Origin of the sequence: Lutimonas halocynthiae, assembly GCF_030409835.1 — a bacterium.
GTDB classification, from domain to species: domain Bacteria; phylum Bacteroidota; class Bacteroidia; order Flavobacteriales; family Flavobacteriaceae; genus Lutimonas; species Lutimonas halocynthiae.
The window spans coordinates 692,059-1,116,545 of sequence record NZ_JAUFQO010000004.1 but is presented as its reverse complement, the minus strand read 5'-3'; the positions used below and the strand labels follow the sequence as shown (position 1 = coordinate 1,116,545).

Here is a 424,487-nt window from a genome sequence, read left to right as displayed (position 1 = left end):
GTAGTAACAGTTACAAATGATGCAACACTTCCAATTATAGCTCAAGGAACAACAACAGTAACTTGGACTTATACAGATGTAAATGGAAATAGTTCAACACAGACACAGGATGTAGTGATTACAGATGTAACTGCACCAGTTGCAGATACGGCTACATTAACAGATGTAACAGCAGAATGTAGTATAGCTACATTAACTGCCCCAACAGCAACAGATGCTTGTGGTGGAGTAGTAACAGTTACTAATGATGCAACACTTCCAATTATAGCTCAAGGAACAACAGTAGTTACTTGGACTTATACAGATGTAAGTGGAAACAGTTCAACACAGACTCAGGATGTAGTTCTAACAGATGTAACAGCGCCAGTTGCTGATACAGCTACTCTAGCAGATGTGATAGCAGAATGTGAGTTGACTAGTTTAACTGCGCCAACAGCTACAGACGCTTGTGGTGGAATAGTAACAGTTACTAATGATGCTACTTTACCTATCAACACTTTAGGAGATACAGTAGTAACCTGGACTTATACAGATGTAAATGGAAACTCATCTACACAAGTACAGACGGTAACGATCCAAGATACAGGAGTTCCTGCACCAGTGGTTACGAACTTACCTGACTTAACAGCAGAATGTAGTGTTACAGCAGTAGCGCCAACAGCTACAGATGGTTGTGCCGGACTTGTTATTAACGGAACAACAAGTGATCCAACGACTTATAGTGTAGTAGGAACTTATGTGATTACCTGGACTTATACAGGAGGTAATGGAAATACTAGCACACAGACTCAGACAGTAATCGTAACAGATGTAACAGCGCCAGTGGCAGATGCAGCTAATTTAGCTGATATAACAGCACAGTGTGAGGTAACAACATTAACTGCCCCAACGGCTACAGATAACTGTGGTGGATTGGTAACAGTTACTAATGATGCTACTTTGCCAATTACAGCGAGTGTACTAGTTACCTGGACTTATACAGATGTTAATGGAAACAGTTCAACACAGACGCAAGATGTTGCGATAAATGACACAACGGCGCCAGTTGCAGATGTAGCTACATTGGCTGATGTAACAGCAGAATGTGAGGTAACAACATTAACTGGCCCTACAGCTACAGATAACTGTGGTGGATTGGTAACAGTTACTAATGATGTAACACTGCCTATTTCAGCTCAAGGAACAACAGTAGTTACTTGGACTTATACAGATGTTAATGGTAACAGTTCAACACAGACTCAGGATGTAGTGATTACAGACACAACAGCACCAGTTGCAGATACAGCTACTTTGGCTGATGTAATAGCACAGTGTGATGTAATAACATTAACTGATCCAACAGCTACAGATAACTGTGGTGGCTTGGTAACAGTTAGTAATGATGCAACATTGCCAATTACAGCTCAGGGAACAACAGTAGTTACTTGGACTTATACAGATGTAAATGGAAACAGTTCAACACAGACACAGAATGTAGTAATTGATAATATTGACGAGCCAATCAGCTCTGGTGATGAAGAAATCTGTCAGGGAGATGTTATTCCAGCGCTAAGCGTAACTGTAAATGCTGGAGAAACAGTAGACTGGTACGACGCAGCGATAGGAGGAAATCTATTACTTGCTGACAATTCAGTATTCACTCCTGTCTCTGCCGGTATATACTATGCAGAAGCAAGAAGTATTTCAGATGCATGTGTCAGCCCATCGAGAACTGCAGTGGAACTTACTGAAAATCCAATAGTGACTATCGATAGCGTTATAGCTAACGATCCAACACTAATCGCTTGTCCTTTACTAGATAATGGTAGTATCGTAATCACAGCGACAGGATCTAACTTAGAATATAGTATTGATAATGGATTAAATTTCCAAGTATCAAATACTTTCTCTGACTTGAATGCAGGAACGTACAATGTAGTTGTAAGAGATAATGTAACCGGTTGTTCAAATGTTTATGCAACACCTGTTGAATTGACTGCACCAAATTGTGTAGCTGAACTTGTAGTGAGTATTACACAAGACAGTGGACCAACTTCTGTAAACGATATAGGTCAGACTTTAGGATATACAATTGTATTAGAAAACTCAGGAACACTTGATGTAACTGGTGTAAATATTGTTAATACGCAACCTGACGGGACTTTCGGAACATTAGTTGGACCGGTTGGTGATTTAGGAACTCCTGGAGTAATTGATATAGGAGAGACTTGGACATATACCGTAACGTATACAACAAGTTTGGTTGACTTCCAGAACGGTGTAGATTTAGTTAATTCAATTTCAGTAGCGTCAACGGAGATATTGACTCCAGAAGTTGATACAGCCATTACAACATTGATCGTGTCTGACTTAAGTTTGACTAAAACGATTGATAATGCTACTCCGGTAGTAGGAACTGATGTTGTATTCACCATCACAGTTACTAATGATGGGAAAAGTGATGCTGCAGGAATTCAGGTAACAGATATTTTACCAAATGGTTATACATATGTAAGTGATAATGCAGGAGCTAATTATGACGCCGTTTCAGGAATATGGAATGCAGGAACAATTGTTAACGGAGCAAGTGCGAGCTTAACGATCACAGCAAGTGTTAACGCTACTGGTGATTATGATAATATAGCAGAGATTACGGCTTCTGATAATTTGGATTCAGATTCTACAGTTAATAATGGGGATATCAATGAGGATGATCAAGATAATGCAACAACTACACCGCAAGCTGCATCAGATTTAAGCTTGACAAAAGTTGTTGACAATGCGTCACCTAATGTTGGAGGAAATGTAGTCTTTACGATAACAGTTTCTAATGACGGGCCAAGTGATGCAACAGGAATTCAAGTGGTAGATCAGTTACCAAACGGTTATACTTATGTAAGTGATGATGCAGGAGCTGATTATGACGCCGTTTCTGGAATATGGAATGTAGGTTCTGTAGCAAATGGAAACAATGCAGTATTAAATATTACAGCACTTGTTAATGTGAGTGGTGATTATACCAATATTGCTGAAATCACAGCTGCTGATAATATTGATAATGATTCTACGCCAGGAAATGGAGATCTTTCAGAAGATGATATGGATGATAGTGGTGTAGTTCCTAACCCGGTTTCAGATATTGAATTAGCACTAGTAGTTGATAATTCAAGTCCATTGGTAGGAGATAATGTAGTATTTACTATTACAGTTTCTAATAACGGACCAAGTATCGCTACAGGAATTGAAATAAGTGATGCTTTGCCAAGTGGCTATACATTTGTTAGTGATAATGGTTCTGGAACTTATGTTCCTGGAACAGGCTTATGGACAATTGCTTCTATTGGAGCATCTGCAAATGCAGTTTTAAATATTACAGCATCAGTAAACGCTACAGGTGACTATAATAATATAGCTGAAGTAATGGCTTCAGATAACCTTGATCCAGATTCTACTCCTGCAAATGGAGATCTTTCAGAAGATGATATGGATGAAGTGAATACCACGCCGATTGCGGTTTCAGATATTGCCCTCGTGAAAACGGTTGATAATGATACGCCATGGGTAGCAAGTAATGTAGTCTTTACCATCGTTGTTTCAAACCAAGGGCCAAGTGAAGCTACTGGAATTGTGGTTACAGATTTACTTACAGATGGTTATACCTATGTGAGTGACGACAGCTCAAGCTCTTATGACGCCTTAACAGGGCAGTGGAATGTTGGAAGTATTGCAGCAGGCAGCTCAAGTACAATCAATATTACAGCAACAGTTAATGTATCAGGAGATTATAGCAATACTGCTGAAGTGACTAATTCTGACAATGTTGACCCAGATTCAACTCCAAACAATGGAATTGCTTCTGAAGATGATATGGATAGTGTTATTACTACTCCGATTCCGGTTTCAGATATGGATATGAACATGACGGTTGATAATATGACACCATATGTTGGAGGAGAAGTAGTCTTTACGATTGAAGTATCGAATGCAGGTCCTAGCCCGGCAACTGGTATTGAAGTTATTGATCTTTTACCTAGTGGTTATTCATATGTAAGTGATGATTCAGGAGTTTATGACGCCGTAACAGGTATTTGGATTGCTGGAGATATTGCAGCAGGCGATACAAGCGTGATTAACATAACAGCCTTGGTGAATCCAGTTGGAGATTACACAAATATTGCTGAAGTATTTGCTGCAGACAATGTAGATCCGGATTCAACACCTAATAATGGTGTGAGTGGAGAAGATGATCAATTTGAAATCACAATTACGCCAATCCCTGTAGCTGACATTAGCTTGGTGAAAACGGTAAATGACATGAACCCAACAACAGGAGATATTGTAACATTTACACTTACCATAGCAAATGACGGACCAAGCACTGCAACTGGTGTTGCTGTTGAAGAAATTGTGCCTGATGGATTTGGAAACATAAGTCCAATTACTGCGGGGTCATCGCTTAGTGGTTCAACTATAGGATGGAATGGATTAACAATCACAAGTGGTTCAACAGTTGTACTTGAATTTACTGCTGAAGTTCTAACAACTGGAACTTATATAAATCAAGCAGAAATAACAGCATCTGATGTAATCGATTTTGATAGTGAACCAAGCGTGAGTTTTGATGTAGATGATTATAGTGATGGAATTGCAGATGATGATGAGAGCATCATAGATAATATGGTGATTAATTTCTTGCCTACAGCAATTGATGATGACGTTATTGTAGTAGAGAATACAATTGATAATGGAATTATGATCCTAGTGGATAACGGAAACGGAGCAGATGACTTTGGTGGAGACGGACCAGGAACGGTACCAGTTGTTCTAGCAACTCAGCCTTCTAATGGCGTGGCAAGTGTTAATGACAATGGTAGCCCTGATAATCCAACTGATGATTTTATCATGTACACACCAAATACTGATTTTGTAGGATTTGATTCGTTCACTTACACTATCGAGGATGGTCAAGGATTGATTGGAACTGCAAATGGTGACAGATCAACTGCAACCGTAACGATTGAAGTTCTTGTTGATACAGATGGCGATATGGTTGGTGATATTTATGACATCGATGATGATAATGATGGTATGCTTGATACGGCTGAAGGAAATAATGATTCAGACGGAGATAGTTTTGTTGATAGTCTTGATCTTGATTCAGATAATGACGGTTTACCTGATAATATTGAGGCTCAAGAGACAAGTTCTTATATCGCTCCATCAGGAATAGATAGTGATAAAAACGGATTGGATGATGCATATGAAAGCGCTGCTGGTTCTGGAGAAGGATTGACCGCATTTGATAATGATGAAGATGCAACAGCTGATTATCTAGATTCAGATTCGGATAATGACAATGTACCAGATAGTTTAGAAGGGCATGATGGAGATCATGACAGTCTGCCGGATGCATATCCTTTAGGTAGTGATGCCGATGAAGATGGATTAGACGATGGTTATGAAGGAAGTGATATCAATGATGGTTTTGATGCCAATGATGAAATAGATAATCCATTAACATTGCCGAACGCTGATAATGATGCTGAATTGGATTACAGAGATACTGATGATGATAATGATACAATTCTGACGATCGATGAAGATCTTGACGGAGATAATGATCCTACAAATGATGATACTGATGGTGATATCGTAAGAAACTACCTGGATGTTGACGATGATAATGATGGAATTCTAACAAGAATAGAAGGAAGTGGTGACGAAGACAGAGATGGTTTTGCTGATTATCTTGATCTTGATTCAGATGCGGATGGTATTCCTGACAATATTGAAGGACAACCTACAGACGCTTATGTCTTACCAAGTTTCACTGATGCTGACGGAAACGGATTGGATGATGCATATGAAAGCGCGCCAGGAAATGCAAATGGTATTTCAATTGTAGATACTGATAACGATGGTGATGCTGATTATGTAGACCTGGATTCTGATAATGACAACGTTTCTGATGAGATTGAAGGACATGATTTCAACCATGACGGAGTTGCTGATATTGAGGCTTCAAGCAGTGATCAAGACGCCGACGGACTCGATGATGCATTTGAAGGATCAGATTTAAATGATGGATTTATTCCTAACGATGAAATAATTGACCCTCTTTTGGAGTTACCTAATACAGATAGTGAAGATGATGTCGATTTTAGAGACGCGGATGATGATAATGATGGTATTGATACCATTGACGAAGATGATAATGAAGATGGTGATCCAACGAATGATGATTGTGATGAAGATCTGACGCCAAATTATCTGGATGGTACACCATGTAATATTGTACCGAACGGTTTCTCACCAAATGGTGATGGTAAGAATGATACGCTGGTAATCCCTGCACTATCAACTTACATGGACTTTGAAATGCAAGTGTTCAACCGCCAAGGAAACTTGGTTTACGAATACAAACGTGGAGGCGCATTAAGCCCAGAATGGTGGGATGGAAGATCATCCGGTCAGTTAAATCTAGGTGACGACGTGTTACCAGCTGGAACATATTTCTATCTGATTAAGTTTAACAGAGATGAAAGAAAACCTGAAACAGGATGGGTTTACTTAAATAAATAATAGAAGATACAAACAAGACAGGCAGTGAATTTGCTGCCTGTCAAAAAAAATAGCATTCCCCAATGAAGAATTTAAAAATATATATCGTACTCGCTCTTATGCTTTGTTTGAGTGACTTGTATAGTCAGCAAGATCCTCAGTACACACAGTATATGTATAATATGAATGTGTTGAATCCAGCTTATGCAGGATCTAGAGGGACCCTTAGTATAGGGCTTTTGGGTCGTAGCCAATGGGTTAATGTAAATGGAGCGCCTCAAACCATGACTTTTGATGCACATGCTCCGGTTGGGAAAAAGGTTGGTATGGGTCTGTCTGTAATTTCAGATGAAATAGGGCCTGCCAAGGAACAAAATATTTACGCTGATTTTTCATATACAATTATGACTTCAAGTGAAGGGAAACTTGCCTTTGGACTAAAAGGGGGTGTTACTTTGTTGGATGTGAATCTTTTAGATATTACTTTGCCACAAACAGCAACAGGAGATGATCCATTATTTGATGAAAATATAAACGATGCCTTTCCTAATTTTGGAGCAGGTGTATATTATTATACCGGAAAGTTTTATGCTGGTTTCTCGGTGCCAAATATTCTAAAATCTGAACACCTTGATAAAGACAATATTAATACAAAAGCATCTGAAGAAGTGCATTACTTTTTGACTTCTGGTTATGTGTTTGATTTGTCGAGTACGTTGAAATTTAAGCCTTCTTTTATGGTAAAAGGCGTAACAGGAGCACCAATTTCCTTTGATGTTAATGCTAATTTCCTGATGTATGACAGGTTTGAAATAGGTGCGAGTTATAGATGGCAGGATGCGGTGAGTATATTGTTTAATTTTGGTGTGACACGCTCCTTTAGAGTTGGTTATGCATATGATTACACTATTTCTGAATTTTCAAATTCTAATACTGGTGGATCGCATGAAATCATCCTTTTATATGACATAGATTTCACTAAAAAGAACTTAAAATCGCCTAGATTTTTCTAGATGTTAAATATTTAATTAAATTTACCCAAAATTCCCCGATATGATTAAAAAAATTACGATGCTATGTTTAATGTTCAGTATGCTATATGTTACTGGGCAAACAACGCCTGGTCTTTATACTATAAAGAACCTTGACATCAACACCAAGGAGTCTGATTTCGGAACTGCTTTTTTAGGAAAGGACAGAGTTATATTCGCTGCACCTACTACTAACACCATGATTGTAAAAAAGACATGGAAAGAGAATGGGCAGCAATTTTTAGATCTTTATACTGGCCTGATCACAGATGATAGACAGTTGATACAAAAAAAGAGAATGCCTGGAGATGTTAATACCAAGTACCATGAGGCTGGTGTTGCGGTTTCAAAAGATCTCAAGACCATTTATTATACAGCCAACAATTTTTACGAGAAGCAGTACCTTACTGATTCAACGGGTGTGAATAATCTCCAAATGTTTAGAGCTTCTCTGGATTTAGAAGGTAAATGGACAGAAAAAGAAAAATTACCATTTAATCATGTTGAATATTCAATTGGGCATCCAGCCTTGAATCATGATGACACAAAATTATATTTTGTATCTGATATGCCAGGTGGATTTGGACAGGCCGATATTTATGTTGTAGACATTAATGAAGATGGTTCTTTTGGTGCACCTAGAAACCTGGGGCCAAAAATTAATACTGAAGGTAGAGAGATGTTTCCATACATTGGGAAAGATAATATCCTTTATTTTTCATCTGATGGACATTCTGGTTATGGTAAATTAGACATTTTTGCAACGAAGATATTTGATACAACCGTATCGGTTCCATTGAGTTTAGAGGAGCCTGTTAACAGTATAGAAGATGACTTTGCATTTATAATTGACGACGAAAAAGACAGAGGTTTCTTTTCATCTAACAGAGATGAGGGAAAAGGAGATGATGATATTTACTCTTTTTTAGCCAGTCCAGGACTACATATTCATTGTGGTCAAGCGATCACTGTAAATGTCAAATCAGAAGATTCTGGTGAGCCTGTTGCCGGAGCAACAATTGAGTTGAGAAATGAAAGTGGAGAGGTGATGGAAACGGTTACAGCCGACGCAGATGGGTCTTATACTTTTGCATCAACATTATGTGATATGCCTTATGTGGTTTTCGCAACAAACAAAGGTTTTTTAAATGCTGAAAAAGCAGTTAGAACCGCGAATGATATTGATCAATCAGCTCTTGTGGTGAATATGAATTTGCCAGCACAATTTGTTTCTAATAAAGTCAATATCAATACGATATACTTTGATTTCAATAAATTCAACATCCGTGAGGATGCAGCGAAAGAGCTAGATAAAGTAGTTCAGGTGATGAATGAATACCCTGAGTTATTGATAGAAGCTGGGTCGCATACTGACTCACGTGGTAAAGATAAATACAACATGAAACTATCAGAAAAACGTGCAAAAGCTACGGTTGATTATATAGTTTCTAAAGGAATTGACGCCTCAAGAATAACGTACCAAGGATACGGAGAGACTCAGTTGGTAAACGATTGTTCAAACGGTAAAAAATGCTCTGAAGATGAGCACCAACTTAACCGTAGAACAGAGTTTAATATCAACAATGAGAGTGGTTTCGAATTGGTGCCTACTCCCCAGGAATAATGTTTAAAACCTTGTTAACATTTGCTTAAGAAAAAAGAATGTGCTAAAAGTGATATGTAACAAATTTTTATATATTTGCTTATACGGTTTAGAATGTGGGAAAACTATTCAAAAATAAAAACGAATCTTATAAAATTAAAAGCTTGATTTTATACTAATATTGAACTCACTTTGTTTTTTAACAAAGTGAGTTTTTATCGTATAAATGGCTCAATAAAAAATAATGAAACATTTATTTTAATGTTTTGTGTTTAAAATCTAATCATATGAAAATAGATTACTTTACTTTTAATAGCGGTATTTCGAAAAGTAAATCATTAAAAAGGCAATTTTTAGCTTTGTTAATGTTTTTTTCTTTGGCATTTGCTTATGCCCAAGAAGACATTACAATTATAACAACTTCAGATGATGTAAATTGGTCTATCAATTTCACTAATTCTGGTGGAGCCGCCTTGACATGGATTGCCACAGGTCCCGGTTTGCCGGCTGATATTCCAGGAACAGGAAATAATCCAAATTTTGATTTTAGTGATAATGTGTTAAATCAGGATATTACAATCACGATAACAAGTACCGATAATTTTGACTTTGTTACCGTACTCCTTGCACCGGGTAGAGAAATAATTTCTGCGGATGTTGCGAATATGGAAAATGTTCAGATACTTGAAATGCCAAGTAACGATCTAACAGCTTTTGATGTAAGCACAAATATAGCATTAACAAGATTGAATCTTAATAATAATGCATTGACATCCATAGATCTCTCAACAAATGTGAATCTGGAAGAGTTTGATGCGAGTTTTAATGATTTGACTACAGCCGATGTCGCAGGGATACCTAATTTAGAATTTATTGACATTTCAAGTAATCAATTGACTTCAATAGATTTAAGTGGAAATAATCTATTAGCATTGATTAATTTGGAATTTAACCTATTGACAACTAATGCGATAGGTCAAGTTATAACTGATGTAGAGGCTTATGGAACTGGAGGGTTTGGACATATTTTAAACCTTACAGGAAACCCTGGGGATATCCCATCTTCATCAATTAGTGCCTTGGATGCATTGATAGCTAGAGCCTGGATCGTTAGGCCTCCGGTAATATATGACTTTGGTGATGCACCAGATTCTTATGGTACTTTGAATGCGAATGCTGGAGCTCAGCATATCATTGGAGATGGTGATTTGAATTTGGGGACTGTATACGACGATGAAATGGATGGATTTCCAGGCGTCGATGCTGATGGTGATGATACAGATAAGGTTGCAGATGAGGACGGTGTAGATCCAATCGATTTATTAGGAATTTCAACTTCTACTGATAGTTTTTCAGTTGATGTAGATTATACGAACAATACAGGTTCTGCTGCGAATGTTTATGCATGGATTGATTTTGACAGATCCGGTTCATTTGATTTAGATGAATTTGCTACAGCCCCTATTGGAAACGGTGGATCTGGAACTGTAACCTTAACTTGGTCGAACTTGATTGCCAATGGTGTTGATATTGTAGAAGGTGATAGTTATGCCAGATTTAGAACTACTTCAGACGTGTTAACGTCAAGTGATTTTGGTGGTATTGTAAATAATGGAGAAGTTGAAGATTACTTTTTAGTGATTCAATTAGATACTGACAAAGATGGTGTGCCAGACGTAAGTGACCTTGATGCTGATAATGATGGTATTTTAAATACTGATGAACCCGGTGACTCGAATACTAACGGTGTTGATGACATGTTAGAGTTGGATTCTGACGGGGATGGTTGTTTTGATTCTGTTGAAGCTGGCGTAAGAGATGAAGATGTTGATGGTTATGTAGGAACTGGTATTTTAACATCTGCTAATGTAGATGCTGACGGTTTGGTCATAAGCGATGTTAACGGTGCGATTAATGCACCTGTAGATGCTTATGGGCCGCTAAATGACTTGAATGGCAACGGAGTTCTTGATTCTCAAGAAGCTGGAGCTGCTGCAAATATTACAACACAACCTACAGATCAAGACTTGATCATAGGAGATGTTACTTTTACAGTAGTTACTGATTTAGCAGTTGGAGATGAGTTTTATCAATGGCAAGAAAATATAGGTGGAATTGGTACATGGACAGATATACCTGAAACAGCTGGTGTTTATACAGGTGTGAATACTGCAAGCTTGGTAGTAACCAATACGGATGTTAACAGGTTGACCGACAGATATAGAGTTCGAGTTAGTAATGTAGCATATGCCTGTGATCCAGAAACAATTTCAGATGAAGTAACTTATATAACTCCTGAAGATTTTGATCTTGATACGATATTTGATATAGTTGATGTTGATGATGACAATGATGGTATATTGGATGTTGATGAGGCAGGGAATACCGATCCAGGAACAAACGAAGACAGAATTAATTTAGATGCAGATAGTGACGGATGTTTTGATGTTACAGAAGCTGGGTTTACAGATGTTAACGGAGATGGGATGTTAGGAGATGCTCCTATCGCCATTAATCCTGACGGATCTGTATCAAGTGGAACAGATGGTTATACACCACCAAATGATTTGAATGCATCAGGAACTCCTGATTTTCAGGAAGTTGGAGCTGCTGCTAATATCACTACACAACCAACAGATCAAGACTTGATCATAGGAGATGTTACTTTTACAGTAGTTACTGATTTAGCAGCTGGAGATGAGTTTTATCAATGGCAAGAAAATATAGGTGGAATTGGTACATGGACAGATATACCTGAAACAGCTGGTGTTTATACAGGTGTGAATACTGCAAGCTTGGTAGTAACCAATACGGATGTTAACAGGTTGACCGACAGATATAGAGTTCGAGTTAGTAATGTAGCATATGCCTGTGATCCAGAAACAATTTCAGATGAAGTAACTTATATCACTCCTGAAGATTTTGACCTTGATACGATATTTGATATCGTTGATGTTGATGATGATAATGATGGGATATTGGATGTTGATGAGGCAGGGAATACCGACCCAGGAACAAACGAAGACAGGATTAATTTAGATGCAGATAGTGACGGATGTTTTGATGTTACAGAAGCTGGGTTTACAGATGTTAATGGAGATGGGATGTTAGGAGATGCTCCTATCGCCATTAATCCTGACGGATCTGTATCAAGTGGAACAGATGGTTATACACCACCAAATGACTTGAATGCATCAGGAACTCCTGATTTCCAAGAAGCTGGAGCTGCTGCAAATATTACAACACAACCTACAGATCAAATATATGTATTGGCAGGATCTTCAACTTTTACAGTTGTTACTGATTTAGCTGCTGGTGATGAGTTATACAAGTGGGAAGAAAGTATTGACAACGGATCAACATGGACTTTATTAACTGATACTGGTGATTACACTGGAACAACTACAGCGAATCTTGTAGTGTCAACTCCTAATTTCGATAAGGTGAATTATAGATATAGAGCATTAGTAGAAAATATTGCCTATGCCTGTGACCCAGTTACTACTTCAACAGATGCTACCTTCATTACACCTGGTGATTTTGACAAGGATTTGATTTTCGATGTAGTTGACGTTGACGATGATAATGATGGTATTTTAGATGTGGATGAGGCAGGAAACACAGATCCAGCAACAAATCCTGATGCTACGAACCTAGATTCAGACAGTGACGGATGTTTTGATGTTACGGAAGCTGGTTTTACAGATGTTAATGGCGACGGTCAATTAGGAAATTTCCCTATAACAGTTGATGCTAATGGTCAGGTAACTAGTGGCACCGATGGCTATACACCACCAAATGATTTAAACCTTTCAGGAACTCCTGATTTCCAGGAAGCTGGAGCAGCAGCTACGATTACTACTCAGCCAACAGATCAGGCACTTATTATTGGAGTTACTACTTTTAGCGTTGTAGCTACAGCTGATACCTACCAATGGGAAGAAAGTATTGATGGTGGCGCAAATTGGACTGCAATTGTTGATGGAGGAGATTATGTAGGTGCTACTACAACAGCTTTACAAATAACAAATACAGATGTCAATAAGCTGACTTTTAGATATAGAGTATTGGTCCAGAATATTGGCTATGCTTGCGATGCTACGACACTTTCTACAGAAGCAAGATATATTTTACCTAGTGATTTTGACAATGATGGAATTTTTGATATCGTTGATGTTGATGATGACAATGATGGTATTCTTGACACTACTGAAGCTGGTAATACAGACCCTGGAACAAATCCAGATGCAACAAATCTCGATTCAGATGGTGATGGTTGTTTTGATGTTACCGAAGCTGGATTTACTGATAATGGAGCAGGAATGCTAGGAACTGCGAATCCACCAGTTGTTGATGCAACTGGATTGGTTACAAGTACTACTAATGGTTATACCACTCCTAATGATTTAGATAACAATGGTACGCCAGATTTCCAAGAAGCTGGAGCGGCCGCTGCAATAACTACACAACCTGTTGATCAGAACTTTATACCAGGAGGAACAGTGACTTTTGATGTTGTAGCTTCTGCCGACACTTATGAATGGCAAGAAGATAGCGGATCTGGATTTACTGAAATTATGGACGGTGGTGATTATTCAGGTGCTAAAACAGCAAGTTTAACGCTTTCTAATGTTGGCATTGGAATGTTAGGGTATTCGTATCAAGTGGTTGTAAATAACATTGCCTATGCCTGTGATCCAGAGACGACATCTGATGTTGCTACCTTAGTAAGTTTGCCTGACAATGACAATGATGGTGTTCCAGATATTGTAGACGTTGATGATGATAATGATGGGATATTTGATACAGTTGAGGATGCAGGTCCTAACGGAGGAGATTCTAATAATAACACAATTCCTGATAGATTTGAATTAGATGCTGATTCTGATGGTTGTGATGATGTTGTAGAAGCTGGATTTACTGATGGAGACAATGATGGTTTATTGGGTAATTCACCTGTAACTGTTGATCCTTTAACTGGTCAAGTTACAAGTGGAACAGATGGTTATACAACTCCGAATGATTTAGATAATAATGGTACACCAGATTTCCAGGAAGCTGGAGATGTTGCGAATATAACCGGAGATCCTGTTGATCAAGACTTTATATTAGGAGGATCTGCTACTTTCACCGCCGCTTCAGATGGAGATACTTTCCAGTGGGAGCAGAGTGTTGATGGTGTTAATTGGACTGTTTTAACTGATGATGGGAAATTCAGTGGTACTGAAACCTTAAGCTTGACTGTTTCAAGTCTTGTGATTGCAGATTACTTCTATGAATATAGAGTTAATACTAATAATATAGCATTTGCCTGTGACCCAGGAGACACTTCTGATTCAGCATCGTATAATATCTTAATTGATACTGATATGGATGGTGTATTTGATATTGTTGATGTTGATGATGACAATGATGGTATTTTTGATACGGTTGAAGGTTTAGTAACCGATACAAATCTTGATGGTCGCCCGGATAGAATAAGTTTGGATGCTGATGGTGATAATTGTGCGGATGCGATTGAAGCTGGGTTTACTGATCCAGATGGTGACGGAATCTTAGGAACTTCTCCAGTGACAGTTGATGCCAATGGTCAAGTTACTGGACAAGGTGGTTATACTACACCTAATGATTTAGATAACAATGGTGTATTTGACTTCCAGGAAGCAGGAGGTCCTTCAATGATAGAGAACCAACCTGAAGAAGTTGAGATAGCCTTAGGTGATGACGCTGAATTTGAAGTGTCTGCCACGGCAACATTCTATCAATGGCAACAAAGTATGGATGGTGGAAGTACTTGGGTAGATCTTGTTAATGATAGTAAGTTTAGTGGTGTAACTACTGATCGCATGAGAATAACAGATGCCAGAGGACGATTGGAAGGAAGCTGGTATAGAGTAGTACTTACTTCTCCTGATTATGCCTGTGACCCTGTTTCAGAATTGATATCTGAAGATGTAAGACTTGTATTCAATACTGAGTTAATACCTAGCGGATTCTCTCCAAATGGTGATGGTGAAAATGACCTCTTCAGTGTACCAGGACTTATCGAAACTCCTGATTTCACTATGGAAGTATTTGACAGATGGGGTAACAGTGTTTATAAGTATTTAAACAATGGAAGCCTTAACCCTGACTGGTGGGATGGAAGATCTACCGGAAATATGACTTTGAGCAAAGGTCAATTGGTTCCTGCAGGAACATACTTTTACCTGATCCAATACAATGACGGAAACAAGTCTCCGGATAAAGGTTGGGTTTATGTAAATTATTAATGAAAGTAAATGTGCAGAGCGCTTTTAAAGGCGCTCTGTTATCATATAAATTAAAAAGGGAGTAGTGAGTTGTAGATATTATGCTTGAAATGACTCAGTACTATTAAATGACAATTCAATTGTCAAATGAGTAAAATTTAACAAATGAAAAAAATAACAATTTTCTTAGCTTTTGGTTTTTTATTATTCTTTAACGAGACCAAAGCGCAACAAGATCCTCAGTATACACAATATATGTATAACATGAACGTTGTAAATCCAGCGTATGCTGGTTCTAGAGGAACCTTAAGTTTAGGTTTATTGGGGCGTAGCCAGTGGACAAGTGTGGATGGAGCACCAAAGTCATTTACTTTTAATGCTCATGCACCATTAGGAAAAAAAGTAGGAGTAGGTATTTCGGTCGTTTCCGATGAAATTGGTCCTGCTAAAGAGCAGAATATTTATGCAGATTTTTCCTATACGCTATCCACATCAGATGTGGGAAGATTGGCCTTTGGATTAAAAGGAGGTATGACATTGTTAGATGTGAATCTGTTGGATGTAGTATTGCCACAGACGGGAAGTGCAGGTGATCCTGTTTTCGATGAAAATATCAATGATGCATTTCCGAATTTTGGAGCAGGTGTTTACTATTATACCGATAAGTGGTATGCAAGTTTCTCGGTTCCGAATATTTTAAAATCCGAACATTTAGATAAGGATAATATAAATACCAAGGCCTCTGAAGAAGTTCATTATTTTTTAACAGGTGGATATGTTTTCGATCTATCAAGTACTTTGAAATTCAAACCATCTTTGATGTTCAAAGGAGTTGCTGGAGCGCCGGTATCAGTTGATATCAATGCAAACTTCCTGTTATATGATAGATTTGAAATGGGAGCTAGTTACAGAGTAGACGATGCTGTTAGTTTGTTGTTTAATTTTGGAGTTACCCCTGACTTTAGAATTGGATATGCTTACGACTATACAATATCTGAGTTCTCAAATTCGAATACTGGAGGTTCACATGAAATAATTTTATTATATGATGTTGACTTATCAAAGAAGAATTTGAAGTCTCCTAGATTTTTCTAGGACATAATAAAAACATAAAAAAGGGGAATTTATGAAAAAATACATATTGGCATTGCTCTTATGTTCAATAGGAGTAACCTATGCCCAAACTGAAGGCGCAGGAAAGTATGCAATTAATGAACTTACCGTAAACACTAAAAATTCAGATTTTGGAACAGCCTTTTATGGCGAAGACAAATTAGTTTTTGCTTCACCGAAAAAAGGTATTTCTTTGGTTAATGACGTTTGGGTTGACAACAACCAACGTTATTTGGAATTATACATTGGTGATATACTGCCAAATGGAGATCTTGACAATGTGTCTTTGATGAAGGGAGAAGTTAACACGCGCTATCACGAGGCTGATGTTGTATTCACAAGAGATTTAAAAACTGTCTATTTTACAAGAAATAATTTTTACAATAAGAAACTTGCCAGAAGCGAAAAAGAAATGACCAATTTGGCCATGTTTAAAGCTTCCATAAATGAGAACGGTGAATGGGTGAATATTATTCCTATGCCATTTAACAATGTTGAATATTCTGTGGGTCATCCGGCTTTAAGCCCAGATGAAAAAACTTTGTATTTTATTTCTGACATGCCAGGAGGTTATGGTCAAACGGATATTTTCAAGGTGGCAATAAACCAAAGTGGTTTTGGAAATCCTGAAAACTTAGGCTGGAAAATCAATTCTTCTGCCAAAGAATTTTCACCTTTTGTAGATGGTGAAGTTTTGTATTTTTCATCTGATAAGGATGGTGGTATGGGAGGTTTTGATGTATATGCAACACGTTTGGTTGATTATACTCCTGAACCTATTTTATTAAATGCACCTATTAATTCTAAGTCTGATGATTTTACTTTTATCATCAATTCAAAAACGAGGAAAGGATATGTTTCTTCTAACAGAAGCGGTGGTACAGGAGATGATGATATTTATTCTTTTATAGAAGAAGAACCAGTTGTCTTTAAATGCAGCCAATTGATTACAGGAGAAGTTAGAGATCAAAACACAACTGAGATTATTAGAGGAGCAGTTGTTGCCATAAAAGATTTAGATGGCAATGTGGTTGAGGAAGTAGTTGTGGACGAAGAAGGGGTTTTCGAACTACCTGTTTATTGTGATACGAGTTATAAGCTAGAAGGAAGCAAAGAAGGGTATACGACCCAAAGCAAATCGCTGACCACATCGATGGAGGCTGACAAAAAATTAAAACTTTTAATCTTACTAGGAACAGGAGAAATTCTGGAACAAGCGGCCCCTGTTGCCATAGTGGAAGATAAGCCGGAAGGACTTCCTGAGGTATTACCGGAAGAGATTGTTAAGGTTAGACCAAGTACTTATGTTGTAAATATTGAACCTATATACTTTGAACTGAATTCTTCATATTTAAACAAAGATGCAAAGGTAGAATTGGATAAGGTGATCGATTTGATGCATAAGTATCCAGATATGATCATTGAATCAGGATCTCATACAGATGCACGTGGAATTGTAGGTTACAATACCTGGTTATCAACTAGAAGGGCATCTTCAACAGTTAATTATATCATAGATAGTGGTATAGATCCTAGTAGAATTACAGGTAAAGGATATGGTGAAACACAACTCATCAATGGATGCGCGGATGGCGTAGAGTGTACAGAAGCTCAACATGCCATGAATAGGCGTACCGAATTTGTGATCATAAAAATGTAGACTATTTAAATACTAAAAGCCAACGAATTTCGTTGGCTTTTTAATAAAGTATTATTTATATATGAAAAGTTTATTTTCAATTTTCTTTCTGTTATACTCTATTGTTTCGTTTTCTCAGTTGACAGCTGCTCAATACCAGGTAAAAAGCCTGGAGGCGAATTCTGAGAATGGAGATTTTGGAACAACTTTTTACGGGAAAGACAGAATCGTTTTTTCTTCTTCAAGAAAGAATGGAATATCGAACAAAACATGGGAAGGAAATGACCAGCCTTTTCTAGACCTCTACATTGGAAACGTAGAAGCGGATGGAGAAATAACCAGAGTCAGGCCTTTTTCAAATGCAGTGAATTCAAAGTACCACGATGCCATGGTAGCGTTTTCACCTGATCTTTCTCAAATATATTTTACTTCGAATAATTACATGGATGGTAAGGTAAGGTCAAGTAATCTGAAAATCTTCAGAGCGAATGTTGGTACTTCAGGAAGCAGGACGAATGTGCAGACTTTAACCATAAATAACGATAAATTTAGTACCGGACATCCATTTGTATCCAAAGATGGTAAGAAACTTTATTATATATCTGATATGCCTGGAGGAAAAGGAGGGACAGATATTTATGTGGTAGCGATCAATAATGGTCACTATGGTGCCCCAAAGAATCTTGGCCCAACTGTAAATTCTAAGTATAAAGAATATTCACCTTATGTTGATGGAGACATTTTATATTTCTCTTCTAATAAACCGGGTGGACAAGGAGGTTTTGATATTTATATGACAAAATTAGATGGTTCAATTGAAGAGCCGATTAATCTAGGAAAACCGATGAATAGTAAGGGGGATGATATTTCTTTTATTATTAACAAACAAACACAAAGAGGTTATTTTTCTTCTAACAGAAGAGGCGGAAAAGGCGATGATGATATTTATTCATTTAAGCAATTGACGGTGAACCCGATTTGTGATCAAGTGATACAAGGAGTAATCGTTGATGCCAAGACTGATCAACCATTGCCTTTGGGCTTTGCTGCCATTTACAATAGTAAAGGCGAAAAGGTCAGAAGGATAGAAACATTGAAAGATGGCGAATTCTTTTTTAAAGTAAAATGTGGAGAGCAATATAAAATAGGTGGAGATAAATATGGTTATTTTGAAAATGACACCACTTTTGTAACTTCTAAAGAGAATGCTTACCAGAATATTATAAGATTAAGGTTAAAGGAAAAAGAATTTATTGAAGTAAATAACAAGGAAATTCTTAATGTGAAGTCTATTGAATTTGAGTTGAACAAGGCAGATATTGCCAAGAGCTCTTATGAAAACCTGGCTAAGGTGGTAAGACTAATGGAGAAATTTCCAGAAATGATCATTCAATTTGGAGCCCACACCGATGCAAGAGGAGGAGATGGTTACAATATGTGGCTTTCTCAAAAAAGAGCTTCGGAAACAGTGCGTTATTTGATTGGATTAGGTGCAGACCCAAGAAGAATTACCGGCAAAGGTTATGGAGAAACAAAATTAGTGAACGAATGTTCTAATGGAGTGAAATGTTCTGAAATTGAACACCAGCAGAACAGAAGAACAGAATTTGTAGTGATAAAAAAATAGCATACTGAAAATCAGTAAGAATAAAGTTAAGCATCCGTCATTTGGCGGATGCTTTTTTGTTGGTTATGAGCGAAAATTTTGAGAAAATATGTACTTTTGCGGCTTCAATAGAATTTGCAAGAAAACATGGGTCAGACTTTTAAAGAATATAAGGGATTGAATCTTCCGAACATTGCCGATAAAACTCTCGAATTTTGGGAGGAGAACGACATATTCGAAAAAAGTATTAGCTCAAGAGAAGGACAGGAACCTTTTGTGTTTTTTGAAGGTCCACCATCTGCAAACGGACTTCCAGGTATACATCATGTAATGGGAAGAGCCATCAAGGATCTTTTTTGCCGATACAAAACCCTTAAGGGTTTTCAGGTTGAACGAAAGGCAGGCTGGGACACGCATGGATTACCAATAGAATTGGGAGTTGAAAAAGAGCTTGGCATAACAAAAGAAGATATAGGAAAAAAAGTCAGTGTTGAGGAATATAATCAGGCTTGTAAAAAAGCGGTTTTACGATATACTGATATCTGGGAAGAGCTGACCAAAAAAATGGGACACTGGGTTGATATGAACGATCCTTATGTGACCTATAAGCCTAAATATATGGAGACCCTCTGGTGGTTGCTTAAGGAGCTATACCAGAAAGATTTACTTTATAAAGGATATACGATCCAACCTTACTCTCCAAAGGCGGGTACAGGCCTAAGTTCACATGAATTAAACCAACCTGGAACCTATCAGGATGTTACAGACACCACTGTTGTAGCTCAGTTTAAATCTATTAAAAGCACACTGCCAAAGCAATTTCAGTCTGTTGAAGGAGATGTGTTTATTCTTGCATGGACTACAACTCCATGGACGCTTCCATCAAATACAGCATTGACAGTTGGAAAGAAAATAGACTATGTGGTTGTAAGTACTTTTAACCAATATACCTTTGAGCCTATTAATGTGGTATTGGCAAAAAAATTGCTTGCCTATCAGATGGGGAAAAAGTTTAAAGAGGTTGAAGACAACGAAGCTTTAAAAGCATACAAAGAAGGAGACAAAACAATTCCATATAGGGTCATAGGCGAATGTAAAGGAGCCGATCTTGTTGAATCGAGGTACGAGCAATTATTACAATATGCACTACCTTATCAAAATGCAGATGATGCATTCAGAATAATTGCAGGAGATTTTGTTACAACTGAGGATGGGACTGGAATCGTACATACGGCACCAACTTTTGGAGCAGACGATGCCATGGTTGCCAAACAGGCCAAGCCTGAAGTACCACCTATGTTGGTTATGGATGCCCAAAACAACCCAGTACCCCTGGTTGATTTACAGGGGAAGTTCATTTCTAATATGGGAGAACATGCCGGGAAGTATGTTAAGAACGAATATTATGACGATGATAAACAACCAGACAGGTCTGTAGATGTTGAATTAGCGATTAAGCTAAAAGAAGACAATAGGGCATTTAAGGTTGAAAAATATAAACACAGTTATCCAAATTGCTGGAGAACTGATAAGCCAATTCTTTATTACCCATTGGATTCCTGGTTCATTAAAGTGACAGAGAAGCGAGACAGAATGTACGAGCTGAATCAGTCAATCAACTGGAAACCTAAATCAACAGGAGAAGGAAGGTTTGGAAACTGGTTGCAGAATGCCAATGATTGGAATTTATCGAGATCCAGATTTTGGGGAACTCCTTTGCCTATTTGGAGATCGAAGGATGGGGCTGAAGAGATAATAATTGGTTCAGTTGAAGAACTCAAAACAGAAATGAAAAAATCTGTTGAGAAAGGCTTCATGGAAAAGGATATTTTTGATGATTTCGTCATTGGAGATATGAGCGAAGAGAATTATGATAAAGTTGATCTTCACAAGAATATCGTTGATCAGATTGTATTGGTTTCTGAATCGGGGCAGGCGATGAAAAGAGAATCTGATTTGATCGATGTTTGGTTTGATTCAGGAGCGATGCCTTATGCGCAGTGGCACTATCCATTTGAAAATAAAGAAAAAATTGATCAAAACGGATTTTATCCGGCTGATTTCATCGCCGAAGGTGTTGACCAGACAAGAGGATGGTTTTATACCTTACACGCAATCGCCACTATGAATTTTGATAGTGTGGCTTACAAAAATGTGGTATCCAACGGGCTTGTTCTTGACAAGAATGGTAAGAAAATGTCGAAGAGGTTGGGTAATGCAGTGGATCCATTTGAAACGATGAAAAAGTATGGACCTGATGCTACACGATGGTATATGATTGCAAATGCCAATCCATGGGACAACCTTAAATTTGACATAGATGGCATTGAGGAGGTAAGGAGAAAATTTTTCGGAACACTTTATAACACCTATTCCTTTTTCTCATTATATGCAAATATTGATAATTTCTCTTATGCAGAAGAAGAGATTGACATTAACGAAAGACCTGAAATTGATCGTTGGGTATTATCAGAATTAAATACGTTGATTGCAAAAGTGGACGGTTACTATGAAGATTATGAACCTACCAAGGCTGCAAGAGCTATTCAGGATTTTGTTGGAGAAAACCTTAGTAATTGGTATGTCCGATTATGCAGAAGGAGGTTTTGGAAGGGTGAGTATCAGAAAGATAAGATTTCAGCCTATCAAACTTTGTATACATGCTTAATCACTATTAGTAAAATAGCTTCTCCTATTGCGCCATTTTTTATGGATAATTTGTACAGAGATTTAACAAAAAACGTTTCTAAAAATAGATTAAGTTCTGTACATTTGGGTGAATTTCCAAAATCTGACAGTGCATTGATTGACCCATCTCTGGAAAGAAAGATGCATAAAGCACAGTCAATTTCATCGATGGTACTGTCACTAAGGAAGAAGGAAATGATAAAAGTTCGCCAGCCTTTGCAAAAAATAATGATTCCTGTTGTTGATGAACAGGACAAATTAGATATTGAGGCCGTTTCGAGTTTGATCATCTCAGAAGTGAATGTTAAGGAAATAGAATTACTGCATGATGCTTCTGGAATTTTGATAAAAACGATCAAACCTAATTTTAAAGTGCTGGGACCAAAATATGGCAAAGACATGAGATTTGTTGCCCAGGCAGTTAGCAGCTTGACTAATGAAGAAATTGGAGCTATTGATAGTGAGGGTGAGATTTTAATTGAAGTAAATGGGAAAGAAGAGAAACTCCTATTGGAAGAAGTTGACATTACGACTCAGGATATTGAAGGATGGTTAGTTGCAAATCAAGGCAATTTAACAGTAGCTTTAGACGTTTCTATTACAGAAGTACTAAAGAATGAAGGAATCGCGAGAGAATTGGTTAACAGAATTCAAAATTTAAGAAAGGAAAGCGGTTTAGAGGTTACAGATAAGATTAGGCTTTACCTTAAAAGGGATGGAGTGATAGATAAGGCAGTCGAATTGAATGCCGAGTATATTAAGAATGAAACATTAACAAAAGAATTAATATTAAAGCAAGAAGTTGAAAATGGGAATGAAATCGTATTTGATGAAGTAAATACGGTATTATTTTTAGAAAAAGTTTAGAGATGAGCGAGAATAAAGTGAGATACTCAGATCAGGATTTAGCGGAGTTTAAATCGATCATAGAAGAAAAAATCAAACATGCACAACATGACTTAAGTTTGATTGAAAGTACATTTAAAAATGACAGTAATAACGGGACAGATGATACTTCACCCACATTCAAGGCGTTTGAAGAAGGATCTGAGACCATGTCAAAAGAGGCAAATGTGCAATTGGCAATTCGTCAGGAAAAATTCATAAGAGATTTAAAAAATGCTCTTTTAAGAATTGAAAACAAATCGTACGGAATTTGTCGCGTTACAGGTAACTTAATTCAAAAAGAACGTTTGAAATTGGTTCCACATGCAACGCTAAGTATAGAAGCGAAAAACCAACAGTATTAGTAAAAACATAAGATATAGCAGGTTAAAAGGATCATGCTCATTGGTCCTTTTACTGCTTACTTCCTATGTCTATAGTCAGGAGATCGTCGAAAAAAGGATAGATTCAAAACTTGGCGAAGTCGTCATAGAATTTGACCTGATAGACAACATACAGTTATTTAATAACTACGATGGTTCTGATATCATTGTGCGCGCAGAAGGCACGGTTCAAACACCAATTTATCAGTTAAAAGAATATAATGGACATGTCTTGATAAAAGGCTATGAATCATTTGATGCAAATGACGAATCTAATCCAGATAAGGTTTGCAGCATTGAACCTAATTATACTTCATATCAGATTTATATTCCTAAAAATAGAATTTTGTATGTTTCTTTTATAGAAGGAAATTTTTACTCAGAAAACTATCAGGGAGACTTAAACCTTAAAGTTGAAGATGGGATTTTAAAATTGAACCAAATTGTCGGTGACACCAACATTCAATTGAATTCAGGAAGTGTAATTATTCATGAAATAAAAAGCACAAAAATTGACGCTGAAACAAATTTAGGAACCTTGTTGACTGATTTGGCTGATGAAACTCAAATTAAGGACAGTCGCAAGCTTTTGAAACCTCACGCTAACCCTAGTAATTCTCTCATAATTAGGACAATTTTGGCTAATATTTATTTGTATGGATCAAAAGGTTAAATTTTTAGTATTATTGTATCGCTTAAAAAAGGGTACAACTAGTTAGACCAAAGAAAAGAAATTCGTGAAAAGAGCAATTATAATTATCATCATAATACTTCTGATAGATCAGGTTTCAAAGATCTATATCAAGACGAATTTTGTCTTAAGTGAAGAGATCAAGGTTTTTGGCCTCGATTGGTTTAGAATTCATTTTTTAGAGAATAATGGAATGGCCTGGGGAAAAGAGTTTGGCGGAAAGTCAGGAAAATTATTCTTGACCTTGTTCAGATTGGTTGCGATAGCAGGAATAGGTTATTGGCTATATGATGCGGTTAAAAATAATGCGCATAAAATTTTAATTACTGCCATTGCCTTTATTTTTGCAGGTGCCTTGGGTAACATCATTGATTCTGTTTTCTACGGAATTTTCTTTAGCGACAGTTATAGACAGGTAGCCACTTTTCTGCCTGCTGAGGGAGGTTACAATTCATTGTTTTATGGAAAAGTGGTAGATATGTTATACTTTCCTATTGTAGATACAATTCTTCCTGACTGGGTGCCGAGTATTAGTTTTGATTTTCCTGAGTGGTTACCCGTTATTGGTGGAGATCATTTTTCTCTTTTTGAAAATCGAAATTTGACGTTTTTTGATCCTGTGTTCAATGTGGCTGATACAGCCATAAGTTCAGGTGTAGGACTATTGATTGTTTTTAATAAAACGATATTCCCTAAAACTAAACCAGACGCATCAGAAGCAATGGCTGAAAAATACGATTTGAATTAACCCAATTTCAAACGCTCTTTTAGTGCATCAATAAGTTCAAGCAAGCTGTCTATTTCAACATGGTCCATAATCACCACCTTATACCATTTGTTATTATCGTTATGCTGTTCAGGCACTAAATCAAACTTTTCAGCAATATCCTTAGGAATGTGAGATGAATAGATTGTTACAATATTCATATGCTCATTTCTGAAATAAGGAATACTCATTTGGTCAAGTTGTTTGCAAAACCAATTGGTTCTCATTAACAAAACGCTGATTTTCTCATACCATCCATAAGGTCCGTAAGTAAACAAAATCATGTATACCGCAATGGCATTGGCCCCAGATCGACTGCCACATAAAGTAAGATCCATGCCTTCTACATATTCGGCTTCTTTGGTAAGTACATTTTCAATGAGTCCCTTTCTACTTAGATAAACACCAGTTCCGTAAGGGGCCTGTAACATTTTATGAGCATCAATTGTTATGGATGAAACCTTAGGATTAGAAAAATTTATTTTTGATTGTAAGTTGCTAAAAGGATACACAAAACCACCATAAGCTCCATCAATATGCAGCTTATAATCAAGATTCATTGTTTCAAGAAGGTCAGTATAAACATCCGGATCATCAACTGAACCAAACATTGTAGTACCCATATTGGCGATAACGATAAAATACTTTTTACCATTTGCTACCGCTTCTTTTATGATTCTTTCAAGGGCAATTGGATCAATGGTTCTGTCTTTGTATTTTACGGGAATACCCAGTAGATCCAAGCTTAAAATATTAGAAGCCTTTGGGATTGAATAGTGAGTGTCATCCGAAGCAAGGATGGCAATTTCTGAATTTTTTGCGTCGAATTTATGGTGGTAGAAGTTTCTGAAAACCCAAATAGCCTGGATATTTGCTTCAGTTCCGCCCGGAGCGATATATCCGTCAAACTGCTCATCTTCCATTTTAAAGAAATCAACCGCCAGTACTTGTAGTACTTCGCGTTCAATTTCTTGGGTTCCTTTAAAAGCACTTTCAGAAGATCCAAAAGTATGACATCCAATATGGTTCGGATTTGCCACATATGTTTTTAAGGTTGGTGCATCTTTTAAAAAAGGGGCATCGCTGTAAAACACCTTGTCATCTAGTTTCGAAGCCGGGTAACCCAGTGAAGTATCATTTTCAAAATCAACATTTTCTTTAAGGGCTTCCTCAATTCTAGATTGAAGTTTGTTGTGGCCAATTTTTTTCCAATATTTCATATCCTTGAATATTAAAAACGTATTTTTATGCTTTTAAACGTTGGTGTAAAAGTACAAATTACCTAGGGATAAAGCCATGATAAACAAGGCTTATGGAGAGTTATTTGTTTTTTTATTAAATTGACAAGGTTTTATTTTTTTTTTACTCAATCATGGTTTTATTCAGGATGAGAAATGTGATAAACAGAAGATTTTTATATAAAAAATATTGATTTCAGAATGCCTATTCTGTGGAACTTACAGAAATTATTCCTGAAGCCGTTTCAATAGTTCATTTTGGAGCGCAAATTCAGAAGACGAAAAGCGTAAAATTGTTAAGCAAAGAAATATAATTGGAATTAGAAGTTCAAATAAAGTCGTTACCAAATTCTCCTGGTGTATATCAATATTTTGATCGCACGGATAAGCTATTGTATATTGGAAAGGCAAAAAATCTTAAAAAAAGGGTGGCCTCTTACTTCACGAAAACCCATGAGAATGGAAAGACACGCGTTTTAGTGAAAAAAATTGCCAGCATAAAGCATATCGTAGTTGAAACTGAGACTGACGCCTTACTTCTAGAGAATAATCTAATCAAAAAATACCAGCCCAGATATAACGTACTGCTCAAGGATGATAAGACCTATCCATGGATTTGCATTAAAAATGAAGCATTCCCAAGGGTTTTCCTTACCAGAAATGTATGGAAGGATGGATCAGAATATTATGGCCCTTATACATCGGTCAAAACGGTCAGGGCTATTCTTTCATTGATAAAAGAGTTGTATCCTCTGCGGAGTTGTGCCTACAATTTATCAGCTGAAAACATAGAGAACGAGAAATATAAGGTTTGCCTCGAGTATCATATTAAGAATTGTAAAGGAGCCTGTGAAGGTTTGCAGACGGCAGGATCGTATGACCAGGACATTAAAGAAATTAGAAACATTATTAAAGGGCATTTTAAATCATCCTTAAAGCAATTTGAAAAACTCATGTTTGACTTTGCGGATAAAGCCGAATATGAAGAGGCGCATAAGATTAAGGAAAAAATAGAATTGTTGTCTAATTATCAGTCGCGATCTACCGTAGTAAATCCTTCTATTACAAATGTTGATGTTTTCAGTATTGTCTCGGATGAACTATTTGCTTATGTCAATTTTCTTAAGATTACCAATGGGGCGATTATTCAATCTCATACCGTTGAAATCAAAAAGAAACTCGATGAGGATGATAAAAGCTTACTTGAGTTAGCTATTGTAGAGATCAGAGACAGGTTTAAGTCTACTTCCGCTGAATTGTATACACCAATTGCTTTAGATATTGGTGAGCTCGTAAAAGTGACTGTTCCTAAACAAGGAGATAAAAAAAGGATCGTAGACCTATCGCTTCGGAATGCAAAATATTTTAGGCAAGAGCGGTTTAAACAGATTCAGATTGTAGATCCAGACAGGCATACCAATCGTATCATGGCGCAAATGCAAAAGGACCTCCGACTCAATGAAGAACCAAGACACATAGAATGTTTTGATAACTCAAATATACAAGGTACTCACCCAGTGGCAGCCTGTGTAGTTTTTAAAAATGGAAAGCCTGACAAAAAGGAATACAGACATTTCAATATAAAAACGGTTGACGGACCTGATGATTATGCATCCATGGAAGAAGTAGTTCACAGGAGGTATAAAAGACTGGTTGAAGAAGGTAGAGATCTTCCACAGTTAGTGGTTATTGATGGCGGAAAAGGGCAATTGTCTTCCGGACTTAAAAGTCTCGATATACTTGGACTCAGAGGGAAAATCGCTATGATAGGCATAGCAAAGCGACTTGAAGAAATTTACTATCCGGGAGATCCAATTCCAATGTATCTTGATAAAAAATCCGAATCCTTAAAGATTATTCAGCAATTGAGAAATGAGGCGCATCGATTTAGCATTACGCATCATAGAAATAAACGAAGTAAAAGCGCTATCAATAGTGATCTTTCAAGTATTAACGGTATCGGAGAAAAAACGGTTTTAACTTTGCTGAAAAAATTTAAGTCAATAAAAAGGCTAAAATCTGCAACGTTTGAAGATATTGAGCAACTAATAGGTAAGGATAAGGCCACAAAAGTGAGTCAACATTTTAAAATCGAATCGCCCCCAAAATCGACTTTATGAAATACTTCCTTTTCGTAATTTTATTTATAAGCATGCAATTGTTGTATGCTCAAGACCCTCCTGAACCTCAAAAAGAGATTAAGGTTGGCTTGGTATTAAGTGGAGGTGGAGCAAAAGGGTTTGCGCATGTGGCCGTATTAAAAAAATTAGAAGAGGCCGGCGTAAGAGTCGATTATATCGCTGGAACAAGTATGGGCGCCATCATAGGTGGTTTATATGCTTCAGGATACAATGCGACTGAATTGGACTCCGTATTACGGGTATATGATTTGAATGGTTTGGTTAGTGATGATTTACCTAGAGAGGTTTCATCATTTTACCAGAAAGAGCACGATGGAAAGTATGCTATTTCCTTACCCCTGGTAAAAAGAAAAATAGAATTGCCCTCAGCAGTTTCTACAGGACAAAATGCCTTTAATATTTTTTCGCAACTCACTGAACATGTTCATGAAGTAGATGATTTTAGCAAACTAAGTATCCCATTTTTCTGTATTGCTACGAATTTAGAAACCGGAGAAGAGGTTGTTATGGACAAAGGATTTCTTCCTGAAGCAATTCGGGCCAGTGGTTCGTTTCCAGGACTACTGACGCCAGTAACGGTTAATGGAGAAGTATTAGTTGATGGTGGGATTGTCGATAATTTCCCGGTAGAGAAGATGAAAGAAAAGGGCGTTGATTATATTATCGGGGTTAACGTATCGGGAGGATTAAAGGATATAGAAAACCTCAACAGTTTGCCAGAGATTTTAATGCAGATCGCAGGATTTCAAATGTATAGTAAATGGGATCAAAAAATTGAATTGTCTGATTTGTATATCAGGCCTGAGCTAGATGATTTCACAACTTTTTCTTTTGATCAGAGTGAAGAGATTATAAAGAGAGGAGAGCTAGCCATGTTGAAGGTGATGGATACACTTGAGGCATTGGCAGCAAGACAAAAAGGAGGACTGAAGCACAGAACTATTAAATCATATCCGGGAACTGATGAATTCATGATCAAGGAGATCGTGATCAAAGGAAATAGAAATTATACAGATAAGTATTGTATTAAGAAATTAGGCTTAGTAAAAAACGAGATCATTGGTCGCAAAGATTTTATTAGAGGGATTGACGTCTTAACCGCGACGGGTAATTTCGAAAGTATCTTTTATAAGTTCTCATCAGTTGAAGGAGGTCTCAAGGTTGAATTCGAGATTATTGAGAATAAGGAAGAAACGCTGATACAATTTGGTGCTCACTATGATGAACTGTATAAAACAGGAATACTGGTAAATTTCACCAACAAGCATTTATTCTTTAAGAATGATTTCATATCGGCTGATTTTGTTGTTGGAGATAATTTAAGATACAATATTGACTATTTTTATGACAATGGCTTTAGCTGGAGTTTCGGTTTAAACACCAGATATAACACTTTTAAATCGGACGTTGTAACCGGTACGCTTCCTATAACTAAAAGTTCCGGTCAGTTAGATTCTGGCCTGATGATTCCTATAAGGTATATTGATTTCACAACGAGGCTGTTCCTGCAGTCTACAATTAAAGACAGGTGGGCATTTAGAGTTGGAATTGAGCATAAATTTCTGAACACCTTTACGGATGAAATAATTGATGATGATCTCAACAGAATTTATTTTGAAAAAAGTCATTTTTTCAATGCCTTTGGTAAGATTATGCTCGACACATATGATTCGAAATATTTTCCTAAAAAAGGGGTTTATTTAAATTCTGAGTACCTCCTTTATCTTGTGTCGAGTGATTACAATGACAATTTCATTCCTTTTTCACAATTATCGGGTGAGGTAGGGTTTGCCTATTCTTTTTTCGATAAATTGACATTCCATGTATTATCTCAAGCCGGAGTTACTATTGGTAATAATGAGAATGAGATCCTTGATTATCACCTTGGTGGATATAATGAAAACTATATCAATACCTTTATGCCTTTTTACGGCTATGGTTTTGCAGAATTAAATGAATCAGCATTTCTAAGAACGGCACTCACAGTGCGTTATGAATTATTCAAAAAGAATTTCCTGTCCTTTACCGGAAATTTTGGCAGGCTTAATGACGATATATGGAATGATGGTAGAATTTTTGAGGATACCAGAACTGGTTATGCTGCGGGTTATGGAATAAATACCATCATAGGCCCAATTGAGTTGCTCTATTCCTGGACCCCGGATACTAACCAGGATTATTGGTATATCAATGTTGGATTCTGGTTCTAAGAATAAAAAAAACCGAGCTGAGCCCGGTTTTCTTTTTTAAGCAGTCACCTCATCACTTTGAAGTTTTTCCTTTAACCACATTTTAAATCTGGTGATCAGATAGAAAAGAATGGGTACTACCACCAATGTTAAGAAAGTAGCTACGAATAGTCCATAAATCACAGTCCATGCTAAAGGCCCCCAAAACACGACATTGTCACCCCCAAAATAGATTTGTGGGTCAAACTCTGTAAACAGGGTGTAAAAGTTTATATTGAATCCTATTGCTAAGGGAATCAATCCTAAAATAGTAGTAATTGCTGTTAATAATACCGGGCGTAATCTCGCTTTACCTGCCCTTACAATACTCTCGAGTAAATCATCGTTGTCTAAATAATCATCTTCTTCTACTTCTAATTCTGCCTTTTTTCTATCGATCAGGAGTTGCGTATAATCAAGTAAAACAACACCATTGTTCACCACAATACCTGCCAGTGAAATAATACCCATCATCGTCATCATGATTACAAATGAATTTCCAGTGATGATCAGTCCACCAAAAACACCAATCAAACTGAGAAAAATAGCCAACATGATGATACCAGGTTTTGAAACCGAATTGAATTGGAAGATCAATATTAAAAAGATAAGACCAAGACCTGAGAAAAAGGCACCAACCAAGAAGTTCATCTGTTTGTTCTGTTCTTCTATTTGACCCGTGAAGTCAATTTTGACTCCTTCGGGAAGATTAGAAAAGCCTTCCATCTCTGATTGAATTCTGTTCACAATGGCTCCGGCATCAGTAAATCCTGGCGAAAGGGCAGAATATAAGGTTACCACTCTTTTTGCATCTTTATGTTTGATCGCACTAAATCCAGAATTGTTCTTTTGCCTGGTCACAGCTGATACGGGTATTTCTTTTATTTTACCGGTAGCAGGATCTCTAAAAGTAATTTTCTGATTGAAAATGGCACTTTTATTATATTTATCCCTTTCATTGAATCGTACATAAATATCATAATCCTCACCATCTTCCTTATAGACACCAGCCTTTGCTCCAAATATAGAATTTCGCAGCTGCTGACCTACCTGGCCTGCACTAACACCCAATTCTCCGGCTTTTCTTCGATCTATAGTAACATACATAGAAGGCTTAGAGCGATTGACATCAATTTTTAATTCATCGATCCCTTCAATACTTTGCATATTGATAAAATCTTTCATTTTTTCAGCTGTATGGATCAATTCAGCATAGTCATCCCCTTCAATTTCTATATTGATAGGATAACCGGCCGGTGGTCCGTTGGCTTCTTTTTCAACACTAATCGCAACACCTGGATAAATACCTACAAGTGCCTCCTGAATTTGTTGTCTGAGTCGCTCACTGTCCATGCCTTTACGGTATTTGAATTCGCGCATAGAAGCGGTAATTTTTGACTTATGAGGCATCTCTGCGGCTGAACCTGCATCAGTTTGAGGATTACCAGCACCTTCACCAACTTGCGCCACGGCGCTTTCTACCATAAAATTATATCCTTTTTCAAGGTATTCGTCAGCATTCAAAAATGAATAGACCCTTTCTTCTATTTCTTTAGTGATCAGATTTGTTTTCTCAATATCCGTTCCTTGGGGATATTCTATATAAACGATGATCTGATTTGGTGTGTTATCCGGAAAGAATTCAACCTTGGTTCTTTGATTTGCCACGGAAGCTCCAAAACCTCCAAAGGCCAGAAAAAGAAGGAGTACAGTACCAACCGTAATCGCATAAGGTCTCCATCCGTTAAGAGCAGATTTTAAGGTCAATTCATAAATTTTCTCCCATTTTGTCAGAATATTATTCTGGAAATAATTGGCCATTTTTCTAAGAAACAATCTATAGATCCATAATAATATGGCAGTTGTTAACAGAATTGAACCAAAAATTTTATACGCACCACCAATAATCATGATAAGCCCTCCGAAGAGAACTAAAACTCCAGTAATAGTAAAAATGTTTTTACGAGACATATCCTTGTCTTCAATGCTCATAAACTGGGAGACCAAAACTGAATTGAAAAAGATAGCTACAAATAATGAAGAGCCTAACACCACCGAAAGTGTAATCGGAAGGTAGATCATGAACTCACCCATAACTCCTGGCCATAAACCAAGGGGTATAAAGGCAGCAATTGTAGTTGCTGTTGATATGATGATAGGAAAGGCGATTTCACTGATTCCTTTCTTGGCAGCATCTTTTTTGCTCATTCCTTCCTCATCCATAAGTCGGTAAACATTCTCTACAACAACAATACCGTTGTCTACAAGCATACCAAGCCCCATAATCAAACCAAAGAGAATCATGGTATTCATCGTATAGCCCAATGCATCGAGAATCATCAGAGACAATAACATAGACATAGGAATAGCAAACCCAACAAAGAGGGCATTTCTAAACCCTAAAAAGAACATCAATACAGTGACGACCAGAATTATTCCAAAAACAATATTATTCACCAAATCATCAACCTGTCCAATCGTTTTAGAAGATTGGTCATTGGTAATACTGATTTTAAGATCACTTGGAAATTCATTGATTCTCGCATCATTGACAATGTCTTGTACTTTTTCAGCGGCAGCCACCATGTTCTTACCCGCCCTTTTCTTCACATCTAACATTACAACCACGTCTCCAAACGCTCTGGCATAGGTTGTTTTTTCTTTTTCTTTAAACGCTACTTTTGCAATATCTTTTAAATAGATAGGGCTGCTGTTTTCAGATTTTACAACAAAATTATCCAGATCAGAAGGATCTTCAATCTCTCCAATAATTCTAATAGTCCTTCTCTGGCCACTGGAAACAAGATTTCCTGCAGACATAGTTATATTACCATTATTGATAGCACCTAAGACATCATCAAAACTAACTTTAGCAGCCATCATTTTATAAATGTCAACAGCTATTTCAACCTCTTTTTCTTGAGCGCCTCTAATATCAACTTGTTTAATTTCTTGTAAACCTTCAATTTCATCTTCTAAATATTCAGCATACTTTTTCAATTTCTCTACTGGATAATCACCGGAGATATTGATGTTCAGAATCGGCATTTCTTCCGATAAGTTCAATTCGAAAACATTTGGTTCAACCTTGGCACCATTGAAGGTAGGCCAATCTTCTCCTGCAGTTTCAGAATCGATTTCGTCTTTCACTTTTTGCTTGGCATCATCTACATTTATATTTTCATCAAATTCGACGATAACCATAGAATAATCTTCTTGAGATGTAGAAGTAATTTCAACAACATTACTTACTGTTTTAAGTTTCTCCTCAAGCGGATCGGTGATCAGTTTTTCAACATCTTCCGCCGTATTTCCAGGATAGACTGAACTCACATAGATTTTTGTTTCCTTTATTTCAGGAAAACTTTCTCTAGGCATGCTGTTATATGCTGATAGACCGGAAAATAAAATGATCAAAATAACAACGTAAATGGTTGTTTTATTATTGATGGCCCAAGATGATAAACCGAACTCTTTATCGAGTACTTTTTTCTGTTTGACCATAATTATGAGTCTTGATTGATTACTTTAACTGTTTGCCCGTCATTAACACTTCTAGCCCCTTCTTGAATGATTTCATTGCCTACTTCCAAGCCATCGATCACCTCAATATAATCTCCTTGTGTCAGACCCGTTGTAATAATCTTTTTTTCAGCAACCGCTTCGTCATTACCTGTCTTATCAGTCACGATATAAATATATTGTTCTCCATCAGCATTTTCAGAGATGATTCCCTGGGGTATCAACAATGCATTTGTATTAGAATAATCGTTAATTCTTAATTTGGCTGTTAGGTTGGGTTTTATTGACTTGTCTTTGTTTGGCACAGAAACTTCCACTTTGAAGGTTCTATTTGCAGGATTGATAAAATTACCAACTTGTCTGACCTTAGAATCAATTTTTTTACCTAAAACCGGGAATTCAACCTCTACCTTTTTGTTTCTTGTAATGTTTGCAATGTATTTCTCAGGAACATCAGTTACAATGTACATATTGTCTAAGTTTATAATTCTCAACAACTCTGTTTGCCCAGGCATTACAACACTTCCTTGTTCAGTTAATACATCATCTATAGTTCCTGAAAAAGGAGCCCTTACAACAGTTTTAGCTACTTGCTGTTCCAGTTGTGCAATGGCCTGGTCTTGTGCTTCATAATTTGATTTGGCCTGTAGATATTGCATTTCACTTCCAATTTTCTGGTCCCACAATCTTTGCTGTCTCTCAAATGTTGTTTTGGCCAATTCAGCCTGAATCTTTAACTGAGCCAATTGTTGGCTTAACCCGCCATCATCGATTTTAGCAAGAACTTCTCCTTTTCGGACTTTTTGTCCTTCAACAACATAAACATTTGTGAGAACCCCTGAATATTCAGGATAGATCATCAAAAGATTCTTTGTGGTTACATTTCCTTGTAGTTCAAGAAAATGTTTGAAATCAGTTTCCTCAAGATTAAAAGTAGTGATCAAAGGGATTTTTTTACCCTCGTCGAGTTCGGCAATTACGATATCGAGTTTTTTAATTTCTTGTTTAATTAAATTTTGCTCGCTTACCAATTCACTTTTTTTGGCCCGAATTGATTTCAGATTTTGCGATTCTATCACGTCATCTACACTTTGTTTGTCTCCGCTTCCACAGGAAAATAAGAGGAATGTCAGTATTAAAAGGGGTAATATATTTTTCATATTAAAATAAGTTAAGTGCATTTTCTAATTCTACTTTTGATTGTATAATTATGAGGATTGATTGAATATAATCTTGTTGGGATCCGAACAATTGATTTTGCGTATTGGTTAAGTCAATACTGGTACTTAGACCTTCAAAAAATTTTATTTGTTCCTTTTCAGCAATGCTTTCTGCCAGTGCTAGGTTCTCTTTGGAAGTTTGAAATTGATCAAGTGAAAATTGGTATTTGTTTTTTGCAGTATTGACTTGAAGTTTCAGGCTTTGAGAAATTTCAGTTTTTTGAATCTCAGATTGCTTTAAGTTAATTTTAGCTTGCTGCGTCCTGGAGCTTCGTTGTAAACTACTAAAAACTGGTATTTTCATACTAAGTCCAAATAAGGAAGAATTAAACCAATTATCATCGTAATTTTCAAAGAATATCAAGTTATCTCCATATTGAAAAGTACTGTAATTCACAAATGCATTGATAGAAGGAATACTTTTACTTTTTTCATATTTAACCAGCAACTCATCTGATAATACCTGATTGTCTGCTATCCTGAAGTCAACGTGATTTTCAAGCTCAAAGTCAGTATAAAGTATTTGTAGATCAGCACTTTTCATCGCTAGGTTTTCCAGATTTTCAGTAAGTTCCACATCGGTTTCAATTGGTATTCCTAAAGTCAGATTTAACGCCTGCTTAGAAATGGTTTCAAGTCTGGATGATCGGTTTATTTCATTATCTATACTTGACAAGGTAATTTGTTGCTGTTGAAAATCTTGTTCTTCAGCAAACCCGTTCTGAAGCAGAACCCTGGTTTCGTTTAGATTTTTTTCCAATACTTCTTTATTGCTGTAAAGTATCTTTAGGGTTTCTTGAGCAACCACAACATTTCCATAGGCATTTATAACAGCTTCTCTAATAGTTTGGTCTGTTTTCTCTTTCGCCAAGTTTGAAATCATCAGAAATGTCTTGGCTGATTGCAATCCAACTAAATAGGAACCATCAAAAATCAATTGATTCATTGTTACGGTGGCATTCATGTTCTGTTTTGTCCCAAATACAACAGGAGTGAATTCGCCTGGATTACCACCAATTATTTCCGATGGAATAAAAGATACCTGCTGTTTAAGCCAGTTTTGATAATCAATACCGGCATCTATTTGAGGTAAACCATAAGAAGTTGCTTCCCATTTTTGTTTTTCTGCTGCTTCAATATCCAAAGCTGCATTTCTAACAGTATAATTGTTTTCTAAAGCGTATTGAACAGCTTCATCAAGTGTAAATGAATAAGTATCCTGTGCTTGAAGGCTACCCATGCTAAAGAGGAAAACCAAAAAAGTAATTATTTTGTTCATTTCTTGAGTATTTTTATTAAAGTTTGTAGTCCTTTTTCAGTGGCAATTGCTCTAATATGATATTCCAGATAAGCATCCTTAAGCTCAGACATTCCATAGGTGTTTAACGGAAATATATCATTATTTGTAAGGCTCATATTTCCACTAAAGTAGAATCTAGTAATGAGGTCTATGTTTATTTCTTCGCGATAGTAACCTTGATCGATACCCCTTTTTAAATTGTTTATGACACATTCGTTTACAGATTCAAACTGTTTATCTTTAAGTTGTTTGAAAATTTTAGGGTAGTATTTCTGCAATTGATAATGTGGTGATGATTTTTCGTTTTTTAATTGATTATTTACAATAGATTTAATCGTAAACACTTCTTTTATAGGGTTTAGATCAGCAGACAAAATGCTACAAATTGCTTCGTTTACATTATCAAGCACAAAAAAAGTTGTGGACTGTACTAATTTTAGTTTTGTAGGGAAGTGACTATAGATCGTCTTCTTAGACATGCCGAGCTCTGAGGCAATGTCATCCATTGTTACACTTTTAAATCCTAGATTTAAAAACATTTCAGATGCTTTATGGAGTATTTTTTCTTTCATGAGCTTGCAAATATAAACAAGGAAACTGTAAACACAAAAAAAGTTTCCAAAGTTTACAGTAACGTAACACTACTATTTAGTCGTCAAACAGGCTCTATTGTTACTATTGGGGAATGAGATTAAAACATTTGGGCAATTTAAGAGTGACTTAGGGTCTTGATTCTTAAAGAATAATTATTTTTACAAAAACTATACTGCTTACTATGGAGATGTATCGCAATGCTTTTTTAACGTATTTGAACGAGCAAAAAAACAATAAAGAGCCTGAAAATCTTTACACGCCTATTGATTATATAATGGGGCTTGGCGGGAAAAGAATAAGACCCGTATTGGTTTTGATGAGCAGCGATTTATTTGGAGGTGACTATAATGAAGCCATGGAGGCGGCCTTATCTGTTGAGATGTTTCATAATTTTACTTTGATTCACGATGATGTTATGGACAAAGCCGACCTCAGGAGAGGAAATCAAACTGTGCATAAAAAATGGGATCTCAATACGGCTATTTTATCAGGGGACGCTTTGATGATCATGTCAAATCAGCGCCTGGAGCACTATTCGGGAGAGACTTTTAAATTGCTTATTTCTTTGTATAATAAAACCGCGCTTGAGGTTTGTGAAGGGCAACAACTTGATGTAGATTTTGAAGATTTGGTTGATGTACCTTTAGCTACTTACATAAAAATGATCAGTTATAAGACAGCTGTTCTGGTTGGTGCCTCTTTAAAAATGGGAGCTATCATTGCAGATGCATCGCTTGATGACCAACAAAAAATATATGATTTTGGGTTGAATTTAGGAATAGCCTTTCAGCTGCAGGACGATTATCTTGACACCTTTGGAACCGAAGATTTTGGAAAAAGAATAGGAGGAGACATATTGGAGGGCAAAAAGACTTTTTTGTATATCATGGCGCTTGAACTGGCCAATGATGAGGATAGAGCAAAACTCTTAGAACTTTACAGTACTGACTTAGATGAAGATTACAAAATTGCTGAAGTGAAGAAACTTTTGATTAAATATGGATTAGAGGCTTTGTTAACTGAGCATATTGAGCAATATACCATGAAAGCTTTTCAAGATATTGAAGGATTATCTATTGAAAGTTCAAAAAAGCAAGTTTTGAAGAATTTTGGTTTGGGTTTAATGAACCGCAAAACTTAATAGGCATGGGAGATAGGGAGGTAATTCAACTAATTAACGAAATTAAATCTCAGCAATTACTTCAAGAGTTAGTTGTGCAATTAAATAAAGATGCAGACCTCTCAGGCTTAGAAGTTAATTTTGCTGATTCAGTTACCGCAGATAAATTAGTAAAACAACTTTATAATGTACTTGTCTATTTAATGACTAATGATTTCCGTGCTTATCTGAATTTCCTTTACAGAATTGACCTGCCTGAGCAGAAACTAAAGTCAATTCCTGAAACTGAACCCAAACAAATAGCCGAAATAGTTACTTTTCTGGTACTGAAAAGAGAGTGGCAAAAAGTAGCGTTTAGAAATAAAAGCCAATAACCGGAGACCAGGCCGAGCTATAGACACTTCTGTTCGCATCATATAAGACGTCATATCTAATCCCGAAAGAAACATTTCTAGAGACAAATGACGCGCCTAAATAAATAGCATTATTCCAATAGGAGTAATCACTTTCGACGTTGTTAGCACCTAGTACATAGAATGTACCATTTCCATTAGTTTGTAAACCTTCATATTCAGCTGAGAGTTGAAAATAAGGAATTGGCCTGAAAGCTCCCATAACACTACCTCCGAATGAATTCTGATTATACTTGCCAAAACTGTCTTTGTAGCTGGAATAGATATAGGTCAATCCAAAGCCGGTTAGGAACTTAGGGGATACATTATAATACGCTTTAGGAGCTAATAAAATATCTGTTCCTCCATTCCAGAATGAAAGCCCTATATTACCTCCAAAGCTCCATGATGGCTTATAAGTATATACTTGTTTTTGTGGTGAACTTGTAGTTTGCTGCTGTTTATCTGATTGAAACTGATAATCAGGATTGTTTTCAATGACCTCTTTTTCTTGAGAAAAAGCAGAAATAGATATGAACAATATAATGAGAGTGAAACAATAGACTCGACACATTCTGAAGTATTTAAATGAATTAGTTTTTCAAATATAATTATTCAAAGATAATTATTGTACATAACGTAAAAAAATAGTAATATTGCACTCCAATTTTGGACCCATAGCTCAGTTGGTTAGAGCACCTGACTCATAATCAGGTGGTCCTAGGTTCGAGCCCTAGTGGGTCCACTTAAAAAGTCTAGAATTTTTTTTAGACTTTTTTTTTTGAATTTTGTTGAAAATGATTAAGATGAGAATGAATTAAATTTTTTCAATTATTTCTTTTTTATCACTTGCAAAAATGTTAATTTTATATTTAGTTTGTAAATTTGTTGTTGACATTTCATTGAAAAAATAAATAAATGTTAAATTAATGATTAGTTGTTGATATATTTTTTAATCGTTTTCCTATATTTGCAACAAATTAGGTTTAGTTACGTTATTAAATTCTAAAAAGAGTTTTTTTTATATGGCAAATAAATACTTTAAAGCGATACTCCTGTTAGCTTTTATATTGGTTTCAGACATAGCGTTGGCTCAGGGCCCACCGCCACCCCCACCTCCAGTGGTGCCTATTGATGGCGGGATAATCGGCATGGTTGTTCTTGGATTAGGGTATGCGGTAAAGAAAATTTACGACAAGTCCAAAGGCTAGCTATTTAACCATTAATCGAGCTACATACTTCCCAATTACATCAAATTCTAAATTCACTGTATCATTTATTTTGATCTGGTGGAAATTTGTATTTTCATACGTATAAGGTATTATTGCTACACTAAAAGAACCTTCCTTAGAATTAACAACGGTAAGACTTACTCCGTTTACGGTGATGGAACCTTTTTCAATCGTTAGATTGTTATAAGTGTTATCATAGCTAAAACTAAAGACCCAACTACCTTCTAGTGCCTCCACTTCTGTGCAAACCGCAACTTGATCCACATGGCCCTGTACAATGTGACCATCAAGCCTCGCACCGAGCTGCATGGCTCTTTCAAGATTAACTTTATCACCAACATTCAAGTCTCCGATAGATGATTTGTCAATGGTTTCTTTGATCGCTGTAATGGTATGCGTGTTTTCACCCAGTCCTACAACCGTAAGACAAACTCCATTGTGTGCCAAACTTTGATCAATTTTGAGTTCTTTTGAAACCTTACTTTTAACAGTTATATGTAAATTGTCTTGTTCGTGATTTAATTCAACAATCTCTCCTAATTCTTCTATTATTCCTGTAAACATGTTCTAAAATTAATGATTAAATTTGTGCATCGGTAAAATTGAATTACCTTTCAAAATTAAGAATTATTAGATACTTGGATGAAAAAAAAGGATAAAATAAAAGTAGGAATTTCTGTAGGTGATTTGAATGGGATTGGCATTGAGGTTGTATTAAAATCATTTGAAGACAGTAGGATGTTAGACTTTTGTACTCCTGTAATTTTTGCTTCCTCAAAAGTGATAAGTCATCATAAAAAAGTACTGAATTTAAATACAAGTATCCATGGCATTGATAATCTTAAAAAAATAGTTCCACAAAAATTAAATTTATTAAATGTTTGGAAGGAATTGATAGAGGTTGATTTGGGTAAGCCAAGCGAAACTTCTGGCAAGTATGCCTTACAGTCATTGAATAGTGCAACTGAAGCCTTGAAAAATGGCGATGTAGACATATTGGTAACGGCACCGATAGATAAAAACAATATTCAATCAGAAGAATTTGATTTCCAGGGCCATACCGAGTTTTTAGAACATAATTTGGATGGAGAAGCATTGATGATACTGTGTTCTGGAGACTTGAGGGTTGGATTGATCACAGGGCATATTCCTATCGATAAGGTGGCAGAAAATATTAGCGCAGATTTGATCAGGAAAAAGGTTTCGATTATGTATAAATCACTAGTTGAAGACTTTAATATATCCAAACCTAAAATTGCGGTATTAGGTTTGAATCCTCATTGTGGAGATCAAGGTGTTATTGGTACGGAAGATGATGAGATTGTTAGACCAACTTTGGAAGAAATACAAAAAAAGGGAAAGCTGGTTTATGGACCTTATGCTGCCGACAGTTTTTTTGGAAATGGAAATTATAAAAGTTTTGATGGCATTTTAGCCATGTATCACGACCAAGGACTTACTCCTTTTAAAACTTTATCGTTTGGGAAAGGAGTGAACTTTACTGCAGGACTGGATAAAATTCGAACTTCACCCGACCATGGTACGGCTTTCGAAATAGCAGGTAAAGGTAAGGCTGAGTTCAGTTCCTTCAAGGAAGCTATCTTTTTGGGAATCAATTTGTTTAAGGCAAGAGAAGAGTATATGAGCCTTATCGAGAATAAACTTGAAATCCAGAAAGAGAAGAAAAAGCAATATTCTAAATAAATTGTTTTTAAATACTTAATTTTTTTCTATCTTTGCGCGCTCAAATTTATGTTCAGATGAAATTATCAAATGATTTTGTGTTGTCGTTTTTTGGATTAAAAGAAGGAAGCCACAAGTTTGAATATAAAATTGATAAACAGTTCTTTGAGTCATATTCATTCGATGAATTTTTAAATGCAGATTTTACTGTTACTCTTGATTTTGTAAAAAAGAGTACGTTGTTGGAATTGCATTTTGAAAACAAAGGAATGGCGACGGTTGCCTGTGATGTTACAAATGAACCATTTGAACTCCCCTTAGAAGGAAGTCTTGATTTGGTTGTAAAATTTGGTGAGGAATTCAATGATGAGAATGAGGAGGTATTAATTTTGCCTCATGGAGAACATCAATTAGATGTTTCTCAATACATTTATGAAATGATCGTTCTTGAAGTACCATTAAAAAAAATACATCCAGGAATAGAAGATGGCTCGTTGAAATCGGATATTTTGAATAAACTCGAAGAGTTAAGTCCGGAAAAAAATAAGGAAACAGATAAAATTGACCCGAGATGGGAAGATTTGAAAAAATTACTAATAGATAAAAATAAGTAGAGATGGCACATCCTAAAAGAAAAGTATCAAAGTCGAGAAGAGATAAAAGAAGAACGCACTATAAAGCTGCAACTCCTCAAATTGCAAAAGACCCTACTACTGGCGAAGCTCATTTATACCACCGTGCTCACTGGCATGAAGGAAAACTTTATTATAGAGGTCAGATTTTAATCGACGCACAAGAAAATAAAGCATAGTCAAATATTTGACGATTATGCAAAAAACCCTCATTTTTGAGGGTTTTTTTGTTGATTTTAATTGAAATTAGGCAAAAAATGTCTTTTTTTGATGAAGTTCCAAACTTAATTTTATTACTTTTGACCTCTGTTTTTTATAAAACAGTAAATAAATAGACATGGATAAAGTGACTGCTGCGATTACCGCTGTTGGGAAATATGTTCCTGATTATATACTTACCAACAAGGAGTTGGAGACAATGGTTGAGACCAATGATGATTGGATCACTTCAAGAACCGGGATTAAAGAAAGGCGAATTTTAAAAGAAGAAGAAGGTAAAGGCACTTCTTATCTTGCTATAAAATCAGCTGAAGATCTTATTGCGAAGAGCAATTTGGATCCCAGTGAAATTGAAATGGTTATATTATGTACAGCCACTCCTGATATGCAAGCGGCATCGACTGGAGCCTTTGTTGCAAATAAGATAGGAGCTGTAAATGCATTTGCTTTTGATCTAGAAGCGGCTTGTTCCAGTTTTCTTTATGGCTTATCAGTAGCTGCCGGGTATATTGAATCGGGCAGGTATAAGAAAATACTTCTTATCGGAGCCGATATGAACTCATCTATGATCGATTATACAGACAGAACAACCTGCATAATTTTTGGCGATGGGGCAGGAGCAGTTTTGGTTGAACCTACTACAGATGGAAACGGACTACAGGATGAGATTATGAGATCTGATGGTTCGGGTAGAGAGTTTTTAAATGTTGCGGCTGGAGGTTCTATGATGCCTGCAACCGAAGAAACTGTAAAAGAAAGACTTCATTTTGCCAGACAAGACGGTCAGACAGTATTTAAAAATGCGGTGTTTAATATGGCTGATGTCTGTGAGAAAATTTTAGAAAAAAACAATATCAGCAATGACGACGTTGATTGGTTGGCTGCACATCAGGCAAATAAAAGAATCGTTGAAGCAACAGCTCGCAGGATGAAACTGGATTCATCTAAAGTGATGTTGAATATTGCGAAATACGGAAATACTACTTCGGCTACCTTACCTTTACTCTTAGCTGATTATGAGAAGCAACTTAAGAAAGGAGACACTGTGATTCTCGCTGCATTTGGTGGTGGATTTTCATGGGGGTCTATTTACTTTAAGTGGTGTTATAATTCATAAAATCATTATAAACATATCATTATGGACTTAAAAGAAATTCAAAACCTAATAAAATTTGTAGCCAAATCTGGAGCAAATGAAGTTAAGTTGGAAATGGGTGATGTCAAGATTACGATCAAGACAGGAGCTGAAAGACATGAAACAAATTATTTTCAGCAAGCTGCACCAGTATCCATGCCGGTTCAGGCTCAGCCAGAAGTACAAGGAGGAACCCCTGTAGCAGCTGATTCAGCACCAGTTGAAGCTAATGAAGCTGATGATACTTCAAAATATATTGAAATTAAATCACCGATCATTGGTACACTTTATAGAAAACCATCACCTGATAAACCAGTTTTTGTCAAAGTAGGAGATACTATTGAGGCTGGTGATACTGTATGTATCATAGAGGCGATGAAATTGTTTAATGAGGTGGAATCAGAAGTTTCAGGAAAAATCGTAAAGGTTTTAATTGAAGACTCGTCACCTGTTGAATTTGATCAGCCATTATTCTTGATTGATCCTTCCTAGAAACAAGCTATCACTACGAAGATAAAGCAATACTTTATCTGTGATTCAGTATTAATGTAATTTGATTAAATTATGTTTAAAAAAATATTAATAGCCAACCGAGGAGAAATTGCTCTTCGTATCATACGAACCTGTCGTGAGATGGGAATCAGTTCAGTTGCGGTGTATTCTACAGCTGATGCGGAAAGTTTACACGTTCGTTTTGCAGATGAAGCCGTGTGTATAGGCCCTCCAGCAAGTGCAGAATCTTATTTAAAGATTCCAAACATTATCGCTGCTGCAGAAATCACTAATGCTGATGCGATTCATCCTGGATATGGGTTTTTATCTGAAAATGCACGTTTTTCAAAAATTTGTGAAGAACATGGAATTAAATTCATTGGTGCTTCCGAAGAAATGATTAATCTCATGGGAGACAAGGCTTCCGCCAGGGAAACCATGAAGAAAGCAGGTGTTCCGACAATACCAGGATCTGAAGGAATTTTGTCATCTTTTACAGTGGCAAAAAAAACAGCAGAGGAAATAGGATATCCAGTCATGCTAAAAGCGACTGCCGGTGGTGGTGGAAAAGGTATGAGAGCTTGTTGGAAACCAGAAGAATTGCAAGATGCCTGGGATTCTGCAAGACAAGAAGCCAAAGCTTCATTTGGAAATGACGCCATGTATATGGAAAAACTAATTGAAGAACCGAGACATATTGAGATTCAAATTATCGGTGATTCAAAAGGTAAAGCCTGTCATTTGTCTGAAAGAGATTGCTCTGTGCAAAGAAGACATCAAAAACTTACTGAAGAAACACCTTCTCCGTTTATGACAGATGAGCTAAGAGAGAAGATGGGAGCATCTGCAGTACTTGCTTCAGAATATATTAAGTATGAAGGAGCCGGGACCGTTGAATTCTTAGTTGATAAACACAGGAATTTCTATTTTATGGAGATGAATACCAGAATACAGGTAGAGCATCCTATCACTGAGCAGGTCATATCAAATTTTGACCTAATTCGTGAGCAAATCAAGGTGGCAGCAGGTGTGCCGATATTAGGGATAAATTACTTCCCAACTCAGCATGCAATTGAATGTAGAATCAATGCTGAAGATCCACATCATAATTTTAGGCCTTCACCAGGAACAATAACTATTTTTCATGCTCCAGGAGGTCACGGGGTAAGGTTAGATACGCATGTTTATGCAGGTTATACGATTCCGCCAAATTATGATTCTATGATCGCGAAGTTGATTGTTACAGCTCAATCCAGAGAAGAGGCTATTGCAAAAATGAAAAGAGCGTTGGACGAGTTTGTGATTGAAGGAGTTAAAACAACAATTCCTTTTCATAGACAATTAATGGACGATCCAGATTATATTGCTGGAAATTATACTACTGCCTTTATGGATGATTTTGTGATCCAGGAAGATTAATATAACAAATAAATAGAGTTTGTAAAAAAGATATGATGATTTCATATCTTTTTTTTTATATTTATTTCTAATCATAACTTAGGGCTAATTTTTGGTTATAAATTGTAAGGAATATTATGAAAGAACAAACAGTTAAAATTGATGGTATTGATAAATTGATATTAAATCAACTTATGCAAGATGCCCGAACACCAATTCTCAGCATTGCAAGAGAGGTTGGTATATCCGGAGCAGCCATTCATCAACGTCTGAGAAAACTTGAAGCATCCGGGCTTATTTCTGGCTCTAAATTCATGATTAATCCCAAAGTACTCGGGTTTAAGACGCTGGCATTTGTAGGGATTTTTCTTGATAGTTCAAGTAAATATAAAGAAGCGACTAAAAGGCTAAAAGAGATAGATGAAGTAATTGAGAGTCATTATACAACAGGTAATTACGCCATATTTGTTAAAATTCTTTGTCGTGATAACGAACATTTAATGCAGGTTCTAAATCATGAGATACAGAACATAAAAGGTGTAGCCCGCACCGAAACTTTTATTTCATTGGATCAGCAAATTGACAGGCAAATGAAAATTTAAATACCGAGGTGATCGGAGGTGAGGGTGTCACTTCCGATCACCTCACCTCCGATCACCTCACTTCCGATCACCTCAGCGTATCGTATCCTAACTCCTACTGCTGTATATATTGACATAGTATAGCAATGTAGCAATAGAGCTTAGAGCGGCAACGACATAAGTCCTGGCAGCCCATTTCAGCGCATCTTTTGCAGCATCGTGCTCAGTAGCTGTGACCATGTTTTTTTCGTCTAACCAGGCAAGCGCTCTGTTGCTGGCGTCATATTCAACTGGGAGGGTAACAATTGTAAAGACTACTGTAGCAGCAAACAATACTATTCCTAAAAGCAATAATTGAGGGAAGGCTTCTACTGTAAAAATACCGACGATGAGCAATATTGAAGCAAATTTAGAAGAAATACCTACTGCAGGAACGAGCCTTGATCTCAATTGAAGCCAAGCGTAACTTTGGGCGTGTTGAACTGCATGTCCGCACTCATGAGACGCCACCGCAGCCGCAGCTGCATTCCTCTCAGAATAGACGGGTTCACTTAGGTTAACAGTCTTGTTTTGAGGATTGTAGTGGTCAGTTAGGCTGCCAGGAGTAGAAATGACTTTTACATCATAAATGTTATTATCTGCAAGCATTTTTTCAGCAATTTCTTTACCACTCAAACCATTTTGTAAATGTAATTTGGAGTATTTTTTGAACTTACTTTTTAAACGGCTTTGAACAAACATTCCGAATAAACCAATGACAATAATCAATAAAAAAGAACCACTCATATTAATTTTTTATAAAGTTTTAATTGATACTTTTATATCAAAAAGCATGCTAAATATTTTTTATGGAAAATAAAGTGCCAGATATTTTATTGATCTACACCGGTGGAACGATTGGAATGGTCAAGGATTATAAGTCAAATGCCCTCAAGCCTTTTGATTTTGAGAATATCAAAGTTAAGATTCCGGAGTTGAAATTGCTAGACTGTAAGATAGAAACCACAGCTTTCCCGAATCCTATTGACTCCTCGGATATGTCTCCAGAGTACTGGATGAAAATTGCAGAAATCATTGAAAGCCGCTATGAAGATATTGATGGTTTCGTTGTTTTAACAGGCACTGACACCATGTCATACACTTCTTCAGCCTTGAGCTTTATCCTTGAAAACTTGAGTAAACCAGTTATATTTACAGGTTCTCAATTACCAATAGGAGATTTAAGAACGGATGCTAAAGAAAATTTGATCACTGCTATTCAAGTAGCTTCCGCACAGCAAAACGGGCAGGCCATAGTTCAGGAAGTAGGCTTGTATTTTGAATACAAATTATATCGTGCTAACCGAACTACAAAGGTAAGTTCTGAACAGTTTGAGGCCTTTGAATCAGCTAATTACCCAAACTTAGGAGAGAGCGGTGTTCATTTAAATTTTAACGAACCCTGGTTGATTCGCGCGGATAAATCAAAGCCATTGATGCTCAACAAAAATTTTGATGCAAAAGTGCTCATATTGAAATTATTTCCCGGGATAAGCGAAAGTATAGTCAGGCATATATTGAACTGCCCGGATCTTGAAGGCGTCATATTGGAGACTTATGGTGCCGGTAATGCGCTCACAGCTGAATGGTTTACTGAAATACTTTCAACTACCATAGATAAAGGGATTCCTGTCATCAATGTTACGCAATGTGTTAGTGGCGGTGTCATGATGGGGCATTACGAATCAAGTGTTCATTTGAAAAAGACAGGAGTGATAAGTGGAAAGGATATTACAACAGAATCTGCGGTAGCTAAATTAAAATTACTTCTCGGAAAGAAGACCCCGTCTAAAAAGTTTAAAATTTTATTTGAGACGCCTCTGCGTGGAGAAATGAACTAGTTTTGAACTAAAAGTTTTTACAAGTAAATAATTTTTTGTTACTTGCCGTTCATATAAAATTTTTTGACATTTTGGAGAGGTGGCCGAGTGGCTTAAGGCGCACGCTTGGAAAGCGTGTTTATGAGAAATTGTAACAAGGGTTCGAATCCCTTTCTCTCCGCGCAAGATGTTCTTATGTTCTAAAATTTTTATATCTTTAAACCCGTTAACTAAATTTAAATAACAAACATTTACACAAATGAAAAAAGTATTTACTATCCTTGCGATGACAGGATTGATGTTATTGAGCTCAGTTCAAAACATTTATGCACAAACAGAACCAGTGGCTGAAAAAACTTTTCATCAAGTTTTGAAACAGCGATTTATTGAAGGTGGTCCTTTCTTTATGGGGATTGTATTGGTAACTTTGATTTTAGGTCTGGCTATAGCCATTGAAAGAATCATTTATCTAAACATGGCTACAACTAACACTGAAAAGCTGGTTAATGATGTAGAAGAAGCTATCGGAACTGGTGGTGTTGAAGCTGCAAAAGAACTTTGTAGAAACACAAAAGGACCTGTTGCGTCAATCTTTTATCAAGGTTTAGATAGAATGGATGAAGGAGTTGATGCTGCTGAAAAAGCCGTTGTGGCTTATGGTGGTGTTCAAATGGGACTATTAGAGAAAAATGTTTCTTGGTTGTCTTTATTTATTGCTCTTGCTCCAATGCTTGGGTTCATGGGAACAGTAATTGGTATGATTTCTGCATTTGACTCTATTGAAGCGGCAGGTGATATTTCTCCAGCGGTTGTAGCAGGTGGTATTAAAGTAGCACTTTTGACAACTGTATTTGGTTTAGTAGTTGCGATTATTCTTCAAATTTTTTATAATTACATCATTTCTAAAATTGATAGTATTGTAAATAACATGGAAGACGCATCTATTAAATTGGTCGATCTTTTGATCAGAAATAAATAAAAGAATTATGAATAGTAAAGTATCAAAGATATTATCACTTGTATCAGGTTTGATCGGTTTGATTGCGATCTATTTCCTAGCGAGGATAATTATGGAAGGCGATGATTCTGTAAAAGAGAGCCTAGACTTGCAAAATAGTCTTGTTTCTCCTTTTGTATCATTTGCGAAGGTCATTTTGTACATCACGACAATTATAGCTGTTGTGTTCTCATTGTGGAACCTGGTAAGACAGCCTAAATTACTTAAGAAAACATTGATCTCTTTAGCAGCCTTAGGGTTTTTGTTATTGGTTTCATATATGATGGCTACAGACGAAGCAACATTGAATATGTCTGGAAACATTATTAAAGACGGAGAAGCAGGAAGTACTTCTAAGTGGGTTAGTACCGGAATATGGTACTCAATGATACTAGGAGCAATAGGACTTGGATTCTTCTTATTCGATTTTGTAAAATCATTATTTTCAACAAAATAAAAAATTATGGCATTAAGAGAATCACCGGAAATTAATGCAGGGTCAATGGCCGATATTGCTTTCTTGTTGCTCATATTCTTTCTAGTAACAACTACGATGGATGTGGACACTGGGATTAGCAGGAAATTACCTGAAAAGCAGCCGGAAGACATGCCTGATCCACCAAAATTGAAAGAAAAAAACGTGTTTGTTGTTACAGTAAACCGTAATAATGATATTTTGGTAGAAGGTGAGACATTTATGACGATCGATAAGATTCGTGAAGAAGCGGTTAAGTTCATAGACAATGGTGGAGGAATGGGTAACCCTATAGACGGAGCCGAGCCAGCTGAATGTGATTGGTGTGAAGGAGCGAAAGATCCGGCATCATCTGATCATCCGAACAAAGCTATTATTTCATTAGAGAGTGATAGAGGAACTTCTTATGGTACCTATATTGCGGTTCAGAATGAATTAGTTGGAGCCTACACTGAATTAAGAAACAGATTATCTGAAAAAATGTATGGGATTTCATATACCCAGATGTTGAAAGATCAGAAGAATAGTCAGAAAAACGAAACGCTGAACGAAAGAATTAAATTAATTAAGGGGAAGTATCCTCAAATTATTTCTGAAGCAGAACCTACAAAGTAATTTCTTATGTCGAAGTTTAAAAAGAAGAAAAAAGGAATGCCAGGTATATCAACAGCATCTTTACCTGACATTGTATTCATGCTATTATTCTTTTTCATGGTTACAACTGTAATGCGTGAGACAGAACTGAAGATCAAAAAACCTCAATTACCGAAAGCTACAGAGATTAAGAAACTGGAGCGTAAAAGTTTGGTAAGCTATATTTATGTAGGAAAGGTTAAAGATCAGAATGGAGATAAAATTCAATTGAATGATCGAATTGCAGATGTAAAAGACGTTAAGTATTTTATATTTGCTGAAAGAGAAACACATCCTGAAGATGAGATTCCTCTTTTGACAACCTCCATTAAAGCAGATATTGAATCAAATGTAGGTACCATTACGGATATCAAAGAAGAATTGAGAAACATCAATGCTCTTAAGATTAATTACTCGACGTTGAAGGGTGATGTAATGGACAACGTAAAATAATTTAGTTATAATTTAAGTTAGAAAAAACTCTCAAGAAATTGAGAGTTTTTTTTTGGTTTAATAATTCGCGAAGGGTTCGCAGGTGAAGGGTTCACTTCCGAGGGGTTCGCAGGTGAGGTGCTCACCTCCGAGGGGTTCGGTTTTGTACCCTTCAGAAATATTGGAGTGTTATTTATTTGTAAAAGAAATTAAAATAAACCGTGAATCTGGGCGTCAATACGGTCAATGATTGATCCTAGATCTTCAGGGTTATCGACTATGTTCAAATTGTCAATGTCAATAATAAGAAGTTTCCCTTTCTTATAAGTAGTGATCCAGGCTTCATAGCGTTCATTTAAACGACTTAGATAGTCTATGCTAATGGTATTCTCAAAATCTCTTCCTCTCTTGTGTATTTGTCCAACAAGCGTCGGAATGCTCGCTCTTAAATAGATCATCAGATCAGGAGGAGAAACAAGTCTTTCCATTAAATCAAAAAGGGTTTCGTAATTGCTAAAATCACGATTGGTCATCAGGCCCATAGCATGTAAATTAGGCGCAAAAATATGTGCGTCTTCATAAATGGTTCTGTCTTGAATGATGTTTTTACCGCTTTCACGGATTTCAAGAATTTGACGAAACCTACTATTCAAGAAATAGATCTGTAAATTAAATGACCATCTTTCCATTGATCCATAAAAATCGTCCAGGTAAGGATTTTCTGCAACCGATTCAAAATGAGGTTCCCATTTATAATGTTTAGCCAATAAACTTGTCAAAGTTGTTTTTCCTGCTCCAATATTTCCGGCTATAGCGATATGCATGGGTTTCTTAGTTTGATTTTAGTAATTAGCAATGGAAAGCGAAATTAAAAAAAATCTAGCTTATATCGACCATTTAAAGCAACTTTCACCGTATTATTTGGTATTGATAAACGGTTTTGCCATCAAATATGAAAATGTAAGCGCTGTTTATGTAAATGGATTCAATAGTATCCTCATAATCTAAGCGAATAGGAATGATGCTGAATGTCTCCTGATAGAAAAAGTTTCGCTTCTTAAAAAAGACAAAACCTTTTTGAAAGGAAAAAATCTGTTCAACATCCTTCAGATCAAATGACTGTGTATAGATGCCATATTCGTTAAATTCAAGAACAGAATTTAAAGAAAGTATCCATATCTTTTTATAAGTGCTAACGATATTTTTAGGTAGAAAATCCGGATCATAAAATGTTGTCGGCTGCGTTTGAAGTACCTCAGTGTAATTTCGGTAATCGTATAGGTGAAGCTTGTTGTCATCTGCATACAACCATATGTTGTTTTGAGAAGCTCCTGTAACAAAAGCCACATTATTGAATAGTGTTTCTTTTGTGAAATCTATTTTTTGCGTTAATTCATTTAAATTATTGTCAAGAATTATAGCGGCATTAAATTCGGCATAGAACAAGATAACTTTAAATGGGTTCTGAATGTTGACGCTGCTAAGCTTTCCTAAGCCAACATTGCTGTAAGAAAATAATTGTTTTGAAGTCTTTTTATAAAGGATATTATCTTTTATAAAGTACATACTTTGAAACTCATCAACCCCAATAAATGAATCAGCTTCAAGTGCTTTTTTAGCATGTAATTTTGTGGTTAATTCTTGAGACTGAATAGCTAAACTAAAGAAGCAAAAAGTAATAAATAGAATGCTTTTCATGGCCTTGTTCTATGGGTTGACGTTAAACTAGCCTCTTATTGACTTGCTTTGTGAAATGTAAGACGATTGTATGAGAATTACAAACTTCAATATGTTGAAAGCAAGATCTTCTGTAAAAAGAAAGAGATGGACTATGATCATAGTCCATCTCTTTAATTAAATATTGTAATAAAGCCTTTGTTTAAAGATCAAAGGCCTCTTTAATTTTGTCTACATAATCAAGTTTTTCCCAGGTGAACAACTCTACTTCAATTGATTTTTCACCAGAATATGGTGAAGAAAAATGTTTGGTTACTACTTCTGGAGTTCTTCCCATATGACCATATGCAGCAGTTTCGCTGTAAATAGGATTTCTGAGTTTAAGCCTTTTTTCAATTGCTGCTGGTCTCATGTCAAACATGCCTTCGATAATTCTAGAAATCTCTCCGTCAGATTTGTTTGATTTAGAAGTATTATATGTTTCTACATTAATTGAGGTTGGTTCTGCAACCCCAATTGCATATGAAACCTGAACCAATACCTGATCACATAAACCGGCGGCCACCATATTTTTTGCGATGTGTCTTGAGGCATATGCCGCAGACCTATCTACTTTGCTAGGATCTTTACCACTAAAAGCGCCACCACCATGAGCTCCTTTACCACCATAGGTATCAACAATAATTTTTCTTCCGGTCAAACCCGTATCTCCATGAGGCCCACCAATAACAAATTTTCCTGTTGGGTTAATATGATACCTGATTTGATCGTTAAATAATAATTGAATATTCTCAGGTAAGTCAGCAACAACTCTAGGGATAAGGATTGATACAATATCTTCCTTAATCTTAGCTAGCATTTGTTCATCTTCATCAAAATCATCATGCTGTGTTGATAGCACTATAGTATCAATTCGTTGAGGAACTCCTTCATCAGAATATTCTATTGTAACCTGACTTTTAGCATCAGGGCGTAAATAGTTGATCGCATCATTTTCACGCCTAAGCTCAGCAAGAACCTTTAATAATCTATGGCTTAGATCTAAGGCAAGAGGCATGTAATTAGAGGTTTCGTTTGTTGCGTATCCAAACATCATCCCTTGATCACCGGCACCTTGTTCTTCTTCCGCTCCTCTGTCAACACCTTGGTTGATATCCTGTGATTGTTCATGAATCAATGAGATAACGCCGCAGCTTTCGCCTTCAAATTTATATTCACCCTTAGTATAACCAATTCTTTTAATGGTTTCTCTGGCGATTATTGGTGCGTCGATATATGTTTTTGTTTTAACCTCCCCTGCCAATACTACTTGACCAGTGGTTACCATGGTCTCACAAGCCACTTTGGCATCCGGATCAAAGGCTAAGAAATTGTCTAGAAGACTATCAGAAATTTGATCTGCTACTTTATCAGGATGCCCTTCAGACACAGATTCAGACGTAAATAAATAAGACATAATTGTCAATTTTTAAAAAGGAAGTTGAAATGTTGACCTATAGAGCTAAAGTAGTATTACTGCTTTAGCATTTTTTAAGGAGGTTGCAATCAGTTCAAATTTTTCCTCTGGATTATAAGTTGCAAATTTAAACAAATTTAAAAACATAGAATGAAGATTTTGATAAATAAATTTTTTTGTAAGGATTACACCTTTCATCGTCTATAGGTTTTAAAATCTAAATTGATGAAAAGAATATTTTATGTTTTATTGTTGCTTACTGTGATGGTAGCTTGCGATTCAGATGATAACGACATGGGGGACTTAATAAATTCTGGAGGTAATACCATGGAAGCGCCCAAAGGAGTTTTTGTGAGCGATGCCCATCCCACGAGCGGAACGGCCACGGTGAATGAGGCCATAACAAACCTTGCCTTAAAAGATTTTAAAACGGATGATGGGCCTCTATTACTGTTGTATTTGTCTACTGAAGTTGATTCGCAAGAATATGTTGATCTGGGAGAATTAAAGGGTTTGGATGGCGATTATAATTATGCGATTCCTGCCGGAACTGATATTGAAAAATACAAATATGTTGTCGTTTGGTGTGTTGACTTTTCGGTTAGTTTTGGACATGCTGAATTAAAGTAAGTATAGAAATTTAAAATTAATTTATATATTTGCTGTCGAAATAAATGAAGAACATTAAATTAAATATGGTAAAAATGATGATGCGTAATATTACGCAGAGGATTTGTATGCTATAATTTAATTGATCATATATATAAAAACCTCTGATGAAAATCAGAGGTTTTTTTTTGACTTAAACTGAAAATGAAACGTTGAACAAGAAAAAAAATATAAAATGGAAAAATTTAACAAAATGATAAGGTATTGCCAATTACGTTGATAAAAAATAACTTATTTTTGTGTCCCTTTGGCAATACCTGATTAAAATGGACAATTTTTTAAACATAAGACACTAAACAATCAAAAATTTATATTATGAGCGAGCAACATATTTCTACCAAAGCATTACATGCAGGGCATGATACAACACAGACTTTAGGAACAAGAGCGGTACCCATTTATCAATCTACATCCTATGTTTTTAACGACACTGATCATGCAGCCAATTTGTTTTCTTTGGCAGAACTCGGGTTTATTTACACCCGATTGAATAATCCAACAAATGACATTTTACAAAATAGATTAGCGGCAATAGAGGGTGGTATCGGAGCAGTTGTTTTTGCATCCGGAACATCGGCCATTTCAACAGGACTATTAACTTTATTAAAAGCAGGAGACCATATCGTGGCCTCGAGCAGCTTGTACGGAGGTACCTACAACTTGTTAAACGTGACTTTGCCAAGACTAGGCATCACAACAACATTTGTTGATGCTTCAGACGCCTCGAATTTTGAAACTGCTGTTCAAGACAACACAAGGGCCTTTTTTGTTGAGTCTTTGGGTAACCCTAAATTAGATGTACTTGATTTGGAGGCGATTTCAAAACAGGCCAAGGCAGCAAAAGTTCCTTTTATAGTTGACAATACTGTAGCCACTCCGGCTTTATTGAATCCGATTAAACATGGAGCCGATATTGTAATTCACTCGCTTACAAAGTATATAGGCGGTCAAGGAAATTCTTTAGGGGGCGTTATTGTTGATGCGGGTAATTTTGACTGGGCTAACGGTAATTTTCCAGAATTTACTGAACCTTCAGCTGGATACCACGGCTTAGTTTATCACGAAGCTTTAGGAAATGCTTCTTATACTTTCAAATTGATTCTGGAAGGATTGAGAGATTTTGGCGGAGCGTTGAGCCCGTTTAATGCATTTCAGATTATTCAAGGTTTGGAAACCTTAACCGTAAGGATTAAGAAGCATAGTGAGAATGCATTGGAATTAGCACAATGGTTAGAAGGAAGAGAAGAAGTGGCATGGGTAAATTATCCAGGTTTAGAAAGCAGTCCGTATAAGGCATTAGCAGATAAGTATCTGCCAAAAGGGCAAAGTGGGATTGTCACTTTTGGAATCAAAGGAGGTTTTGAAGCAGCTAAGAAATTTACAGACGCAACAGAAGTATTTTCTCTTTTAGCGAATATCGGAGATACAAAATCTCTGATTATCCACCCTGCCAGTACTACACATCAACAATTGACTGCAGAACAGCAGGCTGATGCTGGTGTAGGACAAGATTTGATAAGACTATCAGTAGGAATAGAAGATATCAATGATTTGAAGTCAGATTTAGAGAACGCTTTCAAAAGTCTATAGATAAAAAAGTTACCGATCTGGGGTTTGGATCGGTAACTTTTATAAACGTTTTATTGTATTGCATTGAATAATTATGTTTCTTTGCAAAAAGTTCATTAAAATAAGATATTGTTATAAAGAAAGGCGGAGGGATAGACCCTGCGAAGCCTTAGCAACCCTTTTAAATTGAGAAGTCAATTAAAAGAAGGTGCTAAATTCTACCTATTAGGAAAGATAACTCATAAGCATTTGAACAGCTACTTTTTCCTTTTTTTATCACAATTTCTTACAAAACTTTATTAATCTGATGCCAATATTTTTGGTGTCAAAACATAAACTTAAATAGTGAAGAAGTTGAAGCATTTACATTATATAAACCTTGATAATTTTACCACAGAATCAGGATATTTCTATCTTGAGTTTGCCCTGTCGTACCAATTATTTGGTCAGGAACTCGGAAAAGCACCTGTTGTATTAGTGAATCATGCACTTACTGGAAATTCAAATGTGGCTGGAGATGAAGGCTGGTGGAATTCACTAATTGGTCTGGGAAAATTAATCGATACCAGTAAATATACCATCATCGCTTTTAATATTCCAGGAAATGGATTTGATGAAGTTGAGGCAAACAGAATCGATAATTATGAAGATTTTAATGCAAGAGATATTGCAAGGTTATTTGGGTTTGGGCTTGAAAAAATCGGAATTGACAGACTATATGCGGCTATAGGAGGTTCGTTAGGAGGAAGTGTTGCCTGGGAAATGGCAGTTTTGTTTCCTGATTTAATTGAAAATTTAATACCCGTTGCTTCAGATTGGAAGGCTTCGGATTGGATTTTAGCCCATAATAAAACACAACAACAAATCTTGTCAAATTCTAGTAAGCCTGTTCACGATGCGAGAATGATGGCCATGTTGTTTTACAGAACAGCAGATTCTTTTAAAGAAAAATTTAATAGAACCAGAAATGAAGAGCACGGTAATTTTAACACTGAGAGCTGGTTATTGCATCACGGTGAAAAGCTAGAAAACCGATTCTCATTGCCAACTTATAAGATGATGAATCACCTTTTAAGTTCTGTGGATATTACCAGAAACAGAGGTACATTCAATGAAGTAGCAAGCCAGATTAAATCTAAGGTTTTTCAGGTAGGCGTAGATTCTGATTTTTTCTTTGTACCCAAAGAGAATAAAGAAACTCAAAAATTGCTCAATGAAGCTGGGGTAGAGAACAATTATGAAGAAATCAAATCGATTCATGGTCATGATGCCTTTTTAATTGAATTTGAGCAGCTTGAAAAAATATTGAGCCCCATTTTTACCCAACCCAAAACGAGAAGTTTAAAAAAGAAGGGAATCAAAGTATTAAAGTTTGGTGGCCGTTCTTTGGCAAATGGAGAGGGACTTGAGAGAGTAATAGACATCATTTCTGAAAAAGCCAATGACAATGATAATTTTGTGGTTGTCCTTTCAGCCAGAGGAGGATCTACTGATCTTCTAGAAGGTATCTTAGAAAAAGCCAAAGCAGGCATACCGTATAAAGAGGATTTTAAAACCTTTAAGGAATACCAGAAAGTTCCAGCTCCAGAATTGGATTTTGAGCATGAGTATAATTTATTAGATCAAATTTTTGAAGGTGTTGCCTTACTTGGAGATTGTAGTGAAAAAATAAAGGATAGGGTACTGGCTCAAGGAGAGGTATTATCCGTTAAATTACTGAGTTCCTTATTGAATAACAAAGGGATTCCATCCAAGGCTGTGGATTCAAGAAAGTTGATTAAAACAGATAGTAATTTTGGCGAGGCCTTAGTTCTAGAAGACGTTTCTAAGGAAAATGTAAAAAAACATTTTGCCGATAATGGCCATGCTTTACAACTTGTAACTGGTTTTATCGCTTCTAACAGCAAAGGCGAAACAACCACTTTAGGACGTAACGGCAGTAATTATTCTGCATCATTATTTGCTAATTATTTAGACGCAGCTGAACTAGAAAGCTATACCCATGTTAACGGGATCTACACAGCCAATCCAGACTTAGTAGCGAATGCACAAATGATTGAAGAGCTTACCTATCAGGAAGCAAATGAATTAGCGAGTTTTGGAGCTAATATTCTTCATGCAAAAACTATTATTCCTTTAGTAGAGAAAAATATTCCACTACGTCTGTTAAACACTTTTGACAAAGAGAATAGAGGAACATTGATCAAGTCACATGCTACCAAAAAAGGGATACGTTCAGTGACCGTTCAAAACAATGTGTCGCTGATTAATTTAGAAGGCCGCGGATTGCTTGGTAAGATAGGGGTGGATGCCAGAATTTTTACGGCACTTAGTAAAGGAGGTATCAATGTGAATATCATCTCACAAGGGTCATCTGAAAGAGGAATTGGTTTTGTAGTGGCTTCAAATGATGCCCAAATAGCAAAAGAAATCCTTGAACAGGAATTTGCGCTTGATATAAAAATGAAGGATGTTAACAGGATCTATGTAAAAGATGAGCTTTCGATTGTTTCGATTATTGGTCAGAACTTGTCAAATTTCCATAGGTCTTATAACGCTTTATCGATCAATAAGATTAAACCTATTTTAATCAATAATACCATAAGCGGAGACAATATCTGTCTGGTTTTGGAAGAGAAAGACCTCAATAAGGCTGTAAACGTAATTCACGGTCAGATTTTTGGCGTTTCAGCAAATATCAACGTTGCCATATTTGGTGTTGGCTTGGTAGGAGGTACCTTGATAGAACAAATCTTGCATAGTAAGGCAGATATTCTAAAAAGGAGAAATATCAATATCAACATTTTTGCCTTGAGTAATTCTAAACAATTATTGCTCGATAAGGATGGAATCAATAATGATTGGCAGGCGGCTTTGGCAAGTCAGGATAAAGATGGATTTACCATTAATGACGTGGTTGGATTTGCAAAAAACAATCATTTGGAAAACCTTATTGCTGTGGATAATACGGCCAGTGTTGACTTTATTAAAAACTATATTCCTTTGGTTGAAAACGGGTTTGATTTGGTTTCTTCAAATAAGATTGGTAATACAGTAGACTTTTCTTTCTATAAGGAGTTGCGTGCATCCTTAAAGAGAAATGAAAAGAATTACCTCTATGAGACCAATGTAGGAGCAGGTTTGCCTTTGGTGGATACCATTAAATTGATGCATCATTCAGGAGAAAATATTACAAGAATCAACGGTGTGTTTTCAGGTTCATTAAGCTATTTATTCAATAATTTTTCTGAACAGGATAAAGATTTTAGCGTGATTCTTCAAGAGGCGGTAGACAAAGGCTTTACCGAACCTGATCCCAGAGAAGATTTAAGCGGCAATGATGTAGCCAGAAAATTATTGATTTTAGCAAGAGAGCTTGACCTTGAAAATGAGTTTGATGATGTTCAAATTCAAAATTTAATACCTGAAAACCTAAGAGAAGGCAGTGCAAAGGATTTCTTAGGCAGACTTTCAGAATTGAATGATGAATATCAAAAAAAGAAAGATGAGCAGGAAGCAGACCATGTATTGAGATATGTTGGGGTGCTGGCCGGTGATCTAAGTAAAAGCAAAGGAGAATTGGAAGTAAAGCTTGTTTCTGTATCAAAGAATAGTTCTTTAGGTCAGGTACAGGGTTCTGATTCAATATTTGAAATATATACAGAATCATATGGTGAACGACCATTGGTAATTCAAGGTGCCGGTGCGGGAGCAAAAGTAACGGCAAGAGGTGTATTTGGGGATATATTAAGATTAACAGAAAAAGCAGTTTAAAAATTTGATTGAATCAAACGATTAAATGCTGAAATAATAATTATGACAAAGAAAAGACAATTTGAAACGGAGGCGATCAGGAATCAGATTCCACGATCAGGTTTTAGCGAGCATACCAGTGCGATGTATGTGACTTCAAGTTTTGTGTTTGATGATGCGGAAGATATGAGGGCATCATTCGCTGAAGAGAAAGAAAAAAATATTTACAGTAGGTATTCGAATCCGAATAATACTGAATTTATTGATAAGGTTGTGGCAATGGAAGGCGCTGAAAGTGGTTATGCCTTTGCGTCAGGAATGGCGGCTATTTTTTCCACATTTGGAGCATTGTTAAGCAGTGGAGATCACATTTTATCGGCACGTTCGGTTTTTGGGTCAACACATGCTTTGTTTACCAAGTTTTTGCCTAGATGGGGTATTGAAACAACTTATTTTAACATCAATGAGGCTGAAAATCTTGAATCATTAATTCAACCAAATACCAAAATACTTTATGCAGAGACGCCCACCAACCCAGGGCTTGAGGTAATTGACCTTGAGTTTTTAGGTGCTATTTGTAAGAAACATAAGATATTGTTAGTGATTGACAACTGTTTTGCAACGCCTTATTTACAACAGCCCATTAAGTATGGTGCTGATTTGGTGGTTCATTCTGCGACAAAATTGATGGATGGTCAAGGCAGGGTTTTAGGAGGTATTACCGTTGGTAAGGCCGAGTTGATTAGAGAGATTTACCTATTTGCGAGAAATACAGGCCCGTCCTTATCACCTTTTAATTCATGGATTTTATCAAAGAGTCTTGAAACTTTAAGTGTAAGAGTTGACAGGCACTGTGAAAATGCTTTGGAAGTTGCAGAATATCTTGAAAAACACAAGCAAGTGAATGGGGTAAGGTATCCATTTTTAAAGTCTCATCCGCAGTATGACATTGCCGTAAAACAGATGAAAAAGGGAGGAAATATAGTTGCTTTTGAGGTCAAGGGAGGTATAGAAGGAGGTCGAAAGTTTTTAGATAAATTACAAATGTGTTCTTTGTCTGCTAACCTGGGAGACACCAGAACTATCGTGACGCACCCTGCATCATCAACGCATAGTAAACTATCAGTAGAAGAAAGGAATATCGTTGGAATTACAGATGGATTAATAAGAGTATCAGTAGGATTGGAAAATATTTCAGATATTGTAGAAGACTTGTCACAAGCCTTAAACAATTAGAACTATGGTATTATTTAATTCTAAGAACGATCAATATTATAAAAGAGGAGAAACAAAAAGAAGGAGTATTGTTAAGGCATTCACCTGGAGAACTTTAGGCACTATAGATACCATTGTTATTTCATATTTCCTTACAGGGGAGATTAAAACGGCGATATCTATTGGAGGCATAGAGATCTTTACCAAAATGTTTTTGTACTTCTTTCATGAAAGAACATGGAACATGATAAAATGGGGTAAAAGAGGCATATGAGAGAAACATTAGAGAAAATTTTGGAGCAGCGCATCATGATATTAGATGGCGCTATGGGTACGATGATTCAGGCCTATAAGTTTGAAGAGGAGGATTATCGCGGAGAGCGATTTAAAGATTATGAAATTCTTTTAAAAGGGAATAATGATCTTTTAACCTTGACGCAACCAGAGGCTATTAAGGAAATTCACAGAAAGTATTTGGCAGCAGGAGCAGATATTCTTGAAACCAATACCTTTTCAGGAACCACTATTGCGATGGCTGATTATGCCATGGAAGACCTGGTATACGAACTGAACTATGAATCAGCCAGACTTGCAAAAGAAGTGGCTATAGAGTTTACAGAAAAAGAACCGCACAAACCAAGATTTGTTGCTGGATCTATGGGGCCAACGAACAAGACAGCAAGTATGTCACCAGATGTTAATGATCCTGGATTCAGGGCCATTACTTTTGACGAGTTGAGAATAGCCTATAAACAACAGGCAGAGGCTTTGCTCGATGGAGGAGCAGATATATTACTGGTTGAAACCGTTTTTGATACGCTCAATGCCAAAGCAGCTTTATTCGCTATTGAAGAGATAAAAGAAGAAAGAGGTTTAGATGTGCCAATCATGTTGAGTGGAACGATAACTGATGCCAGTGGAAGAACCTTATCCGGCCAAACGGCAGAGGCCTTTTTAATATCTGTAGCCCATATTCCTTTATTTACGATTGGTTTTAATTGTGCCTTGGGCGCTAATTTATTACAGCCACATTTGGAAGCGATTTCACCAAAAACAGATTTTGCAATCTCTGCACATCCTAATGCAGGATTGCCAAATGCCTTTGGAGAATATGATGAAACACCAGATCAAATGGCTGAGCAAATCGAGGAGTATATGAAAAGGAATCTGATCAATATTGTGGGAGGTTGTTGTGGTACAACACCGGCACATATAAAGGCGATTGCAGATTTAGCCGACAAGTATGAACCAAGAAAGAAGGCCTTAGTTTCTTAAAGATGGTACTTGAAGTAGCAATTTTAGAGATTAAAAAAGGACAATCCAAAGATTTCGAGGAAAGTTTTTCTTTGGCTGAGCGTTTGATTTCTTCACAAAAGGGGTACCTCTCTCATGAGTTAAAAAAATGCCTCGAACAAGATGATAATTACCTGCTTTTAGTACAATGGGAAACCGTTGAGGATCATGAAATTGGATTTAGAGGCTCAGAAGCCTATCAAGAATGGAAAAAAATATTGCATCATTATTACGACCCTTTTCCGGTTGTAATGCATTATCAATAGAAAATGAAAACAGAGAATAAAAGATATTTACACTTATCGGGTTTAGAGCCCTTAGTGCTTAACGAGAACAGTAATTTTATCAATGTTGGTGAACGGACTAATGTTGCTGGATCAAAAAAATTCTTACGCCTGATTAAGGAAGAGCAATTTGATGAAGCATTAGACATAGCCAGACATCAGGTAGACGGAGGCGCACAGATCATAGACATCAACATGGACGATGGTCTTATTGATGGTAAAGAAGCCATGGTAAGGTTTATGAATCTTATCGCCGCAGAGCCTGATATTTGCAGGGTTCCTATTATGATCGACAGTTCTAAATGGGAAATCATTGAGGCAGGCCTTCAAGTGGCGCAAGGTAAATGTGTAGTGAATTCCATTTCACTTAAAGAAGGGGAAGAAAAATTTATCTGGGAGGCGACTCGCGTGAAAAGATACGGAGCTGCCGTGATTGTGATGGCGTTTGACGAGGTAGGTCAAGCCGATAACTACGACCGACGTATTGAGATAGCCAAACGATCATATGATATTCTGGTGAACAAAGTAGGACTGCCAAGTGAGGATATCATCTTTGACCTCAATATATTTCCTGTAGCAACAGGGATGGATGAACACAAATTAAATGCTATTGATTTTATTGAAGCGACCAGATGGGTAAGGGAAAACCTTCCTAATGCGAATGTTAGTGGAGGTGTTAGTAATGTTTCTTTTTCGTTCAGAGGAAATAATGGCGTCAGGGAAGCGATGCATTCCGTTTTCTTGTATCATGCAATTAAGGCGGGGATGAATATTGGTATCGTAAACCCAACGATGTTGGAAGTATATGATGAAATTCCAAAAGACTTACTGGAGCATGTTGAAGATGTGATTTTAAACAGAAGAGAGGATGCTACTGAAAGGCTGCTTGATTTTGCTCAATCGGTAAAGGGAAGTAAAAAAGTAGAAGTTGCTGACCAGGAGTGGAGAAGTGCCCCTGTACAAGATAAAATTACCCACGCCTTGGTCAAAGGAATAGATGCTTTTATCATTCAAGATGTTGAAGAAGCCAGGTTACAGGTCGATAAACCCATTGAAGTTATAGAAGGGCATTTGATGACTGGTATGAATGTGGTTGGAGATCTTTTTGGTTCAGGAAAAATGTTTTTGCCTCAGGTGGTTAAATCGGCCAGGGTGATGAAGAAGGCAGTAGCCTATCTCAATCCTTTTATAGAAGAAGAAAAAGGAGAGACCCAAAGATCATTAGGGAAGATTTTAATGGCTACTGTAAAAGGTGATGTTCATGATATAGGAAAAAATATTGTGAGTGTAGTTTTGGGTTGTAATAATTACGAGATCGTTGATCTTGGGGTTATGGTTCCGCCTGAAAAAATAATTGATACGGCTATAAAAGAAAATGTGGATGCTATTGGGCTTTCGGGTTTGATCACCCCATCTTTAGATGAAATGGTGTACCTAGCCAAAGAAATGGAAAGGAGAGACCTAAACATCCCTCTTTTAATTGGAGGAGCAACTACTTCAAAAGCGCATACAGTTGTTAAAATTGATACAGAATATAAAAATGCTGTTGTTCATGTTAATGATGCTTCTAGAGCTGTTACCGTGGTTTCTAACTTACTTAATAAGAAGAGTGCCAATGAATATGTAGTGAACCTTAAAAAGGATTATGAATCCTTTAGAGAGAAATTTCTAAAAAGAGGTAAAACAAAGCGTTATGTATCGATTGCAGAGGCGAGAAGAAATAAATTTAAAATCGATTGGAAACAAACTGAGATTAAGAAACCGATTGAAATTGGGGTTCAGGCGCTTAAGCAGATTAGCTTAAAGGAATTACTTCCATTTGTTGATTGGCAGCCCTTCTTTTTGTCTTGGGATCTTCATGGAAAATTTCCTGGCATTTTAACAGATGAGGTGGTTGGTGAACAAGCAACTCATGTCTATGAAGATGCTCAAAAAATGATAGAGATGATCATTGCGAAACAGCTATTCAAGGCAAAGGGAATTTTTGGATTGTATGAAGCCAATACCATTGATGAAGATGATATCGTAATCACTAAGAATAAGAAAGAAGTCACAAGGTTTAGAACCCTAAGACAGCAATTGCACAAAAAAGAAGGCATACCGAGTTATGCTTTGGCTGATTTTATTGCACCCGTTGAAGAAAAACAAGATTATATGGGCGCTTTTTGCGTTGCTATTTTTGGTGTTGACGAGCTGGCAAACAAATACAAAGAAGACCATGATGATTATAATGCCATTATGGCTCAGGCTATAGCCGATAGATTTGCCGAAGCTTTTGCAGAATATTTGCACCAGCAGGTCAGAATGAAACATTGGGGATATGCCAAAAATGAAAACCTTGATAATAAAGAACTCATCAAAGAAGCCTATAAAGGAATAAGGCCAGCTCCTGGTTATCCAGCCTGCCCTGATCATTTAGAAAAAGATACCATTTGGGAACTTCTGGATGTTGAAAAAATCATCGGCGTGAAATTAACTGAAAGCAAGGCTATGTGGCCTGCAGCAGCAGTATCTGGTTATTATTTTGCCAATCCTGAATCGAAATATTTTGGATTAGGAAAAGTGACCGTAGAGCAGGTAGAAGACTATGCCAATAGAAAAGGGATATCTAAAGAAATGGCAATGAAATGGCTACAACCAAATCTGTCAGTTTAGATCAATTAATAAAAGAAAAAGATAATAAGTCTGAAGTGATTCACAAAGACTATAAAAAGAGCAAATGAAAGTTACCGAACACATTAAGAACGCCAAGGATAAAACCTTGTTTTCATTCGAGATTATACCTCCCCAAAAGGGTCAGAATATTCAGAAACTTTATGATAATATCAATCCATTAATGGAGTTTAAGCCTCCGTTTATTGATGTTACGACCTCAAGAGAGGAACATGTCTATATTAAAAAAGCGGGAGGGCTTTTAGAAAAAAAAGTAACACGAATGAGACCTGGTACAGTTGGTATATGTGCTTCACTAATGAATAAATATCAGGTTGATACGGTACCACATGTATTATGTGGTGGGTTTACCAAAGAAGAGACAGAATACGTTTTGGTAGATTGTCATTATTTAGGAATTGACAATGTGATGGCCCTTAGAGGGGATGCCATGAAAGATGAGGCTTATTTTATCCCAAAGAATGAAGGAAACAACTATGCCTCAGACCTGGTAAGACAGATCAGTGACCTCAATAAAGGATGTTATTTACATGAAATCATTGAAAGCACCTATAAGGCTGATTTCTGCATTGGCGTAGCGGGATATCCGGAAAAGCACATGGAGTCTCCAAGTATGCAGGCTGATTTAAGAAGACTTAAAGAAAAAGTAGACGCGGGTGCAGAGTACGTCGTAACACAAATGTTTTTTGACAATAGCAAATACTTTGCATTTATTGAGGCAGCTAAAGCGATGGGAATTAATGTGCCAATCATTCCGGGAATTAAACCCGTAGCTGTAAAACGCCATTTAAACGTGTTACCTCAGGTTTTTAGCCTTGACCTTCCGGATGCTTTAGTGAAAGACATAGAGAAGTGCACAGACAATGCTGGTGTAAGACAAGTTGGTATTGATTGGGCTATTCAACAATCTAAAGAACTTATCGCTGCAGGAGTACCTGTATTGCATTATTATTCTATGGGTAAGTCGGATAATATTAAGGCGATAGCGAGTCAGGTTTTTTAGTATTAATGCTGCAATCATTAAGCAAAGTTTTGATTGGATTAAACTCCCCTCTTGAGAGGGGAGGGCCGATAGGCCAGGGGTGTGTTTTTCTAGGAAAAAAAGGGGTCTTTAAAGCTTCGATCCAAAGAATAATTGTGGTTGTACAAGCCACTTCGTAATTCAGCCCGCCTGCCGGCGAGGCAGGAGTTCCTTGTTCGAATACCTGCCTGGCGGCAAGCAGGTTCGCAATTCAAAAATCTCAAACCAAACGCCACGAACTCAATAAATCATTGCATTATAACATCACCGCATCATTATTTTTAATACAGCTATAAGAAAAATAGATTTCCAAATGATTCATGGAGGGAAATAATTTCTTATTTTTGCATCTTAGTAAAAGATTTAAAACAAATAAATAATATAATTATGGCAGTAGAAGTAACAGATGCTAATTTTGAGGAACTTGTATTAAATTCGGATAAGCCAGTTTTGGTTGATTTTTGGGCTGCTTGGTGTGGACCATGTAGAATGTTAGCTCCAATCGTTGAGGAATTAGATAAAGATTTTGATGGAAAAGCGAATATTGTAAAAGTTGATGTTGATGCACATCAAGAGTTTGCTGCAAAATATGGGGTTAGAAATATCCCAACTGTGTTGATCTTTAAAGGTGGAGAAGTAGCTGATAAACAAGTTGGCGTAGCACCAAAGAATGTATATACTGAAAAATTGAATGCGCTTATTTAAGCAAAGCATTTTATAATAAATAAAAGGTTTGATCTTTCATAGGTCAAACCTTTTTTTGGTTTGGAACTATTTATTCTATCTATCCAAGCCAATCACTAATTGAACATTTCTGCTTACTTTTGAATTATGAAGAAAGCTGATTTGAACTTAGTGGATGGAGTCCCTAACATTGAGCTACTTGCCAAACAGGTTGTAGAAGGGTTTATCACGGGGATGCACAAAAGCCCCTTCCACGGATTTTCAGTTGAATTTGCCGAACATCGCTTATACAACAAAGGAGAAAGCACCAGGCATATTGACTGGAAGCTTTTTGCCAAAACAGAAAAGTTATTTGTAAAGCGTTACGAAGAAGAAACCAATTTAAGGAGTCATATCATTATTGATAATTCTGCTTCCATGCATTTTCCTGAAATGGATAGCATCAATGCCGACTCTTATAATAAAATAGGATTCTCAGTTTTGGCCACAGCCGCTCTGATGGAAATTCTAAAAAGACAGCGTGATGCTTTTGGATTGAGTTTATATGCCAAGGAAAGTGAATATTTTGCTCCGGCAAAGGGTAATGAGAAGCATAGAAGGATGCTGCTCAACCAGCTTGAACAAGCCCTGCAAAAGGGATCTAACAGCACTACTGATACCTACAAAGTACTTCATGAGGTAGCTGAAAAGATTCACAGACGCTCATTGATCTTTTTATTCACAGATATGTTTCAGGCTGATAAGAATGAAGAAGATCTTTTTGCTGCGCTCCGTCATTTAAAGTACAACAAACACGAGGTAGTATTGTTCCATACTTATGATGGAAAGTTAGAATTGGGTTTCGATTTTGATGATTTACCCAGAAAATACGTAGATGTTGAAACTGGAGAGCAAATTAATCTTTTTGCCGGAAATGTTAAAGAGGCCTATCGTTCAAAGGTGGAGGAGTATTTTAAAAGCCTCAAATACAAGTGTATGCAATACAATATTGACTATGTACCTGTTGATATACATGATGGCTTTAACCAGATTTTAACGACTTATATGGTGAGAAGAAGTAAATTTCTCTAAAAAAAAACGATTTCCTTTTGACAAATCAAAAAACAGATTTATATTTGCACCTGCTTAGCAATAAGCGACGCTAATTTAGCAACGGTTTGGTAGTTCAGTTGGTTAGAATACCTGCCTGTCACGCAGGGGGTCGCGGGTTCGAGTCCCGTCCAGACCGCAACAAAAATAGTTGTGTTGTTAACATTAAGAGTTCGCTCTTAGATAGTTAGCTAATGAAAAACTTCAGTAAACACTGAGGTTTTTTTGTTTTACAAGGGTTTCGTTTAAATCATACTTCCAAATTCGAAAATCTTCAATCTTCAATCTTCAATCTCCAATCAATTATCACTAAAGGTGTGGTTAAAGGGATGGTAGTAGGAGTATTAGGGGTTAGGTGTCTGATAATAGGATACTTACATCTAATTATTGTGATCTAGCAAAGACCTACCTTTAACTATTTCTAAAAATCTTATATTTGTTTTGATATCTAGTTGTAAAAAATTAAAAAAAAGAATTATGAGAGTTAAAAAGTTAATTTTATTCTGCATGTTAATACCTATTTTAGTTTCATGTTCCGGATCAAAAAAAGTCCTTTCTTCTACAAAAAACACAGCTGTATTTCTTCCTCCTAAAATTGAGGCATATGTGGATATGTTTATCGATGAAGTCGATGGTAAAAAAACAAAGTTTAATCTTGCAGATAGTGCGGAAGTTGACGAAGGAAATCATAGTTTATTAGTCCGTCTTGAATATCAGCCAGCAGTTGGAAGTGGTTTAGTTGTTGGAGGATTAGGAAGCCTATTATTAAAATCAACAACGAACAAAACATTTTCTACTAGGATGGATATAGTCGTAGAAAAAAGCATGGAGTATAGATTTGTTGTGAAAGATTTTGATAATGGTTTTGAGATAATTCTTTTTAATGAAACAACGTTAAAGGAAGAATTAAACCATAGATTTAAATTGAGTGAGGGTAAATTTGAAAGAGTATTCTAATATTATTTTTCAAACCTCAAAAGAACGATTTGCACTAAACCTTATACTGCATTAAAACCCAGTGTAGCCAGAAGGTTGTCTTCCATAATAAAATGAAAAAGCAATAAATATTACCTGAAATAATGAAAACTAAATTTCTATTTGCCATTATTATGCTCTTCTGTTTTTCAGGATGCCGTTATAATAACAAAAACAAGTCAACAGAACTAGAATCAAAGTCAAGTTCTCATGAAAAATGGAGTTATGCTGGAGAAAGCGGTCCAGAATATTGGGCCGAGTTAGAAGATCAATCTGTTTGCGATGGCAAACATCAATCCCCAGTTAATATTAGCGATATAGATGTAAAGCCAGGGAATCTTGTCCAAGATTCATTAGACTTATCATATCAAGACATAACAACTATAAAATCGATTACAAACAACGGGCACACTATCCAATATAACTTTGATAGCAATAGCGATTTTGTATCACTTCATGACAATCAATACAAATTGAAACAATTTCACTTTCACTCTCCATCTGAACATACAATAAATGGAGTGCGCTATCCGCTAGAAGTACACATGGTTCATCATTCGGAAGAGTCCAATTCTTATATAGTAATTGCTATGCTTGTAGAACAGGGAGAACCTGATCCCGCATTTGATTTTTTGGAAAAATATCTACCAATAAATATTGGTGAAACCAAAGAAATAAACGGTAAATATTATTTCGGAAGCACATTTCAGGAAATGTATGGTAAAGACACATTGAACTTATACACCTACGAAGGGTCTCTCACCACTCCTCCATGCACGGAAAGTGTTCTTTGGTTAGTTATTAAAGATCGAACCTATGCATCTTCATCACAAATAGAAATATTGCAAAAGTTAATGCCAAAGGATAATTACCGAGAAGTTCAACCTTTAAATGGAAGACTCATCTACAATGAAATTGTTGAAGATGATATTTCAGTATTAAATCATTAAATAATTTCAAACCTCAAAAGAACAGTATAACAAATCATAAACTGAATTAAAACCCAGTTAATCAGAAGGCTTTATGCCAAAATAAAAAACGAATAAATAATACCTGAAATAATGAAAAAATATTTCCTCCTTTGTTTATTAACTCTCATCTTTTATTCGACACCTTGTTTTGCACAAGACAGTACTTCAGTTTTATCAATAAACCCTAGTGAAGGTCTTAACAAGGGTAATTATGCCTTTACCGTTGGGATGAATTTCGGTCAGTATACATCCAAAAATGAAGACGCCTTTATTTATTATATTCTGGATGAAGAAAATGTAAAATATAATATTAAACTTGGTTTTGCTTATAATGTCAAAGATGGAAGGCAAATAGGTGCCGGTTTTAGATATATTAATGATGATACAAGTATCGAATACGAAAATGCAGTTGGAGATACTATAAATACGACTAGTTTTGAAAGAAGATATGTTACTAGTATTTTCTATGGCATCAGTAAATCATTATTTGGTTCTAAAAGAGTATTTTTGATAAGTGATCCCAGTCTGTTCTTTACAGCTGGAAATACAGATTCGAGCAGAACCATCGACGAAATTTCTGAACTGTCTGAGTCAACTGTAAGATCCATATCTATAGGTCTTCATGTAGGCCTTCAATTATTTCTGGCACCTAAATTATCCACTCAAATTTTAGTAGGACCGGTTGGTTTTGGTTATCAATGGGAAGATTTCGAAATGAATGGTGAACCTAATGGAAATACTGATAGTTTCTTTGTGAGAATGTCTCCCGATATTTTAAGCTTTGAATTTAGCATATCCCGATATTTTTAGGCAAGGCATTTCGATTATTAGCCATAGAAGAATAATAGTCAAGATAAATGCAGCCTGAAATAAAAGCATAGCGCATTAACATTTTATTCAGTTCGGGTATTTTAACAGACCGTAAAAGACGCACATATATAAGAACTTGAGACCTGACAGGTCGATGATTCCTATGCATCATGATAGATTTTTTTTTATATTTACACAAACTTACCGAACTTAATTATGAAAAATAAATTAACGTTATTCTTACTTGCACTCACACTTGTGCATGCCTGTACAAAAGCACCTAAAGAAACCGCAGATACCATTTATACAAACGGCAAAATTTACACCGTTAATGAAGCCCAACCATGGGCAGAAGCTATTGCTATAAAAGATGGAAAGATTATATCTGTAGGTACTGATGATGAGATTGATGGTAATATTGGAAAAAACACTAAAGTCATTGATCTAGGGGGCAAATTTGTTATGCCTGGCTTGCACGACCCTCATGTTCATATCGAACAGGCCTATAAAGGAGAAATACTTGGAGGCCAGTTGCTCACATTCTCGGCAAATGCATCGTCAATAAAGGAACTTCAGCAACTTTTAAAAGAATACGCTGATAAGAATCCTAATCTAAAAGTGTTGTTCGCTCAAGGTCTGCCTCAGGATATGTTTCCCAATTCTTCTCCAACTAAAGCCTTCATTGATGAAGTTATACCCAACCGCCCTGTAGTCATTCTTTCTGACACGGAGCATGAAGGATTATTAAATTCCAAAGCCCTTGAAATGGAAGGAATTGATGCCAATACTCCAACACCAGAGGGTGGCACAATCGACAAGGACTCAAATGGTGAGCCAACAGGGTATTTTAGAGAAATGGCAGCCGGTATTTGGGCTTGGAAGCATTATCCTCAACTATCACCCGAAAAGCACAAGCAGGGCCTACAAGCCACCATTGCATTCCTTAATTCAATTGGAGTTACTTCAGTAAAACAACAGCATGCAAAAAATCCGATTGCAATAGCAGCGCAAGATCTTGAAAAAGAAGGTAATCTTAATGCGAGAATTGCTTTATCCTGGACTTGGAAAGGCCCACTTGAACCTATGCCTATTGAAGAACAGGAGAAAATGATAAACGAGCGAGGCCGCTTTTCATCTGATATGATCAAGACTGAGTTTGTGAAGTTATCTCTTGATGGAAATGTGGGAACAACGGGATATGTGCTTGAGCCCTATTTGGGAACAGACAGCCGGGGACTACCTGTATTTCCAAATGATGATGACCTTTTTACAGAAGTTGAAAAGTTCGATTTGATGGGGCTCGGGATTTCTGCCCATGCTACCGGAGATGCTGCTAACAGGCAGCTTATTGATGCCATTGATCGTGTGAAGATGAAACACGGTAAAGTCAATGCACGTCATCAATTAGCACATGCATCTCTGATTGACCCAGATGACTATAAAAGATTAAAAGACTTAGATATTACAGCCGAATTTTCTCCTGTAGTCTGGTTTCAAACCGCCTATACCAAGGCAGTAACACCACTTCTCGGGCCGGAAAGGATGAGCCGGTGGTATCCTATGAAATCTGTTATAGATAATGGAGGACGGATTACAATGGGCTCTGATGGGCCGCTTATGTGGCAAGATACTTTTACAAGACTACAAGGTGCAGTTACAAGAAAAGATCCAAGTAAAGATGAAGAAGCCCTTGCCTTAAATGAAGCAATTGATCTGCCTTCAGCAATAAAAGCAATGACTTTAAATTCTGCCTATATTATGAATATGGAAGATATGGTGGGTTCTTTAGAGATAGGGAAATATGCTGATATAATCATTCTTGATCAGAACCTGTTTGAAATACCGGTGGAGGAAATTAGCGCAACAAAAGTCCTAAAAACGATCCTTGCTGGGAAAGAGGTTTTTGATAGTTCCCATGATCCGAATGAAGAGGATGGCATAGAAGAAAAGTATGGATTAGAGCTTGATTTTTCTGGTGAACAGGGGCATCCAGGGTGCGACTAACACTTTGTCAAATATTTATAACTATTACATGAATATAAAATACATGAGATTTAATGATTTTTTAATCAACTATCTTTTTATTATATGTAATAAGACGGGTTAGTTACGTTCCAGATTCTACTCAATATTACAAACCTCGAGTCCCGTCCAGACCGCAACAATAAGGACTAAGTCTTAAGTTCTAAGGATTAAGTAATTCCGTTTGATGAAGAAAGAATTATTTTTCACTTAACACTTAACACTTAACACTTAACACTTAACACTTCGAAGAGAAAAACTTCAGTACACACTGAGGTTTTTTTGTTTTATAGACTTTCCTAATCTTATTCCACTTTTTCAATTCAATCTTCTTGTATATCCTTTGTACTATAAGGATCATATTCAATTAACTTCTTACAGAAGGGATTCCACTATATAACTTATTTACCCCTTGAAAGGGTCGTTCCAGGGGTCTATTTTTTCCCAGGGGTCGGCATTTACATTAATAACCTAAAACAAATAATCATGACTTTACATAAACTATATTACAGGTTCAGTATAAAACCTGGAGCTACCAATAACTATGGTCTTGCACCAATTAGATGCAGACTAACCTATAACAAGAACAGAAAGGATTTCTCCACTGGCATAACAGTCAATCCAGATCACTGGGATCCAAAGAAACAACGACTCCTTGATCAGTCAGATCAGGAAGAAACCACCAACATGCAACTAAGCCTTATTGAAAACAAAATCAGTAGGGCTTTTTTAATGCTCCAAGTTAAAGACGAGGCATTTTCAGTGCAGGATATTTATGATGCTTACAAGGGCAAAACCCTGGAAAAGGATATGGGTATTTTGGAGATATGGGACCTGCATAATGAGCGTATGGAAAGGCTTATTGGCAAGGAAATAGTCTATGTCACCTACCAGAAATACCTGGAGTCTCAGCGGCATTTAAAAGACTTCATCAGGCATCAATACAAGGTGTCGGATAAGCCTCTAAGAGGGCTTAAAATGGCCTTTCTAAGCGATTATATCTACTACCTTAGAACAGTCAAAAACTTCCAGCAAAGCACCTTAAATAAGGCCATTCAGAGGATGCGTAAGGTGGTTAAATTTGCTATTGGACATAATTACCTTGACAAAGATCCTTTCCTCTTATATAGGACTGCATAGTAGGTTCAAATCCTTGTAGGTCAACAAAAAGCTCTCTAATTTTAGAGGTTTATTTTGATTTAGGAGGGTGTTGGAATTGAATTATGTTTGTTTTTCTTTAATATTGAGCAATTCGTTATTTATCAATACTAATAAATCAATAATTTTCTGTTTAGTTCTAGTTGCTCGGGTTAGCAATGTCTCATTCTCCCAAATATTAGCATTTATCAATTTTCGCAAGGACCCATCATTTTTAATTTTTTTGTAATCCTTATCTGATATATATAATCCATATACACCTTCATCTTTTTCGTCCAATAACCAATCAAAGTTATTCAGCAAAAATGAATTAGTTTGATGAACCTTAAATTGACTTCGTTCATTTTCATACTTATTGTAGTAGGGGTAGTTTAATTCATAGTGGTTAGAAATTGAAGTTCGTAAAGTATCATTGCGAATTAGTTCTACCCCATTGGACTCCAAAAGAACATAGCCACTTCTATTTGGGTCAAAATGAGGTACAATTTGCATCCAAATACCATAATAAAAAAAATCTTCAGAAGGGGCCGAATGTCCGTTTAAATGAATTATCATCTTGCTAAGTAATTGATTAGCTTCTTCCATTGTATTTATGTCGTCCTTTATTTCTTCTAAATCATTTTCTAGATTGGATTGAATTTCCTCTAATATTTTTACTTCCAACAATCTATTCTCCAGTTCATTATTCCAAGTATTTATTTGTAACGCTATCAATATCCCAACCACTACCAATACTACCTCTCCAATGGCATATTTCATATACTTAAGAGGTCTGTTATCATCTGCCATTTTTTTACGGATACGTCTAAAAAAATTTACCATAGTTGTTAATATCAATGCCCCCGCGCCATCTGGCCCAAGCGCTAAAAATGTCTACTAGACATTTTCTAAACGCTCTGTCCTCTGAAGAAAGGGATCATGTGTTTGGTTGTTGAAGTCTAAATATAGGAAAATTGACGATATGAAATGGTTTGTCAAGGAAAATAGGAGTCTCTCTGTTTATATATTATGCAGGAATACAGTGTTTTAAGTAGCGGTTCGAGTCCCGTCCAGACCGCAATAATAAGTATTAAGGACTAAGGACTAAGTTCTAAGGAAAAAGTAATTTCACTTAACACTTAACACTTAACACTTAACACTTAACACTTAACACTTAAAAAGTAAACACTGAGGTTTTTTTGTTTTATAGACTTTCCTAGCCTTGTTCCTTCTATTCATTTCAATCTTCTTGTGAATCCTTTATACTAAAAGGATTACATCCAATAATCTTCTTTCAGAAGGTGTTCATTCTAGGTCATATTTATCTCTTGCAGGTGCACAATAAGGTTTACACTTATTATCAGGTACACATATTTTAACTAACTAAATTATACAACGAAGAATCATCAAACTTAATCTTCGAAAAGCAAATCTATTTCTTTATAGGGAAATGTTTTTCAAATATTAATTAGGGTTTTATAATCAACTTCTCCCTGTTATAGATGAAACGAATTATATAAACATAAAATAGAATATTATGAAAAGTTTAAAAAGTAAATTAGTGATCGCCTTTATGCTATTAGGAATAAGTGTATCTGGAATAGCTCAAAATGAAACATTAGATCATATTGAAATCCCTGAAGTAGAAGTTAGAGGAGGTGTTTTCTATCTGGAACTTAATGCTGAAACGCCTTATGCAAGAGGATATCAACATGGTGCGGCCTTGCAAGATGTTATTAAGAGAACCATCGTTCAATTTGAAGATTGGTTGGCTGAGAATGCAAATGAAAACAAACCGGAACAGTTAATACAAGATTTTGCTGAAAACACTGGGCATATAACCTCAGTAAAAGAACAATTACCAGAGCTTTATGCAGAAATGCAAGGAATAGCTGATGGTGCCGATGTAGATTTTAATAAATTATTTGTGTACCAAAGTTTTGATGAATTATTTCTTTATTTAATGAGTTCAGGAAAGATTGAAATTGCTGATGGTCATTGCACAACAACTGGAGTTTATGGTAGGTTTGGATTACCAAACTATGTTACTCACAATAATGACATTCCAACGTACCACGAAGGAGCCGTAACGGTCTTAAAAATTAAATATCCGGATTCGGACTTGGAAATCTTACAGCAAACATTTGCAGGCCAGATTGGGCAAAATGGTGTGAATAATCGAGGAGTGAGTGTTGGAGTGAATACGGTAGCAGATTTACCAACGACCGACTTCGGAGTTCCAGTATCATTTCATGTAAGAAAAATTTTAGAAAGTGACTCGGCCATGGAAGGCTTTGACTATCTCGAAACCATAACTTCAGGAACGGCTATGAACTATATGATAGGTGACCGAGACATTGTGATTTCAGTAGAAGCATGGAAAAATGAAGCTGAAATAGTGACGGGTTATGGAAATAACTATGCAGTTCATACTAATCATACGCTAATTACAGATGCTCCAGTTACCATGGTAATGGATTCAGATACAGGTGGTGGTAGCTATGGTTATACACATCAAAGATTGGAATTAGCTACAAAAATACTTGAGGAACAAGCGGATAACATTGAATTCGAAGGTGTGCGTGATCTTAAAATGGAAAAGCCCATATTGGTATATCCAGGTAGTCCAACGGGAAGAACAATTATGTGTATGATTGTTGAAATTCCGGAAGAAGGCTCTCCAATACTTTATACAACTCCTGATTCTCCAAATTTGAATGAACATGTGAAATTTGAATTTTAACAATCAGTTTCAAATATTTCAATAGAAATCGCCGAAGGAGAATTCCTTAGGTGATTTTTACATTGTTAACCGATGTTAAAAAAGAGTACAGATTCATATTCATTAAGAAATATAAAATTGAAATTAGATTCCGAGTTCCGTCCACTACGCAATAATAAGTATTAAGGACTAAGTTCTAAGGAAAAAGTGATTTCACTTAACACTTAACACTTAACACTTAATGCTGAGGTTTTTTTGTTTTTAGGAGCTTCCTAAGCTTTTTCCACCTTTTCATATCAATCTTCCTGTGAATCCTTTGTGCTATAAGGATCATATTCAATTCACTTCTTTCAGAAGGATTCCGCTATATAACAATTCTATACCTTGAATGGGTGCATCCAGGGGTGCATATATTTCAACGGGTGCATATATTTTTAATTCCAAAACTTTTAACATGACAACATTTAAATTACATATAAGATTCAATCTGGTAATGGCCAGAACCAACAAGAAAGGTTTCTCTTCAGTAAAGTGTAGACTAACCTATAACAAGAACAGAAAGGATTTCTCCACTGGTATAACAGTCAATCCAGATCACTGGGACCCCAAGAAACAAAGACTCCTTGATCAGTCAGATCAGGAAGAGACCATTGAGCATCCTGATGGAAGAACATATATAGGATATCGAACTGGAAATTTTTTAGCCAGACAAGCAATGAAAAAATCAGGAAAAAGTATTTTAGAGTTAAGCAACTTAATGCCGAAGGAAATAATAAAACTAGCTGGCTACTAATATTATAAAAAACTACACACAACATTGTATAAACGCAATAGCGGTTTAAGTCATTACTTATGCCGCTATTTTTTTATAAAAAAAACGTATCTTGACAACTGAAAATTTGGTCATTGTAATCCGCTACTGCTTTTATACAAACCGCTGGCCATAATTAACATATATCTGCGCTTGATTCATAATTGGTGTATATTTACACCAGAAAACTAAAAATTATGTCACGTCAAAGTATATCATTCTCTAAACCTAACGATGATTGGTTAAAGAACCAAGTTGAAAACAATGAATACTCAAGTAAAAGTGAGCTTGTAAATGACTTGATTAGGCAAGCTAGAAAACAACAAGTTCAGATTGACTGGAATGGCAAACCGGCTACTCTGGCGTTAATCACCGACATCACCCAATTAAAAAAAGTAGAATCAGATTTAAGAATGAGCGAGCAACGTTACGAACTGGCCTGTAGCGGCTCAGATGTTGGAATCTGGGATTATAATATTTCTACGGGGGAGATCTATTATTCTGATCGATTCAAGGAACTATTGGGCTATGAACCCCATGAGATGAACGATCAAACGCTTGAGCAAACCTGGAATCGTTTGCATCCGGATTTTCGTGAAATTGCCCCACGTATGCTAAGCGAGCATCTTGAAAAACAAACTCCATTTTATCGAATTGATTATCTCATGCAAACAAAGTCTGGGGAATACCGGTGGTTTCAGTCTCGTGGGCAGGCTATTTGGGATGAAAATGGTATTCCAATTCGTGCCTCAGGGTCTTTATTAGATATTCACGATCGTAAACTGGCTGAAAAAGAACTTAGAACAAGTGAAGAGCGTTACCAATTGGCTGTATCGGGCTCTGATGCCGGCTTTTGGGATTACGACTTCATTGCTGATAAATCTTACTACTCTGATCGTTTTAAAGAACTTATAGGCTATGATCCCCAAGAGTTGGAAAATTTGACATTAGAAGAGGCGTTGAACCAAATACATCCTGATTTTCGCGAAAAAGTGCCTATTGCCCTGAAAGATCATCTTGAAGGTAAAAAACCATATTACTCCATCAACTACAAAGTTCGAATGAAATCAGGTGAGTATCGGTGGTTTCAGGCACATGGAAAAGCAAGCTGGGATGATCAGGGCCAACCTATCCGGGTTGCAGGTTCTTTTGTTGATATCCATGAACAGAAATTAGAACATGAGAAGCTAAAAAAAAGCGAAAGACATTTCCGGCATCTAATGGAGGCCTCACCCTTAGCCATAGCGATTTTTATGCTTGATGGAAAAATTAGCCAGGTAAATGCTGCCTGGAAAAAGCTTTGGGGATTTAATGAAGAAGAGACCGCCCAGGTGATGTCGAATTACAATTTACTTACCGACAAGCAGCTTGCAAATTTTGGATTTAAACCACTTGTGGAAAGAGCTTTCAAAGGAGAATCCATAATCTTACCACCAATAGAATACGTAGGAAATACAACGACGATTAATATTGGATTGCAAGATTTAGAAGCGCAAACAACCACGATTCAAATTCACATATATCCTGTTAAAGATATCAAGGAGAAAGTAGAATATATAGTCTGCATAAACATGGATTTAACTGAACTCAGGAAGGCTGAGCGAACGGTAGACATTCAAAGAGAATCATTAGCCCGTATAGATCGTACATCGATAATGGGGCAGCTGACCGGCTCAATTGCGCACGAACTCAATCAACCTTTAACCGGTATTTTGGCCAATACCCAGGCGGCAGAAATAATGCTGCGAAGTGAGACGTTCGAATCTAAAGAGCTCTCTGAGATCTTGAGAGACATTGTCGCAGACACAAAGCGAGCGGGAGCTGTCATGCGCAATCTGCGGAATTTATATAAAGACCAGAAGGCTGTGTTTAATGACATCAATATCAATAGCATTATTGAAGAAACATTGATCCTGCTTCGCAGTGAACTTTTAAAACAAAATGTGAAGTTGAAAAAGACACTTGGAGTAGATATACCACTAATTCGAGGTAATAAAATTCAGATTCAACAGGTCTTTGTCAATCTGATGATGAACGCGATCGAGGCGATGAGTAACATGAACATAAAACAGTCTGAAATAACAATTACAACCGGCTATAAAGAAGGGGAAGTCAATCTGCACATTGACGACATAGGACCCGGAATTGATGAGGACAAGATTGATAGTATTTTTCTGCCACTGGCTACATGGAAGTCAGGAGGTATGGGAATGGGATTGGCAATCAGTAATTCTATCATTGAATCACATGGGGGAATGATGTACGTAGAAAATTTATCTGGTGGTGGAGCAAGGGTAGGTTTTACTATTCCAATAATCGACAAAAATTAATTCATATGAGTGAGCCTACTGTTTTTATTGTTGATGATGATCTCTCGGTAAGGAGGGGGATTACACGCCTGGTTAAGGCTGCCGGTTTCAAAACAGAACCATTTACCTCTGCTGTAGACTTTTTAGAATCAGGCAAGTACGTAGACCCTGGATGCATAATTCTTGATGTTCGCATGCCAGAAATGACAGGCCCTGAGCTTCAGGAAAAACTTTATTCCGAAGATTTTGAGTTTCATTTACCCATCATATTTTTATCGGCCCATGGCGATGTGCCTACTACTGTGAAGGCCATGAAGATGGGAGCTGTAGATTTTTTGACAAAGCCTGTTGATGTTGATGAATTGAAAAAGGCCATTAAATTATCCCTGAAAAAAGATGCAGTAAACCGAATATCCCACGCAGAATTAGCAACTGTTCAAGAACACCTCGCTAATCTTACTAATAGGGAAATGGAAGTAATGAAATATGTCATTACTGGTATATTGAACAAGCAGATAGCAGCAGAATTAAAAATTTCTGAAGAAACGGTAAAAATCCATCGTGGACGTGTGATGCGGAAATTAGGTATAGTTTCTGTTGTAGAATTAGTTCACATATGTGAGTTAGCTGGTATTGCACCAGCAGAATTACCAGAAGATAAAAAGTATTTGGGCAGCATTTAGTTTAAAAGATTGTAAATTAAATGTACTATTCTTCCTGGATCATCTGCTAATCCGGGACATTTTCAACTTGATGTAATCCTTAGCCTTCATTCAAATATTCACGTCCAAACCGAAAGAAATACAAAGATCGAGAGCCCTGCTATCAACATTTTCCTACTATTCGAGCAGATTGGGGATGAGCTTGATGGGATAAATGAAAATCAGACACATATTGGTCTATGTGATTCTACCCTAAAGTAAAGGGCTTTTTACACTCTAGTTAGAAGATTAGGGCGATTGAAATACCGTACATAAAGAATCATTTGAGTTATTTATCAACAAGTACTAACTCATTTCAATCTAATAGTTAAGGATAAATCAATGTTATAATTCTTAACAAGAAGCTGGTCATTTTTTCGCCTATTTACCACTAAGGTGTTATTGTATTGTTTAATCACTATTTATATTTTTATTCTATGTTGATATGGAGTGGTTATGCAAAGCCAATTTCAATTAACCGGGCAATACAAATGAATATCTACCATTCCAAACTGACAATGTACCGGTTTTGTGTTGTTCAATCTCATTAATTGCCTGTCAATTTTATTTAAATGAAAATTGGGCAACAAGTGTTTGTGGTTGATGATGATCTCTCAGCTAGAATTGGCCTAACCCGGTTACTAAACGCTGCAGGTTTTAATGTACGCTTTTTCGCAGGTTTTAATGAATTCCTGAAGTTGATAAAGACAGAAAAATATGGTTGCATTTTACTGGATCCGCTTATATCTGGTTTTGAGACTACCGAGCTAAAAGAGAAACTTTCAAAGTCTGATCAAAATCTCGTAGTCATTTTCATCACTTCTGATTATAATGAAGAAACAAGAATGAAAGCCAGGGAGCTAAATGCTGTCGGGTTTTTTAATAAACCGGTTGATGGCCTGGCACTAATCGATGCTATTAAATGGGCCATGGTCAGAAAAGGAAACATCTAAAAAAGAAGTAAAATGTTTATAAATAAAGTTTCATGGCCACGGGTCAATAAATTACTCATTGGAATACTAATGGTCTTGATTGCCTCAAATGCTTTTACTCAAAATGTTGTTCCGGAAAATAAGTGGGGATTCCTAATTGAACCCTACCTTTTATTTCCAAATATGGCTGGGGATATTGGTATAAGAAACCTTCCAGAGGTAGAAGTAGATGCCAATCCCGGTGATATTTTTAGTAAACTCCGTATTGGAGGCATGCTCTATCTGGAGGCCCATAATGATGATTGGGCGATTACGTCAGATTTACTCTATATGAATCTGGAACAGGATGTTACACCGGGTATTCTCATCGGTTCGGGAGATCTTAATGCTCAGCAGTGGGCCTGGGAATTTGCGGGTCTTTACCGCGTTTTACCATTTTTAGAGGCAGGAATTGGCGGAAGACTGAATAATATTCAAGCCGACCTGGATATTAATCGCAATGAGATTGGTGGGGGAACAACACCCCTAAGTGCCGAAATATCCGAAACATGGATTGACCCTATCGTATTGGTTAGAGTGACCGGAGACATAAACAATAAGTGGATGTTTCAATTTCGGGGAGATGTTGGTGGATTTGGTATAGGCTCAGACATTTCATACCAACTCCAGGGCTTGGTCGGTTACAGGTTCACTCAAGTGTTTCAACTTACAACAGGCTACAGGATTCTTTCAATGGACTACGACGAGGGAACAGGTGCAAATCGTTTCAGGTATAATATGAAAATATTCGGGCCCATGATAAAATTAGGATTCAATATTTAAGCCAAATATTAATAATTAAATATATGAAAGTGATCACAATTGGCGGAGCAGCTGGCGGCCTTTCCTGAGCATCCATTATCACCAACTGGATGTAAAATTTCAAATTATTATGCAGAGCGCGAACCCTGCGTTTCCAAGGTTCCCTGCGGGTTGCAATATCCTCTATAACAACCATACATACCACTATTGTGTTATTGTTTTGTAAGCTTTTTTCTCATTACTTTATAAGATAACACATATATAAGATGGCACATACATACAATAGTACTTCTGCAAAACTGATCCTTTCTCTCGTTTTAATAACGAGTCTTACCCCTGCCAATTCCGGATATGGCCAGGAGGCGAAACACGAAATTCCCAAGGGTAAACAAACCGTTGTGGGACTTTATTTAACAGCGAAGGAAGCCTATGAAAAATGGCAGGCCGATCCCGAAAAGGTGAAAGTTCTCGATGTCCGGACACCCGAGGAATATATTTTTATTGGTCATGCTGAAATGGCCTGGAATATTCCTCTGGCATTTCAGACCTACGAATGGGATGAATCAAAGGAACATTATTCTATAGAACCCAATGCAGAATTCGTTGACCTGGTGAAAGATCAGTTCGGACCAGAAGATACCATAATGGTTACATGCCGTTCCGGGGGCCGCAGTGCCATGGCCATAAATATACTTGCCAAGAATGGGTTTAAAAACCTCTACAATATTATTGATGGCATGGAAGGCGATACGGTTAAAGATCCGGAAAGTCTTTATAAGGGAAAGAGAATGAAAAATGGCTGGAAAAATTCCGGGTTGCCCTGGACCTATGAAATTAATCCGAATAAAATGAAACTTCCCGAAGAATGAGAAAGTATAAAAAGATCATTATCCGCATAACATAAACCAATTTAAAGAATCTATTATATGAAAGTAATTATTGTTGGTGGAGTAGCAGGAGGGGCATCCTGTGCGGCACGCTTGCGCAGGTTAGATGAAAAAGCAGAAATTATCATGGTAGAGCGTGGACCCTATGTTTCATATGCAAACTGCGGTTTACCTTACCATGTCGGAGGTGTGATAGAAGAAGAATCGAGCCTCCTTGTTGCAAATGAGGAGCTCTTCCGTACAGTATTTGGTATTAAGGTCCGGACAAACTGCGAGGCCGTGGGTATCTCCCCAAAGGAAAAGACAATTACATTGCGTGATTTAGAAAGCGGGAAGGAAAGCACCGAATCCTATGACAAACTGGTGCTGTCTCCCGGGGCAGCCTCTGTTCGCCCGCCCCTTCCGGGAATAGATCTCCCGGGCATATTTCATGTGAGGACCGTGCCAGACGCCCGGCAAATCCGGGAGTGGCTCGAACGTGGCACCGCATTTCTGGCTGGAATGCATCTGTATTCCGGATTCCAGACTGTGAGGCCTAAAACCCGTGCAGTGGTTGTTGGTGGCGGTTTTATTGGTCTGGAAACAGCAGAAAACCTGATTCATCGTGGATTCGAAGTAACCATTATCCAAAGGGGTGACCAGATTCTGTCCCATATTGATCGGGAACATGCCCGTGTGGTCGAGTCTTATATGAAGGAGCATGGTATCCGCCTAGTGCTTGATGATGGCGTAACCGGATTCAAGAAGGCTGCCAACGGCGGTATTGAGGTGGAAACTCAATCCGGTAAATCCTATCCAGGGGATATTGTAATCCTCGCAATTGGTGTACGGCCAGATACCACGCTGGCAAAAACGGCCGGTCTGGAAATTGGCGAACGCGGTGGGATTCGGGTAGACGATCAAATGCACACCAGCGATCCGGATATCTTTGCCGTTGGCGATGTTATTGAAGTCAAGGATTTTGTTACAGGTGAGTGGAGCCATATTGCGCTCGCTGGTCCGGCTAACCGCCAGGGAAGAATCGCCGCTGATGTAATTGCAGGGTGCGATTCCTACTTCCGCGGCACCCAGGGCACTGCGATTATAGGGCTTTTTGGAGCTGCGATTGCCTGGACGGGTACCAGTGAAAAGACTCTAAAGCGCCTGGGAGATACAGATTACGAAAAGTACTATCTCTATCCTAATTCAAACGCCGGTTATTATCCGGGCGCCACGCCTATCGCCATAAAAGTCCTCTTCCGGAAATCGGACGGGCTGCTACTGGGAGCACAGGCACTTGGCAAGAATGGTGTGGATAAGCGGATAAGTACAATAGCTGCCCTGATCCAGATGGGAGCCACAGTGTACGATCTTGAAGAAACTGAGCTTTGTTATGCACCTCAATTTGGTAGCGCAAAAGACCCGGTGAATTTTGCCGGAATGATAGCTGCAGATATTTTACGGGGCGATATGCCAATCAGCCATTGGAGTACCGCCAAAGATGGTTTCCTGCTCGATGTGCGTCACCCAGTTGAACTAACTGTTGAGAACGTACCCGGAGCCTTCAACATTCCAATAGCAGAGCTGAGAAGTCGTTTGGATGAACTGCCAAAAGACAAAGAGATCAATGTCTTTTGCCGCTCCGGACAGCGTTCATACTACGCAACACGTATCCTTTTGCAAAATGGTTTCAAGGTCAGGAATATATCCGGAGGAATGCTCTCACGTGCACATAATTATTTGCTTGATGTTGAAAAGTATGAATAGTTGCCATGGCCGAAAACTTGTTATGAGTACCAAAGTTTTACATGGATTAAATAATCTGAATATGCCCAATTGGCCAGTAATATTGAATCTAATAGAAAGAAGAAAGATATGAACCAGATATTGCAATTTCTTGAAAACACATTTGAGCCATTGGTGTTTATTTTTACCGTGTCGAACCTCGCAATCATGGGACTCCAGGCAAAAATGCCAGAGCTTATCGTGGGATTAAAGAATAAGAAAGCCCTGGTGCTGATCTTTGTGTGGGGCTGGGTGCTGGGGCCCGCAATAGGCCTCCTGACTGCCTGGATTCTTCCTCTTTCAGAACCATTTGTAATTGGTTTGCTCCTTTGCAGTCTGGCGCCATGTGCACCGTTTCTCCCGCTGATGGTGACAAAAGCTGATGGAGACATGAACTTTGCAAGCGCACTGTTTCCACTGGTAGCCATTGGCACAATAATTTTTATGCCACTGTTAGCTCCTTTCCTTATCAAAGGGGTAACGCTCAGCCTCGGAGCTCTTGTAAAATTATTTCTCTTAAGTATGCTAATCCCATTGATGATCGGACTAGCACTCAAACACTATATGGAGACGGTATCCAATAAAATCTTTCCGTTAGTTAACTTGATCGCCAAGCTCAGTGCGTTGGCTACAATAATCTGGTCGTTCGCACTCTATTCCCCTGAAATGCTGGCTACGGTAGGAAGTTTTGGCCTTCTTTCAATGACAATTTTTATGGTTATCATAGGATGGATAACGTATCGTATTGGTTTTGGTATGAAACAAAATCAGCGCAGCGTTATGTCCCTGGGCATGCTCACACGTAATGGCGCTGTGGTCTTACTTGCTGCAATGACTGTTCCAGACCTTGACCCGCTCGTCATCACATATATCATCATGTTTATTTTATGGTCGTTTGTAATCGCAGCTATTGCAGCCCGAATTTTTGGTAAGCAGGCTTTTAAAAGCGTTGCGCAAAATTCAACATAAAAAAAAGAAGTACTATGGATTATTTACGGAAATATTTTCCTATCCTCGAATGGGGAACCCAATACTCAGGTAAGACGTTTATCAACGACCTGATTACCGGTGTGATCGTGACAATGATGCTGATTCCGCAGTCTCTGGCCTATGCACAGCTAGCTGGATTACCAGCGGAAGTGGGGCTGTATGCCTCAATAGCACCACTTATTCTGTATACAATTTTTGGAACTTCCCGTACACTTGCAGTTGGTCCTGTAGCAGTGGGCAGTCTTATGACCGCAGCGGCTGTGGCTCCATTGGCAGCACAGGGAACCCCCGAATATTTAGGAGCAGCCATTGCCCTGGCACTGATCTCCGGATTGATGCTGATTATTATGGGCCTGTTGCGACTCGGGTTTTTCGCAAACTTTCTCAGTCATCCCGTTATTGCCGGTTTCATAACTGCTTCAGGTGTACATATTGCAGCAAGCCAGCTAGGCCCATTACTGGGCATTCAAATTCATGGAGAGGCGCTGTTTGACCTTGTTGGTTCGATCATTGGCAGTATCGGGGATATCCATCTTTATACTGCACTCATTGGTGTGATCTCACTGATCTTTCTCTTCTGGGTGCGAAGTAAACTTAAGCCGCTCCTGATAAAATTAGGACTAGGGGAAAGAGCTGCAAGTATGCTTGCTAAAGCAGGTCCCGTTGCTTCTTTAGTAGCAGCAATTCTAGTGGTTGGGATCTTCAGGCTGGACGATAACGGCGTTACTGTTGTTGGCTTCGTACCCGAAGGTCTGCCCGAAATTGCTATGCCTCCAATTGATTTGGGACTCTGGTCAGGACTCGCTGTTCCGGCTCTGCTGATAGCCATAGTAGGATATGTGGAATCCATTTCCGTAGCGATGACACTAGCTGCAAAACGCCGCCAACGGGTTGATCCCGATCAGGAATTGATCGCACTTGGAGCTTCAAACGTTGGTTCAGCACTCTCGGGAGGATTTCCCGTGACCGGGGGATTATCTCGTTCGGTTGTCAATTTTGATGCTGGAGCAGAAACGCCTGCTGCCGGAGGATATACAGCCATCGGCATCGCTATTGCTACCTTGTTTCTCACACCGTTATTGTTCTTCCTGCCAAAAGCAGTACTTGGTGCAATTATTATTGCAGCGGTTTTATCACTTGTGGATGTGGGCGCACTTAAACGCACCTATGTTTATTCCAAAACAGATTTTGCAGCAATGGTAGCCACGATCCTGGTTACCTGGATAGAAGGAATCGAGGCGGGTCTTATTGTTGGTGTAGCACTCTCTATCTGTCTGCACCTCTATAAAACATCACGGCCGCATGTAGCTGTGGTTGGTCAGATCCCGGGAACAGATCATTTCCGTAATGTGAAACGTCATGCTGTAGTAACCGATCCCTCAATACTTTCACTGCGCGTAGATGAGAGCCTCTATTTTCCGAATGCCAGATTTATTGAAGATCAGATCAATGGAGGTGTTGCTGCCAATCCTGAAATCCGTGATGTTATCCTGGAATGTGCTGCGATAAATGATATTGACAGTTCTGCATTGGAAAGTCTTGAGACAATTAATCAGCGATTGAAGGATGGCGGGATCACTTTTCACCTGTCAGAAGTAAAAGGTCCTGTGATGGATCGCCTGAAACGCTCTCATTTCCTGAAAGAGCTGACCGGTGAGGTCCACCTGACCCAGTTCGATGCCGTGTTCAGTATCAATCCAGATCTGGCACACCAAACACGAAATTCTGAAAGAAAAGAAGAATGATTACTAAAAACGAGGTATTCAATAAAGAAGATATGAATTATATGAGATACAAACCACCTTGACCATTGTTTGCCATAGGGCCATATTGTAGTTAAATGTTTAAACCAAAAACTTAATAAAATGGAACAAATAGTAGAAAAAAAGAAAACATTAAATGGCGTCAGAACCGCCCGTGTCAATACCGACACCAAGCGGATCGACGACCTGAAGGAGCTCTACAGGAGCGTCCCCATGCAGCTCGATTTCCAGCGCGTGAGGATCATGAAGGAAGTGTACGAGGAAAACGTCGGCTATCAGCAGATCATCAAGCGATCCAAGTTCCTTGCAGCAGTGCTGGATCGCAAGGATATCTACATCGACGACAACCTCTTCGTAGGCTCCATGGCCGGTAGCCTGAATGCCATCTACACCCATCCGGAATGGAACGTAGTATGGATGCATCTAGAGAATACCGTGGAAAACTCACCGACCGAGGAAGACCGCGTGGCCAACGAATGGGCGCTCAATTACTGGGACACACGTTCGCGGAAGACCCGTTCGGAGGAGATCTTCCAAAAGAGGTACGGATACAGTCCACTCCCCGCTGTCGAGTCGATGCTTATTTGCTCGTTCCATGAGTGGCCGGGCGGTGGTGGCAACCTCAACTACCCTCTGGTATACGAGGAAGGTCTGGCCAGCGTAATCAAGGACTGCAAAGAGCGGATGAACGCCCTGGACATGCGTCTGGAGAATGCTACCAAGTTCTACTTCTATGAGGCCAGTATCATCGTGATGGAGGCGATGATTCGCTTCTCGCACCGTTACGCCAAACTGGCTCGTGAGATGGCAGCAGAGGAAAAGGACGAAACCCGCAAAGGGGAGCTGATTTCCCTGGCAGAAACCTGCGAACATATTCCCGAACATCCCGCACGCAATATGCGGGAAGCCATGCAGGCCCACTGGTTCGCTCACCTCGCCGCAGAGCTCGAGCAGGTCGGCTGCGGCTACTCGGAGGCCTACCTGGGCCAGAAACTGGATCCGTACTTTCAGGCCGACAAAGCAGCTGGACTGCTTGACTACGACGACGCGGTCTTCATGTTCCAGAACCTCACCATCAAGCTGAACGAGCTCAACTACTACTATGGCGCGAAGGTATCACTTCAGAATTCTGCCGACACGGGACAGACCATCACCCTTGCGGGCTATACCGAGAATGGTGAGGACGCCACTGCGGAGATGGACTATGTGATCGTCGATGCATGTACCTATCTGGGTCTGCCCCAGCCTCCGATGTCTTGTGCGCTGACCCCAAAGACGCCGGGCAAATTCATCGAAAAAGTCCTCGACTGCATCGCGACTGGTGTGGGCATGCCCCAGTTCGTCAACGCCGACGTGATGGTAGAACGGGCCCTGCATCTTTGGGGTCCCGACGGCTTGTCTCTAGAAAAATCCAGACGCACCGCTATTGGGGCCTGTGTGGGAAGCTACCCGCAATACGAAACCGGTCACCCGGTAGAAGGACAGCCCAACCTCGGCAAGATTCTCGAGCTGACCATGAACAACGGCTGGGATCCGGGCACAAAACAGCAGGTCGGGCCCAAGACGGGAGATCCGGAGGACTTCAAAGTCTTCGAGGAATTGTACACCGCCTTTGAGGGACAGCTTCAATACTGTGAAGATGTTCTCCGCCGGTTCGCCTGGATTTCGAGCATGCTGGACGCCGAAATGCTCCCGTGCACCTGGCGTTCCCTCATGACGAAGGGATGCCGCGAGCGCGGTATCGAGACGTGGAATGGCGGGGCCAACTACTACACTGTCTCCCAGATCTCTGTTGGGCAGGTGGATGCCGGCAACGGGCTGATGGCGGTCAAGGACCTGGTCTTCGACAAGAAGAAGCTGACCATGAAGAAACTCAAGGAGGCCATGGCGGCCAGCTGGGAAGGTTACGAAGATGTCAGGAAGATGTGTTACGAAGAGGCGCCGAAGTACGGCAACGACATCGACGAAGTGGACTTCATGGTTAGAAGGGTCAACGACAGTATTCTGAAGGCCTTCAACAGTGTGGATGGCGGCGGTTTCTACCTGGACCGTAACTGGAAGGGGGGACTGGACCAGTACACCAAGAGTATCCACAACCTAATGGGTAAGTTCACCGGTGCAATACCAACGGGCAAGTACCCCGGGGTGGCACTCACCGATGGCAGTCTGTCGGCCATGCCGGGTACCGACACCAAGGGCGCGACCGCGCTGGTGTTGTCTGCAGCCAAAGGCAACGATCCCGTCCTGTGGACCGCGACGCACATGAACTGCAAGCTTCCGCCGGATCAGCTCGACACCCGTAAGGGAAGGGAAGGCATGATGTCCCTGGTCAGGACTTTGTTCGCCAATAAGGGCTTCCACATCCAGTTCAATGTGCTGGATACTGAGAAGCTGAGAGATGCACAGAAACACCCGGAAAATTACCGCGATTTAGTGGTTCGTGTAGCCGGATTTAGTGCTTTCTTCTGTCAGCTCGACAAAGGAGTACAGGATGAGATCATCGAGCGTACGCTCCAGCATACCTAATAGTGATGAGCTAAATTGGATTCAGGTAAGGCATAACGCTTAGTTATGCCTTACCATCCTTAGTATAAAATGGTAAAATAACAAGATAGAAAATCATGAAAGAAAATAAAAAACGTATAGCCATTGTTGTGGGAGCTGGTTTTGTGCCGGCAATCAATGCGGTGGTTAAGGGTGCAGGGCTAGCTGCCAATCAATTAGGCTGGGAGCTTATTGGCATCCGTGATGGCTTTGCAGGATTGCTGTATCCTGATCGCTACCCTGATGGCGGACTGGTAGATCTTAGCTCAAAGCTGATTGATAACCTTGATCCGATTTCAAGGAGTGTTCTCGGTCAGTCTGCACGCGAAGATCCATTTAACGTGCGCACCATAAATGAATACGGGATGGTTGAAGAGGTGGACATGTCTGATGAACTTCTGAATAAGTTAAAAGCAGAAAATATTGATGCAGTCATTTCAGTAATTAGTGGAGAGGGATTAAGTATTTTTTATAAGCTCTCTAAAAAAGGCCTTAAAACAGTTTGTGTTCCGCTGTCGGTAGAGAATGACATTTCTTCTACTGCTGTATCTTTTGGATTTAACAGCACACTCTCTCACAATATTGAAATGTTGGACAGGGCCATTGAAGCCGCCAGGGCGGCCAGGAAGATTGCAATAGTTGAGGTATTGGGTGAACAAGCCGGTTGGTTGGCGCTACAATCAGGAAATGCCGTAGGTGCAGATGCCATACTCATTCCTGAAATTCCGATGGATCTGAAAAAATTAGCAGAAAGGTTGAAAGAAAAAATAACTCTCTCAAGACCTTACGGTCTGGTTGTGGTTGCACAAGGAGCAAAAATTATTAATAAAACTAAAAAGAAGGAACCTAAATCTTCCCTAAAAGCGACGCTTTCACCACTGGCTTCAGAAGAGACCAGCAGTGAATACGTGATCCAAACTTCAGGAAAAGTCGCCGATATGGTAGCAACAGAGTTACAGCTTTTAATGGCAGAAGAAACCTATCCGCTGGTGGTGGGCCTTTGGGCCAGAGGAGGACGCCCTACTGCTGTGGATAGACAATTAGGTATAGCCTACGGTGCTGAGGCAGTTGAGGCATTAAAAGAAGATAAGCATGGCGTAATGGTTTCTTTTATCCCTCCTGAAATCAAATTCATTCCTCTCGCAGAATCGATCAACAAAGTAAGAACCGTACCGGCTGAAAGTGTCTTCTTAAAGACCGCAAAATCAATCGGTATCTACGTCGGAAAGGAGGGTAGCACAGATGAATAACGAATCAAAAAAAAACAAAGATATAATGGGTACAGTACTAAACATTCAACGATACTGCAGTCATGATGGTCCGGGTATCCGAACAACGGTTTTCTTTAAGGGCTGTTCATTGCGCTGCAAATGGTGTTCAAACCCTGAAAGCATACACCTAAAACCGGAACTTTCCTATGAATCCGAAAAGTGTAAAGGCAAAGCATGTAGTATTTGTCTTAAAGCTCCGTTTCCTGAAGGCGCTTTCTATTTTGTTGAGGGCGGTGATGATAAAGTAAAAGTAAACTGGCATCTGGCCAGGGATTGTAATGAAGAGATGGCTTCACTCTGTCCGGAAGATGCACTGGGAATGTTTGGAAAAAAAATGACCGTAAATGAGGTTCTTGATGAAGTAGAAAGAGACGCTTCATTCTATCGGGATACGGGTGGCGGTATGACCATCAGTGGTGGAGAATTAATGCTGCAACCTGATTTCGCAGCTGCCTGTTTGCAGGAAGCACACGATCGGGGTATCCATACAGCAATAGAAACTGCATCCAATGCACCCTGGTCTTTCCTTGAGAAAGTATTACCACACGTTGACACCATGCTTCATGATTATAAACTTATGAATTCGGAGCGTCATAAAAAATGGACTGGGGTGGGCAACGAACGGATCCTGGAGAACTTCAAAAAAGCCTATGAAACTTTTCCTGACATCGATTTTATTGCACGTACACCACTGATACCAGGGGTTAATGCGAATGAGGAATTTGTTCGGGCTGTTCTGGATTTTATAAAACCTTACAAAAACGTAATCGAATATGAACTATTACCCTATCATCGATTTGGTCTTGCCAAGTATGGACTGCTTGGAGAGATATATGAACTTGCTGATTACAAAACACCTTCGGATGAGTTGGTTAAGTCCTTAGAGGCCATCATTGATGAAGCTTTTGGAAGAAATAAGGAAGAGCAAATTAAGGAATAATTAGAAATCATGATGGTCACTCGTATTAGATCTACAACGAGAATAATGTCGGATCGATTGGTGACACAAGGCTTTTGCCGAAGGCGAAAAGTAATAATATCATTGATGCTTTTGTTGTTTTTTGCATGTGATGTGGATATTTATGGTCAATCACAAGAAAATGCCACGAATCAACAGCTTTGGATCGATTTTTATCTTCATTATTCAATAAACGAAAAACTTGAGTATTATGGCGATACCGGCTATCGCACCATTGCGAAGGAGAGCTGGAACAGAATCTATGTACGCCCTTCTGCACGCTATAGTTTTTCAAGAAACTGGGAAATTCATGGGGGATTAGGTTTTTTTTACACTTTCGGCAATAGTAGCGACTCCAATCAGTTTGAATTTAGACCCTGGCAAGGCATACAACTTAACTGGCCAAATTCAACCTACATAAGTTTCAAGAACCTGGTCAGAATTGAAGAACGCCTATCTTATGACACCAGTAACTGGGAATCAAGTTTTGACATTCGTTTTCGATATAAGCTTTCAACGAAAGTTGTATTCTCCGAAAGCAGCAGTCTAAAAAATGCTTATGCAACCTTCTATGGAGAAATCTTTGTACCAGTAAACGATAATATTGATGAAGTTTACCGCAATCAAGGCAGGGCCGGAATTGGATTGGGATATAAGGTTTTAAAAGACTGGCGATTCTCTTTCGTGTGGAACTGGCAAAAATCAAGATCTGGACCCAATGACGAATTCCATGTTTCTGAATATATATATCAATTGAAAATCATTAAACATTTTAAATCAAAGAAAATCAACTAAAATCAAAACAATGAAAATGAGAAAGAAAGAACGCCTTTTGCATACATTAGATCTATAGCTTACTTCTAATGCTTGCAACTGAACATTCTTTGAAGACTTACAGTGATGAACCTGATACCGGAGATTCAGGATTCTATGCCGGTCTTGGTGCAGGTTTCACTATAAATATTAGCGAACTTGTATTTATCAATATGGAATATGAGTAGGCTTACTTATCCAATAGCTGGTACCGGGATGGTTTTATGCACGCAGTTATGCTCGGATTAGGCTTTAAGTATTAATCCCTATTAAATAAAAATTTTACAATTACGCTAAAATCAATAATAACCTTAAAATAAATTGAATTATGACTAATCATTCCAAACTAAAAAGTCTTTTAAATTATCTTGTAACAGTATCATTTTTGATATTGGCAAGCAATCAATTATTGGCTCAGAACATACCGGGAGATCATTCGCGCTGGATAGGCGATATCGAAGGGCCGGTAGTAGATGAGCGAGGAAGTGCGAATGTCTATGAATTCCATTTCGAGGAGAGTGGAAAAGTTAAAGTTTTCAGGCACATGCCTGTAGAGAAACGAGAACAGACCTTTGATTTTGAAATGGCTGGTCTTGATATAAAGCTTACCGGAGACAGCAATGGGCCTATCGGAGAATTGGCTGGTCAAACCCTCAGACATGATGGTGACACTAAGTATGTCTTCAAGTTTATTGACGGGGAAACCGACATTGTAATGAAGAAAAGCATCAGGTGGCTTAGCTGGTTAAATATTGCGTTCATCTTTGTTATGTTATTTGTGGGTGCTGAAATAACAAGTCGCTTCAAGTGGGCTCCATACGTCTTTTTTCTTGTATTACCCCTCTGCCTTATTCCTTTATGGATGACTTCAGACATGGGCTGGTTTCGTTACGCCAAGCTTATCGCTATCATAGTTGGTGCGATGTTCATAACGATAACAAGGTTTAATCTTAAACCTAAGCATATCAAATATGGAGTTTTTCTCGTTGTGTTTGGTCTGGCGTTCAACATCTTGGAGGCAGTAACACAGGACTTTAGCCAGCCTTTTCTACCCAATAAGTTAAATGCGCTTGCGGGCTTCATGAATATCCTCACCATCTACCTTTGGACGACGATACGGATTAATAACAAAAAACCTCACAACTTCCAATGGCCGGGAATGGTTATATTTTGGATTATTGCATATGACTTGTGGAACATCTGCTTTGTCTACTTGAATTTCCCCAACACAGTTCATTACACAGCGCTTGCGGTTATTCCTGTACCTACCATTATTGCAATCTTTTTAGCGAGCGGAAAATTTGCCTGGATACAGGCGAGAGCCTATAGCTTGGTATTTTATATGATATACGTAGTTACAATTTCAACTTTTGATATGCCTGTATCGTTGATTGAGCCTCTGCCTCGCGGCGATGGGTGGATCTGGGCATTGGTGATATTAAGTCTTGGGTCGAATGTTGTTTTACTTGTCCTTCAATGGAGATACAGATTGACCAAAAAAGCGCCTAAAAATATTGACGTTGGGCAAAATGCTGTCGAAGGCACTCCACCAATGTTTGGATAGATGCGAAGCTCGATGCAGACCAAATTATATTTTTTCGAAATCTAATTAGTGCTTCCTTTTCTACCCCTTTTTCCAAACCAATAAATTTGGAAAAAGGGGTAGAGAAAGGAAGAAATCCATCCAGATGGGGCACAAAAAAATAGACCTGAATCTACATAAAACCAAAACGTTACCATTTAAAATAAAAGATATGAACAATAAACTTCTAGTCCTGATCGCGGTACTGTTTTTACTACTACCAGCCATAGGTATGTGCAGCGAATCAGTTAGCGATGTAAATACACAGGAATTCCCAAGAAGCTTGGCAAGTTACAACGATTCCCATATGGAGAGCATTCCACAGATCCTGCTGCACAGAATCCGGACGGAGCCCCTCAATTTGGTTGTCACCATAATCTTCTTCTTGGCCATCATTCACACTTTCCTGGCGGGCAAGATATCGAATATCAGCCGCAGGCTAAAGCGTCGTCACGTTGAAAGAATAATCAAGGGGGAAGCAAATGAGGGTTCCGTAGATATGACAGCTGAATTGTTACACTTTCTGGGTGAAGTCGAGGTCGTATTTGCTATCTGGCTCTTACCGCTGGCGATAACAATCGTATCGTTCCTTGGCTGGTCCTCTAATGTTCATTATATTCATGAAGGTGTCAACCTTACCGAGGCAGCATTCATAGTTGTAATCATGGTACTTGCTTCAACACGCCCGATACTGAAACTGTCAGAGAAGATGATGTCGGGAGTAGCGAAGCTATTCGGCGGTTCACTGTCAGCGCTTTGGTTTACCATATTAACCTTGGGTCCTTTAATCGGATCTTTCATAACTGAGCCTGCTGCGATTACCATCTGTGCCATGCTGCTGTCACAAAAGTTCTATGATCTCGGACCAAGTACCAGGTTCAGGTACGCTACGCTCGCTCTTCTTTTCGTCAATATTTCGGTGGGAGGCGTGTTGACCAATTTTGCGTCACCACCGGTTCTGATGGTTGCGGGGCCCTGGAACTGGGGCAACGGTTTCATGTTAGTCAATTTTGGATGGAAAGTGATTATTGGGATACTGATTAGCAACGGTCTATACTTCTGGCTGTTTCGCAAAGAACTGGCCAACATGGAGCATACTTTTGAAGTCCAGGAAATAAAGGACATGATTGAACTGAATTATATTACGCAACAGGCAACAGAAACGGCTTGGACTGAAGCTGTGCAACAGGGTGAGGAAAAGGATAAACTAATCGATACAATGCGCAATACTGCAGAAAAATTTGGCATGGCCATTCGCCAGAAAATGAAAAACACCGATCTATCAGAGCTCGAAAAGATGGGCTTTGACAGGGAATTAATCAATGAAGCAACAGATAGACGATTCGAGGAAGCCAAACTGTACCGTAAACGTCGTTTCCTTCCCCTCTTGCTGCCAAGAGAGGATCGTGCGGAGTTTAAAGATCCAGATTGGGACAAGCGTGATGATGCCGTTCCCGCCTGGATTACCATAGTTCATATCCTTTTCATGGTGTGGACCATTTTTAACTCTCATTACCCGGAATTGTTTATTCTCGGTTTTCTGTTCTTTCTCGGATTTGCAAAGATCAGCTCCCAATATCAGAATAGAATCCAATTGAGTCCGCCCATGCTTGTAGGGCTTTTTCTTGCTGGTCTGGTTATTCACGGAGGCCTTCAGGCGTGGTGGATTGAACCGGTACTCGGGAATTTATCAGAAGAAATGCTTATGATCAGTTCAACAGTGCTGTCTTCATTTAACGACAACTCCTCTATCACCTTCCTGAGTACCCTGATTCCTGGATTCACAGATAATCTAAAATACGCAGTTGTGGCAGGAGCAATAGCAGGTGGAGGTTTGACTATCGTTGCCAATGCAGCAAATCCCGCTGGAATGTCCTTACTGAAGAAGCATTTTAATGATGATGTGGCACCACTACAGTTGTTGAAGGCAGCACTTGTACCAACAGTGATCCTGTGGTTGTGCCTGGCTATATTGTAACGGGTGTAATGGTACTTGCGGATTTATATCTGTGAAAGGGGTCTCCCGCCCCTCACACAGCTATCTCGCTAAAACAAGACAATAACCTTGAAGACTATGCCTTGATCAATCACTATTGCCAACAACGCTATAAGCAATAGCTTCAATTCGTAACACAAGAAAAATATAAATCTCACTGTTAGGGTTGATTACCTTCAATAAAACACATTAAATAGCTGTAATTCAATAGTTTAAAATGCGGGTTCGAGTCCCGTCCAGACCGCAATAATAAGTATTAAGGACTAAGGACTAAGTTCTAAGGAAAAAGTAATTTCACTTAACACTTAACACTTAACACTTAACACTTAACACTTAACACTTAACACTTAACACTTAACACCTGCCTGCGGCAGGCAGGCTTAACACTTAAAAAGTAAACACTGAGGTTTTTTTGTTTTATAGACTTTCCTAACCTTATTTCACCTTTTCAATTCAATCTTCTTGTGAATCCTTTGTGCTATAAGGATCGTATTCAATTAACTTCTTTCAGAAGGTTTTCCTTCATATTTAACTCGTTTTTTTCTGAGGTCAAACAGGGGTTATTTGAGAATTATGATTTTTAATAATAAATGATTATCTTTTTCACAATTAATTTATGTTCAATTATTGAGTATAATTTTTTCGAAGCTAGGACCTTTAAAAACCCATATGAAGCTTAAACTAACAAGCATGAAATATTTTAAATTAATCACATTATTTCTTTTGTGTGCATTTGCTTCGATCCCGGTATTTTCGCAAGAAAAGGAACAAGAAGAAACAGATGTAATAGAAGATTTCGAAGGTGAAGAAGCGCTTGCACAAGCCGCACAGAATCCTGTTGGAGATTTGATAAGCGTGCCTTTACAAAATAACACAAATTTTGGATTTGGGCCTTATGATCGTACTCAAAATGTATTGAACATTCAACCTGTCATACCCATAAGTCTGGGTTCAGATTGGAACTTAATAACCCGTACCATTTTCCCTGTCATAACACAACCCGATTTCTTTTCTGAAAATGGATCTACAACAGGATTAGGCGATGTAAATTTCACTGCCTTTGTATCACCTGCAAAACCAGGTAAATTTATTTGGGGTGCTGGTCCGGCTATAATACTCCCAACTGCTACAGATGAAACTCTTGGTAGTGGCAAATGGAGTGCAGGTCCATCAGTAGTCGGTCTTACAATACAGGGGCCTTGGGTCGCCGGATTGTTAGTTAGCCAGGTTTGGTCGTTCGCAGGACAGAGCGATCGTGGTGATGTTAGCTTTTTTCTTGCTCAATATTTTGTAAATTATAATATGGATCATGGATGGTATTTAGTTTCCGCTCCAATAATAACATCTAACTGGGAAGCTTCTTCAGGCAATCAATGGATCGTGCCATTTGGTGCCGGGGCCGGAAAAATCTTTCGTATTGGCAAACAGCCTATAAATTTTAATACCCAGGCTTTCTATAATGCTGTAAAACCAGATTTCGGACCAGACTGGCAATGGCGGGTTCAATTACAATTTATGTTTCCTAAATAATTTTGATCTACTTAACTTAAAACCTGTAAAATGGAACAATTTATCTTTAAAATGAATAAATTAAATCAAAGAGGACTATGGCTCATTGTAGTATTGCTTGTTACTTGCTTTTCAACGAAAAGTGTAAACGCACAAAACAAAAAACCCAATATTCTTGTAATATGGGGAGATGATGTGGGTTATGATAACCTAAGTGCATATAACAATGGTATGATGGGGTATCATACACCCAATATAGACCGTATAGCTGAAGAAGGGGCATTATTTACCGATGCCTATGGCGAACAATCATGTACAGCTGGAAGATCTGCTTTTATACTTGGTCAACACCCTTTTCGTACGGGACTTATGACGATAGGAATGCCAGGATCAGATCATGGCATACCTGATTTTGCACCGACCTTGGGCGATATATTAAAAACGAAGGGTTATAAAACCGGTCAATTTGGAAAGAACCACCTAGGTGATCAGGACAAGCATTTACCTACCGCTCATGGATTTGATGAATTTTTTGGAAACTTGTATCACCTCAACGCTGAGGATGAACCCGAAACATATCACTACCCCAAAGATCCCGAATTCAGAAAGAAATTTGGACCAAGAGGGGTGATAAGATCCAGTGCAGACGGACCTATTACCGATACAGGGCCTTTAACTATGAAAAGAATGGAAACTGTTGATGAAGAATTTCTTAAAGGAGCTTTGGAATTCATGGAAGGATCAGCAGATGCTGGTGAGCCTTTTTTCCTTTGGTTCAATACTTCCAGGATGCATAATTGGACACGCCTAAAAGAATCCTCTAAAGGAACAACTGACATAGGCTTGTATGCAGATGGTTTGGTAGAACATGATGGTCATGTGGGGCAATTGCTCGATAAGCTAGAAGAACTGGGTCTGATGGAAAACACCATTATCATGTACACTTCAGATAATGGAGCTCAAAAATTTTCATGGCCTGATGGCGGAGCATCCAGATTTCGCGGAGCTAAGGGAAGTAGCTGGGAAGGTGGACATCGTGTACCATTGATGGTACGCTGGCCAGGTGTTATCAAACCAGGAACTGTATACAATGATATGATTTCGCACTTGGATTGGATGCCAACATTTTCCGAAGCTGCAGGCATAAAGGATTTACCTGAAAAACTTAGAAATGGTTTTGAAGCCAACGGAAAAACTTGGAAGGTTCACCTGGATGGAGAAAGCTTCTTGCCGTATTTCAAAAATGAAGTAAAGAGCAGCCCACGAGAGTCTTATTTTTATTTTGGTAATGATGGAACCATGAATGCTGTGCGGTACAAAGACTTTAAAGTTCATTTTAACGTCTGGGAAGGTGCTACACACGCCATGGGTGGTGCACGTATGGTTACACCTGTGTTACCGCTTATTGTAAATCTACGTTCTGATCCATTTGAAAGTGCTATGGATGAATCTGGAGCTTGGGAGAATTGGGCATTTGAGAATTTGTGGCTATTTGTGCCCATTCAGGTTGAAGTTAAAAATTTCTTATATACTATCCCTGGTTATCCTTTTCAAGCCGGAAGTTCCTTGTCTGCTGGAGGCGTTAACTACAGCTTGATAGAAAAAGCCAGAGCGATGAAAAACCTTGAAGATTTGATTAAGCAGATGGATAAACTTGGGCCTGGAAATCATTAGAGATTTTGATCGATAATTCACGTTTTTGACTTAAAGTATTGAAAATAACGGCAAACAAATTGCTTGAATTTTTCAGTATTTTAAGGAAAATACGTCTTCCTAAGGGGTGTAACTACCTTAAAAAAAGCACTATAAATAATTGATTAGAGTCCCGTCTAGACCGCAACAATAAGTGTTAAGTTTTAAGGACTAAGTACTAAGGAAAGGCTAATTTCACTTAACACTTAACACTTAACACTTAACACTTAACACTTAACACTTAACACTTAATGCTGAGGTTTTTTTGTTTTTAGGAGCTTCCTAAGCTTTTTCCACCTTTTCAATTCAATCTTATTGTGAATCCTTTGCGCCATGGGGCTTACCCATCAGTTAGCTAGAAGGACATTTGCCACTGCGGTGCTGCTGTTTTATAATGTGCCAATGGAGGTGGTTTCAGAGCCACTAGGACACTCTAAAATGGCTACTACTCAGCAAAGTTATGGGAAGATAGTACAAAGGAAGGTTGGGGAGGAGATGACAAGGATAAGGGAGGACCGAGAGGTTCTCCTTTGTCCCCTGATGGTGATGTTTTTTTTTAAATTTGATCATCGTAATCACAAGATGTTTATAATTATTTGCTACTTTCAAGCCTGAAATGTTAAACGTCAAACCTTGGAGTTTTAATTTAATAAAAAGTCATTCTCTTGCAAAAACAATTAGTTTATTTGATGTGTAAATTGAATCTAAAATCAATAACGACAAGGGATAACAGAGAGTGATGATAATTGCAGATAAACATTATATAGTGTATATTAACTAGTTGTGCTTCATTAGAAGCAACCAATAACCAATGATAAAATTCTTTAGAAATATTCGACAAAAAATGGTGACTGAAAATAAGTTCAGCAAATATCTACTTTATGCTATTGGAGAAATAATTTTAGTAATTATCGGTATATTATTGGCACTACAGATTAATAATAGAAATTCCGATAGGATTGAAAAGAAAATTTTCGAAAGTAACCTTCAATTTGTTATTGAGGATTTGGAACAAGATAAAACTGATTTATTAAAGCTGAAGGAGGAAAGGCAACGGGTCATTAACAAAACTGATTTTATTCTGCAAGCAGTAAAAAAACAAAATGTTTTGTCTGCAACTGAGGTTTTTAATAATTCTGAAATTATGCTCTGGAAATCGTTTGATATAAATAACAATGGTCATGAAAGAATATTGTCATCCAACTTATATGAAGCTATTGATTTCCAACCGATAAGGAAAAAAATAAGAAAATATAAACTTGTTTACCAGCGAATTAAGGACCTTGAAAAGAAGCTTAATGAATCTGTCGAGGAAATGGAAATTGAAATGTCTAAAGATGGTTCTATATTGCAATTATACGAATATGGCAATTTGATGAACAACGTCGGTGAATTTGATAATACAACAAAAAAGGAACTTGAAAACTACATTATAGATTTTAATAAATTATACACTGATAACCCACCTATGTTATCCTTGTTTCAACGTGGTAAATTAATAACCAATGGTATCATTCAAACCTATGATTATTTTATTGAATTAGGAGAAGAATTACAACTGGAAATCGAGAGCTATTTGAACAAAAACTAACGAAAGCACAACAATACCTAAACTGCATTGAAACGTAGTTTAGCCCTATCGTTATTAAAGCAAACACATGAAACAGATCTCTTTTTGGCAAACATGGATAGTGGCAGGCTTACTGATGGCGATGCCCGCAACAGTCACAGCACAGGACGGTGAGCTCACTCTTGATGACCTGTTCGCAACGCCAAAACTGACGGGAACAACCCCGTCCCGGCCAGTGTGGGCACCGGACAGCGAGCACTTCGCCTTTTCCTGGAGTGAACCAGGAAATCCTGGGCGTGGCCTCTGGGTATCCACAAGCGATGGGAAGGAAGTGCGCCTCAGTTCCAATACAGAATCCGCGTCAGTACGCGATATTGTCTGGACTGACGCGAACACGATCGTCAGCCTGCGAGGTAACAACCTATGGCAGACATCGCTGAGCCAAGGAGTCGACCTCCAGTTTATGCCCGTCGAGGCAGGTGCACGTAACCTGTTGATATCGCCAAGCGGCAACCAAGCGGCGTATATACGGAACGGTGACCTGTGGCTTGCTGACTTCCCTTCCAAACAGAATCGCCAGCTCACCGAGATCGGCATCGCCAGTCTCTCGAGCTTACGGAAGGGGCGCTACAGCCGACCGGAACGTGAAATCGGTCCAGGCATCTGGAGTGGGCCAACGTACAAGTGGTCCCCGGATGGCAAGACAATCGCGTTTCACGTTGTTGACCGACGCGAGATGCGAAAGGTGCCGTTCCCGGATTACCTCGCTGCCGAAACCAATCCCAACGAGGTACGCCGAAGTTACCCGGGCGATCCAAACGAGATTCGCAGAGTTGGCCTGCTCGATGTAGAAAGCGGTAACATTATGTACCTCGATTTGCCAGACCCGAGCGCCAACCAGGTCATCGACTTCAACTGGTCACCGGGCGGTGATCTGCTGATTGATACCGCATCCGACACGGCGGTTGAACGTGAGTTGTTCGTCGTTGCACCCGGAGAAAGCCAACTGCGCGAGATTTGGCGAGGTGTTCGAGAGAGCCGCATGTACACATCGTTTGGATCTACCTGGCATCCGGATGGAAAGAAGGTCGTTTTCTTAAGCGATATGGGTGATCGCTACGGACTTTATACGATCGATTCCTCACCGTCCAGAGATCGTCCGCAGCTCCTGACAGACCCGTCCTACGATGTACTGTCCGCCCCAAGTATTGCTGGTGATGCACTGTTTTATGCAGGCAACGGCGTTAATCCTTACGAACAACATGTGTATCGCGTGAATATGTCCGGTGGCGATCCCGAGCAGGTGACGCGTCTTTCTGGTAAGAACGTTGGCTACCCCTCGCCGGATGGCCGGTACTTGGTGTTCATGCATAGCAACGACACATCACCGCCCGAGCTTTACGTGGTAAGCAGCGAGGGTGGTGACGCTACGCGAGTAACCCAATCGCCGTTGCCCGGCTTCACAGAGCGAACCTGGGCGGCTGCGGAATACGTTAGTTTCCCCAGTCTTGTAGATGACTACACGCTGCATGCCCGGATTCTAAAACCTACCAACATGCAGCCCGGTACGAAGTATCCAGTTCTGTTCGGGCCCGTGTATTCGAATACCGCAAGGAACCGCTGGGCCGGTAACTACAGCCTCGTACAGCAGCTGTTGGCCAAGAAGGGATATATTATCGTGCAGGTGGATTCACGTGGTAGCAACGGTTATGGCCGGGCATTCCGTGAAGAGTTCCTGCTGGGCTTTGCCGACCAGGACATTGAGGATTATGCGAGTGCCGTTGCCTACATGGAGTCACTGGTTTATGTCGATCCCGATCGCATTGGCATCTGGGGCAGCAGTTACGGTGGCACACTCTCCGTTTATTCGCTGTTGATGAAGCCAGGCTTATTCCAGGTGGGTGTTGCTGCAGCGGCGGCTGTTGACCCGATGTTCTTTGGCACGGACGATGTTGCAATTGTTCGTAGCCCACAGACACACCCGGAGGTCTTCGAAAGAAAAGCGCTCAACTATGCAGCGAATCTGGAGGATAAACTCCTGTTCATCCACGGCATCCAGGACCATGTGGTACCATTCAAGACGACGGCCGTGTTAGCTGAAGAACTGATTAAACAGGGCAAGGACTTCGACTTTGCGTTTGCACCGGGTGCGACGCATGGATGGAGCCGTGAGCGGAATTACAATCGCTACCTGTTTGGCAAGATAATCGAATACTTTGACCGACACCTAGCCGTGCCGTCTGAGTAGATGCCTGCCAGCCGGCAGGCTGGTTTGCAGGTGTCTTGTTGCAAGGCGTTGAGGAACGCCGGGCAGATTTACTTTTCTATATGTAACCAAAGATTTTGTCGAAGGAGGGGCGAAAGAAGTTGCTAAGAGAGATCATCTTGTTTATAAAGATACAATCGGAAATGGAACATATTTTTTTGGAGCTTCCTTTAATGAAAAGGGTGAACATATAATGTCACTTGCCATCGAAGATAATTTAATTTTAGAAACCAAGGTAGATTCTATGGCAATGAACCATGCCGTCACGGAATTATCAATTTGGCACAGAGTTTTTGTGAGATAATTTTTTCTTGCTCTAGGGTTGAACACCTTCAATAAAATACATTAAATAACTGTGATTCAATAATTTAAAATGCGGGTTCGAGTCCCGTCCAGACCGGAACAAGAAGGACTAAGGGCTAAGGATTAAGTACTAAGGACTAGGGACTAAGTACTAGAGAAAAATTATTTTTACTTAACACTTAACACTTAACACTTAACACTTAACACTTAACACTTAACACTTAACACTTAACACTTAACACTTAACACTTAACACTTAACACTTAACACTTAACACATGCCCGCGGCATGCAGGCTTAACACTTAAAAAGTAACACGGAGGTTTTTTTGTTTTTAGGGCTTTCATATGAACTCCACTTCAATATTCATCGTTCCCAATTCGATAATTAAATTCAAGTAATTTCAACTCCACGCCAGAATGCAACATGGCCTTTAATTTGATGAGCTGCTTCAGAAGGTTGTTTGTAAAACCACCCAGCGTCAGAATTGATTTCCCCATTAACTTCAATATTATAATAACTGGCCAATCCTTTCCATGGACAAGTAGACATATGGCTTGATTCTTTCAAATATTGACGTTGCAATGACTCTGGGGGGAAGTAATGATTTCCTTCAATTTCAATGGTTTTGTCACTTTGTGCCAAAATAGCACCATTCCATTTTGCTGTTTTCATATTTAGTGGATTGAGATGACCTACAAGGTATTGATTAGATTTCACTTTAGTCTTGCCTGGCAATAAACAATTACAAAACCTGTCAGCCGGCAGGCAGGTTCGAATTCACGAATACAGGAAAACAATAAAAAAGGGATGAGTAAATGAGAAGGATAAGGGAGGTGGCTCAGGCTCTCCCACTTCTTTAAGAAATCTAAAGTGAATTTTACTATCTTGGTTGACAAGAACGGACCTATGATAAAATTCTTTAGAAAAATTAGACAAAAACGACTTCAATAACAAATTATGCAAGGCTTATAGTTTGATTTAAAAATAAATCTAAGTAAAAATAAACGACAGACGCTCTATTACTCGAGTTAGGTTGTAGATCGAATAATAATTAATTAATTTTTTAACTTACCAAAACTAAATACAAGCATCATGACCCTACGATTTTATAATTTATATCTAATAATAGCCTGCCTTATTTTAAGTTCATGTTCTAATTTTGAAAAAGAATTTGGTACCATGATTATTCATGGAGGAACCATTTATACAGTTGACTCTATACAGACAACGGTAGAGGCAGTTGTAACAAAAAACGATATAATTCTATTTGCTGGAAGTTTTGAGGAAGCCATGAGCTATCAAAATGAGCAAACTGAGCTCATAGATTTAAAAGGTAAGACGATGACTCCTGGCTTAATTGAAGGTCATGGTCATTTTATGGGTTTAGGCTATAATGAATTAGAGCTTGACCTTATGAATACAAATAGCTATCAGGATATTGTTGACGCTGTTGCTGCGAAAGTTAAAACGTCTAAACCAGGAGAATGGATTATTGGTAGAGGTTGGCACCAAAGCAAATGGGATAGTATGCCTGCAATCCAAGTTAAAGGATTTCAGACGCATCATTTACTCAGCGAAATATCGCCAGATAACCCCGTTTATTTAAGTCATGCGAGTGGTCATGCTGGTTTCGCTAATGCTAAGGCTATGGAAATTGCTGGTTTTAATGGTTCTAACAAAGAAGGAATTCAGACTTTTGATATAGAAGGGGGAGAAGTTATTGTGGATCAATTTGGAAATCCAACAGGTATTTTCAATGAACGCGCTCAATCTATAATTTATAAACATATTCCAGAAAGAACAGCAGAAACAGATGTTCAAGCTTTTAGCCTCGCTGTTGAAGCCTGTTATAAAAATGGAATAACAAGTTTTCATGACGCGGGTATTTCAAAAGAAACCATCGCCTTATATGATGAGATGCAATTGGCCGGAAAAATGAATATTAGAATTTATGGCATGCTTACCGGCTGGGATGAAGAATTATTAACTGAATGGTATGAGAAAGGTCCTAGGATAGATCCAGATCATCGCTTTACAATACGTTCTGTAAAATTAAATTGCGATGGTGCTTTAGGATCAAGAGGTGCCTGGCTTTTAGAGCCTTACGCAGATCGACCAGGTCACTTTGGCCATGAAACACTTCCCATGGATTTTGTAAAAAAAACAGCTTTAAAAGGACTTGAATACAATTTTCAAGTATGTTCACATGCCATTGGCGATCGTGCTAATAGAGAAATTCTTGATCGCTATGAATCTGCCTTAAATGAAAAGGCTATGGTGGGCTCCGATCACAGATTTAGGATTGAACACGCACAGCATTTACATCCAGATGATATTCCTCGTTTTGCAGCATTAAATGTAATTCCTGCAATGCAGGCAGTACACTTGTCTTCAGATAGACCTTGGGCCATTGATCGTTTAGGTGAAAAACGTATCAAAGAAGGAGCCTACATGTGGCAAGATTTATTACAAAGTGGTGTTCCTATTGTTAATGGTACTGATGTACCGGTTGAACCCATTGACCCAATAGCTAGTTTTTATGCTAGTGTCAGCCGAAAGACCCTTAAAGGAATTCCCGAAGGTGGTTTTGAGCCAGAACAAAAAATGACACGTGAGCAAGCATTAAAATCATATACCTTGGATGCGGCTTATGGCGCTTTTGAAGAAAATATTAAAGGCTCTATTAGTAGTGGTAAGCTTGCTGATTTTACAATTTACAATCAAGATTTGATGACAGTTGAAGAAAATCAGATTTTAAATACTGAAATCGTTATGACTATTTTTAATGGTGAAGTAGTTTACAAATAAATAAAAACACCCAACATGGGTGAACTACTGCTCTTACCCATCACCTTATGCATCATAATTAAGTTTCAAAAACCAAACTTTTAAGCGCAGTTTGTTCAAAAGCGATATATTTACCTCTTTGACTCTTAATATTTAATAAATGAAAACTATTCCCCAATTCTCCATACTGTTTATAGCATTACTTCTTAATATTAGTTTATCCAAAGCACAGGATAAATCAATTTCTAAAGAATATAAGGAAAATGTGATTCAAAAACTCTCGCAATTAATGAATGACTATTATGTATTTCCTGAAGTTGCTAAGTTAACTGATGAGCATCTAAAGGCTCAAATGTTAGACGGCTATTATGATCAGTTTGAAAATGATGAAACTCTTGCAGCAGCCTTGACTAAATCAGTACAAGCTATTAATAAGGATAAGCATATGCGTATTAGGGCCAGTCAACCATATATGGCTCCAAAAAAATCTCGGGAAAAAATAATTGAAGAAAAAATTGCTCGAATCGACAATTCCAGAAAATCAAATGCAGGATTCAAAACTGTTGAAACTCTGGAAGGAAATGTAGGTTATTTGGATTTAAGAGGGTTTGCTGGATTAGAGACTGGGAAGGAAGTCACTGATGCTTATATGAAATTAATGTCAAGAACTGATGCGATAATCATCGACATAAGCAAAAATGGTGGAGGTAGTCCGCGTATGGTTCAATATTTATGTAGTTATTTCTTTGATCAGAAATTGCATTTGAATAGCCTTTATTGGAGGGAAGGAAATAGAACAGAAGAATTTTGGACATTAGATGAAGTTGGGGGTCTTAGAATGCCCGATACTCCGTTATTTATAATAACAAGTGAAAGAACTTTCTCAGCAGCAGAAGAATTCTCATATAATATGCAAACTCAAAAAAGAGCAATTTTAGTAGGGCAGACCACTGGAGGAGGTGCCAATCCAGGAGGTACTCAGAGAATCAATGATAATTTGAGTGTTTTTATTCCGACCGGAAAAGCAATTAACCCAATTACTAAAACTAATTGGGAAGGTGTTGGCGTAATTCCAGAAGAAGAAACAAGCATTGAAGATGCTTATGATAAAGCACTTGACTTAGCGCAAGAAGCTGCAGAAGCTTACCGAGTCAAAAGAAATGAAAAATATAACCAGTTGTTTATGGATTTAAACAGCAAGCTCGATAGTTATACTGTTGGAAAATCAGATGAAGCAATTCTTGAAAGTTTGAGAGCATGTCAAGAGGCTAATTTGTTTGATGAAGGAGACATCAATAACTTAGGTTATGAATATTTAATGACGTACGAAAAACCAAAAAGAGCTGAATCTATTTTTAGAGCAAATACTATTCTCTACCAGAACTCTGCAAATGCCTACGATAGTTATGGTGAATCATTAATGATAAATGGTGATTTAGAAGCTTCCCATAAAAACTATCAACGAGCAGTTAATATTGCTGTTGAAAATAAGGATGACAATCTTGAATTATTTCAGAAAAATTTAGAAGCAATAAAACAGAAGTTAAAAAATGACTAATTATTATTGAATTAGTATGAGTCTAAAACGAATGCTTAACGATACCTCCAAGCCCAAAAAAGCATAATTGTTGAAAATGAACAAAATAACCACTCAAAAAATAATTCAAGTTTGTGATGAGAAAATTAAAAAGAAAGGAGCGCATGTAGGACTCTCATTTTATGCTTTTTTCGCTAATAAAAATGATAATCCAAAATTACTAATGGAGGTTGCTCAATGGTGGATAATGAAGTATAAACTTGACCATTTTGAGAAAGCTGTGAAAATAAGAAAAATGATAGCCGAAGGAAAATGATATTTTACTCAATTAATCTATATCAATTCTAGCTTCTTATCGCTTCTTTTATTAGTAATGTAACTGTGGAAATTCTTTTAGAGCTTCTGGGTCATTCTAAGTTGACAACTATGTAACAAAGCTATCGGAAGACAACACAGCGGAAAGTATTTTGGTGCTAATTGTTATAAGAATGAATTAGACAAGAGTGACAAGATAATAAATACCCTGTGTAAAAATATGACTGGGCCTATTCTGCTAAAGTATTATATTTACAAATTAACCTGCTAACTTGTTTGTTATTAGAGATATATGGAAAAACATAAAATTCATTTAAGGTATTTAAAGTACCTCTTTTTGATATCAATTATTATGTCGTTTTCTTGTAAAAGAAATTTCGATCGATTATCAAAGGAAGAAAATAAGTATAACCTTACGACAGCGAGTGATTTGAAAGAGGATACTTACAGTCAGCAAATTGAAGATTTTTATGATAGCGGAAAAAAGGGGTTTTTTAATGGCAAAGCTGATGTTCAAATATATTATCGAATATTTGAGCAGAAGAATTCCGACAAAGCAATCTTAATTTCATCAGGCAGAACTGAAGCTGCTATAAAATATAAAGAACTCATTTTTGACCTTTTTAAGAATGGGTATTCAATTTATATACATGACCATCGAGGACAGGGGTTATCGGGTAGAATGACAGAAAACCCTGAGATGGGCTATATTGATAGTTTTCAGTTTTATATTGATGATATGAAACATTTCTACGATCATTATGTAATACCCAAAAGCTATAAAAAAACCTATTTATTAGCTCATTCAATGGGAGGTGCAATAGGAATGACATATTTAGAACAATATCCTAATGATTTTAGTGCTGCGGCATTCTCCTCACCTATGTTAGGGTTAAATCCACCAATTTGTAGTGTTGTCAAAGTAATGGACGGCGATGAACCTAAATATGCAATAGGCGAATCGGAATATAAAGATGATAAAACTACTTTTAAGGGGAATACATTAACAGGCTCTGAATTGAGGTATGATAGAATGATTGATGCTTATGCAAAAGTTCCTAAAGCTAGACTCGGTGGTGCAACTTACCGGTGGCTTCATAAATCTTGTTTGCAATTTGACTATATATTTAGCAATATTGATAGAATAAATACGCCTTTTATCCTTTTTTCGGCAGAAAATGAGAAAATTGTATATCCATTTGCCCACCAGAAATTTATAGACGCTTCTAAAGCTTTAGGAAAAATTTGTATGGCTTATGAGGTTGAAAATGCACAACATGAGCTTCTAATTGAAAAAGACGATGAACGAATAGAAACCATCAATGAAGCCTTAAATTTTTATTCTAAATACTAATACCACATTATCAATATTATAAAACGCTAGGGATAACGCCACTATGTAAAGTAGCTTCTCCGAGTCTAGTCCAGACCGAAACAATAAGTATTAAGCCTGCCTGCCGCAGGCAGGTTTTAAGGACTAAGGACTAAGGATTAAGTGCTAAGGACTAGGGACTAAGTACTAGAAAAAATTATTTTTACTTAACACTTAACACTTAACACTTAACACTTAACACTTAACACTTAACACTTAACACTTAACACTTAACACTTAACACTTAACACTTAACACTTAACACTTCATTAAATATATTCATTGCATTTTGCCAGAACCGATCTTCAATCTTTCTAGCTCTTTATTTTCTTTGCGTTTTTTTGCTTTTTAATTGGAGGATGGTCTTTGTCAACGGCATTGATTGATGCTTTGGGATTCATTAAAATGATACGCCCATCTTCACTGACATCACTATAAGAAATGATATAATTCTTCACGTCTTCAACACTTAAATCAGGGTTTATGGCCCATATTTTTCCAGCTAAATTTGCCACATTGGGCGATGACATTGATGTGCCCGACATTTTTAATCTTTCACCTCCCGGTACATAGCTCTCTACGTCAAAACCATTTGCATGGACATCTACATTTTCTCCAAAACTAGAAAAACTTGTTTCTTCACCGGTTTGATCTACAGCTCCAACAGTAAGGATATTAGGCAGGTCAAAGGAAGAGGGAATCGCCTCATAAAACTCACTATCTTCATCAGAATTTCCCGAAGAAGTAATAAATAAAATAGCATCAGCATCCGCAATAGCATCATAAAATGCTACTTTCCCAATATCAAAAATTTCGCGGGCCATTTCTTTTCGTTCCTCACTATCTTTTCCGACACCATTTTTCTCTAATGCCGTTTCAATTCCTTGTGGAGAACCACCAAAACTCATATTGACTACACGTACTCCTGTAGATTTAAAATAATTGACTGTTTCAATGACTTCCTTAGCGTTTTTTTTAGCTTTTTCTATTGTGGGTAATTCAGGCATTAATTTATATCCAAAAGTGATTCTGGCTACTTGTAAAACTGCTGCGGGATTATCATGAACGGCAATTCCGGCAACGTGGGTTCCGTGTGCATAGTTTCCAAAGAAATTGAGATTTTCAATAAAAGGTTTGACTTCATCAGGCTTTAATTCTGACATTACTTTTTTAAAACGATCAGCCTCTTCACTATCAATATTCGTTTGTAAATCTTTTAACCCTTTGTACAGTTGCAAAGTTTGTGGCACGTCAACTTTTTGCTCGTCAGACAGATCTATCAAATTACCAGCTATTTTATTTGAATGCAAATCATAGGCAATCCCATTAATATCATCAATAAACCCATTGCCATCATTATCCACATTGTCAACTTTTTCCTGACTATTTACATACATGTTATCAGGGTATAAAGCATTGTCAACCCCACTGTCCCATATTGCAATTGTTACCGGACTCAAATTGGAACGATTTGATAAATCTACATTTCGCTCTTTCCAAATATCCTTTTTCTCAACATGATTGGCATCTAAATATGCTTTGTACACATGAACGACATTGTTTTTATAAGGCAAAATATATCTCGTGAGAAACTTGTAATTGATCAGGGCATTAGCAAAATCACCACTCAATTCGCCGCCTTTCGAAGCGGGGTCAATATTTTCTACAATTAACCCTTCGATTAGATTTTCAGAAAAGATCTCCATTGATGTTTTGCTGGATTTTATGTTATCTCCTACTACCGCATAGTCAAGTGGATCAACTAACTTCTGTAATTCAACCTGATAGGCAGTACTAAACTCGTCAGTCGCTGTCGCCTTATTGTTGGCAAGCGTATTTAAATAGGTGAAGGAGAGTAAGCCTGAAGTTTCTTTTTGGGCTGGTTTTTCCTGTAAAGATTTGATCATTTTAGTCTTTGCCATTCCTTCGTCAAATCTTTGCTCAAAAAAGTCTATAGATTGAAGTGTTGACAGTATGCTTTTCTTTAAAGTAGCATCTTCTATAACATATTTCTCTTTAAGAGAAAGGTAGTTTTTTTCTACTTCCAGGTACAGCTTTCGAAATTGATCGTCATCATTATAAACAACAGAAGCCAGGCTATCTATTTGATAGGTGAATCGTGGAACATCATCAATAGATTTGATGGTGTCGCGTTGTGAATAAACCGAAAGAACAGTGCAAAAAAATGCAATAATAAGACATGAGAATTTTTTCATAGGGAAGGGGGGTTAGTTGGGTTAAATAGGGCTTAGTTGAGTTAAATAATTTTTTATGTTTAAAGATATGAATAATTCCCATTACAATTATAGGGAATTATCGATATATGCCTTATAGTAGCATTTCTGATATCATATCAGATTATAAGCAAAATGTTGTGGTCCAGGTCAGACTACTCAGATTAAAACTAAACATGTTTTATAAATTAAAATAAATTTACCCTTACAAGGGTATCCTAATTTTTGGTGAATATATTTATATTGCTGTTTAATTTAAAAATGCTATGAAAACAATATTACTATTAGTTTTTCTTTTAATAGGAGTTAACAGTCAAGGTCAAAATATATTAATTAGTAAGAGTATTGGTGATCGATATGGACCAAATGAACCATCGATAATGATGAATCCCAGCAATCCTGATATTTTAGTTGCTGGAAGTATTCTTAACAATTATCATTACAGCGCTGACGGTGGCAGGACCTGGAGGATTGGGGAATTAACTTCGTCTTTTGGAGTTTGGGGAGATCCAGTTATAGACGTTGACAGCAAAGGAAATTTTTATTATTTTCATCTTTCTAATTTACCTGAAGGCAATGGTTGGATAGATAGAATTGTTTGTCAAAAATCGACAGATAATGGTATATCATGGTCAAATGGATCATTTACAGGGCTAAATGGATCAAAGAACCAGGACAAGCAGTGGAGCGTAATTGACAGGTCAAATGATAATATTTATGTGACATGGACTCAGTTTGATGACTATGGTAGTGAAGATCCTACTTGTGCCAGCGTCATCTTATTCTCAAAATCTTTAGATGGAGGAGAATCATGGTCAAGTCCAATGCAAATCAATAAATTTGTTGGGGATTGTATGGATGGCGATGATGCTGTGGGAGGAGCAGTTCCTGCTGTTGGCCTCAATGGTGAAATCTACGTAACTTGGGCTGGTCCAAAGGGTTTAGTGTTCAATCGTTCTTTGGATAAAGGCGAATCATGGCTTCAAGAAGAAATATTAATTGACACAATGCCAGGGGGCTGGGATCAAAATATTTCTGGAATTTCCAGAGCCAATGGATTTCCTATAACTAAATGTGACCTTAGTGGTGGTCCGAATCATGGTACCATTTATGTGAATTGGTCAGACCAAAGAAATGGAGAGCATAATACAGATATTTGGTTCTCAAAATCAACAGACGGTGGTAATACCTGGTCTTCCAGGTCGAAAGTCAATAAAGATAATTCCAACAGGCAACAATTTTTCACATGGATGGATATCGATCAAACGAATGGGAACCTCCATTTTGTTTTTTACGATCGTAGAAATTACAGTGGTGATCAGACTGATGTTTATTTGGCTTTTTCCAATAATGGAGGAAGATCCTTTAAAAATAAAAGAATTAGTGAAAGCCCATTCCTTCCGAATAAAGATATTTTTTTCGGGGATTACACAAATATAACAGTGCATAATAATATAATAAGACCAATATGGACGAGACTTCATGATGGAGAATTAAGTATTTGGACTGATGTAACTTCTTTCAACGGGACTCCATCAACTTATAAAAATTCTAATTCGAAGAAAATTGAAACTGTGAAACTCTATCCAAATCCAATGGTAGATAAAAAAAGTTATATTTCATTTAAACTACGAGAGTCATCCATTGTTAATCTCGAGGTATTTGACAGTCGGGGTAATATGGTTCAAAACATACTTGATCTTGTTGAAATGGGATCCGGTAAATATAGTATACCAATAGAATTAAGTGAATTGAATTTACGCGCTGGAAGATATTATTGCAAACTTTCTATTAATGGTGAATCGAAGACTTTGAAAACTATAATAATTGAATAATTAATTATCAATTTTATGTTTTAAATTACCTTATGTTCGAGTCCCATCCAGACCCCAATTTTACAACTAACAAGAATTGTTCAATTAGTATGAAAAGGAAACTTCAAGTTTTAGGTGTTTAAAAAAATGGTTAACTTGTTGTTCTTCAAACTAAACCAAACTAATATGAAAAATTTATTTTTATCTGCAATTCTTTTGCTGTCATTAAGCGCAGTATCACAAGAGATCAACATTAAGAAGTCGCTTTCGGATTTTGACAAATACATGGAGAGTGCTTTGACTGACTGGAACGCTCCTGGAGTAGGTGTTGCCGTTATTCATGGGGGTGAACTCGTCTATGTTAAGGGATATGGTTTTCGCGATTATGGTAAAAAACTTCCTGTCACAAAAAATACTTTGTTTCAAATTGCGTCTAACACCAAGCTATTTACAACAGTGGCGGCCGGCATGTTGGTAGAAGAGGGTGTGTTTACCTGGGATCAGCCTTTTAAAGAATCGGTACCTGAGATAGAGTTTTATAATGATCTATTGAATACCCAAGTAACCCTCAGAGACATGCTAAGCCATAAAACAGGCGTTTCTAGACATGATATGATTTGGTTCCAATCAGATTTTAATCGCAAGGAATTGTTCGACCGCATGAAGTTTCTTGAACCTTCAAAGCCAATTAGACAAGATTTTATATATAACAATTTGATGTACACCTCTGTTGGATATGCCATTGAGCTCAGAACAGGTAAAACGTGGGAAGCGTATATTCGAGAAAAGCTATTTAGCCCTTTAGAAATGAACAATACGGTTTTTTCAATTGAGGAGATGCAGAAGTCAGATGACCATGGTGTTCCTTACAGTGAAAAAAGAGACACGACGCTGCTTTATCAAATTCCTCTTAAGGAGGATGGAGCTGGAGTCGGCCCGGCAGGATCTATAATTACCAACCTTGAAGAACTGTCTCATTGGGTAATAGCAATCATGAATGATGGAAAATACAAAGACAAACAGGTTTTTTCAAAGACTATTATCGACGAAACAATGAAGCCAGGAATTGGTTTTAAAAATCAATCGCTCGAAGATAAAGGATATGATGAAGTATTGAACTCAGTTTATGGAATGGGAAGAGGGATAGAAATCTACAAAGGCCATGTTTTAACAAACCACGGTGGTGCTATGCCCGGATTTCATTCTCAGGTCATTATTATGCCTTATGACGATATAGGAATCATTACTTTTTCAATTGGAGACCATGCTGCGTCGTTAGGAAATACTATTGTTGGTTACAACCTAGTAGATAGACTATTGGGTTTAGAACAGACTGACTGGAACGGACGTTTGCTTAAAGATTATAAAGCGAGAAAAGTGCTTGGCAAGCAGGCAAGAGGTCAGGAAGGATTTGATCGTGTTGCCGATACCAAACCTACTCATGCAATAGAAGATTATGTTGGCACCTTCGCGAATGAGGCCTATGGAGAATTCAAGGTCGACTTCAAGCGAGATTCACTGTTCTTTAATTTTAGAAGAACCGAATTATCTCTTACACATTATCATTATAATAGATTTGATACTCCCAATGATGAGGATTTTGGAAAGTGGACCATTAACTTCAACATAAGTCCTCAAGGAGATATTGACAATGCTATAGTATCTATTGATGAGGGGCAGGTAGTTTTCGTTAAGAAACCCGATGGGACCTTATCGGAAGAAGCTACTTTGGAACAATATGTAGGACGGTATGACTATGGTGGGAGTATGTTCGATGTTAAATTGAAACAAGGTCAACTGGCAATTATTTGGTCGGTTGATGAGTATTTAATTCCATACAAGAAACATCTTTTCAAAATGAAGAACTATGATGATCAGCAAATAGAATTTAACGTTGAACAAGGAAAGGTTACAGGGCTAAAAATAAAAGCTCCAGCTGGAATATATGAATGTAAGAAAATGGAGTAATCTATTTTTACGGTTTCTTTTCAGAGAAGTTTTTAATTAAAATTTAAAAGGTGGGTTAGAGTCCCGTCCAGCCGCAACAACAAGTAATAAGTGTTAAGTATTAAGGACTAAGGACTAAGGACTAAGGATTAAGTGCTAAGGACTAAGTACTAGAAAAAATTATTTTTACTTAACACTTAACACTTAACACTTAACACTTAACACTTAACACTTAACACTTAGCACTTCATAAGCAAACACTGAGGTTTTTTGTTTTAAATTTTCCAAATAGATCTGTGCAAGCCTTTTTTCTTTCCTCATTCCAAGTATTAATCTGCAGCGCAATCAATATCCCAATCACTATTAAGGCGATAGCTTAACTTCTCGAAAAACTGGTCAAATCCAGTCCAAAAGATGGAGTTTATCGACTAATTATTTTTAAAGTAGGTATTCATTGTATCATTGTTTTCTAATTTAAAATCCAGAACAATGAAAAAAATAATTACCCTTTGTTGGTCAATCGCCTTTTTCCAATTTGCCATTGGTCAAAATATGGTCAAGGAAGCAGATAGTTTAAAAGACCAGGGGCTTCTTATGCCCGCTTTGATCAAATATGCCACAACATTTGCACAAAACGGATCAGAAGAAGTGTCTTATAAGATCGCATCAACTGCTGCCCTTTTATGGACTTCACAAATGAGGGATACAGCGTTTTATTTTTTGAACTATGCTGTTCAAAAAGATTCAACATTAAAGGCACTTTATGAGCCACAATTTTTAAGTCTGGTTAATGATCCCAGATGGGAAAAAATTGAAGAGATGCAGATTAGAAAATATGAAACTAAAAATGCGCCTATAAAAAATGAACCCTTTGCAAGGGAACTCTTCAGAATGGTGATAAAAGATCAGGGCTTCATGTATGCGGGAAATATTGAAAGAAGAAAGTATATGCAGAACGGAGGATATTTCGGCACACCGGCAATCTTCCCCATTCTTGCTATGGAGGAAATAAATATGAAGGAAAATCAAAGAAGATTATTTGAATTGCTGGACAAATATGGATGGCCTACAGCATCTGAAGTTACTGAATATGCGGCTGCCGGAGCAGCACTTGTCATAAACCACAGTAGCTATGAGATAAGGTCTAAGTATTTTCCGATGCTGGAGGAGGCATTTAAAAAGGGTGAGGCCCAGCCCCTAAGATATGCCAAGATGAGTGATCGATTATTAGTAGAGGAGGGGAAGGAACAATTGTACGGTACCCAGATTAAATTTAATAACGGGGTACGCGAGCCAGAACTTATAAAGGATCCTCAATATGTTGACAAGCGCAGGGCTGAAATTGGTTTGGGTCAACTTGCTCCTTATTTAAAAGATAGATTTGATATTGATTGGCAGGTTGTTCAAAAAAAATAATGGGCATGACCTAATTTTTTTGCAAAAGCATAGTACTAGCTCATAAATATTTAAATTGTAGCTAATGAAAAACTTCAGTATAAGCTGAAGTTTTTTTGTTTTATAGACTTTCCTATTTGATTTAGTGTGTAGACTTCATAATTGATCCTATTTGATTTGCCTCTAATTAATTAGGGCTTGACAGTACTATTCTTTTGGTCTATATCCATGGATTATGCTTAAAAAGCCTTCTCTGTATTTACTGCTTATGGGTATCTCCTTTTCATCAATGATGATACAATGTTTTTTGATTGTTTCTATATGTTTTAATGCCACAATATAAGAACGATGTATTCTGACAAATTGCTCCTTAGGAATGATGTCTATTACTTCTGATAGTTTATAACGTGCGAGGATGGAGCGTTTAGTGGTATGAAATGTGACATAATTACCATCACTTTCTATCCATTTTATATTTTGAATGGATACTTGATGAAATTCTGATCCACTTTTAATAAAAATGGTTTGTTCAGGACTATCATTAACGGTTTTAGAAATCGTTGTGATTACTTCATTATTTTTATTTAAAACCTGTTTCACTTTAATGACAGCTTGAAGTAATCTGTCAAAGTTAATAGGTTTTAAAAGGTAATCGACTGCTTTGAGTTCATAACTTTCTAAGGCATACTCTGAATATGCAGTAGTAAATACAATCAGCGGAGGGTTTTGCAAAAACTTAGGAAAGCTAATTCCTGATAATTCAGGCATATTTATATCCAAAAAAATGAGATCAACTTTATGTTTTTGTAAATAATCAAGTGCTTCTAAAGGATCTCTAAAAGATGCCTTTAACTCCATAGATGGTATTTTCTTCAAATGAAATTCCAGAACTTCAATTGCAGCAGGTTCATCATCAATGATTAGATAGGTTACCATAAAATTTAATCAAGTTTTAAGTTTAATATAGATATAAAAAAGCCATTCTCTTCTTTTGTTTCTATAGTATGTTTATCAGGGTAAAGAATAGCGAGTCTCTTTTTTAAATTATCAAGTCCGAAACCAGAAGAAGCATCTTTAATGCCATTAGTCCTTTTATGTATTGTATTGGTTACTTTAAAATATAGTTTGCTTTCCAGATTCTCTATTGAAATATTTATTACAGATTTTGTATTAGGATTAACACCATATTTAATCGCATTTTCAACAAAAGGGATAAGTAACATCGGGCTTATTTTAACTGTTTTAGTATCGCCTTTGGTAACTAAATTTATAAATACATCATCATTTTCGGATATTCTTAATTGATATACTTCAATGAAGTTTTTTAAATGATGAATTTCTTTTTCTAAAGCTACCTTGTCATCATTTGTTTCATAAACCATATAACGCATTAACTCAGCCAATTTAGCTATTCCATCAGCCAATTCTGGAGCATTACTCGTCAAAGATTTTGCATATAAACTGTTTAAAACATTAAACAAAAAGTGAGGATTAATTTTAGACTTTAAAAAAGCCATTTCTGTAGATAATTTTTCTTCAAGTAATACTCTTTTTAGCTTTTCATTTTGTATCCAATATTTAATTAATGCATAAGATAACGCAACGAGTAAAATAATGAATCCAACAAATAAATTATAGGAAAAATAAACAGAAAAAGACTCACTCTCAGTCGAGAAAAAATTCACCAGATAATTATAGTCTATAAAACTCTCAAATAAAGTAATACTAGAAAGCCCTATTGCCAATAGACCTATTAAAGTCTTTGTTTTTTTTAAGCGTAAAAACTTTGGGACAAGGTAAAAGGCAGTTGTATAGAAAATAACTTGATTCATAAGCATTCCAAATAATAAGGCAAACCAATAGGGCCCGGTGTCTTTCCTAAAATCGCCTATGGTTGAGGTATACTTTAAAATCAAAAAGTACCCAATCCCCCATATCAGAATATGAATTATAGGCTCCCAATATTTTTTCATATGCATTGCTTTCTTTATCAAAATAAGGAAATTAAAATGATTTAAAGTGAACCAAGGTATAAATGGCACTATTCAAGTGACCAATTTGTGAAATCGTGTGAAGTTTAAGCTTCTTCACTTAAATTAAACAAACGACCACATTAAAACACTTAATTATCACATTCTTTTTGCGGTACTGATTTTACACTTTAATCTTGCTTAGAATTCATCGTTAAAATATAAACAAATGAAAAAAATAATAACAGTAATATGTGCTTTAATCATTGGATTGAACGGATATGGACAATCAGTTTCTAACAAAGAAATTAAGAAAAATATAGATGATTTATTTCAAAGCTATTCAAGTTATAACCGTTTTATTGGTAACGTATTAATTAGTCAAAACGATAGCATTATTTATCAAAGAAGCTTTGGTTATGCCAACCTTGAAGAAGGTAAAAAAAATACTAGTAATTCTATCTTTAGCATCGCATCGCTTACAAAATCATTAACTGCTGTAGCGATCATGAAATTAGTTGAAGATGGGAAATTGACATTAGAAACACCTATTTCAAACTATTTTCCAGATTTTATGCCTGATTATTCAAAAGGCATACAAATCCAACATTTGTTAAATAACAGTTCTGGTATGGAGGCCAATATTGGGAGAATAGACGACAATGGAAATGGACTTATGCCAGAAAAAACGCTAATATCTCTTGATGAACTTTTAGCGAAATTTAAAGATTCTAAATTAAAATTTGAACCTGGAACTTCTTATGATTACAATAATTTTGGATACCTTCTTTTAGCAAACATTATTGAAAAGGCAAGCGGACAGCCTTATGCCAACTATATGGAACAAGCTGTTTTTAAGCCAGCTAATATGAAAAACACGACTTCTGCTTCGTTTACAGATATAGACCAGAGAACCTTTCCGTATTTAGGTTTAGGAATGAATGAATTAAAAAAGCTAGACGCTCCTTTGCATACTTCCTGGTTAATGGGTGCGGCTGAAATAAATTCAACAACTGTTGATTTATATAATTTTTTACAGGCTTTAGATAAAGGAATAATATTAAAACCTGCAACAGTAAATAGGCTATATAGTCTTACTCAAGACATAGGAGTTAATGAAATGAAATCTGGCTTGGGTTGGGTAATAGGCCAAAAAGAAGGTGAAGAGTGGATTTATAATAATGGTTTACTTCCTGGTTATGCTTCTATGATGGGTTCAATGCCTTCAAAAAACATTAAAGTAATCATCCTGTCCAACGCAACTTCTATAAACCCTTTAGTTGATGAATTTCAAGGTGAAATATCTTTTGTGCAAGGAGAAATTACAGATAAAATCATTTCATTGTTGCTAGGTAAAAACGTTGATATTTTACCTTTAGCAAACAAGGAGAGTGAAGACCTTATGTACGTGAACAATACGTATCAGTTTGATAGTAATCATTCAATTAGGCTTAAGAAAGAAGGGAATGATTATGTGTTAGAAGCTGTAGGTAAAGAGCCTTGGTCTCTTTTTTCTTATACATTCTCAAGAGATGCAAAAGAAAATAATCCTGCTAGCGAAACGGCTGTGTTTTTTGCCAATGCTATGAGTAAACAAAATTTTGAAGGCCTTTCCTTTTACGGGAATAATGATATGAAAGCTTTTCTTGGCTCAGATGAAGGTATAGCTCAGTTGAAAGGAATGTGGAGCAATTTCTTGCAACAGGCTGGTGAATTTCATTCCTTCAATATTTATAAAATTGAAGGTGAAGAAGTTAAAAACGTTAGTATAAGATTTCATTTTGATACTTTTGATATTGGGATTGTTTTAAGTATTGACAGTTCACATAAAATACAAGGTATGTTTATGGATGATGCATTAAAAACGAGCCATATTTCAAAAGTAACTTTAGTTCAAATTGGAGAAAATAAATTTTTCATCAATGGGCATCAAAATGGAGGAATGCAAGATTTAAAAGTGAATATATCTGAGACAGAACTAGTTTTGATAGATGGATCCAAAAGTTTTAATGGAATTCAAAGTGGAGAATAAAACATGTTGAATAAGAAACTAATGGAACAACGGGTATAAGCAATAGCTTGAATTCATAACACAAGGAATATTAAATTGCTAAAATTAATTCTCATTATAAGGTTGATTATAAAATCAAAATTATTGATCGAAATAAAGTTTTTTTCCTGGACGAATTTTACTTGGACAAAACAAATACAGTTTATGTTAATTATTTTTTTTAATTTAAGTCCTAACATAATCCATTATCAATAACAACTAACCCAAAACAATTATGAGATTCCATTTCGTTAAACGCTACATTTTTCTTTTATTTTTTTTAACCATCATAGTAGAGGTCCATTCACAGGAATCTGCATCAGAGCAAAAAGCCATATTGGTAACCGGAGCGAGTAGTGGAATTGGCCTAAAAATTACAGAGACCCTATCATCTAAGGGATACTTTGTTTATGCAGGTGCTCGAAAGCAAAGTGATATTGATAGACTTAACAGTATGAAGAACGTCAAATCAATCAAGCTTGATGTAAATAATTGGGATGAAATAAATGCGGCCGTAGAAACAGTGAAGAATGAGGGTCGTGGACTTTATGGACTGGTAAATAACGCTGGTGTTGCTATTTTAGCCCCACTGATTGAAGTTGAGGAAGATGACTTAGACTATATTTTTAATGTGAATATATATGGCCCTTATCGAGTGACTAAGGCATTCGCGCCATTAATCATAGAATCCAAAGGCCGTATTGCTACAATAAGTTCTATATCTGGTATTTTATCAGGTAGCTTTTTTGGACCATACAGCATGAGCAAACACGCTATTGAAGCTTTTACAGATGCATTGGCTGATGAAATGAAAAAGTTCGACGTTCAGGTGAGCGCCATCGAACCGGGTAATTACAATTCTAAAATAGGGGAAACACTAGTTAAAAGAATGGAATCCAGAAAGCCTGATATGGAAAATTCATTGTACAAGGAAGAGTGGAAAAATATGATGTCTAACTTTAATGGTGACAGAAGTCACTATAAAAATCCTGATGAAGTAGCAGCCGCTGTTGAAAAAGCGCTCTTTTCTGAAAACCCAAAACGCAGGTATATGGTTGTGCCCAGAGAAGCCGAAGGAAGATGGACAATTACACAAATAATGCGTGAAATGGTGCAGCTTAATGAAAATCAGGCCTACAAGTACGATAGAGAAACATTACTTCAAATACTTGACGAAGTATTGGCTGAGACCAAATAGGGTAACGTCAAATTAATAGCGCACAGATCGAAGCATTTGAAGCATTTCTTGCTATGAGGGATGAATTGGTCAAAGACATCACAGACGAAGAATAAAAGTCTATTTCAATAACATTGAAAAGGCATTTTAAAAGTATTAATATTGTATATAAGAATTATTCACTAACATGATTATTACAAAAAAGATTAGGATAAAACGGGTTATAATTGGCACCTGGAAAAGTGCCTTGCTGGTTGTGTTGGTTTGTGCCGCTTCGTATTTTTTTAGCAAATGGATTTTTCAAGAAGTAAATGACCTTCCGGCTGTTATTCCATCTATATTAGGTACCGCCTTAGCTTTTTTCATTGGTTTTAATAATAACCAGGCATATGACAGGTGGTGGGAAGCGCGGAAAATTTGGGGAGCACTAGTAAATGATTCAAGATCATGGGCCAGACAAATTAACGCTTACTTGACTGTTCCCGATGGGCAGACCAAAGAAAATTTAATTGAGAAAAAGAAAACGGCCATTTTTAGGCATATCGCTTTCCTATATGCATTAAAAGGTAATCTTAGAAACGAAAATATTGATGATTTTGGCAAATATATTTCACAAGAAGAGCTTGAAAAGGTAAAGCGTCAATCGAATATTCACAATGCAATTTTAAACATACAATCATCAGAATTGGAGGTCCTGTATAGAGATAACTGGATTGATGGTTTTAAGTTTATTGAACTCAATAAAATGCTCATCAGATTTAGTGATGAAATGGGAAAATCAGAACGAATAAAGAACACGGTTTTTCCACCAACATATAATTTTTATACTCGAGTATTTATTTGGGTCATGATGATAAGCACAACTTTTGTAGTTGCAGATGTGGTAGGTGCATGGTCCATTTTTTATGGAGCTCTGATAGGTTATATTTTTATTGTTATACATCATATTGGTCAGGTGCTTCTCAATCCTTTTGAAAATGTTCCATCTGGTATTTCATTAGATCAGATTACAAGAACCATTGAAATTAACCTGCTTGAAACTGTAGGTGAATCAGAAGTTCCTGAGCCGATAAAAATTGTGGATAACGAATACATTATGTAAACTCATTGTTTTTCGAATCCCGTCCAGATCGCAATAATAAGTATTAAGGACTAAGGACTAAGGACTAAGTTCTAAGGAAAAAGTAATTTCACTTAACACTTAACACTTAACACTTAACACTTAACACTTAACACATGCCTTCGGCATGCAGGCTTAACACTTCATAAGCAAACATTGAGGTTTTTTTTATAGACCGTATACTTGGTTAGAATCCTTGTGGGTCAATAAGAAGTATAGAAGAGCGCTCCAAGATGCTGGAGGGCCGCTTTAGGTTAATTTAATTACCTTAGTAGATAATAACAGTATCTGATAAATTTTTTAAAAATTCCCAATAATTTAATGGAGAGAAATAAATTTGGTAAATACCTTTTTATGAAGAAAGTAATACTTGTTACTTTTTTTCTCTTCTTAGGCCTTTTAACGAAAGCCCAAACCAATCTAGATTCTCTATATACCCTTTGGCAAGACCAGAACCAAACAGATTCCATTAGAACCTATGCATTCAAGAACTATATATGGGATGGTTTTCTGTTCAATAAACCTGATACCGCATTTACTTTGGCCGAAGAATTGGTAACCTTTGCAAAAACAAAACAATACCCAATTGCCGAGGCGGAGGCCTACAATATTCAGGGGGTGAGTTTCTGGTTTAAAGCCAATTACCCGCAAGCCGTGAACTATTATGAGCGTAGTTTAAAAATTCGAGAAGAAATTGGAGATAAAAAAGGGATTGCGGCATCGTTATACAATATTGGGAATATATATTTAAGGCAGAGCAATTTCCCACAGGCTCTGGAGTATAACCAACGCAGTTTAATAATTGAAGAAGAAATAGGTAATAAAGCAGGAATTGCGCATTCACTAGGGAATATTGGATATATTTATTCTTTACAAGGCAACTACACAAAAGCCTTAGACTATTTGCTTCGTTCTTTAAAAACTAGAGAAGAAATTGGAGATAAAATAGAAATTACTAATTCGCTAGGAAACATTGGATTTAATTATAAAGAGCAGGGTAATTACCCAAAAGCTTTGGACTATTATCAGCGTGGCTTAAAAATCCAGGAAGAAATCGGCTATAAAAAAGGAAATGCGAATTCATTGAATAATATCGGGGAGATTTTTTATGAGCAAGGCAACTACCTAAAAGCCTTGGACTATTTCTTACGTGGCTTAAAAATCCAAGAAGAAATCGGCGATAAAAATGGTATTACAGTTTCGCGCATAAATATTGGCCATAATTACAATGCTCAGTATAAGTATAATCAGGCCATAGTCGAATGTAATAAAGGACTCACATTAAGTAAAAAGATTGAATCTATAGACCTACAAGAACTTTCGTGTACTTGTTTGTATGAAGCCCACAAAGGGTTAGGCGACGCTACTAAAGCCTTAGAGTATCATGAGCAGTTGGCTGTTTTGAATGACAGTCTTATTAGTAGGGAGAATGCCAAAAAATTTACGCAGTTAGATATGCAATATGAGTTTGATAAGGAAGAAGCCAAAGAGGATATGGAGCAGGAGAAGAAAGATGTTATTGCTGCTCAAGAACTTAAACGCAAAAACTTAGAGCGAAATGGTTTTATGGCTGGTTTTGCTGTGGTATTACTGTTTGCGGGAGTATTCTTTCGCCAACGTAATAGTATCAAAAAAGAGAAAGAACGAAGTGAAGAGCTATTGCAGAATATCTTACCTAAAGAAGTGGCTGAAGAACTTAAGAGCAAAGGCCATTCAGACGCACAACTTATTGACAATGTAACTGTACTATTTACAGATTTTAAAAACTTCACGGCATTGAGCGAACTTCTGTCACCAAAAGAGTTGGTAGAAGATTTACATGCGTGCTTTTCTGAATTCGATCGTATTTGCGAAAAGTATGGAATTGAGAAGATAAAGACCATAGGAGATTCCTACATGGCTGCAGGAGGTCTGCCTTCTCCAAATTCTACTCATGCAAAAGATGTGGTAAAAGCTACCTTAGAAATGATCGATATGGTTGAGAAAGTCAAAGCAGAAAAAACAAAAGTAAACCAACATTTCTTTGAGATACGGATTGGCGTGCACACTGGCCCAGTGGTCGCGGGTATTGTAGGCATCAAGAAGTTCCAATACGACATCTGGGGTGATACCGTCAATACGGCTAGTCGGATGGAGAGCTCAGGTGTTGCCGGAAAGGTGAACATAAGTGAGGCAACTTATGTATTGCTAAAAGACGATCCTCATTTTACTTATAAAAACAGAGGGAAAATTGAAGCTAAAGGAAAGGGGCAAATGGAAATGTATTTCGTTGAGAGAAAGTTGAAAAAAGGATAAATAACGGCACAACACATTGTTTACCTTGTCTACGCGCTTTGTTTTTTCGAGTTCTGTCCAAACCGCAACTTTTTATAGTAAAAAAGGTGTTTTGTGAATAGTAGGAGTTCATCCGCCTTGGGCCGAGCAAGCTCTTATAGTTGGATAATTAAAATCGCAAGTGCACTTAGTTTTTGGGAAAGTCAATTGTCATTTTTGACTTAAATACCGCTCATCCAATATCTTTTTATAGGTACGTCCGATAGGCACAATAGCATTGGTAAGCAAGTAAATCTGGTTCTTAGCTATTTTCTCAACCATCTTTAAATTCACAATATAAGATTTATGAACCCTGATAAATTCATACTCACTTAAGGCATCTTCCCAATACTTCAACGACTCTGAGGAAATGAATTTCTTCTCGGCATAATAAACGTCGGTATAATCGGCATCCGAATTGATATGAGAAATTTGGTCAATATCAATTTTGATATACTCGTGTCCTGATTTTAAAAACAAAGATTTCGAATTGGTTGCATTTGATTCATTAGCTTTCTCAACGCCTTGATCGCTTAATGATAGTTTTGAAACAGCCTTGACAAACCGCTGAAATGAAAAGGGTTTCAGCAAGTAATCCACAACGTCTAAGTCATAACTTTCTAGAGCATAATCCGGAAAGGCCGTGGTAAGGATAACCTTTGGTGGATTAGAAATGGCCTTTAAAAAGTCTATACCTGATAATTTAGGCAGGTGAATGTCTAAAAATATGACATCAACCGAATTCGATTTCAAAAAAGACATCGCTTCTATGGGATCAGAAAAAGTATTGATCAAATTCAGAGAACCTACATCTTCAATATATCTTTTTAGAATACGTTGAGCGGGCGCCTGATCTTCTATGATGATGCAATTTATCAATTTGCCAATTGGTTTAACTGAATTTCCAAATTTACCTTAAACAGTTCCTTTTCACTGCTTATTAGAAGTGAATGTTGTTTCGGATATAGTAAGTTAAGCCTTTTTTTAACATTTTTTAATCCAATTCCTTTTGACATGTTTTCAGTATTGGATTGTTCCTGATAAGAATTATTACATTCAAAAGTGAGTAAGCCCTTGTTATTTACGGCTAAACGAATGTCTATTTCTATGGAATTTAATTGACTTGATGTGCTGTGCTTGAAGGCATTTTCAATAAATACCATCAATAGCAAAGGTGCTATTTGAAATCCTACACCCTTGTTGTCTGAGCTAAAAGCTACCTTGCCTCTTCCTTCCAAATGCATTTCATTCAGACGAATAAAGTTTTCAAGTTGTTCAATCTCTTTATTGATGCTCACGTATCTGGCCTTACATTCGTAAAGGGTATATCGGAGAAAATCTGACAAGGCCAATATTATCTCAGGGGTTTTACTTGAATTTTCAATGGCGTGGGCATATAAATTATTCAAATTATTGAACAAAAAGTGTGGGTTTATCTGAGACTTAAGAAGTTGAAGTTCACCTTCCTGAGCCTTTAATTTGATTTCGTCGAGTTCCTTTTGTTTGATCACAGCATCCCAGGCGAATTTAAATCCAGATAGAATAATGATAGGAGGAAGCACATCCAGTAAATTAAAAAAGATGTTTTGAATACGCTTACCCCGGGTATCCGGATAGTAAATCTTTTCCAGGACACCTTCCTCAATAACGATCATAATTGAAATGAGTACAAAAAACCAGAAAAAGAAACCGATGTAATTTTTCTTATACAAAAAACGATCGAGCAAGATATAATTCACTACCATGGCGGCGCTGACATAAGTGAGAAAAAAAACGATCTCATGTCCTTCTATCAATGGGTCATTATAGTCAAATGAATAAAACAAGAAAACAATGACAATGAGAATCAATTGAAATAACAGTTCTTTTGACCATTTGTATTGTATTTTCATCATTTTGAAAGCATTATATGACAAATATAAATACAATTTACCCACTGTTTTGGTATTAAATCCGCGAACGACGTATTTTAACCGGTTAGTGTTTTATTCAAGGTAAATCCTTTTATAGTCATTGACAAGATGATTTCTGTCGTTCACGGAATAGTTTTTATTAAACGATAAAAATTGAATTTATTTGCAGTTCTAATACCTAAAAAGAGAAAATGAATTCCATAAAATACTTGATTCTGTTTGTTCTTGCAGCTGTGGCCTTTCCGCTATCCGCTCAAACCACATCGATCACTGTGACGGGTAAAATTGTGGAAACAATCAGTAAAGAACCGGTTCCGTTTGCTACGGTACTGATTCAGGATCCTCAAACCAATCAAAACATAACCGGAACTACAACTGACGAAGACGGGAGCTTTACCATGCAAGTAGCCAAGTCAAAATTCAGCGTAGAGGTTAGTTTTATAGGATTTGAAACCCTTACAATTAATGAATTCTCCATGTCAGGTGATATAGCTGATTTAGGAGTTGTTTCTCTGGAGAAGATCAATACCGTTCTTGATGAGGTTGAGCTAAGAGCAGAAAAATCTTCAACTGAATTCAAACTTGATCGAAGAGTATTTAATGTAGGGAAAGACCTAAGTTCAACAGGTATGGGCGCTTTGGAACTGCTAAATAACGTGCCTTCAGTGAGCGTGAGTATTGAAGGAGACATCAGTTTAAGAGGAAGTTCAGGAGTTCAAATACTTATTGACGGAAAGCCTTCGATCCTTGCCGATGACCCGGCTAATTCATTGAGTTCAATCACGGCTGAGATGATCGAAAGGATAGAGGTGATTACGAATCCATCCGCAAAATATGATGCTGAAGGAACTTCGGGAATATTAAATATCGTTTTGAAAAAAGATGATAAAACGGGTATGAATGGATCGATAACCTTGAATACCGGGATTCCGGATAACCACAGTGTCGGATTCAGTTTGAATCGTCGAACGGAAAAATTTAACCTGTTCACCCAGCTAGGAGTTGGGTACAGGTCTTTGCCAAGGGATAGTGAGAACAGCAATCAAGATTTGGTCAATAATACAACGGTCGACAGTAAGGGTACATCGTATCGAAATGAAAACTTTTACAATATAATTTTGGGAAGTGATTACTATGTCAATGAGCTCAATGTGATCACCCTGTCAGGAAATTATGCTTATGAAATAGAAGACCAGCCTTCTGAAACAGATTTTAACTATTTTGATAGTTCAGGAGATTTGGTATCGTCTTGGAATCGAAAAGAGACAACCGAAGCTACAAATCCAAAATGGCAATTTGATTTACAGTATAAAAAGGAATTTGAAGATTCTGATGATCATGTGCTGCTGTTCAGTACCCAAGGCCGATTTTTTGGTAAAGACCAGGCCTCTGAGTTTGAAGTTACCCCCATAGAGGGAGACCTTGAATTCAATGACCAGCAAACTGAAACCGAATTTCAACAGGCTGAGTACATCTTTAAATTGGATTACACCAAACCCTTTACAGACCGAATATCCATGGAACTCGGTTCTCAGTACTTTATCAGTGATGTAGGGAATGATTATACGGTTAGGGAGCTAATCGACGGAGAATGGATTACCGACCCTAATCTCACCAATAATTTTGAGTTTGATCAAAAGGTATTTGGTATATATGGCACTTTCTCTCATGAAGGCGATGTCTGGGGTTTTAAAGCTGGGCTTAGATTGGAAAATACCACGCTTAAGACGTTTTTAGAAGATACTGATGAAAAGAACAGTCAGTATTATACAGATTTGTTTCCAAGTGCTCATATCTCTTATAAACTATCAGATGTAACTTCATTTCAATTGGGATATTCATCACGAATTTATAGACCACGACTTTGGGATCTGAATCCGTTTTTCAATATTAGAAATGATTTCGTTATTCGAAAAGGAAACCCTTACTTAGAACCTGAGTATACAGATTCTTTTGAACTCACCAGTATTTTGGTCTTTGAAAAGTTCTCTCTAAATGCAGGGGTTTACTATATCTATACCACTGATGTAATAGAACGAGTGACCACTTTCGAAGATAATGTCAGCATCACTACTCCTGAAAATGTAGGGACAAACCAACGAATCGGATTTGAAGCGAATTTCAAATACAGTCCGATCAATTGGTTCACGCTTAACGGAGACTTTAATTATGGCTATTTCAAACGGGTTGGCGATTTTGAAGACCAGTCGTTTGACTTTACTGGCGATCAATCAACTTCAAGATTAACAGGTAAGTTCAAATTACCGGCTCAGTTCGAACTTGAGATCATCGGGAATCATCAATCTTCCTTTCAAAATATTCAAGGTGAAGTATCTAGTGTGACCTTTGCAGATCTGGGCTTAAGGAAAAAAATATCCAAAGGAAAATTAGTTCTTAATTTGAGTGTGAGAGATGTTTTTGCTTCTCGAAATAGAGAAATAATGACCTATGGCGATGATTTTTACGTCTACAGTAATAGCACCAGAGGTCGTTTTGTAACCCTTGGATTGAGTTATGGATTTGGGAAAGGAGAAGCCATGACCTACTCCGGAAGAAGGCGATAAGGCAACAGAAAAAGGGGTGTCAGGCTATAGCAGGTTATAATTTATGCTCGTACGCTGATGACGAGACAAGCTCCATAAATATATCAAATGAAAAACTTCAGTACGTTGAGGTTTTTTCTTTTTAGGGCTTGCTTCTAATTATTCTATTCATTATTTCTTATGAACCCTATATAGTGTAACGAATTCGGGCCATATTCTCTTTTTAAAAATATTCCAAAATTCACAGATTTAAATGAGTGTTATTTATTTTGTTCAACTATTTATCATTTTTGTTGGACAAAATGTGTACTTTAGTAAAAAATTAAAATACTAAAAATGGAATATGTAGTAAAATTAGCCCAATTAACTGTGGCAATATCTGTAGCTTATGTTTGGATTTTCAGGTTTGATAATGTCATTAAAGAATTCAAACAATTCGGATTAAGTGATCTAACCCGAAATATGGTAGGAGCAACAAAAATAGCTTTGGCTACATTGCTTGTTGCAGGTATTTGGTATTCATCATTGGTTTTTATTCCATCTGTTCTTATGGGCTTATTAATGATAGGGGCTCAATATTTTCATTTCAAAATAAGTAATCCGTTTATCAAACATTTACCCTCGCTAATTCTTTTGATTTTAAGTGCTCTTATAGCATTTTTATCAATGTAATAATCATACATGGACATACTAAAAATATGCATTCTAATATCAAGTTTATCTTTTTTTGGTTATGCTGTATCCTACTTCACCTCACCACATATGAAAAATGAATTTAAGCGGTTTGGATTAGAAAAAATCGGTCTTTTAACAATAGTCTTAGAATTTATGGGAGCTGCAGGTTTAATTGTAGGACTTATTTATAATCCAATTTTAGTGATTTCATCTTTGGGGCTTGCTTTACTAATGTTAATAGGTTTAATTGTGAGGATAAGATTAAAAGACAACATTCGGATTTCTTTACCAGCTTTCTTTTATATGGGTATAAATACCTATATTTTTTTTGATTCAATAAATTGAGCTTTCAATGACTAAATAAATAGGTCAATGGGTTAAGCGTATCTAGAATTTCCAAACTACATATTTCATATGCTTTTTTTATATTTGTAATGAACCAAACACGTAGCTTAAATGAAAAAATTATTAAGGACAATACTTTTAGTTAGTTTTTTATTGTCTGTATCTCATGGGATTACAGCACAAGAGGATGAAAAAACAATTATTCTTATTACAAATGTCAAGGTTTGGGATGGTCTTTCAGATAAAACCATCAGTTCAGATGTCTTAATTGAAAACAACAAATTCAAAGAGATTAAATCTAATATAAAGGCCCCTAGTGGCGCTACAGTGATAGATGGTCAGGGCGGTACTTTGATTCCCGGTCTAATTGATATGCACATGCATTTAATGCTTTGGGGTGGCACCACAGAAGGCACCTACAATTATGACGCTTATGCACAAGGGGCAAGGGCGAAAGTGATGATGGATCGCTTGATTAATATGGGTTATACAACAGTAAGGGATATAGGTGGCAACTCACTTAGTATCGCTAAATTAATTCAAGAAGGTAAATTAGACGGGCCGAGAATATATTCAAGTGGCCCTGTAATTTCTCAAACAGGTGGTCATGGAGACTGGGGCCCTGCGAATGAGGGTCCGGGAGAAGGAAATTATCAAACAATGACCCAAAACACACATGTTGTGGATGGGGTACCAGAGGTACTTAAGGCTACGAGATGGAATTTTAGAAATGGTGCAAATTTTATTAAGGTAATGGCCGGAGGAGGTGTTGCCTCAACTTTTGACCCACTTAATATGACCCAGATGAATCTGGATGAACTTAAAGCCATTGTAGAAGTGGCCAACGCCTACGAGAGTTATGTAGCCGTTCATTCGTATCATGACAGGTCTTATAACATGGCATTGGATGCGGGAGTCAAGTCTTTTGAACACGGTTTTTTAATTACTGAACCCACTGTTAAAAGAATGTCTGAAACTGAAGGCGTATTTTGGTCCTGGCAACCATTTGGAAGCTATACCCTGTTTGCAGGAGGTTTTCCAGAATGGTTTACAGCCGATATGAGAGAAAAGGGTGCTGCCGTAAACAAGGGTGCAGTGATTGTTCCGCCCTTAATGAGAAAATACGGCGTAACCGTAGTTCTGGGTTCTGATATGTTTGGTGATGAAGTTAAATTTGCAAGAACCAATATTGTAAGTGCCAAAGAGGTGCCCAACACGGGTTATACAGATTTAGAAATCATGAAAATGGCAACCAGTAATTGCGGTAAGATTTTGACCATGAGTGGGCCGGGAAGAGATCCCTATAAAGAAGCAAAGTTAGGCGTAGTAGAAGTTGGAGCATGGGCAGATTTGAACATATGGAATGCCGATCCTACCAAAGACGTAAAGGTTCTTGCCTCTGATGATAACCTGCTTTTAGTGATGAAGGATGGTAAAGTGTATAAAAGCAATTTGAAATAGAGATTTATAGTTTAAGTTGCTCATAAATTTGAATTTTTTAAGATTAGAACTACTAATTAAATACATTCAAATATTTCCAATTAGTCGCATTTGAAAATTATGCCAAGTTTTAAAACCTACAAGATTTTATATTTGTTTGTGGTCCTTTCTGCATGTAACTTATACAGTCAGGAGGCCGATTCGACAAAGCAAAAGAGCACCCTTGGATTCGGTGGACCAGACCAGGTTGAAAGAAGATTGGAAAAAGATGAAGAACCCAAAAATTCTTTTTTTGACTTTGAATTCATGCAACCCTACTTCGATTTTAAAAGTGATTTAAAAAAGAATACTGGGTTCGATTTTGGGCTAGACTACTCAGCAGTTTATTTTGGCGCTAGTGAAAGTCTTGGTGAAAAAAATGCCAGTAGTGGTATGGTGAGACTTTATGGTTCCTGGGAATTGGTAAATCGAGGGAAAGGGAATAATGGCGCATTGATTTACAAAATTGAACATCGACATAAATATACCGAGGTTGTACCCAAGTTCTTTGGTTTTGAAATGGGCTATGTTGGTATGGAAGTTCCTGCCTTTAATGATGATGGGTTTAGAATGACCAATTTTTACTGGAGACAACGCTTTAAAGACGGTAAGATCTCTGTGGTAGCAGGTTTATTAGACGCTACCGACTATGTTGATGTATATGCCTTAGCCAGCCCATGGACAGGATTTATGAATTTTCAGTTTAGTACGGGTTCACAGGCAGTCTATATACCAAATGATGCGGCCCTTGGCATTGGCATCGGTGCATATATAACTGACAATTTATTTGTGATAGCTAGTTTGAGTGATGCAGGTGCTGATCCTACAGATCCTTTTAAGTCTTTTGAAACATTTTTTAGTAATAATGATTATTTTAAAAGCATTGAAGTTGGCTATGTTACTTCAAGGGATAGATTCTATATGGATAATGTCCATGTTACCTTTTGGCATTCTGATGGAAGTGATGTGACAGCATCATTGCCAGGCTGGGGTATTGCATTCTCTGCGACGCATTATTTCGAGAACAGCTTAAACCCCTTTATCAGAGGGGGCTTTGCAGAAGATGGTGGCACACTTTTGCAAAAGTCAATTACCGCTGGATTGGGCTACCAACCCAAAGCAGGAGGCCATCTTTTAGGTTTTGCCATTGGCTGGGGTGAACCTAATGAAACAACTTTCTCAGAAGGCCTAGACAATCAGTTCACGGCAGAAATATTTTATAGACTTCAGGTTTCCAAACATTTTGTAATTACGCCAGATATTCAATATTTAATCAATCCGGCATTAAACCCTGATGAATCTTCTATTTTTGTTTGGGGTGTCAGAGGAAGAATTAACTTGTAGGCCGCACTAGCAAACTCTTAGATTCTAGCTGATAAATAACTCCAGTGCCGCTCGAAGTTTATTTGTTTAAAACCTTATATTTCAGTTACTTTATACAATAATCCGCAAAACATATATCTATGATAAAGTCATCCAAATTATGCTTATTGCCTCTTTTTATAGGTCTTATAAGCTTCAGTAGTTCTGCTCAAATGTCTAGGATAAAATCTACGATTGATCAGATTGACGCAGAATCTCATCTGCGCTTTTTGACTGCTGATGAATTACGAGGGAGAAATACAGGGACTATCGAATTAAATATTGCCGGCAGATACCTTGCAGAACAATTTAGAAAATACGGGCTGGATCCACTGGGTGATAAGGAGGGAGATTATACGCAAAAGGTAGAGATAGTCGAATCAAATCCTCCAACTACAGCAACTGTCTCATTGCATGATAAGGTATTTAACATCAAATCTGATTTGGCTTATATCGATGGTGAAAATGGAATAATAGAAGGTCCAATTATGTTTATGAAAGATTTTTCAGAATTAGAATCTGTTAATTTGAAAGGTAAGATTGTGGTTACGGTTTTGGGAGAACCTCGGGCAGCTCTAATGAATGTTGATCTGGTTAAGCGTTTTCAAAAAATGGGAGCTATTGGATTAATAGAAATCTTCGGTCCTGACCAGAAATACCCTTGGCCTGTGATTGCGGGGTTTCTTAATGGCCAAAAAATGAACCTGGGTATAATAGGTTCTCTACAAGGTCTGCCACGTGTTTGGGTGAATGATACGACTGATGTTTTCATTCAAAAGTTGAAAAGAAATGAAACTCAATCAAAAGCCCGTATTGCGATAGATGGCTTATTAAAAAGGCCTGTCGACGCCTACAATATTGTAGGAAAAATTGAAGGCACTGATCCTGTTTTAAAAGAAGAACACGTTATAATGTGTGCACATTATGACCATATAGGTGTGCAATCGGGTAAAGGTCTTGATTCGATTTACAACGGGACTAGAGACAATGGGATAGGGACGACCGGACTGATAAATGCTGCAAAATATTTTGGTTTATACCCTGCTAAAAGATCAATTATCATAGTTGCCTTAACGGGTGAAGAAAAAGGTTTGCTAGGTAGCCAGTATTATACAGATAATCCAAAAGTTCCATTAGAAAAAAGTGTATTTGCTTTGAATATCGATAATTCAGGATACACCGATACCGAGAATATAACCTTACTAGATACTGCCAGGACCAATATCGATAAATTGGTATATCAAGCAGCCAAAGAAGCGGGGCTCGGTGTAATGGGAGATCGAATTCCAAGTCAAAATTATTATGAAAGATCAGATCAGGTGAGTTTCGCAAAGAAAGGGGTGCCAGCCATTAATTATAAGATGTCTATGGCTGCATTTGATGAAAGAATTTCTACTTATTATCACCAGGCGAATGATGAGTTTGATTCCATTGATCTTGAATATGTCTATAAATATTGGATTTCTTATATCAGATCTGCTGAGCTTATTTCTAATTGGGACCAAAAACCATATTGGATGCCTGGCGATAAATTTGAAGAAGCAGGAAATAAGTTATATAGTAAGAAGCACTAACTTAGTTGATGCTTCATTATAAGTCAATTGACTATAGGTAATGGTTTGATAAATAAAACGGGAGCCTCTCTGTTCATATAGTAAACCAGAAATGAGTGTCTTTGTGAGGTGAAGAGTGCTGAACCGGTCGTAACTTATACGTATAAATAATTCATTTCAATTTGTGATGCAGCTTCTTGATAAAAATCAGCGCCACGACTGATGAAGATCATTTCCTTTGTTTTCCTTAATCTCTAACTTTGAGTTGGTAAATATACGTTTGTGCGTTCAATACTTAATTTAAATCACTCAGTCATGACTGTTAAGAATAAATTTTTGATCAAGTTGCCGAATTGTTTTTTAATGTTTGTTTTGTTATGTGCAGGCATACTTATAAGTAGCTGCAATAGGCAAGCACGCGGATTTGCATTGCCTGAAGGCGACCTTGAAAAAGGAAAAGTGACCTATAAGAGATTAGCCTGTAATGAATGTCATAGTATTTCAAATATTGATTGGAAGGGCGGAAAGGATAGTCTTAATGTACAACTTGGAGGTGAAGTATCAAATATGAAAACCTATGGAGATCTGGTCACTTCTGTGATTAATCCTTCTCACAAAGTCGGACTCCGCTACAAAGAAAAATTATCAACCGAAGAAGGTCTTTCAAAGATGAGGAATTACAATGAAGTTATGACCGTTCAAGAACTCATAGACCTGGTTACTTTTCTTCAATCGGAATACGATGTCATTGCACCACCAACGAAATACTACCCATATCATTGAGCATTTAACTATAGGATAAAAAGCTCGGGAGAACCTTAATTGAGAGATCAGCTCAATTGGAATAGAGGTATGAGGACTAAAAGTGCATGCATCAAAAAATTAATACGAATCAATTTTCTTTCAATTGAGTGCGTATTATCATAAATTTAAGGATAATAAAACCTATGATGATGAATAGGTTACTATTGATATTTCTAATCTGCTTCCCCTTTGTTGTTCAAGCTCAGTTTGACTACAGCAAAGCCAGGGAGAAAATGGTTATGAATGACATAATATCCAGAGGCGTAAATGATGACGCCACCCTCGATGCGATGAGAAATGTTCCCAGACATGAATTTGTACCGCAGGATCTTAGGAAAAGAGCCTATCAGGATAGCCCTTTACCTATTGGTTATGGCCAGACCATTTCTCAACCCTATATTGTGGCGTTCATGACAGAAGCCATTGCTCCTCAAAGCGATTTTAAGGTACTGGAGGTCGGCACCGGATCAGGATATCAGGCGGCTATATTAAGTGAGATCGTAGACTCGGTGTATACCATTGAGATTATTGATGCGCTATACGGGCAGGCCAAAAAAAAATTAAAAGACCTTCATTACGACAATATTCATATAAAAAACGATGATGGTTATTTCGGCTGGGAAAACAATGGACCCTATGATGCTATCGTGGTAACAGCTGCAGCTGAATTTGTTCCTCCCCCGCTTATCGAACAACTTAAAGAAGGGGGCAGGATGATCATTCCGATAGGAACTCCCTTTGCGACCCAACAACTTTTACTCGTGACTAAAAAAGGAGGTAAAACAAAGACCAAGAACCTAATGTTTGTCCGCTTTGTTCCTTTTACCCGGGGCGAAGGATCTTAATTTTTTAACTCATAGATGATGAGAAACTCCCGAATATATGGTTACGACACGATAAGGTTGGGACTTTCAATATCGATTATATCGGCTGCCATCGTGGCTTATGAGATTCAGCTGATGTATTTTTTTAGCATTGTGCAATGGCACCATTTTGCCTATATGGTGATTTCTATTGCCCTTTTAGGTTTTGGCGCCAGTGGGACCCTTTTATCGCTTTTCAGAAATGAAATGCTCAAAAGAGCGGATTGGCTGCTCCCCTTTTTTATGATCAGTAGCGGTCTGATGATGAGTATAAGCGTAAGGGTTTCGCGAATGGACTTTCTCTTATTTGATTCATACCTGCTCTTTGTTGACCACTCACAATTTTCCAGGTTACTCGGAACTTATTTTTTATTCTTTCTTCCTTTTTTAATGGGTTCCCTGGCCCTTGGTCTGGTCTTCATCAAAAAAGTAGCTCAAATCGGTACTTTTTATTTTTCCGATATGCTGGGATCAGGCCTCGGGGGAATACTGGCCATCTTTTTACTTTGGCACCTTGAACCTATAGACTTGCCTTGGATTATTTCACTCATGCCATTATTTGCTGGATTGTTGCTCATCAAAAAAAAGAAACGTAACCCCCTTTTAGGTTACGCCCTATTTGTTTTAGCGACCTGTTTCTATCAAGAATTTAGCCCGTTTGAGCTTAAACCATCACAGTTTAAAAGTATCAGCTATGCTTTGAATTTACCTGAGGCTAAAATTGAATCACAGCAAAGCAGTCCATATGGTCTGGTGCAGGTGGTTTCTTCACCGGTGCAAAGATATGCACCTGGCTTAAGCCTGTCTTATATGCAAGAGATAAAACCCTCTAAAGTAATCTTTAACAATGGTAACTGGTATGCTGCCATTCCACAAGGAAGAGAGGCCGACAGTATGCACGTGCTCAACCATAGCACAATGGCCCTGCCATATGAGTTAGAAAAGCCTGAAAATGTACTTATTTTTCAGGCTGGAGCAGGTTTTGAGGTTGCCCATGCATTGAAAAACAAGGCTGAAAATATCTATGCCATTGAGCCTAATGCCATTGTAACAAGACTTATAAAAGGCCCATATGCTCAATATACCGACTCTTTGTTCTATAGGCCCGAAGTGGAGGTGTACAATACCTCTCCACGTTCGTATCTAAAACAGTCTGAAAAAGAGTACGATCTTATTCAACTGCCTTTATCAGGTGCTTTTGGTGGGGCCGTGGGTCTTAATGCCCTGCACGAAGAAAACCTGCTCACCTCGGAGGGGTTGCTTGAAATGTGGCAAAAATTGAGCCCTGAAGGTATGATCGTGCTTTCTTCTTTTATCGATGTGCCGCCCAGAATAACGCTTAAGAACGCGGCCCTTATTGCAGGAATGCTTGAGAATCTTCAGATATCTGATCCGCTCGAGCATGTTGTGGCGGTGAGAAGCTGGGCCACTTTAAGCTATGTGATCATAAAAAGAAGCCTCGGGTCAAAAGACCTGCTTGCCGTAAACCGTTTTTGTGATGATTATGGCTTTGATCCGGTTTTATTATCCGGCTATGAATCAAGAGAAACCTTCAATACCCTTGAAGATGATGCTGTTTTTAATTTGGTAAGAAAAATGTTTGGACCTCAACGTGAAATGGTCATTGAGGCCAATGATTTTAATATAAGTATCCCATCTGATAACCGGCCCTATTTTTATCAGTTCCTTAGGTTAAAAAATATCCTTCAGCAATATGAAATCCTTGGAGAGCGAAGCGCCTTTTTAGGGCTAGGCTATTTGATCGTTCTGGTCACGCTATTACAACTGTTCTTGCTGGCCTTTGCTTTTGTAATTGTCCCGTTGTTTAAGCTTGGTTTTAAAGGAGATCAAAAAAGCTGGGTTCTGTTCTATTTTTCGGGTTTAGGTCTGGGCTATATGTTTTTAGAGATTATCTTGATCAAGTATTTTCAACGCTTTTTAGGTCATCCTATCTATGCCGTAGCAACGGTTATCTCAGTAATGTTAATAAGTTCTGGACTCGGCAGCCTTTACTCTTCCAGGCTAAAGCTGGAAATAAAGAAATTAATAAGGCTCATAGCCTTTATAAGTGTTTTGATCATAGCGTATGCGCTCAGCCTAGGTTTCTTGCTAAGTCATTCCGCAGGTTTGCCGCTATGGGGAAAATTAATTTTGACGGTTTTGGCCATAAGCATACCTGCTTTTTTTATGGGGATGCCATTTCCTATGGGACTGCAATTGGTCAGTAAAAAAAACCAAAGCCAAGTACCATGGGCCTGGGGTATTAATGGTTGCGTGTCAGTAATCAGTACTTCTCTGGCAACGGTTATTGCCGTTGAATTTGGGTTCAAAGTAGTGTTAATGCTAGCTGCTCTTGCCTATTTTATTGCATTTGCTAGTATTTTTTCTGTTCGCTTTTACTTTTCTAAAAGTACTGCATAATCAGGAACGGCCAAAACCGGAACAGAATATAACCTTATTGGCACACAAGAACCAATATTAATAAATTGGTTTGTCAACGGAAATATGAGTCTTTCTGTTTATATATTACACAGTAATACAACGATTTATATTAAGGTTGCAGCGTCCTGTTAAGACTTGAATCTAACAGAGCACCTTATTTCTTTGCGATCCTTTTTCGGAGATTCAGATAAGCACTGATAAGAAAAGCTGTAAAGAATAAGATACCTGTACAGGCATCTACCAATTTTGCCGGGATATCGATATTTGTTAATTCAAGGATAAGAAAATGTATGTATGAATAACTCGTGTTTTGATAACCAAGCATCTCACGAATTTGCCAGTGCCAATCAGTGCAAACACAATAACCCCATCCAAACCAAATACCAAGTATAAACCATGAAAAAGCAGTAAGGGACAATGATATAAAATTTGCAACACGCCATCGGGGCACCAGCCACCCAAAAACATTGAATAGAATAAGAATTGTGTGGAATCCAATAAAGAAAACATCAATAATTTTAAGAATGGACTCAGGCATTGTATTCATGGCTTAAACCGTCGTTTAAATTCAAGATAACAAATTTATGGCCAACTGGATTCACTACAAATGTCAAATTAAAACTTCTTCATACCAGTTAGTTTTTTTGTACTTTTGAAGAACCTTAATCTAATAAAAATAATGTACAATGCATTTTGATCAAGCTGAAAAAATGGCAGTCGTTAAGGCGATTGCAGAAACCATAGACCTGGACGGCCAATACAAAGTGGGAGAACTCATGTATTTAGACGAACTGATGAAGACCCTTGATTTTGATGCCCAATACATGGAAAAGGCAAAACAACTCAGTTCACAGAAGGCTGTGCCCGCGCTTCAAGGTATGACAAAAGAAAAAAAGGAGGCCTTGATCATGATGATTGATGAAATGTCTGAGGCGGATGGTGTTGTTCACCAGAAAGAAAAGGATTTCTTAGTGAACCTGATTGGTATTTTGAGTTAAATCATTTTTGAGTCAACAAGAACTTTAAAAGTGCACTACAAGATATAGGAGGCCTTTTTTGTTATATAATTTTAAATAACTATTCTGTCATTTCTGAAGTTCTGCAGATATACTGTGTTTCGTCGATCAGGCCCTTTATGCCTTCTTTGATCTTGTCGATCAAAAATTCGCTTCCGCCTATAAAAGAGGGAGGAATATTGTGGATATAGTTTAAAGTGTAATTGAACACCAAAGTCTGTTCATTATTCAAATGAAAATACCTCGATATCGATATTGACATTTTACTTGTTTTCTGAAACATGACCTTACCATATTGATAATTATGTTGCACCACGATAAGGTTGGGGGATAGCGCTATTCCATCATATTTTTTGAAATAGTTTTTTAATTTTGGATATTGGTTTCCAAATTCTTCAGGTGTATAAAAATGTAAGGTATAGTCTATTTCCGGAGCACCAAAACCAACAGAAATATGATAGATACTATCAAGTCTTGAGATTTTTGCAGAGGGCATTGTCTGTGAGATAAAACCCGGATCAGCCAATCGTTCTTCTGAAAAAAAATGAATTGGTTTATCTAAAACGTATGCTACTTTGGTCAACAAGACATCATATTGTTCGATTCCCTTATGCTCCCAATAATCATAAAGATCTAAAGGTTTTGCATGATCAGGAAAGGAGAATGATTGGGTAGACCCTTCATTTGCTGTTCTTTTGAGCAAGGAATGATAGAAAAAGATACTATCACTTGTATAATCCTCTTTCGGAAAATCAAATTCAAGCGTTTCAACATTCTTCCATTTTAACTCATATCGCTGTTGGGCAACAGATGTTAAAGCAAGTAAAAAAAACATGCACAACAATGAAGGTTTAATCATAGCTTGAAAAATACAATTTAAATTCTGCACTATTCACTCAGTAATTTCAATTTGTTTGCCGTAAAAGTAGCATTTTCGAGGTAAATATTCCAAAAGAATATGGGATCAATTTAAAGTTTAATTTTTTATTCTTTTTTGAGTCACACAAATTTTACTTCCATAAACCAATTACAACTGACAAAGCTTTCTAGTTTTGCCTTTTAATTCATCCATAAAACATATACAACCAGGAGAAATAATTAACAAAAGAGAATTTCCTACTTGTTTATTTTTTGCGTCCTCAATTGATTAGTTGCTATTTTTTATATGGATTTAACCATTTTAGGAATGTTTATAACATTGCATATAAACCCTTCTCATTTTAACTTTGTAAGAAATCAATAGTTTAATGAAATTTAATTTTTTATGAGAATTTTCGAAATCATTTTATTAGTGGTCATTTCCATATTACCATTTGTGAAAAGACCTTTATTACGACGTATTAACCCAACATACCTCATTGCTTTTTTAGGGGTATTATTGTCAATGCACTTTATTATTGAGGGTTGGCGCTGGCAAATGATTCCAGCCTATATTTTAGTATTCATTCTTGCCTGGAGAATAAAGGTGGTTGATGTTGCTAAACCTTCACAATGGTCATTCTTAAAAGTCATAGGCTATTTAGGAATTACGATTCTCTTAGTCATTGGTTGGATACTTCCGATGGCGCTTCCTGTTTTCTCTTTGCCCGAACCTACAGGTCCTTATAGTGTTGGAACAGAAATGGTTCATGTGCAAACTCAACAAGATGAAATTATTTCTAAAGACCCAGACGATAAGCGAGAGTTCATGGTCAAGATTTGGTATCCAAGTGAATCAGATGTGTCTTCAATGAAGGGAGAAAAGTATCTGGATGCTGCTGGTAGATCTGGATTCGCCATGAAGTATGGTTTACCTCCTGGGGCGCTCAATTATCTTGATCACATTAAGACCTATGCTTTTTCAGGTATTCCAGTTGCCGATAATTCTTTTCCTGTTTTGATTTTTTCCCATGGATATGGATCAAAAGCTACAGGGTATTATGCATTATTAAGTGAAATTGCCAGTCAGGGTTATGTGATCATCAACATGAATCACACTTATGAAAGTTTAGGAGTCACCTTCCCTGATGGAAGAATAAAACATTTTGATTATGAATTTCAAAATGAAATATTTGGTGAATCCATGACGGTTATTCAACCTCTTATTGACGCGTTCAAGAATAAAAAGAGTTATGAAGAAAGACATCCAATTGTTAGAAAGGCGACACTAAATTATTTCGAAGGGAGCGTACAGGATCGCTGGGCAGAAGATATGATCACCACGATGGATCTTCTCGAAAAGTGGAACGTTGAGGGTGTGTTAAAAGATAGGCTCGATCTAAATAAAATAGGAGTTTTCGGACACTCTGTAGGAGGTGGTTCAGTAGGTAATGTTGCGATGAAGGATGAGCGGGTAAAAGCGGCTGTCAATCTCGACGGTATTCAATGGGGGAACAAAATTGACAGCATGTACCGCATACCGTATCTCTATGTTTCTGCTGATTGGCCGGCGGAGCATGAGGACATCAATTCACACGTATATAAATATAAGAGTACAGACTACTTCTATGAAACCAAGCTGATGAAATCTGGTCATCCGAATTTTATGGATATTCCTTTTATGATTCCTGTCAGATCACTTGCCGGAACTGGAGAGATTGACCCTTATCTGGGAACAGAAATTGTTACAAAACTGGTTACTTCTTTTTTTGACAGGCATTTAAAAAACGACCAAGCTGTAAATCCTCAAAGTATCGGTGAGCAATATGACATGCTAGAACTGACTGTTTACAAAGGTGATTCGATAAAATAAAAAGCGAAAATAATTGTAATGTAAGGGGGGCATTTGCTAATTCATTTTTCTGAATTCATTGGGCGAATAGCCCACCTTATTTTTAAAGAGTCGTGTAAAATGCTGGGGATACTTAAAGCCTAATTCGTAGGCAATTTCGCTTAGCGATTTTGTGGGGTCAAAAATCTTTTCCTTGGCCACTTCGATGATCTTTGCCTGAATAAATTCATGGGCACTTTTTCCTGTTTCCTTTTTGACCAGGTCACCAAAATAATTTGCGGAAAGATGCTGCTGCGCTGCAAAATAGTTAACAGAAGGCGTTCCTTGTTCCTTAGCTTTCCCTGTCTTAATATAAGAATTCAAAGCGGATTCGAAATCTTTAACAATCCCAAGGTTGACCGTATCTCTGGTGATGAACTGTCTGTCATAAAAGCGCGTGCAATAACTCAAAAAAAGTTCAATATTTGCAACAATCAGTTTCTTGCTGTGCTTGTCTAAGCCTTGAGAGAGCTCGAACTGTATTTTGTCGAAACAGTCCAAAACGATTTGCCGTTCTTTTTCTGATAGATGAAGTGCTTCACGCAGTTGATATGAAAAAAAGGACAAGCCGTCTATATGCTTTCCTAGATTGGATCCTCTCAAAAGGTCCGGATGAAATAGTAGGGCATATCCAGAGGGTTTCTCATTATAATCAATATGTGATATGTTCACAACCTGCCCTGGGCCTATAAATACAAGTGTTCCGTCTTGGTAATCGTAATTCTGACGTCCATATTGTAAAACGCAATTCTGACCTTGTTTTAAAAAAACACCATAAAAGTGATACCGAACCGCTTCTACTTTTTTTACTGTAGACGGCCACGAACCTTCAGAAAGATCTAAAACACTGACCAATGGATGCAAGGCCGATTTATTGAATGCAGCGCAATAATCATTTACCGTGGAGATTTCTACTATTTCTTTCATAAAGAATCTTTAAGTCAAAAATAACAATTGAATGATAAAAAATGTAATTTGTCCAGACCAATCGGTAAAATTGGTAAGTATTCCCGTAATATGGGTAATTGCATTGACCTTAGTGGTTTATAACTTTGAGGAGTTACAATTACCTTTTGATAAAGGTATTATTATTAACTTTATGGCAAACAGGTAATATGCATTTTTCGTTTTCGGATTTGAACAACGTATAGATGGCATATATTATTATAAATAATTAATAGAATTCATATGGCAAAATTCATTTTACAAATTAATGGCTCGTCCCGAGAAGTGGATGTTGATCCGGATACGCCAATACTTTGGGTTTTAAGAGATCACCTGCAACTTGTAGGGACAAAATATGGTTGTGGTATCGCCCAATGTGGTTCTTGCACCGTTTTATTAAATGGAATTGCCACCAGAACCTGCCAATTGCAGGTGTCAATGGTTGGTAATAATGAAATAGTGACGATCGAGGGCTTATCTGAGAATGGTGATCACCCTGTTCAGAAAGCATGGGAAGAAGAAGATGTTCCTCAATGTGGTTATTGTCAGGCGGGTCAAATAATGTCGGCAGTTTCTTTATTGAAAAGCAACCCAAACCCCAGCGATGAGGAAATCGAGATGGGTATGAGCGGCAATATTTGTCGATGTGGAACTTATATCCGTATAAAAAAGGCTATAAAAAGAGTGTCTAACAGTTAACTATTGAATCATGTCTGTATTTAAAACAAGGATAGGGAGAAGGTCTTTTATAAAAAACGTCTCATTAGGAAGTGGAGGAATGGTGATTGGTTTCAACTGGCTGGTCTCATGCAACACACCTTCTAAGGATCTAAAAGCATTGCCAAAAGAATGGTTTGAATTTAATGCTTACCTGAAAATTGGTGATAATGGAATGGTCACTATACAATCTCCAAATCCTGAAATTGGTCAGAATGTAAAAACATCAATGCCAATGATTGTTGCTGACGAACTGGATACTGATTGGAATGATGTCATCGTTGAGCAAGCACCGTTAAACACAAGTTTTTATCAGTGGCAAGTTGCAGGAGGAAGCCGGTCTATAAGTTCGGGTTGGGAACCCTTGCGAATGGCAGGTGCTACGGCGAGAAAAATGTTAATAACTGCAGCCGCCACTCAGTGGAGCGTTGCTCCTGATGAGCTTATAACAGAGGCTGGAATTATTTCACATAAAGAAAGCGGGAATTCAGCGCATTATGGTGAGATGGCGTCAGTTGCCGCAAAATTAGAAGTGCCTGAAGAAGTAACATTGAAAAATGCTGCCGATTATAAAATCATAGGTCATTCTAAAAAAAATGTAGATGCTAAAGATATTGTAACAGGAAAACCTTTATTTGGATTAGACGTTTATAAAGAAGGGATGATTACAGCAATGATTGTGCACCCGCCTGCCTTTGGAAAAAAGTTAAAATCGTTTAATCCGGATGCTGTCAGAAACATGCCGGGAATAAAAGATGTTTTTGAAATAAGCGTCTATTCAGGTGATAAGCAACAGTCAGCTTTTGACATAACAGCCTTCAATGAGCTTGTCGTGATTGTTGGAAATTCTACCTGGCAAGTCATGAAGGCGAAAAAAGCCATTCAGGTAGAATGGGAGTTAGCACCATCAAAAGACCTTGCAATGGAAATGTTTGGGAATGTTTCAAATAAGCATTTCCCGGCAGGATTAGAAAACACATCTGAACACAAGGCACTCATGAAAGACATTGACTTTGGTGATAAACGCCTTAAGCTGGTCAGAAAAGATGGAGATCCGGAAAAAGCATTTAAAAATGCTGCAAAAATAATAGAGCGCACCTATACAGCTCCTTTTAGAGCGCATAATACCATGGAGCCCATGAATTTTTTTGCTGATGTTACAGCTGAAAAAGTGTTTGTATTGGGCCCGGTTCAAACTCCTGAATGGACAGAGTCATCTTTGTCACGAAGACTAGGGGTTCCTAAAGAAAAAATTGACGTTCATTTAACCCGTATGGGTGGTGGATTCGGGAGAAGACTTTATGGACATTTTGTCACTGAGGCAGCTTTGATTTCACAAAAAATGAAGGCTCCTGTTAAACTGGTTTATACGCGTGAAGATGACATGACCTTTGGAACTTATCGACCAAGTTATGTTGTTAAATACAAAGCAGCTTTAGACAAGAACAACAACTTAGTTGCTGTACATGTCATTGGAGGAGGAATTCCTGAAAGAGCACTTTATGCCAATAGATTTCCTGCAGGTGCCGTAGACAATTTCATAGCAGAAGAATGGGAAGAAGATTCCAATATAACTACAGGAGCATATAGAGCTCCAAGATCTAATTTTGCCGCGAGCGCTGAACAATCGTTTTTGGATGAAGTTGCAGAACTCGCAGGAAAAGATCCTATTGATTTCAGATTAGATTTATTCAAGAAAGCAATAGATAATCCTGTAGGAGAAAGAAATGATTATGATGCTAAACGTTATGCCGGAGTGCTGGAGTTGGTAAAAGAAAAATCGAATTGGGGAAAAGCCAATACTTCAAATTTAAAAAGAGGTGTCGCTGCTTATTTCTGTCATAATTCTTATGTAGCCAATGTGGTTGACGTGGTTATGGATGGCAATATACCAAAAGTACAAAATGTTTATTGCGCCATTGATTGTGGAATTGTGATCAACCCTGATGCAGCTACTAATTTAGCAGAAGGAGGAGCCGTTGACGCAATTGGCACCGCCTTGTTTGGTGAAATGACTTTTGAAGATGGCGTTCCACAACAAAGCAATTTTGATAAATACAGACTCATTAAACATCATGAGGCACCTAAGAATATTCAGGTTGATTTTGTTAAAAACGATATAGCACCAACAGGAATGGGAGAACCACCTTTTCCACCGGTTATGGGAGCTTTGTCAAATGCCATTTATAGCGCTACAGGTAAACGCGTTTACCACCAACCATTTATTAATGAATTAAATGCTTAGCACAAGATGCTGGCATCAAATTTTTATTGGAAACGAGTTTAAATCATTATCAAATATTTAGAAAAATGAAAAGATTATTTATTGGACTTCTAGCAGTTTTATTTGTGCACATATCCTTCGCACAAAATGCAACTATTGAACAAGAAATCAAGGAGCTTTCAAAAGCAAAGTGGCAGTGGATGGCCGACAAAAATGTAGATAAGTTGGCAACACTCTTCGATGATAGGTCAAAATTTGTACATATGAGCGGTTCCTGGAAAAAGGAGAGGGAGTTGGAAATCATCAAAACCGGAAGCATTTGGTATAAAAACGCCGATGTTCATGATGTGGCCGTAGAAGTTTTCGGAGACGATACAGCTATAGTCTGGAATCGAATCACACTAACGGCTCATGTTAGGGGTAATGACGTGGAGAATGAATTTACGGTGACCGAATTTTACAAAAAGGAAGGTGAAGATTGGAAATTGCTGGATTTGACTTTTAGCAGTGTACGGGATACCCATAAAATTGAGCATTAGTAAAATTTGAACTTAAAAAAAATTCACATGAGCATAAAAGCTAAAATTTTTGGACTTCTTTTATTTTTTGTAGGCGGACAAATAGCCTTGGCTCAATTGACAGAAATAGAAAAGGAAATCACTGAACTTTCGAAGAAAAAATGGGAATGGATGGCTGATAAAAAGGCCGACAGTCTTGCCGTGCTCTTCCATGACCAGGCCAAGTTTGTGCACATGGGAGGCACTTGGGGGAAAGACCGGGAGGTTGACATCATTAGAAGTGGATTCATCCATTATAAAAAGGCGGATGTTCATGAAGTCATGGTTGAAGTGTTGAACGAAAACACAGTAATACTCTGGAACCGAATTACACTATTGGCGGTGGTTGGCACGAATGAGGTCACTACACCTTTTATGGTAACAGAAGTCTATGTAAAGCAAAATGATGATTGGAAATTAGCCGATTTGACATTCAGTAAACTACTGACAAGGGATTAATGGCATGTTGAATATTATATAATTTGTGATGAAAAAAAAGACCACCATTTCAAAAGTTAACAAAGAGACTAACAAGCAAGTTAATAGAAGAGATTTCATTTCAAAAACAACTCTTTTGGGAGCAGGAATGGCGGCGGCACCTTTGGCTTTTGCCGGAAGTAATAATTCTATGGGTGAAGAAATAGCAAATAACCCTGCTTATCTTAAAGGAAAGCGCATGTTGGGTACCTTAGAAGTTTCAGCGATTGGATTGGGTTGCATGAGCATGAAAAGTGGCAGTTATAACCCTCCACGTGACAAAAAGGATATGATTCCGGTGATACGTGGCGCTGTAGATCTGGGAGTTACTTTTTTTGATACTGCAGAGGTATATGGTCCCTTTACCGATGAGGAGCTTGTTGGGGAGGCACTGGCTCCAATGCGCGACCAGGTGGTTATAGCCAGTAAATTTGGTTTTGATTTTAGCAAAGGTAAGCGGGCTGGACGCAACAGCCGCCCTGAACACATCCGTAAGGCGGTGGAAGGAATGTTGAAAAGATTAAGGACAGACCGGATTGATTTACTTTACCTACATCGGCTGGACCCTAACGTGCCTGTTGAGGATGTAGCCGGAACGGTTAAAGAGTTGATAAAAGAAGGAAAGGCCCTCCATTTTGGTCTATCTGAAGTTTCCCCGGAAACGATTCGAAAGGCCCATGCCGAACAGGCCGTTTCGGCCCTGCAAAGTGAATACTCTATAATTCAGCGTGCCCTTGAGAATGAGGTAATTGATACCTGTGCTGAGCTGGGGATTGGTTTTGTTCCATGGGGCCCCGTATGCAGAGGATTTTTAGGTGATAAGTTTAATGAGTACAGTCGATTCTCTAATGACTCCCGATTGGCAGCGGTTCCTTATTTTACGCCTGAGGCTATTAAGGCACATATGGAAGTGTTGGTTTTAGTACGTGAATGGGCGAGAAAGAAAAATGCGACGCCGGCACAAATTTCACTGGCCTGGCTATTGGCCCAAAAACCCAATATTGTTCCTATTCCAGGTACCACAAAATTGCATCATATTAAAGAAAACATGGGTGCCCTAAACATCCAATTTACTGATCTGGAACTGAACGAATTTAGGGGGGGCTTGGAAAAAATATCCCTGTTAGGAGTAAGAAGTTTTGAAACAGCATTAGTAGATCAGTAATCAGGCAATTATAAATTAAAAAAATGAAAAATAATATATCCTTATCAGCACCATTAAAAAGAATAACAGTATTGGATGCCTTAAGAGGATTTGCCTTGTTTGGTGTTATCATTATGCATATGCTCCAGAATTTTGGATATAGATCTGGAGGGACCCAACAGGAAATGCTGAGGTTTCCCGCGCTGGATGAGGTAATTCAATGGATTGGCAATAACATCATCATGGGACGGTTTATCAATATTTTTGCCTTTCTGTTTGGGATGAGCTTCTTTATCCAAATGGACAGGGCCGCTAAAAAAGGCGTTGATTTTCGCGGACGTTTTGTATGGAGAATGATCATATTGATGGCCATGGGCTTGTTGTGCCATTCTTTTTATAATCTTGAAATCATATCGGTCTATGCATTTTTTGGTCTTTTGCTGATCCCTTTGTTTAAGGCTAAGAATTGGATGTTGATCGTTATTTTTTCCTTTTTTTTACTAGGTGGTCCACGTGCAGTCAAGGTAATTCATCATAACTATACAACTGCCATTGAACTAGCAAGTATTGAAGATCAAACAAGTACTGAAGATCAGGCAAATACGGAGCAAAAAAGAAACGATTTCCAAAGACCTCGTGAATTGCCTGAGCATATAAAAAACCCTTCGTTTTTGAACACTGCAAAGTATAATTACGAAGAGCGATTGATTGGAAAGTTAAACTATCAATTTGGGTTAATTGGACGAGGATATATTACATTCGCTTTATTTGTACTGGGGTTGCTTATCGGCCGGATTCGCTTTTTTGAAAAGCTAGACGAGCAGAAAAAGCAAAATAAAAGACTCTTTATTGGATTTGTTCTGGCAACTGTAATTACGATTTTGATTCAAAATGCGTTACCACCAATTGATTTTCGCATGCTATTTAGGTCGGAAGGTCAACTATTGCCGTCTTCAATTTTGACAGCACTAGCCATGGCAGACCTTAGCATGGTGCTAAGCTCAGCAGCATTGACCTTAGGATTCATATTACTTTATCAAAGTGAAAAATTTAAGAAATATCTTGAGGTTTTATCGCCATATGGGCGCACAGGATTAACTAATTATATCATGCAGGGGGCGCTCGGAGCCTTGATTTTTTCGAACTGGGCCTTTGGTTCAGTCTTTGGTGGCTGGGGCGCAACGGCATTGTTTTCCTTTGGAATTGTTATTTATATAGTCCAAGGTATCATCAGTAAATACTGGCTAGACTACTATTTGTATGGGCCTTTGGAATGGCTTTGGCGTTCTTTAACCTATTTAAAATTTCAACCCTACAGGAGAAAGAAACTATAGAATGACACTTGTAAAAACACATATAGGCAGACGCGCGTTCATAAGAAATTCCAGCCTAACTGGGGGAGGACTTATACTTGGTTTTGCCTGGCTGAATTCCTGTAAGCCTAATGAAGCTGCTGAAATGGCCGCAATTGAAATGCCTAAGGAATGGTTTGAGATCAATGCCTATCTGAAAATAGGTGACAACGGTCTGGTGACCATTATGTCTCCCAATCCTGAAGGAGGTCAGAATGTGAAGACTTCCATGCCCATGATCGTTGCAGATGAACTCGATATCAACTGGAAAGACGTATTGGTTGAACAAGCTCCTTTGAATACAGCATTGTACAGCCGTCAGTTTATTGGTGGTAGCCAGGCCATTCGACAAAGCTGGAATGGTTTAAGAATGGCTGGGGCTTCAGCACGTCATATGCTTCGCGAAGCAGCTGCCAGTATCTGGGGAGTGTCAATTGATGAAATTAGCACAGAAGAAGGTTATTTAAAACATCATAAAAGTGGTAAATCAGCTAGTTATGGAGCAATGGCTTCAGCCGCTGCTAAGGTTGCCGTACCTGAAGAAGTAAAACTAAAAGACAATCAGGATTTTAAGATCATTGGAACATCGAGGAAGAATGTCGACGCTCATAAGATTATAACCGGAAAGCCTTTGTTCGGTATGGATACCTATAAAGACGGTATGCTAACGGCCATGATCGTTCATCCTCCGGCTTTTGGTTTAAAATTGAAATCAGTAGATGATTCGGCGATAAAATCAATGCGAGGGATCAAGGACGTTTTTACCATAAAGGTGTTAAAGGATGATTTTGAAAGGCAGCATTTTGATACCTGTACTTTTTTGGAAGTGGTTGCCATAGTTGGTAATTCTACCTGGGAAGTTATGAATGCTAAAAAGGCCATCAATGTGCTTTGGGAACCCTTCGAAGCGTATACTGAGGAAAGAACTTTTTATCGAAGTTCAAAACAAACAATTACCATTCCGGCCGGGCTTGAAAGTACGGAGGAACACATGGTAAAAATGGCGAAGGCGTCAGCGGAACCTGGCAAGGTAGTTCGTAGAGACGGGAATCCCGAACTGGCCTTCAAAAATGCGGCAAAAGTCATTGAACGAACCTATATTGGGCCGCATCTTGCACATAATTGCATGGAACCCATGAATTTCTTTGCGCACGTCACATCTGATAGTGCCGAACTCATAGGTCCTTTGCAAAAAGCTGAATTGACAGAACAGACAGTATCAGCCAGACTTAGAATGCCTATTGAGCAAATTGATATTAAAATGTCACGTCTTGGAGGAGGATATGGTCGCAGGTCTTATGCTCATTGGCTGATTGAAGCAGCCCTTATATCACAGCGCATGCACCTGCCCGTTAAGCTCGTCTATTCTCGTGAAGACGATATGACAGGAGGAATTTACCGACCTGCATACCAGGCCACTTATCGCGCTGCTCTGGATGAGAATAATAAGCTTACTGCGGTGCATATTAATGCCGGAGGTGTACCTGAAAGCCCATTGTTTGCGAACAGATTTCCCGCCGGAGCGGTTGAAAATTATCTTGCAGAAAGCTGGACAGTTAGCACGAATATTACCATTGGATCATTTCGTGCACCGAGGTCAAATTTCATAGCTTGTGCAGAGCAATCGTTTTTAGACGAAATTGCTGAAGCAACAAATAAAGATCCCATAGATTTTCGCCTGGAATTATTAGAGCAGGCTAAGAATGGTCCGGTAGGTGAAAACAACGATTACGATGCTGCTCGCTATACAGGTGTGTTGGAAATGGTGAGGGAGAAATCTGATTGGGACAATACCCCTGAAGGCGTTCATCGAGGAGTGGCGGCTTACTTTTGTCATAATACCTATGCCGCACAGGTTTTAGATGTCACTATCGAGAATGGCGAACCTGCCGTTCAAAGGGTGAGTTGTGCCATTGATTGTGGTATAGTTGTCAACCCTGATGCGGCCATAAACCTTACGGAAGGTGCCATAGTTGATGGTATTGGTAACGCATTATTTGGGGAATTAAAGTTTAAGGAAGGTGTCCCGGACAAGAAAAATTTTGATCAATACAGAATGATCAAAATGTCAGAAACGCCTAAAAAAATTGATGTGCATTTTGTGCAAAATGGAATAGATCCGACAGGCTTAGGAGAGCCTGCATTCCCACCGGTTTTCGGAGCTTTGGCCAACGCCTTGTATAAAGCCACTGGTAAACGTTATTATAAGCAACCTTTTCGGATAGAGTAATTTGCTACTGTCAAGGAAAAGTGAATTCGTACTTTTTATTATTCGCTCCAGACAGAAGAATAGCAAACATCTTTCCAGGTACCCTCTATATTTTCCATCAATATGAACTGGCCTCCATATGCCCCTTTAGAATAATATATAGCATACTTTCCATCTCTGAATACTACTGGAAGTGAAATTACAAACCAATTATGTCCTTTGAGTTCTTTTAGGGTATGATTTTTAGGCTCCCGTATCAGTTTATTGATATTAACAGTATTCATTGTGGTAAACCTTTCAGCTAGATAATTTCTCTCTTTATTTGTCAGGGTCATTGAATCTAAATTCACAAGAGAATTACAGATGTCAAATTCACTTAAATAAAATAAGCTCCTTGAAAGAGGTTGATTCAGGTCAGAAACGATCGTTTTATTATAAACGGTAGGAATGGTATCAGCCAGAACAATTTCTCTGAGAACCTGAAGCTCTGACTCGTCAATAGATTTTGATTGGAAATTTTCCGGCTTATGAGCATATAGAAATATCAGTCCGAGAAAAAGCAGTAATAATTTTTTCATAACGCTATGATTAATCAAATATACAAATTGTCAAATTACTTCAAGATACTTCGCTAGCGAAACAGGCTTCAAAACATCGACCCTCTTCAGCCTTCTATTATTGACCAAAGGATGATTTCCAGAAATAATTTCTAATAAAGAGCTATTTTAGTGCTTATAAAGCACACAATTTAAAAAAATAAAAATGGAGCAAACAAAATTTGTCAAAAAAGGTGAGGGAGAAAATTACAATTACAGTCAAGATCATTGCTTTATTAAGCTTTCGTCAAGAGATACAAATGGCGAGTTATGTATCATCGAAGACACTTTAAAACCCGGATTTCATTTAAACCGCCACCACCATAAGATCATGACAGAGGTTTTCTACATATTGGAAGGTGAAATGGAACTCGTTTTTGATAAGGAAACGATAGTCCTCAAAGAAGGAGACACTATTACTGTTCCGCCGAATGTTTGGCATGAAGCTAGTTGTTTAAATGGAGGAAAGATGTTAACGATTTTTAAGAATGGCGAGTTTGATGTTTTTTTGGAACAGCTTTCTACTATGACTGAGGATGATTTTTCTAACGTAGAATTCATGAAGTCTTTCTCTGCAAAATTTGACATTTATGAGGAGTAGCGCATTGTAAACAAGACCAGTAAAGCATGGTTGCCAGCTAGATGCTGCGACAACGAATATATAATGCTAGCAGTAATTAAACCAAGTCAATTAAATTGAGTCCTAGAAGCATAAACCAAACAAAAACTTCTATCAAAACGTGAATACAATTCCATTGAAAAAGAAAACTTCTAAGGTTAGAATATATGTAGATATTTTCTTTTTTAGCCTTATGATTTTAGTGTTGATTCCTCAAACTACAGGAATACCAATTCATGAGTGGGCTAGTTTTATGATACTCCTTCCATTTTTTCTGCATCTAGTTATTAATTGGAATTGGATTGCTTCTAATTCTGCTGCTTTTCTAAAAAGACAAGCTAATAAAACACGTTTTGACTATGTTTTTAACTGGCTTATGTATTTCTTAATGATAATTGTTACGGTTTCTGGGATCGTTATATCAGAATCAGCCCTGCCTTTTTTTGGAATCCATTTTGAACCCGACGGTTTTTGGTCTAAAATTCATGACATTTCTGCAACGCTGTTTATGGCTTTCTTAGGAATTCATATCGCTTTGCATTGGAAGTGGATTGTTACCGCAATAAGAAAACTTAAATTCAAATCTGATTTGCATCATTTAATTGAGATAAAGTCAATTATGCTAAGATATTCTCGCCAACTTTTACTTATAATTTTTGTTAGCACTATCTTGTCTTTTATCATTTGGTTTTTAGACTATAGTCAGTGGGCAGATGGGTTTAGAATAAGTTCAGATGTTCATAATGATGAAAAACCTAATGGCATACGAAAAAGTTGGATGAAATACATTTTACCTTTATTGAAAGTCACCATAATTACAATTATTCCAGCATTGATTACTGGAGGTATTATGAGACTGAAAAAAAGGATTAGAAGTACCAGTGCCTGAAAAGCTTGAATTTTTGTCAGCTACTCAGAAATCAATCCAAATTATGGTGTTTCTCTTTGTCAAATCTTTCAAAAAGAAGGCCGAGTATTTCATTTGCGGTTGATTCAATGGCCTTATTAGAAATATTTATTTTTGTAAATCCGCCTCTTTTAAATAGAAAATTGGCATACTGAAGTTCTTTACCAACAACTTTAGAATCAACGTAATTGTTGTTAGTTAAATTTCCAAAATTTTTCCATCGTTTCTGTCGCTGGACAACTAAATGACTTAAGCTAATATTCAAGCCAAAAACGCGATTCTTATCGATTTCAAACAACTCTTTTGGAGGATCAATACCTTCTATAAGTGGCACATTTGCTACCTTCCATCCAAACATTGCCATATATACGCTTAATGGTGTTTTTCCGCATCTCGAAACACCTGTGACAACAATGTCTGCCTTATGCAGATTCTGTGCATTAAGTCCGTCATCGTGATTGAGTGTATATTCTATAGCTTCAATTCTCTTATAATATTGGGCATTAATTTTATGATAAAGCCCCGGGCTATTAACAGATTGTAATCCAAAATCATTTTCTATTATATCTGCAAGACCTCCCATAAGATCGGCCTGTTTTATATTTTGCTTTTTACATTCCTCGATCAAGAAAGTGCGTAAATCAGAATTTACCATTGTATGCGTAAGGATTCCATTGGTATCCTTTACCTTTTTAATTACATCAAGAACCTTTTTTTCTGTAACGACATCAGGAATTAACTTAACATTCAAACTATTTTCTGGATATTGAATGATTAAGGTTTGAACTATGGTATGCCCAGTTACCCCTTTACCACCGGAAACAACATAAATTGATATGGAATCATTTTCTGATTTATTCATAATTTTTGATCCTATTACTTGAAATATTAAACATTTTTTACAGATTCAATCATCATTTCTTAGAACTGAAATCTTCATTGATTTTTACTTTGATTTATACTTTTTCCAGTACGATTGCAATACCCTGCCCAACACCGATACACATGGTGCACAGCGCTCTTTTTGCATCTGAATTCACCATTTGGTAGTAGGCACTGCTTACAATTCTGGCTCCACTCATTCCCAAAGGATGCCCCAATGCAATGGCACCTCCTAAAGGATTGATTCTAGGGTCATCATCTTTCAAACCTAGTTCACGGATACAGGCCAATGACTGGGCAGCAAAAGCTTCATTGAGCTCTATAAGATCCAGGTCTTTCAAATTCAGTCCTAATTTTTTCAACAACTTTTGTGTTGCAGGAACGGGCCCCATTCCCATGATACGCGGAAGTACGCCTACCGCTGTAAGTCCCAGGATCTTCACTTTGGGCTTTAAATTGTATTTTTTTACTGCATCCGCTGAAGCGATCAATAAAGCAGCGGCTCCATCATTTACTCCTGAGGCATTACCAGCAGTAATGCTTCCGTTTTCACCGGTTATTGACCTTAAGCTGGCTAACTTGTTTAGAGAAGTTAAACGTGGGTGTTCGTCTTTGGAGACTTCAAACGTATCTTTTTTACCACTAGAGACTGTTACTGGTATGATTTCTCGGGCAAGTGAACCATTTTGCTGGGCCTGATTTGCTTTTTCCTGACTTTTTTGTGAAAATGCATCTTGATCAGCTCGGCTTATATTGAAATCATCCGCAATATTTTGAGCTGTTTGAATCATGCCTTCAGTACCGTACATTTTATCCAGTTTCTTGTTTACAAACCGCCAGCCTATGGTGGTATCGTAAGTTTTGATTTCTCTGGAAAATGGCTTCGTTGCTTTATCGGTAACAAATGGAGATCGAGACATGCTTTCTACGCCTCCTGCAATCATCATTTCAGTTTCTCCAGATTTAATTGCTCTGGCTGCTATTCCAATGGCATCCATACCAGAACCACACAATCTGTTTATGGTTGAACCTGGTACAGTTTCTGAAAACCCCGCAAGTAATGAAGCCATTCTGGCAACATTTCTGTTGTCTTCTCCAGCCTGATTAGCGCAGCCCATAACAATATCATCAATAGCAGTCCAGTCAATAGCTGAATTTCTATCCATTAAGGCTTTTAACGGAATCGCCGCTAAGTCATCGGTTCTCACTGATGAAAGTGCGCCACCATATTTACCCACTGGCGTTCTAATGGCATCACAAATAAATACATCTCTCATGGTCTTATATATTAATTCAATTGTTCAATTTTGGGCTTAAGAAGTTTAAATCCGTTCAATAGTGCTTCTGATAATTGATCAACATTATTTTGGGTTAAAGTTGTGGCCAACATACAGGAGCAAGTATTGATCATGATTATATTTTCTGTTTGGAAGAGGTAATCAATCAATTCGTTTACGATTATTTTTGCTTCTTTTGATTGATAAGCTTCTCGATAATACATCGGAGGCTTCTCTTGTAAATGGATTCTAAACATGGAGCCTGCACCGGTTATGCTCACAGGTACATCCGCAATTTTTATAGCTTCTTCAATTTGCTTTCGGGCGGTCATTGTAAGTGAATTTAAATTCAAAACAGCTTGTTCGTCAAACATTTCCATGGCAATTCTACCTGCTGTTGTGGATATAGGATTTGCAGAAAAGGTTCCTGATTGCGGGTGCCTTAAAAAAGTTTGTCTGGGATCCATAACATCCATGATTTCAAATTTTCCCGCCAGGGCTCCGGAAGGAAATCCGCCGCCAATAATTTTACCCAGAGCGGTCAAATCAGGCTTGTGGATATAGTCGTGTTGTGCTCCTGAAAAATTGACCCGAAATGTAACCACCTCGTCGAATACCATAAGCGCATTATTTTTCCTTGTCCAATTATAGATTGCCTCAATAAACTGACTGGTTGCAGGAAAAAGACCCACTCGATGCGGAACAGGATCTATAATTACGCAAGCGATTTGATCGGCATTCTGATCTAATAACTTGATGGTTCTTTCAATATCATTAAAAGGATAAATGATCACATCGTCAAGTATTCCTTGGGGAGTGCCTTTTACCACAGGTACCGAATTTGGCTTATTGATGTCACCCCAATTTCCTGGATTTGATGTTTGGCTGATTTCAGCATAATCGTATGTGCCGTGATAGGCACCTTCTGCCTTGGCGATCTTTGGTTTTCCTGTATAAGCTCTTGAAGCTTTAATCATCGTCATCACAGCTTCTGTTCCCGAATTCATAAACCGTAGTTTTTCAAAACCGGGAGATCGGTTGATCAGGAGTTCAGCAAAAGCAACCTCGGCTTCTGTGCCCATGGTGAATGCTGTTCCTTTTTTCATCTGTTCAGCAACTGCATTGATGATAGGGGCATAAGAATGGCCATGTATTAAAGAGGCCATATTGTTTGCAAAATCCAGACGTTCTACGCCATTGATATCCCTGATATAACTACCATGCGCATTTGATGCATAATAGGGGTGAGGGGCTCGATAAATAGTATTACGGCTTACACCGCCTGGAAGTACTTTAAGGGCACGTTCAAATATCATTTTACTTGTGTCGCAATTGTATTTTTGATCTTGAGTTTGTAACTTCATAATCATAGAGTTTTAAGCCATTGTTTCTGAATATAAGTTCAATTTTGTTCCTGTTCTTTTTTGCAGGTAGTCAAAATCTACACCTGGTCCTAGTTCTCTAACAAACAATCCATTGTCTTTTACATCGATAACGGCAAGGTTGGTATAGATGCGCTCAACTACTTGTTTTCCAGTAAGAGGAAAAGTGCATTTCTCGATAATTTTGGGATCACCATGTTTCGTAACATGCTGGGTAATCACAAATATTCTTTTTACTCCGGCAACCAGATCCATAGCTCCTCCAACTGCAGGAATTGCATTTTTTGCACCGGTTGACCAGTTGGCCAAATCTCCATCTTTGGAAACTTGCATGGCTCCCAAAACACAAATGTCAATGTGTCCGCCTCTGATCATGGCAAAACTATCAGCGTGATGAAAGTAGCTTGCTCCCGGGATGGTCGTGACACATTTTTTGCCGGCATTAACCAGTTCACGATCCTCATTCTCTTTTTCTGGAACCTTTCCCATTCCGAGCAACCCGTTTTCAGTTTGATAGATCAGCTCTCTTCCTTCAGGCACAAAGTCTGCTACCATTTCAGGAATTCCAATTCCAAGGTTGACATAAGATCCGTCAGGGATGTCTAAGGCTGTTTTTTTTGCCATTTCAGCACGGCTCCAACCAATATTTTTAGCTGTTTCTACCATGGGTAACTTTTTTTATCCGCCACCAGTTCAGATTCGTTGACGGGTTGGTTAATTTCTATTACTTTATTGACATATATGCCAGGCGTAATCACAGTCTCGGGGTCAATTTGACCGGCATCTACAATTGACTTAGCCTGGACAATGGTTTCTTGTGCAGCAGCGCACATTATCGGGTTGAAGTTTCTCGCAGTAGCATGATAAACTAAATTGCCGTACCTGTCAGCTCTTTCGCATTTCACCAATGAAAAGTCGGCTTTTATTCCGTATTCCAGAACGTATTGTTTTCCATTAAACATGCGTGATTCTTTGCCATCGGCAAGGGGTGTGTTGACCGATGCAGGCGTGTAAAAAGCGGGAATACCGGCACCGCCTGATCTGATTCTTTCGGCAAGCGTTCCCTGAGGAACCAATTCAAGTTCAATTTCTCCGGCACTGTACAATTCAGCGAAAACAGTAGAATTAGCTGTTCTCGGAAATGAACAGATCATTTTTTTGACCTGCTTATTTGCGATGAGGGCTGCAAGACCCACATACCCGCTACCGGTATTATTGCTTACTACGGTTAGGTTCTTTGCACCATGATCTATCAATGCATGGATGAGCTCAATAGGGCTCCCCGCCTCTCCAAATCCACCAATCATAATGGTTGCGCCGTCAAAAACACCTTGAACCGCTTCTGCGCGTGAATTAACAATCTTATTGATCATAACATTTAAATATTAAATCTATAATTATAAATTATTTATACTGATGTGGAACATATGAGATGCAACTCAGTCAGTTATTTCTAAAAAAACGTATAAGTTGCTTTTTCCTATTCATATATTTTTTCAAGATCTCTTTCAATTTTTTTCAGTTCGTCTTGATAGAAATAATTGCCACCACCAAAAGGCTTTAATCTTTCTATTGTGTTTTCTTTTTCGTCAAATTCAGCCAGGTACACTTTATCAAGCCATTCCATATTTCTGGCTTCGTTGAATTTCAAAGCAAAAGCTTTCTTACCATTCACCTCAACTTCTCCGAGCAATGAAGTTTTGCCGGCCGATGAGGTCATCGAGATATATCTTGAAGGTCTTCCGATAGAGGGTAAACTTCTGTAAATTTTGCTAAAAATTCTGTTCATATCGGCTAATGGAGCTGTAAAGTAATCATGTTCACCAGTAGGTCTTGCGCAATATATTGAGTGAAAGTTCATTCCGAGCATCATAAGAACGTGAGCCAGATCGATCCAGTTCTTAGCAGATCTGTCAACGTCTACTTTACCCTTATCATCTGTAAACAAACTAATATGATTCATCATTGGGCTTTGGCTTCGTATATTGATACCGTATGCACGTAACCTTCTTATAGCCGCTATGGTATGTATATTGAGCAATTCTTTGGGTGTTGAAAAATGACCCATCCACAACACTTGAATTCCATGATCAATTAATTTTTTGAACAATTCAAGGGTCTCTTTGTATTTGTCATTAAGGACTATTTCTGGTTGGTAGGTCAGGGCGCGGGAAGCGATTCTAACCGTTTTGATATGCATCAACTCAGGATCTTCCATTACGGCGCCCAGGTATTCATTTAACCTATGCGTTGGCATATAACCGGCATCGCCGCCAGTAATCAGAATATCGGTAATTTCTTTATGCTTTCTGAGGTAGTCATGCACCTGACTTGTACTATCCTGAACAAACATGTCTTCGTCACCTCTTACTTGGGCATGGCGGAAACAATAGGTACAATAGGCATAGCAGCTTTGTGTGGTTTTGTCAAACAATAATAATACCTGGGGGTACTTGTGTTGGGCACCGTCTAATGCTTCAAAAGCGCCATCTTCAGTATAAAATGAAGGACGGTTAAGCAACTGTTTTCCATCATGCGGATTGGTCTTATCCCGATATTTTACCACCATTTGCTTTCTTTCAACTTCGTCAGTGATATTGATATATTCGGCAACCACTTTTGGATCGATCATTCCCGGTTGCGGGAAAATAAGCTGAAATATCTGGTCAGTCTGATAATTATCCCAGTCGATGGTGCTCAAAATATGCTTGGTTGCCAAAAAAGCGTACACTTCGAGAAAAAATTCACGCTCTTTCATATGGCTAAGCCGGATACCGTTTTCTTCAAGTATGTCACAGACCATTTTGAATCCTGATAATCCTGAGTAATTGCTCTTAGCATCTGAAAACATGGCTTTCGACTTTGGGATCAGCATCGAGTGCTGAGGGAAGTTATTGTGCAATCTCGAAAGCAATGAGGTTGGGAGCAAATTTTCACTTTCTATAATACTTCTTGCCTCATCGCTTAAGTCATGAATATCCATTAATTCCTTAACAGAAGAAGACTGTATTTTTACATATTGGGCAGGTCGAGAAGCTTCTGACACACCTGAAATTGAGTCTGAGATAGAGTTCATCCTTTTCATCTTTAATAGTTTTATAAATTATTGTACGGAGTAATAATCCACAGTATTTCAGCTTTATTAGCGCTGATATTTTTAAAAAGATGCGGTTTACTTGAATTAAAATAAAACCCGTCACCTTCGCTTATTCTGTATTCTTGACCGTTTATGCTTGCTTCAAAACTGCCATTGAGTATATAGCAAAACTCCTGACCAGGAAAATTGCTAGTCATTATCCCTTCAGAATTTGAGTTTTTACTAAATTGAATGATATATGGTTCGATTTGTTTTGACGGATCGTGATAAGACAGCAGATGCAAACTGGTTCCGTTGTTGTTTTCTTTTACAAATCGTCTTTCGTTTGATTTAAGAAGTGGATGTTGAACAAGATTTTCATTTTCACCAATCAAGTCACCGACTTTGGTATTTAAGGCTTCAGCAATTTTTTTTAGGGTAACGATTGACGGGAAGGCTTTCCCTCTTTCGATTTGAGAAATTAAACTGGAAGTAACCCCAATTTTATTAGACAATTCTTTGATTTGAAAACCAAGAATCTCTCTTTTCCTCTTTATTCTTCTCCCCATTTGATCCATAAACGCACGTTTAGTTATCGTTTAAACAATTAAATAAGATGCTACAAGTTAAATACAATTTAATTATTAAAATAATATTTTTCCATAAAAATGCATGTACAGAATGAGAAATTATTCCCACTCGTTCATTCGCTAAATACTGCGATTATTAAGGGCATTTAAGAAATATTAAAAGGCCAGGGAATAATTAAAAGATCACACCTTCTTCAGCATATTTATTATATTTACTAAGTAGCGTTTAAGCAATAATAGCAGTAAGTCCGTTACATATTAAAATGATGAAAAAATATGAGTGATAAAACAGACTGGCTTTTTAAAAACTTACATCTGCTAATTTCCATATCAATAGTAATACCTACTGCAGTAATTTACGGTTCACCATCATTGTTGCCAAGACAATTAGACATTCAAGTCAATACAATTGATCTTTCAAATATGCTCAAGGCAATGATGTGTCTGTACCTTGGTATTTCAATCGTATGGATTTTAGGAATTTGGAAAGCTAAATATTGGGCACGAGCTACTCAATTGAATATATTATTTATGTTAACTCTCGCCACAGGACGATTGCTGAGTATGCTAATGGATGGATTGCCAACAGGGGGCTATATTTTTGGAATAATGGCAGAATTGGTTCTCGGGTTTTTTTCAATTTACCAACTTAGAAAATATAGTAAGAATTGATTAAAGCCACTGAAAAAATCAAGAGCTAACAATGTGACAAACGTGTTTTAACACTTTAAAAATAAATCTGATTAATGTATCTTACCGGTCTATCTAGAGGAGAAAATTATGGAAGACAATAAAGTCATAAATTTTATAAAAGAGGTGTTGAGAAATATACCAACAGGCTGGTTGCATCTCACAACGCATCGACTTGATATTTATGATGAAAAACTGGCTAAAACTCAGTTTTTAGAACAATTTGAAATCTTATTTAATACCAATAATTCTGAATCATTAGCGCTAAATGAATTACCCACAGCCTACGACTATATTCGATTGGGTCATCCATTATCTTGTGTTCTGGAATGGGGAATTGCTAAGTTGCACCAGCTAAAATCAAATAATGTAATCAGTTTTTCATCGCAGGCAATGCCTGTTTTGGCTATTCTAAGGAAGAATTTATTTGATAAAAAAAGAACACAAATCATTTATTCTGGTGCATTACCAGATTTTTTTGATGTTGAGATACTGCAACATATTTACGCTTATGAATTTGATGTAAAGCATGTTGATAAGGCAGATGCTATTGCTGAGTTCAAGGGCAGTACTATTTTCATTTCAAATCAAGATGCTATTTACAATGTAGACCTCAACCCAAATATTGACTTTTTTATAAATATTGATCCGGATCTTGGAAGTGTTTTAGTAGTAAATGGTGAACAGAATGAGTCTTATATTTCAGAAATTCAGCATGTTAGAAGAAGAGAGTCTATAGCTATGACCCCGGCTAATTGTCTTACTACCTTGAAGGTTTTAACAGGGGAGTCTACTTTTGAATACAAGAATAGTCATATCGAGACGAACAAATCAGAGGTCTTAAATTCAATTGCAGCTATTACCGGTACAAGTATAAAGTCACTAGTTGGTTCTAGTGGACTATCTATTCAATATGCTATTATGATGGGGCTCATTCACGATGCCCTGGAAAAGCATAAAGGAAAAGCTATCAAATTTATTGTTCCTCCAAATTGTTATGGCGGAACAAATGATCAGGCAAGACGTGTGGCTGCTTGCATTGCTAATGTAGAAGTGGTGGATTTACCAGTTGATGATGGAAATGATATGAATCAAAGCATTGACCTGGTTTTAGATAAAATTGCTGAGGAAGATGCTATCCCATACATTATCGCTGAAATTCCAACAAACCCAAGAGTAGAAGTTCCTGACCTTATAAATTTAAAGGCTGTTTTAAGTAAAGCGCGTAAAACAAGCAAAGGTGAAAGGGCGATAGAACCTGTTTTTATTTTAGACCAAACATTTTGTCCTAATGTCCATTTTCTGGGTGAAAATGAAATACTCTCAACAGTTAGGACTATTTCATATGCCAGTGGATCAAAATTCCCCAGTGGCGGGCTATGTAATGCTGGATATTGTGTAGGAAATAAAAAAACAGAAGCTTTGATGCGCTACATAGACTTGCATCTAAAACTTTGTGATAATGAGGCTACAGATCTTCAAATGGAAATACTGGCCAAAATGTTGCCTTCTATGAATCAAAGAATAAATGATGCATATCAAAACACACGTGAATTTGTAAACTATATCCATGAGACCTTACCAAAAGCAAAAATCAATTTTGTTTCGGAAAAATTAGCAAGACAAGGATTTACCCCATCTGTGTTTTCATTAGACCTTCCCACAAAAGGGGATAACGATGAAGAAAGGGAAGCTTATAAAAGAGTGCTAAATCTTAAATTAATCAATTTAATGATCACTGAAATCCCCAATGAGAGTAAGTTCTGTGTGAGCTATGGCCAGTTAAAAGGTACTTATTGGACAATTCCTGCAACATCTACCCAAGGAACAACCAAAGAAGGTGACAAAGATTATATTGTCCGGGCATCACTTTCTCCAAGCCTCAATCTCGAACTTCATAAAAAAGTTTTTTTAAAATTTATTGAGGGAATTTGATATATGAAACATTAGGAATAATTTGAAAAAGACATTCAGATGAAATTAAAATCAGATGCTCTTTTTGCATCAAACAATTAAGTAAAAAAACAAAGCCTAACATGAAAACTCAACAAACAAAATTGCTGCTTATAATTCTTTGTCTAACCGCAATCCAGTCATTTGGTCAGAAGCAAGTAAACTTAGCGGATAAACTCCAAAAAAAGAATATAAAAGCTGTAAATCGTACGATATCAATATATGGAGACCAGATGAATGCTGTTGAAATGGATGCAAAGGATAATGATGGTTTGGGCATATTGGAAGGAATAGAATTTGATACTGGCACCATTGAAATTGATCTTTTAGGTGAGAACAATCCGGGTAAAAGCTTTATTGGAATCGCTTTTAATATTCAAAATGACGATACTTTTGAAGCTGTATATTTTCGACCCTTCAACTTTGTGGCTGAAGAACAAATAAGAAAAGACCATATGGTGCAATACATTTATCATCCTGAATTTACCTGGAGAAAATTAAGAGAAGAAAGGACCGGTGAGTTTGAGAATGAAATTTCAGGCCCTCCAAATCCTGATGACTGGTTCCAGGCAACTATTAAAATAACTGATCAAAAAGTAGAAGTTTATGTAAATGAAAGTTCAGAACCAGTTTTATCCATAGATAGGTTGACTTCTTCTAAATCAAATAAAATAGGAATTTGGACTGGGTTCGGTTCCTCAGGTCGATTCAGAAATTTGGTTTTACGAACAGAATAAATCAGCATTAAAAAGGCTCATTGATACATCAATGAGCCTTTTTTTAATAGTCTTAATAGACCTTTATTCTGTTGAGACGCGATAAATGACATTTGGTCCCCAGCCGGAAACATAGATGTCCCCAGACGGACCAACCGTTACGCCGTCAAACCACCAGGTTGGAACACTTCCTTCAAGACCTGGGCCGCTAAGTTCAAGATTCTCAAACAGGATGCTTACCTCTCCATTACTCAGGTCAATACGTGATAAACGGTTTTCACCCGTTTCAACTACTACCAGATACCCTTCTTTTTCAAAGGCCAATCCTTCTGGAAACGAAAGGCCGGTTGCAACTTCAACAGGAGTCTGAGCATTGCCATCTATAAAATCAATCTGCCATACCTGACCCGTAGCCCAATCAGCAGCCCACAAAATTTCGCCATCCGTGGCTAGGCCACTGGCCACAGTCACAGGAGCTATTAACGAGTTGTCACTTGCCAGGACTACACCACCCTGTCCAAGATCAGACACTACGATTTCACCATTGACACGTAAGGCATCAATTGGAACTACCATTGTATATTCTTCTGTGGTTTCATCTGTGTCAGGATCCCAGATTTGGACCAATTCACTGAACCATGAAGTAACGACCAGGTTTTCCCCATCTGCTTGAACAGAAAAGGGCATGGTTAATTTATTGGGTTCTGGAACTAAATAACCTTTATAAACATTTTTTTCTTCACCGGAAGCACCATCTAAATTGCGCATTCTAAACACATCTCCTACAAAAAGCTCATCCTGATTATTTGATCCGGTTAAAGCAGCTATACCCATCGGGCCTATCATACCACCTTCGCTAATAGTGCGGGTTTCTCCGCTTGGTAATAGTTCTATAATCCAACCAAAATCTGCATTAGAAATATAAAGGTTGCCGTCAGCATCAAAGGCTAAGTTATCAAGCCCGGCTTGAAGAGTGGCGAACAGGCTTTTTTCTCCGGTTTCAAGATTTACCTTAAAGACTTCACCAGTTTGATCTAGTACGTTAAGCAGCCCATCAGGTCCAAACTTGGCAGCAACAGGATAAGTGAAACCATCTGACACAATTTTAATAGTTCCATCTGCTACTAATTCCTGAAAACTTCCAGAATTAGGAGGATCACCCGGATCACCCACATCTACGCTGATTACAAGGCCAAAAAGAAACGAAGGTCCGTATAATCGACCATCAGGGCCAAAGTCGAAGGCATTGAAAAACCCAAGAGGGTAGGTGTCTTCTATATACGGTACGATTTCTCGAGGTGGGTCAGTGAGATTAGGATCAATTTCAAAGAGCCCATCGGCCTGAAAGTCCAGGGCAACAAAAAGTCGACCCTCGTCGTTGAAGGTAATTGGGTTTACTCCTGGTGCTACATACTGATAGCCCAGTAAGTTTCCATTTAAATCCATTCTACCTACATATCCCGTCAGGATGTCTGTATAATAGAAGGATTCGCCATCCGGATGGAAAATAAGGTCATCCGGACCCGTAACATTCTCTTCTAGTCCAAAACTATTGGAGATATCACCATTTTCTTTGTTCATTACTAAAACTTCCTGACCATAAAAACTGGCAATATATAAGTTGTCGTCGGGGCCGAAGTAAATCCCGTTTGCGCCATGAAGAGCAGCTCCCATGCCTATCTCTTCTATTATAGGATCTGTGTCTCCCGGATCCTCGCCTCCGCCGTCATCATCATCTGAACTGCAGGAAAAACCCAGAATAAGCACGGCCAAAAAGAGGAGCTTAAGGCCAAATTTTACAGATAGTTTTTCGATTTTTTTCATGTTATTTGGTTTTAATTGATTAATCATATCAAGTTAAATCTTAATCCTTTTTTAAAATAATCATGAAGGACGAAACAAGGGAATTATTGTCCGAAGCGTATGTTTTAGTTATCTAAAGATGTGGCAAGAAATTGAAAGTCAAACTCTTATACCCTCATGAGGGTATGTCTAGAAAGTGTTTGTTTTAAGGAGGTCTTAATGGGCTAAAAATATATAAATGTGCCAATGAAGGTTCCTTTTTAGAAGGCGTTTCTAAGGCTCAAACCTGCCTGACCATCCAACTTTCAGGCCCAAGAAAATCATTAACATAAAAAAGGCTTGATTCTTACTTTAGAAAACCCATAGGATTTTTCGAAGTAGGAATCAAGCCAGTTTTTTAGCAAAATTCTTTTAATGAGTTGTGCTATTTTTCAACTTACATACCTGACTTAAGAGGAGATGTGGTAACACTCATGTCTCGAACACAAATATATTTACCATCTCGTTTCTCGAAAAATGACATGTAATTTCCATTCTCTGTTTCTTTACCAGAAGCATCGAATTCAGTCCAGGAACCAATTTCAACAGCAATATTACCTTCAGCAAATAAGTCTACAACCTTATATACATTGTATGTTTCGGTTGTGTCTTTTGCAATATTATTTGCAATATTGTCTCTGATAGCTTTCTTACCTGAAAGAGGTTGTTTGTTTCTGGTATAACTTATGGCATCATCGGCGTAATACGCAGCTACTGCATCAGCATCTTTCGCTTTTTCACCTGCAGCAAAGGCATCTTCCATGGCTTGGATTTCAACTTGAACTTTTGCCATATCAATGACTTCCTTTTCAATGACTTCCTCTTTTTCTGCAGTCGCACAGGCAGAAAAGAATAATGCCGTAAATGCTAAAAATCCAAATAATTTAATGTGTTTTCTCATAATAGTTATAAAGTATTGGTTAGACCATCAAGATACAACTTAATGGGCTATTGAGGTTAATTAGTTTTTTCGTTAAATAAGCTTATCTACTATGGAAAAGTAAAGTTGATTTCTAATTAGATATAAAACTGATAATTAAAGCCATGTTATCTGTATTAAAGTATAGTTAAGGCCTTATCCATGTGCGCTCAGAACTATAACGACGTTGTGAAAATGGCCAGCCTAAACAGAAAGATAGTTCAGAAGGAAATAGATGATGATGTGAGAAGGATAGGAGGGGGTAAACAGCGCTCCTTTATAGCTTCAAATGGTATTTTTTGAGATATGATGGTTGTCATTTTTATTCTCGTTTGAAAATAAGATATTACCTCGTGTTAATAAAAATCACATGGTATCCTGTAAATTTCTATAGGAAATGGAGTTATTTCACCCTTAATAACGTGTTGTACAAAATGTAAGAGAAGATCATGGACTTCCAAGTTTTCAAAATCTCTTTTTTAAAGCGGCTTTTCCTGTTAACAGGCATTGCCCTATTTGCGATTTCTGCTTATGCACAAAAAAAGTTGATTTCTTTTGACGAAGTTAAGAACATTGACAATTACGGTCGATTTCGTTATATAGAGGTCAAGGGGCATTCAGGATATCATTTATATAATGGAACAGCACTAACTGAAACTGTCAAAAGTGGCTATGGAGCTGTTGAGGTTCGGTATGCCTGGCAATCTAAAGATAGTACAGGTTGGATCAGCGAAAGCGGCTATCCTTCATATGGTGTGGGCTATTATTCAGGATTTATTGGAAATCCTGAAATTCTTGGCAAACCCAATGCGCTATTTGGTTTTATCAATTGGCAACTAAGCCGCTCTGAGAAACGCAATGTTTGGGAGGTCAGTCCGTCATTAGGTATTACTTATAACCTAAAGCCCTATGACAATGATGAGAACCCAGATAACGACGCAATAGCATCGCCTTTTGCCTTGTATTTAAACTTGAGTTTTGGTGCGGCCTATAAGGTGACCAGAGAGTTGGATTTGCTTTATGGAGTTGATTTTACTCATTTTAGTGTGGGAAGGATTACTGTTCCGAATCTTGGATTAAACATGTATGGAGCTCATTTGGCTTTCAGGTATCATTACAATGCTGATCAAAAGTTCATCGACAATGATGCCTATTCAAGAGATATCTTGCCATCAAGATTTAGAAGGCCCAGGAAGAGTAAAAACAGTTGGATTGGAGAAAATAGTATTGAAACCTATTTTGGTTTTGGTTCGGTACAGAACAATGAGGACCTGGGAACTAGTAAGCGTTATGCTGTCTTTTCGGGAGTATTAGATTACAGGTATAAATTCAATACGATGCATGGCATTTCTGTTGGCCTCGACTATTTTTATGATGAAAGCCTTAAAGTTGAATACCCTGATGATACTGACCTGATAGGGCTTCATATTGGGTATGATTTCATGTTTGGAAAATTCACAACTCGATTCCAATTCGGGGCTTACCTTGAAGATGACAAGGACAAGGAACCTACCTATATGCGCGCTGCATTTAGGTATGACATCACGCCTTGGTTCTTTGCACAAATCGGATTAAAGACCAGAGATTTTTCACGCGCTGACTGGGGTGAATTTGGCATAGGGTTTGTTCCCTTTAGATTTTAGTCGCATGAAATGAAAAAGGCTGCTAAGATCATAAGGCCCCAGCTGTAATAATATGCCCGGGCCTTTCTGTATATTAATTCTTATATTTAAAGACAAGAGATCTAGGTGCCTCAGTGCTACTGAGAAAATAGAATACTCTTTTACACAAAAGATTTACGATTATCGTTCAATCAAATGATTTAAAATGAATGGAATTTCCAGAAAAAGTCAACTATTGTATTTGTTTATTTTTATAACTGTATATGCATGCACAACAAAAAAAGAAGAGACCACTGAATCAAGGCCTAATATTCTTCTCATCATGGCAGATGATGCAGGATATTCTGATTTCTCAAGTTATGGTGGAGAAATACCGACACCCAATATCGATGCCCTCGCCAGTGAAGGATTACAATTAACTGATTTTCATGTAGCGCCAAATTGTGCACCAACAAGGTCAGCACTCCTTTCAGGAATGGACAATCACTTAGCGGGTCTGGGCACCATGTATGAGGTGATCGCTGAAAATCAACGAGGAAAGAGAGGGTATGAAGGCTATTTAAACTTTGATGTAGTAAGCGTTGCTGAAGTATTACAAGAATCAGGATACAATACGTATATGGCTGGAAAATGGCACTTAGGCGCCAAAAAAGAAGAAACAAGACCACACGCCAGAGGATTTGACAGAACATTTTCTATGTTGGCTGGAGGAGCGAGCCATTGGTCTGACAATACGCCCCTCATCCCTGGAAAGGCAAGTCCGTATTCAGTAAATGGAAAAATAATTAAGGAATTACCATCTGATTTCTACTCATCAAAGAATTATACCGATAGTATTATATCCTACATAAAAGCAGATGCGAAAAGTGAAAAACCTTTTTTTGCGTATCTGGCTTTTACGGCCCCGCATAATCCTCTACATGCTCCAAAAGAATATATAGAAAAATACAAAGGTAAATATGAAAATGGCTGGGTTGAATTGGCGCAAGAGAGACTCAAGCGTATGCAAGCGTTAAACTTGGTGCCAAGTGATCAAGAATTATTTCCTTATCCAGCATGGCTGGAACAGTGGGATAATTTAACAGATGAGCAAAAAGCATCTCGATCTAGAGACATGGAAGTGTACGCAGCCATGATTGATTATATGGACATGAGTATTGGACGTGTAATAGACCATTTGAAAAAAACGGGAGCATATGACAATACCATGATTGTTTTTGTTTCTGATAATGGCGCTAGTAAAACGACCATTATGGATTATGCAGCGCTGGGTGGTGAAGTTGAAGCACACTTAAAATCGTTTGATAATTCTAATGAAAACAAAGGGTTTCCAAATTCGGCTACCGATATAGGTCCGGCATGGGCATGGGCGGCTAATACCCCTTTCCGATTAACCAAAGGATATCCAACCGAAGGTGGTATGCGTGTGCCTTGTATTGTTAAGATGCCTAATTCATTTAATATAGTACCTACACAACTTGATGGGTTTAGCTATATTTCTGACCTTATGCCTACTTTTCTTGAATTGGCTCAAGCGGAGCATCCATCAGAATACAAAGGCCACCCTGTACTGCCAATGCAAGGGATATCACAACTTTCTAATTGGACAAATAGAAGCACACAGGAGCGAGAATTTGGCTTTGAAATTTATGGGATGCTTACTTATAGGTCTGCCGAATGGAAAATTTTAAAACTACCAGTTCCTTATGGCACAGCAGAATGGCAACTTTATAATTTAAAAAATGACATGTCAGAACAAATTGATCTAGCGGCTGAAAATCCAGAAAAGCTTAAGGAGCTCATAGAAAAATATGAGGATTATGCTAAAAAAAATGGTGTCGTTTTACCTGATAAAGCAGTTGCTTATGCAAAGCCACCAAAATTAAAGTCATTTTAATGAAGTCCATTTTTCTAATTATTCTATGAATACAACTAACAACAAATCATATGACATTTAAGATTCCACATGTCTTTATCTTTCTCTCTGTCATTATTCTATTTTGTGCTTTATTGACATATATCGTTCCTTCCGGCTCCTTTGAACGGACTACACGAAAGTTTGGTGAAATAGAACAAAGCGTTGTAGTGCCTGGCAGCTATAAAGAACTGCCCAAGCATTTTTCTGTAAAAGGTATTTTTTTTAATGAAGAGGTTGAAGGAAAGGCCTCACCAATTTCATTAACAGGCTTATTAACGGCTATTCCAAAAGGGATGCAGCAATCAGCCGCTTTGATATTTTTTGTTTTTATAGCAGGTGCTATTTTTAATATTGTCATGCATACCGGAACCATCAATGCAGTGTTATTTTTCTTAATACAAAGATTTCGGCAGGCCCCTACAACACTATTCTTTTTGATCTACCTGACTGTTTCCATGGCAAGTTCCTTTATGGGAATTGCCTCTGAATTAATTCCTTTGATCCCCATTTTTATATTGCTGACCAAAGAGTTTGGTTATGATAGGATGTTTGGTTTTGCATTGATCGCCTTACCTATGTTCATCGGTTGGACCGCAGCGATTACTAATCCGTTTAATGTGACTATTGCCCAGCAAATCGCAGAGCTTCCTTTGGGTAGTGGAATGGGCTTGAGAGTGGTTCTTTTTATTGTGTTTTTGGTTCTTGGTTTTAGTTACCTAATGCGATATGGGAAAAGGGTCAAACAGCATAAAACCAAATCATTGGCGCCAGAAGGGTCTTATGAAATTGAAGGAATGCAACACATTGAAGAAGAAAAATTCAGTTCCAAACATTTTTGGATCTTGGCCGTTCTTGTGATCGGCTATTCAATTATCATGATATCTGTCCAGACAATTGGCTGGGGTTTGATTGAGATGACCGGAGGCTTTATCGGTATAGGAATTGTGGTCATTCTGATCAGTGGCCTGTCTGGTGACGCTGCGATGAACGCTTTTGTGAAAGGCCTGGGTACAATGATTGTTCCGGCGCTGGTTGTTGGTGTGGCTCGAGGCATATCGGTTGTGATGCAGGAGGGTTATATCATTGACACGATTTTAGCCTCAGCTTCTAATAATTTAATGGAGCTTCCAAAATTTGTTGCTGGTGAAGGCATGCTTGTTTTTCAATCAACTTTGAATTTTTTCATCCCATCAGCCTCTGGCCAGGCACTTGTGTCTATGCCTTTGTTGACACCTTTAGCTGATTTGTTGGGGATTTCAAGACAAACGGCTGTACTGGCTTTTGTGTTGGGTGACGGAATTTCAAATATTGTTATTCCAACCAATGGGGTGTTAATGGCCATGTTAGGATTGGCGGCCGTTCCTTTCGAAAAATGGTTTCGCTTTGTGCTGCCTTTATTTCTGATCCTGATGCTTATGGCAGGCTTGACGATGTTCCTGGCAATTTGGATGGGTTATTGAATTGTATTGAGCAGATCAAAAAGGACAAAAACTGTGAAAAGTGGAATAAAGAAATCGGATATATGTTAGCCTTTGATATGATCATTTAAAATATCATGGCTCAGTTTTAGCGTGTTAGATAGGTGTCTTTTAACGCTTTCATTTGAACATTATAGAACTCTATTTAATTTTCAGAAAACAGAGACCTAATTACTATTGCGAATTTCCTCTAAAAAGAAATAAAAAGCAATTCCAAAACCTAGTGTAACGACTCCTGCTGCGTATGGGATGAATTCGATCATTTGCCTTTTCTTATAAGTTTTAGATAAATTGCAAATCCAAGTATTGAAGGGACCCAAAGTCCAACAAATAAAGCTCCGTCTTTTTCACCTTGAAACCACATTAATTCTGAAAAGATCAGAGTACCAAGGGCTAAAACCAATAATACCTTATCCGTTTTGCTAATATTTTGTAACATAATGGGAATTATTTAATGCTCAATTTACGATTTTTTTACAAATAAATAGTTGAGATAGAATTTTTGGCTGATTTATGATTCACAAGAATTATTAGAATGCCTCAAGCCATAAAAGAAAATGCGTAAAGCTCATCACTAGATTTATTGGTTTCAGAATCTTTTCATCAATATGTCTCGAATAGGCTGTCAGCAGGTTATTATGTACCTCAATTAATCCAAATTGATGGCCTGAAAATTGCCGGATTCAATAAGGAAGTAAATGAAACATTTCATGTAAACATGAATGTGAATCTCGGAGAACAAAAGCTTATATTCAATGATTGTCTAATCCTGCTCTTTCTATAAACCGAAGCTGGTTTGAAATATGTTCATGAGCATCATTCTCTTTTAAAAAAAAAGGGTAGTCAATACCCTGCCCCAAAAATGTTTCTTATCCATCCTGGCTATTAAACATCATGAAAAAAATGATACATATTAGCAAGGAATCAAAGAATTACCCTTAAATCCCTTTCGGGATTTAGGTGAAATTTAACTATATTAGCTGATAACAGAATGTCAATTAACAATTTTCAAAAGAAAAATGCGAGCTTTAGATAGCTCAAAACAAGCTAAGTAAATAGTTGACTTTTTTCAACCGCAGCATCCAAAAGTAAAAATGAAAAGGATAGTATATATAAGTAAATTAACCACCCCGATTTCGTCTGATGAAATTGAATCGATTGGTACTGTTTCCAGTCGAAACAATAGCCGTATTGATATTACCGGTACGTTGATATTTTTTGATAAAATGTTTTTCCAGATTATTGAGGGTGACGATGAAGTAGTTGATAAGCTATATGAAAAAATTGGAAAAGACAAAAGGCATCATGATGTACTTAGGCTAAAAACTGAATATGACATAAAAGAAAGACTTTTTCCGCAATGGCACATGAAAACCATCAATCTTGATAATAATGTTGATGATTTGTTACGTCCAATTAAAATTTTACTACAATCGGTTGTTGAAAGCCATTCTATTGTAGAAAGATATACACAACCAACTATACTTAAAATACTTAATGAAGGCATAAATCCGCTTACTGTAAAGCCTGTGCCTTTGAAAAGAGTAATCCTTTTTGCTGATATTATATCCTATACTGCGATAAGTGAAAAAACGACTTTGGATGAGACGCTTCTAATTTTAAACACTTATTTTGAAGTTTGCAGCCGTATCATTCTCAAGAATGGCGGGGAGGTTAATAAATTTATGGGAGATGGTTTGATGGCATATTTTAATGAGCATCAAGCAGATAATTCGATACATTCATGTTTAGAGATATTAAAAGAATTAAAAGATATACGCAAAAACGCAGATAAAAACTCGCCACTAAAGTTCTTAAATTCCAGTTTTGGACTTGCCCGAGGGGATGTAATTGAAGGTAATATGGGTTCTAAATATAAAACCGATTACACAATAATAGGTGACGCGGTGAATGTTTCTTCGCGATTAGAAGGATTGGCAAGGGAAGTTAAATGCCTATTGGTTTTATCTGAATCACTTCAGCAAGGCACAAAAGAACCCTGGATTTTCAGAAGCCTCGGCGAATATAGTCTTAAAGGTAAGCAAGGCTTGAGTGAAGTGTTTTCTATTGATCATGAATTAGTCAATGGTCATAAAGGGGATATATTTGATAATCAATCGTAAACTTTTATAAGAAAAATCATCAGAATATGCTGAATTGGTTTTAACTGCTGAAGCAGATGATCCTTTTGCATCGTGATGAATCGAATATTTTAGAAGAGCGAAGTATTTAGAGTCGATTTCCATTCATAAAATCCAAATATAATATGAGATCTAAATTTACACTATTCTTACTTGCATTCACACTTGTGCTTGCCTGCGCAGATGCGTCTAAAGAAACCGCTGACACGATTTATACCAATGGTAAAATTTATACCGTTAATGATGCCCAACCTTGGGCAGAAGCTGTTGCCATAAAGGACGGAAAATTTATAACGGTGGGCTCAACTGCAGCGGTTGAAGCCTTAACTGGAGAAAGCACAAAGGTTGTAGATTTAAATGGGCAATTTGTTATGCCAGGTGTATTTGATTTACATGCGCATCCCTTTATTACTCCTTGGTATGGAGACATGAACTTACAACTGGATGGGGTTGATTCTAAGGAGAAAATTCTTGACATGGTAAAGAACTACGCTATTGAGAACCCTGATAAAGAATGGATTATTGGCGGCCAATGGTTATTAGGCCTTTTCCCTGAAAATAGTCCTAGAAAAGAATGGTTGGATGATATTGTACCTGATCGTCCTGTCGCACTTTTAGACCAGACCGGACACGGCATGTGGCTCAATTCCAAAGCCATGGAATTAGCTGGAATTACTAAAGACACTGAAACGAGTCAACTTATTGTAATACACAAAGATCCTAAAACAGGTGAACCAACAGGTACAATTAACGAACAAACGATTCAAATGGTTGAACAAGTTATTCCACAAGCACAGGTTGCGGATTACGGCGAAACGATCTATGGTATATTTGACACCTTTTTGTCGTATGGAATTACTTCACAGCAAACAGCAGAAGGTCATAAGGTGCCGATAGAGGCCTTAAAACAATTAGAAGATAATAACAGGTTGAAAGAACGTGTATTTGTCAGCTGGGATTGGAAAACAACTTTAAATTTAGCTTACTCACTAGATGATATTGAGAATCAGATTAAAACAAGGGAGAAATACGCCTCAGATTTTATTTATCCCAATTATGTAAAAATATTTGCTGATGGAGGTCCTTTCTCAGGAACTTCACTGCTTTTACAACCATACGAAAAAGAATTTGCAGGCGAAGAGGGTTTTTATGGAGGCGCTAATATGACAGTAGAAGAATTTACTGAGGCCTTTAAAATGTTTGATAGTTGGGGCGTAGGAGTCCATGTTCACGCGATGGGTGATGGTACTATTCGACTTGTTATTGATGCATTAGAAGCGATGAAAAAAGCCAATGGAGATAGCGGAACCCATCACAAAGTGGCTCATAATACCATGCTATCAGTTGATGATATTCCTAGAATAGCGGCACTAAATGATGTTAATATTGATTTTTCACCGCCAATTTGGTATCCTCATGCAGGGGCTACACCAGGTTTAATTACAGCAGTTGGTAAAGAACGAACATCAAAAACATATCCCATAAAGACGGCTTTAGCATCCGGATTGAGTGTTGGCCAAGGAGCAGATTGGCTTACGGCAAATCCTACGCCAGATCCATTTATTGCCATAGAGTCAATGATTACCAGAAGTAATCCATTTGATGAAACCATGCCAGGACAAATAAATGTTGCTGAGGCGATTACATTAGAACAGGCATTATATATTACAACCTTAGGAGGTGCAGAAGTTTTAGGAGTTGAAGATAAATTAGGATCAATAGCAGTTGGTAAATTTGCCGATATGATTGTCTTAGATCAAAATTTATTTGATATAGATATAACCGAAATTTATGGAACTAAGGTAGAAAGTACTATTGTTGATGGGAAAGAAGTGTACTCAAAAAACTAGCAATTTCTGAATTCAGGTATCACAAAAGCCTAATTAGATTTTTAATAAAATGTGAACATAAAAAAACCCCATTAATAATAATTAATGGGGTTCATAATGTTTTGGATTTATGTTAATCCTAAACAATATAGATTAAAGCTATTACACTTTTGTAAAAATACTGACTCCATTTCCATCCGTGATGGTGAGCTTATTTCCTAAAATAACATAGGTAGCTGTTTCCTCACCACCATCTATCACTATAGTCAATTTATTGCCATCTGTACCCCAAGTGAAAGCTTCAGAATCAGAATCAATTTCTCCGTCAAAAGTTTCAACGGCAACAATTGTACCTGTACCGTTATCCTTGAAAGTAATTAGAACGCTATACTCATATCCGTCTTCAGATTCTGACATTTCCCAAGTTCCAACCAAGTCAGTGTTAATATCATCGTCGTCATCACTACATGAAACAGATACTGTAAGGGCTAAAAACATGATTAATAGATACTTAAATTTTTTCATATTATTTTTTGATAGTTATTTATAGATCTCTACTCGTATGGCTTTTCGAGAACGGCCTGTTTAGTTATAGTTTCTACTCTATTTATTTTTGAAGTCAGCGAATATAGTCTAATTAAGAGGGATGTAAAATACCTTTATAAAGGTATTTTTAGATTTAAACCTCGTTAGAAAATGATAGCTAAGTCTATTTGGTTTGAATCAAAAGAAGCGTCTCGGAGCTTGTGGAAATGGCGCATTAAAGTTTACAAAAGCGGTGATTCTTTAAAAACTCTTCTATTAAATACTTATTTTAGCGGCCTGCTAACAAATTCCAACCCATAAAAGAATATGCATAAAAAAATAGAAATAAAAGGATTTGATAAGATATTAGAAGACAAGAAAAATATACTATCCTGCTTCAAAGAGATGCTGTCAAGCATTGATGAAAATAAGCTTAGTACCTTCATTGAATCATTAGATGAAAATATCGATTTCAAAACAATATCTGATGAGAAAATAATACAGTCTTTTGGTATATATTTTCAATTGATGAACCTCATAGAAGAGAATGCGGCAATTCAATTTAATAGACAGTTTGAAAAGAACTTTGGGATATCTGCGATTCGTGGTTCCTGGGGAGAAACCTTTAAACTGTGGGATGAACAAGGTATTGATCAGGATACAATGATTAAAACGATATCGTCTGTTCATGTTTGCCCCGTACTTACGGCACACCCTACCGAAGCAAAGCGGGTTACTATTTTAGAAACACACAGAGAATTGTATTTATTACTCGTACAGAATGAAAATTCGACTTATTCCCAGACAGAAAAAAAAGTTATTCGAGATAAAATAATAAGCTTGTTAGAGCGCTGGTGGAGAACGGGTGAAATCTATTTAGAAAAACCTGATTTACGCGATGAACGTGCCAATGTTGTACATTATTTAAGTAAGGTATTTCCTTTGATTTTAGAATCAAGTGATTTGAAATTAAAATACTCTTGGTTGGAAATGGGCTTTGATCCGGAGAAATTGAAAGACATAGAACACTTTCCAAAATATAGTTTTGGAAGTTGGGTTGGCGGAGATCGCGATGGCCATCCATTTGTTACGCCTCAAATTACCAAAGACACACTTTTGATTCATCGTAAAGAATCTTTAGAGATCATCTATAACCACGTTTTAAAATTAGGGGCCCAATTGTCTTTATCTTCCAAGCACAACCCTACGCCGGAGGCATTGACAAGCGGTATTGCTAACTATGCCAAATTATTAGGGGATAAGGGTGTAAAGGCAGTAAACCGAAACCCTTATGAGCCATGGAGGCAGTTTGTAAACTTGATAGAGCTCAAACTTGAAAACACGATTTCAGGAAGCTATAGTGATTCTAAGCTGTTTTATAGAAGTAGCAAGGAACTGCAAAAAGATTTAAAATTTATCAGGGAGCTTTTAATTGAAATTAATGCCGATAAAATAGCAGAAAACTTATTGTTCCCATTGGAGCGAATCGTGCAGAGTTTTGGATTTCATTTGGCAAAATTGGACATCCGTCAGAATAGCGAGTATTATGAAAAAGCAATTAGTCAAATACTGCAAAAATCGACATTGGCAGATACTGACTTTCAGAGTTGGGATGAGGCAACGCGCCTTAGGTTTTTAAATAAAGAAATAGCATCTCCTGAACTATTAACAAACATCACAATATCATACGGGCCGGAAGCTGATAATGTGTTAGATTATTTTAGAGTTTTAAGAGATCACAACATTTTATATGGCTCTGAAGGAATCGGTTCATTAATCGTTAGTATGACAAGAAGCCTGAGCGATTTGCTCATGGTCTACCTGTTTATGAAAGAAACCCAACTTTTGGGTACTGATTTAATCGTGGCACCTCTTTTTGAAACGATAGAAGATTTGGATAATGGGGCAGCTATTTTAGATGATTTCCTAAATCATACGCTAACAAAAAAACGCCAAAGCCTTTTACAAGATGCTCAAGAAGTCATGGTGGGATATAGCGATAGTAATAAAGATGGTGGTGTATTGGCCAGTAAGTGGAATCTTTATAATGCTGAAAAAGCACTTTCAGAGGTGGGTAGAAAGCACAATATTAAAGTGTTTTTCTTTCATGGCAGAGGAGGTACCATTAGTAGAGGTGGAGGTAAATACCATCGTTTTATTGAGAGCAAACCAACCGGTTCAGTTAATGGTAAAATAAAACTAACTATTCAAGGAGAGTCAATCTCACAGCAATTTGGCAATCTCTTGACAGGAACATATAACTTAGAAATGCTGGCTTCTGGTGTAGCGCTACATACATTACCGCCTGCTCAAGACAAAGAGAATGATTACCCAAAAAAGACAATAGAATGGTTGTCAGCAAAATCAATGGTACACTATAAAAATTTAATTGCTGATAGCGAATTCATGCAGTTTTATAGTGAAGCAACTCCTATTGATATTCTGGAGCAAAGTAAAATTGGTTCTAGGCCGGCACGAAGAACAGGAAAGAGATCCCTTAAAGATTTAAGGGCCATCCCCTGGGTTTTTAGCTGGAATCTTTCGAGATTTACGCTTACCGGATGGTACGGAGTAGGTACAGCTTTAAAAGAATTAAAAGAGCAGGATCCCGAAGGTTATGAAGGCTTAAAAGAATCAATCGCTTCCTGGCCGTTTTTAAGGTATATGTTTATCCAAACAGAAACCAATTTGTTGATTGCCAATCCGGAGATTATGAAAATGTATGCTGAATTGGTAACCGATGAAAAATTAAAAAACAAATTTTTGAATCTAATCTTGTCTGATTATGAAGAAGGGAAATCACATATTGAATATTTACTAGGTGAGAGTGTTGCTGAAAGAAGGACCGGTCAGCTTAACATCATGAATATCAGAGAGAAAGAATTAAAAGTTTTACATAAGCTACAAATTGATTCTATCAAAAAATGGAGAAAACTAAATAAAGAAAACAATCCTGAAGCGAGCAATATGTTACCAGAATTATTGCATGTGATTAACTCCTTGTCAGGAGGTTTGAGAAATACAGGTTGATCACAGTTATTAAGATAAAAGTATAATAATGAAAGAATCCACAATTGAAAAGCAACAAAAGTTTTTATTACTGATTGCAGCGATAGGCCTGTTCCCTATTGCCTTATCTTATGGATTGGTTCCTGAGATGAGTTTGGGTTATCTATATAATATATCGGTCACTGAGGTGAATCATATGCATATATTTCGAGCTGTAATGGGCTTATACTTTGCGATGATCATATTTTGGCTAATCGGTGTGGGTAAAATTCATTTAAGACAAACAGCTGTTTACAGTCTCGTTGTATTCATGTTTGGTTTAGCCGCAGGGAGAGTTGTGAGTCTAATTTTAGATGGTGTTCCAAATTGGTTATTGATTGTTTTCTTGGTCTTAGAAGTATTATTTGGTTTTCTGGGAGTGATGCTATTGAAAAAGAGTAACACTTAGGATAAGCTAAACATCATATTACAAAATAGTTTAAAATAATACATTCCTTGCCAAACCCACTAAGTTAACAAGGAATGTATCTGTTCTATAAGTTAAAGTTACCTATAGAAATAATTGAAAGGATTATTTATCCTTATTAAGGCAAAAATCTCTTTTTCCCTTCTAGCCCCAGCACGAAAGCGTCTTTATAGCCGTCTTTTTTCATTTGTTCCATATGATTCATTGCCTCTTTGTTAGATTCAAAAACGCCTGAATAAAAACGGTTATACCCGTCATCATATCGATGATTGAACAAGCCTGATGAATCTTCATAAGTACCTGTTTTTACATTTTCCATGAATGCTCCTATTTGCACCGTGTATACTATATTGTCAGTGCTAAAATCATAAGCTGCTCCAGTCGCATTTTCTCCTAAGACCTCCTCAATACGATCAATTTCAGCCAAGTTTTCTGCATCCAGAAGAATTTCCATATCTCTTAAGTTTGCTTCGTCTTCAGCGATCCTCATTGCTTCGGCATCAACAGCTTTAAAGGCTGTAATGTAGGCTTCTTTAGCGCCATTGGCTTCTATATCCAGTTTGATAGGTGTAGTTAGTTCGTTATCGATCACCTCAGAGGCAAAAACATTTAAATCACCTCCTTCTGTTTTGATGTCTGATTCAAAATACAGTACACTACTGTCATCAACGAAAGGAAATACTTCACGTTCTTCGGAATTAATTTTTGTGCCTAAATTCTCAGGTTTTCCATAGGTTCCATCTTCTAGTAAATCAACAACAAAAATATCTGTTTTTCCGGTTGATTCAGGGCCGTCAGACACAAAAAATAGTTGTGTGTCATCTTTGTTAAGGGCAGGATGTCCGGTAGAATGACGCTTGCCATTAAAAGGAAGCATCTCTAGGTTTACCCATTCACCATTTTCTGCTACGCTCGCTTTAAACAGTTGAAGCTGCACAGAGTTTTTGATTTTTTGATCTGTCTCATTTCCTGATTTTTCCTTTATCTTTTTATTGGCACTAAAAAACACAGTCTTTTGGTCTTTTGTAAAGGATACCATGTTTTCCTGAATGTCAAAATCAGGATTGGCAAGTAATAAATCGTTCACTTCAAGCATGTCATTGTCAGAAACGTATACCTCGGTTTCAGCTGACAAGGGAGTGTCTTTGTTTTCACTTTTTTCTGTGGTAAAAGCATTGCCTGCATCAGCATAAGACATATTGAAAATGTCATCATTACTGGCATAAACATCAGGTGCGCTCTGGGCAAACATTCCGAATGGAATAACTGCGAGCATCATGGTCATTAATTTTTTCATCGATCTAAGTTTTTTATAGAAATCAAAGCAGAATTTGAATTCGGATTAATACAAGTACAACATAATAATTTATTTATACATCTGATTATCCGATACTTATTAGTTATTAAGATACTTATTAACGATTCAGAGCCATGTTTCATCTAGAATTATACTTATAAAAATTGATTTTTCAACTTCATTTGTTACAATCTGTTTAGGTCTAAAATATTGTAAAATACACACGAATATCCAAACTTTCAGAAAGTAGCTTGAAAAGCATTTTTCTTGTTATTTCAGACCTTAAAATTGGATTTGAAAGAACTAAAAAAGAACAATGTCTTTATAAAAGTGAATTTTTGGGTTATCGATTTGATAAAATAAGCACGCTATATTTCAGAAGCCATAATTTACTATTGCTAAAATTTTTGAAGTGGTAAATTATTCAATACAACCCGATAAAACCTGCTATTATTTTTATAAAAATGTATCTTTAGTCAGAACGAACCCTTAATTATTGAGTATGAGAATAGGTATTATCATCGGTAGAATCGGAGGTGTTGATGGTGTAGCACTTGAAACTGAAAAGTGGATAGAGGTATTAAAAAAAATAGGACATGAAGTGTTTATCATTTCTGGAGAATTTGAATCTTGGAAAATGGATTATGAACGAAATTATCTCTTTCCAGCCTTGTCGTTTTTTTCAGCCGAAGCAGAGTGGGAACAACGCAAAGCATTTTTTGAGCCCGATAAGGATCCTGGCCTCTTGCTGGATCATGTTGAGAAATGGTCTGATATGATTGAAGGCGTCTTAAGTAAATGGGTAAAAGACAAGAAAATTGATGTGATCCTGTCAGAAAACGCATCTGCGTTGCCCTGTCAGTTATCAATGGGTATTGCGATCAAAAAACTCATTATCAATACAGGCCTGCCTGTTGTAACTCATGACCATGATTTTCATTGGGAGCGGGGCGATCGATATTTATCGGTTCACCCAGAAATTAACCAATTTGTGGATGATAACTTTCCATTGTTGTTACCCGGAGTACAACACGCCGTTATCAATACCTTTGGAGTTGAAACCTTTAAAAACAGGTTTAATATAGATGCCATATTGGTGCCTAATGTGATGGATTTTAGTCGCATTTATGGTGTTCCAACTCCTGAGAATCAATTTTTCCTGAGAGATGTTGGTGTGAAAAAGAATGAAATTGCCTTATTACAAGTTACCAGAATTGTAAGACGCAAGGGGATTGAAACGGCTATTTCATTAATTGATAAGCTAAATGATAAAAATTTAAAACTTGTTATTACCGGAAATAATAATGATGACGAGAATAAAGAGTACTATAATGAATTGATAGATCAGATTCACGAGTTGAATCTTTCGAGACAAATCATATTTGCTGCCCATAAAGTGTTAGATCATAAAGATTTATCAGACGTGTACGCCCATGGAAGGGCCTGCACTTATTTTAGTACTTATGAAGGTTTTGGCAATGCTTTTGTTGAAGGGGTTCTGGCGAAAAAGCCAATATTTGTCAATGACTATAAACCGGTTTATATGCAGGATATCGGTAGTAAAGGATTTGAAACCGTGATGATAGAAAACAGTAATCTAACAAATGAAAAAGTACAGCAAATGTCTGACATCATTTACAGTCCAAAAAGATGCATAGAAATTGGTGAATTTAATTTCGAACTCGGTAAAAAACATTTCTCGTTCGAAGTACTTGAGGAAAAATTGAATCAGCTATTTATAGTTTAATAAATTAAACGATGATTGATAAACAGAGTGTGAATATTAAAAAGGTCTTAGAAGAATTAAAAAGCGAAAAAATAAATACATGGTTTGATCTGGGTCTGTTTATTGACAGATTTAGAGAAGAGAAATTAAAATCATCTTTTGAAGGTGATACAAATGCTTTTGACACTTTTGTTGAAAAAGGAGGTATTGCATTTGTTACCTTTTACTTTACCATAGATGGTATTACTGTAGAAACAGAAAAGTATGCCAAGACCTTTAAAAAAATATACCCAACTATTCCTATTCATTTTATCGCAGGTGACATTAAGCAGGAAGCTGATGAATTAATTCCAAAAGATGCATTTAAAAAAGTAATACCAGAAATGGAGGCATTTGATGCCTGGCCGCTATATCATGACTTTTTTAATATTAAAATGGAACGTGGCAGTAAGGAGTATAATGAACTGATTGGTAAGTTTTGGAAAGAAGTATTGGTTCTGGTTGAAAAACTGGGAACCTATATTGAAGAAAATGAAATATCATTACTTTATCTAATCAATGTTTGCTCAAATCCGGGTAATGTTTCTTTGGCCTTGGCAACGGTTTTAATTTCAGAATATTTAGGGATTCCGGTCATTAATAATAACCATGATTTTTATTGGGAAGGCGGTAACCGAGAAGTGGAAAGAAAAAAGAAAGGCCTTAAAAAAGGGCCTAGAGATTTCTTTTTTCACAATTCACATGTAGGCGAATTCTTTTCATTGATTGAAATGATTTATCCATGGGAAAGCAGATCATGGATGAATGTCAATATCAATAAAATTCAGCAAAATCACCTCATAGAAATCAACGGCCATAACCCTGCAAATGTTGCTTTATTAGGAACGGCTGTAGATACGAAAATGCACCAGATGAGTAAACGTGATATCATAAAAGCGTTTATGCAGGTGTCTACTATTTTTGCAAATAAAAAAGACAGCATCACCGTTCATACAGCAGCCAAGCACACCAAAAGTGAACGTTCTTTAAAACCCATCCTGTTGGGTTATAAAACCATACGCAAATTCGATTTTGTAAACAACAATATCGTATTTCTCCAGCCAACAAGAGTGATTAGCAGAAAGTCAATTGAGCTTAACTTTAAACTTATAAAACGGCTGTTTTCTTATGAACCGTTTTATGATAAATTCATCACCAATCCCCAATTAAAACTATCCTTAATTGTTTCAGGGCCCATTCCACACGGTCAACAGGATTACTATGAAGAACTAAAAAAAGATTTTAAGAAATTCCTGGAAGGACTTCCTAAAGAGTTCAAACCAAGGGTGCTACTCGGCTTTTTGTTTAGTGAATTCGACAAAAACGAGTTCAAGAAAAAATACAAAAAACCCTTAGACATTGAACAATTATACGATGTAGCCTCTTTGATTTTATTACCCAGTCAAACCGAGGGTAGGGGCTTGCCAATAATCGAAGCTGCTGCATGTGGCACACCCATATTTTGCAGACAATATGAGCCAAGAGAGGTGTATGACGAGGTTATCGGTCGTCATTTGGACGCATCAATGCGTCTAAATGTTTTAGAATTTAAGGGCTCTAAAATTCCAAAAAAATTGGCAGAAAGAATATGCGACCATGTGTTTTATCCTCAAAACAGGATGGTAGATGTAACGCATAACCGAAACGTTATTAATAAACGCTATAGCCTTGAATCATTGCAGAAAAACATGGCATATGTTCTAAAAAGGTTACATATGCAATTGGGTGCGAATTCAGTTGAAGTTGATCCGCAAGTTGTTGTTTTATTGGAGGAGTACAAAAAAATGGTAAACTTTTCTAATGATGACCTCGATGCAATCCTCAACAGAAAAACAAGACATTATTTGCCTGGTTATGGACGCTTGTCTTTTATGCTCTATCTTAAATCATTAATTGACCCAAGTTTTTTTAGAGTTGAAGAGCAACTGGTAAAAGGGAGAATAATGGGCTACGCCAGAAGGATGGAAAATGATATTCCAGATATGGCCAACACAAATTTAGAGCTCATCCATAAGTACTATAATGCCATTGATGATATTTTTAAATATGTTGATGGAGAATTTTCGATAAGGCATGACCACGCCCTTGCCTACAGGCATAGAAATAAAAAATCCTATACCTATCAGGCCTTTACTGCCCATGAAGTGACTGGTTTGGTCAATATGATCTATAACGATGTTTTTAAGCCAAAGAATTTAGCTGATTTAACCTTGGCACCACAGTTTTTTGCCGATTGGGAATTGGCTTTATTTCAATTAACCAATAGTAAATTTTTGGGAATTGACGACCGAAAAATATTGACAAAAAATTTAAAGAAAAAAGTACCTAAAGGTTATTTTCCAGGGCGTTTTATAAAGCATGAGTTAGAATATTTTGTTTTGCAACCTATTCGTGCCCAACTGAAACTGACCATACAAGAAGAGCTGACTTCCGAAATACTCGAGGCTAGAGGTCAGGAATTAGAAAAGATATATATTTTTATACATGAGCCCCGCATTACAAAATGGTTTTCAAGCGCAAATATCAAAGAGTATTTGGAGAGTGGAAAAGAGCCTGAACTTGGATTGTTATATAAAGCAGGTGTTGTTCAGATAATTGAAACTAAACAATGGTCAGAAGGGGTTCACTTTCCGCAAATGGGTGCCAAGGCCATCAACATTTTAAGAGACATCAAAGAAGCAAATGGCTTTCTTATTACAAATGGAGAGTCGGCCGCTATGATGACTGACATTATCGAAATTGACCATTTCCATATAGGGAAGGTGTTGAATGAAATGACAGCCAGGATTATGGGAATCCCAATAGACAGTGGTTTTATTCAATTTGTACCTGCAGGTGTTCGCACCACGTTGGCCTATCCTACGCCTATTCAAACCGCAAAGGATTTTGAAACGGCTTTAAAAGGCGATTTATATAAGAAACTTGCAAAAGAAATTGGAGAGAAGAAATTGTTGAAGATTATTTCTAAGGATGCTGCTGAAAATGGTACCCCTATAGAAAAACTTTTGGAACAATTGAAGCAACAAATGAATGAAAATAAGACGGTAGATAAAGTGAAATCGTCATTTGCAGGTGGCGTGTATGCAGATGGTTTACCTTGGAGTGGGGTATTGGCTGAAATTGACACCAAAGAACACAACTGGAAGTTTGCGGCACATATCGCCAATAAAGAACCGAAAAATGTACCTGGCTTAATCAAGGAATATAAAAAGAAAAACAATAATTCAAATAAAATTGAGCTCGCATGGAATGGGGGCTATATACTCAACCCTGAATTAGTAGGAAAGTTGGGCTTACCGGAAACATATATTGGTTCTCCCTTGGGATTATTGATCATGAATAACAAAGTGTTTTGTCCGCCACTTTTTAATAAACCAGCTTTTATTATTTATAAAAATGGCCAGGTAGATATAAGGAAAGTGAATAGTCAGGCAGGTTTTAAGGTTAAGGGAAAGAAAAAAAACCTTGTATTTGCGGCTGCTAATTATAATAAGCACAGTAGTTCAGAAACCTGCTATTATGATTTGTCGTATCAGAGTGACACCATAGAAGGTAATGGAAATGTGATCATCAGGATAGCGGGGAATACCGTAAAACAGATTATTGAGACAAAAGCGAAAGAAACTGTACCTATCATTCCAGTTGGAATCACTTTGTCTGTTCCTTTAGAATTGTTTTCAAGTGATTTGTTTCAAGAAGAAAAGCCGATAGCCATAGCGTTGATGGAGCCGGCTAAGGATCCGTATAATTGGAATGAAATATTGTATGCCATTGAAGCAGGGCCAATGCTCATAGATCAAGGTAAGCAAATATTAAACATGGAAGCGGAAGGATGGAAAACAACTAATTCTATTAAAACGCAGGCTGCCAGATTAGATTTTACGGATATGCGCGGGCCAAAAATAGCGGTGGGGATTACCAAAGAAGGTAAACTCATGGTGCTTATGGTAAATGGTAGAATTAGAGAATCTGTCGGTGCGACTCATTTTGACATGGCTGATATTCTTTTAAAATATGGGATGGATAAAGCAATGGGCTTTGACCCCGGCGGGAGCAGTACCTTGGTTGTGGATGGTGAGATTATGAATATTTCACCATACAACAAAAATTATGAAAAAGACATCTATTCTTTACCACCTGAACCACGCTTTGTAGCGAATACTGTTATGGGGTGGATTGAAGATTAATATGCCTGACATGATTTGTAGCGAGTAATGAGAAATGGACTTTGCACTTATCCAAAGGTCATCCCTGTTTCACCAGAAGGTGATTCTTATGAGTTTCATTAAATTGATTCAAGTCAGGATTTCAAAGTATAGGGTATTCTAATAATTACTTATCTTAGTGCTGATAAAACAAATGTAACACTAAACCTAAAATTTTAACTCAATGAGAAAAATTCTAATGTTAGCATTAATACTAATGATTCCTTTAGTATCATTCGCTCAAAAAGAAAAGAAACCAAATATCCTGGTAATCTGGGGTGATGACATCGGCTGGGACAATCCGGGTATTTACAACAGAGGAATGATGGGTTATAAAACACCAAATATTGATAAAATAGGACATGATGGGATCATGTTTACCGATTATTACTCACAACAAAGCTGTACGGCTGGTAGATCAGCATTTATAACCGGACAATCACCATATAGAACAGGCTTGACTAAAGTAGGACTTCCCGGAGCAAAAGAAGGCTTGAGTGCCTTAGACCCAACCATTGCAGAATTACTAAAAAATCATGGTTATGCAACCGGTCAATTTGGAAAAAACCATTTGGGAGATAGAGATGAACACCTACCTTCTAATCATGGTTTTGACGAATTTTTAGGGAACTTATACCACTTAAATGCAGAAGAAGAACCTGAGAATGAAGATTATCCACAAAATCCGGAATTTAAGAAAAAATTCGGCCCAAGAGGAGTGATTCACTCCTTCGCGGATGGAAAGATTGAGGATACGGGCCCCTTAACTAAAAAAAGGATGGAAACTATTGATCAGGAAACCAAAGTAGCGGCAATAGATTTCATGAAAAAATCGGTTAAAAATGACGACCCATTTTTTGTTTGGTACAATTCTACATTAATGCATGTTTGGACGCACTTAACTGATGATGAAGCGAATAAAACCGGTTTGGGTTTGTATGCAGACGGCATGACCAAACTTGATAAAATTGTTGGTGAGTTAACACAAACATTAACCGATCTAGGCATTGAAGAAAATACAATCGTAATTTTTGGAACTGATAATGGTGCAGAAATTATTTTTTGGCCAGATGGTGGTATGACACCATTTAGAGGTGAAAAAGCAACTACCTGGGAAGGCGGTTTTAGAGCACCTTGTTTAATTAAATGGCCGGCCAAAATAAAACCAAATCAAGTTAGTAATGAAATTATTTCTGGTGAAGATTGGTTGCCAACTTTTCTTGCTGCTGCAGGAGAAACTGATGTAAAAGAAAAATTACTAAAGGGGCATAGCGCCAACGGTAAAAATTTCAAAGTACATTTAGATGGATACAATATGCTGCCTATGTTAACCGGTGAGGTTGAGAAAAGTCCTAGAAAAGAAATATTTTATTTTGATGATGATGGGAACTTAAATGCCTACAGATACAACAGATGGAAGCTTCATTTTAGAATTCAGGAAAATCACGGATTTGATGTATGGCAAAAAGGGTATACTGACTTGAGGTTTCCTCAATTGATTGACCTTAAAGGTGACCCTTATGAAAGAGCACCACATGATTCTGAAGATTATAACCATTGGATGGCTGAACGAATGTTTGTTTTGGTGCCGGCACAAGCTAAAATTAAAGACTTTCTAATGACCTTTAAAGATTTTCCACAAAGACAGGAAATAGGTAGTTTTAGTCTTGACAAAGTTTTACAACAAATAGAAGCAAGTCAAAAGAACTAAAACGCGCAAATTAAATGTCATTTGTCTTTGTGTTTAGCATGAGTCAGAAGAAAAATACCAACAAAATAAAGGGCCTTTTAAGGCCCTTTATGCTTTTTAGAATCCACTCAAACAATCTTGATCCTAAGTTCTGGCAACTCTCAGTGTAATAACAGCAGGATAATTCGCCAATAGCAATGTTCAAAAATGCAGTTTATAATAATTAGTTATTTTTGTTTTAATATGACATTTTGTGTTTCAGTAGATTGATTCATCTTATGAAAAGATTGCTGTATTATGAGTAGATATTTACAACACCAACCTAACAAATGAATACAAACAACGATTTTCAGCAATTTAAAAACATAGACGAAGAGCAATTACCCATTGCTAAAAATAAATTACACGATTGGACCCATTTTGCAGGCCTTTATGCTGCAGAGCATGTTGCCGCAACTGAGTTTGTCATTGGTGCGACATTTGTCGCCTTGGGAGCTAAAACAATGGATATTCTGCTGGGTCTACTCATCGGTAATGTTTTAGCTGTACTTAGCTGGACGCTGATTACTTCGCCTATTGCCGTTGATACGCGCCTAAGTCTCTATACCTATCTCAATAAGATTGCCGGAGATTCAATGACCAAGCTATACAATTGGGCGAATGTTGTCATTTTTTCAGTTATATCAGCAGCTATGATTACTGTATCGGCTACAGCTGTTCGCTTTGCCTTTAATGTGCCGGCCCAATTAAACTGGTACCCAACAAATCTTTGGTTTGTATTGATTGTATTTTGTGTTGGCGCCGTGGTGGTGTCAATAGCTATTTATGGTTTTAACGCAGTTTCTGAGTTTTCAGGAGTTTGTGCTCCGTGGTTATTCGTGATGTTTACAAGCGGAGCAATGGTGCTTTTGCCGGCATTGTCACTTGACGTTTTGGGAAAGACCTTACCGGTTGGGTGGAATGATTTTATGGAATTGGGCGATCAATCAATCTGGACCGGAATTGATAGTAATGGAGAACCCGGCATTGGTTTGGTCGAAGTAATTGGGTTTGCCTGGGCGGCCAATACGATTACCCATTTCGGATTAATTGATATGGCGCTGCTGCGTTTCGCTAAAAAGAAAATCTACGGTCTGGCAACCAGCACAGGAATGATGTTCGGACACTATGTCGCCTGGGTCGCCGCCGGAATTATGGGAGCAGGAGCTGCCGTAATTCTTGGCAAATCAATAGTCGAGCTCGACCCTGGTGATGTTGCCTATTATGCACTAGGTTGGTCTGGATTTGTAATTGTGATCGTAGCCGGATGGACCACAGCCATTACAAACCTTTATCGGGCAGGCTTGGCGGCGCAAGCCATCTTCTATAACCATTCACGAAAAAAAACGACCCTCACGGTAGGTTTAGTAACGATAATCATAGCGTGTTTTCCGTTCGTTTTTTCACAGATACTGCCGTTGTTAACTTATGCGGGTCTTATTGTAGTGCCAGTAGGAGCAATCGTCTTTGCTGAACATCAAATATTTCCGAGAATTGGTTATACACGGTATTGGTCATCATATCGTAATTTGACTTTTAGTACCCCGGCCATTGCTTCATGGGCATTGGGTCTGCTATTTGGTTTCGGATTGAACGCAATAAATGTGATTTCCTTCTTTTATTTATTTATTCCTACATGGATTTTTACCATACTGGTCTATACTTTCCTTGCCAAACAATATGGAGCGAATAAGCCATATCCTGAAGAAGAAGCAAAAGAAAAACAACGCAACGAAAACATTGAAAATTTTCAAGAACAAAAAGCAAAGTTAGAACCAAAGCATGTGGTTGATAATTCTATCTTCTCAAGGATACTAAAAATCATAGCGATTAGTGCGCTCATCATTACTTTGATACTAGCTGGTATTGTGCTTTTTGGAAGCGCTAATGAAGATATCTATGAAGCCAATAGAGCACAATTCTATACATATGCATTTGTCTGTACAATTTGCTATTTCGTTGCTGATTATTGGGCCTTACAACGCAGAAAACAAAAACAATCAAACACGTAGTAATGAAAAATCCCCTGTTACTTAACCAAAAAAACTTAGCACTTATTGCCAATAAAATGCCATGCCCTACATATGCCAGAAACGAGCTAATCTCAGGTATGGTGCATATTGGCGTTGGTGGTTTTCATCGGTCGCATCAAGCTTTTTACACACAAAAGCTTCAAGAAGAACACTATGCTCCTGAATGGGGTATATCTGGTGTTGGTTTGCGCGAGGCAGATAGAAAAATACACGATGTTTTAGCGAAACAGGACGGTCTTTATACACTTATTGTAAAGGAACCTGATGGAAAGATATTACCTAGTGTAATTGGTTCAATTCGTGATGTTTTACTAGGTGTGGATGATGCTGCAGCAGTAATAGACTTGATGGCTCTAGCATCTACTAAAATTGTATCCCTGACGATTACTGAGGGAGGCTATAATTTTAATCCTTCAACCGGTGAGTTTGATATTGAAAATAGCGACATAAAGCATGATTTAAAGTATCCTGATAATCCAAAAACAGTATATGGGTTTTTAACAGCTGCTCTAAAGAAGCGTCGTGAAGCACAACTACCTGCCTTTACCATCATGTCTTGTGATAACATTCAGCACAACGGTGATGTGGCGCGTAATATGTTATTGGCTTATGCCAGGCAACAAGATGAAGACTTGGCACATTGGATAGAACAAGAGGTATGCTTTCCTAATAGTATGGTTGACCGTATAACCCCAGTAACTACTCAATCTGACATTGATTATTTAGCAAAAACCTATGAAATTAGAGACGAGTGGCCCGTGACCTGTGAGCCATTTATACAATGGGTCGTAGAAGATAATTTTTCTTGTGGTCGGCCTGAATTTGAAAAAGTAGGAGTGCAGTTTGTTCCTGACGTGAAGCCCTATGAAAAAATGAAACTTCGTTTATTAAATGCAGGTCACTCTGTTCTGGGGATATTGGGCGCCTTACATGGACACAAAACCATTAATGCCTGTATGGAAGACGAAACCTTCGTTACCTATTTAAGAGCGTTTATGGATAAGGAAGCAACCCCGGTATTGGATGAGGTAAAAGGGATAGATTTAAATGTATACAAAGACAGTTTGGAGGCACGCTTTGCCAATCCTAACATCAAGGATAGTGTAAGCCGTATTTGTTCGGAAAGTTCAGCCAAATTGCCAAAATTTTTAATCGCCACGCTTGAGGAAAATTTAGAAGAAGGAAGAAGTATTGAATTCGTAACATTGGTTCTTGCTGCCTGGTGCTATTATAGTGATATACAAACCGATAAAAATGATCAACCTCTTGAAGTTATAGATGCTATGCAAAAGGAACTTCGACAAGCAGCACAGCTAACCAATACAGACCCGCTGGCTTTTATCAAACAGAAATCTCTTTTTGGTAATCTTGCCAAGAACAAGGGGTTTGCCGAGTTATATACCAATATGGTTCAGAAAATTTATAAGGATGCCAATATCAAAATGTACATGCAAGACATGATTTAAATGTTATTATTCATTTGCTAATCACCCCATTTTAGCTCAAAGGAAGTTGGTAAAATTAAAATGATGCTTCTGGTAAAATGAGAGGCTAATTCTAGTCAAAAAAAATACCCTCTATTTCAGAGGGTATTTTTTGTTTTAGCATTTAAATATCGTTTACCATTGCCCTAAACGAACCCTGAGGCCAGAACGCACCATGCGGACGCCTCCATTGTTGTCTTGGAAGGTTTTCCAATCTGTTTTTCTAGCAGCACGTTGGTCATCTGATAGGCCAGCACTTGCGCCTCCCATAGCACCTTTAAAATCTTTATAGGCAGCAATAACCCAATGATTTTCGCCTTCAGGAGAGACTCCTGAGGTAATATTCCCCATCATAACCATTCTTCCTGCTGGTTTATGATCAGTATTAAATTTTGAATAACCTGCTTCGAAGGCGTCAGTATCTTCAACATCTAAAATAAAGTATCGTTGTATTGGGAAATCACCATCAGTTTCTCCAAATGCTTTTTTCATGGTTCCCATTCTGGCACCAGATCCGTCTTTAATATGGTGGTCTAATCTTGCTCCCAGTAAATCCCAGGCATCGCCACCATCATTTGCATACATCGCTCCCAGTGCATCTAAAGAACCAGCAAAAACAATCATATGGGTAGCCGTATTTTCCTCATCGTGAAAGTGATTGGCATACAAACTCACCGTTACGCCTTCTGTTTTGTGTTCCTTAAAATAATCGTCTATCAATTTGAAAACGACAGACTCGTTCTCAGGTTCTACGATAAAGGTGTAATTGGTCCAGTAAGATTGTTGGGCGCTGATTGTAAAAACTGTCAGCAGCAATAAACATGTAATTAATTTTTTCATTGTTTTAATTATTAATTTGGTTAATCATATAACAAGACATTTCAGGCGTGTGCTTAGAAGTTTATGGTAAATTTTGTAAAGCCTTTTGCACAGCTGCTTAAAAGTGTTGTTATCTTAGAATCATTGATCCGAATTTAATCTTTATTGGGATGAGTAATTCGCAGATTAGGACCAAACGGTCAAATTATTGTCCGAAACCTACTTTTTATTTATCGAATCAACATGTTGATAAATTGATTTCTGGGTTATAATGAGAACAGCCTTGAGATGTTGCTCTTAATTTCTCTATGTTGAATTTGTCTATCTTAGTTGACATCAATTGATCAACATCGCTGGTTAGAAGACATCATATTAGAACCAATTGCCAAAGACATTTTTAAGACTGAATGGGTTTATTATATAAGATTTATCCGCAATGCTAAGGAATAAATTTCAGGTCTGAGTGTTAATTCTGGTAGAACGCTGGATGTCTATTTTCAAAGAAAAGATTAGAAAATTAGAGCAATATATTAGCATTTTTAACGATTTAAGGGCATATTACTTGCCTACAAATTCTTAGCTTTATAGGATAAAGAAAAATACAATATGCATCATATAATCATTGCATACAATTAAAACTTAGCATCGAAGGATGCTCAAAAAAATGAATACAAATATAAACTTAGCCGTACTTATAGACGGTGATAATATTCCATCTGCCCATGTAAAGGAAATGATGGAAGAAATAACAAAATACGGAAACCCAACCATCAAGAGGATCTATGGTGACTGGACCAAACCCAACCTGACAAAATGGAAAAACCTATTGTTAGAAAATGCCATTACGCCCATTCAACAATATGGGTATACAACCGGTAAAAACGCTACGGATTCGGCGATGATCATTGATGCCATGGATATCTTGTATAGCGGCAAGGTAAATGGTTTTTGTCTGGTGTCAAGCGATAGTGATTTTACCCGTTTGGCAACACGCTTAAGGGAAGCTGGCATGCAGGTCATTGGAATAGGTGAAAAGAAAACGCCGAATCCATTTATCGTGGCCTGTGATAAATTTGTTTATATCGAAGTATTGAAAAAACAAACAGAGAAGAAAGACGATGATACCATAGAATCGGCTAAATCTAGTGTCGATAAAATAACAAGAAAAGAAATTAACCTGATTAGCACTTCGATCACAGATCTTTCTGATGAGGATGGTTGGGCTTTCTTAGGAGATGTAGGAAGTCTCTTGCAAAAGAAGCGACCTAATTTTGATTCAAGAAATTACGGATTTGACAAGCTTACACCTTTGATTAAATCAATAGGAAGCTTTGACTTAGAACAAAGAGAAAATCCTAAAAGCAGGCACAAGTTGATTTTTGTAAAAAATAAAGAAAGGCATGCGGCCAAACCGAGAAAGAAATAAATGACAGTTTCTTAGCAGGATTAGTTTTTTTCTAACTCCTTGTCGATTATTACTAATAATGCTATCGCAAGCCATCTGGGCCCATGCGCTAAAAATGTCTAGTAGGTATTTTCTTGAGGCTTTGTCCTCTAAAAAAAGGAATCATACCCCTGCATTTGAAGTTTGATTTTGAAGTATTCCTTCTACAAAATACATTTTCATCATACCTTTGTTTTTGGCGTCTATTTCTCCTCTATAAGAACATTGGTATTGGTCTTTGATGAGTTGATAAGTGTTGTCTGAAATATTGACTTTACCGGGCTCAGAATTTGATTCCATGCGTGAAGCAATGTTCACGGTATCACCCCAGATATCATAGGCAAATTTCTTTTTACCCACAACACCGGCTACAACCGGCCCTGTATTGATGCCGATTCGGATGTCAAAACGGCTCATGGCATCTGGGTCAGTCTTTTTGGATTCATTTACAAACGCTGCTATTTCGAGAGCGGCCTCCACCATCTGAATGGGATGGTCTTTGGTTGGAAAGGGTAGCCCTCCGGCACACATATAAGCGTCTCCCATAGTTTTGATCTTTTCGAGACCATACTTGTCAATGATATCATCAAATTTTGAATAATAGTAGTTTACACTTTCAACAAGTTTTTCTGGAGAAAGGTTGGCCGAGTTTTGTGTAAATCCTTTGAAGTCAGTGAACATAACACTGACTGACTCAAAGCGTTTGGCTTGCACTTTACCCTTGTATTTAAGCTCTTCGGCGGTTTGTTCAGGTAGAATATTTAACAAAAGTGAATCTGATTTTTCCTTTTCCTTTTCAACGAGCAATTTGGCTTTATTGACAAAATTATTTCTACGGTATAAGCCAATGGCAACAATGATGATGAGTAAAAGACCAATCCCAATAGCCAGAGAAATCAGTTGTTGGTTCTTTTTTTGTTGGTCTAGGAGGTCGACTTCGATCTGTTTTTGTGCTATTTTTAAATTCGCCTCTTTTTGGTTTTGTTCAATTTCATATTTAGTTCTCAAATCAGCCAATTCTTCCACTGTTTTAATGTCAACTATGCTATCTCTATAGATGTAATAATTTTTTAAAAAAATATTAGAATCTTTATAGTTTCCGGTCAATTCATGCAGTTCAAAAAGATTATGGTTCGCATCCCTGATCTGTTCTATTAAATTGTATTTTTGAGCCAGTTCAAGGCTCCTTTCGGCATAATTAAATGCTGTAATATAATCTTTCTTTCTTAGATAAATTTCTGACATATAAGTCAAGTATACTGAGATTGGATAATAGTCTTTTATTTCTTCCAGGATTAAGATCGCTTCATTAATGTTTTTCTCCGCAATAACATCTTTTCCTTGCTCGGCATAAACCATCCCAATGTTCCCTAAATTATAAGCCGTACCTATTTTGAAACCAATATTCTCAAATATAATTCCTGCTTCTTCAAAATATTGCAATGCCTTCTCATATTGATTATTGTTAAAAGAGGCGTCCCCAGCATTTAAAAGAACAGAGCCTAAACTTATAGAATCCTTGGTTATTCGTATTTTCTCGATTGCAATAGAATAGTATTTTTCTGAATTAACATGGTTACCCATATTATTATAAACACTTCCAATTGACATATAAGAAGTTCCCTCCCAACCGATGGAGTTTTTATTTTTAATATTATTCGCTATTTTAAGACTCCTAAAGAAATCACTTATGGCCTTATTTAATTCTCCCTGCCGCTGATAGCCAACACCTCTAGAATAATATCCTCTGTATAAGAATAAAGAATCATTGTTTAATTTTGCCAACACAATCATTTCATCAGCATATTTTATTTGCAAGATTTGATCATTCAATTCGTTAAAAGATAGTTCGTCAAGCAATTTCAATTTATCAATTCCTTCTAGTTTGTTTTCTTGATAAATATGAACAAGACTATCCGCAACCCTTTGATCTTGGGCCATTGAAAAATTGGCAGTGAAACAAAATAAGCCCATTATCAAATAATGGGCTATTTTTTTTAGCAACATAGTTTAAAGGTATGAATTATTCAACGCTTCCTGATCCTGCGGGTCTTACTTTAATTATTGGGTCAACATGGAAAGTTGGACCAGTTCCCTTTAGTTTAAATTTTAATGTATAAGTTTCATCTTGTCCAGCTGTCCCATCCTGCACAGTTCCAACCACTATTTCAGGGTTACCTGATCCGTTAATTGGGTTTGTTTGAAACACATTGTGCCCAGGCCTTCCCTTGTGATTTATTTGGGTTATATCAACTATGTCACTGGATCCTGCTGTCATTTGTCCACCCCATGTGACCTTGTCTCCTACGTTCACTGAAGTGCTATAATCTTCATTACTTACCAATTCGAGAGGAGTAAAAAAAACAGCACTGGGATCTGCATCTATTTTAGCTTGCGTAAGAGGTAGCGAAGCTGTAGTAACATTCAGCGTTATTGTAATGTCTGCCATATTAATTGTTTAGTTTGGTTAATTAATTATTTTCTTAGTATGAATATACGTTCTTACAATTATCTCATCTAACGGACTAGGACGAATAGCCAATAATTCCATCCGAAGGGTCTGTTATTCTTTTCGAGCTAAATTTCTTTCAGACTATTACTGAAGAAGGGCTATATAAATTAGCATCTATTGCCAATAGGTCAGAATGGTGTTGAATTTAGGATTGTCCAAATAATTTACAAAATGTGCATCATTTTGAAATGATGAGATGGTATAATAGTTTCCCTGTGAAATAGACTTTAACAAATGCTGAAACATCTTATCCTCATCTGCTGTTAACGCATAGTATTGGGCGATTAAATAATCAACTTCTCCATACTGAAAATCTCCTCTTAAAGCGTCCATTTTGGCGATCATTTGTGCTCCTTTATCGGCTTTTTGATTCATGGCCAGGCATGAAGCCAGGCGAGAGATATAGGTTAAATTAGTGGCATCCTCATCGTGAAGTTTTTTGAAAAGCAATTCGGCATTTTTATAATCTTCAAGCAGGTAATAGCTTTCAGCAAGTGAATTGTTTTGCACTTTCTCAGTCTGAATTACCTTATTAAAATACTTGTTGGCCATTTCTCTGTTTTGCTGCAGCAAAAATTCATTACCGATAAAAAGATATAATTCAATAAGCTCTTCGGCCTCAGCTGTGAGTTCAACGCCAGTAATTAATTGGTCTAGTTCAGCAAGCTTATTTGATCTGATAAAGGCTGAAGCCAGTGGTTTGTTCAAATAAAACTCGTCTATTTTTTTCATCGTTTCATCAAGTAGCGTTATTGCTTCATCATATCTTTTCAATTGTATGTCTGCCAATGACATCACATAATTTCGATACTCACAAAACAAACAATTTTCTACGATCAAATTACCAGAAGGGATTTCTGTATAAATACCTTCAACCAGTTCTGGCCGGTTTAAGAACTGCAACGCGATGACCATTAGACTTTGGTTCGTTTCTAAGTCAAATTTATTATAGCTGTATTCCTTTGCAATGTAATCGTATACTTTTCTGTTCTCCCCTTTCAGCAGGGATGTATACATGTACAGTAGGTTTAATTGCCTGGAAGTAGTGTTTGAATTGGGTTTAATTTGACCTAATAAGGAGTCAGATTTATGGTAATCTTGTCGGTTGTAATAGAAAACAATTTGAAGTAATTTGGGTTCAAAATAATCTGGATCTGCTGCAATGGCTTTTTCAATTCTATCGATATAAAAATCATTATCTTTTGCATTGGCTCTTGCTGTGATGACATGCTGGTATGCATCAAACTTTGGGGGGTTAGATTCTAAAGTTAACAACGGGTTTTCATTCATCACCAGGTAACCCAAAATGAGTTGCTTTAGTTGTTCAATGCAGTCTAAGGGGCTGTCAGAATTACATTCAACCAGTTTAAACGACATTTGTTTGTTGTTGTTATTGGTTTCTATCAACGAGCCTTGAAATAAGAGTTTGTCATCCTTTTGGTAAAAATTTCCACTGATTGTTTTTCCGGGTTTGAAATACTCTTTCAGTAAATTATTGCTTCTTGACGGGTTCACGCCAGCCATCACAATTCCGGCATAGTCATCAACTGTTTTTTGTGAAATTACCTGCCCTATATTATTCTCTGAGATGCCGTGAATAATCCAGTCTGCAGTCATTTTTCCAATGATGTCATTTTCAGGATCTCCAGTATTGTTGCCAAAGATTTCTACTGCGATTTTATCAGAAACTTCCAATTCTTGTATGTCAATTGAGCCTATGAAATTATTATAGATAATCACCATTACAATTCCCATAAAAGCGACGCTCAGTACAGATAATACAGAGAAATAGGCCTTTTGAAATTTGCTTTTTTGGTATTTTCCAGGTACTTCCTGTCCTTTTTTATTAATCTTTAAGGTACGTGGTTCCTGCTTCGCCAGATCCAATCGCCAAACGAGATAAACATTAATTGGAAAACCGAGCAAGAGAATGATGAGTAATACGGTAACGGATGCTTTTGGCAGCCCTAAAGGCTCCCAGATGGTAGCGAACACCTGAATGATAACCCAACTTGTAACAACATACAATGACAGTTTTTTGAAGACCTCTTTTTGATGGCATTCTTTTAAAAACTTGTTAAACTTCATGTTGCTATGGTTTCATACCTTGACTGTCTATCTTGAAAAATCAAGAACTACTTTTCATCATCTATTTCTTAGAGAATTTTTTTAAAAGGGGGTCATAAGGTTGGTTGTTGCCTGTTAAATATAAGGAAAATGAAGACAAGTTATGCCTGATCATATAAAATAGGAGTGACAGTGTTTAAATTTTTGACTAAAATTCAGTGATTTATACTATTTACTTCTTGCCATTTTGCCACACCTCTCGGGTCACTAATCTTTAACTAGTAGGGAAGTTATGGATCACATTGGTAAAATAATGTCAGAAGCTTCCTGATGAAGTTCATGAAAGAGAATAGAAGCCAGCATTTATGCGTTAGAGTATATCAATTTCAGGTTCATTGAACTGTAAGCAAAAAAAAATCCCAGAATTTTATTCTGGGATTTATAATATAATTTAAGCCTAAAAGCTATAATTCAAAGGTCTTATTGAGCGCTTAAAATGTCAACATTAATGGTAGCACTTGATTCAGCACCTTCATTGTCTTTTACGGTAAGTTTGATACCATCTGGTCCTGCAACATCACCAGCAGTATAAGCTCCTGTAATTGTGAAATTTTCAGTACCGCTATCAATTAATCCAGTAGTCTCAGCAATAACACCTTGGTTGGCAGTTGCTGCTAAAGTATGGCTTGCATATCCGCCTTCAGCCACAACGATGAAAGAAAAGTTAATAGTTTCTCCAACAGTCACTTCATACTGATTTCCGTTAGTAGGAAAAGTTATTACTGGTGGGTTTTTGTCGTCGTCTGAACATGAAGAAGTTAAACTTGCTGTTCCAACTGCTAATACTAGCACTAATACTCTAAGTAAATTTTTCATAAATAGTTTTTTTTTAAGCGTGCAAAAGTACAATAAAAATTAGAACATGCAACAAAAGACATATAAATATTTCTTAATACATGTTAAAGGTAAGTTAAAGAGCCTGGAATGGGAGCCTGCCTATTTATTGATGCGGCTTTTAGGGGATTGTAGAAAGCGAGGCTTTAGATTTGATTTACTGTAGTTATCCCCAGGTTTTCTGAAAAAATCTTATTTTAGCATGACGAGACCACCGATACATAACTAATTCAAATTTTATATGAAAAAAGCACATTACTTTTTAACTGCAATTGTTTTTCTTTTTACAACTGTTTTTACAGCGCAGACAAAAAATACATCCGGATCTGCAACAGCAGTTCCCAAAAAAATGAAAATGACTACAGAAACTCCTGAAGGAATTTCAACGCCAAACACTTTGAATTCAAGCGCATTAGGTGAATTGAATTTTTTCGATGGGGTGCCTTTACCTGAAACGGCTGATAAGGTTTATGACTATGTCGATTTACACAATGCTGTAAATGCTTATGTAAATGGCATCCATATTGCCTCGATGGAAGGTCTTAAAAGAGGTATTGAAGCGTTTGGTCCGGCAAATAAAACAGCACTTTTGTTTGAAGAATTGATGGACTCAAAAGCTTTTTGGTTAACCCCCAATACGACATCTGTTTATATGGCTTCCTGGTTAGAAGTTGGCGATGAGCCCATGGTAGTTGAAACGCCACCAGACGTGTTGGGTTTTATTAATGACCATTGGTTTAAATATGTAATTGATTTTGGCCGTCTGGGCCCAGATAAGTCAGAAGGAGGAAAGTTTTTAATAGTTCCTTCAGATTATGAAGGAGAGATTCCTGAAGGATACCATGTAGCGAGAACCAACACGCATGGTCATTGGGTCATATGGAGAGGATTCCAGAAAGATGGAAGTCCTAAACCAGCCGTTGATGCAACCAAAGCCACGTTTAAAATATATCCTTTGTCACAAAAAGACAATCCGCCAGCGATGAATTTTGTGAATATGTCTGGGAAAGTTAACAATACCATCCACAGAATGAATGCTGATATTTTCGAGGAGATAAATGCTGTGGTACAAGCAGAACCTTCATTTGGTGAAAGCAAGGAAATCCTGGGAAGTCTCGCGGCTATTGGCATTGAAAAAGGTAAAGAATTTAAGCCAGATGAACGCATGCAAAAGATTTTGGAAGAGGCCTCTAAAATCGGAGCGGCTATCGTACGGACACAAATGGCGAAGCCTAGAAGTGACTATATGTACTTATACGAAAATAGCCAATGGATAAACCCCTTGGCCTATAGAAGTTATTTATTTGAATACGAAGGTGCCAGGCTAATTGATGCCAGAGGTGCTTTCCATTTTTATGCTACAGGTATTACCCCGGCCATGTCGCTCAAATTAATTGGAAAAGGATCACAGTATGCTGTTGCCTATTCTGATAAAGATGGAAATACGTTTGACGGTAATAAAACCTATAAGGTTAACGTTCCTGCCAATGCACCCATGAAAGATTTCTGGTCATTTACGATTTATGACAACCAAACAAGATCTATGCTTCAAACTGACAACCCACTACCAGGTATAGATAGTAATAAAAAAGGCTTGGAGGTAAATAAAGATGGTTCATATGACATTTATATAGGCCCTAAAGCACCTAAGGGAATGGAAAATAATTGGATACAGACCGTTCCAGGTAAAGGTTGGAATACCATTTTTAGACTTTATGGCCCTTTAGAATCATGGTTTGATAAAACCTGGAGACCAAGTGATTTTGAGCTTGTAGACTAAAGAAATACATCAAAAAGAGAGCCGAAAGGCTCTCTTTTTATTGCTTATTGAGAGACATGCTTATTTCACTCTTTGATATACCTCAAATTTTGGATCTTCACCCCCATAAACTAATGAGCTTAATCTTTTTCATCAACAAGTATAAGATTGAAATATCCGAAACCATCATTAAGATAGAAAAGAGTGTTGCTAACTGGCGTAATGCCGATCTCTGTAGGGCTTTCATTTCCTTCATTGATAATTAACGTGATTTCTTTGTCTTCTCGTTTAATTGAATGCAAATATTTGTCATTTTTATAATCGCCAACATAGTATTGATAATCTGACACTTGTTAAGCGCTAAAATAGCAGAGGGGCTGTAGATATCGGAAAGGATTTTTATTTAATTTTAATTTCAATTAGGGTTTTAGAGTAATAAAAGCACTGTTCTAAATAGAGACGTAAAAATTTAAAACTCTTTTATTATGAAAACAATATTTAAAACCCTGACACTATTGATGCTGTTTATGTTCTTTAACGCAAGCGCATCTTCTTTAACAAATCCAATTAATAATAATGACAAACAAGTTAATGCGAATGAACTTGTGACGAAAACAGAAAGGGCGGTAGCATTTATCGTAAAATCTGGTCAGTCTACAAAAGATGCAAACCTTAAACGCAACAATAAGGCATCGGCACCATTCTGGTCGTCGGTAAAAAAGCTGAATACAGCTGTTGAGAAATTGAACAATTATATGTTCCTAAAAGATGATGCCTTTCACAAGGCTCTTGGAGAGACGGTTACCGCAAAGGAAGAGGTGATTACTACCTATGAATTGTTGGGCGCAGAAGATGCAGGAGTCAAAGATGGACTCGATAAGGCATCAAAAGCGATTGATCTGTTGTATGAAAACTACAGTAAAGAAGGGCTAAGAATGAAAGAAGGCGAAGTACTTAGTACTAAGGAAAAGGAAAAGCTGGAAGAGGTGAAAGCCCAGAACAAAGCCTTGCAAGGTAAATTGACTGAAATGGAAGCCAAGGTTGGAGACAATAAAAAAATGATCAAGAAGCTGAAAAAGATTCGTGAAAAATCAAATCAGGTTACGCATTGTCACAATAACTCAGCTGGATTTTTCTTTGCCATGTCAGCCATGAATATGATCAATGGATGGATGTGGGGAGCACATTACTGGTGGGGTCCTTATGGAGGATGGTACCCAGGTTTTTATTACGGGTATATTGACATATATGTTCATGCTTATGATGATTATGCTTATGACTGGGGTTATTTAGATGGAGCCATTGATAGCTACGATTATGACCTGGAAGTTGATTTAGATGATATGGATATCGACACAATGGATGACTATATGAATGATGTTGAATATGAGGCTGAGCCATATAATTCACAGCCAGATGTGAATGACTATCAAGACCATTCGAATGATAGTTTTGAAGCAGTTGATCAAATGGATTATATGCAAGAACAGGAAATGCCTGCAATGCAACCACAAGTGGAATATGAAATGATGGATGATTATCCTGCAATGGATAGCATGGATAGTATGGATTCGTTTGATGGATCAATGGATATGATGGATTATTAAAACGATTGAGAATTGAAATGAAAAGGTCAAATTATAATTGCCTCAGTGCTTTTATAATTTGACCTTTTTTGGTACAAAAATTTCGATAATTTTTAAACTACTTATGATAAAAAGCTATATTCGTAGTGATATACAAAGCAGTTAATCCATCCATTATGAAATCATATAGCATAGCAGAAATCAATTCAGTAGTAAAGGGAGAACTAGTAGGTGAAACATCAGCAAAAATCAATGCTCCTGAGCAATTAGAAAAAGCACAGGAAGGAGAAATTACCGTTATTGGAAATCGAAAATATGCCAAGCTTTGGGAGAATTCAAATGCAAGTGCTGCCGTTATTGATGAAAAAATAGCTTTAGAGCCAGGAGACAATCGGGTTTTAATTAGAGTGCCTAATGCTGATTTGGCGATGGCTCAGATTTTAGAATTATTCGATCCGGGATTACCGGCATTTGAAGAAGAAATACATCCTACCGCTGTAGTGCATGAGACGGCAAGCCTTGGAAAAGGCTGCAAAATAGGAGCGAATTGTTATGTTGGGAAAAATGTTGTTCTGGGTGAGGGTACGGTTCTGTATCCGAATGTAACCATCATGGATGATACAACTATTGGGAATGGATGCATCATATGGTCAGGAACTGTAATTCGTGAACGTACTGAAATAGGCCATTTTTGTATTTTTCATACCAATGTGAGTATTGGTGCAGATGGTTTTGGTTTTAGACCAAGCCCGGATGGCAGGGGATTGGTTAAAATCCCTCAAATAGGAAATGTAGTGATTGGTAATGCGGTTGAAATTGGCGCGAATTCTTGCGTAGACCGCGGTAAATTTAGCTCTACTATTGTGGGAGACGGTTGTAAAATAGACAACCTGGTTCAAATTGCACATAACTCTATTATGGGCCGCTCATGTATCATGGCAGGTCATAGTGGATTAGCAGGATCCGTTACTTTAGGTGACGGAGTTGTTATTGGTGGTAGCGCCTCGATTAAAGACCACCTTACTTTAGGTTCTGGCGTTACGGTTGGAGCAGGGTCTGGTGTAGCGGCTGATGTAGCGCCTGGGAAAACAGTTTTGGGTTATCCAGCTACTGATTCAAGAGAGATGTTGAAACAATGGCTTGCGTTGAGGAAATTAGCGAGGTAGAGTTTTTTATAATCCTTCTTCCCGATAAATATCATTGATCAGACGAGCTCCCCTCTTGAGAGGGGCTGGGGGTGTGTTTTGTCTTGCTTCAAATGAAGCAGTCTTTTAGATATATTCTTTGTTCATTTTTTTTACTCATCCCTCTTTTATTTCCATTAGGGATTCGTGATGTGCTTCGCAGTTGCTTCTCCAAAAAAAACGAAAAATCAAAAAGGCCGCTCACTGTATAAACCACAATCATGAATTGGACCGAAGCTTTTAATCTACACTGACGTAAAAGATTCTTCCCGATGACAATTCTGTTATGTAGAATACTTCAAAATTCAAAAAAAGACTTTATTATTCTTTTGGGTAGTCTGTTTCAGCGATTCTATTCTTAACACTTAGCAATAATTGGTCATAGATTTTAACGTGCATAGCAAACTCTTCAGGGCTGAGTATTTTTTCCAGTTCCTTATCTTGATTCACAATCATTTCATCCATTTTTTGAATAATGTCTTCTTTGCTGTTGCCCATGTCTTTGTCATCCAGCCTTTGGATTTTTCCCATATAAGACAATAAAATAGTATTGTATTGCGCTTCTTTTTCTTCAGAAAGGTTCATCTGAGAAAATTCTTCTTGAATCCAGTTTTGAAGGTTATTTCTTTCTTCTACAGTAAATATTTGCACCTTATTCTCTTGATATTCCTTTTGTTTTTCAGTTAGTTCTTGTGCCGTAAGGCTTGAACAGGAAATAAGAAAAATGCAAATAAATTGGAAAAAGCTTTTGGTATTCATAAGATGGTTTATTTTTTTATTCGGATAATTTCTCAAATATAGAATTTCTCAGCAGATAATCAAATTAGCAGAATTGTTAGGCTGTTTTAAATATTTGTTTCATATTGCAACCCCCGAGTAAGTATTTATTTATATGTTTTTCGTGTAATATCGCTCTAGGTTAAGGTGTATTGTGCTTAAGATCAAACCCTAATTTAAATTCTTATGCGGAAAAGTTTACTTAAGTCTTCAAATTTATTTTTCATTTTCTTTATCGTCATTTCTATTCAAAGCTGTAAAGTTTATGACACTGGTTATACTTCAGAAGCGGATGCTGTGGCATCTGCCAGAAAAGTAAAGGTGATCGCCCTTGATGGAAAAACATACAAATTTAAAAAGTTAATTATTGAGGAAGGGCAATTGATAGGCATTGCTAAGCCTCAATCAAAAGAAGCAAACACACTCCCCTCAGAAAAATTTGTAGATTCTGAAGGACATAACTTAGAAAAAGTATCTATAAAAAGAGAGACGGTTAAAGAGATCAATCTGTATGATAAAAAGAAATCAACCAGCAGAACAATATGGTTAGTTGCTGGTTTAACATTGGGAATAGTTTTAATAGCAGCCGCCACCGTTACAACCGTAGCTGTTGTGTCTGGTGTATAACATTCTTTTAATTAAATCTTCAAAATGCACCCCTGCCTTCTAGTTTAAAAGAAAAGTATTCTTATTTGAAAGCGATTAGCATTAATAAAACAGTATTGGATATATGATAGAGTTAAGTGAGGTTTCCAAAACGAGCATTTTAACTTTAATCTGCAGAGCTGTTGGGGCCGAAAAAAAAGGCTATTCATTCAATGATCAGAAGACACTAGAAATATATGACCTGCTTTGTGCTTCTTCAACCAAGCCAGAAAGGCACTGGATTGGAAGTATAAAAAAGAAATTTAAAGGCCTTTCAAGAAAGTCAGTAAAAATTATTTGTAACAGGGTTGAGACTTTTGATAAAATCACGAATGATTTTATCGAGCGCAATCCTTCAGGCACCATTATCAATTTGGGCTGTGGTTTTGACACACGTTTTTGGAGGATTCGCAGCGAGAAATACAGATACATTGAACTTGATCTTCCTGAAGTCATGAGTTTAAAAGCGGGATTGTTAGGTGAGCAAATAAATTATGAATGTCTGGGTATTTCGGTTTTGGATACCTCATGGATTGATGAGGTCACTAAAAAAGGAAATGAAGATTTCTTAATACTGGCAGAAGGCTTATTTATGTATCTGCAGAAAGAAGAGGTGGTCAAACTTATTCAGGTCATTGCAGACAGGTTCAGCAACACAGAATTGGTGTTTGACAGCGTTCATGAAAAATATACCCAAGGGGTCTGGAAATGGTTTACAAACTGGAATTGGCGGATGGTATTTGATATGGATTTTAATTATACTTATGGGGTCAAAAACCCTTTGGAAATTGAAGGATATGCAAAAGGTATAAAAGTTACTTCTTCAAATAAATACCATGGACATTTAATCTCGTTAGGTATAAATAATAACCTGCGTCAACCTCAATAAGGTCATTGGAGTAACTTACTAGTTAAGCATATTACCGTACAAAAAATGACGGTTTAAGTAGGGGATTAAATTGGTTTTCTTGTATTAAATTGAGATAAGTTAAGAGAATAAGTGTTTTTGACCCAAGCAATAGCATTCAAGACGCTATTAGGGTCGAGAATAATCTAATTACATTTCTACGCTATTATCATTTCTTTTAGTAAATTAGTTGCTGGTCAATGCGAAAATCCATGATCTTTTTTTGAGAATTGGGGGCTAATATGACCAGGTAAATGACCAGAGCCAAAATGATTTCTTTGTATTGGAACTTTTATGTTTAGGCCTTTTGGATAATCAGATAATACCTGAAATCATGAAAAATATTTTGAATAAATCTGATTATTTAGAAATTTCAGGCAGAATACAAAAGCTCTCTGATACAAATACGCGGCTTTGGGGTAAAATGGATACACATCAAATGCTCATACATTGTGCGACACAGCTAAAACTTGCTTTGGGTGAAATTCCTTTTGAGCAACAAGGCCCTTCCTTCATGAGATCAAAGTTGGGGAAGTGGCTTCTATTCTCAAACATACCATGGCCTAAAGGTGCTGAAACTCCAGCTGAAATGAATACCGAGTTGGCATCTTTTTCGCAAACAGATTTGGAAAATGGAAAAAGAGAGCTATTATCTTACTTGGAAAGGGTGAGCCTAGAATCGGAATTAAAGAGTCATCCTTTTTTTGGTGACCTTAGCAGGAAGGAGTGGGGTAGGTTAATTTATAAGCATTTTGATCATCATTTAAAACAATTTGGTAGCCGCTAATAAGCTATTAAAACAAAAAATATAGCCCTTTCTGAAATCATAATTATTTGAATCGGATGGAGAGGTCGAATTAGATTCAGTCAGAATAAAAATATAAGTGAGTAGTGATTTCGGTCACATTAAAGTCATAAAAGACACCTCGCCTTAGAAGTCTAAGTATTGTTAAACCATTAAATTATAAAAAGATGAAAAAAAACATGGGATCGGCAGATAGAATTATTAGAATAATAGTGGCTGTAATAGTTGGAATTCTTTATTATACAGGAACTGTTTCAGGCACTTTAGGTATTGTGCTTTTGGTCTTAGCGGGTGTATTTGTTTTGACGAGCTTTATAAGCTTTTGCCCCCTTTATGCACCATTTGGATTGTCTACTTGTTCAGTAAAAGAAAAGAAGTAACAAAGTATACAACAAGTTGTATTAGTAATAGCGATTTAAGCACAAGCTTAAGTCGCTTTTTCTTTTATGATATGCTGTAAGCTATCATTTTCATTTGTATAAAAAATCAACTAAACATGACATATATCAAAGATATCCAGCCAAACTAGTTGCAAATTTGTAATGAACAAACAAAAATAGCATGTCGAAAGTAATTAAGATATTAGGAACAGGATGTCAAAAATGTAAATCGATGACAGGCATTGTTGAAGAAGTAGTAAAAGAAAATAATATCGATGCAACCATTGAAAAGGTGGAAGACATTATTGAGATTATGAAATTTGACGTCATGACAACGCCCGCTTTGGTTATAGATGATGTAGTTACCTTAAAAGGAAGAATACCTTCAAAAGAAGAATTGTTGACTTTGTTACAATAAAATAATTGATAGTGTTTGATTGGCTGGAAAATATCGCAGATTGGCTGGTGTATGATGTCTTGCATTTAGACCAAGGTCAACACTTAACAGAAGCCTTGCGCTTTTTTATTTATGATACCTTTAAAATCTTGATCCTACTTTTTGTGGTGATCTTTTTTATGGGCATTGTGAATAGTTATTTCCCGATAGACAAGGTAAAAAACTATTTATCACGTAAAAAACTGTACGGTCTGGAATACCTGATGGCAAGTCTTTTTGGTGTCGTTACTCCTTTTTGCTCCTGCTCTTCAGTGCCACTGTTTATTGGTTTTGTAAAAGGAGGTATCCCACTAGGCGTAACCTTTGCATTTTTGATTACTTCGCCATTAGTTAATGAAGTAGCCATAGGTTTATTCATAGGCTTATTTGGTATTAAAGTCACCGTTATTTATGTGATCAGTGGTATTTTATTAGGCAGCATTTCTGGTGCAATTCTCCAAAAACTAAAATTAGAACCCTATTTGACCCCTTGGGTACAAGATGTCTTAGCAACTGCCCAAAGAGATCAGGATAAATTTCAAGAAGAGCAGCAAAATTTTAAACAACGACTACCCATTATTTGGGCCGAAGCCATTAAAATTATCAAAGGGATTGTTCCTTATGTTGTTGTAGGTATCGCCATTGGGGCCTTGATGCACGGTTATATTCCAGAAGGCTTTTTTGAACAGTATATGAGCAAAGACAACCTTTTTGCTGTTCCCATCGCCACCATTCTGGCCATACCCATGTATTCTAACGCATCAGGTATATTGCCGGTAGTGCAGGTTTTAGTAGCAAAAGGTGTCGCATTGGGCACTGCGATTTCTTTTATGATGGGTGTTGTGGCGCTTTCTCTTCCAGAGGCGATGTTATTAAAAAAAGTAATGACATTCAAACTGATTGCCATCTTTTTTGCCGTTGTCACCATCTGTATTATTATTTCAGGGTATGTTTTTAATCTTATTTTGTAGGCTAAGCCATTAATAATTCTAATAAGTATTCGATACAATTGGTGTTGTTGCTTCTCCAAAAATGATTTATTGATATTTTTCTTTGTCCTTTTACTCATCTATCTTTTATTTTTTATTAAGGAATTCGTGAATTCGCTATCGCTTCATTTGTCTTGAAACAAAAGAACGAAAAATTCAAGGCTGATTTTTATTTTTCTGTGCATCTAGCTGAAAATTTTACTCCACCATAGCCCTAGCCGTTTCACTCGAGGGCTATTGCTCCTGCCTTGCTAAAATTACCAGGATGCAAGACGAAAAATTAAAAAGGCCGGTTAGGGTTCATTTCATGACTTTGGTTTAATAGGGCATCAAAATTTGATCTGCCTGCCGGTAGGTAGACTTTACTTGTTCGACTTATCATTCAGAGGACATACCCTTACCGGGGTATTTTTCAACTTAATGTTTAAAATCAATTTGATTCTTTAGAAAAAATGAAGATATTGCTCTTTGCTTATGGTAAAAAATTACACGCGATTTCTCATTGTTTTTCTGCTAATTTTTTCAACTTCTCTTTATGCACAGCAGGAAGCGTTTTGGACAAAAACAGATGCTGCAACAACTTCCTCGGAATTAAGAAAAACGGCACATCTTAAGAAATACGAAGCTTATGATTTAAAGCTAGAAGCTTTGTCTACAGCTCTGAATACTGCCCCTGATAGAGCGATATTTAAAGGAAACTCCTCATTTAAAATAAATTTTCCAGATAAAAATGGCAAGTTGGAAAGTTATTTTATAAAAGAAGCAGCCGTCATGCATCCTGACTTGGCCAAGCAATTTCCAAATAATAGATCGTTTATAGGTGTTAGCGTCAAGGATCCATCAAAAAGGATTCGTTTTAGCTTGAATGAAATTGGATTATATGCCATAATAATGGATAATAATGGCGCTACCCAATACATTGAACCGCTTAGTAAAAACTATAGAAAGTATAGAGTTTATGACAGGAGTGAATTGGACAACGCCTCGTCTTTTCAATGCTTGACGGAGAATATAGAAAGTTCTTATAAAAAAGTCCAGACCGCTAAAGTTGTTGATGACCAGGTATTGAGAACCTATAAGTTGGCACTGGCCGGTACGGGAGAGTATTCAACTTATCACATTATTGAACAAGGGCTTGAAAATGCCTCGGATGCAAAAAAAAAGGCAGGAGTAATGGCAGCCATGACAACTGCTATTACCCAGGTAAACGCGCTGTTTGAAAATGACCTAGCTATTAGTTTGATGTTGGTAGATAATAATGATGAGCTGATTTATCTTGATCCGGATACAGATCCTTATTCCAATTTCACTGATACCCTTAGTATTTTATATAATCAGAATCAAATCAATATTGATAATGTCATCAAACCGGATAATTATGATATAGGGCACGTTTTTACTACAGGATTTGGAGGGGCTGTGGCCTTTCCAGGGATTGTTTGCAGAGCCGGCTTGAAAGCAAAAGCGACAACGGGTTCTGAAAATCCGGGTGGCGACATTTTTTATTTCGATATGGTTGCCCACGAATTTGGACACCAATTTGGGGCCAACCATACATTTAACGGAGATGCAGATCTCTGTGGGGAAGACAATCAAAGAATTGAGGAAACTGCGGTTGAGCCAGGTAGTGGATCCACCATTATGGCTTATGCCGGACTCTGCGCGCCTCAAAATGTCCAATTGAACAGTGATCCGTACTTTCATATTATTAGTATACAAGAGATTAGAGCGTATGTGACGAATGGCGCTGGAAATCCCTGCGCCATTCCAACGGAATTGGTTTTAAATAAGTTCATCCCAGAGGTCGATGCCGGAGACGACATGACGATTCCAATAGGAACTCCCTTTAAATTGAATGGTACGGGCAGTGATGCTGATGGTGACCAGCTAAGTTTTACCTGGGAGCAAACAGACAACGAGCTCACAGCAGTACCTCCAATTTCTAATGCCAAAAGAGGAGCGCTTTATCGATCAGTGCTTCCGAACCCTAAGCCGGAGCGTTATATGCCGAGTTTAAATACCTTGAAGAATGGTGTGATTTCTTCGAGATGGGAAGTAACTCCGGAGGTGAGCAGAGAGATCAATTTTGCTTTGACTGCGAGGGATAATCATATAGAAGCGGGTCAAGTAGCTTCTGATGCAATGCTGGTGAAAGTAACAGATGCAGCAGGTCCTTTTAAAGTTAGTTCTCAAAATATTGAGGGGCTGGCCTGGACTGCAAATACCAAGGAAATCATTAGCTGGGATGTTGCCGGAACAACAGGAAACGGTGTCAATGTTCCTACTGTAAATATATTATTATCCACAGATGGAGGAAATACATTTCCAACCGTTCTGGAAGCAAACGTCGCCAATGACGGGAGTCAAATTATTACTGTGCCAGATGTACAAGTTGCTCAGTGTTTTGTAATGATTGAGGCCATTGGAAACATTTTCTTTTCAATGAATATGGCTCCTTTTTCAATTGGTGAGTACAATGAAATATGTAAGGTGTATACTGCAGAAGACACCCCTTTAGCCATTCCGGATGGCGATGTAAATGGTGTTAGTTCAAATATTTTGATTTCTGAGGATGTTAGTGTTGAGAGTATTAAAGTAAGGCTTATTAATGAGCAAGGTTCATCTTTAATTAGCCCTGGTATAACACATTCTTTTTTGAAAGACTTGTCGGTAAGCCTCGAGAGTCCGCAAGGAACTGTTGTCGAATTGGTCAATAGAATATGTGATGAAAGTGACGATATAGAAGCCGTTTTTTCTGATGATGGGGAAGGTCTAAGCTGTAATTTTTCTAGTCCGGGAATTTCAGGCACTTTAAAACCTGCACAGGAGTTATCTGCGTTTAATGGCGAAGACGCTCAAGGAAAATGGATTCTAAAGGTAATTGACCATGAAACGGTTGATACGGGTTTTTTGGAAAGTTGGGGGCTTGAAATTTGCAGTTCTAAATCAGTACTTGACGTCAATAATTATGTGTTTGATGATTTCAAACTATTTCCAAACCCAACAGAGGGCATTTTTACAGTAAAATTCAGATCAGAAAACCTGGGAGATGTTGACATAACGGTTTATGACATTTTAGGCAGGATGGTTTCAGACCATACCTATAAAAGCCAGCAAAATAGTTTTGAAGAACAGATGGATTTGTCTCAGGTATCCAAAGGAATGTATATTTTGAGGGTTAAAAGAGGAAACAAGATTTCTTCTCAAAAGATTCATATCAATTGATATGACTAGTTTAAATCAGGCCCAATGCAACCCAGGTCACCAAAATTGAATGATTCAGGTATAGTTTTTGCGTTTTATAAACGCATAAATACCCCTGCTCATCATGAAGAAACGAGTCCTTTTTATTTTAGCAATAGCAGCCCTTTTTAGCGGAGCATGTTCAGACGACACTATTGAAGAAGGTCAATTTTTAGCATTGACCCAACAAGAGAAGAATGATCTGTTATTTTTTAGAGAAGAAGAGAAACTGGCCAGAGACGTTTACCTATTTTCATTCGATATATATAAGGACAAAATTTTTAGTAGCATTGCTTCGAGTGAGCAGCAGCACATGGATCAGGTACTGGTCTTGTTGAATAACTATGGATTAACTGATCCAGCCAGTTCAGAAAGAGGTGTCTTTGAAAACCAGGTTCTTCAGGAGCTGTATAACGAGCTTACGGCTAAGTCTGCCTTATCTTTGCTTCATGCCCTGAGTGTTGGCGCCGTAATTGAAGATTTGGATATTAATGATATTTCACTCTTTGAAAAAAAAACGGAAAAAACAGACATCCTGGAAGTATATGACCTTCTGAAATGCGGATCAGAAAATCACTTGAGAAGTTATACCGATAGGTTGATTAACCTGGGAGAAGACTACGTCCCGACATATATTTCTTTAGAAGAATTTACTTCGATTATAAGCAGCGACAGAGAACGCTGTGGTCAATAATTTTTTGTTTATCTATTCAAGAATAAATCGAGCCAATCTGTTTTATTTTCACCTTGATCAGTACATCTTTCCAAATCCTCAAGTTGTAATGTTGCCTTGGTAAAATAAACTGCTTCTTCTTGCCATTCAGTGATTGTAATAAGCACTTTTAAGGTGTTACCCTCCCTTGTTAGGGTCATTTGTTCATAGTCACTCAAGACAGCGTCACCTTCAATAGTTAATTCGTAAGATGAATTTTCAACGATTTTTAAATTTCCCGGGGAAAAAATATTGGAATTGTATTCATAACAATTCAATTCTAAATCATACCTCCATTGCTCGATCAATTGTTCCAAATTATCATTTAATCGGATGTATACTTTTACATCATCATTTGAAAGAAGCCACTCGGTACCATCATTTTTTTTAAGGAAATCTTCAATATTGATAGTTTGAATGTCTTCACCTGTATCGGTGCAAGAAAAAATTACAGTAAAAACGAGTAGCATGATATACTTATAGGTTGATATGCTTTTCATGAAACACCTATTTAAAGTATCAGCGCCCACCTTGTCAGAGATTTTCGGATAGAAATTCTGGATAAAACAAGGTTCAAAACAAACCCTGATATGTTTGAATATAAATATGGTAATTATACTAATTCACTGCAATGACTCGCATCAGAGTCTGGAGTGATTTTAATCATTATGGAAGGAATGTTTTCAGATATTCTGAATGCCATCAAGCATAGATTAGAAGGCTTTGTTAACTCGATTATGCTATCGAGGTTTGTTGTTAAGGCTTCAAAATCACCAAATTAAAAAAACCCATTAAAATGAATTAATGGGGTTTATATTTCTTGTGAAATCTCATCCTTTTAAAGGATCATCAAATTCATTTCTTTATACTTTTGTTAAAACAAACGAGTCACCTTCACTATCTGTAATGGTTAGTCTGTCACCAGAGACTGAATATGTTGAAATTTCAGTATCTCCGTCCATAGTCATGGTTAATTGGTCTCCATCTACACTATAGGTAAAATCAAAGGTTTGATCGATAAATGGTTCTCCGCCAAATGTTGCAACTGTAGCCATAGTACCTGTGTCATTTGCATTGAATTTGGCAACTATAGAAACTTCCATTCCATCTTCTGCTTCTGTTACTTCCCAAGTTCCAAGAAGTTTGTTGTCAATTCCAGCATCATCATCGCTAGTACATGAAGCAACAGCGAATACAAGGGTGAACATCAGTAATAATTTTTTAATATTTTTCATAATAGTATTTTATTTTGTCTCTACTCATATGGCTTTTCAAGAACCGCCTGTTTAGTTATAGTTTCTTCTCTATTGTTATTGTTTGGCCTTTCACTAAACGGCATATTTCGTATATTATTGCTATTGAGGGAGTTCTGGAGACTTGAAGGGACTTGTTTAATTGGCTTCGTACTTATATCTTAATCAGATGAGCTCTCCTCTTGAGAGGCCCCGAGTGTGTTTTAATATCTTTTTTCAAAAATCAAAAATCAAAAATCTCAAATCTCCAATCTGCAATCCCTTCTTGTGGTTAGGTGGGGCCAGTCAATTTTTCACTCCGCAATTCAGCCTGCCTACCGGCGAGGTAGGCATTCAATATTCAAAACCAAGGCTTAAAAAAACATGAATATCACCCGTTTTAGCCCATAAATTGTCCTTAAAAGGGAATTGATTCCAAAATATGGAATATTTCTAAATCTCCAAATTTTTAAAGAGCTAATATACAGGTTGTTATAATTATTTTTTTAATGGTATGGTTTTGGTCTTAGGCTTGGTACAATAATATAAGATCAATAAAGATTTCAATTTTAAAATATTAGTAAATGAAAAGTATCAAGCCAGTTTTAGTAACAATTAGTAGTATTTTTTTTCTCAGTAGTTCGTGCTCGCCTGATGCAGACTTGATTGTCAAGGAAGTTGCAGTTGTTGAGACGACTGACTCCGGGATTCAAAATTTGAATATACCAGATGGATTTGATTTCAGCACCAAACAAGAAATTACGGTTACAATTAATGATAATGTGAGTTATGCTAAATATGAAATTTATGCTTATTCAGATGAGAAATATTTGGCAGGCACCGAGACCTTTGAAAATCAGGAAGGTGAAATAGTAACTGAGGCTGTTTATAAAAATGATGTATTGGATAATTTGGTATTCACAGGAGTTCCTCAAAATGGGAAATTGACTCAGAAGATTACCATACCGAGTTATTATGACAAACTCTATATTCGTAGAAATGATAATTTAAAATACGATTCCTCTATTGAAAATATCGTTGGTCAAAAAGTAAGTTATACCCATAAACAAGATTTTGCTAAATCATCCAATACCAAAGTAGATGATTTTTTATACTGCGTAAATGGTGCAGCAGAATTGTTTCAAGTTGATCCATTAAATGGAGACCTGACTTATCTATCTGACATGCCTATGGGTAGTTGGACAGCAGCCATTGATCAAGAAAACAAAACCTTGTATTCAATAGGGAGAAGTAGTCCTTTTCCTTTGATGAAATATTCCATTACAAGCAATACCTGGGAAACCGTTGCTAACATTGGTAAAGGAGGGCCAAGATTGGATTATAATTACCGAGATGGCTTACTTTATTTTTCAACCGGAGATAAGTTGTTTACTTATAATCCCAGTAATGGAGCAAACATAAGTACCTGGACCATCAATGGATTACATAATAAGAGTGGAGGTGATTTAGCTTTTGCTGATGATGGCACCCTTTATATGTGTACTTTTTCTGGGTTATATAGATTAGAATTAGATGCCAACAATGAATATCAAAGTACCCGAATAAGTGCGGATAATTTGCCATTTCAACCAACTTCTATGACCTTTGATTCAAATCAAGAATTATGGCTTGCTAATAATGCCAGTAGCTCTGATTTGATTATTATGGACACACAAACAGGTGGATGGCAATATAATTTTGGTGTTAGCGCAAATAACAACTCTGATTTGGGTAGAACCATAAATGATTTGACGACCTTCAGGGTTTTTACAGAATTATTGGTAGATCCAGATACAGATGGAGATGGAATTCTTGACAGAGATGACAGTTATCCTGAAGAGGCAGATAAAGCTTTCGAAATGTTTACACCGAGTAAATATGGTTGGGGAACAGTTGCTTTTGAAGATTTATGGCCATCTAATGGTGATTATGACCTGAATGATCTGGCCGTAAATTACAGGGCTGTCGCAGTGTTAAATGCTCAAAACTTAGCGGTTCAATTAGATTTTTTGATCAACGTAACCTCGATTAGGGCAGCTTTTACAAATGGATTTGGTATTGAATTGGAAAGTATATCACCATCACAGATCCAAAGTGTATCAGGGAATATTTTGAAACATAATTACATCTCTCAAAGCGCTAATGGAACAGAAGCAGGACAACAAAACGCAGTAATCATCATCTTCGATGATCCATATGAAATGAGGAACAATGAAACGAGAATATCCATTAAATTCACAACGCCTTTAACCACTAGTGAATTAGGATCGGCACCATTTAATCCATTTTTGATTATTGATAAAACAAGGGCAAGAGAAGTACATTTGGCGAATATGGCGACTACTTCATTAGGTACTAAAAATTATCAAATAAATGGGGTTAACCGCGATGAAGACGGAAATTATCTAAACGATAATGGGTTGCCATGGGCTATTAACATTGTACACGACTTCAAAGTCCCGAAAGAAAAAATATCAGTTATCCAAGCGTATAATCATTTTGATAAATGGGCCATCTCTGGAGGAAGCCAATACAAAGATTGGTATAAAGACAATCCAGGTTATCGGAATACGGGTAATATTGAAAATTAAAATACGTTTATAATCCTGAGAATAATATAAAGATTACCTATTTTAAGAGTTATGGAAATACGAAAAAAATCATCAAACCATTCTGATAATATGTTTTCTGAAAAAGATGTAAGCCAGATTTCGGCCAAGGGCTTAACTGAATCACTAGTAATGGAGCAAATTAACCGTTTTAAGCATGGCTATCCATCGTTAAAAATCATCAAAGCTGCAACCGTTAACTACGGAATTACAGCTTTAAATGACAATGAGTTGTCTGAGCTGGTTGATTATTACGAGGAAGATTCGAAATTTTTAAAAAAGGTAAAGTTTGTGCCAGCTTCGGGCGCTGCCTCACGTATGTTTAAGTATTTGTTCGAGGTTTTAGAATCCGTTGACAGAAGCGAAAAAGAGTATCTCAAAATAATGGAAAATCAAAGTTTTGGATCTTTTGATTATATCTATCAAAACAGGAAGAAATTTGCATTTTTTAACGAATTGGAGGGGCTTTTGAATTCAAAACATTCTAGTGATGATGAAGTTTCAAATCGTAAAGATATTTTAAACTTTTTGAAAAATTTACTAACTGTTGATGGCCTTAATTATGCAAACTTGCCAAAGGGACTTTTGAAATTTCATAAGCAAGATAACGGATCACGCACTTCTGTTGAAGAGCATTTGGTTGAAGGAGCTCGCTATGCAAAAAGCGGAAAAGAAGTGAATTTGCATTTTACAGTATCTGAAAACCATTTAGACTTATTTAGAACCCATTTGGAAGAAGTTGTTGGTTGGTATGAGAAAAAATTCAACACAATATATAATATCAATTTAAGTATTCAAAAATCAAGCACCGATACGATTGCCGTAGATTTAGATAATAATCCATTTAGAGATAATGCCGGAAATTTGGTTTTCAGACCAGGTGGTCATGGCGCTTTGTTGCAGAATTTGAATGATACTTTTGCGGATTTAATTTTTGTAAAAAATATTGACAATGTAGTTCAGGATAGAGCAAAAAAAGACACTATTTTATACAAAAAAGCCCTGGCTGGTTTGTTGATAAAACTTAGGAAAGAAACTTTTGATTGGATAATAAAACTAAATGAGCACAATGCATCAAAATATATTAGTGAGGCGATATTTTTTGTTTCTCACAGTTTAAATATAAAATTACCCGGTGGTTTTGAAGCGCGATCCGAAATTCAGAAAATTAGTTTTTTGCTTGAAAAATTAAATCGACCGATTCGTATATGTGGAATGGTTAAGAATGAAGGTGAGCCTGGTGGAGGTCCTTTTTGGGTTGAAAATAATGATAATTCAGTGTCGTTACAAATTGTAGAAAGTTCGCAAATTGATGAAGACAAAAAGGATTTGATGAAAAATGCCACGCATTTCAATTCTGTAGATCTAGTGTGCTCGATTAGTGATTATGAGGGTAAACAGTTCGATTTAAATAAATATACTGATCGGGATACTGGTTTTATTAGCGAAAAATCGCTGCAGGGAAGCGCTTTAAAAGCGCTGGAATTACCTGGTTTGTGGAATGGAGCTATGGCCAATTGGAATACTGTATTTGTTGAAGTTCCGGTTTCAACATTTGCTCCCGTAAAAAAAATAGGTGATTTATTAAAAGAGGAGCATCTTTGTGACAAAGATTTACTGCCAGGATAAGATAACAATCTGTTGATAGGGCAATGTCATTTCGCTTATGCAGATACTAACAAAGCAATTCCATGATTTATGAGCAACGGGTAAGCGCTTATTAGATCAAACTACGATTTACTATTCGACAAATGTCAATCCATCTGGAACCCTACCTGTTCCAATAGTGCTGACAATTGTAAATGTTTTCATATCAATTACTTCAATTCTATCCGCATTAGAATTTGCAACAAAGGCATACAATCCATTGGGATGTATTAAAAGACCAACCGGGCGGGGAGTATGGTAAAGCGCTCTTTCTAAAAGGCTTGTTTTACCCGGTATCTTAATGGTTTTAATTTGTTTTTTGGACTGTTGATCATAAACAGAAATGGTTCCATCGCTGGCATTCGTAGCCAAGCAGTGCTTGCCATCAACAGAAAATTTAAGTCTTAATGACTCTTTTCCACTCGGAATAGTATTTGTAATTTCATTGGTATCTGTATTGATAACAGAAATCGTATTTTCTTTATTATTCGTCACCCAAATTTCAAGGCCATCAGGTGTAATATCGATACCTTCTGCTCCTAAACCACAAGGAATAATTTTAATGACCTGATTTAGATTAAGATCAATAACACTAACTGAATTTGAATTAATATTTGTAACATAAGCCAATGGTCTATTTGGATGCAGTACCAGTAAATGACTGACTATTTGTTGGGTTGGTATCTTTTTTTCAACGAGCCCAGTTTCTATGTTAACTACTACTAAATCATTACCAACATCAGTGACCACTCCAACTTTATTCGATTCAGGAAATGAAATGATTCCATGCGGTCTTAAACTTTCTTCAAGCGCAATAGTTTTTTCGATTTTATTCGTTTTCGTATTGATCACTGATATACTTTTACCGATAACATTCGGGGCTCCGTAATTAGTAACGATAACTTTATCTTGGCCAGTCAAAGTTGTTGCCTCATGTGGTTCAATATCCATAGGAAATTCTATGATTGTATTCCCATTGAAAAGATCAAAAACAGTAATGCTCTTGCTGAGCTTATTGACAATGTATAATTTCCCATTGGTTTGAATGTCATAAGATGGGGTTCTTACAATAAAAAGGACTATTCCGCCAAGGATGGAAAATAATCCAAAAAGAGCGACTAAAATTTTAATAATTTTCATAATTGATTTGATTGAAATTGTTTAATTGCAAACTGACATGCTCTAGCCGTAATGGCCATATAGGTTAAAGAAGGGTTTTGACAACCTGAAGAAGTCATGCAACTCCCATCGGTTATAAAAACATTTTTAACATCATGCATTTGATTGTGTTTATTTAGAACAGAAGTTTTGGGATCATGTCCCATTCTTGCGGTTCCCATTTCGTGCACTGCAGAGCCCGGAGCAGGGCTGGTTCTGTAACTCCCCACATTTTTAAAGCCGGCTTTGATTAATACTTCCTCACTTGCTTTAGTCATATGTTCCATCATGGCCATTTCATTGGGGCCGTATGTAAAATCAACCTTAACCAATGGTAGCCCCCATTGATCTTTATTTTCAGTGTCTAGTGTAATCTTGTTCTCGTAGTTAGGCAATGTTTCGCCTCGACCACCCAAAGAAATTTTCCAATTTCCGGGAGCTGCCAATTGTTCTTTTAATGAAGTTCCAAAGCCAGAAGTTGATACTGTCTGCCAATTTTCTCTTTCTCCTTTTCCCTGAATACCATAACCTCTGATGAAATCTTTATTTTGAGCTTTCTCCTTTAAATTCTGAAATCTTGGTATATAAATAGTTCCGGGAGATTTACCTTCATAATATTTGTCTTGTAAGCCATCATAAGTTCCGTAGGAGCCTTCATTGACCACATGGTCCATAAGATTGTGCCCAACTTGTAAGCTGGAATTGCCTAGCCCATTGGGAAAAGATGGCGAGACAGAATTCAAAAGGATAGAAGTTGTTGCTATTGCCGATGCATTTAAGAAAATGATGGCAGCATAATAGTTTGTTTCTTCCTTCGTGATGGCATCAATGATCACAACGCCTATGGCTTTTTTCTGATCTTCATCGTAAATGACTTCTTTTACAATGGAATTTGCCCTAAGCGTTAGATTCCCCGTCTCTTGAGCATCCAGCAAGGTGGATGAATTACTGCTAAAGTAACCGCCAAACGGGCATCCTCTGCTACATAGATTACGGTACTGACAAGGCCCTCTGCCTTTTTTAGCTTTGGTTAAATTTGCCACTCTACCATTGATAATAACACGATCTGAATACTCTTTGCTTACCTTTTCTTGTAAATGCAATTCAATCGCATTCATAGGTATGGCTGGTAAGAAAACGCCATCAGGTAAATGCGGCAGGGATTCAGCTCTTCCGCTGATACCGACATAATCTTCAACATAATCATACCATTCCGCTAAATCGTCATATCTAATGGGCCAGTCAACCCCGTGCCCGTCTTTTTTATTTGCTTCAAAATCTAGATCAGAAAAGCGATAACACTGACGACCCCAGGTCAATGAACGACCACCAACCTGATAACCTCTGATCCATTTATAAGGATTGATTTGAACATAGGGATGCTCACTGTCTTTGACGAAAAAGTGTTTATTTGTGTCATCACAATGACTGCTTTGGATGGGTCTTTCAGCTGTATCTTTATTACTTAAATGAGATCTGTTTTTAAACTCCCAGGGATGTTTCAAGGCTGTGGTATAATCGATAATGTGTTCTACATTTCGACCTCTTTCTAATACCATTGTTTTTAATCCGCCCTCGGTGAGTTCTTTTGCGGCCCAGCCTCCGCTAATACCTGAGCCAACAACGATGGCATCAAATGTATTTTTTGCTGTTTGATTTGTCATAGCTTAGATTATTTTGTGGCCCATGATTTTTGATTTGTCTGTAGTGAAGTAATGGCCTTATACCTGCCGGGTATAGGTAAGTATTCCAAGTGTTTTGTAGCACCCATAAAAGAAGTGCAATATCCCTCAATGGTTAAGGTTTTAAGGAGGTTAAAAAAAGAACGTCCCAGCAACTTATTGTTAATTTTCATGAGTAAGCCTTTGGAATACCAACTATTGTCTAAATTTTCTAATAGCTCGTTTTTTTGAGATGCTGAACAGTCTTCAAAATTACAGCCATAAGCGTTTTCACAGCGCTCATGAAGGTCGTTTAAGCCGTTTAAAAAATTAGTATATTCTTTGCTTGAAGAACAGTCTTCCATATAGTTGATGATGTAATCTTGTACTCCAGCCATTTTCGCGCCAGGAGTTGATGTGGCGGGAATGATCACATCAACTAATTCAGCCAGGAAGTTGGCATGGGCTGCTAACTTCCCCCTGCTTTCCGTTGAATTTTCTTTGAAATGAGATACGCCAATAACTGAAGCATAACTTACTCCTGCCAGGCCTAAAATCCCTCCAATTGCTTTTCTTCTGTTCATCTATAGTTTTTTGAGGATTAATCCCCTTGTATTTTGTAAGAAAAATTTATTTTCAATAGTAGTATGACCATAGTTGTGCCAAAAAAATAATCTAGGTAAAAGCCTGTATATCAACGAATTATTTTTAATCATTATATTGACTGTTCCACCTGACGGAATTACTTTCCTGAAAACGGAACTAAGACTTTTCTAAATGTTGTTAACTGGCTCTTTTAGCTCTTTCCCAGTTCACCGATTGTGATTTTTTCATATATCGAAAAAATCCAAGGACAACCGATAAGTTCATAATAAAGAAGTAATACGGAACAAATAATGCTTTGATACTTGTCGACCTGTTTTCTAAGAACCACCCTAATAATGCGGCAGCATAAAAGAAAAGTTGTAACCAAAATAAAACTGAATACAATCCGAAATCGAAAATGCCTTCGTTGTAGGCGAGTATAAATGAAACGGGAATTAATAGGACCAGACAAAGTGGGGTCAATGTCCAGCGTAAAACCCTGTGTGAAATGTATTGAAACGAAAGTGTTCCATATTTAAAAATATTTAGCAACGATCTTAACCTTATAACTGACTGAATTCCACCTGCCGAAATTCTTATTTTACGTTTTAATTCTTCTTTTACATTTGCGGATGCTGTTTCAATAGCATAAGCTTCAGGATCATACTGTATGGTATATCCATCTTGTGCAACACGTAATGAAATGATAAAGTCATCCAGTAAAGTGTCTTTTTCAACATGGCGGTACAATTCAGTTCTAATGGCGAACAATTCACCTGCGGCTCCAACTACCGAGTAGAGCTCAGCATCCCATTTCTTTAAAGCAGATTCGTATTTCCAATACAAGCCTTCACCGGCGCCAGATGCCACATCACTTTCTTTATCAACGATGCGTTTTTCTCCAGAAACGCAACCAACAGTAGGGCTGCTAAAGAGATTTACAATACGTCTGACGGATTCTTTTCCTAGATTCGTATTTGCATCACTAAAAATTACAATAGGTGTTTTTACAAACTCCATTCCGCGATTCATAGCTCCGATTTTTCCATTTCTGGCGTCCAGGTGATGAACAGTCGTATTTGGATATCCGCTTAGCAATTCTGGCGTGCCATCATCAGATCCATCGGTTACCCAGACAATGTTTAATTTGTCTTTTGGGTAATCAAGCTCTAAAGTGTTCCTCATCTTGTCTTTTACATAGTCCTTTTCATTGTATGCCGCTATAAACAGCGTTACCTCTGGTTCATATGTGGAGTCGATGCTCGCTTTAGGTTTTTTATTAAAAATCCGTTTGACTTTTATGAGACAAAACAGTAAAATTCCGTATCCGATGTAGGTATAGAATATGATAAAGATGAATATCCAGAAAATAATTTTTAAAACTTCCATGATGATTTCTTAAATTTTGTTCCAACTATTAGTTTGGTGGTTATATTGTTTGATTACCCTTGCAGGGTTGCCTACGGCTACTGAATAAGGAGGAATATTTTTGGTAACGATGCTTCCGGCAGCAATGATGCAATGTTTGCCAACAGTGACCCCAGCCACAATGACAACATTAGCGCCAATCCAGGTCTCATCTTCAATAATAATTGGAGCGGTAGTTACGCCTTGCGCATGAATGGGCAGGTTTATATCAGTATAGCTATGATTTAAGCCAGAAAGTGTAATATTCTGAGCAAGGCGTATATCATTGCCTATGGTAACCGGGCCTATAATTGTATTGCTTAAGCCTATTTTAGTTCGGTCTCCAATAATTACCGGGCCAACGCCATTATTAATGGCTGAAAAATCTTCAACGGTCGAAAAATCACCCAAGTCAAATTTGTTCCATGGAACTACATCCATGCGAGTTCTTCTTCTTATGCAAGCACCTTTTCCTTTATTGTGATAAAATGGATTTACAAACCATTTTATCCATAATCTTGGTCTTGTGTGTTTTGGAATAAGAATAGACCAATGCACTAATTTTGCCAATCGATCATTCGATTTTATTTTCTCTTTTAAGCCCATTTTATCCTGTGTTTAGAGGCTTTTATGATAGCGCCATAAATAGCCTGCACATTATTAGTCCATGTATGACTTTTAGCAAAATTTATTCTTTTATTCTCAAGCTCCGGAGCGTTTTCAGTTAAGGCTTTCTCTGTTAAAGTGATATATTCTTCTTTTGATTGACCTAAATAAACACAGTCTCTAAACATTTCCATTGCTTTGGTCTTGGTGGCAATTATAGGTTTGCCCATCGCTAAATATTCATCTATTTTTCGAGGATAATTACCTATTGTTAAGTTGTTTGATAATTGTGGATTCATAGCTACATCAAAGCCTTTTACATAATTTGGAAGTTCTGATTCATTTTTTCTTCCTAGAAAATAGACATTGGATAGATTATGTAAGTCAGAATTCTTGAAATCGTCATCTTCAGGCCCAACCAATACAATGCTCCAGTCTTTTCTTTTATTTGCCATATGCTCCAGTAATTCAATGTCGAGTCTCAGCGTTGTTAGAGAGCCTACATATCCAATAACAGGTTTTGGAATATTTTTGAATTCATCGGGTATTTTTATGGTATCATCTTCATCACTAAAATGTGATACATCACATCCTTGACCCACCATATAGCTATGAGAATTGTATTGTAAACCAAATTCTGAAAAGAATTCAGAATTCGTTGTAAGCACATCCGCATCTTTTACAACTTCAGGTTCTAATCGTTCTCCGTGTTTTTGCCAATAAGGCACCTTTACAAGATAATCTCTCATATAATAAACATAGATGTCTGGCTGTAAGAATTTTCTTAAATGAAGTCCTAAAAACATAGAACTATCGTTAAACAGAATTACATCTTTAAAACGTAATCGCGCTGCAGCTGATTTGATATTGTCTGTATATAAACGCGCATTTCTTTTATTCAAAATTTTAAAAATGGCCTGTGAACCAATCCAATTAATAGATTCTGCTACATTTTTGGGATATAAGTTCCATAAATTTGCTCCTATTTCAACTATATCTGGAGCTAATCCATTTTTTATTTTTATTCTTTTTTGAATGCTTTCTTTGTGTTTATCCTTGCGCATTGTAGACCTGACCATTGGAGGATTCACGTATAGAACACGGTTGTTTTTAGCAAATTCTAATGCTATATTTTTACAGTTACTTCCAATTTCTATGTCCCAAGCCTGTATGCCTACTACTATAATATCTTTTCCTTTAATCATGATGTTGCGTTTTGATTTCATTATATAATACAAGCACTTGTTCAGCCATGTTTTTCCAAGAAAACAACTTGCTTCTTTCTATTCCTTTTTGACAGAGGTTTTCTGAATATTCTTTTTCTGAGAGAATTTTAATCATCCCTGCAGTAATCTCTTCAGGGTGGAAAGGATTCACAACATGTGCCGCATCTCCTGAAACTTCAGGCATTGATGAGGTATTTGAGGTGATCACAGGAACTCCACATGCCATGGCTTCAAGCATAGGAATACCAAAGCTTTCACGCAATGATGGGTAGAGAAAAATAGCGCTTTGCGTGTAAATAGCGGGTAAATCGGTATTGGTAACATAACCGGTTAAAACAATTTTATCGATGAGCTGTTTATCGCCGATTTCATCCAATAATTTTTCTAGCTCGACTCTGTCGTAATCGAGCATGACCAATTTGTAATCAGACCTGGTTTGTTTTAGAAAATCAGAAAAAGCTTTTAAAGTGCCTCTTGTATTTTTTTTAGGATCTGTATTCCCAAGGAAAAAGAAAAACTGATCAGGCAGGCTGTATTTTTCTTTAACTCTTTTTAGTTCTGATGTATCTGAAATTAGTTTAAAATGAGCACTAACACCATTGTAAACTGCTGTTAATCGATCATCTCCTTTCATGCCGAAGAAATCAGCAATTCTGTTTTTCTCAAAATTGGATACTGTGATGATTTTCTGACTGTTTTTAACTACCTGAGGAACTATAAGTTTGCGATAAGCATTACCAAATTTTTGATAGTTTGTGGCGTCACTTGTCAGAATTTTAGCATAGGCACTCTCCATATAGATAATATCATGGAGCGTAGTAACAGTTGGGATATCACAGTATAAAGGGGCCGTGTTACTGGTGCAATGCAATACTTCGCAGCCATATTTTTTAGCGGCCTTCGGTAATACAAATTGTTCCCATATTGGGTATGAGCCTCCCTCAAGTGTGATAATTTTAAAATTGGGGGTTTCGCTTAATGCTGCTGTGTCTTCATCTTTTTTTACAAAAACATAGTAGTCGTTCTGCTTGTCGATTATTTGAAGATGTCTAATTAACTCTAATGCCACGATGTCCATACCGTGCTTTTTTGTTCTGAATAATCTTTGTCCTTCTATTCCTATTTTCATGATATGTTAAGAATTTACAGTTCCGTGACTGGTGTGAATAAATTTCTTATTGGCTCCTTTTAATTTAAAAAGCAATAGAAACATGATGCTAAAAGCTTTAGGTAAGGTGAGCATGGCGATCAATGTTTTTGAATTATAAAACTTAAATGGAATGGCCATAAGAAATGCCAATACGGTAATCATAAGGGTTATATACCAAAATGACGGATCGAGATGGGGTACGATTGATTCAGCAAATAGATCAATTGCACCATATATCAATGTGATGAATAATACAATACCTAAGAGTAAAATTCTGGGAGGTGATACCATTTGATAAACCTTGTCAAAGAAGTCTATATTTCCTCTTAAGACCAGTTCTTTTACTCCTGATAAAAAGTATTTTTTAAAATATACAAATTGAGTTGAAATCCACCTCCTACGTTGATTTTGAAAGTCTTGAGATTTCTGAATTTTTTCATCAAGAACCATGGCGTCATTCAAATATTCTATGGTTTCTCCAGACTTTAATAATCGTAATTCGAGCTCTTTATCAAAACCGCCTACAGCATTCACTTTAGCCATAGTATTTTTGAAAAAATGATACTCGAATGCCATTCCTGAGCCTATCAAGCCAGATGAAAGTCCTAAGGCCCGATGTCCTTTTCTAAAGATATGATTGTTTACTTCTTCACTAATAGCATCAAGGATAGCGAACGATGTGTTTTCGTTTTTTGCAGCCCTGTGACCTTGTACTACCATGTATCCATTGTTAAAGGCTTTGTTAATCTTTGATATAAAATTAGGTTCCATAATATTATCAGCATCTAATACTATGGCTACATCATAATGATCCCCGATTGCCTCAATTCCTTTATTAAGGGCTTTGGATTTGGTGCTCTGATCAAATTGTACTTCAACCAGTTTAATGGGTAGCGCTCTGAGTTGATCCATGGTTTCTCTTTGAAATGAATCAGCGATCACAACAACATCAAATAGATTCATGGGATACCTTTGAAGTAAAGCTGATTTGGTCACTTCAATGATTACCTGATCTTCCTTATATCCGGGAATCAGTATGGCTATTTTTCTTATTTTTCCGCGTATTTTTTGAGTTCGAGGTCGGTACCAAAGACCGGCAAATGAAAAAATGAAAATATAGATGCTGGCGAATCCAAAATAAGCAAGCAGGGTATATTCGAGGATTTGTAGTAAAGAGTCTATTATTTGGTTCATCATGATGTGTTTAAAAGATGTTGATTGAGATTAATTAATGGGGCTAGAAGAGGTTTAATAGCCTCAATTTATCTCTTACTTGTAGCGCGCTCCTCCTGAGAAAAGGCAGGTGTTTTCCACTCTTGAGATTGTATAGTATAGACTCAGATTTAAAGATCATTTCGAAATTTTCGGTACATAAAACTGGCTTTTTTGAAATTCTGTTGATTTCTATGGCCTGTGAATAATCACTTTCTATAAAAAGGATATATGGTTTTTTCATATAGGCTTTGGCTTTATGCTCCCCATGATTGTTCGCTTTTTGCCTGGCTTCCATATCGGGAAGATCAAGCATGACCAACTCCTTATAATCGATATGATTGGCTTTTAGCCAGGTCTCGGTTGGTTTGCGATACTTTTCTAATCTTGAGGTAACGATGGTTCCAATTTTGCAACCTGGGATAAATAATGGGGGAGCATTTAGAATGAATTCCAGGTATTTTTCTCCGTCATCATTTTGTTCAGGGCTAGGATCTAGACATAAAACCCCATCAATGTCAAAACAGGCTTTTTCTAAGGTAGTATGGTTAAAAATGTTCCATTGAAAATACCTTGGAAGCGGTACCAATTCAAAATAATAATCGACTAATTTTTGCTTTCCAGGAACAACATATACCGCACAATATTTAATGTTGAATTTTGCAGATAGAGGCTTCAGCGTTTCCTTACATTGTTTTAAGGCAGATCCAGATGCAACGCTGTCATCTACCACTAGAATATTTTTGAATTCTGAAATGTCAAAAAACTGACTTCTTGCACCCGCTTTATAAATATGACCGTTTAAGAAAGATTGTAAATCTGTATAAGGTCTGTTTAGATATAAAGACAATAAATTGGCTGGTAACATACCACTTCGCGGTATTCCGATAATCAAATCAAAATCACGGGGAATGATACTTAGATTTTTAAGTATCACATTATTTAAATCTTTTATATTTCTGTAATTCATAATTGGTTTTATTTGTTAGTGACTATACCATACTCGTACCAAAAAAAAATAGGAGCCTATATGTTGATAATCAGATATTTAATTTGTAATCTTTTTGAGACAATTCTATTAAAGAGAATTATTTTCCAGAAAGCGGAATGAGTCGCTAATTAGGAATGAAAAGTTGATCTGAAATATTTGGTTTTGTGTGCATCGCAAACGATTCTGTAATTCATAACTTTTTAAGCTTTAATTAATTCAACATCTTTTTCTTCAATATTGGTTTCAAATGTCTCTGGATTTGACATAATTGCCATAGAAGCATACATTAATAAAGCTGTTGGCATGCCTCCAAATACGGCATTGCCATAGGATGCGACCATGACACCTGCCATTCCAGAGATCAGGGCTCCTATCTTCAATTTTGTTATCGGATCTCGAATTTTAAACATGACCTTGTAAGCTGCCTTTCCAATCACATAAAACAAAATGAATAAGTGTAAAACCAAGCCTACAATACCGAGCTCTGCCCATATTAAAACATACCAGCTGTCTGTAGCAACATGAGACAGAAATGCATTTGGTAAAAAACGTTGTGCCTTGTCTCCAGCATGGCCAATACCGCCTCCAAAAGGCCTTGAAGCCAAATAACCCTTCATAATTTTTTGATTATCGAGTCTTACTTGTAATGATTTGTTATTAGGATCAAAAGCGCCTCTCATTCTTCTTATTTGATCATTACCTTGTGCAATTGTGGTGTACTTAAAAAAAACAAATAAACATACCATGATGAGCATTCCAAAACTTAGTATGCGAATGTTTTTTCTTAAAACAAAAAATGTCATAAACCCAATTACAGGTACACTAATTGCCCCTCTGGTTCCTGAAATCATCATTCCATATAAGCCTAATATGCCAACTGTTATAAAGAAAATTTTAGGTAAGCCTTTTTTAGTCATCGAGTAAATAATGGCTACTACTCCAGAATAGCCTTGATTAGCCCCAAATTGCCCGGCATCACTGAAAAATGAGAAAACTCTTAATTTGCCAAATAAAACATGTGTTTCGGCACCTCCAGCATTTAGCCATGCCTGTTCTGCTGCATCTACTCCGATGTACAATTGCATCATCCCTTTCAGGGTTGCAATTATTGAAAAAACGCCCCAAACATATAGAAGCCCATCTAATTTTTTATTGGTATCGATAAGCATAAAAGTGAGCACAATAAACAGAAAGAAATAAAACCCTATACCTCTGCCAGATATCCAGGCGGATATACTTTGAGCCTCTGGATTAACGATTTGGAAAATACAATACCCCAACCATATCGCAGCAAAAAGCGTAATGTCTTTATTGGCAGGAGACCAATTAATTCGCTCTTTAAATTTTGAAAAAAACAAGGCAAGAAAGGTTAAAACTATAATCCCATCTATACCAAAACCTAGGGGTAAGCCTTGAACGTAGCGCCCAATTCCAAGTAAAACAAAATTAAGGCCTATTGCGGTGTAAAAACCAACTATTGGGTTTTTAAACAATATGTACAAATAGATACTTCCAAAGAAAATAGCAAATAAAAGACCTACACCTATTATTTCCAATTTAGCAAGTAATACTGCGAATAAACCTACCATTATCAATAACAATACAATCGCCCTTAGGTTCGCTATATTGGCTGAGCCTGAATGCTTTTCAAATGGATTTATGTTATTGTCTATCGTCATGTCTTAATTGTATTTGTGATAGGCGTTTATGCTTTGAGCTGGTTTTTTAGTCATAAGCTGATGAAAAAGTGATTTATAAAATTGTATCCCTGCAATAAAGATTTGCTTGTATTGTAAAGAGAGTTCACGACTTAAGAAATACATGCCTAGCCAGATACCAAGTACCGTGAAAATGATCGAGGATACTGCAACCAGAATTAATGACTTGAAGATAAAAATGGCAATAAGATCTCCGGTAACATTGGCCACAACCATAAGTAAAACCTTCAGGGCATTTATGTTGGGCTTATTGATACTATCGAGTCCTATACCAGTCATTCTATCAATAGGTAATAGCAATCCGTAAAAGGAAAATACACGAACAATGTCAGCAGCGTTGAATCCGGTCACCGGATCATTTTGCAAGAATTTATCGCCAGCTAGAAGCATGACAAATAAATCGGCAAAAATAAAAGTGAAAAGACTTATGAAAATAAATAAAAAGCTAATAGCTCCTGAATAGGTATAAAAAAGCTCTTTTACTTCTGATACTTTTCCGTTGATACTTGCCTTCGACATTTTAGGGAAAGCCGTCGCGACAAAACTTCTTAAGGGTATTTGTTGTAATTCTGTTAATTTGAGTGGAATACTATACAATGCAACAGCTTCGTTACCCAGAGGACTTAAGCTGATAATCAGGGTGTCTGCACTCCGTAATAGGTTCGTTCCTATTAGTGTAAACGTGGTGTATTTTCCAAAATCCAGTAACTTCTTATTCGTAGCAATACTGGCCCTTCGGATATGATTTAGTCCATCCCATCCAGCGAGAATGCTTACTATAGAGGTCATGGCATTAATAAATAACAAGGCCCATATCAATTCGGTCAGTGTCATTTGAAAAAAGAAGAAATTAGCTGCCAGCACAATGAAAAAAGAAATACTATTGATCGATTTCAATGCTAGTATCTTTCCGAACTTACTGTCGGCTTGGAGCACCACCAATGCGATATTCCATGGAAGGTTTAGAAAAGCCAGAATAGGGTACCAGGTAAAGAAAAGTTGGTAACCAGAATTTTTTATGGCTTCATAAAATACAATATTGCAAAGTATTAAAACCACTGCTATCAATGCAGTAACACCTAAGCTTATAAGCGCATTTGATCCTATATATTTAATTCTTTCATCTTGATCTGCTCCAGACAGGTATCTTATTAAGCCTGTGTTGGTAATACCAAATCGGAACATTTCGATAAACGATCCCGCAGTAATAAATAATACCCATTCACCGAAAATGTTCAGTGAGAAGCTACGGGCAAGTATTGCGAAACCTGCAATTCCTAAAATGGCAATGACTACATTTCCTGCCAGAGAAAGAAAATTATCTTCATGTATTATATTTCTTATTGTTTTTTTCAAAGTCGAAGCTTTATATGTGATTTTTAGAATAGAATTGAAACTGGAAGACGTTTTTAATTTTTGTTCTTAACCGCGTCCTTTTTTTAGGCAAATCACCTAACACAGTTTCTACCTCTTTGATTTCGACACCGTTGATTATGAACCCTGTTTTTGATGCTGTCAGTTGATTTAGGCCATTTAGAACTGATTGATCTGCATCTGTCCATAGTCTGTTCGAACGACAAACTAAGATTGACATATCGGCTTTAGCCACTAAATCTGTTGGGTAACTGTGATGAATCAAAGATGGTAATTCAATAAAAACATAGTCAGGAACAAAGTTTAGCTTCAGACCATTTTGCTCAAGAATATCTTTATAATCAGTCGTTTTATAAAACTGCTCGTCAATATGATAAGATAAATAGGTTGTGGCTTGCAGATAATTTGATGCATTGTCAAGAAATGCATTATCAATATCTATCCTTGGGTCAGGATAGCCCATTAGATTGTTGATCAAATGAGACTTTCCTTTTTGATCAATACGCTGTTGGTCTTTTGAATAATTCAGTACCAATACGCTTTTACCTTGTTCTATAAGTTTCCTGGCAATATTGCAGGCCATCACAGTTTTGCCTTCTTTTTCATTAGTACTCACAAACAAAATTGTTTTGGCAGTATTATTTGAAGGGTCAGTGCCTAGGGATTGTTTTAAATTTTGAGTGAGAATCTCAGTCAAACGCTTTTGAATAAAGGGCATGTTAACAGGCCCTGGATTCAGCAATATTTTTGGCATCATACCAAGAGCCGGAAGCTTTAGAATTTCAGATGCTTTTTTCGCATTTTTTAGGGTGTCATCAAAATATTCCATAACTAAAATAGTTCCAAAAACAAATATGAATCCGATGAAGACAGCACCAATGATGAGAAGCTTTCTTTTGGTAGGGATGGGTGATAAGGGAAAAAAAGGAGGGTCAATGGTCTTAAGATTTGAAGACAATTCATTATCCTGAGATTTAAGTTTGGCTAGATTTAATCCGTGGAGTAATTCCAGGTAGCCTTGTTCAGAAACTGAAATCTCCCTTTCAATTTTTTTGATGTTAGCTCCTGCAGGGGCGTAAACGGCGTATTGCTTTTGAAAATCAGTATTCCGTTGATCCATCACCTCCATTTTTGCCTTTAGGTTTTCAGATTCAATAACATTATCCATCCATTGAGGAAGTACATCATTAATTGGCATTCCGTCAACACTGTTTTGATGACTATATAAATCAGTAACACCTTCACTTATTTCTTTTTCAAGGGCTGCAGATTGACTTGTTAACAATTCCATTCTTTGAAGGCTGTTTTCATCGTTTTCAGATGCTGCCTCTGCCATGGCAATTTGAAAATTTAGATCTCCCAGTTCCTTCTTTTTCTCAAGTATCTTTTCGCTTTTTAACTGCACATCTTGTTGAATGTCTAGTTTTTCTTCAAGCCTTTTTGTCGCTGCCTCAGTACCTGCCAGTTGTGCTTTTTTATTGTTGTAATCAACTTCCATTTCTTCTTTTACCACAGCCACGGCTTTACTTTGCTCATAGTAATTGATGATATTATAAGATTTATTGAAATTCAGGAGTTTAGTTTCTGCCTCTTTAAGGTCGTTGTTAGCATGGGCCAGCTGTGTCTCAAAGTATTTCACGACAGCATCTGATCTATTCTCCTTGATGTATTTATAGTTTCTTATACAAACTTCGTTGTATATAGCAAGTGTTTGTTGACAAATACCGGGGTCATTTACCTGATAGCTTAATTTTATCAAGTCGCTATTGGATATTCTTACAGCTTTGACTTCAGAGATGGCTTTGATTGAATAATGCTCATCTTCATAATTAAGTAATTCATATACAAAATTGTTGCTACTGCTTTTCATTAGTGCAGTGAGGTTCTCTACCGTTTTTTCGTAATTGTATCTATTTATAACTGAAGGGAATAAGAGATTGTTTTCAGTATTAGCAAATGATAAAGATTCATCGTTATTGGATGTTTGGTTTAAAGAACCCATCCCGTTTGAAGAATCGATACTATCCGTAACGACATAGTCATAAAGGTCTTGGGGTATTTTTTCCTGTAATTCATCAAAGAGCTTGGAAGAAATATATTTTTGATCGGCAGCAGGTAAAAGCAAGTGTTGACTTAAAAGTCTAATCGCAACTTCCTCTTGGGTTTCTCTGGAATTAATGATATTAATTAGATTGTCAAATGCCGTATTCGTAGCCATATAATTAAACTTCTTATCCATTTCAATAGACGACCCTGAAGCGAGCCCGGTATAAAGGATCGTTTGAGAAGCGTAAATAAATTTTGGCTTGAGGGTAAGTAGAATAACCAAACCAGCCAGCAACAAGGGTATCGCAATCAACAATACCTTATGCTTAATTAGTAATCTTATGAATTCAATTATTTTCATCTTTTTAGTTTGATTGGTATTTAGTAATTGAGAATCCCACTAAGTTTTCCATTAGCTTTTTTGCTAGTAGAAAATCTGATTTTGCATTTTCATAGTCAGATTCAATTCTCGAAGTCATATCAGACAGGCGCACATATTCATAGATTGAAATCACGCCACTTCTGAATTCTTTTTCTACCATTTCCATATTTACCTTAGCATTACCCAGGTTTTGTGAATTGATAATTAATAATTTTTGTTTTAGTGTGAGTTCCTGGTATTGTTTGATAACAAGTTGCCTTACTTCATCTTTCTGGGCCTCTGCAAGACTCTTTGCCTGCTCCATTTCTATCTTCCCTTTTTTAACCTGATTTCTACGATTAATTCCATCAAAAACCGGGAATTTTAAATACAAACCAACCCCGTAATTAAATTGAGTGGTCGATGAAGCAAGGAGGCTCGAATTTCCTTCATCAACACTAATGGAGTTGTTGTTAAAGTTCCCATATCGTCCATCGGCTTGAATCCCAAAATTTCTTGTCCAGTCAAGCTTCTCAGATTTAAGGTCAGCCTCTTTAACTCCGATGGTCTGCTTTCGGTAACGCACCATGGCATTGTGATTGATAGCTGAGTCGATCAATACATACAGCGAAGGAATTTTGATTCCATTTCTGTAGTCGGTTGTCTTGGTAATAGAATCGGTTTGACCCCAGGCATCCGAACAAAAGCATCCGTAAAGAATGATAAGCAGCAAGTATTTATTAATTAGTTTCACGTTATTCTTATTTTAATCAATTGGTTAAACCGCCTCCTTTTGAAGTAGGGCAGGTATGGTGCGTAGTATGAGTTTTATATCATACCAAAACGAGAAGTTGTCTCCTCTAAAATGGTCGGCATATTCATTGTCAAGTTTCATTCTTTCAGCTTCAGACATAACACCACCTTGACCTCTCAATTCTACCTGCCACAAGCCCGTAATGCCTGCAGGAGCCAGAAATCTTTTGGACATTGTATCTTCAGTAAGCAGTTCAGCTTCGTAAACCGGTAAGGGGCGATTGCCTACAATAGACATGTCACCTTTTAAGACATTGATAAGCTGAGGTAATTCGTCGATGCTCGTGTTTCTTATGAATTTACCGACTCTGGTTACACGAGGGTCGTTAGAGATTTTTACAAAAGTAGCACTGTTTTCTGCCGCCTTATTTTGCTGAAAATTATGCCAGTATTCACAAACTTCATTTGTGTCAACATACATTACCGGAGAGCAGGTTTTACCATTGCGTAAGTTCTTGCATTTTGGGCAAGTTGCCTCTGCATCATGATCAATTGGTTTCGAGACATTGTTATATTGATTCTTTTCCTTTGCTAAATTTTTGAGTAATTCGTCAGAGCCGGTTCGCATGGAACGAAGTTTGTAGAAATCAAAGGTTTTACGCCCAACTCTTTTTGCGATATAATATACTTTCCCTTTTGATTCAAGTCTGATGGCAAGTATAATGAGCAGTAAAAAAGGGGCAGCAAATAAAAGGGCAGTTGATGCCAGTACAATGTCAAAAATGCGCTTTGAAAGTGGCATCTTGTATGATTCCTGAACAGGGACAACCTTTTCTAAAGAAGAAGGCTTGTTTCTGAAGTCAGATAAATATTGAATTCTATTCAGCAAATTGCTAGCTAACAAAGTTGAAGTCACAAAATAATCATCCACTTGTTTTTTGAAAGCCAGTTTAAAATTGTCGCTGTTGAATTCACGTTCTAAGAGGATAAAGGGGGTGCTGTTATAAAGGGTGCGATCTCTAATCCAATCGAATAGAAACATGCCATTATTGCCAGGTAAGTTATAGTCACAAATGATCGCATCTGGCTGTTTATTTGTGTTGAGATAATTTACGGCACTGAGGTTGTTATTAAGAACAGTCAGTGAACAGTTATCCTGATAGCGGATTTTTTCCAAAGACTTGGTCTCATTACCAACATAGAGTATATTTAGTGAAGCTTTCATTTTTATAGTTGTATTTTTAATAATGACAATATTTTTTATCTGAATAGGTTACCATTCAATTGTGTAGTGAATAGGGAACAAGTTCTTTTTAACCAATTCTTCAAGCTCATCCGGGTTGAAAGGTTTTGTCAAGTAGTCTTGTGCACCAAGTTTGTAGCATTTTATGCGCTCTTTACTTTCTGATCTGGCAGAAAGCATTATAAAGGGTGTGTGCTTGGTAAAGCCTCTTTGACGAACTTCAGTCAGGAATTCATATCCATCCATTTTGGTCATTTGAATATCACTGATAATAAGGTCAGGAAGATTCCCTTCAAGCCATTTGAGCGCTTCATGTCCATCTTGAATGGTTGAAACATCATAGTCTCTGGAAAGAAAGTTTTCTAATAAAAGACAGATACTTATCTCGTCATCTACAATCAATATTTTTTTCTTCATCATTTTAGTTGTTTGAAATGCTAAAATCAATTTTCATTTTAGCTACAGTTTGTGTTATTATTGTATTAAGTGTGGTGATGTTTATTTCTATTTCTTCTGCTGTAAAAATTCCATTTACAAGTTCTTCCAGCACCAGTAATTCTTTTTTGATTTTGGCGGTTCCATAATAGGTGAGTGTTGGCTTTATTTTATGAATTTCATTTTTAATTTTTCGAAAGTCTTTTATTTGATAAGCCTCTGTTATTTCTTGAACTGATTTTGAAATTTGGCTAATGAATACCTTGACCATTTTTAAGACAGTCTCCTGTTTGCCACGGCACATTTTATCAACCATAGTTAAGTTGTATAATTGTTCCGAGTTTGTTTGTGTATTTACTTGATAAAACATAATTTATTATTTGTGTTGCTTTACCATATACCATTGTTGTGCCAAAAGAAATACGATCTTAACCTATTGATAGACAGATAATTATAACATAGATATAAAATGAATGTTCTACGATGTGGAATTGCTTTCCCGAAATTGGAATAAGGTTTAAGACTGGTTAGATTGAAGTATCAGGTAAGAAGCGTTTTTTAAATGGTCAGGAACATCATTGAAGGGTAATTCCATTTTTTAGAATGAAGTCTGATCGATTAAATTGATAAAAATTCAGGGTAAAAAGACAGTATTTAACCACCAAAAAAAGACAAAAAAAGAACCACTTTAATTGCCTTTTATAAAGTGATTCTGTTTTTTAAATCAGGGGGTACTAAATGATTTGAAGTCTACATTATTTCTTCATAAATATTTTCAGGCTCAAGTTTGAACAGATCAGACTTAAAGAATTCGATTGTTTTGATTAAGCCTTCATCTAGATCTATTTTTGGAGACCAGTCTAACTCTTTTTTGGCAAGTGTTATATCTGGTTGTCTCATCATTGGATCATCTGATGGTAAAGGTTTATGGATAATTTTTGATTGAGATCCTGTGAGTTGTATGACTTTTTCTGCCAATTCAAGAATGGTGAATTCAACCGGATTGCCAATATTAACTGGGCCGGGAAAGTGATCGCCGGAAGCCATCATCCTAATCATTCCTTCGACCAAGTCATCTATAAACTGGAAGCTCCTTGTTTGTTGACCCTGACCATAAATGGTGATATCCTGGTTTTGTAGTGCCTGAACGATAAAGTTTGAGACAACTCTGCCATCGTTGGGATGCATTCGCGGCCCGTAAGTATTAAAAATTCTGATGATCTTGATATCAACTTGGTTCTGTTTGTTGTAATCAATAAACAAAGTTTCTGCAGCTCTTTTTCCTTCGTCATAACAAGAACGTTCTCCAATTGGATTCACATGACCCCAATATCCTTCTGGTTGAGGATGCACAAGCGGATTTCCATAGACCTCACTTGTTGAGGCTTGTAATATTTTCGCTTTTATTCTTTTAGCAAGCCCCAGCATATTTATGGCACCCATTACCGATGTTTTCATGGTTTTAATTGGGTTATATTGATAATGAATCGGTGAAGCCGGGCAAGCCAGATTGTAAATTTCATCTGCTTCGATGAAAAAGGGAGCAGTAACATCATGACGAATCAATTCAAAAAATGGATTGTCAAGTAAGTGTACTATATTTTGTTTTTGCCCGGTAAAAAAGTTATCGAGACAAAAAACTTCGTTTCCTTCATTAAGTAATCGTTCACATAGGTGTGATCCGACAAAGCCAGCACCTCCGGTGACTAATATTTTTTTACGTGTCATAATTTTATTTTTTGATGAACTATTAGATTTATACCAAGCTCTCCATTACCTGAACGGGAGCAGCATTTGATGTTGTGATTTTCTTTGTGTCAATACCAATACAGAAATAATTAAAGCCATCTTCGAACATATCATCTTTGTCATAGATATTACGGCCATCGAATACTGCTGGAAAGTTTAAAAGTTTCTTTACAATTTTGAAATTGGGGAATTTAAATTCAGGCCACTCAGTTAATATGGCAACACAATCTGCATCGATCAAGGCTTCGTATTGGTCATCAAAATAATCAATACTATCACCAAAATGATGTTTCGCTTCTTCTACTGCAACCGGATCATAAGCTCTGACCTTTGCGCCGGCTTCTAAAAGTTTCTGAACGATGACAAGAGAAGGCGCTTCTCGCATATCGTCTGTTTGAGGTTTGAAAGAGAGGCCCCATAAGGCAATTGTTTTGCCATTAAGATCTCCGTCAAAGAAATTGTTAATTTTGTTAAAGAGCACCAATTTCTGATCCTTATTTACGGCTTCAACAGCTTTCAATACACGCAGGTCATAATTGTATTCACCCGCTGTTCTGATTAGTGCCTGGACATCTTTTGGAAAACATGATCCGCCATACCCTATTCCTGGATAAATAAATTTATTTCCAATACGAGAGTCAGAACCAATCCCTTTTCGAACCTGATTGATGTCAGCCCCTACAATTTCGGATAGATTGGCAATGTCATTCATAAAACTGATTTTTGCGGCAAGCATTGAATTTGCAGCATATTTGGTCATCTCTGCAGAAACGATATCCATAAAGATTAATGGATGCCCATTCATAGTAAAAGGCTTGTACAAGCTTTTCATCAGTTCCTCGGATCTTTGAGTTTCTAAACCAATAACGATTCGATCTGGCTTTAAAAAATCTGCAATCGCTGCGCCTTCTTTTAAAAATTCAGGGTTTGATGCGACATCAAATTTAATGTCAGCATTTCGTTTGTTCAATTCATCCTGAATTGCTAGTTTAACTTTTTTTGAAGTTCCAACAGGCACCGTACTTTTAGTGACAACCAGTAAATAATCCTTCATATTCCTGCCACAATCTCGGGCCACTGAAAGAACATATTTTAGATCTGCACTACCATCCTCGTCTGGAGGTGTTCCTACTGAAATAAAGACAACTTCACAATCTTTTACAGCACTAGCGATATCTGTGGTAAAGCTTATTCGGCCTTTTTTCATGTTACGGGTCAACATATCTGTCAAGCCAGGTTCATAAATTGGGATAATACCCTTGTTTAGGTTTTCAATTTTTTCACGATCAACATCGACGCAAACAACTTCTATACCTACTTCTGAAAAGCAGGCTCCGGTAACAAGTCCGACATATCCGCTTCCAACAATTACAATTTTCATAATGATATATATTTTATTTGTTAAGTGTCTTTTCAATAGCGGTGCCAAAACATAATAACTTGAACTACAGTACTTTAAAATTTATCAATATAAGAATTATTCTATATAATGGAAATAATTCCATAAAATGTAATTATAGAATTTATTTTATGATGCGTTTTAATTTGGTTGAAATTGACTTAATATGGAGCGCGTAATATCTTTTTATTGTAGCCGAAGCCTGACTATTCAAATTTTTATATTTGGCACAAGAGAGTTCTAAATATATGTTTTACAATAAATTATATTTTTAATTTAGTGTGTAGTCTTTGAATGGTGTTCCGTCAAATTATATATTGTATAACTTTTCTATATATTGGAAATATTCTCTAATTTGCAATATATTGAATAGGCGAAAAATAATGTGCTTGATATTCAGGCACGCTTTTTAATCATTATGGACTTATATAAAATTTTTATTGTTGAGGATGACGAATGGTATGGTGAAATATTGCAATACCATCTTAGTTTGAATCCAGATTATGAGGTGACACTTTTTAAAACTGGAAAAGAGTGTCTTTCAAATATGTCACTTCAACCTGACTTGGTGACCCTAGATTTTTCATTACCAGATCTAACCGGAGACAAGCTCTTTAAAAAGATAAGGGATATCAATCCTCAATTACCGGTTATTATGATCAGTTCACAAGAAGATATTTCTGTGGCGGTTAACCTCTTAAAATTAGGGGTAAGTGACTATCTGATAAAGGATGAAGCTACAAAAGACCTTTTATGGAACAGTGTTGTGCGGATTCGTGAGACACAAACTCTAAAAAAGGAAGTAGCCAATCTTAGAGAAGAACTGGGTCAGAAATATTCATTCGATAAGTCTATCATAGGGCAAAGTGATGCGCTAAAGAAGGTTTTTAGAATGATGGAAAAAGCTATTAAAACCAATATCAATATTTCCGTTTCAGGTGAAACAGGGACGGGTAAAGAATTGGTTGCGAAAGCAATTCACTATAATAGTAATAGGAGGAAAAAGAAATTTATAGCGGTGAATATGGCTGCTATTCCATTAGAGTTAATTGAAAGTGATCTTTTTGGACATGAAAAAGGAGCATTTACTGGAGCTATTTCGCGTAAAATTGGAAAGTTTGAAGAAGCAAATGGTGGAACTCTTTTTTTAGATGAAATAGCAGAATTAGATTTAAGTATACAATCTAAATTACTCCGTGTTTTACAAGAGAGAGAATTGGTTCGTGTTGGCGGTACTGAAAATATTAAGTTAGATGTGCGCCTTATCGTTGCTACACATAAAGATCTGGCCGAAGAGGTAAGGAAAGAAACATTTAGAGAAGACCTTTATTTTAGAATTATGGGCTTGCCAATTAGCTTGCCACCCTTGCGTGAAAGAGGTGGGGATGTGTTGATTCTTGCCAAACATTTTTTAGATGATTTTGCAAAGGAAAATGCCCTGGGCAGTATTCATTTCACCAAAGAAGCAAAAGACAAATTATTGCAGTATTATTTTCCAGGAAATGTAAGAGAACTCAAGGCGATGATTGACCTCGCTGCGGTGATGTGTGAGAACAATGAAATTGATGCAGATGATATTACCTATACTTCCACTAAACGGGAGGAAGTGTTTATGGCAGAACAAAAAACATTGAGACAATATACCTGTGATATCATAAAGTATTACTTAAACAAAAACGATAATGACGTGATTGCGACTTCTAAAGTTTTAGATATTGGTAAGAGCACCATTTATAAAATGATGCAGGCGGGTGAGCTAGAATAAAAAGTGCTTTTCCGTAAATTGGAATTATTTTCCATAATATGGAAAAATAATAATCAAAAATAATTATAAGTCTCTGATATTCAGCAGTTTGATTATAATTTTAAATTGGCACAATTTTGGCCCTTATTCGATGAATCGAATACTAATCCATGTAATTCAATAGTTTAAATGAAGACAGCACTTTATAAGGTATATGATAATAGTTGGGAGAAAGACCCCAAGAGTCAAGACGTTAATGATGAAAATGTAAACTTGGTTTTATGCTTTGCTTCAAAATTTAATCTTTCAGATGAAAACATCTATAAGAATTTCAAAGCAAAATTTCCAGCAGCAGAAATAGCCATGGCAAGCACAGCCGGGGAGATTTGTCAGGAAAGCGTCTTAGATAATTCCGTAGTAGTCGTTGCCATGGAGTTTGATAAAACAGTGATTCGATCGACTACTGTGAATATCAAAGATTACAAGAATAGCTATGAAGCCGCAATAAGTTTGGGTAAAAAATTACCAAAGAATGATCTTAGTTATATTTTGGTATTTTCTGATGGTAGTTTGGTCAATGGCAGTGAACTTGTAAAAGGCCTTTCAACGCAGGTAGCTAAGAATATTTTGATTACCGGAGGTCTTGCCGGGGATGATGCAAATTTCGAATCTACCTTGGTTGGTTTAAATAAGCAGCCGATAGAAGGTGAAATCATGGCCATCGGGTTTTATGGAAATAGTTTGACGGTGACACATGGATCTCAGGGTGGCTGGGACATCTTTGGTTTGCAAAAGAGAGTTACCAATTCTGCCAGCAATGTATTACTTGAATTGGAAGATCAAAACGCCTTAGATCTCTATAAAAAGTATTTGGGAGAAGAATCTAAGAAATTACCTGGATCAGCCCTTTTGTTTCCATTATCTGTTACGATTCCAGGAGCTACTGAACCTATTGTAAGAACAATTTTATCAATAAATGAAGAAGACAAAAGCATGACTTTTGCGGGTGATGTTCCTGTGGGTTCTGAGGTTAGATTTATGAAAGCAAATTTTGATAAGATCATTCAGGCTGCATCAAACGCGGCAGACCAAACAATCATTGAAAGAAGAGATGAGCCGGATTTTGCCCTGCTGATAAGTTGCGTTGGAAGAAAACTCATTTTAGATACTAAAATTGAAGAAGAGATAAAGTCTGTTAGTAAATCATTTGATCACAAAACCATCATGGCTGGGTTTTATTCTTATGGTGAAATTTCTCCGGTTGTGTCAGGGGGGAAATGTCAATTGCATAATCAAACCATGACCATTACTTCATTTTATGAAGACTAGAATAATTGTTCAACTTAAAATCATAATATGTACGGAATAGTAAATAAAGCAATTCAAGATCTTGTAACTGAAAATTTCGGTGCGGATAAATGGGAATTGATCAAAGAAAAGAGTGGTGTTGACGTAGATTACTTTTTAAGTAATGAACCATATGACGACGACATAACTTTTCAACTGGCCGGAGCAACATCTGAAATAATAGGAATTACTGTTGGCCAGGTATTGAACGCTTTTGGCGAATGGTGGATATTGAGAACCGGAAAAGAGAAGTATGGAGGCTTGATGGAGGCGGGAGGAAATAATCTAAAAGAGTTTCTGGTTAACCTGCCCCAGTTCCATAACCGAATCATGTTGATGTACCCAAAGTTGACCCCACCTGAGTTTAAAGTTTCTGATATAGAAAACAACTCAATACATGTGCATTATTTTTCTAAGCGAGAAGGTCTGCAGGAATTTGTCAGGGGTTTGTTAAGCGGTTTAGGCAAGATGTATGGTGTTGAAACTTCAATTGATTTGATGCAAACTCGAGATGAAGGTAATTCACATGAAATATTTAAGGTTAGCTGGTAGACTATGAACCATTCTTTTTCATTTAGCGGCGCACAACTTGACAGGATATTCCCGTTTTACATAAAGATCAATCGTGATCTGCAAGTGACCGGTTTGGGAAGATCGCTAGTCAAGGTGATTCCTCTTTCTGAAGGGAGTTTATTCAATGATTATTTTTCAATTCCAAGACCTCGAACTGAAATAAAGCATTTTGATGATTTGGTCTCAGTTCAGAATCAATTAATAGTGCTGAAATCATCTTTAGACACCGAATTAACCTTGCGCGGGCAGTTTGAACTGTTAGAAGAAGCTGGCGAGATATTGTTTGTCGGCACTCCTTGGTTTAATTCAATGGCGCAAATTACGGAAAAGAACCTGGTTATAAATGATTTTGCAAACCATGACCCGTTGGTTGATCTGCTTCATGTATTAAAATCAGTTGAGCTTACCAATGAAGATCTTAAAGAATTAATCAGTACAATTAACGAGCAAAAAAGTGAGCTTAAAATAGCGAATAGCAAGTTCAAAGATGTTGCTCTTTTTACCGAACAAAATCCAGACCCGCTATTAAGAATAGATCATAAAGGAAATTTAATTCAGAATAATCCGGCCGCGGCAAAACTAGATTTCATTGAGTATGAAGGTGTAACCTATCGCAATGATGCGTTTTTTAAGCTGATCGTTAAGGATTTTGAGCAAAAATCAGATAAATGGGAACTAGAATGTAGTTCAAATAATATAGATTATTCATTCACGTGTGTTCCGGTGTTGGGAGAAGATTATATTAATTTCTATGGGACAGATATTACCAGACAAAAAGAGTATAAACTCGAATTAGAGAAATTGTCATTGATTGTTCAAAAAACCGTTAATGCAGTTATTATCACTGATGCCAATGGAAAAATTGAATGGATCAATAATGGATTTGTGAACATGACTGGTTATGAATTGCTTGAAGTAAAGGGCAAAACACCAGGTAGCTTGTTACAGGGAGAAAAGACAAACCCTGAAACCATCGCTTATATGAAAAGGCAGATCCAAAATAAGGAGCCATTTACTTGCGAGATTTATAATTATACAAAAACAGGAGAAGGTTATTGGTTGCGAATCAATGCCCAACCTCTTTTTAATGATCAAGGAGAAGTGAGCCAGTTTTTCGCCATTGAAGAAGATATTACTTTTGAGAAGCAGGCACAGGAAAAACTCGAGAATCAAAGAAAGTTTTATGAACAGATATTGGATAATATCCCCACAGATATTGCCGTTTTTGATCCTGAACACACGTATTTATATATCAACCCTAAAGGGATTAAAGATCCAGTGCTGCGAAAATGGATGATTGGTAAAAAAGATGAAGACTATATTAAAAAGCGTAATAAACCCTTATCACTTCTGGATGGCAGAAAGAAGGTTTTCAAAAGTGTTTTGGATTCCAAAAAATTGAAAAGCTGGGAAGAAGAATTGAAACAACCAGATGATAGCATTCATTATATCATGAGAAATATGTTCCCTGTGATTAACAGGGATGATAAAGTAGAACTTGTAATTGGCTATGGAATCGACATTACAAATATCAAAGAGATTCAGCATGAGAAGGAGCAAAGCGAAAAAAGGTATCGAGATGTGATTGATAACACTTTGGCCATTGTCACAACCCATGATTTAAATGGAAGATTTCTTACGGTGAACCCTATGGTTTATAAATTGTATGGATATAAAGATGAAGAGGTGATTGGACGTTACTTAACTGATTATATGCCTAAGGCTGACAAATCACTATTTCACAATGTGTATTTGAAAAAAATATTAAAAGATAAAGAAGCAACAGGGGTTTTCAGAATTAGACATAAAGACGGAAGTATTGTTTATAATCTATATAATAATTTTTTAAAAGAAGAACCAGGAAAAGAGCCTTATGTCATTGGTTTTGCAGTGGATATTACCGATCGAATTTTAGCAGAAAAAGAGCTAAAAATCGCAAAAAAGGTGACAGAGGATCTGGCCAGATCAAAACAGAATTTTTTAGCAAACATGAGTCATGAGATTCGAACACCGATGAATGCAATCATGGGGCTGAGCAGTCAACTTCAAAAAACTTCCTTGAATGAAAAGCAACAAGTGTATCTGGAAACCATCACGAATTCATCTGAGAATTTATTGGTAATTATTAATGATGTGCTGGATCTTGCAAAACTTGAGGCAGGAAAATTAAGTGTCGAGAATATTGGTTTCGACCCGAAATATTTGGTAGAGAAAGTCATCCAGGGGATGATGTACAAAGCAGAGGAGAAAGGACTGAAACTGACTAATAATTTTTGTGATCCAGCTTTGGATAATGTGCTGATAGGAGACCCTTATCGTTTAAATCAGATTTTACTCAATTTGGTTTCGAACTCTATAAAATTCACAGAAAAAGGGGGCGTTGATATTAGTTGTATTGTTTTGGAAGACATTAATGCGGAGCAAAAGGTTGAAATCAGTGTAACAGATACCGGCATCGGAATGGATCCTCTTTTTGTGAGAAATTTGTTTCAAAAATTCAGTCAGGAAGATGCCTCAATTACCAGAAAATTTGGAGGAACCGGCTTGGGTATGAGCATTACCCATTCGTTAGTAGACCTTATGAAGGGTGAGATTATTGTTGAAAGTGAAAAAGGAATAGGAACTACCATAAAAGTTGTGATTGATTTTCAAAAAGGAACTGCCAGTGATTTGGAAAAAAAGGAAGGTCAATTCATCGATACAAAAATGTTGGAGGGTAAGAAAATTTTAATAGTTGATGACAACGAAACCAATCGATTGGTGGCAACAACCATTTTAGAAGATTATGGTGTACTGTCGTCGGAGGCTGAAAATGGTGCTGTAGCTGTTAAGGAAGTAAATGAAAATCAATTTGATATGATTTTGATGGACATTCAAATGCCTGAATTAAATGGTTATGAGGCTACTAAATTGATAAGAGAAAAATTAAAATCACAAGTTGCAATTGTAGCATTAACTGCTAATGCCATTAAAGGTGAAAACGAAAAATGTATTGAGGCTGGTATGGATGGTTATTTGTCAAAACCATTCACCGAAGAGCAATTACTTCAAATAGTTTGTGAATGGTTAGATAAACCAAAAGAGCGAGAATCAGAATTAATAATTAAAGCGCCAAAATTACCCTTGTATGATTTGACTAAACTTGAGGATATAGCAAAAGGCAATCAAAAGTTTATAGATAAAATGCTTCGTTTATTTATTACTCAGGTGCCTGATTCAGTTTTTGAAATCAAAACGGCCTATCAAGCAGGAGACTTTGAAAAAATAAAGAAAATAGCCCATAGAATTAAACCTACCATAGATATTATGGAAATTGTGTCTTTAAAGAATGACATAAGAGATATGGAGAAAAATGCGGAAATCTATCAATCTTCAGAACGACTTGAAAACCTTATAAACCATTTAGATGATGTTATTGAAGAGGTTGTGGGGGAATTGAAGGGACTTGTTTAATCGCCTTTTTTAAAGCGCTGAAATTGTGTTAAAATAATCACAAGTCAATATTTTTTTGTCAGGACTTGGTTTTATGTTTGTCTATTGAACCAATAAATCAAACCACATGATGGCTTCTAGCAAGAAAATTTTAAAAATCACAATCATAATTATTGGAATAGGAATCCTGATAATAGGAGGGGCGGGTTTTTATATGTTTAACAAACCGGCCAGGGATGTTCAAAAGACCAAAACTGATTTTAGTTTTGATGCAGGTGAAATTGTAGATGAGTATTTGTTGGATGCCCATAAAGCGAATGAAAAATACCTCGATGAGGAAGGGAATTCAAAAGTCCTCGAAGTGACTGGCATCGTAGCTGAAATCTCAGAAGACTTCAAAGGTCAAACGGTTATCCTGTTAAAGAGCGATACCGATAAGGCTGGCGTAAGTTGCACTTTTACTGCAGAGAGCAATGCACGCGCAGCAGCCTTTAAAATAGGAGATGAGATTACTATCAAAGGCGTTATACGTTCTGGTGCTGCTTATGATGAAGATCTGGGAATGTATGAGAACGTCATTGTAGAGAAAAGCGACATCGTATCAGACAAATAATTTTTATCTTAAAGCCACTAAACTTATTAAAAATGAAAAAAACGACACTATTTTCAATCATCATGTTCATGAGTTTTTCACTGGTATCAATTCATGTTTCAGCCCAAAAATTAGTTAGTTCCAAGACTCATTTTAAGTTCTTTTCAAGCACTTCCTCAGAAGATATTGAGGCGAATAATTATAAAACAGTTGGTACAATTGAAACAAGTACAGGCGAGGTTGTGTTTTCTGTACCCATGCAAAGTTTTGAATTTAAAAAGTCATTGATGCAACAGCACTTTAATGGGAAGAAATACCTTGATACCAAAACCAATCCAAAAGCAAAACTAAAAGGGAAGATTGATAATTTGTCTGAGGTCAACTTTGAAGAGGATGGTTCTTATCCTATAAGTATTTCAGGAGAACTGACTATTAATGGTGTAACCAATGCCATCGCAGAAGAAGCAACAATTCTTGTTGAGGGAGGTAAAGTGTCTTTAGATTCAAAATTTAATATCACCTTGGCTGACTATGAGGTTGCTTTTGAAAAAGGAAAGCCTGCTAAGAATATTGCTAAAGTTGTGGAGGTTACTGTGAAAGCGGTTTACTAGGGTTTCGATGCTCGAAATCCGGGCTTAATGATTTTAGTTTAGTAGAAACCTTCAAAAATCCCTGCCTGCGAGAATTCTTTGCTGTTTTTTTGTCATTTGTTATTTTTATTTGATCTTGATTGAAAATTTAAAAAAAGATTTTCTAGTTCTCATTTTCAAGTAATTATATGGAACTTTTTTTATACTTTTCCACTCAATTATTGAATCTCAAATCAGTGAAAGGATCCATATTTTATTTTCTTGCATTTGCATCCTTTTTTATAAATACGGATCAAGTGTTTTCGCAATCAGACTCTATTATGCAAGTGTCTGAAACAAAGGAGAATAAAATGTCTAAAAAAGACAAAAAAGCCGAAAAAAAGAGATTAGATGATGAGTACATGGAGGGAAGAAGATGGAGAATTGCTTCTACATTTATTAGCGCCTCTTTAGATAGCTATATACAATTCGAAGGCCCTAACGGCGTATTAGGAGTAGAATTGAGCCTTGAGGATGAGTTAGGCTTTGAAAAATCCAAGATCATTCCAAAATTCGATTTTCAGTATTCATTTAACCGCCATTCTTCATTATACGCTGAGTATTACAATATTGCAAGAAAGTCAAGTTTCGATGTTGAAGAAGAATTTGATTGGGGAGATATAGTAGTGCCAGAAGGTGCTGGAGTAGACATTTTTTTAAATACACAAATCTGGAGTTTTGGTTATATGTATTCCTTTATTAATAAACCTGAAGCTGAATTATCTTTCTTTGTCAATTTGTTTGTTTTAGGTGTTAGCACAGGATTGGATATTGAAAACAGAGATATTCATGATCGATTTAGGATAACAGCTCCACTTCCAAGTATTGGATATAGATTCAGTTATGAAATTCTACCAAAAGTTAGATTCGGTGGAACCCACACCTTTTTCTTTTTACAAATTGGTGACTATGGAGGAGCCATTAATAATGTAAAATTGAATCTTGATTATCGAGCTCTTAAATGGTTAAGCGCAGGTGCATCTTATTCAAAATTTGATTTAGATATTAATTCAGAAGCCAGAGCCTTTAAGGGAGAAATTCAATATGCTTATCAAGGGCCAGGGTTATATCTTTTGTTTCTTTTTTAAATTAGTGTTAAATATTTTGATATTGTTTTTTGTTCTTTTGTCTTGAAACAAAAGAACGAAAAGTTCAAGGCTGCTTTTATTTTTCTGTGCATCAAGCTGATAATTATTACGCCACCATAGCCCTAGCCGTTTCACTCGAGGGCTATTGCTTCTGCCATGCAAAAATTATCAGGATGCAAGACGAAAAATCAAAAAGGCCGAATGTCTTCCCGAAGGCAATTCTGTTTAGTAGAACACTTCAATCTGCCTGAGGGCAGGCAGTTTCGATATTCAAAAAACCGCTTCAAAAATTTGTAACGCACTTTTCAATCTACACTGACGTAAAAGCTTCGGTCCAATTAATGATTTCAGTTTAGTAGAACACTTCTAGATTCAGAGGTCGATTTGGTCACGATAAAAGTCAATAATGAGATCAACTCCCCTCTTGAGAGGGGCTGGGGGTGTGTTTTAAAATCCCTGCCTGCCGGCGAGGCAGGATTAAAAAAGGCCAACTTTCTTCCAGATGACAATTCTGTTTAGAAGAATACTTCGACATTGGATATTCAAAAATTTCTTCAACAATCCCTGCTTCATGTGCAGGTGCGTTTGTGCTTTTTATTTTAGCTCCTCATCGATAAGTATAATAATCTCCCTCATTAGTTTAATCTGTTTTGTCATGTACAATGTGGAAACTTTTCTAGTACCAATAATGTCTGCCAAGTATCCACTGAGACCGTCTATTTTCATGAGATTTTGAATTAATTCCTCATAATTATCCAAGCTGATTGACCCTCCTGAATATAATACGGGGCTAAGATTTTGGCTAAATTCGATTCGGACCTTAGCAGGAAGTATGTCACCAACCAGTCTTCGATAACCAAAATTATATTTACTCCATTCTTGCTTCTCATGAAAAACAACGTCATCCATATTCATGTAAAGCTCGATTAAATCGTTTTTGATTCTTTTGTTTTTTATGATGGCAATATTTCCAGTTGCATAGAGTTCATACCAAACGTTTTTAATATAATTGGGTGTATTTTGGTATCCCACATGTGTTATGGCTATGGCAAATTCGGTTTGATTTTTGGGATAATCATTATCTAAACAATCAAGCATAATCTCTCCATTTTTGATCTGGAAATCATTAAAGGTATTTTGGAATAAAGCAGTTCGAATATTTAAATCCAACTCTTTGCGAATGCTTTCCAAATAATTTTGTTCTAGTAAATTGGTTTTGCTATCTTCATTCCAATTATTGATTTGTAAGGCGATTAATATCCCAACAACGACTAAAATTATCTCACCAATGGCATAGCGACTATATTTCAAAAACTGGTTGTGATCAGCGAGTTGTTTTCTTGTTTTACGGAGGAAAGGCATCATAGATTGAGGTTTGAACCTAAATATAGTATTTATACTTTCATTCGAATACTTGTTAAGGACGAATAGTATAAAATCGTTTTCGAAATGACTTAAATATTTATCGAAAGCGCGGAAAACCCGCCTGCCTTAGAATCAGAAAATGAACAAATAACACTATATTTATTCTCCGATTAATTATCCTATGAGACCTGTCTATAGCACCTTGTTTTGTTTTTTTATACTGACCGTATTTTCGGGTGGAGCTTGTTTTGCCCAGCTGGATAGCCTGTCTGCGCAAGAACAATTAGGGGGTGATGGTTATCGTGAGGGCCAGTATCCAGGATTGGGTCGCGCTGCCTCTGAGATTTTTTATTCTGATAAAAGGGTTGCTTTTTCGGGATATGCCGAACTGGCCAATGTGTTTAACGGAGGTCAACCCAGAGATCTTAGTTCTGGCGATCTGGAATTGTATTATAGTCAATTGTATCGGGTAGTGCCCTTTATCGGGGTGAGAATAACGAAAAGCATTTTCCTGACCACTGAATTAGGCTTCGAACACCTTGAAGGAAATGGCGAAAGTGAAACCCACTTTATTCCAGAACTGTATGTAGATTTTATCGTTAAGAAATGGATGAGTTTCAGGGCTGGATTACAACCTTTGAACATTGGGTATATCAATAATAATGAAGAGCCCTTGCTGTTTTCGAGTGTAAACCGTCCGGAGGCAGAAAGATTGGTCTTGCCATCAGAATGGATCGAAGCAGGGGTGACTGTTTACGGAGATCTTTTTAATAAAATAAATTATGCACTAGGTTTTACCAATGGTGTATTGGCTAAAGATTTCCAGTCGGCTACCTGGATAAGAGGCGGGGCAGAAGGGCAGATGGAATCTTTTAATAAACTCGCGATCAATGCACAGGTTAATTATTTGCCAGTTAACAACGTCACACTAAGTGCCAGTAGCTATTATAATGAATCGGGACGAGATGAAACCATTGTGGTTGATGGAGAGACAAAGGAAGTTTCGGCTCCCGTTTTTGTGCTCTCTGGCTATGCACGTTGGGATTACAAGGCATTTAGTCTTATTGGAATGGGTATTTATGGTACCCTTGGAGACACTCCGGAGGTATACCAACTTACTCAAGAAACCCAGGGATTTGGGCAGGTGATTGGTGAAAAAGCTTATGGTTTCTATATTGAACCAAGCGTGGATATTTTAAAAATCTTTGGTCTTTCAACCGGAACAGAGACCACATCAGGAAATATATTTACTGTTTCAAACTCAGAGTTGCCTTTTTTTGTGCGCTATGAAAGACTCGATACGCATAGTAGTGTGGCTCCTGAGTTAGCAGATCTCGACTATGTGCGCAATAACCTCAATATTTGGATGGTTGGTGTGAACTATAAACCCAACCACCATATTGCACTCAAATTTGATGTCAGGTTCAGAGACAACCTTGATCCACAAGACGAGGTTCCTGCTTCGGAGACTTTGTATGAGTTGGGGGTAGGTATTGAGTTTTAGTATCCTGCTTTATAGCAGGATCGATAATTATTGTTGTTCATTTTTTTTGCTTCTCCAAAAAAAACGAACCAAAAAAAAGGAGCCTTTTACGAGGTGTTTTTCAGGCTTATCTATCGAACGCCTAAAAACCGATTAAAAAGTGCTAAATTTTTTCCAAGGCTTCAAAAATTTGTAACACACTTTTTAATCTACACTGACGTAAAAGCTTCAGTCCAAAGAATGATTTTAGTTTAGAAGATCACTTCTAAATTCAGAGTTCGATATTCGACATTCTAAATTCAAAAAGGCCGATTTGGTCACGACAAGAATCAATGTTGAGAAGAACTCCCCTCTTGAGAGGGGCTGGGGGTGTGTTTTAATATTTTACTTCGATATTCGATATTCTAAATTCAAAAAGGCCGATTTAGTCACGACAAGGATCAATGTTGAGAAGAACTCCCCTCTTGAGAGGGGCTAGGGGTGTGTTTTAATATTTTACTTCGATATTCGACATTCTAAATTCAAAAAGGCCGATTTAGTCACGACAAGGATCAATGTTGAGAAGAACTCCCCTCTTGAGAGGGGCTGGGGGTGTGTTCTAAAATCCCTGTCTCGCCGGCAGGCAGGTTCGATATTCAAAAAACACCTTCCAAGGGAGTGACGGCCACTATTAAGCCTATTACAATGAAATAATCATGTCATATTCTGAAGCTGTCTGGATAACTTTTTGAATGAGTTGAGGGTCGACAGATTTTTGAGGTGCATTTTCTTCGGTATCAGGAATCCCGAGGTTTTCAAAAAAACGTAAGAAACCTTTAGGGCTGTGAATATTGACCCATTCACAGCGACTGTCAGATTTATTGGAAAAGGAATGCATTGATTTTGGTGACAGGTTAATGGATTCCCCACTTTTAACTGTTGTGACTTTGCCATCGACCATAAATTCCATCTCTCCTTGGGTTACTAAAAAGACTTCATGAAAGCTATTGTGATGATGCGGAGGCGGACCAGGTGTTTGAGCAGGCGTTTCGCCTATAACAAGATCGTAATCACCGCTAACCTGTTGTGGTTTTATTTTGTGTCCTAGTACCCATTGTGCCATAATAAGAGTTTTATGAGATATTTGTCTCACAAAGCTAAAAATTAATTTTGTAAGAACCAAATTTTATGAGATATTTGTCTCATGAACACAATTTCACTCGAAAACGGTAGAATTAATCAGAAGATCAAAACCAGGACTCGTATTCTTAGTGCAGCCAAGAATTTAATGTCAGAGAATAAAAAGATTACGCTTGAGGAGGTGGCGCTAAAAGCGGAAGTGGCTCGAGCAACTATTTATCGCTATTTTCCGAACATAGACCTTCTTTATACTGAAGCCTCGCTTGACATTCATTTTTCATCACCTGAAGAGTTATTTGAAGAGGTGAAAAACATGCCCCTTGACCAGCGTTTAATCTATATCCAGAACTATTACAATAAGATGGCGCAAGACCATGAATTGATATTCCGAAGGTATTTAAGCGCCGCACTTTTAGAATCCTTGGGATCTAACAAAAAAATCAGAGGAGCTAGAAGGGTAGAAGCCATGTCACTTGCATTGTCATCTTCGAAAAAGAAGCTCTCGAAAAAAGACCTGGATTATTTGAAAAACGCAGGAACCATACTTATGGGGATTGAATCAGTCATTGTAGCCAAAGACGTCTGCGGTCTCACCGATAAAAAGACCAATGAAACCTTAAACTGGGCGTTAGAGATGATCCTCAAAGGGATGCAGTCACAATAATAAAGAGTCTTGTTGCACCACTTCGAAGATCATTAAACTAATGCGCTTCTGCTTAACCCATTGACATCAATGATCAACGGTATCTTCCTTTTTAATATCCTGATCAATACTGGCGCGCAAATAATGCTCATTATAGCTCAATATTGGAATTGAGGTGTGTACCTCCATTTTACAGACAAGGTCTTCATGAAACAGTTTCTCAATAATTCCATCGCGTTCTTTTTCGAGCATTACGATCATATCAAGGTTATGATTTTGCACGTAGTTGCATAATCTTTCAAAAATTCTGTCAGAATGCAAAAGCTCAAATGAAATATTCTTATACGAGATGTTATCTTTTACAAGATCTTTAAACCATTCCATTTTTTGATTAGCATTGTACTCAGTTTCGGAGCTGACATGTACGAGCTTGATCTCAGGTTTATAAGGCTTAACAAATTCGATCAACTGCCTAATGGCCTCAAGATCAACTTCCCGAAAGTCAGAAGCATAGAGCACATTATCGATATCTCTGTAATCGGCAACTGTAGGAATTGCCAAAACAGGAACAGGTGATTGTTTTACCAGTGCCTTGGTTGTGCTGCCAATAAAGATTTCCTTTAATAAACTTTTTCCTTTGGTACCTGTAATAACCAAATCGGGCTTGTGTTTTGTGATGACTGAAAGAATGCCTTTGACAACAGAGGTATTTTCAATGGCCAAAAAGGTTGGTTTTATATCAGAAATAAATTGTTCGGATAATTCCTTCAAGGTTCGTTTCCAACTTTTGCTAGCTTCCTTTGTCAGTTCAACCGGATAATTCATTTGAGGATCACCCCAAATGGGTGGAATGTCAAACACGTGTAGCATGATCAATTCAGCACGATGCTTTTCTGCAATTTTCAACGCAAAATGAAAAGCCTTTTCAGCATTCTTAGAAAAATCTGTAGCATATAATATTTTTTCCATTTGTATGTCTATTAAGATTAAAACCTAAAGCTAGAAAAATTGCTGTTTTTATGCAATGACGTGAGTCAATGTTGGTGTTGATTTGGAGCAATTTTTCTTTTTTTTTGCCGGTATTAAGGATGAACTCCCCTCTTGAGAGGGGTCGGGGGTGTGTTTTTCTTGCTTTAAGTGAAGCTATTTTTTAAATATTTTTATTTGTCCTTTTGTCTTGAAACAAAAGAACGAAAAATTCAAGGCTGTTTTTATTTTTCTGTGCATCAAGCTGATAATTTTTACGCCGCCATAGCCCTAGCCGTTTCACTCGAGGGCTATTGCTTCGGCCTCCCTTAAATTATCAGGATACAAGACGAAAAATAAAAAAGGCCGATTTGTATCTAAACAACAATCTTGTTGGCGAGTTTACTTCTTAAATCAAAAATCTCAAATCTTCAATCTCCAATCTCCAATCCCTGCCTCGCCGGCAGGCGGGTACAATCTCCAATCATAAAAGCTTCGTTCATTATTGCTGGCGCGCAGCGTTGCGGTCCAAAGAATGATTCTAGTTTAGAAGAACCCTTCAAAAATCTCAAATCTCCAATCCCTGCCTCGCCGGCAGGCGGGTCCAATCCCTTCCTCGCCGGCAGGCAGGAATTTACCCCTTTCCTTCACATTCACCACCAAAAACCTGCGCTCCTGTACTTTCTCTTTTTAGATTGGCTAGTTTACCTTTTCTTTGTGGCATCAATGGATAGAATAGAAAAAATATTAAATACCAAGTCAATTTCCCTTTATTGGAAATGCCAACTTTTAGGATGGGGAACGGTCTCCATTTACTGGGCCTATGTTGTTTATAATAGAGATGGTTACGGGTATTTTTTTACATTTCTCAATTATGTACTTGACATTGCCATCGGAATCGTATTGACCCATGGCTATAGATTCTTTGCTTTAAAGTTTAAATGGAACACGCTTAGTCTGCGTCAATTGTTTGTAAGAATTGTGCCTTCTATTATTCTTTTAGCAGTATTATATATGGAGATTGTCGATTTAAAATGGTATTCCTACTGGACTATTTTCGGAGACAAAGAGGTTGATTTATTGGAATCGCTGAAGTATTGGGATCCTGTTTTAATTACTGGATTGCGTTTGATGTCTATTTGGATTTTGGCTTATCATTTATACCATTATTATCAGAAAGAAATAGAAACGGCCCAGCAAAACGCTGAGCTTTCAATCATCGCAAAACAGGCTGAGTTAGACAATTTGTCGGAGCAATTGAATCCTCATTTTTTGTTTAATTCACTCAACTCTATTAAGTCATTGGTTATAGAAAATCCCAAAACAGCCAGAAGGGCCATAGATTTATTATCTGACATCCTGCGCTCGTCGCTTTATGAAAAAGATGCTTCGTTTATAAGTATTAAAAATGAATTAGGCTTGGTAAAAGACTATGTTGAACTAGAAAAGGTAAGGTTTGAAGAGCGTTTGAATATGCTGATCACCATGGATGAGGCTTTAGAAGGATACATGATTCCACCCTTAAGCATACAGCTTTTGGTAGAGAATGCGATTAAGCACGGCATTGATAAGCGGATTCAAGGTGGAAGCATTATGCTATCGATTGTTGAAAAAGACGGTCAGTTGATTATTGTAGTGCAGAACCCCGGACAAATAGTTGATCATGGTGCCAAAACAGGTATCGGGATAAAAAACCTAACAAAAAGATTGTTATTACAATACAATGGTGAAGCCAGTTTTACCTTGAAAAATGAGGCTGAAGACAAGGTAACAGCCACCTTAATCATTCCAATTCGCAAAAAATGAATACCTACAAAACGATTATTATAGATGATGAGCGCTTAGCGCGGGAAGAAGTGAAAAGAGCCCTGTCTGCCTATCCTGAATTTGTTGTCTTGGGAGAAGCGGCCAATGTAGACGAGGCTATTGTTTTGATAGATAAAGAACGTCCGGATTTGATTTTTTTAGACATCCATATGCCAGAAAAATCGGGCTTTGATTTATTAGAAGAACTAACGATAGTTCCTGAAGTGGTATTTACCACTGCCTATGATCAATATGCTGTAAAAGCTTTTGAAGTTAACGCCATTGATTACCTGGTAAAACCTTTGCGGGATGAACGTTTTGCTGTAAGCATTGAAAAGGTGAAGGCAACTTTTGCTAAAAGAGAAGCAAAGCGAGATGCATTGCCGATGCATCACAAAATCTTTATAAAGGACGGAGAAAAATGTTTTTTTATTCCCTTAACGGATATCAGGCTCATTCAATCTATGGACAATTATGCCCGCTTGTTTTTTGGAGAAGACAAAGCAATGATCAAGCGTTCCTTAAACCTGTTGGCAGATAAGCTGGATCCCACTGTATTCTTTAGAATCAACAGGAGTCAGATCATCAATACGCAGTACATTAAAGAAATTCATCCCCATTTTAATGGCAAGTTGCAAATCACTTTAACAAGCGGAGAATCTTTGGAGGTGTCAAGCCGACAATCAGCCAAATTTAAAAATTGGAACAGTTTATAATTAAAAAAATGAAAAGAATCAATCACATATCAAAAGTACTCCTTGTGTTTTTTACCTTGTTTCAGTTACAGGCTGTTGCACAAAAAAGCGGCACATTTGAAATAGGAACAAGCCATACAATTCAATCTAAAGTTTTAAATGAAGCGCGAACATATTTTCTTGAACTTCCTGAATCTTATGAGACAAGTTCAAAAGAATATCCCATCTTGGTTTTGTTAGACGGAGAGGTTACTTACCATTCTCATTCTGGCATTCTGAAACAGATGGTTCAAGGGGGTCAAATACCTGAAATGATCATTATCGCGATCACAAATGTAGACAGGGTAAGAGATTTTACACCGACCAATTATTTGACCAACCTAAATGGATCTAGTGCTGTAGAAAACCAGAAAACGAGTGGCGGAAGTGCTGCATTTTTAAAATTTATTGAAGAAGAATTAGTACCCGAAGTCGAAGCAAATTACAGAAGCAATTCTTTTAAAATGCTGGTAGGGATTTCTCATGGAGGCTTGTTGGTAGGCTCATCTTATCTTTCAAAAGCATCTTCATTTAATGGTTTTGTTTCAATGGATCCAAGCTTTTGGTGGGATGACCAATATGTTGTCAAGCAAATAAGCAGCACTGATCTTGAGCAAATAAAAAATAAGAGAATCTATGTGTCTACGGCTGATAAGTTTGAGAATTTTGATAGAATTCCAGGGGTGTTCAAAGCAAATATTAACGCGCATGAATTATTCAATACGACTTTAAAAAACAAAGGAATCGCTCCAACAAATATTGAACTCGAATATTTTAAAGAAGAAAATCACTGGACGGTAGCATTGATGAGTTTGTATCATGGGATGCAGTTCATTTACAAGGGGCTTAGAATGAAAAATATGAGTGGCAGTTCTATTGAAGAGATTGAAGCGTACTATAAAACGAATTACAATGGGGCCTTCTTGCCTCCTGAAAATGACATCAATACTATTGGCTATGAACATCTGAGAAAAGAGAATTATGAGAAGGCCCTGGTATTTTTTACACTGAACACCACAAATTACCCAGGTTCTGCAAATGCCTTTGACAGTTTAGGAGAAGTATATATGCTTAAGGGTGATATAGAAAATGCGATGCAGCATTATAAAAAGTCTTTAGCATTAGACAGTGCAAATGAGAATGCGAAAGAGATGATTCGCAAATTAGAATTAGAATAATCAATTGAAGTTTTATTGAAATAATATCTTGAATTAAGCTTTAAAAAAGCTTGATAATGGAAAAATACATTAAAAAAATCATTTTTATTAATCATAACTTTCCGAGGTAACTCTGAAAAATTTTAAACTTATTATAACATGAAAAATTACACGATCTTAGTTTTAATAGTAATCATGGCATTCACTGCCTGCAAGAAGGAACCTCATAATACAATTTCTGAATCGACATCTGCTGAACCTGCAACTTCAGAACATGTAACCTCAGAACCCACCTTAGATGAGTATCGCATAGGCGAAAAATGGACATGGTTAGAGAAAAGCGTCGCTGAAGGGAAAATCAGATGGGAAGGCAAAGATATACTAGAGGTAGTAGAATTTAAGGGGACTTTGGGATTTTGGAATGGTAATGACACCGTTATGGTTTCAAGTACTTTAAACCAAGAAAAAAGCAGCACTCCTTTTCGCAAATGGCCTCTAAAAGTAGGTAAAAAGTGGAAACACGAGAGTGACTGGAAAAACTCTGAAGGTACTCCTATGAAAACAAGTCAAGACGTTGAGGTAGTGTCATATGGAGCAGAGGCTGTGCTTGCTGGAAGATTTATGGCTTATGAAATTGTACATAGAGGGACCATTACCAATTCAATAGGAGGAAGTTCTGAAATAAATGAAACTTACTGGTATGCGCCAGCTTTAAAAATGAATATCAAACATGTACAAGATGACGGTTATGGTTCATATGTGTTTGAGCTTTATGATTATAAAACCGGACAATAAAAAAACACATGAAGAAATTATTCGAGCTATTAATTATTGCATTAATTAACCTGACTGCTGTAGGTCAAGAGCTAAAAATCGAAAAAGCAGCCTTGACAGACACAGTAGTGGTGGCCTTGGAAATGCAAGATCTTGCCTCAGACTATTTGCAGCGAAGTCAGACAGGAGACCAGGAAATAGAAGCCTTTAATCGTTATATGATTGAAATTCTGGCTGGTGATTATGAGGCTTCTATCAAGACGATCCAATCGCTGAGAGAAGATTCAGATTTGAATCATGGGCATCCGGGTTATATGCCCTATGAATTGTTTTCAAAAGCGAAAATTACGCAATTGGAATCTGCAGTTACGTTTAACGAAGCTTATCGATCAGTTTTTAAAGCGTATCTGGAAAATTGTAATGATGAACAGGCCTATTCGGCGACTATTGTTTTCACGACCTATGATGCCGTGGCCCAATTCACCAATGCTTTTGAGGCTGAATACGGCAAGATTACAGGCAGTTCCATCGGTGCTGATCAGGCCTTGACGCTTTTAAAATCTTATTTTTTATACCATGTAAATATCCAGACCGAACCTCTTGTTTTTGAGGTCATAGAACAGGATGAAAATAACCGATATGTCATCAACGAGCAGCTCATCGTATCGCCAAGAGATGGCGCAGAACTCACTGTAATTACAGCTCGCAAGAGAGATACAGGACCGCTGCCCGCGGTCGTGTTGTTTACCATGTATGCCGAATCATCCAATAAAAGGCATGCCCTATTAGCTGCTTCAAAAGGGTATGCAGGTGTGGTAGCAACAGCCAGAGGAAAGCGACTTAGTGCTAGTGTCATTGATCCGCTAAAACATGAATATAAGGACGTTTATGCAGTAATCGATTGGGTCAGCAAACAAAGCTGGAACAACGAAAGCATTGGTATGTATGGTGGCAGTTATGATGGTTTTGCCCAATGGGCCTCAATGAAAGAAAAGGTACACCCCGCTTTAAAAACTATCATTCCCATGGTATCGATTGCGCCCGGCATTGATTACCCCATAGAGAATAATATTTTCTATAATTTCCCTTATAAGTGGATACCCTATGTGACCAGCAATAAGTTCTTAGACAAAGCCGCGAATTTTGATCGTGACAGATGGAATACGCTGGAAAAAACCTGGTTTGAATCTGGCAAAGCTTTTCAGAAAATGGATAGCATAGAAGGAACCTCCAGACCGCTTTTTCAGGAATGGATCAGCCATCCTAGTTATGATGACTATTGGCAAGGAATGATTCCTTACCAGCAGGAGTTTGCACATATCAACATCCCGATACTCACGATCACAGGTTATTATGATGACTCGCAGCGAGGCGCTATGTATTACTATGCCGAACATTTAAAATACAATCCAAATGCGGAGCATTACTTGCTCATGGGGCCCTATGATCATTGGACGGCACAATTTGCATCAAGTGCGTATTTACATGGCTATGAAATTGATGAGGCGGCAGCATTGAATATCAGAGAAGGATTGGCCTATGAGTGGTTTGATTTTATCTTAAAAGGCAAAGAAAAACCGGCGCTGCTCAAAGATAAGGTGAACGTTCAGGTGATGGGCGCCAATAGCTGGATGCATGCTCCTTCACTAGAAGCCTTAAAAAATGAATCGCGCTCTTTCTATTTAGGTATGACTTTATCGGAAGGTCAGTATCCCTTGCAACCTGAAAAGCCAGGCAAAGGAACGCTGAGCATAGAAGTGGACCTGGCAGACAGAACAGCCATGAATAATACCGATTATTATCCCTGGCCTATACTCAAAGACAGTATCAACCTACATGACGGCCTTGTTTTTGTAAGTGATGCTTTTACAGAAGAACTGGTTTTTAACGGCTCCTTTTCTGGAGAATTAATAGTAGAAATCAATAAGAAAGATTTTGACTTCGGCGTAAATCTGTATGAATTGACAGCTGAAGGCAAGTACTTTCACCTGAGTTTTTATATCGGACGCGCAAGTTATGCAGAGAGCAATGAGCACAGAAAACTATTGACCCCCAATACACTAACAACCATACTATTTGACAATACAAGAATTGTGAGTAAGAAAATTTCAAAAAACAGCAAGATCATGATCGTAGTGAACGGAAATAAAAACGCTTCCGGACAAATTAATTACGGTACCGGAAAAGATGTGAGCAGTGAATCAATAAATGATGCAGATACGCCTTTAGTGATTAAGATTCAAAAAGGGAGCAGAGTTGTTTTGCCGATTTATTCAGGCTCTTTTTAATAAAGTTTTGATCAGATGAATTCCCCTCTTGAAAGGGGCTGGGGTGTGTTTTAGCTTTTTGATCTTACATTACCTGGAATTAAGAGGTTTTAATCAAAAAAAATCTTTTGATATTGTTCTTTGTCCTTTTGCCTTGATGCAAAAGAACGAAAAGATCAAGGCTGTTTTCATTTTTCTGTGCATCAAGCTGATAATTTTTACGCCACCATAGCCCTAGCCGTTTCACTCGAGGGCTATTGCTTCTGCCATGCTAAAATTATCAGGATGCAAGACTAAAAATCAAAAAGGCCGATTTCGATCTAAACAACAATTTTGTTGGCGAGTTTACTTCTTAAATCAAAAATCTCCAATCTCCAATCTCCAATCTTCAATCTTCAATCTCAAATCTCTGCCTCGCCGGCAGGCGGGTCAAATCTCCAATCTTAAATCTCCAATCTCCAATCCCTTCCTCGTTAACGGGTATTTTAATCACTAAAAATCGGGTGGTACTTGCTAAAAATGGCGATTACCTTCTTATATTTGTATAGACTTAGATGAAGTAATTTTCAGCATTAAAAGCATAGTAATTGAGTTGCCGGAGCTATAGGTTTTATGATGAATAAATCAGAATAAATCATATTCACAAATAATATCAATATTATGAAAAAGGCTACCGCATTATTTTCGAAACTAATTGGAATTCTAGTTATTGGATTACTAATTACTGCCTGCGAAACAAAAGAACAATTGGGCCCTGAAGAAGCAAAAGAAATCGCCAAAGAAGCGTATGTATATGGCTTCCCTATTGTGATGAATTACAAGACTTTGTATAATTATGTCTTGAATGATAAATCAGCAGAATATAAGGGCCAGATGAATCAAATAGTTTGCGAAGCACGTTTGTTTACGCCTGAAGACAAGACTATTGTAACGCCTAATTCTGACACACCTTATTGTATGTTCTGGGTAGATATTAAGGATGAACCACGGGTGATTTCAGTTCCAGAAATGGAGCCTGATAGATTTTATCATTTTCAACTGGTTGATGTGTTTACACACAATTTTGCTTACTTAGGTACGCTAACTACCGGAAATAAGGCCGGGAATTACATGGTTGTAAGTCAAGGATGGGAAGGTGAGAAACCTGAAGGTATTACAGAGGTTATTACTTGTGAAACGGATCTGTTTTTTGTGGTGGTACGCACTCAGTTAATGGGTGAGGACGACCTTGATAATGTGAAGACAATTCAAGACGTCTATAAGGTACAGGGCCTAAGTAGTTTTTTAGGAAAAACACCTGTAGTTGCCGAAAGAAATGAAACTGTACTTGCATGGCAGGATGGTGATGAACTGACCACCGCAATGTTTCCTTACTTAGACTATATGCTCAATCTTACCGAACCAATTGCCTCTGAATCGGAAATCAGAGCCCGAATGGCGAAGTTAGGGATTGGCACAAAAGAAGGTTTCGATATAAATCGTTTTGACGCTGCAACACAAAAAGCAATTGAAGAAGGTGTTGCTGCAGGGTATCAAGAAATGGATGATTTTAAAAATGCCATTACCCATGACCCTTTAGCCAGTGCTAAGATTTTTGGAACAAGATCGTTTTTGACAAAAAGTGCCAGAGAAAATTATAATTCGGATAACTTTTATGTAATGCGCGCTGTAGCGGCCTTAATGGGTCTTTATGGTAATTCGGGTGAAGAGGCCATTTACCCGACCTATTTAGTAGATGCTTCAGGTGTTCCTTTTGATGCCGCAAGCAATAAATATACCATGACCTTTGAAAAAGACGCTTTGCCTCCTGTAAATGCGTTCTGGTCATTGAGCATGTATGATGGCACTACCCAATTGTTTATTGATAATTCATTAGACAGGTATTTACTTAACTCGAATTCACTAGATAGTTTTGTTTTTGGTGAAGACGGTTCCTTGACCTTATATGTCCAAAAAGAGTCGCCTGGTAAAGAATTGGAGCCTAATTGGCTACCAGCACCTGACGGACCTTTTTACTGCGTTATGCGCCTATATGGACCTAAAGAAACTGCACTTTCAGGGGAGTGGGTTAATCCTCCTTTGGAGATTGTGAAATAGTATTTTTTTTCTTTTTCCGCTCTTTATCAACTAAAATCATTCTTTGGACCGAAGCTTTTACGTCAGTGTATGTTAAAAAGCGCGTAAAGAATTTCTGAAACCCTGCCTGTCGGCAGACAGGCTTGGAAGAAATTTAGCGCTTTGCAAACGGTTTTTAGGTGTTCGATAGAAAAACCTAAAAAACACCTCGTAAAAGGCTCCTTTTTTTTGGTTCGTTTTTTTTGGAGAAGCAACTGCGAAGCACATCACGAATTCCTTAATGCAAATAAAAGAGGGATGAGTAAAAAAAATGAATAGAAATATAATCTTAATTCTCTGCCTCGCCGACGAGGTAGGCATTAGAGATTCTACATTCAAAAATTTCAAATGTTCAATCAAAAACCCTCACTGGCAACCGGTTGCAACCTAACATAACTTTCGTCCCCAATATAAATCACATACGGAGTCGTGATTTGGGTAGTCATATCATAGTAGTTGGCTGATAAGGTATTGCGCACTGAATCACCTGTTACGATGGTTCCATGGATTCTAATGTTCTCATCGCTGGTGCTTAACAAGCGCAGAGTTCTAATTTCTCGATCATCATGTTTTTTAGTTTCGTCTTGTACAATTTTGTACTCACTAACTGATTGTTGAAAGGCCACAACGTTTATTTGGAGGAGCAACGTCGAGTCTTGAATTTTGACAAACGAGCCTTCTTTAAACGTAATAGGGATTCTTCCAACCATCCCGTCATCTAAACTATAGGTTTGCGAAGAAGCGTTCAAGACGAAAAAAAGGGTAAACAATAAAAAAAGGGTAAAGTAATTTTTCTTCATACTCAGGGGATTAAGTTATCTAAAATTACTGTCGTAGAAATCAATCTTCAATGACATGGGTCAAAGTTATGATTGATTCTCATCACTAAAATATGCATTTATAATCGAAATGTGTACTATTTTAACCTTGAATTAACATTTTCTGCTGCGCAGTAGGCGGTTTTTTTTTCAATTTTTTATCTTTTTGACTTGAACAAAAATTCGTGAAATATTCTTCTTTGTTCTTTTGTCTTGAAACAAAAGAACGAAAAATTCAAGACTGCTTTTAATTAGCTTCGCTGAATCTTCGATTTCTCTGTAGCTTTTCCTCCTTATTTTTTCTGCCACAGCCGAAGTCGTTTCACTTGGCGGCTGCTCCTCTTCCATACTAAAATAAGTCGGAAGCTAAAACGAGAATTCAAAGAGGTCGCTTGCGTCGCGACAGCGGTCAACGATGAGATCAACTCCCCTCTTGAGAGGGGCTGGGGGTGTGTTCTAAAATCTCCAATCTCCAATCTCCAATCTTCAATCTCCAATCCCTGCCTCGTCGGCAGGAGGGTCCAATCTCCAATCAAGATCTAAATCTTCTCGTTTTTGAATTCATTATATTTGCGCGTTTAAAATTAATCGTATCATATGAAATTAGTCGTAAGGGTCTCGTTAGTGTTAGTTGTTTTTTTGCTTGTTTTTGCCTGTAATCAAAAACCAACAGTTGCTGTTCAAAAAGTGGAGGTGAGGAAAAAAATTGAAATGGTTACAGATCATGGAACCATGGTTCTTGAGTTGTACAATGAAACACCTTTGCATCGTGATAATTTTATAAAGCAGGCGCTGGCTGGCGTTTATGACAGTGTGCTTTTTCATAGGGTGATCGATTCTTTTATGATACAGGGTGGAGATCCTGATAGTAAATATGCCAAGCCTGGTGATACCTTGGGTAATGGCGGGCTTGACTATAAAATCCCTGCTGAATTTAATCCGAATTTGTTTCATAAAAAGGGTGTACTGGCAGCTGCCAGAGATGGTAATATTGAAAGAGCCTCGAGCAGCACCCAATTTTATATTGTAGAGGGAAAAGTCTTAAATGATAGTCTTATTGACCTGGCGCAGTTCAGAGTGAATAGCTGGCTTTCTGAGTATTATTTTAAAAATGATCCAAAAAACAAAGCACTTCTTGATTCTATGCAAGTGGCTTTGGTCAAAGAGGATATGGAAAAATATGCGGTTTATAGTGAGCACATTCATAGCATGTCACAGAACTATACCAATTTTCCTGCTTACAGTATTTCTGCAGCACAAAGAGAAGTTTATAAAACCATTGGTGGTACACCGCATCTTGATCAGAATTATACCGTGTATGGCGAGGTGATTGAGGGTCTTGAGGTAATTGATTCTATTTCTTCCGTTCAGACGGGAATCTTTGACAGACCTGTGAAGGATGTGAGGATTTTGAGTGTGAGGGTTGTGGAGTGAATTTTTGTTTTAATAAAACAAAAATTCGTAAGATATTTTTTATTTGTCCTTTTGCCTTGATGCAAAAGAACGAAAAAATCAAGACTGCTTTTAATTAGCTCCGCTGAATCTTCGATTTCTCTGTAGCTTTTCCTCCTTATTTTCTCCGCCGCAGCCTGAGTCGTTTCACTTGACGGCTGCTCCTCTTCCCTTTTAAAATAAGTCAGAAGCTAAAACGAGAATTTAAAGAGGTCGACTGCCTTCCGATAACAATTGTTTTTGGTAGAACACTTCAAAAATCTCAAATCTCAAATCTCCAATCTTCAATCTCCAATCCCTGCCTGCCGGCAGGCAGGAATCAAAAAGGCCGATTTCGATCTAAACAACAATTTTGTTGGCGAGTTTACTTCTTAAATCAAAAATCTCCAATCTCCAATCTCCAATCTCCAATCTTCATTCTCCAATCCCTTACTTCTCGTCAACAAGCATTCAAAATTCAAATACATCTATACGATTTTCCCTGAATTCGTTCCAGCTATGCAAATTATCCCCTAAAAAATATGTAAATTTATATAGTTTCAAATCGTTTGCCGCTATTAATCAACATTTTAAATACATATCAAATGAGTTATTCTAAACCAAAGTTCAAAGAAAAGTACGGTAATTTTATCAATGGAAAATTTATGGAACCGGTTGGTGGTGGGTATTTTGATAATCCTTCCCCAATTGACAATTCTCTTATAGCAAAGTATCCGCGTTCGCAAAAAGAGGATGTAGATCTTGCTGTAGCAGCAGCTAATGCGGCAAAAGAGGCTTGGGGAAATACATCTGCTGCTGAACGAGCCGCAATGCTCAATAAAGTAGCTGATGTGATGGAAGCAAACCTAGAGGAGTTTGCTGTGATGGAAACTTGCGACAATGGTAAACCTATTAGAGAAACAATAAATGCTGATATTCCATTGGCGATTGACCACTGGCGCTATTTTGCAGCCGTTATTAGAGCAGAAGAGGGTTCGGCAACTGAATTAGATGCCAACACGCTTTCAATGAATATAAAAGAGCCTTTGGGCGTAATAGGACAAATTATTCCCTGGAATTTTCCGATGTTAATGCTTTCGTGGAAACTACCACCTGCATTGGCCGCAGGAAACTGTGTGGTTTTAAAACCAGCTGAACAAACACCATCAACAGCTACTTTGTTAATGGAAAAGATTGCTGATATATTTCCTCCGGGTGTTATCAATATTGTGCATGGATTTGGTCCCGAAGCAGGGAAACCTTTAGCATCTCATTCAGGAGTTGATAAAGTAGCCTTTACAGGTGAAACCACAACGGGTCAATTAATTATGCAATATGCTTCTAAAAATATAAATCCTGTAACGATGGAATTAGGGGGTAAGTCGCCTAATATTTTCTTCAATTCTGTGATGGATGAGGATGATGCCTTTTTAGACAAAGCCATTGAAGGGGCTGTTTTATTTGCCTTTAACCAAGGTGAAGTTTGTACCTGTCCGTCAAGGTTATTAGTACAAGAAGATATATATGATGCTTTTATGGAAAAAGTGATCGCCAGAACTAATGCGATCGTTCAGAACAGTCCTTATGATTCTACTTGTATGCTTGGGGCACAAGCCTCTAATGACCAGTACGAAAAGATTCTTTCTTATATTAATATAGGCAAGGAAGAGGGTGCTAAAGTGCTTACTGGTGGCGGAGCTTGCAAATTAGAGGGTGATTTAGCCAATGGTTTTTACGTGCAGCCTACTATTTTAGAAGGGCATAATAAAATGCGCATTTTTCAGGAAGAAATTTTTGGACCTGTTGTTGCAGTAACGAAGTTTAAAGACGAAGCGGATGCCATTGCTATTGCAAATGATACCCTTTACGGATTAGGTGCAGGTGTCTGGACCAGAGATGCACATCAATTATATCAAATTCCAAGGGCTATTAAAGCTGGTAGGGTTTGGGTAAACTGTTATCATGCCTACCCGGCTCACGCTCCTTTTGGAGGCTATAAAAAATCAGGATTTGGTAGAGAGAATCATTTGATGATGATGAATCATTACCGTCAGACTAAAAATATGCTGATTTCTTATGATAAAAATAAATTAGGATTCTTTTAGAAACTAGAGATTAACAAAACGAAAAGACTGACTGTATCAGTCAGTCTTTTTGATTTTTATACTGTCATTATGAAATATGAAAGGGTTGCCATTACTGAAAAAGCCGTCGCTGTTTTAAATGAACTTAAAGCAAAGCACGGCGATTTAATCTTCCATCAAAGTGGTGGTTGTTGTGATGGTTCATCACCTATGATTTTAGAAGAAGGAGATCTGTACTTAGACGATAGTGATATTTTACTTGGTCAGTTAGACGGTGTAAATTATTATATGAATCAAGACCAATTTGACTATTGGAAACACACGCATTTAACCGTTGATATCACAGAGGGCAGAGGCTCAAGTTTTTCACTCGAAATTCCGCTAGGCTTGCGGTTTATTATTCATTCGAGGTTGTTGACGGAGGAGGAGAATGCTGTTCTTAATTCAGTTTCTTCTTAAGGGGTGTTTTTTATTTTTTTATTTTGAAGCAAGGTTTCTTTATTTACATAAAGGATGATATTCTTTGTTCATTTTTTTGCCCCTCCAAAAAAAGAACCAAAAAAAGGAGTCACTGCACGAGGCAATTACTTCGTATCATTCACTCTCGCAACTACATGCTTGTTCTCCCTTTCAGTCCGAACGCACTTCCGTTGCTACGTTCATTATTGCTAGCGTGCAGCGGCACGTTCCAAAGAATGATTCTAGTGCAAGAACACTTCGACATTCGATATTCCTTGTTCGAGGTTCGATATTCAAAAATCATTTATTCTCCTAAACGAAGCTTAAATTCTTCAGCGCAAATCTCAAAGCTATCAACGTCATCATTGGCTTTATCCATATACATTGCGTCTTGGAGGCCGCTCATATTGGTAAATACCATTTTCAATCGATTGTTTTCTATAGTGAGTGTCCAGGTTTCGTTACCGAGGTAAGTAAAGGTCAGGTTATTGGCTGAATTTTCAAGAATCTCCATTTCTTCTATTTCTAACAAGTCATCGCTGTAATAGTAACAATCATCATCAACCATACCTTTTTCAAACTCTATTTCAGAGATCCAAAGTTCAATTGGTTTATTCATATTGTTGTTGATTCTCATATAAATAACCCCTTCATCTTCAGTAATCTTCCATTTTGTGCCATCTTGTTTTTCAAGAAAAGTTTGATTCACTATTTCATCATCCTTATCATCTGAAGTACAATTACTAATTGATGCCAACAATCCAATACAGGTAAAAAGTATTAGATATCTAATTACTGTATTTTTTATTTTGCTCATGATTGTTTTTTTTTAGATTTAACTTCAAACAACACTTCTTTTCTTATTTCAAAAACTTCCAGTCAAAAACGCCTTTGTTTCTTTCTTCAGGACATCTGCCAAGCTCATCAACATTTTCTTTGGTTTTAGAAAAATAGACAGTCTTCTTGACATTGTTTAAGGTTTCAAACTCCAATTTTAGGCGATCTCCGTCTATACTAAAAGTCCAGGTTCCATTATCAAGGTGGGTGAATTCCAGTTTGCCTCCAAAATTTTCAAGCACTTCTACTTCTTCGGTGTTCAATAGCTCTTGACTATAATAGAAACATTCTTTAGCGGCCATCAGTTCCTCAAATCCCAACTCAGCTATCCATATCTCCATATCCTTGTCTATGTCGTCATTAAGTCTTACATAAATGCGCATATCCTCTTCAATGACCGTCCATTTGCTTCCATCATGTTTTTCAAGGAAGGTTTGGGCCACAATTAGATCCTTATCCTTTTGGTCTGATTCACAACTGTTGTAAGAAATCACCAAGCCTATGCATGTAGATAGGATGAAAAACCGAGATACTAAATTCTTTAGTTTGTTCATGACCGTTCATTTTTAAGTTCTATAGCCTTAAAGATAAATCGTGAGTGGGGTTTTTACATTGATGGTGGTCATTGGGATTGTTGATTTTGATTTTTTGAAGTTTATGCTTTTTGCTTATTCTTTGTCCTTACCTAACGAAAAGAATAATATTTTAAAATAAATTTGTTATTTAGTACGATTCGTATTATATTCGTAGTACGAATCGTACTATTATGAAAAAAGATATTAAACCAACATTATTAGATTTTGCAATACTCGGATTGATTCAGGATCAGCCTTTATCAGGCTATGGTATTCGAAAAGTGTTTGAGGAAACAGCAATGGGTAATTATAGTAACAGCCCGGGAACAATCTACCCTGCCATCAAAAGGTTAGAGAAATTTGAACTGGCAGAAAAGGTTTTACAAAAAGATACAGCAAAAACACGATTTCAAATCACTCAAAAGGGGCTTTTAAGGCTTAAAGAATGGTTGATACAACCCATTGAAAAAAAAGAAGTTGAAAAGAAAACAGATGAACTTTTACTTCGATTTGCATTTATGGAGACCTTGGTCAATAAAGAGCAGAAAATCATTTTTCTTCATTCTTTTCAAGACTTGTTAAAAACATATATTCAAGATCTTCAAACATTTTACAGCAATGAATCAAACAATATGCCCTTGCATGCCAGGCTCGCTTTTCAACATGGCATTGAGTCAAACAAAACTACCTTAAAATGGTGTAAGAATACGATCTCAGTATTAACCTAAAATGAACTATTATGAAACTTCATTATTATTTAAAATTGTTAGTAGCGTCAATAATTATACCTGTTTTATACTTTATTTTTGATGCATTGTTCTTATCGGATACTACGCTGGATTCGCTGAATTTGTGGGCTGTAGTTTCTAATGTCTTCATCGTAATCCTACTGGGTTTTTATGTGTCTAATTCAAGTTTAAGAGGGATGAAACTGGCGCTTTCGGTATTTTTTATTTATTATATCATTGGTCACTTCAATATATTAATTGAAGCATATATATTTAATGTTACAGACCGAGCAGAAACGACCAAAGAAATACTTCAAGGCCTGTTTATTGCATCCATTTTTGCGCCGTTATTTGTGCTGCTCCTCAATAAATGGGAGGGAAGTTCAGAAGCATTGCAATTCAAAAAACGATCCGTATTCAGCTGGATCTGGAGGGGAGCACTGGGCATTTTTATCTATTTGATCTTTTATATTGGTGCCGGTATGATCTTACAAGCCACCTATCCTGACCTTATGTCTTTTTACGAAGGAAAACTGCCAGCGGTGGATGTGATGATCTTCACCCAGTTTCCAAGAGGACTCTTATTTGTGCTGGTAGCCATCTTGATGCTGCGAACCTTGAAGTTGCCACAAATCAAAAAGGCCCTGATCATAGGACTGGTGTTTTCAGTTATTGGAGGCATTGCGCCGTTGATCTCACCCAATGAGTTTATGCCGGCAAATATTAGAATGGTGCATGGAATCGAGGTAGGGATCTCTAATTTTCTCTATGGAATGACTTTGGCTTACTTACTGGGTCAGGAATTGTTGAATAAAAGCGCCTAGGAACTATTTTTAATTATCACCTATAAAGCGATATTGACTAGAATCAATTTGGGTCTTGATTCGCATCATCGTTATAAGAAAGAAGCCTTATTAACTTTAATAATTGAATCTTAATTAGTAAAGTTATGAGGCATTTTTACAAACTCCGTTTTTTTGTTTTACTATTAACAGGAACTTTACTAGGTCAAGTTACCTATGTGCCGGATAATAATTTTGAAGTATCACTGATCAATTTAGGATATGATGACGAGTTGGATGATTATGTACTTACTTCAAATATTTCTGGCCTTACTTCATTAGACCTGCGCAGCCAGTTTATTTCTGATCTCACAGGCATTGAAGATTTTATAATGTTGGAGAAGCTTCATTTAACTGACAATCGGCTCAGTGCACTTGATCTTGCAAAGAATACTAATTTGAAGGAGCTCAAATGTGACTCGAATGTTTTGGAACAACTGGATCTAAGCCAGAATATACTGCTGGAGGTCTTAGATTGCGGCGGTAACCTGCTCAATTCCATTGACCTGAATCAAAACAACAGGTTAAAGGAATTTTTTGCCCAAGAAAACAAATTAACAGCGCTTAATCTAAGTAATAATGTGGAGCTGGAAACCTTATGGGTAAGTTTTAATCAGATTAACTCGTTGAATTTAGGTTCAAACGGCTCTCTTAAAACCGTTTATGTTCATAACAATCAAATGACCGAACTTTTAACCGCAGGTGCGGATGCACTTGAATTTTTAGAATGTTCTGAGAATTCACTGGCTTCCCTTTCTTTAACTGAAAACATCAATTTAAGAGACCTGCATTGCGGTATGAATCCATTTACGGAATTAGATCTGGAAGGGTTGGTAAATTTAACGGAATTTGATGCTGAAAACAATCAGCTGACGCGTTTAGATTTTAGCAGCAACCAAAACCTTCAAACACTATTCTGTACTAATGGAAAGCTGCAAGAATTGATTACTACCGGAGCTAACAAGCTCGAATTCTTGTATTGCAGTGAAAATGAGCTGACAACATTAGATTTGAGTGAAAACGAGGCGCTCGTTCTGCTTATATGCTGGGGTAATCAACTCACTTCTTTAGATTTGACGAAGCATCCGGATTTGTTTACCATCTCTGCCAGTGATAATCAATTGACCTCTTTGATCACAACCGGTGCCATAACGCTGAATCAATTTGAATGTGACAATAATAAACTGGAGGATTTAGATCTCAGTACCAATGTGAATTTGGCGTGGGTAGCTTGTGCAAATAATAATTTATTCTCCTTAAATCTCCAAAATGGGAATAATGAGAATATTAATGACATTAATACCACTAACAACCCAAACCTGGGCTGTATCCAGGTAGACGATGCTATTTATGCTACGACTAATTGGAAAAACAGAGATGATACCACCTCTTTTGCTGAAGATTGTTTCTATGCATTGGCGGTTGACGATGAAGTGTTGCAAGAAGGCCTGGTCTTCTATCCAAATCCGGCAGAGCAGATGCTTTACATTAATTCACAGGTTCCAATTGAAAGTGTTGAACTTTATTCTACCATTGGGCAACGGTTGATGCAGTGGCCTTATCCTAAAGATGCTGTGGACGTGTCATCAGTGAATAAAGGTTTGTATTTGATAAGAATCATCGCAGAACAGGGTAGTGTTACAGAGCGATTTATAAAGGAATAAGGGGTTTATGCAGGGTTTTTTAAGGTTGTAGAATTCTTCAAGTGCCTTGCAAACTTCACTGACATAAATCATGCAATAATTCCATATTACTTTGTAGTATTGTTAGTAACAGGCCATTGGGTTTTCTATTGTTTACTACTGGTATTTTTTCGACCCACCTGCCAGCGAATCAATAGATGCCTGAATATCTTGAGAGTGAACTTAACCCCGAAAATGAATATATTATGCAAACCAACATCTTCAAATTAGCAGTACTGTTTTTAGTTTTTTCCCTTTTTTCGTGCACGAATCAGGATAAAACAGTTGTAAAGGCTGAAACTACAGAAATTGAGCCGATCAAAAAGCACATTGTTACCCCATCGGTAGTAGAAACAGAAAGGCTTGGCACACTTAATTATTTTGATGGTTATCCATCAGAAGAGACAGTAGAAAAAGTTTATGATAACCTCGACTTTACCAGAGGTATGGAAACTTTTTTAAACGGTATACCTGCGGCTTCTATGCATGCTTTGATTGAAGGATTTAGCGGTGCAGGGGTAAATGATCTTGGTGAAATAGCCATTTTTGAGAATCTTATGGATTCAAAGTCTTTATTTTTAACGCCCAATACAGAATCAGTCTATACCATCAGCCACTTTGATTTGAAAGAAGGCCCGATAGTTGTAGAAAGCCCGCCAAATACCCTAGGGATGATCAACGATATGTTCTTTAGGTATGTCACCGATCTCGGTAATGCCGGCCCTGATAAAGGAAAGGGTGGAAAATATTTGGTGCTTCCTCCTGATTATGAAGGAAACGTTCCTGAGGGCTATTTCGTTGTACGACCACCAACTTACCAAAACATTGTATTTTGGAGAGGCTTCCTGCAAAACGGAGATCCGAAACCCGCAGTGGAAAGCATCAAGGCAAATACCAATATTTATTTATTGAGCCAGACAAAAAATCCACCCGAACCTGTATTTATGGATTGGTCAGGAAAAAGATTTAATACGATACACGCCAACGATTTTAAATTTTATGAAGAGTTAAATGAGGTCATTCAATACGAGCCTTCAGAAGCGTTTGAACCTCAGATTTTAGGCATATTTAAGTCAATAGGAATTGAAAAAGGAAAAGAATTTAATCCAGACCCACGATTAAAAGCAATCCTTGAAGATGCCGTCAAAGTAGGTAATGCCACGGCAAGATCTATTTCATTTAGCCCGCGTAATAATGATATTTATCTCTACCCAGACAGCTATTGGACCATCGCTTTTCTAGGTGGCTATCAATTTCAAACCAACAATGCGCGCGAGCTTGACGGAAGAACCTTGTTTCATTATATAGCCACAGCGGTTACGCCTGCCATGGAAATTGAAATGGTTGGGGTTGGTTCTCAATATGCAGCAACATATAAAGATGACCAGGGACATTATTTAGATGGTTCAAAAAACTATAAACTTACTATTCCTGCCAATCCACCGGTAAAAGATTTTTGGTCAATTGTATTGTATGACCCACAAACCAGAAGTATGCTTGAAACAGATAATCCTTTTCCTAGTGTGAATAGTGAACTCAGTGATCTGGAAAAAAACAGTGATGGTTCGGTAGATCTGTACTTTGGGCCAAAATCACCTGAAGGAAAAGAAAAAAACTGGATCCAAACCATTGAAAACAAAGGGTGGTTCGTTCTTCTTAGAATATATGGTCCGCTAGAGCCATGGTTTGATAAATCGTGGAAACCAGGAGAAATTGAGTTGGTTAAGGATTAATACTGGTTTGTTCATTTTTTAATGTCGGTTTTTAAAATCGTATTTTATTTAAACAAAATATTGAGTTAAGTAGCTTACTTCAACCTGCCTGCCGTCAGGCAGGAATTCAATATTCAAAAAGGTCAAATACAGCCCTGATCACAATCGGTTGTAACAAATAACTCCATTCACAGTCTCATATAAAAATGAGATTCATGAAAAAAATATTGTTTTCTGCCATGGTTTTGCTCTTGTTTAGTCAAGTGATTGCGCAAGAAAAAGAAAGTGTATCTGCCATTGGAAATGAAGCTGATCATTTTTATCTTGAAAAAAAATACGATGCTGCAACGGCCAATTATCTTAGGGTAATTGACATGTCTGACTTTAACAGTCAAAAAAGAAACGCTGCGTATAATGCTGCCTGTTGCCTTGCCTTACAGAAAAAGACGGATAGCGCTTTTGTATTGTTGAACAGCGCGATCGCTTATGGATATAATAACAAACTTCACCTTAGTACAGACAGTGATTTAAAGATCCTGCATCAAGACGCGAAGTGGAAAAAATTGCTGGATGAGGTTCCTGCGTCCAAAACTTTGAACGACAATCCTGAAAAGGCACATATCATTACCAGAGATATACACCATTTTTGGGAGGCATATGACCTGGCAGCGAAAGACACAGCCAATGCAAAAAGTATTTATAAAAAATATTATTTTGACAAGGCTAGTGACGGAATGCAGGACTATATGGGCTTAAAAGTGTCTTCAATAGATCGATTTACAAAGCATATCCAGTCTCATCCTAAATTATATACATCGATTAGAGAAAATACGCTCAAAGTTGAGGTCTATAAAAAAGAGATCCAGACTGGTTTTAAGAATTTGAAAGCCATTTATCCTGAGGCAAAATTTCCGGATGTGTATTTTGTGATCGGTGCCTTTACCAGTGGCGGGACAATTTCAAGTGCAGGTTTGCTGATCGGGACAAATCAAATGAGTGACGGGATAGGAGTCAATACTGAAGAGCTCGATTTTCGCGCGAAATTATTAATGAATAAATCAAAATATATCCCAAATATAGTTGCTCATGAATTGATTCATTTTCAACAAGATCATATGAAGCGTGATACCATTACCCTTGGATATGCTATTAAAGAAGGTATGGCTGATTTTATTGGTGAATTAATTAGTGGCGGTACAGCCAATGAAAAGATCTTTGACTGGGCCAAAGGGAAAGAGCATCAAATTTGGAACGACTTTAAAAAAGACATGTATTATAACCGCTCTAAAAACTGGATTGCCAATTACAGCACTGCCTCAAAAGACAGCTACCCTGATCTCGGGTATTGGATTGGTTATGAAATTTGTAAGTCATATTATGAAAATAAGAAAGACAAGCAACAGGCTATCTACGATATGCTGCATGTCAGGGATTACAGGAAGTTCTTGGATGATAGCAAGTGGGAGAAGAAAGTGAAGAAGTATTAATTTTTTGCTTTTGTGTTGTTCTTTCTAATCATTATTCAAAAATCTCCAATCTCCAATCCCCGCCTGCCGGCAGGCGGGTTCAATCTCCAATCAAAAACTAACTTCAATTTTCAATAGTATCGCTTTTTTTGATATCCTTGTCATCGGTTGCAGGTAAAAAATTCTCATTATAACTCAACAACGGAATCCTGGTGTGGAATTCCATTTTCTTAACAAGATCATCATGGAATAATTTATCAATAATACCGCCGCGTTTTTTTTCCAACATCACCAGCAGGTCAAATTTGTTCCAAGCCATATGATTATGAAGCGCGGCAAAATTATCGTCAGATTGCAAAACCTCAAATGAAATACGCTTATAGGCAATATGCTCTTTAACGAGTTCTTTAAACCATGCTATTTTTTCGATCCCTTTATACTCACTAGCAGGATGTATATGTAGTATTTGAATCTCTGGTTGATAGGGCGCAACAAGTTGAACCAGCTTTGAAAGAGCCTGAACATCATCTTCACGTAAATCAGATGCATATAAAACTTTACCAAAGTCTTTTCGATTCGTATATTCAGGAATGGCCATTACAGGAACGGGTGAATGTTTTACTAAGGCCTTTGTGGTACTTCCGAGTATAACTTCTTTGATGATGCTTTTGCCTCTGGTTCCAACAACCAACAATTGTGGCTTATGCGCTTCTATAATAGAGAGAATTCCCTTCAGAACAGAAGGATGTTCAACAGCCTCGAATTTGGCTTTTACCTTAGTGTCATAATTTTCGAAAAATTCTTTTAATTTATGTTTCCAATCATTAATCATTCCCTGTTTCATTTCTGAGGGATTATATTCAATCGGATAGTTCCAAACATTTGGAATGTCAAATACATGCGCCAATATCAGTTCAGCCTGATGTTTTTCGGCCATGTTTAATGCAAAATAAAACGCTCTAGTAGCATTTGCAGAAAAGTCTGTTGTAAATAGTATTTTTTTCATCTTAAACCTTTTTTATAGTAGGTCAATAAAATAGTAGAAGAAGTATTGCAAAGCAATGATGAGGGTCAATGAAATTGTTGATTTTGATAAAGAATAATGTTATTTCTTCATTTTTTTTGCTTCTCCAAAAAAAACGAACCAAAAAAAAGGAGCCTTTTACGAGGTGTTTTTCAGGCTTTTCTTCGAACGCCTAAAAACCATTTTCAAGGCGCTAAATTTTTTCCAAGGTTTCAAAAATTCTTGACGCGCCTTGAAAACTACACTGACGTAAAAGAGACCTCTCGATAAAAGTCAATGATCAGACGAACTCCCCTCTTGAGAGGGGCTGGGGGTGTGTTCTAGTAATACTTCGAAATTCGACATTCCTTGTTCGACATTCGACATTCAAAAAACACTTCTTAAATCTCCAATCCCTGCCTCGCCGGCAGGCGGGTTCAATCTTCAATCTCCAAACCCTGCCTGCCGGCAGGCAGGGAATGGGTCATTTAAGGATGCTTATTTACTCGCAAGATGACATAGAAAATTAGGGTATTGAGTGAAGTGACCGAGGGCAGATTCTCTTTTATTAAATAGCTATATTTGCGCTGAAATAAAAGCATATTTATTATTAATAAAACAGGTACTAAATGGAAGTAGATTTCATAGATAACATAAATGAATACGGAGAAAATGTTGTGAGATTATTCAATTTTGATAAATATGAAGCCATTAAATTCAGAGATTTAATTAAGGATACTATTGTAAAAAGAAAACAGAAACTAATTCTGTCTCAAGTTGATTTTATCGAAACACACAATTGTAATTTAATTCTTGGACTGTTTAAAACTGATGAAGGAATATTTAGTGTTGATGATAAAACTTTTTATTGTGCCTTAACAGTAGAAGGCTATCACAACATGTTGAAACTCATAGAGCCATTCTGTGTGAAAGACTCTAAAGGTTATCAGTATTTATATGACATCGATAACCCTACTGATTTTTTATTTGCTCCTGCAGCGACGCGGTAAGTGGTTTTAATCAAAACAAATCTTTTGATATTGTTTTGTCCTTTTGCCTTGATGCAAAAGAACGAAAAGATCAAGACTGATTTTATTTTTCTGTGTATCTCTTGGATAATTTTTCTCTTCCATAGCCCCAGCCGTTGCACTCGGGGGCTATTGCATGAGCCTTTCTGAAAATTATCAGGATACAAGACGAAAAATTAAATATGTCGCTTTTCCATTTAAGAATATGATTTCAATACTGAACATTTCGTAAATCAAAAATCTCCAATCTCCAATCTCCAATTAAAAAAGTTCCGTTCATTATTGCTAGCGTGCAGCGGCAGGGTCCAAAGAATGTTTCTGGTTTAGAAGAATACTTCAAAAATCTCAAATCAAAAATCAAAAATCTCCAATCTCCAATCATCAATCTCCAATCCCTGCCTGCCGGCAGGCAGGCCTGCCTCGCCGGCAGGCGGGTTCAATTTTCAGAAGTATCTCGTTTGACGTGTTGCTACTCTGCAACACGCAGATAATGTTCGTTATAGCTCAATAGTGGTATCCAGGTTCTGAATTCCATTTTCTTGACAAGATCTTCATGGAAAATTTTATCAATAATTCCGTGACGCTCTTTTTCAAGCATTACAAGCATATCAAAGTCATTCTCGGTCATATATTTATTCAGGGTGTTAAAAATATCATCAGCCGAAACCATTTCGCATGAAATAGCTGGATAGGAAACATTGTCGTTGATCAGTTCTTTGAACCATTCCATTTTTTCGCGTCGTTTGAACTCATCACCGGTACACATGTGCATGATCTTAATTTCGGGTAAGAAGGGGCGTACCAATTCTACCAAATCTTGTAGGGCTTTTAGGTCAACTTCACGAAAGTCTGAAGTATATAAAACCTTGTTGTAATCTTCTAATTTTGCGTATGCTGGTATGGCCATCACCGGAATCGGCGATCTTTTTACCAAGGCTTTTGTGGTACCACCAAATAATAGTTCTTTCACTTGGTTTTTTCCCTTGGTTCCGGTCACTACTAATTGAGGCTGATATTTTTCAATCACTGACAGGATTCCTTTAACAACAGACCTGTTTTCATGGGCAATATAGGTAGGTTGTATATCAGAATTAGATTGTTTGAAAAAATCCTTTAAGCTCTTTTCCCAGCTTTTCCCAGTCTGTTTTGCCATTTCATCAGGACCATCTATATAAGGTTGACCATAAACAGGTGAAATGTCATATACATGCAGCATGATCAATTCGGCCTGGTGCTTTTCTGCTAAGTTTAGCGCAAAACCAAACGCCTTGTTGGCATTGCTTGAAAAATCGGTTGCAAATAGTATTTTTTTCATCGTGATACCTTTTAAGGTTCTGGGTATAAGATAATAAAACAGAGGGGAGTAAACAATGACATTGGTCAATGATGTGGTGGGTTCCTCTTTTGAGAGGGGTAGGGGTTTGTTTTGTCTTGCTTCAAATGAAGCAGTGTTCTAGATATTGTTTTTTGTCCTTTTGCCTTGATGCAAAAGAACGAAAAGATCAAGACTGCTTTTAATTCTCTGTAGCTTTCCCTCCTTCTTTTCTACACCGTAGCCTGAGCCGTTTCACTTTTCGGCTACTACTCTGCCATTCTAAAATAAGTCGGAAGCTAAAACGAGAATTCAAAGAGGTCGGTTTCGATTTAAACAACAATTTTGTTAGGGAGTTTACTTCTCAAATCTCAAATCTCAAATCTCCAATCTCCAATCAAAAAAACTTCATTCATTATTGCTAGCGTGCAGCGGAACGGTCCAAAGGATGATTCTAGTTTAGAAGAATACTTCAAAAATCTCCAATCTCCAATCATCAATCCCTGCCTGCCGGCAGGCAGGCCTGCCTCGCCGGCAGGCGGGTTCAATCAAATATTTTTATCTAGCGTGTCCCAATAGGACGATTGTGATTTGGTGTTTCTTGTTGTAGCTTTTTTGGTACCATATTATAAATGTCTTCACTATATGATTCATGTGGGGTATAAAACGGTTCGTAGTATCCGTTTTTATAATTATCTAACAACTTATACTTTCTTGCTGATTTACGTTCAATTCTAGCCTCTGTATAAAACTGTTTCTTTTGTTCTTTAGTTCTAATTTTCATTACGGTAGCTTCCGAAACTTGATGTGTAGTGGTACAGCTAGACATTGTATATAGCAAAAGTAATACAGCGATCAATGTTGTATTAAATGATTGGATGGTCTCTTTATATCCTTCTTTGCTTTTATCTTTTACCATGATAACTGTATCAACTTGTTCAGACTGCTAACATTTTGAGTTCGAATAGCTTATAACTATAACTCATATTACCTTTGTTTATTGTTATATCTGTCTCATTTACTATTGTTTAAGTTGCAGTAAATGTTTTGGTTTTTCACTGTATGAATTAAACTTTTGTTAGAGGTCTTTTGGGGAGGGATTTGTTACAGGATATGGTCTTTATTACAAATACAAGATATTTTCTTTTTTGTTCTTTTGGAGTGGTACGACTATTCGTAAGATATTTTTTTTTGTCCTTTTGCCTTGATGCAAGTTTCTTTATTGACATAAAGGATGTTATTCTTTCTTCATTTTTTTTGCTTCTCCAAAAAAAACGAATCAAAAAAAAGGAGCCTTTTACGAGGTGTTTTTTAGACTTTTCTGTCGAACGTCTAAAAACCGTTTTCAATGCGCTAAATTTTTTCCAAGGTTTCAAAAATTCTTGACGCGCCTTTAAATCTACACTGACGTAAAAGATCCATCCCGATAAAAGTCAATGATCAGATGAGCTCCCCTCTTGAGAGGGGGTGGGGGTGTGTTTTAGTGACACTTCAAAAATCTTAAATCTCAAATCTCCAATCTCCAATCCTTTCCTCATTTAAGGCATTATAATATCCCACCATATCCATCTCTCAGTAGAATGCGTCTTTTGAGCTTAAAACGGCATTATTGCTTAAAATAAGACGTCTTATAATCAAGTCCAATCTCCTGTGTCATGAGTAGTATTTCTGGTTTGTCTTTTCGTTGGGCAACTTGCCAGTTGTTATACACTTCCCAAGTGTCATCTGTAAAAATAGGAGGGCCGTATTGTTTGATAAGGGCTTGTCTGACTCTGTCTTCTTCTGCTTTTCCCAGAAGGATCCAGACTACGTTCAGTTTGTCATCGCCAAAACGTGCTTCTGCTTTTCTGGGGAAGCCTAAATAGTTGACGCCAAAACAATTGATCTGGTATTGGGCATTGGGGTCAGATCCGTCTAAATCTTGTCTGAGGGTAAAGGTGCTATTCGCCTTAAACGGGGCTTGTAATTCTTCAAAACTGGCACCCATTTGTAAGAAGGCTGGAACCAATCCGGTATTCGGTAGGGCTTCACTGGCTTTTTCATCTAGTAAAGGATTTTCCCAGGTGAATAAATGTGAAAACATAGCCTCATCAGTCATGATCCAGGCGATGTCTTTTTTATTATTGATCAATAACATTTGCTTTTGATAGACAGTGTAGTCCATATAATTGATGGCGATATCTGTAAGCTTGGTAGTAAGACTTTCTAGTACATTACCTCGGGCTTCAATATTGGTGAGCTGGTCATCTGCAAAAGTAAAAACCGCCTTGCTGATGGTTCCGGTTTCGGTTTTGAGCTCTGAACAGATCAGGTGCTGCTCTTTGTCTTTTGCCAAAGGAAAAATAGTATTGTCTACCGTAATTAATTCCGATGTAGCGACGATGTCTTTGAGTTTGCTTTGCACTGTTGTCAGGGATTCATGCATAGTGACCCCGTTGAATTGTTGTTCTGCTTGAGCGAAGAATATGGTAGGGATTATGAATAGGGTTATTAGTAGGGTTTTTTTAAGTTTCATTTTTGATTGTTAGGGTTAGACTTTGATTAGACAGTGGGAAGGGGGGATTTGTTACAGGAGGACGGGGATTTAGTGGGTGAATGAAGGGATGCTATGAATACTTAAAAGTTTTTCTAAGCGTTTTTGGTAAATCGACATTTTGGATAATTATTACATCCCAAAAAAATCGAGCCAGCATTTGGTCCTCTCCTAGCCATTTTCTGAACAAGATTCCCACCACATTTAGGGCAAATAGTCATTGATGCATGGCGTTTTTTTAAGGAACGGATATGATCTCTTCGAGTTAAGGTCGAGACAGCAAGGTGCTTCTCTAATTGTTCAATTACATCATTTACTACATCTTTTGACAAAACAGGAGTTCGAAAGCTTTTTATATAACTAGACAATCCATTTGTCATCACATTAGCTGGGAGCTTTGTTTTTAACCTACAATCTCCAACAAAATAAACAACTCTATTAATGTATGAATCATGTATCCCTAAAAATTCAGATAAGACTTTTTTTTGCCTGAAAGTTTGTCGAAGTGGGTTCTGGAAAGAATACTTGTTCCCGTATAGAGTTTGAGTCCAATTTGATTGATTCTCAGATCCAAAAATCCAGCCCTTTTTATTTTTTGTTTCAACTATGAAAACCCCAAATTCAGACACTAGTAAATGGTCAATTTGAGTAGTTCCATTGCTTCCTGGAATTATGATATCATGAAACCTACGATAAGTCTTGCTATCAAGCCAGACCCACATATTAAAAGTGGTTTTCTTTTCGCCGAACCAACCTCGAAGTAGTCTCATTGTATTGCGGATTAATCTACAGCCATTATTGGCATGAGTACGAATTTACTTCCCTTACATCAATAGATAGACGACATCTGATGCCCTTAATAAACTTCTTATCTCTCTATGTTTAATATTCAATTCTATGCAATTAGCATCAAGGATTTTTTTTAAGTATAATATCTTGCAAGAGCCATCATTCGGTAGAAGGCTTGTTTTGGGGTTAGAAGCTGGTTTTATGTCAATTTCACATTAATTTTGCATCTTTTTATTGAGCTTTTTTGCTATTTAATTTGTTGCTATGCAATGAAACCCTATTTAGAATTACAACAAATTAAGCACAAAGTTTAAACTTAATTTTCTGAAAATAAGCTCGATAAAAATCTGAGAAAAAATTAGAGGGGTTGGCTACGGAAAGCCGTAAAATATATGAGTCAATGGTTCGTTAACTCTCGAAATCAAATCATTAAAAATCAATCATGGCAAAGTATTTAAGAACTTCAAGTATTACAGCAGAATTAGAAAATTTAATTAGAGAAGCACGTAAAGAATTATACATTATAAGCCCATATTTAAAGTTATCTGACAATGTTAAAGAATTACTTAACGACAAGGAAAGAGAAAAAGTCGAAGTAAGAATAATTTTTGGGAAACAAGAACTCGCTCCTGCCGAAATGAGTTATTTAGAAAATTTGAGTTATGTGCGCTTATACTTTTCTAAAAACCTTCATGCAAAGTGCTATATGAACGAAAGCAAAATGATTATTGCCTCAATGAACCTTTATGAATATTCTCAACAAAATAACAGAGAGATGGGAATTTTGATTGATGCAGAAAATGACGAGGATAAAAAAGTGTACGAAGATGCTACAAAAGACATTGAATCAATTGTTCACAATAGTGAAGATTTTTCTTACGCAAAGGTTCCGCAAAAAGAAACTCCTTTTAAGAAAGTAAAAACGGTAGTTAAAAATGAGAATCAGACTGTGATTAAAAAGAGTGATTCTTCTTACTCAAAACTTCTTACAACAAAAGAATTATCGAGTGAAATTGGAGAAACAAGTAGAAAAATAAACGCTTGGTTTGTTGATAATAGATTAATGTATAAAAAAGGAGAAGATTGGGTAGCGACAAAAAAAGGCGAGGACCTTGGAGGTACCTCTAGGAGTGGTCAGTATGGTAAATTTATTATTTGGCCAGAAGAGATACTAAAAGAACTTCAATTAAATAAAGTATAAGAGTGAACTAAGTATTCATAATTGCAAAAGTGTTTTGTTTTAAAATGGATTGAAAACGCAAAAAAATGCAGGTTAGGTTACAGGTTTTAATTACGGAAATCCGTAAAATCTATGGATATATTCAACTTATTTTTGATATCAAGGAAGAAAATATTAAACAAATTTTTAAATTTATGAATAGGGTTAGGAAAATTTTGGTATTGCTAATATTTACATCAATTAGTTTGACAGCACAGGAAACTCTGAAGTTTGAGAGAGTTATTGAAACTGACAGTGTAGGGAAAGAATTAATTTTTGTCAGCGTTAATGATTGGTTTGCAACAACCTATAATTCAGCCAATGATGTTATTCAAATGGCAGATAAAGATGCAGGAGTTATTGTTGGTAATGGATCAATGTCCTTTAATTATAAAGGCATGTCTTATGTATGTTATGAAGGCTATTTAAAATATACGATTAAAGTGTATATAAAAGACAATAGATTTAAAGTTGTTCTCACCAATTTTAATCATACTGTTAAACCTGGTAATGCTGCATCGTGTGCCTTAGGGGTACTAACAACTGCCGAGGTTTACGCCACAAAAGGTATGTCAAAGAAATACCATAATAAAGTGTGGGATGGGCTAAAATTAAAAGCAGAAACATATTCTGAAGGGATATTCAATTCATTGGCAGAAAAGACGAAGGATATAAAAAATGATAATGGAGGGGGTGATTGGTAATAATCTCTATTTCATCAATACATGTTGGAAGAAACTTTTAGAAGGATATTCTAAATTGCAAAGAATACGGTTTTGATTTATTATATGTAGCTTCAAGCGGTATTTAATTCAAATATTTAAATGAAAAATGACCAAAGAAAACCTAATAAACCACCTTTCATATCATCTTCAAAATAGTCAAAAATCAGAACGATGGGCTATGTATAGACTTATAACACCTGTTGTGGATTTTGCTAATAAATCGATTGGGCATGACGTCTATTTTGAATTCAATCAAACTAGTAGCCATGGAGCTTCACAATCAGTAGATATTGCCATGCTTAAAGCGGGCAAGCCAGTATTAATGATCGAGGCGAAAAGAATAAATAGAAAGATCTCTGCAGAATTAATCACAAAATATTTAGAGCCAGGTTTAAGAGGTATTGTTACGAATGGTGAGTCATGGATATTATGTTCTGATGGCAAAAATAATTGTATTAGTTTGACTGATGGAGAACCCATAGTTGTAGCTAAAAAGTTAGATAAGATTGTTTCATTTATTATAAATGGCGCTAATCAAAGTGATAATTGGAATGAAGAACCAAAGTATTATCGATCTGAAATACAACCAATCCAACTGAGTAAGATTAATAAAGCCACTAGAAAATCAAACGCAATAACTCAAGTTAAAAATTTTGATCAAATCATAGAGTTTATAAAATCTGCACCGAAGCTTTCAAAATTAGATATCGAGTTGTTACATTCGGTTTTCGAAAATTTAGAACAAAACGGCGGTTTTAATGATGAGAATGACTTTGAAATAAGAAGTACAAGATTAAGCATTTTTCAAATAATGGAATCAACTGGTAAGAGAGTTAGAATTGGAAGAGTTGAGTTTGGTAAGAGAAATCCGGATGTGTTGGTTTTGACAAAATTAGTCGAGGAAAATTCTGATTTCGATTTTATGACTTCAGCGCCGCATGATAAAGGAAAACACATGAGGCGTTTCAGGCCTTTTGATAAAGAACAAGTCCAATTATTAGGTGAGGCTCTGACCAAAATCCTATTTCAAAATTAAAAAAACATGTTGATATATATCACTTTAAAACCCAGATTAAAATCTGATCTTTACAACTAACTGTCTATATTTATCAATTCATGAAATAAGGAAAAGTTAAACAAACTAAGAGACAGTATTTAATATATGGTCAAAAGGAAAATATCAAATAAACCCACCAAATCCATGGAAGAGCAGCTTTGGGATGCTGCCAACAAACTCCGTGGAACGGTAGAAAGCTCTGAATACAAGCACGTGGTGCTCGGACTCATCTTCTTAAAATTTGCCAGCGACAAGTTTGAAGAGCGTAGAGAAGAACTCATAACAGAAGGCAAAGAGAAATACCTCGAGATGAAAGAGTTCTACAACATGAAGAACATATTCTTCTTGGCCGAAAAAAGCCGTTGGAGCCACATCTTAAAAAATTGTAAGCAAGACGACATTGCCCTGATTATAGATACCGCACTGCATAATGTAGAGAAGAACAACCCAGCCTTAAAAGGCGCCTTGCCCGACAATTACTTCTCACGCTTAAATATGGATGTAAGCAAGCTGTCTGCTTTGCTAGATACCATAAACAACATAGACACCTTAAAAGACAAGCAGCAAGATATTGTTGGACGCGTATATGAGTATTTTCTAAGCAAGTTCGCTTTGGCCGAAGGAAAGGGTAAAGGAGAGTTCTATACCCCCAAGAGTATTGTAAACCTTATTGCCGAAATGATTGAACCCTACAAGGGCATTATTTACGACCCCGCTTGTGGTTCGGGTGGCATGTTTGTGCAGTCTATGAAGTTTATAGACAACCACCATGGCGACAAAAAAGAAGTTTCCATTTACGGACAAGAATACACAGCCACTACCTATAAGTTGGCCAAGATGAATCTCGCTATTCGGGGAATTTCAGCCAATTTGGGCGATGTACCAGCCGATACTTTTGGGCGCGACCAACACCCCGATTTAAAGGCCGACTTTATTATGGCTAACCCACCTTTTAACCAAAAAGACTGGCGGGCTGCGAACGAATTGGTAGACGATGCCCGTTGGAAGGGTTACGAAATACCACCTACCAGCAATGCCAACTACGGTTGGATATTAAACATCGCCTCTAAACTCTCTAGAAATGGAGTAGCTGGTTTTATTCTAGCAAATGGTGCCCTTTCAGGAGGAGGAGAAGAATACAAAATTCGTAAGAAATTGGTGGAAAACGGAATGGTAGAAGCCATTGTGATTCTACCGCAAAACATGTTCTATACCACTAACATTAGTGTAACCCTCTGGATTCTAAACAACAATAAAAAGGAGAGAGTTGTAAAGCATCCTGATGGAAGTAGAAATTACCGAGATCGCCAACATGAAGTACTCTTTATGGATTTGAGAGAAGTGGGCGTACCGTTTGAAAAGAAATTCATTCAGTTTTCTAAAGACAATATTCGAGATATTGCTAAATCATATCACGATTGGCAGCAAAATGAAAGCGGCTATTCTGATGAAGCTGAATACACTTACTCGGCTACGTTGGATGAAATTAAAGCCAAAGACTATTCCTTAGTTCCTAGTAAATACATTGAGTTCGTTAACCGAGACGAAAACATCAATTTTGATGATAAGATGCAAAGACTGCAAGGTGAATTTGCTGAGCTTTTACAACAAGAACAACAATCAAAAGAAGATTTACTAAATGTATTTAAAGAGTTAGGTCATGAAATCAAACTATAAGAAAATAGGAGATTTCATTGAGTTAGTCGATGAACGAAATAGAGATTTAAGGATTACAAAACTGTTAGGTTTAAGTATTACCAAGGAGTTTATTCCATCTGTGGCTAATACTGTAGGCACAAACATGTCTACCTATAAAATTATAAGGAAGGGACAATTTGCATGCAGTATTATGCAGGTGAGAAGAGATAAAAAAATGCCTATCGCACTTCTTCAAGAATTTGATAAAGCCATAATTTCACAAGCCTATCCTGTTTTTCAAGTGATAGATGAAAATCTATTATTACCAGAATATTTGATGATGTGGTTTTCAAGATCTGAGTTTGACCGACACGCGTGTTTCTTAGCTGTGGGTGGTGTACGCGGAAGTCTTGAATGGGGCGATTTCCTTGAAATGGAACTTCCCATTCCCTCTTTTGAAAAACAACACGAAATAGTTGCCGAATACAACACGGTTGTAAACCGCATAAAACTCAATGAACAACTCAACCAAAAACTAGAAGAAACCGCCCAAGCACTTTACAAGCATTGGTTTGTAGATTTTGAATTTCCAAATAAAGAAGGTAAACCCTATAAATCCTCTGGTGGTAAAATGGTTTTCAATGAAGAGTTGGAGAAGCAGATTCCCGAGAGGTGGGAAGCTAAAAGAATTGAAGATGTTGCTGACTTGAAATACGGCAAAATGTTAGACTCGTCATTGTTTTTAGAATCAGGCTACCCTATTTTTTCTGGCTATGGTATTCGTGGTTACTATTCTTCATACATGTATGAAGAATCTCAAATTCTTGTTTTATGCCGTGGTGTCAGCGGGACTGGTGAAGTTCGCCTCTCTCCCAAACAAGCACACATAACCAACTTGAGCATTGTGGTTGAAATTGATAAAAACTCTGTTTCAAGAGAATATTATTTCTATTACCTAAAGAATGACAATCTGCGATCTTTAGATAGTGGTTCAGCTCAATCACAGATTACTTCAGGTGATTTGGGTTTCCATTATACACTTATTCCGCAAAAAGGTATACAAGATATATTTGGTTCACATGTTATTGTGGTTCATGAACAATTGAATATCAACGAAAAATCGATTAAGAAACTAAATGATTTGAAGTCCTTGTTTCTTGCCAAAATGACCAAAGTAGAACTAGAAAAAGAAATAGCTTAAACCGAGCCAACTTTATGATTAATCAGACTCAATTAAACAAACTACGACATCACATAGATCTTAATAAAGCCTATATTGATTCATTGCCTAAGGTGTCAGCTGATGACAACATGAAAAACTCCATGGCATTGACCATGTCTGTTTTAATGGATTATTACGGAGTTGATCAAGTTAAAGCCTATGATTCTTTAACCGATGGGGATGACGACAACAAAATTGATGGGTTCTATTACAGTGATGATGAAGATGAAATATCTGAATTAGTCATTATCCAATCAAAATATAAAAATGTTGATGGTGATACCTCAACTCACTCACAAGATGAAGTAATTCTTACAATCAGGAGTTGCGAAAAAATTTTAAATGGTGAAAGTTTCCAATATGAAAATGACATACTAAAGGGAAAATTAGAGACGTATAGAAACCTACAGGAAGCCAATGGGAAACCAAAAATTCGAATAAGATTATTCTACGCCACTAATGGAATTATACACGCTGGAAGAAAAGATTTGGATGAAATAAGACAAGCTCCAGATAATAGCATTTACCCTGAATTTCTTGATGCCACACGATATGGTCCTGACCCTGAGTTTAAGGACGGCCATTTAATGGTGAACCTTAAAAATAACCGAGATAAAACAGACAGTGTACTTGGCACAATAGAAGGCGCATATTATGGGAAAATCACAACGTGCCTTACAAATGAACTTATGCGTTTCTTCCAGGAGACAGGTGAAAACCTCTTGTTAAACTATAATGTTCGATACAAAATAAAGACAAGCAGAATTAACAATGAAATGAAGACTAGCTTTATAGACGAGCCTGAGAAATTTTGCTTTTTGAACAATGGAATCACTGTTGTTTGTGAAGATTTTGAATTACACGCCACTGGAACTGCTATAACTAGAATCGAAATGACAAAACCGAGTGTTGTGAACGGGGGTCAAACGATATCAACTCTCCACAATCTTTTCAAAACGGGAAATTATTCTGATCAATTTGAACAAGCCAGCCTACTAATAAGAATATATAAAGCTCCTAGTGAATACTTGTTAAATATTGCCAAGGCAACCAACTCTCAAAACCCGATCAATGTTGTTGACTTGCATTCAAATGATGAAGCTCAAAAAAGAGTGAAAGCCTACTTTGAAGCTAAAGGGATTGGTTTCCTTACTAAAGTTGGTGAGGACATTGAATTCTATAATGACACGATTACAAACGAAGGAATACTTCAGATGTATGCAGCACTTTATTTAGATGAGCCCGGAGCAGCAAAGAGGAGTAAAAGGACAGTTTTTAACAGATATTACGATATTGTGTTTACTAATGATATTGGCGAACCAATGTTTCGAAGACTTTACCTATGCTACCAACTTTATAGATTTTTAACAAATGAATCAAATATAGATTCGACTACAATGAATAATGCGATGTACTCATTTGCCTATTGCATGAAGTTACTTAACGCAAATATTTTAAATGAAAATATCCCTGAAAATCAAATTAGAGAGCATTTCATTCAGGCGTTACTAGTCAGTTCGACTATATTAAATAGCATAATACAAAGACGTCAAACAGAATTAGGGTTAAGATTCTCTTTGAACAACTTATTCAAAAGCAATGAAATAAAAGATCTTATTGATATAGAAATACAATCAAACTAAGATCAAAATATTCTATGAAATTCACGGATGTACTTTATGAAACACCAAATCGTGTAAATAATTTATGAAAACATATAAAAGTTACTACAATCAGATTACTAAAGAAGAGCTTTTTGAAGGCTTATTAGGAAACGGCTTATTTGCTAATAAAATCCCATCCGTTTTTACTTCTGAACAGTTTTTCGATTTTGTTTTAAAAAAAGATCCAGGTTTTCCAAAAAAGGGCTCATATGATTTCATTAGATATGAGAATATGCGGAATATTAATGTACCTAGACTTCTAGCAATTCCAAACCCTATTGGTTATCATAATTTGATAAAGACCATTGTAGATAACTGGGATGAGTTGACAACATTCATCTCAGAAAAAACTTCAAATCAATTATATAAGGTTAGCAAAGTTCATATCAGAAAAAAAAAGGATTCAAAAAGCCTTTTCGAAATGAACTACAAGACTTATGAAGATGAACCAAATAAGGATGTAGACTTAATTATTGGGAAGAGGTATAAAGTTCATGGTGACATCTCTAATTGTTTCCCTAGCATTTATAGTCATTCTATTCCTTGGGCCTTATTAGGAAAAGCCACGGCTAAAAGGAAATCGAATGATAAATTACTTTGGCAAAATCAGCTGGACTTTTATGTTAGAAATATAAAAAATCAAGAAACCAATGGTCTTCTAATAGGACCGCATTCATCAAACTTGATTTCTGAACTGATATTAATATCTATCGATCACGAGCTTGTAAAAATGAAATATAAGTTCACAAGACACATAGATGATTATGTATGCTACACAAAACATAAAGAAGAAGCAGAGAAGTTTTTAGTTGACTTGAATCACGAGTTGAAAAAATATGAGTTGAGTTTAAATCACAAAAAATCAATAATTGACGAATTGCCTCATTCATTTGTTTCTTCTTGGGTTCGAAAACTCAAAAATCATAGATTTAAGTTATATAAAAATGAAGAAGGCAAAGAGTTTCAGTCATTAAAAGAGACTGAAGTATTTCTTGATTTGGCCATAGACCTAATGCATAGTGAAGCTGACAATTCTGCTATTCTTAATTATGCATTGAATATGCTCTCAAAAAAACCTCTTAATTCTCATGCAGTCAATTATCTCGTAAAACGAGTGCATCACCTCTGTTACATTTATCCATATTTAATTCAAATCATCGACAAACTAGTTTTCACTCCTTTTAAGGTGATGAAATCTGGTAAGAAGGCAATTGCAGAAACAATGTTTGATCTTGGCATAGAAAAGCAATCCTATGAAGCGTGCAGTTACAGCCTCTTTTTTGCCTTGAAGTACAATTTTAAAATAGATGGATTTAACATGAGGTACGAGTCATTCAAAAGCGACGACTGCGTTTTTATGACTTTGGCATATTTATATTCTAAACAACAAGGTAAATGTTTAACGTGGTTTTATGTTAGGGCATTAAGCCTCCAAAAGAAAGATTTTGATAAATATTGGGTTTATGTTTATGAAGTTTTGAAAGAGATAAATCTAAAAGGGCCTTACAAAGCCATGAAAAAAAACAAAGTATCTTTTATTAAGCCGGAATATCATTAATATGAAATTCACCGAAGCACAATTAGAACAAGCATTTATTACGCTCTTAGCAGAGCAAGGTTATCTCTATGCCCCTGGGGAAGAAATTGACCGTGCACCAGAGGAAGTCATCATTAAAGAAGACTTGGAAGCCTTCTTGCTAAAGCAGTACAAGAAAGAAGGCATTACACAATCAGAAGTTGAGGGCATTATAACAGACTTACAAAAATACCCAGCTTCAGATTTGTATGAGAGCAACAAGGCCATCATGAAAAAGATGTGTGATGGTTTCCTACTCAAACGAGAAGACCATAGCCAAAAAGATATTTGGATTCATCTTATGGACTATTCAGCGGCAGACCAGAATATCTACAAGATGGTCAACCAGCTAGAAATTGAAGGGTTTGTAAAGCGCATTCCAGATGGTATTTTATACATCAATGGGTTACCGGTCGTAGTATTTGAATTTAAGTCGGCCATCAGAGAAAGCGCCACAGTTCATGATGCGTATATTCAACTCACCACACGCTACAAAAGAGACATTCCAGAATTATATAAATACAATGCCTTTTGTGTCATTAGCGATGGCGTAAACAGTAAGGCGGGATCTTTTTTTGCACCTTACGAGTTCTTCTATGCCTGGCGTAAAATTGAGGGCCATGAGAAAGAAGTAGATGGCATAGATTCCATGCATACCTTGATAAAAGGGATGTTTCAAAAAGATCGTTTACGAGACTTAATACACAACTTTATCTACCTGCCCGATAGTTCTAAAAAGGACGAGAAGATTGTGTGTCGTTACCCGCAATACTATGCGGCAACCAAATTATTTGAAAATATAAAAATCCACCAAAAGCCTGAGGGCGATGGCAAAGGTGGAACCTACTTTGGTGCCACAGGATGTGGCAAGAGTTTTACCATGCTCTTCCTAACACGGCTCTTAATGCGCAGCGCGTATTTTGCTAGTCCTACCATTGTACTTATTACAGATAGAACCGATTTAGACGATCAGTTATCCGGTCTGTTTACCAGTGCAAAAGGATTTGTGGGCGACAATACCATTGTAAGCGTTACCAGTCGTGACGAGTTGCGCAATCAACTGAAAGGGCGCAATAGTGGTGGCGTGTTTTTAACTACGATCCACAAGTTTAACGAAGACACTGATTTACTCACCGAACGCAGCAATGTGATATGTATTTCAGATGAAGCACACAGAAGTCAAACGAATCTAGATTTAAAGGTTCGGGTTACGGAATATGGAGTAAAAAAGTCTTTCGGTTTTGCCAAACACTTACACGATTCATTACCCAATGCAACCTATGCAGGGTTCACGGGAACACCTATAGATGCTACCATGGATGTATTTGGTGATATTGTGGATTCCTATACCATGACGGAGTCGGTAGAAGATGAGATCACCGTTCGAATTGTATACGAAGGACGGGCAGCAAAAGTGCTTTTGAACACTTATAAGCTCCGAGAAATAGAGATTTATTATCAAAATGTAGCGGCAGATGGGGCAAATGAATATCAAATAGAAGAAAGTAAAAAGAAAATGGCTTCGATGAACAACATCATTGGAGACCCTGATAGAATAAAAGCCATTGCTGCTGATTTTGTAGCCCATTATGAAGCCCGCTTAGAAGAAGGGTCTACCATTTTGGGGAAAGCTATGTATGTGGCGAGTAGTCGTCCGATAGCTTATATGGTTTACAAAGAGGTTATTGCCCTGCGCCCAGAATGGGCAGAGGTAAAAGCCTTTGACGAAGGAGCTGAACTTTCGGAAAAAGACAAACGTGAAATTAAACCCATGGCTCGGATCAATATGGTGATGACTCGAGGCAAAGACGATCCTGAAGAAATGTATAATGCGTTAGGGACAAAAGAAGACCGTAAAGAATTAGACCGTCAGTTTAAAAATGCCAAGAGCAACTTTAAAATTGCTATCGTGGTAGACATGTGGCTCACCGGTTTTGATGTGCCTTTTTTAGATACCATGTACATTGACAAGCCTGTACAACAACACAGTTTAATTCAAACTATTTCACGCGTCAATCGTAAGTTTGAAGGAAAGTCAAAAGGTTTGGTAGTTGATTATTTAGGTATCAAACGTCAGATGAATTTAGCCTTAAAACAGTATTCTACGGTTGACAGTCAAAATTTTGAAGATATCCAACAATCCATCGTGGTGGTAAAAGATCACCTAGTAATTTTGGAAGCTATTTTACATAAGTTTGACGATAGCAAATATTTTAATGGAAGTCCGGTAGATCAGTTGAATACCCTCAACAAGGCGGCAGAATATGTCCAGCTTACGAAAGATTTAGAACATCGTTTTATGAACTTAGTAAAGCGGATGAAAGCAGCTTATGACATTTGTTCAGGAAGCGCTTCTTTTAGTATTGAAGAAAAAGATCACATCCATTTCTATTTAGCAGTGCGCTCAATTGTTCACAAGCTTACAAAAGGCAATGCACCTGATACCGCACAGATGAATGCTAATGTAAGTGAGATGATTCAAGAGGCCATTGAAAGCGAAGGCGTGGAAGAAATCTTTAAGCTTGGCGATAATGATAATTCAGAAGTCGACATCTTTGATGAAGACTATTTGGCCAAGATTGCCAAGATCAAACTACCTCATACCAAGATAAAATTATTACAAAAGTTACTTTCAAAAGCGATAGACGACTTTAAGAAAATCAACAAAGTAAAAGGGGTCGATTTCTCGAAGAAGTTAAGAGCCTTGATAGACCAATACAACCAACGTAAAGAGTCAGATGTTCTAAGAAGTGAAGTTCTAGAAGATTTTACTGACGAAATAATAGACCTATATCATGCCTTAAAAAAGGAAAAAGATTCCTTTGAAGACATGGGTATTGATTTTGAAGAAAAGGCGTTTTATGATATCCTAAAAGAATTGGCTCATCGCTATGATTTTGATTATCCTGAAGATAAGTTAGTTGAATTAGCTCGAAAAGTCAAAAAAGTAGTGGATGACAAAGCAAAATATACGGACTGGAGTAAACGATCGGATATCAAAGCTGAACTCAAAGTAGATTTGATTATCCTTTTAGCTGAAAATGATTACCCACCTGTTGATCGCGATGAAGTTTATAAAGAAATTTTTGAACAAGCGGAGAATTTCAAGAAGTATAATAATGGAAATATTTAAACCTTGTCATAGATAAATTTTAAATTTACTCTAAAACGTATAAAATGATAATTTATGATAGTAAATATAAAATGTATATACGCCCCAAAGAATATTATTTTACTTGTTTTAAAACAAAGAAGTAATTTGTCAACCTCATTTTTAACAGTAAAAACCTTGTAAATAATTTTAAAAGGAGCGTCTGGCCGTTTAATATCATTCTCCAAGTGCAGAAGTCATAAATACGGCCAAGGAATGGTTTGGTGAAGAGAATGTTTTAAACCTTAACGAAAAATAAATAGCATACATCAAAACGTATCATTCAAACTTGCCCTGCGGAATGCTGCAACACCATACACGGACTGTTTTTTATTTATAAAACATTATGCATAAACCAATTAGAAGTCAAAGAAATAAGGGCTACTCAAATTAGAATCACCAGTGAGCTAATTTTGTATTTTGGTGGTTCAAGATAATATTTACATCAAAATTACTTTGAAAGCTGATAGTGAGTTAAATTTTTAAAAATAAAAACAAATGAAAAACTCCTCTGAATGGTTATTTCCTAATTTGTTCAATTAATTATATTATTGGGTTCTAGAATTTTCGTTTCAACTATTTGGAGAGCTGATATAATTCATGTAGTTTATTTTTTTTTAAAACTATATTTGGGAAATAATAAATGGCAGTAAAACTTAAACCGTATGAAATTAACCGCTAATCAACTTTATAACAAATTAGTAATTGAGAAAAAACTTATAGGTAAAAAAGGAAAAATCACTTTTAAATTAATGGATATTTCATTGGAAGTTGAGACAAAAGACACGGTTGGTAATTTGGTTCAAGAATGGATAAAATCATGGATGATATCGGAAAATATTGAATTTAAAGATCCTCCAAGTACACAAAAATTTCCCGATTTCCAGCTTGATTTATCGGATAATACAAAAGGACTATTAGAGATAAAATGCTTTGATTATGATGCTTCAGCAAATTTTGACATTGCAGCGTTTTTAGCGTACAGGAGATCACTCCTAGAGCATCCATTTAGATTAGACTCTGACTATTTAATTATTGGATATGCTATGGATGGGACTGATGTTATTATAAAAGATGTTTGGTTAAAAAAAGTTTGGGAAATCTGCGGTCCTAGCGGAAAATGGGCATTAAATTGCAATGTTAAACAAGGTGAGCTAACCAATGTTAGACCAATAAAATGGTATAATAATAATAGAACAACTTTCAAACCATTTAAGAGTGCCTTAGAATTTGTTGAAGCTTTTGACAGCAATCAAAGACAATGGGCAAGAACATCTAGAGATGCCATAACCAGTACTTGGAAAAAATTAGTAATAAGTGGCTATAAAAAATCAACGGGTAAAGATTTGATTTAAAATCAAATCTTTACTACATTTTTATCAACAGAAATACTATTTACATTGTCTTGATATATTACTGCTAATTGGCGTACTACGTGCTCAACAACAGGAACAGCTACCGTATTTCCTAATAAATCAAAAGCTTCAGCTTCTTTTACTGGAATTTGATACCATTCTGGATAGCCAAACAAACGTAAGCCTTCTCTAATAGTTAATCTTCTTAAACCTCCGTTGTCTGGAACAGCTAATCGAGAAACATCTGTTGCTACAAGTGTTGGTGCAATATCATTTGGGTCCAAAATTTTATTTATTTCAAAGCTTAATTTTCCAGTAACAATATTATAACCCTTTGGCTTCGATTCATCATAAGTACGATATTTACGAACTCCATTTTCTGTTATTTCATGTACAAGTTTTTTTGGATGCTCAAATCTTAAATAACCTTTTTTAACTAAGTCATCCAATACAACTAGAAGCTTATCATTCTTATGGAAAGTTGAGATTTGCTTCAAAGTTAAAGCCATTCCATCCATCCAGTCAATTCCGATTTTTTCAGCCCAATGTTTTTTACGTCTTTCTTTAAAAAGCTTGTTTAATAAAATAATTTGCTCGTCTGATACTTCTCCTTTGATTCCAATATCCCAACTATGAATATTATTGTCTCCGCCTCTTTTGTCCTTAATAGATTTACCGTACAATTCTTCCATTTCAAAATGGTTAAATAGCTTTTCAGTAAAATCAGATTTAATAGTTTCCAATCCACTTTCTAAAATGGTATTTAAAGTATTAAATTCTTTATCAAAAAAAGTAAGGTTCGCTTTTTCGTCTTTTGTTCCAACAATAAATATTCTCTTGCGAGATTGTGGTAAACCAAATTCAATAGAATCTAAAACCTTCCAAGTAACTTTATATCCCAATTCAGTTTTAAGCTTATATAAAATAGTCGATAAAGTCTTCCCAATTTTATCACCCTTATTCTCTAAATCGTGTTTAACAAGCCCTTCAACATTTTCCAGAATAAAACCATATGGATTTTTATCTTTTAAAATTCTCTCAATTTCAAAAAACAATGTTCCTCTTGTATCAGAAAACCCATGACGATTTCCTGCTGAACTGAATGATTGGCAGGGAAACCCGCCTAAAAGAAAATCAAAGTCAGGTATTTGCTCATTTTTAACCTGAAAAATATCACCTTTAAAATAATCGTGACTGAAATTTTTTGTTAATGTTTCCACGGCATAAGGCTTAATTTCAGAAGTCATTACACATTCTGTTTCAAAACCTAATTCTTGAAATGATTTTTCAAAACCTAACCTAATTCCTCCAAGTCCAGCAAATAGGTCGATAAATTTAACTTTTGGCATATTAACTATTTTTTCAGGTTATATTCTGCTTGAGGTTCAGCAGCTATTGATAATTGATTTTCATATTCTTCAATTTCGATTTTTTCACAACCAATAACAGTTAAACATTGTAAAAAGAAAGATGCGCTAAACGTACCTCGACTGATTTTACTATCTATACTCGATTTGGTTTCTTCAATTCCGATTTGCTCAAGCATATTCGCCAAGTCTGAATTTGAAATTCCTCTACGCACCAATTCTGACTTTAACAAACGTTTGACTTTATCATTCCAATCAGACATAATTATGGATTTGATTTATTGCAAATTTGCACATATATTTGCACATATGCAAATATATGTGCAAAAATAAAAATATATGAAATAGGATAAGATCATTTATTTTGAGAATAAAAATAGGAAAATATTTTATAAATAAAACAAAACAAATACCTTTACTCCATCATTAAGAGTCCTAACAGACAGCAACCGAGTATAACACCACGGTGCTTTTACAATGAGCCTTTACAAAGGAAAAATATTATAGAAAACATTCCAAGAAAGCTATTTTGAAATCCTAATGATATAAGTCTAATCATTTAAAACTTTATATCATGAAAAAAGAAAAACCATTATCCATCAGATTGTACGAACAGTACACAGAAAGTTTTGACAAGTGTACCGATCAGGAAATCATCGCAGCTTTTAATGCAGAAGCCGGAAACTGCGGCTGGGGAACTGCCAGAGCAAGTTATCTCGGAGCGCTTCACAAACAATTAGAAAAACGAAATTTTGACTATTCATCAATAGGAGGCAAGGGCAGTATGTCACTTAAATCAAAGATCAAACTGGAAGGCAAAGTGATCAAAACCATAAGCGATCCGCCTGATATCAATCCAAATAATGGTTTATGGAAAATGGTTCCTGATAAGAATGATCCAAGAGGGTATAGAGTGGAGAGGATTTGTTGATAGGTGATTTGTAAAGAATTTTTGAGACTCTTATTTAGAAATAAAACGGGTTAATTCATAGGCTAAAGATTTAGGTTTATGCAGTGATCGAATTTAATTCGACTTTAAGAATTCCGGCCGCTTAGTCAAGGCTTGACATCTGCAGGGTGAAAAGAGTCAAACCTTGACTTGCATTCGAAGCATTCAATCATTCCATAACAAACCCCCTGACATAACTCATAATTTTTCAAAAGAGAGATGATTACTTTTAAAGGTGATATCATGACCAAAACATCTCGAAATATCCTTGCAATCTGCATCGCCATTTTACCAATCAATATCATCATGATATGGTATAGGTTAACACAGACAAACAATTTCTCTACCACCGATATGATCGTTTATCCGTTGGTTTTTGGTGGAGGAATAAGCCTGCTGATTTGGTGGCTGAACAAATACTTGATTAAGGATTCATTTAAAGAAACATTTAACCCAGGAAAAGGAACTTGGTATGCGGATATTGCAGTAGGTCTTGGTTTAACGGCGATCTATTTTATCATGTTCTTTATAGAGCGAGTCACCTTGTACCGATGGATCCCCAATCATAATCCGCCCAATACAGAATTGATTGATACCATGGCAGAGTTGGCAAATAATCCTTTGTTACTGCTTATTTGGTTTGGCCCTGTTTTATGGATTGGCATTGCGCTCTTTGAAGAACTATCAAGGGTATTTTTACTAAAATGCCTGTGGAATATAAATGAGAATAAGAATTGGCATGTTGTTGCCATCTTTTTAGCATCCGCCTTAATCGGTGTAGCACATTTGTACCAAGGAACCGCCGGGATCATCTCCATAGCACTCAAAAGTGTCATCATGAGTTTTTACTTCTATAAATACCGCAGAATACTACCCTTGATTATTTCTCATGCACTTTATGACGGCGTACAATTTGCTTTTTTTGTACTGCAATTTCGAAACTAATAGATTGAATTAATAATACTCTTTTAATAGCTCTAAAATATTTATATTGATTTGCTCTAGCTCCCTATTTTGCTCTAGTAAGTCTGTTATGATGACCCATTTGAGTGTGATGATATTTCTAAATTTACTATCATGTAATACCTCTAAAATTTTATCATTTTCATTAGGTGTTGGTAAACGATACTCCGCAAGCCTTCGAGGGGCAACGGCAAGAAAATCCATATGATCAATAATATAAGGTTGGAACGATTCAACGAGCTCTAATTCATGAGTTGTTTGAACCAGTTTTAAAATATTGAGTTTCTCAAAATAAAAAGATAATTCAGTTTTTAATGCTTTGTTTTTAAGAAGTTTTAAATCACCGGATCCAATCAAATTATTATAAACTCTGTCTGAGCTACTATAGGTTGGCATATTATTAATTGTCATGCAAGCCTTGTTTAAAGAATCGACAGAAATTGATGGCTTTTCAAGTAAAGACTGTTCTATTAACCCTTTTAAAGTGGGTATCATTGACTCATATTCTTTAATAACTTTTTCAGATCTGCTGAGATTGGTCTGGTAATCTTCCAGCATCTCTTTTAAGTAATTTCCTTCAATTTTATTTTCCTTCCGTTCTTCATTCCAGGTATTGATCTGCAAAGCGATCAAGATACCAATCACTACAAGTACGATCTCACCCATAGCATAGCGAGCATATTTTAAAGGACGGTTGTCATCAGCCATTTTTTTTCGGATTCGTCTAAAAAAAGGAATAATTGGTTTGTTAGTTGAGTCATAAATATAAGGAGAAAGATTGGACCTGCCTGCCAGCGAGGCTGGGATTGGAGAATTGAGATTGGAGATTGTTGATTTTAGAACACACCCCCAACCCCTCTCAAGAGGGGAGTTGATCTCATCATTGACTTTTATCGGGACGAAATCGACCTCTTTGAATTTCGAAGTAGGGTTTTGATTGGAGAATGAAGATTGGAGAGTGGAGATTTGAGATTTTTGAAGGGTTCTTCTAAACTAAAATCGTTAATTGGACCGTGCCGCTGCACGCCAGCAATAATGAACGGAACAACGGAAGTGCGTTCGGACTGAAAGGGAGAACAAGCATGAAGTTGTGGGAGTGAATGGTACGAAGTAATTGCCTCGTGCAGTGACTCCTTTTTTTGGTTCTTTTTTTGGAGGAGCAAAAAAATGAACAGAAAATCTTATCAAGACAAAAGAGTAAAGAACAATATCTCAAAAACTTTTCATAAAGGAAACCCTTACCCTATGTCAAAGAAATTAATCCTATATAAATTTTATGCAATTCTTGATCATTGAAAATTGGATCAAAATATTCAATATAAGCGTTTAACTCTTTTAAAGTTTTAATTTTTACATGTTTGAATTGTCCCTTGGGTTTCTTGTTGATCATCACAACAATATTCCGAATTGGGATTTGTTTGTTTGCACCCCAAACATGCTTTTTTAAATTGACATTTCTTCTACTTAATAAAACAAATAAAGCATAACTGGATCTGTTTATTTGCGCAACAGGTGACCTGAAATTTGCAGAATTTATTGACCTTCTGCTCCAGTTCTTTGTTTCCAAAATGAATATTCCGGCCTTTGAAATTAAGAGATGGTCTATTTGAATTGAATGAATTTTGCTCTTGTCTTTTTTATAATAAAGAGGGGTGTCAAGCGCTAATGAGAAATTGTTGATCAAAATATAATCATCAGAAAGTTTCTTTATTTCATTGACAACTAAATTCTCTCCAATCGCACCTGCAATTAATGGGTTGAGATTTGTAACAACATCTTTAATTTGCGCGAGCTGTTTTATGTCTTTTTTACTCCTATTGTTTACTTCGATATCCTTTTCAAGAGTAAATCTTTTTAGAGTTTGATGTTTACTGTTAATTTCCTTTTCTACCTCAATGGTTGCTTTCTGTAATATGTTGTCGTAGTTGTTGAGTAAATAGTTAAATCTTGTATCAAGAACCTTCACGATCATCGATGCGAAAAGTTTTTCTATATAAGACTTATCATATTCCTTTTTAATTTGAGTCTTACGGTTAAAGTTGGCAATGATCTTTCGATTCAGTTTTTCCAAACTTTTATTTCTGACTCTTTGTAAAACGTCGTTATTATAATTAATGCTTTGTTTTAAATCAATGACGTCTTTTGCTAATTCATTTTCAAAACGCTTTTCAATCAACTTTTCCTCTGATCGATAATTTTTGAGAAAATCATGCAATTCATTTACAGAATTGAACCTGCTGATACCCCTAGAATCAAGGGTTTTTCTAATTTGCTTTAGCGAGTCAATTTGTCCATGAATTTGTGCCATATGTATTCCAGTTTATAGTTTTACTGGTGCAAATTTAAGCCCAACTAGCTATGAATCAGACGACATGAGATGTCTTTAGATCTATTTAGCCTATAAAAGGAGATTTAACCTGCCTGCCGGCAGGGATTTGAGATTGAAGATTTGAGATTGAAGATTTGAGAAGTATTCTTTTAAACCGAAATCGTTAATTGGATCGAGCCGCTGCACGCCAGCAATAATGAACGGAACAACGGAAGTGCGTTCGGACTGAAAGGGAGAACAAGCATGAAGTTGTGGGAGTGAATGGTGCGCAGCAATTGCCTCGTGCAGTGACTCCTTTTCCTGCCTGCCGGCAGGCAGGTTTGGTTCTTTTTTTGGAGGAGCAAAAAAATGAACAGAAAATATCATTAAGTTTTTATCTCCATAAAGAACAGATGTTTCAAGACAAAAGAGTAAAAAAGATAATCCTTCTGCAAGGATGGAATCTTGCATCAAAAAAAAACCATTAATCCCTTAACTCCTCATCAATAAAATCAATCAAATCATTAATATTACCGGAAGTTCTTTGGGCTCGATTTTGAACCATATTATTCTCAAGGATGGCTAGATTCAAAATATTGATAAAGGAAGGATCATTTTTCAATGCGATATAGTCTGTTTGAGATATTTCAGATGTTGCTTCAAAATAATTGTTCTGATTTGAGATAAATGAAAAATACTCAGCATATTTAGGCAGAATAATATTATTGATCTTAAAAATGCGTTCATTTTCATATTTCGCATAATAGGGATAACTTGATTCATAGAGTTTTGAAATGGATCCTCTTAAACTGTCGTTTGAAATAATATCAAGACCCTTTGAATTCAAAAGAGAGAAGCCTCCGTGCATAGGGTCAAAATGAGGGTTTATCCTCGATACCTGAACATTGTATTTGAATTCATCATTAGGTTGGTCATACTTGCTTAAATAATCGATTACTGCTTCCCCTGAAATGGTTATAGAATCCATGATGTCAATATCGCTATCGAGTTCAACCAAATCAAACATTAAATTAGAACGAATTTCTTTCAAAGTCTTGGTTTCAATGATCCCGGTTTTCCGTTCTTCATTCCAAGTATTGATCTGAAGGGCAATCAATATCCCAATCACCACAAGTATTATTTCACCCACAGCATAGCGAGCATATTTTAAAGGTCGGTTGTCGTCTGCCATTTTTTTTCTAATTTTTCTGAAAAAGGGGATCATAATTTAGATGTTTTAGGGCCAACGCGCCAGCTGGCCCATTCGCTAAAAATGTCTTCCAGACATTTTCTTAACACTCTGTCCTTAAAAAAAGAAATCATTTAATGAATTTTATTTCTGAAGTTCTGAGTCGATGAGTTTAATTATTTCCGAGGATTGATTATTTATAATTGTATCCCACTTTTCATGAAAATTCATGTGTTTATACATCCAGTTATACACATTGTGATGAAATTGTAATCCCCTAAGGATATTTACTTCAGATTCATCTCTCCTTTCATTTCCTCCAGTTACCGGGACAAAATCGTCTCCAGGAATCGCTGGACTAAAATAAGTTGAACTTCTCAGATTCCAATATTTTTCTAATTCATGGATGTTCTGCTTGGTGTCCATAATCAAATGCTCATCAATAATCATTAATAAATCTTGTTCTTTTTTAAGCAAAGCTAATTTATTGCGAATTTGCTCATTAAGAAGAGAAGTTTTCCCTGATGAAAGCATGTCGGAATAGGTGTTGTTTATCGGGATATAATTGTGAAAAGCAAAACCCGTAACAAGGCATGAATCTGCAATTTGATTGACTGTCCAATTACCACTGTCATAATACTCATAATAATTTGCGATTCTCTTTTTCCAGTATGCTTCACGATCTCGGATATCTTTATAATTTAATGAATCTGCTAAAAGATCATTTTTTATATTATTCAGATATTCATGAGTTATGATCCTTGTTTTTCGTTCCTCATTCCAGGTATTGATCTGAAGCGCAATCAATATCCCAATTACCACAAGTACTATTTCACCCACAGCATAGCGAGCATATTTTAAAGGTCGGTTATCATCAGCCATTTTTTTACGGGTTCGTCTAAAAAAAGGAATCATTGGTTTGTTAGTTGAGTCATAAATATAAGGAGAAAGATTGGACCTGCCTGCCAGCGAGGCTGGGATTGCACCATTTCACCCATTGCTCTAAAACAAAAAACTCACCGGGTGAACTGAAGTCAACCGCTGAGCGGTCACATCACTATTTGAAGCAAGAAAGACACATCCCAGCCTCTCTCAAGAGGGGAGTTGATCTGATCATTGACCTTTATTGGGACAAAAAACCCTTAATAATACTCATAAAAAAACGCCATTTTCCTTCCATCATAATGAGTCTGAATCTCTGATACCGGATAGTCCAATGAATTGTAGATGATTTCACTTTTATAAGAAAAGCTTTCATCCATATTTCCTGCAGCGTCTTTTGTTTCGGCTACAATAGTGTTATGATATGTAATATTTCCATAATTATGGTGTTGGCCGATTGAGCTATGCCATCCGTTTTTTGAATCCATAGTATAGTAATCCGTATACTCTAGCACTCCATCATCGTCATAACCAGTTACGATAGAGCTACAGTTGGCATCAACATATTCAAATTCAGCGTAGCCAGTTCTTTCACTTTTGCTATTAAAATATTCATATTTGGTCCTTCCACAGCTATTATCCAGGTGGGCAATGCCTAGTAATCGAGAAGTACCATCAGGAAAATGCATTTCAGAACGTATAATATTGTTTGGTTCTTTGATATACCGCGTAGTGCTTTTTAATTCGTTCTCATGACTATGATAGGAGGCGATTACTACCCCTTCTTCATAGGTGTATTTAACCACTCCACCAGTAATGTTTAATTCTGGAATCGTGTTTTCATAATAGTAATGTGATGTTTCCAGGATAAGTCTGTCTTGGTCATCATATTCATATTCAACTTCTCCTTGAATCTTTGTTTCCCCATACTTGCTCCAAGACCTTTTTTTTAATAAATAGCCCTCACTGACATCAAGATCATCCTCTGAAAGCTCAGTTCCCCGATCATAAGAATCAAAATTATTTTCTAAACCATCAGAACCACAAGAGATGATTTGACCCAGAACAAACAACAACAAAAAAGACTTTTTCATAAAAAACGATTTGATTTTTCATGGAAATTAAGATTTAATTACTGCATATCCTTATGGATTCCCGTAGATGTTGTAAAAATACCGTGGAGAGGGTATGGTGATTAGTGCCTGCCTGCCGGCTGGCAGGGATTGGAGATTGGACCTGCCTCGTCGGCAGCAGGGATTTTTGAAGGGTTCTCTTGAATCAAAATCACTCCTGAATCTCCTCCTCTAATAATTTCAAATTCTCCTCCAGATAGTCTTTGATTTGTAAATATTCTTGTATTAAATAATTGAAATTCAAGGCATGGAAAACAACCAGGTTTTCAAATTCCTTATCCCGCATAAAAACATCATAATTAGCCGGGAAATGAGAAGACGCCTTAATGTCTAATTGTGTTATTTCGCTAACTCTCTTTGGAGTAGGAATATTTTTTAAGTTGAACTTATCATTTAAATAGATCATAAGTACATTAAAAGAATGGTTGTTTGCAATCTGAATATCTTTATTGGCATCGTTAAACATACCTGACCAGTTTGAGATGTTAACTTTTAAAGTATTGTTTTGAATAATATTGAGTTTGCCTGAATTAATAATATCATCTACACTACCGGTATACGGATCATAGGTGCTGTAATTGATCATATGACTGATCAAACTATCTACTTCAGCGATTGTATAATCCGAAGCGTTGGGGCGTACTAGTGATAACATTTTTTTGCTTGAATCAAATGCATCTGTTGACATAGCAATAATATTGTTGAGATTATCCAGATTATCTGTAAAAGTCTCATGCAAGCCGATAAGCACCGACTGCTCCTTACGCTTTTCTATCTGCTCATTGTTCCAGGTATTGATCTGCAAGGCAATCAATATTCCAATCACCACGAGCACAATCTCACCCACAGCATAACGGGCATACTTTAAAGGTCTGTTGTCATCAGCCATTTTTTTTCGGATTCGTCTAAAGAATGGAATCATTGATTAGTTCGTTGAATGATAAATATAAGGAACTTTTGAATATCGAACTTGCCTGCCTGCCTGAAGGCAGGGATTGTTGATTTTAGAAGTAAACTCCCAAACTAAATAGTTATTTAGATCCAAAACGGCCTTTTTGATTTTTCGTCTTGCATCCTGATAATTTTGGAAAGGGAGAGGTAATAGCCCACGAGTGTAACGGCTTGGGCTATGGTAGGGTAAAAATTATCAGATAGATGCACAGAAAAATAAAAACCAGCCTTGAATTTTTGGCTCTTTTGTTTCAAGACAAAAGAGTAAAAAAGGTAATCCTTATGCAAGGATGGAATCTTGCACTAAAACAAAAAGATAAATAAGAATATCAATTCTACTTCTCTGCCTTCCACTGCTCTAAATCATTCAATAATGAAACTGCATTATCTTTCAAGCCAGTAAGTAATCTGGCTTGCACAAGGTGTGACCGTGTAATGCGTTTTAATTGAAAATCGAAATCCTCATTTTCTTTTAAATAAGTTAAAATAGCTTCAAGGTCATTGGGATTTACATGTGAAATATTTTTACCAACATAGCCAGCAGTGGGTGTTAAAAGGATGTTTTCACGGCTTAATATTTCCTCATGGATATGCATCGGGATAGCGTCAACCACAATTGGTAGATATCCGTTAACCAATTGATCGGTATATTCTTCAAACCACCAATCAGGACTAAAATTATAATAGTTTCTGATAGAATTTGTTATTTCAATTTCCTTGACCAACTTTAAATTTCCGGTACTTTTTAAATCATCAATAGTATTAGTGCTCACGGAAGGCCTGAGTGACCTTCCGACTCCTTGTAATTTGATAACAAAGGCATTCGTGTCTTGAATAATAGCGTTTTGATGAACAACTTTTTTGATCTGTTTGCAAAACTGATTCTTTAGAACAGCAGATTGTATATGATCAGATAGCATAATCGTATCTGATTTTAAATCATCTATCAATCTGTCCATATAGACCATGGTGGCCTTTTTGCTCTTCCGCTCCTCATTCCAAGTATTGATTTGAAGCGCAATCAAAATTCCAATCACCACAAGTACAATTTCGCCCACAGCATAGCGGGCATATTTTAAAGGTCGGTTGTCGTCTGCCATTTTTTTACGGAGTTTACGGAAGAATGGAATCATTAAGGTTTTAGTTGAGGAATAAATATAAGGAAATATATTTTTTGTTTGAATGTCGAACCTGCCTGCCGGCAGGCAGGTGTCAAATAAGGAATGTCGAATATCGAAGTTAAAAATTGATTTGAGATTGAAGATTGTTGATTGGAGATTTTAGAACACACCCCTGCCTGCCGGCAGGCAGGCCCAGCCCCTCTCAAGAGGGGAGTTGATCTCATCATTGACTATTGTCGTGACCAAGTCGACCTCTTTGAATATCGAATATCGAAGTGTTCTATTAAATCAAAATCATTAATTGGACTGAATCTTTTACGTCAGTGTAGATTGAAAAGTGCGTGGAAAATTTCTGAATCCCTGTCTGCCGACAGGCAGGCTTGGAAGAAATTTAGCACTTTTAAATCAGTTTTTAGGCGTTCGAAGAAAAGCCTAAAAAACACCTCGTAAAAGGCTCCTTTTTTTTGATTCGTTTTTTTTGGAGAAGCAAAAAAAATGAATAAAGAAGGTTATCCCTTATGCAAGGATGGAATCTTGCACTAAAACAAAAAGATAAATAAGAATATCAATTCTTATTCTCCTCTTGATGCTCCTTCTGCACCTCATCATCCCGATACCTGCAACAAGTATGAACCGAAAGATAGGCTTCTTCAGTAGCTTTGATCGCCTTGGTATCGTGACCAACAGCCGCTACATGCTTAGCAACACTGTCTAAATTGGTTTTACGGGCATCGTAAATCAGATCTAACTGATGTGTATCAATACTCCAAACTGCTGATTTGACTCCCTTAGTTTTAATGGCAGCCAATTCGATCCTTTCTTTACACATGCCGCATACGCCATCAACTTCCATGCTGGCTCTGGCATTCTTGTCTTGAGCAAAGGTTATATTCATCAAAAAAAGTGCGAAAATGGTGATGATCTGTTTCATATCTATTGGTTTTTTTAAAATCTTTTTTAGTTTAATTTAAATCTTAATCCGGTATAATACATACTTCCAAAAATGGGGCCATAGACAAAATTGGTGTCAAAATTAGGTCCAAAAGGGTCTTCTGGGCTCACAATCGGGTCAGACTGTCTGACGTTGGTGACGTTTTCCCCTCCCAAATATACTTCAAATTTAGGTGAAAAAACCTTAGTAACCTGCAGGTTGAGCGTTCCTACGGTTGGTGAGAATTCATCAAGCTGGTATTGCTCCGGGCTCAAAGAAGTGTCAGGATAGCGCTGCTCGCTGAGCCAATTATAGGTGGCGTCAAACTTCCAGGGCGCCTCAGTGTTTTTACCCTGTAATTCATAGCCCAGATTGGCAAATACCCGATGCTTAGGAACTAGGGGTTTTATCCTTCTTCCCACGGTGTAATCGGTTTGAATATCATAGTATTTATAGGCGGCTCTCAAATCAAATCGCTCGGCAATATTGTAGTTGAATTCAAATTGAAAACTGTTGGCAAAACTCTGGCCTTCGAGGTTGTAAAAGTTGATTTGATAAGGATTTTCCCAATCAACCACCACCTGGTTTTCAAATGAAGTACGGTAATAATCCAGGGTGATGTCAGCCTTTCTTTCAAAAAGGTTAAAGCCTTGTAAAAAACTAAGACCATAATTCCAGGCCACTTCAGGATCTAGACCATAGATCTCACCGCCGGCATCTAATATGTTGATCTGTCTCGAACTGGCAAACAGGTTCTGATTTTCAGCAAAGATATTGGCACTTCGTTTTCCACGACCCACTGAGGCCCGTAGTGCAGATTTTTCCCAGGGCGTATAGCGCATGTGCAAACGAGGTGTGATAAAAAAGCCCAGACGGTTGTGCTGGTCTGCACGAATCCCGGCCGTCATGGTAAACTTATCCAGATTGTCGAAGGCATATTCAAAAAACCCTCCGAATGAATTGTCGTTTCTTGTATAATCAGTAGTCTCAACCAACTCGTCATAGTGGTCATAAGTAAAGCTGATTCCTGTTTTAATTTTATGCCTCGAATCTGAAATAATCGAATTGTAGATCAGGTTAGAATAAAAACTATTGTGCTTGATATCATAGATCCGTTGCCCAAAATAAGAGTCCTGTTTATGATGGCTATAGGCCATTTGAAAGCCAAGACTCTGGTAAGGAATTTGCGGATTTACATAACCCAGCTTAAAAGAACCTTCCATCCTTTCGGTGTCAATTTCACTGCCCCAGGAATTAGTGGTGAGTCTGTCTGTATCGGGGTCAAAATCTAGTTGACCAGATTGCTTGGAATCGTTTAAATAACGCAGGTTGATAAAACTGACGATCCCTTTTTCAGGATTGGTGTATTGCCAGCGATTCATCACATTGATCTGGTTGTATAGAGGCATGTCAAGAAAGCCGTCATCGTTCACGTCATGCTTTTTTTGATGCGTATTCCCGTGAAGGTAAATTCCGGTACTCCATTTATCAGATACCTGGGTGTTGAAATGGGTATTAAGTTCTAGACGTTCGCTGGAAGCCGCATACAGGTTTAAGAAAAAATTGTGGTCCTTGGTTGGCTTGACCAATTCTGCATTGATCTGCCCCGTGATGCTTTCAAAGCCATTGACGACGCTTCCGGCGCCTTTGGTGATTTGTATGCTCTCTACCCAGGTGCCTGGAATAAAACTAAGCCCCTGTGCCTGAGAAGCGCCACGCACGGCCGGGATATTCTCGGTAGCGATTAAAATATAAGGAGAGTTCAGCCCGAGCATTTTAATCTGTCGGGTACCCGTCACAGCGTCTGCAAAATTGACATCGATAGAAGGGTTGGTTTCAAAACTCTCAGACAGATTGCAGCAAGCCGCTTTTAATAACTCATCACTGCTCACCGTAAAGGTGTTGGCAGCTTTTAAGTATGACTTTGCCGTTGTCTGTTTTTGAGAAGCGAGTGTCACTTCATCAAGATCAGCAGTAGATTGCAATACTTCTCTGATGCTTTTATTAGAATTGACCGTCAGGGTTTTTGTTTTAAACCCTATAAAAGAAATAACCAGTTGCTTGTGCTCCTGGCTATAAGGAACTGAGAATGTACCATCGGCATCTGTCATGGTGCCTATGGTAGTGTTTTGCCAATATACATTGGCGCCCTCTAGCGGAATTTCTTTACCGTCTAAGACCTCGAAAATCTGTCCTTTTAATGACTCTTGCGACTGAACAAACAGCGGCAGGGCCAGAAATAAGACGATCATCTTTATTTGATATATGTGTAACATGAATTTAATTTGATTAAACATTATGGTATGTGCCCAATGGTATTAGGGCATCGTACTGATAATGAGTTCAAATCAAATTAAGAAGACTTCGTGCAAGACCTGAATGTCTTCGACAACGTTGGGGGGAGAATAGTGTTCAAAAGGGCTGTGATCCTGCGGTTCAAGCTCGAATAAGCCACTAAAAGTATAGGCAAAAGAAAAGAGAAATACCTTTTGATGGCTGTTGAGCTCCTTTGTTTTCTCTAAACTAAGCTCATCCTGTCCTTCTACCAAATCAATCACATCCTTGCAGCAGGTTTTTTTCATAAACAAACTGTCCTCGTCAGAGGCTTCCAGGTTCATGTCAGCTGCTTCCATTCCACATTTTTCTGCCTCTGCAAAAATAGCCACATCTACAAGATGCTCACCACAGTAGTGTTTTTCAATGCTGATAGATAGCGTTGAAAATAACACCAAAACGGCCATGGCCACAGAGAATAATTGTAGAATACGATTGTGTATCATGCTGCAAATTTAGCAATTATTTTAAAGCTGATGGCTACCTTTAAGAAATCTTTAACTTATGGTTTTAGCTGGATATTTGAATTGCGAATCGGCAGGAAGGCCATCCTCCCCTTGAGGCATGGATTTTTCAATGTCGAATAACAAACGAGGAATGTCAAACAGGCAAAGTCTGTAACTAATGCGCTTATGTTTCGTCTTTTTAAAAACACAACACATGAAAACCCAAAAAGCCCTTTCTCTTGGATGGATCGTCTCACTTATTTTTATTTTAGGAACTTTTATACTCGGAAGTTTGTTAGAAGGATATAATCCGGTATCACAAACCATAAGCGAGATTGGTCAAAAAGGCTCTCCGCTGTACCTTCCTTGGCAAGTGTTTAGCATCAGTATAGGATTCTTGATCATCTTTTTTGCTGTAGCGCTTATAAACTTCGCGAGAAATAATAAATTATCAATACTACCCGGAATCTTTATGCTGGCCTATGGCTTGTCACAATTTGGTATTGGATTTTATCCTTCTCCTCACCAATTACATAATGTATTTGGCCTCTCCATGACGATTGGATATTTTTCGCCTTTGGTATTTGCCCTGGCATGGAAAAATAAATTGGGAAAAAGCTTTAAAACGATTTCACTTGTAGTTTTTTTGCTGATCGTTTTCGCTATCTTTTTAAATCTGACCCCGGCATTTGCACCAACCCTCTATCCTCTCGAATACTATGGCATCGTACAACGCTTTTTGCTCTTCACCTTCTTTGGCTACTGCGCCATCATTAGTGTTCATGCATTAAAATACGAAAAGTACCAGGCACTGCCACTGTCAAGAGCTTAGCAGCTCTCATAATTGTTCGTCTAACTCCTCATTAATAAAACCAATCAATTTCTCTACATCAGCATATAAAGTTAAACAATCCTCCCGCACGCCCACATTATTACCTATGGCGAGTTTGAGACCATTGCGAAAAATCAAGTCATTGAGAATTGCATGCGACTGCTCTATAAATACATTTAGCTCAGCTTCATCTAAATTAGATTTCTTGATTCTTTTGCGATGCTTCACAGATTCACCAAGGTCTATTAAAGGAGCCATTTCTCTTAAAGCAGCTGACCGATCGTAGAGATAGTAATCGTATTCACGGCGCATGTGTTCAACACTACCCTGAATTGAGATATTGGCCTGCTTTATGTTTTGAATCATCTTTTTAATGGAGTCATTTTTAATAAGACTAAGATTACCAGAACCGATTAATTCATCAAGCGTATTGGTACTTTGGTCATACCTGACCCAGCCAAATACATTCCATATAATAGAATCCATGGCATCTAAATCAGTAATTGTCTGAGGCGTATCCATCTCTAACAACTCAGCAGCTGAAACAAATTTCAGTTCTTTATCGTCTATAAATGTTTTTAAATTGACCAGGTCAACCTGTAAATCAGCTTTAATTCCATTGAGATACTTCACCTCCAATGCCCTTTCAGAACGCAAATTGTTCCAGTTATTGACCTGTAAAGCCAGTAAAATCCCAACCATAACGAGAAGAATTTCCCCTATGGCATATCTGGTATACTTTAAGAATTGGTTGTCGTCTGCCATTTTTTTTCGGAGTTTGCGGAAAAAGGGGATCATAATTTAGATATTTTAGGGCCAACGCGCCAGCTGGCCCATTCGCTAAAAATGTCCACTGGACATTTTCTTAACGCTCTGTCCTTAAAGATTGAAATCATTTGGTTTGTGTTGGTCACTAAATATAAGAAAATATATGTTTTGTTAGATTCTGCCTGCTGGGAGGCAGGGATTGAACCCGCCTGCCGGCGAGGCAAGGATTGGAGATTGGACCTGCCTGCCGGCAGGCGGGGATTGAAGATTGAAGATTTGACCTGCCTGCCGGCGAGGCAGGGATTTATGAAGTGTTCTTTCAAACAAATTTGTTATCTGAAGGAAAGCGACCTCTTTGATTTCACGAATTCCTTAATAAAAAATAAAAGATAGATGAGTAAAAGGACAAAGAAAATTATTAAACCCCTTATCGCTGTAAAGAACCAAGGCATTAAGACAAAAGAAAAAACAAATCAATAATACTCATATAAAGTCTCAGATTTCACTCCCTCTTGAGTAGTCCTTATTTCATGGAGAGGATAGTCTTGCGCATTATAAGTGATTTCATTTTTATAAGAATAGTCTTTGGATATAATCCCCGCTAAGTCTCTTGATACTTGTTCGATAACACTGTTTTTTGAGTCCATGGTGACGGTGTCTTCAAATGAAAATTGACTGTATTGATGGTTAATGGCTGTAGCCCTAAAACTGCAGTTCGCATCCAAATACTCATATTCAGTGTGGCGAATCATTTCTCCATCCTGATGGAATTCAATCCTTTTTAAAGAACAGTCTCCATCGCCCTGATATTCGATTCTTGTAATTTCTAAGGTACCATCAGGAAGGTATTCATTCTGATGAAATTCATTATCTGACGCATTGAAAGTGTGAGTTATACGTCTTAATTCGTTGTTAAGATTGTAGCTGTTCTTTATTGTTAAATCTTGTTCATAAATGAACTCAGTTATGCCACCACTCATATTGAGTTTTTCAGTTTCAGATAAGCCTTCTAGCTTACTTGCACGATTACTATGTCGGGTGATTTTTGAGAGACGGCCCTGGTCATTGTATTCATAATTTGATTCACTTAGAATTTCGGATTCACCATTTGAATAACCATGTGAGGTCGATTTAATAAGTCGTTCCTGATTGTCATATTCAAATTCTGTGTCATCCAGAATATCGGTTTCACCATACTTTCTATGCGACACTTTTTTTAATAAATAACCATCTTCTGGAGTTGGATCATCTTCTGAAAGCTCAGTCCCTCGATCATAGGAAGAATAATTATTTTCTAAACTATCAGGACTACAAGAGATAATTTGACTCAGTACAATCAATAATAATAAACACTTTTTCATAAAAACAATTTGATTTTAGGTGAAAAGTAGGTCTTAATTAAAGCATATCCTTATGGATTACCGTAGTGTTTGTTAAAATACCCTGATGAGGGTACGGCTTTTTAGTGCCTACAGCGAGATAGGCAGGGATTGAAGATTTGACCTGCCTGCCGGCAGGCGGGGATTGGAGATTGAAGATTTGACCTGCCTGTCGGCAGGTGGGTGATAAAGATTATTTTATTATTCATTTTTTTTGCTCCTCCAAAAAAAACGAACCAAAAAAAAGGAGGTTGCTTTTACGAGGTGTTTTTTAAGCTTTTCTTCGAACGCCTAAAAACCGGTTATTAAGTGCTAAATTTTTTCCAAGGTTTCAAAAACCCTTTACGCACTTAAAACCTACACTGACGTAAAAGTTTCGATCTAATCAATGCTTATAGTCTGAATCGAAAGCGACCTCTTTGAATTCTCGTTTTAGCTTCCGACTTATTTTAGGATGGAAGAGGAGCAGCCGTTAAGTGAAACGATTCAGGCTGCGGAGGAGAAAATAAGGAGGGAAAGCTACAGAGAATTAAAAGCAGTCTTGATTTTTTCGTTCTTTTGTATCAAGGCAAAAGAACAAATAACGTTATCTTGTGAACTTCAACACCAAACCAATAAAATGAAAAACCTAATCATTCTCGCAATAAGCGTCCTGCTAATATCCTGCAACACCGAAAAAAAAGAAGCATCCTCAGAAAAAACCAAAGCAAACAGCTTCACAACAAGCGATTACGCTGATTTAGAAACCTTGTTTAAAACCTGGCGAGATTTTGAAAACCCACCTTTGTATGAAGGCGCTCCTGATTATAGGGCAGCAACTTTTACGAAGCGCTGGCCTGAATTTAAAGAACTGCAAGCGGCATTGCAAAGTATTGATACGGCGAATTGGCCGGTTGAACATCAGGTAGACTGGATGGTGGTTTGGGCTGAGATGAATGGATATGATTTTAACCACCGCATCTTAAAACCATGGGAACGTGACCCGGCATATTACAAGTCAGTGTGGTCTTATAAAAGTGACGTCCCGGCACATGAAGGACCTACCCATCATGGCACCACTGAGTTATGGACCTATGAATTACCGCTATCCCCTGAGGAAAGGACAAGAATAATAAGCGATCTAAAAGTTATTGCCCCACTGAACACACAAGCCAAACAAAACCTAACCGGGAATGCCAGAGATTTATGGATTACAGGTATTAGAGACATCCAGTACCAAAGTGTTGTGCTGAACAGGTTTAAGGCAAAGCCTTCTATTGAACAGGATGCTGAATTAGTGGCGCTTATTGATCAGGCCATTTTGTCAACCGATAACCTGGTTTCCTGGTTACAGGAGCAAGGGGAGTCAAAAACAGGGCCTTCAGGTATTGGGAAAGACAATTATACCTGGTATTTGCAAAATGTGCATTTGGTACCCTTAACCTGGGATGATGAGGTCATGATTTTAAAACGTGAACTGGCCCGAGCCTGGTCAGCTCTAAAATTTGAAGAACATCGAAACAGAAACCTGCCTCAATTACTTGACGCTGATTCTCCGGAAGCCTATGATAAAATGGCTGATGCAGGAGCCAGAAGCTTGATTGACTTTTTGGACCAGCAAGATATTGTAACCGTGAAGCCTTATTTTGAGCCTGCCCTGCGCGAACATCTGGGTGAATACATCCCTAAAGCTGAACGTAATTTTTTCTCAATTGGAGAGCACTATGACCCAAGGCCTTTATACTCTCATTTTTACCATTGGTTCGAACTGGCCCGTATGGATAACGAACCGCATAAAAGTGTGATCAGAAGGGGACCGTTATTGTACAACATTTTTGATTCAAGAAATGAAGGTACTGCCACAGCGGTTGAAGAAATGTTTATGCAAGCCGGCTTATACGATGACAGCCCCAGAACAAAAGAGATCGTGTATATCATGATCGCCCAGCGTGCTGCCCGTGGCTTAGGTTCTTTATATGCCCATGCTAATGAAATGAATATGGAAGAAGCCGGAGGTATTCACTCTGAATATACACCTCGTGGCTGGATGAAAACCGAAAAAGAATTGCTCATTTTTGAACAGAGTTTATACCTGCGTCAACCCGGATATGGCACCAGTTATATTACGGGAAAATACCTTTTGGAGAACGCCTTGGCTGACTATGCCAGACTACAGGAACATAAGCGCGAGGCATTTAAGCCTAAAGACTTTTTTGACAGCCTGAACGCCATCGGGAACATCCCAATTTCATTAGGTCATTGGCAGATGACGGGCTCGAAGGCGCATATGAGCGTTCTAGGAAATTAGCACTTTCTAATGATACATTAAAATCGGTATTTTTAATGGTGATGCCATATTCTGTTGAGAGGCCAAAGTGTTAATTCTCTATACTCTTTTACAGCTAAATGGAACATGTTTTGCTTTTTGAAAAAAAGTATTAACTTTAGATTGATTCTGAATTTTGTGAAATTGTAAACTATGAAAAAAACATACGGCTTAGTTCTTATTTTCATGCTGGGGTTTATGGCTTTTCAATACGTAAAAACCAGTCCGGTCGAAAAGTTTCTATCTTCTTTAGACGAAAAGCAACTGGAGAAAACACAACTGGAATTTAATCACCTCTCACGTGAATTCTGGCATTTTTTACCCGGGGCGATGTGGCCCCGAAAAGGAATACTACTGAAAGATTTAGAACGAAGACAAAAAGAATTGTTCTTTATCATGTTGCAAGATCAATTAAGTGAGGCAGGGTTTAAGAAAATACTCAGGATTATGGATCTTGAAAATGTCTTGGTTGATTTAGGTGGAGATAGCGAATTCAGAGACGCTGAAAAATATTTTATAGCCATCTATGGCGACCCATTAAAAGACCAGCTTTGGGCCTGGTCGTTTGAAGGGCATCATATTTCCTTGAATTTCACCATAACTGATAAAGAAGTGAGCATGACACCCAGATTTATGGGGGCAAGCCCAGCTGTGATACCAAGAGGGAAAAGAAAAGGGGAGCGTACTCTGGCAGAAGAAGATGATATGGGGCTTCAGCTCATCAATTCAATGGACTCCTCCCAAAGGCTAATGGCTATTTTTAGCGACAGATCTTATATTGAAATAGTAACCTCTAATGCCACAGAAGTAGGACCACTTCAGCCAGTAGGCATCAAAATGTCATCCCTAAACGAAGACCAAAAAATAGTATTGATTAGTCTTATAGAGGAATACCTCGCTACCATGCCAGAAGATATAGCGAAGAGACGGATGAAGCAATTAGAAGAGGAGAATTTAGATGAGATCAGGTTTGGATGGGCAGGAGCTACTGCGCTGGGTCAAGGCCATTATTACCGTATCCAGGGAAAATCTTTTTTAATTGAGTTTGATAACACCCTCGGTGGGGCAAACCATATCCATACCGTGTGGCGTGATTTTATGGGTGATTTTGGAAAAGACCTGATCAAGGAGCACTATTTAGAGTCAAGTCATTTTTAGGGATTTTTATTAGATTTTAAGCTTCTTTTCTGCTGTATTAAAAGTCAAACTATTGTCTTTCAGAATAATCTGTAAAAAATTCCGTAACTTTAAGAGAATTATTTATCAAATCAACCCTTTTACCATGAAAAAACTATTTTTATTTTTAGTACTTGTGCTTATGACCGGATCAATGATCGGGCAAATAAGTTATTTACAATACCGACACGTACCTGCTGATCAGGAAGAGAAATTTATAGAACGTGAAACAAAACATTGGTCTAAAGTAGCCGCTTCGGCTATTAAAAAAGGACAAATGACATCCTGGACATTATGGAAAAAAGTAGGGATCACCAGTTCTTCAGATACTTCGCCAAATTATGTGTTTGTAAACACTTTTGAGAACCTTGACCAAATGGACCTCAATAAAGTATGGACTGATAATATGGACGCCATAGGTGATGTAAAACCTGAGGATATTGAAACAAGTTCATTCACCACAACTACCTTTGATTATTATATACAAGCTGAAGACCATATTGATGGTAGCTATAAATACGCGCTGGTCAATTATGCGAAGCCTACTGACCTAGCAGCCTTTATTCAAGAAAACAAATCGCTTTGGAAACCACTGCATGAAGCCAGTATCGATAATATTTTGAATGGCATGACCTATTGGGGTATATCATCAGTGATCTATCCAGTAGGAAACCTAGATCGATTTTCAGTTTTTACAGTTGATGGCTTTAACAAATTAAACGACGCCCTTGATTATTTACGTTGGACAGAAACTAGCGCTAACTCTCCAAATGCAGCAGCATGGGATGAAGTGGCTGATAAGACTAAGATGGATGAATTAACACCTAATGGTTTTGAGAGAAGAATTATTTATGAAAGGGTAATGACCTTGAAGTGATCTATTATATTTAGAGTCCTGATAATCTATTATATACCTAATATTTTTTTAAATAATATTTCTGTGGAAACAATAATTCATTTTATTGTTTCCACATTTTTATTGCCTATATTACCCAAAATAAATCATAAAAACTTTTAAAATTATGCTAGTTGCTTCACTCAGTTTGTTAATCGGAATGTTATTAGGAGGAGGAAATATATCAGCATTTGTCATTGAAGATTTCCCAAAGGAGGTCAAGACTAATATTGATGATAAAGAAAGACAAAAAGAAGTCATCAGTTCTTTTAAACCTTATGAGAAGGAATTTAAAAAGGTTCAGAAAGATTTGAATAAGTCTAAAAAGAAGATGAAGAAATTGAACCTTGACAGGAATGCTTCTTCAAAGGATATTCAAGAGATTCTTGATGACGCAAATCTTGCCTGGAAAGGTGTTCAAACAACTGGGGTCCAAAATAGAGTGAAAACTTTAGAGATGCTTAGTGATGAAGAATGGGAGTTGATCATTGCAAAATCACTGGAGGAATTTGACAAAAAAGAGATAAAGAAACAGGAAAAAGCTTACAAAGAATTTGAGAAGAATTTTGCTAAACTGCAAAGTACTGTTGAAAAAGAAATAAGCGATGCTGACCATAAGGCGAAAATTTTGGCAACCCTTGATACGTTTAAAAGCGATATGAAGAATTATGTGGATGCTAATATGAACAGAACCATAAGAGAATTGGAGGAATTTGGAGAAAAGGATGCTAACGAAGAAGAATTGAATGAGGCATTAGCTGCTATAGATGATGCAAGAGAACAATTTTTTGATGGTATCGTTAAGCTTCATTTTGATCTTGTCGAGTCAACTACTGATGAGGAATGGACTAAAATAGCCAAATCTGTAAACAAGATCTTTTAGATCTTAGATGAGGTTAATTAGATTGAATTTTCGTTCTTTTTTACGGTTTTAAAATGTCATTACATTAAAACTCCTGTGCAGATCAAAAACAATTTGATTTGTACAGGAATTTTTTAAAATACTGGATTCTAATTAAGATTCAACAGAAACTGATGGCCCATCTAGCGCTTCAATACCCATTGAAGCAAGCGAGGCTTTTCTCAAGGGCTCTACGGCATCGTTCAAGGCTTGAAAACCAAAGTCAAGTCCGGCAATGGTTCTTAGCGGTCTTTGACCGGGAGGGGTTTCAATGAGTTTGTCAAAAATATTGACAACATGCATTGGGTCTGTAGGGGCATCAGCGTTTTCAAAAGCACCTTCTACCTGCTGACCAAAACCTTCGAGAAAATCGTTCACATGCTGATAGGCTGTACCAATTTCTTCGTCTGAAGGTGGCACGACATTACCAAAAAAGTTGGTTGCAAATGGGCCTGGTTCTACCATTACTACGTCTATACCAAGCGGTGCCAGCTCATAGCGCATTGCTTCACTTAGGCCTTCGAGACCCCATTTGCTGGCATGATACACGCTGAATCCAGGAAAAGCTCCTCTTCCGGCTATAGAGCTGAGTTGGATGATCAGGCCTGATTTCTGTTTTCTCATACCTGGAAGTACCGCTTTGGCTACCCTAACGGTTCCTACGATATTTACGTCTAATTGTTCCAGGACCTGTGCAGAGCTAAAGGCTTCTAACGGGCCTCCATAGCCAAGGCCTGCATTGTTGATAAGCACATCCATTGCAGGTAGTCCTGAAACAGCATTTTGAACGCTTTCATCTGAAGTGACATCTAATTCAATGACCTGAATGTTGTTCTGGTTCGTAGCACCGTGTTTTTTTAATTCCTCGGCTGCCGAAGCATTCTTTCCATTGGCGTTTCTCATGCTGGCAAAGACATTATAATTTTTGTCTGAGAAGTGTTTTGCTGCTAAAAATCCGAAACCGGTACTGCATCCGGTGATAAGTATGTTTTTCATGGTTTATTGATTAGGGGTTAAGTGCCTTAAAATACAATTTATTTAAGCCGAAATAAAATAACACTGGACGAAGCTGCTTATTTTTTATCCGAAGCGCATCAATTTTTTATCAAAACCTATATTTTTTCTGAGTGTTTAATTTTAATGTATATTTAAACATCAATCACATTAGGGAACTTTTTAAACAATCTTTGAATTTAGGGGAGCCCATAGTTTTAACCAAACCAACATGAAAACGAATAAAACATTTTTAAACCTAAAACAAATGAGAGTTGTAGCGTCTCTGCTTGTTTTTATTTTTTCAGCAGTATGGGCCCAGGCTCAGGAGAATGTGGCCACTAAATTGGGTTATGCTGCCGATGCTAAATTACTGATCATTCACGCAGATGATTTGGGTGTAGCACATTCTGAAAACGCCGCATCAATTAAGGCCATTGAAAATGGATCCGTAAATTCCGCCAGTGTGATGATGCCCACACCTTGGGTCTTAGAAGTAGCCAATTATGCTAAAGCCCATCCTGATACACATGATTTTGGCTTGCACCTGGTTTTGTCTTCTGAATGGAAACACTATAAATGGGGCCCTGTGAGTTCAATCGATAAAGTACCCACTTTAATTAATGAACATGGGTATTTTCATGAAGGTTGCAGGTCAGAGGTCAATATTAAGGAAGTGGAAGCTGAATTAAGAGCTCAAATAGACAGGGCTTATGCCATGGGATTGGTACCTACTCATTTAGACAGTCATATGGGTTGTCTCATGCAAACCCAAGAGTTGATAGAGGCTTATTTAAAAATGGGGCAGGAGTATAAAATACCTGTGATGGTGAACAAGGCTTTTCCTGAGGAGTTACTTAAAAAGTATGAAGTTAAGGTTGTTCTCGAAAGTATTCTGACCATTATGCCAGAAGAATACGAAAAAGGAACCGTTGCCTATTATAACAATGCCATCAAAAACCTCAAACCTGGGATTTCAACTTTTTTGATCCATACAGCTTATGACAATGAAGAGTTAAAAGCAATGACCATCGATCATCCTGAATGGGGTAATGCCTGGAGACAAAAAGACTATGACTATTTTACTTCAGAGGCCTGTGCTAAGCTTCTCAAAGAAGAAAACATCAAGTTGGTCACCTGGAGACAGATTAAGGAAACATTATATAAAGATTGAATGTTGTCTGCGATGGTTTATTGATAATTCAATTCCAGTTATAATAAATTTATATTCCCCTATTTTTTTTATCTTTTCACCCGAAGCATAGAATTTCTATGTGATCTAATGAATTAGGAGTATATTCCAAACTTAAACAAATCAATGATATCAGGCAATCCAACTCCCGCAACCGGGTTTAAAGGTTTTAAAGAGAATTGGCGTCAAGACGTATCGGCAGCAATAAGTGTATCTCTTGTGGCCTTACCCTTGGCTTTAGGGATAGCCGTTGCTTCAGAAGTAGCCCCGATTGCAGGCGTGTTATCTGCCATTATCGGTGGTGTGGTTACTACTTTCTTTCGTGGAGGAAATCTGACCATTAATGGTCCTGCTGCTGGATTAATTGCTGCTATTCTGGGTGGTTTGGCGGCTTTGGATGGAAACATCAATTATGTATTAGCAGCCATTGTAGTTGCCGGTGGCATACAAATTATCATGGGCTTTTTAAAACTGGGGCGCTTTGCCAGGTTGTTGCCCTCATCAGTTTTACAAGGAATTTTAGCAGCGATAGGGGTGATTATTTTCACCAAACAAATTCACTATGCTTTAGGAACTTCTTCAGATGCGGACACCATTATCGGTGGTCTTGCAGATGCGGTTCGACTTTTACCTCGGGCCAATCCGTTTGTTTTTATTATTTCACTGGTAGGGGTTTTGATTCTTACTTATTATAAAAAGATCAATCACAAGTTTGTGCGCATGATCCCGGCTGCCATGTGGGTCTTGATTTTGGCCCTGCCAATTGTGTTTGCCTTTGATTTTTTTAACGCCCATAGTATTTCGATATTTGGAATGAATTATGAAGTAGGCCCTGACTTACTGATTGATATACCCGACAATATAATGGATAGTATCATGCATCCTGATTTTGCCATGGTGGCTACCTGGCCATTTTGGATGACAGTATTATCAATAACTACCATCGCAACAGTGGTGACACTGGCAAGCGCCCGGGCGGTAGACCAGTTAGATCCCTACAAGCGAACTACAAATTTGAATAAAGATTTAATCGGTGTAGGATTGAGTACAATGGTTTCAGGAGCCTTAGGAGGCTTGCCTATTATCAACGTAATTGTGCGAAGTACCGTAAATGTAAATAGTGGTGCCAAGACCAAATGGTCAAATTTGTATCACGGACTGTATTTAATTCTCTTTGTGCTTTTATTATCACCTGTTTTGAAAAGTATTCCCTTGGCTGCCTTAGCCGCTATTCTGGTGTTTACAGGATTCAAATTGGCCTCTCCTATAGTATTTAAACGGGCCTATGATCAGGGAGTTGAGCAATTGCTATTCTTATCGGCCACTTTAATTATCACCTTATACACTGACTTGCTGTATGGTATTATTGGAGGCATTTTATTAACCTTGTTACTACATATGCTTTTGGCTAAAGTTGGGTTTGTAGAATTCTTTAGAAAAATATACAACTCAGGCTCAAAAGTAACGCTATTGGAAAATGGCAGCTATGATGTAAAACTAAAAGGAATCAGTAATTTTTTATATGCCTTGCAGCTGGATAAACTATTAGCTGATGTGCCTTTGGGCTCAAGTATGCAGATAGATCTATCGCAATCAAGGCTGGTAGATTTGTCGATCATGGAAAACTTGATTGAAATCAAGCGAATGCATGATAACAACGGAGGTGATGTAAAGCTTGTTGGATTAGATAACCACGTGGCCTCAACCAGCCACAACAGGGCGCTAAAAATTATAACGGGTCGTGTAAAAAAGAGAATTACCAAAAGGCAAATTCGCTTGCAGAAAATGGCCATTGCCAATGGATGGTCGTTTGAACGTGAGGTGGATTGGAACACGTCATATTTTAGAAATTTTCACTTTTTTGATTCACGTCCAATCGAAATGAAAAGCAACTCCTTACAGGGTTATGATGCCGAAAATGACGCCCAGTGGGAAATCGCAGATATCGTATTCGATGAAGGAGCAATGCTGGCTTTAGAAATATATCAAACTACGGTGCAAGTAGTAAGGTTACCTGTTGAAATTCCTCGCTTTATCATTGATAAAGAAGGTTTTTTTGATAAGATATTTAATAGGGTAAGGGTACTGTCAGGGGCAAACCGTGATATAAACTTTAGAAAAAACCCTGGTTTCTCTTCTAAATTTATTCTAAGTGGTGAAGACGAAAATGCAGTACGAGATTTTTTTACAGAGGAGCTCTTGCAATTTATGGCAGATCACGAAGTGCATCATATTGAAAGCAACGGTGAAGCTTTAATGATCTTTAAATATTTGCACATTGCACGAACCGATGAGGTTCAAAACATGTTGACCTTTGTTCATGATTTATTAAGTCATATGCCCTTGAAAGCCAAATCTTAAGAGAACTGCTTTTGTATGACATACTTTCTTGCAGATTTTGAGTGTATTAGTTCTTTTGTAACGATTTAACCGCTAAGGTCATGGCCTTAAAGCATGCCACGTCACTTTCAATATCGATATCGGTTGCCTTGTGTTTTGCATAGGCTTCCATAAAGTTTTCAGCAGAAGACCAGACCGTATGCATCACACCCAATAAGTTTTCTTTCATTTCTGGCGTAGCGTTTTGCTGTAGTGCATTGATCATCTGTACCTGATCTCTTGCTACCTGAGGTTTTCTCCAGGAACAAGCTACAACATCAAATCCTTTAAGGCTAAAATAAGCAGGAGTAGGAAGGGCCTTTTCATAGTGCCAGTCAGCAATGATGACTGATTTTGGAATCATATCAACCGCTCTCCAGGTATTGTTCATACTGGCCTCCCACATGCCAATGCCTGAGGTAGTGGCGTCGATTAAACGATCACCCCATATCCAAAGCTGGGCCTCATTTTTATTTAAATGATCACTAATCTTCGTTACTTCCCCGGCAAACAGTTGGGCAGGGTCTTTTCCCATACAACGAGGGCATTTTTCATCGGCTATATAAAACACTTCATCCATGCCAGCGTGAAAAGCGTCGGCTTCAAATACCTCGACGATTTCATCTATCAAATCAAAAACAACTGCATGCACACCTGGATGCAAAGGACAATAACTTTTACAATACAAGCCATCATCGTTAGGCCATTCATATTTTTCAGGAATCTTGACATGTGGTGTTTCATCAAATTCGGGATATACAGCCAATAGTTTATTCAAGGTACTCGCCCAACTTTGATGCCCCAGAAGGTTCACCTGTGGGATAAGGTCAATCTCATGTTTTTTGCAAACGGCAACCAACTTTTTGACCTGTTCTTTGGTGAGTGGATTTTTATCGCTGAGCTCAGGCCTTGATGCATAGGCATAATTAAAATCTACCCTCAAGATCAAAGTATTGATGCCCGCAGGGGCGATTTCATTATCAATGAATGCGACAAACTCATCCAATTGAGCGGTTCTGGGAGCAGCGATACACAAGCCATTTACTGTAAACGAACTTTGGGCCTGAGTTGAAATACTGAACAACACGAGTAATAACAAAGCGTATAATAATTTTTTCATCCGATGAGAATTTGATTTTTTCAAATAGTTTAGAGTTTTAATTTATAACCTTTTTTCTCTAGCCAGCCCGTAAAAACCACAACGAGTAAGGCAAAGACAAAAGAGAGTGATAGGCCGAGAGCGGCTGTATTGAGAGCATCCGGAAAGTGAAAACCGGTTATATTATAGAAGGGGTAGATTAAATAAGGAATCATATAGCAGGTAAGTGTTGCGGTACCAGCAGGAGCAATAATTCTGGCCCAGGAAGTGATTTTTTTCTGATCGGCTATATAGTATAGTATGGCGAATAATAAAAACCCGATACCCGTGCAAATACCTAACCATGAAGGGGTTCCTTGTATTTTTGAAATACCCCAGATAGGTCTTGTGGCAAGACCATAAATGATGTTTATAAAACCTAAGCTCAATAGGGTGACATAAACCCATTTCATATCACCATTTCTGAGTTTTTTGAATAATAAAGTAGCCACGATACCCGCAGTGGTAAAGGCGGGTATTGTTCCGGTAAGTATAGGCGATAAATATTTCAGGGCGCCATTGAGTTCTGGTGCCATGCTACTGTGGGTTAATACGGCCAGCCCGTTGAGAACAATCCAAAGCAAGACCATGAGCCATAAATTGCCTTTAGTATACAAATAGACCAGCGCATTGAGTAAATAAGCCCAGCCAATTAAACCTAGAATACCCCACCATTGTGTGGTCATCCAAAGCGTTCCATCTTCACCGCCTTTATAAATCACCGCTAGAATGAGCAGTATGATATATCCTGTAGCCTGGAGGTATTTATGCCATTTTTGATCTACCGGGCTTCTTTTCCAATTCATCCAAATCAACACCACTGCAGAAGCCAGTAGCAGACACCAAACACTTTTAGAAATAACCATACTTTGATGCGCCGTTTCATAATTCACCAAGTAAAACCCAATGACTAAAAGTGAAACAGATCTGATCAGAATATGTTTGGCAATCTTGGCATTACTGTCTTTTTTATCAAGCCTGTGCTGTATGGCCAGCGGAATGCTCAGCCCAACAATAAATAGAAATAATGGAAAAATCACATCTGAGAAACCCATATAATCTTCAGAAGCTGAAGCGTGAGTTAACCATTTGGGGATATCAATAAGTGACCAAAAATCATTTACCCAGATCATCAATAACATGGTAAGGGCTCTAAGAATATCAATGGATGCAAGTCTCATAAGGCAAGATTTAATCTGAGATTATTAGTCAGATGATAGCATTAATTTTACCAAGAAAATTCACTGCATAGCCTGAATACACTTGGTCAAAGAAAGGTATGGATTATTACTAGTTTAACATTGTAATTTCGATAGTCAACAAAGAGATCTATACATTCAACACATAAGTCTCGATTATCAACTTAAAGCTTTCAAGGTTTTTTTTACAATGTATTTTACTACCCTTTCATGTCTCAAAATATAACAAGAGTCGTTTGGTTTTTGATTTTATTTTTTAGTAAATTTACTCAAAGTCAGCCAACAATCCCTAAGGTCAAATTACGCGATCTGTTGCCTTATCCATTCTAAAAAATTTATGTTGTTATGAAAGAAAAAAGTACTTCAGGTAGGAGAAATTTTTTAAAATTATCCTCCTTAGGAGCCGGGTTAATTGGTTCTTTAAGTTCATTTGATTTGATCAAAAAAGGGAGTGATATCATCTCCGAAGATAAAGAGGATTTACATTTAAAAATTGCCGGTTATGACTTTCCTCGTTTACAGGCTTTGACAGATAAAAAAGTAAGTATTAACCGATGTTCATATGATATTGGTAAAGCAAGTATTGGAGATTTAAATAGTCTTGCCTTTAGCGGAGAGCAAACTTTTGACGTATCAGAACTTGGCCTGATTCCATTTATGCTGGCTTATTCTAATGATAAGTTTCGTGATTACAGCCTGCTACCAATTTTTCCATTAAGACTATTTCGTCACAAAAGTATTTTTATTCGTGCTGATGGCAGTATTAAAAAACCTGAAGATTTAAAAGGAAAAAAAGTAGGCACTGCTGGCTATTCATCTAGTTCATTGACATGGATAAGAGGCATGCTTAAAGATGAATACGGCATAGACCCAAAAGATATTGAATGGGTCATTTCAAAAAAAGATTCCTCTACAGAAGTCTCTGGAAAAATATCCAAACAAGAACAAGTACAGCCTGAAGGCGTAACAATTACTTATGGTACAGTTGGGATGGATGAATCAGACTTGTTACTTTCAGGAGAAGTAGATGCCTTGTTTCACGCAGCTGAACCCAAAGCATTTTTTAAAGGAGATCCGAATGTAGTTAGGTTGTTCCCCGATTCGCGAAAAGTGGAACAAGATTATTATACCAAAACGGGTATTTTCCCTATCATGCATGTAGTGGCTGTTAAAACAGCATTACTTGATGAGAATCCTTGGCTGGCAGCATCCATATTCGATGCCTATAAAGAGGCTAAAGAAATCAATTATATTTTTATGAGAAAAATGGGCTGGGCCTATAGTTCCTTGCCATGGTACGGTCAGGAGTTGGATGAAACCAGAAAGCTCATGGGTGATAAATATTATTCTTATGGCATTGAAGCCAACAAGCAGGTTTTGAAAAAAATCTGCAAGTATACTTATGACCAAGGCCTAAGTGAGGAGAAATTGTCAATTAAAGACCTATTTCATAAATCTGGCCGTGATTTGGCTGAATAAGAACTTGGTTCTGGATATAAAACAGACTCGCTATTGAGGTTGTGGCGGAGGCGGAGGCGAGGGTGCTTCTCCTTGAGGACTGGTCAATGTTCCTTCTTTTAATTTTTTTAAACTCCTTTCAATATAAGCTAAAGCTGGGTCTCCTGTTTTTTTTGCGAGCTCATAACCTTGGGTATAGATATTTATAGCTTTGTCTTTTTGACCATCAAATGCCAGCGCTTCACCATAACTGTCATAAGTATTGACAGATTGAGGATATAAGATCATGGCCAGTTCAAAGAAATCAAGCGCCTCATTCATTTTTTGGTCGTGAAGCAGGTTATACCCTTGCATGTTGAGGTAATTTTCATCAGGAAGGTAATTACTGTCAATGAGCTTGCTGTATTTTTTATAATGTTCAATGGCAGCATCCACATAGCCTATTTTAGAAATGTCTGATTCGAAGCTTTGCATTAACTGGTCTAAGGCTTCAAGGTCCAGGTCATTTTGAATATTTTCTCTTGAGAGATTCAAGTGTTTGTATTGGATGACATGATTAGCAGCAGTGGTAGATAATCCAGCTAAATGACCATCTGTAAGTGCAAATTCCAGCTGAGAATTCATATCCCTTAGACTGTCAATCATCGTAAATTGAAACATCTTTGAGGCAAGTTCAGGGTCTTTAATGACCATCACATCTTTGCGATCAGGTGAATAGAACGAAAAGCTTATGGCAAGTTTTTTATCTTTTTGTTGAACATCCATGATCAAGCCCAGATAATCAGAACCATAAGTTGATGTTCCATACCAGCTTCCTGCTATGGCATTTGTAGTTATGTTTTCACCTTCTGTTAAAACAGGAGTGCTATAATTAGATGACGGCTGTTGTACATCTAGTAAGCCCTTAGATTGTTGTAATTGTTCTGTGATTTGCCAAGTACTATTCTGAATTTTTTTTGCATCAGCATCTGAAAGATTGACCAACTCTTGGGTAGCTAAAGTTGATGCTCCACTGCTTGTTAATCTCCTGCCTGCAATGACGCCCGATACGCCAGTTGGATCTTCTTTAAACATGGTGGCATACATGGTTGCTGCAAGTAAATACGATCCGTGAGCAGAGGGGTGTGACCCATCTACATCATATAAATCGAATTGATCACTTTCTCGTAATGCATCCCATACTAAGCCTACAGGTGCCACGGTAGCATTGAGTTCTTGTGCTATATTAGAATAGGCATAGGTCAAGATCTCTTGTTCTTCGGGTCGGCTTTTAACAGACCAAGTCATGAAAAAAACGGTTTTGGCACCGGCTTCTTTTATTTCGGCATCAAATTTTCTGGCATAATCGAAAAACAAGTCTGTCTGACCAAAATAAACTTCTTGATCTATCATGACTGGCATGCCTAGTTTACTTTGTTCTTGAAGCACAACATAGTCCCAGGCTTTCGATTTGATTACTTGATGTGTTCTGTCTTCCTGCCAATGTCGTTCTAATGTCATTCCGCCCTGACTGACTAGCTGAATCTCTATTTCATGATCTGGATGTTTTTGCTTGACCATTGATTTTAATAGTTCAGGCGAGCTGTTATAATATGTATAGCTATTGCCTATAAAAAGAATTCTTGTAGTGTCTGAGGAACTTGTTTGCGCATAAGTGCATGTCACGAAAAGAAAGAAAATCCAAAGAGAAAGTTGCTTTAGTTGCTGCATGGGGGCTTTTTTGATTCACCCAAATGTAAATATAAAAATCGTATTCATCTGAGGTGATTAATGATGATGACCAAATTCTAATTCATGTTAGTAAAATTGCTTCGCCGTGAATTTTTGCTCTAATCAATTTTAACGTATTTAAATATTAACTAAATTGAACCTGTAATTAAACATCTAAATTATCATTATGAAATGGAAGGGTAAACGACAGAGTTCAAATGTTGAAGATAGGAGAGGGCAGTCAGGTTCAAGAAGAGGTGGCGGTGGATTAAACCCTATGTTGCTAGGGCCATTATTTAAACTACTGTTTTCTAAAACAGGCTTGGTAATCATAGCTTTATTTCTTGGATTTTCATGGTTTACCGGCAATAACCCTTTGAGTTTGATAGGTAATTTGATAGGAGGTGGTGGAGGCCAAACCCAATCCGCGGTTCCTTATCAAGGCAGTGCAGCAGAAAATGAACTGGCCGACTTTAGCGCCACAATTTTAGCGAATACTGAAGATGTTTGGAATGGTCTTTTGGATAATTACAGAGAACCAACACTTGTGCTTTTTACAGGATCAGTTTCGTCAGCGTGTGGATCTGCCTCAAGTGCATCCGGCCCTTTTTACTGTCCTGGAGATGAAAAATTATACCTTGATTTGAGCTTTTTTCGCGATATGGAACGTCAATTGAATGCGCCAGGAGACTTTGCCCAGGCCTATGTGATAGCCCATGAAGTGGGTCACCATATTCAAAAGATTATGGGAATAACCGATAAAGTCCACAACATGAGAAGTAGCCTGAGTAAAAAAGAGTATAATCAATACTCTGTCAGACTGGAGTTACAGGCTGATTTTCTTGCCGGAGTATGGGCGCATCATTCAGAGAAAACGGCTCGTATGATGGAACGTGGTGATCTTGAAGAAGCGCTAAATGCGGCTTTTGCTATTGGTGATGACCGTTTACAAAAACAATCTACAGGCAAAGTTGTACCAGATTCTTTTACCCACGGAACTTCAGAACAACGTATCAGATGGTTTAAGAAAGGCTTTGAAACCGGAGATCTCAATCAAGGAGATACTTTTAATGCGAATCCGCTGTAAATTGATTTAAGATTTAAGATTGGAGATTGGAGATTTGACCTGCCTGTCGTCAGAAAGGTTTCAAAAATTCTTTACGCGTTTTGCAAACTACACTTGCGTAAAAGATTTCATACTATTAACGATTATAGTTTGAAGAACATCAATCCCTTAATTTAAACATCATCTCCATAATTTCAATTGAAGGTGGTTCTGAAATTTCATAGGCTGCCGGGATTCCGGCGGCGAGTTCTGAAACTTTATAAGCTGCCATGGCTTCTTTCGATTCCCAGATATAGATACCCGCATACTGACCAGGCTCATTTCTTCTTACATAGTATTTCTGTAAAAGCCCTGCTGTGGCTTCAAATTGAGGTTTTCTTTCTTTGGCTCGCTTTAACAATTCTTCTTCAGGAAGATTTGATTTTAACTTGATAATTTGAACATACATATGCAGATAATTTTTTGGTTTTCAGTGTAATAAATATAAGAAATATTCAAATAACGATTATAAGAGACTGATTTGATATTGATGTTTTTATGAATATCATGCTGTTGAACAATTCATAACAAGGCCTTTTCTTAGCGACAATATGATTATATTGCTAGGAGCTTTTACCCTAAGAAAAAAGAACCTATGACCAATGATAAAGTAAGCATAAGACCTATAATAAAGAACATCAATTCAATTGAGAATAAAAGCCTCGAAGAAAGGTTTCAAAATGAGGTGCTCCGACCCATTATCAAGATGCAGCATGACTTGTTGCTGTTGTTTTTTCAACAGCACACGCTAAAGAAAAAGGTTTCTTTTGCTGATTTAAGCGATGTAAAAAAGAAAGCCTTAATCGCCGAGATATTTAAAAATGACAGCCAGTTTAAAATTGAATTAAGGGGGCTGATCATCGGTCATTTTACCACTGAAGAATTCTTGTCATATCTAGAAATAAGAGCTGATTCAAATAAGCGGATTGTATCGATGATAGAAGAAAGACTTCTGTCTACTATTTAATTTCTGAATTGTTAAGGATCATAAATAAGGTGAATTCTCTAATATTTCATCTTTAGATTCAAGTCATACTGCTAATTTTCAAAAGTTTATTGTATTTTTAAAGAGTAAGTTTTCATGTGCAAAGTTAAAAGCTGAGTGAAATTTATTCAATCTGAACCAAAATTTATTATGAAACGAATTCGATTAAACCCTCAAATCGGGTTTCTATTATTAACAATATTAGTACTTCTTTTTTCCTGTAAAGATGAAAAAAAGGCGCCACCTTTTCCTGTTTATGAGAATGAGTATGAGCAGCCGGAAGTCATTGACTTTAACTTTTCAGAACCTGAGAAGGTAGAATGGAACACTCTTGATCCTTCAAAGATTAAAATATCTCAGCCTGTAAAATATAATTGGAGCAAGCTGCCGTCAAAACCATTTGATATTGGTATACCCTATCCATTGCAAGGTATTATAGAAAAAAAGGAGTTTGATTGGAGTAAATTACCGAGGAGTGATTTCAATTTTGACGAACTTCCTTCAGTTGAATTAGAAATGGTTACTAAAATATTGGGCGAACCCACCATAGTGAAGGCTGGGCAGCCAATAAATGGCACTAATTCTTCTAGAGGTGTTATGAGTTTTGACACTAATTTTGGACTTCCAGCTGAGGCTAATAGCATTTTATTAGACAGTAATGGTCTGATTTGGTTCGGTGCAGCTAATGGAATTGCGAGATATGATGCCGGCCATTTAGAAATATATGGCGCACAACAGGGTCTAAATGCCTTAAATGTATCGGATATATTTCAGGATTCGAAAGGAAGGCTATGGGTTCATACTTATTCAAACAATTTATCTGTTATTGATTTTGAAGCAAATTTAATTCACGAAATCAACAGTGCTTTTCATGGGCTTAACAGGCACGGTATGATGGAGACTGCTGATGGAATTTTTTGGTACGCTTCTTTAAATGACGGTTATAGAATTTTAGATTTCGAGGCAAGGATAGTCAAAAAATTGAGTATAGATGAAGGTCTTGTTGGGAAATTTAATATAAATACAATTCAAGACAATGAAGGTCGCATATGGGTTTCTACTGATAAGGGGATTAATATTTTTGATATAAAGGGTGGAAAAAAAATTACGTTTACACAAGATGATGGCTTACTTTCTAATTTTATAGGCTCTTTTTATCTGGATAAAGAAGGAGATACATGGATAGCTGGGGGAGGTGGGATCACAATCTTAAATAAGAATAATTCAGAAGTTTCATACTTGAAAATAGAAAATGGTCTTGTTGGGGCAGGAGGTTTGTCAAATGTATTTCAAGATCGATCTGGAATTTATTGGATAGGAACTGCAAATGGCTTGATTTTTTCTTTTGATAAGGGGAATGGCTTTTTAAGAAAGTATGTTTTAAATGGAGCGCCCAATAATTGGGTATACCAGATAATTGAAGATGGCCAAGGAGAAATCTGGGCCTCCATTGCTCAGGGCGGCATGTATAAAATTAACAGGAGCAACGGTATGCCAGCAAATTTCTCGATGTCAGATGGTTTGAGTAGCAACGATATGTGGGCTACTTTAGAAGATAGAAGTGGTAAAATTTGGATTGGAAGTAGGCAAGGTATAGACGTTTTTGATCCTGAAGAGGATATAATTAAGCATTTGGATATTGCTCAAGGTTTATTTCACCCTTCAAGTACGAGACTAGACACTGATTCCCGAGGTAGAATTTGGGTCACTGGGATAACAAAAGGAGTGAGTATCGTAGATTATGAAAATCAAACAATACAAACTCTCGAACTTTCCGAAGATGTTGCGGAAGGAATGTTGATTTCTTTTGTTGAAATTATGGATGACGTTTATTGGCTGGGAACCAACGAAGGTGAAATTCTCAAACTAGATTTGGTAAATAATATATTCAAAAGTGTCGCCATCGATTCAACTAAAGAAAATGGAGGTAACAATAGTATGTTTAAAGATGTAAAAGACAGAATATGGGTAGGTACGCTCGACTCTGGAGTTGAAATTTATGATGTTGAGAATAATACTATGTCAAGATTTGGTACCGAAAACGACTTAATTTCAGATAGAATCTATTCGGTTGAATCGGATGTTTCGAATAATATTTGGATTGCAGGGCAAGACGGGGTTTCATTAATTAATTTGGAGGATCAGACATTTACAAATTTCAACATTGCTCAAGGATTAGGGGCTAATGATGTTTATGCCATAAAACAGGGGGAAAATGAAATGTTTTTAGGTACATCGAATGGCCTGACGATTTTAAAGCCGAATAATATTGAGGGAAATGATGTTACGTATTGGAATGTGAAAACTATCGGATCTAATCAAGGTTTGGATTTGGTTGATTTTGGAGAGAACAGTTTCACTTTTGATAAAAATGGTAGGTTCTGGGGAAGTCTGGTAGAAACCATTACTTTGATTGATAAAATAAAGGTCGATTCAGCTCAAACCCCAAGTTATGTTACCGGATTGAATATTTTGGATAATCCCCAATCATTTAAGAACCTTGATCTCATTGCAAGCAAGACAAATATCTCAGATACTGTTTGGGTTAAAGGCAAAAAGGGCTTGCGCCCAATCCAGAAATCTAAAATGGATTCAATTTATAAGTTGCAGGCAGGAATTGAATGGGAAACAGTACAAGGGCCCTATAATATGGCAGTTGACTTAACTTTGCCACATACGCTAAACTACCTGAGTTTTACTTATGGTTCACCGCATTTTAGTAATCCGGATAAGGTTGTATTTAGGTATATTCTGGAAGGTATTGATAAAAACTGGAGCCCAGTTACAGATAAAACGACCAGTGAGAATTACAGAGATCTCCCACCCGGGAACTATAATTTTATGGTGGCTTCAAAGGGATTTAATGGGGTCTGGAGTGATCCTGCCGAGCTAAAATTTACCATCATCCCACCCTGGTGGCAAACCTGGTGGGCCTATACCATATTTGTAGCCTTGTTCTTGGGATTGGGCTTGGTCATTTTACACTATCGCTCACGTTGGTTAAAAAATGAAAACAAGATTCTTGAAGACCGCGTAAATGAGCGCACATCTGAACTAAAGAAAACAATCAGTGAATTGGAAAACACCCAGTCACAACTCATACAATCTGAGAAAATGGCCAGTTTGGGAGAGCTTACTGCAGGGATTGCTCATGAGATTCAAAACCCGATGAATTTTATCAATAATTTCTCAGAAGTAACTATTGAGTTGGTAGATGAAATGTGTGAAGAATTGGATAAAGGAGACGTGAGTGAGGCTAAGGATATTTCTAAAGACATTATACAGAATCTGGGAAAAATAACCCATCATGGTAAACGAGCCAGTAGTATTGTGAAAGGTATGCTGGAACATTCTCGTAATAGTTCAGGGCAGAAAGAAATGATAGATTTAAATGTTTTATCTGATGAGTATCTGCGTTTGGCCTATCATGGTTTAAGAGCCAAAGACAAGTCATTTAATGCCGATTTTAAAACAGATTTTGATGAGACACTTCCAAAAGTAGAAATCATTCCACAAGATTTAGGAAGGGTTGTTTTAAACATCATCAATAATGCATTTTTTGCAGTGACCTCAATTCCTGAAGAGCAGCGAGATGAGAATTACAAACCCTTGGTTACCGTAAGTACCAAGAATTTAAAAGATCAGGCAAGAATTTCTATTAAGGATAATGGGCCTGGAATTCCTGAGGACATTAAAGACAAAATATTTCAACCATTTTTCACTACCAAGCCTACGGGTAAAGGAACCGGGCTAGGATTATCTTTAGCTTATGACATCATTACAACGGGTCATGGAGGAGCTATTGAGTTGAATACAGAGCCAGGCAAAGGCACTGAATTTGTTATATATATTCCGATAAAAAAATAAATAGATGTAAGAATGAGAATTCATAGCATATAAAATAAGAATACCATTAACCCCCAAAATAGAATAAGAATGAGAATATTAGTTGTTGATGACGAAAAAGATGTAGAGTTACTTTTTCGTCAAAAATTTAGAAAAGAAATCAAAAATAAAAGTCTTGAATTGGTATTTGCCTTTTCAGGTCAGGAAGCTTTAGAAATGCTCGAAAAAAGTGTGCCGCCAAAGGTGATTTACATTTTTTCAGATATCAATATGCCGGGAATGACTGGTTTGGAGCTGTTGGATAAGGTAAAGGGGAAATATCCTCAAATAAAGGTCAGTATGATCTCGGCCTATGGCGACACAGACAATTATAATAAGGCGATAGAATCAGGAGCCAAAGAGTTTTTTACAAAGCCCATAGATTTTGAATCATTAAGAGAAGAGATTAACGGATTAATCAATTAAATACATTGTACACCATGATGACTAAAATACTTGTTGTTGATGATGAAGAGGATTTAAAAGTCTTGATTAAACAGCGCTTCAGAAAGAAAATTCGGAATAATGAATATGGTTTTATATTCGCAGATAATGGCAGGCATGCTTTAGAGCAGTTGGTCGAACATACTGATGTGGATCTTGTTCTAAGTGATATCAATATGCCTGAAATGGATGGGCTTACTTTATTGACCAAGCTGAGCGAACAAAATTCATTGTTAAAATCGGTCATGGTTTCTGCTTATGGCGATATGGAGAATATCCGAATGGCTATGAATCGTGGTGCTTTTGATTTTATCACAAAACCCATAGATTTTAAGGACCTCGAGATTACCATTGAAAAAACAATTGCTCACGTTGAAGCCATCAAAAAAACGCTTCAGGCGGTTAAAGAAAACAATATCCTGAGGATGTATGTTGATGAGAACGTCATCAACTTTATGGGTGGTAAAGAAATGAAAACAGCCATGTTTGAAACCGAAACGGTGGAGGGCACAGTGGTCTTTGTTGACATTTGCGGGTTTACAACGATTAGTGAAAATGAACCTGCTGAAAAGGTAGTGGCCATGTTAAATGCCTATTTTGATATTATGGTGAAGGCGATTATCAAACAAGATGGGGTTGTCGATAAGTTTTTAGGGGATGCAATAATGGCTTCCTTTAGAGGTGAATATCATTTGGACAGGGCCATAGAGACCTGTCTTGACATTAGAAAATCGATTGAAAACACTGAGATTGATATAGGGATTGAGTCTTATAAGCCAGAAGTTTCTATTGGTATAAATAGTGGTGATATGGTATGGGGTAATATTGGCTCTTCTACCTTGAAAAGATTGGATTATACTGTAATTGGCGACGCTGTAAATGTAGCATCCAGATTGCAATCAGCTGCTGATAAGGGGCAGATCCTGATCAGTGAGGCGAATTATAAAAAAATTAAAGAGTCTTTTAACTGTGAAAAAATAGGTGAGATTGTTATGAAAAATAAGGCTCAGCCGCTTATGGTTTATGAGGTTCTTGATTAGACTACAAAACGAGATGAGTGCATAGTATTAAACGTTTATGAATCTATCCAAACAAGCAGAGAAAGAACTGCTAGTCGTATATAATTCCTGGTGGGAAAGTTACCTCAATGGTGACATACCAACCTATGATTCATTTCTAGATGATGATTTTCGATTTGTCGGATCAACCGACGGAGAAGAATTTCTCAATAGAAAAGGCAGCACCGCTTTTTTTGAAGCTACTGCAGATCAATTGGCTGGAAAGGCAAAATTAGAGAATATTGTCAGAACCATAGAGTCTATAGATAGTATGGTGCTGATTACCGATTTAGCGGATGCCTATGTCCTTGATGGAAACGACTGGGTGTATTATGCACGGTTCAGGTTCACTTCATTGATGCGAAACACTTCAAATGGCTGGCGATTCTTTTACCAGCATTTTTCCACTCCTGATGTAAAAGCAGAAGAAGGAGAGACACTTGGTATTGATAAGATTACAAGTGAAAACCTGGAATTACGAAATGCCATAAAGCGAAGAACGGCAGAACTGGAAATAAAAAACAGAGACTTAGAAGTTGAAGCATCCCTTGAACGGATAAGAGCCCAAGTCACTGCTATGAGCCAATCGTCAGATCTACTGGATATTGTTGTCAGCATGCGAACTGAGTTTGTTAATCTTGGTCATGAAGCACATTATTTCTGGCAAATGAGCTGGTTAACAGATAGATATCAAAAAGCCATGACCTCGGGGGATGGTACCCGAATTGGAATGATCATGGAACTCCCAAGAGATTTTCACAGTCATTATGAAGGAATGACCGAATGGGAAAATAATGATGAACCCATCATTGTACTGGCTTTGGAAACAGAAATTGCGGTGGATTATATTGATAAGATGATCAAGCAGGGTAATTTTCAGCTGGTAGACCCAAATGCGCCAAGTCTTGATGATGTGAGACATATTGGAGGTTTAACTTTTGTCAGTGCTAGAACTGCGCATGGAGAGATTGGTTATAGTTTGCCCGGTGTGGTGAAAAATCCACCAAAAGAAGATCTGGATATCCTGGTTCGCTTTGCCGGAGCCTTTGATCTGGCTCATAAACGATTTGAAGATCTAAGACGCAGTGAACAACAAGCAAGAGAAACGAAAATAGAATTAGGTTTAGAACGTGTAAGGGCGAGAGCCATGGCCATGCAGGATTCTTCAGAGTTGTCTCAATTGGTAGATACTGTTTTTAAGGAACTGGCAATACTTGACTTTGCATTGCAGGCTTGTATCATTAACTTGATAGATATAGATAACTTGTGCAACACAGTTTGGATGAAAAGCCCCGATGTTGGTAGTATTCCGGATTCATATTTTATGAAATTTGAAGATTACCCGTTTCATGATGCGATGAAAGAGGGATATCTAAGAAGAAAAGCCAAATATATTTATACGATTCAGGGAGCCGAAAAAAAGGAATACGACAAGTATTTATTTAAGGATACAGCATTCCGAAAAATTGCACAAGAGGCGCAAGATAGTTTTACATCTTTAGAAAAATATGTTTGCTCTTTCACCTTCAGTAATTTTGGAGGGATACAAACGATAGGAGAGGAACCATTATCGGACGAGAATTTAGACATACTCGCGCGGTTCGGCAAAGTATTCGATCTTACATATACGCGTTTTAATGATTTAAAACTGGCTGAAGCTCAGGCCAGGGAATCACGAATAGAACTGTCCTTAGAAAGGGTTCGTGCCAGGACCATGGCCATGCAACAAAGTGAGGAACTAGGTGACGTAGCAACCGTACTTTTTAAAGAATTGAATGAGCTGGTCGAAAATTTATGGACCTGTGGTTTTGTGCTATGTGAAAAAGACAGAAAAGAAGATGAGTGGTGGTTGAGTACTGAAGAAGGCTTTATACCTCCTTTGTTATTGCCCAATGTTGGAGATGATACTCATCATAATATATATGAGGCTTGGAAAAATGGAGCAACTTATCATACAGAACAACTAGAAGGGGAGGCCTTACAGGAGCATTATGACTGGTTGCTGAACATCCCGGCTGCTAAAGAGGTCTTTGATGATATGCAGGCTTCAGGTCAAAAGAAGCCTACATGGCAAAAATTACATTGTGCCTACTTTTCTTACGGTTACCTGGTAATGATCACCGAAGTTCCATGTCCTGAAGAAGAAATATTTAAGCGTTTTGCAAAGGTTTTTGACCAAACCTATACCCGTTTTCTAGATCTTCAAAAATCAGAGGCACAGGCCAGAGAGGCAGAGGTAGAACTGGCTCTGGAAAGAGTTCGTGCGAGAACCATGGCAATGCAACACAGTGAGGAATTGGCTGAAGTAGCTACCGTTTTATTCCAGCAGGTTGGAGAATTGGGTATACCCCAATGGACCTGTGGTTTTAATATATGGGAAACAGGGGATACACACTTTACTTTTTACCCCGGTGGACCGGATGGAGAAATTCTGGCATCTTGCAAGGTGCCACTTATGGAGCATCCGATTTTTAGACAATTCGATGAATCTAAAAAAAGAGGGGATGAACTATTAGTTTATGAAAAAGAAGGAGAAATTCAGGCTGATCATTATCGATATATGCATTCACTTCCGGGTATTGGAGATATGCTCCAGGGCATGTTGGATAGTGGTTTAGAGTTTCCTACGTATCAAATTGATCATGTGGCCAATTTCTTATATGGCAATATTATATTTATTACCTACGAGCCTTTCCCTGAAATGCATGATGTTTTTAAACGTTTTGCCAAAGTTTTTGAACAAACCTATACACGTTTTTTAGATTTGCAGAAAGCAGAGGCACAGGCAAAGGAAGCGCAGATTGAAGCGGCTCTGGAAAGAATTCGAAGCAAATCTATGTCTATGATTAGCTCTAAAGGTATTGGTGATACGGTGGCCACACTTTTTCATGAATTGGTTAAAATAGGACACTCAAAGACCGCAAGAACCGGCATTGGAATATTCGATGACTCCAAATACATCAAACTTTGGTCAGCCATCATCGATCAAGATGAAGAGGCAGTTCTTCGAACAGGACAATTCGATATGACCTTAAATCCAAGTAATATAAAAGTGAAAAATGCCTGGGAAAGTGGGGTTAAGGATTATTATTTTGAAATGAAGGGCCCTGAATTAATAGAATATTATAAAACTATCAATGAGTCAACTTCTTATGATTTAGAAATTGATTTAAAAAAACTTCCTGAAAAAGAATATTGGTATCAAAGTTACTTTAAGTATGGACTTTTTTATGCCATTGACGGGGTAGAAATTTCGGAAGAAACCAAAATTATATTTACCAGGTTTTCCCAGGTTTTTGAACAGGTATACACCAGGTTTTTAGACTTACAAAAAGCAGAGAATCAAGCAAGGGAAGGACAGATTGAAACAGCATTAGAGCGAGTCAGGTCTCGATCTATTGGTATGCAAAACAGTGAAGAACTAAAAGAGGTAATACAGGTTATTTTTGATCAATTGAGTTTGCTCAATATCAATGCTGAACACGCTGGAATTGTTGTTGATTATAAAGAAAAAGAAGATTGGAATTTTTGGGTTGCCGAGACACAAGATATCCCATCGCGGATAACCGTTCCTTATCTAGACTCAGTATGGGATCGGCAATTCACCGAAGCCAAGAAAAAAGGAAAAGACTTTTTTACCACTCAGTTAGACTTCGAAGAAAAGAACAAGTTTTATGAGAAAATGCTTCCATATATCACAGGCTTGACAAAAAAAGCCCGCGACTTTTATCTTACATGCCCTGGTTTGGCAGCATCTACAGTAGTACAAGATAATATCGGTCTATACATAGAAAACTTTGACGGCACTCCCTATTCAAAGGAGGAGAACAGTGTTTTACGTCGTTTTGGCATGGTCTTCCAGCAGACCTACACCCGCTTCCTTGACCTCCAAAAAGCAGAAGCACAAGCGAGAGAATCTCAGATCGAGGCAGCACTGGAAAAAGTTCGTTCCCAATCTTTGGCAATGCATAAGAGTGAACAACTTCCTGAAACCTCCAAGGTGCTATTTGAGCAATTTGAGTCATTGGGAAAAGTACCAGATCGAATAGGCATTATCATTTTCAATGAAGAAGCTAAAGAATTTGAGTTATGGGGAACCGATCAAATAGGAAGTGAACTCAACCATAGTTTTGTGGGTTCATTGGAAGAACCTACAGTAATGATCAAAATGCATAAAGCCTGGAAAGAAGGAAAAGATTCTAATATAATAGATCTGTCAGGTCATGATTTAAAAGATTGGATAAAGTATAATAGAAAAAATGTGAAACTTCCTGTTGACGTTTCGCGAATTAAAGGAAGAAGAGTACAACAGGCTGCATTTTTCTCTCAAGGAATGTTCCTTTTTACTTCTAATGAGCCTGAAGGAGAAGAAACAATGAGTTTATTGGTTCGATTCGCTAAAGTATTTGACCAAGCCTATACACGTTTCCTCGACCTTCAAAAAGCAGAAGCACAAGCTAGAGAAGCACAAATAGAGGCTGCTTTAGAAAAGATAAGAAGCCGAACAATGGCCATGCAAAAAGGGGAAGAACTGCATGATGTGGTTGTCTTGTTGTATAAAGAACTTATTACCCTTGGTGTTACCAACTTTGCGACATGCGGTTATGTAGAAATTAATGAGAAAACCCAATTACAATCCACTTGGGTCACGAGTCCTGGGGGAGATTCTTTAGGGTTATTTTATCTTCCTTTAACCGGAGATGTTCATTTTGACGCACGTTACGCGGCATGGAAAAAACAACAAACGGTGTTTCATCAAACAGTTGCTGGTAAAGAGCGAAAAAAACATCTTGCATATGCCATTACCACCTTTAATTCAAAAGAGGCAGAAGAAATGGTATTAAACCAGTTCCCGGATCCAACTGTATTTTATTGCTTTAATTTTTCGCATGGGTACCTGCACGTGGTTGCTGGCTCAATTTTTACGAAAGAAGAAGAGACTTTACTTACTAGGTTTACCAGGGTATTTGAACAAACCTATGCACGCTTTCTAGACCTGAAAAAAGCAGAAGCCCAAGCAAGGGAAGCCCAAATCGAAACTGCGTTAGAGCGAGTGCGTTCTAGAACTATGGCTATGCATAATTCTAGCGAACTAGCAGAGACGGCAGCCGTGTTATTCCAACAATTAAAAGAATTAGGGGTAGATCATGATAGGACCAATATCGGTATTGTAGATGAGGTAAATGGAAAAATTAATTTTTGGCTTACTACGCAGAAAGGCAATCTGGTGGATAAGATTTTTCCTGCCAGCATCGATGAATCTAATACCTTAAAGACCATTTATAAAGGTTACAAAGAAAAGAGAAAGTCAATCATCGTTGAGCAAAAAGGGGCTGAACTTAAAAGATGGATTTCTTTTATAACGGATAAATTAGGTATCCCATACATTCCTCCAACAAGAAATGAAGTAAGAGTCCAAAATGTTGGCTACATTTCGCAAGGGATGCTGATTGCTACTTCCACCAATCCATTAAATGAAGAATCAATAAGGATACTCGAGCGATTTGCAGCAGTGTTTGAACAAACCTACACCCGTTTTCTTGACCTTCAAAAAGCAGAAGCCCAGGCAAGAGAAGCTCAGATTGAAGCGGCATTGGAGAAGGTCCGTTCTCGTTCTTTGGCAATGCAAAAACCTGAGGAACTTCAGGAAGTAGTTGCAGTCGTGGCCGAAAAATTAAAGGAATTAGGCGTTATATTTGATGCTGGCGGTGTGATTCTTTGTACCTATTTTCCGGATAATAAAGATGTAATGCATTGGATTGCTGTTGATGACTTTTCATCTTCAGGGAGTTATTTCGTACCCTATTTTGATAACCCGATTTTTAACGATGCCTGGGATTCTAAAATCAAAGGTGATGCCTATTTCTCAAAAGAGTTTTCTGTAAAAGCGAAAAACGAGTTTTTTAAGCATGCCTTTAAGAATAGTGATTACAGGTATTTTCCAGACGATTATAAGCAACATGTACTTCAAGCTGATAAACATAACCTCTCAGCTGCTTGGTCAAAAAACTCGGCAATTATAATTCCTTCTCTGACTGGAGCCATCCCTTCTGAGAGTGACGCGGAAATAATGAAACGTTTTGCCAAGGTTTTCGAGCAAGCCTATATTCGTTTTATGGACCTGCAAAAAGCAGAAGCACAGGCTAGGGAAGCACAGATAGAGGCCGCATTGGAAAGAACGAGAAACCAGAGTATGCAAATGCAGCATTCTGATGAAATAAAAGACCTCTCCAAGATTTTTCACGAACAGCTTCATGTACTCAACATTCCTTCAGAGTTTTCATATGTCTGGCTTCCAGAAGAGGCTAAACAAGAACATATGTTTTGGGCCACCTGGTCAGAAACTACGAAAGGGGCAACCGCTACTCGGAGTAAATCAGTTGTTTATCCACTAGACAAATCAGAGCCTTATACGGCGGCTTGCTATAAAGCCTGGATAAGCAAAGAACCAGTTCATGAATCTAAAATATTAGCAAAAGATACTGAGAAGTTTTTTGATATCTGGAAGGAGTTACTCAAAGGAGCTAAAAAGTTGAAGGTGCGTTATTTTCCTGAAGGAATCTATTATGCGGAAGCCTATATGAAATACGGCTGTTTTGGTATCAATATCAGAAGAGCGCTGCAAAATGATGAAGCAGATATTCTGCATCGTTTTGCCATAGAATTTGAACGTGCCTATACGCGCTTTCTCGACCTTAAAAGAGCAGAAGAGCAAGCTAGAGAAGCCCAGATTGAAGGCGCTCTGGAAAGAGTGCGTTCCAAGACCATGGCCATGCATAACAGTCAGGAGGTAGGCGCTACAATAGGCGCTATGTTTGATGAATTGGTAAAATTAGGAATTGAGAAATCGGTAAGATGCGGAATTGGGATTTTGGATCGAACCAAACCCATGGAACTCTGGACAGCATCATCAAATACAGATGGGGAAGTTATTTTAAGTATTGGCTTTTTAGATATGTCTATTCATCCTTTGTTGAAGGGTGTAAAAAAATCGTGGGAAAAGAAGGAGGCGAATTTTAAATATGAGCTGAAGGGTAAAAATTTATTAAAATATTTCACAGCACTTAATGAATCTCCTGAGTATCTTTTTCAAACTGACTTAGAGTCCTTACCCAAGAAAGTAATACATAACAGTTTTCCTTTTTCCGAAGGAACCTTATTTGCCTTTTCGCCTCATCCATTGACAAAAGAGGAAGAACAAATATTTAAAAGGTTTACCGGCGTTTTTGCACAAACATATACGCGATACCTCGATCTTTTGAAAGCAGAAGCCCAAACAAGAGAGGTTCAAATTGAAGCAGCATTAGAACGTGTACGATCCAAAACCATGGCCATGCACAATAGTGAAGAGGTAGGGCAAACGGTCATTTCATTTTTTGATGAAGTCATGAAGTTGGGCTTGGATAAAACTATTCGTTGTGGCATTGGAATCCTCGAAAACGGACCTGATATGGAAACCTGGTCAGCCAATTTAACAGACGATGATGAAGTGGTTTTAAGAGTAGGCCTGTTAAACATGCAAATTCATCCCATGTTACAAGGGCTGAGAAAAGCCTGGGATAATGGAAAAGAGGGATACACTTATGATTTTATAGGTAAGGATGTTTATACCTATTACAATGCTTTGAACAATGAACCTGAATACCCATTTAATGCTGATTTAGATGCCTTGCCCGAAAATGAGTACCATCATAGTTTTTTCTTTTCGTCAGGGATTATTTTTGCTTTTAGTGAAAACCGAATTTCTGAAGAAGCTTGTAAGGTGTTAGATAGGTTTTCAGATGTATTCGGACAAACGTATAGGCGTTACCTGGATCTTAGAAAGGCTGAGGCCCAAGCCAAGGAGGCACAGATAGAAGCCGCTCTTGAAAAAGTCCGTTCTAGAACCATGGCCATGCAAGCCAGTAGTGAACTGCAGGAAGCGTCACACTTATTATTTCTGGAGGTTCGGGCGCTTGGTATTGATGCATGGAGTGCAGGCTATAATATATTGAATGAAGATAAGACACAAAGTGAATGCTGGATGAGTAGTTTGGAAGAATTGCAAGATCCTTTTTCCTTATCTTATACAGAGGAGGCATCTTTTATAGAAATGGGCACATTTTTAAAAAGTGAGGAAGAATTTTTGGTTCAGGAATTAGCAGGAAAAGACTTAGAACAGCACTATGCATATATGAAATCATTGCCTGAATTGAAACAAACATTCAAGCAGTTAGAGGATGCCGGCCTCAGTGTACCCACTCATCAAGTAAATCATCTTTGCAAGTTTAGCAAAGGCTACTTGTTATTTATCACTTATGAATCTGTTCCGAAAGAGCACGATATCTTTAAACGGTTCACAAAGGTTTTTGAACAGACCTATACACGTTTTCTAGACCTGAAAAAGGCAGAGAACCAGTCAAAAGAAGCTCAGATAGAGCTTGCATTAGAAAGAGTCAGGGCCAGTAGTATGGCCATGCATAAAAGTGAACAATTGGCTGAAACGGCAGAAGTGCTCTTTGAACAATTTGATCTTCTTGGGATCATTCCTGACCGCATAAGCATAGCAATTTACAATGAAAAGAAAAGGCTATTTGAATTATGGTCTACTGACCAAAGTGGAACTCTAGTCAATCATGGGCATGACTTTTCAATCGAAGAACCTACTTGTATGGCGAAGACTTATAAGGCATGGAAAGAAGGAAAAGAAACTTTTACCATTGACCTTAAAGGAAAAGATTTAGAAGATTGGGTTCGTTATGTAAAGGAAGAGGCCAAAATGGCATTAGATGATTCTGAATTCCAAGGAAGAAGGGTTCAACATGCTGCTTTTTTCTCACAAGGCTACTTGCTTTTGAGTTCTCATTTGCCCATTTCTGATGAAACGGAGCAATTATTGGTGCGATTTACTAAAGTTTTCCAACAAACTTATACCCGTTTTCTCGACCTCCAAAAGGCTGAGAAGCAGGTTAGAGAGACAATTAAACGAGCTTCGGTAGACAGAGTTCGAGCAGAAATAGCCTCTATGCGTACCGGAACTGATTTGAATCGGATTACACCCTTGATTTGGAACGAGTTAACCACCCTTGATGTTCCCTTTATCCGTTGTGGAGTTTTTATTATGGATGAAGAAACACAGCAGGTGCAAACGCATTTGTCAACTCCTGATGGAAAAGCAATCGCTTCATTTGAGCTTCCTTTTGAAAATACGGCACCACTTGAAGATCTAGTATTATACTGGCGTAAAAACGAAATGTATAAAGATTATTGGGATGAGTCAGCGTTTATTAAATCAATAAATACCTTAATGCAACGAGGTAAAATCGAGTCAGCAGAGACTTATATGACTAAAAACCAACCAACCTGTTTACATCTGCATTTTCTGCCATTTTTACAAGGGATGTTGTATGTGGGAAGTGAAGTATCTCTGACGAAAGATGAATTGAGTCTGTTACAGAATCTTGCCGAAGCTTTTTCTTCTGCTTATGCCCGTTATGAAGATTTTAATAAACTGGAATTAGCGAATATCAAGATTGAAAAAACGCTTGTAGATTTAAAACAAGCCCAGTCTCAGCTGGTACAATCTGAAAAGATGGCTTCATTAGGGGAGCTAACTGCAGGGATTGCACATGAGATTCAGAACCCACTTAATTTTGTCAATAATTTCTCTGAAGTGTCGCAAGAACTCATGGAAGAAATGCATGAAGAAATTAAGAATGGCGACCTTGAGGAAGCCTTAGAAATAGGAAATGACATTGAACAAAATCTTGAAAAGATTCACCACCATGGTCAGCGAGCAAGTGAAATTGTAAAAGGGATGTTACAGCATAGTCGCAGCAGCTCAGGAGTAAGAGAATTAACTGATATCAATGCCCTGGCAGATGAGTATTTAAGACTTGCTTATCACGGTTTGCGTGCAAAAGACAAGACCTTTAATGCCACAATGGAAACTCATTTTGATGAAAAACTTACAAAGATAGAAGTCATTCCACAAGATATAGGAAGGGTCATACTCAATTTGATTACCAATGCTTTTTATGCTGTTGACCAAAAGAAAAAACAAGAAATCGATGGTTATGAACCAAAGGTTACTATACATACGAAAAGAACCAAAAAAGGCAATGAAATTAAAGTAACAGATAACGGAAATGGCATTCCGCAAAAAGTGCTGGATAAAATATTTCAACCCTTTTTTACTACCAAACCAACAGGGCAAGGCACAGGGCTTGGTTTAAGCTTGAGTTATGATATTATTACAGCACATAGAGGAGAATTGAAAGTAGAGACTAAAGAAGGAGTAGGAACAACTTTTATTATTCAATTAACAACGCTCTAATTTTTGTTGAAGATTCCAAAGTACATGTAATGTTCAACAAAGAGAATGTCTTTTATTTTAAAGAATTAATTTTAACTGACAAAGTTTAGTCAAAATTTCAAATAGTTATGGTTTTAGAACCCTTTGTATTAGTTTTTATAATTTGGCACATTCGTAAAAACTTACGTTTGTTTTCGCCAAATACCCATTGGGATAAAAGCCTCTTATGGGCCATGGTTGGGATAGTAATTCTTTTTATATTAGAAAGAGCAATTCCCATAACGGTTGTTATAAATTGGATATGGCACTTATCGATACTGGGAATTGGGTATCTGGTTTTTAGGCTTCCACTTCTTGAACGAATGCGAACTATCATAATAGCCGTTCTTCCTTTAATAGCCATAATTACTATTGGAGATCTGGTTAAAATTATTTATTTACCCCTTTACGAAAAAATAGATGATTTTCTGAGCTTTGCCATTGTCTTTTCCATAGCCTGGATGATTGCCATGCTGATACGATCAAACAAACAGAATAAAGCCCTTAATAAAGAAAGACAAAAAACACTGGCAGAAGAAGAGCGAAACAAATTCATATCGGCACAAAAAGAAAAACTGGAATTGATTGTTGAGGAAAGAACGGCGGAAATAACAAAACAAAAAGATGAATTAATGGATGCTTTCACTGAATTAAAAAATACCCAATCGCAACTGGTCCAATCTGAGAAAATGGCATCTTTAGGTGAACTTACAGCAGGGATTGCGCATGAGATTCAAAACCCTTTGAATTTTGTCAATAATTTTTCTGAAGTCAGTACGGAGTTATTAGACGAAATGATGGACGAACTAAAATCAGGAAACACGGAGGAGGTTTTGGCACTTGCATCGGATGTTAAAGCTAATCAGGAAAAGATAAATCATCACGGCAAAAGAGCTGGTGCGATTGTCAAGGGAATGTTACTGCACAGTCGGACTAGCTCTGGTAAGAATGAGCCTACTGATATCAACGCCTTATGTGATGAGTACTTGCGATTATCCTATCATGGATTAAGGGCAAAAAATAAATCTTTTAATGCTGACTTCACAGCAGATTTAGACAAGAAACTTCCAGAAATAAAAGTTGTGCCTCAAGACTTTGGTAGGGTTTTACTCAATTTGATAAACAATGCTTTTTTTGCAGTGAATGAAAAATCAAAAACGGAGAACAAAGACTTTAAACCATCAGTCATTGTCAAGACCAAACTTGAAAAGACGAAGGTCATTATTTCAGTTTCTGATAATGGTTCAGGAATTCCTGAGGATGTCAAAGAAAAGATCTTTCAACCCTTTTTCACGACCAAACCTACAGGAGAGGGAACCGGGCTCGGGCTCTCTTTGAGTTATGATATCGTAACAGCACATGGCGGAGAACTGAAAGTGAAGACGAATGAAGGCGAAGGGACAGAATTTATAATCATATTACCTGTTTAAATTATGAATGTAAGAAACGTATTGATTAGCATGATTTTTATCCTAGTCTTTGCTCCTTTAAAGGCACAGGATACGCTTTTCGTTGATCCAGATAAACTGGATAGTTTGAAGGTGCTTGTTTTTAAACGCAACCATAATGATAAAGAAAGGATAAGGTTACTCAATGAGTATGCCCGGATGAGTTTTTATAATCAAGAAATTATTCAGGGATTTACCGCAACAATAGAGGCAATAGAATTGTCAGAAGAAATTGAATATAAAGAGGGAGAGATCATGTTTCATGAGACCTTGGCTGCCTTCCTGGGCCCGGGAGATATTGTTTCATATCATCATCAGAAGGCAAGGATGCTATCCACACAATTGAATCAAAATGATTCTTTTTCTGAAGTCCAGCTTCCAGATGGCTATCCGACGCCTTATAATGAAATCTCATATAAGAAACTGTTGAAGGCATCGGAACACTTCAAGGATGTTGAGAACAAGGAAGTATTGGCTGTGATATATGATCACCTTGGCTATTACTACTATACCATAAATAATATTGATCAATTTAGAATAACAGCGAATAGTATCATAGCTATTTATTCAGATTTGGAAGAATTTTATCCAATATTCCTCTATTATTCTTATTTGGGTTATGTTGCTGTTGAAGAAAATGATGTTGCTGAAAAGGAAATCATTCAAGCCAAAATTAAAGAATTGGTTGCGTCCATGAAAAACAAAACTGAGACAGGACCATTAAATTTTCAATTGGCAAATTATTATCGAATTAATGGGCAAAATACGATTGCTATAGAGCATTATTTACTGTGTATTGATTTTTTTGAATCAATTAATGATTATTTTATGTTGACCGATGTGTATAGTCAGATGTACCGACTGTATTCAGATTTAGAGATGTTTGATAGAGGCGCTGAAGCAATGGAGAACAGAGTCAAGTTATTGGAGACACATAATTTATCATCAGATATGTTTAATGCATACAATCAGGTAATGTGGGCCATGTACGATGCTAAAAATTACGAAAAAGCGCGCTATTATAATGAACTTAAAAAAAGTACATCCACGCCGCTTACTGCCGAAGAATTCGTAGCCGATAGTTATAGCCTTGAAGGTCATATCCAAATGGATAATAAACATTATAGGGCAGCCATTTCGCTAATTGAAAAGGCGCTTGACGTATCAATGAGATTGAATAGAGTTGATAATGATGAATGGGAAGCCTATCGTATTGCAACTTGCTATTATAATCTTAATGAGCATGAAAAAGCCTTAGAATATGCTTTGCTAAGTCAAGAAGTACTGCATGAAGACAATGTCAGATTAAAGAAGCGACTAAACATGACATTATCAGATATTTATGACGCGCTGGGAAATGAGAAATTGGCATATAAGCATTTAAGGGTCTACAAAGATCTTATCATAGAATCAGAGGATATTGATATTGCAAACGTTCTTATGAAGGCAGAAGTCAGGTCAGTTATTGAAAGCAATCAAATGGAAATTGACTCACTTGAAAGAGAACAATTTATAAAAGAGCAAGAAAACAAGAACCAGCGCTTATGGATCATAAGTATTGCAGGTGCACTCTTATTTGCCTTAATACTTAGCTTTATATTGTTTAGAAATAATAAAAACAGACAAAAGGCGAATAGTATCCTGGTACAACAAAAAGAGAAAGTTCAGGAGACTTTAGAGGAACTAAAGGTCACACAATCTCAATTAGTACAATCTGAAAAGATGGCGTCTTTAGGAGAGCTCACTGCAGGAATTGCACATGAAATTCAAAACCCACTTAATTTTGTGAATAATTTCTCTGAAGTTTCTCAGGAACTGATGAAAGAAATGCAAGATGAAATCAAGAAGGGTGATAAGGAAGAAGCCTTAGAAATAGGAAATGATATTGAACAGAACCTTGAGAAAATACATCATCACGGTCAGCGTGCCAGTGAAATTGTAAAGGGGATGTTACAACACAGTAGAAGTAGCACTGGTATCAGAGAACTAACAGATATCAATACCCTTACTGATGAATATTTAAGATTAGCTTACCACGGTTTGCGGGCAAAAGATAAATCGTTCAATGCCAAACTGGAAACTAATTTTGATGAGCAGCTTAAAAAGATAAACATCATTCCTCAGGAAATGGGAAGGGTGATATTGAACCTTATTACCAATGCTTTTTATGCTGTCAATGAAAAGAATGCACTTCACCCAGAGAATTATGAGCCAAAAGTGACTGTAAGCACTGAAAAGACAAGAAATGGCGCTGTAATTACCATAAAGGATAATGGGAATGGTATTCCGCAAGAGGTGTTAGATAAAATCTTTCAACCCTTTTTTACGACCAAACCCGCAGGGCAGGGAACCGGGCTTGGGCTTTCATTGAGTTATGACATTGTAAAGGCACATGGGGGAGACTTGAAAGTGGAGACTGAACAAGGCACAGGGACTGTTTTTAGTATAATGCTGCCGGTGTAGACAATGGAAATCAAATGGGCTATAATTCTTATGGCCGTTTAGTCATTGTCTTAGAAATTGAATATTTCTCTTGATTAGTTCAAGATACTGTCTTGTAAAATAGAGTTTGAGAATTTAAAAAAACCATTTCAGATTAATGAAATGGTTTTCTTATTCAGAAATCGATGTGAAATCTGAATTTAACTCCATTTTTTGCCTAATTCGGGTAGATTAGCCTTCATTAAGTCATCGGGTGACATCGCGATATTGAATTCGCAAATCGCGTCAAACTTTAGAAACCAAGGTTCGCAAACAGATGGGATATCTGATGCATTTTCCACATCCACAACCATTGTAGCTCCTCGATGACCATCTGACTCAGTGAAATAAATACTTTCAGGTTTGGTGTCATCTATGATGCGCCCCATTAGTTCTCCTGCTGTACCATTGATCACCATTGAATTGAATGGTTCAATAGGTAAAGTCACATTAACAATCATTTTCATATCTGTAAAATTATAGGTTAAAAAATCAGTGAGTATTAAAGTAAAATAATCTCATTTTTAAAAGCAAGTCATTTAGGACGAGCCCTACTAATTATTGTCCAAAGACATATAAATATTTATCAATGGCATTTTTAAAATATATAATTGATAGTTACGTTTTATTATAGAAGATTAAATAAAACGCTATGAAAATCTGTGAAAAAGAGAAGAGAAATTTGAAAATTGAACTTATCGTATTTGTGATTGCTTGCTTTGCATCATTCTTTACTTTGCTAAACTTTTTGTAATAGGAATAAATGGTAATTTAGAAGACCTGAAACTACTTTCATAAGATGATTTATCTTAGGAAGATTTTTGCATGCTCCTCTGTTTCTTAAGATAAGCATCATAGCTATTGAATCCTGCTTTCTCATACAATTGCCAATACCTGGGATCATCCTTGATAAAATCAAATCGACCATCGGTCAAAAATGAGATCCATGTTTCTTTATTGTCATAAGCTTCATACAGGTACTGGATAGTCTTTTCTTTATCTTTAATCCAGGCATAATAAGTTGCCTTATAAAAAGAGCGCTGAAGTTGTTTTACACTAACGCTTTTATCATATTCAATCATTTTAATGACTGCAGTTTTAAAGTCATTTTCCTTAAACAATACTGCTACTTCTTTTTGTTTATCATGAAATTCTATGAAGTGAGCTATGACTTTACGAGCCTTTTCAAATTCACCCTTCTGTATGTAACTTAGATAGAGAAATTGATCGGCAAAAGGTCTGTCAGGATTTTCCTCAAGCAGTCGTTGGCAGTGTTCAATGCACTCGTCATATCTAGCTCCAACGAATAGATTTTTTGCTAATTCTCTTTTCCCTTTTTCATTCAAGGGGTCAGAATCCGTGGCTTCCTGAATCAATAAGAGCGCTTCATCGATTTGCCCAAATCCAGATAAAAATGAGGCCAGGGCATATTTTTCATCAGCGCCTCCAGGATTAAGCGCAACAGCCTTCCTTTTTTCTTTTTCTGCCTGCACCCAATTAAACTGGTGAAAATAATAACTTCCCATAGCCAGATGAACCCCTGAATTAAGGGAGTCTAATGATAAGGCCCTTTTTGCCATGATCATAGCTGAATCACGGGCAATGTTTCTTTTTTCCATATCTGCTTCCGCCCAATCTGTTTCATTAAAATAGGTAACAGACAAATAAGCCCAAGCTTCGGCAAAACTGGGGTCTAGCTTCACGGCTTTTTCAAAGTATTGCTTGGGCACCAATACTTCATCTTTATCTAAATTAAGAGGTCCATTGACCAACTGTAATTTTCCTTTCAAATAGTTTTCAAAAGCCAAGGGCTTAATTTTTTTGGGCTGAAGCTGACTTTTAGCGTTAAGCCCTAAGTTTGATTCTATTTTTTCTACTACATCTATGGCTATGCTTTGTTGTAGTACAAAAATATTTTCTAAATCATCATCATAGGATGCCGAAAAAATGACAAAACCATTTTTTGCATCTGTAAGTCTAACCGAAATCATAATCTGGTCTAGCTGCCTGCGAACGCTGCCTTCTAAAATTGTATTGGCATTTAGTTGATCTCCAATATGGATAAGGTCATCATTTTTATCTTTAAACGAAAAAGAGGAGGTATTTCCTATCACCTTAAGATCCTGAAATTTACAAAGGGCATCTATGATCTCGATGGCAATTCCATCACTTAAATACTCCTGGTCTTTATTAGGACTCATGTCTCTAAAAGGAAGTACGGCAATCGAATGTTCTTGAGATGACTCGGCTGTAGAAAACATGTTTGTAGCCTTTGAACCTGAACTGTCGATAAAATTTACACCTATTGCAATCAGCAACATCACTACAATAATGATGTTGAGTCGTTTATTGGTAGTCGCAGTAACCGATGCATCTGTTAAGATGCTATCTGTTTTCTTCAGGCCTTCGGGGGTCACATCATAGACCCACGAAAAAGCCATCCATACCGGTAAGCCAATTGCCATTAAGATCATCAAAGTCTTCAAAGCCCATGTTGGTGCCTGAAATATGGGAAGGATAATTGTGAGAACCTGAATTAACACCCAAGCAATCACAATGTAGGCCATAGTCGCCTTGATAACATTTCTGCGCTTAAGTTCTTTAAAAAGTTTCATCTCTGGGATGATTTATCTTTAAAGTTAAGATTAATTTTTGAGTTTTTATAGTAGAATGATTCTAAAAAAGGAGGTGTAAGATCTAAGACCTTACTGCCATTTTTTCTGTTTCTACCTTGTAGCTATTTATGGCTTGGAATCTAATATCTAGAGATTTATAATTATAAAATTATTTAAAATAGTATCTTTAAATAATCAATAATTAATCTTAAAAATCATGGCCAGAATATTTTTACTCGTTTTTTCTCTGTTCTTTTTTGTGAGCACTTACAGTCAATCTGAAATATATGAACTTCGAGTTTATGAAATGGATTTTTTCAAACCTGAGAAAGTATTGCATGACCATTTTCAAAATGCTTTGATACCGGCACTAAATCGACAAGGGGTTAAGCATGTGGGCGTTTTTGAAGAACTCGGACAAGCCTTGCCTAAAAAAATATACTTATTAATTACTTATGATGATATACAGGCCTTTTCAGGAGTTGAAGCAGCACTACTTAAGGATGTGGCCTTTGCAGAGGCAGCTGATTCTTATTTGAACGCGCCACCCGAGGAGATTCCGTTTAAAAGAGTATCAAGTTCGTTAATCAGAGCTTCTACTGAATTTACGAATTTGGTCAAGCCTTCAGAAGATGCTGGCGTACTTGAATTACGCATTTATGAAGCTTATAACGAAGATGCACTCCGTCGAAAAGTGAAAATGTTTAATGATCATGAGTTTCAAATTTTTGAGGATGCCGGATTACCAATGGTGTTTTTTGGAGCAAATATTTCTGGAGATCAAATGCCTTGTTTGACTTACTTATTGGCCTTTAAAGATATGGAAGCACACAAAGAGGCCTGGTCTAAGTTTGGTCCGCATCCTGAATGGAAGCGAATTATAAAACTTGAAGAATATGCCAATACGGTGAGCAGTATCACTAGAATATTTTTGAAGCCTTTGGATTATTCACAGTTCTAGTCTGAGAAAAAGAAGTCTCTGTTAAACTTTTAAAGAGTTGACATAAAACATGTCAATTTCTCCTTTGTTCTTGGCTTTTATTTTCCCTCGGTATTCACAATCAAAATCATCTTTAATAATTTGATACGTGTCACCTGAAACATTTATTTTCCCTGGAGTTCCACTGCTCTCCATACGTGATGCAGTATTTACTGTGTCTCCCCATATATCATAAGCATACTTGCTTTTGCCCACCACTCCGGCAGTCACCGGACCTGTGTGAATTCCGATACGGACAATAAAATTGGGTCTGTTTTCTTTTTCTTTAGTCTGGTTTAATGCTTTAAGAAACTTCAATATTTCATTTGAAGCATTTATCATGTTAATAGTAGATTCATTATTTTCACCTTCATCCAGACCAGAGGCACATAAGTATGAATCTCCAATTGTTTTTATTTTTTCAATTTTATATTTTAAAATAATATCATCTATTCCAGAGAAAAACTCATGTAATTCATTAACCAGCATATCGGCATCCATGCTTTCTCCAAGTTTCGTAAAACTAACAATATCGCAAAACATAACAGACACATTATCATAGCTTTGTGCCTTATAACTACCCGTGCTCTTCAGTTCTTCGGCAGCATGTTTTGGTAATATGTTCAATAAAAGCGAATCTGATTTTTCTTTTTGTTCCTCAATTTCTAATTTTTGTTTTTCAATTTCCTTGGTTCTTTCCACCACTTTTTCTTCGAGGTTTTCATAAAGCAGGGCATTGTCTATAGAAATCCCAATTTGCCCGGAAAGCATTTGCAGTAAATTGATTCTATTTCGATTAAACACGCCTTTTAACAGGTTGTTTTCAAGATATAGTAAGCCGTTGGTCTTTCCTTGAGAAGTCAAAGGAACACACATCATCGAAATGGTTTGGTTCTTTATTACAAATGGATCATTATTAAAGCGTTCTTCAATACTGGCATCATTTACTACTTCACTTTCGTCAGAATGCCTGCTGTAATTAATAAAGGTATGTGGCACCAAATCAGACTGATCAAATGGTATTGAAGGAAGAATTTTGATTTCTTGATTGCCACTAACTCCTTCCGCTTCAATGCATAATTTATCACCTTTTTGATGCAGAAGTACGCCTCTTTCAGCACCTGCATTTTCAATAGTGATTTGCAATAATTTTTTTAACAAGTCAGAATATTTCACTTGACTCGCAATACTTTGAGAAGCTTTTATTACACTAGCAAGGTCTAATGCAGAACGGCTTGATGTTGAAGTTACCGAACTTAGAGAGAAATCTTTTATGTTTTTCTGTTTTGACTTTAGTTTACCCATTTCTGGATAATCGTTAATAAGCTGATCGCATTTGATGGAACATCCCCATTCGTAATAAGCATCCCAAGCCTCACTTTGATAAGTCATACTTTGTTTGGTCAATTGCTTGGAATGACATAAGAAAGCAGCTCTTTCGTTTGCAATTGCTTCAACATACTTAAACTTGTTTTCTGAGGCGGTTTTGATTGATTTTTCGTAACTGAGAATAGCATTTTCAAAATCGTCCTGGATAAAAAAGTATTCGGCCTGAATTAACTGATAATGTTGTAAGTGATTTTCAGGACAACCCTTTGACCATAATTTTAGATCTTTTAAGAACGTTTTGAATACTTTGAGGTATTTCTTCTTATCCTTTGAATCCATACCTGAATAAGTCGCAGAAATTGAAAGTGATGTATAAAAGGCATGTAATACTTCACATAATTCGCCAACAAAATTATCCTTATATTTTAAAACCAGTTCATTTTCTTGGACGGCTTCATCATATTTTTCGAAGTAATATAAAGATGTCAAACGTGCTGTATGAAAAAAGCCAAGTTTGGTATAATTGCCTTCTTCCTCAATCCGCTTTAATTCTTTTTCACCATTAAAATGCTCATCGTTCCAAGTGTTGTTATTCGTCTGACCCGTAAGTCCCTTTGCCATCTGATGAAAGCATTGAAAGAAATCAAATCCACCCAATCCTTTTTCAATCAAAGAAATATGCTCTTCTGAATCTTTGATGAGGATATTCAAATTAATTCCAGCAATAAATTGAAACCTTTGGTATACAGAAACGCTGTATCCTGTAAATATTTGATCGCCGTTTAAAACACAAGCTTTTATTGTATCAAGTATATTTTGGAAGTCATCACGATATGGTTTTCTCCAAGTATTCCCAAAGCAAGTAACAAGATAATTCAGTCTCCATTTAATAATAGGAGATTTTGTTTTTTTATTTAGCTCTATAGTGAGTTTCCAAAGACTTAACCCTTTGTTTTGGAGCTTTAAAGCCGATAAAACAACGGTTGACAATCCTGAAAATCCCCAGCCACTTGCATCTGTAAGTCCTTTCTGAAGAGAGATCTTTATGATTCGCAAAACGACCATCATCATTAGATTTTGATTTGTCGTATAGGCGCTTGAAGCAAGGTCTATCATTAATTTCCCTAGAGCAATGTTTTCCTCATCAGTCGATTCTTTTATTCGTGCAAAATCTTCCGGTTTTTTATATTTAGTTGAAAACAAAATAATATACTTCATCAGGTTCAGCAGTGCACCTGTTTGAATTAATATTTTGTTTTTAGGAAAGCGAATTCCATAAAGTTTAGCAGCTTCGAGAGCTAAGCGAAGTGACTCTTGTGAATTACCAATTTTTAAATAAAGCGACGTATGAACTGAATAAACTTTGAGTTTATCATAATTGGTTTTAGCATTGTTTAAAACTAACTTAAGGTACTCTTCAGCTTTATCAGGATTGTGATTTAAATACTCACATTCTCCCAGTTCTTTTAAAATATTATAGGTCAAGTCATAGTTTGAAGGCCAGCTGTTGGGTCCAAGTAATGTTTTTCCCATTTCTAAAAATCGAACCGCTAAATCATAAGAAATTGATTCTTTCGCTTTTTTTCCAGCGATAAGACAAATGTTTGCTATTTTCTCTTTTTCTTCATGATTTTCAACTAAATCAAGGCTTAAAGCAAAATGATTCAGTAATTCAAAAACGCCTTCTTGTAATTCATTTTCACTCTTGTTCTTTAACATGAGCCGACCAATATGCAAATGCATTGGGGCCAGTTTGGAATCTTCGATTAAATTATAAGCTGCCTGTTGAACTTTATCATGGGTAAAAGTGAATTGTGCAGAGAAATCTGCCAGGTTGTAATCTATATCAGCATTTTGATTGATTCCACTAAATGCCAGAGACCGGTATTTTTTATCTAAAGCATTTATGTGCCCTTCTTTAATAGCGGTTTTTAATGAGTCATATATACTTGCCGGGGATTTGCCAGTTACCTGAATAAGCTCTTTTAGTTTGAAAGTGTTACCCAGAACGGCTCCATACTTTAAAACTTCTTGTGTAGCATAAGGAAGTACAATCAATCCCTCTGTCAACAGATCAATGACATTTTCGGTATAACTTAAATTTTCAATTTGGTTTAAATCAAAAACCCAATCTTCATTCTTATCCTTCCATATAAGCCCTTTGTCAAATAGTGATCTCAGAAAACTGTGAATGAAAAAGGGATTTCCTTTAGTTTTTAGAAATACTTTTTCCCCCAGAATTGATGCCTGATCTTTAGGCATTGCAAAAGAATCGGAAGTAATCAAGCAGGTAATATTCTCATCCAATGGCTTTAGATGAATCGTTTTAACCTTTTTATTAGCATCATCAATTTGCTTTAAAGTAATCAGTAATGGATGCCCTTTTTCCACCTCATTATCCCTGTAGGCTCCAAGGATAAGAATGTTATTTTTTCTTGGCTTTTCAATAATTCTTTTTACCAGGTTCAAAGAAGACAGATCGGCCCATTGTAAATCATCAAGAAATATTACCAAAGGTTTTTCCTCAGTGCTAAATGCCGTAATAAAATCAAGCAGTACCATATTGAATCTTGATTCTTGTTCTGCTGGTTGCAGCATGGGTACCTCAGGGTATTTTTTAATGATTTTTGATATCAGCGGAATTACTTCAGCGATTAATCCGATATTATCCCCTAGTAACAGTTCTATTTTATTTTTCCAGATTTCAATTACTTCATCGGGCTCCGAAAGCAGATTTTTGATAAACTCTTCTATCCCTTCAATAAATGCATAATAAGGGATATCCTGTTTAAACTGGTCAAATTTACCACTTAAAAAAGTGCCTCCTTTTTGAATAATTGGGAATTTGACATGCCTGATAAGTGCAGATTTACCTACCCCAGAGTAGCCTGCAACCAATACAAGAGCAGATTGTAATATCGTAAGATTGTCATAGTAATTTAACAGCTCTTTTTTTTCATTCTCCCGACCGTAAAGTTTCTGACTCTGTTTGTATTCACCCGAACTATCCTTTGCTCCTGGGGAAAAATCAATTAATGATTTTTTGGCCTTTACATGTTGACGAATGAGCTCCAAATCGTGTTTTAAACCCTTAGCACTCTGATAGCGATCTTCCGGATTTTTTTCCATTAATTTAGAAATAACCTCTTCCAGTCCATCGGGTAGGTCTGAAAGAATTGTATTCAAAGAAGTAGGTATTCTGGAAAGATGAAAATGAATAATCTCCAATGAATCAATTGAATCAAATGGAGGTTTCCCAGCCACTAATTCATAAAGTAAAATACCCAAAGAATAAAAGTCACATTGGTGTTTTACCAAATATGCTGTTCTGCCGGTCTGTTCAGGTGAAATATAGTTTAAGGTACCTTCAATTTGATCTACATTCAGCATGTCATTGCTTTCTGAATGAAGATTTGATGAGATTTCAAAATCTATCAATTTTACTTTTCCATCTTTAGTTAGCATTATATTAGATGGGTTGATATCCTTGTGTATTACTCCTTTCTCATGTATATAATGTAAAATATCTGCAAGTTGAATTGAAATATCCAGGACATCATCAATAAATATATTCTTTTTGAAAATGGATTCTTTTAAATCGGTTCCTTCAATAAATTCTTGGACAAGAGCGATATTCTTTCCTCGAAAAACTATTTCATGAACTTTAGGAATTCCATCATGATCGAGGTCTTTTAAAATATCATATTCATGACCAAATTTTGAAGTGTTAGGAAAGTTCTCATTATGCAATATGGATTTTTTCAACACCACTTTTTGATTATCGATTTCACGATTTGCCAACCAAATTTCATGCTGCTTATTTATATTCAGGATTTTCAAAATTGAATATCCCTCAAATGATATGTTTTCCTTTGAATTCAATAGTTAATCTTTTATTATCTGTAGTAAACCGTAATACCATAATTTGTCTTGCAGGGCTTCATATTGTTTGATGGATGCCAAATGATTTCCGTGGTTCACATCATTGCGCAAGCCTATTTTTCTTAGAAAAGTTCCCAAGCCCCATAGCTTATTTGACATGGAGTGAAGGTGTGACAATGAAGGCTCTGTAAATTTTGTAATATCATCTAATTTAAAAGAGGTGAAACCCGCATCTTTTACATTTTTCTCATGTTCTGGATAGGTATCAATATCATTAATTGACCATCCATCCAGCCACGAGTGCAATAATGCTTCTCCTTCAGCTGCTAAAGGGCGGTCTGTTCTTATATAATCAGCACAAACCAATCGTCCTCCAGGTTTTAAAAGGCGATAAGCTTCTTTATAAAAATCGGCTTTATGCATGGCATGGCACATACTTTCGCAGGCCCAGATGACTGAAAAACTCTCATCTTCAAAATTAGTTTTGCAATAATCCTGTTCAGAAAAATTTACCTTGGCGTTAAGCTGTTTTTTAGAAGCCAGTTTTTTTGCTTTTTCTACCTGATGAGGCACTAAGGTAATGCCTTCTACTTCAACATTATAATTCTCAGCGAGCCAGATGGAACTGCCTCCTCGGCCGCAGCCAGCATCTAATATGACATCACCATCTTTAACTTCACCTGTTTTTGCAAGCACCTTGTTCAGATTTAAAAGCGCTTCCTTATGCGTTGTTACTTCGTCATCATAGAATCCGAAATGAACAGAATTGTGATTATTTCTATACCATAAAAGCCTGTAGTCTAGGCGCGTATTATCATAATAACTTATAATTGATTCTTTATAGTTTATATCCATTTAATATATTTTTAACCTTTTAATTGCCAGTTGTCTTGTAATGTTTTAGGAATTCGAAATCCTGTCTCTTTTCCTTTTCGGAAATGTCCATTTAAAATGGCAATCATGATACCACCCATAGCAGACATGGAATCCAGTATCATTTCCTCTTCGAGTTGTTCTAAAGGGTCGCCAGTATCTTTGTGATGCAAGACATTGTGCAATAAACCAATATGAACGTCTATTAAATGCTGTTCTTTTTGAGAGATCCCAACAAGATTCATTAGGAAATCAACTATTTTTTGAAACCAGCCCTTATGAGCAACTGGTTCATTCTGTTTATTATCAATTCCATCTTGAATGATAGTCTTTTTTTCTTCATTTAATTTCTGATAATAATCCTTTAGCTCAGTATGGTGATGTCTGCGAAGTTCTTCTTCATGTTTATTCCTTTCTTCAGTAGTAGCGTGAATAACAAAAAGTTCTGGGAATTCATCTTTATATGATGGCCCCAGCATTTTTTCGAAACTGTCCGGAAATTGTTCATCATGAAGCATTCTCCTCATCATTATCAGCGTCAGCTTCGTAGGTAAATGGAAGGTATTCATCGTTTCAACCAAGGCTTCGGCCAACATAATTCCTGAATGTGATTTGTCTTTAAATAGATGAGCATAAACCGTATGCTGAAGCTTCCATGCATCTTCAACATTTTTAGCGATGAGGTCATCTTTAACCCCCATAATTTTGCCTATGGTTTTCCAGGTATGGAACCAGGCCGTTTGTTCTTCAGGGCTGAGATCATCCCCTAGTATTTGAAGGCCATGAAAGAATTCAAGTGAGAAAACCTGATTCGTGGCTATTAAATCTTCCTGACTAATTGGTTTTCCCCATTCAGGATTCCATTGATCATCAGATGTATTGTCGTCTAAAATGACATGCCGCATCCCTGCGTGCATGATGCGAATTTTTGTCGCGGTAAGAATTCCTTTATTTTCAGGTGTCCACCAATTTTTGTCCATGACATCAAAAACGAATTGGGCTGTTTCAAAAATGCGTCTTTCCGCATGGGTAATCAATAACTTGGTCATTCGTAAAACATTGGCCGGTTTTTCAGCTCTATATGTATAAGGAAGCGCTCTGAAAAAGAGGATGAAGATAAATTTCATACCTTTTTTCTCCCAAATTTTTTGTGTCTGATTGAAGTATTCGATATCTGTATCACTAAACTTGAAATCGAGTTCTTCCTTTATTAAATCTTGCAAAGCTTTGGGTAATTCAGAAGAAACGACATCATCGTTTTTGACCATACCGACCATATCATCATTTTTTGCCATTTTCTTTAGTAATCCTGTAAGATGTCTCATATCTTTCTTTTCAGAAAAAAGAGATTTAATAGCATCATCTGCCGGTGGGTCCATAATGAGTCGTTGATCCTCGAGGTTTATCCCATTCCATTCATATTTAGTTTTTGCCATAATGTTAGATTTCGATAGTTAGATTCGGGTTTAAGATAAATAAAATTGTTGGTTTAATACAAAAACGCTTTAGGTTCATGAACCTAAAGAGATCGAATCTTACTGATCTATGCAAGTCAAAAAGGACCAATGGGGTGAATTCCTTTCCCAATGACCAGTATTTGTTTTCAAAGCTTATGTTGAAATATGTTATTCTGCCAAGGCTACTTTTAAGGCATCGATCAATTGATCAATTTCTTCTGCTGTAGTATAGTGTAAAAATGATATTCTTAAAACACCAGGTTGTGTGGGGATATCCATATCAATTAAGGGGCGAACGGCATAAAAATTACCCATGCCTAACATAATTTTTTGTTCGATTAAGGTGGCATAGACTTTTTTGATGTTTTTGTTTTTTGGCATGATTGAAATAATGGGCGCTCTGTCTTCGGAATCAGCAGGCCCTACAATTTCAATATCGTTTCGGCTTCTTAAAAAATTGAGCAAACGATCCATCAAAAGTTTTTCATGCTCCTGAAACAACTTGTTAATTGCGCTACTTCTTTTTTCAGGACTGGCATCTTGATCAAAATGATGTTCGTATACCGCGTCAAAATAATCAATAATACCACTTGCTGCTGCTATCTGCGCATGATCAGGCCCTGCAGGTGTTAACATGCTTCTGGTGATTCCTTCTTTAAAGTAATGGGATTGATTTGTCATTTTTAAGATCAAGTCTTGATCAACATACATCAGACCCAAATGAGGTCCAAAAGTCTTGTAAAGCGAGAAAAGATAAATATCACTTTCCAGCTCTTTAACGTCGGGGAAGCCGTGAGGCGCAAAGCCCACTCCGTCAACCACTGAGAGGGCACCATTTTGATGTGCGATTTGGCTGATTTCTTTAACTGGATTTACATGACCTATCACATTTGAACAATGTGGAAAGGCAACCATCTTAGTGCGTTCAGAGAATAAACTTTTTAGCTCATCTATGCCAAGCAATCCTGTTTCAGAATTTACATGCCATTCAATAATTTTAATGCCTCGCTTTGCCAGATTCCTCCAAGCACCGGCATTAGCTTCATGATCTTGACAAGAAACAATAATCTCATCACCACGTTCCCACATGGGGCGCATCGCATTGGCCAAGACATAAATATTTTGAGTTGTTGAAGGGCCGAAGTGAATTTCAGCTGCATCTGCATTCAAATAGCCGGCTAGTCGGGGGTAGGACGCATCCATTAGCTTACCTGCCAGCGTAGAGGCCGGAAAGGGATAATGAACCTGCACCTTGTTTTTCATGTAGAAATCAGTCAAACGATTGATCACCTGTATGCAAGGGTACGAACCACCGGCATTTTCGAAATGTGCCCAACCTTGAAGAGTTGGTTCAGTAAAAGCTGGAAATTGGGAGCGTACAAATTGAAGATCAAGTTTCATAATGTGGTTTCGTTTATGCGATGTATAAAGTAAAGAAAAAATTACGCAACCTGAGGCTTCAACCTAAAATTTCAATCATATATTATCGAGTATGAAACTGGAATTAAATAAGTCTCTGATTTATAACTTAATCCATGGAATATGAGTATTTTTGCCGACAATTTGAAAAATAGCAAGGATGAAGCGTATCAATGAATATAAAAAGATTTTTGAAGTAGAAGGGAATCTTAATTTGAAAGAATTAAAAACGACCTACAGAGGCTTAGTTAAGCAATGGCACCCTGATAAGTTTCAGAGCGAAGAAGAAAAGGAAGAAGCAGGTAAGGTAAGTTTGAAAATCATTGATGCCTATCATTTTCTAGTAAGTATTGCGCCAGAAACGAAAGAAGCTAATTTAGAAGCATTCACAAATACGATTACCGAATCTCAAGTAGCCGATTACTATCACAAGAGTATGCTATTGGAAGTTACATTTACCGACGGTAATACTTACGAATTTTTTGGGGTGAACCGTAAACTGTTTATCAAATTTGTGAATAGCAGGTCTATAAACAATTTTGGAAAAAGAAATATTTTCAACTCCTACCTATACAGAAAATCAAAGAAAGCCTCAGTGATTGCTTAAAATCAGTGATGGCTTAAGAGTTGCTCACTGTAAATTCCCGAGGTGATCGGAGGTGATCACCTCACCTCCGATCACCTCGGGAATTTTTTTTGAAAGGAATTCGATTTTTCAAGACTAAGTTTTTAATTCAATTTGAAAATTAGTTATGATGTCTAGAAAAATACCTTACCAATTGATCTTAATTATCGGATTTATTTTCCATTTTTCTGATGGAATATATGCACAGGGCTGCAGTGACGCTGGAGTTTGTACCATTGATAGTTTTAAACCTCACGATCACGGTGATGCCCAAGAATATCAAAATACTTTTAAAGCCGGTTTGAATTTTGGAGCGGCAGATTATGATATCAATGTTTTTGGCACCTATTTAGATTATAGAAGGAAAGTAAATGAGAACTTATCTGTAGATGCTAAGTTGACTACCTTGTCTCAGTCTGGTAATGATATTTCAGCCTTTGGCCTTTCAGATATTTATGTGAATGGTAACTATAAAGTGGGTAAAAGAGCCTCTCTGACCTTAGGATTTAAGATTCCACTGATGGATGCCAATAGGAAAGAGAATGGGTTGGCTTTACCGATGGATTATCAATCGAGTTTAGGAACCTTTGATTTGGTCCTTGGGTTTGGTTATGCGATTAAGAAACTTCAATTACTAGCGGCTATTCAGCAACCGTTGACACAAAATAATAATGAGTTCCTTTCGGATTTATATCCGTCGAGTTCGCCATTAAGTGAGTTTCAATCTACGAATCAATTTAAGAGAAGCGGTGACATTTTAATAAGGGCTTCCTATCCATTAAACTTAGGACAAAAGTTTGTTTTCACGCCTAGTCTACTGCCTATATACCACTTGGCGAATGATAAATTTACCGACATTGATGGTATAGAGAAAGAAATAGACGGATCACAAGGCCTTACCTTGAATTGGAATACTTATTTTGATTATTATATCAATGATAAACATGCTTTGCAACTTAGTTTAGGAGCACCATTTATTGTAAGAGATACAAGGCCTGACGGTTTGACTAGAAGTTTTGTGGCCAATATACAATACAGGATTAATTTTTAATTGAGGCATCATCGGTGGCCTTTATACCCTCTACAAAATACATTTTAACTTACCTCTATTTTTGAGGTGATCGGAGGTGAGGTGATCGGAACTGATCACCTCACCTCCGATCACCTCGGGAATTTCTAATTCACCCCTCAATATCGGCCTTCACGCCCTCTACAAAATACATTTTCAACTTGCCTCTATTCTTGGTTTCTATTTCTCCTCTATATGTACAATCAAATTTATGTTTGATAAACTCATAGGTAGATTCAGAGACATTAATTTTCCCGGGTTCAGAATTGGATTCCATCCGTGAAGCAACGTTTACGGTATCTCCCCAAATATCATAGGCAAACTTCTTTATGCCAACCACACCGGCTACAACTGGGCCTGAATTTACTCCGATTCTTATATCAAAGTGTGTGATCTTATCCGAATCATCCAATTTAGTTTCCTTTACAAATTTTGAAATATCCAAAGCGGCTTCAACAATTTTAATGGCATGGTCTTCAGTTGGAAAGGGTAGTCCACCTGCCACCATATAGGCATCGCCTATAGTCTTAATTTTTTCAAGACCATATTTTTGAACAATTTTGTCAAATTCAGAATAATAGAAGTTTACACTTTCTACAAGTTGTTCAGGAGATAAGTTTTCAGATTTCTTTGTAAATCCCTTAAAATCAGTAAATAGGACGCTGGCCTGGTTTATTTTTCGAGGCTTTACTTTGCCATTTTTAAGAAGCTCTTTAGCTGTTTCTTCGGGGAGTATATTTCGGAGTAATTTGTTAGATAGGTCTCTTTCCTTTTGAATTATAGAGCTGGTTTTTTTAATAAATAAATTTCGCCTTAATAATCCTATTACTAAAATTGTAATCAAGATTAATGCAGTGACAATAGCAATTATTGTAATACGTTGTTTTTGCCTCTTTTGATCTAATAGATCAACTTCTATCTGTTTTTGAGACACTTCATAATTCGTTCTTAAATCCGCAATATTTTCAACAGTTTCAATGTTGATGATACTGTCTCTAAAAGTGTAGTATTTAGTTAGATAAATGTTAGAAGCTTCAAAATTTCCATTTGATTTATTTAGTTCAGAGAGTTTAAGACTGGCGTCTCTGATCCCCTTTTTTAGTGCGTATTTTTCAGCTAATTCATACCCTCTGTTTGCATATAAAATAGCTTTACCAAGGTTTTTTTTTCTTAGGTAAATATCAGACATATATAATAGGTAGGTAATGATTGGAGAATAATCTTTAGTTTCTTCCAAGACTAGTATCGCTTCATTAATATTGGATTCTGCTAATTGATCATTTCCAATTTCTGCATAGACCATACCAACATTCCCTTTATTATAAGCAATGCCAATAGAGTAATCAATGGCTTTAAAAATAAGTCCAGACTCTTCAAAATTGGTTAAAGCTTCGGAGTACTGTTTGTTCTTAAAATAGGCATCACCTGAATTTAACAAGACTGACGCTAATAGAACTGAATCATTTTTTTTTCGTAATATTTTTATGGATTTATCATAGTAGATATTGGCATTGTCAAAATTGCTCAAATTTGAGTATACATCGGCAATGGTCATATAAGCGGTGCCCTCAAGTTTTAAATCGTTGTTTTCAATAGCAATTTCTGCACACTGAAAAAATGCCTCTATAGCGCTTTCTGAGTCACCTATATATTTGCGGCTATTACCTTTTTGAAAGTACCCTTTATACAGGTATTCGTAATTGTTAAGATTACTAGCCAATTGTATTAACTCTTCGCAATACTTTAGCCTTAATTCATGGTCGTTCCTTTCATTAAATGCTAGTTTGTTTAGCAACCATAATCTCTCTTCCCCATTGACTTTATTTTCAGAATAAATAATGGCAAGGCTATCTGCTACCCTTTGGTCTTGTGCAAATGAAAAGACGGAGTTGAAAATAATTAAATAAAAAAATAAATAGGAGCGTAATGAATTATTCCACATCTTTTAGTATTCTAATATTATGGATCAACTTCGATTTGTGGGTCGATACGAAATACTACCTTCTTTAGACCGCCATTATTTCCTTCACAAATCTGAAAATAAATCTTATATATTTCTGATTTACCTTTTGTATTGTTACTAACAGTTCCAATTACATTTCCGTTATCGTCGCAACAACGTCCTCGCAAGTTTTTTCTGCCAAAAATATTACTATCAGATTCATGTTTTATTTTGGTAATTATTACTTTATCATTAGGAGAACTTATCGATAAGCCCGACCAAGTAATGGTATCATCAGCTTCAACTTTAATCTTAAATTTATGGTTGTCTTTGTCCATATCATACTGGTCAAAAGAGGAATTCTCGTCAATAGTGCACTTGTCGATATTTTTTGTGTCAACATATAAAATAACATTGTGATTTTTTCTTGAATCTTTATTATGCTTGGGGGCTTTCATAAAACGCATTATAAGGTTAATAATTATTTTTCTAAAACCAAGATACGTTCTTATGAAGTTCTCTTCAAATCAACAGGGACGAATGACACTTATTCCTATCCGAAGATGTCATAATAGTTTTCAAGGCAGTTTTTTTTCTTCTGCATTGATATCGTTTATGACACAAAATAGTCGCCGCGAAAAGCTTATTTATCTGATTGAAATTTTATTATGTCTTGTAACAAAACACTTTCATAAACGTCTTTTAAATAGAATCTTTATTAATTCAAATCATGAAAAAAGCAATTTTATTTTCAATCTTCATCGCCTTATTTATTGTCTCATGTGATGACGATGAAACCTACACAGGAGAAGGCCCGATTGTTACTGAGGAATTAACTTTACAGGATTTTTCAGGCATTGAAGCCATAGGTTCTATGGATATAATCATTTTAGAAGGCGCTGAACAAAAAATAGAAGTGACAGGGCACGCTAATATCATTGAAAGAGTAGAAACTAGTGTGAGCAATGGTATCTGGAAGGTCAAATTAAAAGATGGAAGTTATAAAAATGCTGATTTGACATTTAATATTGTAATCCCAATGCTCAATCGGGCAAGTATAGAAGGTTCAGGAGATATTTTGATCAATGATTTCACAAGTGTAGAAAACGTCTATTTAGGAATCATCGGTTCTGGGAACATTCAATTAGATGAAAATGATGGATGTGCAAATCTTGTCGTTGAGATTGAAGGTTCAGGCCATGTTAATGCTAAAGAAGAATTCGAAGACATTGAAAGCTTGGATGTTGAAATTATTGGCTCAGGTTCTTTTGACGGATTTCCGGTAGAAGCTGATCAGGTGATCATAAATATCGTTGGAAGTGCAGATTGTGATGTTACGGCAAATATCAGATTAAAGGTTGATATCGATGGCTCCGGAATAGTCAGTTACAAAGGAAACCCAACGATTGATTCTAATATTTCAGGTTCAGGAAAAATCATCAATGCAAATTAGTATTTGACGGCCTCCCAAGTAGTTTTCGTGAAAGGCTGGTCTAGTTCTTAGTTTCTGACCAGGTAATACTCTGATAAGGGTAAATAACCTATTAAATTGACCAGTTTGATGTTTTGAGTATAATGTGTATCTTGCTTTGATACAAAAAAACACCTTTTTTTGAGGGATTTCAAACATCAATAAATGAAAAGAAGAGAATTGATCAAATTGGTAACGATGGCAACAGGAGCTGCCTTAACCGTGCCCTTGTCAAGTTCACTATTGACCGCTTGTCAAAAAGTAGAAGCCGTAAAAGATTCAGATTATCAATTGCAATATTTTAATGAGAAGGATTTCTCATCACTAATTGAAATGCTGGACATCATTCTTCCCAAAACAGACAGCCCTTCTGCTGTAGAGGTGGGAGTACATCAAATTATTGACAACATGGTTGGTCAGGTATACAGTAATGATGAAAAGAATGAATTTACTGAGAAATTCACAGCCTTAAATGATTATGCTGCCTCAGGGATGAATGCTGATAGCTTTAAAAATTTAATAAGTTCAAAAGAGGAAAGCGAGCAGGAAGCAAAATCAGGACTTATTGGCCTCAAACAACAAGCAGTTGCCTATTATTTGTCAACAGAGGAAGTAGCGAAAAATTATTTAAATTATTTACCGGTACCAGGGGTATACGAACCTTGCATTTCATTGGAATCAGTAGGTGGAAAAGCATGGGCACTATGAGTTCAGATAAAGCAACAGAAAATACATTTGATGCCATTGTAATTGGTTCAGGTATAAGCGGAGGTTATGCGGCCATGGAGTTGTGTACAAAAGGATATAAAACACTGATGTTAGAAAGAGGGAGGATGGTGAAACATGGGGATTATCCCACTGCTACTAAAGATCCGTGGGAACTGCCAAATCAAAATCGAGTTCCTGACAAAGAGAAGGAAGAGCATTATTTTCAGCAAAACAGATTAAACTGGTGGGTCAATGAAGACAATAAGCACTGGGTAAATAAGGACAGTGATTATTCTTACGATGAGGTCAAACGATTTGATTGGATTCGAGGGCACCATGTAGGAGGGAGATCGATCACATGGGGAAAACACTGCTACCGTTGGAGTGATCTTGACTTTGAAGCAAACAAAAAAGAGGGCATCGGAGTTGACTGGCCCATTCGATATAAAGACATTGAACCCTGGTATGATAAGGTTGAAACCTTCGTAGGTGTGAGTGGTCAGAATGAAGGGTTAAAGCAAGTTCCTGACGGGAAGTTTTTACCACCTTTTCCGCTTAATTGCGCTGAACAACACTTTAGAGAAGAAGTGGCTAAGGTATACCCGGAGAGAGTGATTACACCAGGAAGGGTTGCTCATTTAACAAGCTATGACCCTGAAATTCATAAAGGGCCAAGAGGGCAGTGTCAGAGTAGGAACAGGTGTTGGAGAGGATGCCCATTTGGTGGCTATTTCAGTAGTGTTTCGTCTACCATACCCGTGGCTGAAGAAACGGGTAATTTGACCATCCGTGCCAACAGTATTGTTGCTGAGATTGTATATGATCAGAAATCTAAAAAAGCTTCAGGTGTTAGAATTATTGACGGTGAAACTGGCGAAGAAATCGTATTTAATGCGCGAATCATATTCTGTAATGCAAGTACAGTGGGTACAACCGCTATTTTATTAAATAGCCGTTCTGAAACCTTCCCTAACGGTTTAGGGAATAGGAGTGGGGAGTTAGGTCATAATATGATGGACCATCATTACGGAATGGGTGTTTATGCAAAAATGCCTGGTTTTGAAGACAAATACTATAAAGGAAGAAAACCTGTTGGTTTTTATATTCCGAGGTTTAGCAATATTAATGAGACTTCAGAAGAGAAAAACTACTTAAGGGGTTTTGGTTATCAAGGGTCAATAAATAGGGCCAAAAACAATCCTGAAGGCCTCCTTGGAGAGGAATTGAAAAATGAAATATTTAAGCCTGGAGATTATTGGCTGGGCATGACTGCCTTCGGTGAAATTCTGCCCCATCATGATAATAAAATGTTCCTGAATTTTGATAAAAAAGACAAACACGGAATACCCATGATTACTTTTGATGCAGAGTTAAGAGAGAATGAGTTAAAAATGCGTGAGGATGCTATAAAATGTGCCGTTGAAATGCTTGAAGCTTCAGGTTGTGAGAACATTCAAACTTATAATAGTAAAACGGCGCCCGGAGCCTGCATCCATGAGATGGGGACGGCTAGAATGGGGAGAGACCCCAAGACTAGTGTTTTGAATAAATGGAATCAGATGCATGATGTACCCAACGTGTTTGTGACTGACGGAGCCTGTATGGCCAGTTCAGGGACGCAAAACCCAAGTATTACTTATATAGCTTTAACTGCCAGGGCTGTAGATTATGCAGACAAGCAAATCAAAGCAGGGAAGTTATAAGCAAAAAGATTTAAATTTTAATTCTACATGGCAGGTCAAATTGATACTGCCATTTTTTTGTGCACTTTGGTCTAAATAGAGAAATCATTGGGCTAATTCATCAAGTTTTAAGCTTGTTTGCATTGTAATTTTGATCCTTCAGTATTAATAATCTTAAATCATTGGATCATGAATAAATCAATTTTTATTACAGGGGCAAATGCAGGTATCGGTAAGGATGTAGCCAGACAATTGGCTTTGTTGGATACGACAGAAAAAATTTACATGGGATGCAGAAATATGCGTAAAGCCGAAACGGCAAAAAAAGAATTAGAAAGTATTACGGGTAAAGACATATTCGAAATAGTACAAATAGATGTCTCAGATCTGAGTTCGGTTAGGGCTGCCGTGAAGTCTTTAAAAGAACCTTTTGATGCTTTAGTAATGAACGCTGGGGGTACGGGCGGCAAAAATTTTAACGAAGTGAATCATAATGGGGTCATGCAGCAATTCTCGGTAAATGTTCTGGGCCATGTTGTTTTGGCAGAAGAATTGATAAAAGCTGGGAAATTAAAGAAAGTAGCTTTGTATGCAGGTTCAGAAGCAGCCAGAGGAGTTAAATCTTTTGGAATGAAACGTCCGAGTTTTAAATCGCATTCTGTGGAGGAGTTTTCAAGTGTGGTTGATGGTTCATTCTTTGGTAAAAATAAAGATGAGATGGTACCTTATGGTCCGGTCAAATACCTTGCGGCTTTATGGATGGCTTCATTGTCGCGTGAGTATCCTGAAATTAGATTTATCACAATGAGCCCGGGAGGCACAACAGGAACGGAAGTTGCCAATACACTATCTCCTATTAAGAAAACCATGATGACCGGTATGATGAAAATGATGGAAGTATTCGGAAGAGTACATAAACTCGAAGTAGGGGCAAGACGCTTTGTTGACGGGATAAATGATCCTACATTAGAGTCAGGTGTTTTTTATGCAAGCAAATCAGGGATAACGGGCCAAATAGTAGATCAGGGTACCTTATTCAACGATTTTCACAATGTGGTTTATCAGAATAATGCAAGAGAATCTATTCATCGATTTATTAACTAGAACCTGATGAAAATATTCATGTGAATTTGGCAATTTACTATACAATATTTCATTAATTTTACTGAAGATAGCGGCTCGATAGCTAATCTAAAATTCATTAATTGCCGCCAGAATTTTTGCATTATCTAGTTGTATAACTAAGAAAAGCGGAACGATGGAAAAATCAGTGTTATTAAGTTTAATTCTGTTGATGTTCGTCATTGGAATCAAAGCTCAGGAAAAAGACTCAGATCAAGAACAGGTTGAAGAAATAGGGCAAAGCAGGGATTCACAAGCTATGGATGCTACGGCAACACAATGGAGCTTTCAGGCGGCTTATCAATGGATGCCTGACTATTATGACGACATTGTGAATGGAGAACCTCGCAGACCAGGTTTGGATAATTATCTTCAACTGCGCATTGTGGCCCCAATTCCTTTAAAATCATTAACGATTCTCCCCAGATTGACCATAAGACATTACGAAGACGTTTACACCGGGAAATCAGGTTTTGGAAATACTGAGTTGTTTGCTTTAGTGATTCCTAAAGCGACTGATTGGGGAACGGGCAGAGCTGGTATAGGACCCTTAATTACAGCTCCTGGTAGTGAGGGTGTTTCAAAAGATGAATGGGGATATGGTTTTGCTGCTGCGATTGTAAATAATACCGGTCAATGGTTTTATGGCTTACTGTTTACCCAAACCTGGAGAAGTATAGATCCAAAAACGTTACCTGCAGGTGATTCGGATATTAACCCATTAGGAATAGCACCTTTTGTAGCATATAGGTTTGGTACTTCAGGTTTCTATTTACAGACTGCAGACATGGTTGCATTATATGACTGGAATACCAGTGGTTTTTACCTGCCTGTAGGATTGAGATTCGGAAAAGTATGGGTGCTTGAAAAAGCCTCGTGGAATTTATATGGAGAATATAAGACCAGTGCTGTTTATGATTCCTGGGAAGGTCCAGCGGTTAAAAATTCATACCGTTTAAATATCTCTTACACCATGCCCGTTGGTAGTAAATAATGGAGTGGATTAAAGTGCGAATTGCATCTATTAGGCAGCAAGAAAATAACTGCTCATAAATGAATTGTTATAAGCAGTGTATATTGTGTTCTAATTAGAGTTTAGCATTTAAGCCTCTTTGAATTCGCTTTTGTTTGGTATGAGCCAATTCATCCAGCTTTTCTGCACTTTTTTAGGTATTTCTGAATGGAACTCATCGATTTTTTCGATCTCCCAGTTTTCAAAATACTTGCCTTTTGCAGTTAGGCGGTAATAACCTTCTCTTCTAACACTTTCTACGTAACCTTTTTCCGCAAGGAATTCAATAGCCTCATTTAATAAGGGTCTTGTGTTCGCCTCGTCTTTGAATTTTTTTCTTGAATAATTCCAAATACTGTATTCGTTAAAATCCAATTTGTAGGGTTGTAGAAACTTTAAAATTCGGGTAGTGTTTGTTTTAGTAATTTCATCCATAGTCTAGAATTTGATATTGTTACTCTCAAATATAGGCTTTTATTGCTTGTAAATCAATGATATATGTCACTAATTTTAACATTTGAGTATAGCAAACTATGAATACTTTTTTTTCAAGCCTAGAATTTTAGGAATGAACAACTCATTTTATTCTGAATAGATCAAATAGAATAAGAATGATAAAGTTGGCTTCGCCAGATATTTTCAATAGTTTTACTCGAATAATAACAGATAATTATGAAACGAGTCACGCTGTCAATTTTATGCTCTTTGGCTTTTGTTTTAGTAGCAACTGCTCAGAGTAAACCGGCTTATAACTTGTATAAAAGCAATGGTAAGGAGGCGAAATATGAAAAAATGATCAAGGATCTTGCAAAAAGTGATATGGTCTTTTTTGGTGAATACCATACCAATCCTATTTCTCATTGGATGCAACTAGAAATGAGCAAAAGCTTTTTTGAAATTAAAGGCGAGCAATTGTTTTTTGGTGCTGAAATGTTTGAAAACGGTAATCAGTTGGTTTTAGATGAATATTTAGCCGGCTTATATGCCGAGGATAAAATGCTTCCTGAAATAACCCAAATGTGGGCGAATTACCATACAGATTACAAGCCTTTACTTGATTTTGCGAAGGAAAATAACCTCCGATTTATAGCTACGAATATACCCAGAAGATACGCTTCGATGATTAATAAAAAAGGCATTGAAGGCTTAAAAGAATTAAGCCCTGAGGCCTTGGCCATGATCGGGCCAGATTTAGAGAAATATTTTGACCCCAGCGTTAAGGCCTATGCTGAAATGGCTGATATGATGGGCGGGCATGTTCCGCCAAACATGTTGAATATACAAACAGCTCAGGCTTCTAAAGATGCCACCATGGCACATTTCTCACTGAAGAACTTTAATGAAGGAGATTTTTTGTTTCATTTTGAAGGAGCATATCATTCAAATTATGACCAGGGAATCATCTGGTGGATCAATAAGATTCAACCAGGTTTGAATATAAAATCGATTACTACAGTCACCGAATCTGAATGGTTGGAAATGACTGAGGACGAAAAGAAGACTATAGCCGATTATATTATTGTGGTTGCCGATAATATGACCCAGACCAAAAGATGATCAAAATTACCGGATCAGTATTTTGACATCATAGCATGTTTAGCTATAAAACGAAGACTACATGAAAACGAATAAAACGATGGGAATGGGCGTGGCCCTAGGTATTGGGATAGGCACTGCGATTGGTGTAGCGACCGGAAATATGGGGCTTTGGCTTTCATTAGGAATTGCCATAGGAATTGCTATTGCTGGTGGTATCAATCGAAAGAATTTGAAGAATAAATAAGAGATCGGCTCCATCCTTCAACAATGAGAATCATTTTTTAATCACTATTTTTAAGGCATGCATATAAAAAAGAACTATTCGACTTTTGAAATGGCGTGGTGGACGCGTTTCGATACTTTGATTTTTTTGTTGATCATTATGGGATGGGTGTCTGTCTATTATATTTTTGATCTGGGATGGCTAAAAATTCCATGGACACCAATAGGGTTAATTGGAACTGCCGTAGCTTTTGTCATAGGTTTTCAGAACAACGCCTCATATGACAGGATTTGGGAAGCAAGAAAAATTTGGGGAGGAATTGTAAATACATCTAGAACCTTTGCCACCTTTATTCAGGATATGATTGACAATGAAAATTGCGATCAACCTATCAGTAGCGAAGAAATCAAAAAAGAAATTAAAACCTTAACCTACCGGCATATCGCCTGGATGACAGCACTGAGATATGCAATGAGGGTTTCCAAACCTTGGGAAACTTCGATTAACCATAGAACCAACAGAGAATGGGGGATGGAGCCTCCGGAAAAAACATCCTTCCTTGATGATGAATTAAAATGTCTTATTACAGATCAGGATATTGAATATTTGAAGGATAAAGACAACAAACAGACGGCTATATTGTATTTGCAATCACATCATTTGAAGCGATTAAAAGAACAGGGAAATATCTGGGAGTTTTCTTTTTTAGAATTGGAAAATGTAATTAAAGAAATGTACACTTTACAAGGTAAAAGTGAACGCATAAAAAACTTTCCTTATCCAAGACAATTTGCTACTCTAAATCATTTCTTTATGTGGATTTTTGTGTTGTTGTTGCCCTTGGCATTAGTACCTCAGTTTGCGGAAATAGGCCAAAAAATAGCATCTAATCATCCAATAATTGGAGACCTCTTTATTTGGGTTTCGGTACCTATATATGTTATTGTGTCATGGATTTTTCATACCATGGAGAGGATTGGCCGAACAGGAGATAATCCATTTGAAGGTACTCCTAATGATGTTCCCATTTCTACTATTGCAAGGGGTATAGAAATTGATTTAAGACAAAATTTGGGAGAAACAGGTGAGCAAATTCCGGATCAGTTTCCGATAGTGAGGCAGTCTCAATTTTAGCAATAATTTACTCGATTCAACGACTATTTGATTCCTAAAGAATTATAAATTTAAAGAACAGTATATGATCAAGAGAATTTTTATAATGGGGTTATTATTACTATATATCAATGGTCAGGCGCAAAACGACCATGACTTGGATGAAAGAATGATCAAGGAAAAAGTGGATCAATTTTTTATGGCATTGGAAAAGCAGGACACCACTATGTTAAAAAAGCTTTGGTTTAGTGAAGGACAGGTGTGGACCATTAATAATACGACCAGCCCAATGACCCATTCTATGCGGTTCTTCAAGGGTGATTTAAAGAGTTTTGACCCAAAAATCATCTTACAGGAAAGAGCTTTGAGCTATGACATCAAGGTTCATAAGGGAATGGCGATGGCCTGGGTACCATATGATTTTCATGTAAATGGTCAATTTTCTCATTGTGGAGTGGATATTTTCAGTTTGATAAAAACTGAAAATGAATGGAAATTCATCAGTGCATCTTATACTGTTGAAAAGACTAATTGTGACGATTTAGCCCCCAAACCATAATGAGTTTGCGCTTTCCTTGCAAATGACATCTTATCAAAAAGTCTTATCTTTAAGCAAACCCCTAAATCAAATTAGATGTCTAAGCAACTTCAAAAAATTACTGAAAAACAATGCGCATTACCTCCTAAAAAATATGATGATCTTAAAGTTTTGTTTTTGAACTGTACTTTAAATCGCACACCAATTTTATCACATACAGAAGGCTTGATTAAAGTGGCTCAAAAGATATTTGAAGCCAATGGCGTTTCTAGTAAAATTATTCGTCCGGTTGATTATGATATTCCTGCTGGTTTGGGGCTTGATATGTCTAAAACCGATGAATGGGATAAAGATGACTGGCCATTGATTCAAAAAGAAGTTGACGCTTGTGATATATTGATTGTATGTACTTCAGTTTGGCTTGGAGAAAAGTCATCCGTTTGCAACAGAACCCTAGAAAGAATGTATGGTTACACCCATCTATTTAATGAAAAAGGGCAATACAGAGATTACGGCAAGGTTGGTGCAACGCTCATCACAGGTAATGAAGATGGGGTAAAACACTGTGCTATGAATATTCTATTTTCACTATCGCATATTGGCTATACGGTGCCTCCTCAGGCTGACGCCGGATGGATGGGTGAGGCAGGTCCGGGACCATCCTATAGTGATGAAGGATCTGGTGGACCAGAAAATGATTTTACAAACAGAAACACTACTTTTTTAGTTTGGAATTGCCTGCACTTGGCAAGAATGTTGAAAGACCAAGGTGGCGTGCCTGCTTATGGTAACCTGCCCGATGAATGGCAAGCTGGCTGTAAGTCTGGATTTGATAGTCCGGAGCACAAACGCTAAAGATTTGAGTTAATTCTTAATAAAAAAAATCCTTCAGCTCAATGCTTGAAGGATTTTTTTATATCTTTAAGGTAGGTCCAAAACTTTTTAGATATGAAAAATTTTATGTTGCTTTTTTTGTTTTCCAGTTTATCGATGATTTCTTGTGGAGGCGATGACGATGGTGGACTCCCGGCCGCAAAAAACTACAGTATTGAATATGAAGTAAAAACTACAGGAGATGTTACCGTGAACAAAATTCAATATCGTGGTGTAGACGCCGAATGGGTTATAATAGAGAACCCAACTATTCCTTGGGAGATATCCCTAACTATTCCAGCAGGAAAGGCACTAGAAGCTGCTGCCTATGGAGACATTCCTTTCGAAGGTGTTTTGACGATTGAATCGAGATGGTCTCCAATGTTAGATGGGCAAAGTTCTGAAAGTGAAACTTTGAAAAACGATACTCCCAATTCTGTCATTAATAATGGTAAAGTTGAGATTGAAGGACGTTCTCTACCAAGGTATTAGTAGATTCATTCTTAATTAGGGATCAAGGCAATGGCTCTTAATGGTGCACCGCTACCTCCTTTGATTTTCATGGGTAAGGCAATGACCTGAAAATCCTTTGCTGGTGCTTGATCAAGATTGGTCAGGTTTTCAAAAGCAGGGATATTATTTGACAATAAAACCACATGGGATTTAAATAATTTAGACTGGCCATAATCGATACTCGGCGTGTCAATACCTATGGCTTTTATACTCCTGTTTTGGGTTAGCCATGTGGCGGCCTCCTCTGATAGCCCCGGAAAATGTAATAATTTAACAGCATCAGGGCCCCTTTGGTCAGTTCCCATATATTTGATATGATCAGGATAGAATTTTGAATAGCCAGTTTCAAGTAGGACGATGCTACCGTTTGGTATGTGCATTCCTTCTTTAGATTCCCATGATTTAAAATCGTTAATACTGATCAGGTAATCTCTGTTGGCCAAAGCATTTTCAGAAACATCAATTTTAATGGCAGGCCCGATCAGTGATTCTAATGGAATTTGATCAACTGTTAACCCATTTTCAGCAAAATGAATTGGGGCATCCAAATGAGTGCCGCCATGTTCAGCAGTTGAAAAATTGTTGGCACTATAATAAAAACCACCTTCGGTTTGGCCGGCAAAAACCGTATCCATATCAAATTGTTTTGCGGTTACCCAATAAATGGTCTCTTTTGAATAATCATGCGATAGGTCAACAATAGTTTGGGGTGCCTTCTTTGAAGCTACTTCAGGCTCAAGTAACGACTCTTTCTCTGCTGAATTACAACTTAAAAGAGTGATGATTACAAATGAAGAAAAAACTTTAAAAGTTGACATGATGTTGAAAATGATTTGATTAATTCTTGGATTAAATTCTTTGGATTGAATAGATCACTATTGGTGTAGTCAAAAATTGATCTTTGTCTTCGCCTAGTTGGATTTGTTTTACAATCTTCATACCCTTGGTGACTTTGGCAAAAGCGGCAAAGCCCTGGCCGTCAGGATTGCGTTTGCCACCGTAATCGAGTTCTGGCTGGTCATTGATACATATGAAAAAACTACAGGTAGCAGAATTTGGTTCAGATCTAGCCATCGAAACAATGCCATCTTTATGAAGAATTCCTGTTTCCTGAGTTGTTTCAATCTCGATAGGAGGTAGTTGCTTTTCTTCTGGAATATCTCCTCCTTGGATCACTTCAATTTTAATGGTTCTATCGCTCTCATTATTTTCATTACACACTCTGAAAAAAGAAGAATCCTTATAGAGTTCAGCATCTACATAATTTAAAAAATTAGCAACTGTAACAGGAGCTTTATCCGAGTATAATTCTATATCAATATCTCCTGCGGATGTCATGATACGACAAAGAATTTTTTCCTGTGAAACAGCTGAAAACCAAGTTGTAAAAAGTAGTATTAAAAGAAATTTTTTAAACATTGAATAGAAATTTGATAAGGTTTGTGGTTTATAAAGTTAAGCACTTTTATATTGTTCATTTGATTTGCTGCTTATAAAAATGATCAGTACTGTATAATTTAATGGAAGTTTCTATTATTTTTGAGGGATGGAACAACTAACACTTACAACTCCCGCCTTATTGTTTTCGGCAATTTCATTAATTATGCTGGCTTATACAAATCGATTTTTAGCCTATGCTGCAGTGGTAAGAAATCTACATGACATGTATAAGAAGGATCAAAACCAAGTTTTGATACGGCAAATAAAGAACCTTAGGCAACGTCTCTATCTAACACGCGCCATGCAAATTTTTGGCATAAGCAGCTTACTTTTATGCGTAACGACCATGTTTCTAATTTATATAGAGCAACACTTAGTTGCCATATGGGTATTTGGTATGGCACTAATTCTCTTAATCGTTTCTTTGGCTCTTTTGATTAAAGAAATTCAAATATCAGTGGAGGCTTTAGAACATCATTTAAGTGATTTAGAGAACGACAGTAAATAGTTTGTCTTAATATGCGGCACATATTTTGTTTGATTTTGGTTTATCCGAACTCATCAACTAAACCCTCAGTGACTATGTCAAACCTATTGTGCTATTTGCTTGAGTGCAAATTGACGATTTCTCATTGAAGTCGAGAACTAATCATAATTATGTGCTATATTAGTTAGTTCTTTTTACCAACCTAAATTATACCGTCATGCGCCAATTATTACTCTTCCTGTTCCTATCAACTTCAGTTTTTGCTCAAACCAAATCCGGGCAAAATTCACCCCCACTTTCAATTGCAGTAGCAAGTGAGGTAGGTATGTCAGAAGAAAGATTGTCAATTATTGATGATATGCTGCTCGATGCGATTAAAAATAAAGAAATTCCAGGCGCAGTTGCCTTGGTAGCGAGAAAAGGAAAAATTGTTTATTATAAAGCATATGGTATGGCAGATAATACGGCCAATAGAAGTCTGGAAAAAGATGCTATTTTCAGAATAGCTTCACAGACCAAGGCGATTACGTCAACCGCGGTAATGATGCTGTGGGAGGAAGGTAAATTTAGATTAGATGATCCAATTTCAAAATACATCCCTGAATTTGAAAATGCGCAGGTTTTAGACTCTTTACTGGAAGATTCGACTTATACTACCATAAAGGCAGATAAACCTATTAGCATAAGACATTTGATCACCCACACTTCTGGTATAGGATATGGTTATATTGATGGCGATGAAAGGATAAAGAAAATATATGAAAAGGCTGGAATTACTGACTTATTTACAACCGAGCCTTTAACAATAGGGGAGAATATAAAGAAGTTGGCAAAACTCCCGCTTCACCACCATCCGGGAGAGAAATTTACTTATAGCGAAGGTCTTGATGTATTGGGGTATTTTATTGAAATCGTATCAGGGATGCCTCTTGACGAGTTCTTTAAAACGAGAATTTTCGATCCTTTGGATATGGAAGATACCTGGTTTTATTTACCGGATGCTAAGGTTGACAGATTGATACCTGTTCAAACTAAAAAAGAGGGTCAATGGGCTATTTACGCTAACCCTTCGGTTTATGATGTTGATTATCCAAAAACAGGAGCTAAAGCCTTTTTTTCAGGAGGTGCGGGTTTATCGAGTACTGCAAAAGATTACGCTACCTTTTTACAGATGTATTTAAATAATGGAGAATTGAATGGTATTCGCTTACTCAGCAGGACTACGGTTCAATTCATGATGGCCAATCAAATAGGAGATCTCTGGGGTGACTCCGGGTCTTTCTATGGCCTCGCTTTTGGCTTAGTGGATCAAAAAGGTCAGAACAAAGGAGGAGAAGGAAGCATCGGGACCTTTCAATGGGGCGGCTATTTTAACACCCAATACTATGCAGATCCTGAGGAGGAGGTTATTGGCATTATCATGAAACAAATGCAGGATGTTAAATCGGATAACACAGGTTGGAAGTTTCGCCAATTGGTAGGGCAGGCTATAGATGATTAAATATGATTTACTATTTGGTTTTGCCAAACCATTTGATATCTGATTATTTTCGGTATTGATGTTTTACCCAGTCTACTTCCATAACCCATTCACCTTTCATTGGTGAGTCGGTAATTTTGGCATAGTTTAAAATAGCGAACATGGGCTCAGGATATTTATCTCCTTCGCCAACATTACGATATACTTCTTTGTCATCAACACGATAAACGAGATCACTGCCTTGCCATTCAACTGAATATTCATGGTATTCATTTAAACTTGTTTTAATGCCTGTCCGCAAACTCCACCAATCTCCTTTATCACAAGTATCTAAGCTTTTGATGGCACCAGTTGTAAAATGATTGTCATCACCGTCTCCATGATGCTCGAAAATATCAATTTCACCAGATCCTGTAAGTGGCCAACAAATATTTTCGTCAGGTTCTTGCACTGGAGATTCATTGTTTTGTGCGCCCAGAATCCACCAAGCCGGAAACATACTAGCTTCGCCATTGCTGCTCAATTTCAATCTTGCTGTCCATTTGCCTTTGACAAATTCTTTCCGGTTTTTTGATGCGATACGCCCAGCCACATACTCTGTATCAGATTGTTGTACGCCATGTTTATCCAAATTGTCACAGCTACGTTTCTCACCAATATTGATCACTTTTATTTTTAATGAGCCATCACTCACTTCTCGCGTTCCGAATTCGTTATCAGGCACATAACACTGTTTTTCGTTGTTTACCCAAATTCTTTGGTCTTGCCAATTGTCAGTATCAAAAGTGTCGAAGTTATCCAGGAAATCTACTTCCCACACATCAGATGCTAAAGATGCAAGCGGACCTTTTTTTTTATTACTATCTGCACAACTTATTATTACTGACAAAAATGCAATAACAAGTATGGTTAAAATGTGTTTCATATTTTATTGAGCTTACTGATTAAATTTTCTTTTTTTCATTTGATTAATCCAATGACGATCAACAAGGCGCATAAAAACAAAAGCCGTGCGTATGACACGGCCTTTGTTATGTGCTTTTTTTAGGATGTTGACCTATTCAACTTCTTTTAATACAACGTTGTCAACAAAGATACCAGTACCAAAATTACCGTCCCAGTTTCCTGCTTTGATCGCTAAAAAAATAGTTCCGTTACTAGTTAGATCTCCTTCTGAAAAAGTCACGTTTCCATTGGCATCTAACAATGAATCTTCAGGTAGCGGGCAGCCTCCTGAGGCCACTTCTAATATCTCTCCATTATAGGCATCAACACCGCAGTTTTCATTATCGCCAAAACTTTTCACAAACACTTCTGCACCTCCATCTGTATAATCATCTCCAGCTGCTTCAACTGATTGTTTTCCAAAATATACTTCTAACCAGCTACTAGTGCTGCCTTCGCTCCTGATCTTAGCACTAAATTTATAGGTCTTGCCCTTTTCTACTGCAATTTCCTGCCAAATAATGGCATTCGTTTGCTGAACTTCAGCAGTACCAATGAATTTGAATTCTCCATTATCAAAGCCATGCTCCACATCTTGGCCACTTCCGGTCCATAATTGTTTATAGCTCCATTTCCCTGTATCATTCATCTCACCATCCTGAACTAGATTTGCAGAAGGTTCAACCGGTACTCCTTCTTTTCCAGAGAAATTGAAGACTTCAGAAGTTGATTTATTACCGATGGCATCGATACTGATAACCTGCCAGAAATATTGAATATCTTTGCTTACAGAAACATCCAGTTTGTTTGTGGATGAAGTTCCTACCATGGTTGTAGGAGGATTCACCTGATCCATATAAACTTCGTAAGAAGCTATATCATTGTCAAGATCACTTCCAGACCATTCCAGGCTTACAGTACCTTCATTGACCTCAGATCCCAAACCAGGGCTTACAACTGTTGCAGGATAAGGAACATGGTTCTCTCCAGGAGGGCCGGCATTGTAAAAGGCCCAGGTATCACTTTGAGTTGTCACTGATGAACTGTTGTTCTTAGCGATAACCATCCATGAAAATGGAGTGGCTCTTAAAATAGATACCTTGGCTTCAGTTGAATTGCTGTTAATGGATTGTTTTGAACCAGAATCCATATTTGTAATTTGAAGGGTATAGGAATCAGCATTAGCAGATGCTGTCCAACGAAAAGTAACTTCACTTTCGGTATCAGAAACGATGCTTCCTTCGTTACAATCCTTGTTGTTTTCAGGAAATGTTAAACTGGCTTTTCCTGGTGTAATGATTATTGGATCAGCGTCTTCTCCGCAACTAAACCCCATTGAGAGTAGCAATACGCCAAATGTTAAATACGATAATGCTTTCATTATTTTAAAATTTTGTAGTTAAATATTTTGTTATTTTGAACGATTTTCATGATAAATAAGCCTGATGAAAGTGCTGATACGTCAATAGAAGAATTTGCTTTTCCTGCTTTTTTTGAGCTTCTTTTGACCATTTTGCCTGCGACATCATAAATGTATATTTCGAGGTCTGAATCTTGCGTTGCCCCATGAGATATGTATAAATAATTTCCATTTACCGGGTTAGGATAAACTACAGGGCTAGGTTCGAGTTGAATCAGTTCCTTGAAGGCTCCTTGGCAATTCAAATCGGTTTTGACTGAAAGATGATTGATCGATTGGCTCAGAGGAATCTGAAATGTAGATTCACTTGTCTGAAATTCTTTACCATTTAGGTCGATCAGATACGTTTTAGAACCTGATAGTTTTAAAGTTAAAACAGCGTTTTCAGGGTTCACACTTGAATTGACTTGAAGTGTTTCAGGTTCTGTAACCTGAACCGTAAAGCACTGTTCAAATTCATCATCTTCGGCTGCTTTGAAACAAATCGTATAACTTCCGGCTTCCAGATCAGTAAATTCAGTTTCTGTACTAAATGCTTTTGAAGCAATAGCTTTTCCGGATAAATCCGCTGTATAAGCAAACGATTTGTTAGCTGAAACAGTGATTTTACCGTTATTGTTGGCCTGACAGGTTTCGCTTTCAACTTTTATCGTAAAATTGTCTAAACCAATAGAGAACACTTCACATCCTTTTTCATTGACTACTGCACCAAGATTACTATTTGGACACTCATCTTCTGCATCAGGAACACCATCCTGATCAGCATCGGCACCTGCAATTTCCATCCAATTCATGTTAAAGCCTCCCTTAAGTACTTTCATTCTTAGGGTTTGGAGACCTTTTGTAAGTGTAATGCTACTTGTTGCATTTTCCCATTGTTGCCATCCACCCGTTATAGGTAGATCCAGGCTGAGCAATTCAGTTTCACTATCATCTGCTCCCAAAATATAAATCCCGATTTTTCCGGCAGTGGATTCACTGGCGACTCTTGCAATAAAAATAAAGTTTCCTTTCTCTTCTATATTGACCAAATAGTCTGCATAATCACCTGAATCCGTATACCCTAAGTTCTTACCACCTCCGTCATCGCTTGTGTCTTCGGTCTGGAGACCTGACATTTCACTAAAATTCTCTGCTTGAATTTTTCCTGGGAGAATAGAACGAACAGGCAGGCTGTTGCTGATAAGCAACTCGCTGAATGCAGTTAGCTTTTTCCCTGAAATGGTGCTTACTGTAGTGCCATCATAACTTACTTTTATCTCATCGCTGGAAAGAAATGATCGGTCAACATCTAATAGGATGGTTCTTTTCTTTGCATCTGCAAGACTAATTGCAGAAATTGGCTGAGCAATTCCATTGACAGTGACGCTAAAGCTATCTTTTGAATCCGTTAAAGAGGATGCTAAAATATCTTGATTTATGGTCACTTCAATGCTTGACTCATCAATACCAAGTTCACCATTTAAGGCGGTGGCATCTAAAGAGCCGGCATCACCGGTTTTGCTAAAAGTGATACTGGATATATTGAAAGAAACATCTCCAACAAAATTCAAAGTGATCACCTGGGTGCCCGCTTCCAAAGCAATATCATTGATTGTATGTGTTGCAAAAGTACTCCATCCTCCTGTGGCTTCAGTAGTTTGAGTTGTGGTAATGGCTTCTTGGTTCAAGGAAATATGAAATTGACCTCCAGCATTTTCACCGGCTATTCTGGCCTCTAATTTGTATACTCCTGACTCTAAGATCTGAACAGTGTAATTGATCCATTCCCCCTTATTGGTAAAACCAACATGGTACCCATTACTGTTGAAGTCATCTGTATTTTTTTCTATATCAACGCCATCGTTACGATAGGTCCAACCCGAATTCCAAGCTTGAAACTGGTTGGTAGAGAGTTGGTAATTTGCTGCATCGATATCATAGTAAGCAAAATTATTTTTCCCCAGGTCATAATCTGACAAATGAATGGTGCCTGGAATTTTTTGCAAACTGTAAGGTTTGGTCTCGTCAGTAGTAATTTGCCTGATTTGGGCATCTTGCACGTCTTTATGGTAACTGCATTTATTACTTGCTGTATTGTTGGCTAACTCCATCATAGCGGCATAGGCCTCAGCTTCTGAAGGTTTAGCCACATTGCCTCTCCAATACTCTAAAATGTTTTTATAACCATCTGAAAATACAATGGAATAAGGGCTAACAGTAGTTTCAATGCGTTTCATCGGCCACCATGACCATCCGATACCATTCTTTTCAAAAAGAGAAATGGCTTCCTGAAACCAGGTATTTGAATTTTCTCCAGCTTCTCCCATCCAAAGAGGAACATTTTGTGCTTCTCTTAAATCGAGCACCCATTGGATGGATGCCTGATCATTGAATGACCAATATTTATGAAAGCTATAGACCATGTTGTTGTCCCAGGCTGGTGTAAGACCAGTGAAATCATTAGCGAACCAGTTTCCTTCAATAAAAATGATATGTTTGGTATCAACTTTTCTGATTTCTGTAGTAATTTCCTCATAGAGTGTTCTTAACATGGTTCCGCCGGGGAGGTTCCAGTTCACTTCGTTTAGAAGATCATATCCTCCCATCCAGGGTTCGTCCTTATATCGTTCGGCAAGTTTAGCCCAAAGAGCAACCGTTTTAGCTCGATTTTCTTCACTTTCCCAAAGTGATGGTTTATCCGTGTCATAATCTGAAATGGCCGCATTAGCACCCTGCCCGCCTGGTGCCGCATGTAAGTCAAGGATCAAATACATATTATTTGCTTCACACCAGTTCAATAATTCATCGACCATATTGAATCCTTTGTCAATGAAAGTGTTTTGTCCTGCAACGGGTTCATCTTCTATTGGAAGTGTGAATAAATTATAATGCATCGGAAGTCTGACACTGTTGAATCCCCATTTTGCTAAAGAATCAATGTCTTGTTTTGTAACATGATTTTGCAGCCAGGTGTCGAAAAATTCATCGGTTTTTGTTTTGCCAATTAAGTCTTCGAGTCTTTCACGAAATTCATGTTGGGTATCGGCCACATCTGAAGACTGCATCATATAGCCTTCCATAAGCATCCAGCCGCCAAGCCCGGCACCTTTTAGAATGACTTCATTGCCATTTCCGTCCACAATTTTTTTTCCTTCTGTTTTGAGGTTCTGACTCCAGATGAATCCACTGGTTAAAACCATGATCAACAATAGTAGTTTTCTTTTCATAAGTAAAATAATTATTTGTCCATTTCAAATTTATGCTTCGTTTGAGATAAGTGGATAGAATAGGCTACACTAAATCTACGTCATCTGACATCTTTCTTACGTCAACACTACGTCAAAACACATAAATGTATGAATTTCAATTAGTTAAATTATGAGTTTTAACAGCAATATTTCTTACTTTTAATCATGTGAAGTAATAGGTTGGTGGATAATTCTGCGATAAATACCAAGCTTTAAAAGTCTTTAAAATGAAATATTATAGCTCGCTCTTTTTCTTATTTTTCATTGCCTTGGGTACTGTACAAACCCAAACTTTGAATGGTGATGATCTCCATTTCACCCCAAGACTCACTAATTTTTCAGGATTAGATTTCAAGGCCAATGAACAGTTTTATGATATGGTTGAGGGGGAAGATGGGATGTTGTATTTTGGAAACAATGACGGTGTCCTTATTTATGATGGTGAAAGGTGGCAAAAAGTAGTTCTTCCAAATAATTCTGCAGCAACGAGCCTGGTAAAATCAAATAAAGGAGAGATTTATGCAGGTGGTTATAATGAACTTGGTCAGGTTAAGAAGGATTCCCTGGGAAACTATGTCTTCGAGTCTTTAAAAGACAAATATAAACTGCAAGAACTTAATTTTGAATATTTATGGCAGGCACATTCTTTTAATGATGTCTTGCTATTCAGATCTTTTGGTGCTTTATTGTTGGTATCGGATAAGGGGCTTACAAGTATAAGGCCAAAGAATTTTTTCAGCTTTTCAGGACTTGTTAATGGAGAGTTTTTTGCCATGGATTACGGAATAGGCTTAATGAGGTTTAATGCTGAAAAGAAGGGCTTAGACCCAGTATTACATCGAAATCCTGTTGATTTAAATGGAATAAGCGCATTCTTACCCTCTAAGGATGAGAACACTTTTTACGCTCCAACAAAATCAGGTAATATTTATAAAGTTGATTTACAGAAAAAAGAAGCTATTATTTGGAAATCAATTTTTGACGAAGGCGAGGATGAGATATTTTCTGCAATAAAATTTAAAGATTCCTACCTGCTGGGAACCAGAAGTTCCGCAGTACATGTGTTCAATGAAGCTGGTGAGTTAATAATGAATCATCAGGGATTTTCTGAAATGGTGAATGCATCCTTTGTCAATTTTCATGTTTCTGGTAATAATTTATGGATTCTGAAAAATAATGGGCTTTCCTTTCTTGAATTTGATATGCCTGACTTTCATTTATTTAACAAGGCTCCGGTATATGACATCTTGCTTGATCAGGAGAAAATATATCTGGCTACAAGCACAGGAGCATACTATTCGGCATTTGATTTAAGTAGTGATTATAATTATAATCCAAGGTTTTCAAAGATTCAGGGACTTGAAGGTCAAGTTTGGTCTGTCCAGAAGTTTAAAGACCAAATATTTGTAAGTGGCCATAATGGGCTCTTTTTATTGGAGCAAGGAAAATTAACAAGTTTGAACGTACAGGATTCTTTTTGGAAGATTCTGCCTATTTCAAATACTTCTGATAAATTTCTTGCCGCCAGTTATAGTGGCCTATACTTGTTAAATAACGAAAAGGGTGTCTGGTCATTAGGAAATAAGATCAGTGGTTTTGATGAATCTAGTAGGGATATTATTGAGGGTGATAGCCCGAATACTTTCTGGATTTGCCATGGATATAAAGGTGTCTTCAGGTTAAAGTTGGAAGCAGGTTTTGATCGGGCATATTCCATAGAGCATTTCACAGATAAAAATGGTCTGAAGTCACCATTTAATGTCAATGTCACTCGATATGATAATGAAATTATATTTACTACAAATACAGGCATATTTACATTTAATGAATCAGAGGGAATCTTTGTTCCATTCGAGCCTTTGAATAAAATTCTTGACCCAGAATTTAACACTACTAAAATCGAGAAAGAAGGAGATAGAACCTGGTTCGTTCAGAATGATGAATTTGGATATTTTGAAAATGATAAAAACGAAGAATTGTATAAAAGTTTGTTTTTAAATATCAAGGGGAAATTGAACAGGAGTATGGAGAGCTTTATTCCGATAAAAAATAAAAAGGTGTTAATTGGAGCAAATGATGGTCTGTACTTATATCAAACTAAAACAGAAGATGATCCAAAAATCTATAAAACATTTATTTCAAGTGCCAGCTATTATTCTGATAACTTGAAGGGTTGGATTGATCTGCCATTGGATGGGGCAGCTATCTTGCCAAGAAAGATTGGAGTATTAAGATTTGAATTTGCAGTGCCAGGAATGTCAGTGTCTGAAAAAAAACAATACCAGTATCAGCTAGTAGGTATCGATAATGATTGGTCAGAATGGTCTGAGAATAATTATAAAGAATATACATTCCTTGAGCCGGGAGCTTATCAACTTAAAGTTCGGGCCAGAAATATGATAGGTGAGGATGGAGACGAAAAAACATATGCGTTTGAGATACCAAAAGCCTGGCATGAAACTGAATGGGCTAAGTTCTCTTTATTTGTTTTGATTATATTGATTGTAACTGTACTCTACATAGTCATTCATAAATCGGTAAAAGATAAGATTCAAAAAGAAAAAGATATTGCCTTAAGGGCAAAAAGACTGTTACAACTTGAAATAGAGCAGTTAAAGCTAAAACAAGAAAGTCATCAGATTGAAGAACAAAAAAACAAGCTTGAAGAGGATTTACTGGCCCAGCAAAAAGAATTGGCAAACTACACTATGCTTCTGGTGAAGAAAAAGGAAATAATTTCCAGTATTTATGAAGAGTTGAAATTATTCAGTAAATCAATGAAGCAATCTAATGATCGTAAAAGGATCATAAGCATTTTGTCTACCATTAGACATCACAGAATTGGAGAGGAATACATGGAAGTTTTTGATGTTAATTTTGAACGCGTTCATGGTGACTTTTTTAATAGATTACTGGACGTCAGTCCTGAATTAACTAAAAGAGAACTTAGAATTTGTGCTTTTGTTAAGATGGATCTATCAAATAAAGAGATTGCTCCACTTCTCAATATTTCAGCCAGGGGAGTGGAAACAGCTCGATATAGGGTTAGAAAAAAATTAGATGTTCAGGAGAAGAATTTTAAAAACTATCTTGACAGTTTGAGCATGATTGAGAGTGTCTTGGAAGAGAATCAGACATAGAAATAAAAATTATCTTAAGTGAGGACCACCATTGGGAATAAAAAAAGCCTTTGACACTTGAATCAAAGGCATGTAAACAAACATTAAGTCAAAATATTGAGGGGTTCTATTTTATGATTGAGAAAGCAAAAGGTCAACATAAAATTTAAAATATTTTTCAGATAATTGATTGAAATCAATATGATCAGCCAACAAGTTGCTTTAATTCCTTAATTCGCAGCTCCTTATGAGGCTGTCTGTTCTTGATAGCAAAATCTGTATGATAAGTGTGGGCTTCTAAGAATTTGATTTGTATTTTGTTCCATTCATCCATGTTATTGATGATAGAAAGGGCTTTTAATTCTCTAAACAATTGACCGCTGATTTCATAAAAATCTGATCTTCCTAAATAATCAAGATCAACATCGCAAATTATTTTTTCTAATAATGTTTTAGGATTTTGTGGAACCTTAGTGGTTAAAATAAGACCAACTATTACGTCAATATCTTCAGTTGGAAAATCATAATCCGTAAGCATTCTCTTAGCAATCTCTGAACCTTTCTGTTCGTGTTCATGCGTAGTTTCTGTGAATCCAATGTCATGTAGTAAGACGCCTAATCGCAATAATTTGGCGTCGTGTGTGTTGACCTGGTTATGTCTTAAATACACCTTACATGTCTTCAGTGCATCTAATGTATGATGAACTCCATGGTAATGAAGATCCTTTGACAATTTTGAATTCAAAATGTCAATAATGGTACTTCGAAGTTTGTAATATCCTTTCATGGCAATAAACTATATTAAATCGTAATTATCCAAAATGCAAGAGAAAGTATGACAAAAATAAAGCTCAAACCAAAAAACTTAATAGATTTCTGAACACAAATGAATTTTTGATCGATGATCTTGCTTTCAATGTGAATCTGTTGGCTCAATTGTTCATAAATTTCTTCACCTGAACATACTTCCATAATTTTTTTTGTAAATGCATCTACGTCGCCGAATCCATAAACAGCATCACGAAAGAAAAATACATTTTTATCATATTTTAATTCAATTTGTGGTTTAAAGCATTTAAAACAATAAAAAATTGAAACCAAAACACAGGCCATCCATAAAAAGGCCAGCACCACAAATACCTTACTTGATTGAATTACTGGTTGAAATTGTCCTATCCGATCAATAAACAGACCAATGATAAGACTGTGAAAAGAAAAAATGATTCCGGCCTTTAGTTCTGAGGCTCTGATCAGCTTTTCTAACCTTTCCAACTGCTCCCAATAATTATTTGGGTCTTGTCTCATGTCAACTGATTTTTAATGATTTAATTTTCATAAAGTTAATGTAAATCAATTAATTTTCCTTTTTTAGACATTAGACTCATAATTATTTCAAATTCTTAGTTCACTAAATCGTCGTTATTCCCTTATTTTAACGGATATTCTATCATTTTATTGGCAACATAAATAATTTAAAAATACAGTATACAATTGATGAAGATCAATTTTATTTGTTTCGAGGAGGCTTTATTCTGCGTGAAATTGGAGAATTGGGTCAATTGTATATACCTTATTATTTATGGAAAATGTAATGTTATAAAATTCATTGCTGAGATTTTTCACCTCACCTTTTTTCTTTACTATAGAAGTTGCTATGCCGTTTTCACCTTTTATATAGCCATCTATTAAAATAGGAGTACTGACTTTGTTAGGTTTAAAATTAACTTCTAAAATGAGAATCTTAGGATCAGAGTCAGGAGAGCTCATCCAAGTTACTTTTTTCCCGGCGTTGACTCTTGTCATAAAATATTCAGGGAAACTTGGCAAAGAATGTGCACTTCCTCTGTTATCCGAAAATTCGATACAATCTCTAATATTTGCGTCAGGGGTAATATCTTTAATCACTTTTAAATAGATTTCTGTATCACCTACAGCAGTTGAATTTTTAGTGTTACAGCTATATAAAACAAGGGCTGCAATCACGATAATCAAGTATTTTCTCATTGACTTCAAAGTTTGTTTCAAACACAAATTTATTTTATTTTCTAAAATAAACTAGAAATATTCAATTTAAATCAGAATAGAACATGTTTTTGTTCATTCTCTTTTACAGAAAATTGATTGGTAATGATATTTTTATTCTTTATAGTATGAGCATAATACATCTTCAATCTACCTTTGTTTTTAGCTTGAATTTCTCCTCTGTACTCACAATCAAAGTTTTCGTTAATTTTTTCATAAGTGTTTTCAGAAACATTAATTTTACCAGATTCACAATTCGTCTCCATACGCGAAGCTATATTAACAGCGTCGCCCCATATATCATAGGCAAATTTTTTACTTCCAACTACTCCGGCCACAACCGGGCCAGTATTCACTCCTATTCGGATGTCAAAATGGGCAAAATCATGTTTCTTAGAAAGTTTCACCTCCTCCATGAATTCTACAATTTCAAAAGCAGCAAGAACTATTTTGACAGGATGGTTGTGACAAGGAAAGGGAAGGCCGCCGGCACACATATAAGAATCACCAATAGTTTTAATTTTTTCAAGACCATACTTGCCAATGATTTCATCAAACTTTGAAAAATAAAAATTTACACTAGCTACCAGTTTCTCAGGGCTAAGATGCTCAGAGTGAAGTGTGAATTCCTTAAAATCAGTGAATAGCACGGTCACGGATTCGAATTTTTTTGCCTTCACTTTACCACATTCCTTTAGCTCTTGTGCTGTCTCTAAAGGAAGGATGTTATATAGTAAATGATCAGACCTGTTCATTTCTTTTTCTATGATCAAATTTGTTTTTTGAATAAATCTGAATCTATGAAATAAGCCAATTGCCAGAAGGCTCATAAGAAAAAGCGCGATGACAATGGCAATTACCATTATTTTCTGATTTGCTTTTTGATTATTTAGACCATCTATTTCTCTCTGTTTCATGGCAATCTCGAATTCGGAGCGGGTATCGGCCATTTGTTGAATAGTTTCATGATTATGAAGACTATCTTTATAAGTAACATGGTTCTTATATAAAACTAAAGCTTCATCAGGATTTCCGTTTGCTTTTTGGATGTCAGATAGTTGTAAATAGGCATGACTGATCTGTTCTTTTAAACCATATGTTGTGGCAAGGTTTAGACCTTTCCTAGAAAAATTATCAGCGGCTTCAAAATCTCCCTTTTCAAGATAGATAGAACCCATGCATAACAAATAGGTGGCGAGTCCTTGATAGTCATTGTTTAAAGTAAGAATTTCTGTCGCTTTTTGTATGTAATTTTCAGCAAATTCTGGTTTCCCTTTTTGGGCATAAACCATACCGATTAAACCAAAATTATTTCCAATTCCTTTATCATTTTCCAAGGTTCTGAATATTTGCCCGGATTCTATTAAAAAAACCAATGCAGAATCAGGTTTTTTATTTTTTATATAATGATCTCCAATTTTTTGCAGCGTGAAGGCATAATTTACAGAGTCAGGAATCACTTTAAAAAGCGCTAAAGATTTTTTATAATAATCAAGCGTGTTCTTATTATTGGCTAAAGAAGCATATAGGGTTCCAATCGAACTATAGGTCATAGCAAGATTACTCTTATTATTCCCATTTGTAGCTATTTGTGCCGCAAGGTTATAATTCTCCAAGGCTAGTTTATAATTTCCTTTACTCTGTAATGCATCTCCTTTAAATAAATAACCAATGAACAAATAATCTATTGAGTCCATTCGAGAAGCTACTTTAATAAGCTTATCACTGTATTTGATTTTATAATCAGGATCATGGTAGGTCTCAATCAATAATTGAAGTGTTTTTAATTGGTCTTTTTCTTGTACCATCCCAAGGTTGATCTTGAGTTTGAGACTGTCAGTTCGCTTTAGATTTTGACCATAGATTCCTACAATTAAAAAAAAGGCAAGACCAAAACTGATCCAGATTTTTTTCAGTTGAATAGAAGAGGAATTTATAGGCTTCATTAAGTGGGGGTTTCTGTAGCGTTACTATTTGTTTATATAGGTATGGTTGTTTTTTTAATCGATTTGGGTTTTATTTGTGTGTCATTTATAACTGATGTTACTTTGCTGCTTTCAACGAAGTACATCTTCATCAGGCCTTTATTTTTTACTTCGATTTCGCCTCGGTATTCACAGTGAAACTCATTTTTGATGAGCTGATAGGTGTTTTCAGAAACATTGATTCTTCCTGCTTGAGAATTCGATTCCATTCGGGAAGCTACATTCACTGAATCTCCCCAAATATCATAGGCAAATTTCTTTTTCCCTACTACACCGGCCACCACAGGGCCCGTATTAATACCTATGCGAATATCAAAATGAGCCATTTCACCTAAATCTGAGAATTTTGATTCTTTAATGAATTCAGAGATTTCAAAGGCGGCTTTTACAATTTTTAAATGATGGTCAGGGCTTTCAGAATTTAGTCCTCCTGCACACATATAAGCATCACCAATGGTTTTGATCTTTTCAAGGCTGTATTTTTCAATTATTTCATCAAATTTTGAGAAATAATAATCTACGGTTCGTACTAAAACTTCGGGAGAAAGCGTATGAGAATATTTAGTAAAGGCTTGAAAATCGGTAAACATGATCGTAACTGATTCAAATTTTTTGGCCTTCACCATTCCATTTTCTTTTAGTTCTTCTGCCGTTTTTTTAGGAAGAATATTAAGTAGTAAGTCATCTGATTTTCGTTTTTCCTTATGGATATTCCAATAGTATAGACCTGTCATACCCAGAATTACAACCATTGTTAAAATAAGAAGCCTTTGGTTGGATTTTTGTTCGTTTAGCAAGATCACTTTCGCCTCATTTAAATCTAATTCTGATTGTTTTAAGTCAACTTCTGTCTGTTTCAGTGAGACTTCAAAATCGGCTCGCATATTGGCAATTTCTTGAATCGAGTTAGGGTTACGGATACTATCTCTATAAACGATATAATCCTTATAAAAATCCAGCGATTGATTATCAGTCTCTAATTTTTCATAAATTTTAGAGAGTTGAAGATTTGCAGCACTTATTTGAGGTTTAAAATTGTTGGCCTTAGCGATATCAAGCCCTCTATTCGCAAATTCAGAAGCCAAATCAAATTTCTCATTCAGAAAATAGATTTCGGAACTTTCTATTAAAACATCGCACAGAGCTCGATGATGTCCATATTCTTCAAGTGTTTCAATGGATTTATGGATGTTTAATTCTGCCTTTTCAAAATTTTTGAGTTGTGCCCAGGCTGCTCCTTTGTTAGCTAAATTATAGGCTAATCCAATTTCATGATTGATTTCCTTAAATAATAAACCTGATTTATTAAAATAAATTAAAGCTGAATCAGGCAGTTTTAGGACCAAGTAGGTATAACCTAAATTTTCAAGGTTGGTTGCGAGAAGAATTGTATCTTTTTCTATTTCAGGAATGTTAATAGCTCTCTGGTAATATTTAATTGCCATTTTTGAATCTCCCATGCCTTCGTAACACATTGCCATTGTTCCATAAATAACAACGATTTCCTCATTGCTTTCTTCGAAACCAGTAGTTTTTCCATATTCTAAATAACTATCAATGGCTAAGGAAAAATCTCCTTTTTGAAATAAAGCATTTCCTTTTTCAAGATATGCAGCAGAAATGTACAGAGTCGAATCAAGAGCCATGGCGAGAGTCAGTAATTCGTTAGCATAGGCTAGTTTTTTTTCTGGATTGGGATGATGTACCGATAATTGTTTTAAAAGATTTAATTTATTTGCTTCGTCATAATTCCCGCCTCTTATTATCGTTTCCAAACTATCGGTAGGGTTTTGATTCTGAGCAAAAATTGAAGCACAAAGTGTAAGAAAAAAAGCCATAGTAATGACCATGACTGTTTTGTTTTTAACGCTAAAATATTCGTAATTCATCGGGCTATACAACGTTAATTATGGCTTATGAAACTCTAATACGGGGTCTATGGTGTAAGGTTTTCCGTCTATCTCAATATTTATGCTGTAATGTTCCTTGTCACCGTTTTCTAATTTGGTTTTTACTTTTCGCTCAACTTCTTCGTTATTTCCACTAATATTTTGGCCATCTAAAATATCGATGCTGCCATTAACCTGCTTAAAATTGATTTTTTTTATCTTGATTCTTTCGATGGATTTATTCGAACTTTTCCATTTTACTTTTTTGCCAGCGTGAACTGGTGAAGTAAATTTTTCTATTGCGTCTTTATTATTTTGGGCAATATTTCCATCATTGTCATAAAGTTGAATATATGGGTAAATATTAGTCTCATTCTCCGGAATTTCATCTATGAGTCGAATAAAAATTATAGTTTTATCAACTGGAGGAGCTAAATCTTCATTTTTATTTTGTTGGGACTGATTACAGCCAACTAACAATAGAAATGCGAATAATAAGAGTAAATAATTTTTCATTGGTGTTGATTTATGGTTGATACTTAAATGTAATTTCTAATAGTTTCTTATAAAAATGGTTTAGGACGAACTGACCGTATTATTTCCCGAAGGTGCCTTTTTATTTACCCGCACGTGTCACCTATCCAATTCTTAATTTAATAATAATTAGAAATAAATAGGTTTAGGTTCAGATTCCTGCAGGCCTAAATTTGAGACTCAGAAGAAGAAAGCTCACCTTCTCCAACGGGTTCTTTCCCGGTACAGATCCTGCCATATTTTCCAAATTTATTTGTCCAGTATCCTACAAAGAGTGGTTTCTCGTTTCGTAAAATATCAACTATAAAAGAAAATTTTGAAATGTGGTATTGGATATGAACATGATCTACATCCTGTGGTTGAATTTCTTGGAATTCCTTTTCAAAAAACTCGACAGTTCCAATGATATTATCAGATGTGTCAAACAAATTGATCGTGGTGAAACTCCTGTTTTTTTGCGACCCTGAGTCAAGAAAAATACGATATGATTGTATTTCAGTATACATGCTAATTGTTTTAGTTTGTAAAATATGAAACATTTAATCGAAGATTAATGATAAGGATCAATGAATCAGATGATTATAATCAATGTTGAATTGTAAAATAGTTTTGTTAGGTCTGAAGCTTTTTTAGGCAGGAGAGATTTCTGCATGCTGGTCTTGGGTTTTTAATCCATCTACAAAATACATCTTCATTTTACCTCTGTTTTTGGTTTCAATTTCACCTCTATAGGTGCAATTGAATTCTTCTTTGATAAGCTTAAAGGTGTTGTCAGAGATGTTAACTTTTCCAGGCTGCGAACTAGATTCCATGCGGGAAGCGATATTTACCGTGTCTCCCCAAATATCATAGGCAAACTTATTTGTACCAACAACTCCTGCCACAACAGGACCCGTATTTATTCCTATCCGCATCTCAAAGCGCTGCTCATCATTTGGGTTTTCTTTTGATGCATTTTGCACAAATTCAGCAATATCAATGGCCGCTAAAACTAGTTTAGAGGCATGATTATCAGAAGGGAAAGGCAGGCCTCCTGCCGCCATATAAGAGTCACCAATTGTTTTGATTTTCTCTAAACCATAAGATTTTATAATGGAGTCAAATTTGGAATAATAAAAATCAACAGTTTTTACTAATTCTACCGGGCTAAGACCTTCAGAGTGTTTTGTAAAACCTTTAAAATCTGTAAACATTACGGAGACGGAATCAAATTTTTTCGCCACAACTTTGCCTTCGTCTTTAAGCTCTTGGGCAGTTTGTTCAGGTAAGATGTTTAGAAGTAATTTATCGGAAAGATTCCTTTCTTTTTCAATAATCTTATTGGTCTTTTCGATGAATCGATTTCGTTTGTACAAACTGATGGCCAGCACAATGATTAAAACCAGTACGATGGCGATGGCGATAATGGCAATTTTCTGATTTCTTTGTGATGTACTCAGCAGATTTACTTCAATTTGCTTTTGCGCCATTTTTAAATCGGCTTCTTTTTGGTTTTGAGCAACTTCAAATTCGGTTCTCAGGTTGGCCATTTGCTGCACTGCTGAAATATTATTGACACTGTCTTTATAGGCTGAATAGTTTTTATAAGATATTAAAGAAGCTTTGAGATTACCAGAATACTCATAAATTTTGGATAGCTGTAAATTTGCAGAACTGATCTCATCTTTTAGTCCGTATTTTTCTGCAATTGCCAAACTTTTTTGGGCGTATTCCAGGGCGCGTTTCCAGTTTCCCTGGTTCATATATAATTCAGACATATAAGTCAGGAAGACAGATACAGCATTTTGATAGCCTCCCATATCTTCAAACATATTGATAGAATGATTTATTTCTTCTTTTGCCAAATCATCCTGACCCATCATGGCATAGGCAATGCCTTTGTTACCAATATTCATAGCGATGCCTTCTGTAAACCCTAAGCGTTTAAAAATAGGTCCTGACTGATTAAACATTAATATGGCTGAATCAGGTTTTGACACATTCAAATATTCATCACCTAGATTTTCATAGGCGATAGCCAAGTTATTATCAGTGCCAATTTCTGAATTAATGCTAATCGCTTTTTTATAGTAAATGACAGCGTTTTGGTGATCTCCTATATTAGAGTAAACATCGGCAATAGCTATATTAATCATCCCAAGGTTTGTTAATGATTTTTTGTCTGCTACAATTTCTGCCCCTTTAAAATAACTGTCAAGAGCCTCTTCGAGATCACCTTTTTTTAAAAACGCATTCCCTTTATGGAGGTATCCATAATAGATATAGATTGTAGAATCTACTTTTTGGGCATTTTCGATAAGTTTGTCACTGAAGTAGATCGCTTGAGCCGGATCGTAATGGTTTGTTGATAATTCCGTTAGAAGATTCAATCTCTCTTGATCTTCATACTGGCCCAATTCATATTGTTTTTGGATACTGTCAATACTTTGTGAGCTCTGAGAAAAAAGATGAACGCAAAAAACAAGCATAAAACCCACTTGAAAAAGGAGTTTATGCTTGAAATTAGGATGTATTGTGAAATGATGTTTCATGTTTCAGGAAGAAAGTTTTTAATCAACCACCTGCTCCCACTTTAACTTTCGGGTCTATGTGAAACGGCTTACCCTTATTGTTTATCTTTAGGGTAATTTCGTATTTGTAATCTTCCTTTCCTCTTGTACTGTGTTTAATCGTTCTGACAACGGTGCTAGTTCCGTCTTTAAATGGGTTTTTAAATACTTCAGTTCCTCTTTCATATTTGATTTTATTAATATCGATAGCTGCGCTTCCATCTGTAGATTGACCACTCCAGATGATGGTATCACCAATTTCAGCATAGATAGTATAATCACGAGTGTCAGTTCCAGGTTCCTGACCCAAGAAACGGCAGGCTTCGTAAGCATCAGTGCCATTTTGCAAGGCTTCAACATTACATATTAGTGTTGCTTCAATTTGATTCTGAGCAGAGATCAAGCCAGAAAACAAAAGCATAAAAACCAAGGTTAGAATTAAAGGTTTGAAAGTTTTCATGATGGGGGATTTAAGGTTAATAAAGTCGAAAAGTAATAGGTTATTCCTATAAATATAAGTCAATTTGGAGGAATGGTAAAAATAATTGCCCAAAACACCCTTATTTTTTTTCTAAGAACTATGCTGCCATCGCGCTTATTGAAGAGGCGTTTTCATGTATTTTCATTTTAGCGGGATTTACTGTAATCGGTTTGATTCAGGTAAAAAATGGAATACGGAAGATTCATTTTTTAAATGAATAATACACGCATAGCTGGATATGAGTTATGTGATATAAATGTTAAGTAGTCAGATTATATATAATGATAAATTATAAATCATGACAGAAAAGTGATCAATCTTGCTTAATTTTAAGCATATAAAATCTATCATTATGAAAAGTATTATTGGTAAATTTCGTTTGGCCCTTTTTGTGGGTTTCATGCTATTAATCTTGACTGGTTGTGCCCAATCTATAGCAGTCGATAATTGTGTGGATGCTTCACCTTATGGTTTTTTCGGAGGATTATGGCATGGGTTCATAGCTCCGTTTTCGTTTGTTGTTAGTTTGTTTATGGATGAAGTGGCTTTGTATGCAGTAAATAATAGCGGAGGTTGGTATGATTTCGGTTTTGTACTGGGAGCAGGAATTTTATTTGGCGGGGGTAGTAAAGCAACTTAAAAATTAATTTGCCTTAAACTGAAAGCCTTATGAAAAAAGCTATCAATTGGTTGCTTTGTGTTATTTTTTTGCTTTTTGCCTATGTACAATTTAATGATCCTGATCCATATGTTTGGGTTGTTATTTATGGTGCGGTAGCGCTGTCATTTGGGATTTCTAATTTTATGGTGATTCCAAAAATGGTGTTGATTGCCCTAATCAGTGGCTTAGTTTTATTTAGCCTCTTTCATGTAGGATATTTCATCGATTGGCTGCAAAGCGATAGGCATTCAGAATTGTTTGGAGAGATGGTATATGAAAAACCCTATATCGAAGGAACGAGAGAATTTATGGGATTGATAATAGCCATTTTGAGTTTGGTATTCCTTCAGGTTCAGTTGTCAAAAAAAGAGTAATATCTATTTTGATAAGTTGGTTTAGGCATTTCATAACTTGTTTAAAACTTTCTGACTATGAGCTGCTTAAACTTCAATTAAAATTAGAAATTTAGTTTTGAATTTTTAATCTCTTTTGTAAAATGATCAATCCTCGTAAGAAACTTAACATAAGCTTCATCTTAATTTTATTCCTCACTAGCCTGGTTCATGCCCAAAACAGTCAGATTGATGAAAAGTCAGTATCAAAAAAGTTTAGTTTAAATGGTCTTAGTCCGTCACTTATTCTTTCCAGAGCTGAGTCTTGGTTTGAAAATGAGGATAATGGTGAAAAGAATGTTGTAGAGAGCCTCAACCCTGAAAAGAAAGAGCTCATTGTTAAGGGAGAAACAAAGGTGTTGTATAAAAATATTGGGAAAGAACTGTATCCAAAAAGAAGCGGGATGGCTGAGGTGTTAGATGCCTATTTTGGTCATATGATTGAGGTTCATATTGGTGATGATTATTATGAGATCAACTATATAGTGACAGATATGAAGAAAGAAATGTATGGGAGGGAAGAAATTTTTTATAAATGCGTGAATTTTGAGGAGATTAACGAAGAAGACTTAGAAGCCTATAATGATGACATGAATAAACTTTTAAAGGCCAATCTGGTTTTTAAAAAGCGACGTGAGATTTTTATGGAGAATAGCAAATCGCAATTTGAAGAGGTTAGTAATTTCCTTTTGAATGCAGGCGAAGTGAATATATTCTCTATTAATGAAGCCATCACTGATGATTAAGTCAATGAATGTCTAATTTACAGGGATATTCTTTTTTTTATAAATAGCTTTTAAAAATGTTGCTTTGACTCATGTAAGTTCCTATTTTTAGCACTTTAACTAGAATATGATACAATCTTCGATTAGATTAATTTACCGCACTTTATTTTTTTTAGTGCTATGTCTGTTTCCTTTCCTGTCTTATGCTCAATTATCTGATGGTGTTAAAATGGATTCTACAGGGACTGCCATTCCTAAGGCTATTAAAGTAACAAATATCATTCAGGGCGTTGAAGAAGCCAATGAAGAGATTAAGACCACTACGAGAAAGATCAGGCTTAGTAACTCTGTCAAAGAAATAGATTCTTTATATCCCCCTTTTGCCAAGTTTATTGAAGCGCAAGTAAAAAGGAAAAAGCATTTTGTTGACGCCAATCCCAATAGACAAAAAATAAATAATTTAATCAGGAAATGGGAAGGGTATTATGACCATCTAAGTAGATGGGAGTCAACTATAAATGAATATGAGGAACGAAATATGATCGTTCAGGAAATAGTGATTTTTAAAGAAAAAACCTGGGATTTAACTTATAAAAATGCTGTTAAAGAAAAATTACCTCTTGAAGTTTTAACAAGTGTAAGGTTAGTTCGGAATGATTACAGGAAGATCAATAAGCAAATTACCAAAGAGAATAATGATTTCCTTGTATTGGAGTCAAAAATAAATAAGCATAAGCTTTTAGTCATTGAAGTATTTGATGATTTGAATAAACTTAAAAATTCTGAAATCTACGACCTTTTTTATTTAAGACATGAGCCACTATGGAGAGCTTCTTTTAAAGATACAGATAGAGACGAAGGAGAAAAAGACGAGGTAGAATCAATTTCAGATAATATTTTAGGCATTTCAAAATATGTTCAAGCGAGTGAGCATAGTATTTATCTCTACGTTTTATTCATGGGCTTGATGGTGTTTCTGATCATTATGTTGAAGAAGGCATTTGAGAAATATCCTTTTAATGAAGAAGACGGAGATCTTCAAAACTCAAAGGATGTTATTTTAAACCATTCGATTATCAGCATGGTTTTTATTGGACTTGTCGTTGCCAAACTATTTTTTGCCAATACACCCATGTTGTTTGGTAATATTGTGGTATTGATGATTCTTATCCTGTCAATACCTTTGGTGCAGCCATATATGTATAAAAGATTTAAGAAGATCGTATACTTTATTGTTCTGTTTTATATTCTGGATACCGCCAAGACTTATATGTGGTTTAGTTCTGCTCAATACCGGCTTTACTTATTATTTGAGGCTTTACTTGTTGTTGGAGTTTTAATTGGTTTTACGAGGCCATATCTGAAGACAAGAAAAATGAAAATTGGAAATTTCGGTTTGTTATTGATTCGAGTAACTCCTGTGATCTATGGCTTGTTATTTATTTCAATAGTTTCAAATATTTTAGGCTATACTAATTTAACAGATCTGACTTTAAAAATTAGCACTCAAAGTGGTGTTTTTACCTTAGTTTTTTACGGTATTTTAATGATTTCAGGCGGTATCTCAACGGGTCTTATTCATTGGCATTTTAATACAAAAACTACCTTTGACGAAGAAAAGAAATTTGCTTTAGAATTAAAATTGCTGCGTATTATCAGGATCTTGGCGTTTATCGCCTGGTTTTTATTTTTCTTGGGGATGATAGACCTGCTTGCCCCGCTTACCCAATTCTTTACAGATATTCTTTCTGAACCCTATAAATTCGGAAGCATCACTTTTACACTAGGTGATGTTATGCGATTCATTGTCATTTTAATCGTATCGTTTGTATCTACAAGTGTTATTTCTTTCTTGTTTGATAGTGGCGAAGTGTCCTTTAAATTGATAAAAGTGCCAAAGGGTGTTCCTGCGGCAATATCGTTGGTCATTAGATACTTTATAATTGGATTTGGTATTGTTCTGGCCTTATCCTCTTTAGGAATAGACCTCGGTAAATTCAATTTAATGGCCGGTGCACTTGGTTTGGGTATTGGTTTTGGGTTGCAAACTGTGATTTCGAATTTTGTTTCTGGTCTGATACTTGTTTTTGAGCGGCCTATACATGTAGGTGACACTGTAGAGGTCAATAATTTGTTGGGTACGGTTCATAGAATCGGTGTTCGTTCATCGAGTATTATCACTTTTGATGGAGCTGAGGTGGTTGTGCCAAACAATAATTTGATTGCCAATGATCTGATCAACTGGACTCTTTCTGATAGCATAAAACGTGTTGAAATTTTAATAGGGACCACCTATGGTTCAGATCCTAATCAAATTTTAAAAATACTCATGGAAGCGGCTATGAGCAATAATGACACTTTGAAAAACCCTGCGCCACAAGCATTGTTTAGTGAATTTGGCGATAGCTCATTGAATTTTAAATTGCGTTTTTGGGTGCATTATGAGGTAGGTCTTCAGGCAAAAAGCGATGTGTCAATTGAAGTCTATAATCAGTTTGCTAAACACGGAATCGAAATACCTTTTCCTCAACGAGATCTGCATATTAAAAATTTGAATGAAATAAATAATAAATCGGGTGAGAATACTGGGAATGATAATATAATCAAGCCTTAGAAAAGTATCAATTTGAGTGATTGGCTACCTGTTTTTGACCCATCTAATTATTGTTTTTTAAGGAGAATGCTAGTTATATAACGTGTGAAATTGAAAAGAAAAATTATCTTTGAAATCAAATTATGAAATTATGAAAAAATTAGTTTTAGTAACCTTGTTATTGATGAGTAGCATTGCTTTTTCACAAATATCAAAGGAAGATTTTAAAGATAATTATATCAATGTAAAAGATGTTTTTATTTATTCGAACTCGTTACAAACTACCCATAAAAAAGAGACACTTCAAATTAAGCAGGCTAATGTCGTTTACAAAGATAATGGGGTTTCGGTTTCAACAAATGAGGGAAGACAATATTTTATTCCTTATAAAAGTATCAAATGGGTAGAATTTTTTGGTGATGAGGATCGACTTCGGTTGTATTTGAATGATTAGTTGAATGAATTATTTTTGATTGATGCTTCTTAGCCTGAGAGGAATTTATTCATCTATTTTTTTGCTAGCTGCCATTTTAACAGTTCGTTTTTGCTTGTAATTTTGATATAAGTTATGGGTTATCTAAGCAATAATTGGTAAATTTGGAACAAGTGGCAAGAGCATTAGAATTCTTACATTATTTTATGATTTTTCTTCAGACTCCTTCCATTTAAAAGAGTATTTAAACATTTAAATTTTTTATTATGGGAATTAAGAAACTGGCTTGGAAAGGCTTGTTATTACTAGGAGTTTTAGCCTTGTTCATACAAGGGTTTACAAAAATTGACCTTACTGCTAAGGACGATTTTATTGGATTACAATTGTGGTCAGTTAAAGATGATATGAAAAAGGATCCTAAAGCAACTGTGGCAAAAGTTGGTGAAATGGGCTATAAGTTTGTCGAAGCAGCTGGATATAGTGATGGAAAGTTTTATGGCATGTCTCCTGCAGAATTTAAAAAACTATGTGAAGATAGTGGTTTGCAATTTTTAGGATCTCATACAGGTCAAAATTTGCCATCAAAAGAGAATTGGGATAAGACTATGGCCTGGTGGGATGTAGCTATTGATGCCCATGCCGAAGCTGGCGTTAAATGGATTGTTCAGCCATGGATGAGTGAAGAAGGTTATAAGAGTCTTGACGGACTTAAAAAGTATGTTGAATATTTTAATGCAGTTGGTGAGAAATGTAAAGCCAAAGGAATTGTATTTGGATACCATAATCACGACAAAGAATTTACTACTGAATTTGAGGGGAAACCATTATACGATCATATGGTCGAACTAAGTGATCCGGATAAAATGATGTTTCAACTCGATCTTTATTGGATTGATAAAGGTGGGAAAGATGCATTGAATTATTTTGATAAGTATCCGGGAAGATTTATGCTATGGCATATTAAAGATAAGATGGAGTTGGGCGAAAGCGGAACTATGAATTTTACGGAAATATTTAAGCATAAGAAAGAATCTGGTCTTAAATACGGAATTATCGAAGTTGAGGAGTATAACTTTACGCCTTTAGAAAGCGTTCAAAAGAGCTTGGAGTATTTGAAATCAACTAATTATTAGTAATCAATGAATTACATAAAAAAGCCTCAGCTAAAGCTGGGGCTTTTTTTGTTAGAAAAAGCAATAAGCATTATGCATTGTTTTTGATGATCAGGGTGGACTGCCAGTTGTTTGGCTCGATTGATATAGTCTGAATAATTAATAGAATTATAATTTCAGGAAACCTTAATAATTATGCCGAGTTAAAGAGCGAACTCCTTAAATTTGAGCGGCAACATTAAAAAAATAGAATTCATTTATGAAACACTTAGGAATTTTGACGCTACTGTTTTTTATTTCGTTTACAGGGCAAAGCCAGGAAACACTAGATTTAGTAACCATATCCGGTCGCTTTGCTACGCCTCAGGCCTATGACTCTATTTATGATGGTAAAGCCAAAGAGTTTGGAGCGATGCTCTCTCTTGTGGCTCCTATAGAGATGAGCGAACGATCTATCTGGTATAACAGTGTCAATTATTTTTATTGGCACGTTGATAACGATGAAGACATGCCGCCTGAAATTGCGAATCCAATTGATTTACACGGTATTATTCTAAGGACAGGATTGTATCAAAAACTTTCAGAAGACAGGGGTCTTCAAATTTTTCTGGCTCCAAGATTTATGTCTGATTTTAATAATATTGATATCGAACATTTTCAAATGGGCGCATTGGTATTATATGAAAAGAAGTACAGAGAGGGTCTGAAAATGGGCTTTGGAGCAATGTACAATCAGGAGTTTTTTGGACCCTATTTGGTTCCCTTGGTAAATGTTGATTGGCATATTTCTGAGAAATGGTCAATGGTTGGGTTATTCCCTGTTTACGGAAAGATTAAGTACCAGGTAAATGAAAAATTCTCTGCTGGTTGGAGTCATTTTGGTTTGATAACCACTTATAGATTAGGAAGCCCTGAGTATCAGGGGGATTATATCGAGCGGAAGAGTATCGATGAATCATTGTTCGCCAGATATAGGCTTTTTGGTGATTTTTATGCAGAAGGAAGAATTGGTTATGCCTTAGGAAGGAGTTATGCCCAATATGAGGCAGATCAAAAAGTCGATTTTAGTATTCCACTAATAGGGTTTGGCGATGATAGAGTGCAGAAAAACGTCTCTTTTCACGATGGAGTAATTGCTAGCCTGAGACTTGTTTACAGTATATCTTTAGCCGATAGAAATAAAACAAATTAATAGAATTGATATGCGCTTATTAAAAAGTTGGCCCGATAATTGTCTGTTTAATGTAAAATCAATTATTATGAATAAAATTTATACATTACTATTTTTTGCAACAGTTCTAATATCATGTGAAGGTTCAGTTGGCCCTCCAGGTCCTCCAGGACCACAAGGTGTGCCCGGAGAAGATGGTGCTGGTGGCTTAATTGGTCAAGTGATAGAAATACAGGCTGATCTGAATTCAGGTACTAATTTTGAGTATTTTGTTGAAATACCAACTGAAATTGAGGTTTATGAAAGTGATGTTTTCATGGTGTATAGATTGATGGAGGTAGCTGATGGCTTAGATGTATGGGAACCACTTCCTCAAACAATTTTTAGAAATAATGATATTTTATTATATGCTTTCGATTATACGCTATTCGATGTGAGACTTTTTCTCGATGGAACTGTAGATTTTGGAAAATTAGATCCAAATGATACGGATGGCCTTATTTTTAGAATAGCGATTATTCCGGCAGATTTTGCAAAAGGTGTGAATCTTAAAAAGATGGACGACGTGTTGAAGGCATTAGATGTCAAGGATATAAAAAGAATTAATTAAGCGAAATAAATGGTTATTTAAGATCATTTCTTCTCCTTAAAACAAATAAAGCCCATCTTCGGTAGAAGATGGGCTTTATTTGTTTACAAAAGTTAAGCCTTTTTCTTTACAAGCCGGGTTTTTATACTATTTTTATTCTTTAAAGTGACCTCATGGCTTATGATTATTGAAGGGTTTGAGGCGCTGTATTGAATTCATTAATTATTAATTCATATTATGAGAATCTATTATAATCTTAGCCTTATTCTGTTTTCGATATTGTTGATTTCATGTGGAGCTCCATCGGGCAAATCAAGTGATGAAAAAAGTAGAGCGGGGGATAAACTACCTCGGGTTGCTATTGCTGGTATAGCTATAGAATCTAGCACATTTTCACCTGCACTAACCCAAGAAGAAGCATTTCACGCTAAATCAGGAACTGCTGTTTTTGAATATTATCCTTTTATGGCAACTGATTCTGCCAATAGGAGCAGAGCGGAGTGGTTTCCTACAATTAAAGGACATGCCTTGCCGGGAGGTACTGTAACAAGAGAAGCGTATGAGTCATTGCTAAGCAAAACGCTGGAAATGTTAAAGAAAGACCTTCCCTATGATGGATTATTTTTAGATATTCACGGTGCGATGAGCGTTGTTGGTTTGGATGATGCTGAAGGTGATTTTATTACCAGAATTAGAGAAGTGATTGGTTATGAAACATTGATTTCAACGTCAATGGACTTACACGGGAACGTTTCTCAAGCCTTAGCGTTTAATAGTGATCTTATCACCTGTTATAGAATGGCTCCACATGAAGATGCCATTGAATCTAAAAAAAGAGCCCTTGAAAACCTGCTTGATCGGCTTGAAAGTGGCAAAGGAAAACCAAAATTTAAGGCATGGATTCCAATTCCAATTTTGTTACCTGGTGAAAAGACAAGTACTCGGATTGAACCAGGAAAGAGTTTATATGCTAAAGTTGACCCCATAACAAAAAGAGAAGGTGTTATCGATGCCGCTATTTGGATAGGATATGCCTGGGCAGATGAACCGAGAAATCATGCTGTGGTAATGGTCACAGGAGATGATAAAGCGTCAGTGATTAATGCTGCAGAGGAATTGGCAGGAAGTTTTTGGGAAGTGAGAAATGAGTTTGTATTTGTAGCGCCTACTGCAACTTTAGAAGAAAGTTTAAAACTAGCCATTGCAAGTAAAGAGCAGCCATATATGATAAGTGATATGGGTGATAATCCAACTGCTGGTGGTGCAGGAGATGTTACCTGGACATTACGAGAATTGTTGAAGAACCCTGAATTTAGTTCAGGTAAAGGGAAAACACTTATTTACGCCTCTATTCCAGGGCCGGAATTCGTTGAAAAAGCCTTGATCGCAGGAGTAGGAGGAGAAGTTGATGGCTTGGCGGGGGCCGCTGTAGACAATAGATTTGCCCCACCGATTCGATTAAAAGGAGTTGTAACGGCGATAGAGAAAGGTGATAAGAACGCTGAAATCGAAGTAGTTGTTAAAGTTGGTACAGTATCAGTTATTGTTACTAAAAAACGAAAACCATACCATAGAGAAAGTGACTTCACTAATTTAGGACTGGATCCTAGAAAGTCTGATATCGTTGTGGTGAAAATTGGTTATTTAGTACCTGAATTATATAATATGAGAGGTGACTGGATCATGGCCTTGACACCTGGAGGTGTTGATCAGGATTTGGAAAGACTAGATTACAAGCGAATCAAACGTCCGATGTTTCCACTTGATAATGACATGGAACAACCAAATCTGAAAGCGAGGTTAATTTCATTATCCGGAAAATAATTGCATGTGATAATTAAAAAAAAACAGCTGCTAAAAGGCAGCTGTTTTTTGGGGAAATAACTAGCTCCTTGTTTTCTAAAGTAGTTATGACTTTAAGTGGGTTTCTAAAGCAGCCTTAAAAGGTTAATCCTTTAGCTCTAAATAAGAAAATCACTATAATTCTTACAACCTTGATTCAAATTTTTGAACTGGTTTAATCCTGGATCCGTTTCTTCTAATCCTGGTTTCAATTTTTTTTAAGAAACTTTTGATTTCTTCTCTACTGGGGGAATGTATTTCTAACATAGCAATTGTATTTAAGCGTTAGTGTATAGCTTTACAAAAAGTAAACATGATTTACTTAAAAAATCGTGCTATTCACTGAAAAATTATCTAAAATACTGACAAATAAGGATTTAAAAATACATTTTGATGATACTTAAAACTCTTCGGGGTTTTCAATGCCTTCAATTTCTAATTTTGAAAGATTGGTTTCTAATTCCAAAAGAAATATTTTTAGCTCCAAAGAATGGATGAGCAAGTCCTTGTACTGTGCCTTTTTCATATATAGCAAAATTCTTTTTTTATTCAATTATCCCAGGGATAATTATGTATAGCAATTCTAATAATAATAACGATTGATTTAAAAGATTAGTATGGTAATTGTTTTCGCTCATGTTGTTTTTTTTACCTTGATTTGAATAAAGTAATTAAAAACTAAGAAAGGTGGATGAAACGATATTCTTTTTAACTCATTGATATATAGGTGTGAACAAAGTTTTGGATCGTTGGGTTTTAAATTGAAATCTATGCTAATCTTCGTCCCGTAAACGATTAAGATTTAGTTAAAAAAATGATTAACTTCCCTTTTTTAAAAAAGAATTATTAGCCATAAATTAAAATATCAATTATGAAATTTCACCTGTTTAAGATTGTACTGATTTTTTTACCATTTTTAGTAATGTCTCAGGATATTTCAAAAGTCACAAGCTTGAATGATGATATTGCCGAGACTTCAGGCTTGATTTATTTTGAAGATATTTTGATTACGCATAATGATTCAGGTGGTATGAATGCTTTGTATGAAATTGATAAATCAAATGGCAATATACTAAGGACTGTGACTATTAATGGCGCAACAAATGTTGATTGGGAGGATATATGCCAGGATGACCAATATATTTACATAGGTGATTTTGGGAATAATAACGGTAATAGGACCAATTTAAAAATATACAAGGTTTTAAAATCTGATTATTTGAATTCTGGGAACATCAATGCGGAGGTTATTGAATTTAGCTATGCAGATCAAAATGATTTTACTTCATCGCCCAATGATACGAATTTTGATGCTGAGGCCTTGATTGCATATGACGGTGACCTTTATGTTTTCACTAAAAACTGGGTTGATAGAAGAACTAATATTTATAAGGTTCCAAAGGACGCCGGGAAGTATTCGGTTGAGAAAATTGATGAATTTGATGCGCAGGGATTGATTACGGGCGGAACATTTAACCCACTTGGAAAGAAAATTGTTCTTACGGGTTATGCTGGATTTAAAGCATTTGCTATAGAGCTTTCAGGTTTTTATGATGGAAAGTTTTCAAATGGTCTCACTGAAAAATACAACCTTGAACTACCCTTTACAGCCTCCTTCCAGATAGAGGCAATTGATTATTTTGGCGCCAAAAATTATTATGTTAGTGCAGAAAAGAACACGCTGGGTGATGCTACATTATATACTTTAGTCTCAACCACACTGGGATTAGATGATCTTGATTTGATTCAAAAAGTAGTATATCCTAATCCAGCATCCGAGACTCTTAAAGTAAACAGTGCTTTGGAATTTGAAAAAATTGAAGTCTTTAATTATTTAGGTCAAAAAATATACGAAGACGTATCTGGCTCAAAAGATATCAATATCTCTGAATTTTCAAAAGGAGTTTATATTTTAAAAATTTACGCTGGAAACAGAATAAGCACAGTTAAATTTCTAAAAGAAGAATAGCATTTCAGTGTAAGCCTTTTAATAGGATACTGACTTTAAGAAATAAATTCGTAGTTTTATACTTTATTGAAGATCAATGTTAGAGCCATATTTTGAATTGTGTTTTTCAATTTATAATGCTCATAACACTTTTAATTTTATTTTTCAATAGATCAAAGCTATGAAACGTACAGTATCCCTCATACTGACTTTATTGATGTGTCATATTTTTTATGCACAGCACATTAGTGAGTTTACTTCATTAAGTGCTGATGGTCAAAGCAGTGATTTTGTTCTCCCATCAACTCATACCTTTCAAGTACTTATTGAAAATGGGGACCCCCTAACAGAAGGGGGCTTAATGCCAGATGTGCTCGATTTTGCAGGCTATGTTCCAAGAACAGGAAGCAGTAAATATGGTTATCTATCGATTAATTCTGAGGCTCGACCAGGAGCGGTGACGATACTTGATATTGAATATGACGATCAAGTTGGAAAATGGTTCGTTGATAATTCTGAGGCAGTGAAATTCGAATTTAATCTTCCTTTGGAAGGTTTAGCATCTATTATCGGTGAGCAAGTTGGATCAACAATTGCAAATTGTTCAGGAACTGTAACACCTTGGAATACTATAATTACATGTGAAGAGGTTACTAATAAGGATGTTAAAAAGGATTTTCCATTAATTCAAGATTCTTGGTTGAAAGTAGATGGCGACCCTGAAGGATATGATGGATATGGTTGGGCTATTGAAATCGATCCTGGAACAAAAACCGTTATTGATCAGGTAGGTGGACGAGCACCAGATAAACAGGATAAACTTTGGGCTATGGGGAATTTTAAACACGAAAATGCTGTAGTTCATAGCAACTTAAGAACGGTGTATCAGGGAGCGGATGACTGGTTGTATGATGAGGCATATCTCTTTAAATTTGTAGCTGATGAAAAAAAAATATTGTCGTCAGGGAGATTATATGTTTTCAAGGAAACTAGTTCAGATGGTGGATTATGGGTAAAGATTCCCAATGAAACGATACAAGAGAGAAATTCAACAATAACTAGTTGCAAAGAAGTAGGAGCAAAGAGTTTTCAAGCAATTGAAGATGTTGAAATTTTTGGAGATTATGTTTATTTCGCTGTAAAAAATGACGGAAAAGTTTATCGGTTCAAAGATGATGTTCCTATTCCTCCAGAAGTGCCGGATGGACAGGTTGAAGAAGCTACAACTGTTTCACAATTTGAGACCTATGTTGGTGACATGGAATATGAAATAAAGGCAGGTGAGACTGTTCCATGGGGCTTAGGTAATGATAATCTGGTTTTTGATGATCTGGGGAATTTATGGGTAGCGCAGGATGGTGGTGATAATTATATTTGGGTGGTTGAAAATGGCCATACTCAGGCAAATCCGAAGGTCAAAATATTTGGCCGTACACCAGGCAACAGTGAGCCTACAGGGCTTACGTTTACGCCAGATTACAAGTATATATTTATGTCAATTCAGCACCCAAAGGGAAATGATTCCAATCAAACAGATGTCTTTGGCAGACCGGTTAGTTTCAATGATGATGTAACTCTGGTATTAGCGAGAAATGATTTCCTTGGTAAGGATTTGACCTCAAAGGATCAGGATATTATGATTTCACAATATTATCATGATGAGGCTAGTGATAGCAAATGGATCGAGGTCAAAAATATTTCTGGTGAGGATATTCCTGTGGGGACATATTTTATAGATTTATATGATAGTGCAGATTTGGTAAATATTACTTCAGCCAACCCCAAAGCATCTGACACTATTCCGGCAATGATGAAAGATGAAGTATTGCTATACAAAAACAAGGAAATGCCAGATTTTCCGCTTGACATATACATACGAGATGAAATTGATCCCATTGAAAGTGCTGTTTGTGATTTTGATGGAGATGATGTAATACTCATCACTACTACCCCAGGAAGTAGAAAATATATAAACAGGAAGGACATCCTTGGAAATACCACAGCGACACAATGGGGTAAAAACAATTCTCTAATAAGAGGGGACAATTCCCCTGAATTGCCGGAAAGAAATTTTGACCCGAATAATTGGATAGAACTGGATCCTCTCCAAGAAGTAAATCAGGCCGATAAAAAGAAAAACATAGCCTTGGGAACTCATGTAACAGGACCTGCAGTATGGAATGGTTCATCCTGGGATAATGATTCGCCACCAGACCGCACAAGAAATACTGAAATAGATGGGATCTATGATGGGGGTCTTGAAAATTTTGAAGCATTTGATTTGAAAATTAATAAGACTGGATCACTAAACTTTGAAGAAAAGGATTTTAATAACAATCTTATTGTACACAGAAATTTAACGATTGATATAGAAGGGTCTTTAATCATTGGTGATACCGAATCTTTGATTATCAAAGATGGAGATGCAACTGTGACGGGTAGTATCGAGAAAATTGAGTATTCCTCAGATAGAAATGACCCTAATGATATCACGTATTGGTCATCTCCAGTTGAAGGTGAGAATATTGAAAGTGTGTTTAAGGATGTTAACCTTGAAAGAGTTTTTTTATATGATCAAACAAAGCACTTACTAAACGATCCAAACCATGAAACTTATTGGGAAGTTTGGGATAAGGCTAGCGGGTTGATGCAAGTAGGTAAAGGATATGCCGCTGAAGGGATTCAGGGAACAACAGGAATTCATACAGTTCAGTTTAAAGGTAAACCCAATTTTGGAAATATAGAAACAAGTACACTGGATTTTCACACTGATGATATTCCAGACAATGATTTTAATTTGATTGGTAATCCGTATCCAGCTGCTATTGATCTTGAAGCATTTCTTACAACCAACACAGTAACCAATAAGGTCATAGATGGTACCGTCTATTTTTGGAAACACGACCTAGCATTAATAGATGGTACATATGGAGATTATGTTACTTATAATTTCGTGGGAGCGACAGGTACGCATGAAAATACAGATGTCAGCCCCAACATTGGATCTGCCCAGGGATTTTTTGTGCGAGCGATGAAGTCGGATAAGGTGGTTTTTAATCCTTCGATGATACTCGCCGGTTCAAATAACCAATTTTTTAAAGCAGTTGAACAAAAAAATGACATTGAAAAAAACAGGTTGTGGATCAATTTAATAGGATCAGATGATTCTTTTAAGCAAATTTTGATCGGTTTTGACCGCAAGGCAAGCAAGGGTATGGACCTCGGATATGATGCTTTGTATTTAAAAGGATCACAACCAATCGATTTTTATTCTTTCTTAAGCGATAGTGATGTAAAATTGGCTATTCAGGGCCGTGAACCTTTCCATGAAGATATGGTGATAGATTTGGGTTTTGAAGTAGCTAGTGAGGGAGTAGAAATGCAATTTGAAATAGATAAAATTGAAGGAGTATTAAAAGATCACGACGTTTTATTACATGACAAGGAACTAGAGGTGTTACATGATCTAAACACAGCTCCATACACTTTTAATTATAAGGGTACAGGAAGTTTTAAAGATAGGTTTAGTCTCGTTTTTAACAGTGCCGTGCTTAATGTAGATGAATTGCAAACCAATCAAGACATTAATATGTATATGAATGATGGGAAGCTATTTATTGACTCACCTTGGTTTATACAACAAATTAAAATATATGATATTCAAGGTAGGTTACTTCAGGTTTACAACCCTAATTCATCAAATACTGAATTGAATATTGAGCCCATATCGAGAATTAATTTCTTTATGGTTCAGGTCTTCAACGAACAAGGTGAAACTTTCACTAGAAAGATGATCAGGTATTGATTTTAGATCAATTATTTTTTTTTATTCTACAAAGGAATAATCAACACCGGGATATCCGTTTTTTTAATCACGCCAGACGAGACACTGCCAAAAAAGGCTTTATAAAAGAAATTATGAGTATGATGTCCGGTGATGATAAGGCCTATTTCTAGTTTTTCAGCCTCTTCCAGTATCATTTCAATTGTACCGCCGTTTATTAAAAGTCCTTCGCAATCTATGCCTTCCTCTTTCATAATATCTGTAAAATCATTCATCAAGCGATGTTCTTTTTTTAACTCTGTGGCCCTGCTATCTCGAATATACTGAGGACCCACACCAAAACCAATAAATTCTGGTTCTGGAGCCGCAACATGAAGTAACCATAATTTGGCATTAAAGGCTTTGGCATATCGCCTTGCATGTTCTAATAATTCGTTCTCATTTTTGTTAAAATCTATTGCTACGAGTATATTTTTCATGATTTCTGTTTTTAATGGGTTGCAGAAATGGCCCATATATTAATCTATTCCTACAAGATATAGAATAAAGCAAATCGATGAAATGATGAAAATCAATGCAATGACTGATTAGAATCAATTTTAATTCTTATGAATAGTTGTAGCATCGCTTTGTGCTGCAGGAAAAATTGTCATATCGGCGATTTGAACATGCGAAGGGACATTTACACAATAGAAGATGCTATCTGCGATATCCTGAGCAACTAAAGGTTCAAAATGTTTGTAAATATTTTTGGCTTTATTTTCGTCACCTTTAAATCTTACAATGGAGAATTCCGTTTCAACCGCTCCAGGAGCAATATTACATACGCGAATGCCATGAGGGACCAATTCTAGTCTCATTCCCTTACTGATTGCTTCTACGCCTGATTTACTAGCACAATACACCATTCCTTTGCCATAGGTTTGTTTCCCCGCGATTGAACTTATATTGATGATCTGACCTTTTTTGCGATTGATCATCCAAGGCACAATTTCTTTTGAAACATACAATAAGCCTTTTACATTATAGTCGATCATTTGTTCCCAGTCATTTACATCACTATCAACAAAAAGATCGAGCCCATGGGCACCTCCTGCATTATTTACCAGGATGTCAATATTTCTCCATGTATCTTCTAAGCTGTTCAAGTTCTCCTTCACTTCCTTTTTGTTGCCCACATCAAAGCTTAAAGTTTTAACAGATACTAGTTTGTTTAATTGCGCTTCTAATTCATTTAATCTGTCCTTGCGTCTACCGCAAAGAATCAAATTGATATTGTTTTTGGCAAAAAGCTTTGCCGTTGCCTCTCCAATACCGGATGTAGCTCCTGTAATTAGTGCTAATTTTTTCATGGACCAAATTTTTTATAATAGATTCAAATTTAGATGAAAATTTAATATGATTTTAAGGATTGAGAAGCATAATTGGAATTCTAGATATTCCTTGATAAAGAATTTGGAGAAGTAATAAGAAACCAGCACCTAAAGATGCTGGTTATATGACTTTAGGTTAAGTCACGTTTCAGTAAACGGGGGTAGTAAATATAGAACCAGCGTAATATCTTAAGATGAATTAATCATTATCTTAATGTTAATTATTCAAGGAGTGAATGTAAAAATGATTATCACCCTACAAATTGCGCCATATCACTTTTTTCCTTTATTTCCTCTTTTACTGGCTCTTGTCCTGTTCTTATATAACCTACGTTTGAATGTTCATTATAACAATAAAAAACAGGTTTTTCATTGCGCAAGAGGTCTAGAAAATGATCGTATTCACTTATGGAATAACGAAGATTAACCTTGTCAATATGTTTTGAATTAGGAGGAATAAAGTAACCTTCGTGATAGAAGGAAGCTGTCATTACAGGGGTTATTTGTGTATCATTATAGCAATTTATAATAGCTTTACATTGTAAATTACTCTCTGATCCTGCAGTATAAAGTGTAGCGGAATATTTTGTGATGAGTCCCATGATCTGTAGTTATGAAAGATTTCTTCTAATTTAAACACAAGAATTTATCTATCGCTTGATATAGATCAATCGTAATGATGATATTGGTCAAAAAAGAGCTTTTTTCAGTAAAGAAGTGATAAGATTTTATAATGTTTAATAGAAGACTATTAATGCCTCAGTGTAATGAGTTTTAAGAAAAGGTCTTAACATTAAAATCTTCTTTTTTTAAACATTTTTAAATGTCAAAAAAGAGGTGGTAAAGCTTAAAAGGTGTAAATTTGCGGAAGAAACCATGTATGCATGATGTCAATACATAGGTTTAAGATGAGCCAGCAATCCATGAAGCTGGTTTTTTTATGCCTATTATTTTGTAACGCATGTAGTTTTATTTTGAAGCGTGTAAGCAATGCTTGACTTACTAAGGCTTGGATTAAATAAAAAAAACCGGCAAATCAATGCCGGTTACTAACCTAATCTGAAACCTAATTATAATTATGAAAAAATTATATTTTTAAAATTGTTGTATTGTGCCGGTTTATTGAACCAGTACATCGTCTAATATTTGTTGATTCCTAAAAAGTATTTTTTGGAATTCTATTTGATTAATGACGCCTTTCTTGAAATTTGCGATAGCAGTCTCAACGTCTGTCTTAATTTTTTTGGCTTCTACTTTACAAAGAAAGCCTTCATTAATATCTGTAAATTTTAATATTCCTATAGCAAGTACTGCTTGTAAAACTGAATTTTTCATTTTGTTCTTGGTTTATAATTATAGTACGAATGTACAAGTACTTTAAGTGTGTGATTACGACATTGAATGTCCAAATACAAAGATTATAGTTAAATTATTGTTAACAATAACAGGATACCTCAATACTAACATCATATTAGTAGTAAAAATGAAATGCTATATATAATAGGTATAACTTTTCTTTTATGAACTTTATAATGAGAACCTAATAATGATCATCATTTAAATGACTTAGTAACTTGGTTATTTACTCAAAAAGCATATCTATTGATTTAATAATCTGCAAGAGAATTTGAAGTCTTATCTTTTGTTCAAGTATTATGTCAGATGAGACCGAATAGTTAGACGAAATTTTATTGTTTAACTTTTTTAACAAAACTTTAGACAAAAAATGCTAAAATAACTGTGAAGTGTTTGTATGTTTGAATAAAATTAAAATATACAACACATGAAAACTAATAAAAACATTTTAAAAATAACTCTAGGAGTATTTTTATTAACTACAGTAATTACTTTTGCAAACAACAACAATCCAATTAAAAAGAAAAAAGAAAAAGAGAATAATGAGATAGTTTCAGTTGCGAGCCCAATAGAACTAAATAAAGAATATTTAACTAATGTGCATGAAAACGCATCTCAGAAAGAGGCTAAGTTTTTGTCAAGTATTATTTCTGAATATGATGTAAAAACATCCCCGAAATTCGAAGCAAGAAGAGAATCTTTTACCACTATCTTTAAATCAAATAAGGGTGTGGCCGAAGTAACTTATGACAATGAAGGCCGTGTAATTGCAGTAGAAAAGAGATTAAAAAATGTTATTCTTCCTACTCAAATCCAACAAGTTGTTTTCAAAAGATATGAAGATTGGGTTATTGTACAAAACAAATATAATGTTTCCTTCAAACAAGGATCAGAGGTTAAGAAATCTTATTTAGTAACGATTCAAAAAGGAAACGAGAAAAAATTAATTAGAGTTAATGGATAAGAATTCATTTTAAAAAAAACATTTGCTTTTAAATTCAAAATTACCCTGGAACTCGACTCCAGGGTATTTTTTTGATACTATTTTTGTCAATTTATTCGCTAAATACATGTTCAAATTTTCTGTTTAAGTAATTTAACAAAACTTTAGACAAAAAATAGTATTAATTGTTCAGTTTGGGTGTATATTTGATTAAACTTAAAACAAGAACCCATGAAAACAACAAAAGTAATTCTCAGTTTAACAATTGCACTCTTTCTAATGACTGCACCCTTTATATTAGCTAATAATGATCCTAATAAAAATAACAACAAGGAGGCGACTACTGAAGTAACAGAAGATAAGGCAACCATAGTTGGTGTCGCCGCTTCGAATGCTGATTTTTCGACCCTAGTGGCGGCGGTGAAAGCTGCTGGCCTGGTTGAGACACTTAACTCTGAAGGTCCTTTCACTGTATTTGCACCTACTAACGATGCGTTTGCTAAGTTGCCAGAAGGAACAGTCGATTCTCTTTTGAAAGAAGAAAATAAAGGAACTTTAACATCGATTCTTACTTATCATGTAGTAGCTGGTAAATTTGCTGCTTCAGATGTATTGAAGGCCATAAAAGATAATGGAGGAAAATTTATTATTACTACTGTTAATGGAGAAAAATTAAAAGCCTACACGAAAGATGGTAAAGTAATGCTAAAAGATGCCAAAGGAAACACGGCAACAATTATTCTAACAGACGTTGAGGCCAGTAATGGTGTAATTCATGCGATTGATAGTGTAGTAATGCCTTAAGAATTCAGAAAATATTATTGAAAAAGAAAAGTTGATTACATAAATTAGCAAGTTAATTTATAAAAAAAAGCTTCGGGATACCGAAGCTTTTTTTGTTTTATACTCTAATAAGAAAATAAGGTTTTAAGGCTTATAATGTTCTTTCGAGATTTCTACGTCGAAGTAAGTCATTTCCTTTGCTTTTTCCTACTCGGTCTTCAATAACGTTTAATAATTTTTTAACCATTTCGCTGGTTGTAATGTGCTTGCGTATCATACTTTCTTCAGATTTGTGGGGGATTGTTTTTTACTGGTTTAAAAATACGATTAGATTCTGAAGAAAAATTAAAGATTTAACTGTTTTGAAAAGTTTTTTTTGTTTTTATGGTTTCTCTCATGTTGAAAAAATATTTCTATTTATATTGCTTTGAGATATGCGCACCTCGAAGACAGTAAATACCATTAATTCTCAATATATAATTGCAGGGAGAAAATATATATTCATCATGCTATTTATGTTTTGTGCACTTGGTTTTGCTCAACAGGAGGCTAAAAGCACACCTGTTAAAATTGCAGTTATTGGTCTGACACATACTCATGTTCATTGGATTTTGGGACGACCTAAGACCAATGATATAGAAATTGTAGCCATCGTTGAGCCCAACCGTGATTTGGCAGCGCGTTATGTTGCACAACATAACTTATCAACAGATCTTTTATTTGATTCAATAGATGCCATGCTTGAGAAGGTGACGCCGGATGCTGTCACAGCCTTTGGAAATATTTTTGATCATCTTAAGGTAGTTCAAATTTTTGCACCGTTCGGAATTCATGTAATGGTTGAAAAACCTTTGGCCATCAGCCTGGATCATGCTATGGATATGAAAAATTTAGCAACTAAGCACAACATACATTTACTTACAAATTATGAAACTTCCTGGTATGCTTCTCATCATAAAGCTCGTACAATGATAGAAGAAGGCAATATTGGAGAATTGAGAAAAATAGTGGCTCATGACGGACATAAAGGCCCTGAAGAAATTGGAGTGAATAACGAGTTTTTAGTTTGGTTAAAAGATCCTAAATTAAATGGAGGAGGCGCTATTACAGACTTCGGTTGTTATGGTGTTAATTTGATCACCTGGTTGAAACATGGCGAAAAACCAGTTTCGGTTACTGCCATTACCCAAACGATAAAACCTGATAAATATCCGAACGTTGATGATGAAGCCACAATCATATTAGAGTTTCCTAAAATGCAGGGTATTATCCAAGCCTCTTGGAATTGGCCAATAGCAAGAAAAGATCTTGAGATATACGGATCAGAAGGTCAGATTTATTGCAATAATTCCTCGGATATAACATACCAATTGGATGAAGAAACAGATGAAGAAGCTTTAACCCTTCCAGACTTAGCAGTACCCCTAAACGATCCTTTTGCTACTTTTGCGGCGGTAATAAAAGGAGATTTAATATTAGAACCCTTTGATCTTACAGGTTTAGACAACAATATGTTGGTTATTGAGATACTGGAAGCAGCAAAGAAAAGTGCCAAAACCGGTACCAAAGTATATTTAGATTAATGCTCAGGCCTTAAATTCGACTCTGATATGTATATAGATCATAATAACGTCCTTTTTTATCTAAGAGTTCTTGATGTTTACCTCTTTCGAAAATTTTTCCTTCTTCAATAACCAGAATTTGATCAGCCTGTTGAATGGTACTTAACCTGTGGGCTATGACAAATGTTGTTCGATCATTCATCAATGTCTGCAAACTTTTTTGAATATAAGTTTCACTTTCAGTATCTAAATTTGACGTAGCCTCATCGAGAATAATCACTTTAGGATTCGCTAATAGTGCTCTGGCAATTGAAATTCTTTGCCTTTGGCCCCCTGAAAGTTTAACACCTCGTTCTCCAATTACGGTTTCGAGGCCTTCTTCAAATCGGTCTGTGAACTCGTTCACATAAGCGCCATTTACCGCCTCTAGCAATTCAGCCTCTGTTGCATCTGGTCTTGGAAACAATATGTTTTCTCTAATGGTTCCTTCATACAAGAAATCGTCTTGTAAAACCACACCTAAATGAGACCTATAACTACTTAGATTGACATCAGAAAGATCAATGCCATCTAAAGATACAATTCCTTTATCGGGATTTAAAAACGTAGCCGCCAGACCTGCCACTGTTGATTTTCCTGAGCCAGAAGAGCCTACTAAAGCCGTAACACTTCCTGCAGGAGCAGAAAAACTGATATCATGAAGCACTTCTTTCCCTTTTTCGTATGCAAAGGAGACCTTATCGAATAGGATATCACCTTTAACCTGATCAATTTGAATTGTTCTAAGTTCTGGATTGTCTTCTTCTTCCATATTCATTAATTCTTGCGTTCGGTCAAGCCCGGCCATTGCTTCTGTGAGCTGGCTACCAATATTGCTCATCTGTACTATTGGAGCAATCATAAAACCTAAGAACAGCGTAAAAGAAACAAATTCTCCATAGGTCATTTCTCCATTCATTATGAAGTAACCTCCCATTCCCATTATGCCTGCAGACGCAAGGCC

General features: G+C 36.9%; 329 protein-coding genes, 3 tRNA genes and 2 riboswitches (1 of these 334 running past the window's edge). Of the genes, 211 read left to right on the top strand and 121 right to left on the bottom strand.

Translation table 11 applies throughout. The features are described from left to right. The 11 genes from QWY87_RS10555 to QWY87_RS10505 all read left to right on the top strand — a co-directional run. Positions 1-6,561: HYR-like domain-containing protein (locus tag QWY87_RS10555; protein WP_290290952.1), on the top strand; the 6,561-nt coding region annotated here is incomplete at its 5' end. Between the two features lie 62 nt (positions 6,562-6,623). After that, positions 6,624-7,553, top strand: a complete 930-nt coding sequence (locus tag QWY87_RS10550; RefSeq protein ID WP_290290951.1) for a PorP/SprF family type IX secretion system membrane protein — start codon at positions 6,624-6,626, stop codon at positions 7,551-7,553. Positions 7,554-7,593: 40 nt separating this feature from the next. Then, a complete protein-coding gene (locus tag QWY87_RS10545; protein ID WP_290290950.1) occupies positions 7,594-9,195 on the top strand; it encodes an OmpA family protein in 1,602 nt (533 codons plus the stop codon). Positions 9,196-9,461: 266 nt separating this feature from the next. Further along, positions 9,462-15,446 (top strand): T9SS type B sorting domain-containing protein, encoded by a 5,985-nt coding sequence (locus QWY87_RS10540; protein WP_290290948.1) that lies wholly within the window; start codon positions 9,462-9,464, stop codon positions 15,444-15,446. A 144-nt stretch (positions 15,447-15,590) separates the two neighbouring features. Further along, positions 15,591-16,520, top strand: coding sequence for a PorP/SprF family type IX secretion system membrane protein (locus QWY87_RS10535; protein ID WP_290290947.1), 930 nt, complete (start codon positions 15,591-15,593; stop codon positions 16,518-16,520). Between the two features lie 31 nt (positions 16,521-16,551). Continuing rightward, on the top strand, positions 16,552-18,198 hold the full coding sequence (locus QWY87_RS10530; protein WP_290290946.1) for an OmpA family protein: 1,647 nt from the start codon (positions 16,552-16,554) through the stop codon (positions 18,196-18,198). Between the two features lie 61 nt (positions 18,199-18,259). Next, positions 18,260-19,804, top strand: a complete 1,545-nt coding sequence (locus QWY87_RS10525) for an OmpA family protein (protein WP_290290945.1) — start codon at positions 18,260-18,262, stop codon at positions 19,802-19,804. Between the two features lie 126 nt (positions 19,805-19,930). Continuing rightward, positions 19,931-23,338: an isoleucine--tRNA ligase gene (ileS, locus tag QWY87_RS10520; protein ID WP_290290944.1), complete on the top strand. Its 3,408-nt coding sequence runs from the start codon at positions 19,931-19,933 to the stop codon at positions 23,336-23,338. A 2-nt stretch (positions 23,339-23,340) separates the two neighbouring features. Then, positions 23,341-23,721 carry a TraR/DksA family transcriptional regulator gene (locus QWY87_RS10515; RefSeq protein ID WP_290290941.1) on the top strand — a complete coding sequence of 127 codons (381 nt, stop codon included), beginning with the start codon at positions 23,341-23,343 and terminating at the stop codon, positions 23,719-23,721. Positions 23,722-23,761: 40 nt separating this feature from the next. Further along, positions 23,762-24,412 (top strand): hypothetical protein, encoded by a 651-nt coding sequence (locus QWY87_RS10510; RefSeq protein ID WP_290290939.1) that lies wholly within the window; start codon positions 23,762-23,764, stop codon positions 24,410-24,412. A 64-nt stretch (positions 24,413-24,476) separates the two neighbouring features. Next, positions 24,477-25,178: a lipoprotein signal peptidase gene (locus tag QWY87_RS10505; protein ID WP_290290938.1), complete on the top strand. Its 702-nt coding sequence runs from the start codon at positions 24,477-24,479 to the stop codon at positions 25,176-25,178. Here QWY87_RS10505 and QWY87_RS10500 read toward each other — a convergent pair. Beyond that, complete coding sequence (locus QWY87_RS10500) at positions 25,175-26,416, bottom strand: pyridoxal phosphate-dependent decarboxylase family protein (protein ID WP_290290936.1); 1,242 nt, start codon at positions 26,414-26,416, stop codon at positions 25,175-25,177. The two genes, QWY87_RS10505 and QWY87_RS10500, sit on opposite strands and share 4 nt — an antisense overlap. Positions 26,417-26,748: 332 nt before the next feature. On the opposite strand from QWY87_RS10500, the gene uvrC reads away from it, so the two are divergent. Together uvrC and QWY87_RS10490 are read left to right on the top strand one after the other, a co-directional pair. After that, complete coding sequence (gene uvrC, locus QWY87_RS10495) at positions 26,749-28,554, top strand: excinuclease ABC subunit UvrC (protein ID WP_290290934.1); 1,806 nt, start codon at positions 26,749-26,751, stop codon at positions 28,552-28,554. Beyond that, positions 28,551-30,785, top strand: a complete 2,235-nt coding sequence (locus QWY87_RS10490) for a patatin-like phospholipase family protein (RefSeq protein ID WP_290290933.1) — start codon at positions 28,551-28,553, stop codon at positions 30,783-30,785. Before uvrC ends, QWY87_RS10490 begins: the two co-directional genes overlap by 4 nt. A 36-nt stretch (positions 30,786-30,821) precedes the next feature. On the opposite strand, the gene QWY87_RS10485 is transcribed toward QWY87_RS10490, so the two are convergent. Genes QWY87_RS10485 through QWY87_RS10470 form a run of 4 tightly spaced genes read right to left on the bottom strand, consistent with a single transcriptional unit; the run spans position 30,822 to position 37,417 of the window. Then, positions 30,822-34,307, bottom strand: coding sequence for an efflux RND transporter permease subunit (locus tag QWY87_RS10485; RefSeq protein WP_290290932.1), 3,486 nt, complete (start codon positions 34,305-34,307; stop codon positions 30,822-30,824). A gap of 2 nt (positions 34,308-34,309) precedes the next feature. Then, entirely contained in the window at positions 34,310-35,485 is a 1,176-nt protein-coding gene (locus QWY87_RS10480) for an efflux RND transporter periplasmic adaptor subunit (RefSeq protein ID WP_290290931.1), read from the bottom strand. 1 nt (position 35,486) lies between these two features. Then, positions 35,487-36,824, bottom strand: a complete 1,338-nt coding sequence (locus tag QWY87_RS10475) for a TolC family protein (RefSeq protein ID WP_290290930.1) — start codon at positions 36,822-36,824, stop codon at positions 35,487-35,489. Next, complete coding sequence (locus QWY87_RS10470; protein WP_290290928.1) at positions 36,821-37,417, bottom strand: TetR/AcrR family transcriptional regulator; 597 nt, start codon at positions 37,415-37,417, stop codon at positions 36,821-36,823. The genes QWY87_RS10475 and QWY87_RS10470 overlap by 4 nt, the downstream gene beginning before the upstream one ends. 194 nt (positions 37,418-37,611) lie before the next feature. On the opposite strand from QWY87_RS10470, the gene QWY87_RS10465 reads away from it, so the two are divergent. Further along, positions 37,612-38,580, top strand: coding sequence for a polyprenyl synthetase family protein (locus QWY87_RS10465; protein WP_290290966.1), 969 nt, complete (start codon positions 37,612-37,614; stop codon positions 38,578-38,580). A 5-nt stretch (positions 38,581-38,585) separates the two neighbouring features. Next, entirely contained in the window at positions 38,586-38,933 is a 348-nt protein-coding gene (locus QWY87_RS10460) for a hypothetical protein (protein WP_290290926.1), read from the top strand. Here QWY87_RS10460 and QWY87_RS10455 read toward each other — a convergent pair. Beyond that, the gene (locus QWY87_RS10455; RefSeq protein WP_290290924.1) at positions 38,914-39,525 is read right to left on the bottom strand and encodes a hypothetical protein; all 612 of its coding nucleotides are present in this window, start codon (positions 39,523-39,525) and stop codon (positions 38,914-38,916) included. The genes QWY87_RS10460 and QWY87_RS10455 overlap by 20 nt on opposite strands. 97 nt (positions 39,526-39,622) lie before the next feature. Between QWY87_RS10455 and QWY87_RS10450 the strand changes: the two genes are divergently transcribed. Continuing rightward, positions 39,623-39,696 (top strand) — tRNA-Ile (locus QWY87_RS10450). A gap of 280 nt (positions 39,697-39,976) precedes the next feature. Continuing rightward, the gene (locus QWY87_RS17860) at positions 39,977-40,162 is read left to right on the top strand and encodes a PID-CTERM protein-sorting domain-containing protein (protein WP_353959164.1); all 186 of its coding nucleotides are present in this window, start codon (positions 39,977-39,979) and stop codon (positions 40,160-40,162) included. Here QWY87_RS17860 and QWY87_RS10445 read toward each other — a convergent pair whose 3' ends face one another. Further along, positions 40,163-40,747 (bottom strand): riboflavin synthase, encoded by a 585-nt coding sequence (locus tag QWY87_RS10445; RefSeq protein ID WP_290290922.1) that lies wholly within the window; start codon positions 40,745-40,747, stop codon positions 40,163-40,165. A gap of 78 nt (positions 40,748-40,825) precedes the next feature. On the opposite strand from QWY87_RS10445, the gene pdxA reads away from it, so the two are divergent. The 7 genes from pdxA to QWY87_RS10410 all read left to right on the top strand — a co-directional run bounded on the left by pdxA (position 40,826) and on the right by QWY87_RS10410 (position 46,344). After that, positions 40,826-41,887, top strand: a complete 1,062-nt coding sequence (gene pdxA / locus QWY87_RS10440; RefSeq protein WP_290290920.1) for a 4-hydroxythreonine-4-phosphate dehydrogenase PdxA — start codon at positions 40,826-40,828, stop codon at positions 41,885-41,887. Between the two features lie 56 nt (positions 41,888-41,943). Beyond that, positions 41,944-42,480: a YceD family protein gene (locus QWY87_RS10435; RefSeq protein ID WP_290290919.1), complete on the top strand. Its 537-nt coding sequence runs from the start codon at positions 41,944-41,946 to the stop codon at positions 42,478-42,480. Between the two features lie 2 nt (positions 42,481-42,482). Beyond that, positions 42,483-42,677: a 50S ribosomal protein L32 gene (rpmF, locus tag QWY87_RS10430; RefSeq protein WP_290290918.1), complete on the top strand. Its 195-nt coding sequence runs from the start codon at positions 42,483-42,485 to the stop codon at positions 42,675-42,677. A gap of 158 nt (positions 42,678-42,835) precedes the next feature. Further along, positions 42,836-43,834 (top strand): beta-ketoacyl-ACP synthase III, encoded by a 999-nt coding sequence (locus tag QWY87_RS10425; RefSeq protein WP_290290916.1) that lies wholly within the window; start codon positions 42,836-42,838, stop codon positions 43,832-43,834. Between the two features lie 21 nt (positions 43,835-43,855). After that, positions 43,856-44,344 (top strand): acetyl-CoA carboxylase biotin carboxyl carrier protein, encoded by a 489-nt coding sequence (accB, locus tag QWY87_RS10420; protein WP_290290914.1) that lies wholly within the window; start codon positions 43,856-43,858, stop codon positions 44,342-44,344. A gap of 72 nt (positions 44,345-44,416) precedes the next feature. Continuing rightward, positions 44,417-45,763 (top strand): acetyl-CoA carboxylase biotin carboxylase subunit, encoded by a 1,347-nt coding sequence (gene accC, locus QWY87_RS10415; protein WP_290290913.1) that lies wholly within the window; start codon positions 44,417-44,419, stop codon positions 45,761-45,763. A 116-nt stretch (positions 45,764-45,879) separates the two neighbouring features. Then, a complete protein-coding gene (locus QWY87_RS10410; protein ID WP_290290911.1) occupies positions 45,880-46,344 on the top strand; it encodes an Lrp/AsnC ligand binding domain-containing protein in 465 nt (154 codons plus the stop codon). 87 nt (positions 46,345-46,431) lie between these two features. Here the strand turns inward: QWY87_RS10410 and QWY87_RS10405 are convergent, their stop codons facing one another. Further along, positions 46,432-47,109 (bottom strand): zinc metallopeptidase, encoded by a 678-nt coding sequence (locus QWY87_RS10405; RefSeq protein WP_290290910.1) that lies wholly within the window; start codon positions 47,107-47,109, stop codon positions 46,432-46,434. Between the two features lie 62 nt (positions 47,110-47,171). Between QWY87_RS10405 and QWY87_RS10400 the strand changes: the two genes are divergently transcribed. From QWY87_RS10400 to QWY87_RS10375, 6 genes are all read left to right on the top strand, one after another. Further along, positions 47,172-48,203 carry an asparaginase gene (locus QWY87_RS10400; RefSeq protein WP_290290908.1) on the top strand — a complete coding sequence of 344 codons (1,032 nt, stop codon included), beginning with the start codon at positions 47,172-47,174 and terminating at the stop codon, positions 48,201-48,203. A gap of 73 nt (positions 48,204-48,276) precedes the next feature. Beyond that, a tRNA-Ser gene (locus tag QWY87_RS10395) sits at positions 48,277-48,363 on the top strand. Positions 48,364-48,441: 78 nt separating this feature from the next. Next, positions 48,442-49,161, top strand: coding sequence for a MotA/TolQ/ExbB proton channel family protein (locus tag QWY87_RS10390; protein WP_290290896.1), 720 nt, complete (start codon positions 48,442-48,444; stop codon positions 49,159-49,161). Between the two features lie 7 nt (positions 49,162-49,168). Beyond that, positions 49,169-49,636 carry a hypothetical protein gene (locus tag QWY87_RS10385; protein ID WP_290290895.1) on the top strand — a complete coding sequence of 156 codons (468 nt, stop codon included), beginning with the start codon at positions 49,169-49,171 and terminating at the stop codon, positions 49,634-49,636. Positions 49,637-49,642: 6 nt separating this feature from the next. Further along, on the top strand, positions 49,643-50,269 hold the full coding sequence (locus QWY87_RS10380; protein ID WP_290290894.1) for an ExbD/TolR family protein: 627 nt from the start codon (positions 49,643-49,645) through the stop codon (positions 50,267-50,269). Between the two features lie 6 nt (positions 50,270-50,275). After that, a complete protein-coding gene (locus QWY87_RS10375; protein ID WP_290290892.1) occupies positions 50,276-50,740 on the top strand; it encodes an ExbD/TolR family protein in 465 nt (154 codons plus the stop codon). A gap of 188 nt (positions 50,741-50,928) precedes the next feature. Here the strand turns inward: QWY87_RS10375 and QWY87_RS10370 are convergent, their stop codons facing one another. The 3 genes from QWY87_RS10370 to metK all read right to left on the bottom strand — a co-directional run bounded on the left by QWY87_RS10370 (position 50,929) and on the right by metK (position 53,852). Continuing rightward, positions 50,929-51,543 carry a deoxynucleoside kinase gene (locus tag QWY87_RS10370; protein ID WP_290290890.1) on the bottom strand — a complete coding sequence of 205 codons (615 nt, stop codon included), beginning with the start codon at positions 51,541-51,543 and terminating at the stop codon, positions 50,929-50,931. An 85-nt stretch (positions 51,544-51,628) separates the two neighbouring features. Further along, the gene (locus QWY87_RS10365) at positions 51,629-52,417 is read right to left on the bottom strand and encodes a hypothetical protein (protein ID WP_290290889.1); all 789 of its coding nucleotides are present in this window, start codon (positions 52,415-52,417) and stop codon (positions 51,629-51,631) included. A gap of 181 nt (positions 52,418-52,598) precedes the next feature. Beyond that, entirely contained in the window at positions 52,599-53,852 is a 1,254-nt protein-coding gene (gene metK, locus QWY87_RS10360) for a methionine adenosyltransferase (RefSeq protein ID WP_290290887.1), read from the bottom strand. 225 nt (positions 53,853-54,077) lie between these two features. Between metK and QWY87_RS10355 the strand changes: the two genes are divergently transcribed. The 17 genes from QWY87_RS10355 to QWY87_RS10275 all read left to right on the top strand — a co-directional run bounded on the left by QWY87_RS10355 (position 54,078) and on the right by QWY87_RS10275 (position 74,020). Beyond that, positions 54,078-54,482 carry a DM13 domain-containing protein gene (locus QWY87_RS10355; protein ID WP_290290885.1) on the top strand — a complete coding sequence of 135 codons (405 nt, stop codon included), beginning with the start codon at positions 54,078-54,080 and terminating at the stop codon, positions 54,480-54,482. Positions 54,483-54,836: 354 nt separating this feature from the next. Further along, the gene (locus QWY87_RS10350) at positions 54,837-56,111 is read left to right on the top strand and encodes an O-acetylhomoserine aminocarboxypropyltransferase/cysteine synthase family protein (protein ID WP_290290883.1); all 1,275 of its coding nucleotides are present in this window, start codon (positions 54,837-54,839) and stop codon (positions 56,109-56,111) included. A 108-nt stretch (positions 56,112-56,219) separates the two neighbouring features. After that, positions 56,220-56,331: riboswitch (SAM riboswitch) on the top strand. Positions 56,332-56,444: 113 nt separating this feature from the next. Further along, complete coding sequence (gene thrA / locus QWY87_RS10345; protein ID WP_290290881.1) at positions 56,445-59,864, top strand: bifunctional aspartate kinase/homoserine dehydrogenase I; 3,420 nt, start codon at positions 56,445-56,447, stop codon at positions 59,862-59,864. Positions 59,865-59,906: 42 nt separating this feature from the next. Beyond that, positions 59,907-61,079, top strand: coding sequence for a trans-sulfuration enzyme family protein (locus QWY87_RS10340; RefSeq protein WP_290290879.1), 1,173 nt, complete (start codon positions 59,907-59,909; stop codon positions 61,077-61,079). A 4-nt stretch (positions 61,080-61,083) separates the two neighbouring features. Beyond that, positions 61,084-61,332 carry a DUF2061 domain-containing protein gene (locus QWY87_RS10335; protein ID WP_290290878.1) on the top strand — a complete coding sequence of 83 codons (249 nt, stop codon included), beginning with the start codon at positions 61,084-61,086 and terminating at the stop codon, positions 61,330-61,332. Next, positions 61,329-62,333 carry a homocysteine S-methyltransferase family protein gene (locus tag QWY87_RS10330; RefSeq protein WP_290290877.1) on the top strand — a complete coding sequence of 335 codons (1,005 nt, stop codon included), beginning with the start codon at positions 61,329-61,331 and terminating at the stop codon, positions 62,331-62,333. The genes QWY87_RS10335 and QWY87_RS10330 overlap by 4 nt, the downstream gene beginning before the upstream one ends. Positions 62,334-62,335: 2 nt before the next feature. Next, positions 62,336-62,617 carry an antibiotic biosynthesis monooxygenase family protein gene (locus tag QWY87_RS10325; RefSeq protein ID WP_290290875.1) on the top strand — a complete coding sequence of 94 codons (282 nt, stop codon included), beginning with the start codon at positions 62,336-62,338 and terminating at the stop codon, positions 62,615-62,617. A 3-nt stretch (positions 62,618-62,620) separates the two neighbouring features. Further along, positions 62,621-65,290, top strand: a complete 2,670-nt coding sequence (metH, locus tag QWY87_RS10320; RefSeq protein WP_290290873.1) for a methionine synthase — start codon at positions 62,621-62,623, stop codon at positions 65,288-65,290. Between the two features lie 64 nt (positions 65,291-65,354). Further along, on the top strand, positions 65,355-66,311 hold the full coding sequence (metF, locus tag QWY87_RS10315) for a methylenetetrahydrofolate reductase [NAD(P)H] (RefSeq protein ID WP_290290871.1): 957 nt from the start codon (positions 65,355-65,357) through the stop codon (positions 66,309-66,311). Positions 66,312-66,716: 405 nt separating this feature from the next. Continuing rightward, positions 66,717-67,034: a thioredoxin gene (gene trxA / locus QWY87_RS10310; RefSeq protein WP_290290870.1), complete on the top strand. Its 318-nt coding sequence runs from the start codon at positions 66,717-66,719 to the stop codon at positions 67,032-67,034. A 126-nt stretch (positions 67,035-67,160) separates the two neighbouring features. Next, a complete protein-coding gene (locus QWY87_RS10305) occupies positions 67,161-68,084 on the top strand; it encodes a DUF58 domain-containing protein (protein ID WP_290290869.1) in 924 nt (307 codons plus the stop codon). Positions 68,085-68,167: 83 nt separating this feature from the next. Further along, positions 68,168-68,241, top strand: a tRNA-Asp gene (locus tag QWY87_RS10300). Between the two features lie 338 nt (positions 68,242-68,579). Beyond that, positions 68,580-69,059: a hypothetical protein gene (locus QWY87_RS10295; protein WP_290290868.1), complete on the top strand. Its 480-nt coding sequence runs from the start codon at positions 68,580-68,582 to the stop codon at positions 69,057-69,059. A gap of 122 nt (positions 69,060-69,181) precedes the next feature. Next, a complete protein-coding gene (locus QWY87_RS10290) occupies positions 69,182-70,027 on the top strand; it encodes a carbonic anhydrase (RefSeq protein ID WP_290290867.1) in 846 nt (281 codons plus the stop codon). Positions 70,028-70,138: 111 nt separating this feature from the next. Then, positions 70,139-70,858 (top strand): outer membrane beta-barrel protein, encoded by a 720-nt coding sequence (locus tag QWY87_RS10285; protein ID WP_290290866.1) that lies wholly within the window; start codon positions 70,139-70,141, stop codon positions 70,856-70,858. A gap of 216 nt (positions 70,859-71,074) precedes the next feature. Then, positions 71,075-72,862: an amidohydrolase gene (locus tag QWY87_RS10280; RefSeq protein ID WP_290290864.1), complete on the top strand. Its 1,788-nt coding sequence runs from the start codon at positions 71,075-71,077 to the stop codon at positions 72,860-72,862. Positions 72,863-73,366: 504 nt separating this feature from the next. After that, positions 73,367-74,020 (top strand): phage integrase SAM-like domain-containing protein, encoded by a 654-nt coding sequence (locus tag QWY87_RS10275; protein WP_290290862.1) that lies wholly within the window; start codon positions 73,367-73,369, stop codon positions 74,018-74,020. An 81-nt stretch (positions 74,021-74,101) separates the two neighbouring features. On the opposite strand, the gene QWY87_RS10270 is transcribed toward QWY87_RS10275, so the two are convergent. Next, the gene (locus tag QWY87_RS10270) at positions 74,102-74,860 is read right to left on the bottom strand and encodes a hypothetical protein (RefSeq protein WP_290290860.1); all 759 of its coding nucleotides are present in this window, start codon (positions 74,858-74,860) and stop codon (positions 74,102-74,104) included. A gap of 694 nt (positions 74,861-75,554) precedes the next feature. On the opposite strand from QWY87_RS10270, the gene QWY87_RS10265 reads away from it, so the two are divergent. The 21 genes from QWY87_RS10265 (at position 75,555) to QWY87_RS10165 (ending at position 103,880) form a co-directional block, all read left to right on the top strand. After that, positions 75,555-76,760 (top strand): C45 family autoproteolytic acyltransferase/hydrolase, encoded by a 1,206-nt coding sequence (locus tag QWY87_RS10265; RefSeq protein WP_290290858.1) that lies wholly within the window; start codon positions 75,555-75,557, stop codon positions 76,758-76,760. A 433-nt stretch (positions 76,761-77,193) separates the two neighbouring features. Further along, entirely contained in the window at positions 77,194-77,532 is a 339-nt protein-coding gene (locus QWY87_RS10260) for an Arm DNA-binding domain-containing protein (RefSeq protein ID WP_290290856.1), read from the top strand. A 215-nt stretch (positions 77,533-77,747) separates the two neighbouring features. Then, entirely contained in the window at positions 77,748-79,880 is a 2,133-nt protein-coding gene (locus QWY87_RS10255) for a PAS domain S-box protein (RefSeq protein ID WP_290290854.1), read from the top strand. A 5-nt stretch (positions 79,881-79,885) separates the two neighbouring features. Then, complete coding sequence (locus QWY87_RS10250) at positions 79,886-80,542, top strand: response regulator transcription factor (protein ID WP_290290852.1); 657 nt, start codon at positions 79,886-79,888, stop codon at positions 80,540-80,542. 590 nt (positions 80,543-81,132) lie between these two features. Further along, positions 81,133-81,513 (top strand): response regulator, encoded by a 381-nt coding sequence (locus QWY87_RS10245; RefSeq protein WP_290290851.1) that lies wholly within the window; start codon positions 81,133-81,135, stop codon positions 81,511-81,513. Between the two features lie 12 nt (positions 81,514-81,525). Next, positions 81,526-82,314: a hypothetical protein gene (locus tag QWY87_RS10240; protein WP_290290850.1), complete on the top strand. Its 789-nt coding sequence runs from the start codon at positions 81,526-81,528 to the stop codon at positions 82,312-82,314. 245 nt (positions 82,315-82,559) lie between these two features. Then, positions 82,560-83,162: a rhodanese-like domain-containing protein gene (locus QWY87_RS10235; protein WP_290290849.1), complete on the top strand. Its 603-nt coding sequence runs from the start codon at positions 82,560-82,562 to the stop codon at positions 83,160-83,162. 57 nt (positions 83,163-83,219) lie between these two features. Next, positions 83,220-84,926: an FAD-dependent oxidoreductase gene (locus QWY87_RS10230; RefSeq protein ID WP_290290847.1), complete on the top strand. Its 1,707-nt coding sequence runs from the start codon at positions 83,220-83,222 to the stop codon at positions 84,924-84,926. Between the two features lie 69 nt (positions 84,927-84,995). Next, positions 84,996-85,913, top strand: coding sequence for a bile acid:sodium symporter family protein (locus QWY87_RS10225; protein WP_290290846.1), 918 nt, complete (start codon positions 84,996-84,998; stop codon positions 85,911-85,913). A gap of 14 nt (positions 85,914-85,927) precedes the next feature. Further along, positions 85,928-87,679 carry a SulP family inorganic anion transporter gene (locus QWY87_RS10220; protein WP_290290844.1) on the top strand — a complete coding sequence of 584 codons (1,752 nt, stop codon included), beginning with the start codon at positions 85,928-85,930 and terminating at the stop codon, positions 87,677-87,679. A 120-nt stretch (positions 87,680-87,799) separates the two neighbouring features. Further along, the gene (locus QWY87_RS10215) at positions 87,800-90,223 is read left to right on the top strand and encodes a pyruvate formate lyase family protein (RefSeq protein ID WP_290290842.1); all 2,424 of its coding nucleotides are present in this window, start codon (positions 87,800-87,802) and stop codon (positions 90,221-90,223) included. A 95-nt stretch (positions 90,224-90,318) separates the two neighbouring features. After that, entirely contained in the window at positions 90,319-91,491 is a 1,173-nt protein-coding gene (locus QWY87_RS10210; RefSeq protein ID WP_290290839.1) for a 6-phosphofructokinase, read from the top strand. A 25-nt stretch (positions 91,492-91,516) separates the two neighbouring features. Beyond that, positions 91,517-92,452 (top strand): glycyl-radical enzyme activating protein, encoded by a 936-nt coding sequence (locus tag QWY87_RS10205; protein WP_290290838.1) that lies wholly within the window; start codon positions 91,517-91,519, stop codon positions 92,450-92,452. A gap of 105 nt (positions 92,453-92,557) precedes the next feature. Next, positions 92,558-93,265 carry a DUF2490 domain-containing protein gene (locus QWY87_RS10200; RefSeq protein ID WP_290290836.1) on the top strand — a complete coding sequence of 236 codons (708 nt, stop codon included), beginning with the start codon at positions 92,558-92,560 and terminating at the stop codon, positions 93,263-93,265. A 68-nt stretch (positions 93,266-93,333) separates the two neighbouring features. Further along, positions 93,334-93,471, top strand: a complete 138-nt coding sequence (locus QWY87_RS10195; protein WP_290290834.1) for a hypothetical protein — start codon at positions 93,334-93,336, stop codon at positions 93,469-93,471. A gap of 140 nt (positions 93,472-93,611) precedes the next feature. Beyond that, positions 93,612-94,847 (top strand): DUF5692 family protein, encoded by a 1,236-nt coding sequence (locus QWY87_RS10190; protein WP_290290833.1) that lies wholly within the window; start codon positions 93,612-93,614, stop codon positions 94,845-94,847. A 190-nt stretch (positions 94,848-95,037) separates the two neighbouring features. After that, a complete protein-coding gene (locus tag QWY87_RS10185) occupies positions 95,038-96,843 on the top strand; it encodes a putative Na+/H+ antiporter (RefSeq protein ID WP_290290830.1) in 1,806 nt (601 codons plus the stop codon). Between the two features lie 708 nt (positions 96,844-97,551). Then, entirely contained in the window at positions 97,552-98,391 is an 840-nt protein-coding gene (locus tag QWY87_RS10180; protein ID WP_290290829.1) for a hypothetical protein, read from the top strand. 30 nt (positions 98,392-98,421) lie between these two features. Next, positions 98,422-100,044, top strand: coding sequence for an arylsulfatase (locus QWY87_RS10175; protein WP_290290826.1), 1,623 nt, complete (start codon positions 98,422-98,424; stop codon positions 100,042-100,044). 829 nt (positions 100,045-100,873) lie between these two features. Further along, positions 100,874-101,653: a hypothetical protein gene (locus tag QWY87_RS10170; protein ID WP_290290825.1), complete on the top strand. Its 780-nt coding sequence runs from the start codon at positions 100,874-100,876 to the stop codon at positions 101,651-101,653. Positions 101,654-101,720: 67 nt separating this feature from the next. Further along, entirely contained in the window at positions 101,721-103,880 is a 2,160-nt protein-coding gene (locus tag QWY87_RS10165) for a S9 family peptidase (RefSeq protein ID WP_290290823.1), read from the top strand. A 713-nt stretch (positions 103,881-104,593) separates the two neighbouring features. On the opposite strand, the gene QWY87_RS10160 is transcribed toward QWY87_RS10165, so the two are convergent. Beyond that, positions 104,594-104,875: a DUF427 domain-containing protein gene (locus QWY87_RS10160; RefSeq protein WP_290290822.1), complete on the bottom strand. Its 282-nt coding sequence runs from the start codon at positions 104,873-104,875 to the stop codon at positions 104,594-104,596. A 420-nt stretch (positions 104,876-105,295) separates the two neighbouring features. Between QWY87_RS10160 and QWY87_RS10155 the strand changes: the two genes are divergently transcribed. From QWY87_RS10155 to QWY87_RS10140, 4 genes are all read left to right on the top strand, one after another. Next, positions 105,296-107,011, top strand: coding sequence for an amidohydrolase (locus tag QWY87_RS10155; protein WP_290290820.1), 1,716 nt, complete (start codon positions 105,296-105,298; stop codon positions 107,009-107,011). Positions 107,012-107,150: 139 nt separating this feature from the next. Further along, complete coding sequence (locus tag QWY87_RS10150) at positions 107,151-108,548, top strand: S41 family peptidase (RefSeq protein ID WP_290290818.1); 1,398 nt, start codon at positions 107,151-107,153, stop codon at positions 108,546-108,548. A 76-nt stretch (positions 108,549-108,624) separates the two neighbouring features. Next, positions 108,625-108,843, top strand: coding sequence for a DUF6500 family protein (locus QWY87_RS10145; RefSeq protein WP_290290816.1), 219 nt, complete (start codon positions 108,625-108,627; stop codon positions 108,841-108,843). Between the two features lie 291 nt (positions 108,844-109,134). After that, on the top strand, positions 109,135-110,196 hold the full coding sequence (locus tag QWY87_RS10140) for an alpha/beta fold hydrolase (RefSeq protein ID WP_290290815.1): 1,062 nt from the start codon (positions 109,135-109,137) through the stop codon (positions 110,194-110,196). Between the two features lie 332 nt (positions 110,197-110,528). On the opposite strand, the gene QWY87_RS10135 is transcribed toward QWY87_RS10140, so the two are convergent. Beyond that, positions 110,529-112,430, bottom strand: a complete 1,902-nt coding sequence (locus QWY87_RS10135; protein ID WP_290290813.1) for a S8 family serine peptidase — start codon at positions 112,428-112,430, stop codon at positions 110,529-110,531. Positions 112,431-112,714: 284 nt separating this feature from the next. On the opposite strand from QWY87_RS10135, the gene QWY87_RS10130 reads away from it, so the two are divergent. Together QWY87_RS10130 and QWY87_RS10125 are read left to right on the top strand one after the other, a co-directional pair. Then, positions 112,715-114,283: a T9SS type A sorting domain-containing protein gene (locus QWY87_RS10130; protein WP_290290811.1), complete on the top strand. Its 1,569-nt coding sequence runs from the start codon at positions 112,715-112,717 to the stop codon at positions 114,281-114,283. Between the two features lie 165 nt (positions 114,284-114,448). Continuing rightward, entirely contained in the window at positions 114,449-116,230 is a 1,782-nt protein-coding gene (locus QWY87_RS10125; protein WP_290290810.1) for a serine hydrolase, read from the top strand. 226 nt (positions 116,231-116,456) lie between these two features. Here the strand turns inward: QWY87_RS10125 and QWY87_RS17855 are convergent, their stop codons facing one another. Continuing rightward, positions 116,457-116,573, bottom strand: coding sequence for a hypothetical protein (locus QWY87_RS17855; protein WP_353959166.1), 117 nt, complete (start codon positions 116,571-116,573; stop codon positions 116,457-116,459). Positions 116,574-116,698: 125 nt separating this feature from the next. Here QWY87_RS17855 and QWY87_RS10120 point away from each other — a divergent pair, with 125 nt between their 5' ends. Next, complete coding sequence (locus QWY87_RS10120; RefSeq protein ID WP_290290808.1) at positions 116,699-117,625, top strand: DUF6624 domain-containing protein; 927 nt, start codon at positions 116,699-116,701, stop codon at positions 117,623-117,625. 186 nt (positions 117,626-117,811) lie between these two features. Here QWY87_RS10120 and QWY87_RS10115 read toward each other — a convergent pair whose 3' ends face one another. Beyond that, positions 117,812-118,540, bottom strand: coding sequence for a LytR/AlgR family response regulator transcription factor (locus QWY87_RS10115; RefSeq protein ID WP_290290806.1), 729 nt, complete (start codon positions 118,538-118,540; stop codon positions 117,812-117,814). Between the two features lie 5 nt (positions 118,541-118,545). Continuing rightward, positions 118,546-119,598, bottom strand: a complete 1,053-nt coding sequence (locus QWY87_RS10110; protein ID WP_290290804.1) for a sensor histidine kinase — start codon at positions 119,596-119,598, stop codon at positions 118,546-118,548. A 205-nt stretch (positions 119,599-119,803) separates the two neighbouring features. On the opposite strand from QWY87_RS10110, the gene QWY87_RS10105 reads away from it, so the two are divergent. The 4 genes from QWY87_RS10105 (at position 119,804) to QWY87_RS10090 (ending at position 126,216) form a co-directional block, all read left to right on the top strand. Continuing rightward, complete coding sequence (locus tag QWY87_RS10105) at positions 119,804-121,606, top strand: serine hydrolase domain-containing protein (RefSeq protein ID WP_290290801.1); 1,803 nt, start codon at positions 119,804-119,806, stop codon at positions 121,604-121,606. Between the two features lie 253 nt (positions 121,607-121,859). Further along, positions 121,860-122,822 (top strand): SDR family NAD(P)-dependent oxidoreductase, encoded by a 963-nt coding sequence (locus QWY87_RS10100; protein WP_290290800.1) that lies wholly within the window; start codon positions 121,860-121,862, stop codon positions 122,820-122,822. A 166-nt stretch (positions 122,823-122,988) separates the two neighbouring features. Then, the gene (locus QWY87_RS10095) at positions 122,989-123,903 is read left to right on the top strand and encodes a bestrophin family protein (RefSeq protein WP_290290799.1); all 915 of its coding nucleotides are present in this window, start codon (positions 122,989-122,991) and stop codon (positions 123,901-123,903) included. 372 nt (positions 123,904-124,275) lie between these two features. Next, entirely contained in the window at positions 124,276-126,216 is a 1,941-nt protein-coding gene (locus tag QWY87_RS10090) for an adenylate/guanylate cyclase domain-containing protein (protein ID WP_290290797.1), read from the top strand. A 189-nt stretch (positions 126,217-126,405) separates the two neighbouring features. Here QWY87_RS10090 and QWY87_RS10085 read toward each other — a convergent pair whose 3' ends face one another. Further along, complete coding sequence (locus QWY87_RS10085; protein ID WP_353959162.1) at positions 126,406-127,113, bottom strand: LytR/AlgR family response regulator transcription factor; 708 nt, start codon at positions 127,111-127,113, stop codon at positions 126,406-126,408. Next, on the bottom strand, positions 127,110-128,129 hold the full coding sequence (locus tag QWY87_RS10080; RefSeq protein ID WP_290290796.1) for a sensor histidine kinase: 1,020 nt from the start codon (positions 128,127-128,129) through the stop codon (positions 127,110-127,112). Before QWY87_RS10080 ends, QWY87_RS10085 begins: the two co-directional genes overlap by 4 nt. Positions 128,130-128,338: 209 nt before the next feature. Here QWY87_RS10080 and QWY87_RS10075 point away from each other — a divergent pair, with 209 nt between their 5' ends. The 9 genes from QWY87_RS10075 to QWY87_RS10035 all read left to right on the top strand — a co-directional run bounded on the left by QWY87_RS10075 (position 128,339) and on the right by QWY87_RS10035 (position 140,192). Next, a complete protein-coding gene (locus QWY87_RS10075; RefSeq protein ID WP_290290795.1) occupies positions 128,339-130,711 on the top strand; it encodes a TonB-dependent receptor in 2,373 nt (790 codons plus the stop codon). A 315-nt stretch (positions 130,712-131,026) separates the two neighbouring features. Continuing rightward, on the top strand, positions 131,027-131,362 hold the full coding sequence (locus QWY87_RS10070; RefSeq protein WP_290290794.1) for a DoxX family protein: 336 nt from the start codon (positions 131,027-131,029) through the stop codon (positions 131,360-131,362). A 9-nt stretch (positions 131,363-131,371) separates the two neighbouring features. Beyond that, positions 131,372-131,710: a DoxX family protein gene (locus tag QWY87_RS10065; RefSeq protein WP_290290792.1), complete on the top strand. Its 339-nt coding sequence runs from the start codon at positions 131,372-131,374 to the stop codon at positions 131,708-131,710. Positions 131,711-131,821: 111 nt separating this feature from the next. Then, positions 131,822-133,171, top strand: coding sequence for a metal-dependent hydrolase family protein (locus tag QWY87_RS10060; RefSeq protein ID WP_290290790.1), 1,350 nt, complete (start codon positions 131,822-131,824; stop codon positions 133,169-133,171). 99 nt (positions 133,172-133,270) lie between these two features. Beyond that, positions 133,271-134,533, top strand: a complete 1,263-nt coding sequence (locus tag QWY87_RS10055) for a carbohydrate porin (protein ID WP_290290789.1) — start codon at positions 133,271-133,273, stop codon at positions 134,531-134,533. Between the two features lie 119 nt (positions 134,534-134,652). Next, on the top strand, positions 134,653-136,125 hold the full coding sequence (locus QWY87_RS10050; RefSeq protein WP_290290787.1) for a M28 family metallopeptidase: 1,473 nt from the start codon (positions 134,653-134,655) through the stop codon (positions 136,123-136,125). 294 nt (positions 136,126-136,419) lie between these two features. Then, entirely contained in the window at positions 136,420-136,887 is a 468-nt protein-coding gene (locus QWY87_RS10045; protein ID WP_290290785.1) for a hypothetical protein, read from the top strand. 170 nt (positions 136,888-137,057) lie between these two features. Further along, positions 137,058-137,753, top strand: coding sequence for a protein-L-isoaspartate(D-aspartate) O-methyltransferase (locus tag QWY87_RS10040; protein WP_290290783.1), 696 nt, complete (start codon positions 137,058-137,060; stop codon positions 137,751-137,753). 15 nt (positions 137,754-137,768) lie between these two features. Further along, positions 137,769-140,192, top strand: a complete 2,424-nt coding sequence (locus tag QWY87_RS10035) for a spermidine synthase family protein (protein ID WP_290290781.1) — start codon at positions 137,769-137,771, stop codon at positions 140,190-140,192. Positions 140,193-140,367: 175 nt separating this feature from the next. Here QWY87_RS10035 and QWY87_RS10030 read toward each other — a convergent pair whose 3' ends face one another. Further along, positions 140,368-140,760, bottom strand: coding sequence for a DUF2784 family protein (locus QWY87_RS10030; RefSeq protein ID WP_290290779.1), 393 nt, complete (start codon positions 140,758-140,760; stop codon positions 140,368-140,370). A 139-nt stretch (positions 140,761-140,899) separates the two neighbouring features. Between QWY87_RS10030 and QWY87_RS10025 the strand changes: the two genes are divergently transcribed. Continuing rightward, entirely contained in the window at positions 140,900-141,211 is a 312-nt protein-coding gene (locus QWY87_RS10025) for a hypothetical protein (RefSeq protein ID WP_290290777.1), read from the top strand. Between the two features lie 79 nt (positions 141,212-141,290). On the opposite strand, the gene QWY87_RS10020 is transcribed toward QWY87_RS10025, so the two are convergent. Continuing rightward, positions 141,291-142,064, bottom strand: a complete 774-nt coding sequence (locus QWY87_RS10020; protein ID WP_290290775.1) for a hypothetical protein — start codon at positions 142,062-142,064, stop codon at positions 141,291-141,293. A gap of 429 nt (positions 142,065-142,493) precedes the next feature. Between QWY87_RS10020 and QWY87_RS10015 the strand changes: the two genes are divergently transcribed. Next, complete coding sequence (locus QWY87_RS10015; protein ID WP_290290774.1) at positions 142,494-143,960, top strand: alpha/beta hydrolase family protein; 1,467 nt, start codon at positions 142,494-142,496, stop codon at positions 143,958-143,960. A 36-nt stretch (positions 143,961-143,996) separates the two neighbouring features. Here QWY87_RS10015 and QWY87_RS10010 read toward each other — a convergent pair whose 3' ends face one another. Beyond that, the gene (locus QWY87_RS10010; protein ID WP_290290773.1) at positions 143,997-144,905 is read right to left on the bottom strand and encodes a helix-turn-helix domain-containing protein; all 909 of its coding nucleotides are present in this window, start codon (positions 144,903-144,905) and stop codon (positions 143,997-143,999) included. Positions 144,906-144,936: 31 nt separating this feature from the next. Between QWY87_RS10010 and QWY87_RS10005 the strand changes: the two genes are divergently transcribed. The 8 genes from QWY87_RS10005 to QWY87_RS09970 all read left to right on the top strand — a co-directional run bounded on the left by QWY87_RS10005 (position 144,937) and on the right by QWY87_RS09970 (position 153,624). Further along, positions 144,937-145,092 carry a hypothetical protein gene (locus QWY87_RS10005; RefSeq protein ID WP_290290772.1) on the top strand — a complete coding sequence of 52 codons (156 nt, stop codon included), beginning with the start codon at positions 144,937-144,939 and terminating at the stop codon, positions 145,090-145,092. A 74-nt stretch (positions 145,093-145,166) separates the two neighbouring features. Further along, positions 145,167-145,622, top strand: a complete 456-nt coding sequence (locus QWY87_RS10000) for a (2Fe-2S)-binding protein (protein ID WP_290290770.1) — start codon at positions 145,167-145,169, stop codon at positions 145,620-145,622. Between the two features lie 10 nt (positions 145,623-145,632). After that, positions 145,633-147,885 carry a xanthine dehydrogenase family protein molybdopterin-binding subunit gene (locus QWY87_RS09995; protein ID WP_290290768.1) on the top strand — a complete coding sequence of 751 codons (2,253 nt, stop codon included), beginning with the start codon at positions 145,633-145,635 and terminating at the stop codon, positions 147,883-147,885. Positions 147,886-147,950: 65 nt separating this feature from the next. After that, a complete protein-coding gene (locus tag QWY87_RS09990) occupies positions 147,951-148,403 on the top strand; it encodes a nuclear transport factor 2 family protein (RefSeq protein WP_290290767.1) in 453 nt (150 codons plus the stop codon). 27 nt (positions 148,404-148,430) lie between these two features. Then, positions 148,431-148,880: a nuclear transport factor 2 family protein gene (locus tag QWY87_RS09985; RefSeq protein WP_290290764.1), complete on the top strand. Its 450-nt coding sequence runs from the start codon at positions 148,431-148,433 to the stop codon at positions 148,878-148,880. Between the two features lie 28 nt (positions 148,881-148,908). Continuing rightward, on the top strand, positions 148,909-150,063 hold the full coding sequence (locus QWY87_RS09980) for an aldo/keto reductase (protein WP_290290763.1): 1,155 nt from the start codon (positions 148,909-148,911) through the stop codon (positions 150,061-150,063). A 23-nt stretch (positions 150,064-150,086) separates the two neighbouring features. Next, positions 150,087-151,376, top strand: coding sequence for a DUF418 domain-containing protein (locus tag QWY87_RS09975; protein WP_290290761.1), 1,290 nt, complete (start codon positions 150,087-150,089; stop codon positions 151,374-151,376). Position 151,377: 1 nt separating this feature from the next. Then, complete coding sequence (locus tag QWY87_RS09970) at positions 151,378-153,624, top strand: xanthine dehydrogenase family protein molybdopterin-binding subunit (protein ID WP_290290758.1); 2,247 nt, start codon at positions 151,378-151,380, stop codon at positions 153,622-153,624. 38 nt (positions 153,625-153,662) lie between these two features. On the opposite strand, the gene QWY87_RS09965 is transcribed toward QWY87_RS09970, so the two are convergent. Next, the gene (locus QWY87_RS09965; RefSeq protein ID WP_290290756.1) at positions 153,663-154,181 is read right to left on the bottom strand and encodes a hypothetical protein; all 519 of its coding nucleotides are present in this window, start codon (positions 154,179-154,181) and stop codon (positions 153,663-153,665) included. 184 nt (positions 154,182-154,365) lie between these two features. Between QWY87_RS09965 and QWY87_RS09960 the strand changes: the two genes are divergently transcribed. Together QWY87_RS09960 and QWY87_RS09955 are read left to right on the top strand one after the other, a co-directional pair. After that, the gene (locus QWY87_RS09960) at positions 154,366-154,800 is read left to right on the top strand and encodes a cupin domain-containing protein (RefSeq protein WP_290290754.1); all 435 of its coding nucleotides are present in this window, start codon (positions 154,366-154,368) and stop codon (positions 154,798-154,800) included. Between the two features lie 154 nt (positions 154,801-154,954). Further along, positions 154,955-155,707 carry a DUF4405 domain-containing protein gene (locus tag QWY87_RS09955; protein ID WP_290290753.1) on the top strand — a complete coding sequence of 251 codons (753 nt, stop codon included), beginning with the start codon at positions 154,955-154,957 and terminating at the stop codon, positions 155,705-155,707. Positions 155,708-155,738: 31 nt separating this feature from the next. Here the strand turns inward: QWY87_RS09955 and QWY87_RS09950 are convergent, their stop codons facing one another. The 7 genes from QWY87_RS09950 to QWY87_RS09920 all read right to left on the bottom strand — a co-directional run bounded on the left by QWY87_RS09950 (position 155,739) and on the right by QWY87_RS09920 (position 162,920). Continuing rightward, positions 155,739-156,587, bottom strand: a complete 849-nt coding sequence (locus QWY87_RS09950) for a pyruvate, water dikinase regulatory protein (RefSeq protein WP_290290752.1) — start codon at positions 156,585-156,587, stop codon at positions 155,739-155,741. Between the two features lie 94 nt (positions 156,588-156,681). Then, positions 156,682-157,884 carry a 3-oxoadipyl-CoA thiolase gene (pcaF, locus tag QWY87_RS09945; RefSeq protein ID WP_290290750.1) on the bottom strand — a complete coding sequence of 401 codons (1,203 nt, stop codon included), beginning with the start codon at positions 157,882-157,884 and terminating at the stop codon, positions 156,682-156,684. 11 nt (positions 157,885-157,895) lie between these two features. Then, the gene (locus tag QWY87_RS09940; RefSeq protein ID WP_290290748.1) at positions 157,896-159,248 is read right to left on the bottom strand and encodes an aspartate aminotransferase family protein; all 1,353 of its coding nucleotides are present in this window, start codon (positions 159,246-159,248) and stop codon (positions 157,896-157,898) included. 12 nt (positions 159,249-159,260) lie between these two features. After that, on the bottom strand, positions 159,261-159,932 hold the full coding sequence (locus QWY87_RS09935; RefSeq protein ID WP_290290746.1) for a 3-oxoacid CoA-transferase subunit B: 672 nt from the start codon (positions 159,930-159,932) through the stop codon (positions 159,261-159,263). Further along, on the bottom strand, positions 159,926-160,639 hold the full coding sequence (locus QWY87_RS09930; RefSeq protein ID WP_290290743.1) for a 3-oxoacid CoA-transferase subunit A: 714 nt from the start codon (positions 160,637-160,639) through the stop codon (positions 159,926-159,928). Before QWY87_RS09930 ends, QWY87_RS09935 begins: the two co-directional genes overlap by 7 nt. A gap of 107 nt (positions 160,640-160,746) precedes the next feature. Beyond that, the gene (locus QWY87_RS09925; protein WP_290290741.1) at positions 160,747-162,351 is read right to left on the bottom strand and encodes a hypothetical protein; all 1,605 of its coding nucleotides are present in this window, start codon (positions 162,349-162,351) and stop codon (positions 160,747-160,749) included. Positions 162,352-162,362: 11 nt separating this feature from the next. Beyond that, positions 162,363-162,920, bottom strand: coding sequence for a helix-turn-helix domain-containing protein (locus QWY87_RS09920; RefSeq protein WP_290290740.1), 558 nt, complete (start codon positions 162,918-162,920; stop codon positions 162,363-162,365). 288 nt (positions 162,921-163,208) lie between these two features. On the opposite strand from QWY87_RS09920, the gene QWY87_RS09915 reads away from it, so the two are divergent. The 3 genes from QWY87_RS09915 to QWY87_RS09905 all read left to right on the top strand — a co-directional run bounded on the left by QWY87_RS09915 (position 163,209) and on the right by QWY87_RS09905 (position 166,312). Further along, the gene (locus tag QWY87_RS09915) at positions 163,209-163,604 is read left to right on the top strand and encodes a DUF4345 domain-containing protein (protein WP_290290738.1); all 396 of its coding nucleotides are present in this window, start codon (positions 163,209-163,211) and stop codon (positions 163,602-163,604) included. Positions 163,605-163,712: 108 nt separating this feature from the next. After that, entirely contained in the window at positions 163,713-165,557 is a 1,845-nt protein-coding gene (locus QWY87_RS09910; protein WP_290290736.1) for a PLP-dependent aminotransferase family protein, read from the top strand. Positions 165,558-165,658: 101 nt separating this feature from the next. After that, positions 165,659-166,312, top strand: coding sequence for a hypothetical protein (locus QWY87_RS09905; protein WP_290290734.1), 654 nt, complete (start codon positions 165,659-165,661; stop codon positions 166,310-166,312). 63 nt (positions 166,313-166,375) lie between these two features. Here the strand turns inward: QWY87_RS09905 and QWY87_RS09900 are convergent, their stop codons facing one another. Both QWY87_RS09900 and QWY87_RS09895 read right to left on the bottom strand, forming a co-directional pair. Next, positions 166,376-168,115: a hypothetical protein gene (locus QWY87_RS09900; RefSeq protein WP_290290732.1), complete on the bottom strand. Its 1,740-nt coding sequence runs from the start codon at positions 168,113-168,115 to the stop codon at positions 166,376-166,378. 415 nt (positions 168,116-168,530) lie between these two features. Continuing rightward, positions 168,531-169,034: a DUF4440 domain-containing protein gene (locus QWY87_RS09895; protein WP_290290730.1), complete on the bottom strand. Its 504-nt coding sequence runs from the start codon at positions 169,032-169,034 to the stop codon at positions 168,531-168,533. Positions 169,035-169,501: 467 nt separating this feature from the next. Between QWY87_RS09895 and QWY87_RS09890 the strand changes: the two genes are divergently transcribed. From QWY87_RS09890 to QWY87_RS09880, 3 genes are all read left to right on the top strand, one after another. Beyond that, positions 169,502-170,695 carry an acyloxyacyl hydrolase gene (locus QWY87_RS09890; RefSeq protein ID WP_290290728.1) on the top strand — a complete coding sequence of 398 codons (1,194 nt, stop codon included), beginning with the start codon at positions 169,502-169,504 and terminating at the stop codon, positions 170,693-170,695. A 184-nt stretch (positions 170,696-170,879) separates the two neighbouring features. Next, complete coding sequence (locus QWY87_RS09885; protein ID WP_290290726.1) at positions 170,880-172,571, top strand: arylsulfatase; 1,692 nt, start codon at positions 170,880-170,882, stop codon at positions 172,569-172,571. 50 nt (positions 172,572-172,621) lie between these two features. Then, positions 172,622-174,052, top strand: coding sequence for a YfcC family protein (locus tag QWY87_RS09880; RefSeq protein ID WP_290290725.1), 1,431 nt, complete (start codon positions 172,622-172,624; stop codon positions 174,050-174,052). A 277-nt stretch (positions 174,053-174,329) separates the two neighbouring features. Here QWY87_RS09880 and QWY87_RS09875 read toward each other — a convergent pair whose 3' ends face one another. Then, complete coding sequence (locus tag QWY87_RS09875; RefSeq protein WP_290290723.1) at positions 174,330-174,509, bottom strand: hypothetical protein; 180 nt, start codon at positions 174,507-174,509, stop codon at positions 174,330-174,332. A gap of 655 nt (positions 174,510-175,164) precedes the next feature. On the opposite strand from QWY87_RS09875, the gene QWY87_RS09870 reads away from it, so the two are divergent. Beyond that, positions 175,165-176,193, top strand: coding sequence for a BLUF domain-containing protein (locus QWY87_RS09870; RefSeq protein WP_290290721.1), 1,029 nt, complete (start codon positions 175,165-175,167; stop codon positions 176,191-176,193). A 143-nt stretch (positions 176,194-176,336) separates the two neighbouring features. After that, positions 176,337-178,061, top strand: a complete 1,725-nt coding sequence (locus QWY87_RS09865; RefSeq protein WP_290290719.1) for an amidohydrolase — start codon at positions 176,337-176,339, stop codon at positions 178,059-178,061. 141 nt (positions 178,062-178,202) lie between these two features. Here QWY87_RS09865 and QWY87_RS09860 read toward each other — a convergent pair whose 3' ends face one another. Further along, positions 178,203-178,565: a lipocalin-like domain-containing protein gene (locus QWY87_RS09860; RefSeq protein ID WP_290290718.1), complete on the bottom strand. Its 363-nt coding sequence runs from the start codon at positions 178,563-178,565 to the stop codon at positions 178,203-178,205. Positions 178,566-178,892: 327 nt separating this feature from the next. On the opposite strand from QWY87_RS09860, the gene QWY87_RS09855 reads away from it, so the two are divergent. After that, entirely contained in the window at positions 178,893-181,595 is a 2,703-nt protein-coding gene (locus QWY87_RS09855) for a phosphoenolpyruvate carboxylase (protein ID WP_290290715.1), read from the top strand. Positions 181,596-181,623: 28 nt separating this feature from the next. Further along, positions 181,624-182,022, top strand: a complete 399-nt coding sequence (locus tag QWY87_RS09850) for a DUF4345 domain-containing protein (RefSeq protein ID WP_290290714.1) — start codon at positions 181,624-181,626, stop codon at positions 182,020-182,022. Between the two features lie 136 nt (positions 182,023-182,158). On the opposite strand, the gene QWY87_RS09845 is transcribed toward QWY87_RS09850, so the two are convergent. After that, positions 182,159-183,337, bottom strand: coding sequence for an SPOR domain-containing protein (locus QWY87_RS09845; RefSeq protein WP_290290713.1), 1,179 nt, complete (start codon positions 183,335-183,337; stop codon positions 182,159-182,161). 502 nt (positions 183,338-183,839) lie between these two features. Between QWY87_RS09845 and QWY87_RS09840 the strand changes: the two genes are divergently transcribed. The 5 genes from QWY87_RS09840 to QWY87_RS09820 all read left to right on the top strand — a co-directional run bounded on the left by QWY87_RS09840 (position 183,840) and on the right by QWY87_RS09820 (position 194,535). Beyond that, positions 183,840-185,084: a glycosyltransferase family 4 protein gene (locus tag QWY87_RS09840; protein ID WP_290290712.1), complete on the top strand. Its 1,245-nt coding sequence runs from the start codon at positions 183,840-183,842 to the stop codon at positions 185,082-185,084. Positions 185,085-185,095: 11 nt separating this feature from the next. After that, positions 185,096-189,289, top strand: a complete 4,194-nt coding sequence (locus QWY87_RS09835; RefSeq protein ID WP_290290710.1) for a phosphodiester glycosidase family protein — start codon at positions 185,096-185,098, stop codon at positions 189,287-189,289. Positions 189,290-189,491: 202 nt separating this feature from the next. Beyond that, positions 189,492-191,018: an arylsulfatase gene (locus tag QWY87_RS09830; protein ID WP_290290708.1), complete on the top strand. Its 1,527-nt coding sequence runs from the start codon at positions 189,492-189,494 to the stop codon at positions 191,016-191,018. 308 nt (positions 191,019-191,326) lie between these two features. Beyond that, complete coding sequence (locus QWY87_RS09825; RefSeq protein WP_290290706.1) at positions 191,327-193,048, top strand: purine-cytosine permease family protein; 1,722 nt, start codon at positions 191,327-191,329, stop codon at positions 193,046-193,048. Positions 193,049-193,050: 2 nt separating this feature from the next. Then, positions 193,051-194,535 (top strand): mannitol dehydrogenase family protein, encoded by a 1,485-nt coding sequence (locus QWY87_RS09820; RefSeq protein WP_290290704.1) that lies wholly within the window; start codon positions 193,051-193,053, stop codon positions 194,533-194,535. 153 nt (positions 194,536-194,688) lie between these two features. Here the strand turns inward: QWY87_RS09820 and QWY87_RS09815 are convergent, their stop codons facing one another. Beyond that, the gene (locus QWY87_RS09815; protein WP_290290701.1) at positions 194,689-195,393 is read right to left on the bottom strand and encodes a hypothetical protein; all 705 of its coding nucleotides are present in this window, start codon (positions 195,391-195,393) and stop codon (positions 194,689-194,691) included. A gap of 643 nt (positions 195,394-196,036) precedes the next feature. Between QWY87_RS09815 and QWY87_RS09810 the strand changes: the two genes are divergently transcribed. Next, entirely contained in the window at positions 196,037-196,798 is a 762-nt protein-coding gene (locus QWY87_RS09810) for an NYN domain-containing protein (RefSeq protein ID WP_290290699.1), read from the top strand. A gap of 141 nt (positions 196,799-196,939) precedes the next feature. On the opposite strand, the gene QWY87_RS09805 is transcribed toward QWY87_RS09810, so the two are convergent. From QWY87_RS09805 to QWY87_RS09790, 4 genes are all read right to left on the bottom strand, one after another. Then, complete coding sequence (locus tag QWY87_RS09805) at positions 196,940-198,823, bottom strand: adenylate/guanylate cyclase domain-containing protein (protein WP_290290697.1); 1,884 nt, start codon at positions 198,821-198,823, stop codon at positions 196,940-196,942. 16 nt (positions 198,824-198,839) lie between these two features. Beyond that, positions 198,840-199,265: a hypothetical protein gene (locus QWY87_RS09800; protein ID WP_290290695.1), complete on the bottom strand. Its 426-nt coding sequence runs from the start codon at positions 199,263-199,265 to the stop codon at positions 198,840-198,842. A 177-nt stretch (positions 199,266-199,442) separates the two neighbouring features. After that, positions 199,443-201,416 carry a tetratricopeptide repeat protein gene (locus QWY87_RS09795; protein WP_290290694.1) on the bottom strand — a complete coding sequence of 658 codons (1,974 nt, stop codon included), beginning with the start codon at positions 201,414-201,416 and terminating at the stop codon, positions 199,443-199,445. Positions 201,417-201,875: 459 nt separating this feature from the next. Then, positions 201,876-202,271 carry a hypothetical protein gene (locus QWY87_RS09790; protein ID WP_290290692.1) on the bottom strand — a complete coding sequence of 132 codons (396 nt, stop codon included), beginning with the start codon at positions 202,269-202,271 and terminating at the stop codon, positions 201,876-201,878. A gap of 259 nt (positions 202,272-202,530) precedes the next feature. Here QWY87_RS09790 and QWY87_RS09785 point away from each other — a divergent pair, with 259 nt between their 5' ends. From QWY87_RS09785 to lpxD, 3 genes are all read left to right on the top strand, one after another. Next, the gene (locus QWY87_RS09785) at positions 202,531-204,069 is read left to right on the top strand and encodes a DUF1254 domain-containing protein (protein WP_290290691.1); all 1,539 of its coding nucleotides are present in this window, start codon (positions 202,531-202,533) and stop codon (positions 204,067-204,069) included. Between the two features lie 464 nt (positions 204,070-204,533). Further along, positions 204,534-205,655 (top strand): hypothetical protein, encoded by a 1,122-nt coding sequence (locus QWY87_RS09780; RefSeq protein ID WP_290290688.1) that lies wholly within the window; start codon positions 204,534-204,536, stop codon positions 205,653-205,655. A gap of 155 nt (positions 205,656-205,810) precedes the next feature. Then, positions 205,811-206,800: a UDP-3-O-(3-hydroxymyristoyl)glucosamine N-acyltransferase gene (gene lpxD, locus QWY87_RS09775; RefSeq protein WP_290290687.1), complete on the top strand. Its 990-nt coding sequence runs from the start codon at positions 205,811-205,813 to the stop codon at positions 206,798-206,800. A gap of 339 nt (positions 206,801-207,139) precedes the next feature. Here the strand turns inward: lpxD and QWY87_RS09770 are convergent, their stop codons facing one another. Then, entirely contained in the window at positions 207,140-207,577 is a 438-nt protein-coding gene (locus QWY87_RS09770; RefSeq protein ID WP_290290685.1) for a hypothetical protein, read from the bottom strand. Positions 207,578-207,781: 204 nt separating this feature from the next. On the opposite strand from QWY87_RS09770, the gene QWY87_RS09765 reads away from it, so the two are divergent. The 8 genes from QWY87_RS09765 to QWY87_RS09730 all read left to right on the top strand — a co-directional run bounded on the left by QWY87_RS09765 (position 207,782) and on the right by QWY87_RS09730 (position 215,694). Beyond that, positions 207,782-208,222, top strand: a complete 441-nt coding sequence (locus QWY87_RS09765; protein WP_290290683.1) for a hypothetical protein — start codon at positions 207,782-207,784, stop codon at positions 208,220-208,222. Between the two features lie 103 nt (positions 208,223-208,325). Beyond that, positions 208,326-209,129 (top strand): class I SAM-dependent methyltransferase, encoded by an 804-nt coding sequence (locus QWY87_RS09760; RefSeq protein WP_290290682.1) that lies wholly within the window; start codon positions 208,326-208,328, stop codon positions 209,127-209,129. Positions 209,130-209,481: 352 nt separating this feature from the next. Beyond that, the gene (locus QWY87_RS09755; protein WP_290290680.1) at positions 209,482-209,934 is read left to right on the top strand and encodes a DUF1569 domain-containing protein; all 453 of its coding nucleotides are present in this window, start codon (positions 209,482-209,484) and stop codon (positions 209,932-209,934) included. Positions 209,935-210,119: 185 nt separating this feature from the next. Continuing rightward, entirely contained in the window at positions 210,120-210,332 is a 213-nt protein-coding gene (locus QWY87_RS09750) for a YgaP family membrane protein (protein ID WP_290290677.1), read from the top strand. A 181-nt stretch (positions 210,333-210,513) separates the two neighbouring features. After that, positions 210,514-210,750: a thioredoxin family protein gene (locus QWY87_RS09745; protein ID WP_290290675.1), complete on the top strand. Its 237-nt coding sequence runs from the start codon at positions 210,514-210,516 to the stop codon at positions 210,748-210,750. An 11-nt stretch (positions 210,751-210,761) separates the two neighbouring features. Then, positions 210,762-211,739 carry a permease gene (locus QWY87_RS09740; protein ID WP_290290674.1) on the top strand — a complete coding sequence of 326 codons (978 nt, stop codon included), beginning with the start codon at positions 210,762-210,764 and terminating at the stop codon, positions 211,737-211,739. Between the two features lie 492 nt (positions 211,740-212,231). Continuing rightward, positions 212,232-214,982 (top strand): T9SS type A sorting domain-containing protein, encoded by a 2,751-nt coding sequence (locus QWY87_RS09735; protein ID WP_290290672.1) that lies wholly within the window; start codon positions 212,232-212,234, stop codon positions 214,980-214,982. Between the two features lie 103 nt (positions 214,983-215,085). Then, the gene (locus QWY87_RS09730; protein WP_290290670.1) at positions 215,086-215,694 is read left to right on the top strand and encodes a DUF2202 domain-containing protein; all 609 of its coding nucleotides are present in this window, start codon (positions 215,086-215,088) and stop codon (positions 215,692-215,694) included. 8 nt (positions 215,695-215,702) lie between these two features. On the opposite strand, the gene QWY87_RS09725 is transcribed toward QWY87_RS09730, so the two are convergent. Next, positions 215,703-216,212: a hypothetical protein gene (locus QWY87_RS09725; protein WP_290290668.1), complete on the bottom strand. Its 510-nt coding sequence runs from the start codon at positions 216,210-216,212 to the stop codon at positions 215,703-215,705. Between the two features lie 363 nt (positions 216,213-216,575). Continuing rightward, entirely contained in the window at positions 216,576-216,947 is a 372-nt protein-coding gene (locus QWY87_RS09720) for a lipocalin-like domain-containing protein (RefSeq protein WP_290290666.1), read from the bottom strand. 581 nt (positions 216,948-217,528) lie between these two features. On the opposite strand from QWY87_RS09720, the gene QWY87_RS09715 reads away from it, so the two are divergent. Together QWY87_RS09715 and QWY87_RS09710 are read left to right on the top strand one after the other, a co-directional pair. Beyond that, positions 217,529-219,535 (top strand): LruC domain-containing protein, encoded by a 2,007-nt coding sequence (locus QWY87_RS09715; protein WP_290290665.1) that lies wholly within the window; start codon positions 217,529-217,531, stop codon positions 219,533-219,535. A gap of 51 nt (positions 219,536-219,586) precedes the next feature. Then, the gene (locus QWY87_RS09710) at positions 219,587-221,182 is read left to right on the top strand and encodes a DUF4301 family protein (RefSeq protein ID WP_290290664.1); all 1,596 of its coding nucleotides are present in this window, start codon (positions 219,587-219,589) and stop codon (positions 221,180-221,182) included. A 111-nt stretch (positions 221,183-221,293) separates the two neighbouring features. Here the strand turns inward: QWY87_RS09710 and QWY87_RS09705 are convergent, their stop codons facing one another. The 18 genes from QWY87_RS09705 to QWY87_RS09620 all read right to left on the bottom strand — a co-directional run bounded on the left by QWY87_RS09705 (position 221,294) and on the right by QWY87_RS09620 (position 242,256). After that, positions 221,294-222,340 (bottom strand): beta-propeller fold lactonase family protein, encoded by a 1,047-nt coding sequence (locus QWY87_RS09705; protein WP_290290662.1) that lies wholly within the window; start codon positions 222,338-222,340, stop codon positions 221,294-221,296. Further along, entirely contained in the window at positions 222,337-224,022 is a 1,686-nt protein-coding gene (locus QWY87_RS09700) for a GMC oxidoreductase (RefSeq protein WP_290290660.1), read from the bottom strand. Before QWY87_RS09700 ends, QWY87_RS09705 begins: the two co-directional genes overlap by 4 nt. Positions 224,023-224,030: 8 nt before the next feature. Next, entirely contained in the window at positions 224,031-224,603 is a 573-nt protein-coding gene (locus tag QWY87_RS09695; RefSeq protein WP_290290658.1) for a gluconate 2-dehydrogenase subunit 3 family protein, read from the bottom strand. Positions 224,604-224,802: 199 nt separating this feature from the next. Next, positions 224,803-225,993, bottom strand: a complete 1,191-nt coding sequence (locus QWY87_RS09690; protein ID WP_290290656.1) for a glycosyltransferase family 2 protein — start codon at positions 225,991-225,993, stop codon at positions 224,803-224,805. 9 nt (positions 225,994-226,002) lie between these two features. Beyond that, positions 226,003-226,617, bottom strand: coding sequence for an acyltransferase (locus QWY87_RS09685; RefSeq protein ID WP_290290653.1), 615 nt, complete (start codon positions 226,615-226,617; stop codon positions 226,003-226,005). Then, positions 226,608-227,822, bottom strand: coding sequence for a glycosyltransferase (locus tag QWY87_RS09680; RefSeq protein WP_290290652.1), 1,215 nt, complete (start codon positions 227,820-227,822; stop codon positions 226,608-226,610). The genes QWY87_RS09685 and QWY87_RS09680 overlap by 10 nt, the downstream gene beginning before the upstream one ends. Continuing rightward, positions 227,815-228,972: a glycosyltransferase family 4 protein gene (locus QWY87_RS09675; protein ID WP_290290650.1), complete on the bottom strand. Its 1,158-nt coding sequence runs from the start codon at positions 228,970-228,972 to the stop codon at positions 227,815-227,817. The genes QWY87_RS09680 and QWY87_RS09675 overlap by 8 nt, the downstream gene beginning before the upstream one ends. A 6-nt stretch (positions 228,973-228,978) precedes the next feature. Beyond that, positions 228,979-230,187 (bottom strand): glycosyltransferase family 2 protein, encoded by a 1,209-nt coding sequence (locus tag QWY87_RS09670; protein ID WP_290290647.1) that lies wholly within the window; start codon positions 230,185-230,187, stop codon positions 228,979-228,981. A 43-nt stretch (positions 230,188-230,230) separates the two neighbouring features. Continuing rightward, a complete protein-coding gene (locus tag QWY87_RS09665) occupies positions 230,231-231,175 on the bottom strand; it encodes a phosphoribosyltransferase family protein (protein ID WP_290290645.1) in 945 nt (314 codons plus the stop codon). A gap of 221 nt (positions 231,176-231,396) precedes the next feature. After that, entirely contained in the window at positions 231,397-232,875 is a 1,479-nt protein-coding gene (locus tag QWY87_RS09660; protein ID WP_290290643.1) for an O-antigen ligase family protein, read from the bottom strand. A gap of 3 nt (positions 232,876-232,878) precedes the next feature. Beyond that, positions 232,879-234,270 carry an MATE family efflux transporter gene (locus QWY87_RS09655; RefSeq protein WP_290290641.1) on the bottom strand — a complete coding sequence of 464 codons (1,392 nt, stop codon included), beginning with the start codon at positions 234,268-234,270 and terminating at the stop codon, positions 232,879-232,881. 10 nt (positions 234,271-234,280) lie between these two features. After that, positions 234,281-236,695: an exopolysaccharide transport family protein gene (locus tag QWY87_RS09650; RefSeq protein ID WP_290290640.1), complete on the bottom strand. Its 2,415-nt coding sequence runs from the start codon at positions 236,693-236,695 to the stop codon at positions 234,281-234,283. A 4-nt stretch (positions 236,696-236,699) separates the two neighbouring features. Continuing rightward, on the bottom strand, positions 236,700-237,449 hold the full coding sequence (locus QWY87_RS09645; RefSeq protein ID WP_290290639.1) for a TolC family protein: 750 nt from the start codon (positions 237,447-237,449) through the stop codon (positions 236,700-236,702). Positions 237,450-237,473: 24 nt separating this feature from the next. After that, entirely contained in the window at positions 237,474-238,673 is a 1,200-nt protein-coding gene (locus tag QWY87_RS09640) for a sugar transferase (RefSeq protein ID WP_290290638.1), read from the bottom strand. 48 nt (positions 238,674-238,721) lie between these two features. After that, positions 238,722-239,111 carry a response regulator gene (locus tag QWY87_RS09635; protein WP_290290637.1) on the bottom strand — a complete coding sequence of 130 codons (390 nt, stop codon included), beginning with the start codon at positions 239,109-239,111 and terminating at the stop codon, positions 238,722-238,724. A 1-nt stretch (position 239,112) separates the two neighbouring features. Then, complete coding sequence (locus QWY87_RS09630) at positions 239,113-239,496, bottom strand: Hpt domain-containing protein (protein WP_290290635.1); 384 nt, start codon at positions 239,494-239,496, stop codon at positions 239,113-239,115. Positions 239,497-239,876: 380 nt separating this feature from the next. Next, positions 239,877-240,854, bottom strand: coding sequence for a UDP-glucuronic acid decarboxylase family protein (locus QWY87_RS09625; protein WP_290290634.1), 978 nt, complete (start codon positions 240,852-240,854; stop codon positions 239,877-239,879). A 28-nt stretch (positions 240,855-240,882) separates the two neighbouring features. Continuing rightward, positions 240,883-242,256 carry a UDP-glucose dehydrogenase family protein gene (locus tag QWY87_RS09620; protein ID WP_290290633.1) on the bottom strand — a complete coding sequence of 458 codons (1,374 nt, stop codon included), beginning with the start codon at positions 242,254-242,256 and terminating at the stop codon, positions 240,883-240,885. Between the two features lie 436 nt (positions 242,257-242,692). Here QWY87_RS09620 and QWY87_RS09615 point away from each other — a divergent pair, with 436 nt between their 5' ends. The 7 genes from QWY87_RS09615 (at position 242,693) to QWY87_RS09585 (ending at position 251,679) form a co-directional block, all read left to right on the top strand. After that, positions 242,693-244,039 carry a sigma-54-dependent transcriptional regulator gene (locus QWY87_RS09615; protein WP_290290630.1) on the top strand — a complete coding sequence of 449 codons (1,347 nt, stop codon included), beginning with the start codon at positions 242,693-242,695 and terminating at the stop codon, positions 244,037-244,039. 168 nt (positions 244,040-244,207) lie between these two features. Further along, positions 244,208-245,347 (top strand): FIST signal transduction protein, encoded by a 1,140-nt coding sequence (locus tag QWY87_RS09610; RefSeq protein WP_290290628.1) that lies wholly within the window; start codon positions 244,208-244,210, stop codon positions 245,345-245,347. 27 nt (positions 245,348-245,374) lie between these two features. Beyond that, positions 245,375-245,917: a heme NO-binding domain-containing protein gene (locus tag QWY87_RS09605; RefSeq protein WP_290290626.1), complete on the top strand. Its 543-nt coding sequence runs from the start codon at positions 245,375-245,377 to the stop codon at positions 245,915-245,917. A 3-nt stretch (positions 245,918-245,920) separates the two neighbouring features. Beyond that, positions 245,921-249,391, top strand: coding sequence for a PAS domain S-box protein (locus QWY87_RS09600; protein WP_290290624.1), 3,471 nt, complete (start codon positions 245,921-245,923; stop codon positions 249,389-249,391). Between the two features lie 106 nt (positions 249,392-249,497). Beyond that, positions 249,498-249,983 (top strand): OB-fold protein, encoded by a 486-nt coding sequence (locus QWY87_RS09595; RefSeq protein ID WP_290290623.1) that lies wholly within the window; start codon positions 249,498-249,500, stop codon positions 249,981-249,983. A gap of 32 nt (positions 249,984-250,015) precedes the next feature. Continuing rightward, positions 250,016-250,573, top strand: a complete 558-nt coding sequence (locus QWY87_RS09590; RefSeq protein ID WP_290290622.1) for a YceI family protein — start codon at positions 250,016-250,018, stop codon at positions 250,571-250,573. Between the two features lie 329 nt (positions 250,574-250,902). Next, complete coding sequence (locus QWY87_RS09585; protein WP_290290620.1) at positions 250,903-251,679, top strand: hypothetical protein; 777 nt, start codon at positions 250,903-250,905, stop codon at positions 251,677-251,679. 594 nt (positions 251,680-252,273) lie between these two features. On the opposite strand, the gene QWY87_RS09580 is transcribed toward QWY87_RS09585, so the two are convergent. After that, entirely contained in the window at positions 252,274-253,044 is a 771-nt protein-coding gene (locus tag QWY87_RS09580; protein ID WP_290290618.1) for a DUF6090 family protein, read from the bottom strand. Positions 253,045-253,225: 181 nt separating this feature from the next. Between QWY87_RS09580 and QWY87_RS09575 the strand changes: the two genes are divergently transcribed. After that, entirely contained in the window at positions 253,226-254,548 is a 1,323-nt protein-coding gene (locus QWY87_RS09575) for a hypothetical protein (RefSeq protein WP_290290616.1), read from the top strand. Positions 254,549-255,206: 658 nt separating this feature from the next. Here QWY87_RS09575 and QWY87_RS09570 read toward each other — a convergent pair. Beyond that, entirely contained in the window at positions 255,207-255,629 is a 423-nt protein-coding gene (locus QWY87_RS09570; protein WP_290290614.1) for a cupin domain-containing protein, read from the bottom strand. Between the two features lie 81 nt (positions 255,630-255,710). Here QWY87_RS09570 and QWY87_RS09565 point away from each other — a divergent pair, with 81 nt between their 5' ends. Further along, entirely contained in the window at positions 255,711-256,310 is a 600-nt protein-coding gene (locus QWY87_RS09565) for a TetR/AcrR family transcriptional regulator (protein WP_290290612.1), read from the top strand. 66 nt (positions 256,311-256,376) lie between these two features. Here QWY87_RS09565 and QWY87_RS09560 read toward each other — a convergent pair whose 3' ends face one another. After that, entirely contained in the window at positions 256,377-257,258 is an 882-nt protein-coding gene (locus QWY87_RS09560) for a universal stress protein (RefSeq protein ID WP_290290611.1), read from the bottom strand. 723 nt (positions 257,259-257,981) lie between these two features. Here QWY87_RS09560 and QWY87_RS09555 point away from each other — a divergent pair. From QWY87_RS09555 to QWY87_RS09530, 6 genes are all read left to right on the top strand, one after another. Next, a complete protein-coding gene (locus tag QWY87_RS09555; RefSeq protein ID WP_290290610.1) occupies positions 257,982-259,061 on the top strand; it encodes a sensor histidine kinase in 1,080 nt (359 codons plus the stop codon). Beyond that, positions 259,058-259,777 carry a LytR/AlgR family response regulator transcription factor gene (locus QWY87_RS09550; protein WP_290290608.1) on the top strand — a complete coding sequence of 240 codons (720 nt, stop codon included), beginning with the start codon at positions 259,058-259,060 and terminating at the stop codon, positions 259,775-259,777. The genes QWY87_RS09555 and QWY87_RS09550 overlap by 4 nt, the downstream gene beginning before the upstream one ends. 8 nt (positions 259,778-259,785) lie before the next feature. Continuing rightward, positions 259,786-260,973, top strand: coding sequence for an alpha/beta hydrolase-fold protein (locus QWY87_RS09545; protein WP_290290606.1), 1,188 nt, complete (start codon positions 259,786-259,788; stop codon positions 260,971-260,973). A gap of 138 nt (positions 260,974-261,111) precedes the next feature. Continuing rightward, a complete protein-coding gene (locus QWY87_RS09540) occupies positions 261,112-261,747 on the top strand; it encodes a hypothetical protein (RefSeq protein ID WP_290290604.1) in 636 nt (211 codons plus the stop codon). Between the two features lie 8 nt (positions 261,748-261,755). Then, a complete protein-coding gene (locus QWY87_RS09535; protein WP_290290603.1) occupies positions 261,756-264,014 on the top strand; it encodes a CocE/NonD family hydrolase in 2,259 nt (752 codons plus the stop codon). A gap of 639 nt (positions 264,015-264,653) precedes the next feature. Continuing rightward, on the top strand, positions 264,654-266,090 hold the full coding sequence (locus QWY87_RS09530; RefSeq protein WP_290290601.1) for a DUF1254 domain-containing protein: 1,437 nt from the start codon (positions 264,654-264,656) through the stop codon (positions 266,088-266,090). Between the two features lie 374 nt (positions 266,091-266,464). Here QWY87_RS09530 and QWY87_RS09525 read toward each other — a convergent pair whose 3' ends face one another. Beyond that, positions 266,465-266,857: a hypothetical protein gene (locus tag QWY87_RS09525; protein ID WP_290290600.1), complete on the bottom strand. Its 393-nt coding sequence runs from the start codon at positions 266,855-266,857 to the stop codon at positions 266,465-266,467. A 666-nt stretch (positions 266,858-267,523) separates the two neighbouring features. On the opposite strand from QWY87_RS09525, the gene QWY87_RS09520 reads away from it, so the two are divergent. The 3 genes from QWY87_RS09520 to QWY87_RS09510 all read left to right on the top strand — a co-directional run bounded on the left by QWY87_RS09520 (position 267,524) and on the right by QWY87_RS09510 (position 270,900). Beyond that, a complete protein-coding gene (locus QWY87_RS09520) occupies positions 267,524-268,360 on the top strand; it encodes a peptidylprolyl isomerase (protein ID WP_290290598.1) in 837 nt (278 codons plus the stop codon). Positions 268,361-268,962: 602 nt separating this feature from the next. Further along, positions 268,963-270,462 (top strand): aldehyde dehydrogenase family protein, encoded by a 1,500-nt coding sequence (locus QWY87_RS09515; RefSeq protein ID WP_290290596.1) that lies wholly within the window; start codon positions 268,963-268,965, stop codon positions 270,460-270,462. 69 nt (positions 270,463-270,531) lie between these two features. Continuing rightward, positions 270,532-270,900: a DUF779 domain-containing protein gene (locus QWY87_RS09510; RefSeq protein ID WP_290290593.1), complete on the top strand. Its 369-nt coding sequence runs from the start codon at positions 270,532-270,534 to the stop codon at positions 270,898-270,900. A 304-nt stretch (positions 270,901-271,204) separates the two neighbouring features. Here QWY87_RS09510 and QWY87_RS09505 read toward each other — a convergent pair whose 3' ends face one another. Continuing rightward, a complete protein-coding gene (locus QWY87_RS09505) occupies positions 271,205-271,717 on the bottom strand; it encodes a hypothetical protein (RefSeq protein ID WP_290290591.1) in 513 nt (170 codons plus the stop codon). 43 nt (positions 271,718-271,760) lie between these two features. After that, complete coding sequence (locus QWY87_RS09500; RefSeq protein ID WP_290290590.1) at positions 271,761-272,291, bottom strand: hypothetical protein; 531 nt, start codon at positions 272,289-272,291, stop codon at positions 271,761-271,763. 212 nt (positions 272,292-272,503) lie between these two features. On the opposite strand from QWY87_RS09500, the gene QWY87_RS09495 reads away from it, so the two are divergent. The 5 genes from QWY87_RS09495 (at position 272,504) to QWY87_RS09475 (ending at position 278,763) form a co-directional block, all read left to right on the top strand. Further along, positions 272,504-273,040: a helix-turn-helix transcriptional regulator gene (locus tag QWY87_RS09495; protein ID WP_290290589.1), complete on the top strand. Its 537-nt coding sequence runs from the start codon at positions 272,504-272,506 to the stop codon at positions 273,038-273,040. Positions 273,041-273,051: 11 nt separating this feature from the next. Beyond that, entirely contained in the window at positions 273,052-273,864 is an 813-nt protein-coding gene (locus tag QWY87_RS09490) for a hypothetical protein (RefSeq protein WP_290290588.1), read from the top strand. A 125-nt stretch (positions 273,865-273,989) separates the two neighbouring features. Continuing rightward, complete coding sequence (locus QWY87_RS09485) at positions 273,990-275,546, top strand: T9SS type A sorting domain-containing protein (protein ID WP_290290585.1); 1,557 nt, start codon at positions 273,990-273,992, stop codon at positions 275,544-275,546. Between the two features lie 224 nt (positions 275,547-275,770). Then, positions 275,771-277,297: a DUF1254 domain-containing protein gene (locus QWY87_RS09480; RefSeq protein ID WP_290290583.1), complete on the top strand. Its 1,527-nt coding sequence runs from the start codon at positions 275,771-275,773 to the stop codon at positions 277,295-277,297. Positions 277,298-277,491: 194 nt separating this feature from the next. Next, entirely contained in the window at positions 277,492-278,763 is a 1,272-nt protein-coding gene (locus QWY87_RS09475) for a gliding motility protein GldB-related protein (protein WP_290290582.1), read from the top strand. A gap of 103 nt (positions 278,764-278,866) precedes the next feature. Here the strand turns inward: QWY87_RS09475 and QWY87_RS09470 are convergent, their stop codons facing one another. Then, entirely contained in the window at positions 278,867-279,748 is an 882-nt protein-coding gene (locus QWY87_RS09470; protein WP_290290579.1) for a universal stress protein, read from the bottom strand. 626 nt (positions 279,749-280,374) lie between these two features. Between QWY87_RS09470 and QWY87_RS09465 the strand changes: the two genes are divergently transcribed. After that, positions 280,375-280,755: a hypothetical protein gene (locus QWY87_RS09465; RefSeq protein ID WP_290290577.1), complete on the top strand. Its 381-nt coding sequence runs from the start codon at positions 280,375-280,377 to the stop codon at positions 280,753-280,755. A 487-nt stretch (positions 280,756-281,242) separates the two neighbouring features. Here QWY87_RS09465 and QWY87_RS09460 read toward each other — a convergent pair whose 3' ends face one another. From QWY87_RS09460 to QWY87_RS09445, 4 genes are all read right to left on the bottom strand, one after another. After that, positions 281,243-282,088 carry a universal stress protein gene (locus tag QWY87_RS09460; protein WP_290290576.1) on the bottom strand — a complete coding sequence of 282 codons (846 nt, stop codon included), beginning with the start codon at positions 282,086-282,088 and terminating at the stop codon, positions 281,243-281,245. Between the two features lie 559 nt (positions 282,089-282,647). Beyond that, entirely contained in the window at positions 282,648-283,004 is a 357-nt protein-coding gene (locus tag QWY87_RS09455) for a hypothetical protein (protein WP_290290575.1), read from the bottom strand. Positions 283,005-283,691: 687 nt separating this feature from the next. Then, a complete protein-coding gene (locus tag QWY87_RS09450; RefSeq protein WP_290290574.1) occupies positions 283,692-284,600 on the bottom strand; it encodes a hypothetical protein in 909 nt (302 codons plus the stop codon). Between the two features lie 113 nt (positions 284,601-284,713). Continuing rightward, a complete protein-coding gene (locus QWY87_RS09445) occupies positions 284,714-285,388 on the bottom strand; it encodes an NERD domain-containing protein (RefSeq protein WP_290290572.1) in 675 nt (224 codons plus the stop codon). Positions 285,389-285,849: 461 nt separating this feature from the next. On the opposite strand from QWY87_RS09445, the gene QWY87_RS09440 reads away from it, so the two are divergent. The 9 genes from QWY87_RS09440 (at position 285,850) to QWY87_RS09400 (ending at position 299,014) form a co-directional block, all read left to right on the top strand. Beyond that, on the top strand, positions 285,850-286,608 hold the full coding sequence (locus tag QWY87_RS09440; protein ID WP_290290571.1) for a phospholipase D family protein: 759 nt from the start codon (positions 285,850-285,852) through the stop codon (positions 286,606-286,608). A gap of 173 nt (positions 286,609-286,781) precedes the next feature. Beyond that, the gene (locus QWY87_RS09435) at positions 286,782-287,330 is read left to right on the top strand and encodes a DUF4468 domain-containing protein (RefSeq protein ID WP_290290570.1); all 549 of its coding nucleotides are present in this window, start codon (positions 286,782-286,784) and stop codon (positions 287,328-287,330) included. A gap of 199 nt (positions 287,331-287,529) precedes the next feature. Beyond that, positions 287,530-288,387, top strand: a complete 858-nt coding sequence (locus QWY87_RS09430; RefSeq protein WP_290290569.1) for a hypothetical protein — start codon at positions 287,530-287,532, stop codon at positions 288,385-288,387. Between the two features lie 126 nt (positions 288,388-288,513). Continuing rightward, positions 288,514-290,085 (top strand): type I restriction-modification system subunit M, encoded by a 1,572-nt coding sequence (locus QWY87_RS09425; protein ID WP_290290568.1) that lies wholly within the window; start codon positions 288,514-288,516, stop codon positions 290,083-290,085. Continuing rightward, on the top strand, positions 290,069-291,247 hold the full coding sequence (locus QWY87_RS09420) for a restriction endonuclease subunit S (protein WP_290290567.1): 1,179 nt from the start codon (positions 290,069-290,071) through the stop codon (positions 291,245-291,247). The genes QWY87_RS09425 and QWY87_RS09420 overlap by 17 nt, the downstream gene beginning before the upstream one ends. A gap of 14 nt (positions 291,248-291,261) precedes the next feature. Further along, positions 291,262-292,911 carry an AIPR family protein gene (locus QWY87_RS09415; protein WP_290290565.1) on the top strand — a complete coding sequence of 550 codons (1,650 nt, stop codon included), beginning with the start codon at positions 291,262-291,264 and terminating at the stop codon, positions 292,909-292,911. 64 nt (positions 292,912-292,975) lie between these two features. Further along, complete coding sequence (locus tag QWY87_RS09410) at positions 292,976-294,490, top strand: RNA-directed DNA polymerase (protein ID WP_290290564.1); 1,515 nt, start codon at positions 292,976-292,978, stop codon at positions 294,488-294,490. Between the two features lies 1 nt (position 294,491). Further along, positions 294,492-297,641: a type I restriction endonuclease subunit R gene (locus QWY87_RS09405; protein WP_290290562.1), complete on the top strand. Its 3,150-nt coding sequence runs from the start codon at positions 294,492-294,494 to the stop codon at positions 297,639-297,641. Between the two features lie 683 nt (positions 297,642-298,324). Then, positions 298,325-299,014 (top strand): NgoBV family restriction endonuclease, encoded by a 690-nt coding sequence (locus tag QWY87_RS09400; RefSeq protein ID WP_290290561.1) that lies wholly within the window; start codon positions 298,325-298,327, stop codon positions 299,012-299,014. Between the two features lie 2 nt (positions 299,015-299,016). Here QWY87_RS09400 and dcm read toward each other — a convergent pair whose 3' ends face one another. Together dcm and QWY87_RS09390 are read right to left on the bottom strand one after the other, a co-directional pair. After that, complete coding sequence (dcm, locus tag QWY87_RS09395) at positions 299,017-300,363, bottom strand: DNA (cytosine-5-)-methyltransferase (RefSeq protein WP_290290559.1); 1,347 nt, start codon at positions 300,361-300,363, stop codon at positions 299,017-299,019. A 5-nt stretch (positions 300,364-300,368) separates the two neighbouring features. Next, positions 300,369-300,644 carry a DUF6471 domain-containing protein gene (locus QWY87_RS09390; RefSeq protein ID WP_290290557.1) on the bottom strand — a complete coding sequence of 92 codons (276 nt, stop codon included), beginning with the start codon at positions 300,642-300,644 and terminating at the stop codon, positions 300,369-300,371. 155 nt (positions 300,645-300,799) lie between these two features. Beyond that, a riboswitch (SAM-I-IV-variant riboswitch) is annotated at positions 300,800-300,891 on the top strand. Between the two features lie 64 nt (positions 300,892-300,955). Here QWY87_RS09390 and QWY87_RS09385 point away from each other — a divergent pair. Together QWY87_RS09385 and QWY87_RS09380 are read left to right on the top strand one after the other, a co-directional pair. After that, positions 300,956-301,312 carry a hypothetical protein gene (locus QWY87_RS09385; RefSeq protein WP_290290555.1) on the top strand — a complete coding sequence of 119 codons (357 nt, stop codon included), beginning with the start codon at positions 300,956-300,958 and terminating at the stop codon, positions 301,310-301,312. A 237-nt stretch (positions 301,313-301,549) separates the two neighbouring features. After that, entirely contained in the window at positions 301,550-302,275 is a 726-nt protein-coding gene (locus tag QWY87_RS09380; protein WP_290290554.1) for a CPBP family intramembrane glutamic endopeptidase, read from the top strand. Positions 302,276-302,284: 9 nt separating this feature from the next. Here the strand turns inward: QWY87_RS09380 and QWY87_RS09375 are convergent, their stop codons facing one another. The 11 genes from QWY87_RS09375 to QWY87_RS09325 all read right to left on the bottom strand — a co-directional run bounded on the left by QWY87_RS09375 (position 302,285) and on the right by QWY87_RS09325 (position 313,588). Further along, on the bottom strand, positions 302,285-303,001 hold the full coding sequence (locus QWY87_RS09375; RefSeq protein ID WP_290290551.1) for a DUF6090 family protein: 717 nt from the start codon (positions 302,999-303,001) through the stop codon (positions 302,285-302,287). A gap of 535 nt (positions 303,002-303,536) precedes the next feature. Then, positions 303,537-304,601, bottom strand: coding sequence for a nuclease-related domain-containing protein (locus tag QWY87_RS09370; RefSeq protein WP_290290550.1), 1,065 nt, complete (start codon positions 304,599-304,601; stop codon positions 303,537-303,539). Positions 304,602-304,691: 90 nt separating this feature from the next. Then, complete coding sequence (locus QWY87_RS09365) at positions 304,692-305,072, bottom strand: hypothetical protein (RefSeq protein ID WP_290290548.1); 381 nt, start codon at positions 305,070-305,072, stop codon at positions 304,692-304,694. 13 nt (positions 305,073-305,085) lie between these two features. Beyond that, entirely contained in the window at positions 305,086-305,793 is a 708-nt protein-coding gene (locus QWY87_RS09360; protein ID WP_290290546.1) for a DUF6090 family protein, read from the bottom strand. A 141-nt stretch (positions 305,794-305,934) separates the two neighbouring features. Next, positions 305,935-306,672 carry a DUF6090 family protein gene (locus QWY87_RS09355; protein WP_290290544.1) on the bottom strand — a complete coding sequence of 246 codons (738 nt, stop codon included), beginning with the start codon at positions 306,670-306,672 and terminating at the stop codon, positions 305,935-305,937. Positions 306,673-306,932: 260 nt separating this feature from the next. Beyond that, positions 306,933-307,766: a hypothetical protein gene (locus QWY87_RS09350; protein ID WP_290290542.1), complete on the bottom strand. Its 834-nt coding sequence runs from the start codon at positions 307,764-307,766 to the stop codon at positions 306,933-306,935. A 190-nt stretch (positions 307,767-307,956) separates the two neighbouring features. Then, positions 307,957-308,694, bottom strand: a complete 738-nt coding sequence (locus QWY87_RS09345) for a DUF6090 family protein (protein ID WP_290290540.1) — start codon at positions 308,692-308,694, stop codon at positions 307,957-307,959. Between the two features lie 397 nt (positions 308,695-309,091). Continuing rightward, positions 309,092-309,856, bottom strand: coding sequence for a DUF6090 family protein (locus QWY87_RS09340; protein ID WP_290290538.1), 765 nt, complete (start codon positions 309,854-309,856; stop codon positions 309,092-309,094). 586 nt (positions 309,857-310,442) lie between these two features. Beyond that, positions 310,443-310,808 carry a heavy-metal-associated domain-containing protein gene (locus QWY87_RS09335; RefSeq protein WP_290290536.1) on the bottom strand — a complete coding sequence of 122 codons (366 nt, stop codon included), beginning with the start codon at positions 310,806-310,808 and terminating at the stop codon, positions 310,443-310,445. Between the two features lie 26 nt (positions 310,809-310,834). Next, positions 310,835-313,084, bottom strand: coding sequence for a TonB-dependent receptor (locus tag QWY87_RS09330; protein ID WP_290290534.1), 2,250 nt, complete (start codon positions 313,082-313,084; stop codon positions 310,835-310,837). Positions 313,085-313,156: 72 nt separating this feature from the next. Continuing rightward, positions 313,157-313,588, bottom strand: coding sequence for an HYC_CC_PP family protein (locus QWY87_RS09325; protein ID WP_290290532.1), 432 nt, complete (start codon positions 313,586-313,588; stop codon positions 313,157-313,159). Between the two features lie 214 nt (positions 313,589-313,802). On the opposite strand from QWY87_RS09325, the gene QWY87_RS09320 reads away from it, so the two are divergent. After that, positions 313,803-314,420, top strand: coding sequence for a DUF998 domain-containing protein (locus tag QWY87_RS09320; RefSeq protein ID WP_290290531.1), 618 nt, complete (start codon positions 313,803-313,805; stop codon positions 314,418-314,420). Positions 314,421-314,426: 6 nt separating this feature from the next. Here QWY87_RS09320 and QWY87_RS09315 read toward each other — a convergent pair whose 3' ends face one another. After that, a complete protein-coding gene (locus tag QWY87_RS09315) occupies positions 314,427-315,185 on the bottom strand; it encodes a DUF6090 family protein (protein ID WP_290290529.1) in 759 nt (252 codons plus the stop codon). A gap of 476 nt (positions 315,186-315,661) precedes the next feature. Then, positions 315,662-316,549 carry a hypothetical protein gene (locus tag QWY87_RS09310; protein WP_290290527.1) on the bottom strand — a complete coding sequence of 296 codons (888 nt, stop codon included), beginning with the start codon at positions 316,547-316,549 and terminating at the stop codon, positions 315,662-315,664. A gap of 637 nt (positions 316,550-317,186) precedes the next feature. On the opposite strand from QWY87_RS09310, the gene QWY87_RS09305 reads away from it, so the two are divergent. From QWY87_RS09305 to QWY87_RS09290, 4 genes are all read left to right on the top strand, one after another. After that, the gene (locus tag QWY87_RS09305; protein WP_290290525.1) at positions 317,187-318,854 is read left to right on the top strand and encodes a hypothetical protein; all 1,668 of its coding nucleotides are present in this window, start codon (positions 317,187-317,189) and stop codon (positions 318,852-318,854) included. 171 nt (positions 318,855-319,025) lie between these two features. Continuing rightward, the gene (locus QWY87_RS09300; protein ID WP_290290523.1) at positions 319,026-320,030 is read left to right on the top strand and encodes a DUF3500 domain-containing protein; all 1,005 of its coding nucleotides are present in this window, start codon (positions 319,026-319,028) and stop codon (positions 320,028-320,030) included. 124 nt (positions 320,031-320,154) lie between these two features. Further along, complete coding sequence (locus tag QWY87_RS09295; protein ID WP_290290521.1) at positions 320,155-320,925, top strand: hypothetical protein; 771 nt, start codon at positions 320,155-320,157, stop codon at positions 320,923-320,925. 145 nt (positions 320,926-321,070) lie between these two features. After that, positions 321,071-321,826 (top strand): hypothetical protein, encoded by a 756-nt coding sequence (locus QWY87_RS09290; protein ID WP_290290519.1) that lies wholly within the window; start codon positions 321,071-321,073, stop codon positions 321,824-321,826. A gap of 132 nt (positions 321,827-321,958) precedes the next feature. Here the strand turns inward: QWY87_RS09290 and QWY87_RS09285 are convergent, their stop codons facing one another. Then, entirely contained in the window at positions 321,959-322,840 is an 882-nt protein-coding gene (locus tag QWY87_RS09285) for an SDR family oxidoreductase (protein ID WP_290290517.1), read from the bottom strand. A 229-nt stretch (positions 322,841-323,069) separates the two neighbouring features. On the opposite strand from QWY87_RS09285, the gene QWY87_RS09280 reads away from it, so the two are divergent. Both QWY87_RS09280 and QWY87_RS09275 read left to right on the top strand, forming a co-directional pair. Then, complete coding sequence (locus QWY87_RS09280; RefSeq protein ID WP_290290516.1) at positions 323,070-324,011, top strand: polysaccharide deacetylase family protein; 942 nt, start codon at positions 323,070-323,072, stop codon at positions 324,009-324,011. Between the two features lie 144 nt (positions 324,012-324,155). After that, positions 324,156-326,390, top strand: a complete 2,235-nt coding sequence (locus QWY87_RS09275; protein ID WP_290290515.1) for a SulP family inorganic anion transporter — start codon at positions 324,156-324,158, stop codon at positions 326,388-326,390. A gap of 46 nt (positions 326,391-326,436) precedes the next feature. Here the strand turns inward: QWY87_RS09275 and QWY87_RS09270 are convergent, their stop codons facing one another. Together QWY87_RS09270 and QWY87_RS09265 are read right to left on the bottom strand one after the other, a co-directional pair. After that, positions 326,437-327,528 carry a family 20 glycosylhydrolase gene (locus QWY87_RS09270; protein ID WP_290290512.1) on the bottom strand — a complete coding sequence of 364 codons (1,092 nt, stop codon included), beginning with the start codon at positions 327,526-327,528 and terminating at the stop codon, positions 326,437-326,439. Between the two features lie 29 nt (positions 327,529-327,557). Continuing rightward, the gene (locus QWY87_RS09265) at positions 327,558-328,727 is read right to left on the bottom strand and encodes a heparan-alpha-glucosaminide N-acetyltransferase domain-containing protein (protein WP_290290511.1); all 1,170 of its coding nucleotides are present in this window, start codon (positions 328,725-328,727) and stop codon (positions 327,558-327,560) included. A gap of 363 nt (positions 328,728-329,090) precedes the next feature. Between QWY87_RS09265 and QWY87_RS09260 the strand changes: the two genes are divergently transcribed. Beyond that, on the top strand, positions 329,091-330,224 hold the full coding sequence (locus QWY87_RS09260; RefSeq protein ID WP_290290509.1) for an ABC transporter substrate-binding protein: 1,134 nt from the start codon (positions 329,091-329,093) through the stop codon (positions 330,222-330,224). 30 nt (positions 330,225-330,254) lie between these two features. Here QWY87_RS09260 and QWY87_RS09255 read toward each other — a convergent pair whose 3' ends face one another. Continuing rightward, complete coding sequence (locus QWY87_RS09255) at positions 330,255-331,913, bottom strand: SGNH/GDSL hydrolase family protein (protein WP_290290508.1); 1,659 nt, start codon at positions 331,911-331,913, stop codon at positions 330,255-330,257. 187 nt (positions 331,914-332,100) lie between these two features. Here QWY87_RS09255 and ypfJ point away from each other — a divergent pair, with 187 nt between their 5' ends. Further along, a complete protein-coding gene (gene ypfJ / locus QWY87_RS09250; RefSeq protein ID WP_290290507.1) occupies positions 332,101-333,000 on the top strand; it encodes a KPN_02809 family neutral zinc metallopeptidase in 900 nt (299 codons plus the stop codon). Positions 333,001-333,139: 139 nt separating this feature from the next. Here the strand turns inward: ypfJ and QWY87_RS09245 are convergent, their stop codons facing one another. Next, positions 333,140-333,427 carry a hypothetical protein gene (locus tag QWY87_RS09245; RefSeq protein WP_290290504.1) on the bottom strand — a complete coding sequence of 96 codons (288 nt, stop codon included), beginning with the start codon at positions 333,425-333,427 and terminating at the stop codon, positions 333,140-333,142. 186 nt (positions 333,428-333,613) lie between these two features. Here QWY87_RS09245 and QWY87_RS09240 point away from each other — a divergent pair, with 186 nt between their 5' ends. The 7 genes from QWY87_RS09240 to QWY87_RS09210 all read left to right on the top strand — a co-directional run bounded on the left by QWY87_RS09240 (position 333,614) and on the right by QWY87_RS09210 (position 353,634). After that, complete coding sequence (locus QWY87_RS09240; RefSeq protein ID WP_290290502.1) at positions 333,614-333,985, top strand: glyoxalase; 372 nt, start codon at positions 333,614-333,616, stop codon at positions 333,983-333,985. Between the two features lie 168 nt (positions 333,986-334,153). Beyond that, entirely contained in the window at positions 334,154-337,870 is a 3,717-nt protein-coding gene (locus QWY87_RS09235) for a two-component regulator propeller domain-containing protein (protein ID WP_290290500.1), read from the top strand. Positions 337,871-337,939: 69 nt separating this feature from the next. After that, entirely contained in the window at positions 337,940-338,314 is a 375-nt protein-coding gene (locus QWY87_RS09230) for a response regulator (RefSeq protein WP_290290497.1), read from the top strand. 14 nt (positions 338,315-338,328) lie between these two features. Beyond that, the gene (locus QWY87_RS09225; protein ID WP_290290495.1) at positions 338,329-339,372 is read left to right on the top strand and encodes an adenylate/guanylate cyclase domain-containing protein; all 1,044 of its coding nucleotides are present in this window, start codon (positions 338,329-338,331) and stop codon (positions 339,370-339,372) included. 37 nt (positions 339,373-339,409) lie between these two features. After that, positions 339,410-349,705: an ATP-binding protein gene (locus QWY87_RS09220; protein WP_290290493.1), complete on the top strand. Its 10,296-nt coding sequence runs from the start codon at positions 339,410-339,412 to the stop codon at positions 349,703-349,705. 107 nt (positions 349,706-349,812) lie between these two features. Then, positions 349,813-351,153, top strand: coding sequence for a sensor histidine kinase (locus QWY87_RS09215; RefSeq protein WP_290290491.1), 1,341 nt, complete (start codon positions 349,813-349,815; stop codon positions 351,151-351,153). A 3-nt stretch (positions 351,154-351,156) separates the two neighbouring features. After that, positions 351,157-353,634, top strand: a complete 2,478-nt coding sequence (locus QWY87_RS09210; RefSeq protein ID WP_290290489.1) for an ATP-binding protein — start codon at positions 351,157-351,159, stop codon at positions 353,632-353,634. Between the two features lie 179 nt (positions 353,635-353,813). Here the strand turns inward: QWY87_RS09210 and QWY87_RS09205 are convergent, their stop codons facing one another. Beyond that, positions 353,814-354,119 (bottom strand): panthothenate synthetase, encoded by a 306-nt coding sequence (locus tag QWY87_RS09205; RefSeq protein ID WP_290290488.1) that lies wholly within the window; start codon positions 354,117-354,119, stop codon positions 353,814-353,816. Between the two features lie 342 nt (positions 354,120-354,461). Then, positions 354,462-356,267: a tetratricopeptide repeat protein gene (locus QWY87_RS09200; RefSeq protein WP_290290486.1), complete on the bottom strand. Its 1,806-nt coding sequence runs from the start codon at positions 356,265-356,267 to the stop codon at positions 354,462-354,464. 217 nt (positions 356,268-356,484) lie between these two features. Between QWY87_RS09200 and QWY87_RS09195 the strand changes: the two genes are divergently transcribed. Continuing rightward, on the top strand, positions 356,485-357,228 hold the full coding sequence (locus QWY87_RS09195; RefSeq protein WP_290290484.1) for an NIPSNAP family protein: 744 nt from the start codon (positions 356,485-356,487) through the stop codon (positions 357,226-357,228). 21 nt (positions 357,229-357,249) lie between these two features. Here QWY87_RS09195 and QWY87_RS09190 read toward each other — a convergent pair whose 3' ends face one another. The 4 genes from QWY87_RS09190 to QWY87_RS09175 form a co-directional block, all read right to left on the bottom strand. After that, positions 357,250-362,376, bottom strand: a complete 5,127-nt coding sequence (locus QWY87_RS09190; protein ID WP_290290963.1) for an adenylate/guanylate cyclase domain-containing protein — start codon at positions 362,374-362,376, stop codon at positions 357,250-357,252. A gap of 84 nt (positions 362,377-362,460) precedes the next feature. Beyond that, the gene (locus tag QWY87_RS09185) at positions 362,461-363,312 is read right to left on the bottom strand and encodes an SAM-dependent methyltransferase (protein WP_290290482.1); all 852 of its coding nucleotides are present in this window, start codon (positions 363,310-363,312) and stop codon (positions 362,461-362,463) included. An 11-nt stretch (positions 363,313-363,323) separates the two neighbouring features. Next, the gene (locus QWY87_RS09180; RefSeq protein WP_290290480.1) at positions 363,324-364,766 is read right to left on the bottom strand and encodes an oxygenase MpaB family protein; all 1,443 of its coding nucleotides are present in this window, start codon (positions 364,764-364,766) and stop codon (positions 363,324-363,326) included. A 189-nt stretch (positions 364,767-364,955) separates the two neighbouring features. Next, entirely contained in the window at positions 364,956-366,188 is a 1,233-nt protein-coding gene (locus QWY87_RS09175; RefSeq protein WP_290290479.1) for an aminotransferase class V-fold PLP-dependent enzyme, read from the bottom strand. A 178-nt stretch (positions 366,189-366,366) separates the two neighbouring features. Between QWY87_RS09175 and QWY87_RS09170 the strand changes: the two genes are divergently transcribed. Together QWY87_RS09170 and QWY87_RS09165 are read left to right on the top strand one after the other, a co-directional pair. Continuing rightward, a complete protein-coding gene (locus QWY87_RS09170; protein WP_290290478.1) occupies positions 366,367-366,813 on the top strand; it encodes a KTSC domain-containing protein in 447 nt (148 codons plus the stop codon). Between the two features lie 148 nt (positions 366,814-366,961). Further along, positions 366,962-367,882, top strand: a complete 921-nt coding sequence (locus QWY87_RS09165) for a hypothetical protein (RefSeq protein WP_290290476.1) — start codon at positions 366,962-366,964, stop codon at positions 367,880-367,882. Positions 367,883-368,012: 130 nt separating this feature from the next. Here QWY87_RS09165 and QWY87_RS09160 read toward each other — a convergent pair whose 3' ends face one another. Both QWY87_RS09160 and QWY87_RS09155 read right to left on the bottom strand, forming a co-directional pair. Continuing rightward, positions 368,013-369,842, bottom strand: a complete 1,830-nt coding sequence (locus QWY87_RS09160; RefSeq protein WP_290290474.1) for an adenylate/guanylate cyclase domain-containing protein — start codon at positions 369,840-369,842, stop codon at positions 368,013-368,015. Positions 369,843-369,859: 17 nt separating this feature from the next. Next, positions 369,860-370,300, bottom strand: coding sequence for a hypothetical protein (locus QWY87_RS09155; RefSeq protein WP_290290473.1), 441 nt, complete (start codon positions 370,298-370,300; stop codon positions 369,860-369,862). Positions 370,301-370,572: 272 nt separating this feature from the next. On the opposite strand from QWY87_RS09155, the gene QWY87_RS09150 reads away from it, so the two are divergent. The 5 genes from QWY87_RS09150 (at position 370,573) to QWY87_RS09130 (ending at position 375,819) form a co-directional block, all read left to right on the top strand. Then, on the top strand, positions 370,573-371,295 hold the full coding sequence (locus QWY87_RS09150; RefSeq protein WP_290290471.1) for a head GIN domain-containing protein: 723 nt from the start codon (positions 370,573-370,575) through the stop codon (positions 371,293-371,295). 183 nt (positions 371,296-371,478) lie between these two features. After that, positions 371,479-372,021, top strand: a complete 543-nt coding sequence (locus QWY87_RS09145; protein ID WP_290290469.1) for a gluconate 2-dehydrogenase subunit 3 family protein — start codon at positions 371,479-371,481, stop codon at positions 372,019-372,021. After that, on the top strand, positions 372,018-373,724 hold the full coding sequence (locus QWY87_RS09140) for a GMC oxidoreductase (RefSeq protein WP_290290468.1): 1,707 nt from the start codon (positions 372,018-372,020) through the stop codon (positions 373,722-373,724). Before QWY87_RS09145 ends, QWY87_RS09140 begins: the two co-directional genes overlap by 4 nt. Before the next feature lie 168 nt (positions 373,725-373,892). Next, positions 373,893-374,807 (top strand): SDR family NAD(P)-dependent oxidoreductase, encoded by a 915-nt coding sequence (locus tag QWY87_RS09135; RefSeq protein WP_290290467.1) that lies wholly within the window; start codon positions 373,893-373,895, stop codon positions 374,805-374,807. Positions 374,808-374,961: 154 nt separating this feature from the next. After that, positions 374,962-375,819 (top strand): hypothetical protein, encoded by an 858-nt coding sequence (locus QWY87_RS09130; RefSeq protein ID WP_290290466.1) that lies wholly within the window; start codon positions 374,962-374,964, stop codon positions 375,817-375,819. A 108-nt stretch (positions 375,820-375,927) separates the two neighbouring features. Here QWY87_RS09130 and QWY87_RS09125 read toward each other — a convergent pair whose 3' ends face one another. Continuing rightward, positions 375,928-376,272 carry a helix-turn-helix domain-containing protein gene (locus QWY87_RS09125; protein WP_290290464.1) on the bottom strand — a complete coding sequence of 115 codons (345 nt, stop codon included), beginning with the start codon at positions 376,270-376,272 and terminating at the stop codon, positions 375,928-375,930. Between the two features lie 237 nt (positions 376,273-376,509). On the opposite strand from QWY87_RS09125, the gene QWY87_RS09120 reads away from it, so the two are divergent. From QWY87_RS09120 to QWY87_RS09095, 6 genes are all read left to right on the top strand, one after another. Further along, positions 376,510-377,394, top strand: a complete 885-nt coding sequence (locus QWY87_RS09120; protein WP_290290462.1) for a ChaN family lipoprotein — start codon at positions 376,510-376,512, stop codon at positions 377,392-377,394. Positions 377,395-377,455: 61 nt separating this feature from the next. Beyond that, positions 377,456-377,620, top strand: a complete 165-nt coding sequence (locus tag QWY87_RS09115) for a glycine zipper domain-containing protein (RefSeq protein ID WP_290290460.1) — start codon at positions 377,456-377,458, stop codon at positions 377,618-377,620. Positions 377,621-377,677: 57 nt separating this feature from the next. Next, positions 377,678-378,733 (top strand): bestrophin family protein, encoded by a 1,056-nt coding sequence (locus tag QWY87_RS09110; protein WP_290290459.1) that lies wholly within the window; start codon positions 377,678-377,680, stop codon positions 378,731-378,733. Between the two features lie 64 nt (positions 378,734-378,797). Continuing rightward, positions 378,798-379,271 carry a hypothetical protein gene (locus QWY87_RS09105; RefSeq protein WP_290290457.1) on the top strand — a complete coding sequence of 158 codons (474 nt, stop codon included), beginning with the start codon at positions 378,798-378,800 and terminating at the stop codon, positions 379,269-379,271. Positions 379,272-379,346: 75 nt separating this feature from the next. Next, positions 379,347-380,105 (top strand): flavodoxin family protein, encoded by a 759-nt coding sequence (locus tag QWY87_RS09100; RefSeq protein WP_290290455.1) that lies wholly within the window; start codon positions 379,347-379,349, stop codon positions 380,103-380,105. A gap of 93 nt (positions 380,106-380,198) precedes the next feature. Next, the gene (locus QWY87_RS09095) at positions 380,199-380,615 is read left to right on the top strand and encodes a hypothetical protein (protein ID WP_290290454.1); all 417 of its coding nucleotides are present in this window, start codon (positions 380,199-380,201) and stop codon (positions 380,613-380,615) included. An 11-nt stretch (positions 380,616-380,626) separates the two neighbouring features. Here QWY87_RS09095 and QWY87_RS09090 read toward each other — a convergent pair whose 3' ends face one another. Further along, positions 380,627-381,454, bottom strand: a complete 828-nt coding sequence (locus QWY87_RS09090) for a cyclase family protein (protein WP_290290453.1) — start codon at positions 381,452-381,454, stop codon at positions 380,627-380,629. Between the two features lie 31 nt (positions 381,455-381,485). Next, on the bottom strand, positions 381,486-382,055 hold the full coding sequence (locus tag QWY87_RS09085) for a peptidylprolyl isomerase (RefSeq protein WP_290290451.1): 570 nt from the start codon (positions 382,053-382,055) through the stop codon (positions 381,486-381,488). Between the two features lie 127 nt (positions 382,056-382,182). Here QWY87_RS09085 and QWY87_RS09080 point away from each other — a divergent pair, with 127 nt between their 5' ends. Both QWY87_RS09080 and QWY87_RS09075 read left to right on the top strand, forming a co-directional pair. Continuing rightward, complete coding sequence (locus QWY87_RS09080) at positions 382,183-382,584, top strand: DUF2721 domain-containing protein (RefSeq protein ID WP_290290448.1); 402 nt, start codon at positions 382,183-382,185, stop codon at positions 382,582-382,584. Between the two features lie 196 nt (positions 382,585-382,780). Beyond that, positions 382,781-384,064, top strand: a complete 1,284-nt coding sequence (locus tag QWY87_RS09075) for a serine hydrolase domain-containing protein (RefSeq protein WP_290290446.1) — start codon at positions 382,781-382,783, stop codon at positions 384,062-384,064. A 43-nt stretch (positions 384,065-384,107) separates the two neighbouring features. On the opposite strand, the gene QWY87_RS09070 is transcribed toward QWY87_RS09075, so the two are convergent. The 3 genes from QWY87_RS09070 to QWY87_RS09060 all read right to left on the bottom strand — a co-directional run bounded on the left by QWY87_RS09070 (position 384,108) and on the right by QWY87_RS09060 (position 389,617). Next, positions 384,108-384,968, bottom strand: coding sequence for a glycoside hydrolase family 16 protein (locus QWY87_RS09070; RefSeq protein ID WP_290290444.1), 861 nt, complete (start codon positions 384,966-384,968; stop codon positions 384,108-384,110). Positions 384,969-385,100: 132 nt separating this feature from the next. Continuing rightward, positions 385,101-386,369 (bottom strand): fibronectin type III domain-containing protein, encoded by a 1,269-nt coding sequence (locus tag QWY87_RS09065; RefSeq protein ID WP_290290443.1) that lies wholly within the window; start codon positions 386,367-386,369, stop codon positions 385,101-385,103. Continuing rightward, complete coding sequence (locus QWY87_RS09060) at positions 386,369-389,617, bottom strand: carbohydrate-binding protein (protein ID WP_290290441.1); 3,249 nt, start codon at positions 389,615-389,617, stop codon at positions 386,369-386,371. Before QWY87_RS09060 ends, QWY87_RS09065 begins: the two co-directional genes overlap by 1 nt. A gap of 248 nt (positions 389,618-389,865) precedes the next feature. On the opposite strand from QWY87_RS09060, the gene QWY87_RS09055 reads away from it, so the two are divergent. Beyond that, on the top strand, positions 389,866-392,778 hold the full coding sequence (locus QWY87_RS09055) for a helix-turn-helix and ligand-binding sensor domain-containing protein (RefSeq protein ID WP_290290440.1): 2,913 nt from the start codon (positions 389,866-389,868) through the stop codon (positions 392,776-392,778). Between the two features lie 184 nt (positions 392,779-392,962). On the opposite strand, the gene QWY87_RS09050 is transcribed toward QWY87_RS09055, so the two are convergent. The 9 genes from QWY87_RS09050 to QWY87_RS09010 all read right to left on the bottom strand — a co-directional run bounded on the left by QWY87_RS09050 (position 392,963) and on the right by QWY87_RS09010 (position 402,196). Next, positions 392,963-393,544, bottom strand: a complete 582-nt coding sequence (locus QWY87_RS09050; protein ID WP_290290439.1) for an HD domain-containing protein — start codon at positions 393,542-393,544, stop codon at positions 392,963-392,965. Between the two features lie 14 nt (positions 393,545-393,558). Then, on the bottom strand, positions 393,559-394,062 hold the full coding sequence (locus tag QWY87_RS09045) for a Pycsar system effector family protein (protein ID WP_290290437.1): 504 nt from the start codon (positions 394,060-394,062) through the stop codon (positions 393,559-393,561). 222 nt (positions 394,063-394,284) lie between these two features. Further along, entirely contained in the window at positions 394,285-394,761 is a 477-nt protein-coding gene (locus QWY87_RS09040) for a hypothetical protein (protein WP_290290435.1), read from the bottom strand. 71 nt (positions 394,762-394,832) lie between these two features. Continuing rightward, positions 394,833-396,725, bottom strand: a complete 1,893-nt coding sequence (locus QWY87_RS09035) for an adenylate/guanylate cyclase domain-containing protein (RefSeq protein WP_290290432.1) — start codon at positions 396,723-396,725, stop codon at positions 394,833-394,835. A gap of 32 nt (positions 396,726-396,757) precedes the next feature. Then, a complete protein-coding gene (locus QWY87_RS09030; RefSeq protein ID WP_290290431.1) occupies positions 396,758-398,653 on the bottom strand; it encodes an adenylate/guanylate cyclase domain-containing protein in 1,896 nt (631 codons plus the stop codon). A gap of 18 nt (positions 398,654-398,671) precedes the next feature. Beyond that, on the bottom strand, positions 398,672-399,169 hold the full coding sequence (locus tag QWY87_RS09025; protein WP_290290429.1) for a hypothetical protein: 498 nt from the start codon (positions 399,167-399,169) through the stop codon (positions 398,672-398,674). A gap of 185 nt (positions 399,170-399,354) precedes the next feature. After that, complete coding sequence (locus QWY87_RS09020; protein WP_290290428.1) at positions 399,355-399,693, bottom strand: hypothetical protein; 339 nt, start codon at positions 399,691-399,693, stop codon at positions 399,355-399,357. Positions 399,694-399,816: 123 nt separating this feature from the next. After that, complete coding sequence (locus QWY87_RS09015; RefSeq protein WP_290290426.1) at positions 399,817-401,718, bottom strand: adenylate/guanylate cyclase domain-containing protein; 1,902 nt, start codon at positions 401,716-401,718, stop codon at positions 399,817-399,819. Between the two features lie 22 nt (positions 401,719-401,740). Continuing rightward, a complete protein-coding gene (locus tag QWY87_RS09010) occupies positions 401,741-402,196 on the bottom strand; it encodes a hypothetical protein (RefSeq protein WP_290290424.1) in 456 nt (151 codons plus the stop codon). A 373-nt stretch (positions 402,197-402,569) separates the two neighbouring features. On the opposite strand from QWY87_RS09010, the gene QWY87_RS09005 reads away from it, so the two are divergent. The 9 genes from QWY87_RS09005 (at position 402,570) to QWY87_RS08965 (ending at position 411,717) form a co-directional block, all read left to right on the top strand. Beyond that, entirely contained in the window at positions 402,570-402,857 is a 288-nt protein-coding gene (locus tag QWY87_RS09005) for a hypothetical protein (protein WP_290290422.1), read from the top strand. Positions 402,858-402,886: 29 nt separating this feature from the next. After that, on the top strand, positions 402,887-403,252 hold the full coding sequence (locus QWY87_RS09000) for a transmembrane 220 family protein (RefSeq protein ID WP_290290420.1): 366 nt from the start codon (positions 402,887-402,889) through the stop codon (positions 403,250-403,252). Positions 403,253-403,374: 122 nt separating this feature from the next. Then, positions 403,375-404,016: a hypothetical protein gene (locus QWY87_RS08995; protein ID WP_290290417.1), complete on the top strand. Its 642-nt coding sequence runs from the start codon at positions 403,375-403,377 to the stop codon at positions 404,014-404,016. A 106-nt stretch (positions 404,017-404,122) separates the two neighbouring features. Next, positions 404,123-406,609 (top strand): mechanosensitive ion channel family protein, encoded by a 2,487-nt coding sequence (locus QWY87_RS08990; protein WP_290290416.1) that lies wholly within the window; start codon positions 404,123-404,125, stop codon positions 406,607-406,609. Between the two features lie 130 nt (positions 406,610-406,739). Continuing rightward, positions 406,740-407,042 carry a hypothetical protein gene (locus QWY87_RS08985; RefSeq protein WP_290290414.1) on the top strand — a complete coding sequence of 101 codons (303 nt, stop codon included), beginning with the start codon at positions 406,740-406,742 and terminating at the stop codon, positions 407,040-407,042. A gap of 245 nt (positions 407,043-407,287) precedes the next feature. Next, positions 407,288-408,154 carry a sugar phosphate isomerase/epimerase family protein gene (locus QWY87_RS08980; RefSeq protein WP_290290412.1) on the top strand — a complete coding sequence of 289 codons (867 nt, stop codon included), beginning with the start codon at positions 407,288-407,290 and terminating at the stop codon, positions 408,152-408,154. 238 nt (positions 408,155-408,392) lie between these two features. Then, on the top strand, positions 408,393-409,325 hold the full coding sequence (locus QWY87_RS08975; protein ID WP_290290410.1) for a DUF6268 family outer membrane beta-barrel protein: 933 nt from the start codon (positions 408,393-408,395) through the stop codon (positions 409,323-409,325). Positions 409,326-409,392: 67 nt separating this feature from the next. After that, positions 409,393-409,914 (top strand): collagen-like protein, encoded by a 522-nt coding sequence (locus tag QWY87_RS08970; protein ID WP_290290409.1) that lies wholly within the window; start codon positions 409,393-409,395, stop codon positions 409,912-409,914. Between the two features lie 216 nt (positions 409,915-410,130). Then, positions 410,131-411,717 (top strand): M81 family metallopeptidase, encoded by a 1,587-nt coding sequence (locus tag QWY87_RS08965; RefSeq protein ID WP_290290407.1) that lies wholly within the window; start codon positions 410,131-410,133, stop codon positions 411,715-411,717. Between the two features lie 418 nt (positions 411,718-412,135). On the opposite strand, the gene QWY87_RS08960 is transcribed toward QWY87_RS08965, so the two are convergent. Then, a complete protein-coding gene (locus tag QWY87_RS08960) occupies positions 412,136-412,261 on the bottom strand; it encodes a hypothetical protein (RefSeq protein ID WP_290290405.1) in 126 nt (41 codons plus the stop codon). A gap of 345 nt (positions 412,262-412,606) precedes the next feature. On the opposite strand from QWY87_RS08960, the gene QWY87_RS08955 reads away from it, so the two are divergent. Both QWY87_RS08955 and QWY87_RS08950 read left to right on the top strand, forming a co-directional pair. Then, on the top strand, positions 412,607-413,704 hold the full coding sequence (locus QWY87_RS08955; RefSeq protein ID WP_290290404.1) for a T9SS type A sorting domain-containing protein: 1,098 nt from the start codon (positions 412,607-412,609) through the stop codon (positions 413,702-413,704). A 160-nt stretch (positions 413,705-413,864) separates the two neighbouring features. Next, a complete protein-coding gene (locus QWY87_RS08950; RefSeq protein ID WP_290290402.1) occupies positions 413,865-417,488 on the top strand; it encodes a DUF8693 domain-containing protein in 3,624 nt (1,207 codons plus the stop codon). A 26-nt stretch (positions 417,489-417,514) separates the two neighbouring features. On the opposite strand, the gene QWY87_RS08945 is transcribed toward QWY87_RS08950, so the two are convergent. The 4 genes from QWY87_RS08945 to QWY87_RS08930 form a co-directional block, all read right to left on the bottom strand. Next, positions 417,515-417,946, bottom strand: coding sequence for a universal stress protein (locus QWY87_RS08945; RefSeq protein WP_290290400.1), 432 nt, complete (start codon positions 417,944-417,946; stop codon positions 417,515-417,517). A gap of 120 nt (positions 417,947-418,066) precedes the next feature. Further along, positions 418,067-418,819 carry an SDR family NAD(P)-dependent oxidoreductase gene (locus QWY87_RS08940; RefSeq protein WP_290290398.1) on the bottom strand — a complete coding sequence of 251 codons (753 nt, stop codon included), beginning with the start codon at positions 418,817-418,819 and terminating at the stop codon, positions 418,067-418,069. A gap of 272 nt (positions 418,820-419,091) precedes the next feature. After that, positions 419,092-419,442: a hypothetical protein gene (locus QWY87_RS08935; RefSeq protein ID WP_290290396.1), complete on the bottom strand. Its 351-nt coding sequence runs from the start codon at positions 419,440-419,442 to the stop codon at positions 419,092-419,094. Positions 419,443-419,959: 517 nt separating this feature from the next. Next, entirely contained in the window at positions 419,960-420,175 is a 216-nt protein-coding gene (locus QWY87_RS08930) for a hypothetical protein (RefSeq protein ID WP_290290395.1), read from the bottom strand. A 448-nt stretch (positions 420,176-420,623) separates the two neighbouring features. Between QWY87_RS08930 and QWY87_RS08925 the strand changes: the two genes are divergently transcribed. The 3 genes from QWY87_RS08925 (at position 420,624) to QWY87_RS08915 (ending at position 423,505) form a co-directional block, all read left to right on the top strand. Beyond that, positions 420,624-421,160: a hypothetical protein gene (locus tag QWY87_RS08925; RefSeq protein WP_290290393.1), complete on the top strand. Its 537-nt coding sequence runs from the start codon at positions 420,624-420,626 to the stop codon at positions 421,158-421,160. Between the two features lie 210 nt (positions 421,161-421,370). Beyond that, positions 421,371-421,943 carry a fasciclin domain-containing protein gene (locus QWY87_RS08920; protein ID WP_290290392.1) on the top strand — a complete coding sequence of 191 codons (573 nt, stop codon included), beginning with the start codon at positions 421,371-421,373 and terminating at the stop codon, positions 421,941-421,943. Between the two features lie 413 nt (positions 421,944-422,356). Next, on the top strand, positions 422,357-423,505 hold the full coding sequence (locus tag QWY87_RS08915; RefSeq protein ID WP_290290391.1) for a Gfo/Idh/MocA family protein: 1,149 nt from the start codon (positions 422,357-422,359) through the stop codon (positions 423,503-423,505). Positions 423,506-423,515: 10 nt separating this feature from the next. Here the strand turns inward: QWY87_RS08915 and QWY87_RS08910 are convergent, their stop codons facing one another. Further along, a protein-coding gene (locus tag QWY87_RS08910) for an ABC transporter ATP-binding protein (RefSeq protein ID WP_290290389.1) crosses the window boundary here: on the bottom strand, positions 423,516-424,487 show its 3' portion. It continues 765 nt past the right edge of the window; only the last 972 of its 1,737 coding nucleotides appear in the window; its start codon lies off the right edge, out of view; the stop codon is at positions 423,516-423,518.

Bases quoted from the DNA above. Each gene is read 5' to 3' on its own strand.
- QWY87_RS10550 (WP_290290951.1), top strand. From the start codon at position 6,624: ATGAAGAATTTAAAAATATATATCGTACTCGCTCTTATGCTTTGTTTG.
- QWY87_RS10545 (WP_290290950.1), top strand. From the start codon at position 7,594: ATGATTAAAAAAATTACGATGCTATGTTTAATGTTCAGTATGCTATAT.
- QWY87_RS10540 (WP_290290948.1), top strand. From the start codon at position 9,462: ATGAAAATAGATTACTTTACTTTTAATAGCGGTATTTCGAAAAGTAAA.
- QWY87_RS10535 (WP_290290947.1), top strand. From the start codon at position 15,591: ATGAAAAAAATAACAATTTTCTTAGCTTTTGGTTTTTTATTATTCTTT.
- QWY87_RS10530 (WP_290290946.1), top strand. From the start codon at position 16,552: ATGAAAAAATACATATTGGCATTGCTCTTATGTTCAATAGGAGTAACC.
- QWY87_RS10525 (WP_290290945.1), top strand. From the start codon at position 18,260: ATGAAAAGTTTATTTTCAATTTTCTTTCTGTTATACTCTATTGTTTCG.
- ileS (WP_290290944.1), top strand. From the start codon at position 19,931: ATGGGTCAGACTTTTAAAGAATATAAGGGATTGAATCTTCCGAACATT.
- QWY87_RS10515 (WP_290290941.1), top strand. From the start codon at position 23,341: ATGAGCGAGAATAAAGTGAGATACTCAGATCAGGATTTAGCGGAGTTT.
- QWY87_RS10500 (WP_290290936.1), bottom strand. From the start codon at position 26,416: ATGAAATATTGGAAAAAAATTGGCCACAACAAACTTCAATCTAGAATT.
- QWY87_RS10490 (WP_290290933.1), top strand. From the start codon at position 28,551: ATGAAATACTTCCTTTTCGTAATTTTATTTATAAGCATGCAATTGTTG.
- QWY87_RS10485 (WP_290290932.1), bottom strand. From the start codon at position 34,307: ATGGTCAAACAGAAAAAAGTACTCGATAAAGAGTTCGGTTTATCATCT.
- QWY87_RS10480 (WP_290290931.1), bottom strand. From the start codon at position 35,485: ATGAAAAATATATTACCCCTTTTAATACTGACATTCCTCTTATTTTCC.
- QWY87_RS10475 (WP_290290930.1), bottom strand. From the start codon at position 36,824: ATGAACAAAATAATTACTTTTTTGGTTTTCCTCTTTAGCATGGGTAGC.
- QWY87_RS10470 (WP_290290928.1), bottom strand. From the start codon at position 37,417: ATGAAAGAAAAAATACTCCATAAAGCATCTGAAATGTTTTTAAATCTA.
- QWY87_RS10460 (WP_290290926.1), top strand. From the start codon at position 38,586: ATGGGAGATAGGGAGGTAATTCAACTAATTAACGAAATTAAATCTCAG.
- QWY87_RS10455 (WP_290290924.1), bottom strand. From the start codon at position 39,525: ATGTGTCGAGTCTATTGTTTCACTCTCATTATATTGTTCATATCTATT.
- QWY87_RS17860 (WP_353959164.1), top strand. From the start codon at position 39,977: ATGGCAAATAAATACTTTAAAGCGATACTCCTGTTAGCTTTTATATTG.
- QWY87_RS10445 (WP_290290922.1), bottom strand. From the start codon at position 40,747: ATGTTTACAGGAATAATAGAAGAATTAGGAGAGATTGTTGAATTAAAT.
- pdxA (WP_290290920.1), top strand. From the start codon at position 40,826: ATGAAAAAAAAGGATAAAATAAAAGTAGGAATTTCTGTAGGTGATTTG.
- QWY87_RS10435 (WP_290290919.1), top strand. From the start codon at position 41,944: ATGAAATTATCAAATGATTTTGTGTTGTCGTTTTTTGGATTAAAAGAA.
- rpmF (WP_290290918.1), top strand. From the start codon at position 42,483: ATGGCACATCCTAAAAGAAAAGTATCAAAGTCGAGAAGAGATAAAAGA.
- QWY87_RS10425 (WP_290290916.1), top strand. From the start codon at position 42,836: ATGGATAAAGTGACTGCTGCGATTACCGCTGTTGGGAAATATGTTCCT.
- accB (WP_290290914.1), top strand. From the start codon at position 43,856: ATGGACTTAAAAGAAATTCAAAACCTAATAAAATTTGTAGCCAAATCT.
- accC (WP_290290913.1), top strand. From the start codon at position 44,417: ATGTTTAAAAAAATATTAATAGCCAACCGAGGAGAAATTGCTCTTCGT.
- QWY87_RS10410 (WP_290290911.1), top strand. From the start codon at position 45,880: ATGAAAGAACAAACAGTTAAAATTGATGGTATTGATAAATTGATATTA.
- QWY87_RS10405 (WP_290290910.1), bottom strand. From the start codon at position 47,109: ATGAGTGGTTCTTTTTTATTGATTATTGTCATTGGTTTATTCGGAATG.
- QWY87_RS10400 (WP_290290908.1), top strand. From the start codon at position 47,172: ATGGAAAATAAAGTGCCAGATATTTTATTGATCTACACCGGTGGAACG.
- QWY87_RS10390 (WP_290290896.1), top strand. From the start codon at position 48,442: ATGAAAAAAGTATTTACTATCCTTGCGATGACAGGATTGATGTTATTG.
- QWY87_RS10385 (WP_290290895.1), top strand. From the start codon at position 49,169: ATGAATAGTAAAGTATCAAAGATATTATCACTTGTATCAGGTTTGATC.
- QWY87_RS10380 (WP_290290894.1), top strand. From the start codon at position 49,643: ATGGCATTAAGAGAATCACCGGAAATTAATGCAGGGTCAATGGCCGAT.
- QWY87_RS10375 (WP_290290892.1), top strand. From the start codon at position 50,276: ATGTCGAAGTTTAAAAAGAAGAAAAAAGGAATGCCAGGTATATCAACA.
- QWY87_RS10370 (WP_290290890.1), bottom strand. From the start codon at position 51,543: ATGCATATCGCTATAGCCGGAAATATTGGAGCAGGAAAAACAACTTTG.
- QWY87_RS10365 (WP_290290889.1), bottom strand. From the start codon at position 52,417: ATGAAAAGCATTCTATTTATTACTTTTTGCTTCTTTAGTTTAGCTATT.
- metK (WP_290290887.1), bottom strand. From the start codon at position 53,852: ATGTCTTATTTATTTACGTCTGAATCTGTGTCTGAAGGGCATCCTGAT.
- QWY87_RS10355 (WP_290290885.1), top strand. From the start codon at position 54,078: ATGAAAAGAATATTTTATGTTTTATTGTTGCTTACTGTGATGGTAGCT.
- QWY87_RS10350 (WP_290290883.1), top strand. From the start codon at position 54,837: ATGAGCGAGCAACATATTTCTACCAAAGCATTACATGCAGGGCATGAT.
- QWY87_RS10340 (WP_290290879.1), top strand. From the start codon at position 59,907: ATGACAAAGAAAAGACAATTTGAAACGGAGGCGATCAGGAATCAGATT.
- QWY87_RS10335 (WP_290290878.1), top strand. From the start codon at position 61,084: ATGGTATTATTTAATTCTAAGAACGATCAATATTATAAAAGAGGAGAA.
- QWY87_RS10330 (WP_290290877.1), top strand. From the start codon at position 61,329: ATGAGAGAAACATTAGAGAAAATTTTGGAGCAGCGCATCATGATATTA.
- QWY87_RS10325 (WP_290290875.1), top strand. From the start codon at position 62,336: ATGGTACTTGAAGTAGCAATTTTAGAGATTAAAAAAGGACAATCCAAA.
- metH (WP_290290873.1), top strand. From the start codon at position 62,621: ATGAAAACAGAGAATAAAAGATATTTACACTTATCGGGTTTAGAGCCC.
- metF (WP_290290871.1), top strand. From the start codon at position 65,355: ATGAAAGTTACCGAACACATTAAGAACGCCAAGGATAAAACCTTGTTT.
- trxA (WP_290290870.1), top strand. From the start codon at position 66,717: ATGGCAGTAGAAGTAACAGATGCTAATTTTGAGGAACTTGTATTAAAT.
- QWY87_RS10305 (WP_290290869.1), top strand. From the start codon at position 67,161: ATGAAGAAAGCTGATTTGAACTTAGTGGATGGAGTCCCTAACATTGAG.
- QWY87_RS10295 (WP_290290868.1), top strand. From the start codon at position 68,580: ATGAGAGTTAAAAAGTTAATTTTATTCTGCATGTTAATACCTATTTTA.
- QWY87_RS10290 (WP_290290867.1), top strand. From the start codon at position 69,182: ATGAAAACTAAATTTCTATTTGCCATTATTATGCTCTTCTGTTTTTCA.
- QWY87_RS10285 (WP_290290866.1), top strand. From the start codon at position 70,139: ATGAAAAAATATTTCCTCCTTTGTTTATTAACTCTCATCTTTTATTCG.
- QWY87_RS10280 (WP_290290864.1), top strand. From the start codon at position 71,075: ATGAAAAATAAATTAACGTTATTCTTACTTGCACTCACACTTGTGCAT.
- QWY87_RS10275 (WP_290290862.1), top strand. From the start codon at position 73,367: ATGACTTTACATAAACTATATTACAGGTTCAGTATAAAACCTGGAGCT.
- QWY87_RS10270 (WP_290290860.1), bottom strand. From the start codon at position 74,860: ATGGTAAATTTTTTTAGACGTATCCGTAAAAAAATGGCAGATGATAAC.
- QWY87_RS10265 (WP_290290858.1), top strand. From the start codon at position 75,555: ATGAAAAGTTTAAAAAGTAAATTAGTGATCGCCTTTATGCTATTAGGA.
- QWY87_RS10260 (WP_290290856.1), top strand. From the start codon at position 77,194: ATGACAACATTTAAATTACATATAAGATTCAATCTGGTAATGGCCAGA.
- QWY87_RS10255 (WP_290290854.1), top strand. From the start codon at position 77,748: ATGTCACGTCAAAGTATATCATTCTCTAAACCTAACGATGATTGGTTA.
- QWY87_RS10250 (WP_290290852.1), top strand. From the start codon at position 79,886: ATGAGTGAGCCTACTGTTTTTATTGTTGATGATGATCTCTCGGTAAGG.
- QWY87_RS10245 (WP_290290851.1), top strand. From the start codon at position 81,133: ATGAAAATTGGGCAACAAGTGTTTGTGGTTGATGATGATCTCTCAGCT.
- QWY87_RS10240 (WP_290290850.1), top strand. From the start codon at position 81,526: ATGTTTATAAATAAAGTTTCATGGCCACGGGTCAATAAATTACTCATT.
- QWY87_RS10235 (WP_290290849.1), top strand. From the start codon at position 82,560: ATGGCACATACATACAATAGTACTTCTGCAAAACTGATCCTTTCTCTC.
- QWY87_RS10230 (WP_290290847.1), top strand. From the start codon at position 83,220: ATGAAAGTAATTATTGTTGGTGGAGTAGCAGGAGGGGCATCCTGTGCG.
- QWY87_RS10220 (WP_290290844.1), top strand. From the start codon at position 85,928: ATGGATTATTTACGGAAATATTTTCCTATCCTCGAATGGGGAACCCAA.
- QWY87_RS10215 (WP_290290842.1), top strand. From the start codon at position 87,800: ATGGAACAAATAGTAGAAAAAAAGAAAACATTAAATGGCGTCAGAACC.
- QWY87_RS10210 (WP_290290839.1), top strand. From the start codon at position 90,319: ATGAAAGAAAATAAAAAACGTATAGCCATTGTTGTGGGAGCTGGTTTT.
- QWY87_RS10205 (WP_290290838.1), top strand. From the start codon at position 91,517: ATGGGTACAGTACTAAACATTCAACGATACTGCAGTCATGATGGTCCG.
- QWY87_RS10200 (WP_290290836.1), top strand. From the start codon at position 92,558: ATGCTTTTGTTGTTTTTTGCATGTGATGTGGATATTTATGGTCAATCA.
- QWY87_RS10195 (WP_290290834.1), top strand. From the start codon at position 93,334: ATGCTTGCAACTGAACATTCTTTGAAGACTTACAGTGATGAACCTGAT.
- QWY87_RS10190 (WP_290290833.1), top strand. From the start codon at position 93,612: ATGACTAATCATTCCAAACTAAAAAGTCTTTTAAATTATCTTGTAACA.
- QWY87_RS10185 (WP_290290830.1), top strand. From the start codon at position 95,038: ATGAACAATAAACTTCTAGTCCTGATCGCGGTACTGTTTTTACTACTA.
- QWY87_RS10180 (WP_290290829.1), top strand. From the start codon at position 97,552: ATGAAATATTTTAAATTAATCACATTATTTCTTTTGTGTGCATTTGCT.
- QWY87_RS10175 (WP_290290826.1), top strand. From the start codon at position 98,422: ATGGAACAATTTATCTTTAAAATGAATAAATTAAATCAAAGAGGACTA.
- QWY87_RS10170 (WP_290290825.1), top strand. From the start codon at position 100,874: ATGATAAAATTCTTTAGAAATATTCGACAAAAAATGGTGACTGAAAAT.
- QWY87_RS10165 (WP_290290823.1), top strand. From the start codon at position 101,721: ATGAAACAGATCTCTTTTTGGCAAACATGGATAGTGGCAGGCTTACTG.
- QWY87_RS10160 (WP_290290822.1), bottom strand. From the start codon at position 104,875: ATGAAAACAGCAAAATGGAATGGTGCTATTTTGGCACAAAGTGACAAA.
- QWY87_RS10155 (WP_290290820.1), top strand. From the start codon at position 105,296: ATGACCCTACGATTTTATAATTTATATCTAATAATAGCCTGCCTTATT.
- QWY87_RS10150 (WP_290290818.1), top strand. From the start codon at position 107,151: ATGAAAACTATTCCCCAATTCTCCATACTGTTTATAGCATTACTTCTT.
- QWY87_RS10145 (WP_290290816.1), top strand. From the start codon at position 108,625: ATGAACAAAATAACCACTCAAAAAATAATTCAAGTTTGTGATGAGAAA.
- QWY87_RS10140 (WP_290290815.1), top strand. From the start codon at position 109,135: ATGGAAAAACATAAAATTCATTTAAGGTATTTAAAGTACCTCTTTTTG.
- QWY87_RS10135 (WP_290290813.1), bottom strand. From the start codon at position 112,430: ATGAAAAAATTCTCATGTCTTATTATTGCATTTTTTTGCACTGTTCTT.
- QWY87_RS10130 (WP_290290811.1), top strand. From the start codon at position 112,715: ATGAAAACAATATTACTATTAGTTTTTCTTTTAATAGGAGTTAACAGT.
- QWY87_RS10125 (WP_290290810.1), top strand. From the start codon at position 114,449: ATGAAAAATTTATTTTTATCTGCAATTCTTTTGCTGTCATTAAGCGCA.
- QWY87_RS10120 (WP_290290808.1), top strand. From the start codon at position 116,699: ATGAAAAAAATAATTACCCTTTGTTGGTCAATCGCCTTTTTCCAATTT.
- QWY87_RS10115 (WP_290290806.1), bottom strand. From the start codon at position 118,540: ATGGTAACCTATCTAATCATTGATGATGAACCTGCTGCAATTGAAGTT.
- QWY87_RS10105 (WP_290290801.1), top strand. From the start codon at position 119,804: ATGAAAAAAATAATAACAGTAATATGTGCTTTAATCATTGGATTGAAC.
- QWY87_RS10100 (WP_290290800.1), top strand. From the start codon at position 121,860: ATGAGATTCCATTTCGTTAAACGCTACATTTTTCTTTTATTTTTTTTA.
- QWY87_RS10095 (WP_290290799.1), top strand. From the start codon at position 122,989: ATGATTATTACAAAAAAGATTAGGATAAAACGGGTTATAATTGGCACC.
- QWY87_RS10090 (WP_290290797.1), top strand. From the start codon at position 124,276: ATGAAGAAAGTAATACTTGTTACTTTTTTTCTCTTCTTAGGCCTTTTA.
- QWY87_RS10080 (WP_290290796.1), bottom strand. From the start codon at position 128,129: ATGATGAAAATACAATACAAATGGTCAAAAGAACTGTTATTTCAATTG.
- QWY87_RS10075 (WP_290290795.1), top strand. From the start codon at position 128,339: ATGAATTCCATAAAATACTTGATTCTGTTTGTTCTTGCAGCTGTGGCC.
- QWY87_RS10070 (WP_290290794.1), top strand. From the start codon at position 131,027: ATGGAATATGTAGTAAAATTAGCCCAATTAACTGTGGCAATATCTGTA.
- QWY87_RS10065 (WP_290290792.1), top strand. From the start codon at position 131,372: ATGGACATACTAAAAATATGCATTCTAATATCAAGTTTATCTTTTTTT.
- QWY87_RS10060 (WP_290290790.1), top strand. From the start codon at position 131,822: ATGAAAAAATTATTAAGGACAATACTTTTAGTTAGTTTTTTATTGTCT.
- QWY87_RS10055 (WP_290290789.1), top strand. From the start codon at position 133,271: ATGCCAAGTTTTAAAACCTACAAGATTTTATATTTGTTTGTGGTCCTT.
- QWY87_RS10050 (WP_290290787.1), top strand. From the start codon at position 134,653: ATGATAAAGTCATCCAAATTATGCTTATTGCCTCTTTTTATAGGTCTT.
- QWY87_RS10045 (WP_290290785.1), top strand. From the start codon at position 136,420: ATGACTGTTAAGAATAAATTTTTGATCAAGTTGCCGAATTGTTTTTTA.
- QWY87_RS10040 (WP_290290783.1), top strand. From the start codon at position 137,058: ATGAATAGGTTACTATTGATATTTCTAATCTGCTTCCCCTTTGTTGTT.
- QWY87_RS10035 (WP_290290781.1), top strand. From the start codon at position 137,769: ATGATGAGAAACTCCCGAATATATGGTTACGACACGATAAGGTTGGGA.
- QWY87_RS10030 (WP_290290779.1), bottom strand. From the start codon at position 140,760: ATGAATACAATGCCTGAGTCCATTCTTAAAATTATTGATGTTTTCTTT.
- QWY87_RS10025 (WP_290290777.1), top strand. From the start codon at position 140,900: ATGCATTTTGATCAAGCTGAAAAAATGGCAGTCGTTAAGGCGATTGCA.
- QWY87_RS10020 (WP_290290775.1), bottom strand. From the start codon at position 142,064: ATGTTTTTTTTACTTGCTTTAACATCTGTTGCCCAACAGCGATATGAG.
- QWY87_RS10015 (WP_290290774.1), top strand. From the start codon at position 142,494: ATGAGAATTTTCGAAATCATTTTATTAGTGGTCATTTCCATATTACCA.
- QWY87_RS10010 (WP_290290773.1), bottom strand. From the start codon at position 144,905: ATGAAAGAAATAGTAGAAATCTCCACGGTAAATGATTATTGCGCTGCA.
- QWY87_RS10005 (WP_290290772.1), top strand. From the start codon at position 144,937: ATGATAAAAAATGTAATTTGTCCAGACCAATCGGTAAAATTGGTAAGT.
- QWY87_RS10000 (WP_290290770.1), top strand. From the start codon at position 145,167: ATGGCAAAATTCATTTTACAAATTAATGGCTCGTCCCGAGAAGTGGAT.
- QWY87_RS09995 (WP_290290768.1), top strand. From the start codon at position 145,633: ATGTCTGTATTTAAAACAAGGATAGGGAGAAGGTCTTTTATAAAAAAC.
- QWY87_RS09990 (WP_290290767.1), top strand. From the start codon at position 147,951: ATGAAAAGATTATTTATTGGACTTCTAGCAGTTTTATTTGTGCACATA.
- QWY87_RS09985 (WP_290290764.1), top strand. From the start codon at position 148,431: ATGAGCATAAAAGCTAAAATTTTTGGACTTCTTTTATTTTTTGTAGGC.
- QWY87_RS09980 (WP_290290763.1), top strand. From the start codon at position 148,909: ATGAAAAAAAAGACCACCATTTCAAAAGTTAACAAAGAGACTAACAAG.
- QWY87_RS09975 (WP_290290761.1), top strand. From the start codon at position 150,087: ATGAAAAATAATATATCCTTATCAGCACCATTAAAAAGAATAACAGTA.
- QWY87_RS09970 (WP_290290758.1), top strand. From the start codon at position 151,378: ATGACACTTGTAAAAACACATATAGGCAGACGCGCGTTCATAAGAAAT.
- QWY87_RS09965 (WP_290290756.1), bottom strand. From the start codon at position 154,181: ATGAAAAAATTATTACTGCTTTTTCTCGGACTGATATTTCTATATGCT.
- QWY87_RS09960 (WP_290290754.1), top strand. From the start codon at position 154,366: ATGGAGCAAACAAAATTTGTCAAAAAAGGTGAGGGAGAAAATTACAAT.
- QWY87_RS09950 (WP_290290752.1), bottom strand. From the start codon at position 156,587: ATGAATAAATCAGAAAATGATTCCATATCAATTTATGTTGTTTCCGGT.
- pcaF (WP_290290750.1), bottom strand. From the start codon at position 157,884: ATGAGAGATGTATTTATTTGTGATGCCATTAGAACGCCAGTGGGTAAA.
- QWY87_RS09940 (WP_290290748.1), bottom strand. From the start codon at position 159,248: ATGAAGTTACAAACTCAAGATCAAAAATACAATTGCGACACAAGTAAA.
- QWY87_RS09935 (WP_290290746.1), bottom strand. From the start codon at position 159,932: ATGGTAGAAACAGCTAAAAATATTGGTTGGAGCCGTGCTGAAATGGCA.
- QWY87_RS09930 (WP_290290743.1), bottom strand. From the start codon at position 160,639: ATGATCAATAAGATTGTTAATTCACGCGCAGAAGCGGTTCAAGGTGTT.
- QWY87_RS09925 (WP_290290741.1), bottom strand. From the start codon at position 162,351: ATGAAAAGGATGAACTCTATCTCAGACTCAATTTCAGGTGTGTCAGAA.
- QWY87_RS09920 (WP_290290740.1), bottom strand. From the start codon at position 162,920: ATGGATCAAATGGGGAGAAGAATAAAGAGGAAAAGAGAGATTCTTGGT.
- QWY87_RS09915 (WP_290290738.1), top strand. From the start codon at position 163,209: ATGAGTGATAAAACAGACTGGCTTTTTAAAAACTTACATCTGCTAATT.
- QWY87_RS09910 (WP_290290736.1), top strand. From the start codon at position 163,713: ATGGAAGACAATAAAGTCATAAATTTTATAAAAGAGGTGTTGAGAAAT.
- QWY87_RS09905 (WP_290290734.1), top strand. From the start codon at position 165,659: ATGAAAACTCAACAAACAAAATTGCTGCTTATAATTCTTTGTCTAACC.
- QWY87_RS09900 (WP_290290732.1), bottom strand. From the start codon at position 168,115: ATGAAAAAAATCGAAAAACTATCTGTAAAATTTGGCCTTAAGCTCCTC.
- QWY87_RS09895 (WP_290290730.1), bottom strand. From the start codon at position 169,034: ATGAGAAAACACATTAAATTATTTGGATTTTTAGCATTTACGGCATTA.
- QWY87_RS09890 (WP_290290728.1), top strand. From the start codon at position 169,502: ATGGACTTCCAAGTTTTCAAAATCTCTTTTTTAAAGCGGCTTTTCCTG.
- QWY87_RS09885 (WP_290290726.1), top strand. From the start codon at position 170,880: ATGAATGGAATTTCCAGAAAAAGTCAACTATTGTATTTGTTTATTTTT.
- QWY87_RS09880 (WP_290290725.1), top strand. From the start codon at position 172,622: ATGACATTTAAGATTCCACATGTCTTTATCTTTCTCTCTGTCATTATT.
- QWY87_RS09875 (WP_290290723.1), bottom strand. From the start codon at position 174,509: ATGTTACAAAATATTAGCAAAACGGATAAGGTATTATTGGTTTTAGCC.
- QWY87_RS09870 (WP_290290721.1), top strand. From the start codon at position 175,165: ATGAAAAGGATAGTATATATAAGTAAATTAACCACCCCGATTTCGTCT.
- QWY87_RS09865 (WP_290290719.1), top strand. From the start codon at position 176,337: ATGAGATCTAAATTTACACTATTCTTACTTGCATTCACACTTGTGCTT.
- QWY87_RS09860 (WP_290290718.1), bottom strand. From the start codon at position 178,565: ATGAAAAAATTTAAGTATCTATTAATCATGTTTTTAGCCCTTACAGTA.
- QWY87_RS09855 (WP_290290715.1), top strand. From the start codon at position 178,893: ATGCATAAAAAAATAGAAATAAAAGGATTTGATAAGATATTAGAAGAC.
- QWY87_RS09850 (WP_290290714.1), top strand. From the start codon at position 181,624: ATGAAAGAATCCACAATTGAAAAGCAACAAAAGTTTTTATTACTGATT.
- QWY87_RS09845 (WP_290290713.1), bottom strand. From the start codon at position 183,337: ATGAAAAAATTAATGACCATGATGCTCGCAGTTATTCCATTCGGAATG.
- QWY87_RS09840 (WP_290290712.1), top strand. From the start codon at position 183,840: ATGAGAATAGGTATTATCATCGGTAGAATCGGAGGTGTTGATGGTGTA.
- QWY87_RS09835 (WP_290290710.1), top strand. From the start codon at position 185,096: ATGATTGATAAACAGAGTGTGAATATTAAAAAGGTCTTAGAAGAATTA.
- QWY87_RS09830 (WP_290290708.1), top strand. From the start codon at position 189,492: ATGAGAAAAATTCTAATGTTAGCATTAATACTAATGATTCCTTTAGTA.
- QWY87_RS09825 (WP_290290706.1), top strand. From the start codon at position 191,327: ATGAATACAAACAACGATTTTCAGCAATTTAAAAACATAGACGAAGAG.
- QWY87_RS09820 (WP_290290704.1), top strand. From the start codon at position 193,051: ATGAAAAATCCCCTGTTACTTAACCAAAAAAACTTAGCACTTATTGCC.
- QWY87_RS09815 (WP_290290701.1), bottom strand. From the start codon at position 195,393: ATGAAAAAATTAATTACATGTTTATTGCTGCTGACAGTTTTTACAATC.
- QWY87_RS09810 (WP_290290699.1), top strand. From the start codon at position 196,037: ATGAATACAAATATAAACTTAGCCGTACTTATAGACGGTGATAATATT.
- QWY87_RS09805 (WP_290290697.1), bottom strand. From the start codon at position 198,823: ATGTTGCTAAAAAAAATAGCCCATTATTTGATAATGGGCTTATTTTGT.
- QWY87_RS09800 (WP_290290695.1), bottom strand. From the start codon at position 199,265: ATGGCAGACATTACAATAACGCTGAATGTTACTACAGCTTCGCTACCT.
- QWY87_RS09795 (WP_290290694.1), bottom strand. From the start codon at position 201,416: ATGAAGTTTAACAAGTTTTTAAAAGAATGCCATCAAAAAGAGGTCTTC.
- QWY87_RS09790 (WP_290290692.1), bottom strand. From the start codon at position 202,271: ATGAAAAATTTACTTAGAGTATTAGTGCTAGTATTAGCAGTTGGAACA.
- QWY87_RS09785 (WP_290290691.1), top strand. From the start codon at position 202,531: ATGAAAAAAGCACATTACTTTTTAACTGCAATTGTTTTTCTTTTTACA.
- QWY87_RS09780 (WP_290290688.1), top strand. From the start codon at position 204,534: ATGAAAACAATATTTAAAACCCTGACACTATTGATGCTGTTTATGTTC.
- lpxD (WP_290290687.1), top strand. From the start codon at position 205,811: ATGAAATCATATAGCATAGCAGAAATCAATTCAGTAGTAAAGGGAGAA.
- QWY87_RS09770 (WP_290290685.1), bottom strand. From the start codon at position 207,577: ATGAATACCAAAAGCTTTTTCCAATTTATTTGCATTTTTCTTATTTCC.
- QWY87_RS09765 (WP_290290683.1), top strand. From the start codon at position 207,782: ATGCGGAAAAGTTTACTTAAGTCTTCAAATTTATTTTTCATTTTCTTT.
- QWY87_RS09760 (WP_290290682.1), top strand. From the start codon at position 208,326: ATGATAGAGTTAAGTGAGGTTTCCAAAACGAGCATTTTAACTTTAATC.
- QWY87_RS09755 (WP_290290680.1), top strand. From the start codon at position 209,482: ATGAAAAATATTTTGAATAAATCTGATTATTTAGAAATTTCAGGCAGA.
- QWY87_RS09750 (WP_290290677.1), top strand. From the start codon at position 210,120: ATGAAAAAAAACATGGGATCGGCAGATAGAATTATTAGAATAATAGTG.
- QWY87_RS09745 (WP_290290675.1), top strand. From the start codon at position 210,514: ATGTCGAAAGTAATTAAGATATTAGGAACAGGATGTCAAAAATGTAAA.
- QWY87_RS09735 (WP_290290672.1), top strand. From the start codon at position 212,232: ATGGTAAAAAATTACACGCGATTTCTCATTGTTTTTCTGCTAATTTTT.
- QWY87_RS09730 (WP_290290670.1), top strand. From the start codon at position 215,086: ATGAAGAAACGAGTCCTTTTTATTTTAGCAATAGCAGCCCTTTTTAGC.
- QWY87_RS09725 (WP_290290668.1), bottom strand. From the start codon at position 216,212: ATGAAAAGCATATCAACCTATAAGTATATCATGCTACTCGTTTTTACT.
- QWY87_RS09720 (WP_290290666.1), bottom strand. From the start codon at position 216,947: ATGAAAAATATTAAAAAATTATTACTGATGTTCACCCTTGTATTCGCT.
- QWY87_RS09715 (WP_290290665.1), top strand. From the start codon at position 217,529: ATGAAAAGTATCAAGCCAGTTTTAGTAACAATTAGTAGTATTTTTTTT.
- QWY87_RS09710 (WP_290290664.1), top strand. From the start codon at position 219,587: ATGGAAATACGAAAAAAATCATCAAACCATTCTGATAATATGTTTTCT.
- QWY87_RS09705 (WP_290290662.1), bottom strand. From the start codon at position 222,340: ATGAAAATTATTAAAATTTTAGTCGCTCTTTTTGGATTATTTTCCATC.
- QWY87_RS09700 (WP_290290660.1), bottom strand. From the start codon at position 224,022: ATGACAAATCAAACAGCAAAAAATACATTTGATGCCATCGTTGTTGGC.
- QWY87_RS09695 (WP_290290658.1), bottom strand. From the start codon at position 224,603: ATGAACAGAAGAAAAGCAATTGGAGGGATTTTAGGCCTGGCAGGAGTA.
- QWY87_RS09690 (WP_290290656.1), bottom strand. From the start codon at position 225,993: ATGGAAGTTTTAAAAATTATTTTCTGGATATTCATCTTTATCATATTC.
- QWY87_RS09685 (WP_290290653.1), bottom strand. From the start codon at position 226,617: ATGGGCTTAAAAGAGAAAATAAAATCGAATGATCGATTGGCAAAATTA.
- QWY87_RS09680 (WP_290290652.1), bottom strand. From the start codon at position 227,822: ATGATTAAAGGAAAAGATATTATAGTAGTAGGCATACAGGCTTGGGAC.
- QWY87_RS09675 (WP_290290650.1), bottom strand. From the start codon at position 228,972: ATGAAAATAGGAATAGAAGGACAAAGATTATTCAGAACAAAAAAGCAC.
- QWY87_RS09670 (WP_290290647.1), bottom strand. From the start codon at position 230,187: ATGAACCAAATAATAGACTCTTTACTACAAATCCTCGAATATACCCTG.
- QWY87_RS09665 (WP_290290645.1), bottom strand. From the start codon at position 231,175: ATGAATTACAGAAATATAAAAGATTTAAATAATGTGATACTTAAAAAT.
- QWY87_RS09660 (WP_290290643.1), bottom strand. From the start codon at position 232,875: ATGACGATAGACAATAACATAAATCCATTTGAAAAGCATTCAGGCTCA.
- QWY87_RS09650 (WP_290290640.1), bottom strand. From the start codon at position 236,695: ATGAAAATAATTGAATTCATAAGATTACTAATTAAGCATAAGGTATTG.
- QWY87_RS09640 (WP_290290638.1), bottom strand. From the start codon at position 238,673: ATGAAAGCTTCACTAAATATACTCTATGTTGGTAATGAGACCAAGTCT.
- QWY87_RS09635 (WP_290290637.1), bottom strand. From the start codon at position 239,111: ATGATGAAGAAAAAAATATTGATTGTAGATGACGAGATAAGTATCTGT.
- QWY87_RS09630 (WP_290290635.1), bottom strand. From the start codon at position 239,496: ATGTTTTATCAAGTAAATACACAAACAAACTCGGAACAATTATACAAC.
- QWY87_RS09625 (WP_290290634.1), bottom strand. From the start codon at position 240,854: ATGACACGTAAAAAAATATTAGTCACCGGAGGTGCTGGCTTTGTCGGA.
- QWY87_RS09620 (WP_290290633.1), bottom strand. From the start codon at position 242,256: ATGAAAATTGTAATTGTTGGAAGCGGATATGTCGGACTTGTTACCGGA.
- QWY87_RS09615 (WP_290290630.1), top strand. From the start codon at position 242,693: ATGGACTTATATAAAATTTTTATTGTTGAGGATGACGAATGGTATGGT.
- QWY87_RS09610 (WP_290290628.1), top strand. From the start codon at position 244,208: ATGAAGACAGCACTTTATAAGGTATATGATAATAGTTGGGAGAAAGAC.
- QWY87_RS09605 (WP_290290626.1), top strand. From the start codon at position 245,375: ATGTACGGAATAGTAAATAAAGCAATTCAAGATCTTGTAACTGAAAAT.
- QWY87_RS09600 (WP_290290624.1), top strand. From the start codon at position 245,921: ATGAACCATTCTTTTTCATTTAGCGGCGCACAACTTGACAGGATATTC.
- QWY87_RS09595 (WP_290290623.1), top strand. From the start codon at position 249,498: ATGATGGCTTCTAGCAAGAAAATTTTAAAAATCACAATCATAATTATT.
- QWY87_RS09590 (WP_290290622.1), top strand. From the start codon at position 250,016: ATGAAAAAAACGACACTATTTTCAATCATCATGTTCATGAGTTTTTCA.
- QWY87_RS09585 (WP_290290620.1), top strand. From the start codon at position 250,903: ATGTCTAAAAAAGACAAAAAAGCCGAAAAAAAGAGATTAGATGATGAG.
- QWY87_RS09580 (WP_290290618.1), bottom strand. From the start codon at position 253,044: ATGATGCCTTTCCTCCGTAAAACAAGAAAACAACTCGCTGATCACAAC.
- QWY87_RS09575 (WP_290290616.1), top strand. From the start codon at position 253,226: ATGAGACCTGTCTATAGCACCTTGTTTTGTTTTTTTATACTGACCGTA.
- QWY87_RS09570 (WP_290290614.1), bottom strand. From the start codon at position 255,629: ATGGCACAATGGGTACTAGGACACAAAATAAAACCACAACAGGTTAGC.
- QWY87_RS09565 (WP_290290612.1), top strand. From the start codon at position 255,711: ATGAACACAATTTCACTCGAAAACGGTAGAATTAATCAGAAGATCAAA.
- QWY87_RS09560 (WP_290290611.1), bottom strand. From the start codon at position 257,258: ATGGAAAAAATATTATATGCTACAGATTTTTCTAAGAATGCTGAAAAG.
- QWY87_RS09555 (WP_290290610.1), top strand. From the start codon at position 257,982: ATGGATAGAATAGAAAAAATATTAAATACCAAGTCAATTTCCCTTTAT.
- QWY87_RS09550 (WP_290290608.1), top strand. From the start codon at position 259,058: ATGAATACCTACAAAACGATTATTATAGATGATGAGCGCTTAGCGCGG.
- QWY87_RS09545 (WP_290290606.1), top strand. From the start codon at position 259,786: ATGAAAAGAATCAATCACATATCAAAAGTACTCCTTGTGTTTTTTACC.
- QWY87_RS09540 (WP_290290604.1), top strand. From the start codon at position 261,112: ATGAAAAATTACACGATCTTAGTTTTAATAGTAATCATGGCATTCACT.
- QWY87_RS09535 (WP_290290603.1), top strand. From the start codon at position 261,756: ATGAAGAAATTATTCGAGCTATTAATTATTGCATTAATTAACCTGACT.
- QWY87_RS09530 (WP_290290601.1), top strand. From the start codon at position 264,654: ATGAAAAAGGCTACCGCATTATTTTCGAAACTAATTGGAATTCTAGTT.
- QWY87_RS09520 (WP_290290598.1), top strand. From the start codon at position 267,524: ATGAAATTAGTCGTAAGGGTCTCGTTAGTGTTAGTTGTTTTTTTGCTT.
- QWY87_RS09515 (WP_290290596.1), top strand. From the start codon at position 268,963: ATGAGTTATTCTAAACCAAAGTTCAAAGAAAAGTACGGTAATTTTATC.
- QWY87_RS09510 (WP_290290593.1), top strand. From the start codon at position 270,532: ATGAAATATGAAAGGGTTGCCATTACTGAAAAAGCCGTCGCTGTTTTA.
- QWY87_RS09505 (WP_290290591.1), bottom strand. From the start codon at position 271,717: ATGAGCAAAATAAAAAATACAGTAATTAGATATCTAATACTTTTTACC.
- QWY87_RS09500 (WP_290290590.1), bottom strand. From the start codon at position 272,291: ATGAACAAACTAAAGAATTTAGTATCTCGGTTTTTCATCCTATCTACA.
- QWY87_RS09495 (WP_290290589.1), top strand. From the start codon at position 272,504: ATGAAAAAAGATATTAAACCAACATTATTAGATTTTGCAATACTCGGA.
- QWY87_RS09490 (WP_290290588.1), top strand. From the start codon at position 273,052: ATGAAACTTCATTATTATTTAAAATTGTTAGTAGCGTCAATAATTATA.
- QWY87_RS09485 (WP_290290585.1), top strand. From the start codon at position 273,990: ATGAGGCATTTTTACAAACTCCGTTTTTTTGTTTTACTATTAACAGGA.
- QWY87_RS09480 (WP_290290583.1), top strand. From the start codon at position 275,771: ATGCAAACCAACATCTTCAAATTAGCAGTACTGTTTTTAGTTTTTTCC.
- QWY87_RS09475 (WP_290290582.1), top strand. From the start codon at position 277,492: ATGAAAAAAATATTGTTTTCTGCCATGGTTTTGCTCTTGTTTAGTCAA.
- QWY87_RS09470 (WP_290290579.1), bottom strand. From the start codon at position 279,748: ATGAAAAAAATACTATTTACAACAGACTTTTCTGCAAATGCTACTAGA.
- QWY87_RS09465 (WP_290290577.1), top strand. From the start codon at position 280,375: ATGGAAGTAGATTTCATAGATAACATAAATGAATACGGAGAAAATGTT.
- QWY87_RS09460 (WP_290290576.1), bottom strand. From the start codon at position 282,088: ATGAAAAAAATACTATTTGCAACCGATTTTTCAAGCAATGCCAACAAG.
- QWY87_RS09455 (WP_290290575.1), bottom strand. From the start codon at position 283,004: ATGGTAAAAGATAAAAGCAAAGAAGGATATAAAGAGACCATCCAATCA.
- QWY87_RS09450 (WP_290290574.1), bottom strand. From the start codon at position 284,600: ATGAAACTTAAAAAAACCCTACTAATAACCCTATTCATAATCCCTACC.
- QWY87_RS09445 (WP_290290572.1), bottom strand. From the start codon at position 285,388: ATGAGACTACTTCGAGGTTGGTTCGGCGAAAAGAAAACCACTTTTAAT.
- QWY87_RS09440 (WP_290290571.1), top strand. From the start codon at position 285,850: ATGGCAAAGTATTTAAGAACTTCAAGTATTACAGCAGAATTAGAAAAT.
- QWY87_RS09435 (WP_290290570.1), top strand. From the start codon at position 286,782: ATGAATAGGGTTAGGAAAATTTTGGTATTGCTAATATTTACATCAATT.
- QWY87_RS09430 (WP_290290569.1), top strand. From the start codon at position 287,530: ATGTATAGACTTATAACACCTGTTGTGGATTTTGCTAATAAATCGATT.
- QWY87_RS09425 (WP_290290568.1), top strand. From the start codon at position 288,514: ATGGTCAAAAGGAAAATATCAAATAAACCCACCAAATCCATGGAAGAG.
- QWY87_RS09420 (WP_290290567.1), top strand. From the start codon at position 290,069: ATGAAATCAAACTATAAGAAAATAGGAGATTTCATTGAGTTAGTCGAT.
- QWY87_RS09415 (WP_290290565.1), top strand. From the start codon at position 291,262: ATGATTAATCAGACTCAATTAAACAAACTACGACATCACATAGATCTT.
- QWY87_RS09410 (WP_290290564.1), top strand. From the start codon at position 292,976: ATGAAAACATATAAAAGTTACTACAATCAGATTACTAAAGAAGAGCTT.
- QWY87_RS09405 (WP_290290562.1), top strand. From the start codon at position 294,492: ATGAAATTCACCGAAGCACAATTAGAACAAGCATTTATTACGCTCTTA.
- QWY87_RS09400 (WP_290290561.1), top strand. From the start codon at position 298,325: ATGAAATTAACCGCTAATCAACTTTATAACAAATTAGTAATTGAGAAA.
- dcm (WP_290290559.1), bottom strand. From the start codon at position 300,363: ATGCCAAAAGTTAAATTTATCGACCTATTTGCTGGACTTGGAGGAATT.
- QWY87_RS09390 (WP_290290557.1), bottom strand. From the start codon at position 300,644: ATGTCTGATTGGAATGATAAAGTCAAACGTTTGTTAAAGTCAGAATTG.
- QWY87_RS09385 (WP_290290555.1), top strand. From the start codon at position 300,956: ATGAAAAAAGAAAAACCATTATCCATCAGATTGTACGAACAGTACACA.
- QWY87_RS09380 (WP_290290554.1), top strand. From the start codon at position 301,550: ATGATTACTTTTAAAGGTGATATCATGACCAAAACATCTCGAAATATC.
- QWY87_RS09375 (WP_290290551.1), bottom strand. From the start codon at position 303,001: ATGGCTGATGACAACCGTCCTTTAAAATATGCTCGCTATGCTATGGGT.
- QWY87_RS09370 (WP_290290550.1), bottom strand. From the start codon at position 304,601: ATGGCACAAATTCATGGACAAATTGACTCGCTAAAGCAAATTAGAAAA.
- QWY87_RS09365 (WP_290290548.1), bottom strand. From the start codon at position 305,072: ATGCAAGATTCCATCCTTGCAGAAGGATTATCTTTTTTACTCTTTTGT.
- QWY87_RS09360 (WP_290290546.1), bottom strand. From the start codon at position 305,793: ATGGCAGACGACAACCGACCTTTAAAATATGCTCGCTATGCTGTGGGT.
- QWY87_RS09355 (WP_290290544.1), bottom strand. From the start codon at position 306,672: ATGGCTGATGATAACCGACCTTTAAAATATGCTCGCTATGCTGTGGGT.
- QWY87_RS09350 (WP_290290542.1), bottom strand. From the start codon at position 307,766: ATGAAAAAGTCTTTTTTGTTGTTGTTTGTTCTGGGTCAAATCATCTCT.
- QWY87_RS09345 (WP_290290540.1), bottom strand. From the start codon at position 308,694: ATGGCTGATGACAACAGACCTTTAAAGTATGCCCGTTATGCTGTGGGT.
- QWY87_RS09340 (WP_290290538.1), bottom strand. From the start codon at position 309,856: ATGGCAGACGACAACCGACCTTTAAAATATGCCCGCTATGCTGTGGGC.
- QWY87_RS09335 (WP_290290536.1), bottom strand. From the start codon at position 310,808: ATGAAACAGATCATCACCATTTTCGCACTTTTTTTGATGAATATAACC.
- QWY87_RS09330 (WP_290290534.1), bottom strand. From the start codon at position 313,084: ATGTTACACATATATCAAATAAAGATGATCGTCTTATTTCTGGCCCTG.
- QWY87_RS09325 (WP_290290532.1), bottom strand. From the start codon at position 313,588: ATGATACACAATCGTATTCTACAATTATTCTCTGTGGCCATGGCCGTT.
- QWY87_RS09320 (WP_290290531.1), top strand. From the start codon at position 313,803: ATGAAAACCCAAAAAGCCCTTTCTCTTGGATGGATCGTCTCACTTATT.
- QWY87_RS09315 (WP_290290529.1), bottom strand. From the start codon at position 315,185: ATGGCAGACGACAACCAATTCTTAAAGTATACCAGATATGCCATAGGG.
- QWY87_RS09310 (WP_290290527.1), bottom strand. From the start codon at position 316,549: ATGAAAAAGTGTTTATTATTATTGATTGTACTGAGTCAAATTATCTCT.
- QWY87_RS09305 (WP_290290525.1), top strand. From the start codon at position 317,187: ATGAAAAACCTAATCATTCTCGCAATAAGCGTCCTGCTAATATCCTGC.
- QWY87_RS09300 (WP_290290523.1), top strand. From the start codon at position 319,026: ATGAAAAAAACATACGGCTTAGTTCTTATTTTCATGCTGGGGTTTATG.
- QWY87_RS09295 (WP_290290521.1), top strand. From the start codon at position 320,155: ATGAAAAAACTATTTTTATTTTTAGTACTTGTGCTTATGACCGGATCA.
- QWY87_RS09290 (WP_290290519.1), top strand. From the start codon at position 321,071: ATGCTAGTTGCTTCACTCAGTTTGTTAATCGGAATGTTATTAGGAGGA.
- QWY87_RS09285 (WP_290290517.1), bottom strand. From the start codon at position 322,840: ATGAAAAACATACTTATCACCGGATGCAGTACCGGTTTCGGATTTTTA.
- QWY87_RS09280 (WP_290290516.1), top strand. From the start codon at position 323,070: ATGAAAACGAATAAAACATTTTTAAACCTAAAACAAATGAGAGTTGTA.
- QWY87_RS09275 (WP_290290515.1), top strand. From the start codon at position 324,156: ATGATATCAGGCAATCCAACTCCCGCAACCGGGTTTAAAGGTTTTAAA.
- QWY87_RS09270 (WP_290290512.1), bottom strand. From the start codon at position 327,528: ATGAAAAAATTATTATACGCTTTGTTATTACTCGTGTTGTTCAGTATT.
- QWY87_RS09265 (WP_290290511.1), bottom strand. From the start codon at position 328,727: ATGAGACTTGCATCCATTGATATTCTTAGAGCCCTTACCATGTTATTG.
- QWY87_RS09260 (WP_290290509.1), top strand. From the start codon at position 329,091: ATGAAAGAAAAAAGTACTTCAGGTAGGAGAAATTTTTTAAAATTATCC.
- QWY87_RS09255 (WP_290290508.1), bottom strand. From the start codon at position 331,913: ATGCAGCAACTAAAGCAACTTTCTCTTTGGATTTTCTTTCTTTTCGTG.
- ypfJ (WP_290290507.1), top strand. From the start codon at position 332,101: ATGAAATGGAAGGGTAAACGACAGAGTTCAAATGTTGAAGATAGGAGA.
- QWY87_RS09245 (WP_290290504.1), bottom strand. From the start codon at position 333,427: ATGTATGTTCAAATTATCAAGTTAAAATCAAATCTTCCTGAAGAAGAA.
- QWY87_RS09240 (WP_290290502.1), top strand. From the start codon at position 333,614: ATGACCAATGATAAAGTAAGCATAAGACCTATAATAAAGAACATCAAT.
- QWY87_RS09235 (WP_290290500.1), top strand. From the start codon at position 334,154: ATGAAACGAATTCGATTAAACCCTCAAATCGGGTTTCTATTATTAACA.
- QWY87_RS09230 (WP_290290497.1), top strand. From the start codon at position 337,940: ATGAGAATATTAGTTGTTGATGACGAAAAAGATGTAGAGTTACTTTTT.
- QWY87_RS09225 (WP_290290495.1), top strand. From the start codon at position 338,329: ATGATGACTAAAATACTTGTTGTTGATGATGAAGAGGATTTAAAAGTC.
- QWY87_RS09220 (WP_290290493.1), top strand. From the start codon at position 339,410: ATGAATCTATCCAAACAAGCAGAGAAAGAACTGCTAGTCGTATATAAT.
- QWY87_RS09215 (WP_290290491.1), top strand. From the start codon at position 349,813: ATGGTTTTAGAACCCTTTGTATTAGTTTTTATAATTTGGCACATTCGT.
- QWY87_RS09210 (WP_290290489.1), top strand. From the start codon at position 351,157: ATGAATGTAAGAAACGTATTGATTAGCATGATTTTTATCCTAGTCTTT.
- QWY87_RS09205 (WP_290290488.1), bottom strand. From the start codon at position 354,119: ATGAAAATGATTGTTAATGTGACTTTACCTATTGAACCATTCAATTCA.
- QWY87_RS09200 (WP_290290486.1), bottom strand. From the start codon at position 356,267: ATGAAACTTTTTAAAGAACTTAAGCGCAGAAATGTTATCAAGGCGACT.
- QWY87_RS09195 (WP_290290484.1), top strand. From the start codon at position 356,485: ATGGCCAGAATATTTTTACTCGTTTTTTCTCTGTTCTTTTTTGTGAGC.
- QWY87_RS09185 (WP_290290482.1), bottom strand. From the start codon at position 363,312: ATGGATATAAACTATAAAGAATCAATTATAAGTTATTATGATAATACG.
- QWY87_RS09180 (WP_290290480.1), bottom strand. From the start codon at position 364,766: ATGGCAAAAACTAAATATGAATGGAATGGGATAAACCTCGAGGATCAA.
- QWY87_RS09175 (WP_290290479.1), bottom strand. From the start codon at position 366,188: ATGAAACTTGATCTTCAATTTGTACGCTCCCAATTTCCAGCTTTTACT.
- QWY87_RS09170 (WP_290290478.1), top strand. From the start codon at position 366,367: ATGAAGCGTATCAATGAATATAAAAAGATTTTTGAAGTAGAAGGGAAT.
- QWY87_RS09165 (WP_290290476.1), top strand. From the start codon at position 366,962: ATGTCTAGAAAAATACCTTACCAATTGATCTTAATTATCGGATTTATT.
- QWY87_RS09160 (WP_290290474.1), bottom strand. From the start codon at position 369,842: ATGTGGAATAATTCATTACGCTCCTATTTATTTTTTTATTTAATTATT.
- QWY87_RS09155 (WP_290290473.1), bottom strand. From the start codon at position 370,300: ATGAAAGCCCCCAAGCATAATAAAGATTCAAGAAAAAATCACAATGTT.
- QWY87_RS09150 (WP_290290471.1), top strand. From the start codon at position 370,573: ATGAAAAAAGCAATTTTATTTTCAATCTTCATCGCCTTATTTATTGTC.
- QWY87_RS09145 (WP_290290469.1), top strand. From the start codon at position 371,479: ATGAAAAGAAGAGAATTGATCAAATTGGTAACGATGGCAACAGGAGCT.
- QWY87_RS09140 (WP_290290468.1), top strand. From the start codon at position 372,018: ATGAGTTCAGATAAAGCAACAGAAAATACATTTGATGCCATTGTAATT.
- QWY87_RS09135 (WP_290290467.1), top strand. From the start codon at position 373,893: ATGAATAAATCAATTTTTATTACAGGGGCAAATGCAGGTATCGGTAAG.
- QWY87_RS09130 (WP_290290466.1), top strand. From the start codon at position 374,962: ATGGAAAAATCAGTGTTATTAAGTTTAATTCTGTTGATGTTCGTCATT.
- QWY87_RS09125 (WP_290290464.1), bottom strand. From the start codon at position 376,272: ATGGATGAAATTACTAAAACAAACACTACCCGAATTTTAAAGTTTCTA.
- QWY87_RS09120 (WP_290290462.1), top strand. From the start codon at position 376,510: ATGAAACGAGTCACGCTGTCAATTTTATGCTCTTTGGCTTTTGTTTTA.
- QWY87_RS09115 (WP_290290460.1), top strand. From the start codon at position 377,456: ATGAAAACGAATAAAACGATGGGAATGGGCGTGGCCCTAGGTATTGGG.
- QWY87_RS09110 (WP_290290459.1), top strand. From the start codon at position 377,678: ATGCATATAAAAAAGAACTATTCGACTTTTGAAATGGCGTGGTGGACG.
- QWY87_RS09105 (WP_290290457.1), top strand. From the start codon at position 378,798: ATGATCAAGAGAATTTTTATAATGGGGTTATTATTACTATATATCAAT.
- QWY87_RS09100 (WP_290290455.1), top strand. From the start codon at position 379,347: ATGTCTAAGCAACTTCAAAAAATTACTGAAAAACAATGCGCATTACCT.
- QWY87_RS09095 (WP_290290454.1), top strand. From the start codon at position 380,199: ATGAAAAATTTTATGTTGCTTTTTTTGTTTTCCAGTTTATCGATGATT.
- QWY87_RS09090 (WP_290290453.1), bottom strand. From the start codon at position 381,454: ATGTCAACTTTTAAAGTTTTTTCTTCATTTGTAATCATCACTCTTTTA.
- QWY87_RS09085 (WP_290290451.1), bottom strand. From the start codon at position 382,055: ATGTTTAAAAAATTTCTTTTAATACTACTTTTTACAACTTGGTTTTCA.
- QWY87_RS09080 (WP_290290448.1), top strand. From the start codon at position 382,183: ATGGAACAACTAACACTTACAACTCCCGCCTTATTGTTTTCGGCAATT.
- QWY87_RS09075 (WP_290290446.1), top strand. From the start codon at position 382,781: ATGCGCCAATTATTACTCTTCCTGTTCCTATCAACTTCAGTTTTTGCT.
- QWY87_RS09070 (WP_290290444.1), bottom strand. From the start codon at position 384,968: ATGAAACACATTTTAACCATACTTGTTATTGCATTTTTGTCAGTAATA.
- QWY87_RS09065 (WP_290290443.1), bottom strand. From the start codon at position 386,369: ATGAAAGCATTATCGTATTTAACATTTGGCGTATTGCTACTCTCAATG.
- QWY87_RS09060 (WP_290290441.1), bottom strand. From the start codon at position 389,617: ATGAAAAGAAAACTACTATTGTTGATCATGGTTTTAACCAGTGGATTC.
- QWY87_RS09055 (WP_290290440.1), top strand. From the start codon at position 389,866: ATGAAATATTATAGCTCGCTCTTTTTCTTATTTTTCATTGCCTTGGGT.
- QWY87_RS09050 (WP_290290439.1), bottom strand. From the start codon at position 393,544: ATGAAAGGATATTACAAACTTCGAAGTACCATTATTGACATTTTGAAT.
- QWY87_RS09045 (WP_290290437.1), bottom strand. From the start codon at position 394,062: ATGAGACAAGACCCAAATAATTATTGGGAGCAGTTGGAAAGGTTAGAA.
- QWY87_RS09040 (WP_290290435.1), bottom strand. From the start codon at position 394,761: ATGAGAAAATACTTGATTATCGTGATTGCAGCCCTTGTTTTATATAGC.
- QWY87_RS09035 (WP_290290432.1), bottom strand. From the start codon at position 396,725: ATGAAGCCTATAAATTCCTCTTCTATTCAACTGAAAAAAATCTGGATC.
- QWY87_RS09030 (WP_290290431.1), bottom strand. From the start codon at position 398,653: ATGAATTACGAATATTTTAGCGTTAAAAACAAAACAGTCATGGTCATT.
- QWY87_RS09025 (WP_290290429.1), bottom strand. From the start codon at position 399,169: ATGAAAAATTATTTACTCTTATTATTCGCATTTCTATTGTTAGTTGGC.
- QWY87_RS09020 (WP_290290428.1), bottom strand. From the start codon at position 399,693: ATGTATACTGAAATACAATCATATCGTATTTTTCTTGACTCAGGGTCG.
- QWY87_RS09015 (WP_290290426.1), bottom strand. From the start codon at position 401,718: ATGAAACATCATTTCACAATACATCCTAATTTCAAGCATAAACTCCTT.
- QWY87_RS09010 (WP_290290424.1), bottom strand. From the start codon at position 402,196: ATGAAAACTTTCAAACCTTTAATTCTAACCTTGGTTTTTATGCTTTTG.
- QWY87_RS09005 (WP_290290422.1), top strand. From the start codon at position 402,570: ATGAAAAGTATTATTGGTAAATTTCGTTTGGCCCTTTTTGTGGGTTTC.
- QWY87_RS09000 (WP_290290420.1), top strand. From the start codon at position 402,887: ATGAAAAAAGCTATCAATTGGTTGCTTTGTGTTATTTTTTTGCTTTTT.
- QWY87_RS08995 (WP_290290417.1), top strand. From the start codon at position 403,375: ATGATCAATCCTCGTAAGAAACTTAACATAAGCTTCATCTTAATTTTA.
- QWY87_RS08990 (WP_290290416.1), top strand. From the start codon at position 404,123: ATGATACAATCTTCGATTAGATTAATTTACCGCACTTTATTTTTTTTA.
- QWY87_RS08985 (WP_290290414.1), top strand. From the start codon at position 406,740: ATGAAAAAATTAGTTTTAGTAACCTTGTTATTGATGAGTAGCATTGCT.
- QWY87_RS08980 (WP_290290412.1), top strand. From the start codon at position 407,288: ATGGGAATTAAGAAACTGGCTTGGAAAGGCTTGTTATTACTAGGAGTT.
- QWY87_RS08975 (WP_290290410.1), top strand. From the start codon at position 408,393: ATGAAACACTTAGGAATTTTGACGCTACTGTTTTTTATTTCGTTTACA.
- QWY87_RS08970 (WP_290290409.1), top strand. From the start codon at position 409,393: ATGAATAAAATTTATACATTACTATTTTTTGCAACAGTTCTAATATCA.
- QWY87_RS08965 (WP_290290407.1), top strand. From the start codon at position 410,131: ATGAGAATCTATTATAATCTTAGCCTTATTCTGTTTTCGATATTGTTG.
- QWY87_RS08960 (WP_290290405.1), bottom strand. From the start codon at position 412,261: ATGAAAAAGGCACAGTACAAGGACTTGCTCATCCATTCTTTGGAGCTA.
- QWY87_RS08955 (WP_290290404.1), top strand. From the start codon at position 412,607: ATGAAATTTCACCTGTTTAAGATTGTACTGATTTTTTTACCATTTTTA.
- QWY87_RS08950 (WP_290290402.1), top strand. From the start codon at position 413,865: ATGAAACGTACAGTATCCCTCATACTGACTTTATTGATGTGTCATATT.
- QWY87_RS08945 (WP_290290400.1), bottom strand. From the start codon at position 417,946: ATGAAAAATATACTCGTAGCAATAGATTTTAACAAAAATGAGAACGAA.
- QWY87_RS08940 (WP_290290398.1), bottom strand. From the start codon at position 418,819: ATGAAAAAATTAGCACTAATTACAGGAGCTACATCCGGTATTGGAGAG.
- QWY87_RS08935 (WP_290290396.1), bottom strand. From the start codon at position 419,442: ATGGGACTCATCACAAAATATTCCGCTACACTTTATACTGCAGGATCA.
- QWY87_RS08930 (WP_290290395.1), bottom strand. From the start codon at position 420,175: ATGAAAAATTCAGTTTTACAAGCAGTACTTGCTATAGGAATATTAAAA.
- QWY87_RS08925 (WP_290290393.1), top strand. From the start codon at position 420,624: ATGAAAACTAATAAAAACATTTTAAAAATAACTCTAGGAGTATTTTTA.
- QWY87_RS08920 (WP_290290392.1), top strand. From the start codon at position 421,371: ATGAAAACAACAAAAGTAATTCTCAGTTTAACAATTGCACTCTTTCTA.
- QWY87_RS08915 (WP_290290391.1), top strand. From the start codon at position 422,357: ATGCGCACCTCGAAGACAGTAAATACCATTAATTCTCAATATATAATT.